We start from the raw sequence: 459,748 nt of genomic DNA on the forward strand, positions 1-459,748 counted from the left end.
GACCCGGACCGATCCGCAGTCGCTGGGTTCCGCGCTGCGTGCCGTGGCCGTTCACGGTGCCCCGATGTCGATGTCGGCGGTGGATCCGACCCACGATTCGTTGGCGATGCGGTTGGCCTGTCTGGGCGCCGCACCGAAGTTCCGTTCGGCGTCCCGGCGCCGGGCGGCCTGGGCACTGGCGGGGACGATGCTGCTGGTGCCGGTGACGGCGGTGCTCGCGGTCGGGCTCGGCTCGGCGGCAGCGTTTTTGGCCATGATCTGAAACCGCCACCAAAAAACTATGCGCCATAGTATTTTGGCGACGGGCGCGCGGCGACGGGCAACCGTCGCCGCCGTGGGCACCGGCTGCGCCTAAAGTGAAACATCACTATTTCAGAAGTGAGAAGTCTTGCGTTCCACAACCATCCGCACGAGGAGGCGGCCGGCGACGATCCTCGCCGCCGCAGCCCTGGTCGCCGCGGGCCTGGCCGGGTCCAGTTCGGGTTCCGCCACCGCGGACCCCGGACAGACCCGCTATTCGCTGGTCAACGGCTGCTTTCGGATCGACACGCCGGCCGGTCCGCTGGTCCCGGCGGCGGGCCCGTATCGAATGCGTGCGACCACGCTCGGCGAGTACCTGCTCTATGGGCGCGATCATGAGGTTCTGGAAGCATCGGCGTCCACGATCCGGCCGGCCCAGGAGCCCTCCGCCGCCGCCGTATGGACGGTGGACGGTTCCGGGGCAAGCGGATTCACGATCAGCAACACCGCCACCGGAACCTCCTCGCCCGCCACCTTCACCCCGGACACCGGCTGCGCGGAATTTCCCGAGGCTCGGTCCGGCGCCACCGGCACGCCGGGGCCCGGCGCCACGAACGGTCCCATCCAGGGCACCATCGACGCGCACGCGCACATCACCGCCTTCGAATTCATGGGCGGCAATTTCCATTGCGGCCGCCCCTGGCACCCCTACGGGGTGGAGTACGCGCTGCCCGACTGCGCTCGGTACCGCACAGGCACCAACGGTCTGATCGCCGACTTCCTCGACCACGGCGAACCGTTCCACGTCTCCGACACCGCCGGGTGGCCCACCTTCCGCGACTGGCCCAAGCCCTCCGTACTCACCACCGAAGGTGCCTACTGGACCAGCATCGAGCGGTCATGGAAGGCGGGGCTGCGCGTGATGACCGTCGACCTCGTGGACAACGAGTCGCTGTGCACGATGATGACCGACCGCCGAAACCCGTGCGACGACATGGCCTCGGTGCGCATCCAGGCGGCGGGGCTGCGCGCCCTGCAGGACTACATCGATGCCCAAGCCGGCGGGCCCGGGCAGGGATTCTTCCGCATCGCCACCGATCCGGGCGAAGCGCGCCGGATCGCCGAGGCAGGCAAACTCGCCGTGGTCCTCGGCATGGAACTGTCCGATCCGTTGGGGTGCGGAGTCTTTCTCGGTCAGCCGGAATGCACGCGGGCGGACGTGGATCGCTGGTTGGCCGAGCTGCGAAACATCGGCGTCAGCAGCTTCTTCCCGGTGCACAAGTTCGACAATGCGTTCGGCGGCACGAAAATGGATCACGACGTCACCGGCTTGCTGGTCAACGCGGGAAACTTCATGCAGACCGGCACTTTCTGGAATGTGCAGGCCTGCCCCGGCCCCGAACACGACAGCACCCAGCCCTCGATACCGATCGCCGGGCACATCAATCAGTTCCTCGCCAACCTCACCGGACCGTTGATCGGGGGCGCCCCACTCCCCCTGTATCCGGCGGGACCGCACTGTAATGCGCGCGGTTTGACCGACCTGGGAAGCTATCTGATCAATCGGATGATCGACCACGGATTCCTGATCGAGGTCGATCATCTGAGCGAGGCGACCGCCGACCGGGTCATGTCCATCATCGAACAGCGCGGCTACTCCGGTGTCGTGTCCTCCCACGGCTGGGACTCGGAAAAGACCACGGCGCGAGTCTATGCCGCGGGCGGTTTCGCCGTGCCCTACGCCAGCGAACCCGCGACCTTCGTCCGGGCGTGGCGCGATGCCCGCGCCATGCCCCGCCCGAGCGGCGAGTTCGGCTTCGGCTTCGGTTCCGACATGAACGGCATCGCAGGCCAAGGCGCTGCTCCTGGACCGGGCACGATCCGGTATCCGTTCACCTCGCACGACGGACAGGTCAGTTTCGATCGAGAGCGCTGGGGCGAGCGCACATTCGACTTCAACACCGACGGCACCGCCACCTACGGGTCCTACGCCGACTGGCTCGAGGCGGTCCGGATTCTCGGCGGCCCGGAGGTCATGGCCGATGTCTTCCGCGGCGCGGAGATCTTCCTGCGGATGTGGGACGACGCCCGATGACAGCTCACCGCGTCCACGCATCCAGCCGATGACACCCCCGAATCTTCGACGGAACGGCTGTCTTTCCCGTTCCGGCGAACAGCGGTCCGGCACAGCACGTCACCGTGTCGTGACGGACCAGTCGACAACAATCGTCCCGGCCGACTCGCCGGGGCTTGGAGGAAAATCATGATCCGGACTTCACGTCTCGCCGCCGGCGTCGCCACCACCGCTGTGGTGGTGGCCGGTGTCGGTGTCGCACTCGGTTCCGGCACCGCCGCCGCCGAAGGCAATTGTGCGGTGACCAGTCACGCCGAGAAGCAGGACATCAGCACCTGGGGCGTCACGCACGTCTACGACAAGACCGCCAGCGCCGAGCAGATCGGCGTCGGCACCTCGGTCACCTACAAGGTCGTCGTCGGCACCACAGGGATCGGCAACCCCTACGTCAACACCATCACCGACTTCCCGCCGGTCGGCTTCGGCGCCCCGACCAAGACCACCATCACCGCCTACCACGCGATCGGCGGCCAGGTCACCGAGGACGTCACCCCCGAACCGAACGCGGGCGGCTGGAAGGTCACCAGCACCGGCTGGTTCGTCAACTCCGGCAACCCGGTCACCCTGACCATCACCTACCCGGTGCCCGACAGCGTGAAGTCCGGCGACCAGGTCACCAGCGGTGGCGTCGGCGTCGCGGGCACCGTGGGTGTCAGCAACGAGATGCCGGGCCTGACCGCCTGCTTCACCGCACGCGGCGCGAACGCGGGCGAGACCGTGATCGGCAGCCTCGGCGACAACGGCCTCGGCTCCTCCGACGGTCAGCTGAGCTCCACCGGCTCGCTCAGCGACGTCATCTCCGACGTGCTGCGCAATCTGATCGGTAGCTGATCGCGTAGCACCTGGTCGCCGGGACGGTCTCGCGCTGCCGTCCCGGACGACCTATCGCCCGTCGTCCTTCGGCCGAAGGACGACGGGCGAGTGATGCATCGTTTATGAATCATTCAACGGTCGGCGGCCTGTCCCGGCCACGTGCCAACCGACTGACCTCGGCGACCGCCTCTTCGAGCGAGCCGAGGCACCGCACACCAGGCACCTCGGGCCATCCAGGTCCCGCAAGAAGCAGCTGGGCCGGTGCACCGATTCCGGCGGGGATCGGCGCCGCTGCCGCCGTGCGCGCGGTTTGGGACCACAGCACCACCACGGGATCCTGCGCTTTGGCCACCGCGTCAGCGAGCGCGCCGCCGGGTACCGCCGCGCCGAGTAGCACCGCCGGTACGCCGATCTCCGCCAGCGCCGCTCGCAGAACTTCCAGGGGCAGTACATGCGCCTCGCCCGGAGCACAGGCCAGCAGCACCGGAGCGAGCCCGGCTACGCCGCGCACCGCCGGCACAGCGCGGTGCAGACCCGTGGTGATCGCCCAGGACACGACATGCTCTACATCGATCAAGCCATTGCCACGATCCTGCCTGCTCACGATGTCCGCGAAGACAGGTCGACACAACTCGCGCCACGTCGCCACCACCCCGAAATGGGTCAGATGGGCAGTGATCACGCTCAGGAGTTCGGCGACCCGGAGCTGCTCGGCAGCGTCCAGCACCGGCGCCACATCACCGAGGGTGGGAACAGAATCCGCCGCGATCCGGGCGGCCTGCGCCGCTTTGGCCGGGCTCGCTCCAGCACGGACCAGATCGGCCATTCGGCTCAGCATCGCCACGTCCCCGGCCGTGTAGTACCGGTGACTGCCCGGGCGGCGGTGCGCGGGGCCCAGGCCGTAGCGCTGGTTCCAGCTGCGCAATGTCGCTACGGGAATGCCCAGCATCGCGGCCACGGTTCCGACGGTGTAGCCGGATGCCGAGTCACCCCTCACACCACCTTCTCCCAACCTCCGCGCGCCTTTCCACGAATCGGACGAGATCTACGGCTGCCGACCTGCCGCGTTCCCGAAGCACCGACCTCCTTCGATCGGTGCCCTCCGGCCCGCCGGACGGCGCACGCCCGGTGTCAGCGCAGCGACACGCAACCCTGCAGGGTCTGGAAGTCGCCGGCGAAGGCGGGACCGCCGGTGCAGGTGGGGGTGGTGACGCCGTTGACGGTGACCTCCGCTCCCGGACCGGCGATCCCGATGGACAGCCCGGGCCGCACCCCGGTCGTCGTCACCTGCGCACCCGGCCCCAGGGCGATGGCGGCCGGGCCCGACAGGAACGTCGAGCTCGAGGTCGCGGTGCCGCCGTTCTGCGCGATGGCCAGCGACAAGCTCGTCGGCGCGGCATCGGCGGACGCGGCGCCGTCGAATCCGTAGGCCGCCGCCGCGCCGCCCGCGGCGCTCGTCGCGGAGCAGGACCCGTCCGCCGCACCGGCCTGCACGGACGCCGCACCAGGCGCCGGACACATGGCAGTCGGCGCGGCATTCGCCGTCGGTGCGGCGGCCAGGGCGAACAGTGAGGCAGTTCCCGCACTCACGAGAAACCCGAGTGCGCGCCCAGCAGTGAAATGAACCATGACCATCTCCTCGCTTCCGATTCTTGTCCGTGGCCGCGCCACGCCCGTGACGATGTCGGCCGGTGAAAATATCTGCCTACGAGATGCCTGTGAGGCTTCACACTACACGTCAAATGATGCAGAATCGACGCATCAGGAAGTTTAATTGCGTGGTCCACGACGCACAGCGGTAGCGCGGGCTCCGACCCCGCTTCGCAGCAATCGATCCTGCGCCGTCGGCCGATACGGGCATCGCCCCTGACAGGAAGGCACGACATGAAGGTTCGACAGCACTCCGGAACAGTGATCGCGGTACTGGCGGCGATAGCGATCGCCGGGTCAGCGTGTACCGACACCGACGAGGCAAGCGACACCACGTCCGCACCCACGACGACCACGTCCGCTACGGCCATGCCCGCACAGGGCGAGGTGGCGATGACCGGGCTCGTCGGCCCCGGCTGCGCAGATTACGCGGCGCAGGTACCGACCGGACCGGGCTCGATCGAGGCGATGTCGCAGGAGCCCGTAGCGACCGCCGCCGCGAACAACCCCTTGCTGACCACCCTCACCGCGGCGGTGTCCGGCCAGGTCAATCCCCAGGTCAACCTCGTCGACACGCTCAACGGTGGCGAATTCACCGTTTTCGCGCCGGTGGACTCCGCGTTCGCCGCGCTCGACCCGGGCACGCTGGAAACACTGAAAACAGACTCGGCGATGCTGACCAGCATTCTCACCTACCACGTCGTACCGGGACGGTTGGCACCCGAAGCCGTCGTCGGCACACACGCGACCGTCGAGGGATCCGAGGTCACGGTGACGGGATCGGGCGATCAGCTTCGCGTCAACGAGGCAACAGTGGTCTGCGGTGGTGTCCGCACGGCGAACGCGACCGTCTACCTGATCGATGGTGTCCTGACACCGCCCACCAGCTAGCGGAACCGGACGGCTCCAGGGCGGGTGCGAGGTTGCCGAACGCGCTGCCGCACCCGCTCCTCCGGAGTGCGTGCGGCCGCAGGGCTCGAGCCCCGTCGACCGGACGGCGAGCCCCGGGGCGGGCCGTTCGCCCAGCGCCGTGGCTCGTCCGCCGCCTCCGCTCAGCCGGGCGTGTGTGCGCGCATCAGGCCCTGCGCGTCCACCGAAGCGACCAATTCTCCTGCGCGCGTGAAGATCTGGATCCGCTCGAACATCCGTCCCGCGCCCGCGAACGGACTCTCACAGCGCAACAGCAACCAGTCGTGCACGGTGAACGGCCGATGGAAGGTGACGGTCTGCGTGAGCATGGCCGAGGTCCCCCGGCCACCGCGCCGCGTGATCTCGGCCTGCGGATACGGACGCATGCTGACCGGTCCCAGGAAACCCTCACTGCCATGGGCCAACAGCGCCCGGGAGAACACGGGCAGGTCGGGCGCCTTGTCGCAGCGCATCCACACATCCAGCGACGGTGGACCCGCGAGGTCGAGCGCCAGCGCGTCCGCCCCGCCGGGCGTCCGCACCTCCCAGGGCAGCAGGGCGCACGGCAGGTCGGCGCACTCGTCCGGACCCGGCACCTCCGGCGGTAGTGCGACGTGGTGTGCGAGGAAGTCCGGCTCGTCGACGCTGAGCATGGCCAGCACCCGGGCGTGCTCGCGCCCACCCTGCCGGAACGCCACCTGCACGGTGGCCAGCGCCCGGCCCGACTGGATGACCTCGACATCCACGTCGACCTCCCGATCGGCGAACCCACCGCGCGGGAACACACCGTGCAGCGACTGCACCGCCATCTGCGGCACGGTGCGCTCGGCCGCGACCACCGCCTGCGCCAACGTCTGACTGCCCAACGTCGTCGGCAGCGTCGATGTCACGTTCCTGGCCCGGAATCGTCCGGGCGCCGTCTCGGCGAGATCGAGCACGTCGAGGAGGTCGGCCAGGTCGACGACCGGCCAATTATCGGTTCCACCAGCCATGGCCGAATGCTCGCACAGACCCCGACTGCCGGGAAAGCCGAGAGGAGCGGTGAATGGGACACTTTTTTTCCTCCCCCGACCGGCGCTCAACGCCGCTTCCTCGCGCAGCACAGCAACGGACTGTCGGCCTGGTCATCGGTTCGGCTGCACCCTGGCGCCGACGTTGTGCACGATGACCACAGTCGGATTCCACGGCACGAGGTCGTCGACGCGGCGTTGCAGTTCCTCGACCGGTGGCAGTTGTTCGGGCCCGAGCACCGAGATCGTCGCGGTATCGCTCTGCAGCGTCACGTCGGTCACCTGTGCGCCCGGCTCGTCGCGCAGCCAGTCGCCGGTGGCCTCGGCGATCTGGCCGGCCCACAATGTCGACAACGAGTTGATCACCATCGGGATCGCGACCAGCACCAAGGCTGCGCCGAGTATCGCGAAGCTGCGTCCGCGTCGCGCCGCGGCGGCCTGCGCGTCGGCCGCGTAGCCGGCACCGAGCAACACGATCGTCGCGGTGATGATCATCGCCACGACATTGGACGCGAACAACACGAACGCACCCAGGGCCAGGGCGGGTGCGTGCGAGCCGAGGCAAACTCCGACCACGCCCAGTGGCGGCACCAGCGAGATCGCGATCGCGACGCCGGGCAGCACATCGCCGACGTCGCGCCGGGCGATCGCGACAGCGGCCACCAACCCGGTGGCTATCGCCGCGGTCAGGTCCACCAGTTTCGGCGATGTTCGTCCGACGACCTGAGCGTTCGACAGGACGTGCACCGGATTCGGCAGCAACTGGGCGAAGAGAAAACCCAAGACGACGACAACGACGACGCCGGCGCCCACCAGCACCACGCTGCGCCCGATCAAGGCCGAACGGCCGGTCACCACGCCCAGCGCCACCCCGAGAATCGGCAACGACAACGGCGCGACGATCATCGCGCCGATCACCGTGGCGGTGGAATCCCCGATGACGCCGGAGATCGCGATCACCGCCGAGAGCACCAGCATGATCCAGAACGCGGAACGCTTCGCGCCGACCTCACCGACCGACAGATCCAGCCGATCGGTGAGCTCGGCGAGCGATCGCCGCTGGTCCACGGGCACGAGATATCCCAGCATGGCGGTCCTTTCGGCGAGGCTGTCGCCGACGTTAGCGACAGCGGACCCCAGGCGACTCATCCGCTGCGGGTGAACTCCACCTCCCGGCTCAGCGGGCAAGCCCGATCGTCGCGGCGAGGAACGGCCAGGACCGACGAAGATCGTCTTCCCAGTACCCCCACGAGTGCGTGCCGACCGGGCGCTCGTCCAGCGTGACCGGAATATTCAACTCGCCCAGCCGATTCGCCAGATTGATCGTGCAGAAGCGAACCGCGGCTTCGATCGGGCCACCGAGAAGCACCTGCGCCGCCAGCGGAATGCGACCGTCTTGGACTCGGGGATCGGCGGGAGTGTCGTGCGGCGCGGCGGGCACACCGCTACCGGTACTCAGATAGATGGCGGTCCCGCGCAGCCGTTCGGCATTGACCAGGGGATCGTTGGCCCGCCACAACGGCCCATTGCGCGGACCCCACATGTTCTCCACGCTGCGTCCGCCGCCCCAGTTCTCGACGGTGACGCGGACGAACTCCTGCCCGACCGGATCCGACGTCTGCGCACAGCCACTGTAGGAGGCCACGCTGCGCCAGAAGCCCGGCTTGGCGATGGCGAGATTCAGCACCGACGTGCCGCTCATGGACACCCCGGCGAGCGCTCGCTCGTCATCGGCGCCCAAGAAGTTCTCGATCACCGGCGGCAGTTCCTCGTTGAGGAAGGTCTGCCACTTGTTCCGGCCGAGAACGGGGTCGTCGGCGATCCAGTCGGTGTAATACGAACTGCTCCCGCCGACCGGTGTCACCACGTTGACGTCCTCGGTGCGCAGAAAGTCGATCACCTCGGTCTGCGCGTCCCAGCCGCTTCCGTTCGGACCGCCCTGCGAACCGTTGAGGAGGTACAGCGTCGGCCGTGGCCGAGCCTGGTCCGCCGCCCGGAGGACCTGGACCGGGACGGACCGCTCCATCGCCGCGGAGTACACCGAGACGACCTGTCGACGGTCGCCCAGGTCCTGCACGGTGACCACGCCTGCCGATGGTTCGCCGACCGCGGGCCCGGCGAGGGTCGCCGGACCGGCGGCGGCCGCCACCGCGACCATCAGCGCGCTCCATCGGAACCGGGCAGACCTGCGTATCGGTCGCGGTGTTCTCATGTGAGGTCATCCCTAGTGCTCGCGTCAGAACCTGACTGGCCCACGTGCCGACGATCTGACGGCACGACAGGAGGTTCGCGGCGCTACCGGGTGCGGTTTGGTCCCCTGAGCGAACGAAGTGACCGTGTCGGCGAGCCGGTTCGGCCACGCCGATCTCCGGACGGCGTCACCGCGTCATCGCTCGGAGGAACCGCTCGCCGATCCACTTCCCAGCAGACACAACGGATTCGCGACCATCGCCGACTGCGCCGAACCCGACGACGAACCGGTGATCCCGGCGTCCACCGGCGGCGTATTCGGCACCGGTGCCGCAGGGTCGCCCGAGCCACCGTTCAGCATCGACTCGCCGTCGAGATTCGCCGGCGCCGAGACCTCGAGCAGGTCCAGCACGGTCGGGGTGATGTCGGCGAGGGTGTATCCGTTGTGCTGCGCGCCCGCGGCGAACCCCGGTCCGCGGGCGATCACGAAACTGGCTGTCTCGTAGGCACTCTGCCCACCGTGTCCACCGTCGGGCTTGTGTCCGTGGTCGGTGGTGACCAGAATCGTCCATCGCTCGTTCGCGTGCGCGGCCGCCCGCGCGTCGACCGCGGCGGTGATCTTCCCGACCAGGCCGTCCACCCGCCCGATGGCATCGCGATACGCCTGCGGCCAGACTCCGCGCAGCGTGTGCCCGACGATGTCCACCTGATCGAGGTGCGTGAACAGCAGATCGGTCCCGTCCTCGGTGATGGCCGAGACAACCGCCGCGGCGGCGTTGGAGTCCGCGGTGGTCTCGCAGACGCCCGCGCCGGTGGGATCGATCTGGGTGACCGCCACCCGGTCGGCTTGCGGGCTACCGGTCCGCGCGATCATGCCGATCGTGTCCCAGGTCCCGATGGAAGCCGTCGACAACGACGGACGCTCCCGCTCCACCTGCGTGAACACCGTCGGATACGGCGCGAAAGCCTCCGCGTTGCAGGTGGCTCCGTTGTCCCGGATCCCGTGCTTGCTGTCCCATACGCCGGTCAGCGCCGTCGCCCACGAGACGCACGACATGGTGGTGTGCGGGGCGATGGAGGTCCGTGCCAGCGTGCCCTGCGCGGCCAGGCGGTCGAGGTTCGGCGCCTCGGCCGCCGACACCTCACTCCACAGGGTGCCGTCGATACCGATGACCACGACCTTGTTCACGATCGGAGCCGCCGGGGCCGGCGCGGCTGCGGCGAGTGGGACAGCGGCCAGTGCGGCGGCCGCGAGTATGCGGTGAGTGCGAGACATGGGCGGCACCGTAGTTGCCGAGCGGCCCCCGCACCCAGCAAATTGGACAATCGACCGGCACAGTCCCGTCCACCGGGAAGTCCTCGTCGCCGCCATTCGGGCCCACAACCCCGCGGCGGACACCGCGTCTTGTAAAAAGGAAACCACCCCGGTAAAATGTGAGCAACCACACCACTGTGGATTCTGCGCCCGCACAGCGATTTTCGCTGGACGGATAGTTTTCCGATGATGCACCACGACACCGAGCGAGCAGTCGCGCACGGAAATGAAGAGCATCTCCCCATCCTGACTACCACCACCGCTTGGTGGCCATCGACACCCGGATCGGAACGGGGAGAATTTCTCGACAGGACCCGCATCCATTCACCGCCGAATTGCCTGATGCCGAATGGTCGATAGACAATGCGCGACGACCTTGAATTCGTACAGATCGATCAGGTGATCGAACGCCTGATCACCCGTTTCCCCGCGGAATCACCGGCGGAGATCGAGCTTCTGGTTCGCCGTATTCATGCGCGGTTCGCCGAGGCCCGTATCCGAGATTTCGTTCCGCTGCTCGTCGAAAAGGCCGCTCGGCAAGCTGTCGGCCGCGTCCAGGTCGAGATCCCTCGCAGCACTCCGAGCATGGCTACGATCCAGTAGTGGATTCCCCCACGGCGCACGCCGTCCCGGTGACGACCGCCTCCGCTCGCGCCCGAGCACGCTGAGGCCCCCGACCATGTCGTGGAAGCAGCGAGTGAGCGCCTTACCCGGGATCGCGACGGCCCGCGGCTATCGTCGGGCGTGGCTGCGAGCCGATGTCACCGCGGGCCTCGTCTTGACCGCGTTGTTGATCCCCGCCGGCATGGGCTACGCCGAGGCGGCGGGGCTTCCCGCGTATGCCGGGCTCTACGCCACCATCGTGCCGCTGCTGGCCTACGCGGTGGTCGGGCCGTCCAGGATCCTTGTGCTCGGCCCGGATTCCTCGCTCGCTCCGCTGATCGCGGCCGCGGTGCTGCCGCTGGCCGCCGTCGACGACCCCGACCGTGCGCTGGCTCTCGCGGGAGTCCTCGCGGTCCTCGTCGGGCTCATCCTGCTCGTCGGGGGGTTCCTTCGGCTCGGGTTCGTCACCGAACTGCTGTCCAAGCCCATCCGACTCGGCTACCTGAACGCCATCGCGCTCATCGTCGTCGTCGGACAACTTCCCAAACTGCTCGGGTTCTCCGTCGACGCCACCGGCGTTCTCGCCGAGATCGCCGAGATCGGGAAGGCCGTCGTCGACAGCGAGATCGATCCCATCGCGGCCGCTCTCGGCCTCGGCACCCTCGCCGTCATCGTGGCCTTTCGCTGGTGGCTACCCGCGGTGCCGGGAGTGCTGGTCGCGGTCGCGGTGGCCATCGCGATCTCGGCCGCCGCCGGACTCACCGACGACATCGGCATGGTCGGCGCCCTGCCCGAAGGCCTGCCGCTGCCTTCCATCGACGGCATCGGCTGGGACGACATCGGGCACCTGATCGGACCCGCGGCGGGCATCGCGCTGATCGCGTTCGCCGACAGCGGCGTCCTGTCGCGGACCTTCGCCGCCCGACACGGAGAAGACGTCGACGGCAGCACCGAGATGAAGGCGATCGGAGTCGCCAATGTGGCGGGTGGGCTGTTCGGCGGATTTCCCGTCTCCGCGAGCGGGTCACGAACCCCGGTCGCCGAACAGAGCGGCGCCCGGACACAATTGGCCGGCGTCGTCGGCGCGATCGCCGTCCTGCTCTTCGTGCTGCTCGCTCCGGGTCTCACCGCGTACCTGCCCGACGCCGCGCTCGCGGCCGTCGTGATCGTCGCCGCCACCGCGTTGATCGACATCCGCGGCATGGTCCGGATGTGGCGGATGAGCTCGGTCGAATTCGCCCTGGCGGCAGCCGCGTTCGTCGGGGTCGCGTTGGTCGGCGTGCTGCAGGGCATCCTCGTCGCGATCGGACTCTCCTTCGTCGCGGTGGTCGCACGAGCCTGGCAGCCCTACCGCACCGAACTCGTCCGGACACCGGACCGCCCCGGCTACCACGACATCGAACGTCACCCCGACGGCCTGCGCATTCCCGGCTTGGTGCTGGTCAGGTTCGACGCACCACTGTTCTTCGCCAACGGACAGATATTCGACGACTATGTCCGCTCGGTCGTCGCCGACGCCCCGTCCCCGATCGAGTGGGTCATCATCGCCGCCGAACCGATCACCGATCTCGACACCACCGCCGTGGACGAACTCGTCGACCTCGACAATTACCTCGAAGGCAAAGAGATCCAATTGAAGTTCGCCGAGATGAAAGGACCGATCAAGGACAAGCTGATCCGCTTCGGCGTCGGTGACCGGTTCGACAGAACGCACTTCTATCCCACCGTCGAGGCCGCGGTAGCGGCTTTCCACCATCGCGCCGACCGTCCCGCGGACAGTTGATCCGGAGTCGCGCCTTTCGCTCGCCCTCGAACGCATTCGAGATCGGCAACGCGGCTACTCCGAGCTCGCGGAGTCTGCTCCGCCCGCGAACGCGCTGTACAGCTCGGGTAGGAATCCCGCCAGGTGCGCCATTTCCTGACCGCAGTGCAACAGGAGATCACGTGCCAGCCCCAGACCGAGCACCAGATCCGCGGGATCGAGCGCGGCGCCACGCCCCAACGCTTGGGCGGCCTGGCGAGGGTCGGGCAGGCGCAGGCCGTAGCGGTTGAGGTAGAAGCGGCTACGCATCTCGCTGCCACCGGGGATCGGGCGCACTTGATGGGCAAGCCAGCCGAGCTCCACCGGCGCGATGCTGCTCCCGACCCGTCCCAGGATCACCGTATGCCCGGCCGGGACTTCGAAGCCGTGCGCCACCGGGTCGACGAACGAGATCGCGAGCTGCTGCAATTTCGCCCCGACATACTCGTCGACGTAGGAGATGGTGCCGACGTATTTCGCCCGGTCGGGCATCGCCTCGGCACTGCGATCCGAACTGATGTCGGCGTACAGGTGCGCGTCAGGATGCCAGAGCTTGTACCGGGCGGACTCCGCCGAGTGCCAGCCGAACCACCAATCCCACATCGCCGCGGTCACACCCGGCATCTCGGTGCGCACCGCGGTCCACACCAGACCTTCGTCGCTGCGGCCGTACCCGGTTTCGACCGGCGAATAGCCCGAGATCGACAGGTCCGAGGTCACCGCGGAGAACGCAGGAATCATGCCGCCCGGAGTCGCCGGCCCGTGGAATGCCGCAGCTACCGCGGCGGGAGGGGCGACGGTGCGGTGGGCCATGAACCGCGCGTAGGGTTGGGCCCAATCCTGTGCGGAATACCCCGGATAGCGGACAACCGGCGACGCCTGTGCCGGTGCGGTGGTTCCCAGGATCAGCTCACCCGCCATCGCGGTTCCCAACGCCAACACGTCGCGTCTGCGCGGACGCCACCCTCTCGACATTGTCCGACGCTAGCCATCACCGGGCCGGTCGAGGGCGCAGTCCCCGCAAATATTGTGACATGTAACAGATTCGGCGACGCCGTGCTCCGGCACAGGTAGGAGAATCCGGGTGGCACCGTCGACTGTCGAAGCGATCCCGGCGGAGCCGCGGATCAGGACTGGGTATCCGCGTCGGCGGCCGTCGCCTGCGCTCGGCGTCGTGCTCTGATGGCGCGCATCGAGACCTGGCTGCTGCAGGCGTTGCTGCAGTACGCGGCCGAGGTATTGCGGGTGCGGTCGTAGAAAGCGAAGTGGCAGGGCGGATTTCGACATGCCTTGAGCCGCGACCAGGAACCGGTGTAAGCGAGTTCGGTCACCGCGGCGAGGATCGCCGCCAGCACCGCGGACACGCCGTCGGCGATCGGTCGCAGTTCCACTCCGTCTCGGTCGATCGTCGCGCGGAGTGGATACCTGTCGGCCGCCCGCCGTAGCAACGCCTCGCTCTCCTCGATCGCGACGGCGGAGACGTTCGGGTCCGCGGAGTGGGTGAGCAGGATGGTCACGACGGCATCGCGCAACTGCCGCGCCTCGGCCGCATCCGCGTCGGTGACCGCACCGGTGACCTGTCGCCCGGTACTCCGCAACCACGTGCGCAGTCCGTCGGCGTCGGCGAACTGCTCGACACCCCCACCACCATCGGCGTGCGTATTCGCGAACGCGATCACCGCCAGCGCTGCTTCCGACCCATCGCCCATACCGCGAACTTACCTCGGGAGTTGTCGGCTAGCCAATTTCGATGGGAACAACTTCCACATCAAGCGTTGACTTGTTGCTAGCAAACAACTTACGCTCGCAACATGATCAACACGTCGAAAGCTCCCATCACATGGTTCATCACCGGCGCCTCATCCGGCATCGGCCTGGCATTGACCGAGGCGGCCGCCGCACGCGGCGACAATGTCGTGGCCTTGGCGCGGCACATCGATGCGCTGTCGCCCCTGGCCGCGGCTCATGGCGGCCGGATCACTCCCGTTGCCGCCGACGTGCGCAGGCAATCGTCGATCGATGACGCCGTCGCGCTCGCGCTGCACACGTATGGGCGCATCGACGTGGTTGCGAACAACGCCGGCTACGGGCTCTTCGGAGCAGTCGAAGAAGTCGACGACGAGCAGGCCCGCGAGATCTTCGACACCAACTTCTTCGGAGTGCTCACCGTGCTTCGCGCTACCCTGCCGATCCTGCGCCGACAGCGCGCCGGTCACATCCTGCAGGGTTCCTCCTACTACGGACAGACCGCCCACGCCGGCGTAGGCCTTCTCGCGGCGACGAAGTGCGCCATCGAAGGACTCACGGACGCGCTGCTGGACGAAGTCGCTCCCCTGGGCATCGACGTCACACTCGTCGAGCCCGGCCCGACCGCAACCCCGTTCCTGGCCAACCTCCATCACGCCCGGCCGATCGACGATTACGACCGAACCGTGCGCGAAGTACAGCGACAGATCGGCGAGCTGCCGCCGACGGCGTTCAACGATCCGAATCGGGTCGCGGCCGCCATCCTTACTGCGGTCGACAGCGACACTCCCCCGGTGCGCCTGGTCACCGGAGGCTTCGCCGTCACCGAGATCGACGCCGCGCTGCGGCGGCGACGCGATGAGCTCGCGGCGTGGCACCAGGTGTCCTGCGATGTGGACGTCGCCGCAGCCCCCGCGACGGTGTAGCGCCGACCACCGACAACGCGTCCGGTTCGGCGCACCGATAGTCGTCGGTGCGCCGAACCGGACGAGAGCGCGAGTGCCGGCGTTCGCCGGAACTCGACCCGACGGTGACAGTCCAGCGGAACGTCAATCCTCGTACAGCTGGACGAACCGACGCACCAGCGCGCCGGGGTGCACGACGTTGCCCGAGCGGGCTACTTCCTTGAGTGCTTCGGCCTCGACGGGGTCGAAGTAGCCGTGGTGCTTATAGGCGTCGATACGGATGCTCATGCCCTGCGCGTCCAACTCCGGATGGAACTGCGTGGCGTACACGTTGGCGCCCACCCGGAATGCCTGTATCGGGCAGCCGGTCGAGGTGGCGAGCCGTTCGATCCCCGCCGGGAGCTCGGTGGCGGCCTCCTTGTGACCGACGAACGCGTCGAACTCGCGCGGGAGCACGCACAGCAGCGGGTCGACCCGCCCGGCATCGGTCAGAGTGATGGTGGTGGGGCCGACCGGTTCGGGATGGGTTCGGTCGATGACAGCGCCGATCACCGAGCCGATCACGCCGATGCCGTAACAGGCACCGAGGAACGGGAAATCCTGACGGACCACGGCCGCCACGAGCTCGTGCAACTCAGCTTCCACTCGCCGCTGCACCGGCGATTTCGTGTCGGGCGGGTCGGAGACGGTGAACGGGCTCCCGCCCAGCATGATGCCCGCGTAGCGGTCGAGGTCGATCTCTCCGAGCGGATCGCGTTCCAGACGGCGCCGGTGCAGTCGGCGCGGTACGAGCCCGCCGCAGCGCAGGAAAGCCTCGTATTCCTGGTCGGCGGCCTCGTTCTCGGCGCGTGTCGCCAGCAACAGGAACGGCCTTCCGTCGCGGTCGCGCACCATCGCGTCGCTCATGCCGAACACCGTAGCGGTGCGAACGGCCGGAACCCTCGCAGCTCACCGGCGTTCGGATCGAAGCGCCGCAGGCTCGCGATCGGTCAGTCGATTAATGGTCTCCGCTCGCCAGGCGATATCAGGAGGAGATCCCCCGCTTCGACGACGGAAGTAGTTCGATGGCGCACACACACTTTGTCTTCGTGATTGCCTGGGTGAGCGGCGATGCCACACGGTCGGGGCACACCTTCACGGAGGCGTGGCTGCTGGCCTGCGGTGACGAAGTACGCCGATTCTGGCGAGATATGTCCGGATTTCGCGAGGAGCACACCTGGTCGGTACATCCACCGGTCGAGATCGATCAGCCCTACGCCGACGCCGACGCACTCGCCGCCGCGGTGCGCGTGAAGGCCGCGGCCGACGGGGCGCCCTTCCCGAAGGGCGCCGTCCTGGTGGTGATTCAGGATTGGGCGGCCGCCACCGGTGGCCAGTTCGGCTACGACGGTCAATTCGCCGCTGCCCAGCTGAGCGCTTCGCTGCTGTGCCACGAGCTGGGCCACTACTACCAGCGTCGCAATCACCAGCCCGGCGGCCACGCCAGTACGTTCAACGGTCACGTCGGGCTCGACTACGCCGATCCGACCTGCATCATGGGCTCGGTCGGAACGCTCGCCGCGCAGGAGCCGCAGCTGGCACACGCGTCACCGGGCCACGATCTGACCGGGCCCGCCATGTGCCCGGCGGCGACGGTGCCGATCGGCTGGCTCGACCCCCACCACCCGACGGCCACGGTAGCGGTGCCGCGACAACCGGCGGGCCCTATCCAATTGGCACGCTGGCCCGGCGTCCCGGCCGCGGGCCACACCGGGGCTCCGGTGGTGGCTGTCGCCCACGCGATGGCTCCGGGCGGTGCCGACGTCTACATCTCGCTTCGCTCACCGCGCGTCTGGGACCGCGGCTTTCGCACGCTCACCCCGCAGGGCATGCAACGCCAGATCGTCGCGCAGGAGCTGGCGCGCAGCGGTGCCACGTTCCTGCTCGCCCAGGTACCGGTCCAGCCGGGAGCGTCGATGCGGTTGGGCCGGGCGCCGCTGCGTCTCGATGTGCGCGGCGGAGGCGACGCTGTGGCCGAGATCGATGTGGTGGCGGATCCGTGGCGGTTGTGGTCGGTGCTGGAATCCCCACCGCTGCATCGGGCGGCCCGGATCGCGGCCGTCGCGCGCGAGGGCGAGATCGACGTCTTCGTCGTCGCGCTCGACGGCGCGGTGCTGCAGACCCGGTTCACCGGCCACGTATGGGTGTCGTGGCGAGCACTCACCGACCCCGGCGCGTTCGACCCACGTGCGGGCATCGCCGCGGCCAGCTCGACGACGAACACGATCGACCTGTTCGTTGTCGGCACGGGCGATCACCTGGTGCGCCGACGCCGGTGGATCGACGATCGGTGGGCACCGGACTGGCAAGTGTTGACCGGCGGCGGGTTGGGCCCGCGTTCAGCGTTGGCCGCGACCGCGACCGCGCCGGGGCGAATCGAGCTGTTCGCCGGCGATGCCGAGGGCACCGTCATCCACACCACGGTCACCGATGCCGCCGCGAGCTGGCGACCGCTGCCGCCGCTGCCCCGGGCGGGCAGCGTCGCCGCCGTCACGCTGTCCGGTGACACGATCCAGGTCAGCGCCGTCACCGAGGGCCCCGGCGACGGGCGGATCTGGACCATCGTCGGCGAACCGGACCAGTGGCCGTCCCCGTGGGAACCCCATCTCGATGTCGGCCTGGCCGAGGACGGCGGAATCGCGGCGGCCCGGTCGACACCCGGGGTGAGCGAACTCGTCGCCGCGGCCAGTCCACTGGCCGCACGCTCCTACGCCTACGGTGCGTGGACCGGCCAACCGGCACGGGTCCCCGGTCAGCCGCCGGGCACCGACAACCGCACGGTGGCCGCGGTATTCCGCACCCCCACGACCCTGGATGTGTTCGCCGTCGCCGACGGCAAGATCCACCGCATCACCCGTTCCTTCGACCCCGATGTCGTCCAAACCGACATCCAGGAGCGGGTGCGATACCAGGCCCGCCTCGTCGCCTCGGGCGGTCGGTTCGTCCGCGTCAGCGACGACCCACTGACCCGCGACCTGCTGATCGCCGACGAGTACCTGCCCACGCCCGCAACGGTTTTCACGATCAGCGAACTCGCCTACTACTCCTCGTACGGGATCAGGACGGTGGTGTCGATTCGAGCGCACGACGGCCGGTACGTGATGGCGCTCGACGGTGGCGGCGAGTGGTTGCGGGTCGGCGCAACGACCTTGGGCCAGTGGGAGAAGTTCGTCCTGACCACCTCCGGCGGCGCGAGCACCATCATGGCTCTGGGCGGGCACTACTGGTCGGCGCAAGGCGGGGACTCGTGGCTGCTGTGCGACCGAGTCGCGGTGGGTCCGTGGGAACGGTTCGACATCGCCCGACTCTGACCTTCCGGAGAAGGCCGCGGTGTAATCAGGGCACACACTCACTATCCACAACGATCCGACGCGATCGTGGCCGAAGGCCGAACGCCGCAACTCCCGGAAACGGCCCGGCTGACACCCAGAGCCGCTGCGGCACAGGCTTGCCGCCGACGTCAATGATGCGTGCCAGTTCATGGCCCGGGTCTCGACCACAGTGTCATCGGGATCCCTTCAGACTCATTCCCGCTCGCGCGCGACGAAGTGGACGTCATCGTGCTGGCGACAGGATTCGAGGCGCTCAACCTGTTGAGTCCGATGGAGATCCGCACCCGTAGCGGCGCGACCCGCGGGTGACCCGGGTTGCCGGGTTTCAGTGAGGTGCGGTGCCGGTGATCAGCCCGCCGAGCATGGCCCGGGCCAGTTCCGCCGCTCGAGCCCGACTCAGCGCGAGATCGTCGGATTCAGCAATGGTGAGCGACATTTCGGTGAGGGCGCCATAGAAAGCACGGGCGAGCAGTTCGGGCGGGTACGGCTGTATTTGCCCGGCATCGAGCAGGTGTTGGGCGGCCTCTACGACGAGTCCGCTGAGATGGTGCTGGTCGATCTCACGCCAGCGTCGCCAGCCCAGCGCGATGGGGCCCTGTAGCAGCACGATGTGGCGATAGGCGGGTTCGGTGCAGATGTCGAGGAAAGCTTCCATTGCACGGTCGATGCCTTCCAGGGGATCGGCCGACGAGTCGATCGCGGCTCGGATACGTTGTGCCGCTTGTTGTTCGAGTTCGTCGAGGACCGCCTCGAACAGGCCCTTCTTGCCCTCGAAGTGGTGATAGAGCGCGCCGCGGGTCAGGCCGGCGGCGCGCACCAGCTCCTCTGCCGACAGATCGGCGTATTCCCGTTCGGCGAACAGGCGAGCCCCGGTCTCGAGCAGCGCCTGGCGGGTGTTTTCGACGTGCTTGTCACGCAAAGACTGCATACGCTATGTTTAGCACATACATCATGTATGTCAGATTCACAGTGCATTGAGCGGAGCTGCCTGGATGGACAAGTCGGTGGATGTGGTGATAGTCGGCGCCGGTATCGCGGGTCTCGTCGCTGCTCGGGATCTGATGCGCGGCGGATGCGAGGTATTGGTCCTCGAGGCGCGCGAGCGAGTGGGCGGCCGTGTGCTCAACGCGGAACTGCCCGGCGGCTCGCCGATCGAGGTCGGTGGCCAGTGGGTCGGCCCGACGCAGCATCAGGCAATGGCGCTGATCGATCAGTTGGGTCTGCGGACTTATCCCACGTACACCGCCGGGCGGCACATCGCCGAGCTGGGACGCTCTCGCTCGGAATACACCGGTCGCATTCCGCGGGTCAATCCGCTGACGTTGCTCGATATCGCCCAGACGCAGTTTCGCCTGGACCGGTTGGCGCGCAAAGTCGCCCAGACCGAGCCATGGGAGTACAAGCTGGCGGAGTCGCTGGACGCGCAGACCTTCGACACGTGGCTGCGCGATCACGCCCGCACCGCCGACGGGCGAGCCTTCTTCCGATTGATCACCGAAGCCGTGTTCTCCGCCGGGCCAGAGGACATGTCGGCGCTGTGGGCGAACTTCTATATCGGCGCCGCCGGCGGGCTCGACGCGCTGATCAACGTCGTCGACGGTGCCCAGCAGGACCGGGTCGTGGGCGGCACCCAGACCATCGCACTGGCGATGGCTCGCGAGCTCGGGGAACGGATCGTCCTCAACAGTCCGGTCACTGAAATCGATTGGGACGACATCGGAGTGCGGGTCCGTGCCGACGGGGGGACGGTGCGTGCGCGCCGCGCCGTGATCGCGGTACCACCGCCACTGGCCGCCCGGATCCGGTTCACCCCGGGCCTGCCCGGGGACCGCGACCAACTCGTGCAGCGCATGCCGATGGGCCGGGTGATCAAGGTCAACGTCGTCTACGACGAACCGTTCTGGCGGGCCGAAGGCTGGTCCGGACAGGCCAACAGCGACCGGCGAGCCCTGAGCACGGTCTTCGACAACACCCCCTTCGGCGGTGGCCCGGGTGTGCTCGTCGGTTTTCTCGAGGGCCGCCACGCCGACGCCACTACCCGGCTGAGTTCGGCGCAGCGACGCGCGGTAGTGCTCGAGGACCTGGCCGGATATTTCGGCCAGCGCGCCCGCAAACCGATCGACTACATCGAAAAAGATTGGGCCGAAGAGGAATACAGCCGTGGTTGTTATGGCGCGTTCACCACTCCCGGGACACTGACCCGGTTCGGGCCCACGCTGCGCCGACCGATCGGCCCGCTGCACTGGGCCGGCACCGAAACCGCCACCGTCTGGCCCGGCTACATCGACGGCGCCGCCGAGTCCGGCCACCGCGTCGCCGAGGAGATCAGCGGCGACCGAACGACCACTCCCGTCAGCAAATAGTTCGCTTCCGTTGATTCCGTGCCCACGCAGACCGTTCAGCACGGTACGACAACAGCGCGACCGGCTCGATCTCGGACAGGGCGGTTCCGCCCGGAAAGGCAGACATGAGCAGCAAAGACTCTCCGCAGAACGAGGCCACCTCGGGCTCGGCGCCGACCACCACGACCGTGGCCGTGGTCGGGGCCGGGTTGGCAGGACTGACAGCGGCCCGTGCTCTGCACCGGGCAGGTGTCGATGTGCTCGTGCTCGAGGCCGCCGACCGATCGGGCGGGCGCGCGATGAGCGAAACCACCGCGCTGGGATCACGCGTGGACCTGGGCGGGCAGTGGATCGGACACGACCATCCCCGCGTTGCCGCCTTGGCAGACGAACTGGGTGCCACCCGGTTCCGCATGCACACCACGCAGCGGCCGACCATCCTCGACGGGGCGCGCCGGGTGTCGCTGGGCGAGCCGTCGATGATGGTGACCGCAACTGTGCTGCTCGGCCTGGAGGCGTTGTCCCATCTCCATCCGCCCACGCGGTGGGACACCACGACTGTCGCGGACTGGCTGGCCAGGGTGCCCGGGCGCACCCCCCGGCGCATGCTGGAACTGGCTGCCATGACGTCGTGGTGCGCCGACCTCGACCGCTTGTCGGTGCAGGCGATGCTGACGTTGATCCGCCTGCAGGGTGGACTTCGGAACATGATGTCGACCACGGGTGGTGCGCAGGAGAGCCTACTGGTCGAAGGCATCGGCACCCTCGTCGACGGTCTCGCCGCCGAACTCGGTGACCGTGTCCGACTCGGGCACCGGGTCACCTCGATTGTCGAGGACACCGACGGCATCACCCTCACCACGACCGCCGACGCGATCAACGCCACCGAAGTCGTGGTGACAGTGCCCCCGCCGTTGCTGGATCGCATCGACTTCCAGCCGTCCCTGCCTCCTGCTCGCAGCGCCATCGCCGCCCGCACCTACATGGGATCGGTCTACAAAGCGATCGCCGTGTTCCCGACGCCGTTCTGGCGAGATCGGACCGAGAATACGGAAATCATGGTCCTGGATGCGCCCGGGATCGCCGTGTTCGACACCAGTCCGCCCGATGGTCCCGGCCACCTGTGTATGTTGGTCGGCGGCCCGCCCGCCCGCACACTCGACAACCTCGACCCCTCCTCCCGGCGCGAGACCATCCTCGGCCCCCTGGTCTCCAGGCTGGGCACCGAGATCCTCGAACCGGTGAGCTGGCACGAGAAGGCCTGGCATCTCGACGACAACGTCGGCGGCGGCTACACCGCACTTCCCGAACCTGGCACCACCACCGATTCGAACACGCCGATGACGTTCACGCCGATCGGCCACATCCATTGGGCCGGAACCGAAACCGCCACAGACCATCCCGGCTACCTCGACGGTGCCATCGAATCCGGCAACCGCGTAGCCCACGAGATCCTCGAGGCACTTGCGTAGCGATACCGGTTCACCCTCGATAGCGAAACTGAGCACGGAAAGCGGGCTGCTGCGGCCCCGCTCGCCCTGAGCGGAGTCCTGTGTGGACCGCAGCCGGCCATGCAAGGGCTACAGCCGCCGTCCGCGGTGACGAATGGTCGTCAGTATCGGATGTAGTCCGAGAGGACTGCGCGCAACCGATTCTCGGTAAGCGCACTACCATGCCGTAGCCCGGGCGGGCCGCAGCGGCAGATGGGGCCACGGCATTTCGGCAGACGCCCCGGCCCTGGGCAAACACGGGCGCTCCGACCTGCCCTTGCGGACCTCGGTAGCGCACCGGTTGGGCCGGTCTAGATCCGGAATGTCCAGCGGCAGAACATCTTCGAAGCGGTCCGCAATCTCCTACAGTTCGCAGCCGTCGCCACGAAGCGTGGTGAACGCTGTGCACAACCAATGTCCCTTTTCGGCGGGCACTTTCGGAGCCCCGAATTTCCTACCCGCGACGGCAGCAGGAACGATGCCGGCACAGACGGTGTGGCCGAATGCGGTGGGCCCGTCAGCGCTACTGGTAGCGGGGATTCAGCCGTCTACACGGACCACGAGAGCGCCCGCGGTGTCACCGGCCGCGCAGCCGGTGAACAGGCCGATCCCACCACCTCGCTGCACCAGCTCCGCGACGAGTTCACAGATCGATCGCATTCCGGTCGGGCCTTGCGGGTGTCCCCAGATGAGGCTGCAGCCGTAGGCGTTCATCGTGGCCGGGTCGACACCGGTCTCCCGGGCAAAGACGACGTCGTTCACGGCGAACGGGCTATGTGTCGTGATCGCGTCGACCTGGCCTACTGTCAACCCCGCCGACTCCAGCGCACGCAGTGCGGCGGGCACCGGCGCCTCGGGCATGTGGGTGGCGTCGACCCGGGCGAATCCAGTGGCCAGGATCTGCACGACCGGGCCGACGCCGAGGTCGCGCGCGTGCACTGTGGTCGAAAGGACGGCACCGGCCACGCCGTCGGCCGGGTGGGTCTGCGAGGCACCTGTGTGCACGCCATCGGACACCGTCGGCGACAACCGGGTGATGGCGGCGCGGTCGATCGAGCGGATACCCGCGTCTTCGGCGACGTCGATCCTGCGCCTGCCCACCGTGATCTCGACCGGCACCATGTAGGAACGCTGGAAACGCCGATCATCGGCGAGTGCCTGCGCGTACTGCTCGTAGCGCAAGGCGGCTACGTCATCGAGTTCCGCACGCTCGATACCGCGTTCGCGCGCCACTGTCTCTGCCGCGGTCAGCATCGAGGTGCCCGCCCACGGGTCACGGGCGAAGTTCGACTGGACGAAGTCCTCGACCTTCGGTGCCCCACCGGCTGCCGCTGGGCTGGGATAGACGATGGTCGGTCCGTTACTGGTGCGGTCGGTGGTCACGACGAGTTCGGTGCCGCCGCGCAGGGCCACCGATGATGCGGCTGCGTGCAGCGCCGCCACCGAGGTGGCGCAGGCCTGGCTGACGGTGGGTCCGGTGATCTTCGGGATCCCCAGACGTCCGGCGATCGTCGGCGGGCCGAAGAAGGAACCCGGCTGCGGAATGGTGATACCGAGCACCACCTCGTCGATGCTGTCGGGACCGATGCCACGGTCATGCAGCGCGCGCCTGGTCACCGCGGCGGCGAGGTCGATGCTCGACACATCCGCGAGCTCACCCTGCCAACGAACGAACGGCGATGACCACAGCAGATTCGCCGGGATCGCCACGTTGTCGAATTTCAATATTCCTGGCCTTTCGAGGTGATCGAATTCAGTTCCTGCGCAACGGCTTCCACTGCGTCGACGAAGCCGGACCGCCGGTGCAGCGGCATCTTTCGCCCGGCAGTTCGGTCCGGATCCGCACGCGCCGCAGCTCCGTGCTCACAGCCGAGCTGACCGCTCCGTGGCAGATCGGGGGGCGGCGCGGCACTTCACTGACGCCGGCCGACCCGCGTTCAGCTGTGCTGATAGGTAGATGCGTCCGTGGTGAATTCGGCGTGGCCAAGCCGGTCCAGGTATCGCTCGAGTTTCCGCACCAGACGCCTGTCGGCAGCAGCACTTGTCGCGGGAATCCATAACAGAGCCTGGTAGACAGCCAGTTGACAACCGGCGAACGCGAACACCGCCGCCGCTCGGGCCCAATCCCCCCACGTCATCTCGATCCCCATGCCGGCCGCTCGTTCACGATCGCCCGCCAGCACCGCTCGCACGAAGAACGCCTTCGCACTGCTCCGTTCGAAACGGTCCCGCACCCGATTCCGCAGCGATCTGTCGGGCTCGGTGTAGGCCTCCATCGTCGCGCGAACGAGCGCACCACAGGTCGCGTCGTCAAAGCCTTTTCGTAGCGTCGCGTGACGTGTTGTCATGATCTCGACGATCGCTTGCGGACTGTCAGGAAGAAGGTCCTCGGGCAGGCCGAGCAGGTAGCAGCGGTAGCGCGCGAACTCGACCCGGGCTTGCTCATCGGCAGTGAAGCGGTCACGTCCTTGCTCACACGCCTTGAGCGCGAGCAGAAATGTCGGGATGAGCCCTGCGGGCATCTGATCCGATTGCGGGATCGGGATGCCGTATACCGAGGAGTCCCAGCCGTCTCGACGCAAAATGTTGAACCGCACCATCGAGTGCATCAACCGGACCTTGGCCGCGGCCTTGAACCCCATCCCGTAGCGGTTCAGAGCACCGGGCAATGCCGTGCACGCGAAGAACGACGCCGTATCCTTCATCCGACGTCCCGCCGTTCGGGTACCGAGCGAACCGGTGATCGCCATCGGCAGCGCGGCGTACGCGTTCATGAACGTGGCGACGAAGCCACCGCGGATGACGAAGGGCATCACGCTGGCGGCCAGATTTCTCACGAGTCGAGCGCCCCTTTCGACCGACTGCATGTCGACCCACTCAGGTATCCGCTCCATGTCCTCGATGAACGCCCGCAGCTCGGGCGGTGCACCCTCGACGCTGTCGACACCGCCGTCGCACGCTTGATCCAGCATCTCGACCAGGCGACGGAAACCATGCTCCGGAATAAGAGCGGCGTACGCGTCGGCGACGTTGTCGCCGAGCATTGTGTAAGCCTCGATCAGGGCGACACGTTCTGTATCAGCGAGAAGCCGAGGACGTTCGAGGTCGAGCTTTGGCCGGATCGACCTCTCCGCACCATCGATATCGGTGGTGAACCGCTCCGGACGCAGAGTGAAGTCGATATCCCCGTACATCTGCGGCAGACGGGTCTTCTGTAGCTCGACGCGTGTACGAACTGCGGCGATCGGTGTCGTCATCGTTGGGCCTTTCCAGATAAGCAGCTTTGGGGTTTCCCGACCTGTGCCGGGGCGGTCTTCCGGATCACCTTCGGCGGTTCGCTGCGGACGTACCGGACCATGCCGAACGCCTTCGCCAATGGCCTGCCGGCGAATGTCGCAATCACCAGGCGCATTCGAAGATGGCGATCTACCGCCGATCGAGCGAAAGTGCGCGGGTAGTGCCATGAGCTGGGTGGCCGAGAACGTCATCATCCTATAATAATTGCTAGTCGCTCAACAAGTAATGCCGTTTGAGTAACGCAGCCGGACGATCGCGCTGGCACCACCGCGGCCGGATCGTCCGAGGCTCAGCATTCGGACGGGTGCTCGCGGATGCGCGCCTGGCTGAGGCACGACATTCGCATGGAGCTAGCGCCCTCGGGATTGAACTGGGAGAACGGAATCGGTGACCAGTACTGGTTGTCCAACCACAGGTTTGTGATCAGTGGCGGGACCGCCACACTGCTCGCCGCACCTGGCACGGAGGCGACCACCTCGCCGTCCACCAGTGCATCGACCCGGTCCGGGTGCAAGTCGATCTGATAGGTGTGCTCGCTGCCGAGCAGCGAATCATCCAGCTGCACAGCGATCGGCAGGCCACTCCCCGGCCGCCGCACCAGCACGAAGAACCCGTCGGGGGTGTCGGTTCCCAGTGACTGGATTACCCCACGCAACCGAGCCATCACCTCGCTGTAGCCCGGGCCGGTCTGGTACATGAACCATGCGACGCTGAATGCGGCAGGATCGAAGGCGCGATTCCAATAGCCCCAGCCGGCCGAGCCACGCAGGTTGGTGAAGTCCGTTGTCACCGTCACGCGCACACTGTCGCCGATGTCGGCTGCGTTCGTCGACAGGATCTCGTTGTTGTCGTGGAGGAAAGCGCCCTCGCTGAGCATGGAGGCTACATCCGAGCGGGGTAGGCCGAATCGCGCTCCCTGCGGTCCGTACTCGAGACCGGGGACCGTGCCGACATCGGCGCTACACCACAGATCCGGCCGCGGCGTGGCGAAGGAATCGGTGAAGTCTCGGCGCTGAGGGCCGCCCTCGGCTGCCGGAAAGCCCAATACCAGGTTCGCCGGACAACTGCTGACTCCGGAGCGAATTCCGATGCCAGGCAATACCGGTTCGGCGGTGGCTACGACCGCTGACGTCACGACCACCACGGCGGTGACCGCCAGGCTGGTCACCAACCGCGTAGCGTGTGAGCGGAAAGAGTGGAACACTGTCTGAAGTCCTTCGTCCAGGAATCGCGCCGAGACGGTGGGCGCTGGGCGACCATCTATCGGCGGCACGACCGGCGTGCAAACGAGATGTATGACAGAGATGCGGTGCCTGGCCAGACGCTCGCACCGTCTCGGCGGGGCGGATGGTCGACCAGGAGAACAGCGGCCCAAAGACCTCCGATGATCTACTAGAGCCGGTCCAGAAACGATACGAGCTGCGCGGCGAAGACGTCGTTTTCATCGCCCGCGACCATATGCCCAGCGCCGCAGACATCGGCGATCTCGGCGTGCGGTATGAGGTTTTGCAAGACCTCGACGCCTTCGTCGGTGGCGATATCGGATGCTGTGCCACGAATCAGCAAGGTGGGCACGCTCACGCGCTGGGCGGCCTGCTCGAGCATGCCTTGCAGGTCCGCGGCGCTGACATGGTCCCTCGCTCGGAAGAACCGTGGGTCCCAATGCCAGTACCAGCGTCCGTCGGCGCCGCGGCGCAGGTTCTTCCGTAACCCATCGACGTTGCCGAGTGTCCTGCGATTCGGGTTGTAGGCCGATACCGCGCGAGCGACCGCGTCGAGATCGTCGAATCCGTCCGGCGCCGCGTTCACGAATCGCCGGATTCGCTCGATGCCGTCGACTTCGACCTTCGGGGTGATGTCGACAAGCACGAGTGCCGAAGCCAGGCCGGGATCTGCCGCCAGGGCCATCATGCTGGTAGCTCCGCCCAATGACGCCCCGACGAGAACGGGCCTGTTCGCGCCGGTGCGCTCACGGAGTTGGTGTACCACCCGCGCGATATCGCCGGCCAGATCTTCGAAGGCATACGAGGCGGAGGGCGACCAATCGCTGGCACCGTGACCACGCGCATCGAAGGTTGCGGCGGTGTAGCCGCAACGGTGCAGGTTCTGTGCCGGGCGGCGCCACGAATGACGAGTCTGTCCGCCGCCGTGCGCCAAGAGCACCACCTGGCGATATCCGGGCGCCACCCACAGGTCACCGGCCAGCCGCCCCGCGCCGCCGATGAAGCTCGTCTCGGTGGTGTCTGTGTCCTGGCCGGCGCTCACCGCGATCCCCCGATTCCGTTGTGAGCCTCGGCAGCGATGTGACGACCGATGATGTCTTTCATGATCTCGTTCGTGCCCCCGTAGATGGGTTGGATGCGGGCATCCGCGAACGACCGTGCGATGGGGTATTCGCGCATGTACCCGTATCCGCCGTGCAACTGCAGGCACCGATCGACAACCCGCTGGTGGAGATCGGTGATCCAGTACTTGGCCTTGGCCGCATCGACCGCGGTCAGTTCGCCCGCGTTGAGCAGGATCACGGCGCGATCGAGAAGCGAGGTTGCGGCGTCGAGGTCGGTCTCGAGTTCGGCGAGGGTGAATCGGGTGGCCTGGAAATCGCCGATGGGCTGTCCGAATGCTGATCGTTCGAAGCAGTAGCGCCGTGTCCAGCCGAGGGCGGCGGCCGAGGCCGCCACCGAGGTGGCGGCGATCGACATCCGTTCGCGCGGTAGCCGTTCCATTACATGGGCCAGCCCTCTGCCTGCTGTGCCGAGCACATCGGCATCGGTGAGTACGAGGTTGTCGAATATCAACTCGGCGGTGTCGTTGCCGCGCAACCCGAGTTTGTCGAGTTTGCGGCCGCGGTGGAATCCGGCGCGGTCGGCAGGGACGACGAAGAGGCCGTAGCCACCCGTGTCGGAGGCGGGTTCGATCCTTGCCAGCACCACCACGACATCGGCCAGGATGCCGTTGGTGATGAAGATCTTCGAGCCATTCAATATCCACCCGTCGCCGTCTCGGCGAGCGACGGTACGGATTCCGCGCAGATCGCTGCCCGCGCCGGGCTCGGTCAACGCCAGCGAACCGATCGCAGTGCCGGCGCACAGGCGCGGCAGCCATGAGGTTCGCTGCTCGTGGCTGCCCAGATCGACCAGGTATGGCACCACGAGGTCGTCCTGGACGCTGATACCGGCGTTGAGCGAGTTCGCGCCGACCCGGCACAGCTCCTCCATCACTACCATCCGGTAGCGGAAGTCTGGTACCCCACCGCCGCCGTGCTCCTCGGGTACCGCGATACCGATCAGGCCGAGATCGCCGGCGGCTGTCCATGCGCACCGATCGACCAGGCCTTGTTCGTCCCAGCGTTCCCAGTGCGGTGCCACCTCCTTGTCTACGTAGGCGGCGACAGTGGCCCGGAAATGCTCGTGCTCCGTGTCGTACACCCGACGCTTCACGCCGAACCCTCCGCGGCCTGCAAGACGTGCACAGCGCACACAGCGCCCAGACCGACCATGTGCGCCAACCCGGTTCGAGCACCGAGATGCTGGCGGGCACCGGCCTCACCGCGGATCTGGGTGGTGATTTCACCGATCTGACCCACACCGGTCGGGCCGACAGGGTGACCGGACCCGAGCAGGCCGCCCGAGGTATTCACCGCTACCCGGCCACCGCGATCGAAGTCGCCCCTGGCCAAGGCTGCCGCCGCCTCGCCTTCCTCGACCAGCCCCATTGCCTCGACGTAGTGCAGTTCCTCGATGGTGAAGGCATCGTGAAGTTCGACCACGTCGAGATCGTGCGGGTCGATCCCGGCCTGTTCGTAGGCGGCCGCCGCCGTAGCACGGGTCAGTTCCGCATCGAAGCTTCGTGCGCCGTAGAGCTCCTCGCTGCGCAGCACCGACGACAGGACCCGCACACAGCGGGATCGGTTGAGCCCGAGCAGGTCGATCGCGTCGTCGGAGACGACGACCACCGCAGCCGCGCCCTCACCGATCGGGCAGCACTGCAAGCGGGTCAGAGGTCCCGCCAGCATCGGCCCGGCGAGCACTTCGTCGATCGAGCGGGCCTTCGGGCGTTGGGCGTTGGGGTTCAGTGCCGCATTGGCGTAGTTCTTCACCGCCACCGCGGCCAGTTGCTCGGGGGTCGCCGCGTAGCGATCGAGGTACTCCGAGGCCAATAGGGCGAAATGTGCCATGGGTGGGACATAGGTGGCCGCCAGGGAAGGCAGGCCCGCCGGCTGACCGGCGGCGCCGGTGGTCGGCAACTTGTCGATGCCCAGCACCAGTGAGATGTCGCTGGTACCAGCGGCCACGTCGTGACAGGCGAGCCGGAAGGCTGTCGACCCCGACGCGGACGCGTTCTCGACTTGCATCATCGGTATGCCGGTCACACCGAGGTGTTTGTACAGCGGCCGCGACGCCGCCATACCGAGCAAAGCGGTCGCGGTGTAGGCGCTGTCGACGGCACGCCACTCGATCTCGGCATCACCCAGAGCCTGACGCACGGCGGTCAGCCCCAACTGGACGTACGGGGTATCGCTGGGTTTCTGGAAGCGGTGCCAGCCCACGCCGGCGACGTAGACCGGCCGCTGCTGGGCGAGAGTGATCTTCACGCGTCCTCCTCGGGAATCAGCGCGGTGAAGCGCAGTTCGGCGACCTGTTCGTCGCCCCGGGCCACGGGCACGGTGATCGCGCGCACGCGGGTGCCGATGCGCGCCTGCGGTGCGTCGACCAGTACCGAACGCACCAACGGTCCCTCATCGAGCACGACCGAGGCCAGCTCGTAGGGAGTCGCGACGTTCGGATCGAGGTGGTAATGAATCCGGGTGATCGCGGAAATGGTTCCGGTACCGGCCAATTCGATTCGTGCGAGCCGATCACCGTGGTCTCCGTTGTTCTCGGATCCGAAGTCCTGGAACGGAAATGACACGAAACCAGTCGAGTCGCGCAGACCGAACAGGGTAGGCACACCGTCGACGCCGACGTCGTAGAGGGCGGGCTCCGCCGAGATCGCGTTCATGCCTTGACATCCCGAGCGCGCAGATAGGGCTCACGCAGAACCCGTTTGAGGGTCTTGCCCATGGAGTTGGTCGGAATCTCGTCGATGAACTCGATCACCCGCGGCCACTTGTATTTGGCCAGCTTGCCGTCGCAGAACGCCAGAATCTCCTCGGCGGTGATATCGGCGCCGGCAACGGTCTGAACGAACGCTATCGGCTGTTCACCGTGATCGTCATCGGGCACCCCGACCACGGCGACATTGGCGACGAGCGGGTGCGTCACGATCACCGCCTCGCTCTCGGCAGGATAAATATTCACCCCACCTGCGATGATCATGTCGATGATGCGGTCGGACAGATACAGCACGCCTTCGTCGTCGAGGTAGCCGACGTCACCGGTGAAGTAGTAGCCCTCGGCGTCGATCTTGTCCGCGCCGAGCGGACCGCGGCCGGTGTAGCCGCTGATGACCGCGGGGGTTTTGGCGGTGATCTCCCCGGCGGTGCCCGCGGGCACGGGGCGCCGGGACTCGTCGACGATACGTACCTGGACCTGCCGGAAGGGCACCCCGGTCGCGGCGGGCTTGCGCCGCAGCAGCTCCGGTGTCGCGCCGGCGATCATGCCTGCTTCGGTTGCGCCGTAGATTTCGTAGACGACGTCACCGAAGACCTCCATGGCCTGCTGCTTGAGCTGGGCGCTGAACGGCGCCGCCCCGCCGAGCAGGAAACGCAGCGTGGAGATGTCGTAGCGCGTTCGCACCTCGGTGGGTAGCTTCAGGATTCGGTGCAGCATGGTCGGCACCGAAACCCAATGGGTGATGCCGTGGCGAGCGATCAGCGCGAGCACCTCCTCGGCGTCGAAGCGGCGCTGGAACACCACCGTTCCACCCGTGGCGAGCGCGAATTCGGTGTAGGACGGTCCCGCCCCGTGGTGCATCGGCAGGTTGATCAGTGTCCTGTTGCCCGGACCGCCTGCGGCGAAGTCGAACTGCACCGAGGTGCGGTAGTCGCGCAGCACCGCCTCGTCGACATCGGTCTGGAAGCTGGCCAGCGGCGCCCCCTTGGGCGCTCCGGTGGTGCCCGAGGAGTAGATGATCAACGGGGCCAGCGACTTCGCCACCCTGTCCTGTTCCTGCCCCTCCTCGATCAGGTCCGCCATCAGTTCGACGCCCTCAGCCGCGACATCGACCGACACGACGGCCTTCAGGTCCAGCGATTCCCAGGCTTCGACGACAGCCGACGGTTCACGATCATCGATCACCGCGGCCTTCACCTCGCAGTCGGTTGCGATATACAGCGTCTCCGGCGGCGAGAGCCGGTAGTTCACGGCGACGATGACGGCCCCGAGCTTGGACAGGGCCAGCGAGACGATCAGCCACTCCAGGCGGGTATGCATGCGCACCGCGACGCGATCGCCCGCGATGATGCCCCGGTGGGCCAGCGAGCTGGCCAGCCGGTCGGCACGTGAGTTCCACTCACGCCAGGTCAGCGTCCGTTCACCTTCGGTCGCGCACACGGCGTCGAGGTCCTCAGGCGCAAAGGCCGGCGACGGAGTAAGGGGTGAAGTCATGGGAAACTCCTGGGTAGGGCGTGGTCAGGACAGTCCGCCGCGGGCACCGCCGCTGACGGGAATGACCTGACCGGTCACGAAATCGGACAGGGGCGAGGCGAGCCAGAAGATCGCGTCGGCGGCCTCCTGAATGGTTCCGGTGCGCCCCAGAGCGGAGCCGAACATCGGACGTGGCGCGAACATGTCACGCTCTTCGGTCGGATCGAAACCCATGGCGGCCAGCGTCTTGTCGGGCACGCCGAGCACGATCTCGCGGCCACCGACCTCGATGGTCTGCTGCGCCGACTGCGGTGCGCCGAACCGTGTCTGGATCACACCGAATGCGACGGCGTTGACGTTCACGTTCGACGGACCCCACTCGGTGGCCAGCGTCTTGGTCAGACCGATCAGACCCGACTTCGCGGCGGCATAGTTGCCCGCACCGGGCGTCCCGAAGCTCGCAGCCAGCGAGGTGACGTTGACGATCTTGCGGTAGCGCGGGTTTCCTTCTTCGGCTTCGGCCCGTCCGGCGTCGCGGAAGTACGGTGCTGCCGCACGGCAGAGCCGGAACGGTGCCACAAGATGGATATCGATCATCGCCTGGAACTGCTCGTCGGTCATGCGGTGCAGCGGCGCATCCCAGAAGTATCCGGCGCTGTTGACGATGATGTCGATCCCCTCCCCCACCCCTGCGGCGAACTCGACGAGCGCGTCCGGGACCGAGGCATCGGTCAGGTCCCCGGCGAAGGCGACCGAGCCGTTGCCGATCTCGCCGGCTACTTCCTGCGCCAGACCGCCGTCGAGGTCGGAGACCACGACGCGAGCCCCGCTGGCGGCCAGCGCTTCTGCGGTCGCTCGACCGATACCGTTGCCTGCACCGGTGACGATCGCGGTCTTTCCATCGAGCAGTTTGCTGCTCAGAGTGGGGGTGGTCAGCATGTCAGCAGCCTTTCCATTGCGGCGTGCGCTTCTCGATGAACGCGCGAATTCCCTCTTGGGTGTCCTCGGATCGGATCGCCGGACCGGCGAACTCCATCTGCTTGTGCCAGGCGTCCTCATCGGCCCAGTCGTAGCTGTGCCGGACGATGGCCTTGCTCGCCGCGACGGCCAGGGGGCCCGCAGCCACGATCTCGTCGGCCAACTCCAGCGCCGCTTCCACGGCATGTCCTGCCGGGACGAGCCGGTTGACCAGCCCCATGCGGTGGAATTCGCCAGCGAGCAGCGGTTTGCCGGTCAGTGCCAGTTCCATCGCCACGTTGAACGGGATCTTGCGGGGCAACCGGAACAACCCGCCGCCGATCGCGACAAGAGCGCGGGCGGCCTCGGGGATGCCCATCCGAGTGGTTTCGGTGGCCACGACCAGGTCACAGGCCAAGCACAGCTCGAAGCCACCGGCCAGCGCGTCGCCCTCGACAGCAGCGATGAGTGGCTTGGTCGGCGGCAACGCCATCACACCGAAGCCGCCGCGGCGCTCGCTTACACCCATGTCCCCCACAGCGGCGGCCTTGAGGTCCTGGCCCGCGGAGAACGTCGGCCCGGCACCGGTGATGATCGCGACCCGCAGCTCATTGTCGGCTTCGAAGTCGTCGATCACCGATTCCATCGCCCGCGCGGTGGCACCGTCGAAGGCATTGCGCCGCTCGGCGCGATTGATGGTGATCAGTAGCACTCGACCGTTCGATGTGCGCTCGGTGAGTATCACGCTCTGTGCGGGATCGGTCATGAACTGTTCCTTTGTGCTGGTCGTCAAGCAGGACATCCGTGGTGGGAGTCACAGGGTGATCCTCACTGTAGATACTAGTTGGATGACAAGCAAGTTTCTTCCATGATTCATGTGCTGTCGAACCATCGCGAGGAGCCTGCCGCCGACCTCGCCGAGAACAGCAGCGGGCACGGCGAGCAGCGACAAGCGCCGCACCCGACGCGAACGCTCGACCGACCCTCGGCAACGACTGATCGATGCTGCGATCACCTTGCTCGCAGCAAGGGGATTACTACGGCGCGAGCCTGGCAGCGATCGACAAGGAAGCCGGTGCCGGCGATCGACAACAGCCTCGATCGCCGGTCAGCCGTCGCCGCAGCAAGCACTCTGATCGACCGGTCGCTCCACCGCACAAGACACGCTCGCCTGCCGACGGCAGATAGTGACACCTGGGGACAGGTAAAGTCCCATCCTCTCGATCACCGGCAGAGTCCAACTCGACGCTTCCCTGCGCCCGCCCGGCAGTCCGGCCCTGACAACCGCGCCCGCCGCACCACCAGGTCGACAGTCCTAGGCAACCGTGTTGCACGACGTGTCAGGTGAACTGCGTGGGCACGGCGCGCGGGTGGAGAAACTCATGGCGCCCGATGTCGAGAACCTGAATCTCAGGTACCAGGCGCCGCACTTTCTCTCGGCGGTGAGGCGCATCCCCGTAGCTGCGGCCACCGCCCTGTCTCCACTGCGCGCGCAGCGGATGGAATCACACGGAGGTCGGCACGAAGATGGACTGGACCTCGCGGTATTCCTCGATCCCTTCCGGACCGAGTTCCCGGCCGACCCCCGAGTGTCCGAAGCCACCGAAAGGAATCGTCGGATCGAGCGTCAGGGTGGCGTTGACGTACACCGACCCAACCCGCAGTCGGCGTCCGATCTCCTCGCCGCGCGCAGGGTCGGCGGTCCAGACCGAACTGGACAAGCCGTACTCGGTATCGCGGGCGATCGCGATCGCCTCTTCGACTGTGTCATAGGCGATGACGCAGACGACCGGGCCGAACACCTCCTGCCGCGCCACTCGCATACTGTTGGTGACCCGAGCCAGCACAGTCGGCTGGATGAAGTATCCGTTCCCTGCCTCGTCGGGAATACCGCCACCTGCGGCGACGACGGCGCCTTCGGACTCGGCGTCGCGAATACAGGCGAGGACCCGATCGCGATGCGCCTCCGAAATCAGGGGTCCCACCAGGGTGGTCGGTGTGGTCGGGTCACCCAACGGCAGCATGTTCGCTGCGGCCGCGAGCGCCGCCACGATCTCCTCGTACCGCTCGCGAGGGGCCAGTATCCTGCGCTGGGCGATGCAGGCCTGACCATTGTTGAGCGCGAGACCGTACACGGCCAGTCCCCCTGCGATCATCCCGATCGGAGCATCGTCGAGAACGATCGCGGCAGCGTTGCCGCCGAGCTCCAAGGCGTATCGCCGGAAGTCTGCGGCGCAGGACAGGGCGATAGCGCTTCCGACAGCGGTACTTCCGGTAAAGGCGACCATGTCGACATCGCGGTGCGACACCAGGTGCTGGCTGCCCACGAGGTCGGCTACCAGCACATTGACGACCCCAGGCGGGAGCCCGGCCGCCTGCACCGCCTCGGCCAGGAGATATCCGGTCAGTGGAGTTTCGGGCGAGGGTTTGTAGACCACCGTGCATCCGGCCGCCAAGGCCGGTGCGATCTTCGACAGCGCACCCAGCAACGGGATGTTCCACGGCACCAGCGCGGCCACCACCCCCACCGGACAGCGTCGTATCCGCACATCGGCCTGCGCCTGCGCGCTGGGCCGGACTTCCTCGAGATCCTCCTTTCCGACCAGACCGGCGTAGTACCGGAGGACATCGATGGCGCCGTCCACGTGAACCGGACCGCACACCGCCGAGGCGAACCCGGCCTCGGCGGTGATGGTCCGTGCGATCTCGGTCGAGCGAGACGCGAGTTCGTCGGCCAAACGTGTCAGGCGGACGGCGCGTTCGGCGCCGGTCATGGTGGGCCAAGGCCCTGTGTCGAAGGCTCGGCGGGCGGCGTGGACCGCGCGATCGACATCGGCGACACCGCAATCGGGCACCTCACCGATGACCGTTCCGGTGGCCGGGTTGGTCACCGGCAACCGTGCCTCGGTCAATGAGTCGATGAACTCGCCATCGATGTAGACGGTGTTCTCGGTTCTCAATTCACGTTCCTTTGCTTGACTGTCGACGTGACGGCCTGGGCAGGCGGCCCGAGCTTTGTCACAGGGTGAGGGAATATCCGCCGTTGACCGGAATCGTCTGGCCCGTGATCCAACCGGCGGCTCCGGAGGCGAGGAACAGGATCATCTGGGCAGCGTCATCGGGCTCGCCGAACCGGCGAATCAGGTAGCTGGACAGCACTTTGCGTGCCAGGTCGGCGTCGGCGACAGCCCCGGCGGTCGCCGGCGTACGAGTGGCACCGAGCGCGACACAGTTCGCGGTGATATTGAAGCGACCCCCGAGCCTGGCCATCGATCGGGTGAACCCTGCGGCACCGGCCTTGGCGCCGGAATAGGCTTCCATACCGTTGATCTCACCGACCCGACCGGCGTCGGAGATCACGGTGATCACGCGCCCATACTCGCCGCTCATCATGTGGGGGAAGGTGTGCCGGGTCGCGATCATCACCCCGTCGAGGTTGACGTGGGTGAAGGGCCGCCAGTCATCGAGATCCTGTTCCCAGAAGGGTCGGGGTGCGTGTGCGGGCATTTCAGCGCCTCGGTTTCCCGCGTTGTTGACCAGGATGTCGATCGGACCGAGCTCGGCACCGACCTTCGTGACAACGGCACCGAAGCCGTCGAAATCGCCGACGTCAGCCACGGCGGTCATGGCCGCGGCGCCGACCGACCGCAGTTCCTCGACGACCTCGGCGGCACGATCGGTGGAGACGTCGTTGACTGCGACGGCGGCGCCGCGGGCGGCCGCCAGCTGCGCAACTCGACGTCCGACGCCCTGACCGGCACCGGTGACCAGCAGAACGTGTCCAGCGAGGTCGAGTGGGTTGTCTGTGATTGCCATGCGTGGGTTCTCTCCTTCGTTATCCGCGCTCTGCCGCGGCGCCCCGCAGGACGGTCGCGACCCAGACCGCGCCCAGACGGACCATGTGCGCCACTCCGGTGCACGCACCGGGGCGCTCCTCTGCCGGACACGTACCACGGTGGTGTCGCTCACAGTATATTCTTGCTGGCCGCCTAGCAAGTATTACGCCGACAGGGGAGGAACTCTCAGCCTCCAGGATCAGCGAAGGACTGCCGAGGTCACACGGAAGGTATTGTGCGCGAACGCATTATGCATCCAGCAACTGCATCGCGGACCATGCACTTGGCCTGTGTGGCGACATGGTCGAGCTCGATTCTCTCCGGGTCGGCCAGCCATTGCAGCGCTACGCCACGAAGCAACCCCTCGACGAGAACCGCCAGCGCGTCCGCGTCACGACGGTCCAACACCGAACCGTCGGGTCCGGCCGCGCTCACAAGCAGGTCGGAAAGAAACTCTCGGATGCGTGCGTTGTATTTCGCGACGGCCGGACGAAGAGCCGGAACCGACGTCACGCTCTCCATGAGGATGATGAACAGTGCCAGCGCGTTGGAGTCTTCGTTGCGACTGGCGTCGAAGTAGACCTCGATCGTCTTGTCCACCGCGTCCAGGCCGTGCAGGTTCGCTTGATTGATGCGCTCCTCGACGGTATTGCCGATGTGTTGGGCCACCGCGATCATGCACGCTTCTTTGGATCCGAAATGGTGGGTCACCAGGCCGCGACTCACCCCCGCTTCCCGGCCGATCTCGGCCAGCGACGTGCGGGCATAGCCCCGCTTCGGGAGGAGACGAATAGTCGCTAGGATCAAACGTTGACGCGATTCCGCGGTCCGATCAGCCTGTGTACGCCGCTCTGCCATGCGAACACCATACGGAGCGCCGCCCATGCCCATCCTCACCCGGCCCGGCGTCGACCCGGATCGGCTGGCCGGTGACATCGTTCGACACTGGCGCGCAGTGCCCGAAGATGGCGTCGCCGCCTCGGTGACCGTAGGTGCACCCAGAGTCGGCATCTATATCGACCGGGCGGCATTCATCTGGATGGTCGGTCCCCCAGCCACGGTGGCACACGAGCGTACGCGGGGTCGTCAGGGTCGTCGGACGAGGATGCTCATCGGCGGCCAGACCTCCACCGCCGTGCCTGCGTGCTCGACAGACCTGAGGCCGACGGCATTCGCCGATCCCAGCTCCCCCGCCCTCGAGCCCCAACGCCGAACGCCCCACACTCGCAAGACGAGTCGGGGCGTTCATGATTGGATAGTCGGCCGCGCACAAGCTCTGACACACGCTGAATGTTCGACACTCCGAGCACTAACAGGACTTGCTGAGCGGCAAATCCACATGCAGTAACAACGGTGACAGCACCCGCTCGAGTCCTAGCCGTCGTTCGAGGAATCCGGGAACGCGACGCGGGGCAGCATCGGCCAGGTGACACTCGCCCCCGAGATCGCCCCGGGCCCATCACCGCCCGAGCGGGACAAACCAATCGTTTGGGTGTGCTCTGCAACGCCACATAGCTGCGGACATCGCGGGGCCAGCCGATACCCGTCCCTATGCGCGCCAACAAGATCGACCATTCCCCGACCGTCTGTCTGCGCGAAGAACAGATCGTCGACCATCTCGACCTGCGGCTGGCGCAGGTTTACACACCCGGACAGATCGAGCAGCCGTTGGCGATACTCGAGAGCACCAAACCATGGCGCAATCCCGAAGCCGAGGCGGCGGCGGCTGCTGCTCACCGAGAAGCAGATGATCGGGAGCCGAATACCGGAGTCGGATCGGCGCGTTTCCGAACACGTACCGATGATCGGGCAGGAGATCAAGTGCCTGATCGACCCCTCGAGTAGCCTGCCCGCTGTCTGTCCTACGCCGAGCCGATCCCGACGACAAGCATCGCGCGTATCGGGAACTCGGCTTGAAACCGACCTACAACGAAAACACACGGATGGTGTTCGCCGAAGCGACTCCATCCGTGTGCGGAAAGAACGTGGCCGGAGGGGGAATCAGCCAGTACGCCAACCACATTGAAGACCGAGAACTGCCGGTCGTGGGTTTGCAGTGAGAGCAGCCGCTGCGGTCGCGGGCAGTCGGTCGCAGGTTCGCGCCCATCGGCAGGCATACATGCAGAACGGGACAGGTGGCGGCAGCTTCGCGTGACGGTGAGACGCCCGAACGGAGTGAGTCAGGTTCGAGGCCCTCGAGCAGGCATGACACAGACCCAGCACGTAGTGATTCGGGCGGTGCCGCGGTACGAATCGGCGCTGGAATCTGAGCCCACCTGCAATTGCTGCGAAGTGGACGCCGAATGGTGGCGGGTCGCCAAGTCCGAACAGATCGGCGGCATCCCCGCCCCCAGGATGGTGTCCTGGGCGATCCACGAGCTCCTGCTCGGTGCCCAGCCAGCCGCCTACATGTACCTGTCCGGCCCCACCATGGGCAGACATCGTCGACCGGATCGGCACCGACGAGCAGCGCTCCTGGGCGCGTCTCGCTGTCGAACACAATTGGGGCGCAACGATGGTGCTCACCGAGCCCGACGCCGGCTCCGATGTCGGCGCGGGCCGCACGAAGGCCGTGGAACAAGAAGACGGATCCTGGCACATCGAAGGCGTGAAACGCTTCATTACCTCCGCCGACTCCGACGACCTTTTCGGCAACATCATCCACCAGGCCCTGGCCCGCCCCGAAGGCGCCGGGCCCGGAACCAAGGGGTTGAGCCTGTTCCTGGTCCCGAAGTTCCACTTCGACCCCGAATCCGGCGCAATCGGGGACCGCAACGGCGTTTTCGTCACCAACGTCGAGCACAAGATGGGCCTGAAAGCCTCAGCCACCTGCGAGCTGACCTTCGGTGGCCACGGCATTCCCGCCAAGGGCTGGCTGGTAGGCGAGGTACACAACGGCATTGCGCAGATGTTCGAGGTGATCGAGGAAGCGCGCATGATGGTCGGAGTGAAGGCCATCGCGACGCTGTCGACCGGGTATCGCAACGCCCTCGATTACGCCAAGACCCGTGTGCAGGGCGCGGACCTGACCCAGATGACCGGCGAGACCGCCCCCAAGGTCACCATCACCCACCACCCAGACGTACGGCGTTCGCTCATGCTGCAGAAGGCCTACTCCGAGGGCCTCCGCGCGATCTACCTCTACACCGCGGCCCACCAGGACCCGGTCACCACCCACGCCGTCTCCGGCGCCGACCCCGCGCTGGCCGCCCGCGTCAACGACTTGCTGTTGCCCATCGTCAAGGGCGTCGGCTCCGAGCAGGCCTACCAGCACCTCACCGAATCCCTGCAGATCTTCGGCGGGTCGGGGTTCCTGCAGGACTACCCCATCGAGCAGTACATCCTCGATGCCAAGATCGACTCCCTGTACGAGGGCACGACCGCCATTCAGGCGCAAGACTTCTACTTCCGCAAGATCGCCCGCGACCAGGGCGTGGCCCTGACCCATATCGCCGACCAGGTTCGCTCCACCGCCAAAACCGACTCCGGCAGTGCTGAGCTGAAGGCCGAGCGGGCCCTGCTGCTGAGCGCGCTCGAAAACGTGCAGGCCATGGCAGCGACGCTGACCGGGCACCTGCTGGCCTCCAGCGCCGATTCCGCCCAGCTCTATGAGGTCGGCCTCGAGTCGGTGCGCTTCCTGCTCGCCGTGGGTGACCTGCTCGTGGACTGGCGCCTGCTTGTAGCCGCCGAAACCGCGACTGCGGCGCTCAGTTCCGCCACCGCGGACAAGGCATTCTACGAGGGCAAGATCGCGGTCGCGTCGTTCTTCGCGCGCACCGTGCTGCCCCGTCTCAATGCCGATCGCGCAGTGATCGCCGATATCGACGGCTCGATCATGGAGCTCGACGAAGCCGCGTTCTGAGGCGACGCGGACGGGCACTGTGTTGTCGGCCCGGCGGTGCCCGTCCGCCGCTTCCACACAGGGATCCCACACCCACACTCGGCCCGTCCGGGGCAGCAGGTGGTCTACGGCATTCCACCGGCTGCTATGCCCTCCGTGCGATCTACCGCGCTGACACCGCGTCACACACTCACAGATCCGTTCCGGTGCAGGATCCGCCACACCGATCACCTACGGACTTGATTGCCCACGCCATCCACTGATCCTTCGCCCTCGAGCCGTTGAATGCCTGCCAGGATGCCTTCCGGCAACTCGGTCAGCAGCGCAAGGCGCGCGCGGGGACATCGTTCTCCCGGGTCAGCGGTAGTTCGATCTCGCTCAGGAGCTCGCGATAGCGTTGAGCCAGTGCAGGCGGCTCTTGCCGGCTGTAGGCGACGATTTCGCGGAAAACTCCCGGCCCGACGCGGCGTGCGTGCTCACTCCAGCCGCCGGGCACGGCATTGGCGGGGGCGAGAGTGACGCCGAGGCCTTCCACAGCGAAAGACAGTCCTGCTGCGACCTGGCCAGTGCGCGCGACCGCATGTGCGACGAAACCCATACTCGCGCAAAGCCAATCGATGATCTCACTCATTCCCTGCTCGGGCTCATACAGCACCCATGGGGCGCTGGCCAGTTCCCGGGCATCCACACGCGCACCTGGGGCGTGGACTTGCGGGCCGACGACGACCAGCTCTTCGAATCCCAGCGACACGATCGGTCCGTCCCAGTCCTGAGGTCGAGGTCCCACCGTCAGATCGCCGTGACCCGCGCGGGTGGCAGCCTCGAGGTCACGGCGATGGGAATAGTCGTGTAACCGCAGTACCGCATCCGGGAATCGTGTATGCCAGCGCGCAGCGCTCGGCGGCAGGATTCCCGCAGCGACCGAGCGCACCGTGAGTACATGGACGTCCCCACCGGCGCCCGTGAGCACCTGCGCAATCGCCTGCTCCGCGGTGGCGACTTCGGCCAGTATCTTGCGCGCCAAAGGAATCAGAACCCGGCCGGCAGGCGTCAACGACAGCCCGTGTCGGCCTCGCTCGAGCAGCGGAGCGCCCAGCTCCTTCTCCAGGGTGCGGATTTGTTGGGACAGCGAGGGCTGCGACACGAACAACTCGCCCGCGGCCGCGCTGAACGAGCCACTGTCCCAAATCGAGACAAGATATTCCAGCTGACGCAACTGCATGCCTGGCGCGGGCTCCTCTCATCGGCGACGCCCCGGGAGTGTGGCTATCGATCGTGCCCGACCGGAGCTCAGCTGACGAGTTTGACGCGCTTGTCGCGCCGGGCCAGTCGTTCCAGCAGGAAGTCGACCTCGGCGCGCGCGGAGGTCGAGAGGACAGGCCGTGGCGCGCGCTGAGTATCGCTTGTCAGCAGCCCGCGTCGGGTCATCACGTACTTCCGTACCGCCAGGCCGATACCGGGCTGCTGCTCGTAACGCAACAATGGAAGGTGGGCGTCGAACAGGTCGTGGGCATCCTCGCGATGGCCTGCGGCCGTCAGAGCGACGACATCGACGAGCAGTTCGGGCACACAGTATCCAGTCATGGCGCCATCGGCACCGCGCTCGGTCTCGAAGTCCAGAAAGAGTCCACCGTTGCCGCACAGGATCGACAGCCGTGGCATCGCCGATTCTTGTTCGAGGCGGCGCAGGGTCGAGATCTTCTCCAAGCCTGGCCAGTCTTCGTGCTTGAGCATCACGCAGGACGACACAGTCGTAGCGATGCGCGCGATCACTGCTGGGGTCATGACCACCGAGAACGAGAGCGGATAGTCCTGCAATACCAGAGGCACCGACTCCCCCAATGCCTCCGCCACACCCTGGTAGTAGCTCACGATCTGATCGTCGGTACGCAGCGTATTCGGCGGAGCGACCATGACACCGGCAGCGCCGGCCGCCATGGCCTGGTCACTGAGCGCGCGCATGGGGGCGTATCCCGGGGCCGAGACCCCGACGACGACCGGTAGAGCGGTCTTGTCCAAGACGAACGAGACCAGCGCGCTGGATTCGGTGTGGGACAGCTTCGGAGCCTCACCCATCTGGCCCAGCACGGTCACACCGCTCACCCCGGCCGATTCGTAGAACTCGAGCAGTCGTCCGAGCGAGGCGTAGTCGATCTCACCGTCGCTGTGGAACGGTGTCGGCGCAATCGCGAAGACGCCGGCAGTATCGCGAGTCAGAACAGCCATGAGTAATCCTTCTGTGCCAGAGGTGATGTCGATCAGGGACTCAGATGCCCGCGATCAGTCCGCCATCGACGCGCAGCACCGATCCGTTGATATAGGCGGCGGGAACGCCGGCCAGGAAGGTCACCGCGGCCGCGTACTCACCCGGATCGCCGTAGCGCCCAGCAGGAATCGTGGCCACGCTCTCGGCGTAGACCTGCTCGACGGTTTTGGTTTCCCGTTCGGCTTTGGCTCGGTCGAGGAAGTCGGTGCGCCCGGTCCCGATCCGCCCGGGCACGATCACATTCGCGGTCACGCCGTCAGCGGCAACTTCCCGAGCGAGAGTTTTCGACCAGCCCAGCAAGCTCGAACGCAGAGTGTTGGACAGTCCCAGGTTCGGAATCGGAGCCAGCACACCAGAACTGGTACTGGTGATCACCCGCCCCCAGCCGCGGGCTCGCATCCCCGGCACGAGATGGTCGGTGATCGCAATGACCGGGAGCACCATCGATGCGAAGTAGCGTTGCCATACCTGCACGGACTGGCCGGTGACCGGAGCTGGCGGCGGACCACCGGTGTTGTTGACCAGGATGTCGACGGGAGCCAACTCGTTCTCGATCACAGCGGCGTTGGCTTCGATCACCGACAGATCGCTCAGATCCCATCCCAACGCCAACCCGACCCCGCCAGAGCGAGCGACCGCTTCGACAGTACGTTCGGCGGCGCCGCGGTCGATGTCGGCCACCACGACCGCGACCCCCTCGGCAGCCAGCGCCACCGCGACCGCACCCCCGATGCCGCCTCCGCCACCGAGAACCAAAGCCGTGCGACCCGAAATTCCCAGATCCATTCGCAAATTCTCCTATTTCGCGTCGAACCGATCGGCGGGTCCGATATTTCGATCGAAAGTAACACCGGGTACACCGAACCAGCCAGGTCGAATATTCGAAGCCACCTATAGATAATTCTTATACGCCCTGTTCACGCAGGCTCCACAGACGAGTGCACACGATTTCCACGCATCTCGATATTTAGACACAAGACCGTCCGTGGCCATACATTGGAAAAATTCATCGATTAGACCAGGAGGCCTACGGATGTCGGTTCCGAAAACAATGCTGGCAGCGGTACTGGGCGAGGCGGGCGTGATCACCACACGCGAACTGCCCGTTCCGCACATCGCGGCCGACGAGGTGCTGGTGCGTGTGCACCGCGCCTCGCTCTGCGGCACCGATGTCAAGATTCGTAGCCGCACGTTCTTTCCCGACGGTGGGCCGATGCCGTACACCTTCGTCCCGGGCCACGAGTACGCCGGAGTCGTCGCCGCTGTCGGCGACAGTGTGGACGAATTCACCGTCGGGGACCGGGTCGTCACCGAAGCCCACCGAGGCTGCATGCGCTGCGCCAATTGCCTGTGCGGTGCATACACCGACTGCCTGAACTATGGCAACCACGACAAAGGTCACAGCACCCAGGGGATGACGGTCAACGGCGGCTTCGCACAGTACGTCGCCAACCCGGTCTCCACACTGACCAAACTGCCCGACAACGTCGATTTCGACGCTGCCGTCGTACTCACTACCGTGGGGACGGTCATGCATGCCTTCGACGTGCTGGACTCGCTGATCGTCGGCGCCAGCGTCGCGATCATCGGCCCCGGCCCGATCGGACTGCTCGGCGTTCAGGTCGCCCGCGAACTCGGTGCTCAGCCGGTCATGCTGATCGGCACCCGCCCCGGCCGCTTGGACATCGGAGCCGAATTCGGCGCCGACACCATACTCAACACCGGCGAGGTCGATGTTGTTGCCGCTGTGCGTGCGGCCACCGGCGGGCACGGCGCCGACATCGTTCTCGAATGCTCCGGCGCTCCGGCCGCGGTCGATACCGCCCTGGCCATGACCAAACGTTCCGGCACCGTCGTGCTTGTCGGCTTCTTCGACCAACCCGTCACCGCGAACCTCAATCACGCGGTCATGAACGGTATCTCGCTGCGTTCTGTCCGCGGCGAAGGCGCCAGGTCGGTCGCGCGCGCAGTGTCGCTCGCCAGCCGAGGGCGCCTGCGCACCCGAGAACTGGTGACACACCATTTTCCACTCGAAGCGATCGCGGAAGCCTTCGAGACCTACACCGCCCGCACCGACAACGCCATGAAGGTCATGCTCGATGTCACCGACTGAGCCCGACGTCGCGGTCGCGATGGCGGCCGCCGCCGACGCTTGGCTCAGCTCGCTCACCCCCGGGCAGCGTGAAACCGCGCAGTTCGGCCCCGCCCTGACGCCCGACTCCGAGACCGAACGCCTTCGCTGGTTCTACACCCCGACCGACCACGGCGGCCTGTCGTTGCGCGAGCAGACCCCCAGCCAGCAAAGCCTGGCCATGCAACTGCTGGCCACCGGGCTCTCCGCCGCCGGCTACGCTACCGTCGCCACCGTCATGGGGCTCGAGAACGTCCTCGACCATGTCGAAGGCTGGCGAGTGCACTGGGGACGCGAACGCGGACGCGACCCGCAGCTCTTCTGGCTGCGGGTATTCGGTCAGCCCGGCGACACCGTCTGGGGATGGCGTCTGGGCGGACACCACATTTCGATCAACAACCTCATCGTCGGTGGACGCACCGTCGCCACCACACCCAACTTCCTCGGTGCCGACCCTGCCACCACCGTGCTCCTCGGCTCGACCCTGCGTCCACTGGCGGGACTGGAGGAAGTGGCCAGGGAACTGGCAAGGTCGTTGAGCGGCGAACAGTGGCGAAGGGGGCTGCTGCATCGCTCGGCGATCTCTGACATCGTCTCGGGCAATCGAGCGCGGATCAGCCACGGCGACACCATGATGCACATGCAAGACCTCTGGCGTGGCCAGTTCGACGACCCCGCACTCACCGCACTCGTCGACGACATCGACCGCCGCGCGGAAAACGCGAGCGGCTACAGTCAGGCCGACCACGAAACGTTGGCAATCACTTAGGTACCCAAGGGAATTCGCGCGAGCGAACTCGACTCCGCGCAACGCACACTCCTGCGCACGCTGATCGAGCTCTACACCGGCCGCGCACCCGAGCCCATCGCACATCGTCACAGCGCCCATTACGCCCGCGACACCGTTCTGGATGAAGTCCATTTCGGATGGGCCGGTGCCACAACGGCAGGGCAGCCGCACTACTACCGCATCCAAGGTCCACGTGTGCTCATCGAGTACGACAACACCCAACGCCACGCCAACCACGCACACTCGGTCTGGCGCGACCCAGTCGGTGACTTCGGCCTGGACACCCTCGCCGAACACCATCGGCACCTCCCCCACTGAACAACCCGCATCAGCGTTTCCGGGCGCACCGGGGCGAGGTCTCGGCGGATCTCGGCGTCGCCCGGCCGGACCGACCACCCCGATCGGATGAAACCGAACGCGGAGAGGTCGACCCGTGTGGTCGTAGCGGCAGCGATACCGGCCCCCTCCGGTTCGAGATCAACCTCGCGGGACACCTCGGCTGCTCGACGGAATCGTCCGGATAGCCGGGAACAAACCCCGGAACCCGCGGGCTCGAAGCGACATCCGCGGAGTCGGGATCCAATTCTCAGGTACCGGTTCGATCGAACGAACCAGTATGCGACCGCAAACCATTGCTTCCCGATTCATTCGATATGTGCCGCACCAACTCTCGAACAGCACTGTCCAACTCGATCGATGAGGGATTGGCGCAGACATAGTGGTCAGGACGGAGCACAACGAACGGCTGTCGCTTGAAGTACGGGCGGGCGCCTTCGTCGAGGTCTTCCAGGATCTCCCGCGCCGCATCACCATGGATAGGACGTTGCCCTGGCGAGATGAGTGTCACGAAGGTTGCGTGGAGGACGTCGTCCGCGATGTGCCGGCCGAATTCTGACAGTGCTTCGCGCGGATCGGCTTCCCAGCCGATGATTCGCCACCCAGAGCCTGCAATATCGTCGAGCCGATGTTGTGTTCCGCTGAAAGTTCGCACGAGCGGCTGGGGGAACAAGCGGCCGACCGACGAACGCGATGAAGTCGATCCGAGAAGCAAGCCGCGTCGATATCGGGCCGGCGGCCGCCACCGGCCTTGACGAACGCGTTCGCGAAATGGCGGGATACGCACGAGTGCCCCGCCCGTCGCATCACGAATCGTCGCTGCCGAACGCGATCGCAGGGTGACCAGTCGACCAGCTCGGACCGACATCTTGGTTATGGCGTCGGCGTGCGGTCGACGCTCGGCCTCATAGGTCTCGAGGATGCGTAGTGGCGCACCGTCATTCACAACAGCTGCAATCTTCCAGGTCAGATTCGTCACGTCGCGGATTCCCGAGTTCAGCCCCTGTCCGATCATTGGAGGCATCAGATGTGCAGCATCCCCGCACAGCAGGACCCTCCCGACCCTCCAGCGCTCAGCGGTCTTGGCTTGGAAGGTATAGATGAGATGACGCAGGATCTCCGCAGTATCCGGATCGATATCCTCAGCGATCACTCGTCGTGCGGCATCCGGCGTCAGAATCTCATCGCGATCCTCCCATGGCATCACCCTTCGTTCCCAGCGGTGCCCTCCCGCGGCGAGTCGACCAGTCAGGGAAGGGGCCATCGGGTCCAGCGTCATCTGGAAATAGGGAACATGTGCAATCGGCTCTGGCAGCTTCGCATCGACGATGAGCCAGGTATCCGTGTACTCGGATCCGACCAGCCGGACCCCGACCGCGTCACGGGTCGCGCTCTTTGCGCCGTCGCAGCCGATGACAAAGCGTGCACGTGCGTGCGCAGCGGCGCCGTCGACGTGACGAAATACCAGCTCGACGCCGTCGTCGTCCTGTGTCAAACCTGTGAGCTGGTGACCCAGACGGATCTCAGCGTGCGGGTAACCCGCCAAGGCCGCCCGCAGTTGCTCATCCAGCAACGGCTGATATATCGCCGATATCCACGGGTGTCCTTGAGGCTGCTCCGTGGGCAGCGTTGTCGCAACGACCTTGCCACGAGCCGAGACCCACTGGGCGCCCGCCCCGAGGAGCATGTCACTGGCGGCGCGTTCGTACACTCCCGCCTTTTGCAGCGTGCGCAGGGCTTCACCGTCGAGCACTCCGACCCGGGGATTAGGGTAGACATCACCCTCCCGCTCCAATGCGAGCACTTTCAGGCCCGCGCGCGCCAGAAGTAGCGCCGCCAACTCTCCGACCGGGCCCAGGCCGATCACGGCAACGTCGAATGTCATGACCGACCTCGAGGACTCACGACCGCGGCTCCCTCGAAGAGCACATCGACGACTATGTCAGCGGCGCCTTTACTGTTCTCTGCATTGTTCCGGATCGACGGCGCCGACTTCTCGTTGCGCGAAAATATCCTCAAGCCGCTCAGACCCACAGTTCTCAAGGTGTTCATTCTTCTCCAGGTAGCGTGCGGTGATCACAGTTGTGGCCAATTCCGAACCGGCGGCCACGACTGGGTTGTGCGCCACACTGACATGCCGCCCGTTCGGTACTCGAGCGAGCGCGCAGTCGCAGCAGGTCGATAGCCGTCTACATGACAACTGAGAGCCGACGGTCACGGTTGCCCGATTCGAGCCAGGGCGAGTCACGCTCGCGTCCCGAGTCTGGTTTTTCCAGAGCCACTATCCCTCCAGGTGAGCCGGGTCACATCATGGGGCTGGCAGCAGCGTAGCCATCTCGTTGATTCAAAGTCAATGACTTCGCATCAACTTGCTCTATGCCTGGTGGCGATGCACTATCGACCCAATGGGCCGTGCGGCAACGGAGGGCAAGATGGCGAGCAGGACCGATGGCGCCCGGCTGACCGCACGGGCTGCGCAAGCCGCCGAAACTCGGCAGCGGCTCATCGACGCGGCGGTCGAACAGTTCGCGGAGCGCACGTACGACGAGGTTGCCGTGGCGGATATCTGCCAGGCCGCCGACGCCGCCCACGGGTTGGTGTTCCACTACTTCGGCACCAAGCGGGGCCTCTACTTGGAGGCGGTACGGGACACATCGAATCGTGTTTTGAAGACCCATACACTGCGCCCCGGCATATCCCCGGTCGAACAGCTTCGCAGTGCCTTCACTGCTCAGTTCCGATATCTGGCCGCTCATCGAGGGCTCGCATTGCGCCTGGTGCTCGGCGGTCGTGGCGCAGACCCCGAGGCATGGGAGCTGCTGGAAGCAGGGCGCTGGCAGACTATCGAAGCCTGGATTCTACTACTGGGCCTCGACCCGCAGAACCAGGCGCTGCGCATGATGCTTCGGTCGGTTGTCGGCGCGATCGACGAAGCGGCCGTGTATTGGCTTCAGAACGATGAGCCGTTCCCCGTGGAAGCAGTGGTCGAACGTCTGATCGAACTGACAGGCGCGGCGCTGCGGTCAGCTGCCGCTCTGGACCCCGCTCTCGACGCGGAATCCGCGATTCAGCCCTTGCTTGACGAGTTCTATGGATCGTAAAGTCCGGCAACAGAGTCCGAAGGCAGCTGCGCAAACACAGAAGCGAATGCGACATCGTCGAGACAGACGGGTCCGCCGCGGGCCTCGGCATGGCCAGATCGAGTGCCGACACCGGCGCGATGACCGGCACCAGGCAAGTGCAGATCGCCGTCAGAATTCCTCAGTTATTGTGCACCAAAATATTTCGGCTCAGATGGCGCGCCAATCAGCGCGCCGGCGTGCCACCATCACGCCGGCGAGTCCGGCAGGCATGGCATGCGACGTCTTCGCCATCGACAGGCGGCCCAAGCCGAGCCGCGGCCTGCGGCGGTCGATGGACGCGACAGGCGGATGAGTGAGGTCGCGGCGTTTCCGTGTCGGCCTGGCCGGTTGTACCGACAGATCTAATTGCCAACCAAGGCAATGAGTTCGGTCTATGTGGCGTAACCGCGATAGCACGTTCCCACCATCCGGTCGTCGACAGCTCGGCGCACCATCACTCGTCCTACACGAACACAAGAAGACACCGCGGCGTGCGTGAGTACAAATCGGCACTGAATGTATGATCAGTGATGATTGTTGCGGCAACCCCGAGGTGGAGGCAGATGACCGCCGAACAGATCACACCCACGCGTACCGATCGCCGCAGAGAACGCACGCGCAACGCACTGCTCGGCGCGGCACGAAAGTTCCTGTCCGAGGGCCGGTCAGCGGTGAGTATCAAGGAGATCACCGACGCCGCAGATGTCGGTTTCGGCTCTTTCTACAACCACTTCGATTCCAAAGAACAGCTCTTCGACGAGGCAGTGCAGTCCGCATTGCAGGTGTACAGCGAGATGCGGGACCACATCGTGGCCCGCTACGACGACCCGGCGGAGATCTTCGCCGTCAGCTTCCGGCTGACCGGGCGGCTGCAACGTCAACTCCCCGAGATGGTGCGCGTCGTCCTCCATTCCGGCATGGGAGTCATTCTGCGCGACCAGGGCATCGCACCCCGCGCGCGCCGGGAGATCATCGCCGCCCAGGAAGCCGGGCGTTTCGAACCGATGGATCCCGACCTGGCCATCATGGCGGCGGGCGGGATGCTGCTTGGGCTGCTCCAAATGCTCGACGCCAGCCCGGACGCGGACGCGGCGGCACTCGCCGACCAGATGACCTATCGAGCCCTGCGCATGTTCGGCATGAACAAGCGATCCGCGCAACACCTCAGCTCCGGCCCACTGCCCGAACTGCCCGTCGGCCCCGACCTGCTCATGGCGACCGGCGACTAGCATCCCACTCGGGTCAGGCCCTCCGTGAGGCCACCCGTGCGATCGCTCCGAAGGCGCGATCGCGCAGCTCACGGCGCGCCCGAGTCAACAACGGCGCCGTCGGTACCGCGAACGACTCTCCGCCGAAGCGAGAAAACAGCGCGGCGGCATTACCGTGATGGATCGCTTCGAGAGCGTCCGGGCTGACGTCGTCGAACTCACGCATACCTGCGTCGAACCAGGCCACCGCCGCCTGTGGCGCGAAGGGCCAGTCACTGCCGTAGAGCACGTGACCAGGATCGGCGAAGGCCAGCAAGCTCGGCAACGCCGCCGCGCTCGAGGACAACGCGGTGTCGAAGTAGAAGCCGGCGAACTCCTCGAGCACTTCGATGGGGTTTCGGCCGGTCTCACCGAATATCGCGAGCGCCATCCTGTGCGCGGCGTAGGGGACGAACCCGCCAGCGTGACTGAGGATGAACCGGATATTGGGGTAGCGTCGGCGAACTTCGCTTCGAACGAGCAGATAGGCGGCGCGACTCGTGTCGAGCAGAAAGTCGGTGGCGAACGGAGGAACGCCCGCCACTGGTGGACCCGGCACGTCGGCCGGATGCACGAATACAATGGCCGCACGTTCGTCGAGTACCTGAAACAGCGCATCGTGATCATGCTGCCCGATGTAGACACCCCGCGAGTTGCTCAGCAGCACCACACCGTCGGCGCCGAGAGTGTCCATGGCCCGCGTCGCCTCCGCTGCCGCCGCGGCCACGTCCGGCATCGGCACTGTCGCGAAGAACCCGAATCGGTCCGGCTCCCGATCAGCGACGGCACCGGAGAAGTCGTTGACCGCGCGGGCCAGCTCCGCGGCCTCATCCGGATCGGCCAGGAAGCTGGTGCCCGGCGTCGAAACGGACAGCACCGCCGCACTCATTCCGAATTCGTTCATCACCCCTCGGGCCGAGTCCAGCGACCATGGTGGAACCTCCCGCCCACCGGGAGCGCTGATTCCCTGCCTGATCAGCGCTTCCCGGTACACCGGCGGAATCAGATGCTGATGTACGTCTATCCGAACCATTTGGTAGCACTTCCTGATTCTTCGTTGCCGAGGCGCCCACAAAGTCATTGCCACCGGCGTAGGTGCCGGAGTCGATCAGGCTGGGTTGTGCCGGCGTCGACGGCGAATGCGCGGGGCTAGCATGGCGTAGGCGAGGACGGTCGCACCGAGGACAGCCAGACCGGCAGGGACGACATCGCGAACGGTTGTGACGGTACGACCCAACGCGCTGACTGTGTCCACGACATCACTGACGCTATCCGGGGTGCTCTGCACCGACAACCGCGTCAGCGGCAGCATCGGAATGGTGGAGTATCCGGTGTTGATTGCCAGCAATGTGGTTTGGTCCTGAGCCAGGAACAGTGGGGCGCTGAGTTGTTCGTCGAGCACGACGGTGTAGATGGTGTGTGATACGTACGCGAGCATGACCTCGGTGGGCAATTCCGGCAGAATCTTCTGCACCTGGTCGCGGTATTCCAAGGGGAGCCGTGGCGCGATGGCCTGGACAGCCAGCAACGGCATGGTGCTGCCGTCCCCGACCGTGGTCATGTTGGCGATCGCGGTGCGCATCGGCGCGAGAATCGTGGAGTTGACGAGAGGCGCATGAAGTAGGCCTTCGAACTGAAAGCCGTTGCGGCCCTGCACATCACGGTCGCCGACGTGTTCTAGGCGAACAGTGCGGTCGGTGAGGGGGTCGTACATCGCAAACGGGGACCGATCCGAGCCTATCGATCGAGCCAACACGACACCGCGCCGCTGGTTGGTGACCTCGACCCCGTCCGGAGCCGCCTTCTGGCGGAACGTGGCACGGTCGATGGCGTAGCGGAACTCCGTCTTCAACTCCCCGTCGGGCCGCTGGATTCGAGTGGTCGCATGCAGCACTGCGGTGTCGCCGTGGACGGCATCGACCGCCAGGCCGCGCTCTACGCGCGCAGGCGCCGGCGGACCCAACGCCATCGCGGCCGGGGCGAAAGTTTCAATGGCGCCATGCATCGACACCGAGGACTTGAAGTCCTCCGACAGTTTCGACAGCTGTGGGTAGAGCACGAACCGGATACCTCCGGCCGCAACGAGCGCGGCCGCTGCCAGGATTATCACCACGATGCCGCGCCGAGGCCGTCGGCGAGTCTGGCGATGGGGAAAAACGACGGTGTTTTCAGCCTTCATTGTCCTGCTCCGAGAGTGGCCGCAAGCCGGATCTTCGACCTCGTCCGGCGCATTCCTGGTCGAGAGGAGCGCGTGTTGACAACACCTGCGGGTGAGTGCGGCCGGGGGTGACCTGCACCACAATCGACTGTACCAGAGTATCGGATACAGTGTAGCCATTTCTAAGGCGGGTACGGCACGAATCCGCTCCTACTGAAAGGCGGAATCGGTTGAACGCGCCGACGAAGACCATTGCCGCGATCGGATGCTCGGGTCGAGTGGCTGAGATCTTCGTGTGTGGGTTGCTGGCCGAAGGTGTCCGCGTACGCCTTTTGGCCCGCGACGCCGAGACCCTGGCGCATCGAAACCCCGAGGCGACCATCATCGCGGGCAGCATGATGAATCCCAACGACCTCGCGTGCGCAGTCGACGGCGCCAACGCGGATTCTTCCTGACCCCGATCGCGCGGCGCAACGATCCGGCTACCGAGTCCGATGCGGCGAACGCGGTCATCTCTGGCGCCCGGTCCGCAAACTGGAGCACCTGATCTATACCTCCGCGCTGTCGCTCGCCGCACTTCCGTTCTTCCGCCGGCGTGGACATCGACTCTCATCGATTATTCCGCTGGTTCGCCACTGGGATACCCAGGGTTCCATCGCGCCCGATGATGCGGTGGCGATCTACTCGCCATCGTTCCGCATGACAACACTCGGCGAGCATCTCGCCGGGCTATTTCAGCGTCCACGGTAATTCTCACCCGGCCTCGATCGGCGCCGGCGACGCCGATCGAGGCTGCACACAGGGATTAGAACAGCTACTCGTCGAGCGGAACCGCGCCAGCACTTGTTCAGAGCCGCCGCGTCGGCGACGCGATGGACATCCGATCACAGGGGTATGCGTCGACGAATCGATTACGCAGTCCGCCGAGTCCTTCGATCTCGGAGCAGAGCAGATCCTCTGCCGCGAGAAATCGTGGAGGTGTGCGCGATTGCCCCACACCGGGGGGCGTGCCGGTAAAGATCAGATCACCGGCACGTAGCTCGCAGGTCTGTGACAGATAGCTGACGAGCGTGGCGACGTCGAAGATCATGTCCGAGGTGCGTCCGGACTGTACGTTCTGGTCAGCGATGCTTGCCTCGATGATCAGGTCGCCTGGATCGTCGAGTTCGTCCAGCGTGGTCAGCCACGGTCCGATCGGCGCGAATCCGCGGTGGCTCTTGGCCATTGCGAACTGGGGCCGCTCACCAGCATCTGCGCGCGTCGTTCGGAAATGTCTTGCCCGACACAGTATCCAGCGACGTACTCCAGCGCATCCGCTCGCGGAATATCGCAACCGGCGCGGCCCACGACTACTACCAATTCAACTTCCCAATCGCAGGTCTACGTAGGCAAAGCGATGGTTTCGCCTGGGCCGGCCAATGCGGAGGCGAACTTGGTGAAGACAAGCGGTGTCGTAGGGAGGCGACGGTTGGTCTCTGCCGCGTGGGCCACGTAATTCAGCCCGATCGCGAAGATCTGGCTGGGCCGCACCACCGGTGGGCCCAGCGGAGCGGGATCAGCCGCCAAACTGACCGCAGTGTGAGTGGGGTCCGGATCGGGGCATTCCTGGCGGTACCAGCGTTCGAATTCGGCGAGCATCTCGACTGCCCGGTCAGGATCGGAGGGCAGCCGCCCGTCGGAGCAGGCGTGAACATCCACCACTCCGGCGTCGCCGACCAGGGGTGGCCCGGCCGGCGAGGTTGGCGAGTTTCACAGGCGCAGAATACGTTTCGATAACACAGTGCCGTGGAGGGGCAACCGATCGGTCCGCGGAACGCAGCCGACACGGCTATCCGAGCGGCCCGTTGATCGGAGCTCGTAGAAACGGGAGGCGAAATTCTGGCCGCTCCGCGGAGAACAGTCCCTGACATGGCATCGCCGGGTATCTCTGGTCGACCATATCGTCGACAGCGACGGCGCGAGCCCAACCGCGTTCGACGGCCTCCCGCGCAAATATCACGGCAGCCTCGTAGGAGGCGACGAAATGCAAAGGAGGGCCGAGGCCGAGATCAACCATCACATGCCACATCATCACGTTCCTCCTGATAGAGGCTGTGTCAGCGATCGCCGCGGGTCACGGCAGGCTTCCGGTGCCGGTCCCCATCGAGAGGTTGACAGCTGGGATCAGCGCCGTGGCGTGCGCCTCGGTCACCGAACCCATGTCGTCGGTGGCAATGGAGCCGATGTAGCCATCCGGGCGCACCAGCAAAAGGGTGGGGCCCGAGAGACCGTAGGTCCGGACGAAGGAATCAGCGATATCGGCGAGCACCACGTCGGCGCCGACCTTGTCTCCGCCGTTGACGGCAACCTTCTTCAGACCGGCGCCCGTCGGGGGCCACGCCAGTTTCGCCAGTTCTTCGGCGGCCTCGGATCCATACGCGATCGCGGTGAAGTGCGATCCGGTGAAGAGGTCGAAAAGTCGTCGGGCTCCCCCGTTCGCGTCCAGTAGTTTCGCGTCCGGGACACGATCCCCGACCCACAGGGTCGCGGTGTGTCCGGAATCGGCCGGCGCAAGTGGGCCGCCACGGTAGTGGAGGCTGAGCTGCCGCTCGTCATCGCCGCGCTTGATCGCCGACGGGTCGAGCTTGGCCAGGCCTTCGTACTTCTTGGTCGCCAAACCCAGCACTCCAGCAGCGATCGGTTGCCGCTCAGCCTCGTAGGTGTCCAGGAGGCTCTCCGGTGCCCCGGCGAGCACCTGGCCGAGTTTCCAGCCCAGGTTGTAAGCATCCTGCAGGCCGGTGTTGAGGCCCTGTGCACCGGCGGGGGGATGCACGTGCGCGGCATCTCCGGCGAGGAATACCCGTCCGGTCCGGTATTTCTCCGCGAGGCGAATGTTGGGGCGGAACACCGACGACCATCCGATATCGTGCAAGCGCAGGCTCTCGTCGCCGGTCTGCTTGCGAACCCGGGCATTCAGACTCGCCTCGTCGAGAGCGGGCTCCTCCCCGATCTTCAGGCGGATCATCACCTGGAACCGGTCGGAATGCGGGATCGGGCACGCACCCAGGAAGCGGCCACCGGGCCGCGGCCACACGTGCCACCGGTTCCGGGACAGACCGTCGATCGCCGCGTCGACGATGATCATTCGATCCGCTTCGTCGGTCTTGCCTTCGAAGCTGATCTCTGCCGTTTTGCGGACAGCACTCCCGCCGCCGTCGGCACCGACAAGGTAGCGAGCGCTGATCTCCTCGGCACCAGCTGGGCCAGTGACCGTCGCCACGACGCCATCCGGACCTTGCTCGAATCCGGTCAATTCACAATCGGTTTCGATGGTCACGCCCCTTCGCTGCAGTCCGGCACGCAGTGCGGCGTCGGTACGGAACTGGGGAATCAACCATGTGTTCGGGTAGGGCACATCGGAGGTCTTGTCGTTGCGCGAGATCATGTGCCACGGGAGCGTCAGCGGGCCCGCGTGGATACCCAGAGGCGGGTATGTCGATCCGCCGGCCAGGACATCGTCGAGAACACCGAGGTCCTCGAGCACCTCGAGACTGCGGGGCTGAACGCCCTTGGCACGCGAGCCCTCGAAGGCGTCTGCAGCCTTGTCGATGATCCGCACTGCCACTCCGCGGCGAGTGAGATCGATGGCCAGGGCGGTACCGGTCGGCCCGGCACCGACAACCAGGACGTCGATCGGTCCGGATTTTGGCGTGGTCTTCATCGTGACGACTCTTTCCTGGCAGCTGTGACGAATTCGGTGAATCGAAGCGCGGTCTCGGTCGGCTCTTCGTAGGGCACCATGTGCCCGCAGGGTGAAACCATGTGCGATTCGGTAGGCGCCAACAGTGACTCCACCTTGTCGAAGCTCGAGATCGGGGTCACTTCGTCTCGGTCTCCCCACAGCAGCAATTTCGGGAACGGCAGACTGCCGACCTGCTGGTAGAGGTCTTCGCGTCCGGCCAATGGGAAGGCGGCGAGCGTGGCGGTCAACGCGTAGATCGAGCCTTCGTATTGATAGGACTCACGCACCATTGCCGCAAGTACCGCGGACAGCTGTGGATCTCGGACATTGTGCGACAGGTGCCGGTCGAGCATCTTGCTTCCCAGCTTTCTGGCGAGCAGGGTGCCCAGCGTTTCGTTGCGCAGCAGGAAGGCGAATGCAGGCGCGGGCTGCAGCCCGGCGGGACCGGCGAGAGTAAAGGTGGCGATTCGGTCGGTGTGCTCCCGGGCGAAAGCCATCGCTACCAGCGCGCCCATCGAAGCTCCGACGAGGTGAAACGGGCTGGTGATGTTCAAGCGCTCGGTCAGGTCGGCGATTTGCCTGACGAACAGCGCCTCGTCGTAAGTGCCCTGCACCCGGTCCGAGTAGCCGCGTCCGTATGCACTGAAGACAAGGGTCCGGAAGCCGCGCGCATGTAGCTCGTCGACGAGTCGATCCCAGTAGAACAGCGGGGTGGTCAAACTGCCTGCGAATACTACGACCTCGCCCTCCCCCGGGCCGGTCAGCTCGTAGTGGGTGATTCCGTCTCGGCATCGAATGAAGTCACCGCGCAGTTCGGCACGGGTGGCCTCGTCCAAGCGGCGAGTCTCGCCGGCCACCACGAAGTACTTCATCGCCGCTCCTCCTTCGATGCGGGAATCTCGGCCGTCAGGAAGTTCAACAGCTCGTCGGCCACCCAGTCCGGACCTTCATCCGGGAGCAGATGGCCGCTGCTCGGGTGAGTCCGTTCGAGGCTGCCGGGGATATCGCGCGCGAAGTGCTGGGCGTCGACCGACGCGCTCCGCAGCACCAGCGTGGGAACCGCGATCGTGGGGATCTCGGCGGTGCGATCGACCTGATCGGTGTTGGCGAAGTCGATGAACGCCTGCTGATTACCGGGCCGCGTCAGCATTGCGTACACCCGGTCAACCATCGCGTCGTCCACCACCGACTTGTTCGACCCGACGGTAGAGCGCAGATTGCGCTCGGTGGCCGATCGGGACGACATCGTACGGATCAGCGTGCGCCCGACCGGGTTGCGGGCAAGTCGCAGCGCCAGGGGTAGCGCCTTGCCCGGATAGCCGGTGGCATTGATCAACACCAGCCGATCCAGCCGCCGCCGCTGGTCGAGCGCAAGGTTCCAGGCGATATTGCCGCCCATCGAGTTGCCGACCACCGAGGTCTTGTCAACGCCGATGACGTCCAGGAATGCACCTACGGTGTTGACGAATGCTGGAATTCGGTAGTCCCGGTCCGCGCGCGGGCCGGTGAGGCCGAAGCCGGGCAGGTCCAGGCGAATCACGTCGAAGCGCGACGACAGCCCGGTGGCCACCCGGTCGAAGCTGTGCAGCGAAGAACCGCTGCCGTGCAGGAGCAGCACTGAGGGGCCCGCGCCGGTCCGCTTGTAATGGATGTTGTGACCATCAACGGTCACGAAACGCGAATCAGGGTCGATGTAGTCGTCTGCCTCGGCTCGTCTGCTCATAATGGTTACAGTGTTGCCGTTATGTGTCCGCGAGTCAAGGCATATTGGCAACATCGTTACCTAATCGGGCGCCCCACCGCTGGACGGACGCCAGGCCATGCCACCCGAGTTCCGCCCGTATCGGCAACGACGTGACCGTATACTGGTCACATGACCGAACGACGGATCGGCGACAATACGAAAATGGGAAGCATCACCGAGCCCAACGGCAGCCGAGCCCGTCGCCCACCCGGACGCCCACGGATGCCGATGGACAAGATCATTTCCGCCGCGGTGCGCCTGGTCGACGAGGAGGGGGCGGCAGCACTGTCGATGCGCAACCTCGCGCAGCGACTCGACACAGGCACCGCCGTCCTGTATCGGGCCGTCAGCGGCCGAGCCGAATTGGTCGGAATGGTGGTCGACCATGTTTTCGGCGAGGTAGATCTCGAGCTCGACACGGCCTCGAGAGGCGACTGGCAGCAAGCATGCCGGGTAGCCGCCCAAGCCATGTTCGACACACTCGCCGCGCATCGCGGAATCGCACCGCTACTCATCGAGCAAGTTCCCACCGGCCCCCACGTCCTCACGCTTCGCGAGCGCTTCCTCGCCATCCTTCTCGACGCCGGCTTCGCCCCCGAGGAGGCGGCCCGCGCATATGCCACACTGGCCCGCTATGTCGTGGGATTCGCCGCCCAGCTCCACACCACCGACGAACCCGACCGCGAGCCCGCTCGCCTCACCGCACTCTTTCAGGCGCTGGATCCAGATGGGTATCCCGCCACCCTCGCGGTCGCCCATTGCCTGCCGAAGCAAAGGCTCGAAGACGAGTTCCGTTTCGGACTGGAGATGATTGTCTCCGGCCTGGGCGCCCACTATCCCCATCCCCCGTCGGCCGACCCGGCACCCGCCGCCCACTGAATCGACGGGCCCGCCACGGCCGGTCGGCCCGTTGGCACACTCCCTGACCGACCTCCTCGGTAGCGACGTTCAACGTCGCCGCACGAGCAACGGACAAGTCCACCACTTATAGTATCGGTCACAGTGTTGCCATTATTCATTGACGTGCGGCCTTCTCCCGCGCACTGTTGCCACCATGTGCATCGCCCCGACATCCGAGAACAACGTCGACGGAGGCCCTCTCGCCTCCGCGCAAGGCGGTCCATCGATCAGGGATATGTCCCTGCTGTGCGGCGTCTTCGCGGTTGTCATGCTCGGCACCACACTGCCGACCCCGATGTACACCCTCTTCGCGACCGAATTCGGGTTCGGCATCGCCACCTCCACGATGATCTTCGCAACCTATGCCGTGGGAGTTGTGGCAGCGCTGATTCTCTTCGGTCGATGGTCCGACACGCTCGGACGGCGACCTGTGCTGCTCACGGGGCTCGGCTGCTCCGCGATGAGCTCGTTGGTGTTCCTCACGGCCGGATCGGTCGAGCAGTTGCTGATCGGGCGCGGTTTGTCGGGATTGTCCGCCGGGCTCTTCACCGGGACGGCGACCGCCATGATTGCCGAGATCGCACCCCCATCATGGAAGTCGCGCGCCATGGTCGCGGCCGGGGTGGCCAATATCGGGGGACTGGGCGTCGGCCCGATGTTGTCCGGTCTGCTGGTGGAGTACGGGCCGTGGCCGCTGCGCCTTGCCTTTGCTGCCCACATCGCGCTGATAGCCGCGGCAACGCTCGCACTTCACATTGTGCCGGAAACTGTTGTCCCGCAGCCACATACCGGCCTCACGGTACAGCGGCTCTCGATTCCCCCCGGGACCACGACCGTCTTCGTCCGGGCCGCAACAGCTGCTTTCGCCGGATTCTCGGTAGTCGGACTGTTCACCTCGGTCGTTCCGACGTTCTTGAACCAGACGTTACTGATCCACAACAAGGCCGTCGCCGGACTGCTGGTCTCCACTCTCTTTCTCGCCTCCGCAGTCGCTCAAATGGCAGCCAGAGGGCTGCCTGCCCGCGACGCCCTACTCGTGGGCTGCACAGGCCTGACCCTGAGTGCCGTCCTCATCGGAGTAGCTCTGAGTACCGAGTCCTTGCCCGCGCTGATCGCGGCGGCCGTCAGCGGCGGCATCGGCCAGGGCACCAGTTTCAGCAAGGGTCTCGGCGCGGTAGTGCAGACCGCCCCGACATCGCGCCGCGGTGAGATCGCGTCCAGCTACTTTGTCGTCGCCTACCTGGCCATCTCCATTCCGGTTGTCGGCGTCGGATTTGCCGCTCAGCATTGGAGCCTGCCGCTCATCGGAGTGATTTTCGGAACGCTCGTCGCGGTAGCGGCAATGTCATCATTCGTCGGGACGCTTCTGGCCGGACGTCCCCCTGCTCGCCCTTCGTCACCTCGCTTCGCGGATCGCTCGTAGTGGCCGCGGTTCCGGTTCCACCTACGACGTCGATGATCTAGGCGAGACCGCCCTGCTCGACCACGGAAGCGATCAGCTCATGGTTGCAGGAAACGCGTGCCGCCCACCTCCCACTGCATCGAATACCGGATCACTCCGACTGGAATACTACGGCTCCTGGCGTCGAATCCACTGGTAAGCCGACACCCCCGACAAATCTGCTGGCAACAACGGCTGCGTACAAACGCCATTGGGAGTCGCTGGTCGGCGGCAGCCCGGTGAGTTCGAGGATTTGCGCGAGACGATTGCCGATCGTGTTGGGGTGGACGTGCAGTCGGCGCGCCACGTTCCGGCGGTCGAATTGGTGGTTGACGAGCGCGAAGAGAGTGCGTCGGAGATCGGGGGACGCGTCGAGTGGCGCGAGGAGGGATACGAGTTTGTCGCGGCCCGGACCGGGCCTGGTGAGCTGGTGTTCCAGGGCGAGATCGGCGAGGCGGTACAGGCGCGGCGCCTTACGGAGTCGGATCGCCACATCGAGTAGTTCGCGAGCGATGCTCGCAGCGTCGGGGATGCCTTGCACGGCGGACTCGACAGCGACGCTGGTGACTGGGACATCGACCGCTGCCGTGAGACCGGAGACGAAATCACCGAGGCGGCCGGTGGTGAGCGCCGTTGCGGGAATGAGGACCGTTCCCCAGCCGGATGTGAGAACTACGGGGATCGGGTGGCTGAAGCGTATCGCCAGAAAATCGCGAATACGACGGCATTGTAATTCCGATGACGTCGTCGGGCGTGTATCGCTGCGAGCCAGCGACAGAACGAGCACGGTGAAAGAGTCGGCGACAGGCAAATTGAACAACCGGGCGACGCGGAGGTTGATCTTGGCGTCGCTCAGCAGTGCCAGTCCCAGGTAGTCGTTGATTGCCGAATCGATGGGGCGATGAGGTGCTCGTCGATCGTAGACATGGTCTGCCCTGGAGTGGTTGGGTGATCGTCTGGCCGGAAATAATGGATGGTGGTCCGTGGCCGATTTCCGCGGCTCAGACACACGGCGATGATTTCGTCGAGCGGAGAACTTGGCGATCAAGCGCGCGGATAGGCCGCGAATGGCGTCCGTATCCGGACCTCTTCGGGTGCGTCACCGCCGACTCGAGAGTCCAGCCAGCACCTTATCAGGTGCAGTTGGTCGCCGCCAACAGGCTCACATCCAATTTAGGTTACAGTGTCACCGAAACAAATGCCGGTGTCAAGATCGTCCTCGTGGCAAACTCTTCGATGGGCATCGTCGCGACACGATGGTGGAGGTGGTCGGCCCACGCGCAGGCCTGGGCGGTTCGGTCGGAATCCGACCACGACGGGTGCACTACCCCGACAAACAGCAGGCTATCGCGACGACCACGGTTCGACATCTAGTGAACGGCTGTCGTCCACGTCGGTTTCGAGTACGGGCCCACGGTTGCGCAGAGCAGGAGCCGGCGCGCCTCGAGTCCGCGCTCACCTCTGCTACCTGCCAACCGCGCCCGACTCGACGGATCGCCAAAGCGGGCCCGCAACAAGGTCATTCTCAGTTCGAGCACCTGCCCGTGCGACGGTGGCCCAGCGGTGATCGCGGCACGGCAGATCGGCGAGGAGGCAAGTCGCCGATGTCAACCAGTGGTGCGCCCGTCCTCGGCAGGTACGTAGCGCCGCAGCAGGCCGAGCGCCGCCAGGACACTCACCGAGGAGATCGCGGCATAGCCGAGCACTATGCCCCATTGCGCGCTTCGCGGCTGACCGACCGCCTGATCTGCTGTCGATGAGACGAATCCACTCATGGCGAGGATGAAGCCGTAGGCACCCGCGCCCATGGCACCGCCGATCGTCTCGCCGGCTGACCACAGCCCTGCGAGAACCCCCGCACGGCGATGCCCGGACTCGACCGCGTCGGCGGCCAAGGTGTCAGCGAGCATTGCTTGCGGCAGGATCTGCGCTCCGGCGAAGCCGATTCCGGCGATCAAGATGGCCACACAAGCCACCTCGAATCGCACTGACTGCTCCACGCGAGGCAGCGCGGCAACAGCAATGGCGCCCGCACCGAGGATCGAAAGCGCCACCGTCAGGCAGGATTTCTTGTCCCAGACAACCGCGGCGCGGCGCCACGCCGGCATCGTCAGCAGCACCGGCCCCACCGCACACAGGAACAGCGGTGCGAGCGCACCGTCCGACCCGAGGAGCTGGACCGCCAAGTACGGCAGCCCGGCCAGCGTCACGGAGATAACCACCTCGATGAGCACGAAAACGCCCAGCAGAACACGAAACGGCCGGTTCCACCAGGCCGTGCCCAATGCTTCGCGCAGCGAAGTCACCTCCAGCGACTCGGCCGCCACCGCAGCGCGAGACGATCGACGAGCACTGTAGATCGCGCCAGTCGCGCCGATGAAAATCACACAACTCATGACGAGCGCCATCGCAAGGTAGCCCTGACGTTCCCCACTCTCGCTCCCAGTGAGCGTGGATGTCACCGCGGCTACGATGATCATCGCCACGGCCTGCCAGGCGGTGCGCCACACCATCATGGACGTGCGTTCTGCAGAGCTTGCCCCGAGCTCGGCGGGCAGAACACTGTAAGGGATCACGAAGGCCGAGAAGCCGAGCCCCGCCACAACCAGCGCGGCCCCTACCCACAACGCGGCGCCGTCGCCGCTGATCGGGGAGAAGAAGATGGCCACGAATCCCGGCGCGAGCACCACGGTTCCCGCGATCATCCAAGGCCTGCGAGGGCCGAGTCGTGACACGGTCGAATCGGACAATCTCCCGATGACAGGGTTGTAGACAAGATCGAGCAGCTTGGGTACGAGCACAACGAATCCCGCCGCCCCGGCAGCGACGCCGAGGACGTTGGTCAGGTAGTGCAGGAGGACCAGACCAGGCACCATGCCGTATGTTGCTGTCGCCAGGGATCCCAGGCCGTACGCCACTCGAACGCGCGTCGAGAGGGAGTACCCCGACGAGGCGTCAGCGGCGGTCAGCGTCATCACGTTCCTCCCCCACTGTGCTCGATCACGACCGACGTGGTCCGGCCCGATGCGTAGTTGACGTTGGGCATGTCCCTCCTGCTGCCATGTCGATGCTCGTACGCGCGTTGCTCATGACTCGCCGAACATCGCGCCGTCGCCCGTGGCCGCCCGTTCAGCCTTCCCGGGATGTCCAGGCAACACGATCACCTTCGCCATTACGGTCACAGTGTTGCCGAATTATCCGCAACGGTCAAACCCGCCCACGTCGGCCGCGCAGTCGATCATCGCCTCCAGGGAGCGTCTAGTCACTTCTGAAGAATTCATCAAAAACTATTGACTGATGGTTGCGTCGTGAGTGACGATAGGTTCAGTTAGGAAGGAGTGATCCATGGTCGACCTGCACGATCCGCACCAAGACCTGCATAGCGAGGTCGGCGCTCTCCCCGGTGAACACCCAGGGAGAGCACAGAACCCGGTCATCAAAGTGCGCGATCTCGCGTGGCTGGAGTTCGAAAAGCCAGATCTCGCCGGTGCCGAGCGCTTTGCGCACGCCTTCGGTTTCCACACCGCCGCCCGCACCGCGAACGAACTACACCTACGCGGCAGCGACGCCGGAGCGCCGTGTGTGCTGATCCGTCGCGGTGGGCGATCACGCTTCCTCGGGCCGGCATTCCTGGCCGCCGACTCGACCGATTTGCATCGGCTGGCCTCGCACACCGGATCGACGGTGGCAGCGCTGCCGGACAGCCTCGGTGGTCTGACCGTCGACGTCTACGACCCCAGCGGGCTCGCGGTGCGGATCGTCTCCGAACCTCACACCCTCGCCGCCCTGCCCGCACAGCAGCCCCGAACGCTCAACATCGGACACGATCTCGAACGCGTCAACCGCACCCAGCGCCCGCCCCGCACCCCGGCCGGGATCCAGCGCCTCGGTCACGTTGTCCTCCAGACGACGCGCTACCGACAGACTCTCGATTGGTACCTGAACAACCTCGGCCTGATCGTCAGCGACTTCCAGTACTACGCAGGCCAGCGCGACCGCGGTCCGGTGATGAGCTTCATCCGCTGCGACCGCGGCAATACACCCACCGATCACCACACGCTCGCACTGACGCTCGGCCCGAGAAATCGGTATGTCCACTCGGCCTACCAAGTCTCGGACCTCGATGCGCTGGCCGCGGGCGGTGAGTATCTTCTCGACCGCGGGTACCACCGCTCGTGGGGCATCGGTAGACACATCCAGGGCAGCCAGATCTTCGATTACTGGCGCGACCCCGACGGGTTCCTGGTCGAGCACTTCACCGATGGCGACATGTTCGATCACACCCTCGAGCCCGGCTGGGCGCCGATGACAGCCTCCGGCCTCTCCCAATGGGGGCCGCCGGCAACCAAGGACTTCCTCGGGTTGAACCCAAGCCGCGAGTCGGTACGCGAGGCACGCGGCCTGCTCGATGCATTGCGCAACGAAAACGAATTCGATCTCCACCGCATACGCGGTCTATTGAAAGTAGCCAGGTCATGAGCGTTTCGGTACTCCGCACCAGCGACGGATGGTGGGTGCAGACACCCGCCGGTGCTGCCCGCATCGATACACCCGCCACAACCACCAAAGAGCTACTCGCCGACCGTGCGGCAGTAGTCGAGGCCGCCCGCAGCGCGTCCGCCCTCGTTCCGGTCGAGAGCCTTTCGCTGATCTCGCCGGTGACCACGCCATGCCGAGTCGTTGCCCAGATGACCAATTTCGTTTCGCACGTGAAGGATTCCGGTGGTGATCCGGCGACCGTTCCGCTGACGTTCTTCCGGAAGGCATCCGGATCCATCAGCGGCCCCACCGATGACATCGAGCGACCGTCTCACGTGCGGTTGCTGGACTATGAGGTCGAGATCGGATTGGTCATCGGCCGCGAAGTACCGGTAGACACCACCATCGATGCCGACAACCTGTCCGAGTTCGTCGCTGGCCTCGTCGTCACCAACGACGTCTCCGCACGTGACATCCAGCTGCCGAAAACCCAATTCTACGAGGCCAAATCGTATCCGACGTTCACCCCGGTCGGCCCCGCACTCGTTCTCGTCGACGGCGAGGAGCTGAAACGATTCACCGACCTTCGGCTGCGACTGTGGGTCAACGGTGAGGTCAGGCAAGACATGACCGTCGCCGACATGATCTACAAGCCGGTGGAAGCACTCCAGTCACTCACTCGCTTTCAACGCCTCGACGCGGGAGACCTCGTCCTCACCGGAACCCCGGTCGGGACCGCGATCAGCGCACCTCCCAAGCCGGTGGAGTTGCTCGGATCGCTTCTCCCGACGGCGCTGAAGTGGCGGCTGTTCTTCAAGGGTCAAGCCAAGAACCCCAAGTACTTGCAAGACGGCGATGTCGTCGAGGTTTCCATCGCCACCGATGACAACGCGATCGATCTGGGCCGTCAGCGCACCACAGTGAGGTACAAGTGATCACCGACAACGCATCGGCGACCGCGGATTTGTGGCCGCAATACGCCGAACCAGGCGACCTGCAGGCCATCGAATCCATCCCACTGGCCGAGCGCGGCCTGCCACAGTCGACATACGCACTGCTCGCTCGCGCCGCACACCTGTGGCCCGACCGGGTCGCACTCACCGTTCTGCCCGAAGCGGCCCGCTGGCAGGAACCGCTGCGTCGCACCTTCGCAGAGCTGCTCGCCGATGTCCATCGGTATGCGAACCTGCTGCGCCGGTTCGGTGTCGGTCGCGGTGACGCGGTCGCGCTGATGGCTCCCAATTGTGCCGAGCTCGTTCCCGCCACACTCGCCGCGCAGCTGGCCGGAATCGCCGCCCCCATCAACGCCGCTCTCTCGGGCACACATATCGAGGAACTTCTTCGTCGCTCCGGCGCGCGAGTTCTCATCGCGGCCGGACCTGACCTGTCACCCGAGACTTGGGAGTCCGCAGTGGCATTGGTGACCGACGGTCATGTCGACGTCGTCCTCGTACTGCGCCCGACCGGATCCGCCGCGATCCAGCCACTGCCCGTGCTCGAGGCAGCGCATATCGGATACCTGGATGTGCTCGCCTCCGACGAGATCTCGACCGGCTTCTCCGGCGAGCCCCCTCGATCCGAGGACTTGGTGAGCCTGTTCCACACCGGTGGCACCACCGGTGTACCCAAGCTCGCGGCCCACACCCACGGCGGTGAAGTGGCCAATGCCTGGATGATCGCCGCCAACTCGCTGCTCGACACCGACGACGTGGTCTTCGCCGCTCTCCCGCTTTTCCACGTCAACGCGTTGGTGGTCACTGTGCTCGCGCCGCTGTTCAAAGGGCAGCAGGTGGTCTGGGCAGGACCGCTCGGGTACCGAGATTTCGGTTTGTACGCCAACTTCTGGAAGATGGTGGCGCACTATCGCATTGTCGCCATGAGCGCGGTGCCCACCGTGTACGCGGTACTCGCCAATTGCCCGCTCGACGCCGACATCAACACTCTTCGCTACGCGATGGTCGGCGCCTCCCCGCTGCCACCGGCCGTCCGTGACAACTTCGAGCGCCATACCGGAGTCACACTCGTGGAAGGGTACGGACTCACCGAGGCGACCTGTGCGACCGCACGCAGCTTTCCCGACCAGCCGCGTCCAGGCGCGGTGGGCCAGCGGTTGCCCTACCAGCAGGTGAAGGTGGTCCGCGTCGGCGACGACGGCTCGCACGAGGACCTGCCCGCGGGAGCTACGGGTGTCCTGTGCATCAGCGGCCCGACCGTATTCGCCGGATATGTCGTCGACCGCAACGAAGCCGGACATGTGCTCGACAGCCTCGGCAGCATGGCGAACGGCTGGCTCGAAACCGGCGATCTGGCACATATCGACACCGACGGCTTCATCCACCTGCACGGGCGGGCGAAGGACCTGATCATCCGCGGCGGGCACAACATCGATCCGGCAACCATCGAAGACGCGTTGCTGTCGCATCCGACCGTCACCGCGGCAGGTGCGGTCGGCCGTCCTGACCCGCATTCCGGGGAGGTACCGATCGCGTACGTGGTCCTCAGCACCGGTGCCACCACCACCGAATCCGAGCTGCTCGAGTGGGCATGTGAACGGGTTCCCGAACCCGCCGCCGCACCGAAAGCGGTGCTTGTGCTCGACGCATTGCCGGTCACCGACGTCGGAAAGCCTTACAAGCTCGGGTTGCGTGCCGACGCGACGCGACGCGCGGTCGCCGAGGCCCTCGCCCACGTCGACGGAGTTCGCGCCGTCACCGCGGCGATCACCGACGGCGAGGTGGTCGCGACCATCGATACCGATCGCGATACCGATCACGCGGCTGTCCGGGCGGCATTGAATTCGTTCGCCCTGACCTGGAAGGTGGTGAGCCGGGCATGAGCATCCCGACCATCGCGCTGACAGTGGTACTGGCCGCGGAGTTCACGATATTCGGCATCCTGAAACTCGCCGCTGCGAAGCAGATGCGGGACCGTGCCGCCCACGTCGGCATGTCGGTGATGACTTACCGAGTGATCGGGGCGCTCGAAGTGGCCGGTGCTGCCGGTCTGGTGATCGGGACGGCCTGGTGGCCCGCGGGGTTGGCCGCTGGTATCGGTCTGGCTCTGCTGATGGTCGGTGCCATCGCGACACACCTGCGAGTGCGTGACAAGCTCGTGGAGGCGGTCCCCGCGATTGTGACGCTCTTCCTTGCCATCAGCTACGTCGCACTCGTCCTGACAGTAGATCGATGACCACCCACGACGCGCCGGTGGTCATTGTCGGGGCCGGCCCCACCGGCCTCACCACCGCGCTCCTGCTCGCCCAGTACGGGATCGAAAGTGTGGTGCTGGAACGGTGGGAAACTGTGTACCCACGGCCACGCGCGGTACACCTCGACGGTGAGACCCGCCGAATCCTCGCGCGTTTGGGCATCGACGACCAGTTCGCCGCGATCTCCCGTCCCGCGCTGGGGCTGCGGCTTCTCGACCGACACATGCGGGTGCTGGCTCAATTCGACCGCGACCTCACCGGCGGTCGAAGCGGCTACCCGGAAGCCAACTTGTTCGATCAGCCTGTCCTTGAATGCATCCTGTGGGCGACCGTGCTTCAGCAGCCCGGAATCACCATCCGCGGCGACGTCGACGTCACCGCGGTCATTGCCGAGGATGACGGTGTGCGAGTCGATTTCACCGACCGGACATCCACCGTTCCCGAATCGATGACCGCGAGGTTCGTGCTCGGCTGCGATGGCGCCAACAGCGTGGTTCGAGCCGGCATCGGCAGTGCGATGAAGGACCTCGGGTTCGAGCAGACCTGGCTCGTGGTCGACATAGCCACTGATGCCGAACTCGGCGAATGGGAAGGCGTACATCAGGTTTGCGACCCGTTTCGCGCCGCGACGTTCATGCGGATCGGCGCGACCCGTTACCGGTGGGAGTTCCGCATACGCCCCGGCGAATCCGCGGACGACTACGCGGACATGGCTGCCATTCACCCCCTGATCACGCCATGGACCAGACGGATCCCGCTGGAGGCGCTCGAGCTGATTCGGTCTGCCGAGTACACCTCGCGGGCCTGCATCGCCGACCGCTGGCGGGACGATCGCATCTTTCTGCTGGGCGATGCCGCGCACCTCACACCACCGTTCATCGGCCAGGGTCTGGGTGCAGGACTACGAGACGCGGCCAACCTGTCCTGGAAGCTGGCCGGTGTTCTTGCCGGCACTTTGCCGGCCAGCGTGCTCGACACCTATGAATCCGAGCGAAAGCCGCATGCACGGAGCCTGATCAAGCTCGCGAAATTCACCGGCACCGCCATGACCGACGGGGGCGAGTTCGGCAACCTGTTGCGCCGCCTGATCGCACCGCACCTGCATCGCATTCCTGGTTTCGATCAGCTGGTGACCGGGGGTCAAACTCCGCGACTGCGCCGATCGGATCTGATTGCGCCGCCCCGGCTCGGCAAATCCCTGAATGGGTCGCTGGTACCCAATGCCCGCGTGGAGGCGAACAGGCGCTTTGACGCTCTCGTCGACGGACGCTACGCAATCGTCACAGTCAGCGAACCGAGACCTGCCGAACTGGCCGCGATCGAACGACTCGGCGGTGTGGCTGTGATCGCTCGGGCGGACAGTGAGCTACAGGGTTGGCTCCGATCGGGACATACAGACGCCGCGCTGATCCGCCCGGACGGCATCGTCCAGCAAACCGGCAGACGAGTCTCGGATCTGCGAGCTGTTCTCCCCCACTTCGATATTCGTACTTCGCCGCCATCAGCGAACGATGGCGCCGAGACCGACCAAAGGAGCTTCGATGCTCAAGCACGCTGACGTTCCGACTTATCAGGCGGACCTCTACTCCGAGGCGGCGATCCGTGATACCTACCCCCACTACACCCGTCTGCGAGAGCTTGGGCCGGTGGTGTGGCTGGCCAAACAACGCGCCTACGCACTGCCCCGCTATGCCGAGTGCAAGAAGGTGCTTCGCGACGACGAAGGCTTCGTGTCGGGCGAAGGAGTGGGGCTGAATCCGATCACCAATCGGCTCTCCCGTGGAACCACGCTCAACAGTGATGGCGACGAACATTCGCGGCGCCGCGCCCTCCTGGCCCACCGGCTGACCCCACGAGCGCTGCGGTCGATGCACGAGACGATCGATGAACAGGCTACCGCGGTTGTCGCGGACGCCGTCGCACGCGGGAACATCGATGGCGTCGACCTGGCCACCGCGCTGCCGATGTCAGTCGTGCCAGACCTCATCGGGTGGCCCGACCACGGCCGCGAACATCTTCTGCGCTGGGCCGGAGCCACATTCAATGCTCTCGGCCCGTTGAATCTGCGGTCGGTACAAGCGGCGCCGGCTGGACTGGAAATGATGCACTTCGCTCGGCGCATCTCCCGGGATCGCGACATCAAGCCCGGCGGCGCGGGTCTCGACGTGCTGCAAGCTGCCGACGAAGGCAAGCTCACCCACGCCGAATGTCCAGCGATGATGCTGGACTACCTGGCGCCCTCGCTGGACACCACGATCGGTGCCATCTCCGCCGCGCTCTACCTGTTCGCCACCAACCCGGATCAGTGGAACCTGCTGAAGGCCGACCCGAGCCTGATCCCCAATGCTGTCAACGAGGCGGTTCGCCTCGAGTCGCCCGTTCGGGCCTTCTCCCGCAAGGTCATCCGCGATACCGACGTCGCCGGTATCAACCTTCCCTCCGGTTCGCGGGTGGTGGTGGTCTACGGATCCGCTAACCGAGACCCCCTCGAGTGGGATGCTCCGGACACCTTCGACATCCGTCGTGACGCCTCGCGCCAACTCGGATTCGGCCACGGAACCCACGGCTGCGCCGGCCAAGGTCTGGCGCGCCTGGAAACCCAGGCCATCCTGCGCGCCCTGGTCGAGCGAGTCGACCGCATCGAGATCGCCGGACCCACCCAATGGGCCATGAACAACATCATCCACCGCTTCAGTCGTCTGCCGCTGCAACTGATCCCCGCCTGACAGAGAGTTCTCCGATGAAAATTACCGTTGACTACCCTCGATGCGAGGGTCATGGGCTCTGCGCCGAACAAGCCCCCACCGTATTCGGTCTCGATGACGAGGGCGAATTGATCTATCACTTCGACGGCACGGATGTCCCCGATGCGCACATCGCTATCGCACGCGCCGCCATCAATTCCTGCCCGGTCGCCGCTCTGCGAGAGCAGCGATGAGCCAACCCGCCGCAGTCGTCATCGTCGGCGATTCGATCGCCGGCGTGACGGCCGCACGTGAACTGCGCGCCCTGGGCCACGGTGGCCGGATAACTCTCGTCGGAGCCGATCCACACGGCGCCTACTCCCGGCCTCCACTGTCGAAAGCCGTGCTCAAAGACGACTCCGCGGACAACACGCTCAGCTATCACCTCGACGGTCTCGACGTCGAGGAGCTGCGTTCGTCAGCCACCAGCGCGGATCTCGACCACAAACGAATCGCCACCGCTGGCGGACACCTCGTGGACTACGACGCGCTTATCATCGCCACCGGCGCGCAAGCGCGGCGCCTCGCCCAGCCAGGCCAGCACGGTGAGTTCGTACTCCGGACACTCGACGACGCGCTCGCCCTGCGGACGCGGCTCGACACGGCCGCTTCAGCGATCGTTGTCGGCGCGGGATTCCTCGGCATGGAGGTGGCCAGCGCCTGCGTCGCCCGGGAGATCCCGGTGACCGTCGTCGATGTCGACCGCCCACTCGAACGGGTTCTCGGGCCCTATCTGTCAACGCTGATCACCGAACGCGCGGAGCGAAGCGGTGTTCGAGTCATCCGAACGCCGGGCCATGTTTCCCTGTCCGGAAATCCGGTACGGGGTATCGCCCTGCCTGACGGTACCGAACTGTCGGCGGACATCGTGGTGAGTTGCGTGGGAGAAACGCCCAATACGGCCTGGTTACAGGGCACCGGCTTGGCCGATCACATCGGCATCGGAATCGATGAGACCTGCGCTACCGCCATCCCGGATGTCTACGCCGCGGGCGACGTGGCCTACCTGCGGGAAACGGCTAACCGGTCCGCTTTCTGGTCCAACGCCGTCGCGCAGGGACGGGTCGCCGCGGCGTCAGCGCTCGGTCACACACCGACATCGGCACCCGGTGATGACTACTTCTGGACAGAGATCCTCGGAATGAGCATCAAAGTCCTCGGGTCCCTGCCGTTACGCGGCGCACCGAGCCACATCGACGGCGACCCAGCCGCCGGGTCCGCCCTGCTCATCTGGAACCGCGTCAGCGAAAGCCCCACGCTTGTCGCCTATGGCATCCGCAAGCCGGTCACGAGGCTCCGCACGATGGCTGCCTCGCTGACTCCCTGAGGCCCAGGTCATCGACTGCCGCTTCATCGCCGCGTACCGCCGTCCGATCGAGACGAAACCTCCGCGAATTCCGCACTACCAGCTCCATTATCGGATACGCTGTTGCCGTATCAATCGCAGCGCCCATACCTCCGTTTCACTGACGTCCTCGACGTCGACGAGCGAGCACGCCGGGCGCCGACGACTGAGCCGCATCAACGCTGCGGAGCACTCGATCTCACAGCCAATGAGCAGGCCGCAGCGGCATGAGTCGTCTCCGACAATCGGAAGGAACAACCAGTGGGATTTCTGCGGAGCTCGGTGGCGGACCCCATACTCATAATTGCGGTAGGCGCGGTGGCCGCGGCGCTGACGAGCTGCTCGGCGTTCTCCGCCGATGACGCGCTCGGCCGCACGACCAAGATCACCGCGGACTTCGAGAACATCGCGGGCATGTACGAGGGCAACGAGGTCATGGTCCTCGGCCTCGCGGTCGGCAAGGTCGACAAGATCGTCCCCAAGGGCACCTACGTCGAGGTCCACATGACCATCGACGCGGGCGTGAAGATCCCGAAGGAGGCGATCGCCGCGATCGTCTCGCCCTCGATCGTCACCGACCGGCACATCGAGATCACCCCGCCCTACACCGGCGGCGAGGAGATGGAGTCGGGCCAGCACCTGACCAAGGCCAGCACCAGGACCCCGGTCGAGCTGGACACGATGATCAAGACCATCGATCAGTTCTCCGCCTCGCTCAAGCCCGAAGAGGGCCAGGAAGGGCTCGGCCCGCTCTCGGGCCGGGTGCTGTACCCGGTACTCAACGGCAACGGGCAGAAGATCCGCGAGACCCTCGACGCGCTGTCGGCGGCTCTCAAGGTCGGCGTCGACAACAAGGACGCGATCTCCAACATCATCATCAAGCTCAACGAGCTGACGACGATGCTGGCCGACAACGACCAGTCGGTGCGCGACTTCAGCGATCGGGTGACCGCGATGTCGGGCCTGCTGGCCGAGCAGGCCCCCGGCCTGCAGGCCACGCTGGACCAGCTCAACGCCTTCCTGGCCAACACCTCGACGATGTTCGGCGAGCACGCCGACGAGCTGTCGACCTCGCTGACGGGGCTGACCAACGTCACCAACCAGCTGCGCGCCAACTCCGGCGCCATGGTCGAGATCGTCGACATCGTGCCGCTGCTGATGCAGAACATCGATGGCGCCATGGACAAAGACGGAAGGTTCTTCCGCTCCCATATGTTGATCGGCCCCGCTCTCTCGGGCGAGATCATCAGCGTGTTCTGTGAGCGAGTCCAGATGCGCGCGGACGGCTGCCGATCCGGCAACATGCAAGAATTCGGCCCCGACTACGGACTCACCGCCGCGTTGCTTGGGCTGACAAAGACAAAATAGTCACCGTCGCTGCACACCGCAGGCTCCGCATACCCGAGCATTTCGGCCCCCGCGGCCACCAGCCAACATTCCCGGCCTCGCAGAGCGTCCTCAAAGCCGCTGCTGACGACTACTTAACGCCCCTGCTACTCCAGAACACTGCCATAGAGCTCCTATCAAGTTCGATTGCTGAGTCGTCGCCAGCAGATCAGCGCAACGGCGAGGTCGAGGAATCCTTGGTGAATGTCGGTGCGGCGTTCCCAACGGATCGTCAAACGCCGGTATTTGTGCAGCAAGGCCAGGGTTTGCTCGACGATCCAGCGGCCGGCGCTCACCTTGTCGCGGGTTCCTCGCCGCGGGATGTAGCCGGTGATCCGCCGGCGCTCGAGCTCGTCGTAGACCCGCGGATAGTCGTAGCCCTTGTCCGCGATCAGGGTCGTGATCTTCTCGCATGGTCGGCCGGGGCGTCCGCGTAGAGGCCGTACTCGGTTGAGTAGTTCAGGCAGCACGAGGTGGTCGTTGACGTTGGCCGCTGATTACACGACCGCGAGCGGAAGACCATTTCCGCAGGTCCGGATGTGGTGTTTCGCTCCACCCCTGCCGCCTGCCAGTCGCGTAGCCGCCGCCAGCAGGTCATGCCAGACCCGAATCCCAGTTCCTGAGGCAGGTCTTCCCACCCGATGCCGGTGACCAGCACGAACAAGATCCCTTGCAGGACAAGCCGTTCATCCGGGCTGGTCCCGGGGTGCCCAGAGCCTTGACCGGCAGTGGCGGTTCGATCACTCCCCAAAGCTGGTCGTCCACGATCCACGGCGCCGCCACAACGAAACATCCTGCACCACAACATGACTCATCGCTACCTGGCCAGAACCCGTCAAGAGCTCATAGCAAGCGTTTCCAGACCTCTACCCCGAAGCTTTCGAATGCTCGCAACATCGCCGGCATGGACGGACATCACTCGTGACGTCCCGCCGGCGGTACTGCGGCCCCGCCGTTGACGTATTCCGACTTTGCCTACGAAGAGTCGTCAGGCTGCAGCGTCAGCAGACGCCACAGCCTGAAAGATTGCCTACGCTACAACGATTTTCGATTACGCGGCCGAAACGGTCACGGCCAGCTACTCCACGCGGCTGGTGCCGCCTGGCCGCGGCTCTGCTATTGCTCGGTCCGGAGCCGGGTTTGCTGCCTGAGTTGTCGCTGCACCGCACGTCCGACAACGTTCCGCCGTAAACGGGCGAGCCGACCCGAGTCCCGGATCTTGCCGACGATCCGACTGCCCGAATCCTCCAACTCCGCTTGCACTTGGCCAGCGGGCTCAGTATGCAAGACAGAATGATCGCGTTTGCGCCACTTGCCGCCGATCATCACCGATTCGATATTGCCGGCGCCCGCGTGGAGCGCAGCGGCGACGGGATCGTGAAAGGACCAGAGGTTCAGCATTCGGGCGTCGACAACTACCAGGTCGGCTTTCATTCCTGGGCGTATGCAGCCGATTTGGTCGGCAAGCCCCAGCGCGCGGGCCCCTTCGACGGTCGCCCATGACAACGCCTGTCTCACGGTGATAGGGACACGCGGAAGCCCGAGACCGGACTGGTCGTACTCCGCTCGGTGCACTTCCCCCCTCGCTCGCGCGAGAGTCAGCCGAGCGCTGACGAGGATCTCGCCGGAAACGACCGCCTCGGTGTCCGTACCGAGCGACGGCGCGGATCCGAGCCGCAGCAGCTGCTCGGTGAGCCGCGTGCAATGCCCCTGACCGAGTTCGTTCTCCGGTGTCGACGTAAAGGTCACTCCAGCATCCGTCAGAGTTTCCACCCACGTGTCGGTCAAGCCGGTCCCATGAACGATGTTTGTGAGGGGGCTCCACAGGCCCGCCGAACGAACAGCCTCCCAACCCGGTCCGGGTGTGCCCGCACTCTGATGCATCGACGCGAGCAGCCCACGTTCGGCGGCTGCTCGTAGGTCAGCGATCGCCACGGCAGGCTTGGACAGCTGCGGTCCCTTGATGGCCATCCCCGCGGACAGCAAATCGGTAGCCCCGATCGGTCCGCTCAGTAGACGATCGATCTCGCTGACGTCATGTGCGCGGTCCAGGAGCGCGTGCGGGGTTCCGTGCATGAACACGGCCCGAATTCCGGCCTGCTGCAGTCCTTCGATCGCCGCGTCAGCGTGATCCGGCGTCCCACAATTGTGGCACCAGTCCCCGATCGTCGTCACGCCGGAGTTGATTTGACTGAGGGCGCCCGCCAAAGTACCGATTCGCATGTCTTCGGGCTGGTAGTGCCGCGCCGCTTCGCCGTGGGCGTGAGCAAGATATTCTGGCAGCGTCCAATCCGCGCCAGTGAGCCGCATCGCGGTCTGCCAGGTATGCAAATGCGCGTTGACAAGTCCAGGAATTACTATCCGGCCACCGAGGTCGACGAGCTCAGCGGCGTCGGCATCCAGACCGACGCCGACCGCAGCGATCTCGCCGCCGTCGACAAGGATGTCCACTCGTTCGGAATCGGGCCGTCCGGGCGCCATCGTCACGACCTCCGCGCCCCGCAGAATAGTACGGTTCATCGTTCGTCTTCCTGCAAGGCGAGGCGGGCCCAACTACTGGCGTCCGCCTCAGCAGCCTTGGCGGCTTGGCGCGGTTCGAGAGGTGTCGTAGCGAGGCCTGGTCGAGGTTCATCACCGCGAGGTCGACCTCCGCACAGATCGATCAGCCCGCATTCGAGAACAGCGAGGCGACCCGCGCGATGCGCGCCTTCGGCCCTGCACCTATCGAGACCGCACCGATACCGTCTCGCTCCCTCCGGCGCGCGAGCAATGCCATGGAACGAGTCCACAACAAGACCCGGCGCGAACTTCCCGCCGGGATTGCTCGAACCGCGCGCTATGCCGGGGTCGATGTCGTCAGTCACCACCATAATGGATACAGTGTTGCCGAAACATTTCCGGGTGTCAAGGTTCCACGCAGGCCGCAAAGCACCAACGATCACCGGGACATGATGCGTGGACGCCCGAGGCTGCGCGCCCGAGGTCCAACCCATCGATGAAGGCCACGGAGCCAACGACATTCACGACCCCATGTCGCGGCAGACCAGTTCGCGCCCCCGACGCAGACCGGCAGACCATGACCCGTCGGCAACGATCAACTCCACCTCGATATCGGCAACATCGTTGCCTATACGTCGCGCATGTGCCAGAGTCATGACCTCGAGCACAGTGATTCCACCGTGCGTCGGGCAGGCTCGGGGCTTGATCGTGGCTCTCTGGTTGCCCGGAGGCACTCGATATCCGCGCCGGCTCGGCGAGCATCACAGCCGCTTCGCCGCCGCTTGCGAAATCTATTCGTAAGGACCCACCTCGGTGACAATTCCGCCGAACATCGCAGCAGCGTTCCGCAGCGCCCGATTCACGGGCCGCGCCGGTGTCCGCGCACGCATACTGGCTGTCGCACTCATCCCTGGCATCGTCCTGCTCGGCGCGGGAACCATTTCCGCCGCGTACCTGGTCAGTGAAGGGAAGCGAGCCGCCCGGTGGGCACAGCTGGGTTCCGAAACCTCGCGCCCGGTGACGGATCTGATCCAAGCCGTTCAGGAAGAAAGACGAGTCTCACTGCTCCATCTGGCTGGTGACGTGTCCGCCGACCGCGGTTTACCGGCAGCCAGGACGGCGGTGGACGCCGCAGCCGGGACTATGCGCGAAGCAGCCCGCGAAGCCGCGATCATCCGCACCGATCTGCGCGACGAGATCACCTCGCTGATGGAAGTGCGCGATGGGCTCGCTTCGCTACGCCGCAGTATCGACGCGCGCTCCATCCCAGTGGAGCAGGGCTACTCGGCCTTCGCGATCTACTTCGACAACATCGTGCGTATTGCCGCGCTGTCGCCGCGGATGGCGCCGGACGCTGTGATTGCCGCTCGGTTGAGCGAGGGAAACCATCTGCTGCGCGCTGCCGAATCGATCGCGAGGTCTCAAATCATCGTCGAGATCGCGATGCGCCGGGAGCAGCCTCTGCCCACAGAACGGCTCGAAGTCGAGCATCGCATCGGTGAAGCCCAGGGCGAAATTTCCTATCTGAAATCAATCTTGCACGGACCTCATCGAGAGCGCCTACTGACTTTGGCCTCCAGCGCCGAATGGAATCGAGTGTCGAGCGGTAGCGAAGCCTTGTTGACGAGGTCGACGCCCGGCCAGACCGACTATCGGACCCTGGCGGCAAGATTTTCCAGCGACCTGCTGGACATCTGGGTGGACGAGACCACAGATTCGCACCACGATGCCGAACGCAAGGGCCAGGAGCTCGCGCAGCGATCGGTGTGGGGTGCAGCCGCAGCGTTGGCTACCACGATGGCAGCCCTTCTCGTCGCCGTATATTTGGCCAACCGTCTGATCGGCCGACTACGGCGATTGCGGCGCGCAACGCTCCACACCGCGGACCGTCGACTACCCAACACCATCACGAAGCTGACCGAAGGCGGCACGTTGGACACCGCCGACCTCACCCCGCTCCACTTCGGCTTCGACGAGATCGGCCAGGTCGCGGATGCCTTCAACCGCGCACACTCCGCAGCTGTTCATGCGGCAGCCGCCGAAGCCAAGACGCAGGCCGGAGTGCGCGCCGTGTTCCTCAACATCGCGCACCGTTCCCAGGTGATCGTGCACAAACAGCTCGAACTGATCGACCGCGCCGAGCACAAGGAACAGAACCCGGAGCGGCTCGACCTGTTGTTCCAGTTGGACCATCTCGCGACCCGTGCCCGACGCAACGCCGAGAACCTGTCCATCCTGGGCGGGGACGCACCCGGACGTCGATGGCGTCGCCCGGTCCAGCTGCTGGACATCGTGCGGGGAGCTGTTGCGGAGAGCGCGGACTACAAGCGGATTCGAATCGGTCGCATGCCGGAGCTCACCATCAGTGGCGCCAGCGTCGCCGATCTGATTCACTTGCTCGCCGAACTGACCGACAACGCGACCATGTTCTCGCCGCCCACGACCTATGTGAACATCTCGGCACATGTCATCGGCAAAGGGATCGCGATCGAGATCACCGACCAGGGCGTAGGCATGTCGGCTGCAGAATTGGCCGAGCGTAACGACACCTTGGCGACGGTGCAAGACTTCAGCGTCGCCGCGCTCTCGGATGACCCGCGTCTCGGCTTGTTCGTAGTCGGTCGACTGGCTGCGCGCCAGCAGGTCTCCGTGCGTCTGACGGAGTCGGAATACGGCGGAACGCGGGCGATCGTCCGGGTGCCGAGCATGCTCGTCGCCGATACGGGCCCCGTCGCGCTGCCGCCAGGCGACTACCCTCCGCCAGCTCAGGCTTCACCGAATCACGCGACCCACTGACGTGCCCGGAGTAGGCAATAGCACTGCACATCAACCACTTTCATCCGCTCGTAACCAGGACCGGCCGGCGACAGCTCGACTCGGCGGGTGGTCATTGCGGGGCAGTCTGTGTTCGAGGCGCGTGGATCAGTGCGCCGAGCGCGGCGACCGCGACGATGACCGCTACCACGACCAGCGATGCCGACAGTCCTTCGATGAAGGCCGAGCGAACGGCCATGGCCAAGGGCTCACCTTGTGGGCCCAGTTGCGCGGCGGCCTGCAGCCCGCCGGCCGCGGAGGATTCGACCGCGTGGGCGGCTGTGGGCGGCAGTTGCTCCAGGTCAGGCAGTGACGATTCGTAGCGACTTGCGTACACCGAGCCCATGAGAGCGATACCGATCGCGGCTCCCACTTCCCGGGTGGCGTCATTCATCGCGGACGCTACGCCTTGCTGGTCGGAGCGCAATGACCCGACGATGACCGAGGTGCCCACTGCGCTGGTCACACCCACCCCGAGGCCGGCGAGCACGAGCCCACCTAGAAAAGGAACATAGCCGGAATCGGTGTGCAGGAACGACAGCGCATAGATGCCTGCGGAAAGCAGGAACAGACCTGCGCTCATGACCACTCTGATCCCCAGCCGTTCCGTGAGTCGGGGAGTCAGCACACTTACCGGCATCACGACCAGCGCGATCGGGACCAGCGCTATCGCGCTCTTCAATGCGCTGTAGCCGAGGATCAGCTGCAGATACTGCAGACCGACGAAGAAGAAACCGAATATGGCGAGAAACTGGACCAGCACGGTGACCGCTCCAGCACGAAAGCCGGGAATACCGAAAAGGCGAGGATCGAGCAGCGCGTGCTTGTTCCGGAACCCGAGCACGGCGTACAGCGCCAGCGCCGCCGCGGAGATGGCGAAGCTTCCGACTACCGGACCGCTGGTCCAGCCGGCTTCGCTGCCTTCGATGATGCCGTAGACGAACGCCCCGATCGCGACCGCGCTCGTATAGGCACCGAAGTGGTCGAGGGGGTGACCTTCCTCGTCGCGGGTGTTGGGAGCGAGGGCCAACGCCAGCAACCCTCCGACCACTGCCATGACCGCGCTGGCCACGAAAATTGATCGCCAACTCCATACTTCGAGAAGCAGCCCGGCGAGGAGCATGCCGAGGATGGCGCCCGCGGCAGCGAATCCGGACCAGATCGCGACGCCATGAGTGCGCCGATCTGCCGGAAATGCCGCAGTGATGGTCGACAACGTACCCGGCATGATCATCGCAGCACCGATGCCCATCACCGCACGCCAAGCGATCAGCATCGATGTCGAATCGGCGAGTGCCGCCGCGGCCGACCCGATCGCGAAGACCACGGTGCCGCCGATCAGTACATCGCGGCGGCCGAACTTGTCACCGAGCGCACCGACCGGCAGAACCAGCGCAGCCAGCGCGACCGTATAGGCATCCGCGATCCAAGTCAGCGACGTCGTTGAGGCAGACAGGTCCACCGCCAGCTCGGGCATGGCCAGATTGAGCGCAGACACCGAGGCGACGACCAGCACCAAGCAGGTGCACATCGCCGTCAAGATGCCTCCGGTTCCTGCCCGCCCTCCCGGAGCCGCGTTTGCCGAGTTCGGCGCGGTTTTGTCCACGTCCACTCCTCGATGTCTCGGATTCGCGGCTCTGCCGACTGATGAGCCGTCGACTCACACGCACTTCCTGATGGGGTATCACTCATGAGGGTCGATCGATCGAGAGAGTGGTGGCGAAGCCGTCATGGACGACACCGGCCTCGCGGCAGACGAACGAAACTACGCCCGACACCCGACCTGCGGTCGACTTCACCTCGGCCGCAAGTCCGGACACGCGAACTCTCTCGAAAAGCGATGACACCGCAACCGATCGATACGGTACCACCGCTCCTGACGAATTCCTCATAAGCGTATCGATTGTCAGCGATCAGCACTTCACGCAGCTCCCGAGACGTCAGCCGACTGTCGGCGCAACCTCACCGTCACGCTTCCCGCCCGCACCCGTCCCCCCTTCGATCTGACGAGTTCGTCAGGACTGAATCCGGGGGCTATGCTGTTTGGTGACGTCACGCGAGAGGTGGGCAAGATGGCCGAGCAAACCGGAGTACCCAACCGCCTGGAACGACGTAAAGCGCGCACCCGCGCAGCGCTGATCAAGGCGGCGCAGGGGTTCCTCGCCGCGGGAAAACCCACTGTGCCCATCGTGGAAATCACGCAGGCCGCAGACGTCGGAATGGGCTCGTTCTACAATCACTTCCAGACACGCGAAGAATTGTTCGAGACCGCGCTGGAAGAGGCCCTCGACCTGCATGGCGCCGCGTTGGATGCGCTATGCGAACAGCTCGACGATCCAGCCCAGGTCTTTGCCCAGAGCTTCCGCCTCACCGGGCGCTTGCACCGCCGCGATCCAATCCTCAGCAAGGTGCTGCTGAACAACGGCCTACAACTCGCCCGCTCAGACAAAGGCCTAGCCCCCCGCGCCCGACGCGACATCGAGGCTGCAGTTCAGGCGGGCCGCTTCTCGGTCGCTGATTGCGAGCTGGCAATGACTGTCGTGTCCGGCGCCGCGATCTGTCTCGGCCAACTGCTTCACGCCCAGCCAGAACGCGACGACGGCAAGGCAACCGACCAGGTCGCAGCAGACCTCCTGCGAATGCTCGGCCTCTCCCGGGCGGATGCCGACGAAGTTTGCAGCCGCCCTCTCCCCGCCCTCGACACCCTCGCCCCTACCGACACCGCCGCCTGAACGGGCGATCGCGGACAACGGTATATTCGGGCAGACTTCCCAGGCCGTGGTGATCTGACGCTGCACCGCAACCTACCGACCACACATTCACAGAATCACTTTGCGGCGCACCGTGCGGTCAGCTACGCGCCTCACAACTCATGGCCCCTCGGCTACTTCGTACGTGTTGTCGTCCTGCAGCGAGTAGCCTCGCTGCAGGGCGGCTGACGATCGACGCGCTCTGACCACCGGTAAAGCTGCTTATCGGATGGCACCCTCACCCAAGCAGATTTCCACCAAGGCAGCTTGGGCCCGGTCACCGACATCACCAACCCCGACGGCACCCACACACAGGTCAACACTGTCGGCGGCAACACCAACGGCCGACCCGACAGCATCATCACCGAAGCAGACGGCAGCCGCTACGTCATCACCCACGACGGCACGCCGGTACCCATCGCGCGATCCGGGTTGGCATACAACGCGATCCCCGCCACCCGATCGGCCGGTACCGGCCCGTGGCCGGCGCCGACATCGCGGGCGAAGCTGGCCATCGCCTGGGCACCCTGGCTGTAACCGACACCGGCGAGCATCGTGTCCGGGCACGCCTCGAAGACCTCGCGTGCCGCTGCGTTGAGGTTGGCCCGAGCCCCGGACACCGAGGCCACGTACGGGTCAGAGCCGCCGCCGGGAACGATGCCGCCGAATCCCGCGGCGTAGCCGATGTAGGCGCGCTGCACGAGGGCTGGCACCGCGCCTACGCCCGGTCCGATCAGCGATCCGACGACGCCGGTGTCGGCGGTCGGGTCCGCGGTCAGAGATGACTGGCCGGTGCCTTGCACACCGAGGATGAACAGGGCAGGGCACCCGTGGATAGGGACCGCGACTGCGGGAGCCGCCGGTGAGCTGGCCGTGAGCACCGCCGCCCCGGCGATCGCTGCCGCCGCAGCGAGTGCCCGGGTCGGGTTCGCGGTCATTGACCGACTCCAACCCCGGCGCCGAACCCTGCGCCGATCGTGCCGCCAACTGCCCCGCCGACAGCGCCTGCCGGGACTCCGAGAATCGCCGCGCCCGCGGCAGCTCGGCGGCAGCGCCCAGTGCGGTGCCCGCGACCCCGCTGGTGACCTGTCCGATGACGGGAGCCGGGATCATGATGCCGAGGGCGGCGCCGGCGATCCCGCCGACCGTGCCGCCGACAAGCCCTCCGGCTACCGCGCCCAACGCGGCGGCCGGGGCACCGAGCACGGTCGCACCCGCCGCGCCGCCCAGTGCGGCGCCGCCCAGAGTCGCGCCGCTGACGCGATCGGAACGTCCGGCAGGGATACCGACCGAGTCCAGCGCTGTGGCGACCTGCGCCTCGGCGCCTGCCGCGGTGTTGTTGATGGTGTCGCGGACTTCCACCGGCAGCCAGTCCGGGCTCGGTGTCTGCCACTGCCCGATCCGGATCGTGTTCTCCGGCGGAACGATCGGTGCGACCGGCTCCACGGGGACAGGCAGATGCAGTTCCTCGATGCGTACCGGCTCCACCGGCTCGTCCACCTCGGGGGCGGGACGCGCCGGTCCGGTGCGAACCTGTTGCGGCTGTTCGTAGTACACCGGCAGAGTCGGCTCCGGGGCCGGTTCAGGAGCTGGTTGGTCGGGAGGCGGTGGTGGAGTGGGTGTTTCGGTTCCGGGCTGGGCCGGGCTGGTGACGCCTCCCTGGTCGGCCACCGCGGCCGCGGGCGAGCTCGCGTGGGCCGTGGCTGGGGCTGAGACGGCGATCGCGACGGGGATCGCTGCTGCCAGGAGCAGGGTGCTCCCGCGGCGCGCCAACCGGGTTCCCAGGTGAGGTTGTGCGGGGTTCGGATGGATGGTCGAGCCTGTTTCGGGCATGACGGACAGACCCTTTCTCGATGAAGGGCGGACGTGAACAGAGGCTGCTGGTGTTGCGCGGCAGTGGAATTGGGGCCGGTGGCCCTGTGCGCCCGGTCGGCTGGCGCCCGTCCGACCGGGCGGTGCTCTAGGGGGCGGGTCTCACAGCAGGTGCAGGGCCAGGTTGAGCACGTGGCCGGCCAGCGCGAGGCCGTTGTTCAGCAGTGCGAGCCCGGCGTTGATGTAGCTGGCGATCATGATGGGATCCACAAGTCGTCCTTTCTCGGATTGCATGGAATGGCTTACGTCTTCCATCCAAGCCACGAAATCTGTTGGGCCGCTAGTGCCTTACCTGATCTTGTTTCGATAGATCACCGAATGATCAGTTCGGAAGAATTGTTCTGGGCAGCAGATTTGCGCTGAGGTATCAGGAAAGGTTTCTTACCGCGCAGCGAGACGCTCGTTCCGGGAAGCACAAACGACACCGGATAGGCTTACCTACACAGCAATCGGCGAACATACTCATCCGCCATTCAGGACGACGCGGGCAAACTTGCCGCATGAAACCCCTTCTGGTAGAACAGGTCTCGTCACGAATTCGAAATATTCCGCTCAAACCGCTCATTCTGTGACTTCACTCACATTCTCCTGGGGGGGAGATATATATGAACGACCGAATTGCCAGGCCCCACGTTGGGCGTCAACGTCGACGTGCCCGCAACCGACCGAAGGTCTCGATCCCTCATCTCGGTACCACGATCGGGTGGATCCGAGATGATCTCGGACTTACCCAGGCCCAAGCGGTCGCAGCGGTCAACTTCAGCGCTGTGCACCTGGGACGTTTCGAACGCGGCGAGGCGAAGCCGCCCGCGGAGACCCTCGAGAAGATCATCAGCGGCTACCGCCTCGATCGTGATATGGCCTCCCATCTTCGCGAGCTCGCGGGGCCCGCGTTCATGCTGGCACCACCCGAGGCACTGCGCACCTACGTCCAGGCCGAGAAGTCCCTAATGCTCAACCTCGAACGCTTCCAAGCCCGCGCCATCCCGGCCACGTTCATCGACCCGTTCTGGAATCTGCTGGCGTACAACGCATTGTGCGTCGACGCCTTTCCCGGCATCGACGACTGCAACTCAGTGGCGGTGTGGGTGTTGGGCCACCAGGGCAGGGCCGTGATCCGCTACTACGAAGCCGAAGCTTCCTGGAGTGTCGCGATGCTTAAATCTGCCCTGGGGCGTCACCGCAGCTCGACACAGGCACAAGAACTCGTTTCCGCTCTTGCGCCGATCAGCGATGCTCGGCGGCTGCACTGACCACCGCTGCGCTGACCATCGCGAAAGACCACGGAGCGCGCACCGTCGACCTCACATCGACGCCGACGAAAGCCGCAGCCAACCACCTCTACCAGCAGCTCGGATTCACCGCACGCCAGTCCACGACCTACTGCGTGACCCCCTGACCGACGTCGAACCGTCACCCCCCGCAACGCCGACCAGACCGAAGGACCCGTATGGACAACGCTCACCCGACAGCTGAGGCCCAGATCCGCCAACACGCCATCGCTCTGGCCGCCCTCGCCCACAACGGCCTCATCTTCGCCACCGACGTCTTCGACCGGCAACGCTACGAACAGGCCGGCCAGATCGCCGCCGACCTGCTCGCGCTCATCAGCAATAGCACCGTCGAGAACCTGCACAAGAACGTGTTCCTCGAAAACGGTTACATGACACCCAAAGTCGACGTCCGAGGCGGCGTCTTCGACGACCAGGGCCGTATCCTGCTCATCCGCGACCGCAGCGACGAAAGATGGACTCTGCCCGGCGGATGGTGCGACGTCCTGGAACCCCCGTCACTCGCGGTCGAACGCGAAGTCGAGGAAGAATCCGGAATCACCGTGCGCGCCACCAAACTCGCCGCGCTGCACGACCGCGACGTGCAAGGCCACCAACCCGCCTTCCCCTACCACGTGTACAAGCTGTTCTTCCTGTGCGAGACCGTTTCCCACGGCCAACCCAGCCCGGTCGAGACCATGGAAATCGGCTGGTTCGACATCGACAACCTGCCCGAACTGTCGACCACCCGGGTACTCGACTCCCAAATCCGGCTTCTTCACGACCACTGGAACAAGCCCGAACTTCCAACCATGTTCGACTGACCACTCGTCGCCTCGGGCTGGTCACGGTTGTCGCTGCACGTCGCCCAGATACAAGCATCGTCGGTTGCTGAGCGATCCGCGATACCAAGAACCCTCACCGTCCTTCGAGGAAGGTGAGGGTTTTCTTGGGGTATCGGAAGGCTCGACATAGTTGATAGCTTCCGGCGTCGAGTCTATGCAGCCCCCTGGGCCCAGATCCACTCAATCGGATAACGGATCTACTTCGGGCGGTTGTCTACCAGCCGTCGCGCTTTGCCGACCGACCGCTCGATCGAGGCCGGGGGTAGTACATCCACGACGACACTAACGCCGATTCGGTGCTTGATCTGCTGTTTCAACACGACACCAGCCGCCGACCGTTCGTCGATGGAAGCATCGGAGCGACCTTCCACCCGAACAGTCAGTCGGTCGAGTCGTTCAGGCCGATCGAGGACGCATTCGAATTGCGGAGACAATGTCGGCACGCTGAGGATGAGTTCCTCGATCTGTGAAGGGAACAGGTTGACCCCGCGCAGGATGATCATGTCGTCGCTGCGCCCAGTGATTCTTTGCATGCGGCGCATGGTGCGGGCGGTACCGGGCAGCAGCCGGGTCAAGTCTCGGGTGCGATAGCGGATGACCGGGAAGGCTTCTTTGGTCAACGAAGTGAAGACCAGCTCGCCTTCTTCACCGTCGGGCAACACATCGCCGGTCTCCGGGTCGATCACCTCGGGGTAGAAGTGATCCTCCCAGATGTGGAGGCCGTCCTTGGTCTCCACGCATTCCATCGCGACGCCGGGGCCCATGATCTCCGAAAGCCCATAGATATCCACAGCCTCCACCCCTAGCTTCTGTTCGAGTTCGCCGCGCATGGACTCGGTCCACGGCTCGGCACCGAAGATTCCGGTTCTCAACGAGGTGGCGACCGGATCGATCCCCTGTTCGATCATGGCGTCGAGCATCGTCAGCATGTACGAGGGGGTGACCATGATCGCGTCAGGCCGGAAGTCCTGGATAACCTGGATCTGCCGATCGGTCATCCCACCGGACATCGGCACCACGGTGCAACCAAGACGCTCGGCGCCGTAGTGCGCGCCCAGTCCACCGGTGAACAGGCCGTATCCATAGGCGACATGAACCATGTCGCCGGGATTCACGCCGGCGGCGCGCAGGCTGCGGGCGATCAGATCGGCCCAGTTGTCGAGGTCGCGGCGGGTGTAGCCCACGACGGTCGGACGCCCGGTGGTGCCGGAGGAGGCGTGTATCCGGCTCACCTGATCGCGCGGCACAGCGAACATGCCGAACGGGTAGTTCGCTCGCAGTTCAGCCTTGCTCGTGAAAGGGAAGTGAGACAGGTCGGAAAGTTCGCGCAGGTCCGACGGGTGCACTCCGGCGGCGTCGAAGGCCGCGCGGTAGTGGGGAACGCTGTTGTAGGCATGATGCAACGACCAGCGCAGCCGGTCGAGCTGCAGAGCGCTGATGAGATCACGGTCGGCGAATTCGATGTCGGTGTCGGGCAGGTTCGCGGGCGCGGGAGCGGCGGTGCTCATAGCGGAATCCTTCAGGGCGGTCAGCGGTCGAAGTCGACTGTGAGGGTGTCGGTGGTCGGGTAGGTCTGGCAGGTGAGCACGAAGCCGGCGTCAACCTCGTCGTGGTCGAGTGCGTAGTTGCGTCGCATGTCGGCTTCGCCGTCGCAAATCCGTGCCCTGCAGGTGCCGCAGACGCCGCCCTTGCAGGCGAACGGCAGATCGGATCTGACCTGTTCGGCCGCGTCGAGGATGGTGCGGTCGCGCGGCAGGTCGGCGGTGGTGGAACGACCGTCCAAGGTGATGGTGACCCGGCTGGTAGGGCCGGACTGCCCAGCTTCGGGGTCCCGGTGCGGAGGCGGTGGGTCCTCCCCCACGTAGAACAGTTCGCGGTGGATGTGGTCCTGGGCCAGCCCGAGTTCGCCGAGCACGCTCACCGCGTCGGTGACCATGCCGAGAGGACCGCACAACCAGGCGTTGTCGAACGCATCGAGTGGCACCAGCTCGGTGAGAATGGCTCGGATGCGCTCGGCGTCCAAGCGGCCGGTGAACAACTCCACGTCGCGAGGTTCGCGGGAAAGCACATGGATCACCGATAGCCGAGCACCGTAACGATCCTTGAGATCGGCGAGTTCGTCGGCGAACATCACCGAGCGAGCGCGCCGGTTGCCGTAGAGCAGGGTGATCTGTGCGTCCGGGTTCGCGAGCACCGAGGCGGCGATGGACATCAGTGGTGTAATGCCGGAGCCCGCCCCGATGAGCAGGTGCCTGCCACCGGCTGTCGGGTCGACGGTGAAGGTGCCGGAAGGTTCCTGCACCTCCACACGGTCGCCCGGCGCTACCTCGTGAACGAGCCAAGGGGAGAACATCCCCGCCGACACTTCCCGCACGCCGACCCGCGGGGCCTGCCCGCGCGCGGCGCAGATCGAATACGAGCGCCGGTGCTCCACCCCGTCGACCTCACGACGCAGAGTGAGGAATTGGCCGGGACGAAAGTCGAACCGTTCGCGCAGCTCGTCGGGCACAGCGAAGGTGACGGCCACCGCGTCGTCGCAGAGCTGTTCGACTGCCGAGACAGTCAGCGCGTGAAATGCCGGCCTTCGGTGGGCCAGGCTAGGACGTTTCGATGCGGTGGTCATCGTCAGATCTCCTTGACATGGTCGAACGGCTCCTGACACGTCCGGCACCGATAGAGCGCCTTGCAGGCGGTGGCTCCGAATTCGGAGATGCGCTGGGTGTCCGGCGAATCGCAGCGAGGGCAGACCACCGTGCGTAGTGCAGGGGCCAGGGCCACAAAGACCGGTCCGCGGCGTGGCGCAGGCCCCGGCGGCGAGTAGCCGTGCTCGCGCAGCTTTTGGCGGCCTTCCTCGGTGATCCAGTCGCTGCTCCATGCCGGCGTGAGCACCGTGTCCACCCGTACCTGCGGGTAGCCGCCGCGGCGCAGCGTGCGCGTGATGTCGGCGCGGATCTCGGCCATAGCCGGACAGCCGGAGTAGGTCGGCGTGATCGTCACGACCACGGTGCCGTCCGCATCCGATCGGACCTCACGCAGCACGCCCAGGTCGTCCAGGGTCAGCATCGGCATCTCCGGATCGGGCACGGCCGCGGCGAGTTCCCGCGCGGCGTCGAGGGTGCCGGTAGCCACGGTCACCACCGGCCTTCCGGATGAGCGCGGGCTACGCTCTGCATCTCGGCGAGCAGGACGGTGAGGTCGTCGGAGTGTTCGCCCAGCCGACCGATCGGAGTGGACGGCGTAGCGCCCGTCCTGGACCCCATGACGAGACCAGCGGCGCCCAGGATGGCGACAAGGATCCGTTCGAAGTCGTCGGCCAGTGTGGCGGGGTCTGCCGCGATGCCCGCGGCGGCGAGCTCTCGCTCATCGCCGGTCGTCGCGAAGAGCTCGGCGACATACGGTTCCAGCGTTGTCAGCGCGTCCTCGGTGCGGCGCCGTGACTCCTCGGTGCCGTTGCCTAGCACCACCACCCAGCGCGCGGCGTAGTCACGGTGGTAGGTGAGCTCCTTGAGGCCCTTGTCCGCGATGGCGGACAGCACCGGATCCCCGGATGTGCGCAACCGGTCGAACAGCAGACTCCGCCAGGTGACGATGAGCAGCATCCGGACGACGGTGTGCGCGAAGTCGCCGTTGGCGAGCTCGCACAGCCGCATATTGCGGTAGTCCGATGCGTCCCGGAAGAACGCCAATGCGTCGTCGACAGGCACCGGCGAGGTCGATGAGATCACCGGCACCAGTGCGGAATCGGCGGCGGCGGCGCGGGCGAACAGCAGCCGCGCCTGCCCGACCAGGTCCAGCGCGATGTTGGCGAGGGCGACCTCTTCCTCGAGTTCTGGTGCGTGGGTGCACCACTGGGTGAGCCGCTGTGCGCTCACCAAGGCGTCGTCGGCGAGCGTCAGGCAGTAGCGCGCGAGCGTGCTGCGATCTACACCGGCGGGCACCGAGGTGTCGATGCCGGCCAGTGGATCGTCGAAGTCGCCGCCGAAGGCCCAGCGATCGTGGTCGTCGCTTTCCAGCAGGCCGGAGTAGGCGTTGTCGTGCTCGATCATGGCTGCCTCACATGTGCGGGACGGTGTCAGGGATGTCATAGAAGGTGGGGTGGCGGTAGACCTTGTCCCGGTTCGGCGCGAAGAAGGGGTCCTTCTCGCTCGGACTGGAGGCGGCGATGGTGTCGGAGCGCACCACCCACAGGCTCACGCCCTCGTTGCGGCGGGTGTAGACGTCGCGGGCGTGCCGCAGCGCCATCTCGTCGTCGGCGGCGTGCAGCGAGCCGACGTGGACGTGGTTGAGGCCGCGCTTGCCGCGTACGAACACCTCGTACAGCGGCCAGTCCGCGCGAATTCCATTGCTGCCGGGCATCATCGTGTTCCTTCCGCTTCACGCCGGGTGAAGGCGGCCGCGGCCGCACGCACCCAGGCGCCGTCGTTGTGGGCCGCTGCGCGCACCGCGATGCGCTCGGCGTTACAGGGGCCGTCACCGGAGATGACGCGGGTGAACTCGTCCCAGTCCGGGGTACCGAAATCGTGGTGCCCGCGACTCTCGTTCCACCGCAGTTCCGGGTCCGGCAGGCTGACACCCAACATGTCGGCTTGCGGCACGCTCATATCGACGAAGCGCTGGCGCAGTTCGTCGTTGGTGTGCCGCTTGATCCGCCACTGCATGGACTGCACGGTGTTGGGTGAGGCGTCGTCGGGCGGGCCGAACATCATCAAAGCCGGCCACCACCAGCGATTCACCGAGTCCTGCACCATCTCGCGCTGCTGAGCGGTGCCGCTCATCATGGTCATGAGCAGCTCGTAGCCCTGACGCTGATGAAAGGATTCCTCCTTGCAGACGCGCACCATTGCTCGCGCGTACGGTCCGAAAGAGCTGCGGCACAACGGAACCTGATTACAGATGGCCGCGCCGTCGACCAGCCAGCCGATCACGCCGACATCAGCGAAGGTAAGGCTGGGGTAGTTGAAGATGGACGAGTACTTCTGCGAGCCGGCGATCAGCCTGTCGGTCAGCTCACCGCGATCGATGCCGAGCGTCTCACCTGCGGAGTAGAGGTAGAGCCCATGGCCTGCCTCGTCCTGCACCTTGGCCATCAGAATCGCCTTGCGACGCAACGAGGGCGCGGAGGCGAGCCAGGCGCCTTCCGGCTGCATCCCGATGATCTCGGAATGCGCGTGCTGGGCGATCTGGCGGATCAAGGTGCGGCGGTAGGCATCCGGCATCCAGTCGCGCGGTTCGACTCGCTGCTCGGCGGCGACGATGTGATCGAATTCCGCTTGCAGGTTCTCGGTGGACGTCATCGAGGTCTCCTCATCGGCCCTTGAACTCGGGTGTGGTCTTGGCCAGGAACGCCGAAACCGCGGCGCGGTGGTCGTCGGTTGCGCCGAGGCGCTCCTGGATCTCTCGTTCACGCTCCAGCGCATCGGGCAGATCGGCGGCGCCGTTGCGAACGAGATCCTTGACCGCGGCGTAAGCGGCGGTCGGTCCGTTCGCGAGGCGAGTGGCAACGACGCGGGCGGTCTCGGCGAGCTGGGCCGCGGGTACTCGGCGATGTACCAGCCCCCACATCTCGGCCTGCTCAGCGGTAACCTTGTCACCTAGCATCAGCAGCCCGGTGGCGCGGCTCTCGCCGAGGCCGCGAACCAGGGAGTAGCTCAGCCCGGAGTCGCTCGCCAGCCCGATCCCGGTGAACGCGGTCGCGAAGGAGGCATCGGCGGCGGCGATCCGGATGTCGGCGGCCAGCGCCAGCCCGAAACCCGCGCCGACGCAGGCGCCGTTGATCGCGGCGACCACCGGGATCTCGAGCCCGGCCAGCGCAGTGATCAACGGGTTGTAGTGCTCGGCGATGGTGCCCATGGCGATCTCGGGGCTCTGACTCAAGGCATCGGCGTGCTCGGCGAGATCCTGGCCCACGCAGAAGTGCCTGCCCTCGGCGCGCAACAGCACAGCGCGCGCTGCCCGATCGGTCGCCGTCTCGCGGATCGCGGCGAGCAGGGCGTGTTTGAGCGCGGTGTTCAGCGCGTTGGCCGCGTCGGGCCGGGACAGCGTGATGGTGACGAGCCCGGCGTCACACGTGACGCGCACGGGATCGGCTGTCGTGGCACTCATCGCTTCTCCTTCATGGTGTCCCAGGTGTGGAAGCCGCTGCCGGTCTTGCGGCCGAGTTCGCCACGCGCAACTTTGTCCCGCAACAGTTGTGGCGGTTCGAAGCGCGGTCCGAGTTCGACGGCCAGATGCTCGGCGATTGCCAGCCGGACATCCAGCCCGACGAGATCGGTGGAACGCAGGGGGCCCATGGCGTGCCGGTAGCCCAGTTCCATCGCGCGATCGATAGCCTCGGCGTCGGCAACACCCTCCTCCAGCATTCGAATCGCCTCGAGCCCGAGGCAGACGCCGAGGCGGCTGGTCGCGAAGCCGGGGAAGTCGTTGACGACGATGTCTTCTTTTCCGAGAGCGGCGACCCAGTGGCGCGCGGCGGCCACGATGGAGGCTTCGGTCGCTTCCGAACGCACGATCTCGACCAGGCTCGAGGCAGGTACTGGGTTGAAGAAGTGCATACCGAGAAACCGGGAGGGGTCCGACAGCGCGGCTGCGAGATCACCGATAGGCAGCGAGCTGGTGTTGGAAGCGATCACGGTTTCGCGGGCTACGACCTTCTCCACAGTCGTCAGCACGTCGAGCTTGAGGGTGAGATCCTCGGGCACCGCCTCGATCACGAGAGCAGTGGCCGCGGGTAGGTCGTCGATCTCGGCGACCACGGTCACCCGGGCAAGCACCTCCTCGGGCGAGATCCCGGACAGCTTGCCCCGCAGTGCTGCCGCCTCGAGCCCGGCCTCGATGCGGCCGATGGCGGCTTCCCTGTCACCGGCCTCGGCGACGGTGACGGCGGCGCCGATGGTGGCGAACACCTGCGCAATCCCCGCGCCCATGCGGCCGCCGCCGACGACGGCGACGATATCCGGTGTCTGTTGTGTCATCGGTTCTTCCTCTCCAGGAACGCAGTCATGCGGTCGTATTTATCCGTGGTCTCGAACAGCACGGCTTGGGCGAGATCGTCGGCGAGGTGCCGCGGTGCACTGGCCTCGACGACGAGTTTGGTGAGCCGCAGCGCCAGCGCGGAGTTGCCCGCGATGCGGTCGAGCAGGTCGTGGCCGGCCTGCAGGTGGGTGCCGTCGGCGACGACCTCGAACACCAAGCCGCTGCGCAACGCGGTCTCGGCGTCGATGCGCGCGCCGGCGAGCAGCACTTGCTTGGCCAGCGAGGCTCCGACCAGGGCGGGCAGGCGGTATGCGGCACCGGCCGCGGCCATAATGCCCAGACCCGGTTCGGGATTGGCGAATACAGTTGTGGGTGTGGCGATCCGGATGTCGCAGGCATAGGCGAGTTCCGCTCCCCCGCCGATGGCGTATCCGTTGACCACTGCGACGGTAGGCAATGGCAGTCGGGCCAACCGGTCGAACAGATTGCGATTGATCCCCGCCAGCGCCGCATCGCGGTTGCGGTCGCGGAGTTCGACGATGTCGGCGCCACCGGCGAAGTGGTCCCCGCGGCCGGTCAGCAGCAGCAACTTCGGGTCGCGCTCCAGCCTCTCGCAGACTTGGTGCAGCTCGGCGACCATGGCCGTGTTGATCGCATTGCGTTGCGCTGGGCGGTCCAAGGTCACGGTGATCCGATCGCCGGTCTCGGTGACCTCGATCGTCTGGAATTGCATGGCCGTGGTCACGGCGCCTCCACCAGCATCGCGACACCCTGGCCGACGCCGACGCACAGGGTCGCCAGGCCGCGGCTGTGGCCATCGCGCTCCATACGCCCGAGGAGAGTCAGCAGGATTCGGGCCCCCGAGCATCCCAGTGGATGGCCGAGCGCGATGGCGCCGCCGACGGTGTTGACGACTTCCTCGTCCAGCTTCAACTGCCGGATCACGCCGAGCGACTGGGCGGCGAAGGCTTCGTTGAGCTCCACGGCCCCCAGATCGTCCCGAGTCCACCCGGCCCGGTCCAGCGCTTTGAGCGTGGCCGGCACCGGCCCGAGTCCCATCACATTGGGCGCGACGCCGGCGCTGGCGCCGGCCACGATCCGCGCGCGTACGGTCAGCCCGTGCTCGCGCACCGCCGCCTCGCTTGCCACCACCAGGGCGGCCGCGCCATCGGAGAGAGGTGAGGACGATCCGGCGGTGACGATGCCGTCGGCGCGGAAGACCGGTCGCAGCCGAGCCAGCCGTTCGTAGGTGGTGTCCGGGCGCGGCGTCTCGTCCGCAGTGATCTCGGTGCCGTCGACCGTGACCGGTACGATCTCGCGGTCGAAGTGCCCGGCAGCGGCAGCGGCAGCGGCGCGCTGCTGGCTGCGCAGGGCGAACTCGTCACTGTCAGCTCGGGTGATGTTCTCGGCCGCGGCCACCTCCTCGGCTGTCTCGCCCATCGAAAGCGTCACCTTGCGCACATGCGGCGGGTCGCTCAGCACACCACGATCTGCCTCGACGAAACGCGGATTGGTGAATCGCCAGCCCAACGCGGTATCGGCAAGCTCGCCGGGTTTGGCCCAGGGAGCGCCGGGTTTGGCCATCACCCACGGGGCGCGGGTCATCGATTCCACGCCCCCGGCGACAATCACGTCGGCTTCGCCGGCGCGGATCATGGCCGCGGCTGTGCCGATGGCGGTCAGGCCGCTGGCGCACAGCCTGTTCACGGTGAACCCGGGGACGGCATCCGGCAGCCCCGCGAGCAACACCGCCATCCGCGCAACATTGCGGTTGTCTTCACCGGCCTGGTTCGCCGCGCCCAAGATCACTTCGTCCACGGCGTCGACGGGCACACCGGACCGGCGCACCGACTCGGCGATCACGGTGGCTGCCAGATCATCGGGTCGCAGTGCCGCCAGTGCGCCGCCGTAGCGCCCCTGCGGGGTCCTCGCCCCGTCGACGAGATACACGTTCTGCACGATTGTCACTCCTGTCGTCGCTGACTCAAGTATTACCGAACATTCGGTCGGTAATCAACCTTGCATTTGCCCATCGACTTTCGAATCGCCCCACCTGGGAAGATGTCCCCATGACTGCCGAACGCGCCACTCGCCGGTCGGGACCCGGACGCCCGGGCTACGACCTGGACTCATTGCTGTCCGTCGCCGTGAAGGTTTTCAACGAGAAGGGCTATGACGGCACCAGCATGGAAGTGCTGGCCAAGCGACTCGGGATCACGAAATCCTCGATCTATCACCATGTCTCAGGCAAGGAAGAGTTGCTCGAGCTGGCGCTGTCGCGGGCACTCAACGCCCTTTTCGCCGCAACCACGGAACCACAAGCCACCAGCGGCAGCTCGGTCTCACGGCTCGAATACCTGGTTCGCCGGAGCGTGCATGTCCTGGTGGCGGAGCTGCCCTACGTGACGCTTCTGCTGCGCGTGCGAGGAAACAGCGCGGTCGAGCGGCGCGCACTGGCGCGTCGACGCGAATTCGACGAGTTCGTCGCCACCCTGGCCAAGGATGCCGCCGCCGAAGGTGACCTGCGCCCCGACATCGACCCGTCGCTGATCAGCCGCCTGCTGTTCGGCATGGTCAACTCCCTGATCGAGTGGTACAAGCCCCGCGGCGATCACGGCGCCGACCAACTCGCCGACGCGGTTGTCGCCATGACCTTCGAGGGCTTGCGAACTCACTGACCATCTCCCGTCCTTGACAGGAACCGATTCCGCAGGGATGGTAATTACCGACCGAACGGACGGTTGAAGGAGATGTGGTGAGCAGACTTCTGCAAAGTTATGTGACAGGGAGCTGGTACAGCGCGCCCGACGAGGGTTCGCCGGTGCACAGCGCGGTCGACGGTAGCGAGATCGCCCGGATCTCCTCCACCGGCCTGGACTATGCCGGCGCGGTGGACTACGGGCGAAGCGTCGGCGGTCCCGCACTGGCGGCGCTGACCTTCCACCAGCGGGCCGCCGGGCTCAAAGAACTCGGCCAGGCGCTGATGGCGGGCAAGCGGGAGTTCTACGAACTGTCTCGCGCGACCGGCGCGACGGACCGGGACTCCGGTATCGACATCGACGGTGGTATCGGTACGTTGCTCAGCTACGCCAGCCGGGCCAAACGTGAACTGCCGAACGATACCGTGGTACTCGACGGCGCCGCAGAGCGACTGGGCCGGACCGGCACCTTCCTCGGGCAGCATCTCTACACCTCGCGCCGCGGGGTGGCCGTTCAGATCAATGCGTTCAATTTCCCGGTCTGGGGATTCCTGGAGAAGCTGGCGCCCGCATTCCTCGCTGGACTGCCCACCATTGTCAAACCGGCCGGGCAAACCGCGTATCTGACCGAGCTGGTGTTCCGCCGGATCATCGAATCCGGCCTGTTGCCCGAAGGTTCGGTGCAGCTGGTGTGCGGCAGCGGGCAACCGTTGCTGGATCAGCTGGGCGGCCAGGACTCGATTTTGTTCACAGGCTCCGCCGACACGGCCGGCGTACTCCGCACCCACGAAGCGGTGGTGGCCAACGGTGTCCGGTTCAGCGCCGAGACCGACTCGCTCAACGCGTCCATCCTCGGCACAGACGTGACCGCGAACTCCGCCGAGTTCGATCTGTTCGTCAAACAGCTGGTGACCGAAATGACGGCCAAGGCCGGTCAAAAATGCACCGCCATCCGCCGCGCGTTCGTGCCGAACTCCCTGGTGGAAGACGTGATCGCCGCGACTAAGGCTCGGCTGGACCGCGTGGTGACCGGACCGGACGCCACCGAGGGCATCCTGATGGGCGCGCTGGTGAGCGTCGAGCAGCGCGAGGAGGTTCTGCAGGCAGTGCGTGGGCTGGCCAAGAGCTGCGAGATCGTCCACGGCTCGACAGAGCCGCCTGCCGGCCCCGGCGCCTATCTGCCGCCGATCCTTTTGCGCTGCAACGACAACGCCGCCGACGAGCCGCACGACATCGAGCCGTTCGGCCCGGTCGCCACAGTTATCGGCTACACCGATATCTCCGATGTCGTCGCCCTCGCCGCCCGCGGCCAGGGCAGCCTTGTAGCCTCCGTGGTAACCGGCGAGACAACGCTGGCCCGTGAGATCGTGCTCGGTCTCGCGCCGTATCACGGCCGGGTGCTGGTCCTGGACACCGTGGACGCCAAGGAATCAACCGGTCACGGGTCGCCGCTGCCGGTACTGGTACATGGTGGCCCCGGCCGCGCGGGCGGTGGCGAAGAACTCGGAGGCATCCGCGCGGTGCTGCACCATATGCAGCGCACCGCGGTGCAGGGCAGCCCGGAGGTCCTCACCGCTGTCGGCAACCGCTGGGTGGCTGGTGCAGCGCAGGTGAGTGACGGTGTACACCCATTTCGCAAGGACATCGGCGAGCTCCGCCTCGGAGACACCATCGTCGGCGGCCCACGCAGGGTCACGCCGGACGACATCGCGCACTTCGCCGAATTCACCGGCGACACCTTCTACGCACACACCGATCCTCGCGCGGCGGCGGACAATCCGCTCTTCGGCGGCATCGTCGCGCATGGGTATCTGGTGGTGTCGTTGGCCGCCGGGCTGTTCGTCGACCCCGCACCGGGACCGGTGCTGGCGAACTTCGGTGTCGACAACCTGCGTTTCCTGACCCCGGTCAAGGCCGACGACGAACTCACCGTGACGCTGACCGCCAAGCAGATCACGCCGCGGAGCGGCGCGGACTACGGAGAGGTCCGTTGGGACAGCGTCATTACCAATCAGAACGGGGAGGCCGTCGCCGCCTACGACGTGCTCACCCTGGTTTCGAAGCCGAAGGGCGACAACGTATGAAACCGAGGATCGCGGTCTGCTACGGCATCCCCACCGACCCCGCCGCATTCGACGAACATTACCGTAGCGTGCACATCCCACTCACACTGAAGGTGCCCGGTCTGGAGGAATTCACCTGGGCCAAATGTGCATCACTGGACGGCTCCGCACCGCCCTACTATGCCGTCGCCCATCTGAGCTTCGAGACCGAGCACGCGCTACGACTTGCCTTGGTCTCCCCCGAGATGAGGGACGCCGCGCGCGACGTGCGCAATTTCGCCACCGGTTCGGTGACGATGTACATCGAACACCTCGAACCGAGCTCATAGCCGCTGTGCGGGCCGCGATTCCGCGGCCCGCACATTCTTTTCGCACCCTGTGGAGATCCAGAATGACATCCCTCGAGCACACGGCTCCGAGCCCGGCAGAGGCCATGTTCGAAGCCGACACCGCCTCCCGGGCACTCGGAATCCAGATCGTCGAGCTCACGCCCGGCCACGCTGTTGCGCGGATGACGATCACCGATTCGATGGTCAACGGTCACGGCATCACGCACGGCGGATACGTCTTCCTACTCGCCGACACGACCTTCGCGCTCGCCTGCAACAGCTACGAACGTCCAGCCGTCGCCGCCCACGCCGATATCCACTATCTGAGGCCCACTCACTCCGGCGACGTTCTCACCGCCCGAGCTGTAGAACGGGTGCGCTACGGCCGCAACGGCATCTACGACGTCACCGTCACCGACGCCGGCGGAACCCAGGTCGCAGAGTTCCGTGGTGACAGTAGGACTATCACAACTCGCGGCGTGTCTCGAGATGAGGCCGGCCGTGAGGAAAGCTCCGGCGTGGTCCAGGTGCCGACAGCTGCCATGCCGGCACCCGAGGGCAGCAACAAATCGTGGTGATCGTCGCGCTCTGCGAACCTGGAATGTCATACAACCGTCGGCCGGGAGTACGGCATCGTGAAGTCCGCGGCGATGGCGGGCGCCAGATCTCACCGCGGCAGTCTCAGGGCCGCGCGCATTCACAGATACAAGCTGGCCTCGTCGATCCATCGGTACTCAACGACTACTCGATTCAATCAGCGAATTATCTCGGAACACAAGTTGGCTCGACATCGCCAACTGTCCACCACCGATGCGCCGCTGCCTCCTGGTGACACTTGCATCAGGAGGCAGCGACATCGTGCTAGTACTCGGCGTGGACCCGTAGAGGGTCAGGCCCCCAGGTCCGCATCATCAATTCGGCAGGCGTCCTGCGGCTTCGCGGCCGGCGATCCGACCGAAGGTCACAGAGCGAAGCACTGAGAGCGCTCCAGGATATTCCTGGTACCACACCCCAGTCACCACTCCCGCTGCGTAGAGATGAGGAATCGGCGTTCCGCTTCCCGTGACGACTCGTGCCCTGGTGTCGGTCCTTACGCCACCGAAACAGAATGTCACTGCCGCGGATGCCGGAAGCGCACAGAACGGCGCCGTACGAATCGGCATCGCCCAGTTCGACTTCTCGATAGTCAGGCCCGAGGTTCGCTTACCATCCTTCTTGGATTGATCGAACTCGCCATCGCTCACCGCTGCGTTGAACGCTTCAACGGTTGCCGCGAATCTCGTGGCGTCGACACCCATCGCCGCGCCGAGTCCCTCAATGGTTGCGGACTCGTATGGCGCCACATCCGTCTGGTTGAGGAACTCGAACCCGGGCAGGGCCGCAGCGTCCGCATCGTAGACGAAGTACGCCAGATTTCCGTGATCTCGCCAGACCGTCCACGCGAGGTACTCGTTGATCCCTTCGAAGGTTCGGCTGCCCTCATCGATGAACCGCTCACCAGCCCGATTCACCATGATTCCGTACGGTGCGCCGAAGACCCCGGGATCCGGCTTCGTTGAACGTGGATCGACAAGTTCCACGTGCAGCATGTCGAACTGCCCGGCCGTACTGCCGCCGACCTCAGTCGCCATCCGCAACCCGTCGCCAAGATTGTGGCGCAGCCCTGGAGCGACGGGACGGATCTCGCCTGCACGTGGGCCGACGTACTGGGTGAGCAATTGGTAGTTTCCTTCGAAACCACCTGATGCGAGAACGACTGCGCCCGCACCGACGTTGCGCGTCAGGCCGTCCGCACCCCGGACGACCACACCGACGATGCGGCCTTGTTCGTCTTGAGTCAGGCGCAGTGCCTCGGTCTCGTACAGGAACGTGGTGCCGGGATGAGCTTCGATCCTCGCGGCGAATGCGTCGACGAGCGAAAGGCCACCACCCTCGACTGCCCCGTAGTTCGATTCCATGGCGAACGGCGGCGGCGTGTGAGTGACAGTGACACCGTTCGCTTGCATCCACTTCACCGAGTCACCGCCGAGTTCGCGCAACGTCGCGAAGTACTCGCGGTCGAATGCCGGGTCGGAGTCGAGGACTCGTTCCACGATGCCGGCATCGACGGTCCCGTCGGGATCGACCATGACGTTCACCCATGACCACCGTGTCGCACCGCCGCGCTCGGCCTTGGTGCTGCGTTCGATGATCGCCACCGTCGGGGTCCTACCGCGCTGGCCGGCCTCTTCGATGAATCCGAGGGCCGCCGAAAGACCTCCCGCACCGCATCCGATCACCACGAGATCGAACGTGTCCTGCTTCGTCGTCATGCTCTTGTCCATCCTTCTCAACCACGCGGCACAAACGCGAAGACACGGGCTGGTGCGCCGGTACCGCCGACAAGAGGCAGCGGCGCGACGACGATGAAGGCGCCCGCCGCGGGCAGACGGTCGATGTTCCGCAAGGACGTGAGGCCGTACTTGTCCGCGCCGAGCAGATAGTAGTGTCCGGGCCCGAAAGCTCCCGGATCTTGTTCTTCCGCAGCCGGTTCTTCCGACGGACCCGCTCCCATATTGTCGATCCCGATGGCTTCGACGCCGTATCCGCTGACGTTCGGGTGACCCGCGAGCCATTTCGCCGCCGCCAGTGAGATTCCCGGCCAGCCCTCGGGGCCGGCGAACCGCGCCGGATCTGAACCGTGGACACTCCAGCCGGTACGGACGACCACCCACGTGCCGGGCCGGAATCGCCCGAATTCGGCTTCCCACTGTTCCAGGTGCCCGGTCTCGAGCAAGAACGTCTGGTTTTCGGCGACCTCGGCGGTCAGGTCGATGACGGCGACCGGCCCGACCAGACGCGTGGGTTCGATCTCATCGACCGACTTGCCGTCTTTGCCGCTGATCCAGTGTCGCGGCGCGTCAACGTGTGTTCCGGCGTGTTCACCCAGGGTGATATCGCTCCACTTCCAGCCAGGGCCGGCTTCGTCGAAGTTGCTGACCGGGTGGAACGTCAGTGGCGCTGTCGCCGCGAACGGCGCTGGCACGGGTACAACCGGTGTCGCGTCGCTCAGCGGGGTCGTGAGGTCGATGACATCCACGGTTCCTTGTGCGATGCCGTCGAAAATTTCGCTGATGCTCATGTCCTTGACTTCCTCTACTGCGATGGTGATGCGGACGATTGCGGCAGGTAGGCGTTGGCCTCGATCTCGACCTTCATGCCCGGTGCCAGGAACTCGGTGACATAGCCGTGGCCGATGAACCCCCGGTTGGGGAGGCGTTCCCTGAATATGTCATTGAGCGTGCCGAAATCCGCTGCGTCGCTGAGCATCGCCCTGATCTCGTAGACGTCGTCGAACGTCGCGCCCGCGGCCGCGAGCACCTTCTCGATGCTGTCGAAGGCCGAGTTCGCCTGTTCGAGAAAGCTATCCGGCATTCGTCGCTCTTCGATCGTGCCGCTCAGGTTGGTCAAAGCCGATGTTCCGGAGATGAACAGCCACGGTCCGATCTGCACCGCGCGGTCGAAGTGGCCCGCGGGTTCGGCCAGCGTGTCGGGGTTGATCGCGACGATCCGGTGGGGCTCTATGGTGTTCCGAGCCATTCGCTGCCTTTCTGTTGTTGCGTCCGATTATTCCGGCCGCATGAGTGGGTCGATGAATTCAGCCAATTTGTCCAGAAGACCGAGAGTTTCGCCCGTCGGCAGCGTCGGCATGAGAAAGACCGACCGTTCGACTCCCGATGTCGCGTACACCTCGATCTCGGCGGCATCCACCGGGGCGCCGAGTACGGTCACCGGCACGGGAGCTCGTCCGGCCTCGGCGGCCTTGTTCAGCAATTGCCCCAGCATCGTGTGCAGGCGTTCGACCGGTTGACCGATCATGTTCGGCAGCCACCCGTCCCCGTATTCGAGCACCCGGTCCAGAACCGTTGGTCCCATTCCGCCGACGAGGATCGGCGGGTGCGGCCGTTGAACAGGTTTGGGCCACATGTAGCTGGGCGCGATGTCGAGATGATGACCGTGGAACTCCGCCACCTCCCGAGACCAGAAGGCCTTCATCGCCTGGATGCGCTCCCCTACCAAGGACAATCGGGTAGCAGGGTCGGTGCCGTGGTGGCGCATCTCTTCGCGTAGCCACCCAGTACCCACACCGAACAGAAAGCGCCCATTGCTGAGCAGATCGACGGTTGCGACTTCTTTTGCGGTGTGGATGGCATCTCGCTGAAAGACCGCGCAGATGCCCGTACCGAGCTTGATCTCCTGGGTGACTGCCGCGGCAGCACTCAGCGCCGCGAACGGATCCAACGATCGATAGTAGGAGGACGGCAGGTCGCCGCCGCCCGGATACGGGGTCTGCCGGTCTGCGGGGATATGTGAATGCTCTGGGATCAGCAGTGATTCGAATCCGCGTTCCTCGGCCGCCTTGGCCAGTACGTCGGGGCGAACGCCTTCATCGGTCACGAAAGTAGCTACGCCGAACTTCATGGTGTCCGCTCCTGTCGACCGGGTGGTTCGCAGCGGTTGGTCATCGGCGACATCCGTAGCCGCTCGTTCGTCGGGGAACAGCGCAGTGTGCGTCGAGGTGTGTGTACATGCGGCAAAGCTAGAACCCAGGACGCCTCCCGTCATCTAGTAATCCACAAGCAACCACACGATGTCTTCGTGAAGTCCACAACCCCGAAGCACGCCGGGGTAGCGGCCGTGTCTGCCCAAGAATCGATCCGACCTGAAACCTTTTCACGATTCCCAGAATTCACCGCTCCAGAATCAGGTCAATACGCAATTGACCCGAGTCCCGATCCACACCTAACGTGTGAGACGGATCTCATCCGCCACAGCCGGGGCCCACAATCCAGGAATGCTCGGGCCATCGATTCTCGTACAGGCACTGGACAGCACGGAGATCCCATGCCCAGGCCAAACACCGAAGCCGTTCGTGAGGTGATCTCCGTCCAGCACCTGCGGCGGCCCCGACCGGGGACCAGAGTGCGCACCAAACCGATCGCACGATCGTCAGGGAATGCGCATCGATCGATTAGCAGTCACGAATCACACGAGGATATGAATACCAATGCAAAACAAACCCACCAACAGAATGCGTCGCCACTACACCGACGGCGAATACGGACAGATACACTTCCAAAGCTTCGAATCGGGCCGTCCCATCGTGCTCCTGCACCAGTCGATCATGACAGGTGATCAATTCGCGGCCGTTTTCGAACCGCTGATCGCCCGCGGCTTCCGCCCGATCGCTATCGACATGCCTGGATTCGGCATGTCGGATGCACCGCGGACGCCTCCCACGATCGACGAGTACGCCACGTGCGTCGCACCGGTGCTCAACGCTCTGGGCATCGAACGCGCCGCTGTGGCCGGCCATCACACCGGCAGCATGGTCGCCACCGCCGCCGCGATCGCACACAGCGATCGCATCAGCGCTGTCATTCTGCACGGCGTCGGCAATATCGCTGCCGCCGACAACGGACGAGAACTGATCAATGCCGTTGTTGCACAGGAGAAAGCCTTCACGCCGTTGCCCGGTGCGGCGCATATGTGCGAGATCGCCGCACTGCGGGAGAGCTTCCCAGAGCCGGTCGGTCCCGACAGGATCAGTGACTACGTGGTGCAAGCGATGCTGGCCTGGCAACGAGGGGCGTACTGGTACGGACATTCCGCGGCGCGCTCATACGACCACGACGCAGCCTTGCCGCTCATCTCGCAGCCGACCTTGATCCTCACCAACACCGGCGACGTCATGCACGAGTACGCCGCCGGCGGACGCGCTCTACGCCCCGACTTCGCCTACGTGGAGATCGACGGTGGCGGCATCGACATCTGCGACCAGAAGCCCGCCGCGTGGGCCGACGCGATTGCGGACTTCCTGCTCGCGACCGAGGAAGGAATACTGTGACACCTTCCGATCCCGAGAACCGGAGCCCCGGCCTCGACGCGTTGGGACTGGGCGAGGTATTCCACCTGGCTTTCGCCGTTTCCGATCTTCACGATGCAATGGGCGCCTACCAGTCGCTCGCCGGTGGCACCCGTACGGATCCAGCCGATCTCGAAGCGCTGGTGCACGCCCCCTTGTTGTCGAGCGAGCCGATCCGTATCCGTGGACGTGTGTGCTGGCTGGTCGGCAACCATCCCCCGATCGAATTCTGGCAAGGCGAACCCGGCTCACCATGGCATTCGGATCGACCCGGCATGGACTTCCACCACGTCGCCTACTACGTCGACGATCTCGACGACGCCGCAACAGCGCTGAGAGCCAGCGGATTCGAGATGGAGTTCACGCCATACCACCGCGGTGACGGCATCCTCGGCTTCGCCTATCTACGTCACCCGGGCGGCCTCCGGGTCGAGATTCAGGGGTCGGCCGATCGTGCGGCCATGGAGGCATGGATGAGAGGCGAACCCCTGGTCATCGACTGGTTCGACGAACTGCAGTAGGTCGTCCCAGCCGTTCGGCACGACTGCCGACCGTGGAAACCTCCAGAACCAGCCCCCCGATTTCTCGATTCCCCCAATGGATTGCGCCCCGCCCACGGATACGTTGGCGACAACATCGTGACGCACCTCATGTCGTGGCAATGATGCCGCGTCAGACAGGACGGAAATGGTAACAATCACCACAACCCTGAATCCGGCAGATCCGGCCTTCGCGACCGATCGCTATTCGGTCTACCGCCACCTGCGGGACAGCTTGCCCGTCGCCCGCATCGAGGTCAACGGACACGACGCGTATGTGCTGACGCGCTACGCCGACGTCAGCGCGGTTTTCAAGACATCGTCGGCGCGCGTGCAGCCACACGCCGGACAGTTCCCTCCGCACATCGGCACCGGTCCGGCATCGGAGTTCTACCGATTCTCGCTGCCCTCGATGGATGCGCCATCGCACACTCGGCTGAGAAAGCTCGCCTCGGCGGCCTTCTCGGCGCGCGCGATGGCCGGGATGCGCGGCTGGGTGCAGGAGATCATCGGCGCCGGCCTCGATCGACTGACCGAGATGGACTCCGAATTCGACTTCGTTGCCGAGTTCGCCGCCCGGATACCCGCCGAGATCGCCTGTCGGCTTCTGCACGCGCCGATGTCGGACGCGCACACAGTTCTCGAGCGAATGCCCGACCTCAACGCGGTGCTCAGCCACGGTGACCTCAGCGTGGAAGGGCTGGCCGCAGCCGACGCCGCGGCACAGTTCTACATCGACTACATCGGCGATCTGGTCGACACCCTGCGCGGCAAACTGGATGCCGACGACGCGGTCGGGGCCCTTCTGGAAGCCGAGGAAGACGGCTCGAAGATGACCAGGACCGAGCTGATCATCACCCTGGTCGGGTTCTTCGTCGCCAGTTACCACACAACGATGGTTGCGATGACGAACACGGTGTACGCCCTCGCGGCGCACCCGGATCAAATGCGCGCCCTGGCCGCGGCGCCCGATCTCGCCCCGCGCGCGTGGGAAGAGGCATTGCGCTTTCTCTCACCGGTGCATTTCATTCACCGCTATGCGGGAGAAGACCTGACGCTGCACGGCCAGCGCATTCCCGAGGGAAGCCAACTGCTGCTCGCCATGGCAGCGGCGAACCGTGATGAGCGCTTCTTCGACGAGCCCGACCGATTCGACGTCGAACGAGCCAGTATCCGGCATTTGGCATTCACCGCGGGTGGACACTACTGCCTCGGCGCGCCACTGTCGCGGCTGGAGGGCGACTACCTCTTGCGCGAACTGCCCGCGCGTTTCCCCGACCTCCAGGTCACGACCGAATGTCCGGACTGGGGCACCGATCTCAGTTTCCCGTTCATGCGCTCGATGACAGTCGTCACCGGTCGCTGAGGTCACCGACACCGGATATGCGACATCTACTGCCCTGCAGCGTGTTACGCGCTGCCTCACTGTGGAATGCGAGTGCATCATGAGTCTGCGGATAGTCAGCTTCGCGGTGGCGGGTCGCCTCACGCCCGGCGTGCTGACCGATGACGACGCCGTTGTCCCCCTCGTCCCGCTCTTGGCTCGCCGGGGCATCGAGATCGGTTCGGTACGCCAGGTCCTGGCGCTGTGGCAGCAGTTGGCCCCGCTCGTGCGAGCCGAACTCCACACCGGAGACACCCGTGCTGTGCCGATGGCCGAGGTTCAGCTCGGTCCGCCGATCCCTGATCCCGGCCAGGTAATCGCGGTCGGTTTCAACTACGACACCCACACCGACGGGCAGTCCGACCTGCCACAGCGGGCAGCTCCAGTGGTCTTCATGAAGAGTCCGACCAGCATCAGCGGGCCGAACGACCCGGTCGTCCGGCCCGCCGCGACTCGAGCCCTGGACTACGAGGTCGAGGTGGCAGTCGTGATCGGGCGTCCCGGCTACCGCATTCGCAGCGAACAGGCAGCCGACCACATCGCCGGTTACATGCTGGCCAACGACATCACAGCGCGTGATGTCGCTCTTCCCCATGGGTTCGACTCCTCACCGTTGCAGGCCCAGATCATTCGGGGCAAGGGATATCCCACCTTCTGCCCGACCGGGCCATGGCTACTGGCGCCCGAGGCCGACACCGCAGATGCGACTTTCGGGTTCGAGCTGTCCGTGAACGCCGAGCTGCGACAGGCCGGATCGACCAAGGACATGGCGCTGGGATTCGCCCAGATCATCGAATCGGTCAGCGCGACGCTCGCACTGCGTACCGGCGACATCATCCTCACCGGCACTCCAGGCGGCTGCGGGTTCCAGTTCGATCCGCCCCGCTACCTGCAGGCGGGCGACGTTATCGAAGCCCGCTCACAACAGCTGGGCACTATGCGGTCGATCGTCTGCGACGAGCCCGCCGACGTCTTCCGGAGGTAACCGATGAAGCTCACGTTCACCACAAGCCAGGGCTACGCCAAGACCGTCGATGCGAGCGGCGGACAATCGTTCATGCAGGTTGCGCTCGCGCACGATGTCCCAGGAATCTCCGCCGATTGTGGAGGCAACGCGATGTGCGCCACCTGCCATATCTATGTCGACGAAGCCGATTTCGCGCGTCTGCCGGCAGTATCGGACGACGAGAAGGAGATGCTCGAGGTCACCGCCGCGCCATGGCGGACCACCAGTCGGCTCGCCTGTCAGATCGGGGTCGACGACACGTTGGGCGCGGTTTCGGTCGAGGTGCCCTGCGATGAGGCGTAGCGCTGCGCACACGGCAACGATCGTCATCGTCGGAGCCGGGCACGCGGGAGTCCAGGCCGCGGCGTCACTGCGGGAACGAAAGTTCGCCGGTCAGGTCATCCTGGTCGACGCCGAGGCGAGGACACCGTATCAACGCCCTCCCTTGTCGAAGGGCTACCTCAGCGGAACCGCCGCACAGATCGCGCCCCTCCGTCCGCGAGAGTTCTACGACACCAATAACATCGACTTGGTACGTGCCCGGGTAGTCGGGATCGACAGAACTCGGCGGACCGTGTCACTGGACGACGGTCGTCAGCTCGCCTACGACCATCTCATCCTGGCCACCGGAGCCCGCAACCGAAACCTCTCGATCTCCGGCGCGAATGCCGCAGGAGCGTGTCCGCTGCGCACGGCCGACGATGCCCGGGCAGTACGTCGGAGTTTCGCGACAGCGCGGGAAGTCGTCGTTATCGGCGCCGGATTCGTCGGACTCGAGGTGGCGGCGGCGGCGCGCGAGCAGGGCCGCACTGTCTCGGTCATCGAAGCAGGCAACCGAGTGATGGCGCGGGCGGTGTCATCGGAGATGTCACAGTACTTGACAACGTTGCACACCCGCGCCGGAGTCACCGTGCGGCATCGCTGTTCGCCCACCCACGTCGATGTCGACGAATTCGGGCACGCAGCAGGCGTCCGGCTCGACGACGGCACCACTATTGGGGCCGACCTGGTCGTAATCGGCATTGGCGTGCAACCGAATACCGAACTGGCCATGTCGGCCGGCCTCGCCGTCGACAACGGGGTCTGCGTCGACGAGTACTTGCGCACCACCGATCCCGCGATCTGGGCCATCGGAGACTGCGCTTCGGTCGTCACCGCCGGTACACGGCAACGGCTCGAATCTGTTCAGAACGCGGTCGATCACGCACGGCACGTTGCCGCCCAGCTGGTCGGCAACCACGATCCTTATCAGGCGGTGCCGTGGTTCTGGACGCACCAATATGGCGCCAAGCTCCAGATCGCCGGTACGACAACCAGTCTCGGCGAGACCGTTGTGCTCGGCTCGGCCCCTGAGTTCTCCGTGCTGCGGTTCGACGGTGACGTATTGACTGCGGTGGAGTCGGTGAACCGGCCGGGCGATCACCTCGCGGCCCGCCGCCTACTCGCCGGATCATTCCGACCCGGTCTCAGTGACGCGCGAGCACCCGGGTTCAGCCTCAAGGACTACGCCCAGCGCACCACCGTCGGTGCGGCGACCTAGAGACCCCACCCACCGACCGTCAATTCCCTCGCCTTCGGAGAAAGACAGATATGACCCTTCTCGAGCCACTACGTCAGCGGCAGTTCGAGAGATACTTGCCCGCCGCAACCGCGGTGCAATACCTCGACGCCGACGGCAACCCCACCGATAGCGAGGCCCGCTATCCGAGACCGGCGGACGACCGTCTGGTGAGCATGTACCGGAACATGGTGCAAGGCAGGCGTTTCGACACCCAGGCGACGGCGTTGACCAAACAGGGCCGCCTGGCCGTCTATCCGTCTGCCCGCGGGCAAGAGGCCTGCCAGATCGCGGCGGCCATGTGCCTGCGACCCGAGGACTGGCTGTTTCCGACCTACCGGGACTCGATGGCCCTGACTGTCCGCGGCATTCCGGCTCCGGAGATTCTCAGCATGCTTTCCGGCGACTGGCACTGCGGCTACGATCCCACCGATTACCGCACGGCGCCCCAATGCACACCCCTGGCCACGCAGTTGTTGCACGCCACCGGGCTCGCCTACGCGCAACAGCGGCGTGGTCACGACACCGTGACGCTCGCACTTTGTGGTGACGGCGCCACCAGCGAGGGAGACTTTCACGAGGCGCTCAACTTCGCCGCGATCTTCCAGGCGCCCGTGGTGTTCCTGGTACAGAACAACGGCTTTGCCATCAGCGTCCCGCTCGCGCGTCAGAGCGCGGCGCCGTCGCTGGCGCACAAAGGCGTCGGGTACGGCATCGGATCCGAACAGGTCGACGGCAACGACCCTGTCGCGATGATGGGAGTGATGGATGAGGCCGTTCGCTACGTACGCGAGGGGAACGGCCCGTTGATCGTGGAGGCGCACACCTACCGCCTGGATTCCCACACCAACGCCGATGATGCCACTCGTTACCGCGATTCCGCCGAGGTCGAGAAGTGGTCGGCCCGCGACCCCATCGCCCGGCTGCGCGCCTATCTGCGAAACCAGGAGCTCATCGACGACGACTTCGAAAGCCAGCTCGCCGCTGAAGCCGAGTCCGACGCTGCGGACCTGCGAGCTGCCATGAACACCGACCGGCCGGTCGTCGCCGCGGATCTGTTCGCCCATGTGTTCGCCGATCCGACACCGCAGTTGCGTGAGCAGGCCGCCCAAGTCCGGGCCGAGCTGGCCGCCGAGTCAGAGGAGAATTGACCATGCCCATCCTCACGATGGCTCAATCGTTGAACCTCGCCCTTCGTGACGCACTCGCCGCCGACGACAACGTCGTCGTGTTCGGCGAAGATGTCGGCACGCTGGGTGGCGTGTTCCGGGTGACCGATGGACTGACGAAGGACTTCGGCGAAAATCGTTGCTTCGATACCCCCTTGGCCGAATCCGGCATCATCGGGTTCGCGGTCGGTATGGCCATGGCCGGTTTCCGGCCGGTCGTAGAGATGCAGTTCGATGCCTTCGCCTATCCTGCCTTCGAGCAAATCGTCTCGCACGTCGCCAAGATCCGGAATCGCACCCGAGGCCGCCTGTCGGCCCCCATGGTCATCCGGATACCGTTCGCCGGCGGGATCGGTGGCGTCGAACACCACTGCGATTCCAGCGAGGCGTATTACGCGCACACCCCGGGGCTGAAGGTCGTGAGTCCCTCGACACCGGCAGATGCCTACGCTCTGCTGCGCGCGTCCATCGATGACCCCGATCCGGTCATCTTCCTCGAACCCAAGAAGCTGTATTTCGCCCGTGGTGAGGTCGAGCCGGACGCCGGCGCAGACCTCGGCCGTGCCCTCGTGCGCCGAGAAGGCCGGGACGCCACACTCATCGCGTACGGGCCTTCGGTGTCGGTCGCGCTCGAGGCCGCACAAGCAGCCGCGGAACTGGGTCGGGATCTGGAAGTCATCGACCTGCGCTCGATCGTGCCGTTCGACGACGAAACCGTTGCCGCTTCGGTGCGAAAGACCGGGCGCTGCATGGTGATCCAGGAAGCTCAAGGCTTCGCGGGCGTCGGCGCGGAGATCGCCGCACGAGTCCAGGAGCGCTGCTTCCACCACCTCGCCGCGCCCGTATTGCGAGTGAGCGGATTCGACATTCCCTATCCCGCGCCGCGTCTGGAACGAATTCACCTTCCCGGCGTCGACCGGATACTCGACCAACTCGATCGATTGCAGTGGAACGACACCCCGGACCTCCGGTGGGCGGTGAACGCATGAGCGCGCAGATCTTCATGCTTCCCGACCTCGGCGAGGGCCTGACCGAGGCCGACATTCTCGAGTGGCGGGTGGCCGTCGGTGACACCGTGCAGATCGACCAGATCGTCGCCGAGGTCGAGACGGCCAAAGCCGCGGTCGAGGTCCCGGTTCCCTTCGAGGGCACAGTGCTCGAACTGCATGCCGCGCCGGGCGACACTCTGACAGTCGGCAGCCCTCTGATCACGATCAGCGGCTCCACCCCCACCGCGAACACCGGCACGGACAGCGCGACCGAATCCGCTGCGCACGAAAAGTACCGGGACGAAGAACGAGCCGGATCCGGCAATGTCCTGATCGGGTACGGGACGGGCCACGATTCGCGTCCAAGGCGTCGCCGCACGCGCGCTGTGGCCGATCCCGGCGAACGTGTCTCATCCCACTCACCCCAGGCTGCCACCTCAGCGCCGCGCGTCATCTCGCCGGTCGTGCGTGAGCTGGCCAACCGTGGCGGTGTCGATCTGACCGGAATCCACGGAACAGGCCCGGGCACCATCATCCTCCGACACGATGTCGAACAGGCAATCGCCGCCGCCATCCCGATCACGCCCTCCGAGACCGGCCGAGCCGCCCCGATCCGATTCGAGTCGACGCGCATCCCACTCAAGGGTCTCCGCAAGGTCGTCGCCGAGAAGCTGTCGGTCAGTCGCCGAGAAATACCCGACGCCACCACCTGGGTGGACGTTGACGCCACAGAATTGCTGCGGGCCCGGCGCACCATCAATACCGCGCTCCCTCGGGAAGACCAGCTCAGCCTGATGGCACTGCTCGCTCGATTGACACTGGCCGCACTCGCGCGATTCCCCGAGCTCAACGCCTCCGTCGACACCGAACGCGGCGAGATAGTCCGACACGGATATGTGAATCTCGGTGTCGCCGCGCAGACACCGCGCGGTCTCGTGGTTCCGGTCCTTCCCCGAGCCGACACCCTGACAACAGTGGAACTCGCCCGACAGCTCCGCGAAACCGTCGACACCGCACGAGCAGGAAAGCTCACGCCCGATCGGCTCGGCGGAGGAACCTTCACACTCAACAACTATGGAGTCTTCGGCGTGGATGGCTCGACACCGATCATCAACCATCCCGAGGCCGCGATCCTCGGCATCGGCCGCATCCTCGACCGCGCGTGGGTCATCGATGGCGAAGTGACCGTCCGGAAGATCACTCAGATTTCGCTCAGTTTCGACCATCGAGTGTGTGACGGCGGCGCCGCAGGCGGCTTCCTGCGTGCTTTCGGTGACCTCATCGAAAACCCCGCATCCGCTCTGGGGTGGCTGTGATGAACGGAGGCTCAGCCGCGGCCGGCAAGTGCAGCGACGTCCTCATCCTAGGCGGCGGATCCGGTGGATATGCCTGCGCGTTGCGTGCCGCCCAACTCGGTTTGTCCGTCACTCTTGTCGAGGCCGACAAGCTGGGTGGCACGTGTCTGCATCGTGGCTGTATCCCGACCAAAGCTCTCCTCCGGGCCGCCGAGGTCGCGGACACCACCCGCAACGCACGCTCTTTCGGCGTCTCGGCGACCTATGACGGGATCGACCTCGCGGCGGTGTATGCCTACCGAGAAACTGTGGTAAAACGCCTCTACCAGGGACTACGAGGGCTTCTCACCCGAGACTCCATCACCGTGGTGACCGGAACCGGGCAATTGACGAACGAGCTCACGGTCACTGTGGATGGACTGCGATACGCAGGCAACTCCGTGGTACTGGCAACCGGCTCACGACCCCGAGTCCCTGCCGGAATCGCGCTCGGCTCACGGATTGTCACCAGCGACCAGGCCCTCGATCTCGACGCTGTGCCGCAATCGGCGATCGTGCTCGGCGGCGGCGTGATCGGCATCGAGTTCGCCAGCCTGTGGGCCTCCTTCGGCGCTGATGTCACCATTGTCGAAGCTTTGCCACGGATATTGGCCGCTGAGGATCCTTGGAGCTCGAAGCAAGTGACGAAGGCGCTGCGCGCACGTGGGATCACGGTGCGCACCGACGCCCGTGTCGCGGCGGCCACCGAAGACGGCGAGGGCGTCAGAGTCACCTTCGCGGACGGTGAGATCCGCACGGCAGACGTGTTGCTCGTCGCGGTGGGGCGCGCTCCGCGGATCGACGGCCTATCCGAAGTCGGCATCGGAATCGAGAACGGCTGTGTTGCCACCGATGAGCGTCTCAGAACCACCACTGCCGGCGTGTACGCCGTCGGCGACCTGGTGGCCGGACCGCAACTGGCGCACCGCGGCTTCCAGCACGGTATGTTCGTCGCCGACGAAATCGCCGGTAACGCACCGGTTCCGATTCCCGACGACCTCATCCCACGCGTGGTGTATTCACATCCAGAGGTAGCCTCGGTCGGGCTCACCGAGAACGCCGCCCGCGATCGCTACAGTAACGCGACCGTCCTCGTGTACGACCTCGCGGGCAACGGCAAGAGCCAGATCTTGCGGACCGGCGGCGGTGTGAAGGTGGTGCGCGCTGGAGACTCCGGGCCTGTGGTCGGGGTCCACCTCGTCGGCGACCGGGTGGGTGAATCGATCGGAGAGGCACAGCTGAGCGTTGCCTGGGAAGCGCTTCCCGAGGAGATCGCGGCGTTTGTCCACGCCCATCCAAGCCAGAACGAGGCGTTGGGCGAAGCCATGCTCGCGTTGGCGGGTAGGCCGCTGCATACGCACCGTTGACGGCCGAGTTCAGCGTTGCTGGTCGGTTCGCGCCATCCGGCAGCCCACAGCCGAGCGCACGAGCCCCGCAAAGGTGCGGGGATCGACGCCGGTCAGCGCATGCCATCGGCTGAGTCGATACGACACGGAGTTGGGGTGCACATGCAGGCGCTGCGCCGCCCGCGCCAACGAGAACCCGCAGTCCGCGAACGTGAGGACCGCGTCAGCGAGGTCCGGATGGGCTGTCGCTGTCCGCTGAACGCCGTCGAACAACGGAGCCAGCTTGTCATGGCCGTCCACCAACGACGCTTCGAGCCAGCAGTCGGCGAAGTATGACGACGGCCTGCGCCACATCTCCGCGATGTGCAGAGCGCGCTCGGCATCAATGCAGCTCGAGTGCGCGCCGGTCAGTCCACTGCGGGCAAGACCGACCCCGTATCGAACGTGCTCTCCACTGATAGCCTGCGCCGCGCGAAGCGCCGCCGATATATCGCTATCTTGGGTGAGGATGGTCAGGGCGGTGCCGCGAACCCCGCAGTGGACTACCCCTGTCAGCCGTCGAGTCGCACGTTGCAGTCGCTCGACTTCGGGCTCAGGCCACAACGATCTGGACGCGCAGATCGCCTGGAAATCACCGCTGACATCGAATGCCAGTGTTCGAGCGGTCTCCGCCGTCCGCTCGGAACACCCGGCGTCGCCGAGATCGGCAAAGAACTGCCGACGTATTGCCGCCTCCCGCGCGTGCGTCGTGGGTGATTCATCGACAAAGGCATCGATGACTGTCGAGGTCATAGCCTCGGTCCATCCTGCCAACGGGTCGACCAGTTCGATCAACAGTGACTCGGTCGCCTCGGGCGCGCCCTGCAACGCGCACCACAAGCCTCGGCTGACGATCTGAAACGAGCGCAACACCTCGTAGGCGGAGACGCCCAGCTGCGCGCGCCGCATTGCCGCGCGGCGGGTGTACTGCAGGTGTTCCGCGACCGGGCCGGCGCCGGTCGCGAGGCTTGTCAGCACGCGGCGAGCGAGTTCGTGCACCGTACGACGGTGTTCGGCGTCGGCGATCCTCGCGTACGAAGGCAATTCAGCACGGATTCGCCCGGTCAGATCGGGTCGGTCGTTCTCGATCCGGCAGGCGACTGCCTCGCACAGCGCCTGGGCGGCCTCGCGATCCTTGGTCATGGCGCCGCTACCGGGGCCCTGCTCGGTGGCTGTAGCCGCACGACCCCGAAGTACCGCCGACGTGGACACCTTCGACAGCGACGAGTCCGGTCTCGAACATTCGAGGCCCGATGCCGGTGGTCACCGCACCCGCGAACATCATCGGTCGCCGACCGCCGTTCACCCCACCGACCAGGGAAACGTCACGACGACCGTGCGGCGTCACCGCGCCTTCGGCCAGAGAGACCTCGTCCATGCCTGCACCTCACTTCCCCTTCGAATCTACCGAACGATCGGTAGGTAAGCAATGCCGGAACCGCGCAGAACCGAGGTGTCCACGCCGACCAGAACGTTGGGCCACTTCGCCGCCGGCCACTCCGCCTGGTCAGCCGGTGACGGCCTGAGCCGAGCACGCCCATACGAACGGAATGACGCTGCTCGGCGTATGCACGCAGGGGCCAGAATGCCCCGCCCGAGGACGAGGCATTCTGCACTCCAGTGCCGGAATCCCGACAGGTCCGAAGCTATTTTCCGGGCGCCGGTGCGTTGATCGTCGTGAAGTACTGCACCGCAGCCATCACCGCAACGGGCGCGGTAACCAGGAGCTGACCCGCAACGACACCGATCGCACCGATCGCGAGCACACCGCCGATGCAGCCGACCGCAGCAGCCGGAATGAATGGACCGAACAAACCGATAATGGTGGCGGAAGCCACCGTGGCGCCGGCTATTCCGCCCAGTACGCAACCCACCGCCGCTCCACCGAGGCTGCCGACGGTGGCACCGATAGCGGCACCCATACTGATCGTCGAAACCATGCGATTCCAGGCGGCTTGCTCCCGTTCATATTCGGATTTGAACGGAGCCTGATTCTCGAACGGCAATGCCACCGGACGATATTCGGCATGCGCGATATCGAACAACGGCCGCAAGGTCGCGGTGCGATCCTTGATCTCCGCAGCGATTGGAAATACGAAGTCGTCTACCCGGAAAGACAACTCGGTTCCGGCCAGCACGGTGCCGTTGGCCGCCTTGAGCTTCAATGCACCGTCTTCTACGGCTACGGTGCCGGCGTCGGCAACGATGACGGTCCCCTCCGGGGTGACCGAAGCCGTGAAGCCGACGGTATCGGTGCCGGGCGAGGCATGGGCTCCTCCGGCGGCCAGGGCAACGGATGTCGCGACTACTGCCGCGGCAGTGACGAATTTCCTCATCTATTCACTCTCTTCTACAGTGGGACGAACTTCGGGAGCCATTTCTTCGGAAGCAACCGGGCGCGCCCGGTCACGGTCAGGATCGGCCAGTGCGATGGCCACGCATCCCGCGACGACGGCGACAACGCCGAAGATCTGGAAGGCGGCGGCGTAGCCGGCCGCCGGGCTGGCCGCGGCCTCGACGATGCGTCCGGTGGCGTAGGGCGCGACGAACCCGCCCAGTGTGAAGATGCCGACCAACGTGCCGAGCGTGCCCGCAGTCTGGCTCGGCGGGCAGAGTTCCGCGATGGCGGCTTGGACCAGCGGCAAACATGTGAGCTTCAGGCCGTAGGCGAACGAAACGGCCGCTACCACGACGATCGGAACCGCGACCAGTGGCAAGGCAACCAGTATCAGTCCGCTGACAATCACGCCGACTGTCGGAAGGACGATCCGAACGAAACGGATGCTGCGGCCTTGAACGGCCAACCGATCGCTGACGGCCGAGGTGCCGAGCATAATGAACAAGCCGACGATACTGGGGATACCGGACAGGGCACCGGCCTGCAGTCGGCTGTAACCGAGGCCGACTTCGAGGTAGGACGGCATCCAGGTGAGCACTGCCGAGCCGAGTGCGAAGACACTGAAGCACAGGAACGCGCAGCTGATGAACGTCCGGGTGAAGAAGATCTCGCGCCAAGGCACAGATGCGGAAACGGCAGGTGCCGAAACATCGCTCCCCACGGACTCGACCCGCTCGGTCAGATAGGGCCCTTGCTCCCACTTTGCCAGCCATACCAGGCACCAGAGAATTGCGCCGACGGACAAACACAGCAGCGCAGTGCGCCACCCCCACGCCACCGTCACCCAGGCCAACACCGGAATGATCGCGAACTGCGCACATGCCGCGGAGCCGGTCAGTACCGCACCGACGATGCCACGCTCGGCGGGGCGATGCCACGAATAGGTACCGGTGAAGATCAGAGAGACGCTCGGACCCTCCGCCAGACCAAGCAACACCCTGCTCAGAATCAGCGTGGCGAAGCTCGCCGAGACGACCAGCGGAAGGGTTGTGAGGGCCCAGATGATCGCCAGCACCACCAGAGCCCACCGTAGAGCGAGCCACCGTTCCAATACGCCCGCGCACAGGCTTCCCGCCGTCAGCGCCAGATAGAACAGGCTACCGACCAGACCCAAGCCGGAGGCACTGAGGCCGAGCTCTTCGGCAAGGGGCTGGGCGATGATGCCGAAAACGACCTGATCGGCAAAGTTGATGAGGGTGAGAACCAGGAGCAATGAAGTCATCGCCCACGCCCGGCGGCGAGATGGTTTCTCCCGGTCCAGAGCTGTACCCTCGGGATCAGTGTGTGTGGTCATGAGCACCTACCATTCGTGCATTGAGTTCCCGAACAAGCTCCACTGCCGTGGATTTCTGCTTCGAATGCTGTTTCGCAGACGAAGAAGAGCGGCTCAGCGGATTCGCTCGTCGGTATGAAGCGCGCCACATCGACGTTCGGGCAAGAGTAGGCAGCCAGGTCTGCGGAGTCCCTGGCGAATGCCCGGACTCTTACCGAGCTACCCCGTGATTTCGCCGGTGCGCGGTGACGCGGAGTGATACTCGGCAGTACCGGTCGATAGGCAGCGGAGGAAACCGGCTGTTGCGAAGGGGAGCGAGTATACGGCGGCGACATCGTTTTCCCAGGTATAGGCTGCCGTCCATGACGTTCGACAGCAGTACCACCGGAATCTTGTGTGCCGCCGTTGCTCATCGCCTCGACGAGAATGACCCCGACCTGGCCGCCCACATCCGGGCAGAACTTCCGTCGTACGCGAATATCCCGGAGAGCGAACATCGCCGAACCCTCCGCGAATTCACCCACATGATTCTGGACAACGTCGCCCAGGGGCGAGGGCCAGTCGCCGAACACCTCCAGTTCGCGCGACGGGCCGCCCGTCGGCGTGCCCATCTCGGCGTCTCCGCCTATGACGTGCTCCGCTCGTTCCACATCGGCAACCGTGCCCTGTGGGCGGCACTGCAGCACGCACCGGAGGCGACCGACGAGGCACTGATCGGGCTGGTGGAACCGCTGACACTCTGGACCGAGGCCATGACCGCGACAGTGGTCGATGCCTTCGTTGACGAAGGTCCCACCCGGCAGGCTCGCGAGTCCCGCGTCCGTCAACAGTTCTTCGCCGAACTGGGCAGCCATGATCGTCCAGAACAGCTAGCCGAGATGGCACGCATGCTGGCCTTCGACGTCAACGGCGAGTTTCAGGCACTCTGCTCCCCACGCGCCCAGTGGCCGGAAACCGAAATCGAGAGCCTGCAGCGGTCTGCGCGCAGGCTCCCCGGGGTGGTCGCATGCGGTGTCCGTGGCACTGTCTTGGTGGTCCTCGGGCAGAACACCGACATCGAGGCGGCCGTCCGTACCGCTCAATCGATCAGCGGAGCCGACGTGCCATTCGGCATCGGCCTGCTTCGCCCGGGTCTCGACGGCGCACATACCAGCACCACAGACGCCGAACGGGCACTGCGGGCTGCCCAAGCTTGGCATGAGCCGACGGTCAGGTTCGAGGACGGATGGCTGGAGGCATCGCTATTGGACACCCAAGCCCAGCTGGCGCCGCTCTTCGACCGGGTGCAGCAGGTGCGGCGGACCCATCCTGAGCTGGCCACGGCCGTGCTCGTCTACGCTGATTCCGGGTTCTCCCTGGCACGCGCCGCGAAAACGCTTCGCATGCATCCGAATTCCGTTTCGTATCGCCTGACTCGCTGGCATGAGCTCACCGGCGCCGACCCTCGGACATTCTCAGGGCTGGTGCGCTCGGTGATCGGCAGCCGGATCGCACCCGAGGTCTCCTGACAGCATTCGATTCTCGCCGGCGGATGCCAGGATTTCGGGAATGTCAAAGCGGGAGCACCCAATCCTCTTCCGATTGCACGAAGACGTCGAAAGAACGCGCCGTTAGCCTCCCCAGTCGACGAAGAAATGAGGAGTGCGACGGTATGTCCGACAAGTGCCAGATCTCCACAGACACGGGTCTCGACGTCCATCTGCCTGCAGGGTATCCCAGGCGCGGAGGTCCGCAACCGGCGCTGCACGGATTCCCGCATGGCGCTATGACGCGGCCGACTGCCACGGGTACCAGTCCAGCATCGACCCGCCGGACCAGAGAAACAGTGGGTCGAGGGGCCGTACCACAGCGCGCAAATCCCCTTGTCGGACACCGGCTACTCGTGGCCGACCCCTATTTGCCGGTAGCGCCGATCGCGCACCGATCGATGATGATTTCCGAGGAGAACGCAGAATGAAGTTGTACACCCGAACCTGGGGCCAGGGGGACAGACTTGCGCTGTTGATTCACGGTGGCACCTCGGACAGCCGAACCTGGACCACAGTGGCTCCGGAACTGGTAGCCCGAGGGTACAGAGTTGTCGCACCGGATCTACGTGGCCACGGCCGCAGCCCCCGCGGCCGGTACGATAATCCCGAGGCATACGTGGGCGACCTCATCGAGACCCTGCCCGTGGACGCAGACCTTGCCATCGGGCATTCACTGGGGGGATTGTTCCTTTCCCTCGCTGCTGACCGGCTTCGCCCCCGCAATCTGATCCTCAGTGAACCTGGATTCGACCAGGACATCAAGCCACCGGACTTCTTCGACACTGTGCGAGCCGTTCTGCCTTCCCTCACTGCCGAAAGCCTCCGGTCAGCTCACCCACGTTGGACCGAGCAAGCAGTAGCCCTCGCGCTGGACGCCACCGTTTGCCTCGATCTCGACCTCTTGGAAGGACTGAAGGCCTTCCGTGGAATCGACTTCCGCCCGACTCGAGCGCCCGGGCACGCCTTGCTGCAGATAGCCACAATCGACTCCACCGTGAAGCCGACGACCGCTGCCGAGCTCGCTCGACGTGGTTTCCAGGTTGACCTCATCGCCGATGCCGGCCACGACATACACAACGACAACCTGCCTGGATTCCTCGAATCCTTGGATGCATTCGCTTGACCGGCAGCAGGTCGGACAGGTCAATACCGGTTGAGCCGCTATGCACTTGGTGATTCGGGCGGATCGTCGGTATCGACCGAGTTCGCAGACTCGTCTTCGACGAGCCCCCCGGCCCTTGGCGCGTCGATGACCTGGCCGCAGAAACTCACCGGACAGACAGTGCGGCGATGCCTCTGATCGAATCGCGCCTGGCCGAGGACCCCGACTCTGAAAAGGAGCGAGGCCTGAACCGTCGCGGGTTCGGGACCGGCTTCGGTTTCAGACCAGTGCCGGTCGGCGTGGCGGTAGTTGAGGGTAGTAGGCTGCCTCGTACTCGGCCGGACGCAGGTAGTCGAGCCGTGAGTGCAGGCGGGCGTTGTTGTACCAGTCGCACCATTCCATCAGCGCGTACTCGACCTCGGACATGGTCTTGAACGGGCCGTTTCGGCGCACGACCTCGGTCTTGAACAAGCCGATGATCAATTCGGCGAGGGCATTGTCGTAGGAATCCTCTACCGAACCGATTGATGGTGAAATATCTTGCAGCACAAGCGATTCGGTGAGCTTCACCGAAACATATTGCTCCCACTGGCCGAATCTCAGCACCTTGCCCGATAGTGTCGAAGGTGGCACGAGCCTCCTTCTCGAAGCTCTGCGGCAGCGCACGTTCAGCGATCGGAGATCGTCCCGGAGAGGGTCGTCAGCGGGGAGCGCAAGAAGACGTGAGGAAGACGCCCATTCGCACCGCCCGGGTCGAAACGCCCGACCGGATCCGCCGGGGTAGCGAGGCTACCGACCGAGTGCTGCGAGCACGGTTCTCGCCTGGTAATCCGCACCGAGCTGGTTTGGATGGAACGGCGCGGCTGGGCCATTCGGTGTGCTGCTGAACGGAATCAGGCCCTCGGTCCAACGTACGCCCGGGGGCTGGCACACATCGTGTCCGGTGCTCGCTTCGTACGTGTCGACGAGCTGCACCTCGGTGGTCGTCGCCACGCGCGCGAGCATGGCATTCAACGCAATCACCTTCTCCCCCAGCCATCGCGCGTCGGCGTCGGCGATGGGGATCTCCGGATAGCATCCACCGCCCGCGCCGACGCTCTGGAAGTAGTTCAGCAGCAGTATCCGTGCCCGCGGCGACCGTTCCCGGATTCCAGCGATCACCGCGATGACCGCGGGTTCGGCCCTTCCGATCGCGTCCGCGATCTTGTCTGTACCGGTGGCGGCAATGGCCGCCGTGCACGGCGAAACCGCCGGATCCGAGGTCAGACACCCGGAGACCGCCTCCGCCAGTCCGATGTCGTTTCCACCGATGAGCAGAGTCACCAGGTCGGTGGCGGGTGTCAACCGATCGAATTGCGGTGGGTTTCCGGCCGGTGGCACCTCGGCCTGGACCTCGGTCATGGCCTCGGTTTTGGCCCCGGAGCACGCGGCGTCCCGGAATACCGGTACCGCCAGTGCCGATGCCACCTGTTTGGCATAGCTCCGACGGCTCTGCCCGCAACCCGCGGATACGAATTCATCGGTGACGAGTGTGGGATTCAGGGTGAAGTCCGCCGCCCACGAATCACCAAGTGCAACGTACTCATTGAATATCGGCTGCGCTGATGCGGACCCGGGTGCCACTAGAGCCAGAGCTAGCAGAACTGAGCATGGACCGCTAGCCCGAAATACTGAAAACACGAATCCTCCACAATTGAAAGAGAAGCAAAATGGATGTGATACGGGTCGGCGAGCTCTCCGCAGTCGCGTTGGACGGACGTCGAGGCAATTCATCGCGTCGCCGCCGAAAAAGGTGCGGCGAGGAATTCCCGAAAAAGATCAAGGTTGGACGAAGTGCGACTTCTGCTGCGGTGAAATTGTCGATTCGCTGCACGGCAAGCTGGGCGCGGGAAGCCTTGATAGTACGGCTGACGACGTCAGAACCGCGGGTCCACACAAGGTATCTTCGCCATTGACGATCGTGCGTGCGGCCGGGTTCTCGTCGCACAGTGCGAGTCGCACCGCGAACCTCACGACGGTCAAGTCCTGATCCGTCGGATCAGAGGTCATATTGTTCGACATTTCGGTCCTGCCTACCGAGTTCTCCACTGCCTCAGCACGATCCGTACCTCGCGCGCGGGTTCGACGCTACAGCGCGGAGCGCGGTTACTCTCTCGCGAAAGCGAGAACTCGAGCGGCGGTTTCCTGTGGTTCAACATACTGATCATGCCATGATCGCACCGGTTGACCGCTACCTGCCGCCACACCCTCTCCGCCCGACCAGCTGCGCGAAGATAATGACCAGCGAGTTTGTGGAACCCATGAAGCACGCCGATGGCTGGGTGAGTATTCCCCGAAGATGTTGGGCGAACCCTCGAGTAGCCTCCGGTCTCGATCCGAATTGGCTATAGAAGAGGACCTCATGACCGACCGCTGGCAAATAACCACCCCGACTGGGCTGACCTTCGATATGCGGGCATGGGGTCCGGCCGACGGTTGCCCACTGCTCGCATTGCACGGCTTCCCGCAGGGCGCGGTCAGCTGGGAGGGGCTGGGTACTCTGCTCGCAGATTCCGGCATCCGTCTCATCGCCTTCGACCAGCGCGGCTACTCCCCTGGCGCACGTCCGGCCCTGGAGACTTACACAGTGCCCAACTATGTCGCCGACGTGCTGGGCATTGCGGATGCGCTCGGCCTCGACCGCTTCGATGTGATCGGATTCGGCATGGGCGGGTTGCAGTCCTGGGCGGTCGGCGCGGCGGCACCAGAGCGCGTCATATCGTTGACGGCGCTGGTCTTTCCGCATCCAGCAGCATTTGCACACGGTATTGCAGGGGATCCGGACCAGACCGAGGCATGGGAACGGCTGGAAGCCATGAGCCCACCTGGCCCCGCCGCGCGCGAGCTGCTCGCCGACGGCGCGGCCGGTCTGCGCACTTTCCTGCTGAATTCAGGCATGCCCGATGAAGTGATGGAGGCGACGGTCGCTCGCATCGGCACCGAGGAGGTGCTGATCCCCGCTATCGCCTGGCATCTGGTTCCCGTCGAAGACATGGCGGCCATTGCCAGAGTCTCGGTACCGGCCATGTACATCTGGGGCACCAGCCCAGCGCTGACTCGTCGCACCTGTGAGAGCAACGGAGAATGGGTCGACGGCCCTTACCGCAGTGTCGAATTGAAGGGCGCCGGGCACTGGCTGCTGGAGACCAGCCCGGAGCTGCTGGTGGGCCCGGTGCTCGAACAGCTAGATCAGACATCGCGATAGAGGTTTCGAGCCGCCCCGGTGATTCCGGAGACTTGTCGGTGGGGACCCCCACTCAGCAGTTCAGGCATGTCCCTGGTCGAGGCCGGGCATGTCTACACCCAATAGTCAGCTTCGATCCTCAACGACCACGCGAAAACCGCAGGTCGTTCCCATTCCCATCTTTGTTGTGCCCCGCCGAGGGCACGAACCTGCGACAGCTACCTCGGGCTCGCTTGTGCTCTGGGAAAGCCGGGGGTCGGCGACGAGGGGATCGATCGGGGCGGGCGTCGACAGTCTGACGACCTGCGGGCTGACGTGGGAACTCGGCCGTCGGACGTCGCGCGTTTGCCTGAGCCCCGAGTCGTGTCGGACAGTGCAGCGACAATGAGGGGGTGATGGACTGGAAGTCTTATTCGGAGGCCCTCGCACCTCCCCCCGTTCCGCGCAGGGTAACCGTCTCGCTACGGACTGTTCGGGCGGCAATCGAGGCGGCGCTCATGGGGTTCACCCGCGTAGAACTGGAGGTGGTGCTGGCGGATGAGCTGAAGTTGTCCTGGACACAGGATGATTCACCATCGGGCCTCTCCTACTCCAAGCGAGGCCTCATCCAGGCTTACACCGATGAGTGGGCGCTTCCCCAACTGATCGGCCTGGCCCGCCGGATTGTGGCGGACGGCTATGCGGGCACCGAGGTGCTGCCTGCACTGCTGGCCGAATACGACAGAGGTGGTGGAGTAGGGGCGCCAGTCAAGAACCTCATCTTCGCGGCGAATGGCCCCAAGCCGGAGCTCGTACTACGCGATGCAGTCAACAACGACATTCAGATTGTCAAGAACGCCGAACACTGCCTCGTCTACGACCAGTCCCTTCCTGCGGAAGGGTTGACCTTCCGGCATCTGATCGAATGGTGGAGGGTCCGTGAAGGTCTAGGAGATCAAGACGACCGGACGGTGGGACTGTCGCTGCACCGCCGACTGAGCGCGAGCCTCGCCGGAAACGACGCAGAGCGACTGATCTTCACCACCTACAGTGAGCGGTATGCGAAGTTCGGGTTCGGCATTCCAGCATTGATCCCACAGGTCTACCTCCACTACGACCCCTACACGCTCCGCCAAAGAGGTACCAAGACCGGGCCTCTGGCGAGGCAACGGATGGACTTCCTGCTGTTGTTCAGCGATCGTCAGCGCGTTGTGATCGAGCTCGACGGCCGCCAGCATTATGCAGACGACCGCGGCATAGCTGACCCATCGCGTTACGCCACGATGATGATCGAAGATCGTCGGCTGAGACTTGCGGGCTACGAGGTCTGCCGATTCGGCGGGCAAGAACTTGTTCGAAGTGATGCAAAGGCTACGGTGGCCACCTTCTTCGATGCACTTCAGGAACGCATGAGATGAGCAGGCCGTCGACGCCGACCTCCGCGATGTCGACGCGAAGGACTGCGACAGCCGCGTAGAGCGCTCGATGGATGATGTCGATCGAGGCGTCGGGATCGTTGTTGCCCCAGGATCCGAACGTCATCGTGCCGAGGCACAGCGGGCTGACCAAGACACCCGTGCGGCCCAGTAGTCGCGGTTCGATGCTTCCGTGCTGACTACGCGGTGCCGGTGTGGTCGGCCGCGGCGCGCGGGCGATCACTAGCGCGGCCCCGGACACGGCCCGCTGCCGACTGGTGCACGACCGCGTCGGCCGCACCACCGGCCCAACAGAATTCAGAAGCAAAACGGGGGGTAAACGGGGGGACCGACACAAAAAACAGGTCAGGCCGGGTCGATGACCGGGCCTGACCTGCTATTTCTGTGGAGCTAAGGGGACTCGAACCCCTGACCCCCACTCAGCGGTTCGGGCGTCTCCTGGTCGGCGCCGGGCCCGTCTACAGCCGATAGTCAGCTTCGATCCTCAACTGGCCACGCAAAAACCGCAGGTCCTCCCCGTTCCCATCTTCGATGTGCCCCGCCGAGTGTCTGGTTTCAGGACATAGGAAACACATGTCTCGGGTCATGGGAAACACCAGGCAAGGTCACCGACCATGTCGAAGGCCCGCCTGGTCATCACCGCCGTCGTCGTCGAAGGCCGCAGCCAAGCCGCCGTCGCCCGCGCCTACGGCGTCTCACCGAGCTCCCGCCTGTCATGGAACGCCAAATCCGAGTGGGTGTACTCCGAGCAGCCCGTTCACGATGCGATCATCAGCAAGGAGACCTTCGATCAGGTACAGGCGCGCTTCACCTCACGAGGCCCCCGGTCGCCACGTCCGATGACCCGTAGGACCCACCCTTACGCCTTCAAGGGACTCATCACACCACAGTTGCGGGCGCAAGATGCAGGGCAACTGGTTTCACGACGCGGCGGTCTACCGCTGCCGCTATCCCCGCGAATACGCTGTCGCGAACCGTCTCGAACACCCGACGAACGTCTTTCTCAAGGAGCACCTCCTCATCGGCCCCCTGGACGAGTGGCTCGCCGAGATCTTCGCCCCCGAACGCGTCGAACACACCCTGACGCAGCTCGAGATCGCACAACCAGATCCTGGGGTGGCAACGCACCCGCTGCGCCAAGCCATCGCCGAATGCGACCGGAAACTGGCGCGCCACCGCGCCGCCCTAGAAGCCGGGGCCGACCCGGCGATGGTAGCTGCGTGGAGTAGCGACGTGTATCGCGAGCGAACGCACTTGGCTTCCCAGATGGCTGCGACACCCGCCCCAGTCGCTGTCTCGCCGCTCAGCCGGGCGGAGATCCGCCGGATCGTGGACGAGCTGGGTGGGATGCTAGCAGTGCTACGGGCTGCCGAACCCGGGGACAAGCTCGAGGTCTACCGAGAACTCGGATTGGAACTGACCTATGATCACGAGAATGCTGTAGTCACAGCTGGGTTGAATCCTCAACCCAATGTTGGCGTACCTACTGTGTCCGGAGGGGGACTTGAACCCCCACGCCCTAATACGGGCACTAGCACCTCAAGCTAGCGCGTCTGCCATTCCGCCACCCGGACTTGCTGGTGTGCCAAAAGATTATCCGACGCGGTGTCGGAAACCAAATCGCCTAGGTGACCTGCTGTTTTGCCCACTCGGCCCACTCCTGGTTCATGCGGTAGAAGCGCTTGCCCCACTCGAGGGCGATGTGGCCGTTGGTGGAGAAGGGGTTGGCGGTCCAGTCGATGGCGGATTCCAGGGTGAGGAGTTCGGCGAGGGCGGCGGCGGAGCGGGACTCGAGGGTGGTGAGGTAGGTGATCGCTTCGGCGGGGGTGAGGGCGTCGAGGAAGAAGACGCGCAGGAGGGTTTCGTTGCGGGTGATCGGTTTGGGGGCGACCTCGGTGAGCCAGTGGCGGAGGTCGGCGAGGCCGGCGGGGGTGATCGTGTATTCCTTGCGGCCGCGGGGGCCCTCGTCGGAGACGGTGATCTCTCCGGCGTCGGCGAGCTTGGTGAGTTCGGTGTAGATCTGACTCTGAGTGGCGGGCCAGACGTTGGCGAGGGATTCCTTGAAGCGGTGGATCAGGTCGTAGCCGCTGGCGGGGCGGTCGGCGAGCAGGCCGAGCAGGGCGTGACGGAGGCTCATGCCCATCATCTTACCTTCCACTCTTGACATGTCTGAATAGGAACGTCTAATTTCGACCTGTCTGAATTGGAATGTCGCGTCTACCGCGTACTCAGGGAGCCACCATGTCCTACCTGCGCACCTTCGCCCCGTGGATCGTCTACGCGCTCGTTCCCGGCCAGTACTGGGCGTGGGCGGCGCTCGTCGCCGCAGGCCTGGCGCTCGCCGAGGTGGTGGGCCGCAGGCGGAGCGGGGCCGGGTTCGACGCGCTGATCATCGAGGTCGGGACGCTGGCGTTCTTCGTGGGGCTGACCGTGCTGGCGTTCGGCGACCCCGACACCGGACTGCACGCCTACTCCCCCGCGCTCTCGCACACCGCGCTGGCACTGATCGCTGGTGTCTCGCTCGCGGTCGGGATGCCTTTCACCCTCGGGATCGCGAAACAGACCACCCCGCAGGAGGTCTGGGAGGAGCCGCTGTTCGTGCGGACCGGGTATGTGCTGACCGCGGTGTGGACGGCGAGCTTCGCGGTCGGTGCGGTGCTGCTGGCGCTGCTCGCGCACGCCGACACCTGGCCCCGCACACTCGCGCACGCGCTGACGTTCGCGGTGCCGATGGTGTTCACCGTGCGCTACGTCGCCTACATCCAGGCCAAGGCGGCCGCGTTCGACGCCGTGTGAGCCGATCAGGGCTGTCTGGCAACGGTTTCCACGTGGGGCTCGGACGTCGGCGGACGTCCGGGCCTCACGCCGTCGGCGGAGCCAGCGGATGAGGGCGGCGGGCGGAGTTTCGGTAGCCCAGGCGACGATGCCGTCGGGGCGGGCCGGCGAGCCGGTTCCCGGCGTGGGATCGACCGGTTCGGCCGTGACCGCGGGGAGGCGGTCCGTCCACGGCGCTGCGGCGACTCGGAGGGCGACGAGTCGGCCAGGTCGAACAGGACGGCGCGGCGCGACGTGAAGAAGCCGGGGCCGTGTCGGTGCCGTCGGCCGGGTCGAGAAACGACGCCGAGGAGGCGGTGACCCGCGCCGAGGTCGTAGCACCGGCGGACGCCGGCGATGGATTCGAACATCGTGTGGCGTCGTCAGCGGTTGCCATGGGTTCGCCGACGACCTCGCACAGGGCGCGGGTGCCCGGTTCAAGACGCATGACGACGATCTGCGCACGGGCCCAGGCGCCGATCGGACGACCCCAGGCGGCGGGACAGGTCCGCCGGGTGCCGCGGCAGAATGCTGGGCGACCCGGACCTCCACGGCCTTCGCGCGACTCAGCGGGCGCGCGCGGGTTCCTCGACGACGGTGGGCTCCGTCGCCTTCGCGGCGGCGGTGTGGCGGCCGGTGACCAGGAACAGCACGACGAGCCCGACCGCGAGCCACACATAGGTGTCACCGACGACGTGCTGCCACCACGCCCACGAGGTCTCGCGGTGTTCGCCGTCGGGCAGGAAGCTGTGCGGCGCGATGACGAACACCGCGGCCACCACGACGGCCGTGGCGTACCAGCCGCCTGCGCTGGCGATCGGCAGAGTGCGCGCGTGGCAGACGATGGCCAGCAGCGCGGGCGCGATCCACACCCAGTGGTGCGACCACGAGATCGGCGAGAGCAGCAGTGTGAAAACCGCGTTGAGGGCCAGCGCGATCGCGGGGGCGTCGGCGGCCTTGCGCATGGCGGCGACGACGAGGACCAGCAGCAGGCCACCCAGGACCAGCCAGAGCGCGTCGAACGGCAGCCCGGTGACGTGCAGGCGAGCCAGCACGGCCTGGATGGACTGGTTGGTGTGGAACGCCGAGCCGCTCAGGCCAGAGACGTTGCCGAGGCCGCCGAACCAGTAGCGGGTGGATTCACCGGGCAGCAGCGCGAACGAGGCGATGGTGGCGACGGCGCCGGTGGCGGCGGCGGTGGCCGCGGCCTTGTAGTCCTTGCGGACCAGGAAGAACAGCACGAACGCGGCGGGCGTCAGCTTGATGGCGGCGGCCAGGCCGATCAGCATGCCGCGCGGATAGCGGGTCTTGGGCAGCAGGCAGTCGGTGGCGACGAGCACCATCAGCAGCAAGTTGACCTGACCGAAGTCGATGGTCGAGCGCACCGGTTCCAGCAGCATCGCGGCGGGCAGCGCGCACGCGGTCACCAGCAGCGCGGCCTGACGGTTGTCGCGGTGGTAGCGGCGGGCGACGAGGAACAGCGTCCAGCCGAGCGCGGCGACCGAGGCCACCACATAGAGGATCTTCGCCGCACCCCAGGGCAGCAGCGCGAACGGCGCGAGCGCGATGGCGGCGAACGGCGGGTAGATGAACGGCAGACCGATCCCGATGGAGGTCTTGGGCAGCTGGCCGTACATGTCGGCGCCGTCGCGCATGGCCTCGATGCCGAGGCGGTACACCTGCAGGTCGATGAAACCGCCGGAGTACTGCTCGAACGGCCAGAGTGGGATGCGCACGCACGCGATCGAGACCACGGTGAGCAACACCGGCACCAGCCACCATGCTCGATTGATCGGGCGTGGGGAAGGCTGCTGCGCAGGGTGGGTGGTGTCACTACTCATCCGCGGCGACTATACCGACTCGCGGGCCGCACCGCGCCATCGCCCGTCGGCGGTGGTGACCCGCGCAATAGCCAGCGGGATGCCCGATCGGGCTGGTCGGAGCGATTCCGGCGCCGACGGCGGGGTGCGTTCAGTCGCCCCGGTTGTAGCGGGTGAGCAGGGTCGCCAGCGCCGTGACGTCCGCGTCGGTCCAGTCGGCGAAACGCTCGGTGAAGGCCTCGCGGCGGCGGCGCTCGGCCTCGCGCGCGACGATCCGGCCGGACTCGGTGGCGTGCAGGAGGTGATTGCGCCGGTTGCCGGGGTCGACCTCGCGGGTGAGGTAGCCGAGCCGCTCGAGCGCGCCGACCTGCCTGCTGACGGTCGACTTGTCGAGCAGGAACTGCTCGGCCAGATCGGTGGCCTGACACCCGCCACGCTCCAGGATCAGATCGAGGATGCTGTAGGCGACCAGACTCAGTTCGGGGTGCAGCTCGGCGGCGCGGCCACGCGCGCGGCGGGCGAAGGCGGTGAGCTCGCGCTGGATGGCGTCCACGGCGGCGGTTCTTGTGTCGGGCGCATTCATAGTTGTATGCTACAACAATCAAAGTTGCATTTACCAACTGTTTGGAGATCTCCGTCGATGACCACCACCCAGCTCCGGCATGTCGCCGGACATCTGCTGACTCCGTTGCTGATGTGCCTCGGTATGGCGTTCGCGTATCTCGGCGCGTTCCACCAGCCGACGCCGAACCATCTCGAACTGGCCGTGGTCGGCGAGTCACCGCAGGCGATGGTGCTGGCGCAGACGATGAAGGACAAGGCGGGTGACGGCGTCGACATCATCACCGTGCCCACCCGGGACGCGGCGATCGAGGCGCTGGGCAATCGCGACCTCACCGGCGCCTACGTGCCCGACGAGCGGCGTCCGGAACTGCTCGTCGCCACGGCAGGCTCCGACACCACCGCGATGGCCGCCGAGGTGGCATTCCGGCGGGTGTCCGATCATCAGGGCGTGCCGCTGGTCGTCACCGATGTGACCGCGAAGGCCGACGGCGATCCGACCGGGCAGGGCCTGTTCTTTCTGCTGGTCGCGTTGAGCGTGGGCGCCTACGGCAGTGTCGCGGTGATCGGGGCGGCGGGCGCGATGCTGCGGATGCGGGTGCGCGCCGCGATCGGTGTGGTGACGGCGTTCGTGGTGAGCCTGATCGGGATTCTCGTCGCGGGCCCGGTGTTCGGGGTCGTCGACCACGACTACGCGGCGGTGTTCGGGGTCGCCTGGCTCTACAGCGCGGGGATCATCCTGATCGGGATCGGGTTGCACACCTTCCTGAAGCGCTGGACGACGCTCGCGCTCATCACCCTGTTCGTGATGCTGAACTTCACCACCTCCGGCGGCGTCTACGGACCGCAGCTGCAGAACGGGTTCTTCGGTGCGCTGCACTCGTTCTGGAACGGCGCCGACTTCGTCGAGGGCCTCCGCACGCTGCTGTACTTCGACGCCGCCGCCGGGTTCGGGGCGCGTTTGCTCGGTCTGTTCGCGTGGCTCGCCGTCGGCGTCGTGCTCGTCGTGGTCGCGGGCCGCCACGAGGCGCGCATCGCGCCGAAGCCGGTCACGCCCGCGGCGATCGAGGAGGAGATCGGCGAATCGGTCGCTGTGTGACCCGCAGGCCGGGCACGCCCCGGCGAAAATCGTTGCCGAGACTTCGGATCCGACTCCGGACGCAGGTCAGCGAGTTCGCCGGGACGTTGCGCGGAAAGGGTCGCGGTATCTCGTAGACGCGAGTACGGTGTAGCGCGCAACCGCGGCCAGCGTCAGGCGCCGCATGGGGGTCGAACGCGGAAAGGGTGGGCTGCACCGATGAATCATCCCGGCGCGCGACCTTTCGGCGACCCGATTCCCCTCGAACAGCGCTACACCAGCGCCGACCCGATCGACTGGTGCGGCGCCGAGGTATATCCGATGTACGCCGAGGCGTTGCCGGCCGGAACGACGGCGGTGCGGTTGCGTGCGGTCTCGGTGCTGGCGCCGCCCGAGGTGACCGGGCTCGGCCTCGGCCTGACCGTGCAGGGCGGGTATGTGCACCTGAACGGGAAATCGTTGCAGGGCGTCGACATCTGGTACGACGCGCTCGCCGACGGCGTCGACATCACGGTCACCGTGGACGGGCCCGAGCCGCTGTTCACACTCACCCCGGTCTGGGTGGCCGGGTCGGGGAGCCAGCAGTCCTGGACCGGCAACTACGGCATGGTCATCGATCTGTTCCCGGGCGGCGCGTCCACGCTGTGGTGCAGCACCGGGCCCGGCACACCGGATTTCAACGAGCTCGTGGTGGAGCTGACCACCTTCCCGGCGCCGGACCCCGCGCCGTTCGTGGCACCGGCCTCCGCCCTCGCGCCGCCGTCGATCCGGGCCGCCACGGCACACACCCCGTTCGCGCCCGTCACCATGCCGCCGACTCCCGCCATCACGGCCGCGATGCTGGCGGCGGCCCTCCCAACAGCCGATCCCCTGGCGCCGTCCGCGTTCTCGCGAACTGAACCCCCGGCTTCCGCGTTGCCGACACTGTCCGCAATTCCGACCGCCAGGCCACCGGCAACCGGCGCGGAGCCGACAGCTGAACCGCCGGCATCGGCCACGGTCCCGACTACCAGGCCCCCAGCAGCTGTCGCGACGCCGACGCCCGAAGCGTTGGCACCCACCGCATTCCCGTTTGCGATGCCCCCGTCAGCAGCTGCGATGCCGACACCTGAGCCTCCTGCGCCCACCGCATTCCCGACCATGGGGCCCCCAGTGGCGGTTGCGGCGCCGACAGCTGAACCTTCGGAAGCGATCACGAGGCCATCGACCAGTTCGCTGGCAGCGGCCTTCGCTCAGCTGGCTGCGCCTCCCCGGCAACCGATCTCAGGTCCACAGGAACCGGCATCGGCGGCAGCGGACGAGGTCGTTCCCGCCTCGGCGGTCCTGCCACCGGCGACCGGCATGCGACCGGCGGCCGATCCACCGATCGTCCTGCCGTCCGAACCGCCGATGTCGGCAGCGCGCGACTTCCGGTCAGCGGGCCACCCGGCTCCCCCGCCGCCGGAGATCCGACCGGATCGGGACGTCGAGTCGACACCGGTGATCGCGGCGCCGACCCTGCGCGCGCCGCAGACCTCGGGCGGGCAGAGCATCGGTCGTGCGCTCTACGACCTGGGGACCGCGATGAACGAACGCGGCGAACACGATTCGGCGCGCACACTGCTGACGCAGGCCGCCGAGGCCGGGCACAGTGCCGCCGCCTACGACCTGGGGGTGCTGCTGCTGCGCGACGGTGATCGCGCCGGGGCCGAACACTGGTGGAAGGCCGCGGCCCACGACGATCCGCGGGCCGCGGCCTCCCTCACCGAACTTCCGCGCTAACGCGCCTGGTCCGCCAGCACCGACACCACGTCCGGACCCGCCTCGCGCACCGGAGCCACCTCGCGGGACGCGATGTGCGCGGGCCGGTGCCGCGGCGCCGCGTACGGCTCGTCGAGCGCGTTGTCCACGCTGTTGAACACCAGGAAGATGTTCGAGCGTGGGAACGGCGTGATGTTGTTCGACGAACCGTGCATCAGGTTCGAATCGAACAGCAGGGCCGACCCGGCCCGCCCGGTGAACTGCGTGATGCCGTAGCGGGCCGCGAGGAAGGTGATGTCGTCGTTGGTCGGCACACCGATCCGCTGCTCCTGCAACGATTCCCGGTAGTGCCCCTCGGGCGTCTCCCCCAGGCACGGCACGAAGGTGCGGTGCGAGCCGGGCATGAGCATCAGGCTGCCGTTGAACGGGTAGTTGTCGGTCAGCGCGATCGACAGGCTCACCGCTCGCGGGGCGGGCATGCCGTCCTCGGCGTGCCAGGTCTCGAAATCGGAGTGCCAGGCGAACCCGCTGCCACCGAACCCGGGCATGTAGTTGACCCGGGTCTGATGCAGGTACACCGCCGAGCCGAGGATCTGCTCGGCGAGCCCGACGATCCGCGACTCGGCCACCAGCTCCGCGATCGGCTTGCTGAGCCGGTGCACCTGGAACACCGAACGCACCTGTCCGGCCACCGGCTCCACCACCACCCGGTCGTCGCCGTAGAGCACGGGATCGGCGGCGAGGTGGCCGATCTCCGCGCCGAACGCGGCGACTTCGTCGGGGCTGAGCAGGTCGGGGATCACCGCGTAACCGTTGGCGTCGAAACCTGCCAGCTCGGGCGAGGAGACCCGGCCCCACACTGTCGGATCGGAGCGTTCGATATGCGGGGCCGGTTCGATCAGCCGGGTCGGGTAGCGGTCGAGCCGATCAGACACGGGCATCCTCCTCCTCGACGATGAGCGGATACACCCCGTTCTCGTCGTGTATCTCGCGGCCGGTGACGGGCGGGTTGAACACACACAGCATCCGGAGCCGGGTCCGGGCGTTGACCTGATGACGTTCGTTGCCGTCGAGCAGGTACATCGACCCGGGGCCGAGCTGGTAGACGGCTTCGTTGTCGAGGTCGAGCAGGCTGCCCTCACCCTCGATCAGCCAGACCGCCTCGACATGGTTCTGGTAGTGGAACTCGTGGACGGTGCCCGCCTCGATGGTGGTCTCGTGGAAGGAGAAACCGACCCGGTCCCCGGCCAGCACGATGCGCTTGCTGCGCCAGCCGGGGCCTGCCACGTCGCGTTCGGTACCGGTGATCTCGGCAGTGGTGCGCACGATCATGCGGCACCTCCACACACGGTGTCGATCGAGGACGACAGGACCGACAGGCCACGGGCGAGTTCGTCGCTGCCGAGTGTCAACGGCGGCAACAGTTTCACCACCTCGTCCATCGAGCCGGAGGTCTCCACCAGCAGGCCCTGCTCGAAGGCGGTGCGGCAGACCTTGCCCGCCTGCGACGGGTCGTCGAAGACGATGCCGTGCACCATGCCGCGACCACGGGTCGTGACGCCGTCGTAGCGATCGGCGATCGCGGACAGGGTGCGCCCGACGTATTCGCCGTTGGCGGCGGTGCGCTGGGCGAGCTTGTCGTCGCTCCAGTACTCGCGCAGCGCGGCCGTCGCGGTGACGAAGGCGGGGTTGTTGCCGCGGAAGGTGCCGTTGTGCTCACCCGGCGCCCACTGGTCGTGCTCGGGCTTGAGCAGCACCAGCGCCATCGGCAGGCCGTAGCCACCGATCGACTTGGACAGCGTGACGATGTCGGGGGTGATGCCGGCGATCTCGAAGGAGAAGAACGGACCGGTCCGGCCGCAGCCCATCTGCACGTCGTCGACGATCAGCAGGATGTCGCGCGCGGCGCACAGGCCGGCCAGGTGCCGCAGCCATTCCGCGCGGGCCAGGTTCACCCCGCCCTCACCCTGGACGGTCTCCACGATCACCGCGGCGGGGCGGTCGAAACCGGAGGAGCTGTCGTCGAGGACGCGCTGCATCCAGCCGAAGTCCTCGATGGTGTTGTCGAAGTAGCCGTCGTAGGGCATCGGCGTGGCGTGCTCGAGCGGCACACCGGCGCCGGCGCGCTTGGCGGCGTTGCCGGTGACCGACAGCGCGCCCAGGGTCATGCCGTGGAAGGCGTTGGTGAAGCTGAGCACCGTCTTGCGCCCGGTCACCTTGCGGGCCAGCTTCAGCGCGGCTTCGACGGCATTGGCGCCGGTCGGGCCGGGGAACTGCACCTTGTAGTCGAGGCCGCGCGGCGACAGCAGCGTGTCGCGGATGGTCTCGAGCAGCTCGCGTTTGGCCACGGTGGACATGTCCAGGCCGTGGGTGATGCCGTTGCTCGCGATGTAGTCCAGCAACGCCCGCTTGAGCACCGGGTTGTTGTGGCCGTAATTCAGCGCGCCCGCGCCGGCGAAGAAGTCGAGGTACTCGCGTCCTTCCTCGTCGCGCAGCCATGCGCCCTCGGCGGTGGCGAAGACAGCGGGCCAGTCACGGCAGTATCCACGCACATTCGATTCCATCGCTTCGAAGATGCTGGTGTCGGTGGTCGTGATCATCGTCGTTCCTCCTGGCGCTGAGCGGGTGCGATGACGTACAGCTGCTCGGCCTCGTGTGAATCGGGGAAATCGTGCGTTTCGAACAGAGCGACGGTGCGTAGACCCGCACCGCGCTCGCGGGCCACCGCGGCGAACAGCGCCTGGGAGGCGGTGTTGCCGGGTGAGATCGTGGTTTCCAGGGTGGTGATGCCGGCGGGGGCCACCGAATCCAGCAGCGCGTGCAGGATCCGGGCGGCCAGGCCGCGGCCGCGGAACTCGGCGTCGACGGCGATCTGCCAGACGAACACGGTGTCCGGCGCTTCCGGGCGGACGTAACCGATGACGAATCCCACCGCCCGGCCGTCGCTTTCGGCGACCAGCGAGGTGGCGGCGAAATCGCGACACCACAGCAGGTAGGCGTAGCTGGAGTTGACATCGAGCACCTGCGAGTCGCGGGCGATCCGCCACAGCTGGGCTCCGTCACCCAGCCGCGGTGGGCGCAGTCTCGGTTCGGAACCGAGAACCGCAGGGGCGGAAGCGGATTCGATGGACACGGTGGACGAAGGCATATCTCTACAGTGTCGAACCGACTTTGCGGTCTCTGTGTCGAGCTCTTTGCAGTTGTATGACGAGTCTTTTACTACGCTTGCGGATCGAGCCGATAGCCCAGGCCGCGCACCGTGACCACGATGCGCGGGTCGGACGGGTCGCGTTCGATCTTGGTGCGCAACCGGCGCACGTGTACGTCGACGATCCGCTCGTCGCCGAAAAAGCCCTGGTCCCACACTCTTTCGAGCAGGACGGCACGACTGAGCACCCGGCCCGGGGTCTCGGCGAGTTCGCACAGCAGGCGGAACTCGGTGACCGTGAGGTGGATCTCCTCGTCGCCGCGGCGGACCGCGCCCGCGTCGGTGGCCAGCACCAGCGGCGCCACCGGGTCGGCGTCGAGGACGGACTCGGGCGTGACGTCGCGATCGGCGGTGATCCGGGCACGCCGGCGCAGCGCGCGCATCCGCGCGGTGATCTCCTTGATCTCGAACGGTTTGCTGACGAAATCGTCGGCGCCCGCCTCGAGGGCCGCGACGACATCGTGGGTGTCGTAGCGGGTGCTGATCACGATGATCGGCACGTCGTGGTCGCGGCGGATCTCCCGAATGCAGTCGAAGCCGTCGGTCTCCCCGCGCATGAGGTCGACGATCATCAGGTCGGGCGGTCCGTCGCTGCGGAGTTGGTCGAGAGCGTCCTCGGGGACACCCGCCTCGGCGACGGCGTATCCCTCGTCTTCCATCGCACGGCGCAGATCGCCGCGCATCTGGACGTCGTCGTCCACGATCATCAGGTTCGCACTCATGCCCGGACCTCGCTTTCGGCCGGTTCGGCCATGACCGCGTGGGTGGCCGCGTTCGGCCACCGTTCGCTGCGCTCGCTCATGTGCACATCCTTTGCTGACACGCCGGGACGTGCGCCGGATCACCTCGGGGAGTTCGCGTCCCCAGACCGACACGCCATCCCGTCTTCGAGCTCGTTACCGATCTGTTATTTACCCAGCCTCAGGGCTGCGTAAACCCGCCGTAACAATTCGCCCGGTCAGCAGGGCATCCGGAGCGCTTCGACGGTGCTGTGGCGATGGCATAGTCGAGGAGTGACACCGACCTATGACGACATCGAGGCCGCCGCCGCCAGGATCGACGGACTGGTCCGCCCGATCACCGTCGCACCGGCCGCTCCCGGCACCGATCCGCTGACCTTCGCACTGGAGTTCCTGCAGTTCACGGGCTCGTTCAAGGCGCGGGGCGCGCAGAATTTCGTGCGCGCGCACGCGGCCGCGGGAACGCTGCCCGCGGCCGGTGTGACGATCGCCTCCGGCGGCAACGCGGGGCTCGCCTGCGCGTGGGCCGCGCGCGAAGCGGGGGTGCCCGCGACGGTGTTCCTGCCCGACACCGCTCCCCCGGTCAAGATCCGGCGATTGCGTGACTACGGCGCCGAGGTACGACTGATCGGTCCGGAATACAAGCAGGCGCTGGCCGCGTGCCAGGAGTTCGCCGCGACCAGCGGCGCGCTGTCCTCGCACGCCTACGACCATCCGCTCATCGCGGCGGGGGCGGGCACGTTGCTGCGCGAAATCCACGCGCGCGTGCCCGATCTCGACACGGTGCTCGTCGCCGTCGGTGGAGGCGGGCTGTTCACCGGAACGGCCGTCGCCGCACAGCATCTCGGGATCCGCACGGTCGCGGTCGAGCCGGTGGGCTGCCGCTCGCTCGACGCGGCGCTCGCGGCAGGCAGGCCGGTCGAGGTCACCGTCGACTCGGTGGCCGCCGATTCCCTGGGCGCGCCGAATGTCTCGGCCATGGCGCTGGCCGCCGCGCAACACGAGAGCGTGCGCTCGGTGCTGGTCGACGACGAGCTGATCCGGCGGGCGCGCAGGCAGCTCTGGGACGAGCACCGGATCGCGGTCGAATGGGGCGCGGCGACCGCGCTCGCCGCGCTGCTCGACGGTGGTGCCGGCGCGGCGTACCGGCCCGAACCCGGCGAGCGGGTCTGCGTCATCCTGTGCGGGGCCAATACCGACCCCAGCGATCTGGTGCGCTGAGCGAGGTCAGCGGCGCAGGGTCGTCGCCTGTTCGATCCGGGCCGGCCTGGCCGGGTGCGCATGGCGTCGAGACCTGCGACCAGGCCCTCGTCGACCCGGACCACGACGACGGTGTCGATCGTGCCGGGTCCTACGCGCCCGGGCACGAGGTCGCCGCGTCCTGATCCCGGCGACATCGTTCGCGGCCCGGATCATGCGATCCGGGCCCGGCCGATCAGCGGACCAGGGCGTTCTTCGCGGCGTAACCGGACATGGCCGAGTTCAGGCCGCGCATGGCCAGGGTGTAGCCGTAGGGGACGTAGCGCTGGCCCCAGTGCGCGAGCTGGATGTCGCGAGAGGTGTAGACCCAGTAGCGGTTGCGCTCCACGCCCTTCACCACGGCGGTGGCGGCCTGCTCGGGGGTCACCGCGTGGCGCAGGAACAGCCGCATCGCCTTCTGCAGTGCCGCGTTGTCGCGATCGACACCGGCGATGTCGACGCTGTCGACCATCGGGGTCGCCATCGCGCCGGGCAGCACCAGGCTGACACCGATCTTGTGCCTGCGCAGGTCGAACCGCAGCACCTCCGACACACCGCGCAGGCCGAACTTGGTGGCGCTGTAGGGCGCGTGCCAGGGCAGACCGAACAACCCGGCCGCCGAGGAGACGTTGACGAGGTGACCGCCGCGGCCCGCCGCGATCATCGGCGGCACGAACTCCTCGATGACGTGGATCGGGCCCATCAGATTGATGTCGACGGTGCGCCGCCACTGCTGGTGGGTGAGCTTGTCGACGGTGCCCCAGGTGGCGATGCCCGCCACGTTCATGACGATGTCGACCCGGCTGACCGCCTCGAAGGTGTGCGCGGCCAGACCGACCACGGCGGAATGATCGCTGACGTCGGCGGCGTGCGCGAGAGGCACCGTGGCGCCGGCCGCGCGCAGCTCGGCGGCGGTCTCGGCGAGCGCGTCGGCGGTGATATCGGTGAGCACGAGGGCAGCGCCTTTGGCGGCGGCCGCGAACGCGGTGGCGCGGCCGAGCCCGCTGGCGGCACCGGTGATCAGGCAGGTCTTCCCGTCGAACTTCGTCATGGTCCCGACCCTACGGTTCGGCGAACGGGTTCGTCTATGGTCCCGTGTCGATCACTATGGTGGTCCACCCGCCGACGTGGATCCGGCTGCCCGCGCGCAACTCGACCGCGATCTGCGACGGGATCGGTTCCTCGGCGCCGTCGAGGCTGGTCCCGTTGGTGGAGCCGAGGTCGGTGACGGTGAGCCCACCGGCCGGGTCCGCCCGGATCAGCGCGTGCGCGCGCGACACCCCGAGATCGGCCGGGGCGATACCCAGGTCGATCTCGGGCACGATGCCCTGCGAGGTCGAGCGCTTGCCGATCAGGAACTGGTTGCCGTGCAGCGGGATCCGTCGTTCCGGATAGAAGTCGGGGAACGCGACGCGCTCGGCGTCGGGCCCCTTGCGGGCCTGGACCCTGGTGTAGAACTCGCGGTCGGCGAAGACCCGCGCGACCCAGACCCGGGCCGGTGAGTCCGCGCGTGGCCCGTCCACGCGCACGAGCGTCGGGTCGGCGCGGCGGGGGTCGGGCTCGGGTCGCGCGGGCGCGGGCAGGGCCGAGTCGTACCCGCAGACCTCGCAGAACCGGCCACTGGTCGGCGTGGCGCAGGACGGGCACAGCCGCAGCTCGGCCGGATCCGATGCGCCGGTACCGGTCAGCGCCGAGCCGCACACATCGCAGTAGTCCAGGGAGCGCGACTGATGCCCGTCCGCGCAGATGGGCATGTCAGGAACCCTCCGGCCGGACCCGCGCGGTCTTGGTCGAGCGGATGTCGAGCGCGAGTTCGTCGGCGGCGGCGACCTGGCCGCGCAGCTTGACCGTGCCGTCGCGGTCGTCGACCTCCACCACGTTGCGCAAAAGCTTGGCGGTGGACTCGTGCCCGGAGGCCGCGGCCAGCTCCACCGCGCGCCGCAGTTTCGCGGTCGCGGTGGTCAGATCGCCGTTGCGGCGCGCGGCCAGCCCCTCCTGGACGGCCTGGGCCAGTTCGACCTGCCCGGTGTAATGGGCGACACGGGTGCTGATCCGGGTGGACAGGGTGGTGTCGGTGGTCCAGACCGCTCGCACCAGCCCCTGACCGAGCACCTCGTCACCGGCCAGCACGCTCAGGCGCGCGGCCAGTTTCTCGCGGCCGGGCGCGGCCGGTTCCAGCTCGATCTGCACGTGGTATTCCCGCTCCTCGGCGGCCCACGACGAGAGCGGGTACTCCCCCACCTGCGGGCCCGCGTCGGTGCGGCGCGCGGTGAGGTCCTCGAGCACCGGCGCGACCTGCTTGACCATCCGCACCCGCGCGCCCGCCGGGGTCCACACCTTCAAGGTGAGCTCCGGGATGACCCGAGCCACCGAGGACTGCATCATCTTCGCGAAGTCGGCGGCCAGATCCTTCGGATCGGCGACCATGTCGGCGTCGCCGGACAGCTTCGAGGAGATCTTGTGCAGGTCGGCGGCCATCCAGTCGTCGCCGACGCCCCGGCAGTCACAGACGAAAAGGCCTTCGGCGCGGTCGAGTTCGGTGGCCAGCTGCTCCGGCGTCTCGTGTTCGTTCTTGCCGTCGGTGAGCAGGATGGCGTGCGCCTGCGCGCCGGGATGCGCGGCGGCGACCTGACGGGCCAGCGCGAGCCAGGAACCCATGGCGGTGCCGCCGTCGGGGCGCAGCTTGTCCAGCGCGCGCCGGGCCGCGCCCCGATGGCCGTGATCCGCCGGCGCCGACAGGGCGCCGGTCGGGTAGATCATCCGCGCGGACTCGGTGCCCTCGATGATCGCGAACGCGGTGCCGTCGGGGATCTCGTCGAGCGCGGTGCGCGTGGCGGTGCGCGCGTTCTCGAATTTGCGCTTGTTGCCCATCGACCCCGAACAGTCGATGATCAGGATCTCCAGCCGGGGCGGCGGCGTGGCGACGGCGGCGAGTTCGGGGCCGGTGGCCACCGTCAGCACGGCGTCGACCACGCGCGTGCCCTCGGCGAGGAACTCGTTCTGGTCGACGGCGATCGATATTCCTGCGGTCTCGGCTGAGCTCATGACACTCCTGGATCGTGCGGTACGGCAGCGGGCGCGGGGACCGGGGCCAGCGCGACCGTGATGTTGTCGCTGCCGCCGCTGTTCAGCGCGAAGTCGGCCAGCGCGCGGGCCGCGGCCTGCGGTGAGGTCTCGACGGTGAACCCGGCGAGGGCGACGGCGTCGGGCAGGTAGTTCCACAGACCGTCGCTGCACAGCAGCAGCGTGCCGGGCTCGGTGACGACCATGCTCTGCAGGCAGTTGGCCGACCACGGTGCTTCCCCGCCGTCGGCGCCGAGCCAGCGCAGCAGCGTGTGCGCGCGCGGGTCGTGCATGGCGGCTTCCTCGTCGAGGGCGCCCGCGTCGACGAGGGCCTGGGCCCAGGAGTCGTCGACGCTGAGCCTGCGCGAGGCGGTCGGGTCGCCCGCGGCGAGCCAGAAGGCCCGGCTGTCCCCGACATTGGCGACGGTGATCTCGGTGCCCTCGACGGTTTCGCGCACGATCGCCGACACGTAGGTGCACGAGGGCGCGTACTCGCTGCTGCGCGACATCCCCCGCACCGCTGCCGTCGCGGTCGCCAGGCCCGCCATCACGGCGTCGCGGGCGGAGCGGCCGTCGGCGAGCGCGGCCAGCGCGGCGTCGACGCCCGAGCGGGCCGCGGTGCCGGAGGCAGCCTGCGGGTCCTGCGAGGTGGAGACGCCGTCACTGACCACGATCACGCGGGTGCCGTCACCGTCGCGCACGGCCGCGGCGACGGCGTCCTCGTTGCGCGCGTGGCTGATTCCGCGGTCGGTGAGCAGATACACCGCGCCCAGATCGTCCTCGAAGCGGTCGGGGACCGGCTTCGGGCTGCCGCACTGCGCGCACAAGCCACCCTCGTAGCGGCGTTCACCACAGGTCGAGCACTGCGGCGTCGCGGCCGGATCGTGCACCGGCAGCGCGACCTTGCGCACGCCGAGTTCGCGCCCGCACCCCTCGCAGAAGCGGTGCCCCGCCCTGGCCGACCCCACGCAGTCCGGACACCCCGGCGCGCTCACAGCGTGGTCCTCGGCCGCACCGCGTTGGCCTGATCCACCAGCACGAAACGGGTCCACATGTCGTCGGCTTCCCGAGCCAATGTCCGCAAGCATCGTTCCAACCCCGTCCGCACTCCCTGCTCGGTGAATTCCACGTCCAACAGCTTGCCTGGCGCACTCGGCCGCTGTCCCGACCGGATCCAGTTCAGTGCCGCCTCCAGTACCCGCATGCGCACTCGTGCGGTCCGCGTGCGCGAGTCCAGGCTGAGTCGTTCGACCCGCTCGCCCGCCTCCCGCAGCAGCGTCTCGTCCAGTTCGCCCGGCGCACGGCCCGCCAGCAGGGTCTCCACGGCGGAAACCCTGGCCTCGGTGAACATCGACGACCCGCGGTCGACCTGGTCGAGCACCGCGACGGCGCCCGCGCGGTCCGCCTTCGCGCGCCGCAGCCGAGCCGCGCCGAAGGCGGCCGACAGATACGTGTGGTCGGTGCGCCACACCAGTTCGTAGAGCGCCAGCGCGCGATCGCGCTGCGCCGCGGCCGCTTCGGCCGCCACCGCGCCCAGTTCCAGCGCGGCCGCCAGGGCCAGTTTCGGCGCGGGCTCGCCGGGCAGCGCGGCGTAGACGGCCTCGAAGTCGGCGGCGGCCGAGGCGTGGTCGCCGGTCAGCAGGGCCGCCTGCGCGCGGTACCAGATCCGGCGCCAGTCGTAGTCGAGTTCGACATCGGAGGCGGCCAGGCGCGCCAAGGCGGCCTCGGCATCGCCTGCCTCGAGTTCGGCGCGGACCAGCCGCAGCGGAATCTCCACCGACTCACCGGATCCGGTGACCACCGCCCGCAGGCCCGCTGTCAGCGCCGCCTCCAGTTCGGCGGGCGTCGCGGCGTCGGTGGTGGCCAGCAGGGCGGCGCCGCTGTCGGCCGGATCGACCAGCGGGGCGGGCAGGCCGGCGATCAGCGCGGCGGGTTCCGGGGTGGCACTGTCGATGCCGAAGACCGCGCGGGCCGGACCGAACGAACTCGACATGCCGGGACGCGGCAGTCCGTCGTCGGTGGCCAGGACCTCGCGCAGGACACCGGTGAGCTGATCGGCCATCTCCGACATCGACCCGAAGCGAGCCAGCGGATCCTCGTCGGTGGCGCGCAGCAGGAACCGATGCAGGGAATCGTGCCGGGCGAGCAGGGGTTCGGCCTCGGGCGAGGGCAGCGGGCCGAGTTTCCCGTCGACGGAGGCGATCCGCATCATCAGCACGGCCAGCGTGCGGCCCGCGGTGTAGACCTCGGTGGCCACGGTGGGGCCCGTCTCGGCGATCTCGGGCGCCTGGTAGCCGATGGTGCCGTAGATCGGGCTGGTGCGGTCGTCCATCGCGATGACGGCGCCGAGGTCGATCAGCTCGAGCCGTTCCTCGGTCTGCATCACGTTGTCGGGCTTGAAATCGCAGTACGCCCAGCCGCGCGCGTGCAGATAGCCCAGCGCGGGCAGCATTTCCAGCACATAGGCGATGGCCTGGGCGGGCGGCAGGTAGCCGCCGTGCTCGGCGCGATGGGTGCGCAGGATCTGCTTGAGCGAGGTGCCACCGACGTAGGCCATCACGATGTAGCCGACCGGATCACCGTCGGCGTCGGCGTGTTCGGTGAAGTTGTGGATCTTGACGATGTTCGGGTGATCGACCTCGGCCAGGAAGCGGCGCTCGGCCACCGCCGCCGCCAGCGCGTCCGGGTCGCCGGTGTCGATCAGGCCTTTGAGCACCACCCAGCGCCGGTTGACGCGATGGTCGACGGCCAGGTAGATCCAGCCGAGGCCGCCGTGCGCGAGTGCGCCCGCCACCTCGTACTGACCGCCGACGACATCGCCGGCGCGCAGGCGGGGCACGAAGGAGTAGCGGGTGCCGCAGTGCGGGCAGAACCCGGAGGTGCGCCCGGCCACGCCGTCGTGGCTGCGGCCCACCGGCTTGTCGCATTTGCCGCAGAACCGGTCGGTTTCGGGGACCTGCGGGTCGGTGAGCACCGCGGTGGCCGGGTCGACGCGCGGGATCGGCGGCACCTCGACCAGCCCGGCGCCGAGCCTGCCGCGCGCGGCCGAGCGGGCCGATCCGGACCGGTGCGTGCGCACCGAGCGGCTCGAGGTGCGCCCGCTGGCGCTCACCGTCGGCGCGGACGGGCTGTACACGGGGGCCGCGGTGGGCGCGGTGCCGCAGGTGTCGCAGTAGCCGTCGACGATCGTTCCGCCGCAGTCGGGTTCGGCGCACGCGCCCGGGGTGGATGGTACGGGCGGTGGCGCCGCGCCGTTGCGCGGCTGGGCCGTGGTGCGTCCGGACCGCTGCGCCCCGGCCACCGGCGCGGCGCTCGGCGGCGGCGCGCTCGCCACGGGGGCGGTGCCGCAGACGGCGCAGTAGCCGTCCTCGACGGCGCCGCCGCACCCCGGTTCACTACATGTCATGCTGTCCGCCCCGCTTTCTCCCCGATGATCGAACGATAGTCGGCGACCGCCCGGGTGACAGCGGCCAGATCGCAGGGTGTCCGGCCGAGCAGCCCGGCGGCGATGCGATCGGCGGCGAGGACGTCGCGGTCCTCGCTCACCCCGAGCCGGGACGCCTTGGCCCGGTAGGCCGTCAACCGGCCGCGGAGTTCGGCGCGCCGGTCCAGCAGTCCGCGCGCCAATTCCTGTCGCCGCGTTGCCGTGTCGACGGCGTGATTGGTGCGGGCCCGCAGCGCGAGCAGGTGCTCGACCGTCGGCCTGGTCGGTTGCGGGCCGAGGCTGTCGAGTGCGGCGAGCAGCCGCGCGGCCGGTTCCCCGCCACCGGGCAGCTCGCCGGTCGCGACCTTGTGCGCGGCCTGCGCGGCGGTCTCGTCGGCCTGGTGTTGCAGCGCGTCCAGATCGGCCAGCCGGGCCCGCAGCTGGGCGACCGCGCCGGGCAGGTCGGCGGCGACCGCGAGATGTTCGGCGTGCCGGGCGGATTCGGTCTCGATCAGCGCGGTGAGCGAGGCGAGCGCGGCGGCGATCTCCCCCGGGCGGAATCCCAGCGGGTCGGTGCCCGCGCGACTCAGCAAGGTCGTCAGCGGTTCGGCGGCGGCGTCGAGCGCGCCGTGCGCCTGTTCGACGCGCTGTTGCAGCGGAGCGAGGGCGCCGAGCACCTGCCGGTCGACCGACTCGATCTCCTCGGCGAAGGGCGCGACGAACGCGAACGCGGCCCGCATCCGGTCCAGCGAATCGGCGATGCCGACCGTCACGAGGGTCTCCGCGGGTCCGGTGAGTCCGCGCTGCGCCAACGGGATCGGGATCCGGGCGACCTCGTGTGGTCGTCCCCGCAGCAGTTCGGTGAGCCGACCCCGCGCACGGTCGTCGACCTTGCCGCGACCGCCGCGGATCGTCTCGGCCTCGGACAGGATCGCGCGCACTCGGCCCAGGTCCTCCCACAGTTCGCCGAGCGCCTTCTCCACCGGCACCCAGCGACGCGCGGTCTCCCCTGTCGGCGGGTACCGGCGCACCAGGACCAGTCCGGGATGGCGGTCCAGCTCCAGCAGGGTGGTGCTCACCTGCGCCAATTCCGCGGTGCGCGCGGCCAGTTCACGATCGATCTCGGCGAGGCCGAGCATCGGCCAGGTCATCCGACGTACCGGGGCACGGGCGGGCCCGGTGACGGACCGAGCACCCCCAGGTGCTGCTGGTAGATCCGCTGCCAGGTGCCGTCGTTGCGGGTCCGGTCGAGCACGCCGTTGACGAACCGGACCAGGTCGCTGCTGCCCTTGGGCACGCCGACCGCGTAGGCGCCGGTGCCGATCTCGTCGCCGACCAGTTCCAGATTGCGGTCCTGGGCGACCAAACCGGCCAGGATCGGCTCGTCACCACTGATGGCGTCGACGGTGCCCTGCTGCAGGGCGACCAGGCAGTCGGTCCAGTTGGTCACGCCGAGCACGGACGGCGGTTCGGGCAGCGCGAACAGCGGCGCGGCCGCGGTGGTGCCCTTGGTGACGCACACGCGCTTGCCTGCGAGCCCGGCGGCGTTCGTGATGCCAGCGCCCTTCGGGGCCGCGATGCGTTGTGCCGCACGGTAGTACACGCTGGAGAAATCGACATCGCGCCGGCGTTCGCAGGTGGCGGAGAAGGTACGCACGATCATGTCGACCTTTTTGTCCTGCAGCAGCGGGATCCGGTCGGCCGCGGCGACGGAACGCAGTTCGATCTTGTCCGGATCACCGAACAGATCGCGCGCGATCTCCCTGGCCAGGTCGATGTCGAAGCCCTCCAGCCGTCCGGTGGACGGATTGCGGAAGCCGAACATGTAGGTGTTCTGGTCGACGCCGACCCGCAGCCTGCCGTTGGCGACGATCGCCGCCATCGACGAACCGGCCGGCATCGCGCCGGGACGCGGTTGCGCCGTCGGGGCCAGGGTCGCCTCGGTGTCGCAGGATCCCGTGCCCTCCGCGGTGGGGGCCGAGGTGATGGCTTCGGCGCCGGGGATCGGCGGGGCGACGGCGGTGGCCGGAATGGTCGACGGGTCCGGCGCGTCACCGCAGCCCGCGACCAGGACGACCGCCGCGGCCAGCGCCGCGGCCAGCAGAGGACGCCGGGTACTCACAGGAACTCCTTCAGTCGGGACCACAGGCCGGTGACCACCGCGCCCGCCGCGGCCAGCAGCAGGATCAGCGTGCCGAACGGGCTGAGGGTGAAGGTGGTTCCGGCGGCGTCGACGCCGTCGCGCAGGTCGGTGCGGGCCTGCGCGAGCGCGTCGCGCAGTTCCCGGTCCAGGCGGGCGAAGCTGGTCGCCGAGCTGTCGGGACCGGTGCCGATGGCCTGGGTGACCGCCCCGGCGTAGTCGGCCTTCTCGTAGGCGGTGCGCTGGGCGTTGTGGCCCGCGTTCCAATTGGTCAGGGCCCGGCCCGCTTCGGAGTCACCCGCGCCCGCGGCGGTGAGCCGCTGTTCGAGGTCACGGGTGTGGGTGTGGAACGCGTTCTCCGGCGCGGTGATGTCGCCGCGGGTGATCAGGGCCAGGGTCTCGTCGGTGCGGGCCTGCTGGGCCAGGATGCGCGCGCTCGCCAGGTTCTCCACCCGCGCCCCGGCCCCGGTATCTCCGGTGTCGAGCAGTTGCGCGGCGGTGACGGTGGCCCCGGTCGACCACACCAGGGCCAGCAGCGCGGCCGCGGCGGCCAGGGCCACACCGGGATTCACCCACCGGTTGGTACGGCGCAGCAGCAGCACCGAACCGGCACCGCAGGCCGCCAGCACCAGCAACAGCAACACGATCGAGGTCCACGGCGGCGCGCCGATGCGGTGCTGGTCCTCGCGGACGGCGGCGAAGCGCGCCTTGTTCAGCTGTTCGGCGTTGGGCAGCAACGAGGTCTGCATGAGGTCGGAGGCTTGCCGCAGATACGCCGAGCCGACCGGGAAACCCTGACGATTGTTGGCGCGCGCGGTCTCCACCAGGCCGGTGTAGGTGGGCAGATCGGCGGCGATGCGGGCCACGATCGCCCTGGTCTGAGCGTCGGTAGCGCCGGCGGTCGCTTCCGCCAGCGCGGCGGCGGCTTCGGCGAGGGACTGCTCGTAGGTGTCACGCACCTGGGGCGATTCGACACCGCCGGACAGGAACGCCGTCGCGGCACCGGCGTCGGCGGCAGAGAGCGAGACGTAGAGGCTCTGCGCCGCGAACGCCAGCGGCTCGGTGCGGTCGAGTACCTGCTCGGTACGGCCGATCTTCGCGTCGAGCTGCTGTCCCACAGTCGATCCGGCGATCAGGCAGGCCACCGTGGTCACCACGAGTACCGCACCGATCACACCCGGTGTCGTCGCGGCGAAACGCCGCAGCCACATCCCCGCGTCTCGGATGGTCGCCGGTAGGCGAGATCCCACACCGTCCTCCTTCGTCTCCCCGGGCGGTGTCTTCGATCGCGATAGTACGGGAGGCGCTGGGAATTCGCCCGGGTGACCGAAACCCGCTCCGCACAACCGGATCGGGCATCGATCACCGTGACGAAAAGCACGGGGTCCGTCACCGGGAAGTGACGGACCCCGTTCGGGATCGGGTGGCGCCGCGGATCAGGCGCCGGCGACCTTCTCGCCCGGCGCGACCGTGGTGCCGGTCTTGCTGAACCGCAGGACGCCGTCCTCGATCGGCGCCTTGTGCATCAACGTGCGGTCGCGGTAGTAGTTGTTGACCAGCTTCCAGGCGCCCCTGGCACCCTGACGCGGCATCGCGTCGTTGCCGCGCTGGATGTAGCCCGAGGTCAGGGCGCCACCCATCAGCGACTCGTCGGCGATGTCCTCGGGGTTGGCGTGCACCTCGAAGGTGGTGTAGCCACGGTCGCGCATGATGTTGAGCACGCGGCACAGGTACGCGGCGGCGAGGTCGGCCTTGAGCGTCCAGGACGCGTTGGTGTAGCCGATGATCATCAGGAAGTTCGGGATGTCGGAGTACAGGACGCTCTTGTAGGCGACCGTCTCGTTGAACTTCACCGGCTCGTCGTCGATCGACAGGGTGATGCCGCCGAGCATCTGCACGTTCAGGCCGGTGGCGGTGACGATGATGTCGGCCTCGAGCTCCTGACCCGACTCGGTCAGGATGCCCTTCTCGGTGAACTTGGCGATCTTGTCGGTGACGATGTCGGCCTTGCCGCTCTTGAGCACCTTGAACAGGTCACCGTTGGGCACCACGCACAGGCGCTGATCCCACGGGTTGTAGCTCGGGGTGAAGTGGCGCAGGTCCACGTTCTTGCCGACCTGCAGGCGCACCTGGGCCAGCATCAGCTTCTTGGCCAGCTCCGGGTTGGTACGCGAGAGCTGGAAGCTGGCGCGCTGCAGGGCGATGTTGCGGGCGCGGCCGATCTTGTAGGCGATCTGGTCGGGCACCCGGGACTTCTTCAGACCGATGGCGACCGGGTCGTCCGAGGGCAGCGCCTGGATCCAGGTGGGCGAGCGCTGCAGCATGGTGACGTGCGCGGCGTCGTCGGCCATCGACGGGATCAGCGTGATCGCGGTGGCGCCGGAACCGATGACCACGACCTTCTTGCCGGTGTAGTCCAGGTCCTCGGGCCAGTGCTGCGGGTGCACGATCCGGCCCTGGAAGTCGTCCTGGCCGGGGAAGGTGGGCTGGTAGCCCTCGTCGTAGTTGTAGTAGCCGCTGGCACCGACGAGGAAGTTGGCGGTCCAGGTCTCGGTCTCGCCGGTGGCCTCGATCAGGGCGGTGACGGTCCACAGTGCGGCGGCGCGGTCGAAGTCGGCGGTGACGACCTTGCGGCCGAAGGTGATGTGGTCGGTGACGCCGTACTCCTCGGCGGTGTCCTCCACGTAGCGACGGATGCTGGCGCCGTCGGCGAGCACCTTGGTGCCGATCCACGGCCGGAAGCCGAAACCGAAGGTCAGCATGTCCGAGTCGGAGCGGATGCCGGGGTACTTGAACAGGTCCCAGGTGCCGCCGATGTTCTCACGGCGCTCCAGGATCGCGTAGCTGCGTCCGGTCTGCTCGCGGGTGAGGTGACAAGCCGTGCCGATTCCGGACAGGCCAGCGCCGATGATCAGTACGTCGACATGCCGCGTCATTGAGGAAACTCGTTTCGTAGGGTCGTCGCCGCCCGAGCACCGTCGCCCGAGCCTCCGTCGAGGTTACGTGTTTCACACGGTTACGTCTAGTTCGGCCGGGCCGCGTCGTGGCGTGTCGGGGGTTGCGCGCACGGTGATCGGAATCCGTGACGTCACCGGCTTCGCCGGTCAGAGTCGAGGACGATTCCTCTCACTACGACGAAAGGCGGACATGACCGAGCGCGGACTGTCGTTCCACTGGTTCCTGCCCACATACGGCGATTCGCGCGGGCTGGTCGCCGGCGGACACGGCAGCTTCATGTCCGGTAACCGCCCGGCCACCCTGCGCTACCTCGCTCAGCTCACCGCGGCGGCCGAGGACAACGGTTTCGAGGGCGTGCTGACCCCCACCGGCGCGTGGTGCGAGGACGCCTGGCTGACCACCGCGATGCTGGTGCAGACCAGCGAGACGCTCAAGTTCCTGGTGGCGTTGCGCCCCGGCCTGACCAGCCCCACGCTGGCGGCCCAGATGGCGGCGACCTTCCAGCGCCATTCCGGCGGCAGGCTGCTGCTCAATGTCGTCACCGGTGGCGAGCCGCGCGAGCAGCAGGCCTACGGCGACTTCCTCGACAAGGCCCAGCGCTACGCCCGCACCGGCGAGTTCCTGCACATCGTGCGCGAGCTGTGGGAGTCGACCGAGCCGATCAGTTTCACCGGTGAGCATCTCCAGGTGCGCGACGCGCTGCTCAGCTCCCGGCCCGACCCGATTCCGCCGGTCTTCTTCGGTGGTTCCTCCGGTCCGGCGGGGCCGATCGCGGCACGCTACGCCGACACCTATCTGACCTGGGGCGAGCCGCTGGACGCGGTCGCCGCGAAGCTGGACTGGATCCGCGGGCTGGCCGCGATCGAGGGCCGCACTGTCGACTTCGGCCTGCGCATCCACGTGATCAGCCGCGATACCGCCGCCGAGGCGTGGGCCGAGGCCGACCGGTTGCTGTCGAGGATCGCGCCGGGCGAGATCGAGCGAGTGCAGGCGAGCCTGGCCAAGAGCGAGTCCGAGGGCCAGCGCCGGATGGCACAGCTGCACAACGGCCGCACCGACGGCCTGGAGATCGCGCCCAACCTGTGGGCCGGTGTCGGGCTGGTCCGCGGCGGCGCGGGGACCGCGCTCGTCGGCTCGCACGCGGAGGTGGCCGAGCGGCTGCTCGAGTACGCCGCGCTCGGGATCGACCAGTTCATCCTGTCCGGGTACCCGCACTTGGAGGAGGCGTACTGGTTCGGTGAGGGTGTGCTGCCGATCCTGGAGCGCCAGGGCCGCTGGCGGCATCCGTCCCGGCCCGCCGCGGTGCCGGTGGTGGCACCGTTCACCGCGGCGGCCAGCAGCTGAGGCAGCGCGCTCAGCGCGCCGCGCCGAACCAGCGCGGCAGGTGGACCAGCAGTTCCCGCTGGTCCACCCCCGCCCAGGCGACGTGGCCGTCGGGCCGCAGCAGCACCGCGGGGACGTCGAGTTCCTCGCTCACGTCCACGACATGGTCGACCCGATCGGCCCAGCCCGCCACCGACAGCAGGCCGGTCTGGTCCAGCAGCAGCCCGCGCCCGGCGTGCAGGCGGTCGTAGAGGCGGCCGCCCGTCAGCGTGATGTCGCGCAGGCGCTTGCCGACCAGCTCGTGGCCGTCGCCGAAGTCGTAGCGGATGCCGATCGCGACGATCTTCTCGATCAGGTACCGGTTCACCTCCTCGAACTCCATCAATTCCGCCAGCAGCCTGCGCGCGGCCTGCGCGCCCGGTTCGAGCGAGACCAGTTCCATCTGCGCGCGAGTGTTGTCCAGGACGTCCGCGGCCACCGGGCGCCGTTCGGTCTCGTAGCTGTCGAGCAGGCCATCCGGCGCCCAGCCTGCGATCTGCGCGGCCAGCTTCCAGCCGAGGTTGAACGCGTCCTGGAGACCCAGATTCAGGCCCTGCCCGCCCATCGGCGGATGGATGTGGGCGGCATCGCCCGCCAGCAGCACCCGGCCGACGCGATAGCTGTCGGCCAACCGGGTGGCGTCACCGAAGCGCGACAGCCAGCGCGGTGCGTGCGCGCCGAGGTCGGTGCCCGCGGTGGCCACCAGCTGCCGACGCAGCTCCTCGAACGTCGGCGCGACGGTGCGATCGGCGGCGACCTCGGCCGCGGGCACCACGACGCGATACACGCCGTCGCCGAGCGGCATGGCGCCGAAACGCAGCTGGGTCTTGCGCACCTCGGCGTTCACGGTGGCCAGCGTCTCCGGCGACGCGGTCAGCCGCATCTCGCCCAGAAGGGTGTCGACCCGGCTCGGTTCGCCGGGGAAGCCGACCCCGAGCAGCTTGCGCACGGTGCTGCGGCCGCCGTCGCAGCCGACGAGATAGCGCGAGCGCAACCGCGTGCCGTCGGCCAGCTCGACGGCGATCCCGTCGTCGTCCTGCGTCAGCCCGACCACCTCGGCGCCGCGCCGGATCTCCACGCCGAGGGTGACGGCGTGCTCGGTCAGCAGGCGTTCGGTGACCGTCTGCGGGAGGCCGAGCACGTACGGATGGCTGGTGTCGAGTCCGGCGGGCTGGGGTTTCGCGATCCCGGCGAAGAAGCCGCCGAGCGGGTGCGGTGTCCCGGCGGCGAGAAATCGGTCCAGCAGACCGCGCTGCCCCAGCACCTCGAGACTGCGGGCGTGCAATCCCATGGCGCGCACCACCGGGGTCGGTGCCGGTTCCCGGTCCAGGACGAGTGCGCGCACCCCGTGCAGCCGCAGCTCGCTCGCCAGCATCACCCCGGTCGGTCCGCCGCCCGCAACGATCACGTCGATCATCAAATGCCCCTCGTTTGTGCTGGTCATGGCTTCGGCAGGCGATTGTGCAGGACGACCGGGGCCTTGCCGCAAGCCCCGGTGTGCGCTATACATTGAGAGTGGCAAGGAGTGGTTTTCCCTCCTTGCCATTGGTTTGTCCGCACCCCGGCGATCTCGCCGGAGCCGCCGCGATCCCCTCACCCGCCGACAGCGACGGATCGACCAGGCCGCCGGAATGGCAGTCGATGCATCTTTGCGGTCACTGCTGGTGACTGTGGATTCCTCGTCCGGGAATCCGCGAATGCGGCCGGGACCTGGCCCGTCCGCGCATACTCCGGAACCGCCATACTTCCCGCCTTGCCTGCGGCGATGCACTCCGCGCATCGCACAATCGCACTCCCCCAAGCGTTTTCGGCAGTGAGTGCACGCGGGGTTCCACGTGAATCAGCCCGTCAGCGCGGTGTTCGGGTCGATCCCGATACGCTCGGCTCGTGAGCCTCACCGTCGGTTTCGATCTGGACATGACCCTCATCGATTCGCGCCCCGGGGTCGCCGTCGCGATCGACACCCTGGCGCGGGAATTCGACCTGCCGATGGTGGGCAGCCACTTCGCCGATCATCTGGGACCGCCGCTGGCCACGCTGCTCGCCGACGCGGGCGCGCCCGACGACCTGATCCCCCATCTGGTCACCCGGTTCCGCGCGCTCTACCCCGACGTCGTCCCGCACATCCCCGCCCTGCCCGGCGCGGCCGCGGCGCTCGACGCCGTGCGCGCGGGCGGCGGACGGACACTGGTGGTCACCGGCAAGTTCGAGCCGAACGCCCGGCTGCACATCGACCTCCTCGGCTGGCAGATCGACCTGCTCGCCGGTGATCTGTGGTCCACCGGCAAGGCCGAGGTCCTGCGGGCCGAATCCGCCGCGGTCTTCGTCGGCGACCATGCCGGCGACATGCGCGGCGCGAAAGCCGCCGACGTCCTGGCCGTCGGTGTGACGACCGGCCCCTACGACGCCGACGGGTTGCGGGCCGCGGGCGCCGATGTCGTCCTCGACGACCTCACCCAGTTCCCCGAGTGGCTGGCCGGTTACGCCGCCGGTCGCGGCTAGGACACCGGAAACCTTTGCGCGGGTGGATTTCCGGTCCGGAACCCCGGCGTGGCCCCGGCCGTTGTCGTGGCATGTCGACGGACCCCTACTGGAATCACAACACGCACTACCACCCCTGGATCCTCGATCAGGTCCCGGCCGATGCCCGCACCGCGCTCGATGTCGGGTGCGGCGACGGCCTGCTCGCCCGTAAGCTGGCCACCCGCTGCGACGCCGTGCTCGGTGTCGATATCGACGACAAGGTCATCGCCACCGCCCCGCCCGCCCCGAACGTGCATCTCGAACAGGCCGACTTCCGCGAACTCGACGACACCTTCGACATGGTCACCGCCGTCGCCACCCTGCACCACGTCCCCGTCCGCGACGGCATCGCCGCACTGCGCCATCTGGTCGCGCCGGGCGGCACGCTCGCGGTCGTCGGCCTCTGGAAGATGCACCCCCTCACCGACTTCCACTACCTGCCGCTGCTGCCCGCGATCCGCGGCCTGGACTGGTGGCGTCGTGGCTCGCGGGGCGGCCCGGCGGCCGCGGTCCGCGACCCGGCGGAGACACTGTCCGAGATCCGAGCGGTGACCGGCGAATTGCTGCCCGGCGCGCAGATCCGCCGACGCCTGATGTGGCGCTACACCTTGGTCTGGCACAAGCCGCGCCGGCCCGGGGTCAGCGGCCACGGGACCTGAGCGCGACGGTTGACGGTGCGCCCGCGCCGGGTGATACAGTCCGGCGCAGTTTTTGTACGGGGAGGGTTTCGCACAGCGTGACGATGAATCGCACCAGATGGATCGTGGCCGGGATCTGCGCCGTGGTCGTCGCCATCGTCGCCGTGATCGTGGTGACCAGGGACGCGAATCCACGCGACTACGTGGCCGAGCGCTATCAGCGGGCCCGCCAGCTCGATCAGGTCAACGACGGCATCGCGTTCACCGCCGCCGCCGCGCCCGCCGCCGTGGCCGCCGCGATCGCGAAGGCCACCGACCCCCGCGATCGCCGCAACACCGGCGACAACCACTACCTGCGCTTCGACAAGGACCTCGTCGCGGTCTCGCCGCACGCGGGCGGTTCGCTGGTGCTGGTCGACAGCCTCGCCAACGGCACCCGCCGCCACCACTCGCACACCAGCACCTACGGCTGGACCAGCGGCTCCGCGGCGGGCGACTTCCGCGGCGGCGGCAGCGACCAGGGCGGCAAGTAGTACATCGTCATTCAGCACAGGAGGACACATATGCTCGCCGACCTGGCGGCGGACGCGGGCGCCGCGCTCGCCTACTCCGCGGTGGGAATCGTGTTGATGGCCGTCGGTTTCGGCGTCGTCGACCTGCTCACCCCCGGTGATCTGCGCGCCCAGATCTGGCTCGAGCGCAACCGCAACGCCGCGATCCTGCTCGCCTCGAACCTGTTCGGAGTCGGGATCATCGTGGCCACCGCCATCTGGACCTCCGAGGGCAAGATCCTGCAGGCGCTGCTGGCGAGCGCGATCTACGGGGTGATCGGCCTGGCCGCGATGACGCTGGCCTTCGTGCTGCTCGACGCGCTCACCCCCGGCGATTTCCGCGCCGTCGTCGCCGATCCGGAACCGCATCCGGCGGTGTGGGTCACGGCATCGGCGCACGTCGCGGTCGCGCTGGTGGTGGCCGCGGGCCTGACCTGATGCCGGTGCACCGCCTGGCCAGGGCGGCGCTGCTGGCGACCGTGTTCGTCTGCGCCGCCTGCGGCCTGGTGTACGAGCTGTCGCTGGTCACCCTCGGCAGCTACCTGATCGGCGACACCGCGGCGCAGGCCTCCATCACCCTGAGTGTGATGGTGTGCGCGATGGGCGTCGGCGCGCTCGCGGCGAAACCGTTGCGCCGCCACGCCGCCGCCGCGTTCGTGGCGGTCGAGCTGGCGCTGGCCGTGATCGGTGGACTGTCGGTGGCGGCGCTGTACGCCAGTTACGCCTGGCTCAATGTCTACACCGGCACCCTGGTGCTGGCCGCGGCGGTGATCGGCATGCTGATCGGAGCCGAGATCCCGCTGCTGATGGAGTTGCTGCAGCAGATCCGCAGACAGGAGGCCAGCGGCGCGGTCGCCGATCTGTTCGCCGCCGACTATGTCGGTGCGCTGCTGGGCGGGCTGGCGTTTCCGTTCCTGCTGCTCCCGGTGTTCGGGCAGATCCGGGGCAGCCTCGTGGTCGGCGTCGTGAACGCCGCGGCCGGATCGGCCTTGGCGTTCTTCTTCTTCCGCGCGCAGATGACCCGCGCGGCCCGGCGCGTGCTGGTCGGCGCGACCGTGGTCGTCGCGGGCGGGCTCGCGAGCACCTATCTCTACGCCGATCGGTTCGAGGCCACCGCCCAGCAGGCCCTGTTCGCGCATCCGATCGTGTGGCAGACCCGCACGCCGTACCAGCAGATCGTGCTCACCGAGTCGTTCTCCCCGTTCGGCACCACCGATACCCGCCTCTATCTCAACGGTGGTCTGCAGTTCTCCTCGGTCGACGAGTACCGCTATCACGAGGCGCTGGTACATCCGGTGCTGGCGGGATCGCATCGCTCGGTGCTGGTCCTCGGCGGCGGTGACGGCCTGGCCCTGCGCGAGATCCTGCGCTATCCCGACGTCGCCGAGGTGACGCTGGTCGAGCTCGATCCGGCGATGATCGACCTCGCCCGCGCAGACGAGCGCCTCACCGTGCTCAACCAGCATTCCTTCGACGACCCCAGGGTTCGGGTGATCACCGCGGACGCGTTCACCTGGTTGCGCGGCGCCCCCGGGCTTTTCGACGCGGTGATCGTCGACCTGCCCGACCCGGACCAGACCTCGGTGGCCAAGCTGTACTCGCAGGAGTTCTACGCGATGACCGCGAACGTGCTGGCCCCCGGCGCCCGCCTGGTGGTGCAGTCCGGCTCGCCGTTCTTCGCGCCGCGCTCGTTCTGGGCCATCGACGCCACCGTGCGCGCGGCCGGGCTGCGCACGACGCCCTACCACGTGGACGTGCCGAGTTTCGGTGATTGGGGCTTCGTGCTCGCCGCGGCGGGGCAGAGCCCGGCCCCGGCCCTGAGCTCCCCTGCGCCGCTGCGTTCCCTCGACGACCGCACCCTCGCCGCCGCCACGGTGTTCCCGCCGGATCGCCGCGCGGCCGACCCGCAGGTCTCGACTCTCATGCGCCCGGTGATCCTGGATCTGCAGCGCCAGGAATGGCGCTGACCTCAGGCCGTCCCGGCGCAGGCCAAGTGAGTGCCGACGACAGCCAGGCCCAGCACGGCCACGACCGCCGACAGGGCGGGCACAGGCTCACGGATCAGGCGCTCCCCCGCACGTCGTAGCGCCGCCGTCAGCCGGTCGAGCCGACGCCCCACCGGCACGGGGTCACCGGGTTTCCCCCGCGCTGCGCGCCGGAGGAGGCCGACCAGGGCGAGGACGAGCGCGGTGATCAGCATCGTCTTCCCTTCCCGCTCATCGGGTTCCGGCCGGCGCGGCGACGGCAGCGGTTCGCCGCCTGCCGGGCGCGGTGACGACGCCGACGGCGATCAGGCTGTCGGCGGTGTCGCGGATGGTGTCCGCGATCGGGCGCATCGTCCAGCCCAGTTCGCGGCGGGCCTTGTCGGCGCTGACGTTCTCGGTGCGGCCGAGCACCGGGAGGGTCAGCCGTACGCCCTTGTCGAACACCGCGACCAGCCGGACCAGCCAGTTCGGCAGCACCCGGGTCGGCACCCGGAAGCCCTGCGCGGCGAAATCGCGGGCCAGCATCGTGGCCAGCTCCCCCATCCACAGCGGCTCGGCCGCGCAGATGTACCGATTGCCCGCCGCCGCGGGCACTTCCATCGCGAGCCGGTGGGCGATCGCGAGGTCGCGCACATCGACCGGCGTCCAGCCGGTGCGCACCGAACCGGGCACATCGCGATTCAGCAGCCGGCGGATCGGCTCGTGCGAGGTGCTGGTCGTCGCGTCGAGCAGCGGGCCGAGCACCATGCCGGGATTCACGGCGACGAGTTCGAGTGCGCCACCGAGTGATTCGACGTAGTCCCAGGCGGCGCGTTCGGCGAGGGTCTTGCTCTTCTGATACGCGGGGATCCGGTCCACGACCGACCAGTCGGCCTCGGTGCGGACGGCGTCGTCATCGTGACCGTAGGCCACCGCGGCGACCGAGGAGGTGAGGACGACGCGGCGCACCCCGGCCGCCGCGGCGGCGCGCAGCACCCGCAGGGTGCCGTCGACGGCGGGCTCGATCAGCGCCTGCTCGTCGTCCGGGGGCGCGGCCGGGAAGGGCGAGGCGACGTGCAGCACGGTGTCGCAGTCCGCCACCGCCTCCGCCCAGCCCGCGTCGTCGTCGAGCGTGGCGGCGACGAACTCGAGCGCACCGCCGGTGCGGCGGGCGAGGTCGGTCAGGTGCGCGCGTTGGGCGTGCGCGTCGAGGTCTCGCACGGAGCCGCGGACGGCGTAACCGTGGTCGAGCAGTTCGGCGATGCAGTGGCCGGCCACGAAACCCGTCGCGCCGGTGACCAATACCCGAGTGATCATGGTGTTCACCCTTCGTCCTTCCAGGGACGCCCGCCCATCTGAGCGGTGCTCAAATAATCTAAACACTGCATAGATTTCCTGTCCAGTGCCGATCTCGGCGAGCTTCTCGCTTACGCTCGGAGGGTGAAGCGCACCCGTTACCACCACGGCGACCTGCGGGCCACGCTGATGGACGCCTGCCTGCGCCTGATCGAGAGCGAGGGCCTGGCCGCGGTGAGCCTGCGCCGCGTCGCCCGCGAAGCCGGGGTCAGCAGCGGCGCGCCGTACCACCACTTCGCCGACCGCGCCGCGCTGCTGTCGGCGCTGTCGGTGGACGGCTTCCAGCAGCTCGCCGCCGACCTCGCCGCGACCAAGGCGGCGGCCACCTCTCCGCTGGACGCGCTCACCGCGCTGGCCGAGACCTACGTCCGGTTCTCCCGCGACCATCCGGCGCAATTCCGGCTGATGTTCCGCCCCGAGCTGTCCCAGCCGGAGAAACACCCCGATGCCCACGAGGCCGGCGACGACGCGTTCCAGATCCTCGCCGACACGGTCGCCGAGGCGGTCGCGGCGGGCGTGCTGCCCGCCGACCGCGCCGACACCCTGGCCGTGGCCTGGTGGGCACTGGGGCACGGACTGGCCTCGCTGTGGCTGGACGGGCATCTCGAGAAACGCAGCGAGCAGATGGGCACCAACGTGCCCGACCTCGTCGACGCGATCATGCGCTCCTTCACCGGCCTCATCGCCCCCCGGCCCACCGGCGCCTGACGCGCCGTCGCATATTCCCTCGGCCGCACCCGCGCGCTCACCTACAGTGGGGTGCACCGTCATCCGTCGTGTGCCACCCGAGCAGGAGAGCCGATGTCTGCCACCGCGAAACTCGATCCCGTGGTCGAAGCGTTCGTCGACGCGCTCAACGCCCAGGACACCGACCGCTTCTACGGTGTGCTGACCGAGGACGCGACCATGTCCGACGACGGGGTCGAACGCGACCTCGCGCAGTGGACCGAGGCCGAGATCTTCAGCAGCAACGGCCACCTGGTCGTGGAATCGGTCGACGGTGACGGCCTCGAGCTCACCGCCGACTACACCAACAGCCGATGGGGCTCCCTGCGTACCACCTGGCGGTTCGTCCTGCGCGACGGACTGATCAGCCGATTCGAAACCGGACAGGCGTGAACGACGAACTCTTGCTGACCCCGCGCTACGGCGAGTCCTCCCTCGCCGATCTGCTTCCCTCCGTGCTGGCCCGCCTCGGCGTCGACGGCGAGACCGACCGACTCGGCCTGGATCTCGACGTCGACCACGTGTGCGTCCTGCTCGTCGACGGCCTCGGCGCGCAGGCGCTTGCCGCCAACGCCACGACGGCGCCGTTCCTGTCGGGCCTGCCGGAAGCCACCATGACCGCGGGCTTTCCGAGCACCACCGCCACCAGCCTGACCACCCTGGGCACCGGTCTGCCGCCGGGCGAGCACGGCATCGTCGGGTACCTGCTGCGGCTGCCGGAAGAGCAGCGGCTGTTCAACAGCCTGCGCTGGCAACTCAACGGCGCCGGCCCGAAGGTCGACGCCCTCGCCACGTTCCCGCCCGAGCGAATCCAGCCGCGGCCCACCGCCTTCCAGCGCGCCACCGCCGCCGGGATCGCCGCGATCCAAGTCGCGCCGGGGTATCAGGACGGCTCCGGCCTGACCAGGGCCGGCTGGCGTGGCGGCGATTTCCGGGCCAGCTTCTCCGTCGGCGACCTGATCGACGGCGTCCTCGACGCCCTCGTCTCGGCACCGAAAACCCTGGTCTACACCTATCATTCGGAACTCGACACGACCGGGCACGCGCGCGGGCCCGCCTCGCGGGCCTGGCGATTCGAGCTCGGGCACGTCGACCGGATCGCCGCCGAACTGGCCGCGCGCCTGCCCGCCCGCACGGCGCTGATCGTCACCGCCGACCACGGCATGGTCGAACTCACCGAGCGGATCGACTTCGACACCCACCCGCACCTGTCCGCGGGCGTCGCCGAGCTCGCCGGGGAGCCCCGCGCCCGCCACGTCTACACCACCGACGGCGCGACCGCCGACGTGGCCGACACCTGGGCGGGCGTGCTCGGCGGCGACTTCCTGATCCGCACCCGGGCCGAGGCGATCGAGGCGGGCTGGTTCGGGCCGACGGTCACCACCGAATCCGCCTACCGGATCGGCGATCTGGTCGTCGTCGCGCGCGGGGAGGCCGGGGTGATCCGCTCCGCCGCCGAACCGCTGCAGTCGATGATGGTGGGCCATCACGGCTCGCTCACCGCCGCCGAGCTGCTGGTTCCGTTGCGGATCCACCGCGGCTGAGGCCGACCGCTTAGGCTGGAGGCCACTCGACGCGCACCCGCGCGGCGCGACCCTCAGGAGGAACCATGCACGCCACCACCCGAACCGGTGCCGTCGCCGTCGGCGTCGCGGTGCTGGCGGCACTGGCGAGTGGCTGCACCGAGGTCGAGCGGGTGCTCAACCAGGGTGGCGACACCTCGTGCCGCGACTACGTCAACCAGGAGCCCGACACCAAGCGGATCACCATCACCAAGGCGATCAAGCAGCGCAACGGCACCGACAACGAGCCCGCGGGCACCCTGGTCGACTCGATGATCGTGCAGGTCGACCTGCTGTGCGCGGGCCAGCGCAATATCGACACCCCGATCAAGAACGCCGATATCGCCGGGCTCTTCCTGAACAAGTAGCCGACGCCGGTGTCGTCAAGCCGCCACGACAGGGCATGCACCGGTGACCCGGTCGTCCGCCGGTAAACGGTGCACACCGCGGTGGCGCAGCTGATAGACATGAAAGCGCCACCGACGAGCAGGGAGTTGAACGTGGGCGCACACGACGACCCGATCGCCGGATCGCCCCCGCCGGACCGGCTCTCGGACTATCGGGGCGCGCTCGAGAAGCAGTGGAACAAGCTGGCCGCGCCCTCGCGCCCGCTGCATCTGCCCCGTGACACCGGGCCGGTGCGCGCGGAAGTCGCCAAGTCCTGGCAGCGCTCGCTGCACACCGTGGACCCGGCACAGACCGTCGCCCCCGGCTTCAACGACATCAGCGACCGCTGGTCGGAGTCGCCGCTGCGCAGGCCGGTCACCGAACTCGCCGGGCAACTGCGCGGCATGGCCGAGGAATCCGGTTATCTCGCCGTCGTCAGTGACGAATCGGGCACCATCTTGTGGACCGCGGGCGATCGCACTCTGCGCCGCCAGGGTGAGCAGGTGAACTTCGCGCCCGGCGGGGTGTGGGACGAGAGTCATATGGGCACCAACGGCCTGTCGCTGGCGCTGCACGACGACAAGGCCGTGACCGTCTTCTCCGCCGAGCACCTGGTCGCGGCGCTGCACGGCTGGGTTTGCTATTCCGCGCCCATCCACGGCCCCGACGGCAGGCAGGTCGGGGTGCTCGATCTGTCCTCGACCTGGGAACGCTCGCACCCCATGGTGATGACCTCGGTCCGGGCGCTGGTGACCGCGGTGGAGACCATGTTGCGGGCCGAGGCGCCCGCTCCCGCGCCCGGTGTCCGGCTCGAATGCCTCGGCGCCGCACGGCTGTTGCGCGACGGCAGGCCGGTCCCGCTGCCGCCACGCCAGCTCGAGATCCTGGCCCTGCTGGCGCTCGAACCCGAGGGCTATACCCCCGAGCAGCTGCACGCCGCCGTCTACGGCGACCGATCGGTCTCGCTCAACACCCTCAAAGCCGATGTCTCGCATCTGCGGCGGGCCACCCGCGGCGAGATCGCCAACCGGCGCTACATGCTCACCGGTCCGGTGTCCTGCGACGCGGTCGACCTGCTCGCCGCGATCGAGGGCGGCGACCTCACCTCGGCGCTGTGGCTGTATCGCGGGCCGCTGCTACCCGGCTCCGATCTCCCCGGCGTCGAACAGTGGCGCGCGCATCTGGATGTGGGCATCCGCAACGCGGTGCTCCACAGCGATCGGGCCGAGCACGCCGTGGCCTTCGGCCAGCGCTGTCCCGGCGATGTCGCGGTGCACGAGCACGCGCTGCGCCTGCTGCCGCGAGACGACGTCCGCCGGGCCGTCGTCACCGCCCGCCTGTACACCGCGCGACAGGGCTGACCTGGGCGAACACGCTCACCAACCTCGTACCAACCTTCGCCGACCATAGTGTGTTCCACCACGCAGAGGTCGCGAGGAGCGAGACGCATGATCTACGGCAAACCCGGATCGGATACCGGCATCGTCAGTTATGCCGCCCGATACGACAACTTCATCGGGGGTGACTGGGCCGCCCCCATCGAAGGCCGCTACTTCGACAACACCTCCCCGGTCGACGGCGAGACGTTCTGCGCGGTGGCCAGGTCCACGGCCGCCGATATCGACATGGCGCTCGAGGCCGCGCATCGTGCCACCGACCGCTGGGCCGCGACCCCGGTCGCCGAGCGCGCCGACATCCTCAACAAGATCGCCGACCGGATCGAGAACAGCATCGAACCGCTGGCGGTCGCCGAGACCTGGGACAACGGCAAGCCGGTCCGCGAAACCCTGGCCGCGGATCTCCCGCTGGCCGTGGATCACTTCCGCTACTTCGCCGGTGTGCTGCGCGCCCAGGAGGGCTCGATCTCGCAGATCGACCCCGACACCGTCGCCTACCACTTCCACGAGCCGCTCGGCGTGGTCGGCCAGATCATCCCGTGGAACTTCCCGATCCTGATGGCGGCCTGGAAGCTGGCCCCCGCGCTGGCCGCGGGCAACTGCGTGGTGATCAAACCCGCCGAGCAGACACCCGCCTCGCTGTTGCTGGTCGTCGAGCTGATCGCCGACCTGCTGCCGCCGGGAGTCCTCAACGTGGTCAACGGCTTCGGCGTGGAGGCGGGCAAACCGCTGGCGCAGAGCCCACGAGTGGCCAAGATCGCGTTCACCGGCGAGACCACGACCGGCAGGCTGGTCATGCAGTACGCGAGCGAGAACATCATCCCGGTCACCCTGGAGCTGGGTGGCAAGAGCCCGAACATCTTCCTGCCCGACGTGATGGCGGCCGACGACGACTACCTCGACAAGGCCGTCGAGGGCTTCGTGATGTTCGCCCTGAACCAGGGTGAGGTGTGCACGTGCCCGTCACGCGCGCTGATCCACTCGTCGATCTACGACGAATTCCTCGCCCGCTGCATCGCCCGCACCGAGGCCGTCGTGTCAGGTCATCCCCTCGATACCGAGACGATGATCGGCGCGCAGGCCGGCAACGACCAGTACGAGAAGATCCTGTCCTACCTGGACATCGGCAGAGCCGAAGGCGCCCGCGTGCTGACTGGAGGGGAAGCACGCAAGGTCGACGGCCTGCCGGGTGGGTACTACATCGAACCCACCATCTTCGAGGGTGAGAACACGATGCGGATCTTCCAGGAGGAGATCTTCGGACCCGTGGTCGCGGTGACCCGTTTCGACACCGTCGACGAGGCCATCCGCATCGCCAACGACACCCTCTACGGCCTCGGCGCGGGCGTGTGGACCCGCGATATCAACACCGCTCACCGACTCGGCCGCGGCATCAAGGCGGGCCGGGTCTGGACCAACTGCTACCACGCCTACCCCGCGCACGCCGCCTTCGGCGGGTACAAGAAGTCGGGATTCGGGCGGGAGAACCACGCCATGATGCTCGGGCACTACCAGCAGACCAAGAACCTGCTGGTCAGTTATTCCACGACGAAACTCGGGATGTTCTGATGCAGAACCGGATCCACCGTGTGGAGATCACCGAACGCGCCCAGACCCTGTTGCGCAGGCTGATCGAGGACAACGGCCCGGTGTTGTTCCGCCAGGCCGGCGAGGGCTGCGACGAGGACATCGCGCCGGTGTGCCTATCCGCCAAGCAGTTCCCGATCGAGAAGGCCGATGTCCTGCTGGGCAGGCTCAGCTGGCACACCGAGTTCTGGATCAGCCCCGAGCAGTTCGAATGCTGGAAGGACACCCACCTCACCGTCGACGCGGTGCGCGGGCAGGCCAGCGCCGAATCGCTGGAAGCGGGCCAGGGCATGCGCTTCGTGCTGCGCGCCCGGCAACTCACCGAGGCGGAGAACGCGGCACTGGCTGCCGCACCGCCCCCACGAACCGGCGCCGACCGCACGCTGTAGCGGCGCCACGGACCTGACCTGGTAGGACCTTCCCGGCGCTGCCAGGCCATGGCGAGCCCCCGCCGACTGTGCCATCGCGGCTCAGCCGGCGGGGCGAGCTCGCCGAATCCCCCGTGCCGGTCCGCCCCTAGCAAAGACGTTCCCGCACAAACCAAATCGCGTCTCGCTCAGCGAGACACGCAGGTCAAGACTGCAACGATTCCGTTACGTTATGGCGATGTTCTTAGCGAGACTCGGTGTTCGAACCCGGATTCTGGCGATCGCTCTCATCCCCAGTCTCACGCTGGTGGTGGTCGGCGTCGGAACGGCGGGCTACCTGGTCGACGAGAGCAACAAGGCCAAGACCTGGGCCTCGGAAATGCAAGCGGCCGTGCCCTACACGCGCGAGCTCATCGAGGCCGTCCAATCCGAACGCCAGCTCACCCTGGCCCACCTGGCCGGTGACGAGACCGCCCAGCTCGCCCTCGCGCCCGCCCGGACCCGGCTCGACGCCGCCTTCCGGGGTCTGATCGAGGTCTCCGAGGGCATCCGCAAGGTCGACGATTCCAACATCGGCGACGACAAGGGCGGATTCAACACTCTCGGTACGCATCTGGCCGGGGTGCGCGGCGGCGCCGACGCGGGCCTGCTGCCCGCCTCCGACGCGTACATGTTCTACAACAAGCTGCTCGACGTGTTCACCCAGGGCACCAAGGTCGCCGAGCGCGCCGCCCCCGACGCCGTGGTCGCCGCGGGCGTGGGCGAGGGCATGCGCCTGCTCAACGCCGCCGAGGCGATGTCGCGCAGCAACGCCCTGGCGCTGTCGATGGTGGCCGCCGGTGGGCCCACCAGCATTCCGCTCGACGAGTTCGTCAAGCAGAGCGGCTTCTATCACAACGAAGTCGCCAACGTCGCCGCCGAACTCGACGAAGCCCAGCGCACCGCGATCACCGCGCTGATGTCGTCCTCGCAGTGGGGGCAACTGAGCGCGATGGAGTCGGCCCTCGTGCAGCGTTTCGCGGCGGCGGCCGCGCAGACCACCGGCAGCTCGAGCACCTCGACCAAGCAGACGCCCGCCGCGCTGCCGCTGTCCTCACCCGAATGGCAGAGCGCGGCAGCCGAAGTCAACCGGGCCATGCTCGACGCGTACAGCACGCACAACCGCCACGTCCAGAAGCTCGCCGAGGACACCGCGCACCGCGCCGAGGTCAACGCGGCCCTGGCCGGTGGCGGCGTGCTCGCGCTCAGTGTGCTGGTGTTCCTGGTCGCGGTGATCCTGGCCAACCGGATCATCCGCCGCCTGCGCAGGCTGCGCACCGAAACCCTCGCCCTCGCCGACGAACAGCTGCCCGCCACCATGCGCGCGCTGCGCGAGGGCGGCGACATCGACGCCGCGCAGACCTCCCCCACGCTGGACTTCGGCAGGGACGAGATCGGCCAGGTCGCCCAGGCCTTCGAGCACGCCGCCTCGGCCGCGCTGCGCGCCGCCGTCGACGAGGCCCGCACCCGCGAGGGTGTGCGCGCGGTGTTCCTCAATATCGCCCACCGCAGCCAGATCGTGGTCCACCGCCAGCTCGAGATCCTCGACGAGGCCGAACGCAGGCAGGAGGATCCGGCGCTGCTGGAGACCCTGTTCCGGCTCGACCACCTGGCCACCCGCGAACGCCGCAACGCCGAGAACCTGATCATCCTGGGCGGCGGCAGGCCCGGACGTCAGTGGCGCAAGCCGGTTCCGGTGATGGACGTCGTGCGCAGCGCCATCGGCGAGACGCTCGACTACGCCCGGGTGCGCGTCACCAAGCTGCCCGAGGTCGAGGTCGTCGGCACCGTCGTGGCCGACCTCGTGCACCTGCTCGCCGAGCTCGTCGACAACGCGACCGCGTTCTCCCCGCCGCAGTCGCGAGTCGAGGCGGGTGGCAACATCGTCGGCAAGGGCGTGGTCATCGAGATCACCGACCAGGGCATGGGCATGAGCCCCGAGGACCTGGCCCGCTACAACGACATGCTGGCCGATCCGCCGGACTTCGGTGTCGGCACGCTGTCCTCGGATTCGCGCCTCGGTCTGTTCGTCGTCGCCCGGCTGTCGACCTCGCACGGTGTCTCGGTGCGGCTCAGCGAATCCGACTACGGCGGTATCCGCGCGATCGTGCTCATTCCGCTGTCGCTGCTGGCCGGCGACTCCGACACCTCGATGATGCCGCCGGCCACCACCGGTCCGCTGCGTCGCGGTCTGCCCGCGCCCGCGCCCGAGCCCGCCCCGATCGCCGCCATCGAGTCGGCGCCCGCGCCGACCGCGGTGGCCACCCTGGTCGCCGAACCGCCCACGCCGCCGCGCCCGGTGGCGCCCGCGCCCGAACCGCCCGAGGTACCGGCCCACGGCTCCGACGAGCGCCCGGCCCTGCCGCGGCGTCAGCGCCAGACCAACCTGGCGCCCGAACTCACCGAGGAGCCGGCTGCCGCCGAGCCGCCGCGTACGCCGGAGCGGCCGCGCTCGGCCGAACAGGCGCGCGACATCATGTCCGCGATCGAGAACGGCACCCGGCAGGGCCGCAAACCACTGTCCACATCGAATCAGGATGAACAGGAAGGCTGAGGTGAACTCTTCCCACCCCGGTGATCTCAACTGGTTGCTCGACGATCTCGTCGACCGGCTGGCGGGGGTCCGCTACGCGGTCGTGCTGTCCACCGACGGGCTGCTGCTCGGACGCTCCTCGCAGATGAACCGCGAGGATGCCGAACACTTCGCCGCCATGTCGTCGACCCTCTACGGACTCGCGCGCAGCGCGGGCAGCCGATTCGACGGCGGTGGTGTGCGGCAAGCGGTGATCGAGCTCGACCGCGCCGTCCTGTTCGTCACCTCGGCGGGCGACAACGCGTGCCTGGCGCTGCAGGCCAACGAGTCGGCGAACCTCGGCATGGTCGCCTATGAAATGAACCTCACCGTGCAGCGGGTCGGCAGTTACCTGTCGACCGAGCCGCGGCACGGACTGGCGGAGCTATAGGAAGCAGCACCATGACTCGACTCGGCGATCCGTGGTTCGACGACGCGGCCGGACCCCTGGTCCGCCCGTACGCGGTGACCCGCGGCCGCACCATGGGTGCGGCGCACGACCTGGACATGCTCACGGTGGTGGTGGCCGTACACCCCGCCCCCACCCTGCGGCGACCGGAACCCGAATACGCGACGATCGCACAGTTGTGCAAGCGCGCGCAGTCGGTGGCCGAGGTCTCGGCCGTGCTGAAACTTCCTCTGGCGGTGACCAAGATCCTCGTCGGTGATCTCATCGGCGAGGGCCACCTCATCTTCCGGGCTCCTGCGACGGCCGAGGCCGGTGCCGGAGACCTCAACGTATTGCGAGCGGTTCTGGATGGCATCCGAAAACTTTGACCCCACGGCACCGGGCGGGCAGCATCTGGCCGCCTCGGTGAAGATCCTCATCGCCGGCGGCTTCGGCGTCGGCAAGACCACCATGGTCTCCTCGATCAGCGAGATCGCGCCGTTGCGCACCGAGGAGCTGATCACCGAGGTCAGCACCGGCGTCGACGACCTGTCGGGGGTGGAACAGAAGTCCACGACCACGGTCGCGCTGGACTTCGGCCGCATCACCATCGACCGCGACCTCGTGCTGTACCTGTTCGGCACCCCGGGCCAGGACCGGTTCTGGTTCCTCTGGGACGAGCTGTGCCGCGGCGCGCTCGGCGCGATCGTGCTGGCCGACACCCGCAGGCTGAGCAATTCGTTCGCGGCGGTGGACTTCTTCGAGCGGCGCGGGCTGCCGTTCCTGATCGCGGTGAACTGCTTCGAGGGCGCGCCGCGCTACACCGTCGACGAGGTGCGCGACGCGCTCGACCTCGACCCGAACACTCCCGTGGTGCTCTGCGACGCCCGCGACCGGCCCTCGGCCAAGGCGGTACTCACCCATCTGGTCGAGTACCTCATCGAACGCGCCACCCGCACCCCGGTGACCACCTAGCACCAGGGTCGACCGGGGGGCGGCCCCGGTTCCTGTTCCCGTCACCGCTGCTACGGCCCCCGCGCCGCCGACCGGAACCACCACGATGTGGTCCAGGCCACTTGGCCGGAAACGCTTCCGCTGCCATCTGGAACGAGTAATAATCTGGAATGTGTCCACCACATCGGACTTCGAGCGCATGCTCCGCGCGGCGTCGCTGCGCGTCACAGCGCCGCGTCTGGCGGTGCTCACCACCGTGCACCAGCATCCGCACGCCGATACCGACACCATCCTGAGCCGGGTCAGGGACACCCTCGGCGCGGTGAGCCACCAGGCGGTGTACGACGTCCTGCGCGTCCTCACCACCGCGGGCCTGCTGCGGCGAATCCAGCCCATGGGCACCGTCGCCCGGTACGAGACCCGCGTCGGCGACAACCATCATCACCTCGTCTGCCGATCCTGTGGCGTGATTGTCGATGTCGACTGCGCAGTCGGCGATGCGCCGTGTCTGACCGCTGCCGCTGACACCGGTTTCGTCGTCGACGAAGCCGAAGTCATCTACTGGGGCCGCTGCCCCGACTGCACGACTTCACCATCACTCTCCTGAAAGGATTCACCGTGCCCGAGGAACATCCACCTATCGCGGAAGCCAATACGGAACCCGGTGACAATGGCTGCCCCGTGACGTCGGCGCGCCCGTTCGCCTCCGCCGACGCCCGTGGCAGCAACCGTGACTGGTGGCCGCATCAGCTCAATCTCACGATCCTGCAGAAGAATCCGCCGGTGGCGAACCCGATGGACGCCGACTTCGACTACGCGGCCGAGTTCTCGACCCTCGATCTGGCCGCGGTGAAGCAGGACATCGAGCAGGTCATGACGACCTCCCAGCCCTGGTGGCCCGCCGACTTCGGCCACTACGGCCCGTTCTTCATCCGGATGGCGTGGCATTCGGCCGGCACCTACCGGGTCGGCGACGGCCGCGGCGGCGCCGGCTCGGGCATGCAGCGCTTCGCCCCGCTCAACAGCTGGCCCGACAACGCCAGCCTGGACAAGGCCCGGCGGCTGCTGTGGCCGGTCAAGAAGAAGTACGGCAAGAAGCTGTCCTGGGCCGACCTCATCGTCTACGCCGGCAATGTCGCGCTCGAGTCGATGGGCTTCCCCACCTTCGGTTTCGGCGGCGGTCGCGTCGACGCGTGGGAGCCGGAGGAGGACGTGTACTGGGGTCCGGAGAGCACCTGGCTCGGCGACGAGCGCTACACCGGCGAGCGCAACCTCGAGCGTCCGCTCGCCGCGGTCCAGATGGGCCTGATCTACGTGAATCCGGAAGGCCCCAACGGCAATCCGGATCCGGTCAAGGCCGCGATCGACATCCGCGAGACCTTCGCCCGGATGGCGATGAACGACGAGGAGACCGCCGCGCTGATCGTGGGCGGGCACACCTTCGGCAAGACCCACGGCGCCGGACCCGCCGACCTCGTCGGCCCCGAGCCCGAGGCCGCGCCGCTCGAGCAGCAGGGGCTGGGCTGGAAGAGCAGCTTCGGCACCGGAGCGGGCGCCGACGCGATCACCAGTGGCCTGGAAGGCATCTGGAACAGCACGCCGATCACCTGGGACAACAACTTCCTGGAGACCCTCTACGGCTACGAGTGGGAGCTCAGCAAGAGCCCGGCGGGTGCCCACCAGTGGATCCCGAAGGACGGCGCGGGCGCTGACACGGTGCCCGATCCGTTCGATGCCACCAAGAAGCGCACCCCGGTCATGCTGACCACCGACCTGTCGCTGCGTTTCGACCCGATCTACGAGCAGATCACCCGGCGCTGGCTGGCGAACCCGGCCGAACTCACCGACGCGTTCGCGCGCGCCTGGTACAAGCTCACCCACCGCGACATGGGTCCGGTCGTGCGCTATCTCGGCCCACTGGTCCCGGCCGAGGAACTGCTGTGGCAGGACCCGGTCCCCGCGCACACCGGCCCGCTGATCGGTGACACCGAGATCGCCACCCTCAAGAGCCACATCCAGGCCTCGGGGCTGACGGTCGCGCAGCTGGTGTCGACAGCCTGGGCGGCGGCCTCGTCGTTCCGTGGCAGCGACAAGCGCGGCGGCGCCAACGGTGGTCGCCTGCGACTGCAGCCCCAGGCGGGCTGGGAGGTCAACCAGCCCGACGAGCTCGCGCAGGTGGTGCGCACCCTCGAAGGCATCCAGGAGTCGTTCAACGCCGCGGGCGGCGCCCAGGTGTCGTTCGCCGATCTGGTCGTGCTCGGCGGCGCGGTCGGTGTCGAACAGGCCGCCCAGGCCGGCGGTCACGCGGTGACGGTGCCGTTCACACCGGGACGCACCGACGCCACCCAGGAGCAGACCGACGTCGAGTCCTTCTCGGCGCTCGAGCCCCAGGCCGACGGCTTCCGCAACTACCTGGCCAAGGACGCCCGCATCCCGGCCGAGTACCTGCTCGTCGACAAGGCCAACCTGCTCACCCTGAGCGCGCCGGAGATGACGGTGCTGATCGGTGGTCTGCGCGTGATCGGCGTGAACTACCAGCAGTCGCCGGTCGGCGTGCTCACCACGACGCCCGGCGCGCTGACGAACGACTACTTCGTCAACCTGCTGGACATGGGCACCGAGTGGACGCCGTCGGCGTCGGACGACAACGTCTACGAGGGCAAGGACACCGCGACCGGCGCGGTCACCTGGACCGGTAGCCGCGTCGACCTGGTATTCGGCGCGAACTCGCAGCTGCGCGCGCTGGCCGAGGTCTACGCGACCGACGACGCGAAGGAGAAGTTCGTGCGCGACTTCGTCGCCGCGTGGACCAAGGTGAGCAACCTGGATCGGTTCGACCTGGCCTGACCGCTCCGCGAAACACCCCGCGACTCGCTCGGGTCGCGGGGTGTTTCGTTGTCGGGGTGGGGGCGATCAGGCCGACTCGGCGACCTCGGCCAGCCGGTCCACCGAGGCCCGCAGCTTGTCCGAGGTGGTGGCCGCGGCCCTGACCTGACGCAGCTCGTCGTGCAGCTCGGTCCAGTCGTAGGTATGGGTCACCCGGGTGGTGGCGTCGTCGATCGGCTCCAGCTCCCAGCGCCACAGGTGCCCGGGCGGGGTCTTGCCGCGCTCGGACGGATTCCACGCGATGCGGCGGCCCTCCTCGAACTCGACGATGTGGTTGTCGCGGTCGACGCCGTTGGTCAGCGTCGTGGTGAACACGTCACCGACGGCGGTGACCCGCTGGCCCGCCGCCGCTTCGGCGAGATTGTCGTTGCCGTCCCAGCGCGGCTGCTGGGCGGGGTCGGCGATCAGTTCGAAGAGGGCGGCGGCGCTCGCCGCGATCTCGCGGGAGGCGTGCACGATACGGGGCGCGTCGGTGGTTTCGGTCACGGAGGCGATGAAACCAGCAGCTCACCCGCCCCGGCAAGGATTCGGCTCGAGCCCGCGCCTAACTCACCCGCGACACCGCGAACACGGGGATCTCACGGCTGGTCTTCTCGCGGTACTCCGCGAAGCCCGGCATGATCTCGACCATCCGGTCGAACAGCGCGGTGCGTTCCGGGTCGTCGACGAGTTCGGCTTTGCCCGTGAAGGTCTCGGTCGGCAGCTCGACGCTCAGCTCCGGGTTCGCGACCAGGTTGTAGTACCACGCGGGGTGCTTGTCGGCGCCGCCGTTGGAGGCGATCAGCACGATCCGGTCGCCGTCGGGCAGGAACACCAGCGGGTTGGTGATCGCGCGCCCCGACTTCGCGCCGGTCGTGGTGATGATCACCATGTTGTCGCGGCCTTCGAACATGCCGCCGACCCGGCCGCCGTTGGCCCGGAATTCGGCAATCACCTGGTCGTTGAATGCGCTCATCGTCGTCCTTTCGTCGCTGCGGTCCCTTGCGCCAACCATCCTGGCGCACCCCGCATTCCCGCCGTCCTCGGCATATGCGTCGAGATAGTGAGGTCGACTAACGTTGCGGGGTGCTTGGACATTCACACGCGACCAGCGGCGCGCTGGCCTGGGCGGGAACCGCCGCGGCGCTCCCGCTCACGGTCGCCGCTTTCCCCCTGTTCGACAGCGATACAACACGATTCGGGATCGCCGAACTGATCATGGGCACACTGCTGACCGCGGGTGCCGCCTTGCTGCCGGACGCGGATCATCCGAGCGGAACCATCTCACACGTGCTGGGCCCGCTGTCACATCACCTGTGCCGCTTGATCTCCTGGCTCTCCGGTGGGCACCGACACGGTACCCACTCCCTGCTGTTCGTCGTCGTCGCGGTGGGCGCCACCTGGGCGGGCGAGCATTATCTCGGCCGGCCGTTCACTCTGGGCCTGGTGTTCTTCCTGCTCGCGCTGGCGGTGCGGTCGCTGCACCTGTGTCCGCCGGGAAAGAGCCTGCGCACCTACGGCACGGTGATCGTGCTGGCGACGGCGGGCACGTTCGCGGTGGATCACTGGATCGTCGACCGGCCGGCGTGGCTGCCGATCTGCGTCGGCCTCGGCTGCCTGGCGCATCTGCTCGGCGACTGCCTCACCGATCGCGGCTGCCGCCTGCTGTGGCCGTTCCCGTTGCGGACCCGGGTGCCGTTGATCGAGCGGACCGGCAACCGGGTCGAGACCTGGGTCATCTCACCGCTGTTCGTCCTGGGCACGATGGGCGCGCTCTGGTACGCGATCATGCATCGACCGTGACGCCCACCGTGAGGGCGGCGGGCCCCCTCCCCCGCCGCCCTTGCCTTTTTCTCCGTGGTCAGTCCATCCAGATACATGACTTGATGCGCATATCAACGTATCGGCATCCTAGTTGTGACAGGTGAGTATCGCGGGCCTCGATTGCCGGGCTTCGTCCCGAATCGGGCCCACCTGCGGCATTTTTCAGTGCACAGTTGTACTCTCAATCTCGTGACCGAGCAGCTCCCCCAGCCCCAAGCCGAGGTACAGGCACTCACGCGCCTGGCGGGCGACGAATTCGTCGGCGCGGTGGACGGCATCGCGGCCATCCACCGGGCTATCTCCGACCGCGTGTTCGCGGCGGTGCGGCTCGGGGTCGGTCCCGCCGCGGATCCGGTGAAGGTCGTGCACGACGCGATCACCGACGGTGTATACGCGGTGGTCGGTGGCACCGGGTTCGTGGTCGGCGAGGTCGCGAGCGCGGTCCAGGTGCCCGGCGTGACCGCGCCGTCACGGACCGTCTGGGGCGCGGGCGTGCTGGCCGCCCTCCAGGGTCTGATCGGTGACGCGCTCGAGGACGAGGCACCGATCCTGGCCTCCCCCATGACCTTCCGTGTCGACGGCGCGCCCGTCGCGCCCGAACAGCTGGCCGCCCATGTCGCCGTGCCGACCACCCGACTGGTCGTGCAGCTGCACGGGCTCGTGGAGACCGAGCACGCTTGGCGGCTCGGCGGCCGCCCCACCTACGGCGACCGGCTCGAGGAGGACCTCGGCTACACCCCGGTCCTCGTGCGCTACAACTCCGGCCTGCACATCTCCGAGAACGCCGCCCAGCTCAGCGCACTCCTGGCCCGGCTGGTCGCGGCATGGCCGCTGCCGGTGCACGAGATCTGCCTGATCGGCCACTCGATGGGCGGGCTGGTCGCGCGCGGCGCCTGCCACCTGGCCGACGCGGCGGACGAGGCCTGGATACGCGCGGTCCGGCAGGTGGTCTGCCTCGGCTCTCCACATCTGGGCGCCCCGCTGGAACAGATCGCGCACTACGCCGCCGCGGCGTTCGACCTGCTGCCCGAGACCCGGCCGCTCGGCAAGCTGCTGCGCAGGCGCAGCGCGGGGATCCGCGACCTGCGGCAGGGTTCGCTCGTCGACGAGGACTGGCGCGATCTCGACACCGACGCGCTGCGGGCGCGGGCGGTCCGCGAGGTCCCGTTGATCGCGGGCGTCGAGCACTACTTCGTCACCGCGACGCTCACCCGCAGCCCGCGGCATCCGCTGGGGCGGGTCGTCGGCGACGGCCTGGTGCTCACCGGCAGCGGCTCGGGCCGTGGCCGGACCCGCCGGATCGGCTTCGACGTGGTCAACGGCCTGCACGTGCCCGCGGCCAACCACTTCAGCCTGCTCAACCACGACGCGGTGTACGAGGCGCTGCACAGCTGGCTGACGAGCACGCCCCGCAGGACGGTGCGGGTGGATACGCTGTGGCCATGACTCTCGACCACGGCGACCCCGGCGACGCACCCTCCATTCCGCTGCCGACCGCTCCCCTGGCCAACGACGCCCGCCCCTCGGCGGCCGAGGAAGCCAGAACCATTGCGGCGGCCACCAATACCGGCACCCTGGCCAGTCTCACCGCCGACGGCGCGCCGTGGGCGTCGTTCATCACCTACGGACTGCTCGACGGCGCGCCCGTCCTGAGCGTCTCGCGGCTGGCCGAACACGGCCGCAACCTCGCCGCCGACCCGCGCGCCAGCATCGCGATCGTCACCCCGGACATCCCGGCCGACCCGCTGGCGGGCACCCGGATCACCCTGGCCGGCGTGGTGGAACGACCGGAAGGCGCCGAAGCCGAGGCCGCGCGCGCCGCCCACCTGGCCGCCATCCCGGCCGCGAAGTACTACATCGATTACAGCGACTTCACCCTCTGGGTACTGCGCGTGCAGCGGGTGCGCTGGGTCGGCGGCTACGGCCGGATGGACTCCGCGTCGGCCCAGGAATACCTGGCGGCGCAGCCGGATCCGATCGTGCCGCTGGCCGCCCCCGGCATCGCCCACCTCAACGCCGACCACGCCGACGCGCTGCTGGCGATGGCCACCCGGCTCGGCGGCTTCCCCGACGCGACCGCCGCCGTCTGCGAGCGCGCCGACCGCTACGGCCTCGATCTGCGGGTCGAGACGCCGCGCGGGGTCGCCCGCACCCGGGTCGGCTACGCCGCTCCGCTGTCGGAGATCGGCGAACTGCGTTCGGCGACCGTCGAATTGACGCGACGGGCCCGCGCGGCCGATTAGGCCTCGTACAGCTCGAGCGGCAGGTCGTCGGGATCGAAGAAGAAGGCCATGTGCTTGCCGGTGTACTCGTCGGTGCGCAGTTCCTCGGTGCGCACGCCGCGTTCCCGCAGCGCGGTGAGCGCGGCGGGCACATCGGCGACCACGAAGGCCAGATGTCGCAGCCCCGCCGCCTCGGGCCTGCTCGGGCGCGCGGGCGGATCGGGGAACGAGAACAGCTCGATCCGGCACCCGCCCGGCAGCCCGACGTCGAGTTTCCACGAGTCCCGATCGGCCCGGTAGTTCTCGGCGAGCACCGTCCCACCGAGAGTCTCGGTGTAGAAGCGCTTCGAGCGGTCGTAGTCGGTCGCGATGATCGCGACGTGATGGATCCCGAGAAACTCCATCCCGCGACGGTACCGCCGCCGGCCGTGCGCTCCCGCGTCCGAGGAACTCAGGTCCAGAGGGCGGCGACGAGGACGTTGACGATCGCCAGGCCGCCGGCGGCGTCGGTCATCCAGTCGATCTGCTTGCCCCGCTTGGCATCGGCGCGGCCCATCTCGGCGAGCGCGACGACGGCGACCGAGATCGCCAGCTTCACGGCCAGCTTCGTGGTATCGGGATCCTTGCCCAGCGAATCGACAGCCGAGGCGAGGCCGGCCAGGATCAGGCCGGTGAGGAGCTGGGCCCGCGCTCCCCACACCATCAACTCCGAGACCACCGGGCGGGAGGCCGCGAAGCCGCCGACCACGGCGGCCATGCCGAGCAGATGGGTGACAACCACCAGGTTGTAAACGAATTCCATGAATGCCGAGCGTAGTTCACCCGAAACCGGCCGGTGCCCGAAGGCACCGGCCGGTTTCCGACGAACTTTCCCGTGGCGTCACAGCCCCTGCTGCGCCAGCAGGTGCGAGTCCTTGCGGACGCCGAAGGAGGTGATGATCTCCATGATGCCGATGACGATCAGGAAGATGCCGACCACCACGGTCAGGGTCGCCAGCGAATTGATCGGCCACACGATCAGGATGACACCGGCGATCGCGCTGATGATGCCGTAGAAGATCTGCCAGCCGCGGCCGGGCACACTCCCGTCCGCCAGGGCGGAGAACAGCACCGCGACACCGCGGAACAGCCAGCTGATGCCGATCCACAGCCCGAGCAGGAAAATCGAGGTGAGATCGTCGCGGAAGCAGAAGATGCCGATGATCAGCGACAGCACACCGCTGATGAAGGAGAGCACCCGGAAGCTGGTGCTGGGCAGATGGGTGAAGGCGGCGATCAACTGGAAGACGCCGCTGACAACCATGTAGATACCGAACAGAATGCCCGCCACGAGCAGCGACGGACCGGGCCACACGAGCACGATGATGCCGAGGACCACCGCGAGGAGGCCGGTGACCAGAATCGTTTGCCAGGTTTTCTTGGCAAGAGCCGCAAATGGACTCTCCAGCACGGTATTTGTCGTCATGACGAGATGTTATGCCCGGCCGCTCTGGTTTTCCCGATATTAGCTGGAGCCGTGATCGTGTCGCGATCACCCGGCACGCGCCGACCGAGGCCCGGACCCGCCCGCGTGACGACCACCACGTCGTTGCATGCGCGAACGTTTGGTCGGCACAGGTCCCGGGTAGGTCAAGGAGGTGTCGGTTGTACTCGTGCTGCAAGCTCGGGGCCTCGGTGATGTCCTCGCCGCGGTCCCGGCTCTGCGTGCTCTGCGTCGGGCCGAACCACGGAGCAAGATCGTGCTGGCGGCGCCGCATCGATTGGAGCGGATCGTCGACCTGATCTCCTCGGTCGACGAGCTGGTGCCCACCGCCGATCCGGCCGCGTTGATCTGGGACGGGCCCGCGCCCGAGCTGGCGGTGAACCTGCACGGCGCCGACGGCGCGAGTGCGCGCGCGCTCGCCGATACCGGGGCCGCGCGGATCATCGGACACCGCTCCCCCGCCTCGCCCAAGCCCGCCGGGCCCCGCTGGGACCCGGATGCCCATGTCGTCGATCGATGGTGTCTGCTGCTGGAAGCGGAGGGCATCGCGGCCGATCGGCGCAACCTGGGGCTGGTGCCGCCGGTGGCGTCGATCAGCCGCCGCGACTGCGTCGTCGTGCACGTCGGCGCCGGTGCGCCCGCGCGCCGCTGGCCACCGGAACGTTTCGCGGCGGTGGTCCGGCACCTGCTGGTGCTGGGTCGCGACGTCGTGCTGACCGGCGACCCGTTCGAACGTGAGATCGCGGTCCAGGTCGCCGCCCAGGCCGGATTGCCCGACGACCGGGTGCTGGCGGGCAGGCAGAACCTCACCGACCTGGCCGCCACGGTCGCCGAGGCCGCCCTCGTGATCAGCGGCGACACCGGCGTCGCGCATCTGGCGACGGCGTTCGGCACCCGCACGGTCCTGCTGTTCGGCCCGACGCCGCCGCGGCGCGGTGGGCCGCCCGCGCATCTACTCGGCAGGCATGCGGTGCTGTGGGCGGGCCAGGTGGGCGACCCCGACGGCCGGGTGCCCGACCCGGGGCTGCTGCGGATCGGGGTGCCCGAGGTGATCGCCGCGGTCGACGCGCAGCTGGACAAGCAGGACTGGGCCGAATCGACCCGGTTGCGTTACCGCCGGGTCGGTTGACCGGCCGCCGCGGCTTCCCGCAGGGCGGCGGCGTGCGCGGCCAGCGCGCTGGGCCAGAACTGCTCGAGATAGTCGCGGGCGTCGGTGAGGCCGCGCGGGTCCAGGGAGTAGAGGTGCCGGTTGCCATCGCGGCGCATGCTCACCAGATGGGCTTCGCGCAGGACGCGCAGGTGCTGGGAGGCCGCCGAGCTGGTGATCCCGGCGGTCGCGGCGAGGTCGCCCACCGACCGCGGACCCGAGGGCAACGCCTCGAAGATCACGCGCCTGGTGGGGTCGGACAGCGCGGTGATGGCCCGAACTCCGTTAGCGTCCACTGAATCAGTGTCCCCGGGAAGCGGAGGTTCGGCAATGATCTTGTCTCCTGGGAATTCGCCCCGGTCGCTCCTCGGAATTTCCGCATTCGTTATGGTGTCGTTATAGATCAACTGGCGTTATAGCCGATCGTGATCGCAGCCACATCATTCGCTGTCGAGATCACGGTTTCGCTACGTTCGAAACATGTTCGTGACCAACCCGTTATCCGCTCGAGTCTCCGATGCCCTCGCCGGTCGCTGGGGAGGCGTTGTCGCGGGTGCGGTGGCGCTGTCCGCACTCGTGGGAACCTCGGCTGCCACCTTCGGCGAGTCCGAGACCCCGGTTTCCGACACCAGCATCACCGCCAGCGCGGGCGAAGGCGTCACCGCGGGCCAGTCGCCGTACCGCTTCACCGCCTACACCCCCGTCGAGGCCCAGGGCCCGCAGGGCGAGACCCCCGCGTCGGCCCCGATCCCGTGGGAAGAGCACCGCGAGGCCGTCGCGCTCGCGCTGCCGCCGCTGCCGATCCTTGCCCCGCCTCCGCCGCCGCGCCCGCAGACCGTTCGCCCGGTCAACGGCAGGCTGACCTCCTACTTCGGTGCCCGCTGGGGAGCCGCGCACAACGGCATCGACTTCGGTGACCCGATCGGCGCGCCGGTCTTCTCCGTCACCGACGGTACCGTCATCGAGACCGGGCCCGCCTCCGGCTTCGGGCTGTGGGTGCGCATCCTGCAGGACGACGGCACCATCGGCGTCTACGGTCACGTCAACGAGATCCTCGTCCAGACCGGTCAGCACGTGAACGCCGGTGACGTCATCGCCACCGTCGGCAACCGTGGCCAGTCGACCGGCCCCCACCTGCACTACGAGGTGCACGTCCAGGACGGCTCGCTCTACGGCGCCCCGATCGACCCGCACCCGTGGCTCGCCGCTCGTGGCGTCGACGCCGGTGTCGCCCAGGACTGATCCGCTCTACCACCCGAGTCGCGCCGTGTGCGCGATCAGGAAATCCCGCAGCCGCGCGACCGCGAGTGTCGGACCATGGTCTCCCGAGACCAGGCCGATCTCGCGGTCGCGTTCGCCGTCGATCGGCACGACCACCAGATCGGGGTGCGCGACTTCGGCCGCGGGCAGCAGGGCGACGCCGAGCCCGAGCGCGACCAGTTCGCGCAGGGTCTCGAACTCGGTGATCTCGAACAGCACCCGTGGCGTGAAACCGGCTGTGGCGCACCAGCTGTCGAGCAGTGCGCGCAGCTGGTAGCTGGGCGGGTTGGCGATGAACGCCGCGTCGGCCAGCTCGGCGAGATCGACCCGGGCGCGCCCGGCCAGCGGATGGGTGCGCGCCACGTGCAGGCTGATGCGCTGCCTGCCCAGCGGCACCGTCGGCAGATCCGGGGGCGGCGGGATCATCACCGCCAGGTCCAGCCCACCCGCGCGCACCTGCTCGGCCAGCGCCTCCCCGTGCGCCTGCACCAGATGCAGCCGGATCCGCGGCGCCCTGGTGTGGAACTGGGCCAGCAGCGACGGAATGCTCACCGGGCCCAGGGTGAGCGGGAAACCGAAGCGGACCAGCCCGCTGTCGGGGTCGGCGTCGGCGCGCACCCGGCGCACCGCGTCGTCGAGGGAGCGCACCAGGCCGCGGGTGTGTTCGTAGAGCTCGCGACCCTGCGGCGTGAGGGTCACCCCGCGCCCGACCGGCTGGAACAGCGCCACCCCGAGTGTCTGCTCGAGCGTCTTGATCCGGCGGCTCACCGAGGACTGCGGCACGCCGAGTCGCTGGGCCGCCCTGGTGATGTGCCCCGCCCCGGCCGCCGCGTCGAACGCCGCCAGCAGCGGCGCGAGCGCCTGCGCTCCCCCGTCGCCTGAATCATCCATATTCGGATGATATTCGCACCAATCTCGTATTGGACGGATCACTCCCGGTCACGTGACGATGGCGGTACACAGCTCACGGGAGGTTCGACGATGACCGAGACGACACCTCGCCCCATATCCGGTGGTGGCGACGACATTCTCGACGCGGTGCTGATCGGCGGCGGGATCATGTCCGCCACCCTCGGCGCCCTGCTCAGCACGCTCGCGCCCGATTGGTCGATCGCGCTGTTCGAACGGCTCGGCGAGCCCGCTGCCGAGAGCAGCCATCCCTGGAACAACGCGGGCACCGGCCACTCCGGCCTCTGCGAACTCAACTACATGCCCGACCCCCGCGACGGCGACCGCGCGGCCGGGATCGCCGAGCAGTTCCAGCTCACCCGGCGGTTCTGGGCGGCGCTGGCCCAGCGCGGCGAGCTCGACCCGGCGACCTTCGCCACCCCGACCCCGCACGTCACCGTGGTGTTCGGCGACCACGACATCAGCTACCTGCGGCAGCGCTACGCCACCCTGCGCGAGCGGCCCGCCTTCGCGACGATGGAGTACACCGAGGACCGCGCCGTCATCGCGCAGTGGGCGCCGCTGCTGGTCCGCGGCCGGGCCGAGGACGAGGCCATGGCCGCCACCCGGCACACCGCGGGCACCGATGTCGATTTCGGCGCGCTGACCAGGTCGCTGCTGTCGACGATGACCGCGGCGGGCAACGCGGTCCGGCTGCACCGCGAGATCACCGGGCTCACCCGCGACAGGGACGGCCTGTGGACCGTGCGCGGCCGGGACCTCGACAGCGGCAGGCGTTTCCGGGTGCGCACGCGGTTCGTGTTCGTCGGCGCGGGCGGCTATGCGCTGCGGCTGCTGCAGCGCGCGGGCCTGCCCGAGGTGCGCGGCTACGGCGTGTTCCCGCTGGGCGCGCAGTTCCTGCGGACGACGAATCCCGAAGTCGTCGCCGAACACGGCGCGAAGGTCTACAGCCAGGCCACGCTCGGCGCCCCGCCGATGTCGGTGCCGCACCTGGACCGCCGCGAGGTCGACGGATCGGCCGCGCTCCTGTTCGGCCCCTATGCCACCTTCAGCACCCGCCTGTTGCGGTACGGAAAACTGACCGACCTGTTCACCACGCTGCGACCGCACAACATCGTGCCGCTGGTCGCCGCGGGTCTGCGGAATCTGGATCTGGTGCGGTACCTGATCACCGAGCTCCTGGCCTCGCCGCGGCGCAAGTTCCAGCAGCTGCAGCGCTTCTATCCGACCGCCGACCCGGCCGACTGGGAACTGATCCCGGCCGGGCAGCGCGCCCAGCTGATCAAGCCCGACCGCGAGCGCGGCGGTGTGCTCGAATTCGGCACCGAGCTGGTGACCGGCGCCGACGGCACCGTCGCCGGGCTACTCGGCGCGTCACCCGGCGCCTCGATCGCCCCGTCGATCATGCGGGACCTGCTCGACCGCTGCTTCCCCGAACGGCGCTACGAGTGGGCGCCGCTGCTGGCGGAGCTGCTGCCCGAGGACGCGGCCACGGTCAGCGCGGCGCGTTGACCAGGGCCCCGATCAGGCGGTGGCTGCGCGCGCTCATCTCGGCGGCCGTCTGCTCGGGGTGGCGCAGCCACCACAGCACCAGCGAGGTCACCGACCCCATCCAGACATCGGTGAAGGCCGACAGGTCGTCGGGGTCGGTGAGGGCGAGCGTGCTGAGCGCGTCGGCGACGCCACGCGCGGCCTGGGCGGCGATCCGCCGACGGGCCGCGCGCACGGCGTCGGCGGCCGGACCCTCGTGCGGGTGCGAGCGGTCGAAGACGACGGTCCAGTCGTGCGGACGCGGTGCGAGAGCGACGAACAGCGCGTCGAGGGTCCGCTCGGCCTTGGTCAGGCCGCTCGCCCCGGTGATGGCGGTTTCGATCGCGTCGTAGATGACGGTGGCCGCGCGCTCGACGCAGGCGATGTAGAGCCCGTCCTTGGACTGGAAATAGGTGTACACCAGCGGTTTGGACACACCGGCTCGCTGCGCGACCTCGGCGGGCGAGAGCCCCGCGTAGCCGACTCGCCCGATCTCGGCGACGGCGGCGTCGAGGATCTGCTGCTCACGCTCGGGGCGCGGGACACCCTTGGTTCCGGCTGTGCTCACCCGGCCCATCCAACCATCGCGACGACTCCTGTTGACACTCAATTGACTGATTTGTAATTTACTAGATAGTAAATTAATTCGGCCCCCTCGACGCCAGGAGTCCCCGTGCTCGACCGCCTCGCGCAGTCCCTGCTGCTCAACCCGCCCGCGTTGCCGCGCACCGTGGCGCGACTCGTGCTCGGCGAACGGCACGAGATCGCCGGCAAGACCGTCCTGCTGACCGGCGCGTCGTCCGGCGTCGGCCGGGCCGCCGCGCTCGCGCTGGGACGCGACGGCGCGCGGCTGATCCTCATCGCCCGTGCCGCCGAACCGCTGCTCGAGGTGCGCGACGCCGTGCGCGCGGCCGGCGGCCGGGCCGAGGCCGTCACCTGCGACCTGTCCGACCCCGGGGAGACCGACGACCTGGTCAAGACCGTGCTCGAGCAGTACGGCACGATCGACGTGCTGGTCAACAACGCCGGGCGCTCGATCCGCCGTCGCGCCGCCGACGCCACCGACCGGTTCCACGACTACGAACGCACCATGGCGCTGAACTACTTCGGCGCGGCCCGCCTCACCATGGGCCTGCTGCCCTCGATGCTCGCGACCGGCGACGGACACGTCGTCAATGTCGCCACCTGGGGCGTCGCCGCCGGCACGATGCCGATGTTCACCGCCTACCACGCCTCCAAGGCCGCGCTCGGCGCGTTCGGGCGCAGCCTGGGCGCCGAGACCAGAGCGCGCGGCGTGCATGTCACCACGGTCGGATTCCCGCTGGTGCGAACCGAGATGATCGCCCCGACCGGCGCCTACGACGAGTCGGCGGCGTTGACCGCGGAGCAGGCCGCGGACTGGATCCGCACCGCGATCCGGACCCGGCCGATCGAGCTGTATCCCCGCTACACCCGCCTGCTGCAGGCCGTCGCGACCGTCTCGCCGCGCGCGGTCGACGCCGTCATCTGGCGCCTGGGGATCTGATCCGATCCCGATGACCGCACCGGAGTAGGGCCTTCCCCCTACCCGGGTACTGGTCGCGAACCGTTCCGCAGCGGGAGGTCTTGCGGCGCACCGGATTTCTACCGTCGAGACATGGCGACGATCGATCTCTCCCACACCCTGTCCCGCCTCCGGTTCCCCGCCGCACCCGCGCGCGGTGTCGGGACCGACCGCGCCCCCTGGCACGGCCCGCTGCTGGTGAACTCCGCGCTGATGAGCGCGCTCGTGCTGGTGTCGGTGGTCGGCATGCTGGTCGACGACCGGACGCTGCTCGGCGAGTCGGTCTGGCTCAAACCCGCCAAGTTCGGGCTCGCCTTCGCCCTCTACGGCGTGACGCTGGCCTGGATCCTGCGGCTGCCGCACCGGGGCAGGCGGGCGACCTGGTGGCTGGGCACCGTCTTCGCCGTCACCGGGATCGCCGACGTCGGGTTCATCGCGCTGCAGGCCGCGCGCGGCACGTTCAGCCATTTCAACACCGCCGAGGAGACCGTCAACCAGATCGGCCAGCAGGTCTTCGCCTCCGGCGTGCCCGGCCTGTTCCTCGCCAATCTCGTGCTCGCCCTGATCATCTCGTGGCAGAAGCTGGCCGACCGGCCGACCCGGATCGCGTTGAAAGCCGGACTGTGGCTGGCGGTGGTCGGCATGGCGCTCGGGTATCTCATGGGCTTCACCGGGCCGCAACTGGTGCGCCGGTCCGACGGCACCGTCGTCGGCTTGATGGCCGGGCACACCGTCCGCGCGGGTGGCGCGCACGGCGACGCGGTCCGCGACGGGGTCGGCGCGATGCCGCTGACCCATTGGAGCACCACCGGCGGCGACCTGCGCATCCCGCACTTCGTCGGGCTGCACGGCATCCAGGTGCTACTGCTCCTGGCCGTCGTGCTGGTCGCCCTGGCACCCCGGTATCGGTGGCTGCGCGCGGAGACCATCCGCGCGGCGCTGCTCGGGGTCGCGGTGCTCGGCTACTTCGGAGTGCTCATCCTCGTGCTCTGGCAAGCGCTCCGCGGTCAGCCGCTGGTCAGCCCCGACCTCGCCACCGTGGGCGCCGCGACCGCGCTCGCGCTGCTCGTCGCGGGTGGCGTGGCGGCCGTGTACCTGCGGGCCCGCGAATCCGCGGACATCAGCTAGCCTCGCTCGCCCCTGGGGCCCATCGCACCGAGGTGCGGTGGGCCCCAGGGCTTTCAGCGCAACCGCTCGGCTTCGCGCGACAGCTGCACCAGGGTGGCGCTGAGCTGGGCCAGCTCGGCGTGCTCGGCCCCCTCGGCCACCGCCGTCGCCACATCCTCCGCGGCACATCTGGCCGCGAACCAGCGATCGGCCAGATCCGCGGCTTCCTGGGCGGACAACACCACGGCGTCCTCCGGAATCCCGGTTCCCTTGAGGCTGGTGCGGTGCTCGTAGGCTCGTTGACGGCACGACTGGCGGCAATAGCGGCGACGGCGCCCCGACTCGGAATCCACGATCTCCCGCCCGCACCACAGGCAGGACAGCAGGCGACTGCGCGACATGCTGCGAAACCCTATCGGTCCGGCGGCCGGTCGGGCGGCTCAGGTCTCGCTCAGCGGGCACGGACCGGGCCGTCCCGGCTCAGGGGTCGCCCGGCCGGTCCGCCGCTGCGACTACAATGGAACAGTTCAGAGGTCCCGTGCGTTAACGGTAGGACCACGACCGGCGCCAGCCGCCAAAGACAGGGAGCACACATGGCAGATCGCGTACTCCGAGGCAGTCGGCTCGGAGCGGTGAGCTACGAGACCGACCGCGACCACGACCTGGCCCCCCGCCGGATCGCCCGCTACCGCACCGACAACGGTGAGGAGTTCGACGTCCCGTTCGCCGACGACGCGGAGATCCCGCCGACCTGGCTGTGCCGCAACGGCCAGGAAGGTCAGCTCATGGAGGGCACCACGGTGGAGACCAAGAAGGTCAAGCCGCCGCGCACCCACTGGGACATGCTGCTGGAGCGTCGCAGCAAGGAGGAGCTCGAGGAACTGCTCAAGGAGCGCCTCGAACTGCTCAAGACGCGCCGCCGCGGCTGAGGCTTTCCCGCCTCCCCGGGATTCAGGCCAGACACAGGAGCGCTACCGGCAGCCACGCGGCTGCCGGTAGCGCTCCTGTCATGTTTGCCGGTACCCGGTGAGTTACCCATGTCCTCGCGGGACAGGCGGTACCGGTCGCGGGAGGGTCAGTGGCTGGCGACCTTTCGATACTGGAGCAACGCCGCGGGCATGGCGATCGCCAGGATCACCACCGAGCAGATGATCGCGTAGAGCACGCAGTTGTCGGCGGCCCAGCCGGTGGCGGGGGCGAACGACGGTGGAGCGTCGTTGTCGAACAGCTTGCGGCCCGCGGCCGAGACCGCGGTGATCGGGTTCCACTCGGCGATGGTGCGCAGCGGGCCCGGCAGCGTCTCGGCGGAGATGAACGCCGAGGAGATGAACGACAGTGGGAACATCCAGATCAGGCCCGCGCTCTGCGCGACCTCGACCGTCGGTGAGATCAGCCCGGTGAGGGCACCGACCCACGACATCGCGAACGCGAACAGCAGGATGATGGCGAAGGCCAGCGCCGCGTCGGCGACGCTGCCGTGGATGCGCCAGCCGACGATGTAGCCGCAGATCACCATCACGCCCAGGCTCAGCACGTTGACCACCAGGTCGGACAGCGTGCGGCCCATCAGCACCGCCAGCCGCGACATCGGCAGCGTCCGCATCCGGTCGATGATGCCCTTCTGCAGGTCGCCCGCGAGGCCGACCGTGGTGAAGGCGGCATTGAACGCGACCGTCTGGGTGAAGATGCCGGCGAGCAGGAACTCGCGATACTGGTCGCCGCCCAGCGACGCGCCGAAGATGTAGGCGAACAGGAATACGAACATCAGCGGCTGGATCGTCGCGGTCACCAGCAGCGTCGGCACCCGCAGAATGGTCAGCAGATTGCGGTGCGCCACGATCGCGCTGTCGCGGATGAACCGGGCCCGCGGCGGCGCCTCGTCGGGTGCGGCGGGACGCGGTGGACTCGTTTGAATCGGCAGGTCACGGGTCTCGTACTCGTCCGCGACCTCGGGTGCCACACTCACGACCGCACCTCGCTGGCGCTCGGCTCCGTGGTGCGCGTGCGCACGCTGTGTCGATGGTTCGCTCGCCGAGGCTCGCTCACGACAGGATCTCCTCTTGCACGTCGTCGGTTTCGGGTTCGGCGGCCGGCTCGGCCGGGGTGCCGGTGAGGGAAAGGAACACGTCGTCGAGGGTGGGCCGGACGACGACGGCGTCGAGAACACACACGCCCGCGTCGTCGAGGCGGCGCAGTGCTTCGACCATGGTGCGCGAGCCGTTGCCCACCACCACCGACACCTCGTCGCTGCCGGGTTCGTGGATCGGTTCACCGATCCCGACCTGCTGCAGCACCTGCACCGCGGGACTCGGGTTCTGCCCCGCGGCCAGGGTGACGGTGAGCCGGTCGCCGCCGATGGAGGTCTTCAGCTCGTCGGCGGAGCCGCGCGCGATGACCGTGCCCTTGTCGATGACCGTGATCCGGTCGGCGAGCAGGTCGGCTTCCTCGAGGTACTGGGTGGTGAGCAGCACGGTGGTGCCGTCGTCGACGAGGTCACCGATCACCTGCCACATGTCCAGGCGCCCGCGCGGGTCCAGCCCGGTGGTCGGCTCGTCGAGCACCACCACCGGCGGCCGGGCCACCAGCGCGCCCGCCAGGTCGAGCCGGCGCGCCATGCCGCCGGAGTAGGTGCCGGCGCGCCTGCCCGCCGCGTACTCGAGGCCGAGCGCGTTGAGCAGTTGCTCGGCCCGCGCGGTCGCCTGCTTGCGGGACATGCCGTACAGCCGCGCCACCATCCGTAGGTTCTCGTAGCCGGTCAGGTTCGCATCGACGGCCGCGTACTGACCGGACAGGCCGATCCTGGTGCGCGCGGTGGCCGGGTCGGCCAGCACGTCGACACCGGCGACCCGGATCGAGCCCGCGTCGGGCCGCAACAGCGTGGTGACGACCCGCACGGTGGTCGTCTTGCCCGCGCCGTTGGGACCCAGCAGGCCGAGAACCGTGCCCGCCGGGATCTCCAGATCGATCTCCTTCAGCACGCGCACCTTGCCGTAACTCTTGGCCAGGCCACGTACTTCTACCGCCAAACTCACGGACGCATCTCCTTCTGGCCGCCGCCGCACACGGTGATCTCCGGGACGGCGTCGAGGTGGCGATGCAGCACGGGGCCGATCGCCGCCAGCGATTCCGGCGTGGTCATCGCCGCATGCCTGCAGGGCAGGTCGTGGTTGTGGATGTTGCCGGTGACGAACGGCTGCCAGGCCTCGGCGCACCTGGCCGGATCGGCGGCGTTGATCTCGTCCGCCGCGGCGGTGAAGAACACCAGGTCGCCGTCGAAGGTGCGCGGCCGGAACCGGTTCGCCATCACCGTGCCGTCGGCGTACCCGGTGTAGAGCCGTTCGAGATTCTCGACCGAGAGCGCGGCGAACGGGCCCGGCTGTGCCCGCAGCAGATCCGCCGCTTCGTGCAGGTCGATGTCGGCGGGCAGCTGCGCCCCGCCGAGGATGTCGGCGCCGAACTCGCCGAGGATGTCGGCCACGCTCGGCATCGCGGTGTCGAGCCAGCGGTCGCCGAGCTGGTAGCTGTCCATCATGGCCAGCAGCGCGACGTCCTCCCCCGCGTCCTGTAGCTGCACCGCCACTTCCTGCGCGATCAGGCCACCGAGCGACCAGCCGAGCAGGTGGTAGGGACCGTGCGGCTGGATCGACTTGATGTGTGCCACATAGTGTCCGGCCGCCTCGGGGATCGAGGTGAACCGGTCGTCGCCGGACACGTGCGGCGCCTGCAGGCCGTACACCGGACGCTCGGGCGCGAGGTGGGCGAGCAGTCCGGCATAGCACCAGGCCAGGCCGATCGCGGGGTGTACGCAGAACAGCGGGGTGTCGTGCGGACCGGTGGACGGACGGAGGGCGAGCACCGGCCCCGTCGCCGCCGCCATCGCCGCGCCCGCGTCGGCACCGTCGAGCCGGGCAGCGATGCCGGCCGGCGTGGCGTCGCCGAACATCAGCTGCACCGGCATGTCGTAGCCCTGCTCACGCAGCGCGGCGACGACCTTGGTAGCCAGCAGCGAGTTGCCGCCGAGTTCGAAGAACCCGTCGTCGGCGCCGACCCGCTCCACCCCGAGCACCTCGGCGAACACCGTGCACAGCGCCACCTCGGCCGGGGTCACCGGCGCGCGGTAGCCCTCGGCGGCGAGGAACACCGGCTCGGGCAGCCGGGCCCGGTCCAGCTTGCCGACGGGGCTGAGCGGCACCTCGTCGAGCAGCATGACCGACTGCGGAACCATGTAGTTCGGCACGTGCCCGCCGACGTGGTCGAGCAGTTCCCGCACCGTCGGCGCGGTGCCCGCCCTGGCCTTCACGTACGAGACCAGCGCGGTGACGCCCGCCTGGGTGGTGTGCCCGATGGTGAGCGCGAACTCGACATCGGCGTGCCTGCCGAACGCGACGTCGATCTCGCCGAGTTCGATGCGGAAACCACGCACCTTCACCTGGTGGTCGGTGCGGCCCACGTACTCGACATCGAGCGCCGACTTCGCGCCGTCGCGCCAGCGCACCAGGTCGCCCGTGCGGTACATCCGTTCGCCCGGTGCGCCGTAGGGATTGGCGACGAAGCGCTGGGCGGTCAGGCCCGGCCGGTTGTGGTAGCCGCGAGCCAGCGCCGAACCGGCCAGCTGCAGCTCGCCGGTGACGCCGATCGGGGTCGGATGCAGCCGCCGGTCCAGCACGGTGGCGCTGACGCCGCGGATCGGGCCGCCGATGGTGATCGGCCCCTGCGGGCTCATCGGCTGCGGCATCAGCGTGACGATCGTCGTCTCCGTCGGGCCGTACACGTTGTAGAAATTGCGTCCCGGCGCCCACCGGGCCAGCAGGTCCGGTGGCAGCGCCTCGCCACCGACGAGCACGTGTGCCAGCGAGTGCACGCCCGCCGGGTCGACGGTACCGAGCGCGGCGGTGGTGATGAACGCGTGGGTGATCCGCTCCCGGATGAACAGCTGCCGCAGATCCTCGCCACCGACGATGCCGGGTGGTGCGATCACCAGGGTCGCCGCCCCGCCGAGCGCGAACAGGATGTCGAGCATCGACCCGTCGAAACTCGGCGTGGCGAAGTGCAGGACCCGGCTGCCGGGCCGCACGTCGTAGCGATCCGCGCACTCGGCGGCGAAGTTCGAGATGCCGCCGTGGGTCACCACCACGCCCTTCGGCGTGCCGGTGGAACCGGAGGTGTAGACCACGTACGCCGGGTTGGCCACCCGCAGCGGCCGGATCCGGTCGGCGTCGGTGACCGGCGAATCGTCGGTGCCGAGCACCTTCGCGCGGGTGTGCGGATCGTCGAGCACCAGCCAACGGCAGTCGCCGGGCAGCCGGTCGCGGTGCGCCAGCAGGGTCAGGCCCACGGCCGCACCGGAATCGGTGAGCATGTGGCTGATCCGCTGGGCCGGGTAGTTGGGGTCGACCGGGACGAACGCCGCACCGGCCTTGGCGACGGCGAGCATCGTCGCCACCGACTCCACCGAGCGCGGAATTCCCAGGGCCACCAGGCTTTCCGGGCCGATGCCCTGAGCGATGAGGACCCGGGCGAGCCGGTTGGTCCAGCGGTCGAGCGCGTCGTAGGTGACGACCGTGTCGCCGGCACACAGCGCCACCGCGTCCCTGGACCGGGCGACGGCGGCACCGAACACCTCGGCGAAGCTGACCGGGGTATCCGCGCGGGTGCCGTGCACCGGCGCGAGCGCGGTCCACTCGACGGCGTCGAGCAGCGCGAGGTCGCCCACGGCCGTGTTCGGATCGGCCGCGACCGCGGTGAGCAGCCGCACCAGCCGGTCGCCCAGCCTGCGCGCGGTGACCTCGTCGAACAGGTCCGCCGCGTAGTTCACCGCCAGCGTGACACCGTCGGCGACGCGCGCGGCGGTCTCGGTCTCGGTGAAGGTGAACTGCAGGTCGAACTTGGCGATGCCGGCGTCGGCCTCGACCGCCTCGATCCGCAGCCCGGGCAGCTCGAGCATCCGCACCGGGGCGTTGCGCACCGACAACATCACCTGGAACAGCGGGTGATGTGCCTGGGAGCGCGCCGGATTGAGCACCTCGACGAGCCGCTCGAACGGCATGTCGGCGTTGGCGAACGCGTCGAGGTCGCGGTCGCGCACCGAACGCAGCAGGTCGATGAAGGCGCGCTCGTCGGTGACCTCGGTGCGCAGCACCAGGGTGTTGACGAACATGCCGATCATCGAGTCCAGGGCCGGGTGGCCACGGCCCGCCGTCGCGGTACCCACGGCGATGTCGTCGTCACCGGTGACCCGGTGCAGCAGCACGGCCAGGGCCGCGTGCAACACCATGAACATGCTGACGTTGTTGGCCGTGGCGATGCCGCGCAGCGCCCGGTGGGTGGCCGCGTCGACCTCGCAGTCGACCGTGCCGCCCCGGTAGGAGGGCACCGGCGGGCGCGGCCGGTCGGCCGGGACCGTGATCAGTTCGGGCAGGCCGTCGAGCGCCTCGCGCCAGTGCGCGAGCTGCTTGCTGATCAACGAGTCGGGGTCGTCCTCGGTGCCGAGGAGTTCCTGCTGCCACAGCGTGTAGTCGGTGTACTGGATCTCCGGGATCAGCTCGCCGAACGGCTCGCCCTCGCGGATGCCGCGGTAGGCGGCGGCCACTTCCCCGGCCAGCGGTTCCAGCGACCAGCCGTCCATCGCGATGTGGTGCACGACGAGCACCAGCACGTGCTCCTTGGACCCCGCGACGGCCAGCTTGGCCTGGGCGGGTACCGGCAGGCCGGTGTGGTCGACGGTGATCAACGCGGCTCGCATCGGCACCGAGGACGACAGGTCGAAGCCCGGGGTGACGAAGCGGGTCACCGCCGCGCCGACCTCGTCGGGGGTCGCCGTCGCGTGGAACAGCGTGACGGCCGCGATCTCCGGATCGAGTACGAGCTGTTCGGGCTCGCCCGCGCTCTCCGGGAACACCGTGCGCAGGGTCTCGTGCCGACGTTGCACCGTGTGCAAAGACGCAATGAGCGCATCGAGGTCGATCGGGCCGTGCAAGCGCAGCACGACCGGGATGTTGTAGGCGCCCGCCGACTGGCTCTCGCCCTCGGCGCCCGCGTTGAACCGGTTCAGGAACCAGAGCCTGCGCTGGGCCGCGGACAGCGGAATCCGCTCCGGGCGTTCCTGCTTCACCAGGTCGGGGCGGCCTTCGTCGCCGGACGGCCCGGACTCGATGAGCGCGGCCAGCTCTTCGACGGTCGGCGCGGCGAACACGGTCCGCACCTCCAGCCGCACATTGCTGGCGGCGGCCAGCCGCGCCACCAGCTGGGTGGCCAGCAGCGAGTTGCCGCCGATGTCGAAGAAGCTGTCGGTGGCGGAGACCTCGTTACCGCCGACCAGTTCCTCGAACACCCGCGCGACGAGCCGCTCGGACGCGGTCTGCGGCGCGCGGCCCGCGGTGGCGGTGAACTCCGGTTCCGGCAGCGCGCCCCGGTCCAGCTTGCCGACCGGGGTCAGCGGTACGCGGTCGAGCAGGGTCAGCGACGCGGGCACCATGTGCCCGGCCAGCCGGGCCGCCGCGTGGTTTCGGACCCGAGCCAGTTCGGTCGGGTCGGTGCCCTCGGCCAGCTGCACCCAGGACACGATGCGGTCGTCGCCGGCGATCCGCCTGACCTCGGTGTGCGCGAAGCGCACCTCGGGATGGCTGCCGAGCACGGCGCTGATCTCGCCGAGCTCGATCCGGAAGCCACGCACCTTGACCTGGTGGTCGCTGCGGCCCAGGTAGTCCAGTTCGCCGTCGGCGGTCCAGCGCACGACGTCACCGGTGCGATACATCCGGGCGCCCGCGGGCCCGGCCGGATCCGCGACGAAGCGCCCGGCGGTCAGGCCGGACCGCTGGTGGTACCCCTGCGCGATGCCCGCGCCGCCGAGGTAGAGCTCGCCGGGCACGCCCGTGGCGACCGGCCGCAGCCGCTCGTCCAGCACGAGGACCTGCGCACCACGCACCGGCGTGCCGATGGTCACCGGGACACCGACGCGCAGCTGCGACATCGCCGCGATGACGGTGAACTCGGTGGGGCCGTAGGCGTTCACGAACCGGCGGCCCGGCGCCCAGTTCTCCACCAGGTCCGGCGGCACGGCCTCGCCGCCGGCCATGAGTCCGCGCAGCCGCGGCAGCGGCCAGCGGGTGGCGTCGATCGAGGCGAGCACCGCCGGGGTCAGGAAGGTGTGGGTGATGTCCTCACGCTCGAGCAGCGCGCCGAGCTCGTCGCCACCGTAGATGTCGATCGGGCCGATCACCATCTCGGCCCCGGACCAGACCGCCAGCAGCATGTCGAGCACGGAGACGTCGAAGCTCGGGGTGGAGAAGAAGAACGTGCGGGCGAAGCGGTCCAGGCCCATCCGCTCCTGCAGGTCCACCGCCAGGCTCACCAGACCGCTGTGGGTGACGGTCACGCCCTTCGGCAGACCCGTGGAGCCCGAGGTGTAGATCTGGTAGGCCAGGTCGGCGGGGCGCACCGGCCGGATGCGCTCCGCGTCGGTGATCGGCACGCTGTCGTAGCCCGCCAGTTCGGCGTGCAGTGCCTCGTCGTCCACCAGCAGCCACTGGGTGTCGAGTGGACCGGCCGCCTCGCGCAGCGACTCGGCATCGGCCGTCGTGGTGATCACCGCGCGCGCACCGGAGTCGGTGAGCATGTGCCGCACCCGGTCGGCGGGGTAGCGCGGGTCGACCGGCACGAAGGCCGCGCCGCTGGCCGCGACGCCGAAAATGGCCAGCGCGCAGTCCAATCCGCGGGTCAGGCCGACCGCGACGCGGTCGCCGGTGCCGATGCCGCGAGCGATCAGCGCACGCCCGAGCCGATGCGCCCGGAAGCCGACCTCGTCGTAGTTCAGCTCCCCCACCGCACCGGCGACGCTGCCGCCGGCGAACCAGCGCAGGGCCGGGCGATGGGCGAAGGTGGTGGCCGCGCGTTCGACGATGTCGGCCAGCACGATCGGGGTCACCGCGGCCGGTCCCTGCGCGGGCACCAGCGACCGGCGCTCGGACACCGTGAGGGCGTCGATCTCGCAGACCAGCTGTCGCGGATCGGCCGTCACCTGGGTGAGGATCTCGACGAACCGGATGGCCATGGTCTCGACCGTGGCGGCGTCGAACATCTCGGCGGCGTACACGAAGTCGAACGTGCGGGTCTCGCCGTCGCCGGGCGCCACCCGCAGCTCCAGATCGAACTTGGCGCGGGCGATGTCGAGTTCCTCGGCCGCCAGCCGCAGACCCGGCAGTTCCAGTTCCGGCGTGCGGTCGTCCTGCATGCTCAGCGCGACCTGGAACAGCGGGTGCCGGTTGCTCGCCCTGCTGTCGCGGCCGAGCGCGTCGACGACGCGCTCGAACGGCAGGTCGGAGTTGGCGATCGCGGCGAGTTCGTCGTCGCGGTCGGCGTGCAGCAGGTCGACGAAGCTGCGGCCCGGGTCCACGTCGGACCGCAGGACCAGCGTGTTGACGAACATGCCGACCAGATCGTCGAGCTGGATGTCGGTGCGGCCGGCCACCGGCGTGCCGATCGGGATGTCGCGACCACCGGTGACGCTGCGCAACAGCACCGCCAGCGCCGAGCGGACCACCATGAACAAGCTGACACCCGTCTCCGCGGCCAGCTCCTGCATGGCGCGCTGCAACGGTGCCGAGATCTCACACCGCACGCTGCCCGCCACTCCGGTCGGTTCGGCTGGACGCGGCCGGTCGAACGGCAGCGGCAGTTCGTCGGGCAGTTCGGCCAGGGCCGCGCGCCAGTGCGCGAGCTGGGTGGCGGCGATGCTGTCCGGGTCGTCCTCGGCGCCGAGAACCGCGCGCTGCCACAGGCTGAAGTCGGCGTACTGCACGGGCAGTGGCGCGCGCACCGGTTCGGTGCCCGCCGCTCTGGCCACATACGACAGCGCCAGGTCCCGGGTGAGCGGACCGAGCGACCAGCCGTCGGCTGCGATGTGGTGCACGACCACGCCGAGCAGATGCTCCCCCGGCCCGACCCGCAGCAGCCGGGCCCGCAGCGGGGTCTGGCCGGTGAGGTCGAAGCCCTGCCGGGCCAACGTGGTCAGCGCATCGAGCGCCTGGTCCGGATCGGCGTCGACGGCCTCGAGCGCGGGCAGCGCCGCGGCGACCGGCAGCACGATCTGCTGGGCGCCGGACAGATCCTCCGGGAAGATCGTGCGCAGCACCTCGTGGCGCTCCACCAGATCGGTGAGTGCGGACCGCAAAGCGCTGATGTCCAGATCTCCGCCGATTCGCAAGACGAATGCGATGTTGTAGGCGCTGGATTCGGGGGACAATCTGTTGAGGAACCACAGCCGCTGCTGCGGCAGCGACAGTGGTATGCGTCCCGGGCGTGGGGTGTGTACCGCCAGCGCCACCCGCTGCGTCCGGGGCGCTTCCGTGATCAGCTGGGCGATGCCAGCCACGGTCGGCGCCTCGAAGATCTGCCGGACCGGCAGGTCCACACTGAAATCCGCGTGCACGGCCGCCGCGAGCCGGGTGGCCAGCAGCGAGTTGCCGCCGATCTCGAAGAAGCTGTCCTCGGCGCCGGGAACCGGGCGGCCGAGAATCTCGGTGAATACCGCGGCGACCCGCATCTCCAGGTGCGTGCGAGGTGCGCGTGATCCGGCGGCGACGGCGAATTCCGGTGCGGGCAGCGCCTTTCGGTCCAGTTTGCCCGCCGGGGTCACCGGCATCCGGTCCAGCACGGCCAGCGCGGCCGGCACCATGTAGCCGGGCAGCCTGCCGCGCGCGGTGTCGAGCACCGCGGCCGGGTCGACCGGGCGGTCGGCGGTCACGTACGACGCGAGCCGCTGCTGGCCCTGCTCGTCGACGTGCACGACGGTCAGCGCCGAGCGCACGCCCGGGTGTTCGCGCAGGACGTGGTCGACCTCGCGCAGTTCGATCCGGAAGCCGCGGATCTTGATCTGGTCGTCGGCGCGACCGAGGAAGCGCAATCGGCCCACGCCGTCGGAGACGACGAGATCGCCGGTGCGGTACATGCGTTCGCCGACGCGCCCGTGCGGGTTGGCGACGAATCGCTGCGCGGTGAGCGCGAGCTTGCCGAGATAGCCGCGGGCGACACCGGGACCGGACACGTAGAGCTCACCCGGGGTCCCCGGCGGCACCGGGCGCAGGCGGCCGTCGAGCACGAACAGCCGCATGCCACGCACCGGCGCGCCCAGCGGCACCGGCTCCCCCGCCACCATGGCCGCGCTCGCGGTGACCGCGACGGTCGCCTCCGACGGCCCGTACATGTTGTGCATCCGGTAGTTCGTCGCCCACCGCTGCACCAGCTCGTCCGAGCAGGCCTCACCACCGACGATGACCGTGCCCAGGTCCGGGAAGTCGCCGGCGGGCACCGTGGCCAGCGCGGCCGGAGTGATGAACGCGTGGGTGATCCGCTCCGAGCGCAGGAAGTTCGCCAGTTCCACGCCGCCGTACAGATCGGCGGGCGCGACGACGACGGTCGCCCCCGCCGCGAAGCCGAGCAGCAGCTCGAGCACCGAGGCGTCGAAGCTGGGCGAGGAGAAATGCATGGTCCGCGCCGCGTCGGTCACCTTGAACAGCTGCGTCTGCTCGCTGGCGAGCGAGGCGATGCCGGCATGGGTGACGACCACGGCCTTGGGCGTGCCCGTCGACCCGGAGGTGTAGATCAGGTACGCGGGCTGACCGGCACGCATCGGGTGACTGCGGTCGGTGTCGGTGAGCGGGGTGGCCGAACGGCTCGCGCAGTCCGCCTCGAATTCGGCGGTGCCGAACACCAGCCACTCCGGCGCCTTGCGGTGCTTGCCCGTGGTGGTGGGCAGCGCGGCGAGGTGTTCGGGCAGGGTGAGCCCGAGCGCGGCGCCGGAGTCGCCGATCATGTGTGCGATCCGCTCGGCCGGGTAGGCCGGATCGACGGGCACGTACGCGGCGCCGGACTTGGCCACCGCCCAGATGGCGACGATCGACTCCAGACTGCGGGGCAGCGCGACCGCGACCACCGCTTCCGGACCGGCGCCGTGCGCGATCAGGCTGCGCGCCAACCGGTTCGAGCGTTCGTCGAGCTCGCGGTAGGTGGTGTCGAAGCCGAGGTAGCGCACGGCGACGGCGTCCGGCAGCCGCTGCGCGATCTCCCCGAGCAGCCGGGCCAGGGTGCCGGCAGGCTCGGCCGGTGCGCCCGCGACGGGCACCAGCCGCGCGATCTCGCGGCGCTCGAGCAGGTCGAGATCGCCGATCGGCCGGGTCGGGTCGGCCACCACCGCGGCCAGCAGCGTGGTGAACCGGCGGGCGATGGCCTCGACCGTCGCGCGATCGAAGACGTCGGTGGCGAAGCCGAATTCGGCGTCCAGTGGTCCGTCGTCGTGGTTGTCGCGCACCTCGAGCTGCAGGTCGAACTTGGCGACGCCGGACTCCAGCGGCACGAGTTCGGCACTGACACCGGGCAATTCGACGCGCAGTTCCGGGGTGCGGTCGTAGGACAGCATCACCTGGAACAGCGGGTGCCGGGCCGTGGAGCGTTCCGGGTTGACGAGGTCGACGAGGCGCTCGAACGGCACGTCGGGGTTGGCGAAGGCGTCGAGGTCGGTCTCGCGGACCTGGTCGAGCATCCGGTCGAAGCCGGCGGCCGGGTCGACCTCGGTGCGCAGCACCAGCGTGTTGACGAACATGCCGACCAGCTCGTCGAGGGCCGGATCGGACCGGCCCGCGATGGGCGTGCCGATCGTGATGTCGTTGCCCGCGCAGATCCGGGCCAGCAGGGCCGCCAGGACCGCGTGCAGCACCATGAACATGCTCACGCCGTGGCTGTGCGCGAGTTCGCTGACCGCCCGGCGCATTTCGGCGTCGATGGTGAATCCCACCGTGTCGCCGCCGGTGCCGCGCCGCAGCGGGCGCGGGCGGTCCAGCGGCAGGTCGAGCTGATCGGGCAGCCCCGCCAGCGCGTCGCGCCAGTGGCCGAGCTGCTTGCCCAGGGGCGCTTCGGGATCGGTCTCGTCCCCGAGCAGTTCCCGCTGCCACAGCGCGAAGTCGGCGTACTGCACCGGCAGCGGGGTCCACTGCGGCGCGGCGCCCTGCGCCCTGGCGGCCACGGCCGACATCAGGTCCCTGGCCAGCGGCGCGATCGACCAACCGTCGCCGCTGATGTGGTGCAGCACCACCAGCAGGACGTGCTCGTCGGCGCCGACCCGGAACAGAGCGACCCGCAACGGGGTCTCGGTGCGCAGATCGAAGCCGCGGCCGGTCGCCTCGGCGACGAGGTCGGTGAGATCGGCAGCGACGACGTCGACCGGTGCCAGGTCCGGTTCCACCGCGGCCGCGGGATGGATCAGCTGGTAGGCGCCGTCCGGCCCCTCCGGGAAACTGGTCCGCAGGCTCTCGTGCCGGTCCAGCACGTCGCGCAGGCCGGCCCGCAGGGCGTCGAGGTCGAGGCGCCCGGTCAGGCGCAGCGCGAGCGGCATGTTGTAGGCCGCGGCGTGTTCGGCGAATCGGTTGAGAATCCACAGCCGCTGCTGGGCCAGCGACAGCGGCACCCGTTCGGGCCGGACCGCGGGAACCAGCTTCGGCGTGGAGGTTTCGGGCTTGTGGGTGCTGATGTAGCCGGCCAGCGCCGCGATGGTCGACGCCTCGAACAGGTCCCGGATGGTCAGGTTCGCGTCGAGGGTGGTGTTGATCCGCGCGACCGCGCGGGCCGCGACCAGCGAGTTGCCGCCGAGATCGAAGAAGCTGTCCTCGATGCCGATCGCGGTGCCGTCGAGGGCCAGCACCTCGGTGAAGATCTCGGCGAGCGCGCATTCCAGCTCGGTCTGCGGTGCGGCGGCACCGGTGGTGAGCCGCACGCCCACGGTCGGCTCGGGCAGCGCCTTGCGATCGACCTTGCCGTTGGCGCTCAACGGCAGTTCGTCGAGTACGACCAGCGCCGAGGGCACCATGTAGGACGGCAGACCGCGTCGCAGTCCCGACAGCAGGACGGCGGGCTCGGGGGCCGCGCTGCCCGGCGTGGCCACCACGTAGGCGACGAGTTCGTCGTCACCGGTGCGCCCCGCGCGTGCCACACAGACCGCGCGGGCGATGTGGTCCTGAGCGAGCAGCGCGGATTCGATCTCACCGAGTTCGATGCGCAGACCGCGGATCTTGACCTGGAAGTCGGTGCGCCCCAGGTATTCCAGGATCGGCCGGTCGAGCTGCCAGCGCGCCAGGTCACCGGTGCGGTACATGCGCGCACCGGGAGTGAACGGATTGGCGACGAATCGGTCGGCGGTCAGATCGGGACGGCCGAGGTATCCGCGCGCCAGCTGCGTGCCCGCCAGGTAGAGCTCGCCGACGACCCCGGGCGGGACCGGGCGCAGCTGCGGGTCGAGCACGTAGGTCTGGGTGTTCCACACCGGCGAGCCGATCGGCACCGTGGTCGCCTCGGCCGGGCACGGCCAATAGGTGACGTCGACGGCCGCCTCGGTGGGCCCGTACAGGTTGTGCAGCTCCGGACCACCGGTGGGGCCGTGCAGCGCGGTGTGGAAGTCGGCGACGGTGGCTCCCGGCAACGCCTCTCCACTGCAGAACACCCGGCGCAGCCCGGCCCCGCCTGCCACCCGCGGGTCGGTGACGAACAGCGACAGCATCGACGGCACGAAATGCGCCGTGGTGATGGATTTCTCGGTGATGATGCGGGCGAGGTAGGCCGGGTCCCGATGTCCGTCGGGCGCGGCGACGACCAGGCGCGCGCCGACCTGCAACGGCCAGAAGAACTCCCACACCGATACGTCGAAGGTGGCGGGTGTCTTCTGCAGGACGGCGTCGGTGTGGTCGAGCGGGTACTCGGCCTGCATCCAGCGCAGCCGGTTGACGATCGACGCGTGCGTGACGCCGACGCCCTTGGGCTTGCCGGTCGAGCCGGAGGTGAAGATGACGTAGGCGAGGTGCTCGGGGCGCAGTGGCGCGCGCCGATCGGCGTCGGTGATCGGCGCGACGTCGTGCCCGGTGACGTCGAGGGTGTCCAGATCCACCCGTGCCACGCCCTCGGGCAGGCGCACCAGGTCGCGGGCCGCGGTGAGCACGCACACCGGTCGCGCCTGCGCCACCACGGATTCGATGCGGTCGGCGGGGTGTTCCGGGTCCAGCGGCAGGTAGGCGGCGCCGGTGGCGAGGACCGCGTACATGCCGATGACCATCTCGACACTGCGGTGCAGGCACAGCCCGACCGTCGTCTCCGGGCCGGCACCCCGCGCGATGAGCTCGCGCGCCAGCTGGTTCACCCGATCGGCGAGTTCGGCGTAACCGATTGCGCGGTCACCGAATTCGAGCGCGACGGCATGCGGGCTGCGCCGCGCCTGGTCGGTGAACAGCGACACCAGCGTGGCGGTCGGCACCGGCATCTCGGTGGCGTTCCACTCACGCAGGACCCGCGCCTGCTCCGCGGTGGTGATCGCGGTCAGCGCGCGGGTGGGGGTGGTGGGCTCGGCAGCCAGGAAGCGGGCGAGGAAATCCAGGTAGCGCCCGTGGTGGGCGGCGACCTCGGCCTCACCGTAGAGTTTGGGATTGGCTTCGAAGTCGAGCTGGATGCGGCCGCCGTCGCCGTTGTAGATGTTGATCGAGAGGTCTTCGACGGGGCCGGTCGCGAGCACATGCAGCTGGCCGGCGATGTCGCCGAACTTCAGCTCGTCGTGGAACAGCATGATGTTGACCATCGGGCCGAAGAAGCCACGCGCGTCGCGCGAGTAGCCGCAGTCGCGGCGGATGTCGTCGGAACGGTAGCGCTGGTGCCGCAGCGCGCCGGTGATCTGCAGCTCGGTCTGGCGCACGACGTCGGCCACGGTGGTGTGCTCGTCGAAGCGCACCCGCAGCGGCACCACGTTCGACACCACACCCGCCGAACGGCGCAACGCGACGGTGGTGCGGGCCGAGACCGGAAGGCTCAGAACGACATCGGAGTCACCGGTCACCGACCGCACGTAGGCGGCCAGCGCCGCGACGATGAGCGCGGAGTTGGCCGAGCCGTGCGTGGCGATCGCCTCGGTGAGCAGGGTGTCGAGATCGGGATCGAGGACCGCGGTGGCGCGATGCCGACCCGGATCGTGGGTGTCGCCGGTGACGGTCACCGACGACAGCGTCATCGGCTCGCCCACACCGGCGAGCTGTTCGGTCCAGTACTCGCGATCGGCGCGGCAGCGGCTGGACTCGCGGTAGCGGGACTCGTCGGCGTAGAGGTCGACCAGCGCGGCGGCGCGCGAGACCGACGGTTCGCGCTGCTCGCCGATGGCGGTGTAGATCTCGGCCGTGCGAGTCAGCGCGTTCATCGCACCGTAACCGTCGATAACGATGTGGTGTCCGCGTTCGTACCAGAACCAGTCCTGGTCACCGATCCGCAACACGACATTGATGGTGAGCGGCTCGCGCTCCATATCGATGGGGGTGCTGGCGTGGTCGTTCATCCAGCGCAGCGCCGCGGCGCGCGGGTCGGGCTCGCCGCGCAGGTCGATCCGGGCCCAGCCCGGCCGCCACGCCAGGTCGACCCGCTGATGTGGCACGCCGTCGATCTCGAGTAGGCGCACGTGTCCCACCTGGGATTCGGCACCGTAGCGTTCGACCGCGTACAGCAACCGGCCGACGTCCAGGTCACCGTGCAGTTCGACGTAATGAGCGATCGTGAGGGGAATATCGGGCCGGATCCGTTGCGCGTACCACAGGGCCGTCTGACCGGGCGAGAGAGCGAACGGTTGGCCCGGATCGTCGTCGGTGAGGCATGAGCTGACGCGGTCGGTGGCCAATGAACTCATCAAGCACTCCGTTCTGCCTTTGTGTCACAACTCCCCGAGCAGCGCCCGGGCACACGACGGCCCTGGGCGTGGCTATCCACGCCCATAGATTCGGAGTACTCCGGCAGCCGGATGGCTACCGATGTGGATTTGTTTCGAGCTCTGTGGAATACACCCCTGTAGCAGCTACTTTCGGCCGCTTCCCCCGGGTTGAAACAAACCGCTTATTCGGAATTCTGCGAGCTTCGCGAAACCTGCGCCTGATTCGCTCGCCTACGCCGGAAAAACACCAGCGCCACGCCGATCGCGGTCAGAATAACGGACGTCACTTCTGGCGCCGCGCCGATCCGCGTCGCGATCGTCGTCGTGTCGCGCAATGGTAGCTGGGCGACCAGCGCGGCGGGCACGACTTGCTCGGACTGTTGTGCGATCTCGCCGTTCGCGGTGATGATCGCACTGACCCCGGTGGTTGCTGCGATGACCAGAGCGCGGCCGTGCTCGACCGCCCGCACCCGCGACATGGCCATCTGCTGGTAGGTCATCTCGCTGCGGCCGAAGGTCGCGTTGTTGGTCGGCACGGTCAGCAGTTCGGCGCCCGCGGCCATCGATTCCCGGAATGCCCGATCGAACGCCACCTCATAACAGGTGGCAACCCCGATCCGCACCCCCGCCGCCGTGACCGTTCCGTCACCATCGCCGGGCACGAAATATCCGGCCTGGTCGGCATAGGACGAGAACAATCGGAAGAAACCGCGCATCGGCAGGTATTCGCCGAACGGCTGGATGATTTTCTTGTCGTGCCGATCGGCGGGCCCGGCCGCGCCGTTCCACACCATGACCGAGTTGGTTGTCGTACGGTCACCGTTCACCAGGACTGCGCCGACCAGGATCGGCGCGCCGATCCGCTGGGAGGCCTCACTGATCTCCGCGGCGGCGTCGGCGTTGCGCAGTGGATCGATATCGGAGGAGTTCTCCGGCCAGATCACGACGTCCGGCCGGGGTGACTGCCCGCGGTCGACGGCGTCGGCGAGCTCCTCGGTGCGCCGGACGTGGTTGTCCAGCACGGCCCGCCGCTGGGCGTTGAACTCCAGGCCCAACCGCGGCACGCTGCCCTGGATCGCGGCGACCGTGATCGTCCGGTGGCCGTCGTCCGGGGCGGGCAGCGTCGGCCGGAGGATCACTCCGGCGAGGGGCATGATAGCCACAGTGACGGCGGCGGTGGCAAATCCGATCCGCGTGCCCCGGCCGATCGCCCGCGGCGCCGGCGTGCGCGCCCAGGCGAGCACGCGCAGCGCCAGCGCGGCCAGGCCGGTGCCGGTCAGCGCGACGGCGAACCCGATCAGCGGTGCGCCGCCGTAGGCGGCCAGGGGGAGGTACCAGCCGTCGGCCTGCCCGAAAGCGACACGCCCCCAAGGGAATCCACCGAAGGGGAAACTCGACCGCGCCCATTCGGTGGCCGTCCACGCGAGCGCGAGCCAGACCGGCCAGCCGGGCAGCCCGCTCAGCCACCGGGCGAGCACGCCCCACAGGCCGATGAACACCGCGCACGCGGTCGACAAGGCCAGCCACGGCACCGGCCCGACGTAGATGCCGGTCCACGGCAGCAGCGGGACGAAGAAGGCGAACCCGCCGAGGAAGCCGTAGCCGAATCCACCCCGCAGCGTGCCCGGTCCCCGGACCGCGACGGTGAGCAGCGCCAGCGCGATCGGCGCGAGGAACCACCACGGCCGGGGCGGAAAGCTGCCGAACAGCAGCAGACCACCCGCGACGGCCGTCGCCATGCGAGCCAGGACACCGAACCGGTCACCGCCCGCCGCGCTGCCCGGGGTCGCGGGGTCGGTCGGGCCCGACCCGGCCGCGTCGGCGGTCGTGGCGTCGGGCCCTGGTTCGGTGGCGGGGTGGATCATGGTGTCCTGCTCCGTGATTGGTGTGCCGGTGCGGTCGTGGTCAGGCGCGGTAGATGGTGGCGCCGTTGTGCACCGTGCGCAGGCAGGTCGGCAGGTCGGCACCGGGATCGAGCCGCGGCAGACCGGGCACGCGCGACCGCGGGTCGGTCGACCAGCGTTGCACCGTGTCGGCGGCCGCCGCGACGACGAGATCGCCCGCGTCCCACACGGCGTAGGAGGCCGGGGCGCCGGGCACCAGGGTGCCCGCGACACCGTCACGCACCCCACCCGCCCGCCAGGCGCCCCGGGTGGCGGCCGCGAACGCGGCGCGCGGGGACAGCCCGTGGCCGGGCGTGCGGTGATGGACCGCCGCGCGCACCTGCTCCCACGGATTCAGCGTCGTGACCGGCGCGTCCGAGCCGATCGCCAGGGAGATGCCCGCCGCGGCCATCGCCGCGAAGGGGTTCAGCGTCGCGGCACGCTCGGCACCCAGCCGGGTGGCGTACATCCCGTCCGGTCCGCCCCACGCGGCGTCGAAACCCGGCTGCACGGACAGGATCACGCCCAGTGCCGCCAGCTGCTCGATCGCCGCGGCGTCGGTCATCTCGGCGTGTTCGACCCGGTGTCCGCGCGCGGCGAGCGCCGGTCCGCCGAGTTCGGCGGCGACCGTGGCGAATCCGGCGACCACGAGATCCATCGCGGCGTCGCCGATGGCATGGAAGCCCGCCTGCACACCGGCCTCGGTGCAGGCGCGGATGTGCGCGGTGATCGTCTCGGCGTCGAGGAAGTTCTTGCCGCACCCGGTCGCGTCGGCGTAGTGCTCCCGCAGCAGCGCGGTGTGCGAACCCAGCGAACCGTCTACGAACAGATCGCCGCCGAGCGCGGCGACCCCCAGTTCGTCGATCAGGGCGCGAGCCTGCGCCGCGTCACGCACCGCCTCGCCCCAGTACGCGCGCACCTCGACACCGTGCTCGAAGGCCAGCAGCTCGCGCACGTCCTCGCGGCCCGAGATGTCCGGGCCCGCGCATTCGTGCACGGCGACGATGCCGTGCGCGGCGGCGGCGTCGAGGGCGGCGGTGCGAGCCCGATCACGGTGCGCGCGACCGAGTTCCGCGAGGGCGACCGCGCGCACCCGATGGTGGGCGTCGGCGCGCACCGGCTCGCCGCGACGGTAGCCGTCGCCGAGATCGCCCGCCGCGTCGAGCAGCGCCGAGGAGGCCACGGCCGAGTGCGCGTCGACCCGGGCCAGGTACACGAGCCTGCCCGCGCCCGCGGCCTCGTCGAGTTCGGCGACCGTGGGCGGGCGCTGTTCGGGCCAGGCGGTGTCGTCCCAGCCCTCGCCGATGATCACGCCGTCGGGCTGGGCGATCGCGTACGCGCGCAGCGCGGCGAGCAACTCGCCCAGCGACGCGGTGCCGCTGGCGTCGAGTCCGGTCAGCTGCAGGCCCAGCGCGGTGACGTGCACGTGCGGGTCGACGAACGCTGGCGCGACGAAGGCGCCGTCGAGCTCGACGATCTCCGCGTCGGGGTGCATCGCCCGGCCGGGCGCTTCGGCCCCCAGCCACACCACGGTGCCGTCGGTGACCGCCATCGCGGTCGCGTCCGGGGAGCTGGAACTGTAGAAACGACCGCCGATCAGCAACTGGGTACTCACGGTGTCCCAGTCTGCCGTATCGGCGAATCGTCAGGTCGGCAGGGACAGGACCGCGCGGACGTCGGCGTCGCACAGCCCCGCTGGAGTGTGTCCGCCCGCTTCGACGGCGATGAGTTCGAGTCGCCACGCGGCGACCGTGAAATCCGACATGGACTGTCCGGCAGCGGCACTCACCCTACGCACCGCGTCGGCCAGTTCCGCGCTCACCGTGACGGTGATCTGCTCGGTGGCCATCGGCACACTGTAGACCCTTCCCAGGCCGGGCGGGAATACTCGGCTCAGGCGGACCCGAGCGCGCGCGGCCCGGCGGAGTGCCCGTCGTCGTACCACTGCCCGACGACGACCCCGTCGACCACGTCGCCGCTGTCGGCGTCGACCACCATTCCGCGATACGGCGACGGCGCGAACGACGGCAGCGGACCGAAGCGCCGCGTCCCGAGCTTCTCCAGCACCGGCCGGATCAGCGCCCTGGTCGGCGGGAACAGCGCGAGCAGGCCGACGAGTCCGGTGACCAGGCCGGGCACGAACAGCAGCACCGAGCCGGTGGCCACCAGCAGCCCGTCCGCGACCGCGCTCTCGGCGGTGACCTCGCCGCGCGCGGCCCGGCGGAACCGGTCGAACACGCGCCTGCCCTGGGCGCCCAGCAGCAGCAAGCCGACACCGGACACCGCGATCAGCGCCAGCAGAGCCCAGCCGGCGCCGATCAGCTGGGCGAGGCCGACGAACGCGGCGATCTCGACGACGAGGTAGAGCACGAACAGCACGGCGGTCATGGCGATCCTTTCGGACGATCTACCCCCTCAACGCACGAGCGTCCGATTCTTCTCCCGGCCGCCTCAGCCACCCGGCCGCACGAGACCCGTCTCATAGGCCAGCACCACCGCCTGCACCCGGTCGCGCAGCCCGAGTTTGGTCAGCACGCGGCCCACGTGCGTCTTCACCGTGGCCTCCGACAGGAACAATGCCCCGGCGATCTCGGCGTTGGAGCGGCCCGCGGCGATCTGTTCGAGTACCTCGCGTTCGCGGGCGGTGAGCACGTCGAGCACGCCCGGGTCGCGCAGTCCCGCCGGGTCCTCGGCGACGAGCCGGTCGAGCAGGCGCTTGGTGACCTTCGGGGAGACCACCGCGTCGCCCGCGGCGACACTGCGGATGGCGGAGATGAGGTCTTCGGGCGGGGTGTCCTTGAGCAGGAAGCCGCTCGCGCCGGCGCGCAGCGCGCCGAGGGCGTGTTCGTCGAGATCGAAGGTGGTCATCACGAGCACGCGGATGCCCTCGCCCGCGGCGACGATCCGGCCGGTGGCGGTGACCCCGTCGACGACCGGCATCCGCACGTCCATCAGGACCACGTCGGGCCGCAGCTCCCCCGCGCGCCGCACGGCCTCGTCGCCGTTGCCCGCCTCGCCGACGACCTCGATGTCCGGGTGCGCGCCGAGCACCATCTTCAGGCCCATCCGCATGAGTTCCTGATCGTCCACCACGAGCACGCTGATCGGCATTTCCCAACCATAGCGGGCGGATCAGTCGCCTTCGGCGCGCAGCGGGAGGGTGGCGAGGACCCGCCAGCGACCGTCGGCGGTCCGGCCCGCGGACAGGGTGCCGCCGAGCACCGCGACCCGTTCGCGCATGCCGACCAGGCCCATGCCCCCGCCCGGGATCTCGGTGGACGGCGCGTGCACGGGCAGGCCGCCGCTGTCGGTCACCTCGACCAGGATGTCGTCCTCGCGGCGCTGCACCCGCACGGTCGCCTTCGGGCTCGCCCCGGCGTGGCGCAGGGTGTTGGTGAGCGATTCCTGGACGATGCGGTGCACGCCCAGGCTGACCTCGGGGGTGATGTCGTCGAGTTCGCCGGTCAGTTCGAGATCGACGGCCAGACCGGCGTCGCGCATCAGCTCGGCCAGTTTCGCGATGCCCGCGCTGCCGTGCTGGGGCAGCAGTTCCGGCGCGTGCTCGGTGCGCAGCAGCGCCACGGTGCGGCGCAGTTCGCGCAGCGCGTCGCGGCCGGTGCCCGCGATGGTCGCGAGCGCGCGTTCGGCGGTGTCGGGGTCGTGGCGCAGGGCGTACTTCGCGCCGTCGGCCTGCACGATGATGACGCTCACCGCGTGCGCGACCACGTCGTGCAGTTCCCGGGCGATGCGGGTGCGTTCGGCGGCCACGGCCTCGTGGGCGCGGCGTTCCTTGTCGTAGTCGGCGACGGCGAGCCGGGCCGCGACCTCGGCGTCGTAGGCGTGGCGGGCGCCGTTGAACTCGGCCAGCGTCCAGCACAGCGCGTAGATCACACCAACGAGCGCCAGATCGCCGCCCTTGGGCTCGCGCAGGACCAGGACCGACAGGGCCAGGTCGGTCGCGAGGCAGCCGAGGTAGATGAGCCCGTCCCGCCTGCCGACGTAGGCGACGAGGGTGTAGAGCAGCACGCCGAGCCCGATCAGCGCGACGTGTCCGGAGGTGTCGTCGCCCGTCAGATATCCGACCAGGGTGCACAGCACCGAGAGCACGAACATCACCGCCGCCATCGCCCGCGGATAGACCCGGCGCAGGATCAGCGGCAACGGCAGGATCAGCGAAAAGACCAGGTAGGAGACCTTGTGGTGCTCGTCGCCGACGCCGAGCGCGTCGAGCACCATGAGAAACAGCGCGAGGACGGAGTCGGCGACGATGGGTCGGCCGCGAAGCCACAAGCTGAACCGGCGCACCGGCCCAGCCTAATGGCCGGGTGCGGCCGGACCCGGTTGGCTTTCCGGGCGTGATCTTGATTGCCTGGTCCGGTGCAACTAGGAGACTGGACGGTCCTGCTGGTGGCCGCGGCCGCGGCGGGATGGGTCGACGCGGTGGTCGGCGGCGGCGGATTGATCATCCTGCCGACGCTGTTCCTGGTCGCGCCCGGCATCGCCCCGCAGACGGCGCTCGGCACCAACAAGCTGGCCGCGTTCTCCGGCACGGCGACCGCGGTGATCACCTTCGCGCGCCGGGTGCCGATGCAGTGGAAGGTGCTGATTCCGGGTGCGGTGATCGCCGCGATCACCGCGGCCTGCGGCGCGGCGGCGGTCTCGCTGATCGACCGCGAGCTGTTCATTCCCCTGGTCATGGTGGTGCTGGTCGGGGTGGCGCTGTTCGTCACGCTGCGACCTTCGATCGGCATGACCATGGCGACCCATCCGCCGACGCGCCGCAAGGTGATCCTGGTGGTGGCGCTGGCCGCCGGCCTGATCGGCCTCTACGACGGCCTGCTCGGGCCGGGCACCGGTACGTTCCTGATCATCACCTTCGCGACGCTGCTCGGCACCGAGTTCGTGCGGGCCGCGGCCATGGCGAAGGTGATCAACTGCGGATCGAATCTCGGCGCGCTGCTGTTCCTCGGTGCGACCGGGCACATCCTGTGGGGCCTCGGCGCGGGCATGGCGGTCGCGAATGTCGGGGGCGCGCTGGTCGGTTCGCGGATGGCGCTGGCCAAGGGCGCCGGTTTCGTGCGGATCGTACTGCTGGTCGTGGTCGTGGTGATGGTGATCCGGCTGGGCTGGCAGCAGTTCGGTTAGCGCGCCGGCTCGACCGGGGCCGAGGCGGCCAGCCACGGCTGCAGCACCCGCGAGGTGGTCTCGTGGATCTTGCGATGTAGTCGTTCGCCGTCGTCGATGCCGTGCTGGGGCTGCTGGAACAGCACCGTCAGCGCCCCCGAGACCGCGCCGACGACCGCACCGACCAGCGCCGCCGCGCCGACCTCGTCGAGCTCGTGCGGGAAGGCGCTGTGCAACTGGCGGGCGATCTCGCGCTGCGCGACGAGCTGAGCGTGCGCGGCCCGGCCGCTCACCGCGGGCACGGTGCGCGAGACCTGCGCGCGCAGCGCCGCGACCCGGGAGTTCAGATCGTCGGCGAGATGCTCGGCGGGGTTGTCGCCCGCGGCGCGCAGCGCGCGCAGCAACACCTCGACGGGTCGCTCCCCCGGCCGCCGGGTGGCGATCGCCGCGACGGCGGCGCGCACCCGTTCGTCGGGTTCGGGGAAGAGCAGTTCTTCCTTGCTCGCGAAGTAGTTGAAGAAGGTCCGGGTGCCGACCTCGGCCTCGGCCGCGATGTCGGCCACGGTCGTTTCCTCATAGCCTCTGGCCTCGAACAATCCGACGGCGGCCATAAGGATCGCACGACGGGTTCGTTCCCTTTTTCGATCGCGGAGGGCGGATGGCGGCACGGCGGGCACCCTACGGCATCGAGGGCCGTCGCGGCGGGAGGACCGGAATCAGCGCGTCACGGTTGTGACTGCCGGAACCGGGGTTTCGCGCACCCTGACACGAAAGGTGCCCTGGCAGTGGCGGCAATCCCGGGCACGGCTCCCGCCTGTCGGTGCCACCGGCTAGCGTAGGCCGGGTGACTACCGCGACTTCCGGAGAAGTGGACGAGGAGTTCCGCGCACTCGGCTTGCGCGCGCTGGCCGAGGCCGCGCTGTCGGCGGCCCGGGCGGCCGGTGCCGAGCATGCCGATCTGCGGGTGCAGCGACTGGTGACCCAGTCCATCCGCTTGCGCGACGGGCGGGTCGAGGCCGTCACCGACTCGACCGAACTCGGCCTGGCCGTACGCGTGATCGTCGACGGCACCTGGGGTTTCGCTTCCCACGCCGCGCTCACCCCCCACACCGCCGCCGAGGTGGCCCGGCGGGCGGTCACCGTCGCGACCACGCTGCGTTCGCTCAACCGGGAGCGGGTGGAACTCGCCGACGAGCCGCGCTACGCGGACGTGTCGTGGGTGTCGGCCTACGACCTCGACCCGTTCACGGTGCCGACGGCCGACAAAGTGGCACTGCTGCAGGACTATTCGGAGCGCCTCTCGGCCGCCGACGGCGTCGATCACGTGACCGCGTCGGTGCTGCAGGTCAAGGAGCAGGTCTTCTACGCCGACACGGCGGGCTCGTCGATCACCCAGCAGCGGGTGCGGCTGCATCCGCAGCTCGAGGCGATCACCGTCGACGCCGCCGCCGGGGTCTTCGAGACCATGCGCACCCTCGCCGCGCCCGCGGGCCGCGGCTGGGAATACGTCACCGGTGCCGACGGAACCTGGGACTGGGCGGGCGAACTCGCGCGAATCCCGGAGTGGCTCGCCGAGAAGGTGAAGGCGCCCAGCGTCGCCGCCGGTCCCACCGACCTCGTCATCGACCCGACCAACCTGTGGCTGACCATTCACGAGTCCATCGGCCACGCCACCGAGTACGACCGGGCCATCGGCTACGAATCCGCCTACGCGGGTACCTCGTTCGCCACCCCGGACAAGCTCGGCACGCTGCGCTACGGCACCCCGATCATGCACGTCACCGGAGACCGCACCCAGGTCAACGGCCTGGCCACGGTCGGCTACGACGACGACGGCGTGGCGGGCCAGCAGTGGGATCTGGTGCGTGGCGGCGTCCTGGTCGGCTACCAGCTCGACCGGGTGTTCGCCCCGCGCCTCGGCCTGGACCGGTCCAACGGCTGCTCCTACGCCGATTCGCCGCACCACGTGCCGATCCAGCGGATGGCGAACGTCTCGCTGCAGCCGGATCCGGAGCGCGACACGACGACCGCGGAGTTGATCTCGCGGGTCTCCGACGGTATCTACATCGTCGGCGACAAGTCGTGGTCGATCGACATGCAGCGCTACAACTTCCAGTTCACCGGGCAGCGGTTCTTCCGGATTCGCAACGGGGAGCTGGCCGGCCAGCTGCGCGATGTCGCCTACCAGGCGACGACCACCGATTTCTGGGGTGCGATGGAGGCGGTCGGCGGGCCGAGCACCTGGCAGCTCGGCGGCGCGTTCAACTGCGGCAAGGCCCAGCCCGGTCAGGTGGCGGCCGTGAGCCATGGCTGCCCGTCGGTGCTGGTGCGCGGGGTCAACATTCTCAATACCCGGACGGAGGGTGGCCAGTGAGTGCATCGGGTGTGTTCCCCGCGGGCGCGGTGGTCGAGCGCGCGCTGGCGGCGTCGAAGGCCGACGAGGCGATCGTGATCGTCACCGACGCGCACGAGGCGTCGCTGCGCTGGGCGGGCAACTCGATGACCACCAACGGGTCGTCGGTGTCACGCGACTGGGCGGTGATCTCGGTGTTCCGGGACGGCCCGAACGCCGCCCGCGTCGGCAGCATCAGCTCCACCAGTGTCGATCCGGCCGAGATCGAGGCCGTGGTGCGCGCCAGCGAGGAGGCCGCTCGCACGGCGACCCCGGCCCGCGACGCGATGCCGCTGCTCGAACCCACGGTCGACGACACCGCCACGTGGGACCACGCGCCCGGCGCCACCGAGATCGACGTGTTCGCCGGTCTCGCCCGCGACCTGTCAACCGGTTTCGACGGCACCGACCGGCTCTACGGTTTCGCCCATCACCAGCTGCACACCACCTGGCTGGGCACCTCCACCGGCATCCGCCGCCGGTTCAGCCAGCCCACCGGATCGGTCGAGATCAACGGCAAGCGCGGCGAGGGCGCCGATCTGGCCAGCGCCTGGGTGGGGGTCGGCACCGCCGACTTCACCGATGTCGACACGCCCGGCCTGCTGGCCGAGCTGTCGCGGCGGCTGGACTGGTCGGCCACCCGCGTCGACCTGCCCGCGGGCCGCTACGAGACGCTGCTGCCGCCGTCGGCGGTGGCCGACCTGATGATCTACCTCGCCTGGACGATGGAGGGCCGCGGCGCGCACGAGGGCCACACCGCGTTCTCCCGCGCGGGCGGCACCCGGATCGGTGAGCGGCTCAGCGACATTCCGCTGACCCTCTACTCCGACCCGAACGCGAGCGGCCTGGAATACCGCCCCTTCGTGGCGACCCCGTCGTCGTCGGAGTCGCTGTCGGTGTTCGACAACGGCCTGTCCGCCCAGCGCGTCGACTGGATCGGCGCCGGCGTCATCGAATCACTGGTCTACCCTCGGGCCACCGCCGCCGAATTCTCCGCTCCCGCCACCGTTCCCGGCGAGAACTTGCTTCTCACCGGCGGCTCCGACGCGTCCCTGGACGACATGATCGCCCGCACCGAACGCGGCCTCCTGCTGACCTGCCTCTGGTACATCCGCGAGGTCGACCCGGCCACTCTCCTGCTCACCGGCCTCACCCGCGACGGCGTCTACCTCGTCGAAGACGGCCGGGTCACGGCCGCCGTCAACAACTTCCGCTTCAACGAGAGCCCCCTGGACCTGCTGCGGCGCATCACCGAAGCCGGCGCCACCGAGATCACCCTCCCCCGCGAATGGAAGGACTGGTTCACCCGCACCGCCATGCCGCCCCTGCGCATCCCCGACTTCCACATGTCCTCGGTGAGCCAGGCGACGTAGGTCGTCGGCTCACACGCGTTCGAGGACGGCGGACGCGCCGATGCCGCCGGCGGCGCAGATGCCGAGCAGGGCGGTCTGTTTGCCGGTGCGGGCCAGTTCGTTGGCCATGGTGGTGACCATGCGGGCGCCGGTGGCGCCGAAGGGGTGGCCCAGGGAGATGGAGCCGCCGTGGACGTTGAGTTTGTCGATGTCCACGGTGCCGACCGGCTCGTCGCGGTCGAGACGCGACTTGGCCCAGTCGGGGCTTTCCAGCATGCGCAGGACCGAGAGGGTCTGGGCGGCGAAGGCCTCGTGGATGTCGACGAGGTCGATGTCGGCCAGGGTCATGCCCGCCTTGTCGAGGGCGCGTGGCATGGAGATCGCGGGGCCGATGAGGACCTGGTCGGCGGGGTCGACACTGACGAAACTCCAGGAGCGCAGGGCCGCCAGCGGGGTGAAGCCGAGGGCGCGGGCCTTCTCCTCGCTCATGAGCAGCACCGCCGAGGCGCCGTCGGTGAGCGGGCTGGCATTGCCCGCGGTGACCGTGCCGCCCTTGGCGAACACCGGCTGCAGTGTCGCGAGTTTGTCGACGCTGGTGTTCGCGCGGACCAGGCCGTCGGTCTCGATCCGCGTGCCCGACGGGGTGGTCACCGGGACCACTTCGTCGTCGAAGCGGCCCGAGGCGATGGCGGCCGCGGCGCGGTGGTGCGAGCGGGCGGCGAACTCGTCCTGGTCGGCGCGGGAGATGCCGTTGATCCTGGCCATCTTCTCGGCGGACTCGCCCATCACCTCGCCGGTGGTGCGCTCGGAGATCTTGGGCTGACGCGGCAGGATGTCGGTGAACGGCGCGAGCTGACGGACCACGTCGAGGTAGTCCTTGGGCTTCGGCTTGCCCAGCGCCACCGGCGCGACGGCGTGCACGACCTTCTGCGGAAGCTTGATCTCGGCATTGCTGGTGGAGTCGCTGCCACCGGCGATCATGATGTCGTACTCGCCGCGTTCGATGGCCGCGGCCGCCGAGGTGACCGCCTGCAGACCCGACGCGCACGCCCTGGTCACCGTGTAGCCCTCGCACCCGAAGTCCAGTTCCAGGTCGAGTGCCACTTCACGGGCGATGTTGGGCGCGTGGCTCGGCAGCACCACCCCGCCCCACACGATCGACTGGATCTCCCCCGGCGCAATCCCGGTGCGCTCGATCAGTCCGCGCACAGCGGCGCCGGCCAGAGCGATGCTGTCGAGGCGGGTGAAATCGGTGAACGCGCGCACGAACGGCGTGCGCGCGCCCGCGACGACGACGGCGCGGGTGCGTTTGTCGGCCATGTGAGTCCCTTCGGAGGTTCCGCTGAGCCCACGTTATCCGATACCCCGGGTACTGGGTACTGCTTCGGCCGATCTGTCAGGCGGGCGTGATCTCGATGCCGATGGTGCCAGTCTTGCCCCGGCGCAGGTTGCTGGCGAGGATGACCAGCGGGCCGGTCAGCCAGTACTTGCGGCGCAGCCAGGAGCGCACCTGCTCGGTCTCGGCGGCGTCGAGGATGCGGGCGGTGCCGGTGACGACGTCGCCGTGCGCCTTGCCGCGCGCGTCGCACGGCTGCAGGGTTACGTCGGGATTGCGGCGGATCCGCTTCACTTTCCAGCTGTCGGTGACGGTCCACACGAACAGTTTGTCCTCGCGGGCGACGGCCCACACGGCGGTGCCCACCGGGGTGCCGTCCTTGCGGAACGTGGTGAGGAGAACGAAGTTCGCGGTCTGCAGCTCGCCGAGGCGGTTGGTCATGCCCGCAGCCTAGTGACATCCGCCGCGCACGGCAGCGGCCACCGCGTTCCCCGTCATCGTCAACCGGCCGACGAGGATCGCCGCGGGTGCGGCCAGAGGGTACGCAATCGCGGTTCGCGCGCCGAGATCCGGACGCGGGACGGGGTGTGACACGCGGGTTCTCGTGTCGACGATCACGCCGCGCGGTGCGGTGCAGCCGCTACTCGCGCTCGCGGTGCGGCTGCGCACGCAGGGGCACGAGGTGCTGGTGTGCGCCCTGGCGAATTCCTCCGATCCGGTGTGCCGCGCGGCTCGCTCGAGCGGGCCCTCGATGCCGCGACTACGGCCCGCCGGGTCGGCGAGCGGATCTTCATCGACGGCGCACGGGTCGCCGCCGAGCGGCCGCTGAGCGCGGCCGACGAGTTATGGGCGGTTTCGCGCGACTGTTCCTAACCTCGGATCCGACCGACCCGTTCTCCGGAAGGATCCCGATGTCCGATACCGCCGTGCCGATGCTGTGGAGTGGCGATCTGCCGAGCACCTTGGCGTTCTATCAGGCGCTCGGTTACACCGTCACCTACGAGCAGTCCAGGCCTTATGTCTATGGCGCGGTCGAAGGCCACGGGTGCGCACTGCATTTCGCGCCCGCGCCGCCCGGGGTCGAGCTGCCCACCGAACACGTGGGGGCGCTGGTGATGGTCGACGATGTCGCCGCCCGCCACGCCGACTTCACCACGGCGCTGCGGGCCCACTACGGCAAGATCCCCGCCAAGGGGGTGCCCCGGATCACCCGGTTCCGGCCGGGACAGTCCCGGTTCTCCCTCGTCGATCCTGTCGGGAACACCCTGCTGGTGATCCAGCGCGACGAGCCGATGGACGTCGAGTACGGCGGCTCGCGGGCGCTGACCGGGCTGGCCAGGGTCCTCGACAATGCCCGCATCCTGCGCGATTTCAAGAACGACGACAAGGCGGCCGCCCGGGTCCTGGAAACCGGTCTGCGCCGGTTCGCCACGGCCGCGTCGGCTCCCGAGCGGGCCCGCACCTTCGCCGCGCTGGCCGAGATCGCGGTCGCGACCGAGGAACCCGAACGGCTCGCGCACTGGCGGGCGGAGCTGGACGCCGTCGAGTTGACCACCGAGGAGCACGCGGCCCTGTCCGCCGACACCGCCGCCTCCGCGGTGCTCGCCACCTGGCTGACCACCACCGCACCCGGCCGAGGCGGCGCGGCGCGGCCGGGCGACGGTTAGGCTACGGCCATGGATCGACGCTCCGGGACGCGCTATATCCGTTGTCTGGCAACCGCACTCGCCGCAGTGGCGGTCACCGGGATCGGGCCGGTGGGACAGGCGCAGGCCGGGGCCGGATGCGGGGCCACGTGGCAGGTCGAGATCTTGGCCGCCGACCTCGGCGGCCTGGAGAACCTGGAGTACGACGGCGCGGGCGGCTTCTACGTCACCGGGATCGTGCGTGGCGAGCTGCGCCACGTCGACGCCGACGGCCGCGTCAGCACGCTGCTCACCGGGCTGGACAATCCCGCCGGTCTGCGCCGCTCGGGTGCGGACCTCTACTTCCTCACCGGCGACGGCACCACCCCCGGCGGCGGTGGCACCCTGCGGCGACTGCACCTCCCGACCGGGGAGGTCACCGTGCTGTTGCCGGATCTGGTCCAACCCAACGGCCTGCTCCTGCTCCCCGACGGCGACCTGCTGCTGTCCCAGCTGTCGATCCCGTGGCCGCCGGTCGGCATCAGCCGATATCGCCCCGCCACCGGCGAATTCACCCTCGGCTGGTCCCCGGTGCCCCGCCCCAACGGCCTCGCCCTCACCGCCGACCACCGGGCCGTCCTCACCGAGGACGTCGCCACCTCCCAGATCCTGCGCGTGCCCCTCGACGCCCCCGATCGCCCGACCCCGATCGCCTCGATCCCCGACGGCCTGTTGCCCGGCCTCGACGACCTCGACACCACCGCGAGCGGACTGGCGTTCGTCGCCGGCGACTACTCCGGCAGCGTCTACCAGGTCGACACCGCCACCGGCCACTGGTGCACCCTCGCCACCGGCTGGACCACACCCCCGACCAGTCCCCTCCCCGCCCCGCCCCCGACCGGCCCCACCTCCGCCCGCCTCGCCCCCGACGGCTCCGCCTGGTCCCTCTACGTCACCAGCATCGACGGCACCCTCCGCCGCCTCCGTCCACCCCCCGACCTCGACCTGACCCCGGCCCTCATTCCCTGACTCGACCGCTGTCCCGCGGACTCTCCCCGCACCGCCGCGAGATCCGGGGGCGAGCGGAAGGCTGGAGTCACGCGGGTTCGTGTGGTGGACTGGGCGATTCGTCGGTCGAGTCAAGGAGGGGCTGGGGTGTATTCGGCGCCGGAGTGGTCGCGGCAGCGCGGGTTCGGGATCAGCGTGGAGTGGGGTAGAACCGGAGCGGCGGCGATCGGGCCGGGGGCGGCGGTGGTGGTGGTGATCGACGTGTTGTCGTTCACCACCTCGGTGTCGGTGGCGACCGGGGCGGGGACGGCGGTGTTCCCGTATCGGTGGCGGGACGCGTCGGCACAGGAGTTCGCGGATCGGCACGGTGCGGCGCTGGCCGTCGGGCGACGTGCGGCGGATCGGGAGCGGCCGTGGTCCCTGTCGCCCGCGGCGATCCGGCGGGCACCGTTCACCGAACGGCTCGTGCTGCCTTCGCCGAACGGGTCGGCCATCGCGGCCACCGTCGAGGGCGGCGCGGTCGTCGCGGCCTGCCTGCGCAACTCTCGGGCCGTGGCCGACTGGCTGATCGCCCAGGGGTGGGGTACGACCGAGCAGCCGATCGCGATCGTCGCGGCGGGTGAGCAGTGGCCCGGCAGCGAGGCGCTGCGTCCCGCGCTGGAGGACTGGCTCGGTGCGGGCGCGCTGGTCGCCGCACTCCTCGACCGGGGTGCCACCGCTCCGTCGCCCGAGGCGCGGTCGGCGGCAACCACTTTCGCGGGCACACCGGACGTGCCCGCGTCGATCGCGTCCAGCGCCTCGGGCCATGAGCTCGCGTCGATCGGGTTCGCCGCCGATGTCGCGATCGCGATCGATCTCGACGCCGATTCCACCGTGCCGGTCCTCGTCGACGGCGCGTTCACCGATCACTCCCCAACCTGAGCACGCGCCACCGGGTTCGGCCCGGTGTGCGCCGACGGGCCGCCGCGCACCGGGCCGATACGCTCGCGGAGTGACTCGGGGACAACAAGGCGGCCGGGCGGCCCAGGCGGAAGCGCGACGGGCGGCCATCATCGACGCCGCGACCACCCTCATCGCCGAGCGCGGCTACCAGGGCACCTCCCTGGCCGCGGTGGCCGATCGCGTCGGTCTCACCCCCGCGGGCGTCCTGCACTACTTCCCCAGCAAGGACGCCCTGCTGAGCGGCGTCCTCGAAGCGCGCGACCGCTGGGATTTCGCGGCGTTCGTCGGCCGGCTGACCGACGCGCGACTGACCCACCTCGAGCAGATCGTGGAATACAACGCCGAACGTCCGGACCTGGTCCAGGCTTTCACAGTCCTGGCAGGCGAGTCCGTCACCGAGGACCATCCGGCGCGCGAGTTCTTCACCGAGCGCTACGCCAAGGCTCGCGCCGACTTCGCCGCGCTGCTGCGCGCCGAATTCGGCGACCACCTCCCCGGCGGCCTCACCCCGGAACGGGCGGCGCCGCTGCTGCTCGCGGTGATGGACGGATTGCAGGTCCAATGGCTGCTGGCCAGGGACGATATCGACCTGGCGGCCGCCTGTCGGGACTTCGTCTCGCTGCTTTCACCCACTCAGCGGGAGCAAACATAACGTTTGCATAACTTCACCAACCTAGCGTTCGGTAGGGTCACATACTCCGAGTCGGAAGTCGTGCGATCTACGTCACACTCGATCGGCGGCGCTCCACTCCCTCTCGAAGTAATTCCCGAACAACGGAGCGTGGCATGTCCACCATTCCTGAAGATCCGAAGCCGTCGAGTCCTGTCGCGACCGACCCGGACAACGACACCGGCCGACTGGACGGCGCGTCCCGTGCCCGCATCTTCACCGTCCTCGCGGTGATCGTGCTGTTCACCGAGATCGCGCCGATGCAGTACACGATCGTGTCGGCGGCGCTACAGAAGATCGCCCCGACCTTTCCCGGCGTCGGCGCGAACATCAACTGGGCCATCATCGTTTTCGGCCTGATCGGCGCCGCCGCCTCACCGCTCATCGGCAAGATGAGCGACGTGTGGGGCAAGAAGCGGATGTTCCTCATCTGCGGCCTGCTGTTCATGATCGGCTGCGTACTCGACGCGACGACCTCGAACTGGGGCATCTTCCTGCTCGGCCGATGCCTGCAGGCCACCGCGATCGCGACGGCGGTCATCGCCTACGGCCTGATCCGGGACCTGATGCCGCGCAAGTACGTTCCGCTCGGCCTCGGCGTGACCGCGACCGGCCTCGGCGTCTCCGCCATCGCCGGACCGCTGCTCGGCGGCTTCCTGGTCGACAACTACAGCTGGCGCGCGATCTTCTGGTGCCTGGCCGGGTTCACCCTGGTGATGCTGCCGCTGGTGTACTTCATCGTCCCGGAATCCAAGCTGCGCGTGCGGGAACGGATCGACTACGTGGGCGCGCTGCTGCTCGCCGGTGGTGCCGCGCTGATCCTGATCTACCTCGACAAGGGCCACGACTGGGGCTGGGCGCGGCCGACCACGCTGGCCTGGGTGATCACCGGCGTCGTGTTGCTGCTGCTGTTCGTCCTGGTGGAAACCCGGGTGGCGCAACCGATCATGGACATGCAACTGCTGTTCCACCCGCGCGTCGCGCTGGTGCTGGCCGGCGCGCTGTTCGCCTCGCTGCAGATCGGCGTCGTCTCCTACGCCATCGCCTACATGTCCCAGACGCCCGACGAGGCGACCGTCGCGGCGGGCGCGCAGCAGGGCATTCTCGCCAAGGTGCAGGCCATGACCGGTCAGCCGCTGCCCGCCGAGGCGGTCCAGGTGACGCTGGACCCGGGCTACACCTACGGCAGCGGCTACACCCTGCTCGAGTTCGCGCTGCGTATCGCCCTGCTGGGCGCCGTGGTCACCATGGTCTGCGGTGCGCTCGCCGGCGTCATCGCGCGGCGCGTGGGCGCTCGGCTGCCGCTGGTCGTCGCGCTGGTGATCTTCGTCTGTTCGGCCGTGGCCTTCGCCGTCCTGCCGCACACCAGCACGGTGTTCCTGCTCGTGAACGCGGTGTTCAGCATCGGGTTCGGCTTCTACTACGCGGCCATGCCGATTCTCATGGTGGAGGCGGTGCCGCAGGAGCAGCAGGGCATCAGCCTGGGCATGCTCGGCGTCATGCAGTCGATGGGCGTCGCCGTCGGCCTGGCCATCGTCACCGCGTTCCTGCATGCCAACGGAATGACCGCGCTGGTCAGCGTGGGCGGACAGGCGCAGCCGCCCGCGCCGATTCCGGACGTGTTCGGTGATCGCGGATACGAGCTGGGCTTCTGGGTCTGCGGCGCCGCGGCGGCCGTCGCCCTGGTCCTGGCCGTGGTCATGCGGCACGGTCGCACGCCGGCCACCGGCGGCACCGCGCACTGAGCCCCGCGACGGACGGGCCGGTGATCCAGGTGATCACCGGCCCGTCCGCGGCTTGCGGTATAGAAATACCCCACCTACCCTCGGAGCCATGGTGCGTCTTCCCCTCAGCCCGGCCCAAGTCGAAGCAGGCCGTCGCCTCGGCCGCCGTCTGCGGTCGGCGCGGGGTGAGCGCGATCTCGCCGAGGTGGCGCGCGCCGCGGGCATCTCGCCCGAGACCCTGCGCAAGATCGAATCCGGCCGGCTGCCCTCGCCCGCCTTCGGCACCGTCGTCGGCTTGGCCGAGGCGCTGACGCTCCCGCTGACCGAGCTCGCCGAGGTCTACCGCACCGAGCAGGTCGCCGAATCCGCCTGACCGGCGCGGATTTTTCGCTCAATCACGCAGCGTCAGGACGCTCGGCCCGTCGGCCGTGACGGCGATCGTGTGCTCGCTGTGCGCGCACCGGGACCCGTCGGCGGAACGGATCGTCCACCCGTCGGCGTCGGTGACGACCGTCGCGGTGCTCGCCGCGAACCAGGGTTCGATGGCGATCGTGAGCCCGGGACGCAGCCGGAACCCGCGCCCCGCCCGTCCCGTGTTGGACACGTGCGGATCCTCGTGCATGGTCCGGCCGATGCCGTGCCCACCGAATTCGGTGTTGACCGGGTAGCCGTACGCGCGCGCGACCGCCGAGACGGCCGCGGAGATGTCACCGAGGTGGTTGCCCGGCCGCGCGGCGGCGATCCCGGCGGCGAGAGCCTCCTCGGTGGCCCGCACCAGCCGCTGATCGGCCGGGGCCGGCGTGCCGACGATGGTGGTCACGGCCGAGTCGGCGGCCCAGCCGTCGATGGTGACGGCCAGGTCGGCGGTGAGCACGTCACCGTCGCGCAGCACGTAATCGTGCGGAAGTCCGTGCAGCACCGCGTCGTTGACCGCCAGGCACACGGTGTTGCGGAACGGTCCACGACCGAACGAGGGGGCGTAGTCCCAGTAGCACGACACCGCGCCACGCTCGCGAATCCGTTCCCGCACATACTCTTCGAGCTCGAGCAGGTTCACCCCGACGGCGGCCTTCGCGTGCACGCCGGCCAGCACGTCGGCGACGAACGCGCCGGTCACCCGCATCCGCTCGATCTCCGCGGGCGTCTTCAACTCCACCATCACGCCTCCATTGGTATTTTCATACCAACCCTAGCGGTGGCGGTATAAAAATACCAATCCAGCGGAGGTTCAGCGGTTGAGGTTGCCCATGTCCACCGGGATCTGCGCGCCGGTGACCTGCGAAGCCTCGTCCGAGCACAGCCACGCGACGGCGGCCGCGATGTCGGAGGCCTCGGTGATATAGGTCGGCAGGGCGTTCATGAAGATGGGCGCGAGCGTGGCCGCGTGCTGCTCGAACAGCGGACCCATCTCCGCCATCTGCATGCCGGTCGCGACACCCGCCGGATGCACGGTGTTGACCCGGATCCGGTGCTGGCCCAGCTCGTTGGCCATCGTCTTGGCCAGCCCGGTAATGGCATGTTTGGTGGCCACGTAGTGAGCCGTGAACGGAATGCCCTTGAGACCGGCGACCGAGCTGGTGAACACCATCGCGCCACCCTCGCCCTGCTCGATCAGGTAGGGAATCGCGGCCTTGGCGGTGTGGAAGACGCCGGTCAGGTTGACGTCGACCGTCTCCTGCCACTGCTCGGCGGTGATCTCCCAGGACATCGCCGCCGAACAGATGCCGGCATTGGCCACGACGACGTCGAGCCGGCCGAACTGCTCGATCCCGGCCGCCAGCGCCGCCGACAGACCCGCGAAATCCCGCACGTCGGCCTTGCTCGCGGCGATCTTGCCGCCCGCCGCTTCGACCAGCCGCACGGTCTCGGCCAGGTCGTCCTCGGTGGCACCCGGGTAGCTGGTGCTGGCGAAATCCGCGCACGCGTCGATGGCGATGATGTCGGCGCCCTCCTCGGCGAAGCGAATCGCCTCGGCCCGGCCCTGACCGCGGGCCGCACCGGTGATGAAGACGACCTTGCCCTCGTATCGTCGCGTCATGTCCTACCTCCGAACGTCGTTGTGCACTATGAACACCTCACCATCGTGAGCCCCCGCGCGGTGCGGAATCAGAGGTTTTCCACCTGAGCGTCCTCGCTCAGCGGACGCGTGAGCGACCAGAGCTGGGTGAACGTGCAGCGCGCGATCTTCCACTGCCCGTCCTCGACGCGGTACTCGTCGGCGTATTCGCCGGTGGCCACCGTCTCGGTGCGCGCGAGCAGGTTCAGCTGGCGGAAGCGCAGCGTCCAGCGGCCGCTCGCGGTGGTGTCGTCGTGCACGGTGATGTCGGGGTGCACGCCGTGGTGCATGTCGAGGACGACCGGCTTGCCGTCCACCCGGCGCAGCGCGATCGAGGTGAAGACGGCGGCCATGCCGTCGGCGTCGTGGGCGCCCAGGCTGCCGTAGTCGAGTTCGGCGCCCGCGGCGACAAAGCAGTCGCGGAAGCCGGCCGGGTCCTTGGCGTCGCAGGCGCGGAAGTAACGGTGCTTGAGGGCGGTGATCGCTTCGATCGCCTCCAGCCGGGTGATCCGGGCGGCGAGGTCGGGGGCGGTGTCGGTCATGGTGCTCCTGGTCGGCATGGTCAGTCGCGGGCGAAGGTCGCCCACGCACGGACGACGACCTCGCCCGCGGCATCGGTCCCGGACAGGGTGACGTCGACGCGCGCTTCGCCGTCCTGCACGTAACTCTGCGTGATGTGGCCCGCGCAGGTCATGACTTCGCCCGAGGGCAACGCGCGCAGCACCCTGGTGCGGAACCGGCGGATGTGCTCCGCGCCGAGCCAATCGGTGGCGTAGGTGGCCAGCAGCGCGGTGGCCTGTGGCGACACCGCTTCGCCCAGTGCGGGTTCGGCCGCCGCCCAGGACTCGGCGACGAGTCCGCCGGTGCGGTCGAAGTAGCGGGTCAGCGACTCGGCGGCGCTCACCGCCGGGGCGCCGGGCGCCCCGGCGCGGATCGCGGTCAGCTGGTCGCCCGCGCGCGGCGGCGGGCCGAAGAATCGATGATCGGTCTCCGCCCGGCCGCCCGTGGTGCCGAAGCCGTCGGCGGGCAGGAAGGTCGGCGGGACCACGGGCCGCTCGGCGAGCCGGTAGGCCGGATTGTGGGAGCGCGCCGCCTCGGCGAACATCCGGATGTCGGCGGTCTCCAGAACCATCGCGACGGTACCCATGGTCATTCCTCTCGTCCGGCGGATGCCGTCACCGTAGGGCGGCCCGCACGCTTGTGACCGGTTCCTCTCCCGCTGATCGGGACGCCGGGCGCACACCGCGAAAACATGTCCGCTGACCGGGAACCCACCGGCGCGGACCCCCCTCGGCGGCGCGACCATCGGCGCAGCTCATCCCACTCCGTCCGATACATGGAGGTTTCGATGCCGGAGAACCCGCCGAACGGCCGATCACTGGACGCCACCGCCGACTACCGACAGATCGAGGCCGCTGCCGCACCGACCCGCTTCGCGCGCGGCTGGCACTGCCTCGGCCTGCTCTCGTCGTTCCGCGACGGCAAGCCGCACGAGGTGAAGGCGTTCGGCACCACCCTGGTGGTGTTCCAGTCCGAATCCGACGGCGCGCTGCACGTGCTCGACGGCTTCTGCCGCCACATGGGTGGCAACCTGGCGCACGGCACCGTCAAGGGCGACTCGATCGCCTGCCCGTTCCACGACTGGCGCTGGGGCGGCAACGGCAAGTGCACGGCGATCCCCTACGCGCGCCGCGTGCCCCCGCTGGCCAAGACCCGCTCCTGGCCGACCCTCGAGCGCAACGGCCAGCTCTTCGTCTGGAACGACCCGCAGGGCAGCAAGCCCACCGACGAGGTGACCATTCCCGAGATCGAGGGCTACGGCACCCCGGAATGGACCGATTTCACCTGGAATTCGATCCTGATCGAGGGCTCGCACTGCCGTGAGATCGTCGACAACGTCGTCGACATGGCGCACTTCTTCTACGTGCACTACTCGTTCCCGCGCTACTTCAAGAACGTCTTCGACGGCCACGTCGCCACCCAGTACATGCGCTCGACCCCGCGCCACGACATCACCGTCGGCACCAACTACGACGATCCGAACTCGACCCTGCGCTCGGACGCCTCGTACTTCGGCCCCTCCTACATGATCGACTGGCTCTGGAGCGAGGCACAGGGCATGACGATCGAGACCGTCCTGATCAACTGCCACTATCCCGTCGACGAGAACTCCTTCGTGCTGCAGTACGGCGCGATGGTCAAGAAGCCCGAGGGCATGTCCGACGCCGACGCCACCGCGATGGCCGAGCAGTTCGCCGCGGGCGTGGCCGTCGGCTTCGAGCAGGACGTGGCGATCTGGAAGAACAAGGCCCCGATCGACAACCCGCTGCTCTCGGAGGAGGACGGGCCGGTCTACCAGCTGCGCCGCTGGTACAAGCAGTTCTACGTCGACGTCGAGGACGTCACCGACGATATGACCAAGCGCTTCGAGTTCGAGATCGATACCGACCGCGCGGTGACGAGCTGGGAAGCCGAGGTGGCCGACAACATCGCCCGCGGCGCCATCGTCGACACCATGTCCTGACTTCTCCCACCCCGAACAGAAAGCACCACCTGCGATGACCAAGGTTCTCGACAACATCGCCGCGATCGCCGACCAGCTGCGCGATCAGGCCCCGGAGGCCGAGCGGCTCGGGCAGCTGCCCGATGCCACGGCCCAGCTGCTCAAGACGGCGGGCCCGATCCGCCTGCTGCAGCCGAAGAAGTACAGCGGCTACGAGGCGCATCCGCGCGAGTTCGCCGAGACGGTGATGGCCACGGCCGCGCTCGATCCGGCCAGCGGCTGGATCGCCGGCATCGTCGGCGTGCACCCGTGGCAGCTGGCCTTCGCCGATCCGAAGGTGCAGGACGAGGTGTGGGCCGACGACCACGACACCTGGATGGCCTCGCCCTACGCGCCGACCGGTATCGCCCGACCCGTCGACGGCGGCTATATCTTCAACGGCCGCTGGCAGTTCAGCTCGGGCACCGATCACTGCGACTGGATCTTCCTGGGCGCCATGCTCGGCAACCCGGACGGCTCGATGGCCCTGCCGCCGACGATGCTGCACATGATCCTGCCGCGCCAGGACTACCAGATCGTCGAGGACTCCTGGAATGTGGTGGGCCTCAAGGGCACCGGGTCCAAGGACATCATCGTCAAGGACGCGTTCGTGCCCGACTACCGGGTGATGAACGGCGACCATGTCATCGACGGCACCGCGCAGAAGGAGTACGGGGTCACCGAGACGCTGTACAAGATGCCGTGGTCGACGATGTTCCCGCTGGGCATCAGCTCCGCGGTGGTCGGTATCGCCGAGGGCGCGCTGGCCGCGCACCTGGACTACCAGCGCGACCGGGTCGGCGCGCAGGGCACCGCGGTCAAGGACGATCCGTACGTACTGTTCGCCATCGGCGAGGCCGCCGCCGACATCAACGCCGCGCGCCAGGAACTGCTGGCCAACGCCGACCAGATCTTCGACGCCGTCGACGCGGGCAAGGAGATCAGCTTCGCCGAGCGGGCCGCGGTCCGGCGCACCCAGGTCCGCGCGGCCTGGCGCGCGGTCTCGGCCGTGGACCAGATCTTCGCGCGCTCCGGCGGCAACGCGATGCGGACCGACAAGCCGCTGCAGCGCTACTGGCGCGACGCGCACGTGGGCCTCGCCCACGCCATCCATGTGCCGAGCACCGTCTACCACGCCTCGGCCGTCAGCTCCCTCGGTCTCGAGCCCGCGGACCACCTGCGCTCGATGATCTGACCCGAAACACCACGAAGGACAACGGAAATGACAGACATCAAAGGCCTCGGCTACGTCAAGATCCAGACCGCCGACATGGACCGGTGGCGCACCTTCGCGTTCGACGTGCTCGGCTTCGCGCAGGGCAGCGGACCCGACGAGAACGCGTTGTACCTGCGGATGGACGAACGCGCCGCGCGCATCACGGTCGTGCCGGGCGACAGCGACGCGGTGGTGACCATCGGCTGGGAGGTACGCGACCACGCGGCCCTGGTCCGGGTGCAGGAAGCGGTCACCGCGGCGGGCATCGCCGTCAAGCCGCTCTCGGTCGAGGAGGCCGACGCGCGCCGGGTCGAGGAGGTCATCACCTTCCAGGACCCGACCGGCGCGACGCTCGAGGTCTTCCACGGCGCGGTGCTCGACCACAGCCCGGTGGTGACGCCGTTCGGCGCGAAGTTCGTCACCGGCGCGCAGGGCCTGGGCCATGTCGTCCTGCCGACCATGGACCCCAACGGCGCGTTCGGCTTCTACACCGACGTGCTCGGCTTCCTGCCGCGCGGCGCGTTCCGGATCCCGGCGCCGCCGGAGTTCGGGCCGATGCGGGTGCGCTTCCTCGGCGTCAACGAGCGCCACCACAGCCTCGCGCTGTGCCCCGCGCCGCACGGTGGCGCCCCCGGCCTGGTGCACATCATGGTGGAGGTCGACACCCTCGACGCGGTCGGCCAGGCGTTGGACCGCGTCACCAAGGACGGCTTCTCGGTGTCCTCGACGCTGGGCAGGCACACCAACGACAAGATGGTGTCCTTCTACGTGCGCGCGCCCGGCGGCTGGGACGTGGAGTTCGGCACCGAGGGGATGCGGGTCGACGAGACCTATTACACCGCCGAGGAAATCACCGCCGACAGCTACTGGGGCCACGACTGGTCCGGCAGCGAGCCGCTCGCGGCCATGTAGTCGCGCGCAGCCCTTCGACGGCCCCCGTACCGAGCTCTCCGCTCGATACGGGGGCCGTCGTCGTTGCACACAGTTCGAGGATTCATGTGACAACGGACACAGAGGATGGTATCAATAGGTATATGCCTAATCGAAATATGCGACTGGGCATCAGCTCGTAGATCCGAAATGGAGCGCTCCATGGTCATCCAGGCCGAGGCCACCACCCCCAGTGCGATCCTCGATCGCGCGTCCCTGCTGCTCGACGCCTTCGACGGCCCGGGCAGGCTCACGCTCGCCCAGATCGTCCGGCGGACCGGGCTACCCCGGTCCTCGGCGCATCGCATGCTGGAACGGCTGGTGCAACTGCGCTGGCTCCGCCGCGAAGGGCGCGATTACGAGCTCGGGATCCGGCTGATGGAGCTCGGCTCGCTGGCCGTGCACCAGGACCGGCTGCATCGCGCGGCGATGCCGTTCCTGCACGAGCTGCACCGGGTCACCGGGTTCGTCGTGCACCTGGCCGTGCTGGACGGTCCCGACGTCGTGTACCTGGACAAGGTGGGCGGCGATCTGGCCGCCGCGGTGCCGACGCGGGTCGGCGGCAGGCGGCCCGCGCACTGTACGGCGGTCGGCAAGGCGATCCTGGCCTACTCCGACGAGCACCGGCTGGCCGAGGTCGTCACCGGTCAGGCCACGGCGCGCACCAAGTACTCGCTGACCACCCGCGCCCAGCTCGATCTCGAACTGCACAAGGTGCGCGCGCACGGGGTCGCGGTCGAGCGCGAGGAATCACTGGCCGGCTTCGGCTGCATCGCCGCCCCGATCGGCGATCTCGGTGAGTCCGCGGTGGCCGCGGTGTCGGTGTGCGGGCCGATCGACCGGATGGTGTTCGACCATCGGCTCAGCGCGCCGGTGCGCACGACGGCGCTCAACATCTGGCGCCACGTCGACGACGGCCGAGTGCGGGTCCGTCCCACCCTGCAGCAGCATCCGCGCCCGCTGGGCGTCGGCCCCGCGGCCCGGGTCGCCACCGACCACCGCGCGCCCCGCTACGCGTGATCGCGCGGTACGCCGCCCGGCGGGAGCGGGCGGCGGCCGGGGTCAGGCGGGGTCGTTCTCGCAGAAGCTGTGGCAGACGCGGTCGCGCACGATCACGTCGGGGCACTCCGGATCGAACCACCGGTCGACGTGCGCCCAGTGCACCGGGTGCATCAGATACGGGCCGTCGAGTCCGTCCAGATCGGTGAACTCCTGCTCCCAGACATGGGTCCACGGCACGGACCCGATGCCGCGACGCACCCGGCTCAACCGCCAGGACAGCATCGTCGGGATATAGCGCGGCATCCGCAGCAGGTCCGCCTCGAAGCGCTCCACCGTCGCGTCCGGGGTCTGCGGCGCGACCCGCAACAGCAGCACCCGGTACACCGAGCCGGGCGCGCGAGGCTCGGCGAAACCGCCGATGCCGCCGTCGTACTCGGCGCCGTCGACATGTGTGATGCCGGGATCGGCCAGCACCGCGTCGACCGCACCCGCGCAGGCCCGCCACTCCGCCGCCCCGTCGAAGCGCAGGTGCGCCAGCACGTCACCGCCGTTGCGAACCCCCGGCAGCGTGGGCTGGACCAGCACCCGGCGGGCCATCCCGGACACCGCCGCACCCAGCTCGGTCCTGAGCCGATCCGCCGCCGGACCGCCCGCCGCCGCACAATGCACCAGCCGAACGACCTCAAACATCGGCGAGCCGCTCGACATCGGACACCTCGGCGCCGGTGCAGCGCGTGCGCTGCGCGACCAGGTCGTCCACGCCGGACCACCACCGCCGCACCGCCGGATCGGAGCGCCCCTGCCAGGTCATCGCCCACCACCCCTCGGCGCCGTCGAGCACCCAGGTCGCGGTGACGGTGTTGGACTCGTCGGGAAACCAGATCGGTGGACTCACCACGATCCGCTCCAGCGTCATCCCTCGCTCGCGGGCCCCCGGCACGTACTCACGCAGATAGGCGTCGACGAAGTCCCTGGCCCGCCCGGGTTTCGTCACAACGGTGTCGGTCACGTAGACCTTCGTGGTGTTCATGGGCCGACGGTAGGCACCTCGCGTGGCACGTCGACCAGGGGTTTCCGCCCAGCGGGAGAACGGGGTCCGCACCGCCGCGGCCCGGCTCTACGGTGGGCCGACGACCGGTTCGACCGTCGGACCGCGTCGCGAGAATCTCCAGGAGGGTCAGTGACTGTCCGCGTCTATCCCACCACCGGACCGGGTGCGGTGCCGGACCCCGAAGTGGCCGCGATGCTCGCCGCGCTCGACGCCGGTTTCCCCGACATCGCCACGATGCAGGCCGCCGAGGTGCGCGCCGCCATCCTCGGCAGGCGCGCGCCGCTGAAGTACCTGCCCGACATGCGCGAGGCGCGCGATATCGTCATCGCGGGCCCCGACGGCGACCTGACTCTGCGCGTCTATCGGCCACACCGCGACGAATCACCGCTGCCGGTGATCGTGTTCGCCCACGGCGGCGGCTTCGTGTTCTGCGATCTCGACAGTCACGACGAGTTCTGCCGATCGATGGCCGAGGGAGTCGGCGCGATCGTGGTCGCGGTCGACTACCGGCTCGCGCCCGAGCACCGGGGACCCGCCGCGCACGAGGACGTCCTCGCCGCGCTGCGCTGGGTGGCCGAGCACGCGGGCGCGTTCGGCGGCGACCCGGCGCGGATCGCGCTGGCCGGCGACAGCGCGGGCGGCAATCTCGCCGCGACCGTGGCCATCGCGGTCCGCGACGGCGCCGGCCCCGCGGTCGCGGCGCAGATCCTGTTGTACCCGGTGATCGACGACGACTTCGAGACCGAGTCCTATCGGCGCTTCGGCACCGGCCACTACAACACGACGAGCGCGATGCGCTGGTACTGGCGGCAGTACGCCCCGCACGGCACCGACGACGTCCGCCTGGTGCCGACCAGGGCCGCCTCGCTGGCCGGCCTGCCGCCCGCGATCGTGATCACCGCCGAACTCGACCCGCCCTGCTCGGCGGGCGACGCCTACGCGCGCCGGCTCGCCGACGACGGCGTCGCGGTGCGGCACCGCCGCTACGACGGCCTGTTCCACGGCTTTCTCACCATCCCGTCGCTGGCCGCGACCACCGCCGCCCGCGCCGAGATCTGGGCGATGGTGCGCGAGGCACTGGGCACGCGCTGAACGCCTCACGCGGCCGCGGCACGATCATCGGCGACCCGGTCAGCGGGTCGTCGATGATCACGCGGTCCCAGCGGCTGACCGCGAAGTAATCGGTCGTGGGGCCGCGAGCGCCCCCACACCTACTCCGCCGGGTCGTGCTGCAGGCCCTCTTCCTCGCGGACCCGCTGCTCGATCTCGCGCCAGCGGCCCGGGGTCGGGTGGGGGTAGTCGGCGCGATCGTCGTGTTCGGCACCGGCCAGGATCGTGGCCGCGTTGTCGATGTCGTCGATCAGTTGCTGGGCCAGTTCCCGCTCGGCCGCGTAGTGGCGCTGCGCCCACTGCAGCACGATCTGCGAATAGGCCCAGCCCGGTTCGGATTTGGCGGCCTCGGCGTCGATCGCGGCCCGCTGCTCGAGCTGGTCGACGTCGTCGATGTGGTCGCGCAGGATCTGCTTGAGCCGATCCGGCGAGCCGAGGTGACCGAACATGACCCGCACCAGCACATGGTGTTTGAGCACCGACGGATCGACCGGCGCCTTGTTCCACCACAGCGTCACCGCTGCCCGGCCCGCGTCGGTGATCCGATAGAGCCGCTTGCCGCGCATGGCGTTGTCGTGGTCGAGCCGGGAGCTCGCGAAACCGTGCTGCTCGAGCTTCTTCAGCTCGGCGTAGATCTGGCTGTAGGACGGCGTCCAGTAGAAGTAGCGCAGGCTCCAGTCGGCCCACTTCTTCAGGTCGTAGCCGGAGACCTCTTCCTCGTAGGAGAGCATGGCGAGAACCGCCCAGCTGGTCGGCGGCAGGTTGGGCACGCCGGGATCGGGGTCGGGAGTCGCCATCGGTGCATGTTAGCAACCGCGGGTACCACCTTTTGCCCGCCGACAACCGCTGACCGGGAGAACGTCTTGAGCCGGTCCCCGCTCACCACGGATCGTGGGGGCAACGAATTCCGTTCGGGAGGACCCCTATGAATGCAGACAACGTCGTCGTCGACGCAGGTATCCCTGCCCCCGCCGACCTGCGCAGAGTGCTCGGTCATTTCGCGACCGGCGTCGCGGTGATCGCTGCTCACGACGGGACGCGGCCGCTCGGCTTCACCTGCCAGTCGGTGGTGTCGGTGTCGCTGGACCCGCCGTACGTGTCGTTTTGCCCGGCCAAGAGTTCCACCAGCTGGCCGCTGCTGCGCGCCGCGGGCGCCCTGTGCATCAACATCCTGGCCGAGGAGCAGAGCGAGCTGTGCCGCCGGTTCGCGGTCAGCGGCGCCGACAAGTTCGCCGGCGTCGACTGGGACCGGGCGGGCAACGGCGCGCCCGCGCTGGCCGGGGCGCTGGCCCACATCGAGGTCAGCGTCGAGCTCGAGCACGACGCGGGCGATCACACGGTGGTGCTGGCCCGGATCGTCGATCTGCGGGCCACCGAAGGTGGTAAGCCGCTGCTGTACTACCGCGGCGGGTTCGGCGGGKTCGCGGCCTGACCGACGACGGCGGGGTGGTCCGATCCGGACCMCCCCGCCGTCGTGTCTCACGCCTCGAGGACGTCGAAACCCTTGTATCCCGCGGCCGCGACCTCGGCGATGATCTCGCCGTAGACCCCGAAGCCACCGACGAAGGGCATGAACACCCGCGGCCTGCCCTCGATGTTGGCGCCCAGGTACCACGAATTCGCCTGGGTCATCAGCGTTCCCGCGGCCCTGCTCGCGCATTCGCGGACCCACTCGGCCACCGCGTCCGGCCTGGCCTCGAGCCCCACCGCTCCCCTGCTGTCGAGGTAACCGATGGCCTCGGCCACCCAGTCGACGTGCAGTTCCGAGTGCAGCACCATGTTGGCCAGGACCGACGGGCTGCCGGGGCCGGTCAGGTTGAACAGGTTCGGGAAGCCCGTCACGCCCAGCCCCAGATAGGTCTTCGGTCCCTCCCGCCAGGCCTCGTTGAGCGATTCGCCACCGCGGCCGACGATGTTCATCCGCGACACCGAGCCGGTCATCGCGTCGAATCCGGTGGCCAGCACCAGGGTGTCGAGCGGGTAGTGCGCCGCGGTGGTGTGCACGCCCGCGGCGTCGATGCGGCTGATCGGGGTGGCCTTCAGGTCCACCAGCTCGACATTGGCGCGGTTGTAGGTCTGGTAGTAGTTCGTGTCGGTGCAGATCCGCTTGGTGCCGATCGGGTGATCACGCGGAACCAGCAGGTCGGCGACCCGCGGGTCGTCGATCACGGCCCGCACCTTCTCCTCCCAGAACTCCCGCGCGGTGTCGTTGGCGGCCAGGCTCACCAGCTGATCGGGAAAGGTCTTGCTGAACAACACGCCGCCCAGGGCCCAGCGCTGTTCGTAGGCCTCGCGCAGTTCCCGCGGGCTCACCGCGAGGGCGGACATCGGGTGCGCCTGATGCGGGGAACCGCCGCCGCTGGCCATCGACAGCCGCCTGCGCTCGGCGTAGTTCGCCTTCTGCGCCTGCCGGTCGGCCTCGCTCAGCGGTGTATTCCCCGCGGGCACACTGTAATTGGCGGTGCGCTGGAAGACGTGCAGCCGCTCGGCCTGTTCGGCCAGGCACGGGATGGTCTGGATGCCGGAGGATCCGGTGCCGATCACGCCGACCCGCTGTCCGGTCAGGTCGACGCCTTCGTGCGGCCAGTGCGAGGTGTGCAGCACCCGGCCCGCGAAGGAGTCGAGGCCGTCGATGGCCGGGGTGTTCGCGTTCGACAGCGGACCGGTGGCCAGCACGACGAACCGGGCCGAGACGGTCCGGCCGGTGTCGGTGTCGACCTGCCAGCGCAGGGTCCGCTCGTCGAGCACGATATCGGTGACGCGGGTGCCGAATTCGATGTCGCGGCGCAGGTCGTAGCGATCGGCGACGTGTTCGAGGTAGGACAGGATCTCGGGCTGGGTGGCGTACTTCTCACTCCAGTTCCACTCCTGCTGCAGCGCGTCGTCGAACGAGTACGAGTAGTCCACGCTCTCCACGTCGCACCGCGCGCCCGGGTAGCGGTTCCAATACCAGACGCCGCCCACGCCCTCGCCTGCCTCGAACACCCGCACGGTCAGTCCGCTGCCGCGGAAGCGGTGCAGTGCGTACAGGCCGGCGATGCCGGCGCCGACGACGACCACGTCGACGTCGGCCGGGCCCTTCACTGATACCGATGGGGTCTCGGGGTTCACAGTGCCTACCTTTCGATGGAGACCGGTTCTCTGCGAGCGACGCTAAGGACGCGCGGGCCGGGAGAGCAGACGTCCTTCCCGCTGACCGGCACGTTCGGGTCCCGATCGCCTCCCGGTGATCGGGATGGTCCGCTCCGTGACCGCCGTCACCCGACCTACCGTCATCGCCACAACGAGGTGGTACCAGGAGGAAACAGTGGTGGACTGGAACGACGAGGTGGACGTGCTGGTCGCGGGCTCGGGCGGTGGCCTGGCCGGCGCCTACACCGCCGCCCGCGAAGGGCTCAGCGTCGCGGTGGTCGAGGCGACCGACAAGTTCGGCGGCACGACGGCGTATTCGGGTGGCGGTGGCGTCTGGTTCCCGTGCAACCCGGTGCTGGAGCGCGCGGGCACCGACGACACCCTCGACGACGCGCTCACCTACTACCGGGCCGTCGTCGGCGACCGCACCCCCGACGAGCTGCAGCAGACCTACGTGCGGCGGGGTCGCGACCTCATCGAATACCTCGAAGCCGACGATCATTTCGAGTTCCAGATGCTGCCGTGGCCGGACTACTTCGGTAAGGCGCCCAAGGCCAGGCTCGACGGGCAGCGCCACATCATGCCCACGCCGCTGCCCGCCGCCGAGCTGGGCGAGCTGCGCGAGTCGCTGCGCGGACCGCTCGATACCGACCGGCTCGGCGCCGCGCTGCCGGAGCTGCTGATCGGCGGGCAGGCGCTGATCGGGCGCATGCTGCGCGCGCTGTCGACCTACCCGCACGCCAAGCTCTACCTGGAGTCGCCGCTGGTGGAGCTGGTCGTCGAGGACGGTGTGGTGACCGGTGCGATCGTCGAACGCGACGGCGACCGGGTCGCGATCCGCGCGCGCCGCGGCGTGGTACTCGCCGCGGGCGGTTTCGAGCAGAACGACGAGCTGCGCAAGCACTACGGCGTGCCCGGCGAGGCGCGAGACACCATGGGACCCTGGGGAAATCAGGGCTTGGCGCACCAGGCAGGCATCGCGGCGGGCGCCGACACCGATCTCATGGATCAGGCGTGGTGGTCACCGGGCCTGACCCACCCGGACGGGCGCTCGGCGTTCGCGCTGTGGTTCACCGGCGGCATCTTCGTCGACCAGGACGGCAACCGATTCGTCAACGAGTCGGCGCCCTACGACCGGCTCGGCCGCGAGGTCATCCGGCAGATGACCGAGCGCGGCCTGACCCTGCCGTTCTGGATGATCTACGACGACACCGAAGGCGAGGTGCCGCCGATCAAGGCCACCAACGTGTCCATGGTCGAGACGCAGAAATACGTCGACGCGGGCCTGTGGCACACCGCCGACACCCTCGCCGAGCTGGCCGCGAAGATCGGTGTGCCCGCGGCGAATCTCGAGGCGACCGTGGAACGGTTCAACGGCATGGTCGCCACCGGCGTCGACCCCGATTTCGGGCGCGGCGACGAGGCCTACGACCGCGCCTTCTCCGGCGGCGAACCGCCGCTGGTGACCATCGACAAGGGCCCGTACCACGCCGCGGCGTTCGGCATCTCCGACCTCGGCACCAAGGGCGGCCTGCGCACCGACTCGGCGGCGCGGGTGCTCGGCCGCGACGGCGCGCCGATCCCCGGCCTCTACGCGGCGGGCAACACCATGGCCGCGGTCAGCGGTGAGGTCTACCCCGGCGGTGGCAACCCGATCGGCGCGTCCATGCTGTTCAGCCACCTCGCCGTGCGGCACATGCTGGGCGAATAGGCCCGCTCGGGTCCCTCCCGCTGGCCGGGAGGGACCCGTGTCCACCGGCCACCGGATGTGGTTCGGTTCACAGATCCCCACTTCTCGACATTTCAGGAGCAACACGATGGCTTCAGCGGACGACATTCGCGCGACGGTGCGCAAATATGTGGAGGCCGTCGGCAGCGGTACGGCTGCCGACGTCGTCGCCCTCTACCGCGAGGACGCGACGGTCGAGGATCCGGTCGGCTCCGAACCGCATGTCGGCCACGCCGCGATCACGAAGTTCTACGAGGCCATCGAGCCGCTGCGGCGCTCGACGGAACTGTTCAGCGTGCGCGTCGCGGGCGACAGCGCCGCGTTCAGCTTCCGGGTGGTCACCGAGTTCGGCGACCAGAAGTTCACCCTCGATCCGATCGATGTCATGACCTTCGACGAGGACGCCCGCATCACCAGCATGCGCGCGTTCTGGTCCCAGGACGACATGGTCGTCGGCTGAGCGAGGCGAGAGTGACTGCGACCGAACAACACTGGGATCACGAAGTCGGCTTCCTCGTCGTCGGCAGCGGCGCGGGCGGGTTGACCGGCGCGCTCGCGGCCGCCGATCGCGGGCTCGACACCCTCGTCATCGAGAAGGCCGCGGTGTACGGCGGCAGCACCGCGCTCTCGGGCGGCGGGATCTGGGTGCCGAACAATCCGACGCTGCTGCGCGAGGGTCTCGGCGATTCCCGCGCGGATGTGCGCGCCTACCTCGACGCCGTCGTCGGCGACCGGGTGCCCACCGGCAACCTCGACGCCTTCATCGACGAGGGCCCGCGCATGCTGGCCTTCCTCGAGACCAGCCCGCACCTGCGGTTCCAGTGGTGCACCGGCTATTCCGACTATCACCCCGAGGCGCCGGGCGGTCGTCCCGCGGGCCGCTCCATCGAACCGCTGCCGGTCGACCTCAAGCAGCTCGGCGAGGACGAGGATCTGCTGCGCCCGGCGGCGCTGGCGACCCCGCCCGGGCTGTTCATCACCTCCAAGGACTTCGTCCAGCTCAATATGGTGACCCGCACCTGGAAGGCGCGCTGGACCGCGCTGCTGACCGGCTTGCGGGCGGTCAAGGCGATCCTGCTGCGCAGGCACATGGACACCCTGGGCCGGGCGCTGATCGCGCGGCTGCGGCTGGCCCTGCGCGACGCGGGCGTGCCGCTGTGGCTGAACACGCCGCTGCGCTCGCTGATCACCGACGAGTCGGGCGCGGTGCTCGGCGTCGTCGCCGAACGCGACGGCCGCGAGATCCGGATCCGGGCGCGCGCCGGAGTGCTGCTGGCCACCGGCGGTTTCGAGCACAACCAGGCGATGCGCAAGCGCTATCTGCCCGAGGGCGGACGCGACAACTTCAGCGCCGCCTCGACCGACAACACCGGTGACGGCATCGTCGCGGGCGAGCGGGTCGGCGCCGCGGTCGATCTGATGGACGACGCGTGGTGGATGCCATCGTTCCAGCGGCCCGACGGCATCAATCAGGTGCTGGTCTCGGAGCGGTCGATCCCGCGCTCGATCATCGTCGACAGCTCCGGCAAGCGCTTCACCAACGAGGCCTCGCCGTACGTCACGTTCGTGCACGCCCAGCTGCGCGGCAGCCACGACCCGGCCTGGCTGATCTTCGACGCGAAGGCCAAGAGCCGCTATCCCATCGGCGGCATCGTGCCCGGGCAGAAGTTCCCCGCCGCGTGGACCTCGAGCGGTCTGGTGCAGAGCGCACCCGACATCGACGGCCTGGCCGCCGCGATCGGTGTTCCCGTCACCACGCTGCGCGAGACCGTCGACCGGTTCAACGGATTCGCGCGCGCGGGCCACGACGCCGACTTCGGTCGCGGGGACAGCGCCTACGACAACTACTACGGTGACCCGACGCTGGCGACGCCGGCGCTCGATGTGATGGACAAGGGCCCGTACTACGCGCTGCGCGTGCGCATCGGCGACCTCGGCACCAAGGGCGGTCTGGTCTACAACGCCGACGCCCAGGTGTTGCGCGCCGACGGCTCGCCCATCCCCGGCCTCTACGCCGCCGGCAACACCTCCGCGGCCGTGATGGGCAACGACTACGCCGGCGCGGGCGCGACCATCGGTCCCGCGATGGTGTTCGGCTACGTCGGCGCGCGGCACGCCGCGGGCGAGCGCTGAGGCGGGCATCATGCATCCCGTCGAATGCGCGAGCTGCGGCAACAAGGTGCTGGCCGAGAAGTTCAGCCCCAGCCACACCAGCGTCCAGTGGCTCGACGACGCCGAGTCCGCCTGCCCGGAATTCGCCCGGCGCGCGGCTCTCGGCGAGCCGAGCAGCTGGATCCCCACCTGCTCGGCACTGCGCGATTCGATCGACGACGCGGTTCGCGCGGGCGAATTGGCGACCGATCAGTTGCGGCACGAGCCGGTTCCCGGCCGGCTCGGCTGACCCCCACACCTAGGAGAGACGACTCATGAACAGACTCGACGGCCACCGGACACTGGTCACCGGCGCCGCGTCCGGCATCGGACAGGCCACCGTGCTCCGGCTGCTCGACGAGGGCGCCCGAGTGGTCGGCGCCGACGTGTCGGCCGACGGTCTCGCGGCCACCCTGGCGCGGGCCACCGAACGCGGCACCGCGGACCGGCTGACCACTCTGACCCTCGACATCGGGGACGAGCAGTCGGTGATCGAGGGCGTGCGCTCGTCGGTGCAGACTCTCGGTGGGCTGGACTCGCTGGTCAACGCGGCGGGCATCCTGCGCGCCTCGCACACCGAGCAGACCTCCCTCGAGCTTTGGGAGCTGATCCTGCGGGTCAATCTCACCGGCACCTTCCTGGTGGTCCGCGAAGCACTGCCCGCCCTACTGGCCAACCCGCGCGCGACGATCGTGAACTTCAGCTCCACCTCGGCGGCCTTCGCGCACCCCTACATGGCGGCCTACGCGGCGAGCAAGGGCGGCATCCAGTCCTTCACCCACGCCATCGCCCTCGAATACGGCGGCAAGGGCCTGCGCGCGGTGTGCGTCGCGCCGGGCAGCATCAAGTCCGGCATCACCGACGCCACACCGGGTTACGTGCCCGCCGACGCCGATTGGGCGCTGTTCTCGAAGCTGTCGCCCGCCCTGCCGACCGATCAGGAATCCGGCGGCGCGGGCATGGGCGATCCGAGCGCGGTGGCCGGCGTGATCGCGATGCTGGTCTCCGAGGACGGCGCGTTCATCACCGGCACCGAGATCCGCATCGACGGGGGCACGCACGCATGACCGAGCTGAGCTACGAGGCCACCCTGCGCGAGATCCGCACCGACGCGGGCGTGCTGCGCTACCACGAGGCCGGCGACGGTCCGCCGCTGCTGCTGCTGCACGGGTCGGGCCCCGGGGTCACCGGGTGGCGCAACTACCGCGGCAATCTCGCCACGTTCGCCGACCGATTCCGGTGCCTGGTCCTGGAATTCCCCGGCTTCGGGGTGAGCGACGACTTCGGCGGGCATCCGATGGTCACCGCGCTCGACGCGGTGGTCCGCTTCGTCGATGCGCTGGGCCTGGACAGTGTCGACATCATCGGCAACTCGATGGGCGGCGGCGTCGCGCTCAACTACGCGATCGCGCATCCGGAGCGGGTCGGCAAGCTGGTGACGATCGGCGGCATCGGGCGCAACCTGTTCAGCCCGGGTCCCGGCGAGGGCATCAAGCTGCTGCAGGAGTTCACCGAGGAGCCCACCCGCGAGCGGCTGATCCAGTGGCTGCACTCGATGGTCTACGACCCGGCCATGGTCACCGACGAGCTCATCGAGGAGCGCTGGACCCAGGCCACCGATCCGGCCACGCTCGACAGCGCGCGCCGGATGTACAGCAAGACCGCGTTCGCGATGATGGTGCGGGCGATGGAGGCCTCGGACGCGCCCCCGCCGTGGGCGATGCTGCACAAGGTGCAGGCGCCGACCCTGATCACCTGGGGCCGCGACGACCGGGTGAGCCCGCTGGATATGGCGTTGATCCCGATGCGCACGATCCCGCGCGCCGAACTGCACGTGTTCCCGAACTGCGGGCACTGGGCGATGATCGAGCGCAAGGACGAATTCGAGTCGGCGGTACTGGCGTTCCTGACCCGCAAGGAGGCCGACCGGACGGCGTGATCGCCGATCCCGATGCTCTGTGCCCACGGCCCCCTGTGCACTGGACGGGAGGAGTCCTCACTCCCCTTCCGTATCCAACATATAGCGCACAGGGGGCCTTGCCGCAAGGCCCCGGTGGTGCCGCATAATCGTCCGCCGTAGCCAGAAGCTGCGGAAACGGGTGTGATCGACGCGCTCCGCCGGGATCGGTGAACCGGGAAAGTGAGGGCAGGTGTCAACTCAGGGGTATCAGGACGAACTACGGTCCGAGCAGCACTACGTGGACGGTCTGTACGCGCGGCTCGACGCCGAACGCGCCAGGGTGAAGGGTCGCTACAGCGCGACACTGCGCGGCACGGGCGTCTCGGCCATGGACCGGGATTTCGAGGCCCGCGCGCTGGCCAAGGAGGCCAAGCGCCTGGACGTGGCCGACAACGGACTGTGCTTCGGCCGGCTCGACGCGCTCTCCGGAGAGGTGTCCTACATCGGCCGCATCGGCCTGTTCGACGAGGCGAACGACTTCGAGCCGCTGCTGCTCGACTGGCGCGCGCCCGCCGCCCGCGCCTTCTATGTCGCGACCGCGGCCTCGCCGGAGGACATGCGCAGGCGCCGCCAGTTCCACACCCGCGGCCGCCGGGTGACCGAGTTCACCGACGAGGTGCTCGGCAGGCCGGACGGCGACGAGCGTGGCGACGCGGCCCTGCTCGCGGCCGTCAACGCGCCGCGCGGGGAGGGCATGCGCGACATCGTCGCGACGATCCAGGCCGAGCAGGACGAGATCATCCGGCTCGACCATCCCGGCGTGCTGGTGATCGAGGGCGGTCCCGGCACCGGCAAGACCGTGGTGGCGCTGCACCGCGTCGCCTATCTGCTCTACACCCAGCGCGAGCGGATGGAACGCCAGGGCGTGCTGGTGGTCGGGCCCAACCCGGCCTTCCTGCAGCACATCTCGCATGTGCTGCCGTCGCTGGGCGAGACCAATGTGGTCTTCACGACCGCGGGTGAGCTGGTACCGGGACTGCGCGTGACCGCCGAGGACGGACCGGAAGCGGCACGGCACAAGGGTTCACTGCGGATCCTCGACGTCCTCGCCGCGGCGATCGCGGACCGGCAGCGGCTGCCGGCGGGCCCGGTGCCGATCGAGCTCGCCGACGTCACCGTGCGGATCGACGCCGAGACCGCGCAATGGGCGAGCGAGGAGGCACGGGCGAGCGGACGCCCGCACAACGAGGCGCGCGCGGTGTTCCGCGAGATCGTCACCTACGTCCTCACCGAGCGCGCGATCGGCCGGATCGGGCAGGGCTGGCTCACCCGCGACGACCGCGAGGCGTGGGAACAGCTGCGCGCCGACCTGGTCGCCGAACTCGCCGACCACACCGCGTTCACCGCCGCGCTCGACGACCTGTGGCCGATCCTGACGCCGGAAACCCTGCTCTCCGAGCTGTATTCGTCGCACGATCGGCTGCGGGCGGCGGGCGCCGATGCCGCGCTGTATCGCGCCGAGGGCACCGCCTGGACCGTCTCGGATGTGCCGCTGCTCGACGAACTCGTCGACCTGCTGGGCAAGCACCAGCCCGTCGACGACACCGCCGAGCGGGAGGCCAGGGCCGAGGCCGCCTACGCCGCGCGGGTGCTCGAGAACATGGTCGGCCGGGAGGACCACATGGACGACGAGGATCACCTGTTCGCCCAGGACATGCTCTTCGGCGAGGATCTGGCCGAACGCTTCCTCGAACGCGACACCAGGGAACTCGCCGCACGTGCTGCCGCGGACCGGGAGTGGACCTACCGGCACGTGGTCGTCGACGAAGCGCAGGAATTGTCGGAGATGGAGTGGCGGGTGCTGATGCGCCGCTGCCCCGGCAAATCCTTCACGATCGTGGGTGATCTCGCGCAGCGCCGGTCGGCGGCGGGTGCGACGTCGTGGGCATCGATGCTGGAGCCGTACGTTCCGGGCCGCTGGGCCTATCGCGCGCTGACCGTCAACTACCGCACCCCCGCCGAGATCATGGCCGTCGCCGCGGCGGTGCTCGCCGATTTCGCCCCGGACGTGCGGCCGCCGGAGTCGGTGCGCGCATGTGGCGTCCAGCCGTGGTCGCGCCGCGTGGATACGGACGAACTCGCCACGGCCATCGAGGAATTCGTTCGCGCGGAGTCCGGGCGGGAAGGCACCAGCGTGGTGATCGGTCCGCCCGGGGTGCCGGGCACGGTCACCGCGTCGGAGACCAAGGGTCTGGAGTACGACGCCGTCCTGGTCGTCGAGCCGGAACGGATCCTCGCCGACGGTCCCCGCGGCGCGGCCGAGCTCTATGTCGCCCTGACCCGCGCCACCCAGCGGCTGGGCGTGCTCCACCACGGCGAGCTCCCCCGGTCCATGACCGGACTCGCCGATCTCGTGCCGACCGGCTGAGATCGGCGATATCAACCGGAAGCGATGTCGGCCGGAGCCGGATGGTGTCCGGGCCGACGGCGTCAGCGGCTGTCGGCGTCGCGGTGGCGCGGCCCGTCGAGGCCGCACCACCGGACAACTCAGCGCTGGGTCGAGCCCGCGTCGACGGGCAGGGTCACCGCGGTGATGTAGCGGGCTTCGTCCGAGGCCAGGAACAGCGCCGCGTTGGCGATGTCGACGGGCTCGACCCACGGGATGGGCAGCATGTTCATCGACACCGCCGCCTCGGCGAACTCCTCGCGCGTCGGGTGCTCGCGGTCGGGCCGGAACACTTTGCGCACCATGTCGTTCTGGATCATCGGGGTGTCGACGTTGGTGGGGTGCACCGAGTTCACCCGGACATGGTGCGGGGCCAGCTCTTTGGCCAGGGAGCGCATCAGGCCGACCACGCCGTGCTTGGCGGCGGTGTAGTGCGCGACGCCGACCAGCCCGCGCAGGCCCGCGATCGAGCTGGTCAGGATCATGGCGCCGCCGCCACGATGGATCAGGTGCGGGGTGGCGGCCTTGCAGGTCTGCCACACGCCGGTCAGGTTGACGTCGATCATCGTCTGCCACTGCCGGTCGGTCAGTTCCAGCGCGCCCGCGCTGGAACTGATACCGGCGGTGGCGCAGACGATGTCGAGGCCACCCAGCTCGGTGACGGCGGCGTCGACCGCCGTCCGCAGCGCGGCGCCGTCGCGCACGTCGACGGTGGCCGCCACGATGCGGGCGCCCGTCGCCTCGACCGCGCGCACGGTCTCGGCGAGGTCGTCGGGAGTCGCCCCCGGCGACACCACGGTCTCGACCGGTCCGCAGATGTCGACGGCGACGATGTCGGCGCCCTCCTCGGCCAGCCGGATGGCCTGGGCGCGGCCGATGCCGCGCGCGGCGCCGGTGATCAGCGCGATCTTGCCCGAAACCCGTCCCATGTCACACCTTCTGAGTCAGTCCGGCATCCACCACGAGCTGGGTTCCCGTCACGTAACGGGACTCGTCGGATGCGAGGAAGAGCACGGCATTGCTGATGTCGACCGGATCGACCCACGGCACGGGCAGCACGGTGCGCTGGGCCAGGGCCTCGGCGGCGTCGGCCTGGGTGGGGTGGGCCAGATCGGGGCGCAGCTTGGCGTACACGGCGTCGTTGAGGATCATCGGCGTCGCCACCGAACCGGGGTGCACGGTGTTGACCCGGATGCCGCGCGGGCCGAGTTCGTTGGCCAGGGTGCGGGCGAGACCGACGACGGCGTGCTTGCTCGCCGAGTAGTGCGAGGCGGTGGCCGCGCCGGTGATGCCGTTGGTGGAGCTGACGATGACGATCGAACCGCCGTCGCTCAGTGCCGGGACACCGGCCCGCACGGTGTGCCACATGCCGGTGAGGTTGATGTCGATGGTGCGCTGCCAGGCCTCGTCGGACAGTTCCCAGGACAGGCCGAGGTCGCTGTAGATGCCGGCGTTGGCGACGATCACGTCGAGGCGGCCCAGCGCGGCCACGCCGTCGGCGACCGCCACGTCCAGGGCGGCCTGGTCGCGGACGTCGGCCGCGGCGGTGACGCACAGGCGGCCGATGTCCACGACCTCGGCCGCCGTCTGCGCGAGTCCCGCCGCGGCGGCCTCGATGTCGACGGCGATGATGTCGGCGCCTTCCTCGGCCAACCGACGGCAATGGGCGCGGCCCATTCCCCCGGCCGCGCCGGTCACCAGCGCGACGGTGTGCTGCATGCGGTTCATCGGGCGCCCCCGGGAGATCGAGTGTCCACGAGCCCGACGCTAGGGTTGCCGCCGCGACCGCAGACCCCGGTCTTCCCGATCAGCGGACAGTGCGCGGCGATCTCCCGGCCACCGGGATCGGTGGGCAGCGCGGCGCGCGTGAGCTGCGACGGTGGCCACGCAAGACCGGCTCTGTGATCGAGGAGGACACCAGTGACGAGGGCGACTGTCGACGTTGCGCGTGGCGCGCGGGTGGTGACGCTGCGCGTGGCGGCGGTGATCGAGGAAACCGCGGACGCGCGCTCGCTCGTGTTCGAGGTTCCCGACGACGCCGCCGACCGGTTCGCCTACCGGCCGGGTCAGTTCCTGACCCTGCGCATCCCGAGTGACCGGCCCGAGCCGGTCGCCCGGTGCTACTCCCTGGCGAGCTCACCGTTCACCGGCGAGCCGCCGCGGGTGACCGTCAAGCGCACCGCCGACGGCTACGGCTCGAACTGGTTGTGCGACAACATCTCCGTCGGCGACACCCTGGACGTGCTGCCGCCGCAGGGCACCTTCACCCCGGCCTCCCTCGACACCGATCTGCTGCTGTGGGCAGCGGGCAGCGGCATCACTCCGGTGATGTCGATCCTGCGCTCGGCGCTGGTGCGCGGCACGGGCCGAGTGGTGCTGTTCTACGCCAATCGTGGGCAGGAGTCGGTGATCTTCGCCGAGGCCCTGCGCGAGCTGGTGGCGCGCCATCCGGGCCGGGTGCACGTGGTGCACTGGCTCGAAGCGGTGCAGGGCCTGCCCACGGCCGCCCAGCTGGCGGCGTTCGCCGCGCCGTACGCGTCCTACGAGTCGTTCGTGTGCGGGCCGGGCCCGTTCATGGCGGCGGTGACCGAGGCGCTGACCGGCGCGGGGTGGCCGCGTGAGCGGATCACCACCGAGGTGTTCGTCTCGCTGTCGGGCGATCCGTTCGCCGAGCCCGCGCCGATCGCGGACGAGGAGGCGGGCGACGCCGCGCAGGTCGAGGTGGAACTCGACGGCGTCGTACACGCCCTGCGCTGGCCACGATCGCGCACCCTGGTCGACGTGATGCTGGCCGACGGTCTCGACGTGCCGTACTCCTGTCGCGAGGGCGAATGCGGTTCGTGCGCCTGCACCGTCGTCGACGGCGCGGTGAGCATGGGCCCCAGCGCGATCCTCGATCAGGAGGACATCGACGCGGGCTACACGCTGGCCTGCCAGGCCCGCCCGACCACCGATTCGGTGCGCATCCGCTTCTGACCCGAGAGGTGCCCTGTGGCAACCGATACCGCGCGCTCCGAGGTCGGGTTCGGCTCGGAGCGCGGCCCCGTGCTCGCCTCGCTCATGCTCGCCACCGGTCTGGTCGCGCTCGATTCGACGATTCTGGCGACCGCCGTGCTCTCGATCACCGACAGTCTCGGCGACTTCGCGCTGTTCCCGTGGCTGTTCACGAGTTACCTGCTCGCCCAGGCGGTCACCGTACCCATCTACGGCGCGCTCGCCGACACCTTCGGCCGCAAACCGGTGATGCTGTTCGGCGTCGCGGTGTTCGCGCTCGGCTCACTGCTGTGCGGGGTGGCGACCAGCATGCTCGCGCTCATCGTGTTCCGCGCGGTACAGGGCATCGGCGCCGGTGCCATCCAGCCGACGACCATGGTCATCGCCAGTGATCTCTACACCCTCGCCGAACGGGCCACCGTGCAGGGCTATCTGGCCGGGGTGTGGGCGGTGGCTTCGGTGACCGGCCCGCTGCTGGGCGGCATCTGTGCCGACTACCTCGGCTGGCGGTGGATCTTCCTGGTCAATCTGCCGCTGGCCGCGCTGGCCGCCTGGATGCTCGTGCGCAACTTCCACGAGACGGTGCCACGCCATCGCCGCAGCGTCGACTACGCGGGGGCGGTGCTGCTGACCCTCGGGGCGGGCGCGCTGGTGCTGGGTTTGCTCGAGGGCGGTCGCGCCTGGGCGTGGGGATCGCCGACCGGGCTCGGCGTGTTCGGACTCGCCGCCCTGTCGCTCGCGCTGTTCGTCGCCGTCGAATCCCGGGCCGAGCACCCGATTCTGCCGCTGTGGGTGTTCACCCGGCGGGTGGTGGTGGCGAGCAGTCTCGCCGCCATGCTCGGTGGCGCCCTGCTGTTCGGCTTCACGACCTATGTGCCGATGTTCAATCAGGGTGTGCTCGGCACCAGCGCGCTGGTCGCCGGGCTCGTCACCGGCGGCCTCACCCTGGGCTGGCCGCTGGCCGCCGCGCGGGCCGGAAAGATGTACCTGCGCTTCGGGTTCCGCACGTGCGCGGTGCTGGGCAGTCTCGTCGCGGCGCTCGGCACGGCCACCATGCTGCTGCTCGACGAGCAGTCGCCGCTGTGGCAGGTCGGCGTCTCGTGTTTCGTGGTCGGCGCGGGCATGGGTCTGGTGGCCACGCCGACGCTCATCGCCGCGCAGACCAGCGCGCCGTGGTCCGATCGCGGCGTCGTCACCTCGGCCACCATGTTCGCGCGGTCGCTGGGCAGCGCGGTGGGGGTCGCGGTGTTCGGCGCGATCGTCAACGCGCGCCTGGCCGGTGCGGGCGCGCCCGCACCGCAGACGCTCTCGGCCGCCGTGCATCTGGTGTTCGCGACCATCGCGGCCATGACGCTGGTGCTGGTCGCCGCGTGCGCGATGATCCCCGGCCGGATCGCACAATTTCCTGCCCATCCAGCGGGAACACCCGAGGTCGTCCCCCCGGTCGCCGACGAGCATGGGAGCGCATCACCAGAGGAGAAGAGGGAACCAGGATGCTGACAACCAGCGCGCGCGCCGAGCTCGCCGCCGAATTGGCGCGAGCGGAGCTGGATCGAGTGGCGGTGTCCCCCATCGCCGACCGCTATCCGTCGATCGATGTGGTGGACGCCTACGAGATCCAGTTGCTCAATATCCGGCGCAGGCTGGATGACGGCGCGACGATCGTCGGCCACAAGGTGGGGCTGTCGTCGAAGGCGATGCAGGAGATGATGGGCGTCGACGAGCCCGACTACGGTCATCTGCTCGCCGAGATGGAGGTCTTCGAAGACGTCCCGGTCGACACCTCGAAGTACCTGCTGCCGCGCGTGGAGGTCGAGGTCGGGTTCGTGCTCGGCGCCGACCTGCCCGGCGAGGACTGCACCGAGGCCGATGTACTGGCCGCGACCGTCGCTTACGCGCCCTCGATCGAGCTGATCGACTCGCGTATCACCGACTGGCGGATCGGTCTGTGCGACACCATCTCCGACAATGCTTCCTCCGCCGGGTATGTCCTCGGCAAGGAGCGCGTCGCACCCGGCGATATCGACATCGCCGCCATCGACGCCGTGCTGACCCGTAACGGCGAGGTCATCGCCGAGGGCCGCAGCGACGCGGTGCTCGGCGATCCGGTGATCGCGGTGGCCTGGCTGGCTCGCAAGGTCGCCGGTTTCGGCGTGCGCCTGAAAGCCGGGGACATCGTGCTGCCCGGTTCCTGCACTCGCGCCATCGACGCCCGTCCGGGCGACGACTTCCTCGCCACGTTCACCGGACTCGGTTCCGTCCGTTTGTCTTTCGCCTAGCCAAGGAGGCACGACGTGTCCAACGGGACAGTCACCGCCGCGATCGTCGGATCCGGCAATATCAGCACCGATCTGCTCTACAAACTGCTGCGCTCGGACAAGATCGAGCCGCGCTGGATGATCGGCATCGACCCCGACTCCGAAGGACTCAAGCGGGCGCGCGGGCTGGGGTTGGAAACCTCCGCCGAGGGCGCGGACTGGCTGCTGGCTCTCGACGAGAAGCCGGACCTGCTGTTCGAAGCCACCTCCGCCTACGTCCACCGCGCCTACGCACCGAAATACGAAGCCGCCGGTATCCGCGCCGTCGACCTCACCCCCGCCGCGGTCGGACCCGCCGTGATTCCCCCGGTGAACCTGGACTCGCTGCGCGATGCCATGAACGTCAACATGATCACCTGTGGCGGCCAGGCCACCATCCCGATGGTCGCGGCCGTGTCGCGGGTCGTGCCGGTCGCCTACGCCGAGATCGTGGCATCGGTGTCCTCGGTGTCGGCCGGTCCCGGAACCCGTGCCAACATCGACGAGTTCACCAAGACCACCTCCAAAGGTGTCGAGACCATCGGCGGCGCGCAGCGCGGCAAGGCCATCATCATCTTGAACCCGGCTGAGCCGCCGATGATCATGCGCGACACCATCTTCTGCGCCATCCCCGAAGACGCCGACCGCGATGCCATCGCCGAGAGCATCTTCGCGATGGAGAAATCGATCCAGGAATACGTGCCCGGCTACCGGCTGCTCAACGATCCACAGTTCGACGAGCCGTCGGTGATCTCCGGTGGCATGGCCAAGGTGTCGATCTTCGTCGAGGTCGAAGGCGCCGGCGATTTCCTGCCACCGTACGCGGGCAACCTCGACATCATGACCGCCGCCGCCACCCGCGTGGGTGACGTGCTGGCCGACCAGATCATCTCGGCTCGGGTGTAAGGAGATTCGAAACCATGGTCTACTCAGCTGATCTCGACATCCGCGTCACCGATACCTCGCTACGCGACGGATCCCACCACAAGCGCCATCAGTTCACCACGACCGAGGTGCGCGACATCGTCACCGCCCTCGACGGCGCCGGGGTGCCGGTCATCGAAGTCACCCACGGTGACGGCCTGGGTGGTTCCTCGTTCAACTACGGGTTCGCCAGAACACCGGAACAGGAACTCATCAAGGCCGCCGCCGAATCGGCCAAGCGGGCGCGCATCGCCTTCCTGATGCTGCCGGGTGTCGGCGTCAAGGAAGACATCAAGATCGCCCAGGACAACGGCGCGTCCATCTGCCGTATCGCGACGCACTGCACCGAGGCCGACGTCTCCGTGCAGCACTTCCAGTTCGCCCGCGACCTCGGCCTCGAGACCGTCGGCTTCCTGATGATGTCGCACAGCCAGCCGCCGGCGGCGCTGGCGAAGCAGGCCCGCATCATGGCCGATGCCGGCTGCCAGTGCGTCTACGTCGTCGACTCGGCCGGTGCGCTCGTCCTGGAACAGGTCTCCGACCGCGTCTCGGCCCTGGTCGCAGAACTCGGCGACGACGCCCAGGTCGGCTTCCACGGCCACGAAAACCTCGGCCTCGCTGTCGCGAACTCCGTCTACGCCGTACGCGCAGGCGCCACCCAGATCGACGGCTCGGCCCGCCGCTTCGGCGCAGGCGCCGGCAACCTGCCGGTCGAAGCCTTCATCGGCGTCTGCGACAAACTCGGCATCAAGACCGGTGTCGACTTCTTCGCCGTCACCGACGCCGCCGAAGACGTCGTCCGCCCCGCCATGCCCGCGGAATGCCTTCTCGACCGCCAAGCCCTCATGATGGGCTACGCCGGCGTCTACTCCAGCTTCCTGCGCCACGCCGAACGCCAAGCCGAACGCTACGGCGTCTCCGCCGCCGAAATGCTCGTCCGCGCAGGCGAACGCAAGCTCGTCGGCGGCCAGGAAGACCAGCTCATCGACATCGCCCTGGAACTCCAGCGCGAAGCCACCCTCACCGCGTGAGCCCGGATCACCGCTGGTGCATGGACTCCTCGGTGTCGTAGCCGAGGGTGACATCGTGGGTGATCTCGCCGCGGGTCACCGAGACCTGGCTGGCCACGGGCGGGTAGCCGCGCGCGACGACGGTGTACTCGCCCTCCGGCAGATCGGGGACCAGGTACTGCCCCTTCTCGTCGGTGCGGGTGGTCGCCGCCGGATCGCCGCCGGCGTCCAGAACGGTGATCTGGACGTCGGCGACCGGGCGGTCGCCGTCCACCCAGGCGGACCCGACCAAGATGGCCATCGGCTCGAGGTCGATGTCGTGATGCAGCGAGCCGGTCTCGGGCACGGTCAGCGCGACCGCCGAGGGGCGCATGTGGTCGGCGACCGCGACCAGCGTGTAGGTCCCGCTGACGACGTCACGGCACACGTACGTGCCGTCCTCGCCGGTGATCGCGGCGCCGACGACGTCGCCTTCGGGATCGGTGAGGGTCACGGTCGCGCCGCACAGGGGTTCGCCCCGGCGCGCCGAGCGCACGATGCCGGTGAGTTCGCCCGCGCCGATGAGCATCAGGTCGACATGCAGGGCCCGCTCCCCCATCGACACACTCACCGCCTCGGGCTGGTGGCCCGCCGCGGCGGCGATCAAGACGTAATTGCCCGGTTGTGGCGCCTCGATGACGTAGGCACCGTCGGCGTCGCCGTTGCCGCGCGCCACCTGGTGGCCGTGCTGGTCGATGAGTGTGAGCGTGGCCGAGGGCACGGGGCGGGCGTCGTCGCGGCGCAGCAGTCCCGCGATGACCCGGCCGGTCGCGGCCGGACGCAGCGAGTCGGCCATCTCGTGCGCGTCGTGCAGGCTGACATCGCGCAGCAGCGTGCCGTCGGAATCCTCCTCGGGCACCGGATCCTCGCGCAGCGGAATCTCTTTCATGAACACCAGCACCAGGCAGGCGACGACGGCGAGGTCGGCGGCGAGCAGGAACACGCCCTGCATGGCGTCGGTGAAGCCCGCGAGGATCGGCACCCGCAGCGCGTCGGGCAGCCCCGCGATCCCGGAGGTGTCGCGCTGCAGCGCGTCGAGACCGGCGGCGTCGAGACCGGGCGGCAGGCTGCCTCCGAACGCGGACAGGATCGACCCGGGCAACCGGTCGAACAGCACGGTGAGGAAGACCGCGACGCCCAGCGTGCCGCCGAGCTGCCGGAAGAAGGTCGCGGACGCGGTCGAGACACCCATCTCGGTGCGCGGCACCGCGTTCTGCGCGGCGATGATCAGCGTCTGCATGCAGCCACCGAGCCCGAAGCCCATGATCGCGCTGTAGGCCAGCGGCTGCCACAGCGGCCCGTCGAAGCCGACCCGGGCGAACAGGGCGCAGCCGATCGCCAGGATCAGCGCACCGAGCACCGGCAGCACCTTGTAGCGCCCGGTGGCCTTGGTGATCAGTCCCGACAGCTGCGCGCCGACCATGATCCCCAGCACCAGTGGCAGCATCAGCAGACCCGCCTCGGTCGGCGAGAAGCCTCGCACCACCTGCAGATACTGCGGAACCATGGTGATCGCGCCGAACATCGAGACACCGATCAGGAAGCCACCGAGGATGGCGATGCTGAACGTCGAGCTACGGAACAGGCGCAGCGGGATCAGCGCCGCGTCCTTCATGAAGTACTCGACGATCAGGAACAACAGCAGCCCGCCCCCGCAGATTCCGTAGCAGAGCAACGACTTCGGCGAGGTCCAGCCCCACACCCGGCCCTGTTCGGCCACGATCAGCAACGGCACGACGCCGACGATCAGGGTGAGCGCGCCGAGCCAGTCGATCCGGGACCGCACGCGCGCGTGCCGCACGTTCAGCACCTTGGCGACCACCAGGAACGCCAGCACCCCGACCGGCACGTTCACCAGGAACACCCAGCGCCAGCCCTCGATGCCGCCGAGGCTCTCGTAATCGGACAGGAACCCGCCGACCACCGGGCCCAGCACCGTCGCGATGCCGAACACCATCAGGAAATACCCCTGGTAGCGGACCCGCTCCCGAGCCGGCACGATGTCGCCGACGATGGTGAACGCCAGCGACATCAACCCGCCCGCGCCCAGCCCCTGGAAGGCGCGGCAGGCAGCCAGCTGGTACATCGTGGTCGCGAAGCAGCAGGCGGCCGAGCCCAGCACGAACAGCGCGATCGCCAGCAGATAGAACGGTTTGCGGCCGTAGATGTCGGCGAGCTTGCCGTAGAGCGGCGTGGTGACGGTGGCGGTGATCAGATACGCCGTTGTCGCCCATGCCTGTTCGTCGAATCCGTCCAGACTGTTGGCGATCCGGACGATCGCGACGCTGACGATGTTCTGATCGAGCGCGGCGAGGAAGACCCCGAGTAGCAGGCCGGACAGAATCGTGAGTGTCTGGCGATGCGTGAGGCGTGGTTCGGCAACGACGGTATCGGTCATGGAAAAGCCCTGGTTCTGATCGGCTGGCAAGTGGGGGTCGATCACGCGGCCCACACGAGGGCCGACAACCCCGCTGCGAGGAAAACTTTGCGCCGCGGGTGGAACTCTTCATGCACTGGTGCGCAGAGCTTACCCACGTCGAATCCGCCGCCGTCACCGAGGGATCAAGTAACCGATCATTTCGCACCGAAACGATAGGCGGCGGCGATCAGAACTCGCAGTTCCGGTACCCGCGCTTCGGCCAGGGAATGCACGACCACCAGGTGATTCCACCGCGCCCGGCCGACCTGATTCACCCGATACACCGGTGGGCCCGCGATTTCCCGGTCGATCGCGAGCATGATTTGCACGGTGCCTTCCGGATTCCGTCCGGTGATGTTGTAGAGCGATACCCACGCGAACTTGCGCGCGACGCCGAAGCCGATCTGCGATGCCACCGACAGTTCCACCGGACCGTTGGCCGTGATCAATTCCCGTAGCACGGTGAAGATCTCGAGGGAATGGGGTTTGCCCGCGAAGAAGGCGGCGATCGCGTCATCGGGGGAATCGCTCATCGGCGGGCGGTCGCATTCGGGACGGCGAGCCGGTCGGCGAAGGCGCGCAACGTCTCCGAGCAGCCCGCGTGGATGCGCACGGCGGCCAGATCGTCGCCGCGCGTGGGCCCCCGGTTGACGATCACCACGGGCACACCGCGCTTCGCGGCGCGGCGCACGAAGCGCAGACCCGACATCACCGTCAGCGACGACCCGGCGACGAGGACCGCGCGCGCTTGGTCGATCAGGCTGTAGGCGGCGGCCACCCGGTCGGCGGGCACGGTCTCGCCGAAGTAGACGATGTCGGGTTTGAGCAGGCCGCCACAGCTCGCGCAGTCCAGCATCCGGAAGCGGGCGGTATCGGTGACCACCGCGTCCGCGTCGGGCGCCACTTCGATACCGGTCGCCGAAACATCTTCGGCGAAGCCGGGATTGGCGGCCTCCAGCCGTTCCGCCAGCGTCATGCGCGAGATCATCGCCGGGCAGCGCAGACAGCACACCCGGGCGTAGGTGCCGTGCAGGTCGATCACCCGGCGCGCCCCGGCTTTGGTGTGCAGCAGGTCCACGTTCTGGGTGATAACACCGGAGACCACCCCGGCGCGTTCCAGCGCGGCGACGGCCCGGTGGCCCTGATTCGGCCGGGCCGCGTCCATCCGCCGCCAGCCGAGGTGGTTGCGGGCCCAGTAGCGCTGCCGGAACTCGGCGTCGCCGACGAACTGCTGATAGGTCATCGGGGTGCGCGGCGGCGAGTCGGGGCCGCGGTAGTCGGGGATGCCGCTGTCGGTGCTCAGCCCGGCACCGGAGACCACCACGACCCGGCGCCCGGCCAGCAGCTCGGCCGCGCGCTCCACCGCCGCCGCGGTGACGTCCGGGGTGGGATCCACCATGAATCCACTGTACGAGCGGACGCGGGCGCCGCCGGTGGCCGGGTCGCGGCGGCGAACACGCCGACCGGAGTTGCGTGGCGGCGAGGTGCGGCGACATGATGGCTCATCCGCCCGGGGAGGAGACCTGTGTCCGACATCGACGAGTCCGGCCGCACCGCGCTCAACGCCGCGGTCGACGCGACGATCATCGCCGTCCGCCGGATGTTCTACGTCCTGGGCGACGACATCGACCGCACCGAGGGACCGATCGAGTTCACCTTCCACAACGGCGCCACCCTGCTCCTCGACGCCGGTGTCGACGGCGCGGAGCTGCGGATCGGCGCGGCGCCCTGGCGGGACCCGTTCGAACCGCTGGTCGACCCGGTGAACATCGAATACGTCGCCGCCTCGGGCAAGTACACCGCCTTCGACGTCACCGACGAACCGCCCTACGACGCCCTCGCCGGTCGCCGGGTCGACGCGGTCTCGGTCGTGCCGCTGCCCGACGGCAGGCCGCAGGCCGCCACGCTGTACCTCGGCGAGGGCATGGTGAAGGCGGAGTCGATCGCCGACGAGCTGATCGTGACGCTGGTTCCGGCGTGAGTCTTCCCGACCGGCTCCGCGGTCTGTTCCGTCGTCCGGCCTCGGCCGGGCCGAGGTTCGCGACGACCCCGTTGCGCCCGGAGTTCCGTGGCGAGCAGGTGCCGGGCAATCCCGTGTGGCGCGGCAGTCACGTCGCCTATCTCGGCGCGACGGACCGCGCGCGCTTCGCGCTGCACGCGCGCGCCGGGCTGCTGTACACCGCCGACGGCGCCCTGTTCGACACCACCGCGGCGAGCACCCTGTGGTCACCCACCGGCGGGCGCGCGATCTTCGTCATGGACGCCGACGGCGTCCTCTACAGCTCCCCTCGGCATCTGCTCGGCCGGTTCCACCATTCGAGCTTCCTGGCCGGCGGCCCCGTCGCCGCGGCGGGCGAACTGGTGGCACGCGGCGGCCGGATCCTCCTGGTCTCCGACCACAGCACGCACTACCGACCGGCGCGCCGGTTCACCCAGCAGATCCTGGACAGCCTGCGCGCCCACGGGATTCCGACCGACACGGTGTCGATCGAGTTCCATTTCGCCGAGCAGACGGGCACCTAGGCGGGCGCGCACACCTGCCGCCGGGAACAGGGAATGCCCTGGTCCGAGTCCCGGCGGTGGCGATCGGCGCCGAGGACACGACGCGCGGTTGCGCGCGGGCGGGGCCCACTCGAGGCAGCATGGGGCCCGGCGGAGCGGGTGACCGGGTGGCAGGGAAGGTGTGTGGGCGAGTGAGCGCAGCGGTGCCGGGGCAGGTCAGATGGCGGGCGGGATGGGGCGTGGCGGCGGGGTTGTTCGTCGCCGTCTTCGTGCTGGTGCCCGCGACCTTCGCAGTGCAGGACGCGTGGCAGGTGCCCGTGCCGCGCACGATCGCGTTCGCCGAGATGGAGCCGATCCCGACCTCGTACTGGCTCAGCTGGGCACTGACCCTGGCCGCGCTGCTGACCCCGACGCTGCTGCTGGTGCTGCTGCCACCGGCCCGTCTCATCGCGCTCGGCTATCTGCTGACCACCACCGCGACCGGGTTCCTGCTGTGCGCGACCACCGTGGGCCTGGCGTTCAGCGGCCTCGATCCGGCGTGACCTGGGTCAGCGCGAACTCCTCGGACAGGGTGTCGATGACCGAGCCGTGGATCTGCCGGTGCTCGTTGGCCAGCGCGGTGGTGGTGCAGATCCCGAACGCGCCCTCGGCGTCGTAGAGGACCGCGGCGCCCGCGGCGATGCCGTCGTCGCTGAGATGCGATTCCGCCTCGATGCCCATCTCGAGCCCGATCGGCATGCGCGAGAACGTGATCGAGACATCGGTGTTGATGAACCCGATCCCCTCGGTGCCCCAGTTGGTGACCAGGCTGGTCTGTTCCCCGGCCATGGCGGCGAAGCAGAATGGCGTGGACCGCTCACCCGCGACCACGGGGATATTGCGCACCCACTTGCGTTTCCTGGCGTCGTTCTGGTGCTCGGTCATCTTCACCGACCACCCGTTGCCGTCACTGCCGAACAGGTGCATGGCCTCGTCGACGGTGGCGAGCGCGTCACTCGGCGGCAGCGGCCGCTGCCGCTCGGGGCGCCACACCTCGCCCGGCGGCTGGGTCGACCGCTTCAGCAGCAGCGCGCTGCCCCGCGCGACCGGCTCACCGTCGGAGCGCAGCACGATCGCCACCGCACGGACTCGTTTGCCGTCCCGGACCAGCTCGCTGTCGACGGTCAGCGGCACCGCGGGCACCGCGCGGTGCAGGTCGACGGTCAGCCGCGCGGGTGTGAACCCGTCGCCGCAGTAGCGCGCCTCGACCTCGCGGGCGATCAGCCCGCACACCGGCGGACCGGACAGCGTGCTCGGTGCCCACAGGCTCATGGAGAACCGGGTGGGCTGGAAAACGCCGTCGTCCTGCGTGAAGTACGCCGGAGTAGTGCTCATTGCGACTCTCTTCTGCCCTGCGGCCGGCACCCGGGTGCCGTGGTGCGCCCACGCACCACGATCAGAGTAGAACGCGTTCTAGTTTTGGGGCAAGTCGGGCAGTTCAGGCGCGCCGCGCACCGCCACGCGCCGGGATGTAGGCGTCGATGGCCGCGCCGCTGATCTGCCTGCGCTCGTTGGCGACGGCCGACACGGTGCAGACGCCGAACTCACCGTCGGCGTCGTAGAGCACCGCCGAGCCCGCGGCGATGCCGTCGTGACTGAGGTGGTTGCCCGCCTCGATGCCCATCTCCGGGCCGATCGGCAGGCGCGCGAAGGTGATCGAGACATCGGTGTTGATGAACCCGATCCCCTCGGTACCCCAGTTCGTCACCAGGCTGGCCTGCTCGCCCGCCATCGCGGCGAAGACGAACGGCGAGCCGGCTTCTCCGGCCACCACCGGAATCCCGCGCACCCACTTGCGTTTACGGGTGTCGTTCTCGTGCCGGGAGATCTCGACCGACCAGCCGCCACCGGAGCCGTCACTGTCGAACAGGTGCACGGTCGGCGCCACCGCGGCCAGCAGTTCCGCGGGCGGCAGCGGAGGCCGCCGCGTCTCGCGCCACGCCTGTCCCGGCGGTTGGGCCGAGCGCTTCAGCAACACCGCCGAGGCCCGCGCGACCACCACGCCGTCGGCGCGCAGTACCGCCTGCGCGGCGCGCACCCGGTTGCCCTCGCGGGTCGGCGCGCTGTCCACGGTCAACGGGACCGCGGGCACCGGCTGATGCAGGTCGACGGTGAACCGCGCGGGCACGAAATCGCCGGTGCGGTAATGGTTCTCGATCTCGCGGGCGAGCAGTCCGCACACCGGCGGGCCGGACAGGATCCCGTCGGCCCACAGGCTCCGGCCCCACGACGTCGGCGTGTACACCTCGCCGTCGCGCCGGAAGTACGCGGCGGACTGCTCGGTGCTCACTCCAGCTCACCCTCGGTCTCGAGGTAGACCTGCCGCAGCTTGTCCAGTGTCTCGGGCTCCGGGTGCTCCCACAGCTTGCGCTCGGCGGCCTCGAGCAGCCGTTCGGCGATGCCGTGCAGCGCCCACGGATTGGACTGCTCCATGAACTTGCGGTTCACCTCGTCGAACACGTAGCTCTCGGAGAGCTTCTCGTACATCCAGTCGGCGACCACGTTGGTGGTGGCGTCGTAGCCGAACAGGTAGTCGACGGTGGCGGCCATCTCGAAGGCACCCTTGTAGCCGTGGCGGCGCATCGCCTCGAGCCAGCGCGGGTTCACCACGCGGGCGCGGAAGACGCGGGCGGTCTCCTCCGACAGGGTGCGGGTCCGCACGGCGTCGGGACGGGTGGAGTCGCCGATGTAGGCCTCGGGGTTCTTGCCGGTGAGCGCGCGCACGGTGGCGACCATGCCGCCGTGGTACTGGAAGTAGTCGTCGGAGTCGGCGATGTCGTGTTCGCGGGTGTCGGTGTTCTTGGCGGCCACCGCGATCCGCTTGTAGGCGGTGCGCATGTCGTCGGCGGCGGGGGCGCCGTCGAGGTCGCGACCGTAGGCGTAGCCACCCCAGGTGGTGTACACCTGCGCGAGGTCGTCGTCGGTCCGCCAGCTCTTGGAGTCGATGAGCTGCAGCAGGCCCGCGCCGTAGGTGCCGGGCTTGGACCCGAAGATGCGGGTGGTCGCGCGGCGGGCGTCGCCGTGCTCGGCCAGGTCCGACTGGGCGTGCGCGCGCACGTAGTTCGACGCGGCGGGCTCGTCGAGCTCGGCGACCAGGCGCACCGCGTCGTCGAGCAGGGCCAGTACGTGTGGGAAGGCGTCGCGGAAGAACCCCGAGATGCGGACGGTGACGTCGATGCGCGGGCGGGCGAGTTCGTCGAGCGAGATCACCTCGAGGGTGGTGACGCGGCGGCTGGCCTCATCCCACACCGGCCGCACGCCGAGCAGCGCCAGCACCTCGGCGATGTCGTCGCCGGAGGTGCGCATGGCCGAGGTGCCCCACACCGACAGGCCGACCGACTTCGGGTATTCGCCGTGGTCGGCCAGGTACCGGGCCAGCAGCGATTCGGCCATGGCCTGACCGGTCTCCCAGGCCAGCCGCGACGGGACGGCCTTGGGATCGACGGAGTAGAAATTGCGGCCGGTGGGCAACACGTTGATCAGGCCGCGCAGCGGGGACCCGCTCGGACCGGCGGGGATGAAACCGCCGTCGAGCGCGTGCAGGACGCGGGCGATCTCGACACCGGTCTCGCGCAGGCGGGGCACGACCTCGGTCGCGGCGAACCGCAGCACGGTCTTCACCACGTCGAGGCGGGTGTCCGTGGATTCCGGGTCACCCCCGGCCAGAATCGCCGTGGCGTAGTCGTTCACCAGGGCCTCGACGCTGTCGACCGACCAGTTCTCGGCCTGCAGCGCGCCCAGCAGTTCACGGGCACGCGATTCGACCACGTCCACGCGGTCGCGGGACTCGTCGCCGGCTTCGCTGAGACCGAGGGCCTCGCGCAGGCCGGGCACGTTCTGCTCGCCGCCCCACAGCTGGCGCGCGCGCAGCATGGCCAGCACCAGGTCGAGTTCCATCTCGCCCTCGGGCGCCTGGCCGAGGATGTGCAGGCCGTCGCGGATCTGCACGTCCTTGATCTCGCAGAGCCAGCCGTCGACGTGCAGCAGCATGTCGTCGAAGACGTCTTCCTCGGGACGCTCGGCCAGGCCGAGGTCGTGGTCCATCTTGGCCGCGCGCATCAGCGTCCAGATCTGCTGGCGGATGGCGGGCAGCTTGGCCGGGTCGAGCGCGGAGATGTTGGCGTGCTCGTCGAGCAGCTGCTCCAGCCGGGAGATGTCACCGTAGGTCTCGGCGCGCGCCATCGGCGGGATCAGGTGGTCGACCAGGGTGGCGTGCGCGCGGCGCTTGGCCTGGGTGCCCTCGCCCGGGTCGTTGACCAGGAACGGGTAGATCAGCGGCAGATCGCCGAGCGCGGCGTCGGTACCACAGGAGGCCGACATGCCGAGGGTCTTGCCGGGCAGCCACTCCAGGTTGCCGTGCTTGCCCAGGTGCACCATCGCGTCGGCGCCGAAACCGTCGGGCGCGGACAGCCAGCGGTAGGCGGCCAGGTAGTGGTGGCTCGGCGGCAGGTCCGGGTCGTGGTAGATGGCGACCGGGTTCTCGCCGAAGCCGCGGGGCGGCTGCACCATCAGCACCACATTGCCGAAACGCAGTGCGGCGATGACGATCTCGCCCTGCGGGTCGGCGGACCGGTCGACGTAGAGTTCACCCGGTGGCGGGCCCCACGCCTCGACGACGGCCTCGCGCAGGTCGTCCGGCAGCGAATCGAACCAGCGGGTGTAGGTGGCGGCGCCGATGCGGATCGGGTTGCCCTCGAGCTGTTCGGCGCTGAGCCAGTCCGGGTCCTGCCCGCCCGCGGCGATCAGGGCGTGGATCAGCGCATCGCCGTCGCGCTCCGGCAGACCGGGGATCTCGCCGGGTTCGCCGAGATCGTAACCGGCGGCACGCAGTTCGGTGAGCAGCCGGATGGCGCTGGCCGGGGTGTCGAGGCCGACGGCGTTGCCGATGCGGGCGTGCTTGGTCGGGTAGGCCGAGAGCATGATCGCGATCCGCTTGTCGGCGGCCGGGATGTGGCGCAGGCGGGCGTGGCGCACGGCGATGCCGGCGACGCGGGCGGCGCGTTCGGGATCGGGCACGTAGGTGGACAGGCCGTCGTCGTCGAACTCCTTGAACGAGAACGGCACCGTGATGATGCGGCCGTCGAACTCGGGCACCGCGACCTGGGTGGCGACATCGAGCGGCGAGAGGCCGTCGTCGTTGTCCTCCCACTGCGCGCGACCGCTGGTCAGGCACAGGCCCTGCAGGATCGGCACGTCCAGGGCGGCCAGCGCGGCCACGTCCCAGGCCTCGTCGTCGCCACCGGCCGAGGCGGTGGCCGGCTTGCTGCCACCGGCCGCGAGCACCGTCACCACCAGTGCGTCGGCGCGGCCGAGCAGGGCGAGCAGTTCCGGTTCGGCGGTGCGCAGCGAGGCGCAGTAGACCGGCAGCGCGCGAGCGCCCTTGGCCTCGATGGCGGTGCACAACGCGTCGATGTAGCCGGTGTTGCCCGCCAGATGCTGCGCGCGGTAGTAGACGACCGCGACGGTCGGGGCGTGCGGTTCGAGAATGCGGGCGGCGCGGCCCAGTTCGCCCCAGGTGGGCAGTTCCACCGGCGGTTCGAAGCCGTGGCCGGTCAGCAGGACCGTGTCGGAGAGGAAGTTGTGCAGTTCGCGCAGGTTGTCCGCGCCGCCGGCGGCGAGGTAGTTGTGCGCGTCGGCCGCGACACCCACCGGCACCGTCGAGCACTCCATGAGTTCGGCGTCGGGGGCGATCTCACCGCCGAGCGCGACCATCGGCACCCCGCTCGCCCGCACGGCCTCGAGGCCCTCTTCCCAGGCGCGCTTGCCGCCGAGGATGCGCACGATCACCAGATCGGCACCGTCGAGCAACCCCGGCAGGTCATCCACCAGCAACCGCGCGGGATTGCCCCACCGGTAGTCGGCGCCGCTCGCGCGAGCACTGAGCAGATCGGTGTCGGAGGTGGACAGCAGCAGGATCACAGGGTGAGGCCTTCCTCGGGTGACGCGCCCAACGGGATCGGTTGTCGTGCTCGCCGGAGAGGGTCTGGCTGTTCACAGTGGCGCGACCGCACCGGATTTCCACCGGTTTCCTCGACGCCCGCCGAGCATCCCGATGGTACTGGCCGCCCGTCGACCGCAACTTTCCAGCCCGCGCTCCACGGCGGCGATCAGTGTCAGTGGGTCGGACGGCGGGTGGTGTCGTTGGCGGCGATCGCGTCACCGACCTCGGTGACGGCGGCGCGGATCGTGGCACCGTAGGCGTCGTCGGGGAGGGTGTCCAGGCGTTCCCGAGCCGCGTCGAGGTGGCGGGCGGCGGCCGGGAAGGAGCCGAGCCGACGGAAGTTGTCGGCGAGATCGAGGTGCAGGGAGGGATAGAAGCCGGCCACGTTCAGGTCCGCGTGATGGGCTTGCAGGCGCAGGTCGGTGAGGGCGTCGGCGGCATCGAGCGCGCGGACGTCCCAGACGAGCGCTTCGGCCGGGTCGTCGCAGGTGTCGGCGAGGTAGTGGGTGAGGGTGCAGCGGTGCAGCGGGTCGCCCACGGGGCCGATGTCGGTCCAGACGTCGAGTAGCGCGGTTCGTGCTCCTTCGGGGTCCCCGAGGCGAAAGTCCTTTACGCCCTGGGTGATTCGGGCCATGATCGGATCGGTGGTGGTCATCGGAGTCTCCTCGACGGTCGTAGTGGGTGGGGTGGGAGCGGTCGCCGTGGTCGGCGGAGCGGATGGGGAGTAGTCGGTCGGATGTCGCTCGGCGGGACCGCCGCCACGTCCCCGGGCGGCCCGGCACGACGTCGCCTGTGCCGACCGGCAGAGCACAGTGAGCCGGACCGGCCGTGGTCACCGGGGGGTGAAGTCGTCCGCGACCGGGCGGCATGGGACGACCACGGTGAGCTGGTCGCCGCTGTCTGCGGACGCGGAGCAGCAAAGCAGGTGTTCCCGAAGGATCTCCGCCACGTCGTCGACGGCCGGGCACTACGTCGTGTGCCGCCGGGCCCGAGGGGTCGATGGATGACTCGGCGGTGATCACCGGATCGGCGCATCGTCGGCGACCGGGCGGCACGGCATGGTGAGGGTGAGCTGGTCGCCGTCGTCGGCGGAGCGGAGTCGGGCGGGGAGGTCGGGGGCGGTGAGATCGAGCATCACGTCGGGTCCGACCGCGGCGGCGACGGCGGGGTACAGGGTGGTCACCGCGAAATGGATCGTCAGGCCCGGTCCGGTGACGGTCGCGGGCAGCGGCCGGGGGTCCTCGCTGTTCGCGGTCCGCACCTCGCCCGTCGGATCGATGTGCAGCGTGAGGGTGGACGAGGTGGTCCGCTCGAGCGTCTCCAGCAGTGCCGTCCTGCTCAGCACCACCCGTGTGGTGACAGCGGGTAGCGCTGCCAGCATCCCCCGGTAGTCGGGGAATTCCTCGGTCGACCGGCGGCATCGGCGTCGATCAGGACCACTCGCCGCGCGTTCGCCGCTGTCGCCGTGCTCGTCGGCGACGTTCCCAGGCTCCCCCGGTCGGCGACCGTTCGCCCGCTCGCCGGAGGGATCAGCGGTTGCCCACATCTCCGGCCGACGATCGCCGCCGGATACCCGGGGCTCGGGCACCACCGCGCGCAGGGCCGGGTCAGCGGCAGCGATGACGACGTGGGTGATCTCCGGGCGGATCGTCACCGTGTGCTCCCGGCGCAGCCAGGAGGTGGCCGCGCGGAGATCATCGGCGTCGACGGTGGCCGACCAGTCGACCGTGGACGGGCGCACGGCGCGCAGGGTGCGGGTGGCCAGACGGTACCGGTCGGTGGCGGTGAGGATCAGCTCCTGGGCGGCCGCCTCGAGGTGAAGGGTGTTGAGCACCGGCAGGTTCGGGTCGGTGATCGTCGCGGCGGCGATCTGATCGATGGCGGCCGCGAGCACCGGACCACGTATCCGGATGCTGTCGTCCCCGCCCGGCTGCGGCACTGTGTCGTCGTCAGCCGGCGCGGAGCCGCGCACCGCATCGCCGCCGTTCGACAGGGCGGGGCCTGGAGTAGGCGTCGGGTCGGGCAGGGGCCGGGTGACCTGGCTGGGGCTCGTGCCCGCCCGGACCGCCGCCCGCGCCGCGTCGGCGGCCGCGTTGACCGCGCGGAGCCGGCGGTCCAGGTCGGCCAGGTGGTCGTCCACCAGGTCGGCGACGCGGGCGGGGTCGGGTTCGGCGAGGACGGCGACGATCGCGGGGAGCGGCATGTCGGCGGCCCGCAGCCGACGGATCAGCCGGGCCGGGCCGGTTTGGCCGGGGGCGTAGTAGCGGTAGCCGGTCGACTCGTCGACCACGGCGGGGACGAGGACACCGGCGTCGGCGTAGAAGCGCAGGGCGCTGGTGCTCAGGCCACAGGCACGGGCGAAGGCGCCGATGGTGAGCAGGTCATCGGATTCGGGCACCCGGTCATCATCGGGGTTCGAGCAGGTCGAAGGTCAAGCGATCAGTCGCGGGTGGTGCCCGCGGCGACCATCTCCGGGGAACCGGTGCCGAGGTTGCGGTAGACGTTGGCGACCACCATCTGGCCGAGGGCGTTGTTGCCGACGCCGCCGATGACCGCGCCGATACCGGCCGGGATGAGGGTGCCGAACAGCAGCAGGGTGCGTTTGACGAGATAGTTGACGATGAACCGCTTGGCCGGCGAGTCGGGCATGCTCGCCAAGCCCGGGATGTGATCGGTGACCACCGAGAGCCATTGGCCGGTCTTGTGCCCGGCGGTCTCGTCGAGCACCTTCGTGCCCGCCTCACCGAGGACGACCTTCGACACCAGGTGCTCGCGCCGCGGATCGGCGGGGTCGAGGTCGTAGGCCGCGGCCGCGCCGACCGACAGCACCGACGACGCCTCGAGGAACACGGCCGTGTCGACACCGGTCGCGGCCAGGCTCAGCACAGTGCCCACCCCGGGCACGGCGGCGGTGAGACCCACCAGCACCCCGCTGGTGGTGACGACGACGAGGTACTGCCGCGACAACCGCCGCAATGTCTCCACCGGCGCGTCCTGCGGATGCCTGCGCTCGAGCCAGTCGACGTAGCGGCCGACCGTGCCCGTCTGCGCGTGCGCGACCTTGTCGAGCGCGGGAACTACACGCTTGTCCACGAATTCACGCAACATGCGGTGACCTCTCCTGTCGGCGAACGACTGGCGAACGATTCCCCGACCACCCTAGGCGACGCCGGTCGGCAATGCCTGACGGCGGCGCGCGGGTCGGCGGTCGTAGGCTGGACGGATCATGACCAGGAGCACCCCCGATTCCTGCCCCGGTGTCCTGCGCCTGCACCAGGCCGCCGACGGGCCGCTGGCGCGGATCCGCGTCCCCGGCGGCCGGCTGGCGCCGCAGCAGCTGCAAGCCCTCGCCGACGCGGCCCGCGAGCTGGGCAACGGCGCCCTGGAACTCACCTCGCGCGGCAATATCCAGCTGCGCCGGGTCGGGGACCCCGCCGCCCTCGCCGATCGGCTCGGCGCGGCGGGTCTGCTGCCCAGCCGCACGCATGAACGGGTCCGCAATATCGTGGCCTCGCCGCTGTCGGGCCGGATCGGCGGCTGGGCGGACGTGCACGACCTCGCCGTCGGCCTGGACACCGGACTCCAGGCTGACCCCCGGCTGGCCGAGCTGCCCGGCCGGGTGCTGTTCACCCTCGACGACGGCCGCGGCGATGTGAGCACCCTGCGCGGCGACATCGGCATCCAGGCCGTCGCCGCCGACGAGTTCGCCGTCGTTCTCGCGGGCGCCGACACCGGGCTACGGGTGAGCGCGAGCGAGGCGGTCGAGGTGATGCTCGACGCGGCGCGCGGTTTCCTCGACCTGCGCGGCTGCGGCGACGACGGCCAGTGGCGACTGCACGAGATCCCCGGCGGCGCCGAGCGGGTCGCCGAGACGCTGGACCGCTCCCCCGCCGGCGCGCCGCTGGAACTCGGTGCGGCACACGATATCCCGATCGGCTGGCTGGACCAGGACGACGGCCTGGTCAGCCTCGGCGCCGGAGTGCCGCTCGGCACGTTACCCGCGCGGACCGCGGAGTTCCTCGCCGCCGTCGAACGGCCCGTCTTCGTGACGCCGTGGCGCAGCCTGGTGATCACCGACCTCGGCGAGGGGCCCGCCGAGACCGTCGTCCGGGTGCTCGCGCCGATGGGGCTGATCTTCGACGCGCAGTCACCGTGGCTGCGGGTCAGCGCGTGCGCGGGGCGGCCCGGCTGCGCGAAGTCGCTCACCGATGTGCGCGCCGATCTCGCGGCCGCCGTCGACAGCGATCGGGTCCGGCCCGGCGCCCAGGAATCCACCCATGTCGTGGTTCCCGCCGAGGACCTCACGGTGGCGGGCCGTCAGCACTGGTCCGGTTGTGAGCGCCGCTGCGGCCGGCCGAGCGGACCGGTCACCGACGTCGTCGCCACCCCCGACGGCTACCGGGTCGACACCCACTGACGTTCGCCCACACCGAAATTCGGTCGACCCCGGTGCGCGGGGCTCGTACGCTGATCACCTCGCAACGAGGGGGTTTCCATGTCCACACTGCAGGTGACGGCCGAACAACTGATCGTCCACGCGCATCCGAACGCCGACCGGCTCGAGCTGGCCCAGGTCGGCCTGTACCGGGCCGTCGTGGCCAAGGGTCAGTTCACGACCGGCGCGCACGCGATCTACATCCCGGAGCAGGCCGTACTGCCCGAGGCGCTCGTCGCCGAGCTCGGGCTGACCGGCAAACTGGCGGGGCCGCAGCGCAATCGGGTGAAGGCGGTGCGACTGCGGGGCGAGGTGTCGCAGGGCATCGTGTGCACGCCGGAGGCGCTCGCGGGTGTCGATCTGGCGGCGGCCGCCGTGGCGGGCACCGACTTCGCCGACGCGCTGGGGATCACCAAGTGGGTGCCGCCGGTACCGGTCTCGATGGACGGTCAGGTCGAGGCGGCGCCGGAGCTGCTGCGGTGGATCGATGTCGAGAACATCAAGCGGTTCCCCACCATCTTCACCACGGGGGAACCGGTGGTGGCCACGGAGAAGATCCACGGCACCGCGTGCCTGCTCACGTTCGTGCGGGCCGAGGACCGGATCCTGGTGTCTTCCAAGGGCGTCGGCGGGAAGTCGCTGTCGCTCACGCCGTCCGAGGGCAACCTGTACTGGCGGGCGATCCGCGCGCACGGCCTCGACGAGGCCGCCAGGAAGCTGGCGACCACGCTCGACGCCGACCGGGTCGGGCTGTTCGGCGAGGTCTACGGCGCGGGCGTGCAGGACCTGCACTACGGCGCCTCGGCCGCGCACGACGGCTCGCTGGGCTACGGGTTGTTCGATGTCGCGGTGGAGCGGGGCGGCGAGCCGGTCCGCTGGCTCGACCATCACGAGATCGGCACGCTGCTGGGCGAACTCGGGCTCACCGTGCCACGGGTGCCGGTCCTCTACGAAGGCCCCTACGACGCGGCGACCCTGCTCGCGCTCGCCGAGGGCAGCGAGACCGTCAGCGGTCTGGGCGCCAACATCCGGGAGGGCTTGGTGGTCCGGCCCGCGACCGAGCGGCAGTCGCCGGTGCTCGGCGGGCGGGCGATCGGCAAGATCGTCTCCGACGCGTACCTGCTGCGCGACGGTGGCACCGAATTCGAGTGATCACCAGCGCCGTCCGTGCGCCTTTGCGGCGATCCGCACCGGCGCACGGAGGCGCTACGCGCGAATCGGGCGACGCGCGCGCACAGTCTCCGACACCACCGCCCCCGTCAGCGTGACCATCACCCCGACCACCAGCCACATTCCGCCGAGGTGCGGTGCGGCCCAGGCCAGCACCAGCGCGGCCAGCAGGCACGGCAGCGGCCAGCGCAGCAACCAGCGGGGGCCCGCGCTGGCGAGCCCGCCCAGACCGCAGACCAGGAAGAACGCCGCGGCGCCGCCGCCGAGGACCCAGCCGATGCCCGCGGGCAGGTGCCCGGACGGATGCGCGGCCACCAGCCCGAGCCCGGCCGCGACGGTGGCCACCGCCACGCTCAGCGCGCAGTGGGTGGCCATCACCCGATGCCGGGTCACGTCGATGGTGGCGGTCGAGGCGTCCATCATCCGCGGCACGAACCCGTAGTGCAGCGTCAGGCCCCACATGCCGAGCAGGCACAGAAAGGCGCAGACCCCGATCACCGCGACCGGCACGGTCCACTCCTCCACCGCCACCGCCGCGATCACCGAGATCACGCCCTCACCGAGCACGATGATCAGGTATTGACCGAGGCGCTCGCCCAGATGCCCCGGATCCGCGTGCAGCATCTGCAGGCGCGGCAACCGACGACGCGGCGGCCGGGGCGCGCCCGGACGACGACGGCGCACTCGGGCGCGCACCCGTCGCTGCGTCTCGAGCATCAAGCGTTCGGCGTCGACGGTGAACATCACCCACAGGTCGATCGCGAGGCCGACACCCCACAGCACGAACTTCCACGGCGCGGGCACCCACAGCGAGAGCACCCACGGCAACGTCCCGGAGCCGATCTGCGCGATCGGCCAGTCCACCACCACCTGGCCGCGTCCCCACTCCGAGGACGACGCGATCCGGACCAACACGTAGATCGCGGCGAAGACGTTCGCGTGCTGGTCGGGCATCCCGTCGACCGAGGCCATCATCACGCACAGGCCGAACATGCAACCGAACACCAGCGCGGTGCGCGCCTGCTCGCCCGCGACGTTGCTGTACACGGTGACACAGGCCCACACCACCCAGAACGCGAGCGAGAGCAGCACGTACAGGCCGAACTCGCTCAGCGAGGGACCCCGGTGCAGCAGGTGCGTGAGCTGGCCGATCCCCGCGACGGCGACGAGATCGAAGAACAGTACGGTCCAGCTGGCGCGCCGTTCCGCCGTGGTCTCCTCCGGGTGTGCCACCCGGACAGTATGTGGCCGGTGCGCGCCCGGTCCCGGCTACCCGGCGGTCGTGTCGCGGCGGGTGTGCAGCTCCAGCACACAGCACTTCACGCCGCCGCCGCCCTTGCGCAGTTCGGACAGGTCGACCGGCACCGGCGCGAAACCCCGTTCCCGGAGGGCCGCGATGAGACCGGTGGCGCCCGGGTCGAGGAAGACGTGGTGACCGTCGCTGACGCCGTTGAGGCCGAACGAGAGCGCGTCGTTCTCCTCGGCCAGGATCGCGTCCGGGTAGAGCGCGGCCAGCACGTCGCGGGCGGCCGGACCGAACGCGCCCGGGTAGTAGGCGATGGTCGAGTCGTCGAGCACCATCAGCGCGGTGTCGAGGTGATAGAAGCGCGGATCGACGAGTTCCAGCGACACCACCGGCAACTCGAAGTACCGCTCGACCTCGGCGTGCGCGGACAGCGAGCAGCGGAAGCCGACCCCGGCCAGGATCCGCCGGCCGGCGAAGGCGAAATCGCCCTCGCCCTCGTTGGTCTCGGCCGCGGGCGCGAGCGCGCGCAGTTCCCTGGCCGCGAACCAGCGATGGAACGCCGGGCCCTCGGCGGCCCGTTCGGGGTGGGCGAAGCGGGCCGAGAGCGCGTGCCCGCCGATCACGATCCCGCTGTTGGCGGCGAACACCATGTCGGGCAGGCCGGGCTCGCCGGGCACGGTCTCCACGGTGTGCCCGTGGTCCTCGAGCACCGCCCGCAGAATCTCCCACTGGGCCAGCGCGCGGGCGCGGTCCACGGGCGCGGCGGGATCCATCCACGGATTGATCGCGTAGGCGACCGCGAAGTGGTCGGGCCTGCACATGACATAGCGGCGCGGGGTGGCGACCCGCGCGGGCGCCGGGGCGACCCGCGCGGACGGGGTGGCGCGAAGAGGGGCTGCGGCGGTCATCAGGACTCCCGGTGGCTGCGCGGATCGATAGTTCCTACGAAGGTAAATGTGCGCGCGTTGCACGGGGAACACCGATTCGTTGCGCATTTCGATGCCAGAATGGAGAAATCTTGTGTTTCGCCGGCGAAGGAGTGACGTGGACGATATCGATCGGCGCATCCTGTCAGTGCTGCTCACCCACGCGCGCGCCTCGTTCCAGGAGATCGGCGCGGTGGTCGGGCTGTCGGCCCCGGCGGTGAAGCGGCGGGTGGACAAGATGGTCGCCAGCGGGCAGATCACCGGGTTCACCGCGCAGGTGAATCCGGCCGCGCTGGGCTGGACGACCGAGGCGTACGTGGAGGTCTACTACCGCGACAACATCTCCCCCGCCGAGCTGCGCCGCACCCTGGAACCGATACCGCAGGTCGTCGGGGTGTGGACGATCGCGGGCGAGGCCGACGCGCTGGTGCACGTGATGGCCACCGACATGGCCGAGATCGAGGTGACGGTCGAGCGGATCAGGGAGAACGCGCGCGTCGGCCGCACCCGCAGCTCGCTGGTGATGTCCCGCATCCTCGAGCGGCCGCGCACCTGAAGCACCGCGACGGAAAGGCGGTCGGACACAGGTTCTAGGGTTGTCCGCATGTCCGATGTGCGTACCAGCTACCTCACCGACGGGGCCGAGATCTATCGGCGCTCGTTCGCGACGATCCGCGCCGAAGCCGACCTGGCCGGTTTCCCCGCCGATGTCGAGCGGGTCGCGGTGCGCATGATCCACGGCTGCGGGCAGGTCGATCTGGCCGCCGACATCGCCTACTCGCCCGGCGTGGTCGCCGCCGCGCGCGCCGCGCTGCACGCGGGCAAGCCGATCATCTGCGACGCGAACATGGTCGCCTCGGGCGTCACCCGCAAGCGCCTGCCCGCCGACAACGCGGTGCTGTGCAACCTCACCGACCCACGGGTGCCCGCGCTCGCCGCCGAGCTGGGCAACACCCGGTCGGTGGCCGCGCTGGAACTGCTGCGCGATCAGCTCGACGGCGCCGTGGTCGCCATCGGCAACGCCCCCACCGCGCTGTTCCACCTGCTCGACATGCTCGACGCGGGCGCGCCGACGCCCGCCGCGATCATCGGCATCCCGGTCGGCTTCATCGGCGCCGCCGAATCCAAGCAGGCGCTCATCGACTTCGGCGGGATCGAATACCTCACCGTACGTGGCCGTCGCGGTGGCAGCGCGATCACCGCCTCGGCCCTCAACGCGATCGCGAGCGAACAGGAATGAGCGAGATCAGCACCGGCAAACTGTGGGGCATCGGCCTGGGCCCCGGCGATCCCGAACTGGTGACGGTGAAGGCGGCCCGCCTGATCACCGCCGCCGATGTGGTGGCCTTCCACAGCGCCCGGCACGGTCGCAGCATCTCGCGCGGGATCGCGGAGCCCTACCTGCGCCCGGGCCAGATCGAGGAGCACCTGGTCTACCCGGTGACCACCGAGACCACCGACCATCCCGGCGGCTATCAGGGCGCGATCGACGAGTTCTACGAGCAGGCCGCCGCCCGGCTCGCCGTGCACCTGGCCGCCGGGCGCTCCGTGGCCCTGCTGGCCGCCGGTGACCCACTGTTCTACAGCTCCTACATGCACATGCATCGCCGGCTGGCCGACCGGTTCGAGGCCGAGATCGTCCCCGGCATCACCTCGGTCAGCGCGGCGTCGGCGGCGCTGGGCACCCCGTTGGTCGAAGGCGAGCAGGTGCTCACCGTGCTCCCGGGCACGATGCCGGTCGAGGAGCTCACCCGCCGGCTGCGCGATACCGACGCCGCCGCGATCATGAAGCTCGGCCGCACCTATCCCGGTGTGCGCCAGGCACTGTCGGACTCCGGCCGACTCGACGACGCCTACTACGTGGAGCGGGCCAGCAGCACCCGCGAACGGGTGATGGCCGCCGCCGACGTCGACGCGGCCGACGTGCCCTACTTCGCGATCACCCTGGTGCCCGGTCCGGCACCGACGACGCCGATCGTCGCCCGCGACAAGGCCGCGCGCGCCACCCAGGCCACCCCGGCCGCTCCCGCGACGGCGGGCGAGGTCGTCGTGGTCGGGCTCGGCCCCGGCGACACCGCGTGGACGACACCGGAGGTCACCACCGCACTGGCCGAAGCGACCGACCTCGTCGGCTACACCACCTACATCGACCGCGTGCCCGTGCGGCCGGGTCAGCGCAGGCACGCCAGCGACAACAAGGTCGAATCCGAACGGGCCGCCATGGCGCTGGATCTGGCCAAGCGGGGCGCCAGGGTCGCGGTCGTGTCCTCGGGCGATCCCGGGGTGTTCGCGATGGCCGCCGCGGTCCTCGAGGTGTCGGCCGAGCCGCAGTTCGAGCAGGTGCCGGTGCGGGTCCTGCCCGGCCTGACCGCGGCCAATGCCGTCGCGAGCCGGGTGGGCGCGCCGCTCGGGCACGACTACGCGATGATCTCGCTCTCCGATCGCCTCAAGCCGTGGGACGTTGTCGCCCAGCGTCTTTCGGCCGTCGCGGCCGCCGATATGGCGATCGCCATCTACAACCCGGCCTCCTCGCAACGCCGCTGGCAGGTGGGCGCCATGCGCGATGTGCTGCTGGCGCACCGGGCGCCGGAGACGCCGGTGGTGCTCGGGCGCGATGTCGGCGGGCCGACCGAATCGGTCCGGGTGATCACCCTCGGCGAGCTCGATCCCGACGAGGTCGACATGCGGACGCTGCTGATCATCGGCTCGTCGACCACCGCCGCGTTCCAGACCAGGGAGGGCACCCGCGTGTTCACCTCCCGGCGCTACGGCACGACCGTCTAGCACGGCCGCCCGCCACGAGGACACCCGCGAGGTCAGCCGGATCCCGGGTGTGCGGTGGCACACTGGGGTGCGGCGGGCCCGTCCCGCCATGGCACAAGCGTGACATCTCGTTTCCTGGTTCGATTCCCCAACGCGTCCTCGCGGACGATGAAAGGACTCACCACGATGAGAGTTCAGCACCACGCACCTCGCACCACTTCCTTACGCCACGCGGTGGCGACCGGACTGACCGCGGTGGTACTGGCCGCGCCGGTCGCGGCCCTGGTCGTCCCCGCCATCGCGTCGGCACAGCCCGCACCACCGCCTCCCAGCGCACCCGCGACACCCGGCGCCCCCGCGACACCGGGCGAATCCGCGGCACCGGGTGAATCCTCGGCTCCCGGGGTATCGGGAGCGCCCGCGGCCCCTGCTGCGCCCGCCTCGCCCGGTCTGCCCGGCGCGCCCGCGGCACCGATCGCGGAGTCGCTCACGCTGGCGGTCACGAACGCCGACGGGGCCGGTTTCGCGGTCACCGTCGACGCGGCGGCGCCCGTCGACACCCTGAAGGTGCTCGTCGAGGAGCAGACCGGCATCCCCGTAGAGCAGCAGCGACTGCTGATCGACGGTGACGTCGAGCTCGTCGACGGCACCTCGCTCGCGCAGTACCAGCTCGGCGACGGCGACACCGTCACCCTCGCCTCGCGCTGATCGAGCCGCGCGGCGGTGACCCGCACGACGGTCGACCGGGTCACCGCCGCACCGGCGAACACACCGCAACACCTGCGGTCTTGGTGGACAGCGCACCCAGGCGTAACATTCCACTTAGGAATGTCGTTCGAAGGGAGTTGACCGTTGACCGATACCGCGACTCGACGCCGCCCGCTGAACTCCACCGCGGCCTCGCTACTGGGGTTCCTGCACGAAGGCCCGATGTCGGGCTGGGACCTCGCGACCCAGGCCCAGCAACGGATCGGCGACTTCTGGACGATCACCCAGAGTCAGGTCTACCGCGAGCTGACCACCATGGACGCCGCCGGCCTGGTGACCAAGGGCGAACGCGGCGCCAGGGAACGCACGCCCTACCGGATCACCGACACCGGCCGCGAGGCCTTCGCCGAATGGATCGCCCGCGATCCCGGCGCCGAGACGATCCGGGTGCCGCTGCTGCTCACGCTGTCCTTCGGCGAACATCTCGAGCCGGCGCATCGCGATCGGATCATCGCCGCCAACAAGAACATCCACCAGGATCGGCTCGACCGCTACCTCGACGAGGACCCCACCGCGCTCGCCCCGCACCAGCGCGCCACCCTCGAATTCGGCATCGCCTACGAACGGGCGGTCCTGCACTGGTTCGACCAGCTCCCGCACATCTTCACCGGGCCGCGACCGCAGTGAGCGGCTCAGCGCACCCGAGGTGACGCGGCGTCGTGCAGCCAGTCCACGGCGGCGCCGACCTCCTCCACCGTCACCGCGCCCGCGGGCAGCGGCGGCCGGTCGATCATCACCACCGGCAGGCCCGCCGTGCGGGCCGCGAAGATCTTCGCCTCGGTCTGCTCGCCACCGCTGTTCTTGGTGACCAGCACATCGATCCGGTGCCGGGACATCAGCACCAGTTCGTCGTCGAAGGTGAACGGCCCCCGGGCCAGCAGCAATTCGTAGCGCGGGGGCAGTGGTGCCGCGGGTGCGTCGATCGAGCGGATGACGAACCGGTGCCGCCCGCAGCCGGCGAAGGCGCCGACGCCCTGCCTGCCGATGGTGAGCAGCACCTGTTCGCCGTGCTCGGCCAGCGCGGCGGCGGCCGACCTCAGATCGGGCACCCGCGTCCACAGGTCACCGCGACGCTGCACCCATTCGGGGCGCCGCAGGTGCAGCGCGGGGATGCCGAGATCGTCCGCCGCGGTCGCCGCATGCGAGCTGACCTGCGCCGCGAAGGGATGGGTCGCGTCCACGACGGCGTCGATCGCGTTCTCGCGTAGCCAGGTTCGGAGGCCCTCGACACCACCGAACCCACCTATGCGCACCGGACCGACGGGCAACCGCGGCTGGGCGACCCGCCCGGCGAGGGAGGACACGATATCGAGTCCCCGTTCACCGGACGCGATCCGCGCCAGCTCCCGGGCCTCGCCCGTGCCGCCGAGGATCAGGACCCTCAGAACTGCCCGCAGACATCGGCCGAACCCGCCTCGACCAGCAACGGGCGCGCGGGTGCGGTGAACTTCGCGTACTTCATGTCACTTCCCATCATGAAAAAAGAGAACCGGCGGGATTTACCCGGAACGGCCACGACCCTACCCCCGAGGCACGCTTCTTACACCTTCGGTTCGTAACTTTCAGGGCGTCGGGACCCTGCGTGAACGCCGTCACCGTGATCTGCGCGTGATTTGTCCGTGATCGGAAATTCCGGGTCGCGCGCCGCTAACCAGCGGGTTTTGTGACGATCCACTGGGCGACCGGGAGGTGCGGCCGCCACGCGGTGAACCCACCGAGCGGTTCACCCCGGTAGATCTGGAATTTCCGCAGGGCGCCGCCGTGGGTGGCGGTCCAGTCCAGCAGCTGCGCTTCCGATTCCGCGGTGACCGCGTTGGCGACCAGGCGACCGCCCGGACGCAGCCGCTGCCAGCACTGCTCGAACACGCCGTCCTGGGTGAGCCCGCCGCCGAGAAATATCGCGTCCGGTGCCGGTAATTCCCGCTGGGCAAACTCCGAGCGCACCTCGCCCCCGACCGTTATTCCGGGAACGCCGAGCGCGGCGGCATTCACCGCGATCTGTTCGCGGCGCGCGGGGAGCCGTTCGAAGGTGACGGCCCGGCACAGCGGATGGGTGCGACACCATTCGATCGCGATGCTGCCGGAGCCACCGCCGACATCCCACAGCGTCTCGCCGGGCGCCGGGGCCAGCGCGGTGACCGTCAGGGCCCGGACCTCGGCTTTGGTGAGCTGACCGTCGCCGCTGAAGGCGGAGTCGAGCAGGCCGGGCAGGCGGGTGTCCCGACGGCCGCCGGGCTCGGCGACGCAGTCGATCGCGACGACGTTGAGCGGGTCGCCGTGCGGATGGGCCCAGCGTGCCGCGGTGCCGGTGACCACCCGTTCGGCGGGCCCGCCCAGCTGTTCGAGCACGGTGAGCGTGGACGCGCCGAACCCGTTGTCGCGCAACAACCGCGCCAGCAGCGGCGGCGTGGACTCGTCCTCGCTGAGCACCAGCACTCTGCGGCCCTCGGCCAGTTCGGGCAGCACCGTGGGCAACGGCCGGGCAACCACGCTCACCACGGGGACCTCGGCCAGCGGCCAGCCCAGCCGGGCACACGCCAGCGACGCCGAGGACGGCTGCGGAAACACCCGCAGCGACCGCGCGCCGAAGCGGCGGGCCAGGGTGACACCGATGCCGTAGAACATGGGGTCGCCGCTGGCGAGCACGCCGATGCGCCGATCGGCGTTGCGCGCGAACAACTCCGGCAGGGCGGGCAGCAGCGGACTCGGCCACGGCACCGCTTCGGCGTCGCCCGGCGGGAGCAGGGCCAGCTGACGCGGCGAACCGAAGACGACCTCGCACGCGGCGATGGCGGTGCGCGCCGGCTCACCGAGCCCGGACCAGCCGTCGGCGCCGATGCCGAGGACGACGATCGGGGAACCCGCCCAGGCCGACTCGGTCACCGCGGCATCCGGCGCCACACGAACCGCGGCATCAACCGCATCACGAAGAACATCACCGCGAGCCTGCCGGGCACCGCCACGGAGGTCTTGCCCTTGCCCAGGGCACGCACGACGGCGTCGGCGACCTGACCGGGGGTGCTGGCCATCGGCGCGGGTTCCATGCCGGTGGTCATCCGGCCGATCACGAAGCCGGACCGGACCAGCAGCAGCTGGACGCCGGTGCCGTGCAGGGCGTCACCGAGCCCGCTCGCGAAGCCGTCGAGTCCCGCTTTGGCCGAGCCGTAGACGTAGTTGGCGCGGCGCACCCGCACTCCGGCGATGGAGCTGAACACCACGATCTGCCCGGCGTCCTGGGCCCGCAGCAGCGTCGCGAGCGTGGTCAGGATGCTGACCTGGGCGACGTAGTCGGTGTGCACGACCGCGACCGCGTGCGCCGGATCCTGTTCGGCGCGTGCCTGATCGCCGAGCACGCCGAAAGCCACCACGGCCGTGCCGATGCCGCCGTGCTCGGCGGCGATCTTCTCCAGCAGCGGGGCGTGCGTGGCGGTGTCGTCGGCGTCGAATTCCACGGTGTGCACGGCGGTCGCGCCGGCCGCGCGTACCTGCTCGATCTCGGCGTCCAGCGCGCCGGACCGGCGGGCGGCCAGGATCACCACCCGTCCGGGCGCCAGTCGGCGCGCCACCTCGACGCCGATCTCACTGCGCCCGCCCAGGACCAGCACGGGTCCCTCGTTCTGCTGCGTTCCCATGGGCTCAGTCTGTCATCCGCCGCCGAGGCGGGACATCGGGTGGCCGGAGCCCAAACCCGTGCGGCGCGACGCCGATCGCCCCGACTACCGTTTCCCCCATGCCGACCGCCACGACACAGCTCTCCCCCGCCGCCCTCGACTTCGTCACCGAGCGGCACCTGGCCACCCTGACGACCCTGCGCGCCGACGGCACCCCGCACGTGGTCGCGGTGGGCTTCACCTGGGATCCCGACAGCGGGATCGCGCGAGTGATCACCGACGGCGCGTCGGTGAAGGCGCGCAACGCCGCACGGGGCGGATACGCGGCGGTGAGTCAGGTCGAGGGGCCGCGCTGGCTCACCCTCGAAGGACCGGCGACCGTGCTCACCGAGGCCGACGACGTGGCCGAGGCCGTGCGCCGCTACACCGCCCGCTACCGGGTGCCACGGGAGAACCCGACCCGTGTCGTGGTGGCGATCCAGGTGCGCCGGGTGCTGTCGTCGAGCACCCTGAAGTAGCCCGCGCCGCCTACAGGACGGTCAGACCGTGCGGGCGGTTGTTCATCGACTCGGCGCCGTCGGCGGTGACGACCACGATGTCCTCGATCCGGGCGCCCCACTTCCCGCGGAAGTAGATGCCGGGTTCGATGCTGAACGCCATGCCCGGCTCGAGCACCAGGTCGTTGCCCGCCACGATGTAGGGCTCCTCGTGCACCGACAGGCCGATGCCGTGGCCGGTGCGGTGCACGAAGGCGTCGCCCAGGCCCGCGTCGGCCAGCACGGTGCGCGCGGCCGCGTCGATGGACTCCGCGGTCACCCCCGGGCGTACCGCGGCCACCGCGGCGGCCTGGGCGGCCTCGAGCAGCGCCATCTGCTCGGCGACCTGCTTGCTCGGCGACCCGAGCACGTAGGTGCGGGTGGAGTCGGAGAAGTAGCCGGGTTCGACGGGGCCGCCGATATCGATGACGACGACGTCCCCGGCCTCGATCACCCGGTCGGAGACGCCGTGGTGCGGGTCGGCGCCGTGCGGGCCGCTGCCGACGATGACGAACGCCGCCTCGGTATGGCCCTCCTCGACGATGGCGGCGGCGATGTCGGCACCCACCTCGACCTCGGTCCGGCCGGGACGCAGGAATTCGCCCATCCTGGCGTGCACCCGGTCGATGGCGGCGCCCGCCCGGCGCAGCGCCTCGATCTCGGCCTCGTCCTTGATCATCCGCGACTGCCGCAGCACGGGCGTCGCCGAGGCGGGCAGGCCGGTGGTCGATTCCGCGAGCGGGATCAGGTGCAACGCGGGCATGGCGTCGGCGACGGCGATGCGCGAGCCGGCGTGCAGGGTCGAGCGCACCAGCTGATACGGGTCGACGCCGTCGACCCAGTCCAGGATCTGCAGACCGAGCTCACCGGCGGCCGAGCCGTCGAGCGAGGCCAGCTCGAGTTTCGGGATCACCACCGACGGCGTCGAACCGTCGGCGGGAATCACCAGGCAGGTGAGCCGTTCGAAGGATTCGGCGGCCGATCCGATGAGGTACCGCAGATCGGGACCCGGGGTGATGAGCAGGGCGTCCAGATGCGCCGCGCGCATCAGTTCGACCGCCCGCTCCAGCCGCTGACCGTAGACATTCGCCGCGAACCTGGCATCCGTGTGCGCGCTCATAGGGTCCGACGTTACCCGCCGCGGGCGCACGGGCCCAGGACGGCGTGATCTCCCGGGCACCGGACGCGCGTGCCGCGCGGCGGGCGCCGGACGGAGCTTTCGGGGCACAATCGACCCCGTGACCGCTGACCAGACCTCCCGTGGGCCCCTCCTGATCCTCGACGGCGCCAGCCTGTGGTTCCGCGCCTACTACGCGATCCCCGACAAGCTCAGGGCCGACGACGGACGCTCGGTGAACGCGCTGCGCGGATTCACCGACATGGTGGCTTCGCTGATCACCAAGCACCGGCCGAGCAGGCTGGTGGTCGGGCTCGACCTGGACTGGCGGCCGCCGTTCCGGGTGGCGCTGGTGCCGTCGTACAAGGCGCACCGGCTCGACACCAGCTCCGGCGCGGCACCGGGCGCCGAGGAGGTGCCCGACACGCTCACCCCACAGGTCGAGATGATCCTCGAGGTGCTCGCGGCCGCCGGGATCGCCACCGGCGGGGCCGAGGGGCTCGAAGCCGACGACGTGCTCGGCACGCTGGCCAGCCGGGAACGCACCGATCCGGTGGTCGTCGTCAGCGGTGACCGCGATCTGCTGCAGCTGGTCCGCGACGAGCCCGCGCCGCCGGTGCGAGTCCTCTACGCGGGCCGCGGCCTGGCCAAGGCCGAACTGTTCGGCCCCGTCGAGGTGTCGGCGAAATACGGTGTGCCGGAACAGAACGCGGGACCCGCCTACGCCGACATGGCGACCCTGCGCGGCGACGCCTCCGACGGACTGCCCGGTGTCGCCGGCATCGGCGACAAATCCGCCGCGCAGCTGATCTCGAAGTTCGGTTCGCTCGACGCCCTGCTGGCCGCGGTCGACGATCCCGGATCCGACCTCGCCAAGGGGGTGCGGGCGAAACTGGTTGCGGCCCAGGACTACCTGAAGGTCGCCGCGCCGGTCGTGCAGGTGGTGCGCGATGCCGAGGTGATCCTGTCCGGGCCCGACACGCTGCCCGCGACCCCGGCCGACCCCGATCGGCTGCTCGCCCTGGCGAGCGCCTACAACGCCGAGAGCCCGATCACCCGGCTCGTCACCGCGCTGACGGCGGCCCACCGCTGACACGACGCCGGGCCGCCCGCGTACCCGCGGACGGCCCGGACATCGTTGGTGCGGCAGCCTAGTTCGGGCGACCGACCTCGTAGGTGCCGTCGTCCTTGGTGATCTTGACGGTGACCTTCTTCGCCTCACCGCTGACCTTCAGATCGCAGGTGAAGGTCGCGTCGACCTTCACCTCCTGACCCGAGGGGCACGACACGTCGGAAACGTCGGCGATGCCGTAGGAGTCCTTCAGCACGCGCGAGACGCCGTCCTGCACGGCGGCGGAGTCGAGTTCGTCGGAGGAGAACACGACCAGGAGCAGACCGACGACGGCGGCGAGCACCAGCACGCCCGCCGCGATCAGACCGATCACCAGGCCCTTGCCCTTGCCGCCGGACGACGGGGGCTGCTGGCCCCACTGCTGCTGACCGGGCTGCTGCGGCTGCTGTCCCCACTGCTGCTGCGGCTGCTGACCCCACTGCTGCCCGGCGTTGGCGCCCTGGGCGTTCCAGTCCTGCGGCGGCGGCTGGGTCTGCCCCCACTGCTGCTGCGGGCCGGTCGGCTGCTGCGGCTGCTGTCCCCACTGCGGCTGCTGGGCAGGCTGCTGCGGCTGCTGACCCCACTGCGGCTGCGGCTGCTGCGCGTTCGGGTCACCCCAGTGCTGGGTGGGCTGGGCCTGCTGCGGCTGCTGCCCACCACCCCAGTGCTGGGTGGGACCGGCGCCACCGGCCCCCTGCTGACCTCCCCAGTGCTGGGTGGGATCGTTGCTTCCCTCCCCTGGGCCATTCGGTCCGTACGGGCCGCTCATCCACTCGCCTCCACTCGCATCGTTGTACATACGGTAGCCCCCCGCGCCAGGCCAGCCGCTTTCGCACGACTCCGCCATCACGGTCGGTACGCCAAGAAATCAAATCACAGACATATCCACTACGCGGCGTCCACCGCAACGACACCCCGCCGAACGGCACGGACCGCCTTGGCGGCGGTGGCCGCGACCTCGGGGTCGTCGGCGGTGTTGTGGATCTGGTCGAGCAGGTCGATGACCTGCCTGCACCAGCGCACGAAATCGCCCGCCGACAGCGGCGTGCCCTGATCGCCGCTGGCCAGCAACGCCTCGGCCAATGCGTCGCCGCGAGCCCACTTGTACACGCCAGTGACGAAACCGAGGTCGGGTTCGCGGGTCGGCGGCAGCTTGTGCCGCGCCTCGTCGGAGCGCAGCTGGGTCCACACCTCGATGGTCGCGCCGACCGCCCGGCGGATCGGTTCGGTCGGGCCGGACGCGGTGAGGAACCCGCCTTCCTGGCGCGACTCGTAGACCAGCGTGGAGACCACGGCCGCGAGTTCGGCCGGACCCAGCCCGCGCCACAGCCCCTGACGCAACACCTCGGCGACCACCAGATCGCTCTCGGCGTAGATCCGGGCCAGCCGCCTGCCGTCGGCGGTCACCTCGCCGTGCTCGACGAACCCCCGTTCCTCGAGCAGCCCGACGATCCGGTCGAAGGTGCGCGCCAGCGAATTCGTCGTCGCGGCAACCTTCTGGCGCATCGACTCGGTCTCGCGCGCCAGCCGGGCGTAGCGCTCGCCGGTGCGGCTGAGCTGTTCGCGGTCGGGCCGGTTGTGCGCCGGGTGCGAGCGCAGGCTGCGGCGCAGCGTGGACAGTTCACGGTCCTCGCCGCCGCGCGTGTGATCGTTGCGCCTGCGCCTGCCCGGCGCGGAGATCCCGGTGCTGCGCAGCGCCGAGGCCAGATCGCGGCGGATGCGCGCGGTGCGGTGATCGACGCGCCGTGGCAACCGCATGTGCCCGAGCGCTTCGGCGGGCACGGGGAAGTCCGCCGCCGAGACCCGGCCCGCCCAGTGGTCCTCGGTGAGTACCAGCGGACGCGGGTCGCCGGGAGTCTGGTCGGGTTCCAGGATCACCGCGAGCCCGGCCCGCCTGCCCGACGGAATCGCCACCACGTCACCGCGGCGCAGTTCGATCAGGGCCTTGACGGCGGCACCGCGTCGATCGGCGCGACCCTGCTGCTGGATCTCGCGCTCGCGCTGCTTGATCCGCTCGCGCAGCGACATGTACTCCATGAACCCGCCGTCGACGCCACCGAGCTGGCTCTCCAGTTTGCGCATCGCGCCCTGGTTGCGTTCGATGCCGCGCACCAGCCCGACGACCGACCGGTCGGCCTGGAACTGGGCGAAGGACCGCTCGAGCAGCGCTCGCGCCTCCTGCGCGCCCATCCGGTCGATCAGATTGATCGACATGTTGTACCCGGGGCGGAAGGAACTGCGCAGCGGATAGGTGCGGGTGGAGGCCAGGCCCGCGACCGCGCTGGTGTCGACCTCGGGCTGCCACAGCACCACCGCGTGGCCTTCGACGTCGATGCCGCGCCTGCCCGCCCGACCGGTGAGCTGGGTGTATTCCCCCGGCGTCAGTTCGGCGTGCGATTCACCGTTGAACTTCACCAGGCGCTCGAGCACGACGGTCCGCGCGGGCATGTTGATGCCGAGCGCCAGCGTCTCGGTGGCGAACACGGCCCGCACCAGGCCCTTGACGAACAGCTCCTCGACGGTGTGCCGGAACGCGGGCAGCATGCCGGCGTGATGGGCGGCCAGACCGCGGTGCAGCGCCTCGCGCCATTCCCAGTAGCCGAGCACCTCGAGGTCGCCCTTGGGCAGGTCGCCGGTGTGCTTCTCGATGATCTCGTCGATGTGGGCGGCGTCGTCGGGCCTGCTCAGGTCGAGGCGGGCGCGCAGGCACTGGGCCAGCGCGCCGTCGCAGCCCGCGCGACTGAAGATGAAGGTGATCGCCGGCAGCAGGCCTTCCTCGTCGAGGCGAGCCAGCACCTCCGGACGCGGCAGCGGGCGGAAGTTGCCGCGACCACCGCGCCCGCGCGGACCGCCGTAGCCCTGCATCCGGTCGGCGGCCTCGCGCTGGCGGATGAACCGCACCAGGTCCTCGTCGACCAGCACCTTCTGGTCGCTGGACTTGGTGTCGAACAGGTCGAACATCCGCCGGCCGACCATCACGTGCTGCCACAGCGGCACCGGCCTGGTCTCGTCGACCACCACGGCGGTGTCACCGCGCACGGTCTCCATCCACGCGCCGAACTCCTCGGCGTTGGACACCGTCGCCGACAGGCTCACCAGGCGCACGTCCGCCGACAGGTGCAGGATGACTTCCTCCCACACCGCGCCGCGGAACCGGTCGGCCAGGTAGTGCACCTCGTCCATCACGACATAGGACAGTCCCCGCAGCGAATCCGAGGACGCGTAGAGCATGTTGCGCAGCACCTCGGTGGTCATCACGACCACGGGCGCGTCGGGGTTGATCGACTGGTCCCCGGTGAGCAGGCCGACGCTGTCGCGGCCGTAGCGCGCGGTCAGGTCGGCGAACTTCTGGTTCGACAGCGCCTTGATCGGCGTGGTGTAGAAGCATTTGCCGCCCGAGGCCAGCGCGAGATGGACCGCGAACTCACCGACGATCGTCTTGCCCGCGCCGGTCGGGGCGCACACGAGCACGCTGTGCCCGTCCTCCAGCGCCGCGCAGGCGGTCCGCTGGAAAGGGTCGAGATCGAAAGAGATTTCGCTGGCGAACTGCGCCAACTCGTTGGCCCGCGCGGGAGAATCGGTCACCCGTCAGAGCGTATCGGAGTAGTCCGACACCGGGCGTGTGGTTTTCTCCGGGTCGGCGACCGGGTCCGCGGGCCGCACCGGATCCGGCGTGTCCAGCGGGGAGGCTTCCTCGTCCGACAGCGCGCCCCAGCCCTCGTTCACCGCGCGACGGGCCCGGCGGGCGTCGTTGAACCGGGCGAACTGCACCGCCAATTCGAACAGCACCGTCAGCGCGATCGCCAGCGCCAGCATCGAGAACGGGTCCTGCGGGGTCACGATCGCCGCGAAGACGAACAGGCCGAAGATGATGCCGCGCCGCCACGCCTTGAGCTTCACGTACGGCAGCACGCCGACCAGGTTCAGCCCGATGATGACCAGCGGCGTCTCGAAGCTGACGCCGAAGATGATCAGCAGCTGGATGATGAAGCCGAAGTACTGGGTACCACTGAGCGCGGTGATCTGGACGTTGTCACCGATGGTCAACAGGAACGACAACGCGTGCGAGACGACGACGTAGGCCAGCACGGCGCCGGTCACGAACAGCACGGTGCCCGACACCACGAACCCGACCGCGTAGCGGCGTTCCTTGGCGTAGAGGCCGGGGGTGATGAAGGCCCACAGTTGGTACAGCCAGAACGGCGCCGCCATCACGACACCGGCGGTGAAGCCGACCTTCAAGCGCAGCATGAACTGTTCGAAGGGGGCGGTCGCCAGCAGGCGGCAGGCGCCGTCGGGGCTCAGACTCGCCCTGGCCGACTCGGGCAGCGCACAGTACGGTCCGCGCAGGATCTCGCCCAGGCTCTCGATGCCGAAGAACGGGTGCGCGTACCAGAAGAAGCCGACGAGCGTGGTGACCGCGATCGCGGCCAGCGCCAGCAACAGCCGGGTGCGCAGTTCCTGCAGGTGCTCGACCAACGACATGGTGCCGTCGGGATTCGTCCTGCGCTTGCTGCGCCGTGGATCGAATGGAATGCGCATGGTGGGTGGTGGCCTCTAACCCTCGGTCCGGCGGATGCTCGACAACAGCACTCAGCCCCGGAGCGGTTGTCTCGCTCCGGGGGTGAACACCGAGGTCAGGCCGACTTCTGGCCCTGCTGCGGTTCGACGATCGGAGTCTGCGCCTGCGGGGCCGAGGCGGGCAGCTGCTGCTGCGGCGCCGGGGTGGCGGTCGGCGGGGTGGCCGGGGTGGCCGACTCCGACTGCATCTGCCCGACCTCGCTCTTGAAGATCCGCAGCGACCGGCCGAGACCGCGCGCCGCGTCCGGCAGCCGCTTCGCGCCGAAGAGCAGGACGAACAGCAACGCGATGATCAGCAGGTGCGTCCAGCTGAACGTGCCCATTATCAGATACCTCCAAAGACTGTGGTGATTACCGATGCTACCTGCACTCGGACCGTGGTGACCGGTCACCCGCAGCGGTGTTCGCCACGCGTTCAACCCTGGACGGCGGACGCCGCCCCGGTCAGCTCGGCGAACAACCGGCTGCCGGTGAACCGGCGGGTGTCCCCCGATTCGGCTCGGCGGATCAGCTCGGTGAGCCTGCGATTGACCGGTGTCGGCCGCCCGACCATCTCACCGAGGCGCACGATTTCGCCGCACAACCACGCGATTTCCGTCCGCCTGCCCAGGGCGAGGTCGTCGGCCATCGAGGAGCGAGCCAGCGGATCGATGGCCAGGACCCGGCCGAAGACCCGGCGGAAGACGACGTCGGGGACACGCAGCAGATGCACCATGAGTTCCGGCGGGATCGCCGTCAGCTGGGCGGGACGAATTCGCGCAGTGTTCATCACCGCGAGGGCTTCGGCCTGGGCGAGCGCGAGACAGCGCCGGTAGTCGCGCTCGGCGAGTTCCTCGCGCAGCGGCCGCCCGGACAGCGCGTTGATCGGGTTGTTGAGGTTCAGCAGCAGCTTGGCCCACTGCACCGGACGCAGGTCGCGATAGCGGCGCAGCGGCAGGCCCGCGGCCCGGAACTGCTCGGCGAACCGGTCGACCACCGGGTCGTCCTGGATCGCGACGACGCCGTCGCTGCCCCGGTGGAAGCGCCCGTTGCCGCGGTGCACCACATTGAACGGGACCATGCCGGGCAGCACGACGCTGGTGGGCAGGATGTCCCGGATCAGGGTGTCGTTGCCGATGCCGTTCTGCAGGCTCACCACCGGCGTGCCGGGGCGCAGCCTGCCCGCGACGGTCCGGACGACCGAGGCGGTGGCGGCGGATTTCACGGTGACCAGGACGAGGTCGGCCAGTTCCGGCTCATCCGGTTCCAAGGCCAGCCCGAAGCGATCCGGCGACACGTCGATCGACCCGCCGTCGAGGTCGGTCAGGTGCAGTCCGTGCTCGGCGATGTCGTCGAGCACGCGCTGGCGGCCGACGAAGATCACGTCCAGCCCGGCCGCGGCCAGATGTCCGCCGATGAAGACCCCGATGCTGCCCGCGCCGAGGACCAGTACTCGCTGGTTCACGCGGTTTCGGTCTCCCCGGGCAGTCCGGCGGCCGCGTAGGCGGCCAGGGCGGCGTCGGCGCGGTCACGCACCGCCGCCACCAGGTCCGGCGGGCCGAGCACGCTGACGCCGGTGCCGAAGCCGAGCAGCAGGCGGGCCATCCAGTCGGCGGAGGCGAAGCGCATGCCCGCCTCGATGCTGCCGTCGGGGCGCGACTCGATGCGGTGCATCGGGTACTGGTCGAGCACCCAGGCGTAGTCGGCGCGGATGCGCAGCCGGGCCAGCGGCACGTCGGGGTCGTCCTGGAACAGGTCGAGGGCGGCCGCGTCGGCGGCGGCGTGACTGGGCGGACGGGCCGGTTCGTCGAGTTCGGTGGCGTCCTCGATCCGGTCGAACCGGAACAGGCGCACGCCCTCGGCCTGCCTGCACCACGCCTGCAGGTAGCTGTTGTTGTCGACGAGCACCACGCGGATCGGGTCGACGATTCGTTCGGAGACCTCGTCGCGGCTGGCCGAGTAGTACACCAGGCGCAGGGCGCGGGCGTCGGCGAGCGCGGCGCGCACGGTGGCGACGACCGGCTGCTCGACGGGCACGGCGGCCGGGGTGCCGGTGACGACGGCGTCGGTGCTGGCGATGGCCGATTCGATCTTGGCGATCGCGGCGTGCGCGGCGGTCGGGTCGACCATGCCCGGCATCTCCACGATCGAGCGCAGCGCGACCAGTAGCGCGGTCGCCTCGGTGGAGGTCAGCCGCAGCGGCCGGTCGATGCCCGCGGAGAAGGTGACCTCGATGCTCTCCTCGGAGAACGACAGGTCGATCAGGTCGCCGGGCCCGTACCCGGGCAGCCCGCACATCCACAGCTGATTGAGGTCGCTCATCAGCTGTTTGGTGCTCACCCCGAGCTCGGCGGCGGCCTCGGCGGCGCTGATGCCGGGGTGCGCGAGCAGGTACGGCACCATGTTCAGCAGGCGCGAAAGGCGTAGGGACAGGCGCGAACTCACGACGCCACCTCCGTGTGGTCGAGTACCGACCGTAGCCGGTTCATCACGTCGGCGCGCAGTTCCGGCGGATCCAGCACGAGGACATCGGGACCGAGACCGGTGATCAGCCGGGCCACCCAGTCGCGGGAGCGGACCGGCACTTCGACGACCGAACCGTCGCGGCCGCCGAGCTCACGGTCACCGAGTTCGGTACCGATGCGGCGCAGCTCGCGACCGCGGCCCTTGGCGACCCAGACGGTGGCCGAGCCGGTGACCGGCGCGTCGCCGGTGACCCGGTCGACGATGGCGCGCAGGTCGGCGTCGGCGGGCTTGCGGACCGCGTTGAGCGGTCCGTACGGCGTGACCTCGCCACCGATGCGCGACAACCGGAAGGTGCGCACGGCGTCTCGCTCGCGGTCGTGCCCGACCAGATACCAGCGACCGTGCCGGGTCACCACACCCCAGGGCTCCACATCGCGGGTGACGAACGGATCGGTGATGGCGCTGTGGTGTCCGAACCGCACCGCCTGCCCGGCGTCGATCGCCGCGAGCAACTCGCGCAGCACCGGTTCCGAGCCGCGAGTGCGGGCGGGCACCGCGGGTACCGACACCCCGACGTTGTCCGTCTCGACGGTGACGCCGGCCGCGCGCAGCTTCAACAGCGCGCCCTCGGCGGCGCTCGCCAGCTCGGGCGAGGCCCACATCTGCACGGCGACGGCCACCGCGGCGGCCTCCTCGCTGGACAGGTCGATGTCGGGCAGTTCGTAGGCGTCGCGGTTGATCCGGTAGCCCTCGAGTGTCGAGAACCGCCCCACGGGGCCCACTTCCAGCGGAATGCCCAGATCGCGCAGTTCGTTCTTGTCGCGCTCGAACATCCGGCTGAACGCCTCGTCGGTCGCGGAGTCCTCGTAACCGGCCACGCTGGCGCGAATGCGCTCGGCGCTCAGGAACTGCCGGGTCGACAGCAGCGCGATGACCAGATTCATCAGCCGCTCGACCTTGGATATCGCCACCCGATAGAGGGTAATGGTCGGCTGACCGTCGCGGCGCGTCGGCGCACGGTTGCCGACCCTCCGGGCGGGGAGAATGGTCCGGATACCCGCAGCGAAAGGACCATCATGCTTGTTGCGTTCTCCGTGGCGCCCAGTGGCGCCGCCCACGCCGACGGGTCGGTCGGCGCGGCCGTGGCGGCGGCCGTCCGCGTGGTGCGCGCCTCGGGGCTGCCGCACCGGACCGACGCCATGTTCACCACCATCGAGGGCGACTGGGACGAGGTGATGGCGGTGGTGAAGTCGGCCTGTGACGCGATCCTCGCCGTCGCGCCGCGATGCAGCCTGGTGCTCAAGGCCGATCTGCGGCCCGGCGTCACCGACGCGCTGACCACGAAGGTCGAGACGATCGAGCGCTATCTGGCCGAGGGCGACGGCTACTAGACCGCCGCCCCGGACGATTCAGCTCAGATAGCGGGCGATGGCGTCGGCCACGCAGGCGGGCCGCTCGGCGCCCTCCAGTTCCACGGTGACGCGCCGGTGCGCCTGCACGCCGCCGGGCACCTCGGTGACCTCGGTGAGCGCCACGCGGCCGCGGATGCGGCTGCCCACGGGGACCGGGGTGAGGAATCGGACCCGGTCGAGGCCGTAGTTGATCGCCGCGCTCGCGGCGCTGACCGTCATCACCTGCTGGGTGATCGGCACGATCAGCGACAGGGTGAGGAAACCGTGCGCGATGGTCGTGCCGTACGGGCCCGCGGCGGCCCGCACCGGATCGACGTGGATCCACTGGTGGTCTCCGGTCGCCTCGGCGAACCGGTCGATCCGGTCCTGGTCGATCGTGATCCAGTCGCTGGGGCCGAGTTCGGTGCCCGCGGCCGCGCGCAGGGCGTCGAAATCGGCGAAATCCGTGGTCATGCCGCTCCTCCGAAGCGTCGGCGCAGTTCGCGCTTGAGCACCTTGTGGGTGGGCCCGAGCGGCAGCTCGGTGACGAACTCCACCCGGCGCGGGTACTTGTATCGGGCCACCTGTTGCTTGCCGAACTCGATCACGTCCTCGGCGGTCAGCTCGCCGTCGGCCACCACGACGGCCACGATCTCCTCACCGTAGTGCTCGTCGGGCACCCCGATCACCGCGACCTGCGCGATCCGCGGATGCCGTACCAGCGCGGCCTCGACCTCCGTCGGATACACGTTGAATCCGCCGCGCAGGATCATCTCCTTGATCCGGTCGACGATCCGGATCCGGCCGGTCTCGTCGCGGGTGCCCAGATCGCCGGTGCGGAACCAGCCGTCGACGACGGCGGCCGCGGTGGCCTCGGGTCTGCCGGTGTAGCCGTTGAACACGTTGTGCCCGCGCACCACCACCTCACCGGTCTCGCCGACCGGCAGCAGCGCGATCCGGTCACTGATCGCGGGGTCGGCGATCTCCACGTCGACGCCCCAGACCGGATGCCCGACGGTGCCCGCCTCCGCGCCGTAGATCGGCTGGTTGACCGCGGCGGTCGGCGAGGTCTCCGACAGTCCGTAGCCCTCGAGCACGGGCGCGCGGAAGATCCGTTCGAAGTCCTCCAGGATCGCGACCGGCAGCGCCGCACCGCCGCTGACGCACAGTTTCAGTGCGGGCAGTTCCGGCGCCCGCGCCGCCGCCTCGATGAGCGCGATGTACATCGTGGGCACCCCGTGGAAGAGGTTGACCTTCTCCGCCGCCATCAGCGCGATCGCCTGGGCCGCGTCGAATCTCGGCAGCAGCACCAGCGTCCCGCCGACGCGCCAGTGCGAGTTCATCGACACGGTCTGTCCGAAGACATGGAACAGCGGCAGCGCGCCGAGCGCGATGTCGTCGCGGTGGACCTCGTTGGCGTCGAAGGTGTTCACCGTCGCGCACATCACCATGTTGAGGTGATTGAGCTCGGCGCCCTTGGGCGTGCCGGTGGTCCCGCTGGTGTAGAAGACGACGGCGGTGTCGAGCGGACCGCGCGAGACGAACGCCGCAATCGCCTCGCCGACGAGCTCCGCGGGGGCGACGACGTCGATGCCGGCGCCGGCGGCCGCCGCGGCGCCGGTCTCGGCCACCATCGGATGACAGATCAGCAGCGCCGCCGCGCTGTCGCGCAGCACGTATTCCATCTCGGGCGCGGTGAGCAGCAGGTGCACCGGCACCACCGTCGCGCCCGCGGCGAGGATCGCGAAATACGCCCGCGGGAAGTCGGCGGTGTTCGGGCACAGCAGGGCCACCCGGTCACCGGGACGGATCCCGCGCGCGATCAGGGCGCCGGCCTGCTCGCGTGCCTGTCGCCAGAGATCGGCGAAGGTGATGCGATGCTCGCCTTCGATCAACGCGAGATGATCGGGGCGGCGGCGAGCCGGTTCGGCGAGGATGCTCGCCAGGGAGAGTGTGGCATTCATGAGGATTCCTGGAGTCGACAGCTTCGGCGAGGGAGCGCGCACCCACGGTGTCGCGCGGTAGACGACCGGATCGGTCGGAGTTCGGGGGCCTCGGCCCGTACCGGTTGCGCGCTCGGTGCGGCACGCAGACTTCGGCCCGGTCGGGTCGAGGCCCGGCGCTGATCGGCCGGGGCCGGTCAGCGATGGAGATGGACCGCCAGGCCCTGCCCGACACCGACGCACAGCGTGGCGACGGCGTGCCGGGCGTCGCGATCGGCCAGCTCGATCGCGGCGGTGAGCGCCAGGCGAGCACCGCTGGCACCGAGCGGATGCCCGAGGGCGATGGCGCCGCCGTTCGGGTTCACGTGCTCGGCGTCGTCGGGCAGCCCGAGTCCACGCAGCACCGCCAGCGCCTGGGCGGCGAAGGCCTCGTTGAGTTCGACGACATCGATGTCGGCGATCCCCAGACCCGTTCGCGCGAGCAGCTTCTCGACCGCGGGCACCGGGCCGATACCCATCACGCGCGGTGGCACACCCGCGGCCGTCACCGCACCGATCTCGGCCAGCGGCGTCAGCCCGTAGCGGTCCACCGCGACCTCGGAGGCGATCAGCACCGCGGCGGCACCATCATTGATACCGGAGGAGTTGCCCGCGGTGATCGAGCCGCCGGGCACCACGGCACGCAACCCGCCGAGTGCCTCGATGCTGGTCTGCCGCGGATGTTCGTCCCGGTCGACGACAACCGGTTCGCCGTGCCGCTGCGGGACCGGCACCTGCGCGATCTCGCGGGCCAGCCTGCCCCGCGCGATCGCCGCCGCCGCCCGCTGCTGCGACCGCAGCGCGAAGGCGTCCTGATCGGCACGGGCGATGCCGTGCTCGTCGGCGACGTGCTGGGCGGTCTCGGGCATCGAATCGATGCCGTATTCCGCCCGCATCCGCGGATTGACCAGCCGCCAGCCCAGCGTGGTGTCGGCCAGCTGCGCCGAACGGTCCCACGGCGCACCGGCTTTCGGCATCACGTACGGCGCCCGGGTCATCGACTCGACACCCCCGGCGATGACGAGATCGGCGTCACCGGCCTTGATCGCCCTGGCCGCGTAGCCGATCGCGTCCAGTCCCGACGCGCACAGCCGGTTGACTGTCACGCCGGGAACCTCCACCGGCAGTCCGGCCAGCAGCGCCGCCATCCGGGCGACATTGCGATTGTCCTCGCCCGCCTGGTTCGCGCAGCCCAGCACCACGTCGTCGACCCCGGCCCAATCGACGGCCGGGAGCCGTCGGGTGAGCGCGGCGATCGCGCGGGCGGCCAGATCGTCGGGGCGCACCTCGGCCAGCGCGCCGCCGTAGCGGCCGAACGGCGTGCGGACGCCGTCGACCAGATACGCGCGGCCGGTCACAGGCCCATGTCCTTGGCGATGATCATCTTCATCACCTCGCTGGTGCCGCCGTAGATCCGGTTCACCCGGTTGTCGGCGTACAGGCGGGCCACGGGATATTCGGTGATGTAGCCGTATCCGCCGTGCAGCTGCAGGCAGCGGTCGATCACCCGGGAGGCGACCTCGGTGCAGAACAGCTTCGCCGAGGCGGCGTCGGCCGGGCTGAGTTCGCCCCGGTCGAGCGCGTCGAGCGCGCGGTCGACCACGGCTTCGGCGGCGTCCACCTCCGCCCGGCAGGCGGCCAGCTCGAACTTGGTGTTCTGGAAGTGCGCCACCGGCTGACCGAAAACGGTCCGGCCCCTGGTGTATTCGAGGGCGAACCGGATCGCCGACTTGGCTTGGGCGTAGGCGCCGACCGCGATGGACAGGCGCTCCTGCGGCAGGTTCTGGCCGAGGTAGGCGAAGCCCTGGTGCGCCTCGCCGAGCAGGTCGGCCACCGGGACCCGCACATCGGTGAAGGATAGTTCGGCGGTGTCGGACACCTTCAGCCCGAGCTTGTCGAGCTTGCGGCCGACCGCGTACCCGGGCGAGGTGGTGTCGACGACGAACAGCGAGATCCCGTGGCGGCGATCGGTCTCCGACGGCGGGGCGGTCCGCGCGCACACGATCACCCGGTCGGCGTGCACGCCACCGGTGATGAAGGTCTTCGCCCCGTTGAGCACGTAGTGGGTGCCGTCCTCGGACAGCTGCGCGGTCGTGCGCATCCCGGCCAGGTCGGACCCCGTGCCGGGCTCGGTCATCGCGATGGCGAACATGATCTCGCCCGAGACGAATCCGGGCAGCCAGCGCTGCTTCTGTTCGTCGGTCGCGAGGTTCTTCAGGTACGGCAGGCACAGGCCCACGTGCACGCCCGACCCGCCGAAAGACACACCGGCCCTGGCGGTTTCCTCCATGAGGATCGCCTGGAACTTGAACGAGTCGATCCCCGCGCCGCCGTACTCCTCGGGCACCTCGATCCCGAAAACCCCCAGCTCGGCCAGCGAGCGGTAGAACTCGCGCGGCACGATGCCCGCCTCGTACCACTGGTCGTAGACCGGCACGACCTGCGACTCGATGAACGCGCGCGCGGTCTTGCGAAACGCCTCGTGCTCATCGGTGAAAACTGTGCGCTGCATTGAAACTGGTCTCCCGCGATTCAGAGACGGCGTCCGCCGTCGACGTACAGGGTTTGGCCGGTGACGAATCCGGCCTCGTCGGAGGCGAGGAACGCGACCACGTTGGCGATGTCGTCGGGGGTCCCGACCCGGCGCAGCGGCGTGATCGCGGCGGTCTTGGCCTGCAGTTCCTCGGCGCTGACGCCGATCCGGGCCGCGGTGGCCGCGGTCATCTCGGTGGCGATGAAGCCGGGCGCGACGGCGTTGACGCGGATGCCGAACGGGCCGAGTTCCATGGCCAGCGTGCGGGTCAGCCCCTGGATGCCCGCCTTGGCCGCCGCGTAGTTGGCCTGTCCTCGATTGCCCAGCGCCGACACGCTCGAGGTGTTGACGATCGCGCCGCCGCCGCGCTCGACCATGTGCTGCTGGGCGGCCTTGCTGCACAGGAACGCCCCGCGCAGGTGTACGGCCATGACGGTGTCCCAGTCGTCCACCGACATCTTGAACAGCAGGTTGTCGCGCAGCACGCCGGCGTTGTTCACCAGCACGTCGAGCGAGCCGAGCTCGGCGACCGTGCGCGCCACCGCCGCGGCCACCGAATCCTCGTCGGCGACATCGCAACCGAGCCCGATCGCGGTGCCGCCCGCGGCGTTGATCTTGCCCGCGGTCAGCACGGCCGCGGCGGCGTCGAGGTCGACGACGGCGACGGCGTGCCCGGCGGCCGACAGCCGGGCGGCCGTGGCCGCGCCGATGCCGCGGGCCGCCCCGGTGACGAAAGCGGTTCTGTGGGTCATGGTTCGTACTCCTCTGTCAGACGATGGCGTTCACGCCGGTGAGGGCGCGGCCGATGAGCAGTTTCTGGATCTGGGTGGTGCCCTCGTAGAGGGTCAGTACGCGGGCGTCGCGCAGGTACTTGGCGACCGGGTACTCGTCGATGTAGCCGTAGCCGCCGAAGACCTGGATCGCGTTGTTGGCCGCCTTGACCGCGGCCTCGGAGGCGAACAGCTTCGCCATCGAGGCGGCGGTGCCGAACGGCTCGCCCCGGTCGACGAGATCGGCGGCGCGCCAGGCCAGCAGTCGGGCGGCCTCGGTCTCCACCGCGATGTCGGCGAGCAGTTCCTGGACCAGCTGGTAGCCCGCGATCGGCTTGCCGAACTGTTCGCGCTCGCCCGCGTAGCGCACCGCGGCCTCGAGGCAGGCGCGGGCCAGGCCGACACAGCCGGCGGCCACCCCCATCCGGCCCTTGTCCAGCGCCGCCATCGCGATGCGGAAGCCCTGACCCTCCTCGCCCAGGCGCAGCGCGTCGGGCACCCGGACACCGTCGAGGACCAATTCGGCGGTGGCCTGCCCGCGCAGGCCGAGCTTGCCCTTGATCTCGGTCCGGCCGAAGCCGGGCGCGTCGGTCGGGACGAGGAAGGCGGTCACCCCCTTGGGCCCCGGTCCCCCGGTGCGCGCGAAGACCAGCGCGACATCGGCCCAGGTGCCGTTGGTGATGAAGATCTTGGTGCCGTCGATGACCCAGTCCGACCCGTCCCTGGTGGCGCGGGTGATCAGGTTCGCCGCGTCGGACCCGGTCCCCGGCTCGGTCAGCGCGAAGCATCCGAGCTGCTCGCCCGCGCACAGCGGCGGCAGGAAGCGGCGCTTCTGCTCCTCGGTGCCGTAGGTCGCGATCGACTTGCCGACCAGACCCAGCGAGACCGACACGATGCCGCGGACCGCGCTGTCGCCCCGGCCGAGCTCCTCCAGCAGCACGCAGTAGGCCAGCGCGTCACCGCCGGAGCCGCCGTACTCCTCGTCGATCCCGATGCCGAGAAAGCCCAGCGCGCCGAGTTTGCCGACGATGGCCGGGTCGACCGATTCCTGCCGATCCCAGTGCGCGGCATGCGGCACGACTTCCTTGTCCACCCATGTGCGGGCGAGCTCGCGCAGGTCGCTGTGCGCTTGCGTGAGTGCGAGATCCATCGGACCACTCCTGAACCAAACGGTGTTAGGTTTACTCGGGCACCGTATCCTAACGCCGTTCGGTTAATCAAGGGCCGAATCGGCGATCGGTGATACCGTTCGAAGCCCTATCGGACCCGAGCAGACGAGGAGTGGCGCATGGCGAGGCCGCGCGTACCGCTGTTGAGCCGCGAACGCATTCGCGACACCGCGCTGGCCATGGTCGACCGCGACGGCCTCGCCGAGGTCTCCATGCGCAAGCTGGCCGCCGAACTCGGCGTGCAGGCCGCCTCGCTCTACGGCCACTACCCGAACAAGGACGACCTGTTCGACGACATCGCGACGGGCATCATGAGCCACGTCGACACCTCGGCCTTCGACACCATGGCCTGGGACGACGGCCTGGCCGCCTGGGCCCGCAGCTACCGCTCGGCGCTGGTCGCGCACCCGAATTTCGTGCCCTACCTCGCGGCGGGCCCCGGCCGCCGGGCGGAGAACCTGCGCGCGGCCGACGCCGTGCACGGTGGGCTGGTCGGCGCGGGCTGGCCACCGCGCTACGCGACCATGATCGGCGCGGCCACCCGCTACCTGGTGATGGGCTCGACGGTCGGTTCGTTCGCGGGCGGATTCGCCGACGACGTGCAGGTCTACCGGGACCGCTACCCGCACCTGAACCAGGCGCACCTGCTGCGCGCGATCGCCGACGAGATCGATGACGACAGCTTCGAACTGGCCCTGACCTCGTTCATCGCCGGCCTGCGCGGCACCTACGCGAGCGTCGTCGGCCCCGATTGAGCCCGGACGCGACGACGGGACCGGTGGCGTCTACGCAATCGCTCCCTTGCGCCACCGGTCCCGTCGCCGAGCCCCCCGTCTCGGGGGTTCGCCTACATCGAGGCGATCAGCCGATCGACGCGCTCGTCGACCGACCGGAACGGATCCTTGCACAACACGGTGCGCTGCGCTTGATCGTTCAACTTCAAATGCACCCAGTCGACCGTGAAATCGCGCCCGGCTTCCTGCGCGGCGGTGATGAAGTCACCGCGCAGCTTGGCGCGCGTGGTCTGCGGCGGGGTCTCCACCGCGGCGTCGACGGCCTCGTCCTCGGTGATCCGCTTGGCCAGCCCCTTGCGCTGCAGCAGATCGAAGACGCCGCGACCCCGCTTGATGTCGTGGTAGGCCAGGTCGAGCTGGGCGATCTTCGGATCCGACAGCTCCATGCTGTAGCGGTCCTGGTAGCGCTGGAACAGCTTGCGCTTGATCACCCAGTCGATCTCGGTGTCGACCTTGGCGAAGTCCTGCGCCTCGACGGCGTCGAGAGTGCGGCCCCACAGATCCACCACCGCGTCGACCTGCGGGTCGCGGTCGCGGTTGCGCAGGTGCTCGACGGCGCGGGCGTAGTACTCGCGCTGGATCTCGAGCGCGCTGGCCTGCCTGCCACCGGCCAGCCGCACCGGACGGCGGCCGGTCAGATCGTGGCTGACCTCGCGGATCGCCCGGATCGGGTTGTCGAGGGCGAAGTCGCGGAACGAGACGCCCGCCTCGATCATCTCCAGCACCAGCGACGCGGTGCCCACCTTGAGCATCGTCGTCGGCTCGGCCATGTTGGAGTCGCCCACGATCACGTGCAGACGCCGGTACTTCTCGGCGTCGGCGTGCGGCTCGTCGCGGGTGTTGATGATCGGGCGCGAGCGGGTGGTCGCCGAGGAGACGCCCTCCCAGATGTGCTCGGCGCGCTGGGACAGGCAGAACGTGGCCGCCTTGGGCGTCTGCAGGACCTTGCCCGCACCGCAGATGAGCTGGCGGGTGACCAGGAACGGCAGCAACACGTCCGAGATCCGGGAGAACTCACCCGCGCGGACCACGAGAAAGTTCTCGTGGCAGCCGTAGGAGTTGCCCGCGGAGTCGGTGTTGTTCTTGAACAGGTAGATGTCGCCGCCGATGCCTTCCTCGGCGAGGCGCTGTTCGGCGTCTATCAGCAGGTCCTCCAGCACCCGCTCACCGGCCCGGTCGTGGGTGACCAACTGCACCAGGCTGTCGCATTCTGCGGTGGCGTACTCGGGATGCGATCCGACGTCGAGGTACAACCTGGCACCGTTTCGAAGGAAGACATTAGAGCTACGGCCCCAGGACACCACCCGGCGGAACAGGTACCGGGCCACCTCGTCGGGGGACAGCCGACGGTGACCGTGGAAGGTGCATGTCACACCGAACTCGGTCTCGATCCCCATGATTCGTCGCTGCACACTATCGACACTACAGCCATGACCAGGGCCCGCGCGGCGCTCCGGACATCCCATTCGCATACGTGTTCACAACGATTCGGACAGCGAACGACCCAGCGAGCACGACGAGAACGGGCCCGTGGACCGGAGCGGTCCGCGGGCCCGTTCATGATCGTGACGGCGGGGTCTACTCCCCCGCGCCGTCCTCGGGCTCGGGCAGCTTCGCCTCGGTCACGGCTGTCGCCTTCGGCGTACCGAGCGCCTTCTGCAGGGCGGGACCCTGCAGCCGGCGGAACGCCCGGCGCGGCCGGGACTGCTCGAGGGTGGCCACCTCGAGCGAGGACTCACCGAGGGCGCGCTTGTCCTTGTCGGCCTCGGGCTGACCCGCCTGCAGCGCCCCGATGGCCACCTTCAGCGCGTCGTCCAGGGACAGACCGGGCTTGTAGGCGGCCTTGAGCGCGGTCAGGATGGGCTCGGTGGTGCCGCCCATGACGACGTACTCGCGTTCGTCGACGATCGACCCGTCGAAGGTGATCCGGTACAGCACCGAGGTCGGCGACTGCTCCGGATACCCGACCTCGGCGACGCACAGCTCCACCTCGTAGGGCTTGAGCTGATCGGTGAAGATCGAGCCCAGGCTCTGCGCGTAGAGGTTGGCCAGGCCACGGCCGGTGACATCGCGCCGGTCGTACTGATAGCCCTTGAGGTCGGCCTGCAGGATGCCACCGCGGCGCAGGGCCTCGAACTCGTTGTACTTGCCGACCGCGGCGAAGCCGATGCGGTCGTAGAGTTCGCTGACCTTGTGCAACGTCGCCGAGGGGTTCTCGGCGACGAACAGCACGCCCTTGTCGTACACGAGCACCACCACGCTGCGGCCACGACCGATGCCCTTGCGGGCGAGCTCGGTCTTGTCGCGCATGATCTGCTCGGCCGAGGCGTAATACGGCAGCGTCATAGGACGGCGCCCCCTTCTTCCGCGGCTTCCCGGTCGGCGATCACACCGCGGGCGATCTCGGCCAGGCGGTCCTCGGCCACCTCGGCCGCGCCCTCGGCGTCGATCACCACCGCTGTCGGGTAGATCCCGCGCAGCATGTCCGGACCACCGGTGGCGGTGTCGTCGTCGGCGGCGTCGAACAGCGATTCCACCGCGACCCGCAGCGCCCGGTCCTGATCGATGCCACGCTGGTAGAGCTTCTTCAGCGAGGACTTCGCGAACATCGAACCGGAGCCGACAGCGGTGTAGCCGAACCGCTCCTCGCTGCGTCCGCCGACCACGTCGTAGGACACGATGCGACCCGAACGGTCCTGGTCGGTGATCTGGTCGTCGAACCCGACCAGGATCGGCACGACAGCCAGCCCCTGCATGGCGGCGGGCAGGTTGTCGCGGACCATCTTCGACAGCTTGTTGGCTTTACCGTCGAAGGTCAGCGGCACGCCTTCGATCTTCTCGTAGTACTCGAGCTCCACCGCGAACAGCCGGATCATCTCGATCGCGATGCCCGCGGTGCCCGCGATACCGGCCGCCGAGAAGGTGTCGGTGATATAGACCTTCTCGGTGTCGCGGCTGGCCAGCAGGTTGCCCATGGTGGCCCTGCGGTCGCCCGCGATGAGCACGCCACCCCGGTAGGTGACCGCGACAATGGTGGTGCCGTGCGGCGCCAGATCCTTGGCCGCGGTCAGATCCGAGGCACCGAACCTGTTGCCGGGCAACAGGTCCGGTGCGTGCATGCGGAGATGTTCGGTGAACGAGGAGAGAGCCTGCCCCGCGTGGAGGCGCAACGGGTCACCTGAGGTCACTGGCCGCCCTTCTGCACATACGCCCGCACGAAGTCCTCGGCGTTCTCCTCGAGCACGTCATCGATCTCGTCGAGCAGGTCGTCGGTTTCCTCCGCGAGCTTCTCGCGGCGCTCCTGACCCGCCGCGTCTACACCCTCGGGACCCTCGTCCTCGTCGCCACCCCCGGCGCGCTTGGTCTGCTCTTGTGCCATGGCAGCCGACCTCCTCTTTCCTCATCATGACCGCGACCTTTCGGATGAGCACGGCCGGCGATCATGAGCGATGTTCGTGCTCGTCCCACAACCCTACCGAGCCGATCGGACAAGGTGGTCTATTAGCGATCGGATTGTCGCTCTGTCGTGCCGGAAAACGCCTCAGTGGGTGAGCTGGTCGACCAGCTCCGCGGCCGTCTGGGCGGCGTCGAGCAGCTTCCCGACGTGCGCTTTCGTGCCGCGCCGCGGCTCCAGGGTCGGGATCCGCACCAGTGAATCACCACCCAGGTCGAAGATCACCGAATCCCAACTGGCGGCGGCGATATCGGCGCCGAATCGGCGTAGGCACTCGCCGCGGAAGTACGCGCGGGTGTCGGTCGGCGGCTTGGTCATCGCGTCGAGCACCTGCTGCTCGCTGACGAGGCGCTTCATCGAGCCGCGCGCCACCAACCGGTTGTAGAGACCCTTGTCCAGGCGCACATCGGAGTACTGCAGGTCCATCAGGTGCAGCTTGGGGGCGGCCCAGCCGAGGCCCTCCCGGCTGCGCATGCCCTCGAGCAGGCGCAGCTTGGCGGGCCAGTCGAGCAGGTTGGCGCATTCCATCGGGTCGCGCTCGAGCAGGTCGAGCACCATCGCCCAGTTGTCGATGATGTCGAGCACACGGGGGTCGTCGTTGCCCTCGCGGTGCACGAACTTGGCGACGCGCTCGTGGTAGAGCCGTTGCAGCGCAAGGCCGGTCAGCTCGCGGCCGTCGGCCAGCGCCACGGTGGCGCGCAGCGTCGGGTCGTGGCTGATCTGGTGCACGGCGGTCACCGGCCGGGCCAGCTGGAACTCCGAGAGGTCCTCGCCCGCCTCGATCAGGTCGAGCACCAGCGCGGTGGTGCCGACCTTGAGGTAGGTCGACATCTCGGCCAGGTTGGCGTCGCCGATGATCACGTGCAGGCGCCGGTACTTGTCGGCGTCGGCGTGCGGCTCGTCGCGGGTGTTGATGATGCCGCGCTTGAGCGTGGTCTCCAGCCCGACCTCGACCTCGATGTAGTCCGCGCGCTGGGACAGCTGGAAGCCCGCGTGGTCGCCGGACTGGCCGATGCCGACCCGGCCGGACCCGCAGATCACCTGGCGGGAGACGAAGAACGGCGTCAGCCCTGCGATGATGTGGCTGAACGGGGTGTCGCGGTTCATCAGGTAGTTCTCGTGGGTGCCGTAGGAGGCGCCCTTGCCGTCGACGTTGTTCTTGTACAGCTGCAGGCGCGGGGCACCGGGGACGCTGGAGGCGTGCCGGGCGGCGGCCTCCATCACCCGCTCGCCCGCCTTGTCCCAGATCACCGCGTCGAGCGGGTCGACCACCTCGGGTGCGGAGTACTCCGGGTGCGCGTGGTCGACGTAGAGCCGGGCGCCGTTGGTGAGGATCATGTTGGCCGCGCCGACCTCGTCGGCGTCGATCACGGGAGCGGGGCCGCTCATCCGGCTCAGGTCGAAACCACGCGCGTCACGCAGCGGGGATTCCACCTCGTAGTCCCAGCGCGTGCGCTTGGCCCGCGGTACGCCCTCGGCGGCGGCGTAGGCGAGAACGGCCTGGGTGGAGGTGAGGATCGGGTTGGCCGTCGGCTCCGTGGGGGTCGAGATGCCGTACTCGACCTCGATTCCGATGATGCGCTGCATGCTGTCGAGCCTAGGCGACGCGTCCGACCCGCACCGGCATCTCGGCCCAGCGGCCCGCGGCGCCCCAGCTCACCCGGGTGCGCGCAGGCCGGTCAGCGGCCGGGCGAGGGCACCCGCGGCCTGATCCGGGCGCGGTGCACGATGTTCCACCTGCGGCCGGTACCCGACGAGCCCGAACAGCTGGTCGGTCGCCCGATACGGGTCGATGTCCGCGGCCGGCTCACCCCGGTCGATCCCGTGCGCGAGTCTCACCACGACCACCGCCCGGCGGGTGCCGACCCGGTGCCGACGCGCCTCGCGACATCCGGATCGAGCTGCGCCTCGGCCGTCGTGCCGCGCAAAGCCGCTGCGCGACCAGGGAATTCGGTGACGCGACAGAGCTCGGTGACGAACGCGACGAGGTCGTCTTCGACCGCGCCGGGTGTCGGGTTCGGGCATCCGGCGGGCGACGGCCTCGGCGTGGGCCTCCCTCGTCGGCTCGGCCCGGGAGCGCCACCCTCGGGCGATGGCGCTCTCGGCGACGCCCGCGCGGGTGACCATGCCTCGATCGTCGACCGGCCGTAGCCGCTCTCCTCCGGGATCTCGGCGCCGGCCCGCAGACCCTCGCCGCGCACCCGGCCCCCGGTCCGCGAACCCCCGGTGTTACCCATGTCACCTCCGCGACGACTTCGTCCTCGCGGCCCACACCGTCGCGCGCCACCTTCGCGGCGGTGACCGCGTCCGACACCGTGCTTATCGGCCACAGCATCGGCAGCGTCGAGGTGGTGCGCATGCGCACGCGGTACGAGACAGGCTGTTCGCGGCGGCGTTCAGCTCGGCGCGCGCCCCGACGGCCACATCGAACTGCCGAAGGCCGTCACCGCGGTGGAAGAGGCGCTGGCACAGCGCGACCGAGGCACCTCCGCCGGGTCCCCCGCTCGGCGGACCCGAAGTGGTCCTCGCGGGCGATCCGGCGGCCGGATCGCGCCGAGATACTCGATGCCATGAGCGAATCCGTGCACCAGCTCACCCCCGAGGTGACCGACCGGCCGACCAGGTTGCTCGCGCTCGATGTCCTGCGGGGCATCGCGATCCTGGGCACCCTCGGCACCAATATCTGGATCTTCACCGACCCGGCCGGGCTGATCGGCTACATCGGCAGTCTGGGCGACACGGCCACGGACGGCTGGATGTGGACCGAGCGGGTGCTCCAGCAGCTGGCCCAGGGCAAGTTCCTCGGGCTGCTGACGGTGATGTTCGGGATCGGGCTGGCGATCCAGCAGAACTCGGCCCGGCGGGGCGGGCGCCGCTGGCCGGGCCGCTATCCCGTGCGGGCGGGGCTGCTGTTCCTGGACGGCCTGGTGAACTTCCTGTTCGTCGCCGAGTTCGACGTGCTGATGGGCTACGCGGTCACCGGCCTCGTCGTCGCGTATCTCCTGGCGACCAGCGAACGGGCCCGACGCCGCTGGCTCATCGTCGCGGCCTCGGTCCACGTGACGATGCTGACCGCGATCGCGGCCGCCCTGGCCTTCGCGCCCGCCACGGAACCGTCGGCCCCCGAGCCGCTGGAGCCGAATCCCTACGCGGACGGCTCTTTTTGGGATCTGGTGCTGTTCCGGCTCGACCATGCCGGGACCTTCCGGGTGGAGGCGATTTTCGTCTTCCCGATGTCGGTGGCGCTGTTCCTGCTCGGCGCCCGGCTGTATCGCGCCGGGGTCTTCCAGCCCGCCGGGGCGCGGATCCGCCGATGGCTGCTGGTGCTCGGCTTCGGCGTCGCGGCGCCGCTGGACTTCACGGTCGGCGTCTTCGGCGGCGGCGACCTGGTGCTGCTCACCCGCTACGGCACCGCGCCGTTCGTGGCACTGGGCATCCTCGCCGCGGTCGCGGAGTTCTACCTGCGCCGCTCGCGGGTCGGTTATGTGGGCGCCCGGCTCGGCGAGGTCGGCCGCACCGCGCTCAGCTGCTACATCCTGCAGAACCTGATCGCCGGAATACTCTGCTACGGCTGGGGTTTCGGGCTCGCGGCGCGAGTCTCGGCGTCGGCGCGGGTGCCGTTCACGATCGGGATCTACCTGCTGGTGGTCGTCCTGATCACGGCCTTCGCCCACCTCTGGTTGCGCCGGTTCGAGCGCGGCCCGGTCGAATGGCTGTGGCACCGCACCTATCGGCTGCTCACGCCGGCGGAGTGAGTCAGCGCAGCCGCTCCGCCGGTGGCGGGGCGGCATCGGGCGCGACCAGCAGGTCGGCCACCAGCGAATCCCGTTGCAGCGGAACGCCGAGACTGCGGGCGTTGCCCTCGAACAGCGACAGCACCGATTCGGTCAGGATGCCCTGCACCTGTTCGGTCGAGAGCACCGGTTCCGGATCGGCGCGCCAGCTGGCCACCACGCCGTCGACGAGGCCGACCATGCCGAAGGCCATCGGCCGAGCGCGGGCCGGGTCGATCCCGAAGCGGGCCAGGGTGGCGGCGAACATGTCGGCCAGCTGCCCGCCCACCTCGCGCCCGGCACCGGCCAGGGTGGCGGCGCCGACGCCGTCGGGCGCGGCGTCACCGAGGAAGCGGTGCAGGTTCGGGTGGCGTTCGATCCAGCCGAGGTAGGTGCCGATGGCGCCGCGCACCGCGTCCTTGAGCGTCCCGTCCGGCTCCAGCGCGGGCAGCAGCTCCGCGAGCAGCAGCTCCAGGATGCGCTGGCGAGCGAGCGCGTCGAGTTCGGCGCGGCCGCCGACGTGGCGGTACACCACCGGGCGGGGCAGGCCCAGATGCTCGGCGATCAGCTGCACCGAGATCTCGAGCCCGTGCTCGTCGATCACCTCGATGGCGGCATCGATCATCTCCGCGCGGCGGCGGGCCTTGTGGCCGTGCCAACGAGTGGCGCGCCCGTCACCGACGGGCTGCGCGTCCTGAGCGGAGGGTGCAGTCACAGTGCCAACGATACCCGGACCAGCGATGACCGTGACACAGCGTTCCACCAACCACGGGTAGCCGATCGGTATGCTCGGCGGCATGTGGTCCCGGGCAGTGCTGTTGGCGTACGCGGTGCTCGCGTGCGTGCTGCCCGCCTTCGTGCTCCTGACGACACCGGGCGGCGACGCCGCCCGCATGCTCGCCGTCGGCGCGGTCGCCGCGGCCATGGTGTGCGCGCTGGTCGCGATCACCACCCACCGGCAGCTGCCGATCCGGGTCGCGGCCGCCGGGCCGCCGCGCTCGGCCCAGCGCCGCCTGCGCGGTTCCTTTCTGCGACAGAGCAATCCGGACGCCGCGGGTCGTCCACGCCCGCGAGCACCGGGGATCGATCACCACTGACCGGTAGCGCCGTGCGCGCCTCCGGTCGGCCGCCGTGATCCCACTCCCCCCTTTCGTGCGCTCGCGCGCACGCTGTCCGGACAGGTCGTTCCGCCATGCTCGATGTCGTGTACTTTCCGGTGTCCGCCGCGCTCTGGTGCTGGCACCGCCTCCTCGCCCTCCCCCTAGGACCCGCCGACGGCCTCGCCTGGCTACTGGCCGTGGTCGCCCTCGTCGTCACCGTTCGCGCCCTGCTGATCGTCCCGGCGCTGCGGCAGGCCCGGTCCCAGGCCACGCTGCGGTCCCTGCAACCGCAGCTCGACAAGATTCGCGCCCAGCACCCCGACGACCAGCGCGCTCAGGCCGAGAAGATCCGGGCGCTGCACCGCGAGCACGGTGTCCGCCCGTTCGGCGGGTTCGTTCCGATGATCGCCCAGGCCCTGGTGTTCCTCGGCCTGTTCCATGTCCTGCGCTCGTTCGACCGGACCGGCGCCGCCGCGGTCGGCCCGTTCGCCTCGACCGACTCCCCGCTCTCGCCCGCGGTCAATCGCGCGACCCCGAACTACCTGTTCGGCGTCCCCGACGTCCACGCCTTCCTGGACGCGAGGCTGTTCGGCGCGCCTCTGTCGGCGACGCTGACCGGGGCGGGCGAACTGATCGGCGCGGTCGCCGCGCTCGCGATTCCGCTGGTGCTGATCACCGCGCTCGCCACCCACCTGACGGCTCGGCTGACGCCGCCCGCCCAGGACGGGACGGCCGCGATCCTGCGCCGGCTGTCGCTGTGGGTGTTCCCGGCGGGCGCGCTGGTGAGCGGGGCGATCCTGCCCGTCGCCGTGCTCACCTACTTCGCCACGAACGCGGCGTGGACCTGCGGGCAGCAGTATCTTTTCCGCCGCACGCTCGACGCCGAGGCCGCCGCCGTGGCGGCTCGGTCGGCCGCGCGGGCCCGGGCGGCGGCGCCGCGACCGGGGGTGAAGCCGAGGCGGCAGCGCCGCTGAGACGGGTTACTCTCGGGCCGTGGCTGTGAACCCGGAGTCGGAACTGCTCGCCGTGTACGACGCCGCCGGTGCGGTGATCGGCGCGGCCGAGCGGGGCACCGTCTATCGCGAGGGCCTCTGGCACGCCAGCGCGGGCGTGCTGGTGCGCTCCGGCGACGGCCGCCGGATCTACGTCCATCGGCGCACCGACAGCAAACTCGTCTTCGCCGGCCTGCACGACTGTCTGGCCGGTGGCGTGGTCGACGCGGGCGAGGATCCGGCCGACACCGCACGACGCGAACTCCACGAGGAGCTCGGCATCGCCACCGGCACCGCACTCCCTGTGCGCGCCACCGCGTCCTGGGACGGCAGCTGGGCGGGCAGACCGCTGCGCTGCCATCTGTTCGGCTACGAGGTCCGCTACGACGGTCCGGTCCGCCACCAGCCGTCCGAGATCGCGGACGGCTGGTGGTGGACCGACGCCGAACTCCGTGCGCACCTGGACGATCCGGCGTGGCCCTTCGTCCCCGACACCAGGCTGCTGCTCGGCGACCTGCTGACTCAGTAGACGACCACCTGCCAGGTCTGCATGCTGAACGGCAGGTCACAGGCAGTTTCGGAGTGGAAGCCGCCGAAGGCGGGCTGCCCGTACCGTTCGTAGCTGCTGAACCAGTTCCACCACGCCCAGCAGGTGACCCGCACCTGGTGCCAGACCGGGTCGCCGCACTGGGAGAAGGCGCCGGTGCCGGCGATGGGGTTCACCGAGCAGTGCCCCGGCGGTTGCGCCTGGACGGGTCCGGCGAGCAGGGTCGAGGCACCGATCAGACCGGCGGCCGTGGCTCCTACAGCGATCTTGCGAAGCGATTTCATGACAACCTCCCACCGCGTGGAGTTCCCGCTGTCGAACCCGCCGGCGATCCACGTTCGGTTCGATATCCGCCTCGGGACACCGTGTCCCGATGATGTGAGCTACATCAGGTAAATCGCGTTCGCTGTTACGGCCGTGCCCGAATAGTTATCCGTGGGCTATCGCCGGATCAGTCGAGGGAGCGCAGTGATTCCTCGTCGCGGGCCACCACCGCGCCGCCATCGGCGGTGAGCACGATGGGTCGCTGGATCAGCTTGGGGTGCTCGGCGAGTGCGGTCAGCCACCGGTCGACATCGGCGTCGGTGCGTCCCCAGTCCGCCATGCCGAGGTCCTTGGCGATCTGCTCGCCGGTGCGCGTGATGTCCCACGGCTGCGCGCCGAGCCGGGCCAGCACCGCACGCAGTTCGGCGACCGTCGGCGGATCCTCGAGGTAGCGGCGCACCGTGTACTCGACTCCGGCGGCGTCCAGGTGCGCGGTGGCGTTACGACTCTTCGTGCAGCGGGGGTTGTGCCAGATCTCGGTCATCCCCGCAGCGTAGTAGGCGGGTGCGGACGCGGACTGCGGGCGCGGGCGCACCGGCCGATACTGGAGCCATGACCGATACCGCGCCCTCCGAAAACCCCTACGGCACACCGACAACCACCGGTCCCGAACCGATCCGCCCCTCCCAGGGCCGGGTCAACACGATCGTCCGCGCCCTGCTGAAGGTGCCGGTGCTGTCCGGCATCGTGGGCAAGCGGCTGGCCACCTTGCAGGTCACCGGCCGCAAGTCCGGCAAGGTCTACGAGGTCCCGGTCGCCTACACCGTCCACGACGGCACCCTGCTGATCGGCACCGCGCTGCGCCCGTGGGTGAAGAACCTGCTCGGCGGCGCCGAGGTGCGCCTGTCCCGTGGCCGGGCTCCCGAATCCTTCACCGCCACGGTGCATTCCGACGAGCAGGGCGTGCTGGAGCTGTACACGATCATCGCCCGCGACAACAAGCAGAACGCCAAGTTCAACGGCATCGGCTTCACCGCCGACGGCGAGCCGTCCAAGGCCGACATCTACCAGACCTGGCAGCAGGGCGGCGTGGTCGTCGAACTCACTCCGCGCTGACTGCGCGCACGGCGACGGCCCGGCGCAACCGCTCCGCCGGGCCGTCGGCGCGTCCGGCTACTTGCCGCCCTCGGTCGGCGTCACCTGCGCGGGCTGGAATCCCGTCCCGGTGACGTCGATCCCGGCGGCCCGCAGTTGATCGAGGGCCCTGGTGACGTACTCGGTGGTGTAGGCGTCGGCGCCGGGGTCCTTCGTCAGCACCGTCGCGCCCTCGGCGTTCTTGGTCTCCTTGGCGATGGTCACCGTGCGATCCCAGGCCGCCTTGTCGACGGTGCCGATCCCGGCGGGCGAGGGCCAGATCAACTTGTTCACCTCGTTGATCTGCCACTGCTGATGCCCGGCGCCCAGCGTCGCGCCCGCCGCGACGGTGATGTCACGGCACTTGTCGAGATTGTCCCGGCAGAATGCCCAGCCCTTCAGGGAAGCGACCAGGAACTTCACGGTCTGCTCCTGGTACTTCGCATCCTTCAGCTTCTCGGTGTTGGCCCACAGCGCGTCCTGCAGCATCGCCACGCCTTCGGCGTTCCAGTCGATGGTGTTGAAGTCGTCGGCGGTGTAGAGCTTTCCGGTGGCGGGGTTCTTCGTCTCGAGCAACTGGGCGTACTCGTTGTAGGACATGGCCTGGGCGGCCGCGATGTCCTTGGCGAGGAAGGCGTTCATGTCGAACTGCTGCTGGACCAGTTTCACATCCCCTGCCGGGTCGATGCCGGCTTTGGTCATCCCCGCGAAGAGCTCGAACTCGTTGCCGTAGCCCCAGTTTCCGACGGTCTTGCCGCGCAGCGCGGCGGGTCCGGTGATGTTGTCGGCCTTGAACGAGACCTGCTTGGTGCCCGAGCGCTGGAACACCTGCGCGATCTCGGTGATGCCCGCACCCGCCTCCCGCGAAGCCAGCGCCTTGGGCACCCAGGCCACGGCGTAGTCGGCCTGTCCCTGGGCGAGCACGGTCTGCGGGACGATGTCGGTGCCGCCGTCGAGGATCTCCACCGACAGCCCCTGCTCCCGGTAGAACCCCTGGTCGACGGCGGCCAGATAGCCGGCGAACTGGCCCTGCTTGAACCACTGCAACTGCAGTTTCACCTTGGTGAGACCGTCAGCGGTGGTCTCCGAAGCGGTGTCGGTGGTGCTGCAGCCGGTCAGCGCGGCGGCGGCGAGCGCGGCCAGCGCCAGACAACGGCGCAGCCGGAGTGCGGTCGTGCTCATGGATGGATCTCCCTCATCGGATGGTGGACAGCAGGGGTGTTCTGGGCCGGCGGGTGAGCTGTTCGAGCAGCAGAACGGCGAGCAGGAACACCAGCCCGACCGCCATCGCGCCCACGACGTACGCCCAAGCCTTGGGGTAGGCGGTATTGGCGGCGGCGGAGGTGATCCGGCTCCCCAGCCCGTTCTGCAGGCCGCCGAAGTACTCGGCGACGACGGCCGCGATGACCGCGCCGGGCGCGGCGATCCGCAGGCCGGTGAACAGGTGCGGCAGCGCGGCGGGCAGCCGCACGGCGCGGGTGAGCTGCCAGCCGGTCGCGGCGTAGGAGCTCATCAGGTCGGCCTGCACCTTCGGCACCTCGCGCAGCCCGCGCGCGGTGCTGACGAATACCGGGAAGAACACGACGATGGTGACGACGAGGCGACGCGGTGTCTCCGTCGTGGTCGAGTACATCGTGTTCAGCAGCGGCGCGAGCGCCACGATGGGCACGGCGGCCGCGGCGGCGGCCAGCGGGGTGAGCAGACCGTCGACGATCCGGAACCGCACCGCGAGGACGGCGGCGGCGATGCCGAGCACGGTCCCGAGCACGAACCCGACCAGCGCGTTGGCCCCGGTCGCCAGCGCGGCGTCCAGGATCCGGCCCGCGTTGGCGACGAACTGTTCGGCGATCGCGCTCGGTGCGGGCAGCAGGAACGACGGCACCCCCGCCACCACGGTGAGCACCTGCCACAGCACCAGCACGACGACACCCACCACGATCGGCGGCAGCCAGGTCCTCATGGCAGGTCCCGTCCGGCCACGGCATGCTCCGCGGGCTCCCCGCGCAGCGCCGCGCGCACGGCGGCCACGGCGGCGAAGAACTCCGCCGAGGACCGCACATCGGCACCGGTGTCGCGCCCCCACCCGCCGGTGGGCACGATGTCGCTGATCCGGCCGGGTCGCGCCGACAGCACCACCACCCGATCCGACAGGTACACCGCTTCGGGAATCGAGTGCGTCACGAACACCACCGCGGCCCCGGTCTCGCCCGCGATCCGCAGCAGTTCGCCCTGCATCCGTTCCCTGGTCATCTCGTCGAGCGCGCCGAAGGGCTCGTCCATCAGCAGCAGCGCCGGGGTGCGCGCCAGCGCCCGCGCGATCGCGACCCGCTGCTGCATGCCCCCGGACAGTTCGGCCGGATAGCGATCGGCGAACTCGGTGAGCCCCGCCATCGCCAGCAGTTCGGCACTGCGGGCCCGGCGCTGCGCCTTGGGCACCCGGTGCAGTTCCAGCGGCAGTTCGACGTTGGCGGCGACGGTGCGCCAGTCGAGCAGCCCCGCCTGCTGGAAGGCGATGCCGTAGTCCTGGTCGATCCTGGCCTGCCGGGCGGACTTGCCGTGCACGGTGACGGTGCCGCCGCTCGGTGTCTCCAGATCGGCGATGATCCGCAACAAGGTGGACTTGCCGCAGCCGGAAGGGCCGATGAGCGAGACGAATTCGCCCGGAGCGACGGTGAGCGAGACATCGGTGAGCGCGGTCACGGCACCGGCGGCGAAGGTCTTGCCGAGGTGGGTGAGCTCGACCGCCGGTGGCGCCGGGGCGCCGGCTGAGGTGGTCATGGGTACTTCTTCCTGGAAAGCGAGGTCTACGAGGAGGTGTCGCCGGTGCCCGGCGGATGGTTGTAGCGGCGCACGGCCAGCTCGACGAGTCCGACCAGCCCGGTCAGCACCACCCCGAGCAGGGCCGCGGCGATCACCGCCGCGTAGAGCCGGGCGGCGTCGCCGGTGGCCTGCTGGGAGAACACGATGATCTGGCGGCCGATCCCACCCGTGGTGCCGGTGGAGATCTCGGCGACCACCGCGCCGATCACGGACGCGGCGGCGGCCAATCGCAAGGCCGGCATCAGCGACGGCACCGCGGCGGGAAAACGCAAGCGCGTCAGGGTCGCCCACCACCCGGCCGAGCAACTGCGCAGCAGTTGCACCGAAGCCGCCGACGGCGCGTGCAGGCCGCGCAGCATGCCGATCGCGACGGGGAAGAACGCCAGATAGGCGGCGATCACCACGATGCTCATCCACGGCCGCCACGGTTGGCCGCCGATGGCGAGCCTGCCGCCCCACGCGGCCACCAACGGGGCCAGCGCGATCAGCGGAACGGTCTGCGAGAGCACGACATAGGGCAGGATGCCGCGTTCGAGCCAGCCGAACCGCTGCATCGCCACCGCGAGCCCGATCCCGACCACCGTGCCCAGCAGCAGCGCGAGCAGGGCCAGTATCAGGGTGAAGCCGGCGGTGCGCACCAGCGTCGTGCCGACGGTGCCGGTGCCGTCCGTCTCGCCCAGCACGGTCACCACCGCCCACACATGCGGCAGGGCGCCGTCACCGGTGCGCGGCAGCACCCGAACACCACCGATGCCGACGCCGTCGGCGGGCACGAGCAGCTTCACCAGCTCCCAGATCACGACGACCGAAGCGAACGCGGCGACCGCGTAGGCGACGCGCGCCACCCGCGCGCGCCGCACCGTGGTGGCCCGGCCTGCCGCGGGCAGCACCGCCGTGGCATCGATCATGTTCGCGCTCATCGTCATTCGCGGTGCTCCCGCACCCGCACCGGCACCCGCTTGCGCGCGTACCGCTGCGCCGTCAGCGCCGAGGACAGCGCCACCGCCACGATCCCGGCCGAAGACGCGCCCCGGATCAGGGCGATGCCGACCGCGTTCATCCGACGTCCTTGGTCGCCGTGACGGGCCGGTGCAGGCGAGGCAGCACCTGCTCGCCGTAGGCCTCGAGAGTGGCCGTCTTCGCATCGTGTTGCAGGTACACGGCGAACTGGTCGACGCCGAGCTTGCCCAGTTCCCAGAGGCGGGCGAGCTGTTCGTCCGGCGGGCCGAGCAGACAGAACAGGTCGACGACCTCGTCGGGGACGAAGTCGGCGTGCGGATTGCCCGCTCGCCCGTGCTCGTTGTAGTCGTAGCCGTGCCTGCCCGCGACATAGTCGGTGAGCGAGGCCGGGATGTCGCCGTCCGCACCGTATTTCGCGACGAGGGCGGCCACATGATTGCCGACCATTCCGCCGAACCAGCGGCACTGCTCCCTGGCGTGCGCCAGCGCGGCGGCGGATCCGTCGGTGACGTAGGCGGGCGCGGCGACGCAGATCTGCACCGAACGCGGGTCGCGGCCGGCGGCCTCGGCGGCACGACGCACCTTGGCGACGGTCCACGCGACGATGTCGGGGTCGGCCAGTTGCAGAATGAACCCGTCGGCGACCTGGCCGGTGAGCTCGAGCGCCTTGGGCCCGTACCCGGCCACCCACACGTCGAGCCGGGATTCGGCCGCCCACGGGAACCGCACCTCGGTGTCGCCGATCCGGGCGCTGCGCCCGTTGCCGAGTTCCCGGATCACCTCCACCGATTCGCGCAGCGCCGCCAGGGAGGTCGGCCTGCCGCCGATCGCGCGCACCGCCGAGTCGCCGCGGCCGATGCCGCAGATGGTGCGGTTGCCGAACATCTCGTTGAGCGTGGCGAAGGTCGACGCGGTCACCGTCTGGTCCCGGGTGGCCGGATTGGTGACCATCGGACCCACCATCACCTTGCGGGTGGCCGCGAGGATCTGGCTGTAGATCACGTACGGCTCCTGCCACAGCAGGTGCGAGTCGAACGTCCACACATGCGAGAACCCGTGTGTCTCGGCCAGTCTGGCCAACTCGACCACCCGCGACGCGGGTGGGGTGCACTGCAGGACGACACCGATGTCCATGGCACTCTCCGTTTCCGATAGGGGTTCTTACAGGAGGTTCTGCGACAGCCCGCGCCGCACGAAACGTCCGTGCCCGGCGCGGCCGTGATAGGCGCCGTCGTCGACGATCACCCGGCCACGCGACAGGACGGTGTCGACGTGCCCGTCGATCTCGAAGCCCTCCCAGGCGGAGTGGTCCATGTTCATGTGGTGGGTCTTGCCGAGGCCGATGCTGGTGTGCCCGTTCGGGTCGTAGATCACCACGTCGGCGTCGGCGCCCGGGCTGATGACACCCTTGCGCGGATACATCCCGAACATCCGGGCCGGCGCGGTGCAGCAGACCTCCACCCAGCGCTCCAGCGACAGGCGCCCGTCCTTGACGCCCTGGAACAGCAGATCCATCCGATGCTCGACGCCGCCGATGCCGTTGGGGATCTTGCTGAAATCGCCGAGCCCGAGCTCCTTCTGGTCCTTCATGCAGAACGGACAGTGATCGGTGCTGACCGCGGTGACGTCGCCGGTGCGCAGATAGCGCCACAACTCGTCCTGATGCCCTTCCGCCCGCGACCGCAGCGGGGTCGAGCACACCCATTTCGCGCCCTCGAAACCCGGTGCCCCCAGCTGTTCTTCGAGCGAGAGGTACAGGTACTGCGGACACGTTTCGGCGAAGACGTTGTGCCCCGCGTCGCGTGCGGTGACGATCTGTTCCATCGCTTGCTTGGCCGAGACGTGCACCACGTACAGCGGCGCGCCGGTCAGCTGCGCCAGCATGATCGCGCGGTGGGTCGCCTCCTCCTCCATCTGCCACGGCCTGCTGGTGCCGTGGAAGTAGGGGGCGGTGTCGCCGCGGGCCAGCGCCTGCTCCACCAGCACGTCGATGGCGATGCCGTTCTCGGCGTGCATCATCAGCAGCGCGCCGAGGTCGCCCGCGGTCTGCATGGCCCGCAGGATCTGCCCGTCGGTGGAGTAGAAGACACCCGGATAGGCCATGAACAACTTGAAGCTGGTGACTCCTTCGGCGACGAGTTCGCTCATCCCCTCGAGGGATTCGTCGTTGACATCACCGACGATCTGATGGAACCCGTAGTCGATCGCGCAGTTGCCCGCCGCCTTCTCGTGCCACTCGGCCAGGGTGTCCTGCACCCGCTGCCCCGGCTTCTGCACCGCGAAATCGACGATCGTGGTGGTGCCGCCCCAGGCCGCGGCCCTGGTCCCGGTCTCGAAGGTGTCGCTGGCCTCGGTGCCGCCGAACGGCAGCTGCATATGGGTGTGGCCGTCGACGCCGCCGGGGATCACGTACTTGCCGGTCGCGTCGATGACGGTCTCGGCCGACGCGGCCAGGTCGGCCCCGAACACGGTCGAACCCGGGTGCAGGACAGCGACGATCGTCTCGTCCTCGATCAGCACGTCGAGGGGCTGGGACCCGGTAGCGCTCACCACCGTTCCGCCGTGGATGAAGGTGCGCATCACGGCTCCACCAGCGCGCCGTAGGCGTCGGGTCGGCGGTCTCGATAGAAGGCCCACCGATCGCGCACCACCTTGATCAAGTCCATGTCCAGGTCACGGACGACCAATTCCGGTGCGGTATCGGAGGCGACCTCGCCGACGAATTTCCCCTCGGGGTCGACGAAATAGCTCGTGCCGTAGAAATCGTCGTCGCCGTATTCGGCTTCGATACCGACCCGGTTGATCGCGCCGATGTAATACTCGTTGGCCACCGCGGAAGCCGGCTGTTCGAGCTTCCACAGATAACTCGACAGTCCGCGCGAGGTCGCCGACGGGTTGAACACGATTTCCGCGCCCGCCAGTCCGAGGGCACGCCACCCCTCCGGGAAATGGCGGTCGTAACAGATGTAGACCCCCACCTTGCCGACCGCGGTGTCGAATACCGGCCAGCCCAGATTGCCCGGCCGGAAGTAGAACTTCTCCCAGAAGCCGTGCACCTGCGGTATGTGGTGTTTGCGGTATTTGCCCAGGTAGCTGCCGTCGGCGTCGATCACCGCCGCGGTGTTGTAGAGCACGCCCGGTTGCTCCTGCTCGTACACCGGCAGCACCATCACCAGGTTCAGTTCGGCGGCCAGCGCGGCGAACCGCTCGGTCGTGGGGCCTGGCACCGATTCGGCGTAGTCGTAGAACTTCGGGTCCTGCTGCTGGCAGAAATACGGTCCGTAGAACAACTCCTGGAAGCAGATCACCTGCGCGCCCTGCGCCGCCGCCTCCCGGGCGTAGTCCTCGTGGGCTTTGATCATGGATTCTTTGTCGCCGGTCCAGGTGGTCTGGACCAGGGCCGCTCTGACGATTCCCATGCTTTGTTATATTGCCCCCTCCGACGATCGCATTGTGTTACAACTGCGCGGAAACAGTTTCGTTGTCGTAAAACATGGCGGTGTACCGGGGATAGGGTCTGTTACGGCCGCAGAATGGGGCCATGACCGACGCCTCGCCGACCGTGCTGCCCGCGGACTTCGCCGGGGACCTCGACGAGCGCAGCGCCGCCGGGATCGCGGCCGCCGTCGGCCGCCGAATCCGTTCCGGCGCACTCGCTCCCGGCACCCGGCTGCCGACCGTGCGCGAGGTCGCGCGCGAACTGCGGGTCTCCCCCGCCACCGTCAATCAGGCGTGGCGGGCGCTGGCGGCCACCGGCGCGATCGTCGCCCGGGGCCGGGCGGGCACCTTCGTCGGGGAGCTGCCCGCCCCGCCCGCCGGGCGCTATCAGCGGCTGCATTCGCCCTCCGACAACGCTTTTCGCGTCGACCTGTCCCGGGGCACCCCCGATCCGGCACTGCTGCCCGATCTGGCCGCCGCCCTGCATGCCCTGTCCCGCGACACCGCGCCGGGCGATCTGTCCGCGCATTATCTCGGCGAAGCGGTCCTGCCCGCGCTCGCGGCGACGCTGCGGGCCGACTGGCCGTGGCCGTGCGAGCGGCTGGCCGTGCTCGACGGCGCACTCGACGCCGTCGACCGGCTGCTCGCCGCGCATGTCCGATTCGGCGATCCGGTCATCGTCGAGGACCCCTGTTTCCCGCCGTTCCTGGACCTGCTGGCCCGGCTGGGTGCCCGGCCGATCCCCGTGCGCCTCGACGAATCCGGTTTCCGCCCCGAGGAATTCGCGCGCGCCTTGACCGGCCCCGTACCCCGCGCGGTGATCCTGCAGCCCCGCGCGCACAACCCCACCGGCGCCTCCCTCGACACTGCTCGGATCCGCGCGCTCGCCGCGCTGCTGGCGCCACACCCGGCCCTGATCATCGAGGACGACCATTCCGCGGGCATCGCGACCAGCCCACTGCGCTCACTCGCCGCCCGCTTCCCCGACCGCGGCGTCTACATCCGCTCGTACTCCAAATCCCACGGCGCCGACCTGCGTCTGGCCGTCGCCGGCGGCCCCGCGGCCCTGCTCGACCCGGTGGTCGAGCGCCGTATGCTCGGCCCCGGCTGGTCCAGCCGGCTGCTCCAGCGCGTCCTGCTCACGATGCTGTGCGACGCGGACGCCCGCGCCACCGTCGCCCGCGCCCGCCTGGAGTACCGCCGCCGCGCCACCGCCCTGCGCCGCGCCTTGGCCGCCCACGGCGTCGCCGTGTCCCCGGGCGACGGCATCAATCTCTGGCTCCCCGTCCACGACGAGAACGCCGCCATGATCAGCCTCGCCGCGGCCGGCATCAAGGCCGCCCCGGGTGGCCCCTTCGAGGTGGGCCCCCACCCGCCCGCCGACCACCTCCGCCTCACACTGGGCGCTCTGACCCCGGACACCGACCTCCCCTGGCTGGCCGCCGAGCTCGCCACCGCCACCACCGCGACACCCACTTACCGCCGCATCCGCCGCCCCTGAGCGGTCGCGAGCGCACCCACCGACGGCGGTGACCACCCTGTCCGGGCACGACCCGGCCGGGCACGCGCGGTGCCGATACGGCAGAATGGAGCTTTCCTCCCCCTCGAAAGGCAGCAGTGGTGACGCTCGGCGTGGTCCTCGGCGACGCAGACCCGCGCATTTCGGCGCGGTAGCGATCGAGGCTGTCCGTTTCACCCGCTCGCACCCCGGCGTCGAAGTGCTCGTCGTGTCACCAGCACCATCGACCACCGGGAGACTCCCGTGTCCACCATCGTTTGGACCGAAGACCGCATCCAGCACACCGCGCCGTGGCATTCCGAGAACGGCGCACCCGCGCCGACCGCCGTGGCGACCGCCGGCGATCGCCTGCCCGCCGATCAGGCGTTCCGGCGGATCCAAGCCGGCGAATCCCTGCTCTGGCAGGGCGATTACCACAACGGCCGTCAGCTCCTGCAGGCGCTGGCCCGTCGCGCCGACCGTGCGCGCACCGTGGCGCCGACCGGTGACCTGACCGCGCGCTACGACCACGAGCGGGCCAGGAAGCGCCGCCGCGCGGGCATTCTCGGCGCCGTCCTGGTCCAGCTCGACGACACCAACGACCTCGACCTGCGCCGCGCCCCCGATGTGCGGGCGGCCTGCACCGCCGCTTACGGGCCCGCCACCGCGGGCCGGGTCGTCACCTTTTCGGAACTGCTCGGGGTGCTCAGCTCCTATCGCTGGCACCAGCAGGGGGTCGAGGTGCCCGCACTCGGCGCGCGCATCCATCCCGGCTACGGGGTCTTCTCCCCCACCCGGGGCGAATACGTCGACCTGGTCGCGGACGCGCCGCTGAATCCCGAGGTGCGCACCGCCTTCGATCTGGGCACCGGCACCGGCGTGCTCGCCGCGCTGCTCGCCCAGCGCGGCGTCTCCCGGATCGTCGCCACCGACATCAACCCGCGCGCGGTGCGCTGCGCGACCGACAATCTCACCCGGCTCGGCTACGCCGACCGGATCACCGTCACCGGTCCCACGCTGTATCCGCAGGGCCGCGCCGATCTCGTCGTCTGCAATCCGCCCTGGCTACCCGGCACCCCGACCTCCGATCTGGAACGTGGTGTCTACGACCAGGATCAGTCGATGCTCACCGACTTCGCGTACGGTCTGCGCGCGCATCTGACGCCGCGCGGTGAAGGCTGGCTGGTGCTGTCCGACCTGGCCGAGCTGCTCGGTCTGCGCTCGGCCCGCCACCTCCCCCGCCTGCTCGACGACGCCGGACTACAGGTGCTGGCCCGCTCGACCACCCGGCCGCGGCATCCGCGGGCGAGCGATCGCGACGATCCGCTGGCCGCGGCCCGCACCGCGGAGACCACCTCGCTGTGGCGATTGCGAGCACGCTAGCCCGGCCACCGAGTTCGGCCGGTCCCTCCCCGTCCGGCGGCCGCGGCTGGCAGGATGCGCGGTACATCGTCCGGCAGCACCCATTCCGAGGAGACACCGTCCAGGTGAGCAGTCATTCGCAGGACCGTTCCATCGTCGGCACCACCCGGCGGGCCGCGCTCGGCCTCGGCGCCGCCCTCGCGGCGCTGGTGGCAATCGCCCCCGCCGCCCAGGCCGTCCCCGCCCACCAGGCGGTCGTCCCGGGCTGCGCCCCGGCCGTCGCCGGGGTGCCGAACGGCAAGCAGTGGGCCGCCGAGCCCGCCCTCACCATCGACCCCGCCGCGTCCTACACCGCGACACTCGACACCACCTGCGGCGTCGTGTCGATCGAACTCGACGCCGCCGCCGCGCCGCGCACGGTGAACTCCTTCGCGTTCCTGGCGAACGAGGGCTACTTCGACCACACCCGCTGTCACCGGCTCACCACCCAGGGCATCTACGTCCTGCAGTGCGGCGATCCCACCGCGACCGGCATGGGCGGCCCGGGCTACAAGTTCGGCGACGAGAACCTGGCCGGCGCGGTCTACCCCGCGGGCACCGTGGCGATGGCCAACGCGGGCCCCGGCACCAACGGCAGCCAGTTCTTCCTGGTCTACCGCGACACCCAGCTGCCGCCGAACTACACCCCGTTCGGCCGGGTCACCGCGGGCATGGACGCGCTCACCACCATCGCGAACGCCGGTGTCGCCGGTGGCGGGGCCGACGGCACGCCGGTGGCCGATGTGGTGTTCAACGCGGTGACCACCGCACAGGCCTGATCAACGACCGAGGGCCGCGTCTCCGGGAGTGGGAGACGCGGCCCTCGTCGGACGGCTGGTGATCAGCCGGCGCTGATCGAGCTGAACAGGTTCTGAATGGTCTGCAGGATGATCTCGGTCAGCAGATCAGCGGCGGAACCGGCCATGACAACACTCCTCGTTTACGGGTCCTCATCAGGTGCGACGAACATGTGAAGCGTGCCCTATCCACTCTGTGTCGCGTGGCGTTTTCGGGAAAAAAACTCACACATTCCCGGTACGCGAGAAGGCCGCGTCCCCGGGGGAACGCGGCCTTCCGTCGTAGGGCTTACAGGTACTGACCCGTATTGGACTCGGTGTCGATCGCCCGGCTCGCCGAGGCGTTCTTGCCGGTGACCAGCGTGCGGATGTAGACGATCCGCTCGCCCTTCTTGCCCGAGATCCGAGCCCAGTCGTCCGGGTTGGTCGTGTTGGGCAGGTCCTCGTTCTCGGCGAACTCGTCGACGATCGAGTCGAAGAGGTGCTGTATCCGCAGACCCGGATTCCCGGTGTCGAGCACGGACTTGATCGCGTACTTCTTCGCCCGGTCGACGATGTTCTGGATCATCGCGCCGGAGTTGAAGTCCTTGAAGTACAGGACTTCCTTGTCACCGTTGGCGTAGGTGACCTCCAGGAACCGGTTGTCGTCGCTCTCGGCGTACATCCGCTCGACGACCTTCTCGATCATCGCGTCCACGCACGCGGCCTTGTCGCCGTCGAACTCGCGAAGATCGCTCTCGTGCAGCGGCAGCGTCTCGGTGAGGTACTTGGAGAAGATGTCCTGCGCCGATTCCGCGTCCGGCCGCTCGATCTTGATCTTGACGTCCAGGCGGCCGGGCCGCAGGATCGCGGGGTCGATCATGTCCTCGCGGTTGGACGCGCCGATCACGATGACGTTCTCGAGACCCTCGACACCGTCGATCTCCGAGAGCAGCTGCGGCACCACGGTGGTCTCCACATCGGAGGAGACACCCGAACCACGGGTCCGGAAGATCGAGTCCATCTCGTCGAAGAACACGATCACCGGGGTGCCCTCGGAGGCCTTCTCGCGGGCCCGCTGGAAGATGATCCGGATGTGGCGCTCGGTCTCACCGACGAACTTGTTGAGCAGCTCGGGGCCCTTGATGTTGAGGAAGAAGGACTTGGCCTCCTTGGCGTCCTCACCACGGGCTTCGGCGATCTTCTTGGCCAGCGAGTTGGCGACGGCCTTGGCGATCAGCGTCTTACCGCAGCCGGGTGGACCGTAGAGCAGCACGCCCTTGGGCGGACGCAGCGCGTACTCCCGGAACAGATCCTTGTGCAGGAACGGCAGTTCCACCGCGTCCCGGATCTGCTCGATCTGCCTGCCGAGGCCGCCGATGTCGGTGTAGTCGACGTCGGGAACCTCTTCCAGCACAAGGTCTTCGACCTCGGCCTTGGGCACCCGCTCGAAGGCGAAGCCCGCCTTGGTGTCGACCAGCAGCGAATCACCGGGCCGCAGTTTGCGAATCGGGGAGTCGGGGTCGTCGATGTCGTCGTACTCGGCGATCTTGGACAGCGGCCCGGACAGCCAGACCACGCGCTCCTCGTCGGCGTGACCGACCACCAGGGCCCGCCTGCCGTCGTCGAGAATCTCGCGCAGCGTGCCGATTTCGCCGATGGCGTCGAAGTTCCCGGCCTCCACGACCGTGAGCGCTTCGTTGAGGCGCACGGTCTGGCCGTACTCGAGCGTCGCGACGTCGATGTTGGGCGAGCAGGTGAGGCGCATCTTGCGACCGGAGGTGAAGACGTCGACCGTCTGATCCTCGTAGGTGTGGATGACGATGCCGTAGCCGCTGGGCGGCTGACCCAGGCGATCGACTTCCTCACGCAGGGCGATCAGCTGCTGGCGCGCTTCCTTGAGCGTGTCCATCAACTTGCCGTTGCGGATGGTCAGCGAATCGATCCGTGCTTCCAATTCGCGTGCGCGATCCGGCGAGTCGGCGAGTTGTCTGCGAAGAGCAGCCGCCTCGGCGCGTACCGCCTCGAGCTCTCGCCAGGCCGCCGAATCCGAATTCTCGTTGGGGCTCATGATGCTGCTCCTCCCAGTCCCGGTCTTTCAACGCTACCGGGCGCGGTCCGTTCTCGCTTTCCGACATGGTTTCGTCGTGATCACATCTTGTACGGCAGGTACGACATCGGCCGCCGAATTACGCGTGTTAGGCTCCCCTAACACCCCGATCCGGGGCAGCAGGCGAGAGCACTCGCCCATCGAGCCGAAAGGTTGCCGAGCATGCTCCTTCCTACCCGCACGATCCGTGTCACCGTCGCTACCGCCGCTGCGGCGCTCGCCGTTACCGTCGGACTGACCGGTTGCGGCGGCTCCGACGATTCCTCGACGAAGGCCACCAGCAGCAGTACCAGTATCGCGGCCGCTCCGTCCAGCATTTCGGCAACTCCGTCCGGTGACAACGCCGCCGCCCCCACCGCCGATTCCCTGAAGGCGACGCTGATCAAGTTCTCGGACCCGGCGCTGTCCACCGACGAGAAGGCCGAGCTCATCGTCAACGGTGACGCGCGCAAGTCCAACATCGACCAGATGAACGGCATGCTCGCCGGCTACACCCTCACCTTCGCCGTCGACAACGTCGTGACCAGCGGCAACACCGCGACCGCCGATGTCACCATCACCTCGCCGCACGGCACGGCGCCGGCCTTCCCGGTCACCTGGGAGCAGGTCGACGGCACCTGGAAGCTCTCCGACGCCAGCGGCTGCCTCCTGCTGGGCTTCGCGCAGGCCCCCTGCACGCCCGCCTGACGCCCGCTGCGGCCCCGGCCGGCCCCGCGGGGTCCAGCCCGGGCCGTTCGCACGCTGTGCACGGCACAGGGAACCCGCGGCGGCCGGTTCCCCACGGTCACTCCGGCAGCCGCCGGACGTAGAGTTGCTGGGCCGCGCGAGCGACCAGGGCGCCGCTCGCGTCGACGATCTCGGCACTGTGTTCGGTGATCGACTTCGCACCCGCCGCGGTCGCCGCGCGGATGCCGGCGACCTGCTCGCGCGACAGGCCCATCGTGGCGGTGACGGTGCCCCGCCCCGGCCGGAGGAATTCGATGGAACCGGTGATGTTCCAGATCCGGTAGCCGCGCCCGAGCTGGCCGTAGGCCATGATCGCGAAGAACGGGTCGGTCATCGAGTACAGGGTGCCGCCGAACGCGGCCCGGTTCGGGCTGTTGCGGTTCCACGGACGCACCCGGTAGGCGACGCTGACCGAGGTCCAATCGGCGGCGATGTGTTTCACCCGAACCCCGCCGAACAGGTATGGCGGGAAGACGTTGAACACCGCGCGATACAGGCGCGGGGAGTCGCCGGGATACAGCATCCCGGCGGACGGATCCTTCGTCGCGGACGATTCGGTTTCCGGCATGCTGCCCCCTCCGAGCGTGACCCGCCGGGTCGCGATCCACGCCGCTCGACCGCGAGCGGCTCCCGCATCGCACCTTAGTGGCGCGCCGCGCGAGCCGCCACGGGTCCGGGTATCAGCCCTTCGACGGCCGACGCTGCGGCTTGGGGGTGACCGTTCCCTCGGCGAGGCGACGCGCGCTCACCAGGAAGGCGGTGTGGCCCTGCATGCGGTGTTCGGGCCGCACGGCCAGGCCGACGACGTGCCAGCCGCGCACCATCGACTCCCACGAGCGGGGTTCGGTCCAGCACTCCTGCTCGCGCAGCGCTTCGACGACCTTCGACAGCTGGGTCACCGTCGCCACGTAGACGATCAGCACACCGCCGGGGACCAGCGCCTTGGACACCGCGGGCAGCGCGTCCCAGGGGGCGAGCATGTCCAGGACGACCCGGTCGACCTGCTCGCCCTCGTACTGGGCGACATCGGCGACGGTCAGCGACCAGTTGGCCGGGCGCTCGCCGAAGAACGTCTCGACATTGCGGATGGCGTGCTCGGCGTGGTCGTCGCGGATCTCGTAGGAGATCACCTCGCCCTCGGGGCCGACCGCGCGCAGCAGCGAACAGGTCAGCGCGCCGGAACCGGCGCCCGCCTCGAGCACCCGGGCACCGGGGAACACATCGCCCTCGTGGACGATCTGCGCCGCGTCCTTCGGGTAGATGACGGCCGCGCCCCGCGGCATCGACAGCACGTAGTCGACGAGCAGGGGGCGCAACGCCAGGTAGGGGGTGCCGTTGGTGGACTTCACGACGGTGCCCTCGTCGGTGCCGATGAGGTCGTCGTGCTTGATGCCGCCGCGGTGGGTGTGGAATTCCTTCCCTTCCTCCAGCACCACCGTGTAGAGGCGCCCCTTGGCATCGGTCAGCTGCACCCGGTCCCCGATGGCGAATGGACCGGTCCGTCTGGCCGTCATGTATCTCCGTTCTTCGAGTGGACCTCTCAGCCTGCCAGGTCGGGGTGCCGTCGCCGGAACGGGGTGAGGCGGAGGTGAGGTGCGGCACGCGTGTCGGTGGGTGCCGATACTCTGCGAACCATGTCAGTGCCCGTGTCCGCGTCCCTTGCCGACGACACCGCCGACGGTCCGGCCCCGCGGTCGCGACCGGCGCTGTCACCTTCGCGGGCAAGCGATTTCAAGCAGTGTCCGCTCAAGTACCGGTTGCGGGCGATCGATCGGGTGCCGGAGCCGCCGACGCGAGCCGCGGTGCGGGGCACGGTGGTCCACGCCGTGCTCGAGGATCTGTTCGGGCTGCCCGCCGCCGAGCGACACCCGGCCAGGGCGGCGGAGTTGGTGCCCGGAGCGTGGGATCGGGTGCGCGCCGATCGGGCCGGGATCGACGAGCTGGTCGCCGAGGGCGGTCCCGAGGCACTGTTCGACGAGGTGCGCGGGCTCGTCGAGAGCTACTACGAGCTCGAGGATCCGACCCGGTTCGAGGCACACGCGCGCGAGGAGCGGGTGGAGGTCGAGCTGGCCGGCGACATCCCGTTGCGCGGGTTCGTCGACCGCATCGATGTCGCCGCGAACGGCCTGCTGCGGGTGGTCGACTACAAGACCGGCCGCGCCCCCGGCCCGATGCACGAGGCGCGTGCGCTGTTCCAGCTCAAGTTCTACGCGCTGATGATCCTGCGCACCCGCGATATCGTGCCCGCCCAGCTGCGGCTGATCTACCTGGCCGACAAGGTGCTGCTCACCTACTCCCCCGACCGCGACGAGCTGGAACGCTTCGAACGGATCCTGACGGCGCTGTGGCAGGCGATCCTGGAGGCGGGCCGCACGGGTGATTTCCCGCCCAACCGCAACACGATGTGCCGGTTCTGCGATTTCCAGCACCTGTGCCCGGAGTTCGGTGGCACCCCGCCGCCGTATCCGGGCTGGCCGCAGCAGGCGCCGGTGGACCTGGGGCTGCCGGAGGCGCGGCCCGCCGAAGACGTCTGAGCCGGCCGGTGGCGCGGCCGCCGCCCCCGCGGCGACGACCGCGCGACCCTCACACGGTGAAGTCGCGGAACAGCAGCACCGAAAGCCCTAGGCCGACAAACAGATTCACCACGACCGCCGACCCGAAGACCGCGATCGGCCGCCAGCCCGCCTTCCGCAGCCCGCGCAGCGAGAACTCCAGGCCGATCGAGACGAAGGCCAGGATCAGGAACCAGGTGCGCAGGTCGTTGATGATCGCGATGTGCGCCGCCCCGGTCTTCTTGTCGACCGACTGCAGGTACAGGGTGCCGATGATCGAGGCGGCGAGGAATCCGAGCACGAACTTCGGGAATCGGGACCAGAATTCGCCGAGGCTGGGTCTGGCCGCGCCCGGCGTGCGGTCCACCCGGAAGGCGAACCAGGCGGTCAGCGCGATGGCCACGAGCCCGATCAGCGCGTTCTGCGTGGTCTTGACGATCGTGGCGATCTCGAGCGCGTCTTCGCCGGCGAGCACGCCCGCCGCGGCCACCGCCGCGGTGGTGTCGATGTTGCCGCCGATCCAGGCGCCCGCCACCGCGTCGGACAGGCCGAACGTGTCGGCCAGCCAGGGCAGCAGGAAGATCGAGGGCAGCGCGAAGATGATCACCAGCGAGGCCGCGTAGGCGATCTGCTCGCGCCGCGCCTGCACCGCGCCCGCCGCCGCGATCGCCGCGCTCACCCCGCAGATCGACACCGCCGAGGACAGCAGCGCCCGCAGCTTGTCGTCGAGTCCCAGCTTGCCGCCGAACCACCAGGTGAAACCGAAGACGATGGTGATCAGCGCCAGCGCCTGGATGATCGACGGCCCGGCCGCCGTCACCAGGATCTTCAGATTGATCGACGCGCCGAGCAGCACCACCCCGGTCTTGATGAAGAACTCGGTCCGGAAACCGGCCGAGAGTCGCTCCCGCAGACCCAGTCTGCTCAGCACGACATTGCCGATCAGGCCGATCGCGATCGCGTACACGGGGTATTCGACCGACTTGGCGATCCGCCGGAACGGCGTCTCCGCCGCCCACCGCGGCGCCTGGGTGTCGAAGAACCGGGTCAGCGCGCCGAGGGCGAGCACGAGCAGGATCCCGGCGACGACATCGGTGGCGGTCGGCCGTGGATTGGCTTGCAGCGCAGCGGTTTCCGTCGTGGTCTCGGACTCGCTCATCACGGCACCAGCCAGTCCGGAATCGCCCCGACCAGGACGAGGGCGATCAGCGCGAGACCGACGACCGTGGCCAGCCAGTCCTCGTTCCACGTGAATGCGCTACCCGGCCGCGGCTCGGGCTGTGTCTGGGACACGGTGACTCCTAGGGTTCCTCATCGAGAAACCGCAAGGTAGCAACGCGCTGGCCCGGCACACACCGATTGCGCTCACCGTGAACCGATTTCGCGCGGCATCACGCGAACGGCCCGACGCGCTGATCGCGCTCGTCGGGCCGTTCGTCGCCCACCGGTGCGGGCGGCGTTCCTCGCCTTCCGCCAGGCGGCGGCGTTCTTCCAGAACGAGTCAGAACGCGCGGCAGGAGCGGATGTCGGTGGCGAGGATGGCCTTGGCGCCGAGGTCGGCGAGGCGGTCCATCAGGTCGTTGCCCTGCTTGCGCGGGACCAGGGCGCGCACCGCGACCCAGTCGGGGTCGGTGAGCGGGGAGACCGTCGGCGACTCCAGGCCCGGCGTGATGGCGACGGCCTCGTCGAGCAGCGACTTGGGGCAGTCGTAGTCCAGCATCAGGTACTGCTGGGCGAACACGACACCCTGGATGCGCGCGATGAGCTGGTTGCGCGCCCGGTCGCCCTGGTCGGAGCCGGTGCGCTCGATCAGCACGCCCTCGGAATCGCACAGCGAGTCGCCGAAGGCGACCAGGTTGTGCTGACGCAGGGTCCGGCCGGAGCCGACGACATCGGCGATCGCGTCGGCCACGCCGAGCTGGATCGAGATCTCGACCGCGCCGTCGAGGCGGATGACCTCGGCCTCGATGCCGAAGCGCGCGAGGTCGGCACGGACCAGGTTCGGGTACGAGGTGGCGATGCGCTTGCCCGCCAGATCCTCGACCTTCCAGTCCTCGCCGGCCGGGGCGGCATAGCGGAAGGAGGAGCGGCCGAAACCGAGCGAGAGCCGCTCGCTGACCGGCGAACCGGAATCCAGGGCCAGATCGCGGCCGGTGATGCCGAGGTCGAGCTCACCGGAGCCGACGTAGATGGCGATGTCCTTGGGCCGCAGGAAGAAGAATTCGACCTGGTTGGCGGGATCGAGGACGGTCAGCTCGCGGGAATCGGTGCGTTTGCGGTAACCGGCCTCGCTCAGGATCGAGACGGCGGATTCCGACAGCGAGCCCTTGTTGGGAACTGCGACGCGCAACATGGGAGGGGACCTTTCGGGAGAAGACGAACGGAGGTGTCGACCGGGACGGATCAGCCGTCACAGATGTCGGTACACGTCCTCGAGCTTCAGCCCGCGACCCACCATCATCACCTGGACCCAGTACAGCAGCTGGGAGATCTCCTCGGCGAGGGCTTCGTCGCTCTCGTGCTCGGCGGCCAGCCAGATCTCACCGGCTTCCTCGAGCACCTTCTTACCCTGGAAATGAACGCCCGCGTCCAGCGCGGCCACGGTGCCCGACCCCTCGGGACGGGTCTGGGCACGCTCGGTCAGCTCGGCGAACAGGGATTCGAAGTTCTTCACGAGGAAAGATTGTTTCACACGCCCGCCACCACATTTCCCACACTGCACCCACGCGCGTGGGAAGCGCCCGTGCCCGCATCCCCAGCCCCGTACCCGCGACCCCGAGGAGCAGCGGCCACGCAGTGGCCGGTTCGCGGCCGTCCCGCCGGTCAGGCGCCGTTGCGTAGGCGACGAAGGAGCAAGCAACGTGCCTGACCGGCGGGACACAAGGGGCCGCGAACTCGAGCGCGCCAGCGCTCCAACGAACACCGCGAACCCGCGGCGCCCGCGCTGTCGACTACCCAGCCAGCAGCACGCGCAGGTCGGCGACCGCGGTGCGCAGGTGGTCGGCGAAGGCGTACATCTGGTCGGCCACCGACTTGGGGGTGGCCAGGTAGATGTTCCAGCGATCCGGCAACAGCACGTAGGCGATACCGATGCAGGTGGGGCTGGTGGAGCCGAAACCGAAGTAGCGGATGTGCACCGACGGCGCCGAGCTGGTGCTCAGGTAGTCGTCGCGCATGATCGTCCAGCCGGGGCTGTCGAACAGCGCGATCTGCTCGTCGGCGACGCCCAGTTCCGCGCCGCGGCGGCGCTGGATCCACTGCAGTTCCCACAGGTGCTGCTCGGGCGCCTGACCCGCCTGGCACTCCTTGGCCCGGCCGACGTGCGCGGCGGCCGCCGTGCGGGCCGCGGCCAGCTTGTCCTCGCGGGCGACGGTGTCGTCGACCATCGCGTCGACGAAGGCCACCATCTCCGGGGTCACCACGCGCATGGCCTCGGTGCGACCGTTGCGGAACTGCCTGGTCGCGATGGACTCGTAGGTGGCGCCGGTCAGGCCCTTGCTGCGCCGGTGGGCGAGCTGGTAGGCCAGCTGGGCGAACGCGTCGGGCGAGATGCCGAGCTTCTTCGCCGCGCCGGTGCCGAAGTCGTCGAAGGAGACCAGGGCAGTCGCGGTGTCGGCGGCGAAGCGGGCGAAGTCCGCGCCCGCCGCGGCGATGTCGGCGCGGGCGGCCGAGTCGAGGACGAATTCGACCGGCTCGACCTGCGGCAGCCCCTGGGCCCTGGCACCGCTGGTGGCGGCGTGGTCCTGGGCGGTCCGCTCGAGCAGCGCGTCCACGAACGAGAGCACGGTGGTGCCGTCGAGGCCGCAGTGCTCGATGTTGATGCCGGCTTGGCCGTCGGCGAAGACGATGAACGACACCGACTTGTCGAAGTACCGGTTGGCGCTGTCACCGTGCAGCAGCTGATCGCAGGCGTGCAGTTCGTCGCGCGGGGCGAAGTCCTCCAGGCAGACCGCGAACAGCGCCGTCTCGATCTCGTCGAAGGCCGCGACGTTGGCCGCCTCGGCGCGCAGGGTGGTCCGGCTGCGCGCCCACTCCGCCCGCGCCTTGGTGGTCAGGTGTCCGACCGAGGTATCGGTGGCCGCGGGCTTGGTGCCGCCCTTGATGACCGCGCGCAGCCCGTCGACGACATCGGAGAACGCGTACGGCACGCCGTCGGGGCCGATCACGTCCATCCGGAAGATGTTGCCGCGGTAGAAGACCACGATGTGGCGCGCGTCCGAGGGACCCGGCCATTCCGGGCTGTAGGGCTTGCGCACGGTGTCCTGCACCTCGCCCGGGATGCGGGTCTCGGAGAACAGGTACTTGTTCTGCCACATCGACAGCTGCTGCCCGCGCTGGGTGACCGGCGGGATCCGCTCGGCGTCCAGCGCCAGCTTGTAGTCCACGGCGGCGCCGATGATCGCGGCGGCCCGCTCGGCCTGGCCCGCCACGGTGGAGGCGGCCAGCGGGGTGTCGTCGCGGAACAGGAAGACGAAGTTGGCGTTCAACGCGATCCGGTCGCGGCGGCCCAGGTACCGCGAGGGCCAGAACTCGTCGAGCCAGCTGCCGACCCCCGGAGTGGCGTCGTACTCGGCGAGCGCGGCGTGCAGGGTCCGGCCTGCCCCACCGGGCCGCAGCAGCTCGGCTACTGCGGCCTCGGTGGCGGCGAGTTCCTCGGCGCCGAGCAACGGCTGACACCACTGCAGGAACCGTGCGCAGCTGTCGTCCAGTGTCGGCAGCGGAACCCGGGGCAGGCTGTCTTCGGCGGCGAACGTCGGTTGGTTCAATCCAGATCCTCAGGTCTCGATGGGATGCGGGCGGGACACGAACAGGTTGGCGTAGAGCCAGCCTTCGGCTTCGTGGTCGGTGGTGTCGATTCCCTTGGCCGCCAACGCTTCCAGCACCTGTGCACGTTCCTGGGCCGAAGCGAAGCGCCGCTGCTGGAACATACCGGGACGCTGCTCGCTGCGATAGCCGAGCGCGGCGAGTTCGGCGGCGATCGGGCCGAAATCGAACATCCGCAACACGAAATGCGCCATCCACGGTCGCTTGCGGGGATCCGCCTGGGCGACCCTGGAGAGGGTTTTCTCGGTGATGTAGCCGACGCACCCGGTGGAGATCACCAGATCGGCGGAGGCGAGCACACGACGCTGGGCCTCGGTCGGCTCGGTGGCCTCGAGGTCGGCGTGCACGTAGTCGTGCAGGAATCCGGCGGCATGGGCGTAGGTCAGCGCCGGGCGTGCGGCGTCCATCCCGACGAAGCGTACGTCGGGCATCAGGTCGGCGCGTAACCGCTCCCGATCCGCCGCGATCAGCCCGACCTTGTCGGTCTCGGCGTGGTCGCGATAGTGCCCGGCCAGTTCCTCGACCGTGGTACCGGTCCGCAGCAGCGCCGCGTTCACCCCGTAGGAGCAGCCCAGGTCGAGCACCGTGGGGATCCGGTCCGGACGTGCCGCCCGCAACTGGCGCAACTGCTCCTGGAAGTGCGGCTTGGCCAGCTCCGGGATCCGGTAGTCCAGCTCGTTCATCCGCGCGAAGTAGGCACGCGGATCGGGACTTTCGTAGATGTCGTCGAAGGATGCTTTGCCGGTGGTGTGCAACGGAACGGACATGGGCGGTTCCTCTCAGTCGAGCAGTCGGTCACCTCGGACGGCGTCGGCCGCGGCGGCCACATGGTCGGGCAGGACACGGCCGAACAACTGCCTGGTGCGTTCGACAGTGCCGATCACCCCGGGCCGGTCCGTGTAGGCGAAGATCGCCGAATGTCGTTGTCCCGCACCGGCCACCTCGGTGACCCGGTGCAGCGAGAAGCGGCCCTTGAACAGCTGCAGGTCGCCGGGACGCAGTTCCAGGGCGCGGATGAACCGCTCGCCCTCGCCGGTGAGCACGGCACGCACGTCGTCGAGATGCTCGGCGTGCGGGTCGCGGATGTTGGGGCAGTATTCGAAGACACCGCCGGCGTCGGGGCGCCGCGTCAGCATGCTGACGGTGAACTCGTTGGTGTCGAAATGCCACGGGTGCGACATGCCCGGCTCGACCACGTTCAGGCACAGACCGGCCAGCGGGTCGGCGAATTCGTGCAGTTCGTCGAGTTCGAAACAGTCGGCCACGAACCGCTGGAAGACGGGGTCGGTGTAGAGGCGCTGGATCAGCGCGTCGACGGGGATGCGGTCGCGGGCGACGAAGGCGTTGCCGCGATCGAGCACGATCCGGGCCGGGTGGTCGGCGGGCAGATCGGCGTCGAGCGGGATGTTGTAGGCGTTGACCCGCTCCACCTGGTAATGGGCGTGCGGGGCGATCTGCTCCCCCTCGACCCGCAGCGTCTCCCACAGCTCCGGGCGGATGAATTCGCGCAGAACCGTGCAGCCGTCCTCGGCCAGTTCCGCGCGGGCGGCCTCGACCGCGGCGCGCCGGCCCGGGCCACCGAGATCGGTGAGCGGATACCGTGCGATGTCGACGATTTCGTCAAGCCCCCGCGTCCCTGTCATGAGTTCAGTTTGCGGGAACTTTCGCCGACACGCCCAGGGTTTCGGCAAATCCGGCCTATCCCGGGCAGATCACAGCGTCATGAAATCAACTGTGCGGCAACAGTTTTCGTATATTCCCTGTCGATAGCGGAATTATCACGGTAGGCTATTCGCCCTATCTCGCTGCGCTGCCGAAATGTTCGTCGCGCACCACGAGCGCGGCCCCCAGATCGTTGGCCGACAAACCCACCAGTGACTCCCGGAATACCCGCCCCGGCGCCTCGGGAACCGCGATTTCGCACGGAATCACGATCAGGCCGCAGCCGGCGCCCTGTGCCGCGAGTGCGCCGGTGGGCGAATCCTCGATCGCCACACAGTCGGCCGGGTGGAGTTCGAGCAGGTCGGCGGCCTTGCGGTAGATGGCCGGATCGGGTTTGCCGTGCGGCACTTCGTCACCGCAGACCGAGATGTCGAAGAAGTCGCGGCCCAGCGTGTCGAGCCCGTATTCGGTGAGCGAGCGCTTGGTGTTGGTGACCAGCGCGCAGCGCAGACCCGCCGCGCGCACCATGGCGAGCGCGTCCTTGGCCCCGGGTCGCCACGGGATCGGACCCAGCATCAGCTCGGTGACCCGGCGTTCGAGGAAATCCCCCGCCTCGGTGATCACCCGCGGCGTCGCCTCGACCCCGATCCCCTCGAACAGCATGCGCAGCGCGTTCGGCCCGGAGGCGCCGATCAGCGCGTGGCGAATCTCGTCGGTGAGCTCACTGCCGTGTTCGCGGGCCAGTTCGCGTACCGCGATGTCCCACAGCTTCTCCGAGTCGAGCAGCGTGCCGTCCATGTCCCACAGCACCGCGGCCGGTCGCGCCCTCACCTGTTACTCGCCTCGTTCTCTTCCACGCCGGGTCGGCCCGGCGGACGCCGGGCCGCGTTCAGGGTAGCCGGTGGGTGTCAGACCCCGGACCCGGCGATCTGCAGGTTCGCGCCGGTCCCGCTGACCTGGATCCAGCGGTTCTCCGAGGTCACCGTGCCGTTGGTGAGCTGGTAGGTGAGCGAGACGACCGCCCGGTTCTCCCCGCTCGGGGTGATCGAGCCGACAGTCACCGACCGCACCGTCGACCAGAACGAGGAGTACTGCCCGTAGCCACCGGTCTGGGCCTGATAGCCGGGCGCCAGCTGCGCCCAGGCACCGCCGATGTTGCCGGGCAGCATGCCGTAGTACCCGGCGATGAACTGGCTGATGCGGTCCGGGCTGGGCGGGCCGAACGGGGTGGTGGTGATCGTGGTGCTGGTCGGGCTGGGGGTGGCGGTCGGCTTGCCCGAGGTGCTCGTCGCGGGCGCCGACGAGCTCGCGCCCGGGGTCGTCGGCCCGGTCGGCGTGGAGCTCGGCGGCGCGGAGACGGTGACCGTCTCCTGCTCCGGCACGATCACCACGGTGCTGACCTTGCCATCGACCACCGTGGTGACGGTGACCGGATCCAGCGCCTGCTGCGTGGGGTCCGTGCCCCGCTCGCGCGTGACGACCAGCACGATCAGCATCACCGTGAACGCGGCCACGGCGGCCGCGAGCAGCAGGATGGCCCGGCTGTTGTTCGACCCACCGGTGCGGGCGGGCGGCCGCGGGCCGGCCGGCGGCGGGCCGGCCGGGGACCCCGCACGCTCGTCGCTGCCGGGCACGGCGTCCTGCCCATCGTGCTGTCGCGCGTCGGTCCCGGCCGCCGTCGCGGCGCGGTCGGCGCTCGGCCCGGACACCGAAACGCCCGGTGCGCCGGCCGTTCCCGCGGCGGACGATCCGCCGGTGATCGCGGACCTGGCCGCCTTGGCCAGCGCCAGGCCACCGCCCAGCAGCGCCGCCGCGCCGGACTTCGCCGCCGCGCCGCCGGTGGGCGCGCTCGGCTGCGGCAACAGCGTCGTGGCCGCCTCACTCAGCGGGAGCACCTTCGTCGCCGTGGCGGGCAGGGCCGGAACCCGGCCCGCCGCCACGTCTTCGAGCGCCTTGCGCGCCTGGGCCATGGTCGGGCGCTGCTCGGCCGAGGCGGTCAGCAACCACATCAGCACCGGCCCGAGCGCACCCGCCTGCTTCGGTTCCGGCACCACTCCCCTGGCGACGGCGTGCAGTACCGCCAGCGGGTTGTCACCCTCGCCGAACGGCGGGGCGCCCTCGACGGCGGCGTAGAGGGTCGAGCCCAGCGCGAAGACGTCGGCGGCGGGTTTCGGGTCGTCGCCGCGGGCGATCTCGGGCGCCAGGTAGGCGGGCGTGCCCGCCAGGAAACCCGTGGCGGTGACGGTGACATCGCCGGTGGCGTGCGAGATCCCGAAGTCGGTGAGCTTGACGGTGCCGTCGTCGCCGACGAGCAGGTTGGCCGGCTTCACATCGCGGTGCATGATCCCGGCGTCGTGCGCCGCCGACAGCGCGGCGGCGGCCTGGGCGCCGATCCCGGCCACCTCGAGCGGCGGCAGCGTCGCCCCGCCCGCCAGCTTCGCCGCGAGGCTGGGCGCGTTCATATACTCCATGACCAGCCACGGCTGGCCGTCTTCCTCGGCGACGTCGAAGACGGTGATGGCGTTCGGATGGTGCAGGCGGGCGGCGATGCGACCCTCGCGCATGGCGCGCAGCTTCGCTTCCAGCGCTTGCGAACCGGTGAGCCCCGGCGCGAGCAGCAGTTGCTTCACCGCGACGGTGCGACGCAGCCGGACATCGGTGGCGCGCCACACGACTCCCATCGCGCCGGTGCCGATCGGGTCGGTGAGTCGATAACGCCCCGCGATCAACCGATCCGATGTCATAACGTGTGCCCCTCCTGCAATACCGCCGAGTCGTCCAGCCCTCCGCGCCACAGCGGGATGAAACTTCCGAAAATCCTACGTGCTGAACTGCTTTGCCCTCGTCCTCGCGGGCCCCGGTCCATGGACTCCCGGCCGCTTCGTGATCAGACTCACAACCGGCACAACAGCATCGGACCGGCCCCGCGGGGACCGGTCCGATCTGCCGTCGCCTGCCAGTGTCTCAGGCGTTGAAGTATTTCGCCTCCGGATGCAGCAGCACGAACGCGTCGGTCGACTGTTCCGGGTGCAGCTGCAGTTCCTCCGACAGCGTCACCCCGACCCGGCCCGCGTCGAGCAGATCGACCAGCTTGGCCCGGTCCTCGAGCTCCGGGCAGGCGCCGTAGCCGAAGGAGTACCGCGCACCGCGGTAGCCGAGCTTGAAGTAGTCCTGGATGTCGGCGGGATCGTCGTCGGCGACCGACTGGCCCTCCAGCGTCAGTTCCTCGCGCACCCGGCGATGCCAGTACTCGGCCAGCGCCTCGGTGAGCTGCACGCCGATTCCGTGCACCTCGAGGTAGTCGCGGTAGTTGTCGGCCGCGAACAGCGCGTTGGCGAAGTCGGCGATCGGCTGGCCCATGGTGACCAGCTGGAACGGCAGCACGTCGACCTGGCCGGTCTCGCGCGCCCGCTCCCGCGAGCGGATGAAGTCGGCGATGCACAGGAACCGGTCGCGCTGCTGGCGCGGGAAGGTGAACCGGTACCGCTCGGGCGCGTCGGCGTCGGGCTCGGTGAGCACGATGACGTCGTCGCCCTCCGACACCGCCGGGAAGTAGCCGTAGACCACCGCGGCGTGCTGCAGCACGCCCTCGGTCGCGAGGCGGTCGAGCCAGGCCCGCAGCCGCGGGCGGCCCTCGCTCTCCACCAGCTCCTCGTAGGACGGACCGTCACCGCTGCGCTGACCGCGCAGACCCCACTGCCCCAGGAACAGCGCCCGCTCGTCGAGCAGGCCCGAATACTCCTGCAGCGGCAGCCCCTTCACCACGCGGGTGCCCCAGAACGGCGGGGTCGGCACGGGCAGATCGGCGGCCACGTCGGAGCGCTCGGGCACCTCGATCGGCACCTCGGCGGCCTTGCGCTCGGCGGCGATCCGCTTGGACCGCTCGTGGCGGGCCTTGCGCTCGGCGGCCTTCTCCTTGGCGGCGATCGCCTCGGGGCTGTCGGGATCGAGGCCACCACCGCGCTTGACGGTCATGATCTCGTCCATCAGGCGCAGGCCCTCGAACGCGTCGCGGGCGTAGTGCACGTCGCCCTCGTAGACGGCGGTGAGGTCGTTCTCCACGTAGGCGCGAGTCAGCGCGGCGCCGCCGAGCAGCACCGGGAACTGTTCGGCGACACCCTTGGCGTTGAGTTCCTCGAGGTTCTCCTTCATCACCACGGTCGACTTCACCAGCAGCCCGGACATGCCGATCACGTCGGCCTTCTTGTCCTGCGCGGCGTCGAGGATGGTGGCGATCGGCTGCTTGATGCCGAGGTTGACCACCTCGTAGCCGTTGTTGGACAGGATGATGTCGACCAGGTTCTTGCCGATGTCGTGCACGTCGCCCTTCACGGTGGCGAGCACGATCCGGCCCTTGCCGGAGTCGTCGGTGGCCTCCATGTGCGGTTCCAGGTGCGCCACCGCGGTCTTCATCACCTCGGCCGACTGGAGCACGAACGGCAGCTGCATCTGGCCGGAGCCGAACAGCTCGCCGACCGTCTTCATGCCCGAGAGCAGGGTCTCGTTGATGATCTGCAGCGGCGGCACGGTCTGCATCGCCTCGTCGAGGTCGACGTCGAGACCGTTGCGCTCGCCGTCGACGATGCGCCGCTCGAGCCGGTCGAACAGCGGCAACGCGGCCAGTTCCTCGGCCCGGGATGCCTTCGACGACGCGGTCGAGACGCCCTCGAACAGTGCCATCAGCTTCTGCAGCGGGTCGTAGTCCTCGCCGCGGCGGTCGTAGATCAGGTCGAGGGCGGTCTGGCGCTGCTCGTCCGGGATCCGGCTCATCGGCAGGATCTTGGAGGCGTGCACGATCGCCGAATCCAGTCCGGCTTCGACACATTCGTGCATGAACACCGAGTTCAGCACCTGCCGGGCGGCCGGGTTCAGGCCGAAGGAGATATTGGACAGGCCGAGGGTGGTCTGCACCTGGGGGTGCCTGCGCTTGAGCTCGCGGATCGCCTCGATGGTCTCGAGGCCGTCCTTGCGCGACTCCTCCTGGCCGGTGCCGAGGGTGAAGGTCAGGGTGTCGACGATGATGTCGGACTCCAGCAGACCCCAGTTGGTCGTGATGTCGGAGATCAACCGCTCAGCGATCGCCACCTTGGTCTCGGCGGTGCGGGCCTGGCCCTCCTCGTCGATGGTCAGCGCGACCACGGCGGCACCGTGCTCGGAGACCAGCCGCATGATCTGCTGGAAGCGCGAATCCGGGCCGGCGCCGTCCTCGTAGTTCACCGAGTTCACCGCGCAGCGGCCACCCAGGTGCTCGAGACCGGCCTGCAGCACCGGCGGTTCGGTGGAGTCGAGCATGATCGGCAGGGTCGAGGACGTGGCCAGGCGCGAAGCGAGCTCGTTCATGTCCTTGGTGCCGTCGCGGCCGACGTAGTCGACGCACAGGTCGAGCATGTGCGCGCCGTCGCGGGTCTGGTCCTTGGCGATCTCGAGGCATCGCTGCCAGTCCTCGGCCAGCATCGCGTCCCGGAAGGCCTTGGAGCCGTTGGCATTCGTGCGCTCACCGATCATCAGGATCGAGGCGTCCTGCTCGAACGGGACCGCGGTGTACATGCTCGACACGGCAGGCTCGTGGGCGGGCGTGCGGCGCGCCTCGATCGGCGGCAGCGTGGTCTCGACCGCGCGCACCGCCTCGGCGACCTGGCGGATGTGCTCGGGGGTGGTGCCACAGCAGCCACCCACCAGCGAGAGCCCGAACTCGGAGACGAAGCCGCTCATCGCGACCGCCAGCTCCTCCGGGGTCAGCGGGTACTCCGCGCCGTTCGCGCCGAGCACCGGCAGACCCGCGTTCGGCATCACCGAGACGGGAATCTGCGCGTGTCGCGACAGGTGACGCAGGTGCTCGCTCATCTCGTCGGGGCCGGTCGCGCAGTTCAGGCCGATCATGTCGATGCCGAGCGGTTCGAGCGCGGTCAGCGCGGCGCCGATCTCGCTACCGACCAGCATGGTGCCGGTGGTCTCCACGGTGACGTGGGTGATGATCGGGATCCGGCGGCCCGCGGCCGCCATGGCCCGCCTGCTGCCGGTGATCGCGGCCTTGACCTGCAGCAGGTCCTGGCAGGTCTCGATGAGGATGGCGTCGGCGCCGCCGTCGAGCATACCCAGGGCGGCCTCGGTGTAGGCGTCGCGCAGCGAGACGAACGGCGCGTGCCCCAGCGTCGGCAGCTTGGTGCCCGGTCCCATCGAGCCCAGCACATAGCGCGGGGTGCCGTCGGCCGACGGGCCCATCTCGTCGGCGACCTCACGGGCCAGCCGGGTGCCGCGCTCGGACAGATCGCGGATCCGGTCGGCGATGTCGTAGTCGGCCAGGTTGGGCAGGTTGCAGCCGAAGGTGTTGGTCTCCACCGCATCCGCGCCGGCTTCGAAGTACGCGCGGTGGATCGCGCGCAGCACGTCGGGGCGGGTGTCGTTGAGGATCTCGTTGCATCCTTCGAGGCCACGGAAATCGTCGAGCGACAGATCCGCGGCCTGCAACATCGTGCCCATCGCACCGTCGCCGATGACGACACGCCGTCGGAGCGTATCGAGGAGCGTGGTATCGAACCCGGTGGGCAAGGACGCAGACATGATTCAAGACTAATGGGCGGCCCCGACGCATAAGACCACTGCGGGTGATTCGAGTGGCGCCGGACACAGCCCGCACGGGAAACACGCAACAGCGCCGGTCACCGCAAAACAATTCGCCGAAGACACTAGGCTGACCGGGTGGATGCCAGTGAAACCCCCGAGACGGAACTGCCGACGTTGCGCAATCCCGTGCTGGTCGCGGCCTTCGAGGGCTGGAACGACGCCGGTGACGCCGCCAGTGGCGCGGTCGAACATCTGGAGTTGATCTGGGACGCCGAGCCGCTCGCCGAACTCGATTCCGAGGACTACTACGACTACCAGGTGAACCGCCCGACGGTGCGCCAGGTGGACGGGGTGACCAGGGAGATCCAGTGGCCCTCGACCATGTTGTCGGTGTGCTCGCCCCCCGGGAGCGATCGCGATGTCGTCCTGCTGCGGGGGATCGAACCCAACATGCGCTGGCGCAGCTTCTGCAACGACCTGCTCGAGTTCATCGAGCAGCTCGGTGTGGAGACGGTCGTCATCCTCGGCGCGTTGCTCGCCGACACGCCGCACACACGTCCGGTGCCGGTGACCGGCTCGGCCTACAGCCCCGAGGCCGCCGAGCGGTTCGCCCTGGAGCAGACCCGCTACGAGGGCCCGACCGGGATCACCGGGGTGCTGCAGGACATGTGTGTCAAGGCCGGGGTGCCTGCGGTGTCGTTCTGGGCGGCGGTGCCGCACTACGTGTCGCAGCCGCCGAACCCGAAGGCCACCATCGCGCTGCTGCACCGGGTCGAGGACGTCCTCGACATCGAGGTTCCGCTCGGTGAGCTGCCCACACAGGCCGAGGAGTGGGAGGCCGCGGTCAACGAGATGACCGTCGGCGACGAGGAGATCAACGAGTACGTGCGCTCGCTCGAGGAGCGTGGCGACGCGGCGCTCGACCTCAACGAGACGATGGCCAAGATCGACGGTGACGCCATCGCCGCGGAGTTCGAGAAGTACCTGCGCAGGCGCGGTCCGGGCAGTTTCGGGCTCTGACCCGCGTTCACCGGGAATTCGCCACGCGACCACCTCCCGGATATCGACGGCACGCCCCCTAGACTTTTTCGCGTGCCGAACCACCCGATCGTCGCTCATCTCCGGGGATTCGACGACCGGATCGCGGTGCTGCACCGGCACCCGACCGTGCCCGCCGACACCCTGTGCCGCGTCACCTATGCCCAGCTCGCCGACCGCGTCGCGGAGTTCTCGGCACGGCTGGGCCCGGCGCGCCGACTCGTCGCGCTGACCGCGGCCAACGACATCGACTCCCTCGTCGCCTACCTGGGCGCGCTCGACGCGGGCTGCGTGGTGCTACTGACCGGCGAGCTCTCCGGTGAACTCGCCGCAACCTACGATCCCGACGTCGTCGTCGAGGGCGGGCGGATCGTCGCCGAGCGCGCGGACCCGGCGCACGAGCTGCACCCGGAGCTCGCCCTGCTGTTGAGCACGTCCGGCTCGACCGGCTCGCCGAAGCTGGTCCGGCTCTCGGCCGCGAACCTGCTCGCCAACGCCGACTCGATCGCCCGCTATCTCGAGATCGGGCCGCACGATCGCGCGGCGACCACGCTGCCACTGTTCTACTGCTACGGCCTGTCGGTGGTGCACAGCCATCTGCTGCGCGGGGCGAGCCTGCTGCTCACCGACCGGTCGGTGAGCGATCCCGAGTTCTGGGACGAGTTCCGCGCGCACCGGGCGACGTCGTTCGCCGCGGTCCCCTACACCGTGGACCTGCTGGACCGGGTCGGCTTCGCCGAGATGTCACTGCCCGATCTGCGGTACGTGACGCAGGCGGGTGGCCGGCTCGAGCCCGCGCGGGTGCGGGCCTACGCGCGGCTCGGCGCGGCGGCGGGCTGGCGATTCTTCGTGATGTACGGCCAGACCGAGGCGACGGCCCGGATGGCGTATCTGCCACCGGAACTCGCGACCGAGCACCCGGAGTGCATCGGGATACCCGTACCCGGTGGACATTTCACGCTCGAACCGGTCGACGACGGCGCCGCCGAGGAACTGGTGTACCACGGTGCCAACGTGATGCTCGGCTACGCGACCCGCCCCGCCGATCTCGCGCTGGGCCGCACCGTCGCGGCGCTGCGCACCGGTGACCTCGCCCGGCGCACCGCCGACGGCCTGTACCAGGTGATCGGCAGGCGCAGCCGCTTCGCGAAGCTGTTCGGGTTGCGCATCGATCTGGGCCGGGTCGAATCCGAGCTCGCCGCCGCCGGTTTCGGCGCGGCCTGCACCGACGACGGCGCCCGGCTGATCGCCGCGGTGACCGGGACGGGCCGGGGTGATCCCGCCGCGCTGATCGCGCGGGCGTCGGGACTGCCCGCGGCGGCGGTGACCGTGACGATCGTCGACGAGCTGCCCCGGCTGGCCACCGGCAAGATCGACTACCCGGCGATCCGCGCGCAGGCGCCCGCCGAGCCCGAGACCGGCGCCGATGTGCGCGCCATCTACGCCGACGCGCTGGCCCTGCCGGTCGAGAAGATCTCGCGTGCACACAGCTTCGTGGAGCTGGGCGGTGATTCGCTCAGTTACGTCACCACCGCGGCCCGGCTGGAACGGGTCATCGGCAAGCTGCCCGCCGACTGGCCGCAGCTCTCGATCGACCGGTTGGAGCGAACACCGCGCGGCCGGGGCGGTGTCGGGCGGGCCCTGGACACCGCGACGGCGCTGCGCGCCATCGGCATCGTGCTCGTGCTCGGCTCGCACATCCAGCTGTTCGAGATCTGGGGTGCGGCGCACGTGCTGCTGGCGGTGGCCGGATACAACTTCGCGCGGTTCGCGGTGAGTGCGGCTCCCCCGGCCCAGCGTCTCCGGCAGACCGCGCGGTCGGTGGCGATGATCGCGGTGCCGACGGCGCTGTGGGTACTGATCACGATGGTGTGGCAGCCCGGCTATTACAGCTGGCAGAATGTGGTGCTGCTCAACAAGATCCTCGGCCCGCGCAACGACACGGCGGGGCATCTGTGGTTCCTGGAGGTGCTGGTCTACTGCACGGTCGTCGCCGCGCTGCTGCTGCGGATCCCGTGGCTGGACCGCTGGGAGCGGCGGGGGCCGTTCTGGTTCGCCCTGGCTCTGCTCGGGCTCGCCCTGGTGGTGCGCTGGCATACGTTCGGGCTCTATCCCGAGCGCGATATCCCGTTGTCACCGCTGGCCTGTTGGTACTTCGTTCTCGGCTGGGCCGGAGCGAAGGCGACGGCAGTCTGGCAGCGGCTGATCGTCAGCGCCGTGCTGCTGGCAAGTGTGCCGGGGTATTTCGGCGTCACCGATCGGGAACGCCTGGTGATGGCGGGCATCCTGCTGCTGGTCTGGCTGCCCGCGCTGCGCGTGCCCGCCGTCCTCGCCGTGGTGGCGGTGGCGGTGGCCGACAGCTCGTTGTTCGCGTACCTGCTGCACTGGCAGGTGTACCCGGCGTTCGGCGACCATCGACTGCTCGCATTGTTCGCCTCGCTCGCGGCCGGTGCGGCCGCTACCAGGATGGTGGTTCTGTGCCGGCGGAACTGGCCACGGCTAGCGCTCCAGGGTCAGTACCTGGGCGGCCGCCTCGTGCGCCAGCTTCGCGATCAGCAGGTCACGCGGGATCGTCTGGCCGGCAAGGTGATCGAGTGACGGCACCACCACGTGGTGGGCGTCGGCCCGCTTCAATTCCTGAGTGAGTTCGGCGAACGCCGCACCGTCACCCGCGGTCGATTCATGGAACGTCGCGGCGAAGCACATCCCCGCGGTGCGCGCGAGGCTGCGTAGCGCATCCTCCAATTGGTCGCTCCGGCCTTCGGCCAGGTCGTCCCGCAAGTATCCATAGATCAACGCTTCCACCCGAACCTCCGTTGGATTGGGATCGCTGTTCTGTTGTCGGATCCCCCCGCGCCACGCCGTGCGCCGCGCGGGGGTACTGCGTTGCCCTGCAAGCTCTCCTGCAAAGCGGGTGTCCGCCGGGGTCGGCGACGAGCACCTACTTACAGCATGCGTATTCGCGGCCCCGCGCAGCAGATGTCAAGCCGATGACATCTACATGCCCTATTCGGGACGCCGAACGTTAACTGGTGGGATACTACCGCCGTGACCGCAACTGATGATCGACCCGTCTGGGCTGTTCGGATGCGTTCGGAACGTGACGCGAGGGGATGGTCGCAAGCCGATGCCGTCCGCGCGATGCGTGCCAAGTCCTCCCACAACCTGCCGACGGACAGTACCCTGCTGCGCAACTGGCGGCGCTGGGAGTCCGGGGAATCGCGCCCCGACGAGTTCTACGCGCCGATCATCGCGGCCGCGTTCGACACCGTCCCCGCCGCGTTCTTCCCCAAGTCCCGGCCCAACCGCGATGACGAGCTGTTATCGGCGACCGGTATGGACACGCTCGAGTTCATCGGCAGACTCCGGATGTCCGACGTCAACAGCGCCACCCTGGACGCGGTGCGGATCACCGCCGAACGGCTGTGCTGCGAGTACGCCTACGCCGACCCGCACGAGCTGCACGCCGAGGGCACCGCGTGGCTGCGCCGGATCACCTCGCTGCTCGACGGCAGGCTCACCCTGAGCCAGCATCGGGAGATCCTCGTGCTGGCGGGCTGGGTGGCGTTGCTGGTCGGTTGCGTCGATTACGACCTCGGACACCGGGCCGGCGCCGAGGCCACCCGGCGGGCCGCGGATTCGCTGGGCCGCGAGGCGGGCAACGTCGAGATCTCGGCGTGGGCCGCCGAGATGTCGGCCTGGTTCGCGCTCACCCAGGGCAATTTCCGGGGCGCGATCGACGTCTCGGAGAAGGCCATGCCGGGCACCGCCTCGATGGGTGTCGGGGTGCAGCTGGCCGCCCAACGGGCCAAGGGCTGGGCCCGCCTCGGTGATCGCCGGGCGGTGCAGACCGCGCTCGACGAGGGCAGGGCGATCCTGTCGCGGATGGGTCATCCGGCCGATCTGCACAACCACTTCGTCGTCGACGCGACCAAGTTCGACTTCTACGCGATGGACTGCTGCCGGGTCGCGGGCCAGGACCGGCTGGCCGAGCGTTACGCCCAGCAGGTGATCAGCGATTCGACCAGGCCCGACGGTTCGGTCCGCAACCCGATGCGGGTCTCGGAGGCCCGGCTGACGCTGGCTGTGGTCGCCGTGCGCGACCGCGATCTCGAGCGCGCGGTCGAGGAGGGCGTCGCGGCGTTCACGGCGGGTCGCCGCTCGCTGCCGTCGCTGGCCTGGATCGCCGGCGAGGCGGCCAGGGAGATCATCGAACGCTATCCGGGAGATCCGCGCACCCAGTCGTTCCTCGAGCAGCTGCGCTCGCTCAACGTCGGGTGAGCGGGGCTTACCAGACGGCGGGGGCACGCCGATCCGGGGCGGGTCCCCCGGGGCGCGCGGCGGCCACCACTAATCTGTCTACGGTGACCGACCTCGCCGACGGCCTGCCCAGCGCCGTACCCGCCCTGTGGGACGAGCGGCTGCGGTTGTTCTCGTTCGCGACCGCGGAGAAGCGCGCCGACTACCTGCGGGTGCTGCGCGCCTTCGACAGTGCCCGCGCCGCCTACGTGGTGCTGCTGCACGCCGACGACGTCGCCGAGTGGATCGCCAGAGCCGAGACCGGCGGGCAGGCCGGGCCCGCGGGCGTGCCGCTGCCCGCGGTCGAGATCGGTCCGCTGCTCGAGCAGCTGCACCGCTGGGGCGTGCTGGAGCGCAGCTACGACGGCACCCGCGCGGCCACTCTGGCCGAGTACCGCAACCGGCACTACGTCTACCAGTTCGCGCAGGCGGGTTTCCAGGCGTACCGGGCGGTGGCCGGCGTGCTGACGGCCCGGATGGACGACGCGTCGCTGTCACGCCTGGTGCTGCCCGAACTGCTCACCGACCTGCGTACCCTGGCCGCGGCCAATCGCGACGGCGACGCCGAGCGGGTCTACACCACGCTGCGCAGGCTCGACGCCGCGCTCACCGACATGGCCGCGCGCGCGGCGCACTTCTACCTGTCGCTGGGCGATCTGGTGCGCACGACCGAGATCACCCCGGAATCCTTTCTCGCGCACAAGGACGCGCTGCTGGCGCACATGCGCGAGTTCAGCATGGACCTGGCCCGGTTCGCCCCCCGGCTGGCGGCCGCGATCGGCGAGGTGGAGGCCACCGGCGTCGAGCAGCTGATCGGCCGCGCGGCGAGCTGCGACGAGCGGGTGCTGCTGAGCCCGGCCGAACGCGAGGCCGACTGGCGCTCGCGCTGGGACGGCCTGCGCACCTGGTTCGTGGCGGCGGGCGGCGGCGAGGCGAACGAGTCGTGTGAGGCCGACCGGCTGCGCGAGGCGACGATGAGCGCGATCGCCGCGGTGCTGTCGCTGCTGCGCCGGGTCACCGAGACCCGCCGCGGCGGGGTCAGCCGGGAATCGGCGCTGCGGCATCTGGCCGCCTGGTTCGTCGACACCCCCACCACGGGCAGCGCGCACGCGCTCTACGACGCGGTGTTCGGCCTGGGCAGGCCCCGGCACCTGGCGCTCGAGCATCCCGACGCCGAGGTGATCCCGGCGGGCCGGTCCTGGTGGGAGGCACCGCCGTTGGAGATCTCACGGACCCTCGCCGAGACCGGTCGCGCGCCGACCGCGGGCGCGCCGGCCCGGATCGCGCGCAACGACGCGGGCATCCGCAGGTTGCGCGAGGCCCAGCTGGCGGCCCAGCGCGAGCGGGCCGCGGCCGCGGCCTCCCTGGCCACCGGCGCCGTGCACGAACGGGTCCTGGACCAGCGCGAGACCGAGGTGCTGCTGCGCCTGCTCGACGCCGCGTCGACGGCGTGGGTGCCGGTCAGCGGAAAGGTCGACGGCACAACGGGTTCCGACAACGGCGTGACACTGACGGTGCGGCCGTGCGACGGGTCGACCGTCATCCGCACCGCGGCGGGCCTGCTGCACCTGAACAACCGCCGCCTCGAGGTCACCGCGACCACGCGACGGGGGACGCCACGATGAGACAGCAGCGCCGCATCGACGCCCTCGCCCTGGACAGCTACCAGCGCGCCGCCCGCGTCATGCTCGCCAACCACCTGGTCACCCGGGTCTATCCCGACCGGATCGCGCTACCGCTGATCCGGCGCTGGGCCACCGAACTGCGCGAGGACCTCGCCGAACTGTTCGGCTACCGCCTCGAGGTCACCGAGACCACGGCTCGGCTGTATCCGGTGCACGACCGGCTCGACGACACCCTGCCCGCGCGCAGCGTCAACGACCGCGTCTTCGACCGCCGCCGCTACGCCTATCTCTCCTTGGCCCTGGCCGCGCTCGGCCGCGCGGGCGACCAGATCACGCTGTCGGAATTGGCCGAACACGTGGCCGATTACGCGAGCCGGATCGACGGCCTCGAGCTGTCCACCGAGCGGGCCGCCGATCGGGACGCGTTCGTCGACGCGGTCGGCTGGCTCGGCGCCAGGGGCGCGCTCACCCTGGCCGACGGTGACGCGGGCGGCTGGGCCAGCGACCCGGAGGCGGGCGAGGCCCTCTACGACATCGACCGGCCGGTGGTGTTCGCGCTGTTCCGGCCGCCGCGCGCGCTGCAGCATCTGCACAGCGTGCGGGGTCTGCTGGCCGAGGACACCGAGCACGCGCCCGCCGAACAGGCCCGCCGGGTGCGCCGCGCGCTGGTGGAACGTCCGGTCGTATACCTCGAAGACCTCTCCCCCGCCGAGCGCGCCCTGCTCGGCCAGGACCGCGTGGTCGACGAGGTCGAGTACTGCACCGGCCTGCGCGCCGAGCGGCGCGCCGAAGGGGTCGCGCTCATCGACACCTCGGGCAGGCTCTCCGACACCCGCTTCCCCGGCACCGGCACGCTCGCGCAGGTGGCGCTGCTGCTCATCGGCGAGATCGCCGACGTCGTCCTCGACATCGACGACCCGGTCGCGCGCCATCCCGCGCCGACCACCGAGGACGCGCTGCTCGACCAGCTCGACGCGGCCATCCCCGCGGCGGGCGTGTTCGCCCCGCTCGCCGAGGATCCCGAAACACCGGACCCGCCCGCGGATTCCGTCGACGACGAACTCGCCGACACCGAGCCGCTCACCTATCCGTTCCTCGACGACGCCTGGGTGCGCGGCACGGTCACCGCGCTGACCGACCGCTACGGCGCCACCTTCGCCGCGCAGTGGCAGGCCGATGTCGGCGGGCTCACCGCCGAGGTCGTCGCGCTGCTCACCAAGCTTCGGCTGGTCCGGCCGGTCGAGGGCGGGCTGCTGGTCCTGCCCGCGCTGGCCAGGTATCGGGGCGCGGTGGTCACCGTGCGGGTCCGCCAGGCCGAGGAATTGTTCGTCACCGCCGCCGACACCGACGGCAGCAGCACCGGAACGGGAGGGAACTGAGCAGATGTCGCTCATTCACGGCGGAGTGCGTTTCGTCCCGACCCGCGCGGGCATCGTCAACCTCTGGGACTACCGCGACCAGGAGTTCTGTTTCGCCGACGGCAGGCTCGTGCTGCGCGGTCCGAACGGATCGGGCAAGACCAAGGCCCTGGAGGTGCTGTTCCCGTTCGTGCTCGACGGACGGATCGAGCCGCGCAGGCTCAATCCGTTCGCCGGCGAAGAGCGCACCATGAAGTCGAATCTGCTCTATCGCAAGCAGGAATCGGCCTACTCGTATGTCTGGATGGAGTTCGCGCGCGGCAGCTGGGAGGACCCGGAGGTCGTCACGGTCGGCATCGGCATGCGCGCCACCCGGTCCTCGGACAAGGTCACCCGCTGGTATTTCGTCGCCGACGGGCGCGCGGGCGTCGACTTCTCCTTGATCGGCCCCGACGACCGGCCGCTGACCCGCAAGCAGCTCGCCGAGCAGATCGGCAGTGACGCCATCGTCGACCGGCCGGTGGAGTACCGGGCCGCCATCGACGCCCGCATGTTCGGGCTCGGAGTGCAGCGCTACGACCAGCTGATCAATCTGATCCTCACGCTGCGCCGACCGCAGCTGGCCAAGAACCTCGACCCCCGCGGCCTGTCGCAGGCACTCACCGACGGCCTGCGCCCGCTCGACGAGCAGCTGATCCTGGACGCGGCCCGGTCCTTCAGCGATATGGAGGAGGTCGGGCGCACCCTGGACGGGCTCGTCCAAGCCGACACCGCGACGCGCCGCTTCGTCGACGTGTACCGCAAATACCTCGCCGTGCAGGCCAAGACCGATGTCGACCAGGTGCGTGCCCGCCTCGACGCGGTCACCAACGCCTCGACCGCCCTGTTCGCGGCCACTGCCCTGCGCACCCGGCGCGAGGCCGACCGCACCGCCGCCGAGGCCAGGGCCGAGGAGGCCGACCGAGCCTACGAGCAGGCCATCGCCGACCGCGAGAACCTGCAGCGCTCGAGCGCCTACGAGGGCAAACAGCAGCTCGACGACCTCGCCGACGCTGTCCGCAGGCTCGAGACCTCCGCCGCCGTGCACCGCGACAAGGCCGCCGAGGCCGGCCAGACCCTGCAGCGCCGCGCCGAGGAAGCCGAGCGCGCCGCCGAGGCCGTGCGCACCGCCGCCGCCGCGCTGGTCCGCGGCGAGGACGCCCTGCGTGCCGCGGCCGAGGAGGCCGGCATCGAGTGGACCACACCGGGTGCCGACGGCCGCGGTGATCAGATCACCGCCGCCGTGCGCGGCCACGCCGAGGAACGCGACGCCGACGTCCGCGCGGTGCGCAAGGCGTTGAGCCGCTGGGAAGCCCTGGCCGCCGATCGCACCCGCGCCCAGCGCCTGGCCGAACGCGCCGTGGAACTGCGCGACGCCGCGGCCGCCGAGGTGGCCCACGCCGAAGCCGCCGTCACGCTGGCCAGAACCGAATCGGCTGCCGCCCTGCGCACCTGGTGGCAGACCAACGCGGCGGTGCTGGCGCCGATCGCCGCGGGCACGCTGCCGACCGGTCACGACACCGACCTCGGTTCCGGCGGCATTCCGCGCAGCGCCGATGCGGAGCGCCCTGGGCTTTTCGATGCCTTGACCTCGGCCCTCGCCGCGGCGGGCACGGAGGACGCCCCGTCCGTGCACGAGGTGCTGGCCGAGTATTGCGAGCCCTTGCAGGACCAGATCCGCACCCGACGGCAGGAAGCCAAGGCGCGGGCGGCGGCCGCGGCCGCACGCCGGGAAACGCTGGTCGCCGAGCGCGACAAGGTGGCCGCCGAACGCGACGACGCGCCGCCGCCGCACCCGACCGACGCCCGCGAGCCGACAGACCTTCCCGGCGTGCCCTTCTGGCGCTCGGTCCGGTTCGCGGACGCGGTGGCCCCGGCCGAAGCCGCGGGTATCGAGGCCGCTCTCCAGGCGACCGGGCTCCTCGACGCCTGGATCTGTGACCCGGCCCGCGTCCGCGATGTCGACGGGGTCCGCTATCTGCTCCCGCTGCCCGCCGCCGATCGCCCGGCCGGTCGCACCCTCGCCGACGTCCTTGTCGTCGAGGACGGCTCCGACGATCTGGCGATCCCGACGAGCATCGTCGCCGAGGTGCTGGCCTCGATCGCACTCGACGAAGCACCCGCCGCCGACGCGGCGGGCACCGAACCGAGGGCGGCCGGAACGACTGCCGCTGGAGTGCTCCGCCTCCCGGCGGGCGCGGGCGATCCCGTCGTCGTCGGCACTGCCGGCATCTTCCGGCACGGCCTGCACGTCGGACGCCACACCAAGCCCGACGCCGAGTTCCTCGGCGCGACCGCGCGCGCCCGCCGCCGGGAACTGCGCCAGGCCGAACTCGACGCGGCGATCGAGGCCGCTGCCGCCGAAGCCGAGGCGGCGAAGGCCGACGAGGCCACGGCCACCGCCGAATTGGCGACCCTCAGCGCCGCGACGAAGTCCCTGCCCCGCCCGTCCGCGATCACCGCCGCGCTGCGCGCGGTCGCGGAGACGGCCGGTCTCATGCGGTCGCGGTCGGAGGCCGTCACCCAGACCGAACGCGATCTGGACCAGGCGGTCGGCGAGGCCACCGCGATGGACAAGAAGCTGCGAGCCACCGCGCAGGCGCATCGCACGCCGACCGAGGCCCGCGAACTCGACGCGCTCGCCGCCGCGATCCGGCACTTCGAGAATACCGGCACCGGGCTGCTGCGGCTGCGCGCCGAACACGAGCGCGAACGTGAACGCGAACGCGAGGGCGCCGACCGGCACGACGAGGCGCGAGCGCTGGCCGAGGCCTTCGCCGAGGAGGCCGAAGCCGCCCGGCTCGGGTTCACCGAACAGCAGCGCAAGCTCGAGACCCTGCGGGAAGCGCTGGGCGCCGGCGCCGCCGACATCGACCGCGACCTCGAGGCCGCCCGCGCCGCGATCGAGGCGGCCAAGGCCGAGCAGCGAGCCGCGCGCAAGGCCGCCAATGCCGCGATCGAGGCGGTCGGCGACGCCGAGGCCGCCTACCGCACCGCCAACGAGGCACTGGCCACCGCGCTCACCGAGGTGCTGGCGGAGGTGCGGTCGCTGGCGCCCTACGCCCGGCCGGACCTGCTCAGTCTGCTCGGTGCCTCGGTCGAGCACCGCTGGCCGAGCACCGATGCCGCGTGGTCGACCCCGGAGCAGTTGCAGTACCGGATCGTCGCCGCCGGACCGGAGACCGACCCGGTCGTGCTGCCCGAGGAGGTGGCCGCCCTGTTCGCCGACCTCGACACCGCCACCACCCAGGTGCGAGCCACCGAAGCCGGGCGCAAGTCCACCCGGTCGGCGGTGACCAGCGCGCTGCAGGAGTTCGATGCCGCGCTCACCGCGTCGGGCCGCGACTATCGACTGCACTGGGATGCCGCCGACGGCCTGACCGTGGTCGCCGTGCACGACGAGAACGGACAGGCCGCGCTCGCCGATTTCGCGGCTCGGATCGACGCCGCGCGCCGCGATCAGGAACTGCTGCTCACCGACGCCGAGCGCCGCATCCTGGAGGACGCGCTGCTGACCGGCCTGGCCCAGCAGATCCACGAACGCACCAGCGACGCCCGCGAACTCATCACCCGCATGGGCGCGGAGATGAAGCAGCGCCGGATGTCGTCGGGCAACACCATCGGCGTGCACTGGATCCTGGCCGACGGCCTGTCCGAGGCCGCCCGCGCCATGTGCAAACTGCTCGACCGGGACACCGCGGCGCTGAGCCCGGAGGATCTGGGCGCCGTGCGCGCCCATTTCGCCGCGGAGATCCGCGCGGCCCGCACCGCCCACCCGGAGCGGTCCTACCCCGAGATCCTCGGCGCCACCCTCGATTACCGCACCTGGCGGGTGTTCTCGTTCACCCTGATCAACGGCGACGGCAGCGAGGACAAGCTGACCGTGGCCCGGCACAGCGCGCTCTCCGGTGGCGAGCAGTCGGTCTCGCTGCACCTGCCGCTGTTCGCGGCCGCGCACGTGATGCTCGACTCCGCCGATCCGCAGGCTCCCCGTCTGCTGGCGCTGGACGAGGCGTTCGCGGGCGTCGACGACAACGGCCGTAGCGAATTGCTCGGCCTGAGTGTGCAATTCGACCTCGATCTGTTCATGACCGGCTACGACCTGTGGATCACCTACGGCCACGTCCCCGGCTGCGCGCACTACGACCTGGCGCACTCGACCGCCGAGAACACCGTCAGCGCCACGCTGCTGGTCTGGGACAGCGGCGAACTGCTGGCCGAACACGACGGCGGCGACCTGACCACGGCGCTGGGCTCCCCCAACCGCCGCCGCGTCCCCAACACCATCGAGGGCGGCCTCACTCTGGAGGGCATGCCGGGCGAACCGGCCCCGGTGGGCTGAATGCTCAGGAGCGCCAACCGGTCTTGACGCCACCGCGCCGCCCCGGCGGCGTGGTGGCCAGGCAATTGCCGGAAGTCTTAGACCGACCAGTTTTCTTACTCGGAATTAACCGAATCGAATTTCGCGGAATCGGTTGCTCGAAATCCTCAGTGCTGCCAGGATTTTGCTCGTGACGGGACCGGCCCTGGCCGGGCCGGCACGATCACGGTGCGGTCGCCACCGCACGCCGTCAGCAAGTCTTCAGGGGATTGTCGTGCGATATCGACACAATCAACACCGCCCACCCGGGTCGGACCGGCGGTTTTCCGGCGCTGCCGCGGGTCGGGATGCCGTGTGCGGCGGTCGGTCACGACCGCCGCGTCCGACGATGCGCTGAGTTCGCCGGAACTCGGCCGACCCAGCCCGATGAAGGTGCCGGACATATTCGCCGGAAATGGTTTGCGGCCGTTGCTGGCTCGCCTGCGCCGGGATCGCCGTTGCACCGATCCGGCGCCGACCTTTCCTTGCCCACCGCGGGATGTGACCACCATGCAGCTCCCCGTCCCCCTGCGGGACACCACCCGTCCACTCGCGGCCGCGCTCACCGACGCCGACGCGCGCCGGTTCACCGGCATCCTGCGCGTCACCGGCGAACCGGGCGGTGACATCCGCTGCGTCGACGGCCGGATCGTGGCCGTGAGTACCGGTGGCGCACCGGATTTCGACGCCCTCGACCCGCACGACGACGCACAGCCGCTCGGCGCGGCCCGCACCCGGCTGCTGCGGATGACGGCCACCGTCGACGGCACCTTCGCCATCGCGGCGGGCTGGATCGATCGCTGTCACTGGATCGATGCCCACCCGGATGTCGTCGCCGCCGACGATTCCGGCTACGACGCCGAGTGGCTGCTCGGCGAGGCCGAGCGCAGGCTGGCCGCGCTCGCGCACGCCGGCTTCTCGCCGTACCGGAACCTGCTGGCGCTCACCGACTTCGGCCGCTCGGTACGCGAGCAGGGCGCCGAGCTCCTGCGCCTGGTCGACGGCACCAGGAGCTGCCGCGACCTGGCCTTCCTGCTCGGCCGTCCGCTCTACCCGGTGACCGTCGAGGTCGCGCGCCTGCTCGGCGCCGGTCAGCTGACGGTGCCCGCCCGGCACGCCGCCGACCACCCGCCCGTCCCCGCCGGGGCGGGCATGGTCGACCCGGCGCTGCCCCGGCGCCGCCGCGGCGCCAGCGGCATCAACGACACCCTCCGGCCGCGTCCGCCGCAGGCCGCTCCCCCGTCCACGACCGCCGTGGACGTACCCGACTCTTCGCCACGGCGGAGAACCGAGAGGATCTCATGAACACCAACGGCACCCCCGCCAGCATGAACGAACGGCTCACCGGGATGGTCAAGTCGCTGCGCGCCGAAGTTCCCGACTGCGTCGCCGCGGGCGTCATCGACATGTCGACCGGCATGCTGTTGTCGGTGGAGACCGTCGACAACCATCCGCCGGAGGTGCTGGATTTGCTCGCGGCCGCCACCCTCGACCTGTTCCAGGGCCGCAATGTGGTGATGATCGAGGACATCTGGAAGGAACGGCGCGGCATCCGCAGCGACGACCACTACTTCCAGGAGATCCTGGTCAATTCCAACAACCTCACCCACCTGTTCCTGCGCGCGGAGAGCCGCGACGACCTGGTGGTCGTGGTGGTGTGCCGCAAGACGGTCAATGTGGGCATGCTGTTCGCCCAGTCACGCCGGGTGCTCAAGGACACCGGCAGGCTCTGAGGTCATTCGGCGAGCGCATCCGCGAGCCGGGACCCGCAGGCGCGCAGGTGTGCTCGCAGCTCCGGGGAGCCGTGCACCCGGAACGGGAACCCGAGGGCGACGAGTTGCGCGGCGAGCCATCGCGGGTCGTCGTCGCGGGTTTCGGTGAGGCGGCACCTGGCATCGCCGTCGGCCACGATGCTGTCCGGCGCCGCACCGAGCCTGCCCGCCACCCGGTGCGCCGGCGCCTCGAACGTCACGTCCACCGTGTATCGCGGTGTGGCCCAGTCGGTTCGGCGCCCCGCGACGTACTCCGCGGCATCGGCGGCGGGGAGTTCCCTGGCGACGATGCGGGCGCCGGTCGGTCGCGGCTCCTCGACGCGGTCGACGCGGAAGCTGCGCCAGGCGTCGCGCTCGAGGTCGTAGGCGACCAGATACCACCGACGGCCCGCCGCCGCGATGCCGATCGGCTCGACGTGTCGCCGCGACTCGGCGCCCGCGGCGTCCCGATAGCGCAGGCGCACCCGTTCCCGGTTGCTCACCGCGGCGGCGAGGACGGTGAGAACCTCCGGATCGACCGTGGGGCCCGCGCCCGCGGAGACCGTCACCGCCGCGCCGACCACCCGCACCCGCCTGCGGAGCCTGGTGGGCAATACCTGTTCGAGTTTGGTGAGCGCGCGCACCGCCGCGTCCTCGATCCCGGCGACGGCCTGCCCGGCCGCGACCCGCAGGCCGACCGCGACGGCCACCGCCTCGTCCTCGTCGAGCACCAGCGGCGGCAGCGCCGAACCGGCGGTGAGGCGGTAGCCGCCGGTCGCCCCGAGCGCCGCCACGACGGGATAGCCCAGCTCGCGCAGCCGGTCGACATCACGGCGGACCGTGCGGTCGGTGACACCGAGCCGGTCGGCGAGTTCGCTGCCCGGCCACTCGCGTGGCATCTGCAGCAGGGAGAGCAAACGGAGCAGCCGGGCGGCGGTATCGGTCATGGCCGATATTCTGCCGCGCATCTAGGACCGAAACTGTCCTAGATGACTCCTAGCGTGGTGTGCACACCGACCGAGGAGTGCAGATGACGACCATTCGTCCCTTCCGTATCGACATCCCGCAGACCGATCTCGACGACCTGCGCGAGCGCCTGCGCCGGGCACGCTGGGCCGCGCCGCTGCCGGGAGCGGGCTGGGACCGCGGCGTGCCGACCGACTACCTGCGCGACCTGGCGCGGTACTGGGCCGAGGATTTCGATTGGCGCGCACAGGAATCCGCGCTCAACGAGTTCCCGCAGTTCGTCACCGAGATCGACGGCCTCGACGTGCACTTCCTGCACGTGCGCTCCCCCGAGCCGGACGCGGTGCCGCTGGTACTCACCCACGGCTGGCCGAACTCGTTCGTCGAGTTCACCCGCACCATCGGCCCGCTGACCGATCCGCGGGCCCACGGGCTCGACCCGGCCCCGGCCTTCCACGTCGTGGTGCCGTCGATCCCCGGCTTCGCGTTCTCGGCGGCGCCGCGTGAGACGGGCATGAGCGCGGCCCGGGTGGCCCGGATGTGGACCACGCTGATGGACCGGCTGGGCTACGACCGCTACGGCACCCAGGGTGGTGACCTCGGCGCCTACATCGCCCCGGAGATGGCGCTCGCCGCGCCCGAGCACGTCATCGGCGTGCATCTCGACGGCGGGATCGGGATGCCGACCGCGGCCGACGTACCGACGATGTCGGACGAGGACCTGCGGCAGTGGGAGGAGATGCAGCAGTGGATGACCGGCGGCGTCGACCACCACACCCTGCTGCGGGCCGCGCCGCAGACCTTCGCGCTCGGCTGGAACGACTCCCCGGTGGCGATGCTGGCCTGGCTGATGCAGAAGTTCCAGGAGTTCACCCCGATGGCCGACCTCGCCGAGGATGTCATCGACCGCGACCATCTGCTCACCAACGCCGCGATCTACTGGTTCACCCAGACCACCGGCACCTCCTCGTGGCCGATGTACGACGGTCTGCGCGACGGTGGCTTCGGTTGGCCCCCCGGCCAGAATCTGGTCCCGACCGGTGTCTACGGCGGCGGTTCACCGCTGATGCGCAAGCTCGCCGACCGCGACCACAAGATCACCCACTGGCCCTCGGGCAACCCGGGCAACCACTTCGTCGCCATGGAAGAACCCCTGGCCCACGTCAGCGACATCCGCACCTTCTTCGCCGACCTGCGCTGAATCCGGCCGGTGACAGCACACCGGGCAGGGTGCGCGGCACCCTGCCCGGTGGTTCGTTCGTGGCGTTCGGCTATCGCATGCCGGCATCGGGCACGCGGGGCGGGCACGGGGTGCCCGGTGCGGTGACCAGCTCGAAGTGCCACCACTCGTTGTCGAAGGTCCGGCACAGGCCCCAGCGGTTGCCATTGGTTTCCAGCCATTGGGCGCCGACCTGGGGGCCGACGTCGACGGCGTGGCCGGAGACATGGGTGGACTCCGCCGGGGGCAGCACCCAGCGGCGGGCCTCGTCAGGGGTGCCGTAGGTGGCGAGGCCGTCCTGCCACAGCATTTCCTGCTGCTCGGGGGTGCGGTAGCCCGAGGTGATCGACAGCGGGACGCCCTCGGCGTGCGCCTGCTGCTCGGCGAGGGTGTAGGCCAGGGCCAGCGGCGGGTCGAGGCCCTCGGTGCCCGCGGCGGACTGGAACTGTTCGCGCTGGTCGGTGGCGCCCGGCTGGGCCTCGGCGATGCCGATGCCGACGACGGTCACGGCCGCGGCGGCCGTGACCGTCACCAGCATCCGGTCGGCCAGGCGGCCGAGCACAGTAGTCATGCCGGAAGTCTATCGACCCGGTCCGTGCCCGAGCCGACCGCCGTGGGTGGGCTCGGGCACGGTGCGCGGGGTCGTTCCGGCAGGTCGGGCGACCGATTCAGGGTGTGCGGGTCAGCTCGCCCGAGGTCGCCCGGTCCGGCCGGATCGGCCAGCGGCCCGGCGCGGCGGTGTAGGCGGGCAGCGCGTCGAGCTGCCGGTGCCGACCGGGTACCGGGCGGATCGCCCGCTGGACCGCGACTGCGGTCAGCAGGCCGATCAGCGTCAGCCCCACCCACACCAACCGGTCGGCGCCGGCCGCGCGCGCGACGTCGAGGACCGCGCCGGTCCCCAGGTTGCCCGCGAGGATGGCCACCCCGACGATCGTGTTGTAGAACCCGTAGTGGGTCGCCACCAGCTTGCCCTCGCTCAGCGAGACGACGGTGTCCATCTCGAACGGGAAGACCGCCGCCGTCCCGACCGCCAGCACCGCGGCGGACAGCAGCAGCGCCGCGGCCGCGGCCACCGTCCCGAACGACTCCGCGCCGGGGATCAGCGCGAGCGGGACGAACGCCGCGGCCAGCACGCCGACACCGAGGACCAGACCACGCCCGATCCCCCACCGCGCTCGCAACCACGCGGTGATCCGCACTTGGCCGGCGACGGCGACCACGCCGGACACCACGAACACCAGCGCGGTCAGTTCCTGCCCGCCCGCGCCCGAAATGGTGCCCGCGTGCAGCGGCAGCGCCAGATACACCTGGAACGACAGCACATACGTGCCGCCCATGGCCACCGCGAACGCCACGAACCGCCGGTGACCGGCGATCGCGCGCCAGTCGGTCCACACCGACGTCGCGGTGGTCGCGCCGCTGCGCTGCGGCAGCGCGCACAGCTGTGCCACCGAGAGCACCGCGAACACGGCGGCCGCCGCCGCGGCGGTCCACCGGAAGTCCACCCCGAGCAGGGCGATCCCGACGAGGGGACCCGCCAGGATGCCTGCCTGATAAAACACGTTGAACACCGCGAACGCCTCGACCCGCCGCTCGCCTGCCTCGGCGGCCAGATAGGCGCGCACCGCCGGATTGAACAGCGCACCCGCGAATCCCGTCGCGGCGGAGGCGATCAGCAGCATCGGCAGCGAGGTGGCGAAGATCAACGCGGCGAATCCCGCGGTGCGCAAGACACATCCGGCGACGATGAGCGGTTTGTAGCCGAGACGGTCGGCCAGGGTGCCGCCGATCAGGAACATGCCCTGCTGGGAGAAGTTCCGGACGCCGAGCACGAGTCCGACCGCCCACGCGGCCAGGCCGAGCGGGCCGGACAGGTACCCGGCCAGGTACGGCATCAGCATGTAGAAGCCGAGGTTGATGCCGAACTGGTTGATCATGAGCAGCCGGGCGGGGGTGTCGAACCCGGCGAAGGTCCGCAGGGTCCTCATGCGCGCACCGGGCCCGTCTCGGCGAGCGCGCCGGGATCGAGCACCGTCGTGCAGCGCGTCCAGGATTCGACCACGCGCTCGGCCGGGTGATCGATCGTGTCGGGGTCGGTGGCGGGCGGACCCGCGAGCAAGCCGTGCGTACGGCAGTAGCCGTCGTTGTAGATCGTGTCGAAGTAGCGGTGCGGGCCGTCGGGGAAGACGGCGACGATCCTGGTCTCCGCGTCGGCCGTCCGGGCCGCCCAGCCCGCGACCAGGGCGACCGCGCCGACGCTCCACCCGCCGGTGGCGTAGTGCGTCGCGGCCAGTGTCCGGCAGGCCCAGACCGCTTCCGCCGGTGCGACCCAATGGATTTCGTCGAAGGCGCGATAGTCGACATTGGCCGGGTGGATGTTGGAGCCGAGTCCGCGCATCAACCGTGGCCCCGCGGGCTGGCCGAAGATCGCGGAGGCCACCGTGTCGACGCCGATCAGGCGCAGATCAGGGAACCGGCGGCGCAGTTCCCTGGCGACACCGGCGGAATGGCCGCCCGTGCCGACCGCGCAGACCAGCACGTCGACGCGCCCGACCTGGTCGATCAGCTCGTGCGCGAGCCCGGCGTAGCCGTCGGCGGCGTCGGGATTGCCGTACTGGTCCGGGCACCACGCGGTCGGCTCGGCGGCGAGCAGTTCGGCGACCCGGTCCCGGCGCGCCTGCTGCCAGCCGCCGGTGGGATGGGCTCGCTCGACCAGGTCGACCCGGGCACCGAAGGCGGCGAGCATCCGCGCGACGATCGGTTCCAGTCCGGGATCGGTGACCACGGTGACCGGATGAGCGTGCACCAGTCCGGCCAGGGCGAGCCCGAGTCCGAGGGTGCCGCTGCTGGATTCGACGATCCGCGCGCCGGGGGCGAGGTCGCCGCGGTGTTCGGCCCTGCGCACCATGTGCAGAGCGGGGCGGTCCTTCATCCCGCCGGGGTTGAATCCTTCCAGCTTGGCCCAGAACCCGCGGTCGGCGGTGGCCAGCGGCGCTCCCACCCACATCACCGGGGTATTGCCGACGAGTCCCTGGGGACGCTCGGCGATCGCGGCGGCGGTCCGGTCGAGCACGTATTCCTGCATGTCTGTCGCTTCCTGTGTCGGCCGCCGGGCACGGCGGCGCGGACGAGAACGGGCACGCGGACACCGGCCCGCCATGGGTGACGGGCCTGGCGCTGACCGATCAGCGTCGACAGATGCAGAACTGGGTGAGGATGTCGCGGCCCTGGCGGTACCGCAGTGGTGAGCGAGGCGGGGCGCGCGGGGCCGCGGCCGGACGCCCGAGGCTCGCGAGGAGCACGATCACCAGCGCCCCGAGCAGGCCGAGCAGGGGCAGCACAAGCCCGGTGTCGGGCGCCACGGTACCGACGAGGCAGTGGTCGGGCAGTGGGTGATCGGGAACGGCGAGCCCGGCCCCGTCGGCGACGGCCGCGACCACGCCGAGCGCCGCCTCCGGCGCGTGGTGGTTGTCGTGGTGCACCGTGGTGCAGTCGATCACGAGCGCGCACACGGCGGCCACGACCATGACGAACGCGCACAGCGCGCCGGCCCGGCGCGACGAGGGACGGCCAGTCCGATGACCCACCGTGCCTCCTTCGCCGCTCGTCGCCGGTGACCTACGCCGACCAAGCTACTACGTCATTGCGTAGGCACAGGTCAGCGTCATGGGGACGGGCGATCCGGGCGCGGTGGCGGCTGATTTCCCCTCTGCCACCGGACGATCGCGCGGCCGGTCTCGGTGGCCGGCGGCTCACCGTAGAGCCATTCGCGGGCCAGCCGATGCCAGTTGGCGCTGACCCGCAACTGGCCGAGGGTGGCGAAGGTGAACAGGTCGGCACGCCGGGAGAAGACGTGCTCGGGCGGGAGCAGTTGCCTGCGCATGCCCTGGAACTCGACCGAACGCGGGTCGACGGCGAGCAGCACGGCGCTGGTGGCCAATTCGGGAGTGATGGTGACCTCTTCGTCGAGCAGATGCCACCCGCAGGCCGCCCACACGTACGCCAGGCACTCCTCGACGGTGACGCCGGCGTCCGGGTCGATGATGCCGCGCCCGACCCAGGCCGCGTACAGGTCCTCGGGCCGGTCCTCGGCGGCGGCCCGCAGGCAGGAGCGCTCGAAATCGACGTGCTCGGGGTCCATCCGGTTGTAGAGCCCGAAGTCGACGAAGGCGAGTTTGCCGTCCTCGGCGAGCAGCACATTGCCCGGATGCGGATCGCCGCAGAATTCGTTGTCGGCGAACAGGGTGCCGAGATAGAAGCGGTAGATCAGTTCGCCGTAATGGTCCCGGTCCGCGTCGGGCAGCGTCTGCAGGTGCGAGAAGCCATGCCCCGCGACGTATTCGGTCACCAGCACATTGTGCGAGCAGTGTTCCTCGATCGCGTCGGGCACGGTGATGAAGGGATGTCCCCGGTAGCGCTGGGCGACCCGGTGCTGGGTCCGCGCCTCCCGCAGATAGTCCAGCTCGCTGCGCAGGTTGGCGGCGATCTCTTCCAGCACCCCGGTGTCGGCCATGCTCGGGAGCACGGATCTGGCCATCTTGCTGAGGAATTCGAGGTTGCCGATATCGGCGTGCACGGCCCGTTCCACGCCGGGATATTTCACTTTCACCGCCACCGCGCGGCCGTCGCGCAGGGTCGCCCGGTGCACCTGACCGATCGAGGCCGCGGCGATGGCGGTCTCGTCGAAGTCGGCGAAGATGCGCGTCAGCGGGCCGAGGTCGTCCTCGATCACCCGGCGCATGGTGGGGAACGCGACGGCGGGCGCCCGATCCCGCAGCGCCGCGAGCTGCCGGGTGAACTGCGCGCGGTGCGATTCGGGGACGAAATCGAGGTCGAGAACCGACAGCATCTGGCCCAGCTTCATCGCCGAGCCCTTCATGCTGCCGAGCACCGCGACGATCTGCTGCGCGGTCTTCATCGCCGACCGCTCGGCCAGCACCTGCCTGGCCTCCTCGGTGCGCCCGATCATCGACAGCCGCGTTCCGACCCCGCGCACGGTCTGTTCGGCCGCCAGCTGCCCCAGCTTCGCTCCGCGCGCGACGCGCCCCGAGGGCGGTATCCCGGTGGCCGCCATTTCCACCCCCGTCGAACCGGTCCAGCGTATGTCGCGGGTCACACTACACCGGCGGCCTGCGTGCCGGGAACGAACGAAAACCCCGGCTCGCGCGGTGGCGAGGCCGGGGTCTTCGCGGTCGGTGGCCGAGCGGGACGGTTACACGCGTTCCTTGGAGCGGGTGCGCACGCGCAGGGCGATCGGCTTGGAGGTCTCGGCGAAGAAGTCGTTGCCCTTGTCGTCGACGACGATGAAGGCGGGGAAGTCCTCGACGTCGATCTTCCAGACCGCTTCCATACCCAGCTCGGGGTACTCGAGCACCTCGACGTTCTTGATGCAATCCAGTGCCAGCCGGGCGGCGGGGCCGCCGATGGAGCCCAGGTAGAAGCCACCGTGCTCGTTGCAGGCCTTGGTCACCTGGGCCGAACGGTTGCCCTTGGCCAGCATGACCATGGAGCCGCCCGCGGCCTGGAACTGGTCGACGTAGGAGTCCATACGACCCGCGGTGGTGGGGCCGAAGGAGCCGGAGGCGTAGCCCTCGGGGGTCTTGGCCGGGCCCGCGTAGTAGACGGCCATGTCGCGCAGGTACTCCGGCATCGGCTCGCCCGCGTCGAGCCGCTCCTTGATCTTGGCGTGGGCGATGTCGCGGGCGACGACCAGCGGGCCGGTCAGCGAAAGCCGGGTCTTCACCGGGTATTTCGACAGCTCGGCGCGGATCTCGTCCATCGGCCGGTTGAGGTCGATCTTCACCACGTCGCCGCCGAGGATCTCCTCGGTCTGCTCCGGGAGGTACTGGGCCGGTTCGGTTTCCAGCTGCTCCAGGAAGATGCCGTCCTTGGTGATCTTGGCCAGCGCCTGGCGGTCGGCCGAGCAGGACACCGCGATGGCGACCGGGCAGGAGGCGCCGTGCCGGGGCAGGCGGACCACGCGCACGTCGTGGCAGAAGTACTTGCCGCCGAACTGCGCGCCGATGCCGAACTCGCGGGTGAGCTGGAAGACCTCTTCCTCGAGCTCGAGATCGCGGAACGCGTGGCCGGTGATCGAGCCCTCGGTGGGCAGGTTGTCCAGGTAGTGCGCGGAGGCGTACTTGGCCGTCTTCAGGGCGAATTCGGCGCTGGTGCCGCCGATGACCACGGCGAGGTGGTAGGGCGGGCAGGCCGCGGTGCCGAGCGACCGGATCTTCTCGTCGAGGAACTCGAGCATGCGCTCGGGATTCAGGACAGCTTTGGTCTCCTGGTACAGGAACGACTTGTTGGCCGAGCCGCCGCCCTTGGCCATGAACAGGAACTTGTAGACCGGGTTGTCGGCGTCGCCCTCGGTCGAGTACAGCTCGATCTGCGCGGGCAGGTTGGAGCCGGTGTTCTTCTCGTCCCACATGGTGATCGGAGCCAGCTGGGAGTAGCGCAGGTTCAGCGTGGAGTAGGCGTCGAACACGCCGCGGCTGATCCATTCGGCGTCGTCGACACCGGTCAGCACGCCCTCGCTCTTCTTGCCCATCACGATCGCGGTGCCGGTGTCCTGACACATCGGCAGCACGCCGCCCGCGGAGATGTTGAGGTTCTTGAGCAGGTCCAGCGCGACGAAGCGGTCGTTGCCCGAGGACTCCGGGTCGTCGATGATCTTGCGCAGCTGGCGCAGGTGCGCGGGCCGCAGGTAGTGGCTGATGTCGTGGATCGCCGTCTCGGTGAGCAGCCGCAGCGCTTCGGGCTCGACCTGCAGGAAGGTGCGACCGTTGTGCTCGAAGGTGCTGACCCCCTCGGTGGTGAGCAAGCGGTACGGCGTGTCGTCGGCGCCGATCGGCAGCAGATCGGAATAGCGGAACTCCGGCGCGGTCACGAATCGCACTCCTCGGGTGGCTGGTCACAAAGCACTCGGAAGCCTATCGACCACCCGCGTCCACCTGCTGGTTAGGCAACCCTATGTGACGTAAGGCAAATGCCTGAACCAAGATCGAGGTTGCACGTTCAACCCAAACGGTGCTACCCATTCACCCGGACGGTGGCGGGGCGTGCACCGTTCCAATCCGAAGCTTGCACCGGAGAATCTGGAGCTCGATCGTGACCGATCCACAGTGGCTCGATGATGTCGAAATGCGCGCCTGGCTGGGCTATGTCCGGACCCGCGACCTGATCGCCGCGGCGATCGGGCGTGACGCGGGCCGGGCGGCCGACCTCAGCTGGGTCGAGTACTCGGTGCTCGTATACCTGGCCGACGCGCCGGGTCAGCGCCTCACCTTCGCCGATCTGGCGGGCGCGCTGGAATGGTCGCAGAGCAGGCTCTCGCACCAGATCACCCGCATGCAGAAACGCGGGCTGGTGATCAGGGAGACGATGCCACACGACCAGCGCCGCACCGTCGCCCGCCTGACGAGCGCGGGCGGCCAGCTGCTCACCACGGCCGCGCCCGCGCACGTGCGCAGCGTGCGACGGCACATGATCGACGTCCTCGACCGCGGCCAGCTGGCCGCCCTGGCCGAGATCTACGACGTGTTGATCAACCATCACCGCAGCGCGGCAGGCGGATTCGATCCCACCGGACGGGGCAGCGCGACCCCGCACGCGGAAGAACCGGCCCCGGATCCGGCCTGATCGTCAGGACCCGGTGCTGCCCCCGGAGTCGGGACGGCTGGTGCCGAGCCCGCCCCGCTGGACCGTGCCGCCGGAGTCCGGTACGCCGCGGTCGTAGACGCCGGCGCCTGCGGGCCGGATGAAGCTGCCCGCGGCCAGCGCGACGGCGGCGCCGATCGCCGGGTACACCAGCGTATCGGTGTGCTGGTACCAGAAATCGGCGTAGCGGCCCTCGGCGGTGTCGCACAGTCCGTCGGCCACCCGGGTCGAGGAGGTGGTGTCCACGCAGATGCCGACGGCGGTCGGCTGCGCGGGCGCGCTGGTGGTGGGCCGGGCCGAGGTCGTGGTGGTGGGTCGCGCGGTCGTGGTCGGCCGGGCCGTGCTCGTCACCGGCGGTTTCGCCGAGGTGGTGGCCGCGCGATGCGCCGGCGCCCCGGTCCCGCACCCCGCCGCCACCAGCGCCATCGCCACCACGGCGGGCAGCGTGCAGGACACACTGCGCGACTTCATGATTCGGACGCGCCGCTGCTCGTCCGGTACTCCCCCACGCACGAATTCCCCCTCGATGCCGACGACCCGGCCGATCCTAGCGACGACCCGGCTCGCCCGTCCGGGGAACGACACCGGCGACGGACCTCGCCGAAGCGGAGTCCGTCGCCGGTGGCGGGGTGGCTACCGCTGGACGAGATCCGCTGTGGTGAGCGGTCGTTCGAGGTCGGCGGGCACGCCCAGGGCCCGTTCGAACCCGGCGGGCACGATGATGTCGCCCCGGTCGAGATCGGCGATCGAGGTCTTGCGCAGGCCGAGCAGCGCCGAATCGATGCCGCCGCGCAGGATGTCGAGCACGTTCTCCACGCCCGCCTGGCCGTTGGCGGCCAGGCCCCACAGGTACGCGCGCCCGATCAGCACGGCGCGGGCGCCCAGGGCCACGGCCTTCACGACATCGCTGCCGCGCCGGATACCACCGTCGAGGACGACCTCGATCTGGTCGCCGACCGCGTCGGCCAGCACCGGCAGCGCCCGGATGGCGGCGGGGGTGCCGTCGAGGTTGTTGCCGCCGTGGTTGGACACCGAGATGCCGGCCACGCCCGCGTCGACCGCGCGCAGCGCGTCGTCGACCCGCATGACGCCCTTGAGCAGTACCGGACCGTCCCACTGGGCGCAGATCCAGGCGACGTCGTCCCAGTCGGGCGCGGGGGTCTGCATCCACTCGCCGTAGGCGCCGAAGAAGCCCGGCGCCGCGCCGCCGCCGACGGCCATGTTGGGGGCGGTCAGGTCGGGGATCGAGCCCGAGCGCAGGTAGGTGGCGAGCCAGCGCGGGCGTGCCAGGGTCTGCGGGGCGAACTTCATCATGGTGCGCAGGTTCAGCGACTCCGGGATCACCGGGCTGCCCCAGTCGCGACCGTGCGAGAACGACCAGTCCAGGGTCAGGATGAGCCCGACCGCGCCCGCCGCCTTCGCCCTGGCCATCCGCTCGAGGATCTGGTCCTTGTTGCCGCACCAGTACAGCTGGAACAGCGTGGCCGGGTTGGCCGCGATCACCTCTTCGATCGGCTTGCTCGCGAACGAGCTCAGGCCCATGGCGATCCCCCGCGCGGCCGCCGCCCTGGCCACGGCGACCTCGCCGTCGGGGTGTACCGCCTGCACGCCGGTGGGCGAGATCAGCACCGGCATCGAGAGCTGCTGGCCGAGCACGGTGGTCGACTGGTCGCGCTCGCCGATCGAGCCCGCGCAGTGCGGGGCGAAGCCGAGTTCGGTGAACGCGGTCTGGTTGTCCTCGATGGTCTGGCCGCGTTCGGAGCCCGCGATCAGCGCGCCGTACACCGATTTCGGCAGGCGCTTGCGGGCGCGGCGCTGCGCCTCGGCGACGGTCTCGAACCAGGGATTCATCGACGTGATCCTTCCTCAGGAACCTGGGGCCACCAGCGGCCCAGGTCTGCCAGCAGTGCGGTGGTTGCCGCGTTCAGCAGCGCGGCGCCTTCGCCTGCGCTCGACCCGGTGGGGTCACCGAGAATTCCGTTGGGGCTCACGGCCCGGACACCGCCGGCCCGCAGCAGCGGCAGCAGTTCGGCCAGCGGGCGCCGGTCCCCCGGTTCGGCCAGGTCGGCGCGCACCAGATCCGGCGTCAGCGCGAGCTGGATCGAGGTCTCGGCGCGGCCCGCGTGCGGGTCACCGCCGTACCCGGGCGAGAACAGGCGCACGTCCCGCGATTCCGAGCGCAGCAGGGCGACCGCGCGGCGCACCGCCTCGACATTGCCGCCGTGCCCGTTCACCAGCACGATGCGATCGAAGGTGTCGGTGGCCGACCGGCACAGCTCGACGACCAGCAGCTCCAGCGCGGCCTGCCCGATCGACAGGGTGCCCGCGAAGCCGGCGTGCTCGCCGCTGGCGCCGTAGGGCACCGCCGGGGCGACCAGCACGTCGGCACGCTCGGCGGCGACCCGCGCGCAGACCGCGGCGGCGATGTCGGTATCGGTGGACAGGGGCAGGTGGGGGCCGTGTTGCTCGGTGGCGCCGAGCGGGATGACCAGGATCACTCCCGCGGCGGCACATGTGCCCGCCTCGGGCCATGTGAGGTGGGCCACGAACATGGTCCCGAGATTAACGACAGTCACTGACATAATCAAGGGGCCGGGATTCCCTACTCTGTATCCATGTCAGCCCCGTCCCCGCGCGCGCATCGCGGCCGCCCGCCGCGCACCACGCGCCGCGAACTCGAAGTCATCGCGATGCGGTTGTTCGCCGAGCACGGCTTCGACGACGTCACCGTCGAGCGCATCGCGGCCGAGGCCGGGGTCAGCGAACGCACCTTCTTCCGGTATTTCCCCAGCAAGGCCGAGGTGCTCTGGCACCAGTTCGACGACGAGGTCGCCGACCTGCGCGACGCGTTCGCCGCGGTCCCCGACGACGAGCCGATGATGGCGGCGGTGCGCCGAATCGTGGTGGCGGCCAACAGATATCGCGCCGAGGACATCCCAGAGCTGCGCACCAGGATGCGCCTGGTCTCCGGGGTCCCCGCGCTCTCGGCGGGCGCAGGCGCGCACTACGACGCGTGGGAACGCGCGGTCGGCGAGTTCGCGGCCCGGCGCCTCGGCACCACCGCCGGCGACCTGGTCCCCCTGGCCGTCGGCCGCACCACGCTGGCGGCCGCGCGAGCGGCGTTCGACGCCTGGCTCGAACGCGGTGACACCGATCTGACGAGCTATCTGGACCGCGCGCTGCGAGCGCTGGAGCGAGGCTTCGCCCCGGAGCGGTCAGCGGACGCGGAGCAACCCGCACGTTTGGACGGCATCCCGGATGGGGTATGAGTAGGCTCGAGCCAAGCGCGCGCTGCGCACCGGAGAAAGCCCGTCGAAAGGGGCAGGAGTTTCCATGTCCGAGGTGTCCATGAGTCTTTCGGCGGATTCGCTGCCGGCGCGCCCGGTAGACAACTTGCTGCCGCAACTGGTCGAGCACCTCCGGCAGAACCGCACCGGACTGCGCGAGGAGTGGGCGCGGCGCATCACCGAGGCCGAGCTGCTCACGGCCATGACCCCGGAGGAGATCTTCTCCGAGGCCACGTCGATGTACGACAACTACGTCGAGGTGCTCGTCACCGGTAGCGTCGAGGCGCTGCAGGCCTACGCCCGCGACCTGTCCGAGCGCATCATTCCGCGAGGCGTCGAGACCGACGAGGTCCTCGGAATCGTGCTGCTCCTGCGCGACGTGCTGGCTCGCTCGCTGTTCGAGAAGTACCAGGCCGATTTCGATCTGCTCAACCAGGTCCTCGACGCCTACGAACCCGCCGCCAACCGCATCGCCAGCACCGTGGCCATCTCGTTCGTGCAGGAGCGCGAGCGCGTCATCCGCCAGCAGCAGGAAGCCATCCGCGAGCTGTCCACCCCGGTGCTTCAGGTGCGCGAACAGCTGCTCATCCTGCCGATCATCGGTGTGCTCGACTCCCAGCGCGCCCGCCAGCTCACCGAGCAGCTGCTGCGCGCCATCCGCGCCAACCGCGCCAAGGTCGTCGTCATCGACATCACCGGTGTGCCCGCGATCGACTCGGTGGTGGCCAACCACCTCGTGCAGACCGTCGACGCCTCGGGCCTGATGGGTGCCAACGTCATCATCACCGGTCTGTCCTCGGAGATCGCGCTCACGCTGGTGACCATCGGCCTGGATCTGTCGAAGATGAACGCGGTCGGCGACCTGCAGGGCGGTATCGAAGAGGCCGAGCGTCTGCTCGGGTACGAGGTCTCCCGGGTGACCGAGCGCCTGAGCGAACGAGACGGACGCTGAGCTAGCCACCATGCCGGTTCCCATTCTCAAACAGGGCACGTTCCTGATCGCTTCGGTGCAGTCGGCCCTGACCGACAGCGATACCGAGCGTCTCCAGGACGACCTCATGAAGCAGGTCAGCCGCTATCGGGCTACCGGCATCGTCGTCGACGTCACCGCAATCGACGTGATGGACTCCTTCGCCGCGCGCTCGCTGCGCACCATCGCGCACATGACCCAGCTGCGCGGCGCCGAGACCGTCATCGTGGGATTGCAGCCGGAGGTGGCATTCGCGATGGTGCAGCTCGGCCTGACCTTCGAGGACATGCACACCGCGCTTGATCTGGAGGAGGGCCTCGCGTGGCTCAACCGCCTCCCCAGCAGGCGACGAGACGGTCGTGACAGTGGCCGCTGAGCAGGTGGCCATCGCGGTCAAAGTCTCCGAGGACATCGTCACCGCACGTCAGGCGGGACATGAACTGGCCGCAGCCCTGGGTTTCACTCTCACCGACCGCACCATGATCTCCACCGCGATCTCGGAAATCGCGCGCAACATCACCAGCTACGCGGGCAGCGGCGAGATCCGGCTGCTCGTCGACCTGCGCGACGGCCGGCGCTCCCTCGTCGTCCAGGCCGAAGACCAGGGACCGGGCATCCGCGACATCACGCGCGCCCTGGACGACGGCTACTCCACCGGCCGCGGACTCGGGCTGGGGCTGCCCGGCGCGCGCAGGCTGATGGACGGCCTCACCATCGATTCCGCCCCCGGCCGCGGGACGTTGATCGAGATGTGGAAGTGGGTACCCGACGGTGCATGAAGACGGGATCATCGGCCGCACGGAATGGTCGACGGCCGGTCGGGCACTGCCCGGGCAGGACGTCTCGGGCGATCGTGCGGTCATCCTCGACACCGGTGACGGTGGCGCGCTGTTCGGCGTGCTCGACGGGCTCGGGCACGGCGCGGCCGCGGCCGACGCGGCCGACCGCGCGATGGTCATCCTGGCCGAGAACCGCGGCGAACCGCTGGACGTGCTGATGGTGCTGTGCCATCGCGCGATGGTCGAAACCCGCGGCGCCGCGGTCTCGTTGGCCCTGATGGGACCGGGCGAGACGCTGCAGTGGCTCGGCGTCGGCAATGTCGAGTCGCGGCTGCTGACGCTGGGTCCGGCCGGTCCGGAACTGCGGGCGACCATGCTGCTCACCGGCGGCATCGTCGGCTATCGGCTGCCCTCGCACCTGCAACCGCAGACCCTGCCGATCCGTCCCGGTGACCTGCTGCTGATGGCCACCGACGGCATCGTCTCGGTCGGCCCGGAGTCGATCGATCTGGCGCGTCCGGCCAGCCAGATCGCCGGCGACCTGCTCGCCCGCGATGCCAAGGACACCGACGACGCCCTGGTTCTCGCGGCGCGATTCCGCGGAGCTTGTCCATGAGAGGTTGCCGATGAGCGCTGTCCTGGCCGCATTTCTCGACGACTACTCGGCTGCTCTGCGCCGTCACGTCGCCGCGCCCGGCCAGGCCGGCCTCACCGAGGGTTACGACCTCGGCAGGCGCGCCCTCGTCGAGGGCATCAGTCTGCTCGACCTCACCGAGAACCACTTCCGGGCGGTGGCGGCGTACATCGAGGAAACGGCGGATGCCCGCAGCGCCGAGGTGGCGCTGGAGTTCCTGCTGCAGACGATGGCCGCGCTCGACATCGCCACCCGCGGCTATCTCGACGGCACCCGTCGCTACGAGCAGCAGCGTTCGCGCGCCGAGGATCTCGCGGGCCGTGACGCGTTCCGCACCGCACTGGTCGAGTCCCTGCAGGACGGCTTCTTCGTCGCCGACAATCGCGGCACCATCGTCGAGGTGAACTCCGCCTTCGGGGTGCTCACCGGCTACGGCGCGGATGCGGTCCCCTACCCGGTACCGCATCCGTGGGCGTTGCCGGATCGGGCCGGCTACCCCCAGATCGGTACGGAGGCATCACGTTTCGTGATGCCGGTGCGTCATCGTGACGGCCGCGAACGCTGGCTGGCGGTGAGCGCCAGCTCGCTGGTGAAGCAGGAGAACAACGAGGAGATCTTCGTCGGCACCGTGCGCGACGTGACCGCCGAACACGATGCGCAGGCGCGCGATCAGGCCGCCTCGCGGCTGGCGACCGCGGTGGGCGCGGCCACCAGCATGGTGGAGGTGCTCGAGGTCGGGCTCGACGAGTTGCGCCGGACGATGGGGGCACGGACCGCACTGGTCGCGGTGTGGCCGAGCCGGACCGGGCAGCCGGACGTGTACTCCTGCGGCGAGCCACCGGCCGGGGCGCCCGAGGTGGCCGGACGTGCCGAGGGCACACCGCAGTTCGTCGCCGCGCCGGTCGCGGAGCCGGCGGGGCGGGTCGTCCTCGACGAGGAGGTCCGCGCCCTGGTCGACCGGGCACGCAGGCAACCCGCCCGCGGCCTGTCCGCCATCACCGGCGAGGACGGTGGGGTGGACGCCGTGGTCGCGCCCCTCGGCGAGACCGGCGACGCGGCCCTGTGGGTGCGTTTCGGCGCGCCTCGCGCGATCAGCGCCGCGGACTGGGCGCTGTACTCGCTGCTGGTCGGCCACCTCAGCGTCGCCCTGCAGCGCGCCCGCAACTTCGACCAGGCGCGCGCCACCTCGCTCACCCTGCAGCGCGCCATGCTCGGCCCGATCGAGCTGCCGCCGCGCTTCTCGGTGCACTACGAGCCCGCGCTGCCGCCGCTCGAGATCGGCGGTGACTGGTACGACGTGGTGCCGTTGCGTGACGGCACCATCGGCGTCGTGGTCGGCGACTGTGTCGGCCGTGGCCTCTCGGCCGCCGTCGTGATGGGCCAATTGCGCACGGCCGCACGAGCATTGCTGTTGCGCGGCGCCGGACCGGCGCAGCTGCTCGCCGAGCTCGACGCCGTCGCCGCCCGGATTCCCGGCGCCATGTGCACCACGGTATGCGCGGCGGTGCTCGATCCCGAGCGCGGGATGGTCCGCTATTCCAACGCCGGTCACATGCCCCCGATCCTGGCCCCACCCGGGGGCATGGGCCGGGTACTCGAGGGCGGACGCGCGGTGCCGCTGGCCACCTTCGACACCCCGCGCAGGCCCGAGGCGACCACGGCGCTGCCGCCCGGCGCGACGCTGGTGCTGTTCACCGACGGCCTGGTCGAGCAGCGCGGCTACGACATCGAAGAGGGCTTCGTCAAGATCGCCGGCGTGCTCAGCGAGACCGGTGCCGCGCTGCCCCGCGATGTCGCCGACGCCGTGCTCTCGCGGCTGTGTCCGCCCGCGGGCTACGACGACGACGTCGCCATGGTCGTCTACCGTCAGCCGCCCGAACCCCTGCACCTCGACATCCCCGCCGCCGCGGCGGAGCTGACCGGCCTGCGGCGCAATCTCTACCGCTGGTTCGCCACCGCCGCGGTTCCGCACGATCTCGCCGCCGACCTCGTAGCGGCGGCCAATGAGGCGTGCAGCAACAGTGTCGAGCACGCCTACCGCGACTCCGAGCCCGGTCGGGTCACTCTCACCGCCACCTGCGAGGGCGATCGGGTGATCATCGAGGTCGTCGACACGGGTCGCTGGATTCCCACCCCGACCGACCCCGGTTATCGCGGGCGCGGCGTGGAGATGATGCGGGTGCTCACCGAGGATCTGGAATTCAGCCACGACGAGAACGGCACCCGAGTGCGCATGTGGGTGACACTGCCGTCGATCACCTTCCCGACCGCGAACCCCTTGCGCGGATCGGTGCGCCCCGCTGCTCAGGCCGTCAACAATACGTTCCGATAACGTCCGGCGGACGCGCCGCAAGAATAGCCGTCCGGATCACCCCCGCAGGCACGGTGTGCGCGGGGCGCGCCATTCCTGCGGATAACGTCGAGCACACCCCGAATACCCGCCGTGACCTGCGTTTTCGAAAATTCGATAACGAATCTTTAGCCGACCTTCACATCCTTGTATACGCAAAACCCGGTTTGCTACGGTGTGGATGCATTTCCACACCGAGTCTGGTGTGATCCCGGATATTCCAGCGATCTTCCCGCACTCCGGTTTACGGGCCCGGGGCCCATTCCTGCACCACAGCGATGAAGCCGCGTTCCGCGCCGCTTTCCGTACTCCTGCGGGCCGATCATCCGACTGAAGGGAGAGCTCATGTTTTCCGCGATTCTCGGTGACCTCGTCGATGTACTCGCCACACTGCTCGAATCGCTGTCGGGCTGACTCAGCGATGATCCCGGGACGCCCCCAACCTCGTCCCGGGATCAGCTGTGCCCGCGCGCCCTACGTCAGTGCGGTCGTGTCGTAGGCGTCCACGTCGAACGTCCGCAGCATCCGTTCGAACCGGAAGCTGAAGTCGGGCCAGAGCCGGGAGTGCTGTCCGCGCTCGTCGACGAACCAGCTGGTGCAGTCGCCCGCGTTCCAGACGGTGCCGGCGAACTTCGTCTGCAGGTCCCGGTTGTAGTCGAGCTGCGCCTGCTCGCGCACCTCCACCGTCCGCAGCCCGCGCGCGTCCATCGTCGTGATCGCGTCGACGATGTAGTTGATCTGCGATTCGATGGTGAACAACGCCGAGGTGTAGCTCAGCGCCGCGTTCGGGCCGATCATCAGGAACAGGTTCGGGAAGTTCGCGATGGTGGTGCCCTTGTACACGCTGAGCCCGTGCTCGCCGAACACTTCCGCCAGCGTGCGCCCGTCGCGGCCGGTGATCAGGTCGTAGGTCGGCGAGTCCGAGATCTTGAACCCGGTCGCCAGCACGATCGCGTCGACCTCCCGTTCGGTGCCGTCCTCGGCGACGATCGAGTGTTCCCTGATCTCCCGGATCCCGTCGGTGACGACATCGACGTTCTCGCGCGCCAGGGCCGGGTAGTACTCGTTGGAGATGAGCATCCGCTTGCAGCCCAGCCGGTAGTCCGGAGTCACCTTGCGCCGCAACGCCGCGTCCCGGATCACCCACCAGAGCTTCAGGCGGGCACCGGCGGCGAAGAAGTCGGCCAGCGGCGGATACTTCGACTGCCAGAGCACGAACGACTCGCGCACCCAGTACACCCCCGCGCGGGCCAGCCGCTGGGAACCGGGAACGTGGCGATACCACAGGCGTTCGAGCAGCGTGTAGCGATGACCCAGGCGCGGCAGCACCCAGGGCGCGCTGCGCTGATACACCGCGAGCCGGCCCACCGTACCCGCGATCGACGGCACGATCTGGATGGCCGAGGCGCCGGTGCCGACGACCGCGACCCGCTTGCCGGTCAGGTCGACCTCGTGATCCCAGCGCGCGGAGTGGAACAGCGCACCCCGAAAGGTGCTGATGCCCTTGATCTCCGGCAGTCTCGGCGCGCTGAGCGGGCCCGCCGCCGAGACCGTGATGTCGGCGGTGAACGCGCCCAGGGAGGTCTGGATGTCCCAGCGCGCGGTGGCGGCGTTCCAGCGCGCGTCGCTCACCTCGCAGTCGAGCAGGATCGCCTCGCGCACCCCTTCCCGGTCGACGGTGTCCTGCACGTACCGCTGGATCTGCGGTTGCGTCGAGAACGAGTGCGTCCAGTCCGGATTCGGCGCGAACGAATACGAATACAGCTGCGACGGCACGTCACAGCCCGCGCCCGGATAGGTGTTGTCCCGCCAGGTACCGCCGATATCGCCCGCGCGCTCGAAGACGACGAAGTCGGTGATCCCGAGCCGGCGCAGCCGCATCGCCACGCCGAGCCCGGCGAACCCGGCCCCGATGATCGCCACGCGGACATGGCGGCGAGGCGTGTCGGTCACCGCGTCGTCGCCGTGGTGTCGTAGGCCTCGATGTCGAAGTTGCGCACCAGCTTCCGGTACCGGAAGCTGAAGTCGGGCCACAGCGCGGAGTTGTTGCCGTGCTTGTCGAGGAACCAACTGGTGCAGCCGCCGTTGACCCATACGGTGCGGGCCATCTTCGGCTCGAGCGCCCTGTTGTACGCGCGCTGGGCGTCGACCTTCACCTCGAACGACCGCAGACCGCGGGCCCGCATGGTGGTGATCGCGTCGACGATGTAGTTGATCTGCGACTCGATGATGTAGATCAGCGAGGTGTAGTTCAGCCCGGAGTTGGCGCCGAGCATGAAGAACATGTTCGGGAAATTGGCGACCGTGGTGCCCTTGTACATCTGGTAACCCTCGGCGTCGGCCGCCTCCGACACCGTCCGGCCGTCGCGGCCGGTGTAGAGGTTGAACGTCGGCGAATCGGCCACATGGAAGCCGGTGGCCAGCACGATGGCGTCGACGTCGCGTTCGGTGCCGTCCTCGGTGACGATCGAGTGCGCGCGGACTTCGGCGATGCCGTCGGTGACGAGATCGACGTTGTCACGATCGAGCGCGCCGTAGAACTTGTTGGAGACCAGCATGCGCTTGCAGCCGATGCGGTGCTCGGGCAGCACCTTGCGCCGCTTGTCCGGGTCGCGGATCTCGAGCCGCATCTTCACCCGCCCGACCGCTTCGAGCAGCAGGCCGGTCCACGGGTACTTCACCTGGGTGATCACGAACAGTTCGCGCGTGGTGTAGATCAGCGCGCGAATCAGGCGTTGCAGACCGGGCACGTGCTTGAAGGCGAAGCGTTCCGGCGCCAAATACGGCCGGTTGAGCTGGGGCATCACCCAGGTCGCGGTGCGCTGGTAGACGTCGAGCCGCTCGACCTCGGGCGCGATCGACGGGACGATCTGCACGGCGGAGGAACCGGTGCCGATCACGGCGACCTTCTTGCCCGCCAGGCTCGCGTCGTGGTTCCAGCGCGCCGAGTGGAAGATCTCGCCCTCGAAGCTCGAGATCCCCTTGATGTCGGGCAGATTCGGCTCGGCGAGCACGCCCGCCGCCGAGACGACGAAGTCGGCGGTGAAGCCACCGTCGCTGGTGTCGATCTCCCAGCGGCCGTCGGCGTCGACCCAGCGCGCCGCGGTCATCGCGCAATCGAATTTGTGCTTGTCGCGCACCCCGTACCGGTCGGCCACCTCGCGCAGGTACCGCTCGATCTCGGCCTGCGGAGAGAACGAGCGCGACCAGTTCGGGTTCAGCGCGAACGAGTACGAGTACAGGTGCGAGGGCACATCGCAGCCGGCGCCCGGATAGGTGTTGTCGCGCCAGGTGCCGCCCACATCGGGGCCGCGTTCGATGACGAGATAGTCGGTCACACCGTGCTGGCTGAGCCGGATCGCCGTGCCGAGACCGGACAGGCCGCTACCGACGATCAGGACCTGCACGTGCCGCCGGGTGGTGTCGCCGGCGGACCGGTCGTCCACGGACGTGGAAGTGTCGTTACTGCTCATGGGGCGACCTCAGCGGGATTCGTAGATGCGTTTGTGGCCGGAGACGGCGGCCAGCCGATACGGACGGCGGGTCTGCTCCGCCATGGCGTGGTACGCGCCGTCGCTGGGCGAGGTGGCCTCGTGCAGCTCCCGGTAGTGCTCGTAGCCGATCAGTTCGCGTGAGTCGATCGCGGCGAGGTTCGCCTCGGTCCGCAGGTGCTCGCGGTAGCCGGGTCGCACGGTGCCGCTGAAGAATTCGGCGACACTGCCCGAGCCGTAGCTGATCATGGCCAGGGCCCGATCGGTCAGGTCGTCGGCGTGGTCGAGCAGCGCGGCCAGGCCCAGGTACAGCGAGGCGGTGTAGCTGTTGCCGACCGTGCGGTTGTAGCGGGTGGTGTCGCCGATGGCGGCCTCGATCTCGGCGGCGTCGGCGGTGTGGCCCTGGCTCTCGAGCAGGTGCCGGTGCGCCTTGTAGGCCATCTTGGTGAAGGGCTGGTGGTAGCAGAAGGCGGCGAACTCGGCGAGGTCGCGGCCACCCTGGCGGCGGTAGTCGGTCCAGGCCTCCTGGGCGGCCTTCTGGTAGGCGTTGACCGAGGTCTTGCCGTCGACGATGGCGGCGCTGCGGTAGTTCGGGCGCCAGAAGTCCATGATGTCGGCGCTGTAGAGCCCGGAGTACGGATCCAGCTGCAGGATGGCCGGATTCGCGGTGATCAGCATCGCCACCGCGGCGGCGCCCTGGGTCGGCTCACCCGGGGAGTCCAGCTCGTACTTGGCGATGTCGGCGGCGATGACCAGGACCCGCTGCGCCGGATCGCGGGCGATCAGGCCCGCGGCGAACTGCAGTCCGGCGGTGCCGCCGTAGCAGGCCTGCTTGAGCTCCACCACGCGCGCGGCGTTGGGCAGCCCGATCAGCGAATGCAGGTACAGCGCGGCGGCTTTGGACTGGTCGACACCGGTCTCGGTGGCCAGCAGCACGGTGCGGATGTTGTCGGTGCCGTGGCGTTCGAGGATGGGCTTGGCCGCGGCCGCGGCGATGGTGACGATGTCCTCGTCGGCCGCGGCGACGCTCATCTTCTCCTGGCCGATGCCCAGGTAGAACTTGTCGCGGTCGACGCCGAGCCGCTCGGCGAGCACGGCGTGGTCGAGGGCGTAGTGGGTGGTCGCGAAGGACAGGTCGTGGATGCCGACCGAGGATGTGTTCATCGTTGTGTTCCGTTGCTCGTGGTGGACCGCTCGAATTGGGTGTGGGCGCGCATCAATTCACCGCGATTGGTCTGCGCGGCCATCAGCGACAGCTCGCCGCAGAGCACGGTCGCCGCGGCGATGACGGCGAGCCTGCGGGCGTTCTCGCCGGGCTCCCGGTCCTCGCGGCAGCCCAGACGTTCGAGGTTGTCGTCCACGAAGCTGGCGTGCTTGCCGTTGCCGACGGTCCCGACGATGAGGTTGGGCAGCGTGCACGAGAAATACAGATCACCGTCACGGTCCTCGGCGTGGGTGACGCCCTGGGAGCCCTCGACGATGTTCGCGGCGTCCTGTCCGGTGGCCAGGTAGAACGCGAGCAGCATGTTGGCGTAATGCGCGTTGGCGGAACGGATCCCACCCGCCAGCAGGGTGCCGATCAGGTTCTTGCGGATATTGAGCTCCACCACCTGCCTTGCGGTGGTGTGCAGGCGCTGGGCCACCACCTCGCGGGGAATCAGCAGCTCGGTCACCACGTTCTTGCCCCGGCCGAGGATGCCGTTGACCGCGGTGGCCTTCTTGTCGGTGCAGAAGTTGCCGGAGATGGAGCCGTAGCGCACGCCCGAGACCGTGGTCAGGATGTGGTCCATCAGGTGGTCGCTGGCCAGGGTGGCCATGTTGTGGCCCGAGGCGTCGCCGGTGCTGAACTCGAACCGCAGGAACAGCAGATTGCCGTTTATCTGGTGGTGCAGGTCGATCAGGCGGGCGAAGCGGCTGCTGCCGGTGACGACCTCCTGCAACTCGGCGAAGCGGTCCTTCAGCTGCCGCACCGCGGTGAGCGCGGTGTAGGCGTCGTCGGCCTCGAGCAGGATCGAGCGGGTCATCCGCTCGTCGATGAGCGTGGAGACGATGCCGCGCTCGGTGAGGGTGGAGATCCGCGCGCCGCGACCGACCGAGGGCCACAGGGGCGTTTCGTAGGTGGCCAGGGGAACGTCGACGGCATCGTCGACGACATTGCCCGTGATGCGCAAGGGCCCCACCCACTGCAGCGGGACCGCTGCGTACGACATGTCATTCATCGATGACTCCTCCTCGGTCTTTCGATTCGCGCCACCAGGGACTCCGGTGGGCAAGAGACGCCGTGTCGATGCCGCGCAGTGCGCAAAAGCTCGCCACGTCCCCGGTGATCAGCAGGTCGCAGCCGGCCAGGTCGGCCGGGGTGCGCGCGCCGAGCACGGTCAGGATCTGGCGCAGCTGATCGAGCCAGGTGCGGATCTGCTCGACGAGCGCGTCGGTGTCGCGGCGCACGACGGTGTCCAGGAAGGCACCGGCGACTCCGGTCGCGGCGGCGCCCAGCGCCAGCGCCCTGGCGATGTCGAGCGGTGACCGGATGCCGCCGGAGGCGGCGATGTCGATGCCGTCGATCCCGGCGCAGTCGAGCAGGCAGGTGGCGGTGGACTGTCCCCAGCTCTCGATGAAGGCGAAGTCGGCGGCCGGCCGTCGTTCGTTCTCGATGCGGGCGAAGTTGGTGCCGCCCCGGCCACCGACGTCGGCCACCGAGACACCGGCATCGCGCAACCAGGCGACGGTCTGCCTGCTGAGGCCGAACCCGACCTCCTTCACGATCACCGGCACCGCGACATTGGCGGTGAGGTGCTCGATCTGGCGGGGCCACGAGCCGAAGGAACGGTCGCCCTCGGGCATCACGACTTCCTGGACCGCGTTGAGGTGGATCTGCAGCGCGTCGGCCTCGAGCAGGTCGATCGCGCGGCGCACCTGATCCAGCGAGGCGGTCGCGTTGACATTGGCCATCACGAACCCGTGCGGATTCTCCTCGCGCAGCACGCGATAGGTGCCCGCGACCTCGGGGTCGCGGAAGAAGGCGCTCATCGACCCGGTGGCGATGGGCAGACCGGTCTCGCGGGCGGCGATGGCCAGCTTGCGGTTGATCTCGCCGGTGTTGACGCTGCCGCCGGTCATCGCGTTGACGTAGAGCGGTGTGTCCCACTGCTTTCCGGCGACGTCGACGGCCAGCGACACGTCCCGGCTGTCGATCCCCGCCAGCGCGTGGTGGACGAAGGTGATCGAGTCGAAGTCGTTGGCGCCGGTGTCGGCGCTGCGCTGGTTCACCGCGTGGCGAACGTGGTCGTCCTTGCGATCGGCGATCATGCGGTGTCCCCTTCGAACGGGTGGGTCCGCAACGGCAGCGGCCGGATACCGGCGGCGACCCAACGGTCGGTCAGTTCGGTGCTCGCGTCGGGACGCGCGCGGTCGACGAGCGCGATCCCGCAGTCGCCGCCGCCCGCGCCGGACGGCTTGGCCGGGGCACCGACGGCGGCTCCGGCCGCGCACAGCGCGTGCAGTCGCGGCGTCATGATGCCCAGGCCCGCGGTGGCGTCCAGGTCGAGGAGAAGGCCACGGGCGTAGTCGATCTCGGTGCCGACACCGGTGGCGTCGTCGGCTTCGACGGCGGTGAGCAGGCGGCGCACGCAGTCGTTGCTGCGGGCGTTGAACACGGTCCGGTCGCCCCGCGCCCAGGTCGCGGCGCCGACCAGCGCCGGGGTGGAGGCGGGGTCGCCGGTCCAGCCGACCCGCAGGTCCAGGCCGGTCGGGGTCGGCAGCGGGCGGACCGACAGGCCCGGCCACGGCGCACGCAGCGCGGCATCGATCCCGTCGGCGGCGGCCGTCGCGGCCACCACCGCGCGGTCGGGGGAACCGTAGGCGAGCCAGCCGCCCCAGGTGCTCACGGCGACGTCGCCGCCGGACGCCCGGGGGTTGACCTCGATCGTGGCCAGCATCGCCAACCGGTACCGGTCCATCGCGGACAGTCCCAGCGCGAGGAACCGGCCGACGGCGGCGACCGTCGCGACCGTCACCGCCGCGCTCGACCCCAGCCCGAACTTGCGGCCGTCGGCGTCGCCGAGGTCGGCCGACACCGCCAAACGATAAGGACGAGCGTCGATTCCACGCTCGCCGCGGAGCCGGTCGAGCACCGACACGGCCGCGAACACGTAGGCGAAGGCGGCAGGCACCGCGCCCTCGGGCGTCGCCGGGACCAGGCGGTCGCCGTCGCGGCCGAGGGTGAGCGAGACACCGCCGTGCAGATCCGAACGCAGCGTCGTGGCCGCCCCGGCGGACACCTCGGTCACCGTGGCGCTCGCGTAGCGGTCGACGGCCGTGAGCACCGCGAGATGTCCCGGCTCGACGACGGCGTACTCCCCCGCGATGAAGAGTTTGCCCGGAGCGCGACAACTGATCACCGGTCGTCGCCCCCGATCAGCCGGGCGCCGGGACCGATGTGCGCGGTCCGGGTGGTGACGAAGTCGCCGAGCCCCTCGAGGGTGGCCGCGACGACGGGGGCGTCGGCACGGGTGCACAGCACCTTCACGTTCGGGCCCGCGTCGATCGTCGCGTACGCGGCGATGCCGTCGGCGCGCAGCGCGAGCACCGCGTCCAGGATCGCGATCGAGTGCGGCGACAGGTAGCGGATCCCCGGTCGCGCCGTGAGCATGGTGGCGTGCATGCCGAGGGCGTTGCGCTCGGCGATCTCCCCGATCGCCGCGAGATCCCGGCGCGCGACGGCCTCACGCATCTGCGCGAGGTCGAGCACCGAGGAGTCCGCCCACGGGCGATAGAACGGCGAGGTCTCGGTGGTCCGGCGCATGGCCACCCGGCTCGACACCGCTTTCGCCCCCGCCTCGACGACACCGACGACCAGGGCCGGGTCGAGATCGTCGCCGCCGATCGGCTCGGCGTAGGAGCTCAGGTCGCCCTTCTCGCCGTCGCCCTCGCCCGCATGCCACACGACGAAGCCGCCGAAGATCGAGCGCGACGCCGACCCGGAGCCACGACGGGCCAGGCGCGAGAGCGCGCGCCCGTCGAGATCGAGTCCGTAGGCGGCGGCCGCGGCGGTGGCCAGCGCGGCGAACCCACTCGCCGAGGAGGCCAGGCCGGCGCCGGTGGGGCCCGCGTTGCTGGTGACCACGGTGGCGCGCTCGTCGCGTCCGGCCAGCGCGCGGACCAGGTCGAGGAACCGCTCGACGCGCGTCAGAGCGGTGCCGGTGGCCGCGGCCTCGTTGAGCTCCACGGTGTCGGTGGGTCCGTCGACGAGCCGCACCGAGGTGGTCGTCGGGAAGATGTCCAGCGTCATCGACAGGCTCCCCGTGACGGGGAGGAACAGGGTTTCGTCGCGCTTGCCCCAGTACTTCACCAGGGCGATGTTCGGGTACGCGACCGCGACGGCCGCGCCCTCGCGGACGTGCTCGCCCGGCCGGGCGGCAGTGACGGGTACTGCGGAAGTGGGTGTCATCGGTGGGTTTCGCGTTCCGGTCTCGAGGCGGATGGGGACAGGGCGTCCGAGCGCAGGCTCGCGGTGGGGACCGTCCAGGTCTGGGTCGCACCCGCGCGGCGCAGCGCGGTGCCGACCGCGGGCGCGGTGTCGATCGCGGTGAGGGCGAGGACACAACCACCCAGGCCGGCGCCGGTGAGTTTGGCGCCGTAGGCGCCCGCCTCCAGCGCGGCGCTCACCAGGGTGTCGATGTGCGGTGTGCTCACGCCGAGTTCGCCGAGCAGGCCCTGGAATTCGAGCATCGTCGCGCCCAGGGCGGCGGCGTGTCCGGCCGACAGATCGGTCGCGGCCGCGGCGATCAGATCCGCGGCCCTGGCCAGCAGCCGATCGGCGGCCTGCCGGTCCCGGTCCAGGACCCGGCGCACGCCGGCCACCGCGTGCTGGGTGGACCCCGGCACCCCGGTGTCGGCGATCACCAGCGCGGCGTCGAGGCCCACGGCCATCGGCCGGGATAGGCCCTCGTGGAACCAGATCGGCCCGCCGGCCAGCACCGCACTGGCGTCGATGCCGCTGGCCCGCCCGTGCGCGACCTGTTCGCCGCACTGCACCAGCTCGTAGAGCGTGCCGGGATCGATCGCGCGACCGTACAGGTCGGCGACCGCGCGCACCGCCGCGCCCGCGCACGCGGCGCTCGAGCCGAGGCCGCGCGCGAGCGGAATGTCGCACTCGACGACCACATCGACGATGTCGTCGTCGAAACCCCAGCGCCGCAACGCTTCCTCCACCGCGACGCGTGGACCGGACGCGGTGCCCGCGGCACCGGCGCGGAACCGGAAGTGACCCGGGGCCAGCACCGCGGATTCGGTCCCGGCGGACGCCGGCCGGGCGACGGCGCGCACCGGCAGCGCGGGCAGCGGGAAGGCGATGGCGGCCGTGCCGTGGACGACGGTGTGCTCGCCCAGCAGGATCGCCTTGGCGTAGGAGTGGCCGACACCGGCGACGGGGCCCGGGTCGGTGGAGTTGTGTCTGATGCGCTCTCGAACAGGATGACCGTTCACGTCGATTCCTCTCCCGAACTCGGGCCGGGCCCGCCCGGCGCGTCACCCCTCGGGGAAACGCGCCGGGCGGCCTGCCGTTACGGCTGCCGAGTCGATCGGCCGAAGATGCGGAGCACGGACGGGAAGAACGCGGGGACCTGCGCGGCGTAGGCGCGATAGGACGCACCGAAACGCGCGATCAGATCGCGTTCCTCCAGATAGGTGCCCAGCAGGATGTAACCGGTCAGCCCGAGGGCCCACACCAGGTGCCCGACCGTGAACGTCGAGGCGAACCAGAACGAGATCAGCAGGCCGGTCATCAGCGGATGCCGGACGAGCTTGTAGACCCCGTTCACCTGCAACCGGTCGACGGTCGCGTCCGGCACCTGGATGACGTACTCCCGGTAGGCCTGGCTGATGCCGAGCAGGTGGAAGTGGTTCAGCAGCAACGTCGCCGCGTAGACGAGCACGAAACCGAGCCAGAACCCGGCGTCGAGCACCAGGCCCACGGTGCCCTCGGCCGACCAGAGCACGGCCGGAATCGGCTGCCACGCCAGCATGATCACCCACATGACCAGGCACACCATGACGATGTAGACCGACCGCTCGAGCGCGTCGGGCACCCAGCGGGTGATGAACGCCTTGAACGAGGGCCGGGCCATGCCCGAGTGCTGCAGGCCGAACAGCGCCAGCAGCACCACATCGATCAGCAACGCCGGGACGGTCGACAGGTGCGGGCCCTTGTCGATCGTCTTCGGCAGGAACCAGCCGCCCGCGAAGAGCAGCATCAGCGGCACGGTGATGCCGGCGACGCCGTAGACGGCGAAGGAGAACAGGAACGGGACGAGCCGCGAACGGCTCGTCAGCACGTCCCTGGCCTGGGTGGGCGTGGGGGTGATCAGATCCATGCGAACCACGGCAGGTACCGGTTGCGCACGGTCCCCTCCTCGATGCGCTTCTCCAGCTTGGCCTTCCACTTGGTGCCGTAGCCCTCGTTGAGGAAGCCGCCGGGCCAGAACAGCCGCCACCCCGACTGCGCGACCATCCAGTAGGGGACGATGACGCCGGGATTGACATCGCGCATGTAGTCGAGCTTGTCCGGGATCTGGCTCCAGTGGATGCCGGGGTAGCGGTGGTGCACGCTGTGGTAGCCCTGGTTGAAGATCAGGAAGTTGAGGATGTTGCCCGCGTTGTTCAGCGAGGTGCTCGGCTCGTCGTCGAACCCGCGTGCCGGCGCGTGGCTCAGCCAGGCGAAGTAACCCGCGTTGACCTGGGTGATGAAGAACGGCACCCAGTAGAACAGGACGAACTTCTCCATCCCGGCGACGTACCAGACGCTGCCGATCACGACCGCGTACACGGCGAGATCGAAGAGGAACTGGTGGCGGGTGCGGCGGCGGCGCGGCGCCGGGTCGGCGGCGAAGACCATCCGCATCGTGTGGAGCTTGACGATCATGCCGTAGCGGACCCAGTACCAGATGGCGCCGAGGCCCTTCTCCATGCCGGTGGTCGCGGTGACGTCACCGGGGCCGTCGTTGAACCGGTGATGGTTGAGGACGTGCACCTCGCGCATCTCGGCGGCGGTCAGGTTGCCCGGCAGACAGCACAGGATGTCGACGACGCGGTTCGGGAACTTCGACACGAACAGCGGCCGGTGGGTGTGCATGTGCATGACGCCGATGGTCAGCGACAGGTTCAGCAGCGACAGCACGATGATCAGCGGCACCGCCACGTACCAGTTCGACGCGAACGGCACGAACAGGCCGAAGGCGGTCATGCCGATCCACAGCGCGATGTGCACGAGCGGACCGACATTGGAGGCGTGCTCGAGCTTGAGCACGCGTTTGCTGAACGGGGTCTGTTCGGGTGCGATGGGCGTTCCGGTGCTCATAGTCGAGCTCCTTCGCTAGTGGTGTCCAGGTCGGTGAGCGCGGGTCTGGTGACGATGCTCATGGGCGGCTCCCTTGGGTGCTGGTGTCGAGGGCAGCGAGTTGGAGTCTCGTGGCGAGCGCCTGCAGCGCTTCGGGTTCGTGCGGTGGCACCCGTTCCATCGCGCCGAAGGCGAGATGGTCGGCGATCATCATGGTGCGCACCTCGGCGTCGGGCAGCTCGCCGGTCAGCGGGGCTTCCGGCAGGGTCTGCACCAGCGCGAAGGTGGTGTCGACGATCAGCGGGACCAGCGAAGTCGCCATGGTGGCCGGGTCGCCCGCGCCGAGCACCTCGCGCGTGCGGCTGGCGCCGTCGGCGAAATCCGGTGAGGCGTCGAGCATCCGATGGATCGCCAGATCGGCGGTCCGGCGGACGCGGTCGATCATCCTGGTCCAGTACCGCGACGAGGAGGCGGCCAGCAGCGCGGCGCCGACCTTGCGCCGATACGGCGACGGCGCGTCGACGACCGAGCACAGGAACGCGGAGGTGGTGATGGTCATGTACGCCATCGCCGCGCGCGCACCGCGACTGGGCGTGCCGGGGCCGAGCCGGGCCAGCAGGGCGAACCCGCCGAGGGCCGGCGCCAGCAGCTGCAGCATCACCATCCGCTTCAGTTCCTCGCGGTCGGCGACGCCGTAGATCTCGAACTCGTTGTCGCGCAGGTCGTTCGCCGACTGGGCGATCACCGCGACGCAGCCGGTCAGCTCGCGTAGGTCCGCTTCCGAGAGCACGTTCTCGGCGACCAGGGCGCACGCGTAGTGCGTCACCCGGCCGAGCACGCCCTCGCTGTAGGCCACCCGCGACAGCGGTCCGTCGATGTTGCGGGCCATCACCCCGGCCACATCGGTGATCACCTCGCCGACCCGCTTCTGTCCCTCCGCCGACAACGCCGACAGCAGCGCTCTGATGTCACCGATGCGCTCGGCCAGCAGCCGGTCGACGGCTTCGCTGTCGCGGGCCTCGGCGGTCACGGTCGGCAGTGCCGGTGGGGGCGTGTCGGAGGTGCTGTTGAGGTAGTCGGCCGCGGCCAGCACGGCGCTGCTCGCGACCGCCCGATCGCTGAGATCCTCGAAGGCGTCGAGCACGCGACAGGCCAGCAGCGCGGCGGTCGCCTCCGCGCGCAGATGCGCGGGCAGGAGACTCACCGAGATGCCGAGGTTGCGGCCCGCGGGGATCAGGGCCAGGCGGGCCAGCTCCGCAGGCGAGGACGCGGCGCGCAGCGCGGCCATGTCGGGCGCGCGCCGCAGATGCCGGAGCCCGTAGGCCAGGGAGCCGATTCTGGTCTGTCTCATCGGTTGATCACCTGCTGCAAGAGTTCGCGGAGGTCGTCGCGGGCCGGCGACGACGGGAAGATGTCCAGGGCCGCGCTCGCGGTCTCGGTGGCCTGCAGCGCGACGGCGCGCGCGGCCTGGGTGGCGCCGCTGTCGACCAGGTCGGATTGCAGTGTCTCGCTGGAGGTCTCCGGCGACAGCCACATCTCCCTGGCGCCCGGGCGCACCGCCAGCCACTCGATCACCGGCCAGGTCGGCACCCGCCGGTCCAGGTCGCCGCAGGCGTCCTTGCCCAGTTCGGGGCCGCCTTCGATGTCGCGGACGTCGTCCATGATCTGGAAAGCGAGCGCCAGCTGGTCGGCGTACTGCATCAGGGCCTGCAGGCGATCGTGATCGGCGCCGCCTGCCGTGCCGCCGTAGGAGCACGAGAGCCGGAACAGCGTCCCGGTCTTCGCCCCGGCCACGAGCTCGTAGTGGCGGCGCAGGGCGGTCGCGTCCACCGCGGGCGGCAGGGTCTCGATGAGCTGGCCGAAGGACAGGTCGGAGAGCCGGTCGGCGTAGGTCACCCCCGGCGCCTCGCCGATGCCGCCGAACACGTTCTGGTTCTCGGACAGGACCTGGGCGACCACCTGCATCGCGGCGCCGGCCATATGGAATCCGGCTCTGGCGGCGATGCGCACCCCGAACGCGGCGGGCACCGAGGGGGCACCACGGCGCAGTAGGGATCCGTCACAGATGTCGTCGTGTAGCAGCGAGGATTCGTGCAGCATCTCCATGGCGCAGGCCAGGTCGACGGCGGCGGTGCGCGGAGCCGCCGCGCCGTCGGGCAGCAGGCCCGCGCACGCGAGCACGAGACGAGCCCGCACACGTTTGCCGGGAGCGGCCAGGACATGCCGGTAGATGTCGTCGAAATCGCCACCGGTGAGGAGGATTTCGCGCAACCGGGCGGTGACCAGCGGAAGCAGCTCGACCGGCCCGACGGTCCGGTCGTCGTCGACGACGGACGCGGTGACCGACGGTCTGGGCAGTACCGCCACCTGATCGCCCGAGTGCTCCGGGTGCACTGCCGGATGAGCATCCTGACGGTGCGCTGAGGGTAGCGCGGGATTGTCCATAGCGCTGAACTCCTTTGGTGTGGTCACGGTGGCGGTGAGGTTCACCCCGACTGGTGCACAGGGGTTTACGGGGGTTCAGGCGGTGGCATCGTCGGCGGTGACTTGTCACAACTACCGGGCCCGAGCTTCCCGATCGTCGGCTACCGACGGGTAGTTTTGTAGAGACCCTGTCGAATTGTCAAGCACTACAACAGGTTCCAGTTTTGGATGACGTAATCGATAGTGCCGCAAAGTAACTCGCGCGCCCCCGCGCACGGAGGGCGGCGGACATTCACCGCGCGCCCGATCGGACTTGCGTCGTAAGCCTCAGTGCCCCAACAGATTTCGTGACCCTAGCCCACGCATGCGTGGGAGTGTGTTGCGCGAAGGTAAAAACCGTGGGCTGGCGCGACGCTGCGACAGAGATGATTCGGACGTGACAACCCCCTTGTAGGGTCACGCCGACTACGAGGCCGGTCCTCCGGGATGCCGGAGACGGCCCGACCGGACCGTTCGCCGAGGACATCATCGTCCGGCGAGCGGCCACCGAGGGAGCGTGCGAACACTCTCGTTCGACGACTCTACGACCACGCCGCCGATGCCGCGAATCGGACCGACCCGTTGGTGAGATCTCGCCGACTCCGGAACCGAACTTTTGGGGCTTTTCCCAAACCGACCAGACTGCCGCTCGAGATATACAGGCGCCCTTGACAATTCATCACTCCATGTCAAAACGGAACATGGGTCGTTTTCAGATGGAAGCGTGCCACCGCACCCGGGGGTGACCGAAAGCCCGTGGGAGCCGGACCTTCTCCGGACGGGGGCGGACGTGCCTGCACAGGGCCGAGCGGACAGCGCCCGAGCACGCCCCGAGCGACCGGCACGAGCCCTTGCGTGCCGCGAGCACGGCCGCACCGGCCGACATCCTCGTCGAGCGCTGATCAGCGTGCGGCGGTGCCGCTTCCGAGGACGAGCAACTCCGGCAGCGGGTGGTCGACGAGAGGGGCGGGCGGACGGATCGACGGGCCGCGCCGCAGGACCGTGCAGCGACGGGCCAGGACAGCACCACAGGATCGGAGAGTGGTGGTGATCAGGTCCTCCGCGAGCGGTAGGTCGTCTTCGCGCTGGGCGAAGACCGAAAAGCGCACGGCGCGCGGCTCGGTGCGCGGGTCGGACTGCAGCACCACTTCGGCCGGGCAGCTCGCCAGGAGCATGATCGCGGCGGCGAAGTCGGCGTACGGGTCCCCCGCGGCGATCTCCGCCCCGGCGGCGACGGCGGCGAACAACGCGGGCAGGCTGGGCCGTTCGGGGATCTCCTGGAGGTCCTGGATGCGCGACCAGCGGCGCACCGCGGGCTGATCGGCGATATCGGTGCGGGTGCGCCAGCGCCGGCGGCCGCACTCGAGCAGCCGCGTCGCCGCCGCCTGCCAGAGGGCAGCGTCGTCGATGCGGGCGACGACGCGCAGGCGGCGGCACTCCTGCGCGACCTCCGGGGTGTCGATCGGCTCGATCGCGGGGACCACCGCGCCCGCGGCGGGTCGGTACGTCTGCATAGCGATCTCCTACCGCGCGAAGGAACCCAGCGAAGGCCGACCGGCCGGACCACGTCGCCACGCCTGCCGGAACGCCCAGCCCGCGGTGAGCACCGCGATCGCGACGACGGCGGTGATCACCGCCAGCACCACCGCGCCCGACGGCCCGACCCCGGCGTACCGGGCGATCATCGCCGACGCGAGAATCGGGCCCGCGGTGGCGAGAACCGGGATCAACAAGATCAGTCCGACGGTCACCAGCGCCGACGGCGACAGCGTCGATTTCACTGCGGAAAAGCTCTGCCGGGCACCCACCCTGTGCGGCCCCGACTGCCGCGCGACTGTAGCCATTTCCGCCCTCTCCGTTACCCGAATGGGACCCAGCGAGCCATGGGCCACTAAACGTACAGCCCGAATCCGGCATGTCGCGTAGTTCGTCACGAAACAGTGATAACCCGAAATCGCGCTTCACCCGCCTACGACAAATATAGCGAGGTCAAGCACGTGTTTGCGATTAGCTGAACGTTTGCCGATGCTGTATAATATTCAGATCGCATAACAATTCCGAGGACCACCGGAGGGTGAGTCGCGCCCGCCACGGGACAGTGCTCACACTGCGCGGAATGGCGCGGCGAGTTGTTCGGCGGTCCCGAGACCTTTTATTCGGCGCCATTCGCCGCGGAGCCGAAGCTGCCCTCCAGCCGATTCCGCGATCCGGGATGGATCAACCGGGCCGCGCTGACCAGCCCACCCGAGGACCAGGTGCGCCGCCGAATCAGCAGACACGGCTCGTCGCGATCGATGTCGAGCAGCGCACACTCCTCCCGGCTGGCGCGCACCGCCTCGACGACGTGCTCGCCGCGGATCAGCGGGGCCACCTCGCTGAGATAGGTATTCGGCGTGATGCTGGTGAAATCCTGCGCCAGATAGTCCGGCGCCTGCGCCGGGTTCACGTAGCGGTCCTCCACCTGGATCGGGACGTCGTCCTCGATATGCACCAGCAGCGAGTGGAACACCCTGCCGCTCATGGCGTTCCCGAGCACCGGATGCCGGTCGCCCGCCTCCTCCGCGCGGACGAACACCACCTCGGTCCGGTGCCGGTGGCCGCGCCGGGAGATCTCGTCGGCGATATTCCTGACCTCGAACAGCGGGGAGGCGGCCTTGGTCGCGGCGACGAAGGTGCCCACACCCATCACCCGGTTGAGCGCGCCGTCGGCGGTGAGGTCGCGCAGGGCGCGGTTGATCGTCATCCGGGACAGGCCCAGCGCGTTGACCAGCTGGTTCTCCGACGGGATCTGCTCACCCTCGGTCCATCGACCGGCCTTGATCTGCGCCATGATCAGCTGCTTGACACGTTCGTACGCCGCGAACTCGGTCCCCAGTTCGCCGTACAGCGCGGCCAGGTCCGCATCGACCACTTCGATCGCCACCACGGTATCCGTTCCCTCAGTTTGCCCAGAGAATACGTTGCGCCCGAACGACACAGCACGCTTGACAGCTACTTGTATATACAGGACTATACCACTAGTCTGGATTCCAGTGACCCAGGACACAGCCGTCATTTCCGAGGAGTGAACCGATGACCGACGCCGCCACCCAGCCCGAATCCGGCCCCCGGCCCGTGTCCGCGCCGCGCGGACCGCAGCTGCACACGCGGGGCTGGCAGCAGGAGGGTGCTCTGCGGATGCTGATGAACAACCTCGATCCCGAGGTCGCCGAGCGTCCCGACGACCTCGTCGTCTACGGCGGCACCGGCCGCGCGGTGCGCAGCTGGGCGGCCTTCGACGCGATCGTGCGGACCCTCGAGACCCTCGCCGACGACGAGACCCTGCTGGTGCAGTCCGGCAAGCCGGTCGGGGTGTTCCGCACCAGCGAGTGGGCGCCGCGCGTGCTGCTCGCCAACTCCAACCTGGTCGGCGACTGGGCGAACTGGGAGGACTTCCGCAAGCTCGAACAGCTCGGCCTGATGATGTACGGCCAGATGACCGCGGGCTCGTGGATCTACATCGGCAGCCAGGGCATCCTCCAGGGCACCTACGAGACCTTCGGCGCGGTGGCGCGCAAGCGATTCGGCGGCACCCTGGCCGGCACCATCACCCTCACCGCCGGTGTCGGCGGCATGGGCGGCGCGCAGCCGCTGGCGGTGACGATGAACGAGGGCGTCGCGCTCTGCGTGGACTGCGATCCGGCCCGCATCGATCGGCGGATCGCGCACGGCTACCTCGACACCAAGGCCGACACGCTGCCGGAGGCGCTCGCGCTCGCGATCGCGGCCCGTGACGAGCGGCGCGCGCTGTCGATCGGCCTGGTCGGCAACGCGGCCGAGGTGTTCCCGCGGCTGCTGGCCATGGACGCCCCGATCGACATCGTGACCGACCAGACCTCGGCCCACGATCCGCTGTCCTACCTGCCGCTCGGGGTCGCGCTCGAGGACTGGCACACCCTGGCCGAGAAGGATCCGGCGTGGTTCACCACCGAGGCGCAGGCGTCGATGGCCAAGCACGTCGAGGCGATGGTCGGGTTCCTGGACAAGGGCGCCGAGGTCTTCGACTACGGCAACTCGATCCGTGACGAGGCCCGCAAGGGCGGCTACGACCGGGCTTTCGCGTTCCCCGGCTTCGTGCCCGCCTACATCCGGCCACTGTTCGAGGAGGGCCTGGGCCCGTTCCGCTGGGCCGCGCTGTCGGGTGATCCGAAGGACATCGCCGCCACCGATCGGGCCATCATGGAGTTGTTCCCCGAGAACGAGCACCTGAAGCGATGGATCACCATGGCCGGGGAGAAGGTGCAGTTCGAGGGACTGCCCGCGCGCATCTGCTGGCTCGGCTACGGCGAGCGCCACCGCGCGGGCCTGAAGTTCAACGAGATGGTCGCCTCCGGCGAGCTCTCCGCGCCGCTGGCCATCGGCCGCGACCACCTCGACTCCGGCTCGGTGGCCTCCCCCTACCGCGAGACCGAGGCGATGGCCGACGGTTCCGACGCCGTCGCCGACTGGCCCCTGCTCAACGCCCTGCTCAACACCGCCTCCGGCGCCTCCTGGGTGTCGATCCATCACGGCGGCGGCGTCGGCATGGGCCGGTCCATCCACGCCGGTCAGGTGTGCATCGCCGACGGCACCGCGCTAGCCGCCCAGAAGCTCGAGCGGGTCCTCACCAACGACCCGGGCATGGGCGTCATCCGCCACGTCGACGCGGGTTACGAACACGCCGCCGACATCGCCCGCGAGCGCGGGGTACGTATTCCGATGCAGGAGAACTGATCCCCCGCACTGCCGCCCGCACCGTGCGCCGGCGCGGGCGGCAGTGTCGGCTCACTCCTCCTGTGCCGCCCGGAACCTCGCCTCCATCTCCGCGGCGAGGTGAGGCTGCGCGGTCTCCATCCGCTGCACATAGGCGACCGCGTCGCCGACCGTCTGCAGACTCGCCAGGTCCTCGTCGGGGATCTCGACGGCGTACTTGTCCTCGAGCTGGACGGCGATCTCGACCAGCGACAGCGAGTCGATCTCCAGTTCCTCGACGAAGGATTTCTCCGGCGTCACCTCCTCGGCGTCGATGCCGGTGACCTCTTCGACGATCTCGGCGATGCCTGCAACGATCTCTTCCTGCGTGGTAGCCACGAATCTCCTTGTCCGGTGGGTGATACCGGTACGGTAAAAGCTCCACCGGGGTGGAGGTTCAAGGGATAGTGACCGACGACACACACGCGCTGATCAGCATCGGGGACCTGGCCCGCCGGACGGGCTTTTCGGTGCGCACGATCCGGTTCTATTGCGATGAGGGCGTTCTCGATGCCCGGCGCAGTCCGGGCGGGCATCGGCAGTTCGAGGCCGACGGCGCCGTCGAACGGCTGCTGCTGATCCGGCGGTTGCGCGCGTTCGGGCTGGGGTTGGGATCGATCACCGAGGTCCTGCGCGGTGAGCGAGCGCTGGCGGAGGCCCTCGAGGCCGAAAGCGCCAGGGTCGAGGTCGAATTCAGGTCGGTGGCGTGGCGCAGGGCGTCGTTGGCGGCGCTCGGCGCTGCGGCGCCTGCGCAGCGGGACGAGCGGCTCGCGCTGCTGGCCGCCGCCCAGGACGGCGGTGCGCTGCACGACGATCTCGTGCGGTTCTGGCGGCGGATCCTCGCGCCGATCGAGCGCGGCGAGGTCGACCGCTACGTGGGGTGGAATGTGCCGCAACCGCCCGCCGATCCGACCGTCGACCAGGTCGTCGCCTATGCCGAGCTGGCCGCGCTCGCGGGCGGCCGGGACATGACTGTGGCGGTGCGACAGCATCTCTGGTGGGATCGGCCGGAGCCGGTCCGCGACCCGCGCGCGCTGTACGCCGAGGTGGCCGCGGCGCTCGAAGAAGTGGTGGCCCGGGTCGCGGACGACGTCCGGCCACGGCCGGGCAGCGAACTCGATCGCTTCGTCGAAGCTCACGCCGATGCCCGGGGCCTGCGCGATTCCCGGGAGTTCCGCGAGCGGTTGCTGTTCGACACCCCAGATCATCGCGTCCAGCGCTATTGGACCCTGACCGCACAGCTCGTCGGTGACCGGATCACCGTGGGCCGCGCGCTCGACTGGGTGCGCGGCGCGCTGGCCGCCCCGGCGGCCCACTAGGGGTCGAGGGTGATCGGTTCGGCGGGTGGGCCGGTCAGCAGGAGATCGGCCAGCCGGGTGGGCAGGTCACGGGGGACGACACGGTCGGGATTGTCGGCGAGGTCGGCCAGGGTCCACCAGCGATGGCCGGTGACGGTGGCGCGTTCGACCTCGGTGAAGCCGGAGGTGTCGATGTCGAACGCGGGGACCCGGGCGAGGAAGTAGCGTTCACGGCAGTCGTAGGTGGTGCCGCCCCAGGTGGCGAAGGCGCGGCGGCGCCAGAGTTCGGGGCCGACGACGAGGTCGGTGAGGCCGGTTTCCTCGAATGCCTCGCGGGCGGCTGTCTGCTGCGGGGTCTCACCGTCCTCGGTGCCACCACCGATCGGGTACCAGAAGGTGTGGCCGTCGGCCTCGTCGACGCCGGAGAACAGCAGGAGCCGGTCCTGGTCGTCGAGCAGGACCAGCCGGATCGAGTGCCGCACAGTCGGTTCGCGGTGATCTGCGGTCGCAGCCATGGTGATTCCTGTTCAGTCGACGAGCGGGAGCACCTCCACCATGCCCGATCGCGGCAGCCCCGCCGCCGCTCGGCATCGCCATGGTCGGCGCCCGGACCCACCGGCCGGGTCCGTCGCACTCGTCGCACGGCTCCCACACGTATTCCTCGGGCACCGGCTCGATCGATTGCAGCAGCGACCAGTCGAACCTCGCCCAGTACACGCGGGGGCGGCCCGACTCCGGATCGGGCGCGACGAACGCGTCGATATCCCGGATCGACCGCAGCCCGTCGACGTAGTGGATGTGCCGGTGGCCGACGAATTCGTCGTAGGTGCACGACCAGGGCCGCACGGCGGCCACCGATTCCGTGGGAGGGCGCGGGAATTCGCCACGGCGGACGAGGCGTCTGGTGACGTCGTCGAGACGGCGGAGCGGCGCCCGCCGAAGCCGCCGCTCCGCCGGCGCGGTCTCCGCGCGGGTCACCCCGAGCGTGCCGAGCAACTCGGCCGCCTCGATGGGCGCGCTGTCGCACATCCCGTTCAGCATCGCCACCGATAGTCGTACAGCGACAACACGGCCGACGACGTCGCCCCTTCCGACAGAGCCGGGCTCATGTCCGTGGCTGCCCGGTACTGCCGTCGCAGCACGGATCCCACACATACGTGTCGGGGGCTGGTTCGACCCCCTGGAGCAGGCTCCAGTCGAAATATGCCCAGTATGTGCGGATCTCGTGGGAGTGCGGGTCGCTGACGGCGAAGGCCGAGACGTCGCCGATCCCGCCGAATCCATCGACGTGGTCGATCGGACCGAGTCCGCCCGCCGAGAATTCGGCGGCGGTACACGACCACGGGGTGAGGTCGTCCAGCGAGCGCGGAACCATGGGTGGGAGGTGTGGTCGGCGAACGAAGTGCCGGAAGACGGATCGTTCGTGGGGGCTGCTCAGTTCGATGTGCAGGTCCGGCCAGAAGGACAGGTTCCACCGCGCGGTCCGCATGTCCATGTTCCGGTTGAAGGCCGCGACGGTCAGCGATTCGGGTGCACCCCAGGCCGCCAGGTAGTCGTCGAATGCGCGCCGCGGCGCCGATCGGTAGCGTTGCGCGGCGTCGGCGGTCTCGGCACGGGTAACCCCCAGCGTCCGAAGCAGTTCCGCCGCCTGGACCGGGGCCGAATCGCACATCGGGTTCAGCATTGCCAGTTGATAGTCGTACAGCGACAACATGGTCGATACCCCCCGCGAATCGGCAAGTCCGATACGAACGTACCAGTCTTGGCGTTCGACGATGTGGATCGACGGTGAGCACCGGATCGTGCCGAAAATGATCTGGGCCCCGGTGAATTCGCCGGGGCCCAGGGTCGGGGAACGGTCAGCCCAGGGGGCCGGTGACGGATTCGGCGGCGGTGAGGAGGGCGCCGGAGCCGGCGAGGTGGTAGGCGGCGTCGATTTCCGGGGCGAGGTAGCGGTCGGGGCCGGGTCCGGGGACCTGCGTGCGCAGGGCGTCGCGGACGGCGGCGGTGGCCGGGGCCGGGGCGAGCGGGGCGCGCAGGTCCAGGGCGCGGGCGGCGGTGAGGGCCTCGATGGCCAGGACGCGGGTGAGGCCGTCGATGGCGCGGCGGAGTTTGCGGGCGGCCGACCAGCCCATGGAGACGTGATCCTCCTGCATGGCCGAGGACGGGATCGAGTCGACCGAGGCGGGGGCCGCGAGACGCTTGAGTTCGGAGACGATGGCCGCCTGGGTGTACTGGGCGATCATGTGACCACTGTCGACGCCGGGGTCGTCGGCCAGGAACGGGGGCAGGCCGTGGTTGCGGGCCTTGTCCAGGAAGCGGTCGGTGCGGCGTTCGCTGATACTGGCGACATCGGCGACGACGATCGCCAGGAAGTCCAGGACATAGGCGACGGGCGCGCCGTGGAAGTTGCCGTTGGATTCGACGCGGCCGTCGAGGGTGACGACGGGATTGTCGACGGCACTGGCCAATTCGTATCCGGCGACACGTTCGGCGTGGGCCAGGGTGTCGCGGGCGCCACCGGCCACCTGCGGCGCGCAGCGCAGCGAGTAGGCGTCCTGCACGACGGTGCAGTCGGGGGTCGCGTGACTGGCGACGATCGCCGAATCGGCCAGCAGGCGGGTCATATTGGCGGCCGCCACGGCCTGGCCAGGCTGCGGGCGCAGCGCCTGCAGGTCGGCGGCGAAGACCTTGTCGGTGCCGAGCAGACCCTCCACGCTCATGGCCGCGGTGACATCGGCCAGCCGCAGCAACTGCCGCAGATCGTGGCAGGCCAGCACCAGCATGCCGAGCATGCCGTCGGTGCCGTTGATCAGTGCCAGCCCTTCCTTCTCCTCCAGCTCCACCGGCGCGATGCCCGCGTCCGCCAGCGCCTCGGCGGCGGACCGCAGCTCGCCGTCGGCGTCGCGGACCGTGCCCTCACCGAGGACGGCCAGCGCCACGTGGGCCAGCGGCGCGAGGTCACCGGAACAGCCGAGACTGCCGTACTCGTAGACCACCGGGGTGATCCCCGCCGACAGCAGCGCGGCGTAGGTCTCGGCGACGACCGGACGCACGCCGGTGCGGCCGGTGGCCAGGGTCGACAGGCGCAGCAGCATCAGCGCGCGCACCACCTCCCGCTCCACCTCGGCGCCGGAACCGGCCGCGTGCGAGCGGACCAGGCTGCGCTGCAACTGCTGACGCAGCTCGAGCGGGATGTGGCGCACGGCGAGCGCGCCGAAGCCGGTGGACACGCCGTAGACCGGCTTGGGGTCGGCCGCCAAGGCCTCGATCCGCCTGCGGCTCTCGCCGATCGCCGCGAGGGCCTGCTCGGACAGCCGCACCGCGACACCGTCCCTGGCCACCCGGACCACGTCCTGGGGCGCCACCGGCCCCGTGCCGACGACGACCGGTTCCACCGCGACCGGTGCGGTCCGGTCCGAGTCGATGCTCACTATGTTTTCTCCATTCCGAACGAGGTGCGGGACAAGATCTCTCAGGCGAGATCGGCGACGGGATCCGGCGCGGCGACCGGTGCGGGCGCCTCGGTGGCCGGGCCAGGGCGGACCCAGAGCCGGTAGGCCACCCACAGCAGCACCAGCCAGACCGCGCCGACGACCAGCGCCACCCGGCTGTCGGCGTCGAAGGCGATCACCGCGATCACGAACATCAGGAAGCCGATGGTGATCAGCTGCCCGTAGGGCCACAGCGGCACCGGGAACTTCAGCGCGGCGACCTCGGCGGCCGACATCCGCTGCCGCGAGCGGTACTGCGAGAACAGGATCATCAGCCAGACGAAGATGGTCGCGAAGGTGGCGATCGAGGCGATCACCAGGAATACCCTGTCCGGGATCAGGTAGTTGAGCAGCACGCCGACCAGCAGGGTGACGGTCATGATGACCACCGTCATCCACGGCACCCCGTTACGCGAGACCTGCCGCATGGCCGCGGGCGCCTGGCCGCGCTGGGCCATGCCGTACATCATCCGGCCCGCGCCGAAGATGTCGCTGTTGATGGCCGACAGGGCCGCGGTGATCACCACGACGTTGAGCACGGCCGCCGCGGGGCCCAGGCCCAGACTCTGGAAGATCTGCACGAACGGGCTGCCCTCGTCGCCGATGGTCTGCCACGGCTCGATCGCCATGATCACCGCGAGGGTGAGCACGTAGAACAGGATGATCCGCACGGGCACGGTGTTGATCGCGCGCGGGATGGTGCGCTGCGGGTCCTCGGCCTCCCCGGCGGTGATGCCGATGATCTCGGTGCCACCGAAGGCGAACATGACGATGGCGAAGCAGGCCACGAAACCACCGAAGCCGGCCGGGAAGAAGCCGCCGTCGGCCCACAGGTTCTGCACGCCGCCGCTGGTGTCGTGCAGGCCGAAACCGAAGATCAGGATGGCGATGCCGCCGGCGATCATGGCCACGATGGCGACGATCTTGACCAGGCTGAACCAGAACTCGACCTCGCCGAACACCTTGACGCTGAGCAGGTTGATCGCGCCGATGAAGAAGATGATCGACAGCACCCAGATCCAGCGGGGCACGTCGGGGAACCAGAAGCCCATGTAGACGCCGAACGCGGTGACGTCGGCCAGGCACACGATGAGCATCTCGAAGGTGTAGGTCCAGCCGGTGACGAACCCGGCCAGCGGGCCGAGGTGCTTGCTGGCGTACTCGCCGAACGAGCCGGAGACCGGATTGCTCACCGCCATCTCGCCGAGGGCGCGCAGCACGAGGTAGATGGCGGCGCCGCCGATCAGATAGGCGAGCAACACCGACGGGCCCGCCCGGTGGATGGCCTCCGCCGAACCGTAGAACAGGCCGGTGCCGATGGCCGAGCCGAGCGCGATGAAACGGATGTGACGCGCGGTGAGTCCTCGCGTCAGCACAGCAACGGGCTTGTTCACACCATTCTCCCGGGATTCGGAAAGGCGCACGGATCGGGTGATACCCGTCGGATTCGCCTGTGGGGCCGGTCACAACGACCGCTACATGTATAAACCTGTATATACAGCCGTGTCAACGCGCGGCCGATCGCCGGGCAGCCTAACGCTTGACGTACCTGTCTATACAGGCATATACATATCGGACGTGATCCAGCGCACACGCGCCGGCCACACGCTCGACGGCGTCACCGCAGAAAGACAGGCCGCTATGACCAGCTCCGGCAGTTCCGAGGACCTCCTCACCCCCGAACGCCGCACCATCGACGTCGTCCCCGACAGCGAACGGCACGGCACCCCGCGCAGCCAGTTCACGCTCTGGTTCGGGGCGAACATGCAGATCACGGCGGTCGTCGACGGCGCGCTCGCGGTCGTGTTCGGCGCCGACGCGCTGTGGGCGATCGTCGGATTGCTGCTCGGCAACGTCGTCGGCGGCGTCGTGATGGCACTGCATTCCGCGCAGGGTCCGCGCATGGGGTTGCCGCAGATGATCTCTAGCCGCGCCCAGTTCGGGGTCAAGGGCGCGGTCGTGCCACTGGTGCTGGTGATCCTGATGTACCTGGGCTTCGCGGCCACCGGCACGGTGCTGGCCGGGCAGGCGGTCAACAACATGCTGCACGTGGCCAACCCGGTGATCGGCATCGTGATCTTCGGCGCGCTGACGGCGTTCGTAGCGGTCACCGGATACCGGCTGATCCACGTCGTCGGGCGAATCGCGACCGTGATCGGGATCGTCGGCTTCACCTACCTGACGGTGCGGTTGTTCGCCGAGTACCCGGTCGGCGACTTCGTCGGGGTGATCGGCTTCGACGTCGTCACCTTCCTGCTCGCCATCTCCCTCGGCGCGGGCTGGCAGCTGACCTTCGGCCCGTACGTCGCCGACTACTCCCGCTATCTGCCGCGCAGCACCAGCGAGCGCACCACCTTCTGGTCGACGTTCCTCGGCAGCGTGCTCGGCTCGCAGTGGGCGATGACCTTCGGCGCGCTGGTGGCCGCGGTCGCGGGCAAGGCCTTCCTGGCCGACCAGGTCGGGTTCCTGGGTGAGCTGGCCGGGCCCGCGCTGCTCGCCTTCTGCGTCTATCTGGTGATCGTGGTGGGCAAGCTGACGGTCAACGTGCTCAACGCCTACGGCGGGTTCATGTCCATCCTGACCACCGTCACCGCCTTCGACGGACGCTCGCAGATCTCCACCCGTGCCCGCACGCTCTACATCGTCGGGTTCGTCGGTGTGTCGATGCTGATCGCGATCGCCGCCAGCGCGGACTTCCTGAACAATTTCAAGAACTTCGTGCTCGTGCTGCTGATGGTGTTCACGCCGTGGAGCGCGATCAACCTGATCGACTACTACCTGATCTCGAAGGAACGGGTCGACCTGCCCGCGCTCTACGACCCGCACGGCCGCTACGGCGCCTGGAACGTGCCCGCGCTGGCCTGCTACGGCCTCGGCGTGCTGGCCCAGATCCCGTTCCTGGCCCAGAAGCTCTACATCGGTCCGATCACCGAGCTGCTCGGCGGCGCCGACCTCTCCTGGATCGTCGGCATCGTGTTCACCGCGGCGATCTACTACCCGGCCGCCCGGCGCACCGCCAACCCGCCCGCGCGGATGATCTACCCCGCGCACACCGACATGGTCGACACCCGCACCTAGGAGGACTCCCCCAGTGCCCACCACCGCACTGACCGGCATCGGCACCCTGGTCACCAACGACCCCGCCCTGGGCGACGGCCCGCTCGGCCTGCGCCGCGACGCCGCCGTCGTCTTCGACGACGCGACGGTGGTGTGGGTCGGCGACAGCGCCGACGCGCCCGCCGCCGACACCGGCGTCGACCTCGGCGGGCGCGCCGTGCTGCCCGGTTTCGTCGAGACCCATTCGCACCTGGTGTTCGCGGGAGACCGGGCCGAAGAGTTCGCGGCCAGGATGGCTGGGCGCCCCTACGGCGCCGGCGGCATCCGCACCACCATCGAGGCCACCCGCGCCGCGACCGACGAGCAGCTCGCCGCGAACGTGGCACGACTGATGGACGAGTCGCTGCGCGCGGGCAGCACGACGGTCGAATGCAAGAGCGGCTACGGCCAGACCGTCGCCGACGAACTGCGCAGCGTGCGGATCGCGGGCCGGTTCACCGACGAGGTGACCCTGCTCGCCGCGCACGTGCCGCCGCCGGAGTACGCCGGGCGCGCCGACGACTACGTGGCGATGGTGTGCGCCGAGATGATCCCGGCGTGCGCGCCGCACGCCCGGTGGATCGACGTGTTCTGCGAGCAGGGCGCGTTCGACCGCGACCAGGCGCACGCCGTACTCGCTGCGGGCATCGCGCACGGTCTGGTGCCGCGCGTGCACGGCAACCAGCTGCACCAGGGTCCCGGCGTGCGACTCGCGGTGGAGCTCGGCGCCGCGTCGGTGGATCACGTGACACATGTGAACGCCGCCGATATCGACGCGCTGGCGAGCAGCCAGACCGTGGCCACCCTGCTGCCGGGTGCCGACTTCTGCACGCGCAACAGCTATCCCGACGCGCGCGCTCTGCTCGACGCCGGTGTCACCGTGGCGCTGGGCGCGGACTGCAATCCCGGCACGAGCTACACGACGAGCCTGCCGTTCTGCATCGCGCTGGCGGTGCGCGAACTGCGCATGACTCCCGACGAAGCCGTCTGGGCGGCGACCGCGGGCGGCGCACGCGCACTGCGCCGCACCGACATCGGCGCGCTGACGCCCGGCGCGCGCGCCGACGCGATCGCGCTCGACGCCCCCTCCCACCTGCACCTGGCCTACCGCCCGGGTGTTCCGCTGATCGACCGGGTGTGGCGCGGCGGCGCGCTCGCCGCCACGAAATGAGGTCCACCCGATGACATCCGACTCCGCGTGGACCGGCCGGATCGACGGCACCACTCCCGACCACCTGCGCTGGCACCAGGCCGTCGCCCCGTACGCGCCGGGCACCGATCCCGGCGCGTGCGTGTTCGTCGGCTTCGCCAGTGACGAAGGGGTGCGGCGCAACAAGGGCAGAACCGGTGCCGCGCAAGGCCCGGAGGCGTTGCGCCGGGCGCTGTCGCCGATGGCGCTCGGCACGGCACTGCGCGCCTTCGACGCGGGCACGGTCGCCGTCACCGACGGCCGGCTCGAGGACGGCCAGCGCCGGCTGGGCGCGACGGTGTCGGAGCTGCTGGACGCGGGCGCGTTCCCGGTCGTACTCGGCGGCGGGCACGAAGTCGCCTACGGGACCTACCTCGGGGTGGCGGGCGCGGCGCGGCGCGCACCGGGCACGATCGTCGGAATCCTCAATCTGGACGCGCATTTCGACCTGCGCCCCGATCCGGTGCCCAGCTCCGGGACCCCGTTCCGGCAGATCCTCGAGCGCGATCCCGACGTGCGGTACGCGGTGCTGGGGATCAGTCAGCCCAGTAACACCACCGTCCTGTTCGACACCGCCGACCGGTTCGGCGTGCGATATCTGCTCGACGACGACTGCGCGCCGGAGCGGGTCGCCGCGTTCGTCGCGGAGTTCCTGGCCGGGATCGATCTGCTCTACCTGACCATCGACCTCGATGTCCTGCCCGCCGCGGTCGCGCCGGGGGTCAGCGCGCCCGCCGCCTACGGCGTCCCGCTCTCGACGATCCAGGCCGTCTGCGACCAGGTCACCGCCTCCGGCAGGCTCGCCGTCGTCGATGTCGCCGAACTCAATCCGGACCTCGATATCGACCAGCGCACCGCCCGCACCGCGGCCCGGCTGCTGCACCGCCTCGTCACCCGGCACGTGCGTGGCTGAGCTCGACGATCTTGCGCATTAAGGCTTGCCTACCCTAAAGTCTCTCGCGATCCGGTTCGCAACCTTCGCATCTCGGCGGTGGTGACGACCGCGCCGTCGCCTCGCACCCGCCCGTCGACCGATCCGCACGCACCACAGCGTCTTCCGCCTGCCCGACGGCCAGGTGCGCTCGGTCGTGCGCGATGAGGAATGCCCACCGTGTCCACTCCCGTCCTGCGAAGTCCGGCGCTGCGCCGTACCGCGGTCTTCGCGCTCGGCGCCGCCGCGCTGACGCTGTGCGTCGTACTGAGTCTCGCGCTCGGCTCCCGGTCGGTGCCCGTCGGCACCGTCGTCGACGCCATCCTGGGCCACGGCACCGATCGGGATGCCGCGGTGATCACCGGAATGCGGTGGCCGCGCACGGTCGTCGGGCTCGTGGTCGGGGCCGCGCTGGGCCTGGCCGGCGCCGTCGTGCAGGGGGTGAGCCGCAATCCGCTGGCCGCGCCGACGACCCTCGGAATCAACGCCGGGGCCGCGCTGGCCGTGGTCACCGCCATCTACGCGCTCGGCCTGAGCCAGCCCGGACAGTACGTCTGGTTCGCCTTCGCCGGCGCCGCCGTCGCGGCGGCGACCACCCTGACCCTCGGGCGCCGGTCCGGCGATCTGGACCCGATCCGGCTCGTGCTGGGCGGCACCGTCGTGCAGCTGGTGCTGGCCTCGTGGACCTCGGCGGTCCTGCTGTTCAGCGAGCGCACCCTCGACGAGGCCCGCTTCTGGCTGGTCGGTTCCATCGCGGGACGTGAACTGTCGGTGCTGATTCCGCTGCTGCCGCTGTTCGCGGTCGGCGCGGTCGTCGGGCTGGCGATCACCTCCGGGCTCAACGCGCTGGCCCTCGGCGACGAAGCGGCCGAGGCGCTGGGCGTGCCGGTCACCCGGATCAGGGTCGCGGGCATGGTCGCGGTCGTCCTGCTGGCCGGCGCCGCGGTGGCCGTGGCCGGGCCGATCGCGTTCATCGGGCTGGCCGCGCCGCATCTGGTGCGGCTGGTCGCGGGCACCGATCACCGGGTGCTGGTGCCCGGCTGCCTGCTCGCCGGGCCGCTGTTGCTGCTGAGCGCCGACATCGTCGGCCGGATGATCATGCGCCCGACAGAGGTCGAGGTCGGCATCGTCACGGCGTTCCTCGGGGCGCCGCTGCTGGCCGTACTCGCGACGCGGAAGGTGCGCCGATGACCACCCTGGTAACCACTTCGACGACCGCGCGGGTCCGGCTGCTCGCCGTGGTCCTGACCGTCGCGCTGCTGGCGCTCGTGACCGTCGCGCTCGCCACCGGCGAGGTGTCGATGGACGCGCTCACCGCGCTGCGGGCCGCGATCGGGCTCGGCGATCGCGGAGACGTCTACGTCGTGCAGGAGTTCCGCGCGCCCCGGATCGCGGCGGGTGTCGTCGCGGGCGCCGGGCTGGCCGTGGCGGGCGGGGTGCTGCAACGGCTGTTCCGCAATCCGCTCGCCTCCCCCGACGTGATCGGCGTGACCGGCGGCGCCTCGCTCGGCGCGGTGGTCGTGCTGGCCGCGGGCGCGAGCCAGTACTCGATTCCGCTCGCCGCGCTGGCGGGCGGCATGGTCGCCGCGGTCGCGCTCGGCGCGATCGGGTGGCGGTCGCAGTTGTCCACCGCCCGGCTGGTGCTGGTCGGCCTGGCGATCCAGGCCGGACTCGCCGCGGCGGTGAATCTGGTGATCGTGCGCTTCCCCCGGGAGCTGGCGGGATCGGCGATGCACTGGACCGCCGGTTCGCTCTACGGCCGCACCTGGCCGGAGGTCACCGGCGCCGCCCTCGGCTCCGTCGTCGTACTCGTCGCCCTGTGCGTGCAGTACCGCACCCTGGCCGTGCTCGACCTCGGCGACGACTCGGCGGGCGGTCTCGGCGTCGGCGTGTCGGGGGCGCGGCTGCGGCTGCTGTGTACCGCGGTGGCGCTGGCGGCGCTGGCCGTGGCCATCTCCGGGCCGATCGTGTTCGTCGCGCTCGCCGTGCCGCAGCTGGTGCGACTGCTGTGCGGGCCACCGACTGCGGCGACCCTCGCCGTCACCGGTCTGGCCGGCGCGACCCTGCTCACCGCCGCCGACTTCATCGCGCAGAACCTGCTGCCGGTGCGGGGACTGCCGGTCGGCGTCGTCACCACGACCGTCGGCGCACCGTGGCTGCTGTGGCTGCTCGTGCGCGACAGCAACCCGGCGAATCGGAGGACCGCATGACCGAGCAACCGCGCAACGAACTCGCCACCCGCGACCTGGCCTTGCGCTACGGCGAGCGCACCATCATCGACGGCCTCGACCTGGTACTGCCCGGGCACGCCGTCACCGCGATCGTCGGCCCCAACGCCTGCGGCAAGTCGACGCTGCTGCGCGGCCTGACCCGGCTGCTGCGGCCCGCGGGCGGCACCGTCACCCTCGACGGCGCCGACATCCACCGGATGTCCGCCCGCACCCTGGCCTTGCGTCTGGGCCTGCTCCCCCAGCAGCCGATCACCCCCGAGGCCATCACCGTCGAAGCGTTGGTGCGCCTGGGCCGCTACCCGCATCAGAAGATGCTGCGACCCTGGTCGGCGAGCGACCAGGCCGCGGTCGAGGAGGCGATGGCGCGCACGGGCACCACCGCGCTGCGGGAGCTGTCCGTCGACCAGCTCTCCGGCGGACAGCGGCAACGCGCCTGGATCGCCCTGGCACTGGCCCAGGACACCGATCTGCTGCTGCTCGACGAGCCGACCACCTTCCTGGATCTGCGCCACCAACTCGACGTGCTCGACCTGGTCGCCGATCTCAACGCCGACGCGGGCCGCACGGTGATCATGGTGCTGCACGATCTCGGCCAGGCCGCCCGCTACGCCGATCACCTGGTGGTCCTGCGCGACGGCGCGCTGGCCGCGGCCGGTCCGCCGGCGCAGGTGCTCGACGCCGACCTGGTGCGCACCGTCTTCGACGTGGAGTGCCGGGTGATCCCCGATCCGGAAACCGGGACACCGCTGGTGGTGCCGCTGGGCCGGGCGGCCCGGGCCCGCGTCTGACCTCCCCTCCCCGGCGGCCCACTCCGGGTCGCCGGCGTCCCCCACCAGAAATGAGGACCGTCATGTCCCTTCGACGTCTCCGCGCCCGCGGACTCCGCCGGGCAGGCACCGTCGCCGCGGGCGCGCTCATCGCGTTCGGCACGCTCGTCGGCTGCGGCACCGACACCGCCACGACCGGCGGCACGAACACCGCCGCCGACGCGACCAGCTTCCCGCGCACCCTCGACACCGTCATGGGCCAGGTGACCATCCCGCGCGTCCCGCAGCGCGTGGTCGTCCTCGACACCGCCGAACTCGACTCGACCACCCTGCTCGGCGTGACGCCGGTCGGCGCGGTCATCCCGCACACCAAGACCGCGGGCGGCTTCCCCGACTACCTGAAGGCGGGCCTGGACGGCGTCACCGATGTCGGCCCGCTGCTCGAGCCGAATCTCGAGCGGATCGCCTCGCTGAAGCCCGACCTGATCCTGTCCTCGAAGATCCGGCACGAGAAGATCTACGACAAGCTCAGCGGGATCGCGCCGACCGTGTTCACCGAGACCACCGGCGGCCCGTGGAAGGCCAACCTGGCCGTGCACGCCAAGGCCCTCGGCCTCGACCAGCAGGCCGCGGACGCGCTGCGCAAGTACGAGACCCGCGCGCAGGCGCTGGGCGCGGCGATCAAGGCGAAGAACAACGGCGTCACCCCGTCGGCCTCGGTGGTCCGCTTCCTGGCCGGCCCGACCCGGCTGTATCTGACGCAGTCGTTCAGCGGTGTCGTACTGGCCGATGTCGGTCTCACGCGACCGGCCAACCAGGTCTCGAGCGACGCCAAGAAGACCATGCTCGAGGTGAGCCCGGAACAGATCGACGGCGCCGACGCCGACCTCATCTTCGTCGCCACCATCGACGACCCGGGCAAGACGCCCAAGAACGCCGTCACCAGCAGCCCGGTGTGGCGCGATCTGGCCGCGGTGCAGAACGGCAAGGTCTACGAGGTGCCGGACGAGACCTGGATGTCGGGCATCGGCGTGCAGGCGGCGCAGCGGATGCTGGCCGACATCGCCCAGGCCACCGGCGTGCCGCTGCCCGCCGAGTGAGCGCGCGGGATCAGAAGTAGCGCAGCCGCCAGAGATCCAGGCCATCGTCGTGCTGAGCACGGTGACCAGGATGCCGTAGCGGGTGAACTGCGAGGAGGAGACCCGCTGGCCGGCGCGGGCGGCGATGCCGAGGGCGACGACGTTCGCACCGGCCGCGACGACGGTGCCGTGGCCGCCGAAGTCGGCGCCGGCGGCGAAGGCCCACCACAGCGATCGCCCGGTCTTGTGGTCGGGGGCACCGGCGACGATGTCCTCGACCACCGGCGCCATGGTGGCGGTCCAGGCCAGCGCCCAGCACCCTCGTGCCCGCGCCGACCGACCTCCAGCCGGCCCGCTACGGCGCGGCGTTGCCCGAGGCGATTCCGACCCCGCGTGCGGAGGAGGTGCTCGAGCTCATCGCCGAGGGCACTCGGCCCGCGCTATCGCGGCCGCGCTGGTGATCAGCACCGAGAACGTCGACCGGTACCGGGCCGACATCGCGTGGAAACCGGGCCTGCGCGATCGGCTCGCGCTCACCGGGTACGCGATCCGGGCCGGGCTGATCGAGCCGTGAGAACGGCGACGGCCCCCGCGCCGCGGACACACGAGGGTCGTCGACAGCGGTCACTCCGCGACGGAGTCCACGCGCAGAGTCTGCTTGCGGGAGACGGTGGCCCGCATGACCGGCTCGACGATGCGCGCCGCGATCGGCCCGATGATCGCCATCAGCAGCACATACGTGGTCGCCAGCGCGGCGAACTCGTCGGGCACCGCGCCCGCGGCCACCGCCAGACCCGCGATGACGATCGAGAACTCACCGCGCGCGACCAGCGCGGCACCGGCCCGCGCCCGGCCCAGCTGCGAGGCACCGGCGCGTTGGGCCGCCCACCAGCCGGTGGCGATCTTGGTCGCGGTGGTGACCACGGCCAGCAACACCGCCCAGCCCAGCACCGGCGGGATCGTCCGCGGATCGGTACTCAGACCGAACAGCACGAAGAACATCGCCGCGAACAGATCGCGCAGCGGCTCGAGGATCTTGGTGGCGTCGTGCGCGGTCGAATCGGAGATCGCGATACCGAGCAGGAACGCGCCGACCGCCGCCGACACCTGCACCGCCGAGGCCACACCGGCGACCAGCAGCGCCGAGCCCAGCAGCTTGAGCAGGAAGATCTCCCGGTCCTCGCTGGCCACGATCGCCGAGACGTACTTGCCGTAGCGCAGCGCCACGACCAGCACCACCGTCACCGCGACCAGCGCGATCCCCACGGTGGTCAGGCCCGCCATGAAGCCGACACCGGCCAGCACCGCGGTCAGCACCGGCAAATAGATGGCCATCGCCAGATCCTCGAACACCAGGATCGACAGGATCGTCGGCGTCTCGCGGTTACCCAGCCTGCCCAGATCGTTGAGCACCTTGGCGACGATGCCCGACGACGAGATGTAGGTGACGCCCGCCATCGCGATCGCCCCGGTCGGACCCAATCCGAGCATCAGCGCGACGATCACCCCCGGCGTCGCGTTGAGCACCAGGTCTAGCAGGCCCGCCGTCCACGACTTGCGCATGCCCGTGACGAGTTCACCCGCGGTGTACTCCAGCCCGAGCAGCAACAACAGCAGCACGACACCGATCTCGCTGGCGAGGTGGATGAAGTCCTCCACCTCGTGCAACTGGATCAGGCCGCCGGTGCCGAAGACCAGCCCCCCGAGCAGATAGAGCGGGATCGGCGAGAGGCCGACCTTGCCGGCGATCCGCCCGAGCACCCCCAACCCGAAGAACACCGCCCCCAACTGGATCAATGCCAGCGCGGTTCCCGTGAGCTGCACGCGCTCAGCCGTCGGAGAGGATCGCAGCGGCGGCGTCGAGCCCGGCATTGGTGCCGACCACGACCACCATGTCACCACCGACGAACCCGAACTCGGGACCCGGCGAGGCGTGCACCTGGCCCGCCCGCAGGACCGCCACGATCGAGGCGAGGGTCCTGGTCCGCATCTCGGTCTCGCCCAGGCGCCGCCCGGCGTAGGGCGAGTTCGGCGGCACCGGCAGCGAGCGCGTGCTCACGCCGTCGAGATCGCGGTGCTCTTCGCGCAGTTGCGCCACCAGCTGGGGCGCACCGAGCAGACTCGCCAGGGTGCGAGCCTCGGTGTCGGACAACGGAACCTGCACGGTCGAGTCCGGGTCGCCGATCTTGGTGAAGATCAGGTCGATACCGCCGTCCCGGTGGTCGACGACACCGATCCGGCGGTCCACCTTCGTCAGCGAAAACTCTTTCCGGACACCGATTCCCGGCAGGGACGTGACATCTACATTCATTGGATCACCTAACCTCAGCTAGGCGATACCTTACCTTCTCTTTACCCTTCGCACGGAGCCTCAGCCCTGGTCGAGCAACCTTCCAGCGGCGTCGAGACCCTCGTCGGTGCCGACGACGACCACCAGATCACCGGCGATGAAGGTGAAATCCGTTCCGGGCGACGGGGTCACGTCACCGGCGCGCACCACCGCCACGACCGAGGCCTTGGTGCGGGTGCGCATCGCGGTGTCGCGCAACGGACGACCGTCGAACGGGCTGCCCCGATCGATCGCGAACTGCCTGGTCGACAGCTCACCGACGAGCGGGGTGTCGCGGGTCTTCTGCACCACCTGCGGCGCCCCGAGCAGACCGGCCAGCACCCCGATCTCGGTGCCCGACAGGGGAATCGAGGTGGTGGTGTCGGGATCGCCCGCCCGCGAGACCACCAGGTCGACCGAACCGTCGCGATGCTCGATCACGCCGATCCGCCGACGCGCCTCGGCCAGCGGAAAGTCCTTGCACACGCCGATCCCCGGTAGCGGCGTCACATCGATGTTCACGCCCTCACAGTACGACGAGTTCCGAATAACACCAGACCTACCCCGCTACCCGACGTTCACCCTTTCAGCCAGTCGATGGCGATGGCCACCACGGCCGCGTTGAAGAAGAAGCTCAGCACGCTGTGCGCGGTGACCCGCTTGCGCATCGACCGGCTCACCACCGTCACGTCCGAGACCGCGAACGAGGTGCCCATCGTGAACGAGAAGTACAGGAATTCGGCCAGCTCCGGCACCGCGCATTCGGGGAAATCCAGCCCGCCGCCGGGGAAGTACGCGCGGGCGTAGATCTGGGCGAACGCGGTGTGCAGGAGCAGCCACGACGTCAGCACGGTGGCCGCCGACACCGCCAGGGCCGCGCTGTCGTCGTGGCCGGCGATCAGGATCATGCCCGCGGCCAGGCCGGACCCGCTGGCCACCAGCGCCATCGTCGTGGCATACCAGCGCGGACCGACCCATCCGGTGGTGAGATCTCCCGCGTGCCCGTCGGGCAGCTGTTTGCTCAGCAGCAGCCAGCTCTACCATCGGGGCCGTCGTTTCCCGGGAGAACACGGTGGGCCGGTGTCGTGGCTACCGTTGGTCGAACCGCCAGCGGGTGGCGCCGTGCGGATCGGTCAGGGCCACGCCCACCGCGGCGTGGGTGGTGAAGCGGTACAGGTACCAGGGGGCCGGGCCCGCGCTCTGGGCGCTGAACGGCGCGGTGACCGCGGCACCGTCGCGTTCCGCGGGCCAGCCGGTGTCGCGATAGGACGCGGTGACCCGATCGATCTCGGCGTGGTCGACGGTGCGTGTCGCGGTGCCTTCGACGACGAGATCGACATCGTCGGGGAACCGGAACGACAGGGTGCAGGCGGGATTGGTGGCCAGGTAGCGCGACTTGTGGGTGCCGGGGCCGCTGGTGAAGTAGAAGTACTCGCCGACCAGTGTCGCCCCGATGCCCGCCGAGTGCGGCCTGCCGTCGGGACCGACGGTGCCGAGGAACTGGGCGGTCTCCAGCGCGGCGAGTCCGTTCTCGATGGCGGCGCGCACCCGGCTCCACGGCAGCTGGTCGGTGCCGTAGATGTTCAGATCGGTGGCGTCGACGGGATCGGGCAGCATCGGCACTCCTTCGTCGTGGCCCCGCCGGGGCCCGTGGAGGACACGCACAACTGGTTCCCGAGTATAGGCGCGGGCCCGGCCCAGGACGCCGGCCCGGATCCGGACGGCTTGCGTATTCGGGCGAAGTTGTGTGTTGTTGAGTCGTGACCAACTCATCCGGAGACGCGTATCCACTCACGGACACGATGACCACCACGACGGCGGTGCACGACGGCGTCACGGTGCTGACGGTGACCGGCGAGGTCGATCTGGCGACGGCGCCCACGCTGGACGCCACGATCGAGGCGATCCTGGCCGAGAAACCCGCGGCGCTGGTGATCGACCTGACCGCGGTCGGGTTCCTGGCGTCGGCGGGAATGGCGACCCTGGTCGCCGCCCATCAGCGGGCCGGGGAGAACACCGCGATCGCGGTGGTCGCCGACGGGCCGGCCACCAGCCGTCAGCTGAAGATGACGAGCCTGGATCAGGTGTTCGCCATGCACACCACGCTGGCCGCGGCCCTGGCGTCGTTCACGTCCTGACCATCGAGAAACGCGCCGCCGCCCGGGGAATCTCTCCGGGCGGCGGCGCGTTCGTCGTCGGTGGGGTCAGCAGAGGCCGCGCAGCTGCTCGATCAGCTTGACCCGGCCCGCGGCGTCCTCGGCCAGGGGCGTGACATTGAGCGTGGTGACGCCCGCCGCGGCCATGGCCGCGATGCGCTCCTTGACGAAGCTCTCCGGGCCGATCAGCGACACGTCGCGGACCAGCTCGTCGGGCACGGCCTGCGCGGCGGCCTGCTTGTCACCGGCCAGGTACAGCTCCTGGATGCGATCGGCGGCGGCGCCGTAGCCGTACTTGGTGGCCAGTGTGTGATAGAAGTTCTTGCCCTTGGCGCCCATGCCGCCGATGTAGAGCGCCAGATGCGGCTTGACGAACTCCAGCAGCGGGGTGACGTTGTCCCCGATCGCCAGCGGGGGGCCGGCGAAGATCTCGAGGTCGCCCAGCGCCGGGTCGCGCTTGGCCTTGCCCGCGGCGAGCGCGTCGCCCCAGACGTCCTGGGCCTTCTCCGGCAGGAAGAAGATCGGCTGCCAGCCCTCGGCGATCTCGGCGGCCAGTTCGACGTTCTTCGGGCCGAGCGCGGCCAGCAGCACCGGAATGCGTTCACGCACGGGGCGATTGATCAGCTTGAGCTCTTTGCCCAGGCCGGTGCCGCGGTCGGCGGGCAGCGGGATCTGGTAGTACTTGCCCTGGTAGTTGAGCTTCTCGCGGCGCCAGACCTGGCGGCAGATCTCCACGAGTTCGCGGGTGCGGCCGATGGGGGCGTCGTAGGGCACACCGTGGAAACCCTCGATGACCTGCGGGCCGGACGCGCCGATGCCGAGGATGAAGCGGCCGTCGGAGACGAAGTCCAGCCCGGCGGCCGTCATCGCGGTGAGGCTGGGGGTCCGGGTGTAGAGCTGCAGGATGCCCGAAGCCAGCTGCACGCGCTCGGTGCGGGCCGCCAGGAAACCCAGGGCGCTGACCGCGTCGAACGAGTACGCCTCCGGCACGAAGACGATGTCGAGTCCGGCGCGCTCCAGGTCGGCGACCTCGGCCGCGACCTCCTTGAACCCGCCCGAGTAGTTGATGCTCAATCCGATCCGCATGCCACCCAACATAGCCCCGCCGTTCCCGGCCACCCCGACCGGTCGGTCTGTCGTCGCGGGTGCTGGTCGGGCGGGGTACGCGGGTGGGCACCCGGTAGCGTTGACGACGATTCCCACGCAGTTCTCGCCGCATCGAAAGGCCACCCCGTCGTGTCGCAGCCCACCGCCTCGCCGCAGCAGATCGCCCCCTCCTTCGGTGCGGTGACCCTGGAGCACTATCTGTCGGAGCTGGGCGCGAAGGTCCCCGCACCGGGTGGCGGCGCCGTGGCCGCGCTGCACGCCGCCCAGGCCGCGGCGCTGGTCGCGATGGTCGCGCGCTACACGACCCGGGCCAAGGACGCGGTCCACCAGCCGATCGTCGAGCGGATCATCGAGGCCGCCGACGCCGCCCGCGCGAGGTCGCTGGCGCTGGCCGATGCCGACGCCGCCGCGTTCACCGCGGTCGGCGCGGCCTACAAGCTGCCCAAGGACACCGAGGCCGAGGTCGCCGCCCGCACCGAGGCGATCAACGCCGCCCTGGTCGAGGCCGCCCGGGTGCCCGCCGCCGTGGTGGACGAGGCCGACGAGATCCTGTCGCTGGCCGCCGAACTGCTGCCGATCGGCAACCCCAACGTGGTCACCGACATCGGCGCGGCCGCCGACGCCGCCCGCGCCGCGGCGATGAGCTCGCAGCTCAACATCGAGATCAATGTCGGTTCGCTGCCCGCCGCCCTCGGCGACGGCTTCGCCGCGGCACTGCTGCGCGTCGACACGATCGCCGCGCGCGCCGACGCCCTGCACGCCGACGTCCTGCACGCCGTGCGCGGCTGACTCAGGCCGCGGTGAGCACGATCTTGCCGCGCACCCCACCGGACTCGCCGCGCCGATGCGCGGCGGCGAGTTCGTGATCGGCGGGCTCGTCGCGACGTGCACCGCGAACTCGGCCCCGGTCGACAGCGGCGGCGAGCGCGTCGAGCGCGGCCGTCGTGGCGCTCACGATGAACCGGTCGACGCGCGCATCCGGGGGTGTCCGCGGGCCTTCGGCCGCGAGCACCCGGCCACCGGCGCTCAGCACCCACCGCGACCGGTCGGTGTTCTCTCCCCTGACCAGGTCGACCTCGCGCACCACGGCGGTGAAATCCGTGGTGCGGTAATCGATCGGCTCTTCGATCCCGAGATCCCGCAGGTAGTCGTGATCGGCGGCCCGCGCGGTACCCACGACCTACGCGGAACTGCCCGGCACGGCAGCTGCCGGCCGTGCTCGCCGACAACTGGGTGCTGCTGGTGCTGGGTACCCTGCGCGCGGCCGACGGCCCGGTGCGGTTCGACGAGCTGCGCGGGCGACTCGACGGCATCGCCCAGAAGATGCTCACCAAAACCCCGCGTGACCTGGAACGCGACGGTCTCGTGCGGCGCTCGGTGTATCCGACGGTGCCGCCCCGGGTGGAGCACTCGATCACCGAGCTAGGGACGGATCTGAGCCGGATCACCCATGCCGTGGGCCTGGGTGGTGGACCACCAGCACGAGATCACTGCCGCCAGAGCGGAATTCGACGCCGCTCAGGCGATCGCGCCCGCGCCGGCGGCGCGTCCCGGTGGGCTCCGCTGAACCGGTATCGATGTGGAATCGATGCCTGATAGCCCTCACCTGCGCGAACACAAGCCGACACACCGTCGGACCCGTCGGCCGTTATCACTTCGATAGGTCTAGTTGATCATGGCGGCCTAGACTTGGAATCCGCCTACGAGTGACCGAAGGGGTGGCGTTTATGAAGAGCGCACTTCGTTTCCTGTTCGTCGCGACCATGGCGGCACTCCTCGCCGCATTCTGGTCGGGAGCCGCGTCCGCGGCCCTGATCGGAGGATCTCCGACCCCGGCGGTCACCGCGATATCCCCGGCGAACGGGCAGGTCGTCGGCGTCGCCGCCCCGGTCACGTTCACCTTCGCCGCCCCGGTCACCGATCGGGCGAACGCCGAGCGCGCCGCGGCGATCCGCTCGACCGACGCGCTGCCCGGCACCTTCGCCTGGGTCGACGACACCCGGTTGCAGTGGACCCCCACGGGCCATCTGCCGACGAGTTCGCCGATCACGGTGCAGTTCGGCAACCAGCGCACCGAGTTCCAGACCAACGGCGGCGTCTACGCCGAGGCGAACCTCTCGGCGCACACGTTCACGGTGAGCATGGGTGGCCAGGTCGTCCGGAACATGCCCGCGTCCATGGGCAAGCCCGGCTTCGAGACCCCGACCGGCAACTTCACGGTGCTGGAGAAGTTCCGCTCGGTGGTGTTCGATTCGCGCACGATCGGCATCCCGCTCGACGACCCCGAGGGCTACATCATCGACGGCGAATGGGCCGAACGCCTCACCTGGGGTGGCGTGTTCGTGCATTCGGCACCGTGGTCGGTGGACTCGCAGGGCTACGCCAATGTGAGCCACGGCTGCATCAACCTCGCCCCCGACGACGCGGCCTGGTACTACGAAAACGTCGGCATCGGTGACCCGGTCTACATTCACTGGTGAGTAATTCCCTCGTGGCATTCGGCGTTCCCACCGTCAGAGCAGTATCGTGCCCGTAACGAAATCGTTGCGAGACAACCTGACGGCGACAGCCTGATGAAGGTGGGGCGATGGATCGACCGGATGCACACAGACCGATCGGGGCTCGACAGCACGACCCCGGGTCGGCCGGTGGTCCGTTCACCGCTGCCGCCCGGTGGCGACCCGGTCGCGATCTGGGTGCGCCGCGCCCCCGCCGGCTGACCGAGCCGTCCGATCCGCCGCCCCGTGCCGGCGCCCGGCATCGCGTCGAGGGCGGGCCGACCACACCGGCCGGCATCCCGGTGATCTCGCTGTCGGCCGCGCACGTGGCGCCCGATCGGTCCTCCGGCCGGATCGTGCCGACCGACAGCTACGCCACCGACCGGCTGCCGATCGTCGGCGGACCGTTCGATCCCGGTGCCCGCCATGCCCTTCCGGAGGTGCCGCTGCCGGAACCCGACAACGGCCCCGCGACCGACCGGCTGCCGATCATCACCCCCGACACCCCGGCTCCCGACCGCGTCGAGCCCGAATGGGTCGCCGCCACACCGGTTTCGCTGCCGCCGCGGCCGACGCCCGACTACGGCGGCGACGACGAGGTCTTCGCGCGGATGATCGACCGCTCCCGGCGCAAGCGCGTGCCGCGCTGGGTCGGCCCGCTCGCGGCCTCGGTCGCCGGTGCCGTGCTGATCGGCGGCGGCTATCTCCAGTTGCGTGGTCCCGTACCGGAATCCGCGGCGGCCAGCAGCACGATCGAGCCCGCGCCGGCCGGTGCGGTCCCGGTCGCCGGGAACTGCCCCGCCGAACTGGTCGGCAGCAAGATCCAGGGCAACGGGCCGGGCGGCACCGACAGCGGTGTCGCGGCGATCCTGGCGTTCCAGCACGCGTACTACGTCGCGCGGTCGGGTGACCAGGCACGCACCCTGGTGTCCGGCGACGCGGCACTGCCGTCGGGCGCCGATATCCAGGCGGGCATCGACACCATCCCGGTGGGCACGACGCACTGCCTGAGCATCACGCCCGCGGCGTTCGCCGGCCAGTACTTCGTGGTGATCACCGAGTACCGGCCGGACTCGGTGCCGATCATCTACAACCCGCAGCTGGTCGGCACCGCCAAGGTCGGCGGCAAGTACCTGATCACCTCGATCGGGCCGGTCCGCTAGACCCGACCGAGGACGCGAAAGCCGCTCAGGCGCGGGCCTTCTCGGCCGCCACGACCACGTGGCGCATCAGCAGCGCGGTGGTCACCGGGCCGACGCCGCCGGGCACGGGGCTCAGCGCCGCCGCCTTGCCGTCGACCGAGGCCGCGTCGACGTCGCCGACGATGCCGCCGTCAGGGGATTCGTTGGTCCCCACGTCGATCACCACGGCACCGTCACCGACGTGCTTGCCGGTGACCAGCCCGATCCGGCCCGCGGCCGCGACCACGATGTCGGCGGGGGTGGTGACCGCGGCCAGGTCGGCGGTGCGCGAATGCGCGACGGTGACGGTGGCGTTCTCGGCCAGCAGCAGCTGCGCCAGCGGCTTGCCGACGATGTTGGACCGGCCGACGACCGTCACCACCCGCCCCTGCAGCGCGATGCCGTGATGCTTCAGCAGCTCGACCACCGCCTCGGAGGTGGCGGGGACGAACCCGTCCAGGCCGGAGGCGAGCAGACCCAGCGACAGCGGGCTGACACCGTCGACGTCCTTGCTCGCCGCGATCGACGCGCTCACGTCGTCGAGGCTGACGCCTGCGGGCAGCGGGGTCTGCAGCATGATCGCGTCGGTGGCCGGGTCGGCGCTGCGCGCGGTCAGCTCGGCGCGGATCGTCTCCGCGCTCGCGTCGGCGCCGAGATCGATGCGCTCGCAGGCGATCCCGAGACGTTCGGCGGCCTTGCGCAGAGAGTTCACGTACCAGGCGCTGGCCGGGTCGTCGTTGGCCACGATCAGCGCCAGCGTCGGCGCGGTGCCCGCGGCGGTGAGCGCGGCGGCGCGCTCCTTCGTGTCGGCGTTGATGGCGGCGGCGAGTTCCTTGCCGGTCAGCGAAGCGGTATCCACGGTGGGTCAGCTTATCCGCCGCTACCCGTCCGCCCGACCACCGGGCGGCGACGCGCGGAACGTCGTCGGGTTCCACGGTGCGACCCGGACCCGGCCGTAGGGTGTCGGCAGCTCTGCCACAGCTCTGCCCAGCACGTACCGAACCGTTCGCGGAAGGGTGTCGACTGTCGTGAAGATCTCGAGGCATTGGAAACAGCTGGCCGCCGCCGTCGTCGCGGCCGCCGCGGTCACGAGCGCCACCGTCACCCCGGCCGCCGCCGAAGCCGACGTGACCGCGCTCTACAACTCCGCGCAGCGGCATTTCACCGACGGTGACGACAACGCCGGTCGCGCCGACCTGCGCGCCCTCATCGCCGCCGATCCCAACGATGTCGACGCGCTCGCACTGCAGGCCATCTGGTCGCATTACGCCGGTGACCCGGCCGCGGTCGGCGAGGCGATGGCCCGGCTCGGCGCGGTCGACGCGGGCATGGCGGCGGGCACCTCCAACGTGCTGCGCGCGGTGACCGCTGCGGCGGCGACGCTGCCCAATCCGCTGCCCGCGCTGGTCGGTCCGCAGACCGGCATCGTCGTCCTCGGCTACGGCCTGCTGCCCGACGGCGCGCTGCGGCCCGAACTGGAGAACCGGCTCACCGCCGCCTGGCTGCAGGCGGTCGCCGCGCCGTTCTCGCCGGTGGTCGTCACCGGGGGCAACCCGCAGAACGGGATCTCCGAGGCCGAGGCGATGCGTCGCTGGCTGGTGGGCCGCGGCCTGCCCGACGAGCGGATCCACGTCGAGGACCGGGCCGGATCGACGGTGCAGAACGCACTGTTCAGCACCCGCCTGCTGCGCGATCTCGGCGCCACCAGCGCCGTGGTGGTGACCTCGCCCAACCACATCCGCCGCGCGGTCGCCGATTTCCTGGTGGCCGGGACGAACGTCGTCGGCGCGATGACCTCGCTCGAACAGCTGGTCTCGCAGCTGCCGCCGCCGGCGCGGGCCGCGCAGCGCGGGATCTACCTGGACGCGACCCGCACGTTCGAGCTCGACAGCGCGCGCTGATCCGGCGCGGGAAAAATCGGTTGTCCGGCACGGGACAATCGCTGCATGACTGTTTCCCCCCTCGACGACGTCGTCGTCGTACTGCGCGCCGCGGGCTGCGTCTTCGCCGAGGACGAGGCCGCGCTGCTGGTCGAGGCCGCCGCGGGCGACCCCGCCCGCCTCGACGACCTCGTGGCCCGGCGGGTGGCGGGGACTCCGCTCGAATATCTGCTCGGCTGGGTCGCCTTCCGTGGCCTGCGGGTCGGCGTGCGGCCGGGGGTCTTCGTGCCCCGTCAGCGCACCGCGTTCCTGGTCGAGCGGGCGGTGGCCGGGATCGCGCCGGGAACGGCGCGGGCCTGCGTGGTCGATCTGTGCTGCGGCTGCGGGGCACTCGGGCTGAGCGCGGCCACCGAACTCACCGCGCGCGGCTGCGATGTCGAGCTCGTCGCCGCCGATATCGATCCGGTGGCGGTGGCCTGCGCCAGGGAGAATCTCGCGCCGCTGAGCGCGCCGGTGTTCGGCGGGGATCTGTTCGACGCGTTACCGGGTGATCTGCGCGGCCGCGTCGACGTCCTGCTGGCGAACACGCCGTATGTGCCGACCGAGCGGGTGGCCGACATGCCGCCGGAGGCCCGCGAGCACGAACCGCTGGTCGCCCTGGACGGCGGCGCGGACGGGCTCGACGTGTTCCGGCGGGTCGCCGAGGGCGCGGCGAACTGGCTCGCGCCCGGCGGCACGGTGCTGGTGGAAACCTCGACCGGACAGGTCGACACCGCGTGCGCGGTGCTGTCCGGGCACGGTCTCACGCCGCGCGTCGAACACTCCGAGGAGTACTACGCGACCGTCGTTGTCGGTACCCGCGCGGCCTGACGACGACGGCGCAGGGCAGTCGATGCCGTGACGCGCACCGCGCGCCTAACCGGCGATGCCCCCGCCCGACACGGGGTCGGCGGGGGCATCGTGGTGGTCCGAGCGGCTACTTGCGGCCGGTGAACTGATCCATCGAGTGGTACACGCCGACGGCGTTGAGGTAGAAGTCGCGCACCTTGATCGGCAGCAGACCGGTGAGCGCGCGGTTCATCCGCGAGGTCCACGGCAGCACCACCAGGGCGCCACCGTTCTTCATCTCCCGCCACGAGGTCTCGACGACGTCGTTCTGCTCGAGCATCGGCGTGAACAGGATGCCCTTGGCGCCGTCGAACATGCCGGTGTTGATGTAGGTCGGACAGACCGTGGTGACCTTCACGTGGTCGTGGCCCGCCTGCTCGAGTTCCAGGCGCACCGAATCCGACCAGCCCAGCGCCGCCCACTTCGACGCGGCGTAGACGGCCATGCGCGGGTTGGCCACCAGACCGGCCGAGGACGCGATGTTGAGGATGCGCGCCTGACCGGCACCGGCGACCATGCCCGGCAGGAACTCCAACGTGACGTACATCGGGGCCAGCGAGTTGATCGCCATGGTCTTGTCGATGTCGGCGCGGTTCTCGGTTTCCCAGAAGTAGGTGTTGCCCCGCACGATCCCGGCGTTGTTGACCAGGATGTCGATCCCGCCGATCTCCTTGCGCACCGCCTCGGCGGCCTCGCGGATCGAATCCTGCGAGGACACGTCGACGACGTGATGGTGCACCTTGCCGCCCAGGGCGGTCAGCTGCGCCGCGGTCTCGCGCAGCGCGAGCTCGTTGATGTCCCACAGCACCACCGCGTCGGCGCCCTCGCGGACCGCCGTCTCGGCGAACAGCCTGCCCAGGCCCATGGCGGCGCCGGTGACCAGCACCCGCTTGCCCGCGACCGAATCGAGTTTCATGAAATGCCTACCCCTGCTTCGTTTTCCGTACGCGCTATTTCTGGCGCAGTGTCTTCATGACACCGAAGACCAGCGTCATGGTCTTGGCCCACATCTGCTCGGACATGCCCGGCAGCGGCGCGATCGGCAGCACCCGCTGGACCGCGATGGTCTGGGTGTCGACGTACTTCAACAGCCCCTCGGGACCGTGGCGACGGCCCTGACCCGAGATGCCGAGACCACCCGACGGCGCGTCGACGCTGCCCCAGGCCGCGATGAAGCCCTCGTTGACGTTGACCGAGCCGGCGTTGATCCGGGCGGCGACGGCCTTGCCGCGCTCGGCGTCCTTGCTCCACACGCTGGCGTTGAGGCCGTAGGCGGTGTCGTTGGCGGCCTCGATGGCGGCTTCGTCGGAGTCGACCTTGTACACCGACACGACCGGACCGAAGGTCTCCTCGCGGTAGACCGTCATGCCGGGCGCCACGTCGGCGAGCACGGTGGGCTCGTAGAAGTACGGGCCCAAATCGGGACGGGCGCGGCCACCGGCGAGCACCTTGGCGCCCTTGGCGACGGCGTCGTCGACGTGCGCGGTGACGGTGTCGAGCTGACGCTGGAAGGTCAGCGAGCCCATGTCCTTGCTGTAGTCGAGGTCGCCGCCGAGCGTCATGTTCTTGACGTTGCCGACGAACTCGGCGACGAACTGGTCGTAGACCGTGGCGTCGACGTAGATGCGCTCCATCGACTCGCACAGCTGGCCCGCCGAGGAGAAGCACGCGCGCACGGCCAGCTTCGCCGCCTTGGAGACGTCCGCGTCGGCCAGCACGAGCAGCGGGTTCTTGCCGCCCAGCTCGAGCGAGTAGCCGATCAGGCGCTCACCGGCCTGCTGGGCGATGGTGCGCCCGGTGGCGCTGGAGCCGGTGTAGTCGACGTAGTCGGCGCGGGCGATCACGTCGCCGCCGATCTCGCGACCACGGCCGAGCACGGCCTGCCACAGCCCGCGCGGCAGCCCGGCGCGTTCGGCGGCGTCGATGGCCCACAGCGCCGAGAGCGCGGTCTGGTTGTCCGGCCGGGCGATCACGGCGTTGCCCGCGACCAGGGCGGGCAGGGCGTCGGAGGCCGAGAGCGCGAGCGGGTAGTTCCACGGCGAGATCACCGCGACGACACCCTTGGGCCGGTTGCGCACCTCGACGGAGGTGAGCACCGGCAGCACGCCGCGCGGCTTGCGGTCGGCGAGCAGTTTGGGCGCGACGGCGGCGTAGTAGCGCGAGTTCAGCGCGACGTCGCCGACCTCGTCGAAGGCGTGCGGGCGGGACTTGCCGGTCTCGGTCTGCACGATGTCGAGAATGGTGTCCTGCTCGGCCAGCACGATGTCGTGGAAGCGGCGCAGGATCTCCACGCGCTGCTTGACCGGCACCTTGGCCCAGTCGCGCTGGGCGTGGCGGGCCACAGCGAACGCGCGGTCGATATCGGCGATCGAGGACTGCGGCAGGTCGCCGATCTTGTGTCCGGTCGCGGGGGCGAAGATCGGCACCGACGGCGCGCCACCCGCGACTCCTCGGTCGAACAGGGGCTTGACCAGCGCGGTCGGCAGCGCGGTGGGTTCGGCGGTCAGCTCGGGGGCTGTCGTCATTGTCGGCCCTTCTCCTCAACAGATGGGTCGCGCGGAGCGATCGCGCAGGTTCGGCTATTTGCTGAACACTAGTGTTAGATTAATGGTTCGGGCCGGTGCCGTGTCAAGCTTTCCGTGGACGTCTCGCGGTTGTGAGGAGGTGCGATGTCCGGTGATTCCGCCACGGTGCGCCGTGGGCGTCCACCGCAGACCCAGGAGCAGGCCGAAGAGGTCCGTGCCCGGATCGTCGAGGCGACGGCCGCCGTGTTCGCCCGCAACGGGTCGCGCGGGCTCAGCGTCGCCCAGATCATCGAACAGGCCGGCCTGGCCAGGCCCACCTTCTACCGCTACTTCGGCAATGTGTCCGAGCCGCTGCACGTGGTCCTCACCGCGTCCAACGACGGCCTGGTCGGGGCGATCCGCGACGCGCTGTCGGGCACCGACGAGCCGGTCCAGCTGGGTATCCGGCTGATCGACGCCTTCATCGACTGGGCGCGCGGGCACGGACCGATGCTGCGCCCGCTGTTCGCCGAACTGCACGATCCCGGCTCGCTGGTGTCGGCCTACCGTGAACGCGCCCTCGACGACATCCGCGCCCTGGTCCGCAAGACCTTCGTCGAGCTGGGCCGTCCCGTGCCCACGCCCTTGGACATGGACACGGCCCTGCATGTGTGCGAATACGTCGTCTACCGCCTGACCATGGGCACCGAACCCGGCTCCGACCCCGATCCCGTGCTGGACTCCGAAGCGCGCGTCACGATGATCCGCGTCCTGCTGGTCACCCTCGGCACCCGCGACGACCTCTCCTACGCCATGGAACTCCCCGGCCTGTTCCCCGAACCCTGAGTTCCGCCGACGTCGGCGCCTCCTGGGCGGTGGCGGTGACAACCAGAGCGACGGCGAGCAGGGCCGCGCCGGTCCAGGCGACGGGGGTCGATCGCTCGCCGAGGAGAACCACCGCGAGCAGAGTCGCGGTGAGGGGTTCGAGCAGCGTGAGGATCGCGGCCGTCGACGCGCCCGCGGCGGGCAGTCCGTGGAAGAAGAGCCCGTAGGCGACGGCGGTGGGGACCAGGCCGAGGACGGTGACGGCCAGCAGGTTCGCGGGTGCCGGGCTGATCGCGAGGCCGGTCGTCGCGGCGGGGCAGGCGAGAAGGGCTGCGCCGCCGAGGAATCCGTAGCCCGTCGCGGTCACCGCGTCGAGGCCGGGAACGGGGCGGGCGGTGACGAGGGTGACCGCGGCGAAGGCGGTGGCCGCGACCAGGGCCAGCGCGGCCCCCGCGTACAGCCCGGCCGCCTCCGGTGCCGGCACGCCGACCAGGATCGCCAGGCCGGCGATCGCGAGCGCGAGGGTCGCTCCGCGGCGCCGGTCGAGTCGCCGACGACCGGTGCGGTGGTCGACCAGCGCGACGACGACGGGTGCCGCGCCGATGGTGACGAGCGTGGCCAGGACGACCGAGGACGCCGCGATGGCGGCGAAGTAGCAGGCCTGGAACACCGCGGCCGACGCGCCGACCGCGCCGATCCGCCGCCAGGCCGCCCGCCCGCGCGGTACACCGCGCCGCGCGAGCAGCGAGATCGCGACCAGGATCGCGCCACCGACACCGAGCCGATAGGCGGCGACCGCGATCGGGGCGAGGCCGGTGCGGTGCTGGACGAGGGTGCCGAGCAGACCGCCGGTGCCCCACAGGACACCGGCGGCGACGAGCGGGAACAGTCCACGGCGGGCGGGCGCGGACACGGACAGAGAAACAGACATCAGGGAATTCGCTCCTGCGACAGCGGGTGGGGGGTCGCGGAAACGAGGTGCGGACAGCGGCTGTGGAGGCACACACCATCGACGCCCGAGCGGTGCACGACGTCGCGCCTACCCGGTGGGTGGCACGCGTTCTCGGGGCACCTCGCTCAGGAGGCGGGCGGCGGCGTGGAGCGCGAGCACTGATGCACGTGGTCATGGTACCCAGCGCGCCGCACACAGAATCTCCACATTTGACGACGGAACCCTCCACACCGGCTCGCTAGGGTCTGACCATGGACATCAGTGGGGGCGCGACGGCAGCGCCCGCGCGGCGCATCCTCGTCGTGGACGACGAGGTGACGATCGCGGAGTCGGTCGCCGCGCGGCTGCGCGCGGAGGGATTCACCGTGACGGTGGCCCACGACGGTCCGGGTGCGGTGGCCGCGGCCGCCGCCGGGGAACCGGACCTGGTGGTGCTCGATGTGATGCTGCCCGGTTTCGACGGGCTCGAGGTGTGTCGGCGCATCCAGGCCGACCGGCACGTCCCGGTGCTCATGCTGACCGCCCGCACCGACGAGACCGACCAGCTCGTCGGGCTCGGCGTCGGCGCCGACGACTACCTGACCAAACCGTTCTCGATGCGGGTGCTGGCCGCGCGTGTGCACGCGCTGCTGCGGCGGGTCGACCGGGCCGCCGAGCGCGGCGAGAGCGCGATCGTCGTCGGCGATCTGCGGATCGACCTCGACGAGCGGCGGGTCTGGCGCGGCGCCACCGAGGCCAAGCTGACGCCGTTGGAGTTCGATCTGCTGGCTCGTCTCGCGCAGCGTCCCCGCGCCGTCCTGGCCAGGGAGCGGCTGCTCGAGGACATCTGGGATTGGTCCGACGCCTCGGGCACCCGCGCGGTCGACAGCCACATCAAGGCGTTGCGCCGCAAGCTCGGCGCCGATCTGATCCGCACCGTGCACGGTGTCGGCTACGCCCTGGACGCGCGATGAGCGAGCTGTCCGCCGACGCCGCGCGCACATTCCTCGACCGGGTGGCCGACCGGATGCCCCGGCCGCTCGATCCGCTGCGCTCCATCAAGCTGAAGCTGGCCGTGCTCATGGTGTGTTCGGGCGCGGTCGCGTTCGCCTACTTCTGGCTGCGGATCGGCTGGCTGCCGACGTTCACCACGCTCACCGCGATGATCATCGCGCTGGTCACCTCGCAGTTCCTCGCGCACGGCATCACCCGCCCGCTGCGCGAGATGACCGCGGCCGCGCGGCGGATGGCCCACGGCGACTACAGCTTCCGGGTCCGGGCCAGTTCCCGTGACGAAGTGGGGCAGCTGGCGACCGCGTTCAATCAGATGGCGGCCGACCTGGCCGCGGCCGACCGCCAGCGCCGCGACCTCATCGCCAATGTCTCGCACGAGCTGCGCACGCCGGTGACCGCGCTGCACGCGGTGCTGGAGAACATCGTCGACGGGGTGAGCGAACCCGATCCGGCGACACTGCGCACCGCGCTGGCCCAGACCGAACGGCTCGGCCTGCTCGTCTCCGAACTGCTCGATCTGTCCAGCATCGAGGCCGGCGCGTTCACCCTCGATCGCGAGCGGCTGCCGCTGGCACCGCTGTTGGCGGAGGTGATCGCCGAGGCCGAGGTGATGACGGCCGCGCTCGGCCGCGGCGTCCGGTTCACCACCTCGATCGAGCCGGCCGGGGCGACCGTGCTCGCCGACCGGGCCCGCCTGCACCAGGTGCTGTTCAACCTGCTCGACAACGCGGCCAGGCATGGACCGGCCGGCGGTGAGGTCCGCGTGTCGGCGCGGGTCGTCCCCGGCGCGACGGTCCTCGAGATCCAGGACGAGGGTCCCGGTATCCCGGAGGCGGACCGCGCCACCGTCTTCGACCGATTCACCCGGGGCGGGCGCACCGACGGCGGCGGCACCGGCCTCGGCCTGGCCATCGCGCGCTGGGTGATCGACCTGCACGGCGGCACCATCGCCGTGGCCGACCCCGGCTCCCGCATCCGCGTGGTCCTGCCCGCGGACTGACCCGACCACATCCCGACTCACCATCCCGGACCCACGTCCCGGGACGATCCCGCACACCCATCGGAGGGGACATGACCGCAGAATCCACCACCCCGCGAACACCCGGCCAACCCGCGGCCACCGCCACGGCGACCACCACCGACCCCGCTCCCCCACCGAGGCCCGCGTCCGCGCCCCCGATGCCTGCCATGCCCTCGTTACCGCCGCCGCCACCGGTCTACCGGCGCCGGTACCACGTCGCCCGCCCGGCCGGTGTCCTGCCCGCCGCGGCCGTGGCCGGCATCGTCGGCGCGACAGTGATTCCCCTCGATCGCCCCGGCATCGGCTGGCTCCTGGCCGGCGGTGTCGTCGCGGGTGCGCTCGGCGTCGTCGACCACCGCGCCCGCAGGTCGGCCGATTCCGGCACATCGACGCCGGGTCCCGCGCAACCCGACACGCTCACCTCCGCCGGGACGACGCCGTCGATCGGCGACCCGGCCGAAGGCAGCCCGTCGACTGTCGTGCCTACGCCCACGGTCGGGTGCGCCGAGACCGAAGTGGCTGCGGCGCACAAGGCTTCGACCACCTATTCCGACGCCACCCCGGCACACGCACCGGTTTCGTCGGGCGCTCCGGTACCGGCGGACGAGGACACCTCGATCGCGGCTCCAGCGCCTTCCGATCCCGTTACGGCGCTGGACAAGACGACACCACAGGCTGCACCCGCCGGTTCCGCGTCCGCTACGGAGATCCTCGAATCCGAGCCGACCGACAGCGCTGGTGCCCCCCAGTCCGCTCCAACGCCGGACAGCCCGACCGTTGTCACCAGGGAGCCGAGCCGCTCGGCACCGACGAGCCGGTCCGCTGCGGAAGCAACAGAATCGGATTCGAGTGCCGATGCGCACCGCGAATCCGCACCTGCGGTGGCCGCCGCCCCAACCACATCCGCTCCGTCGAGCGTCGAGAACACCCCGCCCGCCACAGAAGTTCCGTCCACTTCGACTCGCACCGCACCCCCGACCGCGGTGACTCCCCCGCCGCCGACCGGCGCTACCGAGACCGCCGGTGTCGACCCGGTGCCCGCGGCGACGGTCGGACCGGCGACCGGCGAGTCGTCATCGCGTGTGCCGACACCGCCGGACGCGAGTACCTCGCCGACTGCCGAGGCCGTGGCCGCGCGGCATCGGCTGTGGTGGACCGCCGCCGCGCTCGCGCTGCTCGGGGTCGGTACGTTCCGGGCCGCGGGGTGGTTGTTCGTGCTGTGTGTGCTGGCGGCGTGTGTCGCGGGCTCGCTGGGGGTGTTGGGGCGGCGATCGAATCGCGGGATCGTGCACGACATGGTCGCGGTGCCGTTGGCCTCGTTCGGGGCGGTGCCGTGGGCCTTCTCGGGGGTGCGCGGGGCGCGGCCCACGGAGCTGTCGAGCGTGCGGCGCTATGGTGCGTCGGTCGCGGTGACGGCCGCGTTGCTCGTGGTGTTCGTGCCGCTGCTGGGCGGTGCGGACGCCACCTTCGCCGAGTTGCTCAGTGGGTTGGTGCCGTCGATCGATGCGGCGACGGCCTGGCAGTGGATTCTGCTGTTCGCGGTGATCGGGATGGGCGCGCTCGGCGGGCTGTACCTGCTCGCCGGGCCGCTCGCCGCCGCCGACGCCCAGCCGCGGCCCGCCCGGTTGTGGACGCGCAGTGAATGGGTGCTGCCGGTCGGCGCGCTGACCGTGCTGTTCGGCGTGTTCCTCGGTGCCCAGTTCGTCGCCCTGTTCGGCGGTGACGACTATGTCCAGCGCACCGCCGGTCTCACCTACGCCGAGTACGCGCGCAGCGGCTTCTGGCAGCTGTCGGTGGTGAGCATCCTGACCCTGGCGGTGATCCTGGCGGTGCTGCACTGGGCGTCGCAGGAGACGGCCGCCGACCGGCGCTGGCTCCGGGTCCTGCTCGGCGCGGTGAGCGTGCTGGCGCTGGTGATCGTGGGCTCGGCGCTGGCGCGGATGTGGACCTATCAACAGGCCTACGGCTTCACAGTGCTGCGCCTGCTGGTGGAGGTGTGTGAGCTGTGGGTCGGTCTGGTCTATGTGCTCGTGCTGGTCGCGATCGCCCGGCTGCGCTGGAGCTGGGTGCCGCGCGCCGCGGTCGGCACCGCGCTCGCCACCCTCCTCGCGCTCGCCGTGCTCGACCCGGAACGCTTTGTCGCCGAACGCAATATCGCCCGCTGGGAACACGGCAAGCGGCTCGACACCGAGTATCTGAGCACCCTGTCCCCGGATATCCTGCCCGCGCTCGACGGGTTGCCCGCCGGGCTGCGCGCCGACATCGAGGACCCGATCCGCGCCGACCTCGACGACGACCACTGGTGGTCGTGGAACCTGTCGCGCGGATCGGCGCGCTGAGGCCGGGTCAGGACTGGGTGCTCCGGGACAGTCCGCTGGCCCGGAGCACCCGTCGTCCGATCGCGGCGCGAATGGACTCCTCGGTGCCGATGATGCGCACATGGGTGCGGGCGCGGGTGATCGCGGTGTAGAGCAGTTCTCTGGTGAGCAGCGTGGATTCGGGTTCGGGCAGGACGACCGAGACGGTGTCGTACTGGCTGCCCTGGCTGCGGTGGATCGTCATCGCGAACACCGTGACGACGGCCGGGAACTGGGTCGGATGCACGAGGTAGGGCTCGCTGCCGCGCTGCAGGGCCGCCCGCAGCGACCCGTCGGGCCTGCGGACGATGACGCCGGTGTCACCGTTGTAGATCCGCGCCTCGTGATCGTTGGCGGTGACCAGCAGCGGCTGGCCGGGATACCAGACCGCTTGCGGCCCTTCGGGTCCCGCGCCACCGGCCGCGGCCCACTCCGCGGCCATCCGATCCCACCGCTCCACCCCGAACGGACCCTGCCGATGCGCGCAGAGCAACCGATGCGATTCCAGCGCGGTCAGCGCGCCGACCGCGTCGCCCGCGTTCGCGGCGGCGGTGACCGCGAGGGCCGCCCCGGTCACGTCCGCCCGGACCGCCGCGGTCTCGTCGGGCGCGCACAGTGACACGTCGTCACCACCGGCCCGCAGGATCGCCAGCGCGGCATCGGCATCGCCTGCCCGCACCGCGACCGCCAGGTCGGCGATCCGGCCGCCGAAGCGCCGCCCTCGGGTCAACCGGACGATGCCACCGCGCAGGCGGCGCTGTTCCAGTGCGCTCAGCGACTCCGGATCCCGTGGCGCCCCTTCCTGATGCGCCACGCCGGTCGGGAACTCCACCCGACCGTCCGCCGCATCATCCGCGGCCCCAGGGCTCGGATCGGAGCGCAGCAGCTCCCGCAGTGCCGGATTCGGCGCGCCGCTGATCGGGCCCGCGACCAGGTCGGCCAGCACCGCACCGGCATCGACGGAGGCCAGCTGGTCCGGGTCGCCCACCAGGACCAGCCGGGTGTCCGGTCGCAGTGCCGAGAACAGGTGGCTCATCATCGTCAGTGACACCATGGAGGTCTCGTCGACGACGACCACGTCGTAGGGCAGCCGGTTGTGCGCGTGGTGGCGGAATCGCGTGGTGCGCCCCCGCTGCCAGCCGAGGAGGCGGTGCAGGGTGGCGGCGGTCAGTTCGGGGAGCCCGAGTTCGGCGGCCTGTTCGCGCACCGCTTCCTGCAGGCGCGCGGCGGCCTTGCCGGTCGGCGCGGCCAGGGCGATCCGCAGGGCGGGAAGTTTGGGGGTGGCGCGGCGGTGGGCGGTGAGCAGCGCGAGGATGCGGGCGATGGTGTGGGTCTTGCCGGTACCGGGACCCCCCGCGACCACCGTGGTCCAGTGGGTGGCGGCGAGCGCGGCGGCCAATCGCTGCCGGTCCGGCCCCGCGCCGAGGGGGTCGGCGAACAGCCGATCCAGTTCGGCGCGCACGAGCGCGGTGTCGATCTCCGGGTGGTCGGCACTGCGCTCGGTGAGGACCCGTCGCAGGGTCTGCTCCTGTTGGTAGTACCGGTCGAGGTAGAGCAGCGCGCCGCCCTCGGCGTCGGCTTCGACCAACCGCAGCGGCCGCAGCGGACCGGCCTGCCCGCCGCGGATGAGCGGACTGCGGCGCAGCGCGGCCAGCACCTGGTCGGTGTCGGGCCACGGCAGGGTGGCCGGATCGATTCCCGCCGCGGTGTCGCGGCTTTCGTCGGCATCGATGCCGATCTCCCGCATCCTGGCCAGTTCCAGGCACACCGAGCCCGACCGCACCGCACGCACGGCGAGAGCGGCCGCGAACAGCACGTCCTCGGACTCCTCGCGTCCCATCCGGCCCAGCCGCACCGCGACATGCACATCTGCGGCGGAGAGCACCCCGGCCTCGTTGAACACCCGCAACAGCCCGGTTCCGCGCTGCGCCACCTGAATCGACGTCACCGACCGACCTCCCCGGAGCGACGGCGGTCGGCCGCGACCGACCTACGCGGGTCGTGTCCGCGCGCGGTCATCGTGGTCCTCCCGCGAGCAGATCCGACAGCGCGACAACGAGTTCGGCGGGCGGATGCCAGTCGAACACGCCGTGGCCGGGCGGGGTCGGCGCACCGATCATGCCGCGCACGAACAGGTACCGCGCGCCACCGAGGTGCCGGGCGGGATCGTAGCCGGGCAGCCGCCAGCGCAGATAGCGGTGCAGCGCCACCGCGTACAGCAAGGCCTGCAGCGGATAGTGCGAGCGGATCATCTCGGTCACCATGTGCTCGCGGCGGTAGTGCTCGACGGTGAGATCACCCGTGCCGAGCCGGTTCGTCTTGTAGTCGACGATCAGGTAGCGGTGCGTCCCGGCGTCGTCGGGCACCCGCAGCACGGCGTCGATACTGCCGGTGAGGTAGCCGCGCAGGACGGTGTCGGGCAACGCGGCCAGGTAGTCGGCGTAACCGGCGAGCACGTCGTCGGCGGGCAGATGGGTCCGCAGCAACTCGGCGACGGCGTGCATCCCGGCCGACCGCGCGCCCGGGGTGTCGCCGCCACCGAGGGGCAGTTCGAATTCCAGCTCGCACAGCCGGTCCCGGGTGGCGACCGCCGCGAGCGAGCCGAAATCGGCGGGGGTGCGCAGGACCTCGAGCAGGGCGGTGGCCAGCAGGTCGACATCGAGTTCGGCCATGGTGTGCTCGACGGCCTCCGCACAGCGGGCGGCGACCTCGACGGCCAGATCCGGGGCCGAGGTGTCGACGGTTTCCAGGATGCCGTGCACGAGGGTGCCGAACTCGGCGCCGTAGGGCAGCGCGTTCATCAGCGACGGCGCACCGGTGTCGACGGCGGGAGCGTCGAGCGGGGCGTCGGCCGGCTCGTCGTCGGGTCCGGGCCCGTCCTCGGGTTCTTCCTCGCTGACCCCGGCCAGATCGTGCGCGCCCGCGGTGAGCGCGGAATACGACGTGCGCCGCCACTGCTGATCGAGTACCCGCGAGAACGCCGCGACAGCCAGCTCACCGGTCGGCAGTTCGGTCCTGACCCGGCGCGGCTCGACATCGTCGGGCCGGTCCACCGCGGTCACCGAGATCACCTCGGACGCGGGCGCCGCCCACTCCACGAGTCGTTGCACGGCAGCGGCGTCCGCGGGGATGTCGGCGCGGCGCGGAACCTGCGCCGCGCCGGGCCTGCGGCCCAGGATCATCCGGTGCAGCGGTGCCGCCGCGGTGGTGACGGCGGGTGCCCACCAGGCGACGACCTGGCACATGGCACGGGTCAGCGCGACGTAGAGCAGCCGCAGCTCCTCGCCCGATTCCTCGGCCTCGCTGCGCAATTGGCGCTCACCGTAACCGGGTGCTTCCTTGCCGCCGATATCTAGCACCCTGGTGCCGCTGTCGTCGTGGAACAGCAGCGTGGCCGGATACGGGTTCTTGGCGCTGTCCCATGCGAAAGGCACGTACACGAGCGGGAATTCGAGTCCCTTGCTGGCGTGCACGGTGGCGATCTGCACGGCGGCGGCGTCGCGGTCCAGGCGCCTGCTGCGGCCGCTGACGCTGCCCGCCTCCGGATCGCGGACCCGATCGGCCAGCCAGCGGGTCAGCGCGGTCAGGCCGAGCCCGTCGGCCAGGGCCACCTCGTCGAGCAGCTGGGCGAAGTGGCGCAGGTCGGTGAGTTCGCGCTCGCCGTTCTCCACCGCCAGCAGGCGCGGCGCGAGATCGGTCTCGGTGGCGAGCTTGTCGAAGACCGCGGCGAACCCGGCACGGGCGAACAGGCGCGCCGCCTCCCGCAGCTGCGTCGAGACCCGCCCGACGAGATCGGCTCCCCCGGCATCGATCTCGGCCACCGTGACGCCCAGGATCGGCGTGCACGCGGCCAGCCGGACCCGGTCACCCCGATGCGGCTGCTCGAGCGCACGCAGCACCCACAGCCAGTCGGTGGCGGCCACGGTGGCGAACACACTGGTGCCGCCGGCCAGCACGGAGGCGACCCCGACCCGGTCCAGCGCCGCCCGCACCACATCGATCTGGGTGCGGGTCCGCACCAGTACCGCGATGTCGCCGGGCCCGATCGGCCTGCGCACCCGGCCGTCGCCGACCTCGGTGAGCGAATGATCGGCGCCGCGTTCGGGTTTGGCCTCGATGGTGGCGCCGGACTCGAGCAGGGTGACGATGTCGGCGGCCAGGTCGTCGGCCACCTCGGCGCGCTGCCTGCCGACCGAGGGGAACCCCGACCGGTTGCGCGGGCCCGCGCCGGTCCGCGGCAGCACCCGCAGCCGCAGCGGGGTGATCACGTCCGGATCGCCGTGCAGCCGGGTCGCCGGCCGGGTCGGCGTCACCGGATAGACGCTGATCTCCGGATGACCCAGTTCCGCCCCGCCACACAGGTGGTCGAGCGCCCGCAGCAGTCCGGCGTCGCTGCGCCAGTTACGGGTGAGTTCGCTGCGCCGCTCGGCCAGCGCGACCGCGTCCAGGTAGCTGAGCACCTCCGCGCCACGGAAGGCGTAGATGGCCTGCTTCGGGTCGCCGACCAGCACCAGCGTGGCGTGTTCGTGGAAGGCCAGGCGCAGGATGTCCCATTGCAGCGGGTCGGTGTCCTGGAACTCGTCGACCAGCGCGACCCGGTACCGCTGCCGGATTCGTGCGCACGCGCGTGGGCCGTGGTCCGGGTCGGCCAGCACCTCGTGCAGCAGCACCAGCAGATCGTCGAAATCGCGCAGTCCCGCCCGCCGCTTGCGGCGTTCGGTCTCCGCGCGCACCGCCGTCGCGAAGGCCACCCGCTCCCCCGCCGCACCGTCGCTGCGCGGCGCCAGGTCGGCATGGCGGTCGTGCACGGCGGCCAGCGCGAGGGTGTGCGCCTCGCGCACTGTGAACGGCGCGCGGTCGCGGGCGTAGCGGGCGAGGTAGAGGTCGTCGGCGACGGTGACGACCAGCTCGTCGACCGATTCCACCAGTCGCGCGCCCGGATCGTGTTCACCGGCCAGGCCCAGTTCGTCGAGCATCCGCTGACAGAACGAGTGCGTGGTGGCGATGGTCCCCGCGTCGAAATCGGCCAGGGCGGTGAGCAATCGGTGCCTGCGCAGCCGCACGGTCGCCGGATCGGTGTCGGCCAGCGCGCGCACCAGCTCGTCCGGATGGACCCGCGCGGCGCCCGGATCGGCGAGCGCGGCGGCGACCGTCACGAAGCGGTCCCTGGTGCGCTCGCGCAGTTCCTGGGTGGCGGCGCGGCTGAAGGTCACCAGCAGCAGCTCGGTGATAGCGATGCCCGCCTCGGCGACGTAGCGCACCGCGAGACCGACGATGGCGTGGGTCTTGCCGGTCCCCGCGCTCGCCTCGAGCACCGTGGTGCCCGCCGGTAGTGGTCCGGCCGCGTCGAAGGCGGCCGGCGCCGACATCGTCCCCGTCACGGCTGCCCCTGACTCTCCGCCGCCAGCAGCGGCGCCCACCAGCGCCGCGCGATCGCCCCGAACCGGGTGCTCTCCGGTTCGCCCGCCGGGGCGGGAGCGGCGGCGAAACGGTCGAAGCGCGGGGCCCGGCCCCACACATAACGCAGATAGCGGTCGGTGTGGTCACCGAACTTGTCGGGACCGTTGGGGCCGCCGTCGAAGGCGTGTTCGGCGGCGAGCAAGGCGTCGGCGACGCTGTCGCCCCGGAAACGGCGTTCGGCGTAGGCGGCGGTGGCGGCCGGTGCGACCGGTAGCGGCTCGCACAGCCCTTCGTCGCGCAGCCGGACCAGCTCGCGGAGCACCGCCAGCGCGGCGGGCGCCTCGGGCGCCACGATCACCGACCGGGCGACCGGCCTGCTGCGGAACTGACCGCGCCCCGTGCTGATCGCCCGCCACGACCGATCCTCGGTCGCGGCGAGCGCCAGCAGCGAAACCCAGGCGGCCAGGCGATGTTTCGGGGCCAGCCGGGAGTAGGTGGTGCGCACCAGCGTCTCGCCGCGGACCTCGGGCACGGTGCCGGCCAGGGTGCGGCCGCCGCCGAGGTCGACGGCGATGTCGACCGCGCGCGGACTCGCTTCGTAGTCGGGCTGGGCGGTGCGCACGAGCGTGTCGACGGTGCCCTCCACCTCGTCGAGGACCGCGCCGCCGAAAGCGAAGGGCGGCAACGTGCCGCGCCGCCATTCCGCGGCACGCAGCCCGGCGGGGTCGGCGCCGGTGAGCCGCGCCGACAGCATCCGTTCGCCCAGATCCCATTTCGCCAGGCCGTCGAGTTCGATGGGCAGCTGGTCGGCGATGTCCTCGGCTTCCTCGGGCACCCGCAGGCCGAGGCGCTGCCACAGGAACGCGCGCACCGGATGCTCGGCGAAGGCGATCAGCTCCGCCAGTGCCACATCCCCCTGCGGGACCGGCGGCAGCGGATCGGTCAGCAACGGCGGGCGCGGCCGCGCGGGCCGGGCGGCCGCACGGGCGCCCGCCAGCGCGACAGTGTCGAAGCTGCGCGGCCGCTCGGGGGCGAAATTGCGCCGATCGAAGGCCTGGAGGGGATGGCGGACGTGCACCGCGGCCATCGCGTCCGGACCGACGTGGGCGGCGAGGACGTCGAGCAGCTCGGCCACCGGCACCGCAGGCGGGCGCGCGGCACCGGTCACCGGGTCGGCGCCGGTGTGCAGGATCAGCAGCCGTTCGCCCGCCGCCATGATCGCGTCGAGCAGCAGCTGGCGGTCCTCGCTGCGGGCATCGCGTTCGCCGACGAGCGGGTCGCGGGCCAGCAGGTCGTCGCCGTCGACGGAGCCCGGCCGCGGGAAGACTTCGTCGTCGAGGCCGAGCAGGATCACCACCCGGTGCGGCACCGACCGCATCGGGACCAGCGTGCACACCGTGAGTTCGCCGGTGCGGAAATTCGCCCGTCCGGGTCCGCCCGCGAGGCGACCGGTCAGCAGCACCGCGACATCGGCCAGGCGCAGCGGCGTCCGGCCCGCGTGCTCGGTGGCGGCGACGATCTCGCGGCGCGCCTCGGTCCGGATCCAGGAGTGCGCGTCGGGCACATCGGTGAGCAGGTCGACCGCGCGCAGCAGCACCGCCGTCCACTCGGCGGCCGGTCGCGGGCCGCGCAGATCGCGCAGGCAGACGGCGAGCCGGTCGACGAACTCGGCGAAGCGCCCCGCCAGATCGACATCGTTGGAGTCGACGTCGTCGAGCGGCAGGGCCAGGTCCAGCCAGTCGTCGCCGGATTCGTCGGCGGTGACGCCGAGCAGGATCCGGTCGACCGCGGCGTTGAGAGTGTTCTGCGCGAAGTCGGCCAGGCCGAACGCCTCGCGCTGACGCTGCCCGATCCCCCAGCGGGCGCCGGACTCGGCGGCCCATTCGCGCAGCCGCTCGATGTCGTCGTCGTCGAAACCGCAGCGCCTGCGCACGGTCTCGCTCGCCGCCAGGTCCAGCACCTGCGTCACCGTGACGCGACCGTCGGCGAGCTCGAGCAGCTCGATGACCACCGCGAGCATCGGGTTGGTGACCGCCCGCCCACGGTCGGCGAGCCGCACGCGCAGCTGGTGGGCCGGGTGCTCGCCCTCGACGGGCAGATCGACGGCGCCGGTGCCGCGGTGACCGAAGGCCGCGCGGACCAGCGGCGCGTAGGCCTCCACGTCGGGGCACATGATCAGCACGTCGCGCGGTTGCAGGTCGGGGTCGGCGGCGAAGGTCGTCAGCAGCAGGTCGCGCAGCACCTCGACCTGGCGGGCGGGGCCGTGGCAGGCGTGCAGCTCGACGCTGCCGTCGGCCGCCGCGCCCGGCCCGGGGACCTGGTCGTCGCGGATCGCCGCCTGGACGATGCCGAGCAGCGTGGCGTTCGCGGGCGCGCCGGGGAGGTGGATGGTGCTGTGCAGCACCGGGTTCAGCCGCCGCTGGAGTTCCCGCACGTCCCTGGCCAGGCCGGCCAGGAGCGGGTGCCGGACGAGGTCGGCGGTGTGGTCGGCCGAGCGCGTCACCACCGGCGCGTCCACCTCCCCGTGGAGCCGTGTGACAGGGTCGGCCGCCGACAACGCCGTCCACATCGCGGGGCTCGGATGGGCCAGCCAGAGGTGGACGTCGCGGTGCTCGGCCAGCGCGACGAGCACCGCGAGCTGATCGGCGGGCAGCCGGGTGAGGCCGAACAGGGACAAGCGCGCGGGCAGGTCGACCGAGTCCGGTGCGGCCCGCAGCCGCGCGCACGCCGCGGCGAGCCGTTCGGCCGGGCTCGGCGAGCCGACGGCCGCGCGCAGTGCCCGCCACAACAGCGGCTGCCAGGCGAGGTCCTCGGGGACCGGACCGCCCGCACCGTCGGTGTCGGCGCCGCGGGCCCAGTCGAGGATCAGCTGCGGTCGCTGCGCGGCGTAGGAGTCGAACAGCACCGCCAGGTGCGCGGCGGTGGCGTAGCGCCTGCCCACCCGATGCCCCGCGCCGGGCAGCCCGAGGTGGCGCGCCAGCACGGCCGCCCACGGTTGCTCGACGACCTCGTCGAGCACGCCCAGCAGGGTCCACACCAAGCGCTGGCCCGCCCACGGATCGTCGGCGGGCGCGACCCCGCTCGCGGCGGCCAGCACCTCGGCCACCAGCGCCGTCGGCGCGGGAAACGCGATATTGGCGGCCACGCCGTCACCGGCACCCGCCACGCCGAGCACGCCCGAGAGCCGCTGCGCCAGCCAGCGCTCCACCCCCTTCGCCGGGACCGCGACCACCTCGGTGGTGAACGGATCGACCGGCGCGTCGGCGAGCACCCGCCCCAGTCCGTCGGCCAGCGCGTCGGCGCGTTCGGCGCGATGGAGGTGCAACGGCATCCGTTGTTTATACGCCCAGCGACCGACCCGCAATCGTGCGGCCCCGCCGGGACCACCGCGCAGGGCGAGTGAAATAGACCACACCGCAACGCGTCCCGGCCGTGCCTGCGCCACCCTGGTTACCCACCGTGGGATCGTTGCCCTTCGGGTGGGACAGTTCGGCCGCAGGCGAAAGGCTGGTCCGGTTCATGATCGCGCAGGTGATTCCCCTGGTTCCCGGTGGCGGTTTCATCGTCCGCCGTGTGGGCGACCGCTGGGAGCTGATCAACTCCCGGCGCTACGGGCCGGATCAGGTGCTGCACTCCTGGCCGCTGAATCAGCACGGCGAAGCGTTCGAGCACTGCCACCGGCTCAACGGCTGTACCATCGCGACCCCGCACGCCGCGCATCACTGAGCGGAAAACCGGTGCGGCGCAACGACGCTGTAACACACTCGGGTGCGCACCTCAAGTAGTGCACAACGGCGTCAGGTGTGCGAGTGTGGTCCCTCGTGCGTGACCGTTCCCCCGCCACCCGCGTCGTTCCCCGGGTCGCAGCAACCGCCTGTCTCCTCGCCGCCGCGGCCGTCCTCACTCCGGGCGTCCCCGTGCTGGTCCCTTCGGCCCACGCCGTGCCACCTGCGCTCACCCAGGTGTCGCAGCCCGGCTTCGACAGCGATATGAGTTCGCGGATCGCGCGGGTGAACGCCTATCTAGCCGGGCGCCCCGGCGTCACCGGGTACGTGCTGCGCGATCGCCGCACCGGTGGCATCTACGCCAACGAGCACGCCGAGAACCAGGTGTGGACCGCCTCGACGATCAAGCTGGCCATCGCCGCCGACCTGCTCAACCGGGCCAGGGTCGGCGCCATCGGACTGTCTCCCGAGGACCGCGCCAACATGGAGTCGATGCTGGCCACCTCCAACGATCACGCCGCCGACGTGCTGTGGAACAAGTACATCGGCATCGATCGGATGGCCTACAACAACGCGTTTCGCGCGTACGGCATGGTCAGCCTGATCCCGCAGCCGACCGCCTCCGCGATGTTCCCCGACTGGTCGTTCCAGAAGTGCACCGCCGCCGACCTGGACCGGCTGATGAACACCATCCTCGACACGATGCACCCCGACGACCTCGCCTACCTGCTGGACCGGATGCGCTCGGTCGACTCCAACCAGCACTGGGGTGTCTGGGGCGCCGGCTCGCGGATGCGGCCCGGCCTGAAGAACGGCTGGTCGGCCGAGGCCGACGGCTGGGTGGTCAACTCGGTCGGCGTCGCCGGTGACGGCGAGCGCTACACCCTGGCCATCATGAACGCCCTCGGCAGCGACGGCGGATACACCGAGGGTTCCGAGACCGACACCAAGGTCGCCGAGCTCCTGCTTGCCGGTCGCTGACCTTTCCCGTCCCGTATTCTCGATCTTGTCGACCGGTCCGCGTGCCACGGTGTCGCTCACCGCGGTCCGCGGTTCCCGGTGAGAGAACGCACCACAGCAGGATCGGAACCGGGATCTCGTGGCGACGCTGCCTCCGGAGCCGACTACGGTTAACCCTGTCACCACCGTTGCGGGGCCCACCCCAGTCTGTCGAGGAGCAGGACGATGAGCACTCAGTCTGTCGGGAACCAGCGACACCGTGTGGTGGTGATCGGTTCCGGGTTCGGCGGCTTGTTCGGCACCAGGCACCTGCGCAAGGCAGATGTCGACATCACCCTGATCTCCAAGACCTCCACGCACCTGTTCCAGCCGCTGCTGTACCAGGTGGCCACCGGCATCCTCTCGACCGGCGAGATCGCGCCCGCCACCCGGCTGGTGCTGCGCAAGCAGAAGAACGCGCAGGTGTTGCTCGGCGATGTCCACGACATCGACCTGGTCAACAACACCGTCACCTCGCGACTACTCAACCGCGACACCGTCACCCCGTTCGACAGCCTCATCGTCGCCACCGGCGCGCAGCAGTCGTACTTCGGCAACGACCACTTCGCCACCTTCGCGCCCGGCATGAAGACGATCGACGACGCCCTCGAACTGCGCGCCCGCATCCTCGGCGCCTTCGAGCAGGCCGAACTCGCGACCACGCAGGAGGAGCGCGACCGGCTGCTCACCTTCATCGTCGTCGGCGCCGGTCCGACCGGCGTGGAGCTGGCCGGTCAGATCGCCGAGCTGGCCGACCGCACACTCGACGGCACCTTCCGCACCATCGACCCTCGTGACGCGCGCGTCATCCTGCTCGAGGGCGCGGGCGCGGTGCTCGGCCCGATGGGCCCCAAGCTGGGCGCCAAGGCCGCCAAGCGGCTCGAGAAGATGGGCGTGGAGATCCAGCTCAACGCCATGGTGACCGATGTCGACGCGCACGGCGTCGTCGTCAAGGACGCCGACGGCGGCACCCGCCGGATCGAATCCGCCTGCAAGGTGTGGTCGGCCGGTGTGCAGGCCAGCCCGCTGGGCAAGATGATCGCCGAGCGCTCCGAGGGCACCGAGGTCGACCGGGCCGGGCGCGTCATCGTGGAACCGGACCTCACGGTCAAGGGTCACCCGAACATCTTCGTGGTCGGCGACCTCATGTCGGTGCCCGGCGTGCCGGGTCAGGCGCAGGGCGCGATCCAGGGTTCCACCTACGCGGCCAAGGCCATCAAGGCCGGTCTCAAGGGCCAGACCCCCGAGCAGCGCGCGCCGTTCAAGTACTTCAACAAGGGCTCGATGGCGACGATCTCGCGGTTCGACGCCGTCTGCCAGATCGGCAAGATCGAGTTCAGCGGCTTCCTGGCCTGGCTGGCCTGGCTGGCGCTGCACCTGTACTACCTGGTCGGATATCGCAGCCGGATCGTCACCGTGATCGGCTGGTTCGTCTCCTTCCTCGGCCGCAATCGCGGTCAGATGGCCGCCACCGAGCAGTGGGTCTTCGCCCGGCTGGCGATCGAGGAGGTCCAGTCCGATCAGGCCGACGCCGACGAGCTGGCGGCGGCACTGGGTGCCCCGCCCGGTAACAACAGCAAGGCGCGTCAACAGCGCGAAGTCGGCTAGGCGCCGTGTACCGCGAGGCCGGGTGGTTCCCCGAACCACCCGGCCTTCGCCGTATTCCGGGTTGCCGTCGTTTCGGACCCATCCGGGTCCGGTCCCGGTCCGAATGCCGGACGTCATATGTGTGACCAATCCCCCGGATGAAAGGTGATCTATGGCGACGGGGAAACACAGGGCGCCGAGCCCGCAGCGACAGAAGGTGGGTTCGGTCGTCGCGGCAGGAGCGGTACCCCTGGTCATGGCCCTGATCGGCACGGGCACCGCGAATGCCGATCCCGCGCAGGCGGCGGTGACCCAGACCGAGCATCCGGCCGGGCCGGAGTTCGACGCGGTGGCACCCAACGCCACCCCCTATGTGGGCCAGCAGATGCCGGAGAACACGCGCAGTTCGCTGGCGTGGTCGCGATCCGGCCCGGAGACGGATTACCTGTCCCCGGTGGGCACGCTGCACACGCCGACCGCGGTCGCGCCGGTGCCGCCGATCCTGCCGCCACCGGGACAGTTCCGCTTCGGTGACCAGCTGGTCCCGGTGCCGGACTTCGTCCCGGTCGACACGTCGATCCAGATCAACGACGCCGCGGCCAACACCGAGGCCAATCTCGCGACGTTCCTCGACTCGGTCGGGCTCGAGCGCAGCCGCTCGGACCGGATCGCCTCGGAGACCCTGGGCTCGGCCGCCCGCGGCGCGGCGGTCGGGTCGATGGTGGCCACCCCGTTCGCCATGGTGGCGAGCACGGGCGGCGCGGTGGCCGGTCTGGTCGCCGGTATCCCGTTCGTCCCGATCGGCCTGGTCGCGGGCCCGATCCTCGGCGGGATGGCCGCCTACATGGCGGTGTCGGTGCCGTTCACGGTGGTCGGCGCCGGTGTCGGCGCGGCGGTGGGCGCGGCGAGCGGGTTCCTCGCGCCGCCGCGCGCGGCCGCGCCGGAGTCGATCGCCGACGACGCGGCGCTGGTCAGCGCCTGATCGTCGCTTGGTACCGCAGTGGGAGCCGGGGTTCGCCCCGGCTCCCACTGTGGTTCTAGCCGACCGTGACCGCGTGCGCCGCCTCGTCCGGCGAGCCGGCGCGCAGGCGGGCGCCGGTCCGGGTCGCCAGTGATCCGCCCGCGGCCAGCGGCAACCGCACCGCGTCCAGACCACCGGACCAGGCGGGTCGATCGTCCGGATAGCGCAGTTCGCTGTCGAGGGCACGGGCGGCGCTGAGCCGGTCGTCGGTGACCGTGTCCGCACCGAGGGCGAGGCGGTGGCGCAGCAGCGGCAGATCGTCGAGATCGGCGATCAGGTCACCACGCCACCGGCCGGCGTCCTCACCGCTGCGCCCGAGCTGCACTCGCTCGCGAAGCCGCAGCCGCGCGTCGGCGGCCAGCCGCACGGTCGTCACCGTGTGGTGCTGTGCGCCACCGGCGACGATCGTCGGTTCCGGAGCGAAATCCAGTTCCGCGCCCGCGCCGACCTCGAAGTGCCAGTGCCCCACCGACATCGGTGTCCGCGCACTCGGCAGCGCGATCGTCGCCGCCACCGACCGGACGATCAAGCGCGCGCCCGGCAGCACGACGATGCGGATATCGAGCTCGTCCCCACCGAGCGGGGTCGCCGCGGTCCCGATCAGGTGCACGGTGTCGGCGCCGGTGGACCGCCCGGCCAGCCCGCCGACCGCGTCGATGCGCGGCAGCCTGCCCGGGGCGGCGACGATGCTCAGCTCAGTGCGCAACGCCGGTCGCCGCGTCCTGTGCGGCGGCCACCCGCAGCTGCTCGCGCACCCACGCCAGCACCGGGGTGGCGGCGGGATCGTCGGTCAGCGATACCAGCGCGGTGGGACGCCCCTCGCGTACCTTGGCCGCGTCGCGTTCCATGACCCCCAGATCGGCGCCGACCAGGGGCGCCAGGTCGGTCTTGTTGACCACCAGCAGATCCGAGAAGGTGACACCGGGGCCGCCCTTGCGCGGCACCTTGTCGCCACCGGCCACGTCGACGACGAAGATCTGCACGTCGATCAGGCCCGAGGAGAATGTCGCGGTGAGGTTGTCGCCGCCGGACTCGACCAGGATCAGGTCCAGCGGCGGGTTGGCCGCGACCAGGTCGTCGATGGCGTCGAGGTTGGCGGTGATGTCGTCACGGATGGCGGTGTGCGGGCAGCCGCCGGTCTGCACGGCGGTGATCCGCTCGTCGGGCAGGACCGCGTGACGGCGCAGGAAGTCGGCGTCCTCGGTGGTGTAGATGTCGTTGGTCAGCACGGCGAGGGACAGCTCGTCACGCAGCTGCCTGCACAGCGCCGCGACCAGCGCGGTCTTGCCGGAGCCGACCGGGCCGCCGATGCCGATCCGCAGCGCCTCGCCCGGCGTGCGGTGCCGCTTGGGACGGTCGTGGCTGTGATCGTGCGGTTCACCGTCGATCAGATGGGGCGGCATGGGAACTCCTTCTCGAGGGGACGGGGATGTGGGGCGGCTACGAAGCGAACAGCGGCATGTCGCGATCCAGGTGACGTTCGGCCAGCGCGTCCTGCAGGGGGTCCGACAGCGCGGCCAGGCCGGTGACCGCCTCGGCGGCGATCCGGTCGCACAGCGGGGCCAGCCGCATCGTGCCCGCGGCGATGGCGGCGGGATCGAGGGCGAGCAGCCGTTGCGCGGCGGTGGCCGCGCCGGTGAGCGTGGTGTAGACGACGACGCCCGCGAGCTGGTCGGGGCTGGCGCCGCAGGCGGCGCCGACCATCCCGAACACCGTCGACAGATGCGGCCGTGCCCCGGCGCGGGCCCATTGCTGTTCCGGCCACAGCTGTTTGGCCAGCCGCAGCAGGCCACGGCCCTGCGCGCGCGAGGCCGCCCGCGCGGCGGGCGAGGGCGTCCTGGCATCGGCTTCGAGCTCGGCGCGTTCCGGGGTGAGCGTCGCCCCGCACACGGCGGCCGCGAGCGAGGCGGCGACCAGGCCCGAGGTGGCGATCCGCCGGCGCAGATACAGCTCGACACCGGCGGTGTCACGCACCAGCCCCGCCGCCACCGCTTCCTCGACACCGCCGGAGTGCACGTGCCCGCCGATGGGCAGGCGCGAATCGGCCAGAGCGAGCAATGTCGCCAGGCCCGCCGCACCCTCGTTTCGCATCCGCCGATCCTATGCAACGGATCTGGACATCCGCCCGGTGAGGGCGCACAGTGGCGCCGGTCACCCCGCCGCTCGGTCGTGGGTCAGCGGGCGCTGCGTGCCGATCGCCAGGCCAGCGCCGCCATCGCGATCAGCAGCAGCGCGCCGCCCGCGGTCGCGACATGCATGCCGCTGACGAAGGACTCGCGCGCCGCGTCGATCAGGCCGGTGTCGCCGTTCGCCTCGGCGACGGTCTCCCCGAGGGTCTCGCCGAAGTCACCGCCCGACCGGAAGACCAGCGCCGCCACCGAGCCGAGCAGCGCCAGCCCGAGCGCGTTGCCGAGTTCGAAGCTGGTCTCGGAGATGCCGACCGCCGACCCGGCCCGCTCGGCGGGCACGGCCGAGACCGCCACGTCCGAGACCAGCGTGAACGAGATGCCGTAGCCGATACCGGCGATCACCGATCCGAGGATGTACCACGGCAGCCCACCGTCGACACCGACGCCGAGCAGCATCAGATTGCCCAGGGCCGACATCACCAGCGCGAGGGTGAAGGTGGCCCGCACGCCGAGCGCGCGCCCGACCCGCGCTCCGCTCATCGAGAACACGAACACCGCGATCGCCATCGGGATACCGAGCAGCGCCGCCTGCAGCGGGTCACGCCCGCTCACCGACTGCAGGTAGATGCTGGTCAGGTAGCTCATCGCGGCCAGCGACATCATGCCGACCAGGCTCGCGCCGATCGCGACCCGGAACAGCGGTCGGGTGAACAGGCTCAGGTCCAGCAGCGGCTCGCTCAGCTGACGCTGCCGGTGCACGAACGCCGCCAGCACCAGCACGCCGATCGCCGCGATCCCCAGCGAGGCGAGGTCGAAGCCCTCGGCCGCGAGGTGCTTGATCCCGTAGACCACCGGCAGGATGCCGCCGATCGAGAGCACGACGCTGGGCAGATCGAGCGGGCCGAGCGCGGTCGAGCGGTGCTCGGGCAGCAGGATCGGCCCGAACACCAGCAGGATCGCCAGCACCGGGATGTTGATCAGGAACACCGAGCCCCACCAGAAGTGGTGCAGCAGCAGGCCGCCGATGATCGGGCCGACGGCCGAGCCGCCGGCGAAGAACGCGGTCCAGACGCCGATCGCGGTCGCCCGTTGCCGGGCGTCGGGGAACAGGCTGGAGATCAGCGCGAGGCTCGACGGCAGCAGGGTCGCGCCGCCGATGCCCATCAGCACGCGCGCGGCGATCAGGACCGGGGCGCTGGGCGCGAACGCGGCGAGCACCGAGGCGAGGCCGAAGATGGTGGCGCCGACGAGCAGGATGTTGCGCCTGCCGATCCGGTCGCCGAGGTTGCCCATCGTGATGAGCAGGCCGGCCAGCATGAACCCGTAGATGTCGAGGATCCAGAGTTGCTGGGAGGCACTGGGATCCAGGTCCGCGGTGAGGGTCGGCATGGCGAGGAACAGCACCGAGATGTCCATCGACACCAGCAGCACCGGCAGCAGCAGCACGCCCAACCCGAGCCATGCGCGGCGTCCACCGGCGACTGCGGTGGGCACCGCCGGGTCCAGCTTCGTCATTCCGACATCCTTCCAGGGGTTTGCGTACACCGTACGCGGGGAACGGGTACAGTGTACGCAGCAAAAGGCAAAACGGAAAGCGAGTCATGGGATGACTGACGCGAAGCTCACACGCACCGCGATCGTCGACGCCGCGATCACCCTCGCCGACGCCGACGGACTCGACGCGGTGTCGATGCGCCGCATCGCCGACCGGCTCGACGTCGGCACCATGTCGCTGTATCGCCACGTGGCCAACAAGGACGAACTGATCGCGGCCATGACCGACGAGATCGCGGCCCGCCATCCCTACCCGGATCCGACCGGCCAGGGCTGGACCTGGCGTGACCGGGTCCGCATCGCCGGCGAGATCGATTGGCAGCTCTACCAGCAGCATCCCTGGGTGCTGCTGACCTTCGCCGTCCCCCGCTACAGCTTCGGCCCACAGGGCCTGACCAGCCTCGCCTGGCTGGTCGAGGGCCTGCGCGCGCTCGACGTCTCGGCCCGCGAGGCCACCACGATGGCCTTCACGGTCTGGAACTACATCTCCGGCGCCAGCCTGCCGGTGGTCGGCGGTGCCCTGCTGACCGAGAAGCGCACCGCCACCGACGACGCGAACGGCCTGCGCGATCTCCTCGACGGCACGCCGTCGTCGCCCGTGCCGCCCGCGCTGGCGGAGCTCAACGGCGCCGGGGTGAGCGAGCTGACCTCCGAGGACCTGCTGTTCCTCGGCTTGGACGCCCTCTGCGACGGTTTCGCGGCCCGCGCCGAACGCCGTGCCGCCGTGGACGGGCGGGCTTGACCTCGAGCGCCATTCAGGTTGAACAGTGGGTGGCATGCACGCAATCCGACTGCACGAATTCGGTCCGGCCACCAACCTCCGCTACGAGTCCGTTCCCGATCCCGAGCCGGCGCCCGGCCAGGTGCGCATCGCGGTGGCGGCCTGCGGCGTCCACCTGGTCGACACCGCCCTGCGCCGGGGCGAGCCCGGCCCCTTCCCGGTCCCGTCACTGCCGACGGTGCCGGGCCGTGAGGTCGCCGGCACCGTCGACCGGGTCGGTGCGGGTGTCGACGCGCGGCTGCTGGGCACCCGGGTGGTCGCGCATCTGGGCGCCGCCCCCGGCGGGTACGCGGAGTTCGCGACGGCCGACGCCGACCGGCTGCTGACCATCCCCGACGGCGTGTCCCCGAGCACGGCGGTGGCGATGCTCGGGACCGGGCGCACGACCCTGGGCATCCTGCTGTTCACCGAGCTCGACGCCGACAGTGTCGCGGTGGTGCCCGCCGCGGCCGGTGGGATCGGCACCCTGCTCGTGCAGTACGCCGTCGCGGCGGGCGCGACCGTGGTCGGACTGGCGGGCAGCCCGGACAAGGTGCGCCGGGTCGCGGCGAACGGCGCCGCTGTCGCGGTCGACTACACCGCCGAGGACTGGCAGGGCACGGTCCGCGCTCAGCTGGGCGGGCGCACCGCGACCGACGTGTTCGACGGTGTCGGCGGCGCGGTCGGCGCCGCCGCGGTCGAACTGCTCGGCTCCGGCGGCAGGCACCTGGTCTTCGGCTGGTCCAGCGGCGCGCCGACCGCCGTCGATCCGGACGCACTGGCCACGCGGGGCATCACCTCCCGATCGGTGCTCGGTCCGGCGATGCTGGAGCGCGCCGGCGGCGACCTGCTGCCGCTGTCGCGGCGGGCACTGACCGCCGCCGCCGACGGCCTGTTCCGGCCCGCCCTCACCGAGTTCCCGCTCGCGGAGGCAGCGCGGGCGCACGAATCCCTCGAAAACCGGTCGACCACAGGAAAAGTCGTGCTGATTCCCTGATTCGCCGAATCCTTTCCCGCGGCTCGCCGAATGTCGTGCGGCGGTCTCGCGCGCGGTGGTGGAGACTGGAACCATGACCGACGCGCAGCCGTCCGCCGACCGTCGACTCGCCGCCCAGGCGCTGGCGGCCGACGATCCGACCGGCTGGTTCGAACCGCTCTACGCCGAGGCCGCGGCGGGGACCTCGGTCGTTCCGTGGGACCGCGACGAACCCAATCCGCTGCTGGTCGACTGGTTCACCACCACCCCGACGCCCCTGGGCCGCCGCGCTCTGGTCATCGGCTGCGGGTACGGCGTCGACGCCGAGTTCGTTGCCGCGCAAGGTATCCGGACCACCGCCTTCGACATCTCGCCCACCGCCATCCGCGGCGCCCGCACCCGCTTCCCGCAGTCCCCGGTCACCTACAAGGTCGCCGACCTGCTGCACCCACCCGCCGCCTGGCTCGCCGCCTTCGACCTGGTCGTGGAGTCCATCACCATCCAGTCCCTGCCCTCGTCCGTCCGCGCGGCCGCGATCGCCGCCATCCGCGGTTTCCTGGCCCCCGACGCCACCCTCCTGGTCATCGCCGACATCGCCACCACCCCGGCCCCGGGCCCACCCTGGCCCCTCACCCCCGCCGACATGAACGCGATCGCCACCCCCGACCTCATCCCGATCCGCATCGAACGTCTCCCCCGCCCCGACACCCCGGGCCGCCACCGCTGGCGTGCCGAATTCCACCGCCCCGCGGCCACGGACACCTCTGCCTGACCGACACCGCTACGCCGCCCCGAGTCAGCGGGACGCCGGCGCATCGCCAGAGCCTGCCGCCGTGGTTCGGACTCCTCGCCAGCCGGCCCAGGTCAGCACAAGTCCGGCCAGCAGTCCGAGCATGGCGGGTACGGCGACCAGACCGATGCGCAATCGCACCGTCGGGTCATCGAGGCTCCCCCTCGGCTCCACATCGACACTTCCCGCTGTCCCGGACCACGGCTCATAGCTGCCGCCGTAGACCACGAAGACGTCGATGTCGCTCACCCACCATTCGAACAGGCCCATCGCGGCCAGCCCGCATCCGAGACCGAGCGTGGTGAACGCGAGAATCGTGCGAGCGCGGGAGCTCGGCATAGCGGTCGTCATGGCCCCAGTGAAGCAGCATCGACCGCAGCCCGGTCGCAGTCTCGGCGGTCGCGACGACGCCGCCGGCTATCGGGCTTGTACCGCAACCGATTCGGTCGGCCGGCGCCACGCCGGGACGGTCAGGTAGGTCGCGGCACGCAGCACCCATTCGATCGGCCCGTACGGGTGGCCGCGCAGCCACCACGAGCTCAGGGCCAGCTGGGCGGCGAAGGTGAGCAGGCCGATGCCCACGACGCCCAGGGGCGGGATGTCGTCGGCCAGGGCGAAGCCGTAGCCGGTGTAGACCACCATGAGCACGATCGATTGGCCGATGTAGTTCGACGCCGCCATCCGGCCCGCCGGTGCGAGCCGGGCGGCGAAGCGGCTCGTGCGGGCCGACCGGGCGAGCCGCACCACCACGGCGACGTAGGCGAAGGTCATCACGGGGCCGACGAGGTATTGCAGCCCGTGGATCAGCGCGGGCGCGTTCCACCAGCCCATGACGTCGGCGAAGGTGAGTGCCGAGATGGGCAGGCCGAGGCCGAAACCGACCACCAGCGCGCGGGCTGACCAGCGGCGCACGGTGTCGGGGTCCTCGAACAGGTTCCGCTTGCCCGCCGCCATGCCGAGCAGGAACATGGCGAAACTCGGAATGCCCTGGGCGAACCAGATCAGCAGCAGGAAGATCGGAGCGAGCGCGGTCTGCGCCGCGAAGGTGTCGGCGAAGCCGCCGGTGTAGTCGGCGGCCAGCTTCGGCAGGTCGAAGAACTCGCCGAGGCCGAGGATGCTCGTCTCGCCGGGCAGGAAACTCCACACCGACCACACCGTGTAGAGCACCACCCCGGTGACGACGGCGGTGCGCGGCCGCAGCTTGCGCAGCAGGATCAGGTGCAGGCACAAGAACGCGTACAGGGTGAGGATGTCGCCGATCCACAGCAGATACACGTGAACGAGCCCGATCGCCATCAGCGCGGCGCAGCGCCGCAGCAACCGCCGCGCTGGCGCGACTCCGGCGCGTTCGGCCGCCGCGATCTGCAGGGTGAACGAATACCCGAACAGGAACGCGAACAACAGGTAGAACCGGCCGGTGAACAGGGCGTCGACGGTGGCGCGCACCAGGTGGTCGGCCGTGCCGTCGAACCGGGGCACCGGTGCGTCGCGGGTTCCGGTCGCCGACCACAGTGTCGTCGCCACGATCAGGTTGGTGATCAGGATGCCGAACAGGGCGAACCCGCGCAGGATGTCGACCTCGGCGATCCGTCGACCGGAAGATACTGTGGGCGAACGCGTTCCGAGTGCCTCAGCCATAAGGTGAGCGTAGGCGCGGTGGCGGGTCCACTTCGTCCACCGTGCGGGCTATTTTCAGCCGCTACCGCCGCCGTACCCCATCCACCCTGCGGCGTATTGACTTCCCCCGCCGGGCCTGCCACGGCGCCCACCTAGACTGCGGGAGTGTCGCATTCCCTTCCGGTCCGCCCCGAGCTGTCGGCGGCCGTCGAATCCCTGCACGCCGACCTCGCCCGATGGCTGGGCACCGCCGCGCCGGTCGAGGTGTTCGACCGCTTCGCCGCCGCCCAGCACCCGGACTTCACCATGGTGACCACCACCGGCGCGGTCCTGGCCCGCGACGAGCTGCTCACCGGGCTGCGCGGTGCCCGCAACGCACAGCCCGGCCTGGCGATCGAGATCACCGAGCTCGAATGCCTCCTCGACGACGACACCGTGGTGATCCGCTTCCTCGAACGCCACCTGTCCGGCGACGCCGCGACCGCCCGCCGCGTCACCGCGGTCCTTGTCCCCGACGACCGCGCCGGGCAGCCGCGCTGGCGCACCGTCCACGAGACGCCCCTGGCCTGACCGGGCCGCCGCGCCCGCGGTGCCACAATGGAACGCGAACATGCTCGTGCAGGGACTCGCAACCACCATGGAGGCGGACATGCAGGCAGTTGTCATCGACCGGTTCGGCGATCCGAAGGACGTGCTCACCGCGCAGGAGGTGCCGCCGCCGGAGCCGGGACCGGGCGAGGTGCGGATCGCGATGACGCTGTCACCGATTCACAATCACGACCTGGCCATCATTCGCGGTGTCTACGGGTACAAACCGCCGCTGCCGGCCATCCCCGGTACCGAGGCGGTCGGCGTGGTCGACGCGGTGGGGCCCGGCGCGGGCGGGGTCGCGGTGGGACAGCGGGTCGCCGTGGCGGGCGCTCGCGCGGCCTGGGCCGACTTCGTCGTCGTCCGGGGTGAGCAGGTCGTGCCGATGCCGCCGCAGGTCCCCGACGGCACCGCCTGCCAGCTGCTGGCCATGCCGCTGAGCGCGCTGATGCTGCTCGACGATCTGCACGTGCACCCCGGGCAGTGGATCACGGTGAACGCCGCCAACGGCGCGGTCGGCCGGCTGCTCAACCTGTTCGCCCAGCAGCGCGGCGTGCGGGTGCTGAGCCTGGTCCGCGGGCCGGACTCGGTGCGAGCCCTCGAACAGTTCGGCTACGGACCGGTGATCGACACCGGGACCGAGAACTGGGCGACCCGTGCGGCCGAGGTCACCAACGGCGAGCCGATCGTGCGGGCGGTCGACCAGGTCAGCGGCCCCGCCGCGGGCACGCTGATGTCGCTGCTGGCGCCGCGTGGTGAACTGATCTCCTTCGGCGCGCTGTCGGGTCAGCCGCTGGTCATCGACACCGGCGCCGTCATCTTCAAACAGGCCGTGGTGAAAGGCTTCTGGGGCCAGCAGCGCTCCAGCGAGATCGAGCACGCCGACTACGTGCGCCTGATCACCGAACTGGTCGGCCTGGCCGCCGCGGGCACCTTACGGCTGGAGGTGCAGGCCGAGTTCCCGCTCGACCGCGCGGGCGAGGCGGCGGTCGTGTCCGAGACCCCCGGCCGCAACGGCAAGGTGGTGCTGCGCGCGGGCGCCCGCTGACCCCATCATCCACAAGTTCGATCCCACGATCGAAGCCCACGGCGACCCGACGCCGTGGGCTTCGCCCGTTGTTACGGTCCGACCATGACGCGAGAAGACACCTCGCCGCGGAAGAAGACGATCAGCAACCCCTACATCCATCGACTGCAGCGCAGGCACTTCCTGCTCTTCGATGTCGCGCCGATCGTGGGAACCGTTGCCGCGCTGGCCTTCCTGTTCGTGCGCCCGCTCGGCGCCGTGGAGCTGGGGCTGCTGTTCGGGATGTGGCTGCTGACCGGTCTCGGCATCACCGTCGGCTACCACCGCCTGTTCACCCATCGCACCTTCCGCACCACGCCCGCGGTCGCGGCCGTGCTCGCGGTGTTCGGGTCGATGGCCGGGCAGGGCCCGGTGGTGTCGTGGGTGGCGCTGCACCGGCGCCATCACGAATACAGCGATCGCGAGGGAGATCCGCACTCCCCCAACCTCTCCGGTGACGGTCTGCGCGGCGCGCTGCGCGGGCTGGCGCATTCGCACTTCCTGTGGATGCGCCGCCACGAGTACCCGAACATCGTCCACTACGCCCCCGACCTGATCAAGGACCGGTCGCTGGTACGGGTGGCGCGGCTGTACTACTGGTGGGTGGGCCTGGGCCTGCTGCTGCCCGCCGTGCTGGGCGGACTGCTCACCCTGAGCTGGACCGGCGCCGTGAGCGGTCTGCTGTGGGGTGGGTTCGTGCGGATCTTCCTGCTCGAGCACATCGTCTGGGCGATCAACTCGTTCCTGCACATGATGGGGACCCGCCCGTATCAGTCCAGGGAGAACAGCCGCAACGGCGGCGTGTTCGCGCTGATCACTCTCGGCGAGTCGTGGCACAACAATCATCACGCCTTCCCCGAGTCACCGTCGTTCGGATTGCACTGGTACCGGCTCGATCCCGGCTACTGGCTGATCTGGACGCTCGAAACCTTCGGTCTGGCCTGGGATCTGAAGATCCCCTCGGCCGACCGGCTGGCCGCCAAACGCGCATGAGGAGCTGTCGTGGACACCAGTAGAGAAGCCATCGTCACGTGGTGCCAGGAGTATCTCGGGCAGCTGCTCGAGGTCCCGGCGAGCACCATCGACCCGCTCGCCGACTTCGACCGTCTCGGTGTCGATTCCGCGCTGGCGGTCGCCCTGCTCATCGAGGTGGAGGAGCAGTTCGGCGTCGACCTGTCGCCCGAGGACCTCTACGAGAACCCGACGCTGGACGCGGTCGCCGGGCACCTGCACGAGCGGCTGACCGCGAACGCGGGCCGCCGGTGACCGAGCCGGCCGATGCCCGCGCCGACGCCGCGGCCGCGGCGATCCGGCACCACTACGACATCGGCAACGCCTTCTACCGCCTGTGGCTGGACACATCGCTGAGCTACTCGTGCGCGATGCCCGCCACTCCCGCCGACACCCTCGAGTCCGCGCAGGACCGCAAGCTCCGCCACCACCTGAGCGCGATCGACGCCGACCGGGCGGAGTCGGTGCTCGACATCGGCTGCGGCTGGGGCTCGGTGCTCGCGCGTGGCAGCCGCGAGCACGGTGTGGCGCGGATGGTCGGGCTGACCCTCAGCGACGAACAGGCCGAGCATGTCCGGGCGCTGGCGCTGCCGGGCGTCGAGGTGCGGACCGAGAGCTGGGTGCACTACGCGCCGGAGGCTCGCTTCGACGGGATCATCTCGATCGGCGCGTTCGAGCACTTCGCGCGGCCCGACGACACCCCGGCCGCCAAGATCGCGGTGTACCGGGAATTCTTCACCCGCTGCCGGGACTGGCTCACCGCCGACGGCACGCTGTCGCTGCAGACGATCGCCTACGGCAACATGCGCCGCGAGCAGGCCAGCGCCTTCATGCAGCAGGAGATCTTCCCCGATGCCGACCTGCCGACCCTCGCCGAGATCACCGCGGCCGCCGACGGGCTCTTCGAGATCGTCGGGCTCACCGACGACCGGCTCGACTACGCCTGGACCTGCGCGCAGTGGGCGCGCCGGCTGCGCGAACACCGGGCAGAGGCCGTCGCGCTGGTCGGCGCGGAGACCGTCGCCCGGTACGAGCGCTATCTGAAGCTGTCGGCGCTGGGCTTCCGGATGGGCAAACTCGGCCTGTTGCGCATCGTCGCCCGTCCCTATCCGGAGACCTTCTTCTCGCGCCGGGGGCGAGGATGACGCTGTCCGCGCCGCGCCCGTCGATCCGGTTCAACCCGTTCAGCGCCGAGTTCCGGCGTGATCCCTACCCGGCGTACCGAGCGCTGCGGGAGTCGCGGCCGGTGCACAAGACGCTCGGCATGTGGGTGCTGACCCGGCACGCCGACGCGCGAACCGTGCTGCACGACAGATCCTTCAGCGCGGGGCTGATCCCACGGCTGGTGACCGAGCAGGCCCGCAGGCTCGGTCAGCCCGAGGTCGCGCGGATCGAACGCCTCGGGCGCACCTCGCTGGTGTTCACCGACAACCCCGAGCACGCCCGCCTGCGCGGCCTGGTGAACAAGGTGTTCACGGCGCGCACGATCGCGACCCTGGAACCCCTGGTGGCCTCCATCGCCGACCGGCTGCTGCGGCCCGCGATCGCCGCGGGCCGGGCCGAGGTGATCACCGACCTGGCCGGACCGCTCCCGGTCGCGGTGCTGTGCGAGTGGATGGCGCTGCCGCCCGCCCTGCACGCCTGGGTCGGTGGCTGGACGCACGACATCCGCTTCCTGCTCGAGCCCGGCCTGATGAAGGCCGAGGACCTGACCCGCGTGCGCACCGTCGTGGAGTTGTTCGCCGACGCACTGGCCGAGGTGCTCGCCGAACGCCGCGCCGCCCCCGGTGACGACTTGATCAGCCGCCTGCTCGCCGCGCGCACCGCGGGCGGGGACCGCCTGACCGACGAGGAGCTGATCTTCGTCTGCATCATGTGTTTCGTCGCGGGCACCGAGACCACAAAGTCGCTCATCGGCACCGCCACCCTGGCCCTGCTGCGGCACCCGGATCAGGCCGCCATGGTGCGGCGGTCCCCCGACTCGCTGCGCGCCGCGGTCGCGGAAGCCCTGCGCTACGACGCGCCGCTCCAGCTGACCAAGCGGCTGGCCACCCGGGACGTGACGATCGGCGGGGAGACGATCCGCGCGGGCGAGCATGTCCTGGTGTGTCTGGGCGCGGCGAACCGCGATCCCGAGATCTTCGCTCGCCCCGACGAATTCGACATCACCCGGACGCCGGGGAATCACCTGGCCTTCGGGCACGGCATGCACGGCTGCCTCGGGGGCGCCCTCGCCGAGCTCCAGACCCGGATCGCCCTGGACGCCCTCCTGCGCAGGCATCCGCGCCTGGCCACACCGGCGGGCGACTTCGCCTGGCAGGAGCACAGTTTCCTGCTGCGCGGCCTCGACAGCCTGCCCGTGTCGTTCGGAGCGAGCCGATGAGCACTCTTCTGCTGCCCGAGGTCCTGCGCGAGCGTGCGCACGCCACCCCCGACCGCGTCGCCTACCGCTTCCTCGACGACACCGGCGCCGAGGCCGACCACCTCACCTACGCCGAGCTGCACGCCAGGGCCATGGCGGTGGCGGCGCAGGTGCGCGCGGTCTGCGCGCCGGGCGAACGAGCGCTACTGTTCTTCCCGCCCGGACTCGACTTCCTCGCCGCCTATTTCGGCTGCCTGTTCGCGCGGGTGATCGCGGTCCCGGTCAATCCGCCGCGCCGCACGCACGTCCAGCACGCGACGCGCTCGATCGTGCGGGATTGCGCGCCCGCCGTGGTTCTCACCGTCACCGGGGCGCTCGAGCCGCTGCGCACCGCGCTGCAACCACTACTGCCACAGGCCGCCTGGCTGACCGTCGACACCCTGACGCGCACCGAGTTCCCCGCCGAGCCGATCGACCCCGGCGCGGTGGCGTTCCTGCAGTACACCTCCGGGTCCACCTCGGCGCCCAAGGGCGTCATGGTCTCGCACCGCAATCTGGCCGCCAACCAGGAGATGATCCGGCACGCCTTCGGTCACGACAGCGGGTCGACGGTGGTCGGCTGGGCGCCGCTGTTCCACGATCAGGGCCTGATCGGCAATGTGCTGCAACCACTCTGGGTGGGCGCGACCAGCGTGCTGCTGTCACCGGCCACCTTCGTGCGCAGGCCGCTGCTGTGGCTGACGGCGATCAGCGAGTACCGCGCGCACTCCAGCGGCGGCCCGAACTTCGCCTTCGACGCGTGCGTCGCCAGGGCCGCCGCCGAGCCTGTGCCCGAGCTGGATCTCACCAGCTGGCAGGTCGCGTTCAACGGCGCCGAGCCGATCCGCCCGGCCACGCTCGCGCGGTTCGCCGAAACCTTCGCCCCGCACGGCTTCCGGGCCACTTCGCTCTACCCCTGCTACGGGCTGGCCGAAGCGACCCTGCTGGTCACCGGCAGCGACAAGGGCCGCGGCCCGCGCACACTGACCGTCGACACCGCCGCGCTCGGTGCCGGGCACTATCGACCCGCCCGACCGGGCACGGCGCGCACGCTGGTCAGTTCCGGGCGGGTCCTGCCCGGTGAACGCGTCCGCATCGTCGACACCGCCACGCTGCGGTCGTGCCCGGCGGGCCGGACCGGTGAGATCTGGGTGACCGGCGACCATGTGGCACAGGGCTATTGGCGGCGCCCCGAGGCGACCGAGGAACTGCTGCGGGCCCGCGCCGCCGACGATCCGCGCACCGCCTGGCTGCGCACCGGCGATGTCGGGATGCTGGTGGACGGCGACCTGTATGTCGTCGGCCGGATCAAGGACATGGTGATCATCCGCGGCCGCAATCACTATCCGCACGACATCGAGGACACCGTGCAGTCCGCGCATCCCGCGCTGCGCCACGGCGGCTCGGCGGCCTTCGCCTACTTCGGTGACGCGGGTGAGCGGCTGGTGGTCGTGCAGGAGCTGCGCCGTGACCGGCTCGACGCCGATCCCGCCGAGGTGATCGGAGCGATCCGGGCGGCGGTGATCCGGGAACACGAACTCGCCGTCGGCGACCTGGTGCTGACGCCGCCGGACCAGCTGGCCAAGACGAGCAGTGGCAAGATCATGCGATCGGCCGCCCGCGCGCGGTACGCGGCAGCGGGTTTCGAGGCATGGCCATCCACCCCCGACCAGAGGAGCCCGACCCGATGACGACGCAGGCCCCCAACCCCGATTTCGCCCAGGTCGTTCCCGCCGCGGTGCTGTCCATGCCCGCTGCCGCCCATCTGGGTTTCCATTTCGGACGGATCGCGCCCGGCGAGGTCGAGATCGTGCAGCCGCACCGCCGCGAACTCACCCAGCACGACGGCTATTTCCAGGGTGGTGTGCTCGGCTCGCTCGCCGACTTCGCGGCGGGATCGGCGGCGGGCACCCTGCTGCCGATCGGCTGGATCAATATGACCGTCGACTACACGGTGAAGATCCTCGCTCCCGCCAAGGGCGCGACGGTGATCGCGCGCGGCCGGGTGATCAAGCCCGGTGCGCTGCTCACCATCGCCGCCGCCGAGGTCTTCTCCGTCGAGGACGACGGTGAAACCCTGTGCGCGACAGCGCTGGTCACGATGCGCAATGTGCGCATCGCGACACCGTGACCCGAGAGGCCGTGATCCCATGCCCTTCGTCGTCGTCGACGGTGTGTCCATCGCCTACACCGACACCGGTACCCCGGCGGGCAAGCCCGACGCGCCCACGGTCGTCTTCGGCCACGGCTTGTTGTTCGGCGGCTGGATGTTCCGCGCCCAGCTGTCATCCCTGCAACTCGACTACCGTTGCGTCACCCTCGACTGGCGCGGCCAGGGCCACACTCCGCCCACGCCCGGCGGCTACGACATGGACACCCTCACCGCCGACGCCGTCGGCGTCCTCGCGGCCCTGCGCACCGGCCCGGTCCACTGGGTCGGTCTGTCCATGGGCGGCTTCGTCGGCCTCCGTCTCGCCGCCCGGCACCCTCGACTCCTGCGTTCCCTCGCCCTCCTCGATACCAGCGCCGACGCCGAAGACCCCACGAAAGTCGCCGAGTACCAGCGCCTCGCGTGGGCATTGCGCTGGTTCGGGCACCGCCCTGTCCTCGGCCGCGTCGCTCCCCACCTCTTCGGCCCCACCTTCCGCGCCTCCCCGGCCGCTTCCGCGGTCCTGGGTGACTGGTCCCGCCGTCTGGCCGCCACCGACCGCGTCGCCCTCCGCAAAGCCGTCCACGGTGTCACCGCCCGCCCCGCCATCGCCCCCGAGCTCCCGTCGATCACCGCCCCCACCCTCGTCCTCGTCGGCGCCGACGACACCGCGACCCCGCCCTCCTGCGCGGACCGCATCGCCACCCTGATCCCCCACGCCCGCCGCCACCACCTGCCGAACTGCGGCCACTCCAGCACCCTCGAACAACCGCAGCTGGTCACCGAGCACCTCCGCCGCTTCCTCACCGCAGTGGACACCGAATCCGTGCACTGATGTCGATCACGGGCTGCCACTGCGCCACCGCCGTCGACCCGGCCGAGGCCCGATCCGCCGGCACCTGCGCGGGCGCGGCGACGCCGGTCAGCGCAGCCCCGATGGCGAAGAGCGCTTCATCTCGTCCGCCGCCCTGCCCCGGCACACATCGGCGCTGAACTGTCCTCGGGCACAGGCATTTCGGCGGCCGATACGACTGGCTTGTCGGGCAGCTGGCCGGCCACGATGGCGGCCAGCGCGAGACCGAAGCCGACGAGCTGGACCGGGCCGAGCCATTGGCCGAGCAGGACCGCGCCGAGCACGGCCGCGACCAACGGCGACAGCAACAGCAGCACCGCGACCGAGGTGACCGGCAACGTGCCCAGCCCGCGGAACCACACGATGTAGGCGAGCAGTCCGCCGCACAGACCCATCCACAGGTAGCCGAGTGCCGCGGGCCCGTCGATCGGGGGTGGCGCGCCCTCGACCAGGGCGGTTACCGGCAACAGGACCAGCCCGCCGGCCGTCAGCTGCCACCCCGCGAAGGCCACGGGGCCGACCCCGGGCGGGCGTCCCCAGCGTTTGGTGAGAGTCAGTCCCAGCGCCATCGATGCCGCGCTCACCAGTCCGGCCGCGACCCCGGTGCCGTCGAGCGCCGCACTCGGCCCGAGCACCACCAGCCCCACCCCGGTGACGCCGATCGTCCCCCAGACCAGCCGCCGCGGTGACGGCCGCTCCCCCAGCACCGGCATCGCCAGCACCGCGACCACCAGTGGTTGCGCCGCCGCGAGGGTCGCCGCGACCCCGCCGGGCAGGTGTTCGGCCGCGAGGAACAGCAGCGGGAACGGCACCCCGATGGTGAGTATCCCCAGCACCGCGATCTTCGCCCACCACAGTCCGCGCGGCAGGATCCGGGTGAGCGCGAGCGCGATCAGCCCGGCGGGCAGGGCGCGCAGCAACCCGGCGAACACCGGGTGATCGGGCGGCAGGAGTTCGGTGGTCACCACGTAGGTCGTGCCCCAGGCGGCGGGCGCGAGCGCGGTGATCGCGGTCCGTGTCACCCGTCCCGCGCCGAGGTCACCGGAAGTCGGCCGAGCCACTGAACCTTTCATGGACCCATCGAACCGCGCGACGATCTATGAATCCAACACATGTTTGTCAACGCAACGATCGTGAAGCACGATGGATGCATGGAGCTCCAGCAGATGCGCTACGTCCTCGCCGTCGCCGAGACCGACAGCTTCACCCGGGCCGCCGAGCGGTGCCTGGTCGTGCAGTCGGCCCTGAGCCATCAGATCGCCCGGCTGGAGCGTGAACTGGGCGCGAAACTGTTCGAACGGACGAGCCGCCGGGTCCGGCTCACCCAGGCGGGCGCTGCCTTCCTCCCGGCGGCCCGTCAGTGTCTCGACGCCGCCGAGCGGGCGGCGGCCGAGGTGGCCGCGGCGGTCGGCGAGGTGCGAGGCAGGCTCGCCGTCGGCCTGATCCCGACCGTCGCCGCGGTCGATCTGCCCGCCGCGCTGCGCGAATTCCGGACCGCGTACCCGCACGTGCGGATCAGTTTGCGGGTCGGCGCGAGCGAGGAGCTGGCCGAGCAGGTCGAACAGGGCGTCCTCGATGTCGCCTTCCTCGGCTTGCCGACGACCACGCGGCCGAGCGGGGTCGCCGCCCACGAACTCGCGCGCGACAAGCTCGTCGCGGTGGTCGCACCGGGCCACCCGCTCGCCGAGGAACCGAGCGTCGATCTGCGCAGGCTCTCGACCGAGGTCTTCGTCGACCTGCCCGCGGGCACGGCGGGCCGGATCCAATCGGATCTGGCGTTCGCGGCGGCGGGCCTGACCCGCGATGTCGCCTTCGAGGTGACGACCGCCGACTACATCGCCCGCCTCGTCAGCCAGGATTTGTGTGTGGCGATGATGCCCGCCGCCCACGCCCCACAGCTCACCGGCGTGCGCATCGTGACGGTCACCGACGCGCCGAGCCGCGTCGAGTACGTCGTGTGGAACCGCGCCGACCGCAGCCCGGCGGCATCGGCCTTCCTCGCGGCACTGGATGTTCCGACGACCCAGCGCTGACAGCTCCCGGCCCCGCCGGCTGCACCGACGGGGCCGGGAACGACGTGTTCAGGCCGGGGTGACCGCGACCGCCAGCGATTCCAGCCCACGGATGACGACATTGGGCTTGAACGGCGGGTTCTCCGAACGCAATTCGACCGTGCGCACCTTGCGCAGCAGCACGTCGAGCAGGATCTCCATCTCCAGCAGCGCCAGCGGGGCGCCGAGGCAGTAGTGGATGCCGAGGCTGAACCCGAGGTGCTTCTTGGCCGGGTTCATCGGATCGGCGTAGCGGGTCAGGTCGACCCGGTCGGGGTCGGGGTAGGCGGCCGGATCGTGATTGGCCGAATTGATCAGCACCACCACACCTTCGCCCTGCTCGAACTCGTGCCCGGCGACGGTGATCGGCCGGGTCGCGGCGCGCGTGGTGATCTGCACCGACGGATCCAGGCGCAGCAGTTCGTCGGGGGCGACGGCCAGCAGTTCGGGACGATCGCGCAGCAGCTGGATCTGGTCGGGGTTGCGCAGCAAGCGCAGCATGCCGGTGCCGATCAGATTGGCGGTGGTCTCGTGACCGGCGACGAAGGTGGTGATGCAGGTCGCGAGGAGCTCCTGCTCGGTGAGCACATCGCCGCGGTCCTCGACCTGCGACAGCACGCTGAGCAGGTCGTCGCGCGGGGTGACGCGCCGCTCGTTGAGCAGCTCACGGAAGTAGCCCATGAACCCGCGCGAGGCGGCGCTGCGGGCGCTCAGGCATTCCTCGGGCAGCGTGTAGTCGTGGTCGAAGCCGCGGGCCAGGTCCTGGGACCACCGGTGGACCTGGTCGTAGGCCTGCTCGGGCACGCCGATCAGCTCGCAGGCGATGATCAGCGGCAGCGGATAGGCGATCTTCTCGACGAGGTCGAATTCGCCCGCGGCCAGGGCGTCGTCGACGAGCTGCTCGCACAGCTGCTCGATCCGGGGGCGCAGCCTGGTCACCATGCGCGGGGTGAAACCCTTGGTGACCAGGTTGCGCAGGCGGGTGTGGTCCGGCGGCTCCATCCACAGGAACGAGGTGGGCAGTTCCTCGGCGGCGTTCTCCGGCGACACCGTGGGGTGCATCATCGCCGCTTCCTCGGCGTGGCTCCACGCGGTGGTGGACAGCACGGCCGCGCAGTCCTCGTAGCGGGTCAGCACATGGTGACCGAGCGGGGTCTGATGGATGGGCCCCGCCTCGCGCAGGACGCGGGCGGGGGCGTACGGATCGGCGCGGCCGTCCGGCCCGAACAGCTGGACCAGTGCGGTCTGGACCGCCTGGGCGTCGATCGGGGAAGTCGTGGAGGTCATGGGTGGGTCTCCTGGTTCTCCGGTGGTGGTCAGGGAAGGAGGATGCGGCGCAGCGTGCCCGGCGCGGTGAGCGCGGCGGGCGGGTCGACCAGGTGGGCGACCCGCAGGAAGGTCCTGGCCACGCGCGGATCATGGTGCGCGACCCGCTGCACCCGGCTGACGAAGACAGTGGTGAGCCGGGTCCGGACCGTGCGCCTGCCCACGACGCCCGGATGCCGCAGATCCGAGCCGGCGGCCAGCTGCCAAGCCACCTCGACCGCGCCGGCGGCGGCCGCGTAATACCGGGCGGGCAGGTCGGTTTCGCCCGTACCGAGGCACTCGCGCAGCGCCGCGGCTTGCAGCGCGGCGACCGTCATGCCCTGGGCGTAGAGGGGATTGAAGGCGCACAGCGCGTCGCCGAGCACGAGCAGCCCGTCCGGCGGGGCGCTCTGGCGGTCGAAGCGGCGGCGCACGGCGGTCCGGAACCGGTAGGGCACCGCGTCGCCGAGCGGCTCGGAGCCGATCACCAGGGTGTGGATGTCGGGGGCCGACAGCGAGGCGGCGTACTCGCGAAATCCCGCGTCGTCGACGGGCGGATGATCGCCGAGCATTCCGGCCAGGGTGACGTGCCACCGATCGCCCTCCACCCGGACCGCGCCGCCGCCGCGCCCGTTCGCACCGGTCGAGACGATGACCGAGGCCTGTCCGCCGAGCTGACCGGGCCGATGCCGGAAGAACCGCGACGCGTAGCCGAGGTCGACGTCGAGCCGCTCCTCCTCGGGTACCTCGGCTCCGATCGCGGTGAGCCACTGCGTGATCCGTGATCCTCGACCGCCCGCGTCGACGACCAGGTCCGCGGACAGGGTCTGCGCGCCCGCCGGACCGATGACAGTCACCGCGCGCACCCGCCGGGCGTCGCCGACCAGGCCCTGCACGGTGGTGCGGGTCAGCAGTTCGATGCCGCGCAGCCGCAAGGTCCGCCTGCGCAGCACCGTCTCGAGCAGCGAGCGGGTGGCGATCACCGAGGTGAGTCCGGTCGAGCCCGCCGCGAGCCGGGAGCCGCCGACATACCACCGGGTGCCGACCAGCACCTCGGCGACGGTCGCGCCGTCCGAGACCGCCTGCTCGGTGAAGCCCGGGTAGAGCTCCTCCATGACGCGGCGGCCCCGGTCGAGCAGACCGTGCAGGTGCCAGGCCTGCGGAACACCCCGGCGCACAGTCTCTTTCGCGTCGAGCTCGTCGCGTTCGACCAGGGTGACCCGCTCGTAGGTATCGGCGAGCACGCGCGCGGCCAGCAGCCCGGCGACCCCGGCGCCGATGACGATCGCCTGCCCGCGGCGCGCGGTCACAGCGTCACCGGCAGGTGCAGGATGCCCCGGTGGATCAGGCTGGGACGGTAGACGATCGGCGCGTCGGCCAGGGCCAGCTCGGGTGCTCGCGCCAGCAGCGCGAGGATCGCGGCCTCGGCCTCGATCCGGGCCAGCGGCGCGCCCACGCAGTAGTGGATGCCCAGGCTGAACCCGAGATGCTTGCGCGGCGGCCGGTGTCCGGTGAACCGGGTGATGTCGAAGGTGTCGGCGTCGCGGTAGACCCGCTCGTCGCGGTTGGCCGAGCCGGTCAGCACCACGACACCGTCACCGCGCCGGAAGGTGTGCCCGCCCACGTCGGTGTCGTCGAGGGCGACCCGGATCGTGAACTGGGTCGGCGCGTCGTAGCGCAGCATCTCGTCGATCGCGGGCCCGATCAGCTCGGGATGCGCGCGCAGCAGCGCCAGCTGGTCGGGGTGGCGCAGCAGCGCGAGCAGGCCGTTGCCGATCAGGTTGATCGAGGTCTCCATGCCGGCCACGAGCAGCAGCAGCGACATCCCGATCACCTCGGGTTCGGTGGGAAGCTCACCCGAGCCGCTCGCCGCGACCAGGTCGCTGAGCAGGTCGGGGCCCGGCTGCCGCTTCTTCTCGGCGATCAACCGCGCGAAGTACCCCATGCAGGCGATCGCGGCGTCGGTGCGGGCGCTGATGTCGCCGGGACCGAGCAGCGAGTCGGGGTCGCTGCCCCGCGCGATCGCCAACTGCCAGGCGCGGAAGTCGGCTCCGTCGGCGGCGTCCGCGCCGAGCAGGCGCACCGCGACCATGGCGACGGCCAGCGGCACCGCCAGATCGTCGAGCACGTCGAACTCACCGCGATCGAGCGCGGCGTCGATCAGTCCGTCGACCACGGTGCCCGCCAGCGGCGCCAGTTCGCCGATCGTGGCGGGGGTGAACGCTTTCGCCACCAGCTTGCGGTAGCGGCCGTGCTCGGGCGGATCCATCCGGACGAAGGACCCCGGGATGGCGGCGGTGGTGTCGCGGAACGGGCTGATCCCCGCCGAGTAGCCGTGCCCCCAGTCGGTGCCGGTGAGGACCGCGGCGCATTCCTCGTAGCGGGTCACCAGCGTCACCGGGACCTCGCCGAGGGCGAACGGGAACAGCGGCGTCGCCTCGCGCACCCGGTGGTAGGCGGCGTACGGGTCGGCACGGTGCTCGGGCGCGAACGCGTCGAAGGTGAGGTCGGCGGGGACAGCGGTACTCATCGGCCCTCCAGGCTGATTCGCAGTTCGGACATGCCGCGCACGACCACGTTCGGGCGGTACGGCGGTTCGGCGAGCAGTGACATCCGCTCGACCCGGGTGGCCACGGCCCGCAGCACCGCCTGCATCTCCAGGCGGGCCAGCGGTGCGCCGAGGCAGTAGTGCAGGCCGAGACCGAACGACAGATGCCGCTCGGGTCGCCGGCCGGGCCCGTAGCGGCCGATGTCGAACCGGTCGGCGTCCGGGAAGGCCCTGGGATCCCGGGCCGCCGAACCGATCAGCACGATCACCGCGTCACCGGGCACGAAGGTCCGGCCGGCGAGCTCGATCTCGTGCCGCGCGGTCCGGGTGGTCAGGTGCACGGGCGGGTCGTAGCGCAGGACCTCGTCGACCGCGGGAACGCACAGCGCCGGATCCTCGCGCAACCGCTGGAACTGATCGGGGTGGCGGATCAGCGCCAGCAGCCCGTTGCCGATCAGGTTGACAGTGGTCTCGTGGCCCGCCACCACCAGGATCAGCAGGGTCCCGATCAGTTCGGTGCGGGTCAGCTGCACCCCGGCGTCCTCGGCCTGCACGAGCGCGGTGATCAGGTCGTCGCGGGGGTCGCGGCGGCGCCGGGCGATCAGGTCGCCGAAGAAGTCGGTGAACGCGTGCACGGCGGTGGTGCGCGCGGCCAGCTCGACCGGGCTGAGCAGGGTGTCGGGGTCGAGGCCACGGGCGATGTGCGCGGAGATCTCGCGGACGTGGGCATGGGCTTCGGCGGGGACACCGAGCAGTTCGCAGATCAGCGTCAGCGGCACCGGGTAGGCCAGCGCCTCGAGCGCGTCGGTCTCGCCTTCGGCCAGCATCGCCGTCAGCAGGCCGTCGACCAGGCGCTCGGCCCGTTCGTGCAGTCCCGCCACGGTGCGCGCGGTGAACGCCTTGCCGACCAGGCCGCGCAGCCGGGTGTGGTCCGGCGGTTCCATCCACAGGAAGGAACCGGGCAGTTCCACCTCGCTGTCGCCGTGCAGCAGCTGCGGCTCCTCGGCATGACTCCAGCGCGGGTCGCTCAGGATGGTCTGAGCCTCGGCGTGCCGGGGCACGAAGTGGATCCCGTGCGGGCCGGGGACGAACGGGCCCGCCTCCCGCAGCGTCGTGTAACTGCGGTACGGGTCGTGGCGGCAGTGCGGTGCGACGCTCTCCAGCACCGCGATCTGCACCGGGGTCGGGTCGTCGACCGCGACATGATCGGAAGTCACCGGCAGCTCCTACGGCGATAGCGGTGCGGGGATTTCGCCGCCCATCGTCGCCGCCGGGCCACCGCGAATTCGTGCAGTATTGTCTGCTCCGATCGGGCGATAGCCGAATATCTTTATCGGGCAGTGCAATTGAACGATCGGCGGTCATTATCGGCGCGCGTATTTCGGAATTCGTTCAGCGCGATTTCATATGGCACTGTTGTCGTTTCCGGCATGAATTCCTCGCGTTCGGGTGAAACGCTCACCACGCTGCTGGCCGGCGTCGCCGCCGCGCATCCGCAGGTGCCCGCGACGTTCTGGTCGGTGTCGGAGCGGGTCGGCTACGCCGAGCTGCGACTGCGCGCGCAGACCACGGCCACGGCGCTGGTCCGGCGCGGGATCGGGCGCGGCGAGCCGGTCGGCGTGCTCAGTCCCAACGCCCCCGAGTTCCTGGTCTCGCTGTTCGGCATCGCCGCGGCGGGCGGGGCGGCCACGCCGCTGCCACTGCCCGCGGGTGCCCGCGCCACGGCCGCCTACCCGGCCAAGCTGGCCGCGATCACCGCCGCCGCCGGCATGCGCACCGTGCTGGTCTCACCGCGCTTCGCCTCGATGATCCCGCTGATCGGCGACATCGGCGTCGAGTTCGTCGACACCACCGACCTGGTCACCGATGTCGTCGCCGACCCGGACACGCTGCCCGAGCACGGACCCGACGACCTGGCGATCGTGCAGTTCACCTCCGGCAGCACCGCGCTGCCCAAGGGCGTGCGGCTCACCCACGCCAATGTGGTGGGCGGGCTGGCCGCGATCCGCACCGGCATCGACCTGAGCCTCGACGACCAGGGTGGCTTCTGGCTGCCGCTGTTCCACGACATGGGCCTGTTCGGCACCTTGTCGGCGGTGCTGCGCGGGATCCCCGCCCACGTCTGGTCCCCGCTGGCCTTCGTCAAGGACCCGGCGCGCTGGCTGAGCGAGTTCGCCTCGACCGCGACCACGATCACCGCCATGCCCAACTTCGGCTACGAGGCACTGCTCGGCGCGATCGGTCCCGAGCAGGTCACCGACTACGACCTGAGCCACTGGCGCATCGCGTTCAACGGCGCCGAGCCGATCTCGGAATCGGTGGTCACCGCGTTCTGCGAACGGTTCGCGCCCGCCGGCTTCGCGCCGTCGACGATGTTCGGCGTGTACGGCATGGCCGAGGCCACCCTGGCCGTCGCCTTCCCGCCGCTGCTGCGCGAGCCGCGCTTCGAGTGGGTCGACCGCGCCCGGCTCTCGGATGCCGCTGTCGCCGAGCCGGTCTCGCGCGGCGAGGACGGCGCGCGGGCGGTCGCCTCCGTCGGTTCGGCGGTCGAGGGGATCGCGCTCCGGATCGTCGACCTCGACACCGGCGCCGACCTGCCCGACGGCCGGGTCGGCGAGATCCTGATCGAGGGCGCGCCCGTCACCGGTGGCTATCTCGCCGTCGACCCCGACGCGGTCGTCGATGGTTTCGTCGACGGCTGGTTGCGCACCGGCGATCTCGGCTACCGCCGCGACGGCGAACTGTTCGTCACCGGACGCTGCAAGGACATGATCACCGTGCGCGGGGTGAACTACTACGCCCAGGACGTCGAGGCCGCGGTCCGCGATCTCGACGGCATCCATCAGGGCCGCTGCACCGCGGCCGTCGAGCCCGACGGCGACGACGTGATCGCGCTGATCGCCGAGACCGAACGCACCGGCGCCGAGGCCGAGGCGCTGGCCGCGGCCATCGTCGCCGCCGTCGCCGCCGAGCTCGGACTCTCCGCCGTGCGGGTGCATCTCGTCGCGCCGCGCAGCATCCCCCGCACCAGTAGCGGCAAGCTCCAGCGGCTGGCCGCCCGCGACCTGATCGGCCGGCGATGACGCCGCGCCGCTCGCCCCTGCGATCGAATGGGAGTGCCTAGTGCACAGCTTCGACATCTTCCGCCACTACGAACGGCTGCACTGGAAACTGAGCGACCTCGACCTGGCCGCCGTCGACCCGACGCTGGTCCGCCCGGAGTACATCACCCTCGCCAAGAGCGCGGCGATGGGCGAGTCCAATGTCATCGCGGCCGTGCACGGTTTCCTCGACGAGTTCGTCGACGACTACGACTTCTCCACCTTCGCGGTGGTGTGGGGCTACCAGGAGGTGCAGCACCACTACGCCTTCCGCTCCTGGCTGGGCGCCATCGGCGAGGACGTCGACGACCGCGCGGTGGACGCGATGCGCGAGCCGTACGCGCCGGGCAGCACGCCCTCGGCGACGCTGGCCACCAACATCATCTCCGAGCTCACCGTCAACCACGTGTACCGCGCGGTGTCGAGCTGGGTGGCCGAGCCGGTGCTGAAGACGTTGCTGCTCAACGCCAGTCGCGACGAAGCCGGGCACGCCCGGGAGTTCATCCACTACACCACCGAACGGCTGAAGCGGCGGCCCGACGAGCTGCCGTCGGTGCTCGAGACGCTCTACGTCTACAGCTCCGAGGCCAAGATCAAGCACCCGGTGAGCACCTTCAAGGCCGGCATCGCCGAGCTCGGCGACCACGAGACCATCGACACCGGTTTCGAGCTGTTCCTCGAGCAGGTCGCCGCCGAGGGCGAGCTGGAGGTCCTGCACGACAAAGTGCGCCGCACCTTCGCCGGCATCACCGGCCTCGACCTGTCCAGCAACGCGAAGGTGCGCCGCGCCCTCGCCGACGCCATCGCGTGATGACCGCAGGCGAACGGCCCGACGCCGTCGAGGTGCCGTGGTCGGTGATCCCCGACTATCACTGCTTCGGCTGTTCCCCGCACAACGCCACCGGGCTGCGTCTGAGCTTCACCCCGCGCGCCGACGGCGCGCTGGAAGCCGCCTTCCGGCTCGGGCGCGCGTTCGAGTCCTATCCCGGCGTGGTGCACGGCGGCCTGATCGGCGTCGTGTGCGACGAGGTGATGGGCAACCTGATCGTGCTGGCCCGTCGGGTCCCCGCCTTCACCGTCTCCCAACGCACCCGCTTCCTCACTCCCCTGCTGATCGACCGCGAATACCGCTGTGTGGCAACGCTGCCGCCCGCGCGGGCCGACGGCCCGATCCCCGCGCACGCCGAGATCCTCGACGCGAACGGCGCGGTGTGCGCGACCTCGACGGCCAGCTATCAGCCGTTCGATCTGCATGCCGTCCGCGACCAGCTCACCCTCGACGACGACGAAGTCGCCCTGCTCGACCACGCCCTGTCCACGGCGAACACCCTCTCCCCGAACGGAGCCCGGCCATGACCACCACCTCTGCCGACACCATCCTGCGCACGGTCACCGAGATCGCGATCACCGAGACCGGCCTGACCGCCGCCGAGCTGACCCCCGACGCCGACCTGCGCGCCATGGCGGGCGTGGACTCGGTGCGGGTGCTGCGGATGATCGCCCGCATCGAGCGCACCTTCGACATCGAACTCGACGACGCCGACGTCTTCGGGATGTCCACCCTGGCCGAGGTGACCGCGGTGGTCGAACGGTCCGTGGCCGAGGCGGCCGCATGACCGTCGTCGCCGATACCAATCAGCACTACGATCTCGACCCGGACATCTTCGGGCAGTTCCTCGACCCGCTGCGCAAGTACAGCTCCGCGCTCTACACATCCGACAGCGACACCCTGGAGCTGGCGCAGCGCAACAAGCTGCGCTTCGTCGCCGAGCGGCTCGGTCTGCGCGGCGGCGAGCAGCTGCTCGATGTGGGATGCGGCTGGGGTTCGCTGATCCTGTACATGGCGAGCGAGCTGGGCTGCCGCACGCTCGGGGTCAGCCCGGCGCCGCGTCAGCACGACTACATCGCCGAGCAGGCGGCCGCGCGCGGCGTGGCCGATCTGGTGCGCACCCGGGTCGGGCACTTCGAGCAGCTCGACCTGCCCGCCCGCTCCTTCGACGCCGTCACACTGCTGGGGTCGATCGTGCACATGCCCGATCCCGACGAGGTGTTCCGCCGCGCGCGGGGCGTGCTGCGCCGCGGCGGCACGCTCTACGTCTCGGAGAGCTGCTTCCGTAATGCGGCCACCCGCAGCGCGTTCGACGATCGCGACGGCACCGGCTTCGTCCGCGAGGACATCTTCGGCTTCGGTGAACTGCGGCCGCTGTCGGAGCTGATCGCCGCCGCCGAGAACGCCGGCTTCTCGGTGATCTCGGTCGATGACCTGACCGACCACTACCGACGCACCATCGAGGATTGGATCGGCAATGTCGACGCCGCCGCCGCGCGCATCGACGCGCACGGCCCCGGCCTGGCCGCCAAGCTGCGCCACTATCTCGAGATCGCCAACGCGGGCTGGGGTTACACCACCAAGCACTACGCGCTGGTCTGCCGGAATGCCAGGTAGGACATGATCACCACACCGGGGCTGTTGCCCGTGCGGGACCTGGTCGCCGCGGTCGACGGCTTTCTGGCCGCGTCCCCGGCGACCCGTGCCTGGGATGTGGAGACCGCCGTCGACTGGGCCGCCGCCGACGCGGGCAGGCTCACCGAGGGTCAGCGCTCCGCGGTCCAGTTCGTCACCCTGATCGAAGACCACCTGCCCGGCTACTTCGACGTCTACCACCGGCATTTCCCCGTCGACGACAGCGTGGATCTGCCGACCTTCGAGCACAATCGGGAGCTCTACCACTTCACGGTGCGCTGGGCCCTCGAGGAGGACACCCATGCCAGGGCGCTGACCCGCTACCAGGAGGCGGCCGGCATCGCCGACCGCGACACCCTGCGGTCGGAACTGGCGATCGAGGGCCACAAGCCGTTCGACCTGCCCTACGACCACCCCGTTCAGTTCTTCGCCTACGCCTTGGTGCAGGAGAAGGCGACGCAGATGTACTACCAGCAGTTGCGCGACGTGGTCGCCGACCCGGTCCTGGCCGCGGTGCTCACCCGGTTGTCGCGCGACGAGGCACGGCATTTCAGCTTCATGGCCGAGGTGGTGACCCGGTATCTGCGCCACGACGGTGACGCGGTGGTCGAGCCGATCCGCGATGTCGTCGCCAACTTCCGGATGCCGCTGTCGGACACGCTGCGCGGCTATTGGCGGTGGGCGCTGCGGATCGCCGATGTCGCCGACTACGACCACACCGCCGCCTACGAACATCTGGTGAAGGTGATCGACCGCGCGGTCGATGCCCGCACCGAGCCGGTCGACGAGTTGATCGCCTTCGTCGAGGGTTGCCGCACCCTGGCCTGAACCGGCCCTGGCCCGGACCGAAGAGAACCGGCCTTGCGCGCGATGATCCGCGCAAGGCCGGTTCTCTTCGCCGATCGGCCCTGAGCCGTCAGTTGCCCTGCGCCAGCACGAGAATCGTGGTGGTGCCGTGCGCGATCAGCTTGCCCGCCGCGTCGGTGATGCGACCTTCGGCGGTCGCGGTCCGCCTGCCGACGTGCACGGCGGTGGCCTCGCAGGTGAGCCTGCTGCCGTCCAGGGTCACCGCGCGGATGAAGTTCACCTTCAGTTCGAGCGTGGTGTAGGCGACGCCGTCGCCGAGTTCGGTGAACACCGCGCTGCCCATGGCGGTGTCCATGAGCGTGGCCAGCACGCCGCCGTGCACCGTGAACATCGCGTTGATGGTCGCCGGATTCGGGTCGAGGTAGTAGCGGGTACGGCCCTTGGACGCGCTTTCCAGCCGAATTCCCAGCGAATCGCCGACGCCCAGCTTCTCCTGCAGCCCGCGCTCGAAGACCGCGGTCAATTCGGCGACCCGCCGGTCGGCGGTCGCGTCGATTTCGGTGGTGGTCATGGTTTTCCTCCCTGCGGACGATTCCTCCGCCATTCGATCAGCGCTCGGTGAATTCCGTCTTGCCACAGGACATTCCATTTCCAGCTCCGATCGGCTGATCGGGATCACCCGAGGCCGGTGAGTCGTCGACCCGGCGCGGGTACCGTCGGGCAGATGGCCGACACCACCGCTGCTGCCCGCGTCGAGTCCATCGAGGCCGACTTCTTCGACGATCCGCACGCGCACTACCGGCGCTGGCGCGCAGGTGGCCCGGTCCATCGGGTCCGCTTCCCCGACGACGTCGTGCGCTGGGTGGTCATCGGCTACGCCGAAGCACGGATGGCACTGGCCGATCCACGGCTGCGCAAGGACATCGTCCGGATCGACGAGATCGTGCACGACAAGCGCGGGTCGACCCCGAGCGATCCGAACGTCGTCGCGCTGCTGAGCCACATGCTCAGCACCGATCCGCCCGCGCACACGCGGCTGCGCAAACTGGTCAACAAGGCCTTCACCGCCAAGCGGGTCGCGGCGTTGCGCCCGCGGATCGAGCAGATCACCGAGTCGCTGCTGGACGCGATGGCCGAGCGCGAACAGGTCGACCTGATGGACGA

General features: G+C 69.3%; 417 protein-coding genes, 1 tRNA gene, 5 pseudogenes and 1 riboswitch (2 of these 424 cut by a window edge). Of the genes and pseudogenes, 196 read left to right on the forward strand and 227 right to left on the reverse strand.

All coding sequences use genetic code 11. From position 1 onward, the window contains the following. From Q7X29_RS19890 to Q7X29_RS19900, 3 genes are all read left to right on the forward strand, one after another. A protein-coding gene (locus tag Q7X29_RS19890; RefSeq protein ID WP_316574997.1) for a M56 family metallopeptidase crosses the window boundary here: on the forward strand, positions 1 to 262 show its 3' portion. 689 nt of this gene lie to the left of the window's left edge; only the last 262 of its 951 coding nucleotides appear in the window; its start codon lies off the left edge, out of view; it ends in the stop codon at positions 260 to 262. Between the two features lie 126 nt (positions 263 to 388). Continuing rightward, entirely contained in the window at positions 389 to 2,335 is a 1,947-nt protein-coding gene (locus Q7X29_RS19895) for an amidohydrolase family protein (protein WP_316574998.1), read from the forward strand. 168 nt (positions 2,336 to 2,503) lie between these two features. Next, the gene (locus Q7X29_RS19900) at positions 2,504 to 3,205 is read left to right on the forward strand and encodes a hypothetical protein (protein ID WP_316574999.1); all 702 of its coding nucleotides are present in this window, start codon (positions 2,504 to 2,506) and stop codon (positions 3,203 to 3,205) included. Between the two features lie 109 nt (positions 3,206 to 3,314). Here Q7X29_RS19900 and Q7X29_RS19905 read toward each other — a convergent pair whose 3' ends face one another. Further along, positions 3,315 to 4,184, reverse strand: coding sequence for a MerR family transcriptional regulator (locus Q7X29_RS19905; protein WP_316575000.1), 870 nt, complete (start codon positions 4,182 to 4,184; stop codon positions 3,315 to 3,317). Between the two features lie 134 nt (positions 4,185 to 4,318). Further along, on the reverse strand, positions 4,319 to 4,816 hold the full coding sequence (locus tag Q7X29_RS19910) for a DUF6764 family protein (protein ID WP_218716067.1): 498 nt from the start codon (positions 4,814 to 4,816) through the stop codon (positions 4,319 to 4,321). A gap of 255 nt (positions 4,817 to 5,071) precedes the next feature. On the opposite strand from Q7X29_RS19910, the gene Q7X29_RS19915 reads away from it, so the two are divergent. Further along, positions 5,072 to 5,728, forward strand: a complete 657-nt coding sequence (locus Q7X29_RS19915) for a fasciclin domain-containing protein (protein ID WP_218716068.1) — start codon at positions 5,072 to 5,074, stop codon at positions 5,726 to 5,728. 161 nt (positions 5,729 to 5,889) lie between these two features. Here the strand turns inward: Q7X29_RS19915 and Q7X29_RS19920 are convergent, their stop codons facing one another. From Q7X29_RS19920 to Q7X29_RS19935, 4 genes are all read right to left on the reverse strand, one after another. Beyond that, positions 5,890 to 6,738: an acyl-CoA thioesterase gene (locus Q7X29_RS19920; protein WP_316575001.1), complete on the reverse strand. Its 849-nt coding sequence runs from the start codon at positions 6,736 to 6,738 to the stop codon at positions 5,890 to 5,892. A gap of 132 nt (positions 6,739 to 6,870) precedes the next feature. Further along, the gene (locus Q7X29_RS19925; protein WP_218716070.1) at positions 6,871 to 7,845 is read right to left on the reverse strand and encodes a DUF389 domain-containing protein; all 975 of its coding nucleotides are present in this window, start codon (positions 7,843 to 7,845) and stop codon (positions 6,871 to 6,873) included. An 88-nt stretch (positions 7,846 to 7,933) separates the two neighbouring features. Continuing rightward, positions 7,934 to 8,914 carry an alpha/beta hydrolase gene (locus tag Q7X29_RS19930; RefSeq protein ID WP_218716071.1) on the reverse strand — a complete coding sequence of 327 codons (981 nt, stop codon included), beginning with the start codon at positions 8,912 to 8,914 and terminating at the stop codon, positions 7,934 to 7,936. A gap of 228 nt (positions 8,915 to 9,142) precedes the next feature. Continuing rightward, a complete protein-coding gene (locus Q7X29_RS19935; protein WP_218716072.1) occupies positions 9,143 to 10,222 on the reverse strand; it encodes an alkaline phosphatase family protein in 1,080 nt (359 codons plus the stop codon). Positions 10,223 to 10,624: 402 nt separating this feature from the next. Here Q7X29_RS19935 and Q7X29_RS19940 point away from each other — a divergent pair, with 402 nt between their 5' ends. Both Q7X29_RS19940 and Q7X29_RS19945 read left to right on the forward strand, forming a co-directional pair. Further along, positions 10,625 to 10,864, forward strand: a complete 240-nt coding sequence (locus tag Q7X29_RS19940; protein WP_316575002.1) for a three-helix bundle dimerization domain-containing protein — start codon at positions 10,625 to 10,627, stop codon at positions 10,862 to 10,864. 94 nt (positions 10,865 to 10,958) lie between these two features. Further along, entirely contained in the window at positions 10,959 to 12,647 is a 1,689-nt protein-coding gene (locus Q7X29_RS19945) for a SulP family inorganic anion transporter (protein WP_394358706.1), read from the forward strand. 54 nt (positions 12,648 to 12,701) lie between these two features. Here the strand turns inward: Q7X29_RS19945 and Q7X29_RS19950 are convergent, their stop codons facing one another. Both Q7X29_RS19950 and Q7X29_RS19955 read right to left on the reverse strand, forming a co-directional pair. Then, a complete protein-coding gene (locus tag Q7X29_RS19950) occupies positions 12,702 to 13,640 on the reverse strand; it encodes a DAPG hydrolase family protein (RefSeq protein WP_316575004.1) in 939 nt (312 codons plus the stop codon). Between the two features lie 152 nt (positions 13,641 to 13,792). Next, a complete protein-coding gene (locus Q7X29_RS19955; RefSeq protein WP_316575005.1) occupies positions 13,793 to 14,374 on the reverse strand; it encodes a CGNR zinc finger domain-containing protein in 582 nt (193 codons plus the stop codon). Between the two features lie 102 nt (positions 14,375 to 14,476). Here Q7X29_RS19955 and Q7X29_RS19960 point away from each other — a divergent pair, with 102 nt between their 5' ends. Further along, a complete protein-coding gene (locus Q7X29_RS19960; protein ID WP_218716075.1) occupies positions 14,477 to 15,337 on the forward strand; it encodes an SDR family NAD(P)-dependent oxidoreductase in 861 nt (286 codons plus the stop codon). A 123-nt stretch (positions 15,338 to 15,460) separates the two neighbouring features. On the opposite strand, the gene Q7X29_RS19965 is transcribed toward Q7X29_RS19960, so the two are convergent. After that, the gene (locus Q7X29_RS19965; protein WP_316575006.1) at positions 15,461 to 16,222 is read right to left on the reverse strand and encodes a glutamine amidotransferase; all 762 of its coding nucleotides are present in this window, start codon (positions 16,220 to 16,222) and stop codon (positions 15,461 to 15,463) included. Between the two features lie 284 nt (positions 16,223 to 16,506). Between Q7X29_RS19965 and Q7X29_RS19970 the strand changes: the two genes are divergently transcribed. Beyond that, positions 16,507 to 18,666: a hypothetical protein gene (locus Q7X29_RS19970; protein ID WP_316575007.1), complete on the forward strand. Its 2,160-nt coding sequence runs from the start codon at positions 16,507 to 16,509 to the stop codon at positions 18,664 to 18,666. Between the two features lie 346 nt (positions 18,667 to 19,012). Here Q7X29_RS19970 and Q7X29_RS19975 read toward each other — a convergent pair whose 3' ends face one another. Beyond that, the gene (locus Q7X29_RS19975) at positions 19,013 to 19,615 is read right to left on the reverse strand and encodes a TetR/AcrR family transcriptional regulator (protein ID WP_316575008.1); all 603 of its coding nucleotides are present in this window, start codon (positions 19,613 to 19,615) and stop codon (positions 19,013 to 19,015) included. Between the two features lie 64 nt (positions 19,616 to 19,679). On the opposite strand from Q7X29_RS19975, the gene Q7X29_RS19980 reads away from it, so the two are divergent. Both Q7X29_RS19980 and Q7X29_RS19985 read left to right on the forward strand, forming a co-directional pair. Continuing rightward, entirely contained in the window at positions 19,680 to 21,050 is a 1,371-nt protein-coding gene (locus Q7X29_RS19980) for a flavin monoamine oxidase family protein (RefSeq protein WP_316575009.1), read from the forward strand. 104 nt (positions 21,051 to 21,154) lie between these two features. After that, on the forward strand, positions 21,155 to 22,501 hold the full coding sequence (locus Q7X29_RS19985; protein WP_316575010.1) for a flavin monoamine oxidase family protein: 1,347 nt from the start codon (positions 21,155 to 21,157) through the stop codon (positions 22,499 to 22,501). A 558-nt stretch (positions 22,502 to 23,059) separates the two neighbouring features. Here the strand turns inward: Q7X29_RS19985 and Q7X29_RS19990 are convergent. The 13 genes from Q7X29_RS19990 to Q7X29_RS20050 all read right to left on the reverse strand — a co-directional run bounded on the left by Q7X29_RS19990 (position 23,060) and on the right by Q7X29_RS20050 (position 37,994). Beyond that, positions 23,060 to 24,244, reverse strand: coding sequence for a thiolase family protein (locus Q7X29_RS19990; RefSeq protein ID WP_316575011.1), 1,185 nt, complete (start codon positions 24,242 to 24,244; stop codon positions 23,060 to 23,062). 212 nt (positions 24,245 to 24,456) lie between these two features. After that, entirely contained in the window at positions 24,457 to 26,007 is a 1,551-nt protein-coding gene (locus Q7X29_RS19995; RefSeq protein WP_316575012.1) for an oxygenase MpaB family protein, read from the reverse strand. Between the two features lie 98 nt (positions 26,008 to 26,105). Then, on the reverse strand, positions 26,106 to 26,987 hold the full coding sequence (locus tag Q7X29_RS20000) for a hypothetical protein (protein WP_316575013.1): 882 nt from the start codon (positions 26,985 to 26,987) through the stop codon (positions 26,106 to 26,108). 221 nt (positions 26,988 to 27,208) lie between these two features. Continuing rightward, positions 27,209 to 28,081 (reverse strand): alpha/beta fold hydrolase, encoded by an 873-nt coding sequence (locus tag Q7X29_RS20005; protein ID WP_316575014.1) that lies wholly within the window; start codon positions 28,079 to 28,081, stop codon positions 27,209 to 27,211. After that, complete coding sequence (locus Q7X29_RS20010; RefSeq protein ID WP_316575015.1) at positions 28,078 to 29,256, reverse strand: acyl-CoA dehydrogenase family protein; 1,179 nt, start codon at positions 29,254 to 29,256, stop codon at positions 28,078 to 28,080. Before Q7X29_RS20010 ends, Q7X29_RS20005 begins: the two co-directional genes overlap by 4 nt. Beyond that, complete coding sequence (locus Q7X29_RS20015; protein ID WP_316575016.1) at positions 29,253 to 30,410, reverse strand: thiolase family protein; 1,158 nt, start codon at positions 30,408 to 30,410, stop codon at positions 29,253 to 29,255. The genes Q7X29_RS20010 and Q7X29_RS20015 overlap by 4 nt, the downstream gene beginning before the upstream one ends. Beyond that, positions 30,407 to 30,817, reverse strand: a complete 411-nt coding sequence (locus Q7X29_RS20020) for a Zn-ribbon domain-containing OB-fold protein (RefSeq protein ID WP_316575017.1) — start codon at positions 30,815 to 30,817, stop codon at positions 30,407 to 30,409. The genes Q7X29_RS20015 and Q7X29_RS20020 overlap by 4 nt, the downstream gene beginning before the upstream one ends. After that, positions 30,814 to 32,364, reverse strand: a complete 1,551-nt coding sequence (locus Q7X29_RS20025) for a class I adenylate-forming enzyme family protein (protein WP_316575018.1) — start codon at positions 32,362 to 32,364, stop codon at positions 30,814 to 30,816. Before Q7X29_RS20025 ends, Q7X29_RS20020 begins: the two co-directional genes overlap by 4 nt. A 24-nt stretch (positions 32,365 to 32,388) precedes the next feature. Continuing rightward, positions 32,389 to 33,282 carry an SDR family NAD(P)-dependent oxidoreductase gene (locus Q7X29_RS20030; RefSeq protein ID WP_316575019.1) on the reverse strand — a complete coding sequence of 298 codons (894 nt, stop codon included), beginning with the start codon at positions 33,280 to 33,282 and terminating at the stop codon, positions 32,389 to 32,391. Position 33,283: 1 nt separating this feature from the next. Continuing rightward, the gene (locus tag Q7X29_RS20035) at positions 33,284 to 34,066 is read right to left on the reverse strand and encodes a crotonase/enoyl-CoA hydratase family protein (RefSeq protein WP_316575020.1); all 783 of its coding nucleotides are present in this window, start codon (positions 34,064 to 34,066) and stop codon (positions 33,284 to 33,286) included. Positions 34,067 to 34,805: 739 nt separating this feature from the next. Beyond that, a complete protein-coding gene (locus tag Q7X29_RS20040) occupies positions 34,806 to 36,260 on the reverse strand; it encodes an aldehyde dehydrogenase (RefSeq protein ID WP_394358707.1) in 1,455 nt (484 codons plus the stop codon). Positions 36,261 to 36,318: 58 nt separating this feature from the next. Beyond that, the gene (locus tag Q7X29_RS20045) at positions 36,319 to 37,269 is read right to left on the reverse strand and encodes an SDR family NAD(P)-dependent oxidoreductase (protein WP_394358708.1); all 951 of its coding nucleotides are present in this window, start codon (positions 37,267 to 37,269) and stop codon (positions 36,319 to 36,321) included. Between the two features lie 86 nt (positions 37,270 to 37,355). Next, positions 37,356 to 37,994: a TetR/AcrR family transcriptional regulator gene (locus Q7X29_RS20050; protein ID WP_316575021.1), complete on the reverse strand. Its 639-nt coding sequence runs from the start codon at positions 37,992 to 37,994 to the stop codon at positions 37,356 to 37,358. A 693-nt stretch (positions 37,995 to 38,687) separates the two neighbouring features. On the opposite strand from Q7X29_RS20050, the gene Q7X29_RS20055 reads away from it, so the two are divergent. Both Q7X29_RS20055 and Q7X29_RS20060 read left to right on the forward strand, forming a co-directional pair. After that, complete coding sequence (locus Q7X29_RS20055) at positions 38,688 to 38,981, forward strand: hypothetical protein (protein ID WP_316575022.1); 294 nt, start codon at positions 38,688 to 38,690, stop codon at positions 38,979 to 38,981. A 450-nt stretch (positions 38,982 to 39,431) separates the two neighbouring features. Beyond that, positions 39,432 to 40,998, forward strand: a pseudogene (locus Q7X29_RS20060) (acyl-CoA dehydrogenase); the annotation flags it as partial. Positions 40,999 to 41,293: 295 nt separating this feature from the next. On the opposite strand, the gene Q7X29_RS20065 reads toward Q7X29_RS20060, so the two are convergent. From Q7X29_RS20065 to Q7X29_RS20075, 3 genes are all read right to left on the reverse strand, one after another. Then, a complete protein-coding gene (locus tag Q7X29_RS20065; protein WP_316575023.1) occupies positions 41,294 to 42,199 on the reverse strand; it encodes a LysR family transcriptional regulator in 906 nt (301 codons plus the stop codon). Positions 42,200 to 42,267: 68 nt separating this feature from the next. Continuing rightward, entirely contained in the window at positions 42,268 to 43,203 is a 936-nt protein-coding gene (locus Q7X29_RS20070; protein ID WP_316575024.1) for a dihydrodipicolinate synthase family protein, read from the reverse strand. Between the two features lie 40 nt (positions 43,204 to 43,243). Then, positions 43,244 to 44,029, reverse strand: a complete 786-nt coding sequence (locus Q7X29_RS20075; RefSeq protein ID WP_316575025.1) for an SDR family oxidoreductase — start codon at positions 44,027 to 44,029, stop codon at positions 43,244 to 43,246. A 265-nt stretch (positions 44,030 to 44,294) separates the two neighbouring features. On the opposite strand from Q7X29_RS20075, the gene Q7X29_RS20080 reads away from it, so the two are divergent. The 3 genes from Q7X29_RS20080 to Q7X29_RS33105 are packed head-to-tail and all read left to right on the forward strand — an operon-like array spanning position 44,295 to position 46,482. Beyond that, a complete protein-coding gene (locus Q7X29_RS20080; protein WP_316575391.1) occupies positions 44,295 to 45,356 on the forward strand; it encodes a zinc-dependent alcohol dehydrogenase in 1,062 nt (353 codons plus the stop codon). Positions 45,357 to 45,375: 19 nt separating this feature from the next. Further along, on the forward strand, positions 45,376 to 46,143 hold the full coding sequence (locus Q7X29_RS20085) for a DUF3500 domain-containing protein (RefSeq protein ID WP_316575026.1): 768 nt from the start codon (positions 45,376 to 45,378) through the stop codon (positions 46,141 to 46,143). 12 nt (positions 46,144 to 46,155) lie between these two features. Further along, on the forward strand, positions 46,156 to 46,482 hold the full coding sequence (locus Q7X29_RS33105) for a DUF3500 domain-containing protein (protein ID WP_394358723.1): 327 nt from the start codon (positions 46,156 to 46,158) through the stop codon (positions 46,480 to 46,482). 268 nt (positions 46,483 to 46,750) lie between these two features. Here Q7X29_RS33105 and Q7X29_RS20090 read toward each other — a convergent pair whose 3' ends face one another. Beyond that, a complete protein-coding gene (locus tag Q7X29_RS20090; protein ID WP_316575027.1) occupies positions 46,751 to 48,385 on the reverse strand; it encodes a bifunctional 3-(3-hydroxy-phenyl)propionate/3-hydroxycinnamic acid hydroxylase in 1,635 nt (544 codons plus the stop codon). A gap of 547 nt (positions 48,386 to 48,932) precedes the next feature. Here Q7X29_RS20090 and Q7X29_RS20095 point away from each other — a divergent pair. Together Q7X29_RS20095 and Q7X29_RS20100 are read left to right on the forward strand one after the other, a co-directional pair. After that, complete coding sequence (locus Q7X29_RS20095; RefSeq protein ID WP_316575028.1) at positions 48,933 to 49,601, forward strand: TetR/AcrR family transcriptional regulator; 669 nt, start codon at positions 48,933 to 48,935, stop codon at positions 49,599 to 49,601. A 584-nt stretch (positions 49,602 to 50,185) separates the two neighbouring features. Further along, entirely contained in the window at positions 50,186 to 50,851 is a 666-nt protein-coding gene (locus Q7X29_RS20100) for a TetR/AcrR family transcriptional regulator (protein WP_316575029.1), read from the forward strand. A gap of 13 nt (positions 50,852 to 50,864) precedes the next feature. Here Q7X29_RS20100 and Q7X29_RS20105 read toward each other — a convergent pair whose 3' ends face one another. Next, positions 50,865 to 51,902, reverse strand: a complete 1,038-nt coding sequence (locus Q7X29_RS20105) for an amidohydrolase family protein (protein ID WP_316575392.1) — start codon at positions 51,900 to 51,902, stop codon at positions 50,865 to 50,867. A gap of 75 nt (positions 51,903 to 51,977) precedes the next feature. Further along, positions 51,978 to 53,048 (reverse strand): porin PorA family protein, encoded by a 1,071-nt coding sequence (locus tag Q7X29_RS20110; RefSeq protein ID WP_316575030.1) that lies wholly within the window; start codon positions 53,046 to 53,048, stop codon positions 51,978 to 51,980. A 209-nt stretch (positions 53,049 to 53,257) separates the two neighbouring features. Here Q7X29_RS20110 and Q7X29_RS20115 point away from each other — a divergent pair, with 209 nt between their 5' ends. Next, complete coding sequence (locus Q7X29_RS20115) at positions 53,258 to 53,482, forward strand: NAD(P)H-binding protein (protein WP_316575031.1); 225 nt, start codon at positions 53,258 to 53,260, stop codon at positions 53,480 to 53,482. Positions 53,483 to 53,874: 392 nt separating this feature from the next. Here the strand turns inward: Q7X29_RS20115 and Q7X29_RS33110 are convergent. The 4 genes and pseudogenes from Q7X29_RS33110 to Q7X29_RS20145 all read right to left on the reverse strand — a co-directional run bounded on the left by Q7X29_RS33110 (position 53,875) and on the right by Q7X29_RS20145 (position 58,471). Further along, positions 53,875 to 54,665 (reverse strand): annotated as a pseudogene (locus Q7X29_RS33110) (fumarylacetoacetate hydrolase family protein). Positions 54,666 to 55,140: 475 nt separating this feature from the next. Further along, entirely contained in the window at positions 55,141 to 56,727 is a 1,587-nt protein-coding gene (locus Q7X29_RS20135) for an FAD-dependent oxidoreductase (RefSeq protein WP_316575035.1), read from the reverse strand. Next, entirely contained in the window at positions 56,724 to 57,620 is an 897-nt protein-coding gene (locus tag Q7X29_RS20140; protein ID WP_316575036.1) for an alpha/beta fold hydrolase, read from the reverse strand. Before Q7X29_RS20140 ends, Q7X29_RS20135 begins: the two co-directional genes overlap by 4 nt. Beyond that, positions 57,617 to 58,471, reverse strand: coding sequence for an alpha/beta fold hydrolase (locus Q7X29_RS20145; protein ID WP_316575037.1), 855 nt, complete (start codon positions 58,469 to 58,471; stop codon positions 57,617 to 57,619). Before Q7X29_RS20145 ends, Q7X29_RS20140 begins: the two co-directional genes overlap by 4 nt. 150 nt (positions 58,472 to 58,621) lie before the next feature. Between Q7X29_RS20145 and Q7X29_RS20150 the strand changes: the two genes are divergently transcribed. Beyond that, positions 58,622 to 59,371: a TetR/AcrR family transcriptional regulator C-terminal domain-containing protein gene (locus tag Q7X29_RS20150; RefSeq protein ID WP_449411945.1), complete on the forward strand. Its 750-nt coding sequence runs from the start codon at positions 58,622 to 58,624 to the stop codon at positions 59,369 to 59,371. A gap of 175 nt (positions 59,372 to 59,546) precedes the next feature. Then, entirely contained in the window at positions 59,547 to 60,815 is a 1,269-nt protein-coding gene (locus Q7X29_RS20155; RefSeq protein ID WP_316575038.1) for an MFS transporter, read from the forward strand. Between the two features lie 130 nt (positions 60,816 to 60,945). Here the strand turns inward: Q7X29_RS20155 and Q7X29_RS20160 are convergent, their stop codons facing one another. Continuing rightward, positions 60,946 to 61,842, reverse strand: a complete 897-nt coding sequence (locus Q7X29_RS20160; RefSeq protein ID WP_316575039.1) for a PucR family transcriptional regulator — start codon at positions 61,840 to 61,842, stop codon at positions 60,946 to 60,948. Positions 61,843 to 62,440: 598 nt separating this feature from the next. Then, positions 62,441 to 63,808 (reverse strand): MFS transporter, encoded by a 1,368-nt coding sequence (locus Q7X29_RS20165; RefSeq protein WP_316575040.1) that lies wholly within the window; start codon positions 63,806 to 63,808, stop codon positions 62,441 to 62,443. A gap of 370 nt (positions 63,809 to 64,178) precedes the next feature. Between Q7X29_RS20165 and Q7X29_RS20170 the strand changes: the two genes are divergently transcribed. The 9 genes from Q7X29_RS20170 to Q7X29_RS20210 all read left to right on the forward strand — a co-directional run bounded on the left by Q7X29_RS20170 (position 64,179) and on the right by Q7X29_RS20210 (position 73,977). Beyond that, the gene (locus tag Q7X29_RS20170; RefSeq protein WP_316575041.1) at positions 64,179 to 65,312 is read left to right on the forward strand and encodes a VOC family protein; all 1,134 of its coding nucleotides are present in this window, start codon (positions 64,179 to 64,181) and stop codon (positions 65,310 to 65,312) included. Then, on the forward strand, positions 65,309 to 66,247 hold the full coding sequence (locus tag Q7X29_RS20175) for a fumarylacetoacetate hydrolase family protein (RefSeq protein ID WP_316575042.1): 939 nt from the start codon (positions 65,309 to 65,311) through the stop codon (positions 66,245 to 66,247). Before Q7X29_RS20170 ends, Q7X29_RS20175 begins: the two co-directional genes overlap by 4 nt. Then, positions 66,244 to 68,148: an acyl-CoA synthetase gene (locus Q7X29_RS20180; RefSeq protein ID WP_316575043.1), complete on the forward strand. Its 1,905-nt coding sequence runs from the start codon at positions 66,244 to 66,246 to the stop codon at positions 68,146 to 68,148. Before Q7X29_RS20175 ends, Q7X29_RS20180 begins: the two co-directional genes overlap by 4 nt. Further along, entirely contained in the window at positions 68,145 to 68,501 is a 357-nt protein-coding gene (locus Q7X29_RS20185) for a DoxX family protein (RefSeq protein WP_316575044.1), read from the forward strand. The genes Q7X29_RS20180 and Q7X29_RS20185 overlap by 4 nt, the downstream gene beginning before the upstream one ends. After that, positions 68,498 to 70,078, forward strand: coding sequence for a bifunctional 3-(3-hydroxy-phenyl)propionate/3-hydroxycinnamic acid hydroxylase MhpA (gene mhpA, locus Q7X29_RS20190; protein ID WP_316575045.1), 1,581 nt, complete (start codon positions 68,498 to 68,500; stop codon positions 70,076 to 70,078). The genes Q7X29_RS20185 and mhpA overlap by 4 nt, the downstream gene beginning before the upstream one ends. Continuing rightward, positions 70,062 to 71,246 (forward strand): cytochrome P450, encoded by a 1,185-nt coding sequence (locus Q7X29_RS20195; protein WP_316575046.1) that lies wholly within the window; start codon positions 70,062 to 70,064, stop codon positions 71,244 to 71,246. Before mhpA ends, Q7X29_RS20195 begins: the two co-directional genes overlap by 17 nt. 14 nt (positions 71,247 to 71,260) lie before the next feature. Next, positions 71,261 to 71,458 carry a ferredoxin gene (locus Q7X29_RS20200; RefSeq protein WP_316575047.1) on the forward strand — a complete coding sequence of 66 codons (198 nt, stop codon included), beginning with the start codon at positions 71,261 to 71,263 and terminating at the stop codon, positions 71,456 to 71,458. Beyond that, positions 71,455 to 72,591, forward strand: coding sequence for an NAD(P)/FAD-dependent oxidoreductase (locus tag Q7X29_RS20205; RefSeq protein ID WP_316575048.1), 1,137 nt, complete (start codon positions 71,455 to 71,457; stop codon positions 72,589 to 72,591). Before Q7X29_RS20200 ends, Q7X29_RS20205 begins: the two co-directional genes overlap by 4 nt. Positions 72,592 to 72,870: 279 nt before the next feature. Beyond that, positions 72,871 to 73,977, forward strand: a complete 1,107-nt coding sequence (locus tag Q7X29_RS20210; RefSeq protein WP_316575049.1) for an MlaD family protein — start codon at positions 72,871 to 72,873, stop codon at positions 73,975 to 73,977. A 155-nt stretch (positions 73,978 to 74,132) separates the two neighbouring features. Here the strand turns inward: Q7X29_RS20210 and Q7X29_RS20215 are convergent. Both Q7X29_RS20215 and Q7X29_RS20220 read right to left on the reverse strand, forming a co-directional pair. Beyond that, positions 74,133 to 74,778 (reverse strand): annotated as a pseudogene (locus Q7X29_RS20215) (transposase). Positions 74,779 to 75,111: 333 nt separating this feature from the next. After that, positions 75,112 to 76,515: an amidohydrolase family protein gene (locus Q7X29_RS20220; RefSeq protein ID WP_316575050.1), complete on the reverse strand. Its 1,404-nt coding sequence runs from the start codon at positions 76,513 to 76,515 to the stop codon at positions 75,112 to 75,114. A gap of 792 nt (positions 76,516 to 77,307) precedes the next feature. Here Q7X29_RS20220 and Q7X29_RS20225 point away from each other — a divergent pair. After that, the gene (locus Q7X29_RS20225; protein WP_316575051.1) at positions 77,308 to 79,290 is read left to right on the forward strand and encodes a sensor histidine kinase; all 1,983 of its coding nucleotides are present in this window, start codon (positions 77,308 to 77,310) and stop codon (positions 79,288 to 79,290) included. Between the two features lie 91 nt (positions 79,291 to 79,381). Here Q7X29_RS20225 and Q7X29_RS20230 read toward each other — a convergent pair whose 3' ends face one another. After that, entirely contained in the window at positions 79,382 to 80,914 is a 1,533-nt protein-coding gene (locus Q7X29_RS20230; RefSeq protein WP_316575052.1) for an MFS transporter, read from the reverse strand. 466 nt (positions 80,915 to 81,380) lie between these two features. Here Q7X29_RS20230 and Q7X29_RS20235 point away from each other — a divergent pair, with 466 nt between their 5' ends. Next, positions 81,381 to 82,040 (forward strand): TetR/AcrR family transcriptional regulator, encoded by a 660-nt coding sequence (locus Q7X29_RS20235; RefSeq protein ID WP_316575053.1) that lies wholly within the window; start codon positions 81,381 to 81,383, stop codon positions 82,038 to 82,040. Between the two features lie 401 nt (positions 82,041 to 82,441). Here the strand turns inward: Q7X29_RS20235 and Q7X29_RS20240 are convergent, their stop codons facing one another. Next, positions 82,442 to 82,996, reverse strand: a complete 555-nt coding sequence (locus Q7X29_RS20240) for a cutinase family protein (RefSeq protein ID WP_316575054.1) — start codon at positions 82,994 to 82,996, stop codon at positions 82,442 to 82,444. A gap of 1,539 nt (positions 82,997 to 84,535) precedes the next feature. Here Q7X29_RS20240 and Q7X29_RS20245 point away from each other — a divergent pair. Continuing rightward, entirely contained in the window at positions 84,536 to 85,183 is a 648-nt protein-coding gene (locus tag Q7X29_RS20245) for a helix-turn-helix domain-containing protein (protein WP_316575055.1), read from the forward strand. Positions 85,184 to 85,380: 197 nt separating this feature from the next. Continuing rightward, positions 85,381 to 86,025 (forward strand): NUDIX hydrolase, encoded by a 645-nt coding sequence (locus Q7X29_RS20250; RefSeq protein WP_316575056.1) that lies wholly within the window; start codon positions 85,381 to 85,383, stop codon positions 86,023 to 86,025. A gap of 218 nt (positions 86,026 to 86,243) precedes the next feature. On the opposite strand, the gene paaK is transcribed toward Q7X29_RS20250, so the two are convergent. The 10 genes from paaK to Q7X29_RS20300 are packed head-to-tail and all read right to left on the reverse strand — an operon-like array spanning position 86,244 to position 94,977. After that, positions 86,244 to 87,554, reverse strand: a complete 1,311-nt coding sequence (gene paaK, locus Q7X29_RS20255) for a phenylacetate--CoA ligase PaaK (RefSeq protein WP_316575057.1) — start codon at positions 87,552 to 87,554, stop codon at positions 86,244 to 86,246. Positions 87,555 to 87,574: 20 nt separating this feature from the next. Further along, positions 87,575 to 88,669: a 1,2-phenylacetyl-CoA epoxidase subunit PaaE gene (paaE, locus tag Q7X29_RS20260; RefSeq protein ID WP_316575394.1), complete on the reverse strand. Its 1,095-nt coding sequence runs from the start codon at positions 88,667 to 88,669 to the stop codon at positions 87,575 to 87,577. Positions 88,670 to 88,671: 2 nt separating this feature from the next. Continuing rightward, entirely contained in the window at positions 88,672 to 89,175 is a 504-nt protein-coding gene (gene paaD / locus Q7X29_RS20265; protein ID WP_394358709.1) for a 1,2-phenylacetyl-CoA epoxidase subunit PaaD, read from the reverse strand. A 2-nt stretch (positions 89,176 to 89,177) separates the two neighbouring features. Beyond that, positions 89,178 to 90,092, reverse strand: coding sequence for a 1,2-phenylacetyl-CoA epoxidase subunit PaaC (paaC, locus tag Q7X29_RS20270; protein ID WP_316575059.1), 915 nt, complete (start codon positions 90,090 to 90,092; stop codon positions 89,178 to 89,180). A gap of 7 nt (positions 90,093 to 90,099) precedes the next feature. Then, entirely contained in the window at positions 90,100 to 90,402 is a 303-nt protein-coding gene (paaB, locus tag Q7X29_RS20275) for a 1,2-phenylacetyl-CoA epoxidase subunit PaaB (protein ID WP_316575060.1), read from the reverse strand. Continuing rightward, a complete protein-coding gene (paaA, locus tag Q7X29_RS20280) occupies positions 90,402 to 91,340 on the reverse strand; it encodes a 1,2-phenylacetyl-CoA epoxidase subunit PaaA (protein ID WP_316575061.1) in 939 nt (312 codons plus the stop codon). Before paaA ends, paaB begins: the two co-directional genes overlap by 1 nt. A gap of 10 nt (positions 91,341 to 91,350) precedes the next feature. Then, positions 91,351 to 92,148, reverse strand: a complete 798-nt coding sequence (locus Q7X29_RS20285) for an enoyl-CoA hydratase-related protein (RefSeq protein ID WP_316575062.1) — start codon at positions 92,146 to 92,148, stop codon at positions 91,351 to 91,353. Then, entirely contained in the window at positions 92,145 to 93,017 is an 873-nt protein-coding gene (locus Q7X29_RS20290; protein ID WP_316575063.1) for a 3-hydroxyacyl-CoA dehydrogenase family protein, read from the reverse strand. The genes Q7X29_RS20285 and Q7X29_RS20290 overlap by 4 nt, the downstream gene beginning before the upstream one ends. Beyond that, the gene (locus tag Q7X29_RS20295) at positions 93,014 to 93,751 is read right to left on the reverse strand and encodes an enoyl-CoA hydratase/isomerase family protein (RefSeq protein WP_316575395.1); all 738 of its coding nucleotides are present in this window, start codon (positions 93,749 to 93,751) and stop codon (positions 93,014 to 93,016) included. Before Q7X29_RS20295 ends, Q7X29_RS20290 begins: the two co-directional genes overlap by 4 nt. Positions 93,752 to 93,759: 8 nt before the next feature. Then, complete coding sequence (locus Q7X29_RS20300; RefSeq protein WP_316575064.1) at positions 93,760 to 94,977, reverse strand: thiolase family protein; 1,218 nt, start codon at positions 94,975 to 94,977, stop codon at positions 93,760 to 93,762. A gap of 110 nt (positions 94,978 to 95,087) precedes the next feature. Here Q7X29_RS20300 and Q7X29_RS20305 point away from each other — a divergent pair, with 110 nt between their 5' ends. The 4 genes and pseudogenes from Q7X29_RS20305 to paaI all read left to right on the forward strand — a co-directional run. After that, positions 95,088 to 95,696: a TetR/AcrR family transcriptional regulator gene (locus tag Q7X29_RS20305; RefSeq protein WP_316575065.1), complete on the forward strand. Its 609-nt coding sequence runs from the start codon at positions 95,088 to 95,090 to the stop codon at positions 95,694 to 95,696. Between the two features lie 77 nt (positions 95,697 to 95,773). Next, a complete protein-coding gene (gene paaZ / locus Q7X29_RS20310; RefSeq protein ID WP_316575066.1) occupies positions 95,774 to 97,801 on the forward strand; it encodes a phenylacetic acid degradation bifunctional protein PaaZ in 2,028 nt (675 codons plus the stop codon). After that, positions 97,798 to 98,109, forward strand: a complete 312-nt coding sequence (locus tag Q7X29_RS20315) for an EthD family reductase (protein WP_316575067.1) — start codon at positions 97,798 to 97,800, stop codon at positions 98,107 to 98,109. The genes paaZ and Q7X29_RS20315 overlap by 4 nt, the downstream gene beginning before the upstream one ends. A 62-nt stretch (positions 98,110 to 98,171) precedes the next feature. Further along, positions 98,172 to 98,576, forward strand: a pseudogene (gene paaI, locus Q7X29_RS20320) (hydroxyphenylacetyl-CoA thioesterase PaaI); the annotation flags it as partial. A gap of 444 nt (positions 98,577 to 99,020) precedes the next feature. On the opposite strand, the gene Q7X29_RS20325 reads toward paaI, so the two are convergent. The 4 genes from Q7X29_RS20325 to Q7X29_RS20340 are packed head-to-tail and all read right to left on the reverse strand — an operon-like array spanning position 99,021 to position 102,570. Continuing rightward, a complete protein-coding gene (locus tag Q7X29_RS20325; RefSeq protein WP_316575068.1) occupies positions 99,021 to 100,421 on the reverse strand; it encodes an FAD-binding protein in 1,401 nt (466 codons plus the stop codon). 17 nt (positions 100,422 to 100,438) lie between these two features. Further along, positions 100,439 to 101,230, reverse strand: coding sequence for a cyclase family protein (locus tag Q7X29_RS20330; RefSeq protein ID WP_316575069.1), 792 nt, complete (start codon positions 101,228 to 101,230; stop codon positions 100,439 to 100,441). Positions 101,231 to 101,244: 14 nt separating this feature from the next. Next, a complete protein-coding gene (locus Q7X29_RS20335; RefSeq protein ID WP_316575070.1) occupies positions 101,245 to 101,688 on the reverse strand; it encodes a RidA family protein in 444 nt (147 codons plus the stop codon). A gap of 27 nt (positions 101,689 to 101,715) precedes the next feature. After that, complete coding sequence (locus Q7X29_RS20340; protein WP_316575071.1) at positions 101,716 to 102,570, reverse strand: LLM class F420-dependent oxidoreductase; 855 nt, start codon at positions 102,568 to 102,570, stop codon at positions 101,716 to 101,718. A gap of 586 nt (positions 102,571 to 103,156) precedes the next feature. Here Q7X29_RS20340 and Q7X29_RS20345 point away from each other — a divergent pair. The 10 genes from Q7X29_RS20345 to lpdA all read left to right on the forward strand — a co-directional run bounded on the left by Q7X29_RS20345 (position 103,157) and on the right by lpdA (position 113,360). Continuing rightward, positions 103,157 to 103,996, forward strand: coding sequence for an alpha/beta fold hydrolase (locus tag Q7X29_RS20345; RefSeq protein WP_316575072.1), 840 nt, complete (start codon positions 103,157 to 103,159; stop codon positions 103,994 to 103,996). Beyond that, positions 103,993 to 104,535: a VOC family protein gene (locus tag Q7X29_RS20350; RefSeq protein WP_316575073.1), complete on the forward strand. Its 543-nt coding sequence runs from the start codon at positions 103,993 to 103,995 to the stop codon at positions 104,533 to 104,535. The genes Q7X29_RS20345 and Q7X29_RS20350 overlap by 4 nt, the downstream gene beginning before the upstream one ends. A 166-nt stretch (positions 104,536 to 104,701) precedes the next feature. After that, positions 104,702 to 105,919, forward strand: coding sequence for a cytochrome P450 (locus tag Q7X29_RS20355; protein WP_316575074.1), 1,218 nt, complete (start codon positions 104,702 to 104,704; stop codon positions 105,917 to 105,919). A 286-nt stretch (positions 105,920 to 106,205) separates the two neighbouring features. Beyond that, positions 106,206 to 106,922, forward strand: a complete 717-nt coding sequence (locus tag Q7X29_RS20360; RefSeq protein ID WP_316575396.1) for a fumarylacetoacetate hydrolase family protein — start codon at positions 106,206 to 106,208, stop codon at positions 106,920 to 106,922. A gap of 3 nt (positions 106,923 to 106,925) precedes the next feature. Continuing rightward, positions 106,926 to 107,246 (forward strand): 2Fe-2S iron-sulfur cluster-binding protein, encoded by a 321-nt coding sequence (locus Q7X29_RS20365; protein WP_316575075.1) that lies wholly within the window; start codon positions 106,926 to 106,928, stop codon positions 107,244 to 107,246. Continuing rightward, positions 107,236 to 108,483: an NAD(P)/FAD-dependent oxidoreductase gene (locus Q7X29_RS20370; RefSeq protein WP_316575076.1), complete on the forward strand. Its 1,248-nt coding sequence runs from the start codon at positions 107,236 to 107,238 to the stop codon at positions 108,481 to 108,483. Before Q7X29_RS20365 ends, Q7X29_RS20370 begins: the two co-directional genes overlap by 11 nt. Positions 108,484 to 108,533: 50 nt before the next feature. Beyond that, entirely contained in the window at positions 108,534 to 109,652 is a 1,119-nt protein-coding gene (gene pdhA, locus Q7X29_RS20375) for a pyruvate dehydrogenase (acetyl-transferring) E1 component subunit alpha (protein WP_316575077.1), read from the forward strand. A 2-nt stretch (positions 109,653 to 109,654) separates the two neighbouring features. Beyond that, positions 109,655 to 110,659 carry an alpha-ketoacid dehydrogenase subunit beta gene (locus Q7X29_RS20380; protein ID WP_316575078.1) on the forward strand — a complete coding sequence of 335 codons (1,005 nt, stop codon included), beginning with the start codon at positions 109,655 to 109,657 and terminating at the stop codon, positions 110,657 to 110,659. Then, positions 110,656 to 111,975 (forward strand): dihydrolipoamide acetyltransferase family protein, encoded by a 1,320-nt coding sequence (locus Q7X29_RS20385; protein ID WP_316575079.1) that lies wholly within the window; start codon positions 110,656 to 110,658, stop codon positions 111,973 to 111,975. The genes Q7X29_RS20380 and Q7X29_RS20385 overlap by 4 nt, the downstream gene beginning before the upstream one ends. After that, positions 111,975 to 113,360, forward strand: a complete 1,386-nt coding sequence (gene lpdA / locus Q7X29_RS20390; RefSeq protein WP_316575080.1) for a dihydrolipoyl dehydrogenase — start codon at positions 111,975 to 111,977, stop codon at positions 113,358 to 113,360. The genes Q7X29_RS20385 and lpdA overlap by 1 nt, the downstream gene beginning before the upstream one ends. A 9-nt stretch (positions 113,361 to 113,369) precedes the next feature. Here lpdA and Q7X29_RS20395 read toward each other — a convergent pair whose 3' ends face one another. The 4 genes from Q7X29_RS20395 to Q7X29_RS20410 all read right to left on the reverse strand — a co-directional run bounded on the left by Q7X29_RS20395 (position 113,370) and on the right by Q7X29_RS20410 (position 116,998). Next, a complete protein-coding gene (locus Q7X29_RS20395; protein ID WP_316575081.1) occupies positions 113,370 to 114,521 on the reverse strand; it encodes a PucR family transcriptional regulator in 1,152 nt (383 codons plus the stop codon). A 7-nt stretch (positions 114,522 to 114,528) separates the two neighbouring features. Next, positions 114,529 to 114,756, reverse strand: coding sequence for a hypothetical protein (locus Q7X29_RS20400; protein ID WP_316575082.1), 228 nt, complete (start codon positions 114,754 to 114,756; stop codon positions 114,529 to 114,531). Between the two features lie 268 nt (positions 114,757 to 115,024). Beyond that, positions 115,025 to 115,714 carry a hypothetical protein gene (locus tag Q7X29_RS20405; RefSeq protein WP_316575083.1) on the reverse strand — a complete coding sequence of 230 codons (690 nt, stop codon included), beginning with the start codon at positions 115,712 to 115,714 and terminating at the stop codon, positions 115,025 to 115,027. Next, positions 115,715 to 116,998, reverse strand: coding sequence for an MFS transporter (locus Q7X29_RS20410; protein WP_316575084.1), 1,284 nt, complete (start codon positions 116,996 to 116,998; stop codon positions 115,715 to 115,717). 413 nt (positions 116,999 to 117,411) lie between these two features. On the opposite strand from Q7X29_RS20410, the gene Q7X29_RS20415 reads away from it, so the two are divergent. Then, the gene (locus Q7X29_RS20415) at positions 117,412 to 118,557 is read left to right on the forward strand and encodes a PucR family transcriptional regulator (protein WP_316575085.1); all 1,146 of its coding nucleotides are present in this window, start codon (positions 117,412 to 117,414) and stop codon (positions 118,555 to 118,557) included. Between the two features lie 445 nt (positions 118,558 to 119,002). Next, positions 119,003 to 119,701 carry an alpha/beta fold hydrolase gene (locus Q7X29_RS20420; RefSeq protein WP_316575086.1) on the forward strand — a complete coding sequence of 233 codons (699 nt, stop codon included), beginning with the start codon at positions 119,003 to 119,005 and terminating at the stop codon, positions 119,699 to 119,701. 258 nt (positions 119,702 to 119,959) lie between these two features. Here Q7X29_RS20420 and Q7X29_RS20425 read toward each other — a convergent pair whose 3' ends face one another. Together Q7X29_RS20425 and Q7X29_RS20430 are read right to left on the reverse strand one after the other, a co-directional pair. Beyond that, the gene (locus tag Q7X29_RS20425; RefSeq protein WP_316575087.1) at positions 119,960 to 120,313 is read right to left on the reverse strand and encodes an integrase core domain-containing protein; all 354 of its coding nucleotides are present in this window, start codon (positions 120,311 to 120,313) and stop codon (positions 119,960 to 119,962) included. Between the two features lie 156 nt (positions 120,314 to 120,469). Beyond that, positions 120,470 to 121,453: an SGNH/GDSL hydrolase family protein gene (locus Q7X29_RS20430; RefSeq protein ID WP_316575088.1), complete on the reverse strand. Its 984-nt coding sequence runs from the start codon at positions 121,451 to 121,453 to the stop codon at positions 120,470 to 120,472. 628 nt (positions 121,454 to 122,081) lie between these two features. Here Q7X29_RS20430 and Q7X29_RS20435 point away from each other — a divergent pair. Further along, positions 122,082 to 122,924, forward strand: a complete 843-nt coding sequence (locus tag Q7X29_RS20435) for an alpha/beta fold hydrolase (RefSeq protein ID WP_316575089.1) — start codon at positions 122,082 to 122,084, stop codon at positions 122,922 to 122,924. A gap of 374 nt (positions 122,925 to 123,298) precedes the next feature. After that, on the forward strand, positions 123,299 to 124,300 hold the full coding sequence (locus Q7X29_RS20440; RefSeq protein ID WP_316575090.1) for a hypothetical protein: 1,002 nt from the start codon (positions 123,299 to 123,301) through the stop codon (positions 124,298 to 124,300). Between the two features lie 897 nt (positions 124,301 to 125,197). On the opposite strand, the gene Q7X29_RS20445 is transcribed toward Q7X29_RS20440, so the two are convergent. The 3 genes from Q7X29_RS20445 to Q7X29_RS20455 form a co-directional block, all read right to left on the reverse strand. Continuing rightward, positions 125,198 to 125,494, reverse strand: a complete 297-nt coding sequence (locus tag Q7X29_RS20445; RefSeq protein WP_316575091.1) for a hypothetical protein — start codon at positions 125,492 to 125,494, stop codon at positions 125,198 to 125,200. A gap of 313 nt (positions 125,495 to 125,807) precedes the next feature. Next, positions 125,808 to 125,892, reverse strand: a tRNA-Leu gene (locus Q7X29_RS20450). 50 nt (positions 125,893 to 125,942) lie between these two features. After that, complete coding sequence (locus Q7X29_RS20455; RefSeq protein ID WP_316575092.1) at positions 125,943 to 126,455, reverse strand: PadR family transcriptional regulator; 513 nt, start codon at positions 126,453 to 126,455, stop codon at positions 125,943 to 125,945. A 104-nt stretch (positions 126,456 to 126,559) separates the two neighbouring features. On the opposite strand from Q7X29_RS20455, the gene Q7X29_RS20460 reads away from it, so the two are divergent. Next, positions 126,560 to 127,114 carry a hypothetical protein gene (locus Q7X29_RS20460; protein ID WP_316575093.1) on the forward strand — a complete coding sequence of 185 codons (555 nt, stop codon included), beginning with the start codon at positions 126,560 to 126,562 and terminating at the stop codon, positions 127,112 to 127,114. A gap of 584 nt (positions 127,115 to 127,698) precedes the next feature. On the opposite strand, the gene Q7X29_RS20465 is transcribed toward Q7X29_RS20460, so the two are convergent. Both Q7X29_RS20465 and Q7X29_RS20470 read right to left on the reverse strand, forming a co-directional pair. Continuing rightward, positions 127,699 to 128,973 (reverse strand): glycosyltransferase 87 family protein, encoded by a 1,275-nt coding sequence (locus Q7X29_RS20465; RefSeq protein WP_255586693.1) that lies wholly within the window; start codon positions 128,971 to 128,973, stop codon positions 127,699 to 127,701. A gap of 130 nt (positions 128,974 to 129,103) precedes the next feature. After that, the gene (locus Q7X29_RS20470; RefSeq protein WP_218716150.1) at positions 129,104 to 129,535 is read right to left on the reverse strand and encodes a MarR family winged helix-turn-helix transcriptional regulator; all 432 of its coding nucleotides are present in this window, start codon (positions 129,533 to 129,535) and stop codon (positions 129,104 to 129,106) included. Positions 129,536 to 129,592: 57 nt separating this feature from the next. Here Q7X29_RS20470 and Q7X29_RS20475 point away from each other — a divergent pair, with 57 nt between their 5' ends. Beyond that, positions 129,593 to 130,612 carry an ABC-2 transporter permease gene (locus Q7X29_RS20475; RefSeq protein ID WP_316575094.1) on the forward strand — a complete coding sequence of 340 codons (1,020 nt, stop codon included), beginning with the start codon at positions 129,593 to 129,595 and terminating at the stop codon, positions 130,610 to 130,612. Between the two features lie 198 nt (positions 130,613 to 130,810). Next, complete coding sequence (locus Q7X29_RS20480; RefSeq protein ID WP_316575095.1) at positions 130,811 to 132,352, forward strand: hypothetical protein; 1,542 nt, start codon at positions 130,811 to 130,813, stop codon at positions 132,350 to 132,352. Here Q7X29_RS20480 and thpD read toward each other — a convergent pair. The 5 genes from thpD to Q7X29_RS20505 form a co-directional block, all read right to left on the reverse strand. After that, a complete protein-coding gene (gene thpD / locus Q7X29_RS20485; protein WP_218716147.1) occupies positions 132,349 to 133,272 on the reverse strand; it encodes an ectoine hydroxylase in 924 nt (307 codons plus the stop codon). The two genes, Q7X29_RS20480 and thpD, sit on opposite strands and share 4 nt — an antisense overlap. Beyond that, positions 133,259 to 133,663, reverse strand: coding sequence for an ectoine synthase (locus tag Q7X29_RS20490; RefSeq protein ID WP_218716146.1), 405 nt, complete (start codon positions 133,661 to 133,663; stop codon positions 133,259 to 133,261). Before Q7X29_RS20490 ends, thpD begins: the two co-directional genes overlap by 14 nt. Next, complete coding sequence (ectB, locus tag Q7X29_RS20495) at positions 133,660 to 134,928, reverse strand: diaminobutyrate--2-oxoglutarate transaminase (protein ID WP_218716156.1); 1,269 nt, start codon at positions 134,926 to 134,928, stop codon at positions 133,660 to 133,662. The genes Q7X29_RS20490 and ectB overlap by 4 nt, the downstream gene beginning before the upstream one ends. Next, complete coding sequence (ectA, locus tag Q7X29_RS20500; RefSeq protein ID WP_316575096.1) at positions 134,928 to 135,479, reverse strand: diaminobutyrate acetyltransferase; 552 nt, start codon at positions 135,477 to 135,479, stop codon at positions 134,928 to 134,930. The genes ectB and ectA overlap by 1 nt, the downstream gene beginning before the upstream one ends. Before the next feature lie 71 nt (positions 135,480 to 135,550). Then, positions 135,551 to 136,261 (reverse strand): response regulator transcription factor, encoded by a 711-nt coding sequence (locus tag Q7X29_RS20505; protein WP_218716145.1) that lies wholly within the window; start codon positions 136,259 to 136,261, stop codon positions 135,551 to 135,553. 291 nt (positions 136,262 to 136,552) lie between these two features. Here Q7X29_RS20505 and Q7X29_RS20510 point away from each other — a divergent pair, with 291 nt between their 5' ends. Beyond that, positions 136,553 to 137,500 carry a threonine/serine dehydratase gene (locus Q7X29_RS20510; RefSeq protein WP_218716144.1) on the forward strand — a complete coding sequence of 316 codons (948 nt, stop codon included), beginning with the start codon at positions 136,553 to 136,555 and terminating at the stop codon, positions 137,498 to 137,500. 214 nt (positions 137,501 to 137,714) lie between these two features. Here Q7X29_RS20510 and Q7X29_RS20515 read toward each other — a convergent pair whose 3' ends face one another. The 9 genes from Q7X29_RS20515 to Q7X29_RS20555 all read right to left on the reverse strand — a co-directional run bounded on the left by Q7X29_RS20515 (position 137,715) and on the right by Q7X29_RS20555 (position 149,081). Next, entirely contained in the window at positions 137,715 to 138,569 is an 855-nt protein-coding gene (locus Q7X29_RS20515) for an SDR family oxidoreductase (protein ID WP_218716143.1), read from the reverse strand. A gap of 34 nt (positions 138,570 to 138,603) precedes the next feature. Then, positions 138,604 to 139,272, reverse strand: coding sequence for an FHA domain-containing protein (locus Q7X29_RS20520; protein WP_316575097.1), 669 nt, complete (start codon positions 139,270 to 139,272; stop codon positions 138,604 to 138,606). A gap of 1 nt (position 139,273) precedes the next feature. After that, on the reverse strand, positions 139,274 to 140,563 hold the full coding sequence (locus Q7X29_RS20525; protein WP_316575098.1) for a vWA domain-containing protein: 1,290 nt from the start codon (positions 140,561 to 140,563) through the stop codon (positions 139,274 to 139,276). Continuing rightward, a complete protein-coding gene (locus Q7X29_RS20530) occupies positions 140,560 to 141,576 on the reverse strand; it encodes a PP2C family protein-serine/threonine phosphatase (RefSeq protein ID WP_308248334.1) in 1,017 nt (338 codons plus the stop codon). The genes Q7X29_RS20525 and Q7X29_RS20530 overlap by 4 nt, the downstream gene beginning before the upstream one ends. After that, positions 141,573 to 143,987, reverse strand: coding sequence for a serine/threonine-protein kinase (locus tag Q7X29_RS20535; protein WP_316575099.1), 2,415 nt, complete (start codon positions 143,985 to 143,987; stop codon positions 141,573 to 141,575). Before Q7X29_RS20535 ends, Q7X29_RS20530 begins: the two co-directional genes overlap by 4 nt. Next, a complete protein-coding gene (locus Q7X29_RS20540) occupies positions 143,984 to 145,156 on the reverse strand; it encodes a hypothetical protein (RefSeq protein WP_218716232.1) in 1,173 nt (390 codons plus the stop codon). The genes Q7X29_RS20535 and Q7X29_RS20540 overlap by 4 nt, the downstream gene beginning before the upstream one ends. Continuing rightward, complete coding sequence (locus Q7X29_RS20545) at positions 145,153 to 146,127, reverse strand: glutamate ABC transporter substrate-binding protein (protein ID WP_316575100.1); 975 nt, start codon at positions 146,125 to 146,127, stop codon at positions 145,153 to 145,155. Before Q7X29_RS20545 ends, Q7X29_RS20540 begins: the two co-directional genes overlap by 4 nt. Continuing rightward, positions 146,124 to 147,395 (reverse strand): hypothetical protein, encoded by a 1,272-nt coding sequence (locus Q7X29_RS20550; protein WP_316575101.1) that lies wholly within the window; start codon positions 147,393 to 147,395, stop codon positions 146,124 to 146,126. The genes Q7X29_RS20545 and Q7X29_RS20550 overlap by 4 nt, the downstream gene beginning before the upstream one ends. A 186-nt stretch (positions 147,396 to 147,581) precedes the next feature. Continuing rightward, positions 147,582 to 149,081, reverse strand: coding sequence for a flavin-containing monooxygenase (locus tag Q7X29_RS20555; protein ID WP_316575102.1), 1,500 nt, complete (start codon positions 149,079 to 149,081; stop codon positions 147,582 to 147,584). Between the two features lie 211 nt (positions 149,082 to 149,292). Here Q7X29_RS20555 and Q7X29_RS20560 point away from each other — a divergent pair, with 211 nt between their 5' ends. After that, on the forward strand, positions 149,293 to 150,447 hold the full coding sequence (locus tag Q7X29_RS20560; protein WP_316575103.1) for an LLM class flavin-dependent oxidoreductase: 1,155 nt from the start codon (positions 149,293 to 149,295) through the stop codon (positions 150,445 to 150,447). A gap of 10 nt (positions 150,448 to 150,457) precedes the next feature. Here Q7X29_RS20560 and rox read toward each other — a convergent pair whose 3' ends face one another. Continuing rightward, on the reverse strand, positions 150,458 to 151,882 hold the full coding sequence (gene rox / locus Q7X29_RS20565; RefSeq protein ID WP_316575397.1) for a rifampin monooxygenase: 1,425 nt from the start codon (positions 151,880 to 151,882) through the stop codon (positions 150,458 to 150,460). 470 nt (positions 151,883 to 152,352) lie between these two features. Here rox and Q7X29_RS20570 point away from each other — a divergent pair, with 470 nt between their 5' ends. From Q7X29_RS20570 to Q7X29_RS20590, 5 genes are all read left to right on the forward strand, one after another. Continuing rightward, positions 152,353 to 152,967 (forward strand): HAD family hydrolase, encoded by a 615-nt coding sequence (locus Q7X29_RS20570; protein WP_316575104.1) that lies wholly within the window; start codon positions 152,353 to 152,355, stop codon positions 152,965 to 152,967. Positions 152,968 to 153,038: 71 nt separating this feature from the next. After that, positions 153,039 to 153,647, forward strand: a complete 609-nt coding sequence (locus tag Q7X29_RS20575; protein WP_218716226.1) for a class I SAM-dependent methyltransferase — start codon at positions 153,039 to 153,041, stop codon at positions 153,645 to 153,647. 83 nt (positions 153,648 to 153,730) lie between these two features. Beyond that, the gene (locus Q7X29_RS20580; protein ID WP_316575105.1) at positions 153,731 to 154,159 is read left to right on the forward strand and encodes a DUF4247 domain-containing protein; all 429 of its coding nucleotides are present in this window, start codon (positions 153,731 to 153,733) and stop codon (positions 154,157 to 154,159) included. A gap of 30 nt (positions 154,160 to 154,189) precedes the next feature. Then, positions 154,190 to 154,615 (forward strand): DUF350 domain-containing protein, encoded by a 426-nt coding sequence (locus tag Q7X29_RS20585; RefSeq protein WP_218716224.1) that lies wholly within the window; start codon positions 154,190 to 154,192, stop codon positions 154,613 to 154,615. Beyond that, a complete protein-coding gene (locus Q7X29_RS20590; RefSeq protein ID WP_316575106.1) occupies positions 154,615 to 156,144 on the forward strand; it encodes a polyamine aminopropyltransferase in 1,530 nt (509 codons plus the stop codon). The genes Q7X29_RS20585 and Q7X29_RS20590 overlap by 1 nt, the downstream gene beginning before the upstream one ends. 2 nt (positions 156,145 to 156,146) lie before the next feature. Here Q7X29_RS20590 and Q7X29_RS20595 read toward each other — a convergent pair whose 3' ends face one another. Continuing rightward, complete coding sequence (locus Q7X29_RS20595; protein ID WP_316575107.1) at positions 156,147 to 156,377, reverse strand: hypothetical protein; 231 nt, start codon at positions 156,375 to 156,377, stop codon at positions 156,147 to 156,149. Between the two features lie 16 nt (positions 156,378 to 156,393). Then, positions 156,394 to 157,458, reverse strand: coding sequence for an NAD-dependent epimerase/dehydratase family protein (locus Q7X29_RS20600; RefSeq protein WP_316575108.1), 1,065 nt, complete (start codon positions 157,456 to 157,458; stop codon positions 156,394 to 156,396). Between the two features lie 123 nt (positions 157,459 to 157,581). Between Q7X29_RS20600 and Q7X29_RS20605 the strand changes: the two genes are divergently transcribed. The 13 genes from Q7X29_RS20605 (at position 157,582) to katG (ending at position 170,324) form a co-directional block, all read left to right on the forward strand. Next, positions 157,582 to 158,205 carry a TetR/AcrR family transcriptional regulator gene (locus Q7X29_RS20605; RefSeq protein WP_316575109.1) on the forward strand — a complete coding sequence of 208 codons (624 nt, stop codon included), beginning with the start codon at positions 157,582 to 157,584 and terminating at the stop codon, positions 158,203 to 158,205. Between the two features lie 93 nt (positions 158,206 to 158,298). Continuing rightward, positions 158,299 to 158,616: a nuclear transport factor 2 family protein gene (locus tag Q7X29_RS20610; protein WP_316575110.1), complete on the forward strand. Its 318-nt coding sequence runs from the start codon at positions 158,299 to 158,301 to the stop codon at positions 158,614 to 158,616. After that, the gene (locus Q7X29_RS20615; RefSeq protein WP_316575111.1) at positions 158,613 to 159,767 is read left to right on the forward strand and encodes an alkaline phosphatase family protein; all 1,155 of its coding nucleotides are present in this window, start codon (positions 158,613 to 158,615) and stop codon (positions 159,765 to 159,767) included. Before Q7X29_RS20610 ends, Q7X29_RS20615 begins: the two co-directional genes overlap by 4 nt. 65 nt (positions 159,768 to 159,832) lie before the next feature. Then, the gene (locus Q7X29_RS20620) at positions 159,833 to 160,153 is read left to right on the forward strand and encodes a hypothetical protein (protein WP_218716218.1); all 321 of its coding nucleotides are present in this window, start codon (positions 159,833 to 159,835) and stop codon (positions 160,151 to 160,153) included. A 126-nt stretch (positions 160,154 to 160,279) separates the two neighbouring features. After that, a complete protein-coding gene (locus Q7X29_RS20625; protein ID WP_218716217.1) occupies positions 160,280 to 161,533 on the forward strand; it encodes a transcriptional regulator in 1,254 nt (417 codons plus the stop codon). Between the two features lie 87 nt (positions 161,534 to 161,620). Further along, positions 161,621 to 163,138 carry an acetaldehyde dehydrogenase ExaC gene (exaC, locus tag Q7X29_RS20630; RefSeq protein WP_218716216.1) on the forward strand — a complete coding sequence of 506 codons (1,518 nt, stop codon included), beginning with the start codon at positions 161,621 to 161,623 and terminating at the stop codon, positions 163,136 to 163,138. Next, on the forward strand, positions 163,138 to 163,545 hold the full coding sequence (locus Q7X29_RS20635; RefSeq protein ID WP_218716215.1) for a DUF779 domain-containing protein: 408 nt from the start codon (positions 163,138 to 163,140) through the stop codon (positions 163,543 to 163,545). Before exaC ends, Q7X29_RS20635 begins: the two co-directional genes overlap by 1 nt. Positions 163,546 to 163,756: 211 nt before the next feature. Continuing rightward, the gene (locus Q7X29_RS20640) at positions 163,757 to 166,117 is read left to right on the forward strand and encodes a sensor histidine kinase (RefSeq protein WP_449411946.1); all 2,361 of its coding nucleotides are present in this window, start codon (positions 163,757 to 163,759) and stop codon (positions 166,115 to 166,117) included. Position 166,118: 1 nt separating this feature from the next. Beyond that, the gene (locus Q7X29_RS20645; protein WP_218722352.1) at positions 166,119 to 166,526 is read left to right on the forward strand and encodes a roadblock/LC7 domain-containing protein; all 408 of its coding nucleotides are present in this window, start codon (positions 166,119 to 166,121) and stop codon (positions 166,524 to 166,526) included. An 11-nt stretch (positions 166,527 to 166,537) separates the two neighbouring features. Continuing rightward, entirely contained in the window at positions 166,538 to 166,912 is a 375-nt protein-coding gene (locus Q7X29_RS20650) for a DUF742 domain-containing protein (protein WP_218722351.1), read from the forward strand. Further along, positions 166,893 to 167,498 (forward strand): GTP-binding protein, encoded by a 606-nt coding sequence (locus Q7X29_RS20655; protein ID WP_218722350.1) that lies wholly within the window; start codon positions 166,893 to 166,895, stop codon positions 167,496 to 167,498. The genes Q7X29_RS20650 and Q7X29_RS20655 overlap by 20 nt, the downstream gene beginning before the upstream one ends. Positions 167,499 to 167,649: 151 nt before the next feature. Next, entirely contained in the window at positions 167,650 to 168,084 is a 435-nt protein-coding gene (locus Q7X29_RS20660; protein ID WP_218722349.1) for a Fur family transcriptional regulator, read from the forward strand. Positions 168,085 to 168,095: 11 nt separating this feature from the next. Further along, positions 168,096 to 170,324, forward strand: coding sequence for a catalase/peroxidase HPI (gene katG / locus Q7X29_RS20665; RefSeq protein ID WP_218722348.1), 2,229 nt, complete (start codon positions 168,096 to 168,098; stop codon positions 170,322 to 170,324). Between the two features lie 66 nt (positions 170,325 to 170,390). Here katG and Q7X29_RS20670 read toward each other — a convergent pair whose 3' ends face one another. Together Q7X29_RS20670 and Q7X29_RS20675 are read right to left on the reverse strand one after the other, a co-directional pair. Continuing rightward, the gene (locus Q7X29_RS20670; RefSeq protein WP_316575113.1) at positions 170,391 to 170,849 is read right to left on the reverse strand and encodes an SRPBCC family protein; all 459 of its coding nucleotides are present in this window, start codon (positions 170,847 to 170,849) and stop codon (positions 170,391 to 170,393) included. A 58-nt stretch (positions 170,850 to 170,907) separates the two neighbouring features. Further along, positions 170,908 to 171,318, reverse strand: a complete 411-nt coding sequence (locus tag Q7X29_RS20675) for a nitroreductase family deazaflavin-dependent oxidoreductase (RefSeq protein WP_218722346.1) — start codon at positions 171,316 to 171,318, stop codon at positions 170,908 to 170,910. A gap of 110 nt (positions 171,319 to 171,428) precedes the next feature. Here Q7X29_RS20675 and Q7X29_RS20680 point away from each other — a divergent pair, with 110 nt between their 5' ends. From Q7X29_RS20680 to Q7X29_RS20690, 3 genes are all read left to right on the forward strand, one after another. After that, complete coding sequence (locus Q7X29_RS20680; RefSeq protein ID WP_218722345.1) at positions 171,429 to 172,145, forward strand: metal-dependent hydrolase; 717 nt, start codon at positions 171,429 to 171,431, stop codon at positions 172,143 to 172,145. Positions 172,146 to 172,355: 210 nt separating this feature from the next. Further along, entirely contained in the window at positions 172,356 to 173,612 is a 1,257-nt protein-coding gene (locus tag Q7X29_RS20685; protein ID WP_316575114.1) for a lipase family alpha/beta hydrolase, read from the forward strand. Continuing rightward, positions 173,609 to 174,409, forward strand: a complete 801-nt coding sequence (locus Q7X29_RS20690; protein WP_316575115.1) for a HugZ family pyridoxamine 5'-phosphate oxidase — start codon at positions 173,609 to 173,611, stop codon at positions 174,407 to 174,409. Before Q7X29_RS20685 ends, Q7X29_RS20690 begins: the two co-directional genes overlap by 4 nt. Here the strand turns inward: Q7X29_RS20690 and gloA2 are convergent. The 3 genes from gloA2 to Q7X29_RS20705 form a co-directional block, all read right to left on the reverse strand. Then, the gene (gloA2, locus tag Q7X29_RS20695; protein ID WP_218722342.1) at positions 174,406 to 174,792 is read right to left on the reverse strand and encodes an SMU1112c/YaeR family gloxylase I-like metalloprotein; all 387 of its coding nucleotides are present in this window, start codon (positions 174,790 to 174,792) and stop codon (positions 174,406 to 174,408) included. The genes Q7X29_RS20690 and gloA2 overlap by 4 nt on opposite strands. Before the next feature lie 47 nt (positions 174,793 to 174,839). Further along, positions 174,840 to 175,190 (reverse strand): hypothetical protein, encoded by a 351-nt coding sequence (locus Q7X29_RS20700; protein ID WP_218722341.1) that lies wholly within the window; start codon positions 175,188 to 175,190, stop codon positions 174,840 to 174,842. 78 nt (positions 175,191 to 175,268) lie between these two features. Further along, positions 175,269 to 175,853, reverse strand: coding sequence for an HdeD family acid-resistance protein (locus Q7X29_RS20705; RefSeq protein WP_218722340.1), 585 nt, complete (start codon positions 175,851 to 175,853; stop codon positions 175,269 to 175,271). 172 nt (positions 175,854 to 176,025) lie between these two features. Between Q7X29_RS20705 and Q7X29_RS20710 the strand changes: the two genes are divergently transcribed. Then, positions 176,026 to 177,000, forward strand: a complete 975-nt coding sequence (locus Q7X29_RS20710; protein WP_218722339.1) for a glycosyltransferase family 9 protein — start codon at positions 176,026 to 176,028, stop codon at positions 176,998 to 177,000. Here the strand turns inward: Q7X29_RS20710 and Q7X29_RS20715 are convergent. Beyond that, positions 176,982 to 177,314, reverse strand: coding sequence for an ArsR/SmtB family transcription factor (locus tag Q7X29_RS20715; protein ID WP_316575116.1), 333 nt, complete (start codon positions 177,312 to 177,314; stop codon positions 176,982 to 176,984). The two genes, Q7X29_RS20710 and Q7X29_RS20715, sit on opposite strands and share 19 nt — an antisense overlap. A gap of 184 nt (positions 177,315 to 177,498) precedes the next feature. On the opposite strand from Q7X29_RS20715, the gene Q7X29_RS20720 reads away from it, so the two are divergent. After that, positions 177,499 to 178,260, forward strand: coding sequence for a M23 family metallopeptidase (locus tag Q7X29_RS20720; protein ID WP_218722337.1), 762 nt, complete (start codon positions 177,499 to 177,501; stop codon positions 178,258 to 178,260). A gap of 6 nt (positions 178,261 to 178,266) precedes the next feature. On the opposite strand, the gene Q7X29_RS20725 is transcribed toward Q7X29_RS20720, so the two are convergent. After that, entirely contained in the window at positions 178,267 to 179,169 is a 903-nt protein-coding gene (locus tag Q7X29_RS20725) for a LysR family transcriptional regulator (protein ID WP_316575117.1), read from the reverse strand. A 90-nt stretch (positions 179,170 to 179,259) separates the two neighbouring features. On the opposite strand from Q7X29_RS20725, the gene mqo reads away from it, so the two are divergent. Continuing rightward, positions 179,260 to 180,699, forward strand: a complete 1,440-nt coding sequence (gene mqo, locus Q7X29_RS20730) for a malate dehydrogenase (quinone) (RefSeq protein ID WP_316575118.1) — start codon at positions 179,260 to 179,262, stop codon at positions 180,697 to 180,699. Here mqo and Q7X29_RS20735 read toward each other — a convergent pair. Beyond that, entirely contained in the window at positions 180,683 to 181,285 is a 603-nt protein-coding gene (locus Q7X29_RS20735; protein ID WP_218722334.1) for a TetR/AcrR family transcriptional regulator, read from the reverse strand. The two genes, mqo and Q7X29_RS20735, sit on opposite strands and share 17 nt — an antisense overlap. 105 nt (positions 181,286 to 181,390) lie before the next feature. Between Q7X29_RS20735 and Q7X29_RS20740 the strand changes: the two genes are divergently transcribed. Beyond that, positions 181,391 to 182,242: an SDR family oxidoreductase gene (locus tag Q7X29_RS20740; protein ID WP_316575119.1), complete on the forward strand. Its 852-nt coding sequence runs from the start codon at positions 181,391 to 181,393 to the stop codon at positions 182,240 to 182,242. Positions 182,243 to 182,353: 111 nt separating this feature from the next. After that, on the forward strand, positions 182,354 to 183,388 hold the full coding sequence (locus Q7X29_RS20745) for a hypothetical protein (RefSeq protein ID WP_218722332.1): 1,035 nt from the start codon (positions 182,354 to 182,356) through the stop codon (positions 183,386 to 183,388). Positions 183,389 to 183,441: 53 nt separating this feature from the next. On the opposite strand, the gene Q7X29_RS20750 is transcribed toward Q7X29_RS20745, so the two are convergent. Further along, complete coding sequence (locus Q7X29_RS20750; protein WP_218722331.1) at positions 183,442 to 183,768, reverse strand: hypothetical protein; 327 nt, start codon at positions 183,766 to 183,768, stop codon at positions 183,442 to 183,444. A 192-nt stretch (positions 183,769 to 183,960) separates the two neighbouring features. Between Q7X29_RS20750 and Q7X29_RS20755 the strand changes: the two genes are divergently transcribed. Beyond that, positions 183,961 to 184,296: an RNA polymerase-binding protein RbpA gene (locus Q7X29_RS20755; RefSeq protein WP_110040609.1), complete on the forward strand. Its 336-nt coding sequence runs from the start codon at positions 183,961 to 183,963 to the stop codon at positions 184,294 to 184,296. Positions 184,297 to 184,442: 146 nt separating this feature from the next. Here Q7X29_RS20755 and Q7X29_RS20760 read toward each other — a convergent pair whose 3' ends face one another. The 9 genes from Q7X29_RS20760 to Q7X29_RS20800 form a co-directional block, all read right to left on the reverse strand. Then, the gene (locus Q7X29_RS20760) at positions 184,443 to 185,222 is read right to left on the reverse strand and encodes an ABC transporter permease (protein ID WP_218722357.1); all 780 of its coding nucleotides are present in this window, start codon (positions 185,220 to 185,222) and stop codon (positions 184,443 to 184,445) included. Between the two features lie 187 nt (positions 185,223 to 185,409). Further along, positions 185,410 to 186,399, reverse strand: a complete 990-nt coding sequence (locus tag Q7X29_RS20765; RefSeq protein ID WP_218722330.1) for an ATP-binding cassette domain-containing protein — start codon at positions 186,397 to 186,399, stop codon at positions 185,410 to 185,412. Next, on the reverse strand, positions 186,396 to 200,063 hold the full coding sequence (locus Q7X29_RS20770; RefSeq protein WP_316575120.1) for a non-ribosomal peptide synthetase: 13,668 nt from the start codon (positions 200,061 to 200,063) through the stop codon (positions 186,396 to 186,398). The genes Q7X29_RS20765 and Q7X29_RS20770 overlap by 4 nt, the downstream gene beginning before the upstream one ends. Before the next feature lie 203 nt (positions 200,064 to 200,266). Beyond that, entirely contained in the window at positions 200,267 to 201,823 is a 1,557-nt protein-coding gene (gene lnt, locus Q7X29_RS20775; protein ID WP_316575398.1) for an apolipoprotein N-acyltransferase, read from the reverse strand. Between the two features lie 166 nt (positions 201,824 to 201,989). Then, complete coding sequence (locus tag Q7X29_RS20780; protein WP_316575121.1) at positions 201,990 to 203,582, reverse strand: amidohydrolase; 1,593 nt, start codon at positions 203,580 to 203,582, stop codon at positions 201,990 to 201,992. A gap of 30 nt (positions 203,583 to 203,612) precedes the next feature. Next, on the reverse strand, positions 203,613 to 203,816 hold the full coding sequence (locus Q7X29_RS20785; protein WP_218722328.1) for a hypothetical protein: 204 nt from the start codon (positions 203,814 to 203,816) through the stop codon (positions 203,613 to 203,615). 44 nt (positions 203,817 to 203,860) lie between these two features. Beyond that, positions 203,861 to 204,355 carry an FxsA family protein gene (locus Q7X29_RS20790; protein WP_218722327.1) on the reverse strand — a complete coding sequence of 165 codons (495 nt, stop codon included), beginning with the start codon at positions 204,353 to 204,355 and terminating at the stop codon, positions 203,861 to 203,863. Positions 204,356 to 204,418: 63 nt separating this feature from the next. Next, a complete protein-coding gene (locus tag Q7X29_RS20795) occupies positions 204,419 to 205,078 on the reverse strand; it encodes a response regulator (protein ID WP_218722326.1) in 660 nt (219 codons plus the stop codon). A 21-nt stretch (positions 205,079 to 205,099) separates the two neighbouring features. Further along, on the reverse strand, positions 205,100 to 206,272 hold the full coding sequence (locus Q7X29_RS20800) for a sensor histidine kinase (protein WP_316575122.1): 1,173 nt from the start codon (positions 206,270 to 206,272) through the stop codon (positions 205,100 to 205,102). Positions 206,273 to 206,344: 72 nt separating this feature from the next. Between Q7X29_RS20800 and Q7X29_RS20805 the strand changes: the two genes are divergently transcribed. Beyond that, entirely contained in the window at positions 206,345 to 207,112 is a 768-nt protein-coding gene (locus Q7X29_RS20805; RefSeq protein WP_316575123.1) for a TSUP family transporter, read from the forward strand. Here the strand turns inward: Q7X29_RS20805 and Q7X29_RS20810 are convergent. Beyond that, entirely contained in the window at positions 207,109 to 207,702 is a 594-nt protein-coding gene (locus Q7X29_RS20810) for a TetR/AcrR family transcriptional regulator (RefSeq protein ID WP_218722323.1), read from the reverse strand. The two genes, Q7X29_RS20805 and Q7X29_RS20810, sit on opposite strands and share 4 nt — an antisense overlap. Before the next feature lie 233 nt (positions 207,703 to 207,935). On the opposite strand from Q7X29_RS20810, the gene Q7X29_RS20815 reads away from it, so the two are divergent. Both Q7X29_RS20815 and Q7X29_RS20820 read left to right on the forward strand, forming a co-directional pair. Beyond that, complete coding sequence (locus Q7X29_RS20815) at positions 207,936 to 209,465, forward strand: TldD/PmbA family protein (protein WP_316575124.1); 1,530 nt, start codon at positions 207,936 to 207,938, stop codon at positions 209,463 to 209,465. 11 nt (positions 209,466 to 209,476) lie between these two features. Further along, the gene (locus Q7X29_RS20820; protein WP_316575399.1) at positions 209,477 to 210,856 is read left to right on the forward strand and encodes a metallopeptidase TldD-related protein; all 1,380 of its coding nucleotides are present in this window, start codon (positions 209,477 to 209,479) and stop codon (positions 210,854 to 210,856) included. Positions 210,857 to 210,865: 9 nt separating this feature from the next. Here Q7X29_RS20820 and Q7X29_RS20825 read toward each other — a convergent pair whose 3' ends face one another. Beyond that, positions 210,866 to 212,155: an acetyl-CoA C-acyltransferase gene (locus Q7X29_RS20825; RefSeq protein ID WP_316575125.1), complete on the reverse strand. Its 1,290-nt coding sequence runs from the start codon at positions 212,153 to 212,155 to the stop codon at positions 210,866 to 210,868. Between the two features lie 76 nt (positions 212,156 to 212,231). Then, positions 212,232 to 212,612, reverse strand: coding sequence for a PPOX class F420-dependent oxidoreductase (locus Q7X29_RS20830; protein WP_316575126.1), 381 nt, complete (start codon positions 212,610 to 212,612; stop codon positions 212,232 to 212,234). A 249-nt stretch (positions 212,613 to 212,861) separates the two neighbouring features. Here Q7X29_RS20830 and Q7X29_RS20835 point away from each other — a divergent pair, with 249 nt between their 5' ends. The 7 genes from Q7X29_RS20835 to Q7X29_RS20865 all read left to right on the forward strand — a co-directional run bounded on the left by Q7X29_RS20835 (position 212,862) and on the right by Q7X29_RS20865 (position 218,513). Then, positions 212,862 to 213,044 (forward strand): hypothetical protein, encoded by a 183-nt coding sequence (locus Q7X29_RS20835; RefSeq protein WP_316575127.1) that lies wholly within the window; start codon positions 212,862 to 212,864, stop codon positions 213,042 to 213,044. A 38-nt stretch (positions 213,045 to 213,082) separates the two neighbouring features. After that, positions 213,083 to 213,838, forward strand: a complete 756-nt coding sequence (locus Q7X29_RS20840) for a VOC family protein (RefSeq protein WP_316575128.1) — start codon at positions 213,083 to 213,085, stop codon at positions 213,836 to 213,838. Between the two features lie 9 nt (positions 213,839 to 213,847). After that, positions 213,848 to 214,825, forward strand: coding sequence for a hypothetical protein (locus Q7X29_RS20845; RefSeq protein WP_316575129.1), 978 nt, complete (start codon positions 213,848 to 213,850; stop codon positions 214,823 to 214,825). Positions 214,826 to 214,951: 126 nt separating this feature from the next. After that, positions 214,952 to 215,725, forward strand: a complete 774-nt coding sequence (locus Q7X29_RS20850; protein ID WP_316575130.1) for a 2-phosphosulfolactate phosphatase — start codon at positions 214,952 to 214,954, stop codon at positions 215,723 to 215,725. A 70-nt stretch (positions 215,726 to 215,795) separates the two neighbouring features. Next, positions 215,796 to 216,398: a TetR/AcrR family transcriptional regulator gene (locus Q7X29_RS20855; RefSeq protein WP_218722315.1), complete on the forward strand. Its 603-nt coding sequence runs from the start codon at positions 215,796 to 215,798 to the stop codon at positions 216,396 to 216,398. A 134-nt stretch (positions 216,399 to 216,532) separates the two neighbouring features. Further along, positions 216,533 to 218,161 (forward strand): MFS transporter, encoded by a 1,629-nt coding sequence (locus Q7X29_RS20860; protein ID WP_218722314.1) that lies wholly within the window; start codon positions 216,533 to 216,535, stop codon positions 218,159 to 218,161. A gap of 88 nt (positions 218,162 to 218,249) precedes the next feature. Continuing rightward, complete coding sequence (locus Q7X29_RS20865; RefSeq protein ID WP_218722313.1) at positions 218,250 to 218,513, forward strand: helix-turn-helix domain-containing protein; 264 nt, start codon at positions 218,250 to 218,252, stop codon at positions 218,511 to 218,513. 18 nt (positions 218,514 to 218,531) lie between these two features. On the opposite strand, the gene map is transcribed toward Q7X29_RS20865, so the two are convergent. The 4 genes from map to Q7X29_RS20885 all read right to left on the reverse strand — a co-directional run bounded on the left by map (position 218,532) and on the right by Q7X29_RS20885 (position 221,343). Continuing rightward, on the reverse strand, positions 218,532 to 219,299 hold the full coding sequence (gene map, locus Q7X29_RS20870; RefSeq protein ID WP_316575131.1) for a type I methionyl aminopeptidase: 768 nt from the start codon (positions 219,297 to 219,299) through the stop codon (positions 218,532 to 218,534). Positions 219,300 to 219,368: 69 nt separating this feature from the next. Next, on the reverse strand, positions 219,369 to 220,178 hold the full coding sequence (locus Q7X29_RS20875; RefSeq protein ID WP_316575132.1) for a mycofactocin-coupled SDR family oxidoreductase: 810 nt from the start codon (positions 220,176 to 220,178) through the stop codon (positions 219,369 to 219,371). A gap of 68 nt (positions 220,179 to 220,246) precedes the next feature. Then, the gene (locus Q7X29_RS20880) at positions 220,247 to 220,738 is read right to left on the reverse strand and encodes a nuclear transport factor 2 family protein (protein ID WP_316575133.1); all 492 of its coding nucleotides are present in this window, start codon (positions 220,736 to 220,738) and stop codon (positions 220,247 to 220,249) included. Positions 220,739 to 220,758: 20 nt separating this feature from the next. Beyond that, positions 220,759 to 221,343: a hotdog family protein gene (locus Q7X29_RS20885; protein ID WP_316575134.1), complete on the reverse strand. Its 585-nt coding sequence runs from the start codon at positions 221,341 to 221,343 to the stop codon at positions 220,759 to 220,761. A gap of 201 nt (positions 221,344 to 221,544) precedes the next feature. On the opposite strand from Q7X29_RS20885, the gene Q7X29_RS20890 reads away from it, so the two are divergent. The 4 genes from Q7X29_RS20890 to Q7X29_RS20905 all read left to right on the forward strand — a co-directional run bounded on the left by Q7X29_RS20890 (position 221,545) and on the right by Q7X29_RS20905 (position 225,904). Further along, a complete protein-coding gene (locus tag Q7X29_RS20890) occupies positions 221,545 to 222,720 on the forward strand; it encodes a Rieske 2Fe-2S domain-containing protein (protein WP_218722308.1) in 1,176 nt (391 codons plus the stop codon). A 34-nt stretch (positions 222,721 to 222,754) separates the two neighbouring features. Next, positions 222,755 to 223,933: an acyl-CoA dehydrogenase family protein gene (locus tag Q7X29_RS20895; protein WP_218722307.1), complete on the forward strand. Its 1,179-nt coding sequence runs from the start codon at positions 222,755 to 222,757 to the stop codon at positions 223,931 to 223,933. A 27-nt stretch (positions 223,934 to 223,960) separates the two neighbouring features. Further along, positions 223,961 to 224,866 carry a biphenyl-2,3-diol 1,2-dioxygenase gene (gene bphC / locus Q7X29_RS20900; protein WP_218722306.1) on the forward strand — a complete coding sequence of 302 codons (906 nt, stop codon included), beginning with the start codon at positions 223,961 to 223,963 and terminating at the stop codon, positions 224,864 to 224,866. Positions 224,867 to 225,046: 180 nt separating this feature from the next. Further along, on the forward strand, positions 225,047 to 225,904 hold the full coding sequence (locus tag Q7X29_RS20905; RefSeq protein WP_218722305.1) for an IclR family transcriptional regulator: 858 nt from the start codon (positions 225,047 to 225,049) through the stop codon (positions 225,902 to 225,904). A gap of 42 nt (positions 225,905 to 225,946) precedes the next feature. Here the strand turns inward: Q7X29_RS20905 and Q7X29_RS20910 are convergent, their stop codons facing one another. Both Q7X29_RS20910 and Q7X29_RS20915 read right to left on the reverse strand, forming a co-directional pair. Further along, positions 225,947 to 226,576, reverse strand: a complete 630-nt coding sequence (locus Q7X29_RS20910; protein ID WP_218722304.1) for a Dabb family protein — start codon at positions 226,574 to 226,576, stop codon at positions 225,947 to 225,949. Next, the gene (locus Q7X29_RS20915) at positions 226,569 to 226,916 is read right to left on the reverse strand and encodes a hypothetical protein (protein ID WP_218722303.1); all 348 of its coding nucleotides are present in this window, start codon (positions 226,914 to 226,916) and stop codon (positions 226,569 to 226,571) included. The genes Q7X29_RS20910 and Q7X29_RS20915 overlap by 8 nt, the downstream gene beginning before the upstream one ends. 150 nt (positions 226,917 to 227,066) lie before the next feature. On the opposite strand from Q7X29_RS20915, the gene Q7X29_RS20920 reads away from it, so the two are divergent. Continuing rightward, positions 227,067 to 228,029 (forward strand): alpha/beta hydrolase, encoded by a 963-nt coding sequence (locus tag Q7X29_RS20920; protein WP_316575135.1) that lies wholly within the window; start codon positions 227,067 to 227,069, stop codon positions 228,027 to 228,029. Positions 228,030 to 228,148: 119 nt separating this feature from the next. Here Q7X29_RS20920 and Q7X29_RS20925 read toward each other — a convergent pair whose 3' ends face one another. Then, a complete protein-coding gene (locus Q7X29_RS20925; RefSeq protein WP_218722302.1) occupies positions 228,149 to 228,844 on the reverse strand; it encodes a PadR family transcriptional regulator in 696 nt (231 codons plus the stop codon). 128 nt (positions 228,845 to 228,972) lie between these two features. On the opposite strand from Q7X29_RS20925, the gene Q7X29_RS20930 reads away from it, so the two are divergent. Further along, the gene (locus Q7X29_RS20930) at positions 228,973 to 229,479 is read left to right on the forward strand and encodes a flavin reductase family protein (RefSeq protein WP_316575136.1); all 507 of its coding nucleotides are present in this window, start codon (positions 228,973 to 228,975) and stop codon (positions 229,477 to 229,479) included. Positions 229,480 to 229,526: 47 nt separating this feature from the next. Here Q7X29_RS20930 and Q7X29_RS20935 read toward each other — a convergent pair whose 3' ends face one another. Further along, a complete protein-coding gene (locus Q7X29_RS20935) occupies positions 229,527 to 231,158 on the reverse strand; it encodes a flavin-containing monooxygenase (RefSeq protein ID WP_316575137.1) in 1,632 nt (543 codons plus the stop codon). Positions 231,159 to 231,354: 196 nt separating this feature from the next. Here Q7X29_RS20935 and Q7X29_RS20940 point away from each other — a divergent pair, with 196 nt between their 5' ends. The 7 genes from Q7X29_RS20940 (at position 231,355) to helR (ending at position 239,387) form a co-directional block, all read left to right on the forward strand. Further along, on the forward strand, positions 231,355 to 232,890 hold the full coding sequence (locus Q7X29_RS20940) for an FAD-binding protein (protein WP_308248716.1): 1,536 nt from the start codon (positions 231,355 to 231,357) through the stop codon (positions 232,888 to 232,890). 106 nt (positions 232,891 to 232,996) lie between these two features. After that, positions 232,997 to 233,368, forward strand: a complete 372-nt coding sequence (locus Q7X29_RS20945) for a nuclear transport factor 2 family protein (protein WP_218722298.1) — start codon at positions 232,997 to 232,999, stop codon at positions 233,366 to 233,368. An 11-nt stretch (positions 233,369 to 233,379) separates the two neighbouring features. Continuing rightward, positions 233,380 to 235,041: an FAD-binding protein gene (locus Q7X29_RS20950; protein ID WP_316575138.1), complete on the forward strand. Its 1,662-nt coding sequence runs from the start codon at positions 233,380 to 233,382 to the stop codon at positions 235,039 to 235,041. 10 nt (positions 235,042 to 235,051) lie between these two features. Beyond that, positions 235,052 to 235,309, forward strand: a complete 258-nt coding sequence (locus Q7X29_RS20955) for a hypothetical protein (protein WP_218722296.1) — start codon at positions 235,052 to 235,054, stop codon at positions 235,307 to 235,309. Positions 235,310 to 235,334: 25 nt separating this feature from the next. After that, positions 235,335 to 236,126 carry an SDR family NAD(P)-dependent oxidoreductase gene (locus Q7X29_RS20960; RefSeq protein ID WP_218722295.1) on the forward strand — a complete coding sequence of 264 codons (792 nt, stop codon included), beginning with the start codon at positions 235,335 to 235,337 and terminating at the stop codon, positions 236,124 to 236,126. After that, complete coding sequence (locus Q7X29_RS20965) at positions 236,123 to 236,998, forward strand: alpha/beta fold hydrolase (protein ID WP_316575139.1); 876 nt, start codon at positions 236,123 to 236,125, stop codon at positions 236,996 to 236,998. Before Q7X29_RS20960 ends, Q7X29_RS20965 begins: the two co-directional genes overlap by 4 nt. A gap of 211 nt (positions 236,999 to 237,209) precedes the next feature. Further along, positions 237,210 to 239,387, forward strand: coding sequence for an RNA polymerase recycling motor ATPase HelR (helR, locus tag Q7X29_RS20970; protein WP_316575140.1), 2,178 nt, complete (start codon positions 237,210 to 237,212; stop codon positions 239,385 to 239,387). 119 nt (positions 239,388 to 239,506) lie between these two features. Here helR and Q7X29_RS20975 read toward each other — a convergent pair whose 3' ends face one another. Continuing rightward, entirely contained in the window at positions 239,507 to 240,334 is an 828-nt protein-coding gene (locus Q7X29_RS20975) for a mycofactocin-coupled SDR family oxidoreductase (RefSeq protein WP_316575141.1), read from the reverse strand. Position 240,335: 1 nt separating this feature from the next. Then, positions 240,336 to 241,133, reverse strand: a complete 798-nt coding sequence (locus Q7X29_RS20980; protein ID WP_218722291.1) for a mycofactocin-coupled SDR family oxidoreductase — start codon at positions 241,131 to 241,133, stop codon at positions 240,336 to 240,338. Positions 241,134 to 241,325: 192 nt separating this feature from the next. On the opposite strand from Q7X29_RS20980, the gene Q7X29_RS20985 reads away from it, so the two are divergent. The 5 genes from Q7X29_RS20985 to dmpG are packed head-to-tail and all read left to right on the forward strand — an operon-like array spanning position 241,326 to position 246,651. Continuing rightward, positions 241,326 to 242,381 carry a ferredoxin--NADP reductase gene (locus tag Q7X29_RS20985; protein ID WP_316575142.1) on the forward strand — a complete coding sequence of 352 codons (1,056 nt, stop codon included), beginning with the start codon at positions 241,326 to 241,328 and terminating at the stop codon, positions 242,379 to 242,381. 15 nt (positions 242,382 to 242,396) lie between these two features. Continuing rightward, complete coding sequence (locus tag Q7X29_RS20990; protein ID WP_316575143.1) at positions 242,397 to 243,899, forward strand: MDR family MFS transporter; 1,503 nt, start codon at positions 242,397 to 242,399, stop codon at positions 243,897 to 243,899. Beyond that, positions 243,893 to 244,678: a 2-keto-4-pentenoate hydratase gene (locus tag Q7X29_RS20995; protein ID WP_218722288.1), complete on the forward strand. Its 786-nt coding sequence runs from the start codon at positions 243,893 to 243,895 to the stop codon at positions 244,676 to 244,678. The genes Q7X29_RS20990 and Q7X29_RS20995 overlap by 7 nt, the downstream gene beginning before the upstream one ends. A 15-nt stretch (positions 244,679 to 244,693) precedes the next feature. Beyond that, positions 244,694 to 245,602 (forward strand): acetaldehyde dehydrogenase (acetylating), encoded by a 909-nt coding sequence (locus Q7X29_RS21000; RefSeq protein ID WP_316575144.1) that lies wholly within the window; start codon positions 244,694 to 244,696, stop codon positions 245,600 to 245,602. 14 nt (positions 245,603 to 245,616) lie between these two features. Continuing rightward, positions 245,617 to 246,651 (forward strand): 4-hydroxy-2-oxovalerate aldolase, encoded by a 1,035-nt coding sequence (dmpG, locus tag Q7X29_RS21005; protein ID WP_316575145.1) that lies wholly within the window; start codon positions 245,617 to 245,619, stop codon positions 246,649 to 246,651. A gap of 7 nt (positions 246,652 to 246,658) precedes the next feature. Here the strand turns inward: dmpG and Q7X29_RS21010 are convergent, their stop codons facing one another. The 3 genes from Q7X29_RS21010 to Q7X29_RS21020 all read right to left on the reverse strand — a co-directional run bounded on the left by Q7X29_RS21010 (position 246,659) and on the right by Q7X29_RS21020 (position 250,487). Beyond that, a complete protein-coding gene (locus Q7X29_RS21010) occupies positions 246,659 to 249,067 on the reverse strand; it encodes an MFS transporter (protein ID WP_218718276.1) in 2,409 nt (802 codons plus the stop codon). A 176-nt stretch (positions 249,068 to 249,243) separates the two neighbouring features. Next, complete coding sequence (locus Q7X29_RS21015) at positions 249,244 to 249,621, reverse strand: DUF5655 domain-containing protein (protein WP_218718277.1); 378 nt, start codon at positions 249,619 to 249,621, stop codon at positions 249,244 to 249,246. Continuing rightward, on the reverse strand, positions 249,618 to 250,487 hold the full coding sequence (locus tag Q7X29_RS21020; RefSeq protein WP_316575146.1) for a Sir2 family NAD-dependent protein deacetylase: 870 nt from the start codon (positions 250,485 to 250,487) through the stop codon (positions 249,618 to 249,620). The genes Q7X29_RS21015 and Q7X29_RS21020 overlap by 4 nt, the downstream gene beginning before the upstream one ends. Positions 250,488 to 250,613: 126 nt before the next feature. On the opposite strand from Q7X29_RS21020, the gene Q7X29_RS21025 reads away from it, so the two are divergent. From Q7X29_RS21025 to Q7X29_RS21035, 3 genes are all read left to right on the forward strand, one after another. Further along, positions 250,614 to 251,069 (forward strand): hypothetical protein, encoded by a 456-nt coding sequence (locus Q7X29_RS21025; protein WP_218718279.1) that lies wholly within the window; start codon positions 250,614 to 250,616, stop codon positions 251,067 to 251,069. Then, positions 251,066 to 251,611, forward strand: coding sequence for a hypothetical protein (locus Q7X29_RS21030; protein ID WP_218718280.1), 546 nt, complete (start codon positions 251,066 to 251,068; stop codon positions 251,609 to 251,611). The genes Q7X29_RS21025 and Q7X29_RS21030 overlap by 4 nt, the downstream gene beginning before the upstream one ends. A gap of 170 nt (positions 251,612 to 251,781) precedes the next feature. Then, a complete protein-coding gene (locus tag Q7X29_RS21035; protein ID WP_218718281.1) occupies positions 251,782 to 252,132 on the forward strand; it encodes a hypothetical protein in 351 nt (116 codons plus the stop codon). On the opposite strand, the gene Q7X29_RS21040 is transcribed toward Q7X29_RS21035, so the two are convergent. The 6 genes from Q7X29_RS21040 to Q7X29_RS21065 all read right to left on the reverse strand — a co-directional run bounded on the left by Q7X29_RS21040 (position 252,110) and on the right by Q7X29_RS21065 (position 260,678). Next, entirely contained in the window at positions 252,110 to 252,964 is an 855-nt protein-coding gene (locus tag Q7X29_RS21040; protein ID WP_255587678.1) for an acyl-CoA thioesterase domain-containing protein, read from the reverse strand. The genes Q7X29_RS21035 and Q7X29_RS21040 overlap by 23 nt on opposite strands. Before the next feature lie 103 nt (positions 252,965 to 253,067). Next, the gene (locus Q7X29_RS21045) at positions 253,068 to 253,919 is read right to left on the reverse strand and encodes an acyl-CoA thioesterase domain-containing protein (protein ID WP_316575147.1); all 852 of its coding nucleotides are present in this window, start codon (positions 253,917 to 253,919) and stop codon (positions 253,068 to 253,070) included. After that, positions 253,916 to 257,548 carry a cobaltochelatase subunit CobN gene (cobN, locus tag Q7X29_RS21050; RefSeq protein WP_316575148.1) on the reverse strand — a complete coding sequence of 1,211 codons (3,633 nt, stop codon included), beginning with the start codon at positions 257,546 to 257,548 and terminating at the stop codon, positions 253,916 to 253,918. The genes Q7X29_RS21045 and cobN overlap by 4 nt, the downstream gene beginning before the upstream one ends. Before the next feature lie 38 nt (positions 257,549 to 257,586). Then, positions 257,587 to 257,715: riboswitch (cobalamin riboswitch) on the reverse strand. 27 nt (positions 257,716 to 257,742) lie between these two features. Then, positions 257,743 to 258,225, reverse strand: a complete 483-nt coding sequence (locus tag Q7X29_RS21055) for a hypothetical protein (RefSeq protein WP_316575149.1) — start codon at positions 258,223 to 258,225, stop codon at positions 257,743 to 257,745. Between the two features lie 363 nt (positions 258,226 to 258,588). Further along, positions 258,589 to 259,968 carry a DNA polymerase III subunit beta family protein gene (locus Q7X29_RS21060; RefSeq protein WP_316575150.1) on the reverse strand — a complete coding sequence of 460 codons (1,380 nt, stop codon included), beginning with the start codon at positions 259,966 to 259,968 and terminating at the stop codon, positions 258,589 to 258,591. 41 nt (positions 259,969 to 260,009) lie between these two features. Next, the gene (locus Q7X29_RS21065) at positions 260,010 to 260,678 is read right to left on the reverse strand and encodes a hypothetical protein (protein WP_316575151.1); all 669 of its coding nucleotides are present in this window, start codon (positions 260,676 to 260,678) and stop codon (positions 260,010 to 260,012) included. 118 nt (positions 260,679 to 260,796) lie between these two features. On the opposite strand from Q7X29_RS21065, the gene cobG reads away from it, so the two are divergent. Both cobG and Q7X29_RS21075 read left to right on the forward strand, forming a co-directional pair. Next, positions 260,797 to 261,987: a precorrin-3B synthase gene (cobG, locus tag Q7X29_RS21070; RefSeq protein WP_316575152.1), complete on the forward strand. Its 1,191-nt coding sequence runs from the start codon at positions 260,797 to 260,799 to the stop codon at positions 261,985 to 261,987. 78 nt (positions 261,988 to 262,065) lie between these two features. Then, the gene (locus tag Q7X29_RS21075) at positions 262,066 to 263,157 is read left to right on the forward strand and encodes an RNA ligase (ATP) (protein ID WP_316575153.1); all 1,092 of its coding nucleotides are present in this window, start codon (positions 262,066 to 262,068) and stop codon (positions 263,155 to 263,157) included. Between the two features lie 54 nt (positions 263,158 to 263,211). Here Q7X29_RS21075 and Q7X29_RS21080 read toward each other — a convergent pair whose 3' ends face one another. Together Q7X29_RS21080 and ddaH are read right to left on the reverse strand one after the other, a co-directional pair. Continuing rightward, on the reverse strand, positions 263,212 to 264,408 hold the full coding sequence (locus Q7X29_RS21080; RefSeq protein WP_316575154.1) for a low temperature requirement protein A: 1,197 nt from the start codon (positions 264,406 to 264,408) through the stop codon (positions 263,212 to 263,214). 36 nt (positions 264,409 to 264,444) lie between these two features. Next, positions 264,445 to 265,329, reverse strand: coding sequence for a dimethylargininase (gene ddaH, locus Q7X29_RS21085; RefSeq protein ID WP_316575155.1), 885 nt, complete (start codon positions 265,327 to 265,329; stop codon positions 264,445 to 264,447). Between the two features lie 136 nt (positions 265,330 to 265,465). Here ddaH and Q7X29_RS21090 point away from each other — a divergent pair, with 136 nt between their 5' ends. From Q7X29_RS21090 to Q7X29_RS21110, 5 genes are all read left to right on the forward strand, one after another. Next, positions 265,466 to 265,903: an Lrp/AsnC family transcriptional regulator gene (locus tag Q7X29_RS21090; protein WP_218718291.1), complete on the forward strand. Its 438-nt coding sequence runs from the start codon at positions 265,466 to 265,468 to the stop codon at positions 265,901 to 265,903. Between the two features lie 48 nt (positions 265,904 to 265,951). Further along, positions 265,952 to 266,587: a precorrin-8X methylmutase gene (locus Q7X29_RS21095; protein WP_218718292.1), complete on the forward strand. Its 636-nt coding sequence runs from the start codon at positions 265,952 to 265,954 to the stop codon at positions 266,585 to 266,587. Next, positions 266,584 to 268,131, forward strand: coding sequence for a precorrin-2 C(20)-methyltransferase (locus Q7X29_RS21100; protein ID WP_316575156.1), 1,548 nt, complete (start codon positions 266,584 to 266,586; stop codon positions 268,129 to 268,131). Before Q7X29_RS21095 ends, Q7X29_RS21100 begins: the two co-directional genes overlap by 4 nt. Positions 268,132 to 268,296: 165 nt before the next feature. Further along, entirely contained in the window at positions 268,297 to 268,818 is a 522-nt protein-coding gene (locus Q7X29_RS21105; RefSeq protein WP_316575157.1) for a ubiquitin-like domain-containing protein, read from the forward strand. A gap of 144 nt (positions 268,819 to 268,962) precedes the next feature. Further along, on the forward strand, positions 268,963 to 269,505 hold the full coding sequence (locus Q7X29_RS21110; protein ID WP_218718295.1) for a PadR family transcriptional regulator: 543 nt from the start codon (positions 268,963 to 268,965) through the stop codon (positions 269,503 to 269,505). A gap of 5 nt (positions 269,506 to 269,510) precedes the next feature. Here Q7X29_RS21110 and Q7X29_RS21115 read toward each other — a convergent pair whose 3' ends face one another. The 3 genes from Q7X29_RS21115 to Q7X29_RS21125 all read right to left on the reverse strand — a co-directional run bounded on the left by Q7X29_RS21115 (position 269,511) and on the right by Q7X29_RS21125 (position 272,510). Further along, positions 269,511 to 270,263 (reverse strand): cobalt-precorrin-6A reductase, encoded by a 753-nt coding sequence (locus Q7X29_RS21115; RefSeq protein WP_374104856.1) that lies wholly within the window; start codon positions 270,261 to 270,263, stop codon positions 269,511 to 269,513. A gap of 262 nt (positions 270,264 to 270,525) precedes the next feature. After that, entirely contained in the window at positions 270,526 to 271,779 is a 1,254-nt protein-coding gene (gene cbiE, locus Q7X29_RS21120; protein WP_316575158.1) for a precorrin-6y C5,15-methyltransferase (decarboxylating) subunit CbiE, read from the reverse strand. After that, entirely contained in the window at positions 271,758 to 272,510 is a 753-nt protein-coding gene (locus tag Q7X29_RS21125; RefSeq protein ID WP_218718297.1) for an SDR family NAD(P)-dependent oxidoreductase, read from the reverse strand. The genes cbiE and Q7X29_RS21125 overlap by 22 nt, the downstream gene beginning before the upstream one ends. 98 nt (positions 272,511 to 272,608) lie before the next feature. On the opposite strand from Q7X29_RS21125, the gene Q7X29_RS21130 reads away from it, so the two are divergent. Beyond that, positions 272,609 to 273,007, forward strand: a complete 399-nt coding sequence (locus Q7X29_RS21130) for a TIGR03618 family F420-dependent PPOX class oxidoreductase (RefSeq protein WP_218718298.1) — start codon at positions 272,609 to 272,611, stop codon at positions 273,005 to 273,007. Positions 273,008 to 273,017: 10 nt separating this feature from the next. Here Q7X29_RS21130 and Q7X29_RS21135 read toward each other — a convergent pair whose 3' ends face one another. Next, positions 273,018 to 274,145, reverse strand: coding sequence for a M24 family metallopeptidase (locus tag Q7X29_RS21135; RefSeq protein WP_316575159.1), 1,128 nt, complete (start codon positions 274,143 to 274,145; stop codon positions 273,018 to 273,020). A 118-nt stretch (positions 274,146 to 274,263) separates the two neighbouring features. On the opposite strand from Q7X29_RS21135, the gene Q7X29_RS21140 reads away from it, so the two are divergent. Further along, a complete protein-coding gene (locus Q7X29_RS21140; RefSeq protein WP_316575160.1) occupies positions 274,264 to 275,235 on the forward strand; it encodes a 5'-3' exonuclease in 972 nt (323 codons plus the stop codon). A 58-nt stretch (positions 275,236 to 275,293) separates the two neighbouring features. On the opposite strand, the gene Q7X29_RS21145 is transcribed toward Q7X29_RS21140, so the two are convergent. The 7 genes from Q7X29_RS21145 to Q7X29_RS21175 form a co-directional block, all read right to left on the reverse strand. Then, on the reverse strand, positions 275,294 to 276,022 hold the full coding sequence (locus Q7X29_RS21145) for a DUF4333 domain-containing protein (protein WP_218718301.1): 729 nt from the start codon (positions 276,020 to 276,022) through the stop codon (positions 275,294 to 275,296). Between the two features lie 119 nt (positions 276,023 to 276,141). Further along, on the reverse strand, positions 276,142 to 278,838 hold the full coding sequence (locus tag Q7X29_RS21150) for a DEAD/DEAH box helicase (protein ID WP_218718302.1): 2,697 nt from the start codon (positions 278,836 to 278,838) through the stop codon (positions 276,142 to 276,144). A gap of 3 nt (positions 278,839 to 278,841) precedes the next feature. Then, positions 278,842 to 279,795 (reverse strand): twin-arginine translocase subunit TatC, encoded by a 954-nt coding sequence (gene tatC / locus Q7X29_RS21155; protein WP_316575161.1) that lies wholly within the window; start codon positions 279,793 to 279,795, stop codon positions 278,842 to 278,844. Positions 279,796 to 279,890: 95 nt separating this feature from the next. Further along, the gene (tatA, locus tag Q7X29_RS21160; protein ID WP_218718304.1) at positions 279,891 to 280,157 is read right to left on the reverse strand and encodes a Sec-independent protein translocase subunit TatA; all 267 of its coding nucleotides are present in this window, start codon (positions 280,155 to 280,157) and stop codon (positions 279,891 to 279,893) included. A gap of 92 nt (positions 280,158 to 280,249) precedes the next feature. Further along, positions 280,250 to 281,278: a 2-dehydropantoate 2-reductase gene (locus Q7X29_RS21165; RefSeq protein WP_218718305.1), complete on the reverse strand. Its 1,029-nt coding sequence runs from the start codon at positions 281,276 to 281,278 to the stop codon at positions 280,250 to 280,252. After that, on the reverse strand, positions 281,275 to 282,258 hold the full coding sequence (locus Q7X29_RS21170; protein WP_218718306.1) for a helix-turn-helix transcriptional regulator: 984 nt from the start codon (positions 282,256 to 282,258) through the stop codon (positions 281,275 to 281,277). The genes Q7X29_RS21165 and Q7X29_RS21170 overlap by 4 nt, the downstream gene beginning before the upstream one ends. Beyond that, entirely contained in the window at positions 282,255 to 283,250 is a 996-nt protein-coding gene (locus tag Q7X29_RS21175; protein WP_218718307.1) for a helix-turn-helix transcriptional regulator, read from the reverse strand. Before Q7X29_RS21175 ends, Q7X29_RS21170 begins: the two co-directional genes overlap by 4 nt. Positions 283,251 to 283,355: 105 nt before the next feature. Here Q7X29_RS21175 and Q7X29_RS21180 point away from each other — a divergent pair, with 105 nt between their 5' ends. After that, positions 283,356 to 283,670, forward strand: coding sequence for a thiamine-binding protein (locus tag Q7X29_RS21180; RefSeq protein ID WP_218718308.1), 315 nt, complete (start codon positions 283,356 to 283,358; stop codon positions 283,668 to 283,670). An 18-nt stretch (positions 283,671 to 283,688) separates the two neighbouring features. Here the strand turns inward: Q7X29_RS21180 and Q7X29_RS21185 are convergent, their stop codons facing one another. The 6 genes from Q7X29_RS21185 to Q7X29_RS21210 form a co-directional block, all read right to left on the reverse strand. Next, a complete protein-coding gene (locus Q7X29_RS21185) occupies positions 283,689 to 284,144 on the reverse strand; it encodes a MaoC family dehydratase (RefSeq protein ID WP_218718309.1) in 456 nt (151 codons plus the stop codon). Then, the gene (locus Q7X29_RS21190) at positions 284,141 to 285,634 is read right to left on the reverse strand and encodes a long-chain-fatty-acid--CoA ligase (protein ID WP_218718310.1); all 1,494 of its coding nucleotides are present in this window, start codon (positions 285,632 to 285,634) and stop codon (positions 284,141 to 284,143) included. Before Q7X29_RS21190 ends, Q7X29_RS21185 begins: the two co-directional genes overlap by 4 nt. A 176-nt stretch (positions 285,635 to 285,810) precedes the next feature. Further along, the gene (pcaF, locus tag Q7X29_RS21195) at positions 285,811 to 287,010 is read right to left on the reverse strand and encodes a 3-oxoadipyl-CoA thiolase (protein ID WP_316575162.1); all 1,200 of its coding nucleotides are present in this window, start codon (positions 287,008 to 287,010) and stop codon (positions 285,811 to 285,813) included. Then, a complete protein-coding gene (locus Q7X29_RS21200) occupies positions 287,007 to 288,164 on the reverse strand; it encodes an acyl-CoA dehydrogenase family protein (protein ID WP_218718312.1) in 1,158 nt (385 codons plus the stop codon). The genes pcaF and Q7X29_RS21200 overlap by 4 nt, the downstream gene beginning before the upstream one ends. A 20-nt stretch (positions 288,165 to 288,184) precedes the next feature. Then, positions 288,185 to 288,937 carry a 3-oxoacyl-ACP reductase FabG gene (fabG, locus tag Q7X29_RS21205; protein WP_316575163.1) on the reverse strand — a complete coding sequence of 251 codons (753 nt, stop codon included), beginning with the start codon at positions 288,935 to 288,937 and terminating at the stop codon, positions 288,185 to 288,187. Between the two features lie 16 nt (positions 288,938 to 288,953). After that, the gene (locus Q7X29_RS21210; RefSeq protein ID WP_218718314.1) at positions 288,954 to 290,105 is read right to left on the reverse strand and encodes an acyl-CoA dehydrogenase family protein; all 1,152 of its coding nucleotides are present in this window, start codon (positions 290,103 to 290,105) and stop codon (positions 288,954 to 288,956) included. Positions 290,106 to 290,243: 138 nt separating this feature from the next. On the opposite strand from Q7X29_RS21210, the gene Q7X29_RS21215 reads away from it, so the two are divergent. Next, positions 290,244 to 290,879, forward strand: a complete 636-nt coding sequence (locus Q7X29_RS21215) for a TetR/AcrR family transcriptional regulator (RefSeq protein WP_218718315.1) — start codon at positions 290,244 to 290,246, stop codon at positions 290,877 to 290,879. A 92-nt stretch (positions 290,880 to 290,971) separates the two neighbouring features. Here the strand turns inward: Q7X29_RS21215 and pafA are convergent, their stop codons facing one another. From pafA to Q7X29_RS21245, 6 genes are all read right to left on the reverse strand, one after another. Continuing rightward, complete coding sequence (pafA, locus tag Q7X29_RS21220) at positions 290,972 to 292,330, reverse strand: Pup--protein ligase (RefSeq protein ID WP_186817494.1); 1,359 nt, start codon at positions 292,328 to 292,330, stop codon at positions 290,972 to 290,974. A gap of 166 nt (positions 292,331 to 292,496) precedes the next feature. Beyond that, on the reverse strand, positions 292,497 to 293,264 hold the full coding sequence (prcA, locus tag Q7X29_RS21225; protein ID WP_218718316.1) for a proteasome subunit alpha: 768 nt from the start codon (positions 293,262 to 293,264) through the stop codon (positions 292,497 to 292,499). Continuing rightward, a complete protein-coding gene (prcB, locus tag Q7X29_RS21230) occupies positions 293,261 to 294,037 on the reverse strand; it encodes a proteasome subunit beta (RefSeq protein ID WP_255587681.1) in 777 nt (258 codons plus the stop codon). The genes prcA and prcB overlap by 4 nt, the downstream gene beginning before the upstream one ends. A 65-nt stretch (positions 294,038 to 294,102) precedes the next feature. After that, positions 294,103 to 294,297 carry a ubiquitin-like protein Pup gene (locus tag Q7X29_RS21235; RefSeq protein WP_019047503.1) on the reverse strand — a complete coding sequence of 65 codons (195 nt, stop codon included), beginning with the start codon at positions 294,295 to 294,297 and terminating at the stop codon, positions 294,103 to 294,105. A 162-nt stretch (positions 294,298 to 294,459) separates the two neighbouring features. Continuing rightward, positions 294,460 to 295,959, reverse strand: coding sequence for a depupylase/deamidase Dop (gene dop, locus Q7X29_RS21240; protein WP_218718318.1), 1,500 nt, complete (start codon positions 295,957 to 295,959; stop codon positions 294,460 to 294,462). Positions 295,960 to 296,028: 69 nt separating this feature from the next. Next, entirely contained in the window at positions 296,029 to 296,211 is a 183-nt protein-coding gene (locus Q7X29_RS21245) for a hypothetical protein (protein WP_316575164.1), read from the reverse strand. A gap of 731 nt (positions 296,212 to 296,942) precedes the next feature. Between Q7X29_RS21245 and Q7X29_RS21250 the strand changes: the two genes are divergently transcribed. After that, positions 296,943 to 298,127 carry a DUF418 domain-containing protein gene (locus Q7X29_RS21250; RefSeq protein ID WP_316575165.1) on the forward strand — a complete coding sequence of 395 codons (1,185 nt, stop codon included), beginning with the start codon at positions 296,943 to 296,945 and terminating at the stop codon, positions 298,125 to 298,127. A 1-nt stretch (position 298,128) separates the two neighbouring features. Here Q7X29_RS21250 and Q7X29_RS21255 read toward each other — a convergent pair whose 3' ends face one another. Continuing rightward, a complete protein-coding gene (locus Q7X29_RS21255) occupies positions 298,129 to 298,860 on the reverse strand; it encodes a TetR/AcrR family transcriptional regulator (RefSeq protein ID WP_316575166.1) in 732 nt (243 codons plus the stop codon). A gap of 82 nt (positions 298,861 to 298,942) precedes the next feature. Between Q7X29_RS21255 and Q7X29_RS21260 the strand changes: the two genes are divergently transcribed. The 3 genes from Q7X29_RS21260 to Q7X29_RS21270 all read left to right on the forward strand — a co-directional run bounded on the left by Q7X29_RS21260 (position 298,943) and on the right by Q7X29_RS21270 (position 300,766). Beyond that, positions 298,943 to 299,242, forward strand: a complete 300-nt coding sequence (locus Q7X29_RS21260; RefSeq protein WP_316575167.1) for a DUF6412 domain-containing protein — start codon at positions 298,943 to 298,945, stop codon at positions 299,240 to 299,242. 95 nt (positions 299,243 to 299,337) lie between these two features. Continuing rightward, the gene (yidC, locus tag Q7X29_RS21265) at positions 299,338 to 300,219 is read left to right on the forward strand and encodes a membrane protein insertase YidC (RefSeq protein ID WP_316575168.1); all 882 of its coding nucleotides are present in this window, start codon (positions 299,338 to 299,340) and stop codon (positions 300,217 to 300,219) included. Positions 300,220 to 300,238: 19 nt separating this feature from the next. Next, positions 300,239 to 300,766, forward strand: coding sequence for an NUDIX hydrolase (locus tag Q7X29_RS21270; protein WP_218718323.1), 528 nt, complete (start codon positions 300,239 to 300,241; stop codon positions 300,764 to 300,766). Here the strand turns inward: Q7X29_RS21270 and Q7X29_RS21275 are convergent. Further along, entirely contained in the window at positions 300,760 to 301,068 is a 309-nt protein-coding gene (locus Q7X29_RS21275) for a hypothetical protein (protein ID WP_218718324.1), read from the reverse strand. The two genes, Q7X29_RS21270 and Q7X29_RS21275, sit on opposite strands and share 7 nt — an antisense overlap. 167 nt (positions 301,069 to 301,235) lie before the next feature. Next, a complete protein-coding gene (locus Q7X29_RS21280) occupies positions 301,236 to 301,592 on the reverse strand; it encodes an arsenate reductase family protein (RefSeq protein WP_218718325.1) in 357 nt (118 codons plus the stop codon). Between the two features lie 68 nt (positions 301,593 to 301,660). Between Q7X29_RS21280 and Q7X29_RS21285 the strand changes: the two genes are divergently transcribed. Next, positions 301,661 to 302,164 carry a nitroreductase/quinone reductase family protein gene (locus Q7X29_RS21285; RefSeq protein ID WP_316575169.1) on the forward strand — a complete coding sequence of 168 codons (504 nt, stop codon included), beginning with the start codon at positions 301,661 to 301,663 and terminating at the stop codon, positions 302,162 to 302,164. A gap of 57 nt (positions 302,165 to 302,221) precedes the next feature. Here Q7X29_RS21285 and Q7X29_RS21290 read toward each other — a convergent pair whose 3' ends face one another. From Q7X29_RS21290 to Q7X29_RS21325, 8 genes are read right to left on the reverse strand one after another with little or no spacing between them, the layout of a single operon-like run. Further along, complete coding sequence (locus Q7X29_RS21290; RefSeq protein ID WP_316575170.1) at positions 302,222 to 303,364, reverse strand: ABC transporter substrate-binding protein; 1,143 nt, start codon at positions 303,362 to 303,364, stop codon at positions 302,222 to 302,224. A gap of 13 nt (positions 303,365 to 303,377) precedes the next feature. After that, entirely contained in the window at positions 303,378 to 304,142 is a 765-nt protein-coding gene (locus tag Q7X29_RS21295; RefSeq protein ID WP_316575171.1) for an ABC transporter permease, read from the reverse strand. After that, positions 304,139 to 304,960, reverse strand: a complete 822-nt coding sequence (locus tag Q7X29_RS21300) for an ABC transporter ATP-binding protein (protein ID WP_316575172.1) — start codon at positions 304,958 to 304,960, stop codon at positions 304,139 to 304,141. The genes Q7X29_RS21295 and Q7X29_RS21300 overlap by 4 nt, the downstream gene beginning before the upstream one ends. Before the next feature lie 26 nt (positions 304,961 to 304,986). After that, positions 304,987 to 305,928: an ABC transporter permease gene (locus Q7X29_RS21305; protein WP_316575173.1), complete on the reverse strand. Its 942-nt coding sequence runs from the start codon at positions 305,926 to 305,928 to the stop codon at positions 304,987 to 304,989. After that, positions 305,925 to 306,062 carry a hypothetical protein gene (locus Q7X29_RS21310; protein ID WP_218718330.1) on the reverse strand — a complete coding sequence of 46 codons (138 nt, stop codon included), beginning with the start codon at positions 306,060 to 306,062 and terminating at the stop codon, positions 305,925 to 305,927. Before Q7X29_RS21310 ends, Q7X29_RS21305 begins: the two co-directional genes overlap by 4 nt. Next, positions 306,059 to 307,096 (reverse strand): TIGR03842 family LLM class F420-dependent oxidoreductase, encoded by a 1,038-nt coding sequence (locus Q7X29_RS21315; protein ID WP_316575174.1) that lies wholly within the window; start codon positions 307,094 to 307,096, stop codon positions 306,059 to 306,061. Before Q7X29_RS21315 ends, Q7X29_RS21310 begins: the two co-directional genes overlap by 4 nt. A gap of 27 nt (positions 307,097 to 307,123) precedes the next feature. Then, on the reverse strand, positions 307,124 to 308,542 hold the full coding sequence (gene hydA, locus Q7X29_RS21320; protein ID WP_255587686.1) for a dihydropyrimidinase: 1,419 nt from the start codon (positions 308,540 to 308,542) through the stop codon (positions 307,124 to 307,126). After that, a complete protein-coding gene (locus tag Q7X29_RS21325) occupies positions 308,542 to 309,381 on the reverse strand; it encodes a nitrilase-related carbon-nitrogen hydrolase (protein WP_218718333.1) in 840 nt (279 codons plus the stop codon). Before Q7X29_RS21325 ends, hydA begins: the two co-directional genes overlap by 1 nt. Positions 309,382 to 309,503: 122 nt before the next feature. Here Q7X29_RS21325 and Q7X29_RS21330 point away from each other — a divergent pair, with 122 nt between their 5' ends. The 3 genes from Q7X29_RS21330 (at position 309,504) to Q7X29_RS21340 (ending at position 313,078) form a co-directional block, all read left to right on the forward strand. Next, positions 309,504 to 310,901 carry an aminotransferase class I/II-fold pyridoxal phosphate-dependent enzyme gene (locus Q7X29_RS21330; protein WP_316575175.1) on the forward strand — a complete coding sequence of 466 codons (1,398 nt, stop codon included), beginning with the start codon at positions 309,504 to 309,506 and terminating at the stop codon, positions 310,899 to 310,901. A gap of 261 nt (positions 310,902 to 311,162) precedes the next feature. Next, entirely contained in the window at positions 311,163 to 312,281 is a 1,119-nt protein-coding gene (locus Q7X29_RS21335; protein WP_316575176.1) for a class I SAM-dependent methyltransferase, read from the forward strand. A 104-nt stretch (positions 312,282 to 312,385) separates the two neighbouring features. Further along, on the forward strand, positions 312,386 to 313,078 hold the full coding sequence (locus Q7X29_RS21340; protein ID WP_316575177.1) for a peptidylprolyl isomerase: 693 nt from the start codon (positions 312,386 to 312,388) through the stop codon (positions 313,076 to 313,078). A gap of 307 nt (positions 313,079 to 313,385) precedes the next feature. On the opposite strand, the gene arc is transcribed toward Q7X29_RS21340, so the two are convergent. Then, entirely contained in the window at positions 313,386 to 315,146 is a 1,761-nt protein-coding gene (arc, locus tag Q7X29_RS21345; protein ID WP_218718337.1) for a proteasome ATPase, read from the reverse strand. Positions 315,147 to 315,347: 201 nt separating this feature from the next. On the opposite strand from arc, the gene Q7X29_RS21350 reads away from it, so the two are divergent. Continuing rightward, positions 315,348 to 315,872 (forward strand): hypothetical protein, encoded by a 525-nt coding sequence (locus Q7X29_RS21350; RefSeq protein WP_218718338.1) that lies wholly within the window; start codon positions 315,348 to 315,350, stop codon positions 315,870 to 315,872. 97 nt (positions 315,873 to 315,969) lie between these two features. Here the strand turns inward: Q7X29_RS21350 and Q7X29_RS21355 are convergent, their stop codons facing one another. Next, the gene (locus Q7X29_RS21355; protein ID WP_316575178.1) at positions 315,970 to 316,479 is read right to left on the reverse strand and encodes a DUF4442 domain-containing protein; all 510 of its coding nucleotides are present in this window, start codon (positions 316,477 to 316,479) and stop codon (positions 315,970 to 315,972) included. 112 nt (positions 316,480 to 316,591) lie between these two features. After that, on the reverse strand, positions 316,592 to 317,425 hold the full coding sequence (locus Q7X29_RS21360) for a tRNA (adenine-N1)-methyltransferase (protein ID WP_218718340.1): 834 nt from the start codon (positions 317,423 to 317,425) through the stop codon (positions 316,592 to 316,594). A gap of 120 nt (positions 317,426 to 317,545) precedes the next feature. Between Q7X29_RS21360 and Q7X29_RS21365 the strand changes: the two genes are divergently transcribed. Continuing rightward, a complete protein-coding gene (locus Q7X29_RS21365; RefSeq protein WP_316575179.1) occupies positions 317,546 to 318,445 on the forward strand; it encodes a RecB family exonuclease in 900 nt (299 codons plus the stop codon). Positions 318,446 to 318,494: 49 nt separating this feature from the next. Here Q7X29_RS21365 and Q7X29_RS21370 read toward each other — a convergent pair whose 3' ends face one another. From Q7X29_RS21370 to metH, 10 genes are all read right to left on the reverse strand, one after another. Continuing rightward, on the reverse strand, positions 318,495 to 319,622 hold the full coding sequence (locus Q7X29_RS21370) for a YeiH family protein (RefSeq protein ID WP_316575180.1): 1,128 nt from the start codon (positions 319,620 to 319,622) through the stop codon (positions 318,495 to 318,497). Continuing rightward, positions 319,622 to 319,756, reverse strand: a complete 135-nt coding sequence (locus Q7X29_RS21375; protein ID WP_255587688.1) for a hypothetical protein — start codon at positions 319,754 to 319,756, stop codon at positions 319,622 to 319,624. The genes Q7X29_RS21370 and Q7X29_RS21375 overlap by 1 nt, the downstream gene beginning before the upstream one ends. A 208-nt stretch (positions 319,757 to 319,964) precedes the next feature. Next, on the reverse strand, positions 319,965 to 320,816 hold the full coding sequence (gene hisG / locus Q7X29_RS21380; protein ID WP_218718343.1) for an ATP phosphoribosyltransferase: 852 nt from the start codon (positions 320,814 to 320,816) through the stop codon (positions 319,965 to 319,967). Between the two features lie 57 nt (positions 320,817 to 320,873). After that, on the reverse strand, positions 320,874 to 321,137 hold the full coding sequence (locus tag Q7X29_RS21385) for a phosphoribosyl-ATP diphosphatase (protein ID WP_110041330.1): 264 nt from the start codon (positions 321,135 to 321,137) through the stop codon (positions 320,874 to 320,876). Positions 321,138 to 321,414: 277 nt separating this feature from the next. Further along, on the reverse strand, positions 321,415 to 323,229 hold the full coding sequence (locus Q7X29_RS21390) for a choline/carnitine O-acyltransferase (protein ID WP_316575181.1): 1,815 nt from the start codon (positions 323,227 to 323,229) through the stop codon (positions 321,415 to 321,417). Positions 323,230 to 323,238: 9 nt separating this feature from the next. After that, positions 323,239 to 324,054 (reverse strand): class I SAM-dependent methyltransferase, encoded by an 816-nt coding sequence (locus Q7X29_RS21395; RefSeq protein WP_218718345.1) that lies wholly within the window; start codon positions 324,052 to 324,054, stop codon positions 323,239 to 323,241. Between the two features lie 12 nt (positions 324,055 to 324,066). Further along, positions 324,067 to 324,930, reverse strand: a complete 864-nt coding sequence (locus tag Q7X29_RS21400) for a HalD/BesD family halogenase (RefSeq protein WP_218718346.1) — start codon at positions 324,928 to 324,930, stop codon at positions 324,067 to 324,069. 154 nt (positions 324,931 to 325,084) lie between these two features. Then, entirely contained in the window at positions 325,085 to 325,780 is a 696-nt protein-coding gene (locus Q7X29_RS21405; protein ID WP_308248469.1) for an HAD family hydrolase, read from the reverse strand. Between the two features lie 77 nt (positions 325,781 to 325,857). Further along, on the reverse strand, positions 325,858 to 327,693 hold the full coding sequence (locus Q7X29_RS21410; RefSeq protein ID WP_316575182.1) for a serine/threonine-protein kinase: 1,836 nt from the start codon (positions 327,691 to 327,693) through the stop codon (positions 325,858 to 325,860). Positions 327,694 to 327,913: 220 nt separating this feature from the next. After that, the gene (gene metH / locus Q7X29_RS21415; protein ID WP_218719696.1) at positions 327,914 to 331,510 is read right to left on the reverse strand and encodes a methionine synthase; all 3,597 of its coding nucleotides are present in this window, start codon (positions 331,508 to 331,510) and stop codon (positions 327,914 to 327,916) included. Between the two features lie 138 nt (positions 331,511 to 331,648). Between metH and Q7X29_RS21420 the strand changes: the two genes are divergently transcribed. Continuing rightward, positions 331,649 to 332,533, forward strand: a complete 885-nt coding sequence (locus tag Q7X29_RS21420) for a PAC2 family protein (RefSeq protein ID WP_218719697.1) — start codon at positions 331,649 to 331,651, stop codon at positions 332,531 to 332,533. Between the two features lie 72 nt (positions 332,534 to 332,605). Beyond that, positions 332,606 to 335,149 carry an AMP-binding protein gene (locus Q7X29_RS21425; RefSeq protein WP_316575183.1) on the forward strand — a complete coding sequence of 848 codons (2,544 nt, stop codon included), beginning with the start codon at positions 332,606 to 332,608 and terminating at the stop codon, positions 335,147 to 335,149. Here the strand turns inward: Q7X29_RS21425 and Q7X29_RS21430 are convergent. Continuing rightward, complete coding sequence (locus Q7X29_RS21430) at positions 335,051 to 335,356, reverse strand: hypothetical protein (protein WP_218719699.1); 306 nt, start codon at positions 335,354 to 335,356, stop codon at positions 335,051 to 335,053. The two genes, Q7X29_RS21425 and Q7X29_RS21430, sit on opposite strands and share 99 nt — an antisense overlap. Positions 335,357 to 335,692: 336 nt before the next feature. Between Q7X29_RS21430 and Q7X29_RS21435 the strand changes: the two genes are divergently transcribed. From Q7X29_RS21435 to Q7X29_RS21460, 6 genes are all read left to right on the forward strand, one after another. Beyond that, on the forward strand, positions 335,693 to 336,832 hold the full coding sequence (locus Q7X29_RS21435) for an XRE family transcriptional regulator (protein ID WP_316575184.1): 1,140 nt from the start codon (positions 335,693 to 335,695) through the stop codon (positions 336,830 to 336,832). 83 nt (positions 336,833 to 336,915) lie between these two features. Further along, positions 336,916 to 338,475 carry a TIGR02677 family protein gene (locus tag Q7X29_RS21440; protein ID WP_394358710.1) on the forward strand — a complete coding sequence of 520 codons (1,560 nt, stop codon included), beginning with the start codon at positions 336,916 to 336,918 and terminating at the stop codon, positions 338,473 to 338,475. Further along, positions 338,472 to 339,854: a TIGR02678 family protein gene (locus tag Q7X29_RS21445; protein ID WP_316575185.1), complete on the forward strand. Its 1,383-nt coding sequence runs from the start codon at positions 338,472 to 338,474 to the stop codon at positions 339,852 to 339,854. The genes Q7X29_RS21440 and Q7X29_RS21445 overlap by 4 nt, the downstream gene beginning before the upstream one ends. Before the next feature lie 4 nt (positions 339,855 to 339,858). Continuing rightward, a complete protein-coding gene (locus Q7X29_RS21450; RefSeq protein ID WP_316575186.1) occupies positions 339,859 to 344,214 on the forward strand; it encodes a TIGR02680 family protein in 4,356 nt (1,451 codons plus the stop codon). 528 nt (positions 344,215 to 344,742) lie between these two features. After that, complete coding sequence (locus Q7X29_RS21455) at positions 344,743 to 345,537, forward strand: DUF4388 domain-containing protein (RefSeq protein ID WP_218719703.1); 795 nt, start codon at positions 344,743 to 344,745, stop codon at positions 345,535 to 345,537. Continuing rightward, positions 345,534 to 345,965 (forward strand): hypothetical protein, encoded by a 432-nt coding sequence (locus tag Q7X29_RS21460; protein WP_218719704.1) that lies wholly within the window; start codon positions 345,534 to 345,536, stop codon positions 345,963 to 345,965. Before Q7X29_RS21455 ends, Q7X29_RS21460 begins: the two co-directional genes overlap by 4 nt. 2 nt (positions 345,966 to 345,967) lie before the next feature. Here the strand turns inward: Q7X29_RS21460 and Q7X29_RS21465 are convergent, their stop codons facing one another. After that, positions 345,968 to 346,930: a helix-turn-helix transcriptional regulator gene (locus tag Q7X29_RS21465; protein WP_316575187.1), complete on the reverse strand. Its 963-nt coding sequence runs from the start codon at positions 346,928 to 346,930 to the stop codon at positions 345,968 to 345,970. An 83-nt stretch (positions 346,931 to 347,013) separates the two neighbouring features. On the opposite strand from Q7X29_RS21465, the gene Q7X29_RS21470 reads away from it, so the two are divergent. Further along, positions 347,014 to 348,150 carry an epoxide hydrolase family protein gene (locus tag Q7X29_RS21470; protein ID WP_316575188.1) on the forward strand — a complete coding sequence of 379 codons (1,137 nt, stop codon included), beginning with the start codon at positions 347,014 to 347,016 and terminating at the stop codon, positions 348,148 to 348,150. 70 nt (positions 348,151 to 348,220) lie between these two features. Here the strand turns inward: Q7X29_RS21470 and Q7X29_RS21475 are convergent, their stop codons facing one another. From Q7X29_RS21475 to Q7X29_RS21500, 6 genes are all read right to left on the reverse strand, one after another. Then, entirely contained in the window at positions 348,221 to 348,739 is a 519-nt protein-coding gene (locus Q7X29_RS21475) for a M15 family metallopeptidase (RefSeq protein ID WP_255588139.1), read from the reverse strand. A gap of 97 nt (positions 348,740 to 348,836) precedes the next feature. After that, positions 348,837 to 350,156 carry an MFS transporter gene (locus Q7X29_RS21480; protein WP_316575189.1) on the reverse strand — a complete coding sequence of 440 codons (1,320 nt, stop codon included), beginning with the start codon at positions 350,154 to 350,156 and terminating at the stop codon, positions 348,837 to 348,839. Further along, complete coding sequence (locus tag Q7X29_RS21485; protein WP_316575190.1) at positions 350,153 to 351,253, reverse strand: PLP-dependent cysteine synthase family protein; 1,101 nt, start codon at positions 351,251 to 351,253, stop codon at positions 350,153 to 350,155. The genes Q7X29_RS21480 and Q7X29_RS21485 overlap by 4 nt, the downstream gene beginning before the upstream one ends. A 100-nt stretch (positions 351,254 to 351,353) precedes the next feature. Then, positions 351,354 to 351,755 (reverse strand): putative copper homeostasis (lipo)protein LpqS, encoded by a 402-nt coding sequence (gene lpqS, locus Q7X29_RS21490; protein ID WP_316575191.1) that lies wholly within the window; start codon positions 351,753 to 351,755, stop codon positions 351,354 to 351,356. Positions 351,756 to 351,832: 77 nt separating this feature from the next. Further along, positions 351,833 to 353,242: an ABC1 kinase family protein gene (locus tag Q7X29_RS21495; protein WP_316575401.1), complete on the reverse strand. Its 1,410-nt coding sequence runs from the start codon at positions 353,240 to 353,242 to the stop codon at positions 351,833 to 351,835. 138 nt (positions 353,243 to 353,380) lie between these two features. Next, positions 353,381 to 355,057 (reverse strand): fumarate hydratase, encoded by a 1,677-nt coding sequence (locus tag Q7X29_RS21500; RefSeq protein WP_218719710.1) that lies wholly within the window; start codon positions 355,055 to 355,057, stop codon positions 353,381 to 353,383. 221 nt (positions 355,058 to 355,278) lie between these two features. On the opposite strand from Q7X29_RS21500, the gene Q7X29_RS21505 reads away from it, so the two are divergent. Next, positions 355,279 to 355,809: a MarR family winged helix-turn-helix transcriptional regulator gene (locus Q7X29_RS21505; protein ID WP_308248562.1), complete on the forward strand. Its 531-nt coding sequence runs from the start codon at positions 355,279 to 355,281 to the stop codon at positions 355,807 to 355,809. 3 nt (positions 355,810 to 355,812) lie between these two features. Here Q7X29_RS21505 and Q7X29_RS21510 read toward each other — a convergent pair whose 3' ends face one another. Genes Q7X29_RS21510 through mftE form a run of 3 tightly spaced genes read right to left on the reverse strand, consistent with a single transcriptional unit; the run spans position 355,813 to position 358,379 of the window. Beyond that, a complete protein-coding gene (locus Q7X29_RS21510) occupies positions 355,813 to 356,412 on the reverse strand; it encodes a hypothetical protein (RefSeq protein ID WP_316575192.1) in 600 nt (199 codons plus the stop codon). 48 nt (positions 356,413 to 356,460) lie between these two features. After that, positions 356,461 to 357,678 carry a pre-mycofactocin synthase MftD gene (mftD, locus tag Q7X29_RS21515; protein WP_316575193.1) on the reverse strand — a complete coding sequence of 406 codons (1,218 nt, stop codon included), beginning with the start codon at positions 357,676 to 357,678 and terminating at the stop codon, positions 356,461 to 356,463. Further along, a complete protein-coding gene (mftE, locus tag Q7X29_RS21520) occupies positions 357,675 to 358,379 on the reverse strand; it encodes a mycofactocin biosynthesis peptidyl-dipeptidase MftE (RefSeq protein ID WP_218719713.1) in 705 nt (234 codons plus the stop codon). The genes mftD and mftE overlap by 4 nt, the downstream gene beginning before the upstream one ends. Positions 358,380 to 358,442: 63 nt before the next feature. Between mftE and mftR the strand changes: the two genes are divergently transcribed. The 6 genes from mftR to Q7X29_RS21550 all read left to right on the forward strand — a co-directional run bounded on the left by mftR (position 358,443) and on the right by Q7X29_RS21550 (position 363,829). Continuing rightward, positions 358,443 to 359,096, forward strand: a complete 654-nt coding sequence (gene mftR, locus Q7X29_RS21525; RefSeq protein WP_316575194.1) for a mycofactocin system transcriptional regulator — start codon at positions 358,443 to 358,445, stop codon at positions 359,094 to 359,096. A gap of 64 nt (positions 359,097 to 359,160) precedes the next feature. Further along, positions 359,161 to 360,066 carry an STAS domain-containing protein gene (locus tag Q7X29_RS21530; RefSeq protein WP_218719715.1) on the forward strand — a complete coding sequence of 302 codons (906 nt, stop codon included), beginning with the start codon at positions 359,161 to 359,163 and terminating at the stop codon, positions 360,064 to 360,066. A 10-nt stretch (positions 360,067 to 360,076) separates the two neighbouring features. Beyond that, positions 360,077 to 360,460 carry an STAS domain-containing protein gene (locus Q7X29_RS21535; RefSeq protein ID WP_218719716.1) on the forward strand — a complete coding sequence of 128 codons (384 nt, stop codon included), beginning with the start codon at positions 360,077 to 360,079 and terminating at the stop codon, positions 360,458 to 360,460. Then, the gene (locus Q7X29_RS21540) at positions 360,450 to 360,863 is read left to right on the forward strand and encodes an ATP-binding protein (RefSeq protein ID WP_218719815.1); all 414 of its coding nucleotides are present in this window, start codon (positions 360,450 to 360,452) and stop codon (positions 360,861 to 360,863) included. The genes Q7X29_RS21535 and Q7X29_RS21540 overlap by 11 nt, the downstream gene beginning before the upstream one ends. Next, positions 360,856 to 361,479, forward strand: coding sequence for a PP2C family serine/threonine-protein phosphatase (locus tag Q7X29_RS21545; protein WP_218719717.1), 624 nt, complete (start codon positions 360,856 to 360,858; stop codon positions 361,477 to 361,479). The genes Q7X29_RS21540 and Q7X29_RS21545 overlap by 8 nt, the downstream gene beginning before the upstream one ends. Before the next feature lie 10 nt (positions 361,480 to 361,489). After that, positions 361,490 to 363,829, forward strand: a complete 2,340-nt coding sequence (locus Q7X29_RS21550) for a SpoIIE family protein phosphatase (RefSeq protein WP_218719718.1) — start codon at positions 361,490 to 361,492, stop codon at positions 363,827 to 363,829. Positions 363,830 to 364,321: 492 nt separating this feature from the next. On the opposite strand, the gene Q7X29_RS21555 is transcribed toward Q7X29_RS21550, so the two are convergent. The 15 genes from Q7X29_RS21555 to hutC all read right to left on the reverse strand — a co-directional run bounded on the left by Q7X29_RS21555 (position 364,322) and on the right by hutC (position 381,059). Next, the gene (locus Q7X29_RS21555) at positions 364,322 to 365,800 is read right to left on the reverse strand and encodes a flavin-containing monooxygenase (RefSeq protein WP_316575195.1); all 1,479 of its coding nucleotides are present in this window, start codon (positions 365,798 to 365,800) and stop codon (positions 364,322 to 364,324) included. Next, complete coding sequence (locus tag Q7X29_RS21560; RefSeq protein ID WP_218719720.1) at positions 365,797 to 367,320, reverse strand: flavin-containing monooxygenase; 1,524 nt, start codon at positions 367,318 to 367,320, stop codon at positions 365,797 to 365,799. Before Q7X29_RS21560 ends, Q7X29_RS21555 begins: the two co-directional genes overlap by 4 nt. Before the next feature lie 9 nt (positions 367,321 to 367,329). After that, complete coding sequence (locus tag Q7X29_RS21565) at positions 367,330 to 368,502, reverse strand: hydroxymethylglutaryl-CoA synthase (protein ID WP_218719721.1); 1,173 nt, start codon at positions 368,500 to 368,502, stop codon at positions 367,330 to 367,332. After that, positions 368,499 to 369,557 (reverse strand): hydroxymethylglutaryl-CoA reductase, encoded by a 1,059-nt coding sequence (locus Q7X29_RS21570; protein WP_218719722.1) that lies wholly within the window; start codon positions 369,555 to 369,557, stop codon positions 368,499 to 368,501. Before Q7X29_RS21570 ends, Q7X29_RS21565 begins: the two co-directional genes overlap by 4 nt. After that, complete coding sequence (gene fni, locus Q7X29_RS21575) at positions 369,550 to 370,647, reverse strand: type 2 isopentenyl-diphosphate Delta-isomerase (protein ID WP_316575196.1); 1,098 nt, start codon at positions 370,645 to 370,647, stop codon at positions 369,550 to 369,552. Before fni ends, Q7X29_RS21570 begins: the two co-directional genes overlap by 8 nt. Continuing rightward, the gene (locus Q7X29_RS21580) at positions 370,644 to 371,738 is read right to left on the reverse strand and encodes a phosphomevalonate kinase (RefSeq protein WP_218719724.1); all 1,095 of its coding nucleotides are present in this window, start codon (positions 371,736 to 371,738) and stop codon (positions 370,644 to 370,646) included. Before Q7X29_RS21580 ends, fni begins: the two co-directional genes overlap by 4 nt. Further along, entirely contained in the window at positions 371,735 to 372,787 is a 1,053-nt protein-coding gene (gene mvaD, locus Q7X29_RS21585) for a diphosphomevalonate decarboxylase (RefSeq protein ID WP_316575197.1), read from the reverse strand. Before mvaD ends, Q7X29_RS21580 begins: the two co-directional genes overlap by 4 nt. Then, positions 372,784 to 373,824, reverse strand: coding sequence for a mevalonate kinase (gene mvk, locus Q7X29_RS21590; RefSeq protein ID WP_316575198.1), 1,041 nt, complete (start codon positions 373,822 to 373,824; stop codon positions 372,784 to 372,786). Before mvk ends, mvaD begins: the two co-directional genes overlap by 4 nt. 77 nt (positions 373,825 to 373,901) lie before the next feature. Further along, the gene (locus Q7X29_RS21595; protein WP_218719727.1) at positions 373,902 to 374,711 is read right to left on the reverse strand and encodes a methyltransferase family protein; all 810 of its coding nucleotides are present in this window, start codon (positions 374,709 to 374,711) and stop codon (positions 373,902 to 373,904) included. Then, positions 374,702 to 375,694 carry a fatty acid desaturase gene (locus tag Q7X29_RS21600; RefSeq protein WP_218719728.1) on the reverse strand — a complete coding sequence of 331 codons (993 nt, stop codon included), beginning with the start codon at positions 375,692 to 375,694 and terminating at the stop codon, positions 374,702 to 374,704. The genes Q7X29_RS21595 and Q7X29_RS21600 overlap by 10 nt, the downstream gene beginning before the upstream one ends. A 58-nt stretch (positions 375,695 to 375,752) precedes the next feature. Beyond that, positions 375,753 to 377,024 (reverse strand): hypothetical protein, encoded by a 1,272-nt coding sequence (locus Q7X29_RS21605; protein WP_316575199.1) that lies wholly within the window; start codon positions 377,022 to 377,024, stop codon positions 375,753 to 375,755. Next, positions 377,021 to 378,118, reverse strand: a complete 1,098-nt coding sequence (locus tag Q7X29_RS21610; protein ID WP_316575200.1) for a polyprenyl synthetase family protein — start codon at positions 378,116 to 378,118, stop codon at positions 377,021 to 377,023. The genes Q7X29_RS21605 and Q7X29_RS21610 overlap by 4 nt, the downstream gene beginning before the upstream one ends. A gap of 920 nt (positions 378,119 to 379,038) precedes the next feature. Further along, positions 379,039 to 379,650: a hypothetical protein gene (locus Q7X29_RS21615; RefSeq protein ID WP_316575201.1), complete on the reverse strand. Its 612-nt coding sequence runs from the start codon at positions 379,648 to 379,650 to the stop codon at positions 379,039 to 379,041. A 9-nt stretch (positions 379,651 to 379,659) separates the two neighbouring features. Beyond that, the gene (locus Q7X29_RS21620) at positions 379,660 to 379,917 is read right to left on the reverse strand and encodes a hypothetical protein (RefSeq protein ID WP_218719732.1); all 258 of its coding nucleotides are present in this window, start codon (positions 379,915 to 379,917) and stop codon (positions 379,660 to 379,662) included. 371 nt (positions 379,918 to 380,288) lie between these two features. Beyond that, complete coding sequence (gene hutC, locus Q7X29_RS21625) at positions 380,289 to 381,059, reverse strand: histidine utilization repressor (protein ID WP_449411947.1); 771 nt, start codon at positions 381,057 to 381,059, stop codon at positions 380,289 to 380,291. 149 nt (positions 381,060 to 381,208) lie between these two features. Between hutC and hutU the strand changes: the two genes are divergently transcribed. Next, a complete protein-coding gene (gene hutU / locus Q7X29_RS21630) occupies positions 381,209 to 382,888 on the forward strand; it encodes a urocanate hydratase (RefSeq protein WP_316575202.1) in 1,680 nt (559 codons plus the stop codon). Between the two features lie 51 nt (positions 382,889 to 382,939). Here the strand turns inward: hutU and acpM are convergent, their stop codons facing one another. Next, positions 382,940 to 383,245, reverse strand: a complete 306-nt coding sequence (gene acpM / locus Q7X29_RS21635) for a meromycolate extension acyl carrier protein AcpM (protein WP_316575203.1) — start codon at positions 383,243 to 383,245, stop codon at positions 382,940 to 382,942. A gap of 68 nt (positions 383,246 to 383,313) precedes the next feature. Here acpM and Q7X29_RS21640 point away from each other — a divergent pair, with 68 nt between their 5' ends. Beyond that, entirely contained in the window at positions 383,314 to 384,225 is a 912-nt protein-coding gene (locus tag Q7X29_RS21640; RefSeq protein WP_316575204.1) for a MerR family transcriptional regulator, read from the forward strand. Here Q7X29_RS21640 and Q7X29_RS21645 read toward each other — a convergent pair. From Q7X29_RS21645 to Q7X29_RS21660, 4 genes are all read right to left on the reverse strand, one after another. After that, entirely contained in the window at positions 384,222 to 384,719 is a 498-nt protein-coding gene (locus Q7X29_RS21645; RefSeq protein ID WP_316575205.1) for an NUDIX hydrolase, read from the reverse strand. The two genes, Q7X29_RS21640 and Q7X29_RS21645, sit on opposite strands and share 4 nt — an antisense overlap. Positions 384,720 to 385,309: 590 nt before the next feature. Further along, a complete protein-coding gene (locus Q7X29_RS21650) occupies positions 385,310 to 385,918 on the reverse strand; it encodes a hypothetical protein (RefSeq protein ID WP_218719735.1) in 609 nt (202 codons plus the stop codon). A 145-nt stretch (positions 385,919 to 386,063) separates the two neighbouring features. Next, on the reverse strand, positions 386,064 to 387,632 hold the full coding sequence (gene hutH / locus Q7X29_RS21655) for a histidine ammonia-lyase (RefSeq protein WP_394358724.1): 1,569 nt from the start codon (positions 387,630 to 387,632) through the stop codon (positions 386,064 to 386,066). A 47-nt stretch (positions 387,633 to 387,679) separates the two neighbouring features. Then, positions 387,680 to 389,092, reverse strand: coding sequence for an amino acid permease (locus Q7X29_RS21660; RefSeq protein ID WP_316575207.1), 1,413 nt, complete (start codon positions 389,090 to 389,092; stop codon positions 387,680 to 387,682). Between the two features lie 247 nt (positions 389,093 to 389,339). Here Q7X29_RS21660 and Q7X29_RS21665 point away from each other — a divergent pair, with 247 nt between their 5' ends. The 8 genes and pseudogenes from Q7X29_RS21665 to Q7X29_RS21705 all read left to right on the forward strand — a co-directional run. After that, positions 389,340 to 390,776 (forward strand): purine-cytosine permease family protein, encoded by a 1,437-nt coding sequence (locus tag Q7X29_RS21665; protein WP_316575208.1) that lies wholly within the window; start codon positions 389,340 to 389,342, stop codon positions 390,774 to 390,776. A 13-nt stretch (positions 390,777 to 390,789) separates the two neighbouring features. Beyond that, positions 390,790 to 391,965 carry an imidazolonepropionase gene (gene hutI, locus Q7X29_RS21670; protein ID WP_316575209.1) on the forward strand — a complete coding sequence of 392 codons (1,176 nt, stop codon included), beginning with the start codon at positions 390,790 to 390,792 and terminating at the stop codon, positions 391,963 to 391,965. A gap of 10 nt (positions 391,966 to 391,975) precedes the next feature. Beyond that, a complete protein-coding gene (gene hutG / locus Q7X29_RS21675) occupies positions 391,976 to 392,896 on the forward strand; it encodes a formimidoylglutamase (protein ID WP_218719740.1) in 921 nt (306 codons plus the stop codon). A 198-nt stretch (positions 392,897 to 393,094) separates the two neighbouring features. Continuing rightward, positions 393,095 to 394,105 (forward strand): FecCD family ABC transporter permease, encoded by a 1,011-nt coding sequence (locus Q7X29_RS21680; protein WP_308248563.1) that lies wholly within the window; start codon positions 393,095 to 393,097, stop codon positions 394,103 to 394,105. Continuing rightward, positions 394,102 to 395,124 carry a FecCD family ABC transporter permease gene (locus Q7X29_RS21685; RefSeq protein ID WP_316575210.1) on the forward strand — a complete coding sequence of 341 codons (1,023 nt, stop codon included), beginning with the start codon at positions 394,102 to 394,104 and terminating at the stop codon, positions 395,122 to 395,124. The genes Q7X29_RS21680 and Q7X29_RS21685 overlap by 4 nt, the downstream gene beginning before the upstream one ends. Continuing rightward, a complete protein-coding gene (locus tag Q7X29_RS21690; protein WP_218719743.1) occupies positions 395,121 to 395,933 on the forward strand; it encodes an ABC transporter ATP-binding protein in 813 nt (270 codons plus the stop codon). Before Q7X29_RS21685 ends, Q7X29_RS21690 begins: the two co-directional genes overlap by 4 nt. A 62-nt stretch (positions 395,934 to 395,995) precedes the next feature. Beyond that, positions 395,996 to 397,012, forward strand: a complete 1,017-nt coding sequence (locus Q7X29_RS21695) for an ABC transporter substrate-binding protein (RefSeq protein WP_316575211.1) — start codon at positions 395,996 to 395,998, stop codon at positions 397,010 to 397,012. 320 nt (positions 397,013 to 397,332) lie between these two features. Next, positions 397,333 to 397,565: pseudogene (locus tag Q7X29_RS21705) on the forward strand (LuxR C-terminal-related transcriptional regulator); the annotation flags it as partial. Positions 397,566 to 397,615: 50 nt separating this feature from the next. On the opposite strand, the gene Q7X29_RS21710 reads toward Q7X29_RS21705, so the two are convergent. The 5 genes from Q7X29_RS21710 to Q7X29_RS21730 form a co-directional block, all read right to left on the reverse strand. Next, positions 397,616 to 398,815, reverse strand: a complete 1,200-nt coding sequence (locus Q7X29_RS21710) for a cation:proton antiporter (protein WP_308248564.1) — start codon at positions 398,813 to 398,815, stop codon at positions 397,616 to 397,618. A 4-nt stretch (positions 398,816 to 398,819) separates the two neighbouring features. Beyond that, positions 398,820 to 399,302: a cation:proton antiporter regulatory subunit gene (locus Q7X29_RS21715; protein WP_218719746.1), complete on the reverse strand. Its 483-nt coding sequence runs from the start codon at positions 399,300 to 399,302 to the stop codon at positions 398,820 to 398,822. 60 nt (positions 399,303 to 399,362) lie between these two features. Next, positions 399,363 to 399,842, reverse strand: a complete 480-nt coding sequence (locus Q7X29_RS21720; protein WP_218719747.1) for a cation:proton antiporter regulatory subunit — start codon at positions 399,840 to 399,842, stop codon at positions 399,363 to 399,365. 56 nt (positions 399,843 to 399,898) lie between these two features. Then, positions 399,899 to 400,267, reverse strand: a complete 369-nt coding sequence (locus tag Q7X29_RS21725; RefSeq protein ID WP_394358711.1) for a DUF1345 domain-containing protein — start codon at positions 400,265 to 400,267, stop codon at positions 399,899 to 399,901. Between the two features lie 142 nt (positions 400,268 to 400,409). Beyond that, complete coding sequence (locus tag Q7X29_RS21730) at positions 400,410 to 400,937, reverse strand: pyridoxamine 5'-phosphate oxidase family protein (RefSeq protein WP_316575212.1); 528 nt, start codon at positions 400,935 to 400,937, stop codon at positions 400,410 to 400,412. Between the two features lie 185 nt (positions 400,938 to 401,122). Between Q7X29_RS21730 and Q7X29_RS21735 the strand changes: the two genes are divergently transcribed. After that, positions 401,123 to 401,458: an STAS domain-containing protein gene (locus Q7X29_RS21735; RefSeq protein ID WP_316575213.1), complete on the forward strand. Its 336-nt coding sequence runs from the start codon at positions 401,123 to 401,125 to the stop codon at positions 401,456 to 401,458. 66 nt (positions 401,459 to 401,524) lie between these two features. On the opposite strand, the gene Q7X29_RS21740 is transcribed toward Q7X29_RS21735, so the two are convergent. Continuing rightward, complete coding sequence (locus tag Q7X29_RS21740) at positions 401,525 to 402,562, reverse strand: LLM class F420-dependent oxidoreductase (protein ID WP_218719751.1); 1,038 nt, start codon at positions 402,560 to 402,562, stop codon at positions 401,525 to 401,527. A 150-nt stretch (positions 402,563 to 402,712) separates the two neighbouring features. Here Q7X29_RS21740 and Q7X29_RS21745 point away from each other — a divergent pair, with 150 nt between their 5' ends. Then, complete coding sequence (locus Q7X29_RS21745; protein ID WP_218719752.1) at positions 402,713 to 403,372, forward strand: cyclodeaminase/cyclohydrolase family protein; 660 nt, start codon at positions 402,713 to 402,715, stop codon at positions 403,370 to 403,372. Between the two features lies 1 nt (position 403,373). Here the strand turns inward: Q7X29_RS21745 and Q7X29_RS21750 are convergent, their stop codons facing one another. Then, positions 403,374 to 403,760, reverse strand: coding sequence for a zinc-binding dehydrogenase (locus Q7X29_RS21750; RefSeq protein ID WP_316575214.1), 387 nt, complete (start codon positions 403,758 to 403,760; stop codon positions 403,374 to 403,376). Positions 403,761 to 403,798: 38 nt separating this feature from the next. On the opposite strand from Q7X29_RS21750, the gene Q7X29_RS21755 reads away from it, so the two are divergent. From Q7X29_RS21755 to Q7X29_RS21765, 3 genes are all read left to right on the forward strand, one after another. Beyond that, positions 403,799 to 404,179 (forward strand): winged helix-turn-helix transcriptional regulator, encoded by a 381-nt coding sequence (locus Q7X29_RS21755; protein WP_316575215.1) that lies wholly within the window; start codon positions 403,799 to 403,801, stop codon positions 404,177 to 404,179. Positions 404,180 to 404,310: 131 nt separating this feature from the next. Then, the gene (locus Q7X29_RS21760) at positions 404,311 to 405,063 is read left to right on the forward strand and encodes a L,D-transpeptidase (RefSeq protein WP_218719753.1); all 753 of its coding nucleotides are present in this window, start codon (positions 404,311 to 404,313) and stop codon (positions 405,061 to 405,063) included. Positions 405,064 to 405,170: 107 nt separating this feature from the next. Then, a complete protein-coding gene (locus Q7X29_RS21765; protein WP_218719754.1) occupies positions 405,171 to 406,244 on the forward strand; it encodes a hypothetical protein in 1,074 nt (357 codons plus the stop codon). 25 nt (positions 406,245 to 406,269) lie between these two features. Here Q7X29_RS21765 and Q7X29_RS21770 read toward each other — a convergent pair whose 3' ends face one another. After that, the gene (locus Q7X29_RS21770) at positions 406,270 to 407,121 is read right to left on the reverse strand and encodes a bifunctional 5,10-methylenetetrahydrofolate dehydrogenase/5,10-methenyltetrahydrofolate cyclohydrolase (RefSeq protein ID WP_316575216.1); all 852 of its coding nucleotides are present in this window, start codon (positions 407,119 to 407,121) and stop codon (positions 406,270 to 406,272) included. 169 nt (positions 407,122 to 407,290) lie between these two features. Between Q7X29_RS21770 and Q7X29_RS21775 the strand changes: the two genes are divergently transcribed. Both Q7X29_RS21775 and Q7X29_RS21780 read left to right on the forward strand, forming a co-directional pair. Continuing rightward, positions 407,291 to 408,163: a YdcF family protein gene (locus Q7X29_RS21775; RefSeq protein WP_316575217.1), complete on the forward strand. Its 873-nt coding sequence runs from the start codon at positions 407,291 to 407,293 to the stop codon at positions 408,161 to 408,163. Positions 408,164 to 408,208: 45 nt separating this feature from the next. Then, positions 408,209 to 409,012, forward strand: a complete 804-nt coding sequence (locus tag Q7X29_RS21780; RefSeq protein WP_316575218.1) for a putative protein N(5)-glutamine methyltransferase — start codon at positions 408,209 to 408,211, stop codon at positions 409,010 to 409,012. 106 nt (positions 409,013 to 409,118) lie between these two features. Here the strand turns inward: Q7X29_RS21780 and Q7X29_RS21785 are convergent, their stop codons facing one another. Together Q7X29_RS21785 and Q7X29_RS21790 are read right to left on the reverse strand one after the other, a co-directional pair. Further along, on the reverse strand, positions 409,119 to 409,946 hold the full coding sequence (locus Q7X29_RS21785) for an SDR family oxidoreductase (RefSeq protein ID WP_218719758.1): 828 nt from the start codon (positions 409,944 to 409,946) through the stop codon (positions 409,119 to 409,121). A 34-nt stretch (positions 409,947 to 409,980) separates the two neighbouring features. Further along, positions 409,981 to 411,555: a succinic semialdehyde dehydrogenase gene (locus tag Q7X29_RS21790; RefSeq protein ID WP_218719759.1), complete on the reverse strand. Its 1,575-nt coding sequence runs from the start codon at positions 411,553 to 411,555 to the stop codon at positions 409,981 to 409,983. 144 nt (positions 411,556 to 411,699) lie between these two features. Between Q7X29_RS21790 and Q7X29_RS21795 the strand changes: the two genes are divergently transcribed. Continuing rightward, positions 411,700 to 412,380, forward strand: a complete 681-nt coding sequence (locus Q7X29_RS21795) for a TetR/AcrR family transcriptional regulator (protein ID WP_218719760.1) — start codon at positions 411,700 to 411,702, stop codon at positions 412,378 to 412,380. Here the strand turns inward: Q7X29_RS21795 and Q7X29_RS21800 are convergent. Then, positions 412,313 to 413,290, reverse strand: coding sequence for a DMT family transporter (locus Q7X29_RS21800; protein WP_316575219.1), 978 nt, complete (start codon positions 413,288 to 413,290; stop codon positions 412,313 to 412,315). The two genes, Q7X29_RS21795 and Q7X29_RS21800, sit on opposite strands and share 68 nt — an antisense overlap. 272 nt (positions 413,291 to 413,562) lie before the next feature. Between Q7X29_RS21800 and Q7X29_RS21805 the strand changes: the two genes are divergently transcribed. From Q7X29_RS21805 to Q7X29_RS21815, 3 genes are all read left to right on the forward strand, one after another. Then, positions 413,563 to 414,264 carry a response regulator transcription factor gene (locus tag Q7X29_RS21805; protein ID WP_218719762.1) on the forward strand — a complete coding sequence of 234 codons (702 nt, stop codon included), beginning with the start codon at positions 413,563 to 413,565 and terminating at the stop codon, positions 414,262 to 414,264. After that, complete coding sequence (locus Q7X29_RS21810) at positions 414,261 to 415,304, forward strand: HAMP domain-containing sensor histidine kinase (protein WP_218719763.1); 1,044 nt, start codon at positions 414,261 to 414,263, stop codon at positions 415,302 to 415,304. The genes Q7X29_RS21805 and Q7X29_RS21810 overlap by 4 nt, the downstream gene beginning before the upstream one ends. Positions 415,305 to 415,375: 71 nt before the next feature. Then, a complete protein-coding gene (locus Q7X29_RS21815) occupies positions 415,376 to 417,664 on the forward strand; it encodes a DUF4153 domain-containing protein (RefSeq protein WP_316575220.1) in 2,289 nt (762 codons plus the stop codon). Between the two features lie 7 nt (positions 417,665 to 417,671). Here the strand turns inward: Q7X29_RS21815 and recD are convergent, their stop codons facing one another. The 3 genes from recD to recC form a co-directional block, all read right to left on the reverse strand. Beyond that, positions 417,672 to 419,630: an exodeoxyribonuclease V subunit alpha gene (recD, locus tag Q7X29_RS21820; RefSeq protein WP_316575221.1), complete on the reverse strand. Its 1,959-nt coding sequence runs from the start codon at positions 419,628 to 419,630 to the stop codon at positions 417,672 to 417,674. Between the two features lie 67 nt (positions 419,631 to 419,697). Beyond that, positions 419,698 to 423,051: a UvrD-helicase domain-containing protein gene (locus tag Q7X29_RS21825; protein WP_316575403.1), complete on the reverse strand. Its 3,354-nt coding sequence runs from the start codon at positions 423,049 to 423,051 to the stop codon at positions 419,698 to 419,700. An 8-nt stretch (positions 423,052 to 423,059) separates the two neighbouring features. Further along, entirely contained in the window at positions 423,060 to 426,413 is a 3,354-nt protein-coding gene (gene recC / locus Q7X29_RS21830; protein WP_316575222.1) for an exodeoxyribonuclease V subunit gamma, read from the reverse strand. A 128-nt stretch (positions 426,414 to 426,541) separates the two neighbouring features. On the opposite strand from recC, the gene Q7X29_RS21835 reads away from it, so the two are divergent. The 4 genes from Q7X29_RS21835 (at position 426,542) to Q7X29_RS21850 (ending at position 430,375) form a co-directional block, all read left to right on the forward strand. Beyond that, positions 426,542 to 426,808: a hypothetical protein gene (locus Q7X29_RS21835; protein WP_308248566.1), complete on the forward strand. Its 267-nt coding sequence runs from the start codon at positions 426,542 to 426,544 to the stop codon at positions 426,806 to 426,808. Positions 426,809 to 426,891: 83 nt separating this feature from the next. After that, a complete protein-coding gene (locus Q7X29_RS21840) occupies positions 426,892 to 427,788 on the forward strand; it encodes a serine hydrolase (protein ID WP_218719766.1) in 897 nt (298 codons plus the stop codon). Positions 427,789 to 427,992: 204 nt separating this feature from the next. Then, complete coding sequence (locus Q7X29_RS21845) at positions 427,993 to 429,414, forward strand: NAD(P)/FAD-dependent oxidoreductase (RefSeq protein ID WP_218719767.1); 1,422 nt, start codon at positions 427,993 to 427,995, stop codon at positions 429,412 to 429,414. A gap of 151 nt (positions 429,415 to 429,565) precedes the next feature. Further along, positions 429,566 to 430,375, forward strand: coding sequence for a hypothetical protein (locus Q7X29_RS21850; protein ID WP_255588146.1), 810 nt, complete (start codon positions 429,566 to 429,568; stop codon positions 430,373 to 430,375). A gap of 55 nt (positions 430,376 to 430,430) precedes the next feature. On the opposite strand, the gene Q7X29_RS21855 is transcribed toward Q7X29_RS21850, so the two are convergent. The 4 genes from Q7X29_RS21855 to Q7X29_RS21870 form a co-directional block, all read right to left on the reverse strand. Further along, on the reverse strand, positions 430,431 to 431,120 hold the full coding sequence (locus Q7X29_RS21855; RefSeq protein WP_316575223.1) for an urease accessory protein UreD: 690 nt from the start codon (positions 431,118 to 431,120) through the stop codon (positions 430,431 to 430,433). Then, positions 431,110 to 431,817 carry an urease accessory protein UreG gene (gene ureG / locus Q7X29_RS21860; protein WP_316575224.1) on the reverse strand — a complete coding sequence of 236 codons (708 nt, stop codon included), beginning with the start codon at positions 431,815 to 431,817 and terminating at the stop codon, positions 431,110 to 431,112. The genes Q7X29_RS21855 and ureG overlap by 11 nt, the downstream gene beginning before the upstream one ends. A gap of 37 nt (positions 431,818 to 431,854) precedes the next feature. Continuing rightward, positions 431,855 to 432,505 carry an urease accessory protein UreF gene (locus tag Q7X29_RS21865; protein ID WP_218719770.1) on the reverse strand — a complete coding sequence of 217 codons (651 nt, stop codon included), beginning with the start codon at positions 432,503 to 432,505 and terminating at the stop codon, positions 431,855 to 431,857. An 83-nt stretch (positions 432,506 to 432,588) separates the two neighbouring features. Next, positions 432,589 to 434,058: an MFS transporter gene (locus Q7X29_RS21870; RefSeq protein WP_316575225.1), complete on the reverse strand. Its 1,470-nt coding sequence runs from the start codon at positions 434,056 to 434,058 to the stop codon at positions 432,589 to 432,591. A 91-nt stretch (positions 434,059 to 434,149) separates the two neighbouring features. Here Q7X29_RS21870 and Q7X29_RS21875 point away from each other — a divergent pair, with 91 nt between their 5' ends. The 3 genes from Q7X29_RS21875 to Q7X29_RS21885 all read left to right on the forward strand — a co-directional run bounded on the left by Q7X29_RS21875 (position 434,150) and on the right by Q7X29_RS21885 (position 436,605). Beyond that, positions 434,150 to 434,839, forward strand: coding sequence for a TetR/AcrR family transcriptional regulator (locus Q7X29_RS21875; RefSeq protein ID WP_316575226.1), 690 nt, complete (start codon positions 434,150 to 434,152; stop codon positions 434,837 to 434,839). A 34-nt stretch (positions 434,840 to 434,873) separates the two neighbouring features. Continuing rightward, a complete protein-coding gene (locus Q7X29_RS21880) occupies positions 434,874 to 435,854 on the forward strand; it encodes a zinc-binding dehydrogenase (RefSeq protein ID WP_316575227.1) in 981 nt (326 codons plus the stop codon). Positions 435,855 to 435,927: 73 nt separating this feature from the next. Next, entirely contained in the window at positions 435,928 to 436,605 is a 678-nt protein-coding gene (locus Q7X29_RS21885) for a class I SAM-dependent methyltransferase (protein WP_316575228.1), read from the forward strand. Between the two features lie 24 nt (positions 436,606 to 436,629). Here the strand turns inward: Q7X29_RS21885 and Q7X29_RS21890 are convergent, their stop codons facing one another. Continuing rightward, positions 436,630 to 436,974, reverse strand: coding sequence for a hypothetical protein (locus Q7X29_RS21890; RefSeq protein WP_316575229.1), 345 nt, complete (start codon positions 436,972 to 436,974; stop codon positions 436,630 to 436,632). 66 nt (positions 436,975 to 437,040) lie between these two features. After that, on the reverse strand, positions 437,041 to 438,261 hold the full coding sequence (locus tag Q7X29_RS21895) for a DUF418 domain-containing protein (protein WP_316575230.1): 1,221 nt from the start codon (positions 438,259 to 438,261) through the stop codon (positions 437,041 to 437,043). Positions 438,262 to 438,405: 144 nt separating this feature from the next. Between Q7X29_RS21895 and Q7X29_RS21900 the strand changes: the two genes are divergently transcribed. From Q7X29_RS21900 to Q7X29_RS21940, 9 genes are all read left to right on the forward strand, one after another. Next, complete coding sequence (locus tag Q7X29_RS21900) at positions 438,406 to 438,810, forward strand: DUF4440 domain-containing protein (RefSeq protein WP_218719776.1); 405 nt, start codon at positions 438,406 to 438,408, stop codon at positions 438,808 to 438,810. A gap of 79 nt (positions 438,811 to 438,889) precedes the next feature. Further along, entirely contained in the window at positions 438,890 to 439,876 is a 987-nt protein-coding gene (locus Q7X29_RS21905) for a zinc-binding dehydrogenase (RefSeq protein WP_316575231.1), read from the forward strand. An 84-nt stretch (positions 439,877 to 439,960) separates the two neighbouring features. Further along, positions 439,961 to 440,887, forward strand: a complete 927-nt coding sequence (locus Q7X29_RS21910) for an acyl-CoA desaturase (protein WP_218719778.1) — start codon at positions 439,961 to 439,963, stop codon at positions 440,885 to 440,887. 9 nt (positions 440,888 to 440,896) lie between these two features. Next, positions 440,897 to 441,160 carry an acyl carrier protein gene (locus Q7X29_RS21915; protein WP_316575232.1) on the forward strand — a complete coding sequence of 88 codons (264 nt, stop codon included), beginning with the start codon at positions 440,897 to 440,899 and terminating at the stop codon, positions 441,158 to 441,160. Further along, positions 441,157 to 442,050, forward strand: coding sequence for an SAM-dependent methyltransferase (locus Q7X29_RS21920; RefSeq protein WP_218719780.1), 894 nt, complete (start codon positions 441,157 to 441,159; stop codon positions 442,048 to 442,050). Before Q7X29_RS21915 ends, Q7X29_RS21920 begins: the two co-directional genes overlap by 4 nt. After that, entirely contained in the window at positions 442,047 to 443,288 is a 1,242-nt protein-coding gene (locus Q7X29_RS21925; RefSeq protein WP_316575233.1) for a cytochrome P450, read from the forward strand. The genes Q7X29_RS21920 and Q7X29_RS21925 overlap by 4 nt, the downstream gene beginning before the upstream one ends. After that, a complete protein-coding gene (locus Q7X29_RS21930) occupies positions 443,285 to 444,997 on the forward strand; it encodes a fatty acyl-AMP ligase (RefSeq protein WP_316575234.1) in 1,713 nt (570 codons plus the stop codon). Before Q7X29_RS21925 ends, Q7X29_RS21930 begins: the two co-directional genes overlap by 4 nt. Then, positions 444,994 to 445,437 carry a PaaI family thioesterase gene (locus Q7X29_RS21935; RefSeq protein ID WP_218719783.1) on the forward strand — a complete coding sequence of 148 codons (444 nt, stop codon included), beginning with the start codon at positions 444,994 to 444,996 and terminating at the stop codon, positions 445,435 to 445,437. The genes Q7X29_RS21930 and Q7X29_RS21935 overlap by 4 nt, the downstream gene beginning before the upstream one ends. Positions 445,438 to 445,456: 19 nt before the next feature. Beyond that, positions 445,457 to 446,290, forward strand: coding sequence for an alpha/beta fold hydrolase (locus tag Q7X29_RS21940; RefSeq protein WP_316575235.1), 834 nt, complete (start codon positions 445,457 to 445,459; stop codon positions 446,288 to 446,290). 116 nt (positions 446,291 to 446,406) lie between these two features. On the opposite strand, the gene Q7X29_RS21945 is transcribed toward Q7X29_RS21940, so the two are convergent. Beyond that, positions 446,407 to 447,381, reverse strand: a complete 975-nt coding sequence (locus tag Q7X29_RS21945) for an EamA family transporter (protein WP_316575236.1) — start codon at positions 447,379 to 447,381, stop codon at positions 446,407 to 446,409. A 78-nt stretch (positions 447,382 to 447,459) separates the two neighbouring features. On the opposite strand from Q7X29_RS21945, the gene Q7X29_RS21950 reads away from it, so the two are divergent. Continuing rightward, positions 447,460 to 448,341 (forward strand): LysR family transcriptional regulator, encoded by an 882-nt coding sequence (locus Q7X29_RS21950; protein WP_316575237.1) that lies wholly within the window; start codon positions 447,460 to 447,462, stop codon positions 448,339 to 448,341. Positions 448,342 to 448,389: 48 nt separating this feature from the next. On the opposite strand, the gene Q7X29_RS21955 is transcribed toward Q7X29_RS21950, so the two are convergent. Genes Q7X29_RS21955 through Q7X29_RS21970 form a run of 4 tightly spaced genes read right to left on the reverse strand, consistent with a single transcriptional unit; the run spans position 448,390 to position 453,429 of the window. After that, complete coding sequence (locus tag Q7X29_RS21955; RefSeq protein WP_316575238.1) at positions 448,390 to 449,646, reverse strand: cytochrome P450; 1,257 nt, start codon at positions 449,644 to 449,646, stop codon at positions 448,390 to 448,392. Between the two features lie 29 nt (positions 449,647 to 449,675). Further along, the gene (locus Q7X29_RS21960; RefSeq protein ID WP_316575239.1) at positions 449,676 to 450,974 is read right to left on the reverse strand and encodes an NAD(P)/FAD-dependent oxidoreductase; all 1,299 of its coding nucleotides are present in this window, start codon (positions 450,972 to 450,974) and stop codon (positions 449,676 to 449,678) included. Beyond that, the gene (locus tag Q7X29_RS21965) at positions 450,971 to 452,194 is read right to left on the reverse strand and encodes a cytochrome P450 (protein ID WP_218719788.1); all 1,224 of its coding nucleotides are present in this window, start codon (positions 452,192 to 452,194) and stop codon (positions 450,971 to 450,973) included. Before Q7X29_RS21965 ends, Q7X29_RS21960 begins: the two co-directional genes overlap by 4 nt. Beyond that, complete coding sequence (locus Q7X29_RS21970; RefSeq protein WP_316575240.1) at positions 452,191 to 453,429, reverse strand: cytochrome P450; 1,239 nt, start codon at positions 453,427 to 453,429, stop codon at positions 452,191 to 452,193. Before Q7X29_RS21970 ends, Q7X29_RS21965 begins: the two co-directional genes overlap by 4 nt. Positions 453,430 to 453,642: 213 nt before the next feature. Here Q7X29_RS21970 and Q7X29_RS21975 point away from each other — a divergent pair, with 213 nt between their 5' ends. Genes Q7X29_RS21975 through Q7X29_RS22000 form a run of 6 tightly spaced genes read left to right on the forward strand, consistent with a single transcriptional unit; the run spans position 453,643 to position 458,605 of the window. Further along, positions 453,643 to 455,295: an AMP-binding protein gene (locus Q7X29_RS21975; protein WP_316575241.1), complete on the forward strand. Its 1,653-nt coding sequence runs from the start codon at positions 453,643 to 453,645 to the stop codon at positions 455,293 to 455,295. 40 nt (positions 455,296 to 455,335) lie between these two features. Beyond that, the gene (locus Q7X29_RS21980) at positions 455,336 to 456,124 is read left to right on the forward strand and encodes a ferritin-like domain-containing protein (RefSeq protein WP_218719791.1); all 789 of its coding nucleotides are present in this window, start codon (positions 455,336 to 455,338) and stop codon (positions 456,122 to 456,124) included. Next, positions 456,124 to 456,669, forward strand: coding sequence for a PaaI family thioesterase (locus Q7X29_RS21985; RefSeq protein WP_218719792.1), 546 nt, complete (start codon positions 456,124 to 456,126; stop codon positions 456,667 to 456,669). Before Q7X29_RS21980 ends, Q7X29_RS21985 begins: the two co-directional genes overlap by 1 nt. Beyond that, positions 456,666 to 456,929, forward strand: coding sequence for an acyl carrier protein (locus Q7X29_RS21990; protein ID WP_218719793.1), 264 nt, complete (start codon positions 456,666 to 456,668; stop codon positions 456,927 to 456,929). Before Q7X29_RS21985 ends, Q7X29_RS21990 begins: the two co-directional genes overlap by 4 nt. Continuing rightward, a complete protein-coding gene (locus Q7X29_RS21995; RefSeq protein WP_316575242.1) occupies positions 456,926 to 457,759 on the forward strand; it encodes an SAM-dependent methyltransferase in 834 nt (277 codons plus the stop codon). Before Q7X29_RS21990 ends, Q7X29_RS21995 begins: the two co-directional genes overlap by 4 nt. Positions 457,760 to 457,762: 3 nt before the next feature. Then, positions 457,763 to 458,605, forward strand: a complete 843-nt coding sequence (locus Q7X29_RS22000) for an acyl-ACP desaturase (protein WP_316575243.1) — start codon at positions 457,763 to 457,765, stop codon at positions 458,603 to 458,605. Between the two features lie 88 nt (positions 458,606 to 458,693). On the opposite strand, the gene Q7X29_RS22005 is transcribed toward Q7X29_RS22000, so the two are convergent. After that, positions 458,694 to 459,155 (reverse strand): PaaI family thioesterase, encoded by a 462-nt coding sequence (locus Q7X29_RS22005; protein ID WP_218719796.1) that lies wholly within the window; start codon positions 459,153 to 459,155, stop codon positions 458,694 to 458,696. Positions 459,156 to 459,308: 153 nt separating this feature from the next. Between Q7X29_RS22005 and Q7X29_RS22010 the strand changes: the two genes are divergently transcribed. Next, positions 459,309 to 459,748: the 5' end (the start) of a cytochrome P450 family protein gene (locus Q7X29_RS22010; RefSeq protein WP_316575244.1), read on the forward strand. 787 nt of this gene lie beyond the right edge of the window; 440 of the gene's 1,227 nt are visible here — the first part of the coding sequence; its start codon is at positions 459,309 to 459,311; its stop codon lies beyond the right edge, outside the window.

It is taken from the genome of Nocardia canadensis, from assembly GCF_032656385.1.
Lineage (GTDB): Bacteria > Actinomycetota > Actinomycetes > Mycobacteriales > Mycobacteriaceae > Nocardia > Nocardia canadensis.

Coding starts and splice junctions, on each gene's coding strand:
- Q7X29_RS20305 (WP_316575065.1), top strand. CDS start 95,088: ATGACTGCCGAACGCGCCACTCGCCGGTCGGGACCCGGACGCCCGGGC.
- Q7X29_RS20340 (WP_316575071.1), bottom strand. CDS start 102,570: ATGAAGTTCGGCGTAGCTACTTTCGTGACCGATGAAGGCGTTCGCCCC.
- Q7X29_RS20895 (WP_218722307.1), top strand. CDS start 222,755: ATGACCAAGGTTCTCGACAACATCGCCGCGATCGCCGACCAGCTGCGC.
- Q7X29_RS20525 (WP_316575098.1), bottom strand. CDS start 140,563: ATGAGCTCAGCCGAGACCGCAGGAATATCGATCGCCGTCGACCAGAAC.
- Q7X29_RS21815 (WP_316575220.1), top strand. CDS start 415,376: ATGACCGCAGAATCCACCACCCCGCGAACACCCGGCCAACCCGCGGCC.
- Q7X29_RS21095 (WP_218718292.1), top strand. CDS start 265,952: ATGTCCGATGTGCGTACCAGCTACCTCACCGACGGGGCCGAGATCTAT.
- Q7X29_RS20055 (WP_316575022.1), top strand. CDS start 38,688: ATGCGCGCCAACAAGATCGACCATTCCCCGACCGTCTGTCTGCGCGAA.
- Q7X29_RS19940 (WP_316575002.1), top strand. CDS start 10,625: ATGCGCGACGACCTTGAATTCGTACAGATCGATCAGGTGATCGAACGC.
- Q7X29_RS21910 (WP_218719778.1), top strand. CDS start 439,961: ATGACGCGAGAAGACACCTCGCCGCGGAAGAAGACGATCAGCAACCCC.
- Q7X29_RS20590 (WP_316575106.1), top strand. CDS start 154,615: ATGCCGGTGCACCGCCTGGCCAGGGCGGCGCTGCTGGCGACCGTGTTC.
- Q7X29_RS21285 (WP_316575169.1), top strand. CDS start 301,661: ATGACCGATACCGCGCCCTCCGAAAACCCCTACGGCACACCGACAACC.
- Q7X29_RS21695 (WP_316575211.1), top strand. CDS start 395,996: ATGTCCCTTCGACGTCTCCGCGCCCGCGGACTCCGCCGGGCAGGCACC.
- Q7X29_RS21890 (WP_316575229.1), bottom strand. CDS start 436,974: ATGACGACCGCTATGCCGAGCTCCCGCGCTCGCACGATTCTCGCGTTC.
- Q7X29_RS21465 (WP_316575187.1), bottom strand. CDS start 346,930: ATGACCGATACCGCCGCCCGGCTGCTCCGTTTGCTCTCCCTGCTGCAG.
- Q7X29_RS20345 (WP_316575072.1), top strand. CDS start 103,157: ATGCAAAACAAACCCACCAACAGAATGCGTCGCCACTACACCGACGGC.
- gloA2 (WP_218722342.1), bottom strand. CDS start 174,792: ATGGAGTTTCTCGGGATCCATCACGTCGCGATCATCGCGACCGACTAC.
- Q7X29_RS21560 (WP_218719720.1), bottom strand. CDS start 367,320: ATGAGCAGTAACGACACTTCCACGTCCGTGGACGACCGGTCCGCCGGC.
- Q7X29_RS20465 (WP_255586693.1), bottom strand. CDS start 128,973: ATGAGTAGTGACACCACCCACCCTGCGCAGCAGCCTTCCCCACGCCCG.
- lnt (WP_316575398.1), bottom strand. CDS start 201,823: ATGGCGACGGCCGTCGCGGGTGGTCTGCTGCTGTTCGGCAGCTTTCCG.
- fni (WP_316575196.1), bottom strand. CDS start 370,647: ATGATCGCCGATCGCAAGGACGACCACGTTCGCCACGCGGTGAACCAG.
- Q7X29_RS20080 (WP_316575391.1), top strand. CDS start 44,295: ATGCTGGCAGCGGTACTGGGCGAGGCGGGCGTGATCACCACACGCGAA.
- Q7X29_RS21865 (WP_218719770.1), bottom strand. CDS start 432,505: ATGCGAAACGAGGGTGCGGCGGGCCTGGCGACATTGCTCGCTCTGGCC.
- pdhA (WP_316575077.1), top strand. CDS start 108,534: ATGACCCTTCTCGAGCCACTACGTCAGCGGCAGTTCGAGAGATACTTG.
- Q7X29_RS21235 (WP_019047503.1), bottom strand. CDS start 294,297: ATGGCACAAGAGCAGACCAAGCGCGCCGGGGGTGGCGACGAGGACGAG.
- Q7X29_RS21250 (WP_316575165.1), top strand. CDS start 296,943: ATGAGCGAATCCGTGCACCAGCTCACCCCCGAGGTGACCGACCGGCCG.
- Q7X29_RS21075 (WP_316575153.1), top strand. CDS start 262,066: ATGTCCACACTGCAGGTGACGGCCGAACAACTGATCGTCCACGCGCAT.
- Q7X29_RS20380 (WP_316575078.1), top strand. CDS start 109,655: ATGCCCATCCTCACGATGGCTCAATCGTTGAACCTCGCCCTTCGTGAC.
- Q7X29_RS22000 (WP_316575243.1), top strand. CDS start 457,763: ATGATCACCACACCGGGGCTGTTGCCCGTGCGGGACCTGGTCGCCGCG.
- Q7X29_RS21945 (WP_316575236.1), bottom strand. CDS start 447,381: ATGAAAGGTTCAGTGGCTCGGCCGACTTCCGGTGACCTCGGCGCGGGA.
- Q7X29_RS21550 (WP_218719718.1), top strand. CDS start 361,490: ATGAGCGCTGTCCTGGCCGCATTTCTCGACGACTACTCGGCTGCTCTG.
- Q7X29_RS20430 (WP_316575088.1), bottom strand. CDS start 121,453: ATGAATTGCCTCGACGTCCGTCCAACGCGACTGCGGAGAGCTCGCCGA.
- Q7X29_RS20325 (WP_316575068.1), bottom strand. CDS start 100,421: ATGACGACGAAGCAGGACACGTTCGATCTCGTGGTGATCGGATGCGGT.
- Q7X29_RS20975 (WP_316575141.1), bottom strand. CDS start 240,334: ATGGGACGGGTTTCGGGCAAGATCGCGCTGATCACCGGCGCCGCGCGC.
- Q7X29_RS20535 (WP_316575099.1), bottom strand. CDS start 143,987: ATGACATGTAGTGAACCGGGGTGCGGCGGCGCCGTCGAGGACGGCTAC.
- Q7X29_RS20880 (WP_316575133.1), bottom strand. CDS start 220,738: ATGACCGACACCGCCCCCGACCTCGCCGCCCGGATCACCCGGCTGGAG.
- Q7X29_RS20065 (WP_316575023.1), bottom strand. CDS start 42,199: ATGCAGTTGCGTCAGCTGGAATATCTTGTCTCGATTTGGGACAGTGGC.
- Q7X29_RS20290 (WP_316575063.1), bottom strand. CDS start 93,017: ATGACACAACAGACACCGGATATCGTCGCCGTCGTCGGCGGCGGCCGC.
- Q7X29_RS21870 (WP_316575225.1), bottom strand. CDS start 434,058: ATGACGAAGCTGGACCCGGCGGTGCCCACCGCAGTCGCCGGTGGACGC.
- mhpA (WP_316575045.1), top strand. CDS start 68,498: ATGACCACCCACGACGCGCCGGTGGTCATTGTCGGGGCCGGCCCCACC.
- Q7X29_RS21825 (WP_316575403.1), bottom strand. CDS start 423,051: ATGTCGGCGCCGGCCGCCTTCGACGCGGCCGGACCACTACCGGCGGGC.
- Q7X29_RS20070 (WP_316575024.1), bottom strand. CDS start 43,203: ATGGCTGTTCTGACTCGCGATACTGCCGGCGTCTTCGCGATTGCGCCG.
- Q7X29_RS21780 (WP_316575218.1), top strand. CDS start 408,209: ATGACTGTTTCCCCCCTCGACGACGTCGTCGTCGTACTGCGCGCCGCG.
- Q7X29_RS21215 (WP_218718315.1), top strand. CDS start 290,244: ATGGCGAGGCCGCGCGTACCGCTGTTGAGCCGCGAACGCATTCGCGAC.
- Q7X29_RS21895 (WP_316575230.1), bottom strand. CDS start 438,261: ATGGCTGAGGCACTCGGAACGCGTTCGCCCACAGTATCTTCCGGTCGA.
- Q7X29_RS21690 (WP_218719743.1), top strand. CDS start 395,121: ATGACCGAGCAACCGCGCAACGAACTCGCCACCCGCGACCTGGCCTTG.
- Q7X29_RS21330 (WP_316575175.1), top strand. CDS start 309,504: ATGACCGACGCCTCGCCGACCGTGCTGCCCGCGGACTTCGCCGGGGAC.
- Q7X29_RS20785 (WP_218722328.1), bottom strand. CDS start 203,816: ATGGCCACCGAGCAGATCACCGTCACGGTGAGCGCGGAACTGGCCGAC.
- Q7X29_RS21105 (WP_316575157.1), top strand. CDS start 268,297: ATGAGAGTTCAGCACCACGCACCTCGCACCACTTCCTTACGCCACGCG.
- Q7X29_RS20575 (WP_218716226.1), top strand. CDS start 153,039: ATGTCGACGGACCCCTACTGGAATCACAACACGCACTACCACCCCTGG.
- Q7X29_RS21130 (WP_218718298.1), top strand. CDS start 272,609: ATGCCGACCGCCACGACACAGCTCTCCCCCGCCGCCCTCGACTTCGTC.
- hutG (WP_218719740.1), top strand. CDS start 391,976: ATGACATCCGACTCCGCGTGGACCGGCCGGATCGACGGCACCACTCCC.
- Q7X29_RS21790 (WP_218719759.1), bottom strand. CDS start 411,555: ATGACGACAGCCCCCGAGCTGACCGCCGAACCCACCGCGCTGCCGACC.
- Q7X29_RS20750 (WP_218722331.1), bottom strand. CDS start 183,768: ATGTCGCGCAGTCGCCTGCTGTCCTGCCTGTGGTGCGGGCGGGAGATC.
- Q7X29_RS20385 (WP_316575079.1), top strand. CDS start 110,656: ATGAGCGCGCAGATCTTCATGCTTCCCGACCTCGGCGAGGGCCTGACC.
- hydA (WP_255587686.1), bottom strand. CDS start 308,542: ATGCGCACCTTCATCCACGGCGGAACGGTGGTGAGCGCTACCGGGTCC.
- mftD (WP_316575193.1), bottom strand. CDS start 357,678: ATGAATCCCTGGTTCGAGACCGTCGCCGAGGCGCAGCGCCGCGCCCGC.
- Q7X29_RS21200 (WP_218718312.1), bottom strand. CDS start 288,164: ATGCAGCGCACAGTTTTCACCGATGAGCACGAGGCGTTTCGCAAGACC.
- Q7X29_RS20965 (WP_316575139.1), top strand. CDS start 236,123: ATGACCGAGCTGAGCTACGAGGCCACCCTGCGCGAGATCCGCACCGAC.
- Q7X29_RS20945 (WP_218722298.1), top strand. CDS start 232,997: ATGGCTTCAGCGGACGACATTCGCGCGACGGTGCGCAAATATGTGGAG.
- Q7X29_RS20220 (WP_316575050.1), bottom strand. CDS start 76,515: ATGAACCGTACTATTCTGCGGGGCGCGGAGGTCGTGACGATGGCGCCC.
- mqo (WP_316575118.1), top strand. CDS start 179,260: ATGACCGAGACGACACCTCGCCCCATATCCGGTGGTGGCGACGACATT.
- map (WP_316575131.1), bottom strand. CDS start 219,299: ATGGTGGAGTTGAAGACGCCCGCGGAGATCGAGCGGATGCGGGTGACC.
- Q7X29_RS20025 (WP_316575018.1), bottom strand. CDS start 32,364: ATGACTTCACCCCTTACTCCGTCGCCGGCCTTTGCGCCTGAGGACCTC.
- Q7X29_RS20085 (WP_316575026.1), top strand. CDS start 45,376: ATGGCGGCCGCCGCCGACGCTTGGCTCAGCTCGCTCACCCCCGGGCAG.
- Q7X29_RS21930 (WP_316575234.1), top strand. CDS start 443,285: ATGAGCACTCTTCTGCTGCCCGAGGTCCTGCGCGAGCGTGCGCACGCC.
- Q7X29_RS20410 (WP_316575084.1), bottom strand. CDS start 116,998: ATGACTTCATTGCTCCTGGTTCTCACCCTCATCAACTTTGCCGATCAG.
- Q7X29_RS21210 (WP_218718314.1), bottom strand. CDS start 290,105: ATGGATCTCGCACTCACGCAAGCGCACAGCGACCTGCGCGAGCTCGCC.
- Q7X29_RS19915 (WP_218716068.1), top strand. CDS start 5,072: ATGAAGGTTCGACAGCACTCCGGAACAGTGATCGCGGTACTGGCGGCG.
- Q7X29_RS21290 (WP_316575170.1), bottom strand. CDS start 303,364: ATGAGCACGACCGCACTCCGGCTGCGCCGTTGTCTGGCGCTGGCCGCG.
- Q7X29_RS21300 (WP_316575172.1), bottom strand. CDS start 304,960: ATGACCACCTCAGCCGGCGCCCCGGCGCCACCGGCGGTCGAGCTCACC.
- Q7X29_RS20925 (WP_218722302.1), bottom strand. CDS start 228,844: ATGGCGACTCCCGACCCCGATCCCGGCGTGCCCAACCTGCCGCCGACC.
- Q7X29_RS21570 (WP_218719722.1), bottom strand. CDS start 369,557: ATGAATGACATGTCGTACGCAGCGGTCCCGCTGCAGTGGGTGGGGCCC.
- Q7X29_RS20555 (WP_316575102.1), bottom strand. CDS start 149,081: ATGACGCGGCATGTCGACGTACTGATCATCGGCGCTGGCCTGTCCGGA.
- Q7X29_RS20355 (WP_316575074.1), top strand. CDS start 104,702: ATGGTAACAATCACCACAACCCTGAATCCGGCAGATCCGGCCTTCGCG.
- Q7X29_RS20960 (WP_218722295.1), top strand. CDS start 235,335: ATGAACAGACTCGACGGCCACCGGACACTGGTCACCGGCGCCGCGTCC.
- tatC (WP_316575161.1), bottom strand. CDS start 279,795: ATGCGCATTCCATTCGATCCACGGCGCAGCAAGCGCAGGACGAATCCC.
- Q7X29_RS20955 (WP_218722296.1), top strand. CDS start 235,052: ATGCATCCCGTCGAATGCGCGAGCTGCGGCAACAAGGTGCTGGCCGAG.
- Q7X29_RS20030 (WP_316575019.1), bottom strand. CDS start 33,282: ATGCTGACCACCCCCACTCTGAGCAGCAAACTGCTCGATGGAAAGACC.
- Q7X29_RS20480 (WP_316575095.1), top strand. CDS start 130,811: ATGAATCATCCCGGCGCGCGACCTTTCGGCGACCCGATTCCCCTCGAA.
- Q7X29_RS21725 (WP_394358711.1), bottom strand. CDS start 400,267: ATGGCGCTGGTGGCCAGCGGGTCCGGCCTGGCCGCGGGCATGATCCTG.
- Q7X29_RS21925 (WP_316575233.1), top strand. CDS start 442,047: ATGACGCTGTCCGCGCCGCGCCCGTCGATCCGGTTCAACCCGTTCAGC.
- Q7X29_RS20635 (WP_218716215.1), top strand. CDS start 163,138: ATGCAGAACCGGATCCACCGTGTGGAGATCACCGAACGCGCCCAGACC.
- Q7X29_RS20650 (WP_218722351.1), top strand. CDS start 166,538: ATGACTCGACTCGGCGATCCGTGGTTCGACGACGCGGCCGGACCCCTG.
- Q7X29_RS20245 (WP_316575055.1), top strand. CDS start 84,536: ATGAACGACCGAATTGCCAGGCCCCACGTTGGGCGTCAACGTCGACGT.
- Q7X29_RS20915 (WP_218722303.1), bottom strand. CDS start 226,916: ATGAACACCACGAAGGTCTACGTGACCGACACCGTTGTGACGAAACCC.
- Q7X29_RS19985 (WP_316575010.1), top strand. CDS start 21,155: ATGAGCAGCAAAGACTCTCCGCAGAACGAGGCCACCTCGGGCTCGGCG.
- Q7X29_RS20515 (WP_218716143.1), bottom strand. CDS start 138,569: ATGACGAAGTTCGACGGGAAGACCTGCCTGATCACCGGTGCCGCCAGC.
- prcA (WP_218718316.1), bottom strand. CDS start 293,264: ATGACGCTGCCGTATTACGCCTCGGCCGAGCAGATCATGCGCGACAAG.
- hutU (WP_316575202.1), top strand. CDS start 381,209: ATGACCGACGCCGCCACCCAGCCCGAATCCGGCCCCCGGCCCGTGTCC.
- cobG (WP_316575152.1), top strand. CDS start 260,797: ATGACCAGGAGCACCCCCGATTCCTGCCCCGGTGTCCTGCGCCTGCAC.
- Q7X29_RS20185 (WP_316575044.1), top strand. CDS start 68,145: ATGAGCATCCCGACCATCGCGCTGACAGTGGTACTGGCCGCGGAGTTC.
- Q7X29_RS20075 (WP_316575025.1), bottom strand. CDS start 44,029: ATGGATCTGGGAATTTCGGGTCGCACGGCTTTGGTTCTCGGTGGCGGA.
- Q7X29_RS20095 (WP_316575028.1), top strand. CDS start 48,933: ATGGCGAGCAGGACCGATGGCGCCCGGCTGACCGCACGGGCTGCGCAA.
- prcB (WP_255587681.1), bottom strand. CDS start 294,037: ATGCACGCACCGGACCTGTTGCCCGGCAACAGGTTCGGTGCCTCGGAT.
- Q7X29_RS21530 (WP_218719715.1), top strand. CDS start 359,161: ATGTCCGAGGTGTCCATGAGTCTTTCGGCGGATTCGCTGCCGGCGCGC.
- Q7X29_RS21180 (WP_218718308.1), top strand. CDS start 283,356: ATGCTTGTTGCGTTCTCCGTGGCGCCCAGTGGCGCCGCCCACGCCGAC.
- tatA (WP_218718304.1), bottom strand. CDS start 280,157: ATGGGCACGTTCAGCTGGACGCACCTGCTGATCATCGCGTTGCTGTTC.
- Q7X29_RS20655 (WP_218722350.1), top strand. CDS start 166,893: ATGGCATCCGAAAACTTTGACCCCACGGCACCGGGCGGGCAGCATCTG.
- paaB (WP_316575060.1), bottom strand. CDS start 90,402: ATGCCCGGCAGCAATGGAATTCGCGCGGACTGGCCGCTGTACGAGGTG.
- Q7X29_RS21735 (WP_316575213.1), top strand. CDS start 401,123: ATGACCACCACGACGGCGGTGCACGACGGCGTCACGGTGCTGACGGTG.
- dop (WP_218718318.1), bottom strand. CDS start 295,959: ATGCAGCGCATCATCGGAATCGAGGTCGAGTACGGCATCTCGACCCCC.
- Q7X29_RS20140 (WP_316575036.1), bottom strand. CDS start 57,620: ATGAAGTACTTCGTGGTGGCCGGCGAGACTCGCCGCTTGGACGAGGCC.
- Q7X29_RS20770 (WP_316575120.1), bottom strand. CDS start 200,063: ATGAGTTCATTGGCCACCGACCGCGTCAGCTCATGCCTCACCGACGAC.
- Q7X29_RS21135 (WP_316575159.1), bottom strand. CDS start 274,145: ATGAGCGCGCACACGGATGCCAGGTTCGCGGCGAATGTCTACGGTCAG.
- Q7X29_RS20315 (WP_316575067.1), top strand. CDS start 97,798: ATGAAACCGAGGATCGCGGTCTGCTACGGCATCCCCACCGACCCCGCC.
- Q7X29_RS21410 (WP_316575182.1), bottom strand. CDS start 327,693: ATGACATCGGATCGGTTGATCGCGGGGCGTTATCGACTCACCGACCCG.
- recC (WP_316575222.1), bottom strand. CDS start 426,413: ATGCCGTTGCACCTCCATCGCGCCGAACGCGCCGACGCGCTGGCCGAC.
- Q7X29_RS20455 (WP_316575092.1), bottom strand. CDS start 126,455: ATGAGCCTCCGTCACGCCCTGCTCGGCCTGCTCGCCGACCGCCCCGCC.
- hisG (WP_218718343.1), bottom strand. CDS start 320,816: ATGTTGCGCGTCGCAGTTCCCAACAAGGGCTCGCTGTCGGAATCCGCC.
- Q7X29_RS21260 (WP_316575167.1), top strand. CDS start 298,943: ATGTGGTCCCGGGCAGTGCTGTTGGCGTACGCGGTGCTCGCGTGCGTG.
- Q7X29_RS20285 (WP_316575062.1), bottom strand. CDS start 92,148: ATGAGTGCCACGACAGCCGATCCCGTGCGCGTCACGTGTGACGCCGGG.
- Q7X29_RS20910 (WP_218722304.1), bottom strand. CDS start 226,576: ATGTTTGAGGTCGTTCGGCTGGTGCATTGTGCGGCGGCGGGCGGTCCG.
- Q7X29_RS21950 (WP_316575237.1), top strand. CDS start 447,460: ATGGAGCTCCAGCAGATGCGCTACGTCCTCGCCGTCGCCGAGACCGAC.
- Q7X29_RS19935 (WP_218716072.1), bottom strand. CDS start 10,222: ATGTCTCGCACTCACCGCATACTCGCGGCCGCCGCACTGGCCGCTGTC.
- Q7X29_RS20905 (WP_218722305.1), top strand. CDS start 225,047: ATGGTCATCCAGGCCGAGGCCACCACCCCCAGTGCGATCCTCGATCGC.
- Q7X29_RS21610 (WP_316575200.1), bottom strand. CDS start 378,118: ATGGACAATCCCGCGCTACCCTCAGCGCACCGTCAGGATGCTCATCCG.
- Q7X29_RS20980 (WP_218722291.1), bottom strand. CDS start 241,133: ATGAACCGCATGCAGCACACCGTCGCGCTGGTGACCGGCGCGGCCGGG.
- Q7X29_RS21875 (WP_316575226.1), top strand. CDS start 434,150: ATGACTGACGCGAAGCTCACACGCACCGCGATCGTCGACGCCGCGATC.
- Q7X29_RS20370 (WP_316575076.1), top strand. CDS start 107,236: ATGAGGCGTAGCGCTGCGCACACGGCAACGATCGTCATCGTCGGAGCC.
- Q7X29_RS20700 (WP_218722341.1), bottom strand. CDS start 175,190: ATGGAATTCGTTTACAACCTGGTGGTTGTCACCCATCTGCTCGGCATG.
- Q7X29_RS20540 (WP_218716232.1), bottom strand. CDS start 145,156: ATGACCTGGCCGATGCTCGGCCTCGCCGAGATCGATCGTGAACTGGCC.
- Q7X29_RS21650 (WP_218719735.1), bottom strand. CDS start 385,918: ATGTTGTCGCTGTACGACTATCAACTGGCAATGCTGAACCCGATGTGC.
- Q7X29_RS21845 (WP_218719767.1), top strand. CDS start 427,993: ATGAGCACTCAGTCTGTCGGGAACCAGCGACACCGTGTGGTGGTGATC.
- Q7X29_RS20110 (WP_316575030.1), bottom strand. CDS start 53,048: ATGAAGGCTGAAAACACCGTCGTTTTTCCCCATCGCCAGACTCGCCGA.
- Q7X29_RS21040 (WP_255587678.1), bottom strand. CDS start 252,964: ATGAGCACTACTCCGGCGTACTTCACGCAGGACGACGGCGTTTTCCAG.
- bphC (WP_218722306.1), top strand. CDS start 223,961: ATGACAGACATCAAAGGCCTCGGCTACGTCAAGATCCAGACCGCCGAC.
- Q7X29_RS20165 (WP_316575040.1), bottom strand. CDS start 63,808: ATGACGCTGACCGCCGCTGACGCCTCGTCGGGGTACTCCCTCTCGACG.
- Q7X29_RS21565 (WP_218719721.1), bottom strand. CDS start 368,502: ATGAACACATCCTCGGTCGGCATCCACGACCTGTCCTTCGCGACCACC.
- Q7X29_RS21740 (WP_218719751.1), bottom strand. CDS start 402,562: ATGCGGATCGGATTGAGCATCAACTACTCGGGCGGGTTCAAGGAGGTC.
- Q7X29_RS19965 (WP_316575006.1), bottom strand. CDS start 16,222: ATGAGCGACGCGATGGTGCGCGACCGCGACGGAAGGCCGTTCCTGTTG.
- Q7X29_RS21805 (WP_218719762.1), top strand. CDS start 413,563: ATGGACATCAGTGGGGGCGCGACGGCAGCGCCCGCGCGGCGCATCCTC.
- Q7X29_RS21995 (WP_316575242.1), top strand. CDS start 456,926: ATGACCGTCGTCGCCGATACCAATCAGCACTACGATCTCGACCCGGAC.
- Q7X29_RS21055 (WP_316575149.1), bottom strand. CDS start 258,225: ATGACCACCACCGATCCGATCATGGCCCGAATCACCCAGGGCGTAAAG.
- Q7X29_RS21100 (WP_316575156.1), top strand. CDS start 266,584: ATGAGCGAGATCAGCACCGGCAAACTGTGGGGCATCGGCCTGGGCCCC.
- Q7X29_RS21880 (WP_316575227.1), top strand. CDS start 434,874: ATGCACGCAATCCGACTGCACGAATTCGGTCCGGCCACCAACCTCCGC.
- Q7X29_RS20200 (WP_316575047.1), top strand. CDS start 71,261: ATGAAAATTACCGTTGACTACCCTCGATGCGAGGGTCATGGGCTCTGC.
- Q7X29_RS20825 (WP_316575125.1), bottom strand. CDS start 212,155: ATGGCCGACAAACGCACCCGCGCCGTCGTCGTCGCGGGCGCGCGCACG.
- Q7X29_RS21365 (WP_316575179.1), top strand. CDS start 317,546: ATGTCAGTGCCCGTGTCCGCGTCCCTTGCCGACGACACCGCCGACGGT.
- Q7X29_RS20090 (WP_316575027.1), bottom strand. CDS start 48,385: ATGACATTCGACGTTGCCGTGATCGGCCTGGGCCCGGTCGGAGAGTTG.
- ureG (WP_316575224.1), bottom strand. CDS start 431,817: ATGCCGCCCCATCTGATCGACGGTGAACCGCACGATCACAGCCACGAC.
- Q7X29_RS21605 (WP_316575199.1), bottom strand. CDS start 377,024: ATGAGACAGACCAGAATCGGCTCCCTGGCCTACGGGCTCCGGCATCTG.
- Q7X29_RS20335 (WP_316575070.1), bottom strand. CDS start 101,688: ATGGCTCGGAACACCATAGAGCCCCACCGGATCGTCGCGATCAACCCC.
- Q7X29_RS19960 (WP_218716075.1), top strand. CDS start 14,477: ATGATCAACACGTCGAAAGCTCCCATCACATGGTTCATCACCGGCGCC.
- Q7X29_RS20745 (WP_218722332.1), top strand. CDS start 182,354: ATGGCGACGATCGATCTCTCCCACACCCTGTCCCGCCTCCGGTTCCCC.
- Q7X29_RS19955 (WP_316575005.1), bottom strand. CDS start 14,374: ATGGGCGATGGGTCGGAAGCAGCGCTGGCGGTGATCGCGTTCGCGAAT.
- Q7X29_RS20415 (WP_316575085.1), top strand. CDS start 117,412: ATGACGTTCGACAGCAGTACCACCGGAATCTTGTGTGCCGCCGTTGCT.
- Q7X29_RS21760 (WP_218719753.1), top strand. CDS start 404,311: ATGAAGAGCGCACTTCGTTTCCTGTTCGTCGCGACCATGGCGGCACTC.
- Q7X29_RS20405 (WP_316575083.1), bottom strand. CDS start 115,714: ATGAGGAAATTCGTCACTGCCGCGGCAGTAGTCGCGACATCCGTTGCC.
- Q7X29_RS21445 (WP_316575185.1), top strand. CDS start 338,472: ATGAGACAGCAGCGCCGCATCGACGCCCTCGCCCTGGACAGCTACCAG.
- Q7X29_RS21715 (WP_218719746.1), bottom strand. CDS start 399,302: ATGAATGTAGATGTCACGTCCCTGCCGGGAATCGGTGTCCGGAAAGAG.
- Q7X29_RS20885 (WP_316575134.1), bottom strand. CDS start 221,343: ATGGGTACCGTCGCGATGGTTCTGGAGACCGCCGACATCCGGATGTTC.
- Q7X29_RS21985 (WP_218719792.1), top strand. CDS start 456,124: ATGACCGCAGGCGAACGGCCCGACGCCGTCGAGGTGCCGTGGTCGGTG.
- Q7X29_RS21435 (WP_316575184.1), top strand. CDS start 335,693: ATGCGTGCCAAGTCCTCCCACAACCTGCCGACGGACAGTACCCTGCTG.
- Q7X29_RS20175 (WP_316575042.1), top strand. CDS start 65,309: ATGAGCGTTTCGGTACTCCGCACCAGCGACGGATGGTGGGTGCAGACA.
- Q7X29_RS21785 (WP_218719758.1), bottom strand. CDS start 409,946: ATGAAACTCGATTCGGTCGCGGGCAAGCGGGTGCTGGTCACCGGCGCC.
- Q7X29_RS21325 (WP_218718333.1), bottom strand. CDS start 309,381: ATGGGAATCGTCAGAGCGGCCCTGGTCCAGACCACCTGGACCGGCGAC.
- Q7X29_RS19995 (WP_316575012.1), bottom strand. CDS start 26,007: ATGACGTTCTCGGCCACCCAGCTCATGGCACTACCCGCGCACTTTCGC.
- Q7X29_RS21975 (WP_316575241.1), top strand. CDS start 453,643: ATGAATTCCTCGCGTTCGGGTGAAACGCTCACCACGCTGCTGGCCGGC.
- Q7X29_RS19900 (WP_316574999.1), top strand. CDS start 2,504: ATGATCCGGACTTCACGTCTCGCCGCCGGCGTCGCCACCACCGCTGTG.
- paaK (WP_316575057.1), bottom strand. CDS start 87,554: ATGAGCACCGCCGCTCCCGCGCCCGCGAACCTGCCCGACACCGACATC.
- Q7X29_RS21965 (WP_218719788.1), bottom strand. CDS start 452,194: ATGAGTACCGCTGTCCCCGCCGACCTCACCTTCGACGCGTTCGCGCCC.
- Q7X29_RS20790 (WP_218722327.1), bottom strand. CDS start 204,355: ATGACCGCCGTGCTGTTCGTGCTCTACCTCGTCGTCGAGATCGCCGCG.
- Q7X29_RS21460 (WP_218719704.1), top strand. CDS start 345,534: ATGAACACCAACGGCACCCCCGCCAGCATGAACGAACGGCTCACCGGG.
- Q7X29_RS20865 (WP_218722313.1), top strand. CDS start 218,250: ATGGTGCGTCTTCCCCTCAGCCCGGCCCAAGTCGAAGCAGGCCGTCGC.
- Q7X29_RS20675 (WP_218722346.1), bottom strand. CDS start 171,318: ATGAGCGCATTCAACGACCAGGTGATTGCCGAATTCCGGGCCAACGGC.
- Q7X29_RS20100 (WP_316575029.1), top strand. CDS start 50,186: ATGACCGCCGAACAGATCACACCCACGCGTACCGATCGCCGCAGAGAA.
- exaC (WP_218716216.1), top strand. CDS start 161,621: ATGATCTACGGCAAACCCGGATCGGATACCGGCATCGTCAGTTATGCC.
- Q7X29_RS21765 (WP_218719754.1), top strand. CDS start 405,171: ATGGATCGACCGGATGCACACAGACCGATCGGGGCTCGACAGCACGAC.
- Q7X29_RS19910 (WP_218716067.1), bottom strand. CDS start 4,816: ATGGTTCATTTCACTGCTGGGCGCGCACTCGGGTTTCTCGTGAGTGCG.
- Q7X29_RS20860 (WP_218722314.1), top strand. CDS start 216,533: ATGTCCACCATTCCTGAAGATCCGAAGCCGTCGAGTCCTGTCGCGACC.
- Q7X29_RS21665 (WP_316575208.1), top strand. CDS start 389,340: ATGACCAGCTCCGGCAGTTCCGAGGACCTCCTCACCCCCGAACGCCGC.
- Q7X29_RS20725 (WP_316575117.1), bottom strand. CDS start 179,169: ATGGATGATTCAGGCGACGGGGGAGCGCAGGCGCTCGCGCCGCTGCTG.
- Q7X29_RS20845 (WP_316575129.1), top strand. CDS start 213,848: ATGGATCGACGCTCCGGGACGCGCTATATCCGTTGTCTGGCAACCGCA.
- Q7X29_RS20505 (WP_218716145.1), bottom strand. CDS start 136,261: ATGAGTGCGAACCTGATGATCGTGGACGACGACGTCCAGATGCGCGGC.
- Q7X29_RS20520 (WP_316575097.1), bottom strand. CDS start 139,272: ATGCCCATCTGCGCGGACGGGCATCAGTCGCGCTCCCTGGACTACTGC.
- paaE (WP_316575394.1), bottom strand. CDS start 88,669: ATGACCACCGCATCGAAACGTCCTAGCCTGGCCCACCGAAGGCCGGCA.
- Q7X29_RS21905 (WP_316575231.1), top strand. CDS start 438,890: ATGCAGGCAGTTGTCATCGACCGGTTCGGCGATCCGAAGGACGTGCTC.
- Q7X29_RS21475 (WP_255588139.1), bottom strand. CDS start 348,739: ATGACTACTGTGCTCGGCCGCCTGGCCGACCGGATGCTGGTGACGGTC.
- metH (WP_218719696.1), bottom strand. CDS start 331,510: ATGTCTGCGTCCTTGCCCACCGGGTTCGATACCACGCTCCTCGATACG.
- Q7X29_RS21595 (WP_218719727.1), bottom strand. CDS start 374,711: ATGGATCTGATCACCCCCACGCCCACCCAGGCCAGGGACGTGCTGACG.
- Q7X29_RS21600 (WP_218719728.1), bottom strand. CDS start 375,694: ATGAGCACCGGAACGCCCATCGCACCCGAACAGACCCCGTTCAGCAAA.
- Q7X29_RS20360 (WP_316575396.1), top strand. CDS start 106,206: ATGGCCGAGGTTCAGCTCGGTCCGCCGATCCCTGATCCCGGCCAGGTA.
- Q7X29_RS21455 (WP_218719703.1), top strand. CDS start 344,743: ATGCAGCTCCCCGTCCCCCTGCGGGACACCACCCGTCCACTCGCGGCC.
- Q7X29_RS20475 (WP_316575094.1), top strand. CDS start 129,593: ATGACCACCACCCAGCTCCGGCATGTCGCCGGACATCTGCTGACTCCG.
- Q7X29_RS20640 (WP_449411946.1), top strand. CDS start 163,757: ATGGCGATGTTCTTAGCGAGACTCGGTGTTCGAACCCGGATTCTGGCG.
- Q7X29_RS20610 (WP_316575110.1), top strand. CDS start 158,299: ATGTCTGCCACCGCGAAACTCGATCCCGTGGTCGAAGCGTTCGTCGAC.
- Q7X29_RS21940 (WP_316575235.1), top strand. CDS start 445,457: ATGCCCTTCGTCGTCGTCGACGGTGTGTCCATCGCCTACACCGACACC.
- Q7X29_RS21470 (WP_316575188.1), top strand. CDS start 347,014: ATGACGACCATTCGTCCCTTCCGTATCGACATCCCGCAGACCGATCTC.
- Q7X29_RS20330 (WP_316575069.1), bottom strand. CDS start 101,230: ATGAGCATCAGCGAAATTTTCGACGGCATCGCACAAGGAACCGTGGAT.
- Q7X29_RS21360 (WP_218718340.1), bottom strand. CDS start 317,425: ATGACGGCCAGACGGACCGGTCCATTCGCCATCGGGGACCGGGTGCAG.
- Q7X29_RS21305 (WP_316575173.1), bottom strand. CDS start 305,928: ATGACGATGAGCGCGAACATGATCGATGCCACGGCGGTGCTGCCCGCG.
- Q7X29_RS21370 (WP_316575180.1), bottom strand. CDS start 319,622: ATGAGCGAGTCCGAGACCACGACGGAAACCGCTGCGCTGCAAGCCAAT.
- Q7X29_RS20050 (WP_316575021.1), bottom strand. CDS start 37,994: ATGGCAGAGCGGCGTACACAGGCTGATCGGACCGCGGAATCGCGTCAA.
- Q7X29_RS21730 (WP_316575212.1), bottom strand. CDS start 400,937: ATGCTGCCCGATCCCGTCGACGCCACCGATCTGAACATCTACGGCACC.
- Q7X29_RS20400 (WP_316575082.1), bottom strand. CDS start 114,756: ATGGACGAGGTCTCTCTGGCCGAAGGCGCGGTGACGCCGCACGGTCGT.
- Q7X29_RS21400 (WP_218718346.1), bottom strand. CDS start 324,930: ATGACAGGGACGCGGGGGCTTGACGAAATCGTCGACATCGCACGGTAT.
- Q7X29_RS20205 (WP_316575048.1), top strand. CDS start 71,455: ATGAGCCAACCCGCCGCAGTCGTCATCGTCGGCGATTCGATCGCCGGC.
- Q7X29_RS20890 (WP_218722308.1), top strand. CDS start 221,545: ATGCCGGAGAACCCGCCGAACGGCCGATCACTGGACGCCACCGCCGAC.
- Q7X29_RS20460 (WP_316575093.1), top strand. CDS start 126,560: ATGTCCTACCTGCGCACCTTCGCCCCGTGGATCGTCTACGCGCTCGTT.
- Q7X29_RS21645 (WP_316575205.1), bottom strand. CDS start 384,719: ATGGCTGCGACCGCAGATCACCGCGAACCGACTGTGCGGCACTCGATC.
- Q7X29_RS19930 (WP_218716071.1), bottom strand. CDS start 8,914: ATGGTCGCGGTGGCGGCCGCCGCCGGTCCGGCGACCCTCGCCGGGCCC.
- Q7X29_RS20365 (WP_316575075.1), top strand. CDS start 106,926: ATGAAGCTCACGTTCACCACAAGCCAGGGCTACGCCAAGACCGTCGAT.
- Q7X29_RS19925 (WP_218716070.1), bottom strand. CDS start 7,845: ATGCTGGGATATCTCGTGCCCGTGGACCAGCGGCGATCGCTCGCCGAG.
- Q7X29_RS21990 (WP_218719793.1), top strand. CDS start 456,666: ATGACCACCACCTCTGCCGACACCATCCTGCGCACGGTCACCGAGATC.
- Q7X29_RS20195 (WP_316575046.1), top strand. CDS start 70,062: ATGCTCAAGCACGCTGACGTTCCGACTTATCAGGCGGACCTCTACTCC.
- Q7X29_RS21185 (WP_218718309.1), bottom strand. CDS start 284,144: ATGACCACGGATTTCGCCGATTTCGACGCCCTGCGCGCGGCCGCGGGC.
- Q7X29_RS21280 (WP_218718325.1), bottom strand. CDS start 301,592: ATGACCGAGATCTGGCACAACCCCCGCTGCACGAAGAGTCGTAACGCC.
- Q7X29_RS20145 (WP_316575037.1), bottom strand. CDS start 58,471: ATGAGCAGACGAGCCGAGGCAGACGACTACATCGACCCTGATTCGCGT.
- thpD (WP_218716147.1), bottom strand. CDS start 133,272: ATGCCCGTGTCTGATCGGCTCGACCGCTACCCGACCCGGCTGATCGAA.
- rox (WP_316575397.1), bottom strand. CDS start 151,882: ATGATCGACGTGATCGTTGCGGGCGGCGGACCGACCGGGGTGATGCTG.
- Q7X29_RS20620 (WP_218716218.1), top strand. CDS start 159,833: ATGCACGCCACCACCCGAACCGGTGCCGTCGCCGTCGGCGTCGCGGTG.
- Q7X29_RS21015 (WP_218718277.1), bottom strand. CDS start 249,621: ATGAGCGATTCCCCCGATGACGCGATCGCCGCCTTCTTCGCGGGCAAA.
- Q7X29_RS21275 (WP_218718324.1), bottom strand. CDS start 301,068: ATGAAATCGCTTCGCAAGATCGCTGTAGGAGCCACGGCCGCCGGTCTG.
- Q7X29_RS20560 (WP_316575103.1), top strand. CDS start 149,293: ATGACCGAGCGCGGACTGTCGTTCCACTGGTTCCTGCCCACATACGGC.
- Q7X29_RS21615 (WP_316575201.1), bottom strand. CDS start 379,650: ATGCAGACGTACCGACCCGCCGCGGGCGCGGTGGTCCCCGCGATCGAG.
- Q7X29_RS21125 (WP_218718297.1), bottom strand. CDS start 272,510: ATGGGAACGCAGCAGAACGAGGGACCCGTGCTGGTCCTGGGCGGGCGC.
- Q7X29_RS20470 (WP_218716150.1), bottom strand. CDS start 129,535: ATGAATGCGCCCGACACAAGAACCGCCGCCGTGGACGCCATCCAGCGC.
- Q7X29_RS21190 (WP_218718310.1), bottom strand. CDS start 285,634: ATGAATGCCACACTCTCCCTGGCGAGCATCCTCGCCGAACCGGCTCGC.
- Q7X29_RS20995 (WP_218722288.1), top strand. CDS start 243,893: ATGCTGACAACCAGCGCGCGCGCCGAGCTCGCCGCCGAATTGGCGCGA.
- Q7X29_RS20155 (WP_316575038.1), top strand. CDS start 59,547: ATGTGCATCGCCCCGACATCCGAGAACAACGTCGACGGAGGCCCTCTC.
- Q7X29_RS20830 (WP_316575126.1), bottom strand. CDS start 212,612: ATGACCAACCGCCTCGGCGAGCTGCAGACCGCGAACTTCGTTCTCCTC.
- arc (WP_218718337.1), bottom strand. CDS start 315,146: ATGAGCCCCAACGAGAATTCGGATTCGGCGGCCTGGCGAGAGCTCGAG.
- Q7X29_RS20840 (WP_316575128.1), top strand. CDS start 213,083: ATGTCCGATACCGCCGTGCCGATGCTGTGGAGTGGCGATCTGCCGAGC.
- Q7X29_RS21020 (WP_316575146.1), bottom strand. CDS start 250,487: ATGGTGGATCCCACCCCGGACGTCACCGCGGCGGCGGTGGAGCGCGCG.
- Q7X29_RS20435 (WP_316575089.1), top strand. CDS start 122,082: ATGACCGACCGCTGGCAAATAACCACCCCGACTGGGCTGACCTTCGAT.
- fabG (WP_316575163.1), bottom strand. CDS start 288,937: ATGACCCACAGAACCGCTTTCGTCACCGGGGCGGCCCGCGGCATCGGC.
- yidC (WP_316575168.1), top strand. CDS start 299,338: ATGCTCGATGTCGTGTACTTTCCGGTGTCCGCCGCGCTCTGGTGCTGG.
- Q7X29_RS20240 (WP_316575054.1), bottom strand. CDS start 82,996: ATGACCGCGAACCCGACCCGGGCACTCGCTGCGGCGGCAGCGATCGCC.
- Q7X29_RS20600 (WP_316575108.1), bottom strand. CDS start 157,458: ATGATCACTCGGGTATTGGTCACCGGCGCGACGGGTTTCGTGGCCGGC.
- Q7X29_RS21495 (WP_316575401.1), bottom strand. CDS start 353,242: ATGGCGGCCACCGGGATACCGCCCTCGGGGCGCGTCGCGCGCGGAGCG.
- Q7X29_RS20105 (WP_316575392.1), bottom strand. CDS start 51,902: ATGGTTCGGATAGACGTACATCAGCATCTGATTCCGCCGGTGTACCGG.
- Q7X29_RS21315 (WP_316575174.1), bottom strand. CDS start 307,096: ATGGACATCGGTGTCGTCCTGCAGTGCACCCCACCCGCGTCGCGGGTG.
- Q7X29_RS20795 (WP_218722326.1), bottom strand. CDS start 205,078: ATGCCGATCAGCGTGCTCGTGGTGGACGATCAGGAACTCATGCGGATG.
- mvaD (WP_316575197.1), bottom strand. CDS start 372,787: ATGACACCCACTTCCGCAGTACCCGTCACTGCCGCCCGGCCGGGCGAG.
- Q7X29_RS20020 (WP_316575017.1), bottom strand. CDS start 30,817: ATGAACGCGATCTCGGCGGAGCCCGCCCTCTACGACGTCGGCGTCGAC.
- Q7X29_RS21010 (WP_218718276.1), bottom strand. CDS start 249,067: ATGACCGATACCGTCGTTGCCGAACCACGCCTCACGCATCGCCAGACA.
- Q7X29_RS21685 (WP_316575210.1), top strand. CDS start 394,102: ATGACCACCCTGGTAACCACTTCGACGACCGCGCGGGTCCGGCTGCTC.
- Q7X29_RS20135 (WP_316575035.1), bottom strand. CDS start 56,727: ATGAAGACCACGCCAAAATCCGGACCGATCGACGTCCTGGTTGTCGGT.
- Q7X29_RS20250 (WP_316575056.1), top strand. CDS start 85,381: ATGGACAACGCTCACCCGACAGCTGAGGCCCAGATCCGCCAACACGCC.
- ddaH (WP_316575155.1), bottom strand. CDS start 265,329: ATGACCGCCGCAGCCCCTCTTCGCGCCACCCCGTCCGCGCGGGTCGCC.
- Q7X29_RS20580 (WP_316575105.1), top strand. CDS start 153,731: ATGAATCGCACCAGATGGATCGTGGCCGGGATCTGCGCCGTGGTCGTC.
- Q7X29_RS19920 (WP_316575001.1), bottom strand. CDS start 6,738: ATGGCTGGTGGAACCGATAATTGGCCGGTCGTCGACCTGGCCGACCTC.
- dmpG (WP_316575145.1), top strand. CDS start 245,617: ATGGTCTACTCAGCTGATCTCGACATCCGCGTCACCGATACCTCGCTA.
- Q7X29_RS20440 (WP_316575090.1), top strand. CDS start 123,299: ATGGACTGGAAGTCTTATTCGGAGGCCCTCGCACCTCCCCCCGTTCCG.
- Q7X29_RS20150 (WP_449411945.1), top strand. CDS start 58,622: ATGACCGAACGACGGATCGGCGACAATACGAAAATGGGAAGCATCACC.
- mftR (WP_316575194.1), top strand. CDS start 358,443: ATGTCAGCCCCGTCCCCGCGCGCGCATCGCGGCCGCCCGCCGCGCACC.
- Q7X29_RS21850 (WP_255588146.1), top strand. CDS start 429,566: ATGGCGACGGGGAAACACAGGGCGCCGAGCCCGCAGCGACAGAAGGTG.
- Q7X29_RS21885 (WP_316575228.1), top strand. CDS start 435,928: ATGACCGACGCGCAGCCGTCCGCCGACCGTCGACTCGCCGCCCAGGCG.
- Q7X29_RS21535 (WP_218719716.1), top strand. CDS start 360,077: ATGCCGGTTCCCATTCTCAAACAGGGCACGTTCCTGATCGCTTCGGTG.
- lpdA (WP_316575080.1), top strand. CDS start 111,975: ATGAACGGAGGCTCAGCCGCGGCCGGCAAGTGCAGCGACGTCCTCATC.
- ectA (WP_316575096.1), bottom strand. CDS start 135,479: ATGCCTTCGTCCACCGTGTCCATCGAATCCGCTTCCGCCCCTGCGGTT.
- Q7X29_RS20420 (WP_316575086.1), top strand. CDS start 119,003: ATGAAGTTGTACACCCGAACCTGGGGCCAGGGGGACAGACTTGCGCTG.
- Q7X29_RS20170 (WP_316575041.1), top strand. CDS start 64,179: ATGGTCGACCTGCACGATCCGCACCAAGACCTGCATAGCGAGGTCGGC.
- Q7X29_RS21395 (WP_218718345.1), bottom strand. CDS start 324,054: ATGTCCGTTCCGTTGCACACCACCGGCAAAGCATCCTTCGACGACATC.
- Q7X29_RS21350 (WP_218718338.1), top strand. CDS start 315,348: ATGCTCCTTCCTACCCGCACGATCCGTGTCACCGTCGCTACCGCCGCT.
- Q7X29_RS21485 (WP_316575190.1), bottom strand. CDS start 351,253: ATGCAGGAATACGTGCTCGACCGGACCGCCGCCGCGATCGCCGAGCGT.
- Q7X29_RS21355 (WP_316575178.1), bottom strand. CDS start 316,479: ATGCCGGAAACCGAATCGTCCGCGACGAAGGATCCGTCCGCCGGGATG.
- Q7X29_RS19950 (WP_316575004.1), bottom strand. CDS start 13,640: ATGTCGAGAGGGTGGCGTCCGCGCAGACGCGACGTGTTGGCGTTGGGA.
- Q7X29_RS19970 (WP_316575007.1), top strand. CDS start 16,507: ATGTCCGGATTTCGCGAGGAGCACACCTGGTCGGTACATCCACCGGTC.
- Q7X29_RS19980 (WP_316575009.1), top strand. CDS start 19,680: ATGGACAAGTCGGTGGATGTGGTGATAGTCGGCGCCGGTATCGCGGGT.
- Q7X29_RS20035 (WP_316575020.1), bottom strand. CDS start 34,066: ATGACCGATCCCGCACAGAGCGTGATACTCACCGAGCGCACATCGAAC.
- Q7X29_RS20720 (WP_218722337.1), top strand. CDS start 177,499: ATGTTCGTGACCAACCCGTTATCCGCTCGAGTCTCCGATGCCCTCGCC.
- Q7X29_RS21800 (WP_316575219.1), bottom strand. CDS start 413,290: ATGTCTGTTTCTCTGTCCGTGTCCGCGCCCGCCCGCCGTGGACTGTTC.
- Q7X29_RS20705 (WP_218722340.1), bottom strand. CDS start 175,853: ATGACGACAAATACCGTGCTGGAGAGTCCATTTGCGGCTCTTGCCAAG.
- Q7X29_RS21480 (WP_316575189.1), bottom strand. CDS start 350,156: ATGAGGACCCTGCGGACCTTCGCCGGGTTCGACACCCCCGCCCGGCTG.
- Q7X29_RS21065 (WP_316575151.1), bottom strand. CDS start 260,678: ATGTTGCGTGAATTCGTGGACAAGCGTGTAGTTCCCGCGCTCGACAAG.
- Q7X29_RS21450 (WP_316575186.1), top strand. CDS start 339,859: ATGTCGCTCATTCACGGCGGAGTGCGTTTCGTCCCGACCCGCGCGGGC.
- Q7X29_RS21955 (WP_316575238.1), bottom strand. CDS start 449,646: ATGACCTCCACGACTTCCCCGATCGACGCCCAGGCGGTCCAGACCGCA.
- Q7X29_RS20395 (WP_316575081.1), bottom strand. CDS start 114,521: ATGACCAAGGATCGCGAGGCCGCCCAGGCGCTGTGCGAGGCAGTCGCC.
- mftE (WP_218719713.1), bottom strand. CDS start 358,379: ATGTTCGTGGCCCACCTCACATGGCCCGAGGCGGGCACATGTGCCGCC.
- Q7X29_RS22005 (WP_218719796.1), bottom strand. CDS start 459,155: ATGACCACCACCGAAATCGACGCGACCGCCGACCGGCGGGTCGCCGAA.
- Q7X29_RS20585 (WP_218716224.1), top strand. CDS start 154,190: ATGCTCGCCGACCTGGCGGCGGACGCGGGCGCCGCGCTCGCCTACTCC.
- Q7X29_RS20690 (WP_316575115.1), top strand. CDS start 173,609: ATGACTCTCGACCACGGCGACCCCGGCGACGCACCCTCCATTCCGCTG.
- Q7X29_RS21810 (WP_218719763.1), top strand. CDS start 414,261: ATGAGCGAGCTGTCCGCCGACGCCGCGCGCACATTCCTCGACCGGGTG.
- Q7X29_RS21795 (WP_218719760.1), top strand. CDS start 411,700: ATGTCCGGTGATTCCGCCACGGTGCGCCGTGGGCGTCCACCGCAGACC.
- Q7X29_RS20875 (WP_316575132.1), bottom strand. CDS start 220,178: ATGACGCGACGATACGAGGGCAAGGTCGTCTTCATCACCGGTGCGGCC.
- Q7X29_RS21935 (WP_218719783.1), top strand. CDS start 444,994: ATGACGACGCAGGCCCCCAACCCCGATTTCGCCCAGGTCGTTCCCGCC.
- Q7X29_RS20810 (WP_218722323.1), bottom strand. CDS start 207,702: ATGGCCGCCGTCGGATTGTTCGAGGCCAGAGGCTATGAGGAAACGACC.
- paaC (WP_316575059.1), bottom strand. CDS start 90,092: ATGATCGAGCACGACAACGCCTACTCCGGCCTGCTGGAAAGCGACGAC.
- Q7X29_RS20595 (WP_316575107.1), bottom strand. CDS start 156,377: ATGCTGATCACCGCGCTCGTCCTCGCCCTGGTCGGCCTCCTCCGGCGC.
- Q7X29_RS20755 (WP_110040609.1), top strand. CDS start 183,961: ATGGCAGATCGCGTACTCCGAGGCAGTCGGCTCGGAGCGGTGAGCTAC.
- Q7X29_RS20235 (WP_316575053.1), top strand. CDS start 81,381: ATGGCCGAGCAAACCGGAGTACCCAACCGCCTGGAACGACGTAAAGCG.
- paaA (WP_316575061.1), bottom strand. CDS start 91,340: ATGACGTCCACCGAGAACCTGCAAGCGGAATTCGATCACATCGTCGCC.
- Q7X29_RS21295 (WP_316575171.1), bottom strand. CDS start 304,142: ATGAGGACCTGGCTGCCGCCGATCGTGGTGGGTGTCGTCGTGCTGGTG.
- Q7X29_RS20295 (WP_316575395.1), bottom strand. CDS start 93,751: ATGCAATTCCAGACGATCGAGGTCACCGAGACCGGCGATCGGATCACC.
- Q7X29_RS21145 (WP_218718301.1), bottom strand. CDS start 276,022: ATGAGCGGCCCGTACGGACCGAATGGCCCAGGGGAGGGAAGCAACGAT.
- Q7X29_RS21310 (WP_218718330.1), bottom strand. CDS start 306,062: ATGAACGCGGTCGGCATCGCCCTGATCCGGGGCGCGTCTTCGGCCGGG.
- Q7X29_RS20490 (WP_218716146.1), bottom strand. CDS start 133,663: ATGATCGTGCGCACCACTGCCGAGATCACCGGTACCGAACGCGACGTG.
- Q7X29_RS19975 (WP_316575008.1), bottom strand. CDS start 19,615: ATGCAGTCTTTGCGTGACAAGCACGTCGAAAACACCCGCCAGGCGCTG.